Raw genomic sequence first — 461,373 nt, 5'->3', positions numbered from 1 at the left:
CAATGAATCGTTCAGGAACGAAAAAGGCTGCGGATCGTCATCGCCGGGCTGCTCTTCCAAATTAGCGTAATCGATCGTCCGTCGATTCAATCGCGCCGGTGTTCCGGTCTTGAAGCGATCGATCTCGAATCCCAATCGACGTAGTGCGCCACTGATCCCAGTCGTGGTGCCTTCACCGGCGCGACCGCCGGCCGTTTTGGCATCACCTGTGTGCATGATGGCTGACAAAAACGTTCCTGTGGTTAGCACGACGGCTGGGGCGCGGTAAATCGCGTCGCCACGTACTTGGACACCAACAAGACGTTCGCCATCACCACTGGTTTCGGTCAGTAGGTCTTCAACCGTTTCTTGTCGCAGATCAAGGTTTTCTTGAAGCTCAATCGCGTGCTTGATGTACTGCTGATAGGCCCGCTTGTCCGCTTGGGAACGTGGGCTGTGCATGGCTGGCCCCTTGCGTCGATTGAGAAGCCGAAACTGAATTCCGGTTGCGTCGATCGCATGCCCCATCAATCCACCAAGGGCATCGACTTCACGAACGATCTGCCCCTTGGCGACTCCGCCGATCGCCGGATTGCACGACATCTGCCCAACGGTATCCAGATTGGTGGTCAGCAGCGCCGTCTTCGCCCCCAATCGAGCCGCCGCAGCAGCGGCTTCCGTTCCGGCATGGCCGGCCCCGATCACGACGACATCGTATTCATATTCAATCATGACTGAACGTTTCCAGTTGTTGATCTCACTTCCGTTGGCCTTACTTCTAGGGGGGGCTAACCAAGGCCTGCCCGACCATCGCTTCCTGATTTCCACTGTTTCGCAATCAAGATCATCGGCCCTGGCTGCCGACCACAAAAGCAGTGTGTACCGATTTCACTCGACTTTGACGATTTTGATGACTGTCATTGGCCCAGATCCATCGACAAATCGCAAGCGGCATTCCCTAGCCGGTTTGTATTTCGCACCGGCTGATTCCGCTGAATTGGCCGATTCAAGCGCCACCGGAACTCGCCCGATCATGCAATCGCTTCAGCAGCTGCGTTTTAGATTCTGCAGCTTCATTGACCGAGCGATTCCCCAATCGAGTCACCGGATTTCGGTTCCGACGGTCAGGCGTTGTCTGGGGGCCTTGGCTGTTTTGGGCGGCATAGTCGCCTGCCAAACGGCGTCCAGCCTAGCGGCGGATCCAACCACCTCTGACGACGTTATTGTCATCGCCTCTCGCACATTTGACATCCCATTTCACGTCAATGGACAGACATCCGACAGCAGCGTGAAACTTTATGTTTCGACCGACAAGGGGCAAAGTTGGCAAATCGCGACAGAGGCCCCTCTGCCAGTAGAAAAACTGCACTTTGAAGCGACCGAGGATGGCGAGCACTGGTTCGCGCACGAAACTACCACTGCGGATGCTCCGACACCGGCTGCACTATCGGCCGAACGGAAAATCTTGATCGACACCACCGGACCGGCGATTCAGCTTAGTGGTGAAGCCGATTTGGAAGGCGGACTACGCGCTCAACTATCGCTCAACGAACCCGGTCAACTCGGAACCCTGCGTGTTCTCTACGCGACCGATGTCGACCGTCAGTGGGTCACCGTTGCCAACGACACGATCAACGAACAAGGCGAGTTTCGAATCGACCCGAACGACGACTGGAAACAGATCGTTCTCCACGTCACGGCCCTTGATTCATTGGGCAACGCGTCGGTGGAATCGAGAACATTCCGGCGTCCGAGACTTGCGAACCTGCCAACCAAAAGTCTCGCCGGTGTGGGGCGTCCACCAATCCACACGGCTGCCGGACCGAGCGACCCACCGCAATTGAGAATTGGCCCGCCCTCGGTTCAGACTCAGTCAGAGTCATTAAGCGAGCAATATTTCAACGGCCAAACTGCAAACCAACCCTATGCCAGCGGTTCGGGGCTAGCTCCAACATCTCCGTATGCTCCCGGGCAATCGCCCAGCCAGTCACCAAGCCAGTCACCAAGCCAACGATGGTCTACCGCAGAATCATTCAGCCTGAATCGATTGGGTTTGCGCGGCGCGGGTCCTGCGGGTTCACGGCAACTGGATACACCACAATCCAGAATGGCTCCGATCGCTGGTGCCACTCCACAGGTGCAATCGCAGGAAGCGAACCAAGTGGCACAGCTTCCTGCCAGTGGATTAGCAGCACGTGTCACGTCTGACGGGATCGAAATTTTGCCTCCACCGACACCCGATGAAACATCATCGACCGCGGACGGTGGCGAGTCAGGCCCGTCGATGAATCTAACCGCTCCTAATCCATCGCTGCATAGTGAAGGGCCCAGGCCTGCCGGGCAACCGTCCGAAGCGGCAGCCACCACGAAGGCTGCCCCGAGCGACGCGTCATCACAAACGCTGCACAAAGCTCTCAGCCCGATCGCTTCGCCGGAATCAGTCGCAACGCCTGCGGCCGAACTCGATCACTCGGCGGAAGCCATTCCCGCGCCATCACCGTCTGGTACGGTTGCCGAAGAACGCCAGCACCGTGTTGAGCGAGCGGAGATCAAAGGACGACAGCTTCAGCGTGAATTCGATCTGGCTCAGCTTTCTCACACCATTCCGTATCGGTTTTCCAACACCAACCGTTTCAGCTTGGAATATGAGCTCGAAGCGGTCGGATCAACCGGAGTCGAAGCTGTTGAACTGTACGGCAGCCTGGATGGCGGGACGACTTGGAAGCGATGGGGCGCAGACGAAGATCGCACCAGCCCGTTCGACATCGAGACATTAGGCGAAGGGATCTTTGCCTATCGAATCGTAGTGCTGGGCAACAATGGCTTGGCAAGTCCACGCCCGTTGCCAGGTGACAAACCGGATATTGCAGTCATCGTCGATCAATCGCCCCCAGAAGTTCGCATCACTTCGGCACGCTATGGCGAAGGCGATCGAATCGGTTCGCTTGTGATCGAATACCAGTGCGGTGATGACAACCTTACAACACGGCCGATCGCCCTGGCATTCTCGGATTCGCTGGCAGGTCCATGGACAACGATTGCCGCGGGACTGCAAAACCACGGGACCTACGTTTGGCCTGCAGACCCGCAGCTTCCTGGGCAGATCTATTTGCGAATTGATGCGACCGACAAAGCGGGCAACACAGGCAGCTATCTTTTAGAGCAGCCGATCTTGACCAGCGGATTGGCACCCCGGGCTCGCATCTTGGGTTTCCGTTCGCGATAGCGACAGCGGCAACACCGAAGGCCTTGCGGTCAGAATTCCCCAGATCTTCTGATCTCAGAATGGATCACCAACGCGCCCGGCTGACACAATTGTCACGTCAAGTGTCAGCCGGTTGCATTGGAGACGGATCTAATTCTTGATAACTAGCAACCTGTCACGCACCGGTTACTGTCGAACAAGATCCGCATTACAGAAACATTGATTGGAACATCACCCAGCGTGCGGTTAGCAGGGTCATCAGCAAGCAGCACCACCATGAGGCGACGTGGGCAATCGGTTTGCTTCGCAAGCTGTAAAGGATTCCGATTGAGATCCCGGTGACGGTCAGCTTGAACAGGGTCAACAATCGTGCGTCGTGAATGAACTGGCTTCCGAGTGGGTTCAGTTCTTTCATCGCCCCCGCATTGGATGCCGTCAACGTCCAAATCAAGTCGACCACGGAAAAGACCGCGATGATGATCAGCGACTGGACGATAATTTTGTGGCTTTTCTGGACGTCGTGGTTTTCTGAATCGGCGGTGGGACGGTTGGAAAGCAGATGTCCGAAGCCGAGGACCACACCGATCATCGCCAAAATGGAAAGCGGATATGCGAGACGATTGCTGAGAAAAACAGCTGCAGATGTTTCATCACCCGCACGACCGGCTTCGTCGACTCGCTTCAATTCATCAACTGCACGAGCCAGAAAATCACCGCTAGGCTGGAACTCTGATACCACACGTCGCCAAGCCAGTGCCTCTTGCTTATTGAGGTGCGCCGGTGGCTTGACAGCATTGTCCATTTGATCGGTCAAGACACGCAGCAAGTGATAGCCATCGCCTTGTGGGTAGAGCACGATCGGTCTGACTTCGGGATAAACGATGACAATCCCACCCATCGAAGCTTGTTCGATATCGTTTGCGATCGATCGCAATTCACTGCCTCCCCAGCCACGGAAACCATCACCACTTCCCCAGCCACGGAATCCTTCGCCACGGAACTCGGAAGGCCTATCGAAGCCACGTCGCCCAAAGCGATCTCCTCGCGAGCGATCGAATTCAGGTTCAAACCCGACCGGAGTCGCGCGGACTTCGGAACCTTGTTCAGGAGCGTCAAAATACTTCTCGTCGAATTCAACGCCGTTGATGGTCAACTTGTCGTTGGTGCATTCGATCTTATAGGGCGGCTGCAAATACTGTCCTTCGACGATCAAGTACCCAGTTCGAATTCGGATCACTTCCAACTCGCCGGCCGAAGCCTGCGGTGATGGGATCGCTAAAGCGACTACACCACATCCGACCCAAAGGCCGCACAAGATTGACTTGAAGAGTTGCATGCAAACCACGTCAGGGGTTCCTAAGAAAAGTAGTTGAGCCAACAAACGAGTGCTATGTTCCAGCTTGATTTTCAGATTTGTCGTTTGGGCGTTAGCCCGATTGCCTTTGCGAAAACCGCCGCTAACGCAGTGCGGCTCATAAGGCTCCAACCCAACTTTTCAGTTGGAACATAGCATTACAGTGACATTGCGTTTAACTCTTACAAATCCGACGGGTTTCGAAGCATCACCGAAGAAAATTCTTTCTCAGCGATTATCCCAACAGATTGTTTTCCAGCACTCCTAGACCTTTGACGCACCCGCGACTAAGCATCGGGGTAGAATACGCCCTTCCGGTGACCACCCGGCGGACAGCGTTCCCTACCCCGGGTTTGCCACTTGACCCACCGGCGTTTCGCTCATCAGCAGCAAACGAAATATCTTTCTCCGGAGTCTCGAACGATGCATTCGGTTGTCCTACCTGCCGTCCTGTCGCTGATCTGCTGCTTGACGATTTTGGTTGACCCACTTTTCGCCAATCGTCCTAACATTGTCTTGGTCATGGCGGACGACCAGGGATGGGGCGAAACGGGCTACAACGGGCACCCAATCTTGAAAACGCCGCACCTAGACGCGATGTCCGAAAACGGGCTGAGATTTGATCGCTTCTACGCCGGTGCTCCCGTCTGCTCGCCGACCCGTGCGGCGGTGCTTACGGGACGCTCCTGCTATCGCGTCGGCGTCCCAGAACACGGTTATGCGCTTCGTCATCAAGAAGTTGCGTTGCCACAGGTCCTGTCGGATGCTGGATACCAAACAGCCCATTTCGGCAAGTGGCATTTGAACGGGCTACGTGGACCAGGTGCCCCGATCTTTTCGCACGACCCATTCAACCCTGGAAGGTTTGGTTTTCAGTACTGGCTCTCGGTCACCAACTTCTACGATCGAGATCCGCTGCTGAGTCGCAACGGAAACATCGAAGACTACAAAGGCGATTCGTCCGACGTCATTGTCGAACAATCGATGCGACACATCACCGAATTGGCAAAAAGGGATTCGCCATTCTTTGTCGTCATCTGGTACGGGACCCCACACTCGCCATTCAAAGCGTCCGAACAGGACATGGCTCCGTTTAAACATTTGGACGAAGCGTCCATGCACCATTACGGTGAATTGGTTGCGCTCGATCGCAGTGTCGGAGCCATTCGCAAAGGTCTACGCGATCTGAACATCGAAAAGGAAACCGTCCTTTGGTACTGCAGTGACAATGGTGGATTACCGCGAATCGAACCGCCAACGACAGGAGGGCTTCGCGGCAACAAAGGTCAGATCGACGAAGGCGGTTTACGAGTTCCTGGCATCATCGAATGGCCCGAGACAATCAAGCCGCGCCGCACCAGTTTTCCTGCAAGCGTGATGGATATGATGCCAACCATTTTGGAGTTGGCAGAAACAAAACATCCCATCCCTGAGCGCCCCGCCGATGGAATCAGCCTGCGTCCATTGTTCGACGGAACGCAGCCTGATGGAGCTCGCCAGTCGCCGATTTTCTTCCGCTACAAGAAATCAGCAGCCATGGTCGACAACGCGTGGAAATTGACAACGCGACAGTTGGAACGCGGCCCGTATGAGCTTTACAACTTGGCATCCGACAAAATCGAAAAGCACGACGTTGGACAAGCAAATCCAGATCGTCTGAAATCGATGACGCAGCGGTTAAAAACTTGGCTCGAAGCTACCGACGCGAGTGAAGCCGGCAAGGACTACCCCGAAGGCGAGGTTGATACTTCACACCCCCAACCGATGTACTGGACCGAACGCGACGACTACCAAGCGTATCTCGATCAATGGAAAGACCGCTGGGAGTATGCGGGATGGCTAAAGCGACGTAGCAACAGAAAATAGCTGATTCGGGTTCTCGTAAATTCGCCGATAGCGCAAGGGCTGTCTGATCGCTGATCAAAAGCCTATGCTGTCTTGGGTTCGAAACCTCTGCACGATTTCGCCATATCCCCTGTGCCGCAGCGGCCAAACGTCACTTCGTTACTGCCCCCGGTTCCAATTCAACGCCCGCCTAGCGATGCCCAAAAGTCACGCCTTCGAATTCCTTACCAAAACAGCGAAGGGCGACCCGCCTGAATTTTCTGTTGCAGGACTTTTCGGCGCTGATCGAACGCTAATCGGCTGGGCGACTTCGCTGCTCGTCGGAGATTCGGACGTCACCGAATTTGACGGCACCACGGCACGCTGGTCAGACGTCAACGATGAACTATCGACGGGGTCCCTGTTTGACATGGGCGAAAAACGTGCGATCGTCATTCGCGATGCGGACGCGTTCTTGTCCGCCAACCGTTCTGAAGTCGAAGACTACTTGGCGAAACCAGGAACGGTCGCCCGATTGATTTTGCAGCTGCAGTCCTTGGCCAGCAACACCAAGGTCTACAAAGCACTGGACAAGTCTCACATCTTGATTTGTTGCAGTGGCGAAACCGGAAAGAAGACCGGAGCCACCGCTGTGTCACGGCGCAAGTTTTTGACCGAGTTTGTCGCCAGTCGTCACCAAACCAAAATCACTGGCGAAGCTGCCGACGCACTTGTCGAGATGCTTGGTGATGATGTCGGTTTTCTCGATACCGAAATCGCAAAGCTCGCCTGCTACTTGCAACCTGGCGAAACGATTGGCGAAGACTTGGTCCGTGATGTTGTCGCGGGCTGGCAAGGCAAAACGATTTGGCAAATCACCGATGCGATCTCTTCTGGCAATGCAGCCGAAGCGTTACTGCAATTGGACAAGTTAATCTCTGGCGGACAGCCACCGGTCGCGTTGCTGCCGCAGATTGCCTACTCGCTGCGTAAGCTTGGCTTGGCAACCGCCATTCACTTGGCTGCCGAACGTGCAGGCAAAAAACCACACCTCGAAGACTCGCTTGTCAAAGGCGGACTACGCCCCTTCGAAATTGGGCGTGCGACTTCGGATATGAAACGCATGAAGCGTGAACGGGCCGCCAAACTGCTTGAGTGGCTGCTCGACGCGGACCTTCGACTCAAAGGCACGCACAGTTCGGACGGCTTGGACCGTTTCATGCTGGAAAGCTTCGTATTGCGACTGGCCCAATAATCGGTGCCCCAAGCACGAAGCCATACAAACCGCATTAGCGGCGTTTGCCACGTTTCGCTTTCTTCCCCTTGCCACGCTTTCCGGGCTTAGGACGATTGGCCTTGGGCGATCCGCTCCGCCGATCGGTTGGCTTTCCCGAACCGACCGAATGGTTCTTCTCGGGATGCAGAAACAGCTGCCGGCCGATCAAGTCGACCTTAGCAATACGGACCGTCAATTGATCGCCGAGCCGATAACGGTGATGGGCTTTAAAGCCGATCAACATTTGTCCGCGTCGTTCGAACCGATATTGGTCCTGCGGCAATTGATCAACGCCAACGTAACCGTCGATCGGCAGCTTGGTGCATCGGGCCAGAAAACCGTCGGCAAACACTCGCGTGATCACCGCGGGCATCGATTGACCGATGTTGCGTTTCATGAAGTGCAACAATTTTAGTTCGGTCAATTCGCGTTCGGCCTGTGCGGCGTTGCGTTCTTGATCGCTGCAGTGGTGACCAAGACTGACCAGCGTTCCCATCGAATCATCTGGAGTCGACTCGCCACGTCGCAACCGATCGATCAACCGGTGTACCGTTAAGTCAGGGTAGCGCCGAATGGGACTTGTGAAGTGGCAGTAATGATCCATGTCCAACGCATAGTGTCCTTCAGTCTGAGGACCGTAGACTGCTTTGTTCATGCTGCGTAAGACCGAAAAGTTCACCGCGTCTTCTAGCGGTGTCTTCGCGACGCGATCGATCACATTCTGAATTTCGAACCGGCTTTCGACCGAGTCGACTCCAATGCCCAGTTCTTTGATGAACATCGAAAGCTGGCGCAGTTTTCGGCGATCCGGCGGCGGATGGATACGATGCAAGAACTTAAGCCCCAAATCGTCCAACCAAGTTGCGACGGCCTGGTTGGCGGCCAACATGAACTCTTCGATGACTTGATGGCTTTCAGTATTGACGGTCCGATAGGCGCCTTTGACTTTGCCGTTGCGATCGAATTCAAGTTTGACCTCAGGCATGTCCATCGTGATCGCGCCGCCTTTCAATCGACGCTGCCGAATGGTCATCGCCAAGGAATGCATCGCCGTCAGCATGTCACAGACGTCGCTTCCCCATGACTCGCGATATCGATCGGGGTCATCCAAAAACTGATCCACAAGTGCATAGTGCAAACGCTTGTCACTGCGGATGATGCTGTTGTGGACTTCGGAGTGAACGACGACGCCTTCGTCGGTCATCTCAATTTCGACCGTCTTAGCCAACCGCTTACGTTCGGGTTGCAAACTGGCAAGGTGATTGCTGATGATCTCCGGAATCATTGGAATCACACGATTAGGCAGATAGACGCTAGTTGCCCGTCGCCTTGCTTCTTCATCGATTTTGCCACCGGGATGAACGAAGTAGCCAACGTCCGCGATATGAACAAGCAGTCGCCAATGCCCCTTTTCGTTCTTCGATAATGAAATTGCGTCGTCAAAGTCCCTGGCGTCGTAAGGATCGATCGTGATTGTCAGCTGATCGCTGAAGTCCACTCGATCTTCTGGTAACGCATCTTCGTTGAATTCGTCCGAACGCTTCCGAGCCTCTTCGATCACCTCATCGGGAAACGAATCTGGCAACGCGTACTGACGCATGATGGTCAGCGTATCGATGTTCGGGTTTTTATTGCTTCCCAAACGTTCCAACAACACCGCTTCACCGCCCTGCCCTTTTTCACCGGGGAATCGGACGACTTCAACGTAGACCTTGTCGTTGACTTCCAACGGTAGACCTTCGACGTCGCCAAGATAGACAGGTTCGTCGTAGGGTGTACCGTCGAGATAGACTGCGGGAGCTTTGTTGACCGACACATAGGTGCCGGTGAATTGACGTCGCGAACGTTCGATGATGCGGTGAACCGAGCCTTCGTTTTCGCCCCTTCGGCCCGGCCTAACTTTAACTTCGACGATGTCGCCTTCTAAGGCTCCGCCGGTTTTGCCGGGTGGGATGAATAGGTCATCGGTCATCGCGCCGTCACCGGAGTCGCCGGGACGGACGAACCCGAACGCGCCGCCAGCGGCCATTCGGAACACACCGCGAATGCGATCTTGCGGACCACCGATGGCTCCCGTGCTAATCACCAAATGGTTCGAACCGTAGATCAATCGACCTTCGAGAACCAACTGCTTGATCGTTCGACGGAGTTCACGGTAGCCGTCCGGCGGCAATTCCAAAGCGGCCGCAATTTGTTTTGGCTTGCTTGGCCGATATTCCGGTGCAACCACCAGTCGCATCACGCGATCGGCAAGCTCTTGAGAGATTTCCATAACTGTATTTGTATTCGTATTAGATAGACGGAGATGGACCGTTCACTGTGATCCATTTCCATTTCGTGTAGTCTTCGATTCCGGTTTCCATTCCTTCTCGTCCGAAACCGGCGTCACCGTCCCCGCCAAAGGGGACGTCAGGTTCTTGTTGAATGGTCATGTCGTTGACATGCACCATGCCGCAACGCAGCGACCGAGCTAGCCAGAATGCTCGATCAATGTTTTGGGTAAAGATTGCCGCCGAGAGCATCGCCGATCCGGCGTGGGCTAGCTGCAACGCATGACCTTCATCATCAGCAGCTTCGATCGTGACGACCGGCCCAAAAGTTTCTTCGCGATAGAGTCGCATCGTTTCTTTGACACCCGACAGCACCGTTGGGTTCAGTCGATTTCCAGTCCACTGATTCCCGCAAAGGACGCTTGCTCCGTTCCGATACGCATCGGCGATATGATCATCGATCCTCTGCCGTGCGGCTTTGCTGATCACCGGACCAATGACGGTGGCGGGATCATGCAAATCTCCCTGCGGAAGTTTTTGCACCGCGGCAACAAACTTTTCGACAAATGCATCCATCAGTCCGCGTTCGATGATCACACGACTGGATGCCATGCAGATCTGGCCTTGGTAGATAAAGCCGCCACGCACCGCTGCCGGAATCGCCTTCTGCAGGTCCGCATCAGAGAGAATCAGGATGGGGTTCTTTCCGCCCAGCTCCAACGTCACACGCTTTCTAAATTGCCCGCAATCGGCTTGGACTTGTTGGCCAACCTTGGCTGACCCTGTGAAGCTAACTGCCTGGACTAGCGGATGGCGAACCAAAGCCGGACCGATCTGACCACCAATCCCAAAGACAACGTTCATCAGTCCCGGCGGTAGGCCCGCGTCGGCGTAGAGCTTCGCCACTCGGTCAGCCACCATCGGCGACTGTGGTGATGGCAGCAAAACAAAACCATTTCCAGTCGCTAGCGGCAAACTGCTGTGCTTGATTGCCTTGATCAGCGGAACGTTGAACGGAGTGATCCCAGCGACGACTCCCAAAGGCTCTCGTATCGCCAAACTCATCCGGCCGGCAATGTCGCTTTGGTAAGTCCGTCCGGTCATCCGTCGAGCCATCGATGCGTTCGCCCGCAGGACTCGCGCGGCAATCCCGATCTCCATTTTGGCTTTTGAAATCGGCGAACCGATCTCGCGGATAAGCAAATCGATGAATTGATCCTGGTCTCGAAGCAGCAAGTCAGCTGCGCGAAGCAAAATAGCCTCACGCTGGCTCGGTCCTAAACCAGACGATCGTTCCTGTGCGGTTGCCGCTGCTTGAACTGCGGCATCGACCTCGGCAACCGTTCCGCAGCAAACCTTACAGAGTTGCTGATCGGTTTCCGGATCGAAGCTGACGAAGTGTTCAGAAACGGAAGATGATTGATACTCTCCCCCGATCCAATGCTTGACCAACGGAACGCTTGCTTGACTTTCGCTCAAGAGTTTTGCATGTCGCAATGAGATTCGTGACTGGCTCCATGACCAACGCAAAGGTCACTGGCTGTCTTCAATTCTCCGCTCTGAACAGTTTTTTTGCTAGATGCGGTCTGAATTGGTGAGCCGTCCCCCTGCCCCGGACGCAGCTACCCAAATTCTATGGCCCCTTCAAGTCAACCTTAATTACCCCAACGGTTGGCAAACAAGGTTCACGCGTCGACGTGCGGACTATCAGTACCTTATTCGTTGGTACTCAGACCCCGAAGATGCCGGCAAGCTTTCCCCAGCTGGCCTGCCATTGCAGCTCTTTAAAATGCTTTGAAAAGGTCTGACGAATCTCAGCGGGCATGCCCAACCACTGTTCATAGGTCACGCGTTCTTGTTCGGTCATGATCGCCAACGCGTCGCCTTTTGCATACAGTTTTCGCATCACAGACAACTCGGTAACGAAATGCGCAAACGTCAGGAACGGCGTCCGCCAAGGTTCGATCACGAAGAACTTTCCTCCGGGACGAAGCACACGCCTGACTTCGGCAAGGCACTGATCGAGGTCCCCAGGCATGTTTGGCAAGTGATGCAGTCCGCCTTGAACGATCACGATGTCATAGCTCGCATCCTCGAAAGGCAATTCCAAACAGTTCGCTAGATGTAGCTGAGCGGCCCCGTTGTATTGCTTCAGCAAAGTGTCACTTAGATCGACTCCTTCGACCTGTGTGAAACCGAGTTGCTCCAGTGCGACCAAGCCATTTCCACGACCGCAAAAAATCTCGACGACTCGGCTGTTTCGATCGAAGTCCTGGAATCGGAATCGCGTGAGACGTTTGATGAATTTGGCGATTTCCTCCTGCGGAGTTTCGAAACGCGCGTAGGCCGCCTCCCAAATTGGATCACAACACATTTGCCCAGCAGGAACATGCTCAATGATATTGCTGCGGACTTCATTGCATAGTGGATCACTCATTTCCCAACCTCTGCGATCGGCTTCAGTCGTCTGGATCGCTGCATCATCAATACGCCTGCCATCAAGGACGCCATTGCGGTTTGAAATCCGATCGCAATCATGGTCACTCCGGGGACGACCCAACGCATCGTCTCGGGATAGTCCAACGGACCGAACCCTGATTTCCACCACTGAAAGACGATCGCTCCGACCATCGAGATGCCGACAACGCCGCTAACGATTCCAAACAGGAGGCCTCGTTCGACGGTTACATGTTCGAGCTTTTCATGCGGCGGCATCATCCCTTCGCGGCCGGTAAAGATTCTTGCGAGCGTCGCCAACAAAACACATTGCCAACCGAGCAGCAGAAACAAGCTTGCGACCAACAACGTATGAACGTCAAGCGCCGCGCCGAACAGCCTTACCTGAGGCAGTGCCATGGCGTAGCCGAACAGCCCGACTGCCAACAGCACCAGTCCAGGCCGGAAGAAAGTCCATGTTGGGCTAAATGCGAGGAACAATCGCAGCGTGCGCCAGCCATCACGAAATGTCCTTAAGTGCGGCCCATGCTGCTTTCGTCCATCGGGATGCAAGGTGATCGGCACTTGGCTCATCGAAGTGCCATGAGCATTTCGGTGTAGACCGCTTTTGATAATCATCTCGGTAGCGAACTCCATCCCCGGCGAACGCAAATCAAGTTGATCGTAGTGTTTTCGTGTGAAGCCTCGCATTCCGCAATAAACATCGTTGATCGGGATTCGAAACATCAGTCGCACAAGCATGCTAAGGACCGGATTGCCAAACCAGCGATGCAGAAACGGCATCGCCCCCGGAAGCACCCTCCCGCCACCACGCGGCAGTCGGCAGCCCTGAACTAGGTCATGCCCTTCACGAAGACTGTCAACAAATTTTGGGATCTCTAAAAAGTCGTAGCTGTCATCGGCGTCACCCATCAACACGTACTTACCATCGCTGGCTTCGATACCATGCATCAATGCGGCACCATACCCGCGTTCGGCAACGTCAACGATTCGGGCCCCCTGTTCGATGGCAAGCTCTTGGGAGCCGTCAGTGCTTCCGTTGTCGGCGACCACAACTTCACCATGGACGCCGGCTTCACGCATGGCGCGAACCGCTTTCTCCACACAGATTCCAACCGTATCGGCCTCGTTCAAACAAGGCATCACGACAGACAGTTCGGGTGAGTCTTTCATTTAGACAGAGAGTGACAAGTTTACGGCTGAGGAACCGGTTGGGACTGTTTCTGATGACGAGCCGGAAAGTATGAAGTTGCCGCAATGGCAATCACCGCCAACGCAACGGGCTCAACGATCATCCGATAGCGATAACCGGGGATTTCCAATACGGCGGTGACGAAGGTGAAGTACGCCAAAACCAGCAGTAGCCATAGGCCTGACGCACGCGTCGCCGGGGAATACAGCATCAGCATCGTTGCCAATCCGGTCAACAACATCAAGAACGTGTTGGCCAACAGTGAATTGCTAAGCCGATACCGTAGGGCTGTATCGATTAGTGCGACTCGCACACCCCAAATTGACTGTCCGGAATATTGCGTCTGCGAGATTTCCTCCGGAGACAACTTGGACGAGGCCGCGACCTCGACGAAGGATTCCGGCAACTCCGTCGCCCGCGTCCTCCAGAAATTGAAAATCCTCCGCACGGTCTTTTTTGCAAACGGAGACGGCGATTGCTTGATCGCGTCAAACGCGACATCTTTCATCAATCGGTCGCCTTGTGCATCATCGATTTCGGCTGCCGTCAAGGACTTCGATACCGTCCATGTCTCACGCCACCGTTGATCGGATTGCAGATCGTCCCAGCGTTCTTCCCCCAACGCATGTCGCAGCGCTGAACCTGCATCCGTGCTGGGGAACTCCAGTTCGGCACCGCTGCCATCCTGAAAAGTGACGATCCAAATGTTGCGACCGACGAACTCGGTCATCATCAGCTTCCCGAAAATGGCTTGATTGCGTAGCAGCCACGGCATGACGCAAACGACCGTAACGAGCGCAGCGATCGCACATCCGACAATCGCTTGCCTGCGATCCGGGCTGGGCCAAGACTTGCTATGGGTTACATCTTCACGATTGCCCGCATCGTGGCTGCTGGAATCTTGGCTGCCAGAACGATGCCTCCAAAAGAACCTTGCCAATAAAAAAATCACATCGGCAATCCACAACAACATCGCAACAGGCCGCGTCAACATTGCCATCGCGAGAGTGAATCCTACCAAACCACCAGTCGGTGGACTCGGTTGCCTGACAAACCTTGCGACGGTGTAGAGATGCAACATCACAAGAAACGTGAACAACGTCTCCGACAGCACGGTCGTGGTGTAAGTCACTGACGATACCATCCCTGTGGAAACCACCATTACAAGCAATGCGGTCCGGCGATCCCCAGAAATTAATCTCGCCAACTCGGCGGTGATGCCTACCGTTGCGACCCACAGAATTCCCTGAACGCAGGCGAGCATCCAAAGAGGTTCAGCCGAAATCGCATTGATCACCCCCAGCATCCACGGGTACCCGGGGGTTCGATAGGCCACCTCATGACCGGTCAAAAGCAGATCGCCGCCGGCGACAGACTGGCCCAACTCCCAGTAGTATTTTGCGTCCCAGATCAGTGGGCTTGGGCCACGCGCGACCACGGCTGCTACTTTCACAAGCAGCAGCAACAGCAGAATCGTCATTGCGGATTTGAAACGCAAACGTCAGCCCGGTGCCTAGTTCGTCCTGTTAAATTCGACCGAGACCTTGATAACCGATCGACGCGGTATCTTCTACGCCTGAGCACCTTGACGGTTCACCAGAATTAGCCCCTAAACAACCGAAGGATTGGAGCGACGAATCAGCCATCCGATCGATTCGTCCGCCGATTTTTATTGCCGAGGTGTAATTACTTAGGCGGCAAACCGACCTCGGTCGACATTGTTCTACAGTTTCAGGATTTCGCTTGCTCCTTCCGCATCAACAATCATTCCGTCGCACGATCACTTAAATGAAGTCGCTTTTACCCGTCATTGATGCGGGGAAACCAACCAATTTGGTCATCCCATTTGCCGAACGTTCACGGCGTGACGCCCTGCCGATGGTGCGTCAATCCCTGCGACAATTGCAGATCAACGTCGGAAAACTTTGCAACCAAACTTGCGTGCACTGCCACGTCGAAGCCGGACCGACAAAACGCCGTGAAAACATGGACACGAAAACGGCCGATCGAATCATCGACCTTAGCCGTAAAAGCAGCGGGCTTGAGCTGGTTGATATCACGGGTGGTGCCCCGGAGATGAACCCCAACTTTTGCCGCCTTGTTAGCGAGTTCCGGTCTCGCGGCATTCAGGTCATCGACCGCTGCAATCTGACCATTTTGCGTCAGCCCGGTTACGAATGGGTCGCCGAATTCCTGGCGGACAACCAAGTCAACGTGGTCGCGTCACTCCCGTGTTACCTGGAAGACAATGTTGACGGGCAACGCGGCGACGGCGTCTTCGCGGCGAGCTTAGAAGCACTGCGTCAACTGAACGAGCTGGGCTACGGACGAAACAAGGAATTGAAACTGGACCTCGTTTACAACCCGACAGGGACAGGCCTGCCACCTGACCAAGCAAAGCTTCAGGAAGATTATCATCGCGAGCTTCAGTCACGGTACTCAATCGTCTTCAACGACCTGCTGACGATTACCAACATTCCGATCAAACGATTCGCGATGTTTCTTTCTAAAAAGAATAAACTCGAAGAGTACTTTCAAACGCTGGAAGCCAAGTTCAATCCGGATGCGGCGAACTCTGTGATGTGCCGATCACTTTTGTCCGTTTCCTGGGATGGAAAACTTTACGATTGTGACTTCAACCAGATGATCGACTTACCCGCCCAAGGCAAACCTGAGCGACCAACGATCTGGAACATCGACACCTTCGACGAATTGATTGGGAAAGCGATCAACACCGCCGATCACTGTTACGGTTGCACCGCAGGGTCTGGCAGCAGCTGCGGCGGAGCGCTGCTGTAGCGCTGCAGCCGATATTAACATTTGCAATTCATTGACTTCGTTTGCGAAGCAACGCCCAACAAAAACAGAAACCTCCATGAATATGCTAAACACAGAATCTGCCGTTCGCGAACGGTACTCGTCGGCAGCAGCCGAGCGAGAACCGGCACTTTGCTGCCCCGTCGATTACGACCGCCGCTATCTGGAAATCATCCCTCAAGAAGTTATCGATCGCGATTACGGATGCGGTGACCCATCAAAGTACGTCCGTGAAGGCGAAACCGTCTTAGATCTTGGCAGCGGCGGCGGAAAGATCTGCTTCATTGCCGCACAAATCGTCGGTGCTGAGGGACGGGTCATCGGCGTCGACATGAACGACGAGATGCTTGAACTGGCTCGGCAAAGCCAACCCGCCGTCGCGGAGCAGATGGGCTACGACAACTTGGAATTTCGCAAAGGCAAAATCCAAGACTTGGCGATCGACCGCGATCGAGTCGATGAATACCTCAAGGCATCCCCAGTCACGGACGAAGCCAGCTTTCAACAGCTGGAAAAGTATCTTCACGAGATGCGCACCAACGCACCGCTGATCCCATCCGATTCGATCGATGTGATTGTCAGCAACTGTGTGCTCAATCTTGTCGATGCTAGCGAGAAGCCTACCCTGTTCGCAGAACTATTTCGCGTTCTGAAGCCTGGCGGTCGGGCCGTGATCAGTGATATCGTCAGCGACAAGCTGGTCCCCGATGAAATGCAGCAAGATGCAACGCTTTGGAGCGGCTGTATCAGCGGCGCACTGCAAGAGAAAGCCTTCATCGATGCATTCGCAAACGTTGGGTTTCAAGGTATCCAAATCGCGGTCTATCAGTCCGAACCCTGGCAAACGGTCCAAGGAATCGAGTTCCGTTCGGTAACCGTGATCGCCTACAAGTTGGCGTCCGATGAAAGCGACAGTCAGCGTGACGGTCAGCAAACAGAACTGGTTTACCGTGGCCCCTACGCCAGCATCGAAGACGATGCAGGGAACCGTTTCGTCCGAGGCGAACGGACTGAAGTCAGCCGCGAAACCCTCGAAGCCATGCAGGGTGAACCTTACGCGAATGACTTCATTACCAAGTCACCTGGGTTCACCAGTGACGTCGAATCGCAGCCGATGAAGACATTCACGATCGGCAGCAGCTCGAGCGATTCTTGCTGCGGCAACGGCGGTTGCTGTTAACCGCCCGCGTTCTTGAATGCCGCGTTCGCCATCGCAACGCGGCTAATTGCTTGAGACCAGACCTGAAGGCATCGCCCTCAGATGAATCGTTAGCGAAGTCGCTGATTTAGCTCACCGACCAAGTCATCGATCTTCACCCGAACCTGCTCCAATGAATCACGATCGCGTACCGTCACGGTATTGTCGCTAAGCGTATCCGTGTCGACGGTGATGCAGTAAGGAGTTCCAGCTTCGTCCTGACGTCGGTAACGTTTTCCGACCGCGCCTTTGTCGTCGTAGAAGACGTTCATGTGGCGTTTCAGTTCCGAATAGACATCCTTTGCAATTTCCGGCATGCCGTCCTTTTTCACCAGCGGGAAAATAGCCGCTTTGACAGGTGCCAAACGAGGATGCAAACGCATCACCGTGCGTTCTTGCAAGTTGCCTTTATCATCTGGCACTTTGTCTTCGGTATAGGCTTCGCAAAGAAACGCTAACGCGGCGCGATCGGCTCCTGCTGACGGTTCGATCACGTGTGGGACAAAGCGGTCGTTGGAGACCGGGTCGCGATAAGACAGATCTTTACCGCTTCCTTTGTGCTTCGGTTTGCCATCCGCGTTGAGTTCAACCTGCATCGGTTGGCCTTCAGGCGAATTCGGATCTAGCTTGCCTTCCATGTGGCTACGCAAGTCAAAATCGCCTCGGTGGGCGATCCCTTCAAGCTCGCCATACTCGCCTTCTGGCAAGAATGGAAACGCGTATTCAATGTCTGCCGTTCCGATGCTGTAGTGCGCCAACTCTTCTTGATGGTGCTCTCGCATGATCAGGGACTCGGTCGACAGCCCCAGAGCGGTATACCAGCTCATACGGCGATCGCGCCAGTACTGATACCACTGCTTGGATTGTTCGGGATGGCAGAAGAATTCAATTTCCATCTGCTCAAATTCGCGGGATCGGAAAGTGAAGTTCCGCGGGGTGATTTCATTACGGAAACTCTTGCCGACTTGGCCGATCCCGAAAGGAATCTTCACCCGTGATGTATCAACGACGTTCTTAAAGTTGACAAAGATGCCTTGAGCGGTCTCGGGACGTAGGAATGTAACGTCGTCTTCTCCTCCGAGTGCACCTAATGTTGTCTTGAACATCAGGTTGAACTCGCGAGGTTCCGTCAGCGTGTCCAGCGACTTAGCGTCAGGAGCGAGAACTTGGTCACGCTCTTGAATTTGATCCAGTGTCAGTGATTCGTCGCTAATCGAAAGTTCGTCTGCATTTTTGGGACGCAATTTGAAGAACTTCATCGCGCGTCGGCGGACTTCATCAAGCTCCTGCTCCGCTTCGGCCAACGTAGTCACGAAGACCTTTGTTTCGTTGTGGGTACACCAGCGTCCGCGCACCTGGTCAAACCGATAGCGTTTTTTTGACTCCCGGCAATCGACCATGTGATCGTGAAACAGATCATAGTGTCCGCTACACTTCCAAACCTGTGGATGCATGATGATGGTGCAATCGAGCCCCACCATTTCATACTCGGTCGGCGCCGATGGGGGAGCGATCAACTCGTTGTGCGAGCTGATCATGTCCTGCCACCAAGCGTCTTTCAGGTTTCGCTTAAGCTCGACGCCCAGTGGCCCGTAATCCCAGAAGCCTTGAACACCACCGTAAATTTCGCTGGATTGAAACAGGAAACCTCGCCGTTTGCACAGCGAGACGATTTTGTCCATCGATTTCATGGGTCGAAATACGGGTTAAGGGTTGGATTAGAAGTTGGAAACAAAGGAAGAATGTACGGATTGTCGTCAGTTTGCGGGAGGTCACGCAAAAGACAAACAGCAAGACGTGCAGTGTTGCCGGGTGGTTCGATTCCGGTTCAGATTGTCCGGACAGGCGACGAAGTTGAGGCGAAACGTATCCTCGAAGCGTTGCCTAGACGCCCAGATTTAGAATCCCAATCGAGGCTAGTCCCTTAACCACCTATTAAGAGCAAGCGGGACCCACCCGGGTAGACATCTTCGTCTAGATAACTGCAGACGGCGAAGTTACCACCACTTCCTAGTAGCGGTCAGTCGACGGATACGGCAAAGGTCGAGCGATCTGAGTCGCGGCCCCAGAACGGGCCGCATCTAGATTTGAATTAATCTGACGACTCAGCGCTGCGACTCGCTCGGCGATCATTGGCTGAGTGTTGTTGAGCGCGAGCGCTCGTTGGTAGTTCTGCAGGGCCTGCGGCAAATCGCCGCTGGATTCACGCAACCGAGCGAGTGCCAGCCATGCTCGTGAATTATTTGCGTCTTGCTGGACCGCGTCTTCGAGATACTTCAGCGCGGTCTCTGGTTGGTCGACTTCTTCGTACAACCGGGCCAGCTCGATTCGAGGCTCGGCGGCCATCGGGTTGGTGCTGGCCCAATTTTTCATCAGCGCGAACGCTCGGTCCGGCCGTCCGGTGTCCATCAGCAACACCGCTAAGCCGCGGTGACACTCGACATGATTGGGATCGTGGTCGAGGCACTGGTTGTAAAGAGCCTCGGCGTTATTGAACAAAGCCTCGTCTGATCGCTGTTTGGCCAGACGATGGGTGGTGGCTGCCAAATTGTAGTAACCGTCAGGATTGCTGGGATCGTCAGCAACCACCTGTTGGAACTGTTGCAAAGCGGCCGTGTACTGGCCTTGTTGGTGCAACTGGGCACCTAAGGCATTTTTTCCGCTAGCGCTAAAGCGACATCCAGCCGATGTAAGAAAGAGAAGGAAAACCGTCACGATGACGGGGACCGCCCGCCGAACCAGCACCAGTGAGCGGACCTGAAACCCACCAACTAAACTATCGATTCGCGGGATTGCGTTGGAAACTTCTGCGTTCATCGGTACTGTCATCCTGACATTTTGTCCACTCAACCCACTCTTGATAACTTGATCACCACTACCAAGAAGGGCGGATTTTGGGCTGCAAAATCAGCATCTTGCTCACAGGACGGTACCAACCCGAAGCGAAACCACGCAAGAGAGGAACTTTCGTGAGCCAAGAATCGTCGAACGTGTCGCCCCGTCGTGTGGATGCACGTCGGGATTGGACCTTGGGGTCGATTAGGAGGGCTGCCCAAGTGGTGGAATCGGCGGAAGATGCCTTTTTCATTGCGGTTCGACTCGGTCTAACTACACTTCGAGCCAGGCATTGCCGCTATCTAGCGCAGTCCCCCTAGCTTATCAACTTTGCAAACTTTGACCTGACTTGGGTCAAATCCGCTTGCCCGGCACCCCTGGCAGCGGAGTCACCCATTACGTGCTGCCCCAACAGAACGACTGCCCAGAACGTGGGCAAAATGACGAGGCCTCTGGATGACCTTCCGTAAACGATCTCACTCTCTTCGCTCGCAACTCAGCCGCGTTTCTTCATCGCAATCAAGCGAGTCGACGGCCGGGCGTCGCACCTCAAGCACGCGTGCTAAGTCACGTCGTCGCGATGAAAAGCGAAAATCGTTGTTGGAGAACCTGGAAACCCGCCAGTTGCTGGCCGGTCCAGATTTGATTGGCATTCAGCCCAATCAAGGCGATTTGCTGCACGAAAATGAGACTCTGACGTTTTCTCCCAACGAGTTGACGTTCCGATTCGATGACAATTCCGCCATCGACGAATCGACGTTGGATGCGATTCGCATCACCCGCGCTGGCGAAGACAATGTTTTCGAAGCCGCCTCGGTCACAAGTGATCTGGGTACAGGTGGATCGGCGATTTTTGAATTCCGAGCTCGCCAAACCGGAAATCTGGGCAACGGAATTACGATCGAATTCGCATCAAATGCGGCCGCGACCACGGCGGTTCCGCAGTTGTCGACCGATGCGGACACTCGCACGATCACGATCACGCTGAGCACGAATCCGTCTCGCCGTACGCTCGCGCGAGACCTCGAAACCGCAATCAACAACGCGTTGCGCACCAGCACCAATGATCCTCTTCGCGCAGGCGACTTGATCGAAGCGATCCAGGTCAGCGGCCCTAGCAGCCAAGCATTGGCAACGGCACGTAGCCTGGACGAAGAAACGCTGACGTTGGATGGTGCAAACGCCGCCCAAGCGGTGACCGACTTCGGAACCGGTGGTGATGTCCGAGTGCGTCTGATCTCGCAAATCCCTGGCGAAGACGGACGCGATGTCAACGTGATTGTTGAGCGTCGCAATTTTGGCGGCGTAACCAACCCAGTCGTTGTCGTCAGCGACCAAACCATCCGCGTGCAACTGAACAGCTACACCGTCGGAACGCAGGATTACTCATCGACCGCAGCCGACTTCGTCCGCGCGATCAACAACAATCCACAAGCCGCGCGCCTGCTGCGTGCGTCGATCCAAGAAGGCAACCCTGACACACGGATCGGCAGCCAGAGCATCAATTACTCGCCGATCCAGCTCAGTGGCGTCAGCGATGTTGCGGTGGAACCAGGTTACATCGGCCTCGGCGATTCGCCACGTGAAGTCGTGTTCCGATTTGCAGAGCCACTTCCTGACGACACTTACCAGATCGACATTCTAGGTGCCGGGACTTTGGCACTTCGCGGAGACGATGGCGAAGCTTTCCAAGATGGCACGAACTTCTCACGTCGCTTCAGCATCAACCTTGGCCCAAAAGTCGTTGCCGTTGTCCCTGAGCCTGTTCGCCGATTGGCAGACGGTTCAATCGGTGTCGAAACCGGGATCATCGAAGTTCACTTCAACGACGATGACTTGGACCAAACACTTGCCGAAGACCCAAGCTTCTATCAGCTGATCTTCACTCGCGAGACCGCAAACAACACCGACGATGTTACGATCGCGTTGGACGCTGATGCCGTTGATTACAACAGCGTCACGAACATCGCACGGCTGAACTACAAACGCTCGCTGGCACGGATCTCCGACCCAGCCAATCCTGGACAGTTGCTCGACGGCGCAGTCCGATTGCGAGTCGGCCAGTCGGCGGCTCTTCCGATGGCCCCGCAAGAACTGACCTTGCCTTCGCCAACAACCGCGATCCCTGACGGTGCCGGCGACAGTTTCGAAACCGCTTTTGATCTGAACTCCGGTTGGTCAATCTCATCGAACTCGACGAGTTCCGCATATCTGACATCGGAAATCGTCAACGAGTCTCGATACGGTTTGGATTTGCCCGGCCCTGACGTTCCCGGCACCCGAACCATTCGCCCTGAAGATCCTTCGCGACTGAACCGAGTCGTGCCACTGGATTACGTGCGCCAGTTCGCCGATTCGGTCGATGGCATTTCGGTAATCGAATATGACTTCGTCGCCAGCTGGTTGGGTGATGACCCGAACCGCCCCGGCATCACCGAAGACTACAACTATTTCAACATCATCAGCGAACAACAAAAGCAACGTGTTCGCGAAGTGATGACGCTTTACAGCGAATACCTGGGTGTCACCTTCGTTGAAGTTTCCGATCGTGACCCTGCCGACATCGGCGGATTCTCGATCGCCGTTGGCGACCTCTACGGTGGCGACGAACGTGGATCAAGTGCCCAAGGCGCTTTGGCTGTTGTCACGCGTGACCGTGACGGCGACGGCCTTGATGACTTGGTCGTCATGGACTTCCAAGACTTTGACGAATCAGTCGACGATCAATTCGGCGGCGAGTTCTTCCGCGGTGCGATGTTTGGCGTCGGGCAACTGCTCGGTTATGGCTATGCAGATGACTTGCCACAACCTGTGACGCAAAGCACCAGCTTCATCTTCTCACCAGGTACCGACAACGAGCCGGCTTTCCCAAGCTACGCCGATATCTTGCATGGTCAGTACTTGTACCGACCAGATAGCACCGACATCGACATGTATGAGTTCGTTGTCGATCAGCAAGGTTCGATCGCAATCGAAACGATCGCCGAGCGACTGACAACACCTAGCTTGCTCGATACACAGCTACGTCTGTATCGCGAGATTTCTCCAGGCGAATTTGTTGAAGTCGCACAGAACGATGACTACTTCAGCAACGACTCGTTAATCCGAATCGAATCGCTGGTCGCCGGTCGCTACATGATTGGCGTTTCTGCGAAGGGTAACGATTCGTATGATCCGGCTATCGATGGCACCGGCTATGGTGGACTCACCCAAGGCAGCTACGAACTGCGAGTCGATTTCACACCATCGGCACTGAGCAACCTGACTGACAAAACCGGCGTTGCTCTTGATGGCGATGCCGACGGAGTTCCCGGAGGCACATTCGATTACTGGTTCATCCCGTCAGACCCATCGGAAACGATTTACGTCGACAAGGGAAATACTGTCTTACGAAATGGTTCGGCACGCTTGCCGAGCACGCTGACCGATCGCCAATTCATCGAAGCGTTCCGCAATCGCACGACTTTCAACCTAGCAAATGCTTATGCTGAAATCGACGAAGCGGTTGCCGACGCGTCTCGCATGTCAACGATCCGTCAGAAGTTTCTAAATGGAACCCTTGAGCAGAGCTTGCTGAATGATCAGTCGATAGCTCGCTACTTGCGTGACCTCGATCTGACGATCCGCGTTGTTGGAAACGGCGGTCGTGACGGCTTGCTCTACACGCCTGGCGACAACTTCAGCTACAACATCGGGTTCAATAATAACGGCTCAGCACTGGCCGATGGCACGTCGCTTAACTTGCCCGCCGACGTACAAATGATCATCGACGCTGGTGCCATCCTGAAGTTCGGTAACGCGAGACTGAGCGTTGGTAGCTTTGCCCCGACGATCGACCTGAGCGGCTCGAACCTGCAAGTGCTCGGTACACCAAGCATCATCACAGCTGGTGGATTGCCCGCACGAGATTCTGGCGGTGCCATCATCCCAGGTGATGTGATCCTCACCAGCGTGAATGATGATTCGGTAGGTACCGGCAACCAAATCGGCTTGCTTCCAGATCCGGTAGCAGGAGACTGGGGCGGAATCGATTTCCGAAGCGACTTGGATATTGCGGATGAACTTCGCAACAACCCTGAAGACGCCGGAATCTTCGCTAATCACATCCAATTCGCGAACATTCGCTACGGCGGTGGTCCCGTCGCCATCGGCGGTGACACCGTGGTTGTCTCACCAATCGATATGGCGATGACACGTGCGACGGTTATCAACTCGACGATTTCCCGCAGTGCAGACGCGGCGATCTCGGCGACCCCTGACACATTCCGCGAAGATCGATTCACCGATCCGCGTTATCAAGATGCGGGCAGATTCACATCGGACTACACCCGAGTCGGACCGGAAATCCACGGCAATAGCCTTTCCGACAACAGCATCAACGGTCTCTACATCCGACTGCAACAACGCAGCGGTGAAGACTTGGAAGCGATCACTCGCACAACCCGCTTCGATGATACGGACATCCCACACGTTCTGACCGAGAACTTGGTCATCCAAGGAACACCGGGTGGAGCGATTGTCCAATCGGGCGCACCATCGTCGATTTTGATTCGACTGAGTGAAGTTGTTGGTGGTGGAGCCATCGACGCCGGACGATATGCATACCGTCTTACAAACGTCACCTCAGATGGCCTGGAATCGGCTGCAAGCGACCAAACCGTTTCTGTTAATGTTGCTAACGACAACAGTGGCATCCGTTTGGTTCAATTGCCAACTCCGTCAAGCAGCAGCGATGTGGTGTCGCGCCGTCTGTACCGCGCGACGATTGATCCTGTCACTGGCAATCCTGGACCATTCAAACTGGTCGCAAACCTGAACGCCAGCAACACGACTTACACTGACCGCATGGAAGAAGGCGGCGCCGAACTCGCGACATTTGCGAGTCCACTACGAAGTCGACTGGACGCTAGCTTGGTGATCGATCCTTCAACGGTTATCAAAATCGATGGTGCTCGGATCGAAGCGAAATTCGGTGCGAACTTCATCGCCGAAGGCACGTCCGGAAATCCGATCGTCATCACCAGCTTGGAAGATCAGCGTTACGGTGGTGGCGGAACGTTCGACACCAATTCACGTGACAACAGTGCCGAACTGAACCCTGGTGATTGGGGCGGTATCTACATCGGCCCTGGCTCTGTCGCAAGCTTCGACCATGCCGTAATCGCTGGTGCCGGTGGATCGACCCGTATCGAAGGCGGCTTCGCTTCGTTCAACGCGATCGAGGTTCATCAAGGAACATTGCGTCTGACGAATAGCCGCATCGAAAACAGCGCTGACGGACGCGAATCAGTCAATGACACTCGCGTCGGCCGTGGCGATAACGCTCCGGGCACGGTATTCGTCCGTGCATCAACGCCGATCATCGTCAACAACGATTTCATCGATAACGACGCCGCAGCGATCACAATCGACTTGAACTCGCTGAATGGAAACGAAGTATCCGATCACGGTCGTTCGACCGGCATGCTCAACAACTTTGACGTTGTCGGAAACTTGGGACCACTCGTCGAAGACAACTCGCTGACCCGCAACGGCATCAACGGCATGCTTGTCCGTGGCGGCGAGCTGGTCACCGAAGGCGTTTGGGACGACGTTGACATTGTTCACGTTGTCAATGAAACCATCGAAATCCCGAACAAGCACATCTACGGTGGCTTGCGTTTGATCAGTGACGCCCGTGGTTCACTGGTCGTCAAATTCGAGTCGCAAGAAGGTCAGGAAAACACCAATCCGGCTGGCATTGTTGTCGGCGGATCGTTGCTATCAGCTGGCGGTCAATTCCGTGACATCGCCGATCGCATCGGTGGATCGCTGCAATTGATTGGACACCCGGACTTCCCAGTCGTCATGACGGCGATTTCCGACGACTTTGTCGGCGCTGGCTTCACCATCGATGGCTACGCACAAGTTGACACCGACAACGATGGTGTCATCAGCGGCGTGATCACCAGCGGTGACGATGACAACACCAGCGGAACTCCACAACTGGTTGGCAATCTTCCAACCGGTCCTGAAGTGAACCTGGGAACCACGATCGACAACGACGTGGCTGCGACGATCACCGGATCGTTTACCGCGACGGTTGGCGATGCGAATGACATCATCAATTCGTTGGTGACCGTCGACAACATGCAAACCGGCCAACAGCTGGTTTCGCAGAACTACGTATTCCAGTATTCGACGTACCTGACCAGCGGCGGTACAACGACCCCGCTGAATCAAACTACAATTACCCAACCGGCACAGCTGATCGCTGACGATACAGTTGAAAGCCGCGGCACCTACGCCGGACCGAATGGTGTTGTGAACTGGGTTGCTACAACGACCTTCATCGACGGCTTGGCGACAATGTTCACAAGCCTGGACCTCAGCAGCACATCGCCGCTGGGTGACATCCGGGTTGTCAGCTACCTCGACGAAGACATCAATCTTCCGACCGACGACTTGATGTACACCGTCGGCACCCCGGGACAAGCCGACTTCCGTGTCTACACCGTTGACAGTGCTTTGCGTGTCGGATTCTCGCACGGTGGCTTCTACAGCAATGACGGCACCAACCAGATCAATGCGACTTACGAAGGTTGGGCCGCGGATGCGTTCCCAGATTTGGAAACTCAAATCCTTGCCGGAAACCAAGCTTACTCAGTTCCCGGTGTAATTGACCTGACCGACCTGCCGTCGATGGTTGACCCTGTTTTTGGAACCGTTAATGGTACCGAAGACGTCACCACCGCACTGTCCTGGATCGTTAACAGCAATGCGTTGAATTCGCGTGTGACCAGCTTCCTTGAGTTGCTTGCTGCTGACCCAACTGTCGTCCAGCCTCCAACGGCTTCACTGTCGACAGGCCAATGGGAAGGCGTCGTCATTCGTGAAGGTGCCGACGACCGCAACGTTGCGGCAGTTGCCGAACAAGAACCGGTCCGCATGACCGTGTTCGAGAACAACGCCATCCCGGGCCAAGCTCAGTTCTTGGGCGAATTGGCTCCCAACGAGCAGTCGGGTGACGAAAACCGTCGACTTGGCTTCATCGTTGACGGTGCGATCACGACTCGCGATGACATCGATGTTTACTCTTTCGTCGCCGAAAGCGGCACCGAAGTCTGGCTGGACATTGACCGCACCAGCACCAGCCTGGACACGGTTATTGAATTGATCGACATCAACGGCAACGTGCTTGCCGCATCGAACGATTCACTTCTTGCCGAACAAGACGCTGCGACCGGACTGTACGTTTCACCCCTGCTTGATAGCGATTCGGCTCAGGCTCTGACGGTCAACGAAGAACGCATTCCGGTTGCCCGCTTTACTTTCGACGGTGCGATCGCGAATGCGACATCTGGCACCTTCACGTTGGGCCTTGATACCAGCGTCAGCACACAAACGGTCAACGTTGACGTCACAACGTTCTTGGCCAATCCGGCTGCCGCGATTGCAAACGCACTTAACAGCACGTTCAGCAATGAAATCGGTTTCGTCACAGCAAATCGACTTTCGAATTCGGCCACTGGCCAATACGTTGTCGAAGTTCAGTTCGACCCTGACTTCTTCACCGCAACCGACGTCCCGGGATTCCGGTTGTCGACGGCAGGTGTATTCCCTGCGATTCCCGCATCCCCAGCACCGGTTGTTGAAAATGCGGATTCGGTGCTGCAAGACACCTACTCGTACAACTACAAAGACGCCGGCATGCGAATCCGCTTGCCTGGCGAGACTGGAACGCGAAACCAGTACCACGTGCGTGTACGCAGTAGCAACACGCGTGATGCGAGCGATTTCGCAACACTGATCGATCCCGCCAATGTCACTGGCGGTTTGACTCGCGGTCGCTACCAAATGCAAATTCGTTTGCAGGAAGCCGACGAGAGTGCCGGTACTCAGGTTCGCCTGACCGACATTCGCTATGCCACCAACGGCTTGCAAATCATCGGCCAGCCATTGCACTCGCAACTGACTGGCGAAGAAGCCGAAACGACCGCATCAAACGATACGGCATCGACGGCACAGCGACTGGGCTACTTCAGCGTTGGCGACGATACCACTGCGGCTGCCGGACCTCTGCAAAGTGACCGTCTGGCAAAATCGATCGCTGGTTCAATCGACTCGGCAACGGACGTCGACTGGTATCAATTCGACATTCAGTACGACGACTTGACCCGCGACAACTCGCCATTGTTCTTGTCGACCGTGATCGATTTGGACTACGCGTCCAACTTTGCTCGCAGCGACATGGCTCTGTACGTTTTCGACGCGGCTGGCAACCTGATCTACACAGGTACTGACAGCAACATCGCAGAAGACTTGCCGTCCTCGCGTTCAGATAATAGCACCGATGATCTCAGCCGAGGCGGTGCGGGAACACAAGACCCATTCATTGGTTCTGTCGAACTGGCCGAAGGCACCTACTACGTTGCGGTCAGCAATCAGACACAAGTTCCGATCGCAATGGATCAGTTCTTCAACCCAGCCAGTAACAACCCACTGGTTCGTGTTGAACCGATCGCGGCGATCGACCGAATCGCTGACGACAATATGCAAAACGGCATCTTGTTCAACAGCTCGTCAATTCTGCCGTACTCGCTTGACGACGTTTACTTGTACGTCAACACGACAAGTGGTTTGCACATCGTCAACCCATTCACCGGTGTTGACTATGGCGAAGTTGGCAACTTCGGTGGTGAAGTGATCCGTGATGCGGCATTCCGCTCCAACGGTGAACTGTATGCGTACACACAATTCTCTGGTCGACCACGAAGCGACTCGTCGTACTTCTATGTCCAGTTGGATACCGGAACCGGAACTCCAACAACCGTGAACACCGCTCCAGTTCTGGAAACGTTGGAGTCCATCGTTTCGGAAGCTCCCAACCCAGAAATTCTGGAAGCAACTTCGGACGAAGGTGTCACAATCGAAGCATTGACGATTCGAGAACTGCTAAACACCGAACGCGGCTTCTTCGTCGGTAGCCGTGCGGCTGGCGGCAACCCCGGAATCGATTACCGCACCAACGTTCTTTGGGAATTTGACCCGTCGACCGGCTTGACCAATGGCGACCCATTCACCAACCGATTCGTTTCAATCGCTGGTGCAGGTACTGACCGTCGTGAAGTCGGACAAATCGACACAACACCGATCGCACTTGGCCGTGCTACACAACTTGGCGTAACGGATGTAATCAGCGTCAACGCGGCAGGCAACTTTGTCCAGCAGTTGTTCGATGGTGACGGGTTCTCGATTACCAGCGGCACTGACACCGTTGCGTTCGAATTTGACTTAATCGGTGCTGCCGTACAGGTCACCGGTGCTCCAGTCCTTGATGGCGATACACTAACCGTCGGCGGCACCACGTTCGAATTTGACACGGGCCGTCGCCTGCGTCTGGCTAACGTCTTCGCCAACGGCGGATTGGACGTCGGACAACGCGTCACGGTCAGCACCGGAACCGGCTTCGAAACGTTCGAATTTGTTGCTCAAGGTACCCAGCCAACCAACGCGAACAACATTCCGATCGTCGTCCGTGGTGCTGGCGGCTTGGCTCGTCCCGTCACCGCGATCGCGACCGACCTAGCATCGGCAATCGTTCAGAACCTGCCCGATGCGAACATCACCTTGCTGGGTAACGAAATCGCATTCGGCCCGAACGCAACCTTCACCACATTTGGTGCCGGTTTGTCAAGCATCGGAGCTGCTGGAGTCGCGGGCAACAACATTCCAATCTTGATTGACGAATCATTCGATGCGACTCAGGTTTTGGATGCGATCCTCGACGCGTTCGCGAACAATTCGATCACTGCGAATGTCAACGGACTGAGCTTCACCGTTCCTGGTGCATCGACCATCATCGTCAGTTCGTCTGGCTTGGTCGGTGGCGGCACAATCGGTGTGACGCCAGGTTCGGAAGTCATCCAAATCGAACTAGACGACACCGCATCGGATGTCGCCCAGAAAGTCACTGACGTAATCAATTCACTCGGTGCGACATTCACCGCGACCGATCAAAACCACAGTGTCTTGATCAGCGGCGGTAACATCTCTGTCGCGACCGGAAACCTTGTTGCCGGTGGACTTCCACAAGGCGGCTTGATCACCGGTGTAGAAATTGTCGGAAACGACATCTATGCGATCAGCGACGCTGGCGGGCTTTACCGCGTCAGTTCGAACCAGCTGATCGCCGGAACTCAAATCATCAACGGCAACCGGCAAATCGGTGAGTTGGTCGCGACCGCGACTGACTTGCAACGAGTTGGCGAACGCTTTACCGGTTTGCGAGCAGGTCCGAACAGCGTCGATGGTGGCCTGTACTCCAACGTCTTGTTCGGCATCACCGAAAGCGGAAACATCTACGCCTTCAACCTGCAAGGTGAATTGGTGCCATACTTCGCCGGCGGACGATCGATGATCTCCACCGGGATCCAGGATGCACAAGGTCTGGACTTCAGCACCTTGGATTACAACCTGTGGCACTTCACCGATTCACGCTCCGGAGACGCCGGTCACAACAACAACGGTGGCACTCGATCGCTGGCATTCAACTATGAAGGCCAGTTCCAATCGAACTACTCCGATCCGTCAGAATATCCAACGGCAACGGGTCGTCGCGATGGGCAAGGTGTCAACCAGACCTTCAACTTCCCAGGTGGAGCGAAAGGCGAAGTTCTCAGTAACGAATTCTCATTGGCAAACTACTCGCAAAGCGACTTGCCGATGTTGTACTTCACCTACCTGATCGAAGCTGATGGTGGCGGATCGACGGACGCACTGCGTGTGTTTGTTGTCGAACCCGATGGAACCCAGCACGCGGTCGCGCTGAACACGACGGTGACTCGTCCCGGATCCAACGATCCTGCGTCGATCGGTGGCCCAGACGATGAATTCGATGATCCTCCACAGAACGCTCCATACAACGACACCATCGATGTCGATAAGCAGCAACTGTTTGATAACACCCCGACTTGGCGACAAGCTCGCGTTCCGTTGTCCGAGTTTGCTGGCCTGGAAGGTCTGCGTCTGTTGGTCGAGTTTTCGACCGCCGGCCGCGTTGACACTGGCTCGGCTTCGATCCAAGCCATTCCGGCTTCGGATCTGATCGAAGGGCAAAGCATTCGCGTTAGCGGCGAAACATTCGAGATCAACTTCCCACCGACGTTGATCGCCCCATCGGGTGCCCAGATTTCTTCGGCATACGCGGCGGATGCAGCGGCTCGTGTCGAATTCGTCCTGGATGGTCAAACCTATGTCTTGGACGACGGCACTCGTACGATCGATTCCAGCCCATCAGATCCGCTGGATCCGTTGTCGGCTCCAAATGAAATCGCGATCGACCTTGGACCTGCTGCTGACTTGGCATCTCTGTCTTCGGCTGAGATCGCTGACTTGATCAGCAGCATGGTTGCAGCAATGCCACCTGCGGCCGCAATGACCTACAACTTCGTCACCGATGGAAACTCGATCGAGTTCGGAAACGCAAGTGACCTGTCATCGCCTTCGACAACACTGCTAACCGTCCGCAACGTCTCATCGACGACACCGAACGCGATCAACGTTCGTGCATCGATGAGTGCTGCAGAAGTCGCCCAAGCGATTCGCACCGCCCTGTTGACTCGATTCATTCCAGCATCGATTTCGACGGTAACGCCAAACTACATTCCTGTAGATGGCGCCCAAGTCACGCTACCTGGATTCAACCTGTCGAACTCTGGACCGTTCATCAACGCCTCACAGCGTTATGTTGACCAGTACGGAGCGACTCCGGTTGCGGGATCACGCGACAACGATTTCAACGGTATCTACCTGGACGATTTCATCATCGGCTTGGCAGAACGCGGCGAACAAGTTGTTGACGATCGCCCTGCCGGTTCCGGTATCGACACATCCTTCGTCAGCGATACTCGCTTTGCTTTCCCAGAACCCGATGATCCACTCAGCGACCTAGTAACAGGTTCATACCAAGTGGAGATCCGTGATTCGAGCGAATACATCTCGAGCATCAGCGGACTGCAATTCCGTGAGTTCAACAGCAATGAGCGATTCAGCGATGCAATCACGATCGAAGCTCGTCCCGCCAGCGAACTTGTTGACGGACAAGTATTCTCGATCAGCGACGGACGCTCGACTGTCGAATTCGAATACGACTTCGATGGCTCGGTGACACCTGGCCGCGTCGGTGTTCCGGTCTCGCTTAATGTGACCGACGAAGACACCGGACTGCTGCGTGCTCAAACTGCGACCGAGGTTGCCAAGAGCATCATCGGCGCGATCAACCGAACCGACGTCCGCAGCGTCATGGATGTTGCTGCAGTTCCGAGCACCGGGTTTGACACCAGCGTCACACCTGCCGCAGGAGTCAAGCAACTCGTTCGCATCGATCCACGAATCAACTTGGTTGGCGATGTGATCGTCTCCGACTCCGAAGGCACCTTGGCCGCTGTCGATCACTCGCGTCTTCGCGGGGACAGCAACCGAGAACGTTCGGCTCAGGGCGTGATCATGGTTGAAAGCAGCCGATTCCTATACAACTCCGAATACGGCATCTCGATTCAACACGACGCGAGTGCAAACGTCGCAGGTAACGACACATCATCGATCGTTCGCTACCCACGAAACCTCGTCGAATTGAACTCAGAACACTACGTTCCGGGTGTTGTGGTTCAAAGTAACGTCGTCGCCTTCAACGGCACCGGTGGAATTCAAGTCGAAGGCTTGGACATCACACTAAACGAAACCGACTTGGATCCGGTCAACATCGACCGCATCGTGAACAACACGATCATCGGTGGTTCGATCACCGCAGGCACAAGCTCGCCTTCGGACACCTTCAAAGGCATCTTGTTCGACCAAGGGTTGATCTCGTTCGCCGATGTCGTGACTGATTACTCACCAAACGCCGGTGGATCGCCTCCGACCCTAACGCACCAAACGCCAGCGGCAGCTTTGGGAGCTCCAGACGGAACCGGTCGTGGAACCGAACCGACGGACGGTTTGACTGCGGTTTCGTTGGGACTGGGCGGCACACTAACGGTTCAGTTCACTGACAACTACTTGACCGGCGATGGCACTTCAGCGGGCGACTTGGTCGTCTTCGAAACCGGTGCTATCGAATCGGTTCAAGTGGAGATCAGCCGAGACGGATTAAGCTACACCAGTGTCGGAATCATTGGTGGCCTTACCAACCAAATCGACATCGATCAATTTGGCTTTGGCCCCAACGATCGCTTCTCATTCGTCCGCCTGACCGACCTGCGTCAAGGCGACGCGAGCGGCAGTGCATTGGGTGCCGACATTGACGCGATCGGAGCGATCAGCAGTGTTCCTGTTGATCAATACACCGCGGGCGGAGTCGGGATCAGCATCAACGGCGGATCGTCACCGACTTTGTTGAACAACGTGATTGCGAATACCGAAACTGGTATTTCACTTGCCGGTGACAACGGTGGATTCATCTCCGGTGGCAACTCTTATTACAAGAACACCAATAACACCGACGCAGGTGTCAGCCTTGGTCAACTGGCTCAAGTCCTGACGAATTCTGAAGCGGTTTTCGTCGATCCGGCTAACTTCGTCTTCGCACCGGCATCGGGCTCGCGAATCATCGACAGCTCGATCGATTCATTGCCAGATCGCCCAAGCCTGACAACGATCCGAAATGCGGTCGGCATCTCGCCGTCACCTGTCCTTGCTCCAGTCTTGGATGTCAATGGACAAACCCGAGTTGACGATCCCGATGTCGAACCACCAAGCGGACTTGGCGAACGTGTCTTCAAAGACCGTGGTGGATTTGACCGCGGCGATATGGAAGGCCCACGCGTCACACTGCTGCAACCATATGCCCCTGGTATTGGTCTGGATGCGGGTCGTGCGACCGTGCTGGGTAATCGCCCTGACGCTTTCGAAATCCAATTGATCGATGGCTTGGCACCTTCGGATACCGTTCCCGGCACCGGCATCAAAGACGATACCGTTTCGACCGGATCACTGATCTTGTTGAAAGACGGCGTGCCATTGGTTGAAGGCACGGACTACCGATTCGCCTACAACCCATCGACCAACGTTATTCGTCTCACACCGATTGCTGGTGCCTGGGAAGACAACTCGACCTACCTGATCCGCATGGTCGATGGCAGTGATGCGATCGTTCAAGCAGGCAGCGGCGTTGTCTATCCCGATGGAGCGAAGCTGACGGTTGTCGACAGCTTGAATCAGCCAACCGTATTCGAATACGAAACCGGACTGATCGTCGACTTCCTGGCTGGTCTGACCGCAACGACGGCCGATGGCATTTTGCTTCAGCTGTACGACGGCAATGTAACACGCACGTTTGAATTCGATTCGAACAATGCAGCCACCCCAACGGCAACCGCCGTAACGATTCCCGCTGCAGGAACGACCGCAGACTTCGTTGCTCTGCTTGCCGAAGCGATCAACAACGACACGACGTTGACCTTCACCGCGCGTTCATCAGGTGAAACGTTGCAACTTGTCGGCGGCACTCCACTTTCGACAGTCACCAGCACAAGTGGTGCACTGCAAGTCAGCGGCAACAGCGGCACCGAAACCGGATTTGGATTCCAGATCCCAGTGATCCCTGGAACCATGATCGCGGACGTTGCTGATGGCGATTCGATCCAGATCAGCCTCGGCTCGGTCAACGTTATCGACTTTGAATTCGATGTCGACGGATTGCTGGTCAACCAAAATGCCGTCCGTGTTTCGATCAACCAACAGGCAAGCCTGGATGCCGTCATCAATGCTCTGGTACGAGCAATCGGTGGCTCAACCCTAGGCTTGGCACCTGAGAACGCCGGATTCGGCCGAATCTTCCTTGGTGGCGATTCGACCTACTCGATCGACGTTTCGAACTCGAGCGCAACTCAGATCGCACTTCCCGGTGAAGGCCCGACGGTACCAATCAACATCGCGATCGATTTGACCGATGTTGAGATCGCCGAAGTGATTCGCCAAACGATCGAAGATCAAAACTTGACCGGTGTCAGTGCTTCAACTGTTGACGTTCGCGTCTTCCTTGAAGGTACCGGCGGAGTAAGCGGCTTCGGTGCAGTTGATCGCGTGGTGATCCAAGACCAAGTCGGAAACGAACTTCAGCCTAACCAAGCCGATGGACGCACCGAACTGACGATCTTTATCGGCACCGGATACGACTACGGAGACGCACCGGTACCTTATGTCAGCACGATGGCTGGCGGTGGCCCACGTCACCAAATCGATCCTTCGCTTAGCCTTGGGCCAAGCGTGAGTGCGGACGCGGATGCAGAACTGCCGAACGCCGATAACGACGACGGCATCACGTTGCCAGCTTCGTTCCAAGCCGGCTTCAGCTTCCCTGTTGGAATCTTCGTCCGTAACGATGACGCGGGAACTTCGACCGACCAACCGGTTTATGTAGACGCGTGGTTCGACTGGAACCAAAACGGTCAGTTCGAAGCGAGTGAACGTTATCGATTCGGCACTGCGGGCACCAACCGTGGTCCTGCGTTGGTCGATAATACGACCACAACCAAGCTGATCGATGTTCCAGCATCGGCATTGTCAGGTTCGACTTACGCTCGATTCCGTATCAGCGAAAATAGCAACCTCGGACCGAATGGTGACGCAGCGAGCGGTGAGGTCGAGGATTACGAGATCTTCATCTCGAACAATCCTTACACCAATCCCGTCAATCGCTACGACGCAAACAACAGTGGAGCAGTATCGCCGCTGGACGCACTGAACATCATCAACTCGATTGCTCGTAATGCGGCAACGACTGGTTCGGTGAATCTGCAAACGACTCCGATCACTTCGCCGATTTACCCCGATGTCAATGGCGACGGATTCATGTCTGCCAGCGACGCGTTGGCGGTGATCAACGAGTTGGCTCGGATCAGTAACGGAGCCAGCGGTGAAGGAGAACTGGTTTCGGGCAGCTTTGTCTCAGCCGGATCGGGAGTTTTGGCAAGTGCTACGACCGCGGCCGGTGACTTGCTGATCCGTCAATCGGACTTGCTACCTGCAACAAGCGATAGCGACTCGGATGACCAAGGCGATGACTCTGCGGAAATGGGACCAACCCTGCCATCAGAGGAAACCGCTGATCAATCCAGCATCTTTGACTTGCCCGAAGTGATCGAACTCGATTCGATCGTGGACGACTTGGCCATGGACAAAGCTGGCTCGGCAAGCTCTGAGAAGGAAAACGGACTCGATCAGTTCTTCGCGTCCCTGTAAGTTTCCACACAGTTGGGAAAGTCGATAGAAGCCGAAACCGGTGTACTACCATCGGTTGAAGTGCATAAGATTCAGTAATCTCCATCGCTGTGTCAGCGGGTGTTTAACTAGCATCCACAACGACACAGCGATGTAACGGGCGAATTAATTTGTGAGTCGTCGAAGCGATTCGACAGTTCACCGGTTCGCCTCACGATTTTCAGCGTTTGAGCTTGTCAGGAACCTCGCCGCGTCCCGACACGTCCAATAACGGTGAAACGTGTTTTGCTGAATAATTTTGCACCCCACAGATGATGCTCCCTGTGTATACAGGCCATCATGATTTTCGATGCCGCCACAGATAGCATCGGTGTTAGGACTATCAATGAAAAAGTCGCGACAAACCACTCGTCATCATTCGCGACGCCAGCTTCTGTTCCAACTTTGTGAACAGCGACAGCTGATGGCCGCCGATATGCCGTATGGCGCCACGCCAACCGATACCGGCGAATTCCTGCTTGGGACGGTAACTGTCACCCCCGTCTTTTTCGAAAGTGATGGCTCGATCGATCCTGATACGGAGAATTGGGACGAGCAGGAAATCGATGCCACGCTGGCCAAGATCCAGGACAGCGTCGACTGGTGGTCAGATCTGTTGGCAACGAAAACATCAGTCCATTCGTTGGATTTTGTGATCGACGACACCTACGCCAGGACGCCCGTTTCAACGGGGTATGAGCCGATCTCGCGAAGCAGTCAGACTTTCCAACGATACGTGGGGGACTGGCTGACCGACCTGGGGTATGGAGATGCACCCTCGATCGAGCGTGCCGTTCATCTATTTAACGACTCTCAGCGTCAAACCTATCAAACCGACTGGGCATTTACGATCTTTGTTGTGGACGCATCCGAAGATGACGACGGCTTCTTCGCACAAGGCGGCTTTATCGGTGCGTTTGCGTATGCCGGTGGCTTGTTCATGGTGATTCCCAATGGCCGTCCGACATCGACGTTCAGCCATGAAATGGGACATATATTTTGGGCACGCGACCAGTATCCCGGTGCAGGAAGTTGGACTGATCAGCGCGGCTATTACAACGCACAGAATTACAACGCCTCCGATAACCCCACACCCGGATTCATTCAACAGCCCAGCATCATGCGTGGTGGGTCCGCCTCCGTCGACGCTTTTAATCAACTCATCACCGAGCCCTCTGCCTTGGCGATGATCGGCTGGCAAGACACTGATGGTGATGGAATTTTCGATGTCGCTGATGTACCGCTCATCCTCAATGCGGTCGCCTATTACGACACGACAACATCGTCATACAGAGTTCAAGGTGAAGCTTCGGTTGACACGCTTGCCAATCAAAACAGCGAAGGGATGCAAAGTGACATTACCTTGGCTCGTGTTCGGGAATTGCAGTATCAAATTGACAATGGCGGATGGCAAAGCCTGCTGCAAACCGACGATACGAATGTGTCTTTTGACCTAGAAATTGCCGCAGACTCAGAGTCGTACATAGAATTTCGTGCAATTGATACAGCCACCGGTATCACAAGCGAAGTCTTAACCGCCAACCGGATGGCTGCAGCATTTACAGGACAGGGTGGCGTCTACGCATTCCTGGACTCCAACCTTAACGGAGTTCGCGATGAATCCGAACCGCTGTTTATCGATGCGAATTTAGAGCTAAAGCTTGCTGACGGCAGCGACCTCCACTACGACTCACTCGCCGCGGCAGCACTTGATACCGGCATCTTGGACCCGAATAGCGATTTAGATTTGACGGCGATTGGAGACAACGTCGATGGACGAGTCGCGGTCTTCGCGTCCACCTCCGACCCCGCGGCCGGCCAAGTCTTTCAAGCTTACGACAGTTCGAAAAACAAGTGGAAAGACAGCTTTGGCGATGATCGCCAATTGCAAGCGACGAGTGAAAACAGCACTGGGATTGTAACCATCGATTTCACGGCAACCGATCTGGGCACTTACGGCCTACAGTCGGGAAGCTATGCACGCGTCGAAGCATTTGACTCAGATGGCAACCGACTTGACCGTGTCACGAGCGCGCTCGTGCTTGCTGGCGAATCGGGACAAGTGGTGGTCGAAGATTCTCTTGGTCGGATCTCAAAAGTAGTCGTCTACGGTCATGCCGAGACGCAAATCCTGATCAACGGAATTCATTTTGGTAGCGAATCCGGCAGAACCTCTTCAGCAGACGGATTGTTTTCGCTGGATAAGATTGCTGCGGGGTCCTACCAAATCCAAACTGGCTCGCCCAACCTCACCTACCAATTTGCCGGCGATGAAATCTCTATCGAGATTGACGAATCGACGGGCTCGATCGCACTGCCAGTCGTGCGAGTTGACAGCCCACGCTTCAACACGGCAATGCCTGGTGACGTGAATGGAGACGGACTCGTTTCGGTTCGCGATGCGTTAGTTGTCATTAACGACCTTGGCCGTCTCGGTTTCCGAACTTTGACTAGCGACGAACTGACCGGTTTTGACGTTGATGTCAATAATGACGGCATTGTCTCCCCAAGCGATGCATTGCGTGTCATCAATATGTTGGCGATTCTGGAGGCCGAAGGCGAATCCGTCGTCAGCTCAACGACATCCTTATCGAGCGATTCAAGCTCGAAAACTTCGTCGGAAAATGGCGTCGACTCCCAAGCTGCAGATTTTCTTTTCTCGCTGCAGCCCCAATTCGATCGTGAAGATTCAAAAACAGACGACCAACGTGAGTTTTTTGGTCCTGTTTTTTAGTGAATTAGCGAATTGTTGAACTCTGCGGGCAAACCGACATCGGACGCAAGTGTCGGTGATCCCTCGTCCGATAGTCTGCTGCAGGCAGATGTCTCCAAAGACGCCGAATTGAGCCTTTTATAGGTTTTGAGGGCGTTTTCTGCGGGAATATGCAGGAGTTCCCAAGGGATTCTCCCTCAACGCTGTCCCCGGACGGACTGATTTAGTCGGAAATACTGGAACTCGTCGGTTGGCAAGTCGTCTAACCCTCACGGAACGGTCCGATTTCCCACCCAACCAGAACGTTGATAAAGCGGGCGAGGGAGATAATATAGGGCCAATATTCAGCTTGGCTAATTTTTACGGCCTGCATTTCCAGCGGAATGCGGGGATTTGGCCAGCAGAATACGACCTCCTCCGACCTGCCCTGCGACCGAATTCCGAGTCCCGGCTAACACGTTCTACTTCATCTCTCCGGATTTCCAGATGAAAAGCCTGCGTCAGTTGCTCCGCCGTCAGAAAGCCAAGAGTGCGGAACGATCCCAAAAGAGTCGCTCCAATCGCAATGGCAATACGCGACGGTTGAATTCACAAACTTTGGAGCAGCGCCAGTTGCTGGCCGCAGATTTCAATGCTGCACACAACTATTGGCACGCCCATGACGTCAACCAGGATCGCGTGATCTCTCCAAGTGACGCTTTGGCGATCATCAATTACATCGCCGTCAACAACGCCGGAGCACTGGGTGAAGGCGAAGACGTTGGCTCGGGTATTGACCCCTTCGCTGGACAAAAGGTCGATGCCAATAACGATGGTGCCGTCACCCCATCGGATGCCCTTTCGGTTATCAATGCGGTTGCCCGTGGCGAACAGATGACCGCCCTGGTTGAACTGTTCTTGACCGCTCGTGACGCCGACGACAACTTGCTTCCGGAAACCAACGGTGTCATCACGGTCGGTACCGGCGAAGAAAACTCATTCTTCCTGGAAGTTTCTTACAGCGACCTTCGAGGTTTCGGTGACGACCTCGGTGCCTTTACGATCTTCACCGACATCGGTGTTAGCCAAGGCGGAATTCTAAAACCGGTTCTTCGAGAAACCCAGCAGATCGTTATCGACGAAGCCATCCGTAGCAGCAGCTCTGGTTTCGTAACGGTCGGACGCGAGGGAACTTCAACAACGGTTGACATTTCATTGGCTGAAATCCAAGGCGGTTTCTCAGCAGCTTTAAGTAACGCGTTGGTCAACACCTTCGGGATGGACGCTGGCGACTTCAGCATCTCAGAGCCGACCGCTTTGAAGGGCGAGAATGGACAGAACCTAGGTTTCGAAATCTTCTACGGTGCTGACGACCTCGGAAACGTCGATATTCCAGATCTAACGTTTACGCCAAACTTCGACAATACCGTCGACTTCACGTTCCGCGAATTCGCACCGTTCGAAGCCGATGGCGTCACCCCCAATACCGCAGCCGTGCGATTCAACTTGGACACGCGCAGCCGCACGCTGAACGACAACGAAGAATTTTACGACCTCCTAAACCGAGGCAACTACAGCCTTGCCGAAGGCTTTGATGAAGTCGGCGGTGTTGGTGGAGCGAACCCACGTGGTGTTCGCGATGCAGACGATAACGGTCAGTTGATCGAACCATTTGATGCTTTTCGTATCGAAGTCTTCTTGGATCAGCCAGTCTCGGATTCGAATCCTCTGGTCGTTGACGTCAATCCGGGCGAAGGCCAGGACCCGTTGACCCTTTACGGTACGAACGACGCTGTCACCGAAGACATGATCATCATTGATGAAGATGCTCGTGTGACCTTCAGCACCGGTGCAGTTATCAACACTCCACCGACCGTTTCGCCCGTGCCTTTGACGGTGACGGCAACCGAAGATGACGGAACCAGCGTTATCGATTTGCTTTCCGGTGCGACAGATGCCGACGGCGACACCCTGTCGGTTTCTAACTTCTCATTCACAGCTGGCGACACCAGCGGTGCGACCTTAAGCGGCAACAACGTCAACCTGGACCCATCGGCGTACAACACATTGGCAGTCGGTGAAAGTGTTGTCATCACCGCAACCTATGACATCATTGATGGCAACGGCGGTTCGGTCGGACAAACACTGTCGTTGACTGTTACAGGTGTAAACGACCCGCCAGTGGTCTCAGGACCGATTAGCGAAACTCGCAGCGAAAACGCGACGTCCTTTACCATCGATCTACTTCAGAACGCATCTGATGTTGACAGCAGCGACACTTTGGACGCGATCAACATCGTCCAAAACGGCACCGACGACGCGTCCGGAATCACCGTTGACGACACGAACAACCAGATCACCGTCGATCCTTCGGCCTATGCCGCTCTAAACGACGGTGAAAGCGTCACGGTGGTTTACGACTATCAAGTCTCCGATGGAAATGGCGGGACGGTCAACACCACCGTCTCGATTACGATCAACGGCGACACTCCCAACCAAAACCCAACGGTCTCAGGCCCCGTTACAGCAACCTTCAGCGAAGATGCTGGTGACGATACCGTTGACTTGCTTTCGGGTGCGACCGACCCAGACACTGGGGACACACTAAACGTTAGCGGATTGACGCTCGTTAGCGGTGACGCTTCGGGTGTAACCGTCAACGGAAATAGCTTGAGCGTTTCCCCATCGGTCTATAACGATCTGCAGCAAGGCCAATCCGAAACCATCGTCTATAGCTACAACATCATCGATGGCGAAGGCGGCTCGGTTGCACAAACCGCTACGGTCACAATCACCGGCGTCAACGACGCACCAGTGGTTGGCAACGCATTGAGCTTGACCGTTACCGAAGACGATAACAGCACCAGCTTGGACCTACTCACTGGTGCATCAGATCCAGATGCCGGCGACACTGTTTCGGTTGACGGACTGACACTGACCTCTGGTGACGCGAGCGGAATCACGACTTCGACAAGCAGCTTGTCGATCGATCCGTCGGCTTATAACTCATTGGCCGCTGGTGAATCCGAAGTCATCATCTACACCTACAACGTTATCGACGGATTCGGTGGCTCGACGCCTCAATCCGCTACTATCACGATCACCGGTGTTAATGACGCTCCAACTGTCGGTGCTGCGATTACAGCCACCGTCACCGAAGATGATTCGACGACAACAGTCGATTTGATCGCCGGTGCTGCCGATGCGGATACAAGCGATTCGCTGACCGTCGCGAACTTCACAACGGTCTCAGGTGATTCAACACCTTTCTCGGTCGTCAACGATACCACGCTGTCCTTCGACCCGAACTACTACAATAGCCTAGCGGCAGGCGAATCTGAAATCGTCATCGTCAACTACAACGTTGTCGATGGAAACGGCGGCTCCGCAGCTCAGACCGCAACCATCACGATCACTGGTGTGAACGACGCACCGACGGTTGGAAATGCTCTGTCGTTTACGTTTAACGAAGACCAAGGAACGCAGTCGGCGTCACTGTTGCAAGGAGCGACGGACCCTGACACCAATGACACCCTGTCGATTTCGAACGTGTCAGTCACTGGCGACGACGCCGGCGTCACTCGTTCTGGTGCCAACCTTTCGATCGATACCAGTGCCTACGGCGATTTGAATGACGGCGAATCGGCAGTCATCACCTTTACCTACCAGGTCACAGATGGAACTGTCAGCGTTAACCAAACTGCGACAGTCACGATCGAAGGTCGGGACGAAGGTATCCCAACGGTCACAGGACCGATCACGGTTTCGTTCGACGAAGATGACAACAATGGTGTCGTAGATTTGCTAGCCGGAGCAGCTGACCCGGATAACGATCCACTTTCGGTCATCAACGCGGTGATCACCAGTGGCGACGCAAGCGGCGTCACGATCGATGCGGCCAACAACCGACTTTTGATCACACCTTCGGCTTACAACGATTTGAACACCGGCGAAACTGCAGTCGTCGTTGTCAGCTACGACATCAGCGATGGAAACGGAAACAGCGTTTCGCAAACCGCCACCGTGACAATCATCGGCGAAGACGAACCACTGTTCATTCCGTCAACCATCTCTGGTCAGCTATTCATTGACCATGTTGAAAACCAACAAGAGGTCGCCAACAACGGTGCGACACCGATTCGAAATGGTGTACGTGACGCTGACGAACGAGCATTGGGAAGCGTCACGATTCGCTTGATGCAAGTCACCAGTAGTGGCGAATCTGAAATCGCATCGGTAATGACCAACAATGACGGCGAATACTCGTTCGATGGCCTCGAACCTGGTACCTACGTTGTTGAATACGACCTGCCTTCATCGGTGGTCTATACCGGCAGCAAGCGAGCCACGATCGTGGTCAGCGAAGATGGTGGCGAAACCATCTCGGGCCCAATGCTGAACGCAATCGGATTGTCCGGCACTCAACAGCGGATCGACCTACTTGCGAAGACCTACCTCGATGCCAACATCGTTGACACTGGCAGTGATGACTCAGGTGCATCTGGTGGATCCGTGCACCTGAACAGCGATGGCACGCAGCAAATGTTCATCGCCAGCGGTGACTTTGATGCCGAGTACGCGGAAGTCGTCTTGAATGATGCACGCGATGCCGCGTTGCTGACCATTATCGATGGAGCTGGCGAAGTTAAATCGGCTCGCTTGGACATCAACCAATTTGTTGTCACCGGTGACGGTCAAGGCATCCGTTTCTTCGGGATGATGCAAGACTTCAACTTTGTCCAGTCCAGCGATGAACTCCTACGTGACGAATTCGAAGACTATCGCAACGCGATTGATCAAATCTTGCAAGACATGTAGGCCATCGCCAAACGGCTGATCTTGCCAACCGCACCTCATTACCAGACAATCTTCGCTTGGTATTGAGGTGGCGTCGAGCTCTTCAGTGAGCCGGATGAGAGCGTTTGCGATCGCGAGCGACTTCTCCCAAACCGACTACGCCATCTGCCTTACATTAGTGGCGTTGCCCCGCGGGCCGCCGATGAAATTTCATCGGCGGCTTTTGTTTTGTAGTCCCCAACGGTTCGTCCATGCACGTTATTCGATTGCGACGCCCCTGGTTGCGACAGACCAATGATGATGCTCAACCAGTCCGGTGCGACGTTCCCGACACGAGCGATTTTCATTCTCCGCAGACACAGACGGTACTATATGAACGTCGCTTCAATTGCCCGACAGGGCTGGGAGATCACTCAAGGGTTCAATTGACTGTCACCGCGATGGCCGGGACATCGGGACAAATCTCGCTGAACGACAACATCATCTGGACCTCACCAGAGGCAGGCCTCAACCAACTGTCTGACCCAATCCAGCTCCAAATCAAAAATCATCTGGCTCCCACGAATCGTTTGATGATTGAAATCACAAACAACGATTCGCGCCCTCACCCCGAAGTCGCCCCGATTCTGAACGGCGAGGTCTACCTGGAACTGGACGAATCCGCCTGACGCTTTGCCCGGCTGCTGACGAACCGCTAACATAGGTTAGCGGAAGAATCTCAAAACGGTTCGATTGCAGACCGCCAGCTCCCAAGCCAAAGGTTTGCAGGTCCCGAGCTATATGTTTGTGACTAATCGAACAAACGTAGAACGAGCGAAGACAATGGAGTCCTCTAGACGATCGGCGAAACCTCAAACGCGACGTCTTGATCCACCAAGCGGTCGTCAAACTTTTGTAGCCTGGCTGCTGGCAATGGCTTTTGCCCTGACGCCAGCCTCTGCAGATGAGCCGGTTAGTATTCGACTTCAACAAAAGCTTGTCGGTCGGCACGATAACCTTCGCGTTAACACGATAAACTCGCTTCCGGCAGATTACCAAAGCCGGCTTGATGCGTTGCCAACAGTGATCGCATCGCTGGAACTGCTACGAAATGACCGCCGCTTTCGTGGCCCGGCCGGTAAGAACGAACCAGAATTACCCGAGGGTGTTCTGCTGATGATTCAGTTCGTTGGTCAAATGGATCGGCCCGAATCAACTCAAGCACTTTGCGAATTGCTCGACATGCCGCGTCCGACCTGGATCATGGCCGCTGCACAATCGCTGGGCCACCATCAACACCACAATTCGATCGAACAACTTGAGAAGTTAATCGACTCAGATCACTTCCCTGACAGCTATGGATTCCGTTTTGTGCTGGCACGTGCCCTAACGGAAATGAACCATCCAGACGCTTGGGAAGCTCTTGCACGATTGTCTGCACACGTCGATGGACAGCTTGCCTATCTTCTTGAGAAAGAATTCAACGAAGTGACCGCCGCAGGCTTTTTGGGCGACAAGGAGAGGTTTGACAAATGGCGAGACTCTCTTGGACTGAATTCCGCATCGAGCCTCCCAGATGATGAGGAAATGAAGCTGGAAAGCGGGATCAACGTTCTGGCAGACGCAATCAAAAAGCTAAATGGCAATCCGAAAACATCGAATCAGGTAGCAAGTACGCTTGAATTGCCGCAAAAGATGAACCTTTCGCCTGGACAATCGGCGGTGTCCTATTTGCGTCAGAAACGTTTATCTCCTTCGCACTACTACGGCATCGAAATCTACGCCAAAAGGCTGCTCTTTGTGCTCGACCGAAGCGGCAGTATGAATTCGGTTGTCTATGGTCAATCACGGATGGACAAAGCCAAACGGGAATTGATCGCAGCGATCGAAGGATTGGATCCGGAATGCGAATTCGGAATCATCGTGTTCGATACGGCCATTCGTCCTTGGCGATCAATGCTGGTCGAAGCCAACGAGCAAAACAAACGTGAATCGATCAACTTTGTTTCCAAGCTTTCCGGTGGCAATCGGACCAATACCTATGCCGCTCTGCGGAATGCTCTTGAATTTGATTCTCAACTGGAAGCCGTGTTCATGCTGACCGACGGACAGCCTACAACTGGCGCATTGGTCAATCCTTCGGCCATCCTGTTGGACATTCTGCGACGCAACGCGGTTCACAACATCACGATCAACACAGTCGCGATTTCTGTTGAACCTCCGATGGAATCATTTCTTCGCCAACTGGCTGAACCGAGCCGAGGCGAGTGTCGCGTTGTCGATTGATGAATTTCGCGACCTTGCCAGATTCACTGTCGCTCTTGAATTGTTAGCGAACGCAGTGTCACTGCGGTTGTCCTTCGTCGTTTCTATCGGTTCTATTCCTGAGCAAGAAATCTTCTCTTGCCTCGCCAGAACAATGGTTCCAAACCTTCGATAGCGGATCGATGGACCTGTCTGCACCGAACTGTTGATTTACCGAACGTCACTTGTCTGCTTCATCAATCGAATCCAAACTTTCAATCTTGGCCGATGCCGCCAAATACGACGCGTCGTGTGCGAGCAGTGGTTCCAAACGAGACAGCCGCGGGGGCCTGGGCAGCACCGAAGGCATGGGGATCTGCCATAGCTACACACCTGATGGTCGATGCGTATCGCTGCTGAAAATCCTACTCACAAACGTCTGCATTTTCGACTGCCAGTATTGTGTTAACCGGGTTAGCAGTGATACGCCAAGGGCTCGCATGTCGGTCGAAGAAGTCGTGCGTCTGACGATGGATTTTTACCGCCGCAACTATATCGAAGGCCTGTTCCTGAGCAGCGGAATCATTCGATCGTCAGACTACACGATGGAGCAATTGGTGCTTGTCGCTCAGACACTTCGTGAACGGGAATCGTTTCGTGGCTACATTCACTTGAAAACCATTCCCGGATCGAGTGAAGATCTGATTGAAAAGGCCGGACTTTATGCTGACCGACTTAGCGTCAATATCGAACTCCCAACGGTTAAAGACCTTCATACGCTCGCGCCGGAAAAGAAACGTGACGAAATTGAAGGGACGATGGGAAAGATCCATGTCCGTCGTGATGAAATCGCAACCGACCAAAGAATAGGGATTCGAACGCCAAAATTCGCTCCGGCTGGCCAAAGCACGCAGATGATTGTTGGGGCTACGGACACCAGCGATCGCGAAATTCTGGACACAAGCAGTTCGCTCTACCAAACTCATCGTCTGCGTCGGGTTTACTACAGTGCGTTCAGCCCTATACCGCATGCCGATTCGCGGTTACCCGGATCAGCACCGCCATTGATACGCGAACACCGGCTATACCAAGCGGATTGGCTGATTCGTTTTTATGGCTTTGATGCTGCCGAATTAACCACGCCAGAACAAGCCAACTTACCTCTCGATCTCGACCCCAAACATGCGTGGGCATTGGCCCATCGCGACATGTTTCCGATCGATATAAACAAAGCGTCCCGCGAGCTACTGCTTCGGATTCCGGGAATTGGTGAACGCGGTGTGAAACGCATCCTTCGAACTCGGAGGCATCACGCCATTCGTGACGAAGACCTTTCACGTCTAGGGGTCGTTTATAGACGCGCCCGACCGTTTGTAATTACGGCTGACCGACACCCAGGGCCGCTGCAAATCGACAGTCTCGATTTAAAGAAAAAAACTCAGCCCAAACAGCGTCAACTCATGTTGTTCGATGCATTGGAAAGTGCCGGAAACGGCCAAGTTTGATCAACAATGCATAGTGTGACGGCAACGACGTTTGATGATTGGCGGCTATCAGCTCGTACATTCTTGCAAGCCGAAATCGAACCATCAGCGATTCGCTGGATCGATCATCGTTCTTTGGCGACTCAGGCACAGCAGGACTTATTCGGTACATCGGTACCGCTCTCCCCTGCCCTGCCCCTCCCTGCTGATTTGGCGAACTCCAATCGGACCATCAATGTTCCGGCGTCGTTCCTATCAATCGCAAAGACGGTCTCGTTCCATCGCTCACCATCTCGCTGGGAGAATCTCTATGGCATCTTGTGGCGTCTGTCTCATGGGGAAAAACACCTGCTAAGCATTGCCAGCGATCCTGATGTGATCGAATTGGCAGCGATGGAAAAAGCGGTGCGACGAGATGCGCACAAGACGAAAGCGTTTGTTCGTTTCCGTAGCTTTCGTGACAATGATGGTGAGCGATTCGTCGCATGGCATCGCCCGGATCACTATGTGTTGCGTTATGTCGCTGACTTTTTCTGCAGACGCTTTGACGTGATGCGATGGTCAATTCTGACGCCCGATGAGTCTTGTCATTGGGATGGGGCCAAGCTGACATTCTCTGAAGGCTTGCCCCGCAGCTCAGCTCCTGCAGACGATGAAATTGAAGAGCTTTGGAAAACCTACTACGCAAACATCTTCAACCCCGCTCGTATCAAGCTGAAGGCCATGCAAGCGGAAATGCCCAAAAAGCATTGGGCAACAATGCCAGAAACCGAACTGATCGAACCGATGTTGCGCGATGCCCCACGCCGCGTCGAGCAAATGATTCAGTACACCGACTCAATCGCAAGTGCACAGTCTTTCGTTCCACAGCAAAAAGATATCGCAATACTTCGTGAAGCTGCGGCGACCTGCCAAGGCTGCGCGCTCTGTCATGACGCGACTCAAACGGTATTCGGTTCAGGGCCAGAAAACTCGCGGGCTGTGCTTGTTGGCGAACAACCAGGCGATAACGAAGACCAAATGGGGCAACCTTTCGTCGGACCAGCAGGCAAGTTGCTTCGAGAAGTTCTTCACGCTTCCGGAATCGACGAGCAAACAATCTACATGACCAATGCGGTCAAGCATTTCAAATTCACTCGATCCGGAAAACGCCGACTACACAAAAAGCCATCAGCGCGTGAAGTTGCAGCTTGCCGACCTTGGTTACAAGCCGAACTTGAAACGATCCGCCCCAAGCTTATTCTGTGTCTTGGCGCGAGCGCATCGGGAGTCATCTTTGGTCCGAACTTCCGCATCACCGAACAACGCGGACAGTGGTATTCATCGCCATATGCAGACCGAACACTAGCGACCTACCATCCATCAGCACTGCTGCGTGCTCCGCAAGATAAAGCTGCCGAAATGCGTCGCGAATTCGAGTCTGACATCGGCGAATTTGCCAAAGCTTTTCATGCCCTCTAGTACCGCCGCTTCTTTCGCGAATGATCCTTTCATCGTGTTGGATAGTTCACTGGCGACAAATCGTCTTCGGTCGTTTGGCCGACAGAGGCTCCTCGACAAGGCTGTGATCCAAAGTTAATCGAAGCGACTCGGAATGGCTCAGCTCCGTTCCTGAATCGGCTTCTACTATTTGCGATCCAATCATCTATAGGTGCTCATTCATTTGGCTGTGTTTCTTGACGCTCATTTTCTGTCGATCTCATAACCGGCACAGCAATTGCAATCCGATGTGCTCCGGCGCTTGCCCCAAATATCGACTCCTTAGACGACAGCCAACTAATGAACTCCATCCGAAAGATTGCATTCTTCGCCTTCTCACTCGCTGTTTTAGCTAGTTCACAGCAAGCAAGTGCAGGATTGATGACACTCGCACTGTCCATAGAGGGGGCACAGGACAATCACGTCGAAGTTGGAAAAACGTTCAACGTCAACGTCAAGTTGAACGGTCTGCAACCAGGGATGGGAGCCCTCTGGGGCGTTGGAATTAATTTGCCTGAAAATATCGTACTGGCAAATCCGATCGGTGCTCAACAAGGTTCTGCCAACTCCGTCAACTCGTTTTTTGGACTTGGGAAAAGCGACCTTTCCAAGCTTATGATTTCAGTGCCTTTGGTGGAACAATCGAGTTTCTCGTTCTCCGCTCTCGCCACGGGTGCGGGTGAGACGACTATCGACGCCAGTGGCTTCGCTGTCGGATTCGGATCGATGGGCAGTGGGTCACAATTTTTATTCGCTCCGCTGACCCAACAACTCAGTGTCACCGCTATTCCCGCAGTTCCCGATGTCGATCTGTTTGCCGCGACAGTTCCTGAGCCATCTTCTTTCGCGCTCTGTGGATTGTTCTTAGGTGCAGCATCCATCCGCCGCCGACGACGACATAACTGAGGACTCCGACCAGCATCGCTGATCGGATAATCACGCTAGATGCTGACTTTACTGATATTGGCTCACACCTTGATTTACTTCACGTCAGCACTTTAAGCAGCGAGTTTCGATTGATGAACAGCATCGCAATCCCAACAAGCGAGCGCCGCGATGGATTCCGCGGTGCGGGTTTAATCGCAACACATGTCGTCGCCTTCGCGATGATGTACCTGATTGTTGTTCGGATGAACTGGGTATTTAGCGACTTTTTCGCGTCAGTTCAGGTAACGCCGACAGCGAATTTCAAATTGGCTGCGATCGTATCCAATTGGCTCGATAGCAACACGACTGCGGTTTTCGCAATCTTAACCCTTCACGTTGCCGCGTTACTGTATCTATTGCGAAACCGTTCTTGCTGGGTGTCGACCTATTCACATGGCGTGTTGCTTGGAATGATCCTGGTAACATTCCTGTGGACTGGATGGGCCGCTCACACGATGGCATTCGGCGTGACTCAATCGCGGCAAAAAACGCCAGCTATCAACGCAGACTCGGTTGTCGCTTCGTCTTCGAGTATCGCGACCAATCAGATGGAGTTTGCCTCGATTGCCCGCTAGCTTCCTGCCGATCCCACTCTCGCTACAGCGCGATAAGGTCCGCACCGCATAGGTCAACGGCCCACATCGCTTCCGATTCTGTATCAAGTTCCCAATAGCTGCAGCCCTAGGTCCTTGCGGTTCTCAATCGTGACTTCATCGGGTTTTTCAGCAATATCAACAGGCTCTGATGCCTCGTCAGGTTCTGCAAATCTGGAAGCGATTGCGGCGAACTGTTGAGCAATGCGTTCGAATGCTTCGACCAGTCGAGGATCAAAATGTGATCCTGAATCGCCACAAATAATTTGCATTGCTTTTTCGTGACTGAAGGCTTCTTTATAGACTCGCCGCGATCGCAGTGCGTCATAAACGTCGGCGATGGCGACAATCCTGGCGGCAAGTGGAATCTGGTCACCGACAAGTCCATCCGGATACCCGCTGCCATCAAATTTTTCGTGATGAGATCTCGCAATATCGTGTGCCATGTGCAGAAACTTTGCATTGGGCGACTTTGCGATCGCACCTTCCAAACACTCCGCACCAATAATTGTGTGCGACTGCATCACTTCGAATTGTTCCGGTGTCAGCTTTCCAGGATGTAGCAACACGCTATCTGGAATTCCGACTTTGCCAATATCGTGCAGCGGGCTGGTCTGATAAACCAGTTGGATAAATTCCTCGTCGATGATGTCAACGAACTCTGGATCGGCGATCAATTCCTGAGTCAAGAAGCGAGCGTATCGCTGCACCCTTTCTAGATGCAATCCGGTGTCAGTGTCTCGGCTCTCGGCCAATTTTGCCAAAGCAAAGATCAAAGCTTCGCGAGTTTCGAGACTGAGCACGCGTTCGCCCGCCGCGACACGTTCGAGCAATTCGTCTTTGTTGAAAGGCTTTCCGATAAAGTCATCTGCTCCAGACCGAAGCCCCGTCACACGATCTTCCATCGCGTTGTTGGACGTCAACAAAATCGTATAGATGTATCCTTCACTATCATGTTTGCGAATCTGCTCGCACAGAGCCAAGCCATCCATGCGTGGCATATTCCAATCGCTGATAACGATTTGGAATGATTGCTCGGACAACTTCTCCAGTGCGGCATGCCCATCACTGGCGTCATCGGTGCGATAACCATTGGCTTTCAGGGTATGTTTCAACATCGATCGCGTTACCGGATCGTCGTCAACCAGTAGGATCTTTAAATCGCTCATGCTTGCTCCTGCAACGTTTTCTCGATCCAGTCGACGCAGCGTTCGATCCGATCACGTAGCTGCTCTGTATCTGTTGACGACAGCGCCGTAAAAGAATCCTTGCTCGTCGCCAATTCGATACTGCCAGCCGTTTCGGCTATCTGACAGGCCGAAACGTTCGCTGCCATCCCTTTCAAGCAATGAGCCGCGTCACGTATCGATCCTGGATCGTTGGCTGTTTGGCCAGCAGCGGCAGTCAGTTGCGATCCGATTGTCATTGCCTGCTCGGAGAACAAACGCAGCACCTCAAAGGCGGCTTCCTCGCTTCCTCCACAACGGTCCACGACCGAATCCAAATCGATTGGCGGTCCTTCTGGTGCAACGGGTGGTGCGCCGAGGTGTTTCCACAATACCGATGCAAACTGTTCACGAACGATTGGCTTGGTTAGGTAGTCATCCATCCCTGCATCTAGGCATCGCGTCCGATCTTCGGCGATAGCTTGCGCAGTCAGCGCGATGATCACGAGCGGTTGATCCGCTGCGGCATCCAACAATCCTTCGCGGTGCATTTGAAGCAGCCGCCCTGTCGTTTGGAATCCATCCATCTCGGGCATCTCGCAGTCCATCAGGACAACGCTATACGATGCCGCTTGCAATGCCTTGATTGCCTGTCTGCCACTTTCGACAGCGGTGGGAATAAAACCTAGGGAGCGTAGCAGTTCAGATGCAACGATGCGATTGACTTCATTGTCATCAACGACGAGGACTTGACGCCCGCCTCCGAAGTTAGAGGGTCGGGACGAAGTCACTGCTTTTGTAGCGTCGTCGTTTTGTGATTCTAACGCCAGTGAAGAATGAATCGTGTCTAGCAACTGCGACGAACGAATCGGTCTCGCCAATGCAACCGAGAACGTGTTGTCCGATTCATTGCTACCGATCAGCAGACGGTGTGGAATTGCATCCCATTCTTTGGGATGGCTTACTCCACTGACGATCGAATCACACGCGACAAGCAGTTTAAATGGTTCTGTGGTATTCGGCAGCGAATTTAGGTCAGTGGTATTGCGCTGCCAACGGACGTTTGCCCCCCAACGATCTAGATCGTCATAGATCATCTTGTTTTCGAGACTGTCTTCACCGACAAACAGAACATGGAGCGATTGCAAAAGTGACCGTTTCTCATTCGAATCCGTCGATCGCTCGATTCTTGATCGCAGCCTTGATCCGTCGCGTTGTACCGGTAATTCAAACCAGAATGTTGAACCTAGACCTTCTTTGCTTTCGACACCGATCTGCCCACCCATCGAATCAACGAGTTGGCGGCAGATAGATAGCCCCAACCCGGTTCCGCCGTAGCAGCGTGTCGTGCTCGAATCAGCTTGTGCAAACGAATCAAAGATCAAATCAACCCGATCGGCAGGGATCCCGACACCTGTATCGACGACTTCGAAACGTAACGCTTCGGAACTGCCCCTTGTCTGGATAGGTTCGACACTTACTGTGACGTGACCACGGTCGGTAAACTTGACAGCGTTTGCGATAAGATTGACCAAAATCTGTCGCAAGCGGTTTGAATCCCCGACAAAGTCAGACGGAACATCGGGTGAGATCTCTCGCACCATTTGCAGACCCTTTTCATGCCCGCGGTGATACAGCATTTCGACAGCCTCATCGACGACTTCACCGACATCGCAGATCTGTCGTTCAAGTTCAAGCTTCCCTGCTTCGATCTTTGAGAGATCGAGAACGTCATTGATTAGCTGTAAAAGCGACTTCGAAGACTGCTTCGCGATTCGCAGGTAGCGTTCTCGTTGACCTTCGCTTTCTGATTCTTCGATCAAGTCGAGCATTGAAATGATGCCGTTCAAAGGCGTTCTCATTTCATGGCTCATACCTGCAAGGAATTGGCTCTTCGCCTGGTTGGCTGCTTCGGCCTGTTCTTTTTCATATTGCAAACGTTCAGCGGTCATCCGTTCGGTGATGTCAGCAACGGTTCCTTCGTAATAGAGTGGCACCCCCGCCTCGGTGCAGACGATCCTTGCGTTTTCGCTAACCCATAGTGTCTCCCCGCCGCGTTTTCGAATCTCGGATCTGAAATCACTAACTTTTCCTGCCGCAGACATTCGACGCATAAATTCATGACGTCGTTCCGGATCGACGTAGCACTGCGTCGCCAGGTCCGTTATCGAACTGACCAGTTCGTCTAAGTTGTCGTATCCCAACAATTCGATTAGAGCTGGATTAGCCTTGATGAAACGACCTTCCAAAGTCGTTTGATAGATCCCCTCTAATGCTCGCTGATAAATTTCGCGGTACTGGTTTTCGGCATTTTCGCGTGCGGTGATTTCCGAATGAACGCGATGAATCACCCGGTTGTAGACCGTCGCGATCTGCCCGACTTCGGTGAAAGGCTCACGTCGCACGCGACGACGAAAATTCCCGGATTGGTAGTGTTGTTTCATACTTCCGAGCAACTCGACCAATTCCGTGCTGGCTTCATGTTCGGTTGTGTTCAATCCGTAGTACTCTGATTTCCGATCAACTCGCATCGGCCAAAAACGGTTAACGACTGCAAAAGTGATCGAGCTAATTCCGAACGTCCAGACAAAGACGCTTCCGACGCCAGTTGCTTGGATGCCCAACTGATCCCAACGGCTAATGCCAGGACCGAACAGAGCCGGATCAGCAAAGATTGCATAGGCAAGCGTTCCCCATACACCGGCAGCACCGTGGGCTGGAATCGCGTTGATCGCATCATCAATTTTCAATCGGGTAAGCAACTGCGTTGACGCCATGCAGATCAATCCGCCAGCGGAGCCGATTGCGATCGAAGACAGAGGACTTACCGCATGGCAACAGGCAGTGATCGAGACCAAGCCTGCGATGACTCCGTTGATCGTATCGGACAGCTCGAAAGTCTTTCCGAATAGGCTGGAAACCAAAAGCGGAAGGCATCCACCACACGCGGCAGCCAAGCAAGTATTCAAAAGGATCTTCGGCACCTCGTCTGACAGTCCCAAGACACTGCCGCCGTTGAATCCCAACCAGCCAAACCATAATAAGACGGCGCCCAAGACCGCGCTGGGCAGACTGCTGCCGCGAATCGGTCCGCGTTTGTGACTAAAACGCCCCAGTCGAGGACCGATCACGAGAATTGCAGCGAGCGACGTCCAAGCACCGACAGAGTGCACCATTGTGCTTCCGGCGAAATCGACAAAGCCCAACTCAGCCAACCAGCCAATGGACTGCCCGCTAAAGATTCCTCCCCATGCCCAATGCCCACAGATCGGATAGATGATCGCGCTAACGAAGACAGAGACGAACAGGTAGGCACGAAAACGCATCCGTTCAGCAACGGCCCCCGAGATGATCGTGGTCGCCGTTCCACAGAATGCTGCTTGGAAAAGGAAGAACGCGGTTAGTCTCGCCCCGCCGGCTTCAAAACAAAACTCTGTCGTACCGAACCATCCTTGATTGGATTGACCAAACATCAGTCCGAAGCCGACGATCCAAAAGCAAAGCATCGCGACGCAAATATCGGCCAAGTTTTTGGCGGCGACATTGATACTGTTCTTGGCTCGCGAAAACCCGCTCTCGAGCAAACAGAATCCTGCCTGCATCATTAAGACTTGGCCGGTACAAATCAGCACCCAAACCAAATCGATTTGTGAATTCCCCATGACTACCGTGCCCCGTCGCCAGTGCCCTGATCATCGAAGCCGTCGCATGCAAACAACTTTCGAATGAAAAACGTTCGATGCAGCCTAGGTCATGGAAAAAGTGATTCGCGTCACCACAAACGCTACAACAGTTCGCGTCGGTGTTCGGCGTCTGCTAACAGACACGACGGTATGAGTACTAACAGACAGCACAGTTAAAGATGGGGCGATGTACCCCCTCATCAAGTGATTACGTCGACTGCATGGAGGCAAACCCTCTGGCGAATCACACGAACTTTATTGCCATCCGTGACGGCACAGCACGAAGCCTACTTCAGACCAACCGCTAGCTCCGTTGATCGATATCGCCCGCCACCCACCTTCCCTGCAGACATCGCCCCCTGCTGCAGAACTGGATTTGACAAAGGGAACATCCAAGACGTGTGAATATTGTCGTGAAGAACGTCGTCGACCACCAAAGTCTCTCGACGACGTCATAGCCGGTAGTTAACCTGCAATCCGCACAACCGGTACGACCTACATTGATGTTCGAAGGAAGAAGACATGCGTCTTTGGCTATTGCTGCTGATTGCGGGATGGGCAACCAGTTCTCAGGCGGGACTCACCTTCTACTCCAATCAGCTTGCGTTCAACAACGCAACTGCGGGTATGTTTTTCGAAACCGAGACTTTCGAAGGCTACGCCGCCGGATTGCTGGGCGACGATATCGAACACGCGTTCAATGGTTTCACTGCAAAGTCAGTCGAAACCGCTGGTGCGGGCGGCGGAGCGCTCGGATCAACGGCCTTCTACGTGTCACCTGGGTTTTCTGCGGCTGGCCTTTCCCCGTTCACAACATCAACCCACCTTGGTTGGACCGAAGAAATTGACACCCCTTTGGTCAAATTAACTGGCGATGCAGATTTTGGCCCGAGTGTCACACTTAAATTCAATCAGCCGGTCAACGCAGCATCTTTTCTGTTTCTCGACAACGACCAAAGCGACCAATACGAGCTGAGTATTGATGGCACCAATATCGGTAGCCAATTCCCGAATGGACTTGCTAAGAAAGTCCTCTTCTTCGGGATTGTGGACGACACCGGAACCTTCAGCGAACTGACCTTTACTCCCGAAACATCAGGTGCTGGCGGTTTCGTCGATACCTTTGGAATCGACAACGTCAGCTTCTCTAGCAACGTCACTGTACCAGAACCGACGACGGCATTGAGCTTCTTGGCCATCACCACATCGGTATGCCTTTACCGACGTCGCCGAGTGTAGTCTGGCAGATCAATCCTGCCGCCAGTTCAAGACTGGCATCCTAAAAGAGATTCAACGAGACAACCCTCCGCAGCCCGGAGGGTTGTTTTGTTGCTGAGTCGCTGGAATCGCTCGACGGATCAGCTTGCAATTGGCCAAGCGATGAAGCCGATCAGCTTAGTCATGCGATTGAGGCATGACTACGAAGGGTCGTATGCCAAGTTGGGTGACAACCAACGTTCGACTTCTTCCAAAGGCATACCTTTTCGCTTCGCATACGCTTCGATCTGATCTTTCGTCATACGGTCGACAGCAAAGTACCTTGCGTCTGGGTGCGCGAAGTACAAACCGCTGACCGCTGCACCTGGCGTCATCGCGAATGAGCTGGTTAGTTCCACCGTCGTGTTCTGCTCGGCATCTAGCAAATCAAACAGTGTTCGCTTCTCGGTATGGTCGGGACAGGCGGGATAACCAGCCGCGGGACGTATGCCACGATACTGTTCGTCGATCAGTTCATCGTTGGACAATGCTTCCTCGTTCCCATACGCCCAGTCTTGTCGAGCCTTTTGGTGCAACAGTTCTGCGAAAGCCTCGGCCAAACGATCGGCGACCGCTTGGACCATGATCGCGTTGTAGTCGTCACCAGCCTTCTTGTACTTCATCGACAATGCTTCGGCACCGATCCCAGCAGTAACAACAAAACCACCCAGGTAGTCTTCGCGTCCACTCTCGATTGGGGCGACGTAGTCAGCCAACGACCGAAAATCTTTCTGACCTTTGCGTTCCCATTGCTGGCGAAGGAAATGGAAACGTGTCAATTCGGTCTGGCGACTTTCATCGGTAAACAGAACGACATCATCGCCATCGCTGGCTGCTGGCCAAAAGCCATACGCGGCACGAGCTTTGATCGAACCGTCTGCGATGATTTGATCGAGCAACTGCTGCGCGTCATCAAACACCTTTTTTGCCTCTTCACCGACAACGGGGTCGCTGAAGATTTTGGGATACTTCCCCTTCAATTCCCAAGTCATGAAAAATGGCGACCAGTCGATGTAGTCGCGAATTTCGGCAAGAGGGTAATCCTCTAGAACTCGAGTGCCGGTAAACGACGGTTTGTCGATTCGCACGTTTGCCCAATCGGTTTTGAATCGCTGCTCAAGGGCATCCTTGTACGACACCAACTTTTGGTTTCTTTCACGAAAGCTAGCTGCGAGCTGTGATTGGATTTCATCATTCTTTTGAATGAATCCTTTCCGCAGGTCGTCACTGAGCAAGCTTTCGACAACGCCTACGCTGCGGCTCGCGTCGGTGACGTGAATGACCGGCCCTTCGTAGGCGGGTGCAATTTTCACCGCGGTGTGTTTCGCACTTGTCGTTGCGCCACCGATCAGCAGCGGCATTCTCATGCCGCGACGCTTCATCTCGCGTGCGACCGTCACCATTTCATCCAGGCTCGGTGTGATCAAACCGGACAAACCGATCATATCGACGCCGTTCTTGGTCGCTTCATCCAAGATGGTTTCGAAGCTGACCATCACGCCCAAATCGATGACTTCAAAGTTATTGCACTGCAACACGACACCGACGATGTTTTTGCCGATGTCATGAACGTCGCCTTTGACCGTCGCGATCAAAAACTTGCCGCGTGACGATGCCTGGTCCAACCCGGCCGCTAGCTTTTCTTCCTCCATGAACGGCTCCAGATAGGCCACAGCCTTTTTCATGACCCGCGCCGATTTAACAACCTGAGGAAGGAACATTTTGCCTTCGCCGAACAAGTCGCCAACGACTTGCATGCCGCCCATCAACGGACCTTCGATCACCTGCAAGCAACGGTCAAAGTTTTGACGTGCTTCCTCAGCATCTTCTTCGATGAATCGATCGATACCTTTGATCAATGCGTGTTTCATCCGCTCGGCAACAGGAGCATCACGCCAAGCTAAATCTTCACCGGATTTCTTTTTGCCGCTTCCTTTGACGGTTTCGGCAAATTCCAGCATACGATCGGTTGCATCGTCACGACGATTTAGCAGTACGTCCTCGACATGCTCCAGCAAGTCCTTGGGAATCTCTTCGTAAACATCAAGCTGCCCTGCGTTGACAATCCCCATGTCCAAGCCAGCTTCGATCGCGTGGTACAAGAACGCACTGTGCATGGCCTCACGCACACGATCGTTCCCCCGAAACGAGAAACTGATATTGCTGACACCGCCGCTGGTTTTCGCACCGGGACACTCTTTTTTGATCCGGCGAACCGCGTTGATAAAATCAACCGCGTAGTTGTTGTGCTCTTCGATCCCGGTCGCGACCGTCAGAATATTGGGATCAAAGATAATGTCTTCTGGTGGAAAGTCTGCTTGGCTGACCAGCAAGTCGTAGGCGCGTTTGCAGATTCGCACCTTGTCTTCCTCCGTCGCAGCTTGACCCTTTTCATCAAAGGCCATAACCACAGCCGCCGCACCATACTGACGCACCAACCTCGCACGCTGAAGAAACGTCTCTTCGCCGTCTTTCAAGGAAATCGAATTGACGATCGCTTTCCCTTGAACGTTTTGCAGTCCCGCTTCGATGACTTCCCACTTGCTGCTATCGATCATCACCGGTACCGACGCCGCAACCGAATCGCCTGCGATCAATCGCAAGAACCGCGTCATCGCTTCGGCACCGTCAAGCAATGCATCGTCAAAGTTGATGTCGATAATTGTCGCGCCGTTTTCGACCTGTTCACGTGCGATATCAACCGCCGTGTCATAGTCTTCTTCGCGAATTAAACGAGCAAACTTGCGACTGCCGGTGACATTGGTGCGTTCCCCGACCATCGTGAATGTCACCTCGGGTCGCATGACCATTGGCAACTGTCCCGAAAGTCGTGTGTAAACCGGTCCGGTACTTTCCTGTTTTGGCTTCAGTCCTTTGACTCGCTCAGCCATTGCACGAATGTGGTCCGGCGTTGTTCCACAGCAACCGCCAAGAATATTAATCCAACCATTGTCAGCGTATTCACCGACGATGTCGGCCATTGCTTTTGGGCCCAAATCGAATTGGCCCATATCGTTGGGAAGTCCGGCGTTGGGGTGGCAACTAACCGGAATGTCGGAAACGTTCGACAATTCTTCGAGGTGCGGACGCATAATGTCCGGCCCCAATGCACAGTTCATTCCGATCGACAGCATCGGGAAGTGGTCGAGCGCTGTGAAAAATGCTTCGACCGATTGCCCGCTGACAAAAGTCCGCCCGCCTTTGTCAAACGTACCGCTGACCATCACCGGCACTCGCCGACCACCGGCATTAAAGAAATCTTTGATCGCGAAGAGGCACGCTTTCAGATTTAGCGTGTCGATCGCGGTTTCCGGCAACAGGATATCCACACCCGCTTCGACAAGGGCTTCGACCTGGAAACGATAGCTGTCGCGCATCGCCTGAAAGGTCGTCTTGCGATGGGCCGCATCATCGACGTCGGTACTGATCGCCAATTGCATCGCCGTCGGACCGATGGAACCGGCAACAAATCGCGGCTTGTCCGGCGTCTTTTCGGTGAACTCCAGCGCAGCCTTCTTCGCACACGCCACTGCCGCATGATTGATTTCGGCGATCACGTCGTTGGAAATGTTGAACTCGATCGCTCCGACAGGCGAAGCACCGAAGGAATTCGTTTCGACGATGTCTGATCCGGCTTCGAAGTAGGCACGGTGGATGTCCGTGATTTTTTCCGGGTGGGTCAGACAAAGGATGTCACTAAAGTTCTTCAGGTCGATGCTAGCATCGTGATCTGCAAACCGGTCCGCACGGACTCCAGCTTCATCCAGCTTTAGCCGCTGGATCATGGTTCCCATCGCCCCATCGAGCAGCAGGATACGATCGCGGATCAATTCTTGGACGAGATTGGCGGAGGAATCTGTTTGGAGCATCTTCAATCGGCGTAAATATGAGTTGTTTTGTCGGGAGGTATTCTCTTATCCAGCTGCTAAATCGACAAGCCGGACGTCTTTGGGGTCTTCTCGGTGAAATGACCTCGGTGAAATGACACTGAACATCAGCCTTGCCCTAACCGGTCAAGTTCCGCTATTCCGCAATAGCCTGAAGACCGGTAGGGTTCTCCACCGATAATTCCCCAGGGAGTTTGGCGGTCCCTCAGGAAAATTGCACACAGAAAAGTTGCACACGATCGGGCAAAGCGATTCGGAAACCGTCAGGATGACCGCGTTCCGATTCGATCAATGACGGATAAAAGCAGAAATCTTGCTGCGGAAATTCACGGATGGACTACGACAGAGACACAACCGACAGTGGAAAGAGTTCACGCCGAAATCGGCGAGGGGCTGATTCTGCGTCATCGCACCCCGACCATCTGCACCCACATACAAAGCCCTTGGGACCGAATCCGAGCGGCCAAGGTGCTCCCACGGGGGAAATTCCCACACTTTTTGAACTTCCCGACTGCACATCCGAAGGCGAAAGTCGTCGCAGGGCTTCACGGACCATTCTTTATGACATCCACAGCCCCCACTCGGGGCCCCCTGCAGGTCATATCGACCCTCCGTCTGGCAATTTCAGCAAGCTAGCGTCGACTCCACCCTACACACCCGATGGGCATGCACCATCGGTTAACTTTGTTGATGGCGACAATCCGGTTCCAGAATATGGACCGTCGGGGACCGATCACGATCAGCCCGCTCCCGAAAGAATCGCTGCCTACCACGAGTCTGCTGAGCCGAAATGGGCCGACGACCAACGATCGGTTTGGCCAACTCGCATCGGCGTGACGATTCTTGTTTTTATCCTCGCGTCACTGTCGTTTTACTTCGGCCGCAAGTCGTCTCCAGAAACCAGTTCCGAAGATTCGATCGCCGAATTGGCAATCAACGAAGATGACTCGATCATCTTGATCACTGGCGAGTCGATCGATGCCGACTCGACTAACAGCGACAACCCCGTCGAAAAGGTTGCGTCAGAAGTAGCCGACACCGATGACAACCTGTCTGCGAACACGCCGCCACTGCCCGATACTGATCTTCCCGCTGCCGATCAGACAGACGCCACCGAAGATCTGCTGGCCAGAATTGCCCAAGCCGCGGATGAAGACTCGGTGATCGTTCAGCCAGACCCACAATTGGAAAACGCAACCTCGGACGGTTCAGTAACGCAATCTCCCGTCGTTGACTCGGCGGCTGCTTACACGACCCTTCCAGGCACCCCGTTGATGGATGTGGAACGTTCGATGCCTTCATCGATTGGGATGCCCACCGAATATCAATCGGGATCCGAAAGTGCCCCGGTTGGCCAACCGATCGTAGCGAATCAATTTTTCGAAAACGCAAATACCACCGAACAATCACAGCCTTTGTATGGAGGCGCAGTTGATCGCGTTGTTTCCTATCGCGGAGACCCTAGCAACGATTCGCTCGGCAACGATTTGCCACAAGGAATGGCAGATCGCCTGAAACTAGAAGAAGGCTTGCAATACACCGGTACGCCCTACCCCATCGGAAACTTCCTCGAAATCCTCGAAGCTTGGGAAGCGTCTGAACTGCGATAACCGCAGCGACGGAGATATTGAATTCTTATGAGCATCAAACAATCTTTCATCGGTGCCTACGCACGTCAGCGTCCCGGACAAGGTGGTCGTACTCACGATGACGCGGCGAACGTTCAGCCAAATACCGAGCCACACGGGCACAGCGAACCAAGCAGTGTCCCTTCGAACGAAACACCAGCTGCCACCAAAGAAACACAACAATGGCTGGAAGGCGAAAACGATCAAGTTCTAAGAATCGATCGGCCACTGCCTCACCCACCCCAACAGACACCTTCCCAAGCCGAAACGCAAACTCCGGAAACCGCGTATCACAGTGAAGCTCATTTGGTCACCGCACCAATGGCTCCACCGACATTTGATACCGGATTTCAAGCGACGACTCTGGATGTCGATCAATTGCTTCAGATGCCCAGCATCGAAGCCCCCAGTCCGGAAGCAATCTCCGACCTGCCAGCCACCGCACCCGCACAACCACCCGCAGCGAATCCGGCAATTCCCGATCCAACAGCCGAGATTTTGCCCGAACGTTTGGCTCCACACCACGAGCCCACCAAAGATCACGCGGCAACCGTGGAAGCGATCGCCCGCCAACAGGCTATCGAATCTCAAGCGGCTACCTACCAAGCGACAACGCCGCCGGTTTCGCCAGCACCTGAATCGACAAACGTCCGCTCCAATCGCTGGAACGGAGCAGCATGGGAGGTCGATGCTTTTTCGATCCCACGTCATGTCGCCGAAACCTTTTTCGATGAAAACTTCTTTCGGTCAATCGCCGATCACCTCGGTCAATCTGTTCGTGCAGGACTAAGAAGCGTGCTCGTGACCAGCCTTTGCAGTGGTGAAGGCCGTTCCACGACAACGCTTGGCACAGCCATCGCTGCAGCCGCGACAGGACTTTCCGTTGCGATTGTTGATGTTGACTTGGATGCTCCTGGACAGGCCGAACAAGTACGACTGGATGTTGAATCCGACTGGGTCACCGCAGTTCGCCAAGGCCAGCCTTTGGAATCAATCGCGATCGCTTCAATCGAAGACGGCGTCACACTGCTGCCGCTGCTGTATTCCGATGAAGGCTCGCTTCCGGCGACATCACTGGACCTGGACCGCTTGATCGATCAATTGCATCGATGCTTTGATCTCGTTTTGTTCGATGGCCCATGTGTGAACAACTGGGCAACAGCACGACTCGCCTCTGCTGTCGACTCATGCCTGATTGTTCGTGATGCACGTACAACGGACAAAAAACAGATTTCTTTTGCCGCCGCATCGCTTAAACGACAAGGCGTGCAAGGCATTGGCGTCGTTGACAACTTTGTCTAATCTCACTCGCTCAATCCAGTTGAAGACAGTGGATCGCCACGACGAGCTTTCCAGGTAAAGCACTAAAACGGATCATTCCAAAGCAGCGTCAGCCGAGCCACGGTTGATTACGGCGTTCTCAATATCAAACGTCCCGCGTTGCGAGACGTCTTTGATCGAACCCGAATCGCGTTTCGCAGTTGCGATGTTTCCGATTCGACATCGCCAGCGACTTCACAGAGCAACCGTGTGATCGCAACCCACTCGCTATCGTTGTCGTCGTCTGTGATTTCCATGCTCGCAGTCTAGCTGGACTTCGTCTGCCTTGAATGCCGGAACTTCCCTGGTTTCCAAGCAGCCGCTATTAAATCTTTGCACTTGAGAATACAGGTGCGGTCACCGAGTTGGACGCGCAAACGGATCGCGATTCACGTAAACTAAGATGCGTGCGTCGCAGGTGTAAACCTTGTGCCAGATCCATTCTCCTTCTCCTGCCCGGTTGGCATCGTGCCACAGACTTCGAATCGACATTGCGTCCCTTCAGAATCGCCTTGGATCCACCGGAATGATTTGGCAAGACGGCACAACATCACGTTCAGTTGGAAGCGTTTGACCGCAATCACGTTCTGCGTGATTGTGATCACCGGCTGCGGAAGTAGAACCTCCAATCCTGTGCAGCCCGATGTAAACGACTCTTCCGCGGCTAAAACCGGCGAAGGCCAATCCCGCCAAGAAGCAGAATCAAATCCTGTAGCCGGACCAACGATCAAGGTGACGCAGGCCTCTCTGCCATCGGGATATGTTGGAACAAACACCTGTGCGAAATGCCATCCGAACCAACTGCAAAGCTACTTAAAAACTCACCATAGCCGTTCTCTTCAGCTGGCAAACCAAGCGGACTGCCCCACAGGGCATGCTTTCGATCATGCGGCCAGCAAGCGTGATTACCAAGTCATCAAGCAGGGAGATCATTGGTTCCATCATGAAAACCGATATTTTGGTGAAACGCCCCAGACACCGAACCAAATCACAACTGGCCACTACCCTGTCGAATACGTCATGGGCAGCGGCGCGTTCGCCAAAGCTTACTTGGTTCGAGACGGCGACTACCTTCTACAGTCTCCCATCACTTGGTACGCGGCAGCCGATCGCTACGCCATCGCACCAGGATATGACACGGCCAATCAACAAGGCTTTCGACGTGTCGTGACAGACGGCTGCATGTATTGCCATGCAGGCCTTATCAGTTCCGACAAAAACAACACCAATCGCCTAAACATTCACGAACTGGCGATCGGCTGCGAAAGATGCCACGGCCCCGGCGAAAAACACAGCGAGCAACACAACGAGCGGGTCGAAAGTAAAACCGACGAAGCTGTTGCGGGCCAAAAGGTCGATACAAGCATTTTCAATCCGGCCCTCGCCGACCGTTCTCATTCCGAAGCCGTCTGTGCACAGTGCCACCTTGATGGTGATGTCACGGTGTTCGCCGAAGGCAAAGATCGCTGGGATTTTCGCCCAGGTGAAGCGTTAGCAAAACTGCGATCGGACTACAAAGGAGTCGGTGACCTTGCCAGCCAAAAAACATTTTCCAATCACTTCGATCAAATGTGGAAAAGTGAATGCTACACCCAAACCGAAACGCTGACTTGCATCACCTGCCATGATCCGCATTCAAGCATCGAACCTGTCAACAAAGTGGAGCATTTTCGCAAGCTCTGTTTGTCCTGTCATGGAAACGATGACTGCCACGAACCACTACAGTCCAGGAACGAAGCCAATCAAAACGCTTGTGTGAAATGTCATATGCCACAAAGCCCAAGTGATGTCCCACACACTTCGACGACCAATCACCGAATCGCGGTTTACTCAGACACCTCAGCTGATCCGGCCGAAAACGAATCTGAAAGCTCGATCAGGCTTCTGACTCGCGGCGAAAACAAATCTAAAACGCAGGCGCAACTGAGCGATGACGAAACGACTCGCCGCGAAAAACTTGCCGCTGCCAAATTAGCAATCTTGCAAGTGTTCGAAGGGAACGACAAACCAATCTTGGCGATCGACACAGGCGAATTGATTAAGTCACTGCCAGAGCTTACAGACCATCATGTGGTTATTGCCAAAGCAGCCTATCGTCGTGGACAAGCACTGTCGCGACAGGATGATCCATCCGCCGATCAAATCCAAACCGAGTACGCTCGGGCACATCACTACGCCGTCAAAGCACTGCGAGAAATCAAAACGGCAACTTCGGATCGGCAAGAACTGCTCGAATTACTCGCCGACAAGTTGATGATGGATCAGAAACTTAGCGAAGCACTTCCCCTCTACGAAGAACTGGTTCGTATCCGCCGAGATCCACGCGACTGGTTCAACCTTGCACTATGCTACGCTGATCAAAAACGCATTGCCGATGCGGAGAATGCACTGCAGCAATCGATTCAAATCGATCCCAGCTACGCCAAACCCTACTCGTCACTCGCTAAAATCTATGTCCATCTCGATCAAGCGATGGCTCGGCAATATGAATCTCTCTTTCGATTGCTGAGTGGTCAATAAGCAGCGAATCTCAGGGTGTGATTCGACTTTGCTTGCAGATTTCGCTGCTGATTAATGACAAAAGATCGTAGCGACGAGACGCATGATTGCATGGCACGGCAATTTCCGATGGAATGTAATTAGGCTGACTCTCTCGCCCCACTCCCTCCGAACGTGATCGATAACCCCCTCATGGTTAGACAACTTTTCTTCGGCATTTTTGCCATGGCGATGATTCTCGCCGGCGGTGCGACCAGTCGAGCGGCTGAACGCCCGAACGTCTTGATGATTTTGGTCGACGACCTGAAACCCGCGATGGGATGTTACGGCGATCCCGTTGCCAAGACTCCTAATCTTGATGCCTTAACCGCACGAGGCATGCGTTTCGATGCTGCTTACTGCAACCAAGCGGTTTGTGCGCCATCACGTTTTACGTTGATGCTTGGTTCGCATTCGACGTCGACCGGGCTATATGGATTGGGCAGCCAGCTGCGTCAGATCGTTCCCGACGCGGTCACCCTCCCACAGCACTTTGCAAAACACGGCTATCGAACCGAATCACTGGGAAAGATTTTTCATATCGGCCACGGCAATAACGGTGACCCAGAATCATTCTCCGTGCCGCACTTCAAAGAGAAGGTGATCGAATACAACGATCCCGAAAGCACCGATGGTGGCAAGCTAACTCGTGAGGAAGCGTATTTCACCAATCAAGAACTGCACCGGATCGGCAGCTTGCCACGTGGTGCCGCTTATGAAAATCCAGACGTCGAAGACCAAGCCTACGCCGACGGCCGAGTCGCTGCCGAAACGATTCGCCGACTGAAAGCTGCAAAGGAACGTCGCGAAAAAGATGGCACCCCGTTCTTTATCGCAGCCGGATTCGCACGCCCGCACATGCCATTCAGTGCGCCAAAGAAATACTGGGACTTGTTCGATCCGGCCAACCTGCCTATGCCAACTTTGGAAACATTGCCTGAAGGTTCGCCACGTGTTGCGGGAAAACGAGGCGGCGAGATTTCGAATTACAAACCGGTCCCTCAAGACCCCAATGCAGACTTTGGCGACGAACTGAAACGTAACCTGATCCACGGCTACTATGCCAGCACCGCCTATGTCGATGCACAAATCGGCAAAGTCATCGACGCATTGAACGAAGCCGAGATGGCCGACAACACCATCATCGTCCTTTGGGGCGACCACGGATTCCACCTTGGCGATCTTGGAATTTGGACCAAGCATACGAACTTTGAACAGGCCACTCGTATCCCAATCGTCATCGTTGCACCCGGAGTCACCGAAGCGGGATCTTCAACGAAACAACTGGCCGAAAGTGTTGACATCTACCCAACGCTGGCCGAATTGGCTGGACTCCCCGCACCGACCGGCCCACAGTCAATCGACGGCGTCTCACTGGTTCCAGTCTTAAAAGACCCAAGCCAACGTGTCCGCGATCACGCCTATCACGCCTATCCGAAATCGAAACTGGGTCGAGCCATTCGCACTGATCGATACCGATTGGTTCAGTGGAAACAGCCCGATGCTGCCCCATCGACTGCCGAATACGAACTTTACGACTACGCCAACGATGCGATCGAAAGCGTCAACCTCGCGGACTCGGAACCGAAGTTACTCGCCGAGCTGAAAGCGATACTCGATCAGTACCCTGAAGCAGTCACACGTGGACCACGACGCGCAAACAACAGCAAGCAACCCGAGACGTCTCCTGACATCGCCAATCGTCCGATTCAAATCGATGCGACCATCAAAGGCGCCAAGCTGTCAGGCGTCGTTTTGGCCCAAGGCGGAATCCAACAAGGCTATTCGTTGCACCTTGAAGACGGCCATCCCATCTTTGATGTGCGAATCAATGGTGAAGTCACCCGGCTGAAATCATCGATCCAAGTCAGTGGCCGCACCCGTTTGCACGCCACGCTGGATACTAAAACGATGACACTTGCGATCGGTGGTGGAACCCCGATCGAAGTTCGCTCACCAGGCCTAATCCCAGTGCAACCCATTGATGGGCTTTCGGTTGGCTTTGATGATCGCTCTTCCGCCGGCGACTATGAATCGCCCAACAGCTTCACCGGTACGGTCGTCAAGCAACTCGTTTCTGTCGGCGAACCACAAAACGATATCGCCTCGTTCAATAGCCGCGAAGGTCGCTGGACTGCGAAACGGGCCAATCGCTGGTACGACGAAATCGAATGGCCTATCGGTGCAAACTATGTCCCATCATCGGCGATCAACCAGTTGGAAATGTGGCAAGCGGATACCTTCGATCCGGAAACCATCGATCGTGAACTGGGCTGGGCAGCCGAGATCGGCATGAACACCATGCGTGTCTTCTTGCATGACATTCCTTGGAAAACCGATGCCGAGGGCTTTTACAAACGAATCGACCAATACCTCGATATCGCAAACAAACACGGCATTCGAACCATGTTTGTGTTTTTTGATGGCGTCTGGCACCCGTACCCCAAGGCGGGGCCTCAGCCTGAACCCACCCCAGGTGTTCACAACTCCGGTTGGGTGCAATCGCCCGGTCGCGAAATCCTGGAAAGCTCGCAAAAACAAGATGAACTGAAACCTTACGTTCAAGCCGTTCTGAATCGATACAAAGACGATCAACGGGTTTTGATTTGGGATCTATTCAACGAACCAGACAACCCAAATTTCAATGCGTACGGTGGTGGTGGAGCAAAGATCGAACTTGAGCAGCCGGAAAAAACAAAGCATGCTTTGGAGCTACTTGAGAAAACGTTCGCGTGGGCTCGCGAAGTCAACCCTTCACAACCCCTGACCGTCGGGGTTTGGCGTGGCAACTACCTTACCCAGCCAACCGACTATCAGCGAGCATGCATCGAAAATTCCGATGTGATCTCGTTCCACAGCTATGACGGCCCTGAAAAGACGACCGATTTGGTTGACGGCCTCAGTCGACTTGGACGTCCACTGGTGTGTACGGAGTACATGGCAAGGGGAAACAATTCGACGTTTGAAGGTATCTTGCCGATCCTCCATCGCAATCGCGTGGCCGCATACAACTGGGGCTTCGTCAACGGTCGTTCACAAACGATCTTCCCTTGGGACTCATGGAAAAAGGCTTACACCGAAGAGCCCGATCCTTGGTTCCACGATATCTTTCACACCGATGGAAAGCCCTATCGCTTGAAAGAAACACGGTTGATCCGTCAACATTCATCTCAGCCACCAACCAAACCCGCACTGCAAACTCCTGTCAGTCAAGCGGACGCCCCCGAGGCGATCAAAGCTGGACTGGAATCACACGATCGTGCCCTGTTTATCAAAGAGGGCTGGATTCGTGATCCATACATCGTTCGTGGCCCCAATCAGTGGTACTACCTGACAGGAACAACACCCAACGAAGGTGACGTTCGCGAGTCGTCGGATCCCTATAACACCGGACTTGGCCCGCTGAGCCTGGTTGGACGTTCGGCTCGCGTCTGGCGTTCCCGTGATTTGATCCAATGGGAATCACTCGGCTCCGTCTACAATCTCGAGGACGGGATCTGGGCCGAATCCGATCCAGACGCCTTCGCCTCAACACCCAAAGACGATTGGCGATTGTGGGCCCCTGAACTGCACTGGACTGGGGAACAATGGGCTCTCGTCCATACCAGTCCTTCACCTGTTAAAGGCGCCAACCTTTCCTTGACCAAAGGCGAAAACGTCTCTGCCCCTTGGACCAATCCGATGGGCCAAAAGATCGGTCGTCGTCACGACCCTTCTTTGTTTCAAGACGATGATGGTTCATGGTGGATCGTCTATGGCGCGACCGACCTGGCGCCACTAAAGAAAGACTTTTCAGGCTTGGCCGCAAAGCCCGTTGCCATCGGACCGTCTGGCGAAACTGCCAAAATGGGACACGAAGGCTGCTTGATCAAAAAGATTCATGGCAAGTACGTCCTATTCGGAACGGGCTGGTCAACATCCAAAGGCCGACGCGGAAGCTACAACTTGTACTACGCGACAGCTTACAAAATCACCGGTCCCTACAGCGAACGCAAATTTGTCGGTCGCTTTCTCGGACATGGCACACCGTTCCAAGACGACCAAGAAAGATGGTGGTGCACCGCATTCTATAACGCGAACGTTCCACCACTGAACGCCGACGGAATCGAAACGGTTGATCTCAGCCACACGGCGCAGACGATCAATCAACGCGGGACAACGATCGTTCCGCTCGATGTTCACTTGGATGACAAGGGTGAACTGTTCATTCGAGCCAAAGTCAGCGAATACGCGACACCCGGCCCGGACGAGCTGCAGAAATTCTGAGCCATCGCCGGTATCGGTAATTCGGCGCGGCTGCAGCGCGGACCTGCCCGACGCGCCGCGGAATTTCAGTGTATCTCTTTACCAACTCCCATTAGTGTTCTATTAGTGAAAATTAGTGTTCCCAAATTCCCAACCACTAATCTTCACTAATTGAACACTAATTGAGACATCTGAAAGTCCTTGTGCATCCGCGTTTGCTTACCGCATGCAGGATGACTCTTGCCGATTTACGGGTGAAAACCCGTATCGGGGCTCAAAATACAGCGTATTGGCTGCTTTTCACAACGTCACAGAGATTCAGAGGTAACGACGTTTCTACGCCGTCAGGTGGTAAACCGCGAGCTAGGCTTGCTGAGGCATTTGCTCCCAGTCCCGCCCCTTCCGACTCGTTGCCCCCCTGACGATCATGGAACAGTTTTCCGACGAACAGTGGATGATGCTTGGTACAACCGGCATCGTCGTTATCCTTGTTGTTTCGCTTCTTGCCTTTCTAGTGATGGCAGGCTCGCTGAAGCTTTGCTTCTCGATGATCGGCAATCGCTCGCCTTCATTTCTGGCATGCATCGGTTGGCTGATCGCGATCATATTTGTCAACATGACCATTTCGTCTGTTGCCGGCGCAACGCTCGGGCCATTTGGGTACCTCGCTTCGCTGCCGGTAACTTGGTTTGCAGCCTCTTACATGATTTCGATGGCTGGTGAATGTGGCCTGCTACGCGCGTTCGCCATTTGGATCGCTAACGGTTTCGTTTCAACGTTCGGAATTATTCTAGTGGTGCTTGGAACGCTCGTTCCTCTAGGGATGCTTGGTGGATTCAGCAGCGAAGGCTTGCAGGCCCAATTGAAAGCCATGGAAGAACAGATGCAAGCTGCCGAAAACGAATCTGGCTTTGGGCAAGCTATCGAATTAGACGATACCACTCCGGTTGTCTTCGAACAGGCTATCGAAGTCCCAGCGGTTAATACGCCAGCCCAGGATCGCGACAGCAACCACACCGAAGGTCCAGCCCCACAAGCGATTTCGGTTCCCGCTGCACAGCCTCAGATCAAGTCATCGCCAAAGCGGGCAAATGACGGCAGCACGCTGAATCCATTCTTCCAATAAGCTCAACATTGTTGGCTGCGGATTACTTGTAGGCCGAGGTTGAACTGATGTAGCGGGCCGGCAGAACGGTTGTGCTACTTGCGCAACCGATCACGAAACTGCATGAAGACATCAACCAGCGCCCAATCAAATGACATTTGATGGGCTTCGGTTAACTCCAACGCATCGGCCTGTGCCTGCTTTGCTGTTGCCGGTCGGTGAACCTTCACTCGCCGAGTCAGGTCGGCAATCAGCGGTGAAATCAACAAAACCGCCGCGGCGAGGGCCAGCGCGACATGGGTCGTTTTCTTTTGTGTGTTTTGACGAATAAGATGACTCGTCGCCCGTTCTAACACTTGGTCACGATGACGCTGCGAAGCCCCAATGGATTTTCCCAGGTCAACCAACTGAGCTTCGATCAATCGTTGATCCCGATCTGAAAGGCTCATCAAATAGCCTCCGCCGGCTCGACGTTTGGGGTCGGACCACCCAACGATCGGCTCAACTTCCCGGAGAGCTTTTCCAGCCCGTAGCGGTAGCGGCTTGCAGCTGTCGAAGGTGACAACTCAAGGATTTCACCAATTTCGGCAAAGGTGATCTGCTCCCAAATCTTCAGCACGATGACTTCGCGTTGGTCATCAGGAAGAGATTCCAAGGCTTGCCAAATCACGCGTTTCTCGTCGTCCTGTTCGACGACGTCAACGGTTCTGCCCATCAATCGATCTGCAAGCGATCCGATCGCGGCGAGCCGAGAACGAGAACGGACGATGACAAGCGATTCGTTTCGCACCATTCGCAATAAATAGTGCCATGGTCGTTCCGCCCGCATCAGCAGTTCGGGCCTCGAAGCGACTTTTAACATCACCGTCGCGACGGCATCCTCGGCGTCATGTTGACGACGCGTGACGGTGGCGGCAAATCGCACCAGGCGGTCCGCCGTCAGGTCGTAAAGCTTCGCCAGTGCGAACGTCCTAGAAGACGCCACCGTCGCTTTAGCGACCTCGCGAGCCGCTTGGTGAATCTGGCAATTGAAAAGATTTGGATGTGCCATAACGGGACTTATGATGCGCGATCCTAGCCCATTTGTCTAATTTTTTTACTTCAGCCAGAAATTATTTTGGATAGCAAATGGGCCTCCGCCTCGGCGGAAAAGCCCCGCAACAGCCGCAGGTCCGAATCTAGTCGAAACCTAGCAGGCCATTCGAGTTCGAACTAGCGAATTTCGAATGGGATATTTGCTTGGCCAACTTTTTTGCCCAAGGCATCTTCGAGCGTCAACTGCAAGCGATAGGTTCCCTTGCGAAGCTGATCGGGAAGATTCATTTGGTAGGCCACAAAGTAGTCACGCAAACGGTTGCGAGATCGCTGCTGGTCGGTGGGCAGCAGCTGACTGACAACTTTGTTTCCGGAAGCATCAAAGATTTCGTAGCTGCCTTCCAAACTGGTTTGGAACAAGCCTCCCTGATCGACCACGGAAAAGTTTTCAACTTCACAGTACAGAATGACCTGCTGACCGGGAGCGAAACGATTTCCTTCGAAGGGTTTTACCTGACCGTATGATTCGATCTCGGTACAGAATTCCAAGTGGCGCAGTTCCAACGATTCCGTTGCTTCGGATAGGTATGCTGCCGCGGCGCGGAATCTTGGCAGCGCCTCATTGACTCGCTGTCCCGATGACGGATGGCCATCCGGATCGATCATCGTCCACAATCCGACCAATTGATTCTTCAGGAACTCGCGTTCGCTTTCATTAAAACCGTCCATCGACTCGATCGCGGTTTCCGGATCACCTGCGAGCACCATCAGGTAGCGGGCGATCACTTGGCGACGTTCAAGATCAAGCGGTGTTTCCCCAACCTTCGGTTCGACAATCCGCTCCAAAAGCTTGGAATATAGTTCGTCTTCGGTCAGCTCCTTTGCCGGACCGACTGTCTCGGAAGGACTGCCAACCAAGGTCGCACTTGTTTGTTGGTTCGACGCGTGTGAGACAGTTTGAACGCTGTCGGGCGCCGGAGCCATTGGCTCGTCATCTCCAACATAAGCATACGCGGCTGTTTTGGTGTCAGCGGACGAAGTGATCGAAGGCTTCCCGACACCGATCCGTTTCGGTCCTGGCCCATCATATTCGCCAGCAGAGCTGGGTAGCTTCGGCAGTGAATCGAGCGAATCTTCCAAGGCTGCAGCAAGCGCAAGCGGTTGACCTGTCTGGCTGATCGGACGACGACGAACCTTGGGAGTCTCCGATGCCACAGCCACCTTGGCTGCATCTTCGGTTTTAACCGGTGGTGTTGGGTGGCTTGCGACGACGGGTGGTTCAGCGACTTCGACAGGCGCTTTCACCCCAGACTCTTCGACACTTAAATCGGTCAGCGAGGCAGAGACCAGCCCGCCGATTGTGACCTTAATCTCGTCGTCATTTGCAGAAACCGGGCGGACCGTGGTCGTTTCGGTTTCCTGAACAGGACTTCGGTTGGCCGCAACCGATGCGCGTGTTTGATTGCGAACCGCCGAATCACGTGCGAGCGACTGACGCGTTGTCGTAGCGGCGGTCTGTTGCATTGCCGTGTTTGACAACTGATCGGGCGTCTTACTTTCAGCGACGACGACATCTTGAGGTGGCGTTGCCCGCTTTCCTGTGATCATCTCTTTCGCTCGAGACAACATTGAACGGTTTTCGCTAGGCTGTGAGCCGTAAACCTTGGTCGTAGCGAGCCGCTGCTGGGGCGCATCGAGCGGCGCCGCCGAAGAGGCACCCTCTTCAGTCACCTGAACCATGGACCCAGACGGTCTGGTCGAACGACAACCTGTGGTGCCGATCGCTAGCAAGACAGTCAAGCTAACCGATCCAGCACGGGTCAAGATCTTGGTCGAGCAGCAGTTGAGTGACGAGCGCATCCTTGCCTCGTTATTTTTCAAAATGGAGCTAAAGTTTGGGAATCATTCTGATACAGCAATGGTGAAACCGCAGCAAGCGCAGTTCACAAAGTGCATCCCCCGAACGTAGGAAACTAGCGAATCGCGTGTTTGCTATCAAAATGCAATCGCGATTGGCGTTGATCGTCAAGGGACATGCAGACCACTGCGAGACCGCTACGAAATGATCTCTCTTCGATTCTGTACGTAGTCCCAGAGAACAAAACGATCCAAATTGTGACCGCTGGTAAAGAAGACACGGCCCTTGGTGGACTTGGCCAAGCGGCTTGCGAATCGGATGTCTTCTTCGCTCTGTGACCAGCTGGGCACCAGAAAGATATTGATGGTGATACCTTCCTTGCTGCACAACATCGCCTCGCGCATGGTCGCCTTTTCTGTTTGCGGATCAGGCGGATACAGCATGTATAACCATTCGCCCTCGTTGTGCGCGGTGGGCAACCCATCGGTGATCAGAACGATTTGCCGATTGGGAGTATCCGTCAGCGCCAAATTTTGGCGAGCGAGCTGTAATGAACGCTGGATATTTGTAAAGTGCTGGTGGACTTGGGTCTCGCTGATGTCTTCGTCACTCATGTCGACCTTCAATCGAACCCAAGGGTCATGAATGGTGACGGGCTTGGGCATCAAATTGATAACTTCACCGGGTGAACGCATTTTCGCAAACGTGTACATCTCGATGAATCGCAAGAAGTCGCCGGGATATTCCGATTGGATCAGCCCCTGCAGCGCGAGTGCCATCCGTTTGACGTTCATGTACTGACCGTCATAGCGCATCGATCCGCTCATATCCATCACAACACAAGTCGCGCACTTTGGATGGTTTCGCGTTTTATGAATCTCGATGTCGTCGCTATGCAATCGCAGCGGTCTCGTGTCACCCTGCCGCAGCAGCGTGTTGATGATGGTTTGGGGGATGTCCATATTGGCAATGGAGTCACCAAACTCGTACGGCTTTGTTTGCTGCAATTCGACAGCACCTTCACCAACAATGTCACCTTCATGACGTCCGGTGCGTGAAGGAGCCAATTCGCTAAAGATGCGTTTTAGAAGCCGCCCTTGAAATACCTTGTACGCTTGAGGCGTGAGCCGAAAGTTACCCGATGCGTCACGCTCAAGTCCTTGACGTTCGGCCTGTTCACGAATGATGTTTTCGACCTGGCGACGCATCTCTTCCAGTTGCTGCAGATCTTGTGTGGGAACGAATTGGTTAAGCATCTCCATATCGATCAAACCGATTTGTGCGGTCTTCGCCGCCTCCTCGAGTTGCTTCAACAGCTCATCGATTTGTTCGAGCTCTTCTTTGATCTCCAACGCCTTCGGAACGGACATCGATTCGTTTCCGGTGAACTCGTACTTACTATCGAGTTCTTCGATGTTGTGCTTATCCGCCATCCGGGAAGCAACTTTCAAAAGATCCGTCGACAAGCTACCGCCACGGCTTTCGGTCCGATACCACAAGGCTTCCAGCAAGTACGGCTGTTCGCGATTGATCGCCTCGCGAAATGTTTTCTGCAAATCCTTGGGCGGCTGCACCTGCTTAGCGGCATTGTGAAATGCTTTGCGAGCTTTTTTCTGGACCGAATGAGACTCATACGTTTCGAGAATCTTCCGTTTTCGTTCTTCCAACATCTGCTTTAAGAAATCGATGCTGGGGCCCAGCCCTTTAATTTGGCTGGGATCCAAGCGGACAGCGCGTGCGAGTTCTTCTTCGCTCAGTTCACGAAATTCCCCATACATCATTGCCTGCTCGAAAGCGGGCGAGATCAGGTCGGGTGCTTCCTGCGATGGAGGCGGAAAGCTTGCCGGATCATACTTTTGATAGGCATGAATAATGCCACCGACTTTTTTGCGCATCGCCTGCGTCCTCCGACAACCAATGATTCAAAACCCCGTTTCATGATTGATGCGATCTACCAAGTCGATGAAACGTCCACTGCTAACCGATCAGCACGACCCTAGTGCTTCATCCCAACTCGATTTTAGGATTAGCCGAACCCGTCTTTTCATTTAATTAGCCGCATGGCGTTAGCCACGGTTTCTGTGTAATAACCGGGGCTAACGCCCGTCGGCTGATGACCCGAACCCCTTTGACCGGCCGGTCAGATCTCGTACTCGATTTTTCCGTGGCGTTGTGCTCGGCTGATCCGATCGATGCTGTACAGTCCCGCCAAAACAAATTCGACACAACTCGCTCGAACTGCTTCGCTTTCACTGGCATTGACTTCGAAAGCCATATCCCATGCGGGCGGAACACTTTTGAGACGTTCGGCATATTCTCGACTTGGCAGTAAATCTCCGACTTCGACCCGAACGCCACTTCGAAAGATCTCCGCTATCTCGGCGAGCCCGTGCTGCTGAACGTATTCCGCAAACACCGTTTCGATGGCTTTGGCAACGACGGCATCCAGGACCTGACGTTCGCTCATTTGGTGAGTCCCCATCAGATCCAGCTCCAACTTGCCGAGCGAACTTGAATAAAGGTGCCCCAGGTCAGAGATCCGTGGTACAGCGGGCTGTTCGCCATGCAAAATGCCTCGCTGACGAGCGGACGCGACCATGGTCCTGAAATTCGCTAGCGAAAATCGTGCGGACACGCCGGAGGCCTGATCGATGAATTTGCTTCGCCGAGCCTGGTTGGTGATCTCCTCGATCACTTGGTACATGAAATACGGCACTTCGACCGGATAACCACCGCCCAAATCATCCCCTACTTCTTGGCGAAGGATATCGATCCCCTGATCGCGTTCACTCGGATAGTGCGTTTGGACAATCGTGCCAATACGGTCCTTCAACTGTGGAATGACTTTTCCGCTGCGGTTGTAAGTCGACGGGTTGGCGGAAAACAGAATGACGATGTCCAAATCGAATCGCACGGGATAGCCACGAATCTGAACATCTCGTTCTTCAAGGATGTTAAACAACCCCACCTGAACCAAGTCATCCAGTTCGGGCAATTCATTCATCGCAAAGATTCCGCGATGCAGCCTTGGAATCAATCCGAACGACAACGCTTCTTCGGCGCTCATGCTGACGCCACCGGTCAATTTGGCCGGATCGATTTCGCCAATGATGTCGGCGAACTTTGTCCCCGGTGACAACCGTTCCGCATAGCGATCATCCCGATGCCACCAAGCAACTTTGATCTCTTCTGGACCTAGATCCTCAACCAACCGTCGTCCTAACGAAGTCACTGGCGTGGTTGGGTCTTCATGAACGGTCAAGTCGGGATGGTCGATGTAGGGAACCCACTCGTCTAAAAACCGAGTCAGCATGCGCATGATACGACTTTTCGCCTGTCCCTTTTCTCCCAGGAACAGCATGTCGTGACCGGCCAAGATCGCCAAATTGATTTCGGGGATGACCGTGTCGTCGTACCCAACGATCCCCGGAAATAGCTCCTCACCCGCGGCTAACATACGGGTAAAGTTTTCTCGCATCTCGCGTTTGACTGATTTGGATTTCCAACCGCTGTCAATCAATTCTTTGAGTGTTGTTGCGCTCGGGGCCATGCTCGCCTTACTCATTCAAAACTTCCTAAGTCTCGTCTCTAATCGCCTGCTTTGATTTGCCTGCGTTGTGCCTTTACTTCTTCGCCACGTGAATCCGGTCACCTGATGAAAAGGAACCGAACGTTTCAACCGGCTAAAATCGCCACGAGCAACTCAGCAAAGAATCCGTTGCAACCAACGCACTACCAGATCGACATAGCTCGCTCGATCCGCTGTGCCTTCGAGGGCGCTTGTCCGCTGGTTGCCTTGTCCGCTGATTGCATTGTACCCAACGGCAAACCTGCATCGCCGGACTGAAACATGAAAGACCACGACCGGACAATTGATCGATCAACCTAGTAGCAACTCTGCCGCGGAATTACTCTGCTGAGGAATCACCCTGCTTAAGAATTACAGCGACCGCGCGAGCCGATCCGGAACGACCACTGCAGAACCGAAACCAAAATCAATCAAATGGTGTCTCACGCATGCCCCGCTGGCCGAGACTTTTCTTCAGTCGCCAGCTGAACGAATCTGGTCCGCAGCTCTGGCACGCGCGGTTTGCTGTGCCTTCCCCCAGATCAGCACGCCTCCGGTGGCCACCAACAAAGCTGCGATGATGACAGAGAGCGAAATGGGATGACGCAAGCACTTTCGCAATCCGGTTTCGAATCGAATGGCTTTGCTGGTGTTAATAACAGGCAAGCCGATCACTTCGGCTTCGCACGATGACTTTACCGCCGGCCCCAAAATGGGATGCTTAACATCAATACGCTTCGGCGTCGGTGATCCTTTCCGCCATCGATTGAGCAAGCCGTGATGATCGGCGAATTCGGTGTAGCTGACTTGGTACAACACGCCGGGACGGATTCGTCCGATATGCACCTGAGCGTGTCGATCACCGCGTTGGCGTGGATCGAGCAACCGATAGGTCGAAACGGCAACCTGCGAAAGCTCTTGCTCCGTCGATTCATTGGGGTCGGCCAACAGTTTTGATGCCAGCGTCTTCGCTGCCCGAGTTGCCGCGCCTCGAATCACCGCTAACCGAGTCTCACTTCGGCGCACTCCCAACCGCTGAAAATCGTCTGGACCAAGCGTGACATGAAAATTTGCTTCGGCTTCGTCAGACGACTCCAATTCGCTATTCGGCGGAGTCACGGGAAAAACAGACACTCAGTTAAACCAATCCTTTTTGTACCAGCACCTAACGACTCAGGTTAAGAAACCTCTCGTATCAAGGAGTGCTGGGATGAACAATCGCGAGCGTCTCCGACGCCGGGAACTTACTTTGAGGCGATCTGTATCAAGAGACCGCCAAACTTCAAACGGTTCGGTGGTGAGATCGAACTTCTCAAACACACTGAAAAAAATCGCCGGCGAAAACACACTCGCCAGAACGGGACCATTATTGTCCGGATCGTTGCCCCTGGCTGTACGTAAATTTCTGCAACTAACCACCCGAAGCCCCGGGTGAGCCACTAAACCCGAACAACGACAAAATAGTTGCCGCTAACGACTTTCGAGCGAGGTTCTCAAAAACTTAATGGACAAAATCGAAGCCCAAAACCTGCTCTAGTGCTTCGTTCCCTATGAAAATACGGGTTCGGGTCATCAGCCGACAGGCGTTAGCCCCGGCTATTGCACTCAAACCGTGGCTAACGCCATTCGGCTAATCCTAAAATCGATTTGGGATCCTAAGGTTAAATTCCGCACCAAAAAGAATTCGGCGAAATCCATGATCAAGGACTTCGCTAGCTCGCTATTCTTCGGGGACGCGAACAGTCGCCCAGAAGGGGCGTTTGCGGTCTGCACGTCTTCTGGTGTCTTCGAGAATCGTTTCCAACTCTCGATCGAACTCGTAGTACTGCGGGGTACTTCCGGCTCGAATGACAACCGTTTTACTCAGATCCAATCCAATGTCAGGCCGGAGCCACAACTGAAATGTTTCGCACGGCCCGTCCACACGAACTTGGTTGTCACCACCGATCGAACTATTAATCTTGCCCGCTTTGATCCGTGACGTTTGGTCCCAAAGGATCGGATTGATGTCGATCAGTGGCTTCAGAGCACCAAGCTCCAACCACCAGAAAAATTGATCTCCACGCCGCATCGTGACCGCGTCAATCTCTCGCGGAATCGGTTTGCGAACATGTGTAGGAACATTCAACCATTTGAAGATTTCCGGCATCTCTTCGTAAAAGTCTTCTTTGCCGCGTCCACGATACATCACCACCGTCACGTCATTTCGAACATGCATGTGGCGATCCAAAATTGCGCCCATCCGTACCAGTGGCGCCTTTGGACCGGAGGCTTCGCCCATCACCAAGTACATCGGGACCAGACGAGCGTTGTCGGAATAATGTGTGAGTGTTTTGCTGGGTTCCGGATTGATACAAACAACACCGGCCCACAAATCAGGATGGGAAACGGCGATGTCCCACGCGGCAGTCCCGCCTTCATCGTGTCCTGCCAGAAACACCCGATCAGGATCGATCGATGTGTGACGCATCGCGTGCCGCAACGCTTTTAAGACATGGTCATGCTCACGAGGTGTGTACTCATACGTACGCTGCGTCGGTCGCCCCCACATCGGCGCGACAACGATATAGCCGTTCCGCATCGCGTGCCCGGCTCGGCCACCTAAAGCGGCATCGAAATCACCCGCCCACCAATTCAGTTCCAATTCTGGATTTAGATTCGGCGGCGGCAAGACAACCAAGCATGGATACTGACGGCGCGGATCATATTCCGGCGGCAATTGCACCAAGTAATCCGGCTGATCGTTGATCGTCGTTTCCGCATTGTCGCCGGCCAACCTACCGATTCGGTAAAAGCCGCTGACTTCATCATCCGCCGCACCTTCAGGCCACTGCTGAACGGGACCGATGAATTCGATCAGTCGCGCTACATATTCGATCTGAGATCCTTCGATGGCTTTCAGCTCGGAAAGGATTTCTTGACGACGAACCAGATTTGCCGACCCGAGATACTCGCCGACCAGGTCACGGACTTTGACTAACGAAGTCACGACGATCAAGTTCGACTCGCCAGACCCTGGTCCCATCAACCAACCGGCAAGCGCCAATGCAACTTTGTTTTCAACGGGAGTGGTATTCGAATCTTTCAGCCGTGCGTAGTCACTCAGTCGAGGCAACGAAGCGGATGAAAGCTGTTCCCGGATCTCATTGAACAGCCTTTCGATGTTTGGATCAACGCCAGCGAGTTGATCCAAATGTCCTCGCAACGCCTGAACCAAGTTCTCGACTTGCTGGGCATCCGAATCCAGCTCCTCCATCGCAATCTTGACACGCTCGCGCATGGTACGCCCGACCGCATCCATTGGGAATTTGGAATACACGCTTCTTGCAAACTGCGGTTGTCCGGCTCGCGCACGAAGGTCAGCTTCATCCAACAACCGTTCACCCTGATATGCGACCAAGGTGCTCAGCTGAGCCTTCATGTCTTCAAGTTCAGGGAACGCTCGAATCGCGCGAGTCAATTCATCTTCTGCGGCACGATATCGTTCCGATTCCATAAAGAATCGAACGACCATCAATCGTGCATCCAAATCGTCCTGATCGATCCGCTGCCGAAAGATCTTCTGAAAAGTTTCTGGCCGAATCGATCGAGTCGCAACACGCATGTCCCATTTGTATGAAGGCCGACTCTTCAGTGCTTCTAATTTGGCATAGCGGGCATTCAATTCGGTGATGCCTTGGACAATTTCGATCGGCCCATCGTGCCCCAGGATCGTGATATTACGGCGCGCGTACTCGTTGAAATCGGACACAGAAATGATGTCGCCAACAATCTGGATTTCATCGTTTCCGACAGGGCTTAGCTGCTTGAATTCGATCGTTCGTTCAACGCCACGAACGTCCTGCGGCTCCCCGGCAACCATGCCACGACGATGGATATAAACACGACGCAACCCATCATCAACCAACAAGATGGGCCTGGCCTGTCCCTGGGCACCGCCGGCCTGAAAACCGCTTTGGTTCAAGGAAGCAACGTCAACCAAGAATCCCTGCAGCGTTAAACCACTTTTTAAAATCACACGTTGATCGGCGTGGCACTTGCTGACTGGAATTAAAGAGAACGCCAACAGCGACAAGGCTAGCTTGAATGCGAAATGACGATGACGAGTGCGGAAATACTGAAAGGGCATAGATACGTTTTCGTGAAAAGTTCGTCAGGCATACGGAACCTGCAACTCCCTGTCCCGCTTGCCGATTGTGACCCCGTTCGTTCTTCCTTCTTGCCGGCGATCCTCACCCCGTGAATTACAGCCTACTGAGAACCTGCAGCCGAAGCGAAATGAATTCGCGTTAGGCCAAAACCCCTAGCATTGGCATTTGATCCATCGACGTTTGCTCGCGAAACGAAACCGGTGTGCTCTCTGGCGTGCCTGATTCCACCGATGGGGTCGACTGTGACATCAAAATCGCAATCGCTCGCTTCATCGAACGACTCAGCGGCTCGACCCCGACTCGGACCGTTTCAAATGCCGGCCGCGTACTGGAAACAAAAACGTCTTCATCAACGAAATTCCACAACACATCGCCGCCGTCCCAACTGACCAACAACTCGATGTCTTCGGCAAAAGCTTCCCCTTCGGCAGGCGGCTGCGTCTCGGATACGACGTCGTGACCTGCATACGGAACGATTCGCGTCGGTGCGACCTGCGCAACGGTTGCAACCTGCCCCAGCTTGGAAGTCCCAAACTGGATACCGATGGCAATCAATAGCACTGCGGCTAAAGCATAGGACGCCAGCATGCTAACGCGTTTCAGATTAGCTGTTTCTTGTTGGCCCTTGGCGATGACCGGTGGCGAACATTCCGAAACCCCCGCGATTGCGGTCCAAAGCTGGAAAGTCTCCGCACATCGGTTGCAACGTTTGGCATGATCACGCAGCTCGGTGTCAGACTCCGGCGGCTCTCTTCGATCCAAAAGGTCGTTCAACCGTTCGTCAAATTCTTCACATCTCATCACGAAGCTCTCCGCCTGCTTGTGTGCAATACCTCGCGATCACGCAGCGACTCGATCATGCGTTTGCGAGCCCGGTGAACCAACGTCTTCGCTGTCCCGATCGGACATCCCATCTGCTTCCCGATCTGTTCGTAGGAAAGTTCAGACTGGTGGAACAGCTCAAACGCCATTCGTTGCCGACTGGGTAAATCATCCATCGCCAACCGAATCTCTTCGGCAATCGCTGACGCTGCCATGTCTTCGGTCATTGCCACCGTTTGTGGCTCAGCAGATTCGGTCAGTGGTGAATGAGAACGTCGTCGCGCCAAATGGCTGCGGGATCGGTTGCCGGCGACCGTTGCCAACCAGGGTTCGAACGGCCGACGCGGATCCCACTTATGTAGATACCTCAGCACGCGGCTGAAAGTTTCTTGAGTCGCATCTTCGGCATCCTGGCGATGCTTCAAAATTGCGTAGCAGATGCCAAAGACAAATGCATGGTAACGCTGCATGAGGACCGCAAAGGCACCGCTATCGTCATCGATAATCTGTTTTGCCAAAGCGGCGTTAGACAAGTTTGACGGATCGTCCACGACGAGAATCTCTAGGTGGAAAAGGAATCACGTTCACATGCGGCATCACGACCAGCCCAATGATTCGCATCCCACTTACGAGGAAACGGTTGGCTGCCTAACGCTCTGGCTGCGACTTCACGCCATTAGCAATCCAGAAGCTACAAGCCAGCCTTGTCAGAAACTCTGCCCCGTCGCTCATAGCTTTTGCTGGAGTGCAAAATCAATTTCGTTCTGATCGTCATCAAACATGCTGTATCCAAGATACGCGCAACGATTCGACGAAGAAACAGTAATGTTGGCGTCTAAGCGGGTGATCGACGCAAGTTGGCCGAAAAAAGAATGCCCCGAACCGCGCACGGAACCACCAGAGTGAGCGATTACTGAAAGCCCTGGCTGAATGACCAATGCAGCGAACCAATCGATTCGCTGCATCGCCGATTCACGCATCGAAGGGGCTAGCGACCGCTGAAAAAGCGTTTCAGAGCGTCGTCGGCTGCGGCCTTCGAGCTTTCTGTCATCGATTTTTTCAGTCCGTCAGGAAGCTTGCCCTTCTTCTGTTTCTTCTGCTGGCGCAGTCGCTCAACTAAAGAACTGTCGTTGACCGAAAGGTCGGTGCTATCGCTCGACGCCTCTTTATCGATCGAAGCCGAGTCAGCTTCTTCCGCCTTTTTGAGATCGTCCAAACGGAACTGGCGTGTGTCAGGATCGGAGAGTTTGCGAACGCGGTCAATTTGATCCGCTTCGTCCAACCAGCCATCGACATCGACCTCTTCGAATCGACTGTCAGACTCTTGGACGGTGCGTGCCGCTGCATCGCCAACGTCGACAACCTCTGGCTTTTTGGCGCCCTTCAATCCGTGCTCGACGACAAGCTGAAATTCCAGTTTGCCAAGTTTGATTTGATCGCCGGATTCGAGGATTTTCGCACGATCACTAGGAAGCCGTTTTTCGTTGACGTAAGTCCCGTTTCGACTCTTCAAATCTTGAATCAAAACACGCCCGTCACGAATGACGATGATGCAGTGCTTGCGGCTGATCGAATCACTCTTGGGCCGCAATTGGCAAGATTCACTACGACCAATCAAGAACTTCTCGTTATTAACGGGGATCTCGACTCCTTCGTGACTTCCCGTCATCACCTTCAGCTTCACTTGCATACGGCACCTTTATCCTCTGACTAAATCGGTCATCTCTGACCATTGATTTTCGCGGGTCGACAGCGCCGGGTGTGCCTTCATCGTGGGATAAGCATCGAAAAGGGGCTGCCGTATCACTAACATTGTAAACACTTACACTGGCTGGGAAAATGCCGTAATTGACCGATTTAGGTGTTCGCCACACCCAAACCACCCGCCTCGGGAGGTATTTTTCGCCAACAGGAGTCGCCTATTCCATAAATCGATCAGCTGAAGACACCGCCCCAAGCCTGAGGCCTGACCACGCGGCTGCCTACGGAACCAGACTTCCCGCCGTGAAATCTGAAGCCTTGCATTCATTGCCCCGTGTAGGTTATCCCACTTGGGGACGCGAGACCTTCAAACTAATGATTCATTCGAGGGAATTGAGGCACAACGATTCCCCCACCAGTGGAATCGTTTACCCAATCCGTCTACCGACGATCTAACCAGTCATCACTGGAGTATTTTTCTAATTCAACCCGCCGAGCGATACCAAGTTCCGCCTCAGTCAACTCAGATGGCTGAAACTTAACGTGGCACAGCGTTTCGATCCGCTGAGTCAAACCGTTGGCAAACTTTTCGCGATCGATCTCCTTTGACGACAAGTCTGCTATCCCTGGTAACTCTGTTGCCCACGGACTCGATCGCATCATCACGCTGCCGTGCTGAAGGATCGCGCGTTTCGCCCGTCGCTGAGCGCTGCCGACAACTTTGTACCCGCTGACAATGATGTCTTCGTCAGTGCGCCGTTGAAAACATAAAAACGCCTGCTCATCGAATATCCGACTGCGATCCGATCGGTAAGGTCTTGCGCTAATTCCCAGCTCACCAAGCTGCCCAATGATTTGCTCATGGACACCTTGGTATAGATCATGCCTAGCCCCCCGCTGCCCCGCCGGGGTGGCGATCGTCAAGCTGTATGTCAATTCCTTGTCATGAATGATCGCACCGCCACCGGTACTTCGCCGAACCCGTTTTAGTGTTTCGAACCGCGACGCCACGTCTCCGTTGGATTGGAAATATCCCAACGAAAGCGTCGGCGTTTCCCAACTGTAAAACCTTAAAACAGCCTGTGGTTGCTTCCCCGTTTCGGCATCAGCCGAAACGGACAGCATGATTGCTTCATCGACAGCCATGTTCCATGCAGGGCCACCCGACCAGTTCAATAGAAGCCTTCCAACCATCGGCTGATTATTCACCCTTGGTCCATTTCAGCACCGGCTTGCGAGCTGCCGCGACATCGTCGGGACGACTGATCTTTGTTGAGTGCGGCGCGTCTTCGATCAAGTCGCCACTCTCTTCGGTGATCCGGAACAAGGCCTGTGCAAACGCATCAAGGGTTTCTTTGCTTTCTGTCTCTGTCGGTTCCACCATGACTGCCTCTTCGACAACCAGTGGAAAGTAGACGGTCGGTGCATGGAAACCGTAGTCCAAGAGTCGCTTCGCGATATCCATCGCCGACAAGTGTTTTTCTTTCCGCAATCGTTTTGCCGAAGCGACAAATTCATGCATGCAGCGGTCGCCGTGCGGAACGTCCAAGATATGGCGTACTTTGCTGAGCAAGTAGTTCGCCCCCAGAACCGCGTCTTCACTGACCTTTCGCAGACCTTCCTTCCCATAGGTCCGGATGTAGATGTACGCACGAACGAGAACACCGACGTTCCCGAAAAAGCTACGTACACGCCCAATCGATTTGGCAGGGGCCTGACAGCGATACTCGTCACCTTCGCGGACGACCACGGGGCCAGGCAGGTACTCAGCCAAGAAATCTCGCACACAGATCGGCCCAGCACCTGGTCCGCCACCGCCGTGCGGACCCGAGAAAGTTTTGTGCGGATTGAAGTGCATCAAGTCAGCACCAAAGTCGCCTGGTCGAGCGATTCCCAAGATGGCATTCATGTTCGCGCCGTCGAGGTAAATCAACCCGCCCGCTTCGTGCACCAGGTCAGCGATTTCTTTGACTTGCGAATCGAACAATCCCAGCGTGTTGGGGTTGGTCAGCATGAACACGGCTGTCTTGTCAGACAGCTTGCTTTTCAAGTCCTCGACATCAACCAAACCGTCCGCATTGCTTTTGACGGTCTTCGTTGAAAAACCGGCCATCTGAGCGCTCGCCGGATTGGTACCGTGAGCGGAATCGGCGGTCAGAACCACTGTCCGGTCACTCTCACCACGCTCGGCAAAATAGGCGGCAGCAACGAGCAAGGCGGTTAATTCGCCATGCGCACCGGCAGCCGGCTGAAGCGATACGCCGGGTAAACCCGAAATCTCGCCCAGCATGTTTTGCAGTTCATACATCATCTGCAAAACGCCACCAACGGTTTGGTCGCGTTGCAGTGGGTGCACATCGGCAACACCCGGAAGTGATGCCATCCGTTCGTTTCGTTTCGGGTTGTACTTCATCGTACAGGACCCCAACGGATAAAAGTGCGTGTCGACGCTCATGTTCAACGTCGATAGGTTCACGAAGTGCCGAACCACATCACCTTCTGCAACTTCTGGCAATGGCGGTGGAGCATCTGCCAGCGCATCGGCGGGCAGCAATGCCGAAACGGCCTCTCCCGATTCGGGTAGCGAAGGCAACTGATGAGCCCGTCGCCCGGGACGGCTCATTTCAAAAATCAGGTTAGTCGCTTGTTGATTACGCATTGGATTGTTCCCCCATTCAAACCGTTTGAGCCAACTGTGCGGACTCAGCCTTGCCGGCCGAATCGAGAACTTCCATCAACCGATCCAGTTCAGCTTCGGATCGCTTTTCAGTCACCGCGACCAGGAAGCAGTCGTCGTATCGGCCACCGCAAGCGTTTTCGGAAACGTCAGCGATCGGAACCCCGGCAAGTACACCGTTCTCTGCGGCATACTTCATCAGCCCGAAGACGTCGCCTTCGCGATCGCGGACCAAGAACTCCTTGAAGATCGGACCGGAATGCACCAATTCAAATCTCTCACTGGCGGCAAAACGTTCGCGGGCCATGTTTGCCTTGACCACGCAGTGCTCGGCAGTTTCTTTCAAACCCTGTGGTCCCAGCAAACTGAGATAAACCGTCGCCCGCAACGCTAACAAAGTCTGGTTGCTGCAGATGTTGCTAGTCGCCTTTTCACGACGGATATGTTGCTCGCGTGTTTGCAATGTCAGGACCCAACAGCGGTTGCCACGACGGTCCGTTGTCTGGCCGGCAATACGGCCGGGCATACGACGCATCAGATCTTTGCGGCAAGCGATGATTCCCAGATAGGGTCCACCATACGCCAAAGGGTTACCGAGGCATTGGCCTTCGGCGACCGCGATATCAACGCCAAGTTCGCCAGGACTCTTTAGCAATCCGACACTGATCGGATCGAACGACTGGATGACCAAGGCACCTTTTTCGTGGGCCGCATCGGCGATCGCCTTGACCTGTTCCAAGCGACCGAAAAAGTTCGGGTGCTGAATCAACACGCAGGCGGTGGAATCGTCAATCGCGTCGATTAACGATTCGCTTGTTCCTTCGTCGTTGGATTCGACAACGACCAGTTCCGCATCGATGCCGACCAAGTACGATTTTAAAATATCCAAATACTGTGGATGTACCGCATCGGAGGTGATCACTTTATTGCGTTTGCGAACCGAAGCGAGCGCCATCAAGACGGCTTCGGTCGCCGCCGATCCGCCGTCATATAAACTGGCGTTGCTGACGTCCAAACCGGTGATCTGACTGACCATCGTTTCGTATTCAAACATCACCTGCAAATTGCCCTGGCTGACTTCGGCCTGATAGGGCGTATAAGAGGTGTAGTACTCGCCACGCGAAGCGATTTCGTCGACGACCGCGGGGACAAAGTGATCGTATGCACCGGCCCCCATAAAGCAGGCATGGCTCGCGACCGAGCAATTCTTTGCGGCCAAGGCTCGCAGCTCTGCCTCAAGCGACATTTCGTCCGCTGCGGGCGGCAAGTCCAAAGGACGCTGCATTTGCAACGCTTGAGGGACTTGGCCGTCAATGATTTCATCGATCGATTCAGCGCCGATCGATCGCAGCATTTCGCGGCGATCATCATCGGTGTGAAACAGGTAACCTTTCATCAATCAGATTTCCGTGGTCGTCAAACGGGAGAACTAAATAGGTTCACTTGCGATCAGAATTGACCGAGTGAACGACATCGGACCTGTTCGATCCGACCTTCGTTGCGATCCGTGCAAAAGATTTCCTAGTTCCAAGCGGCAAGTCGCCGAGGGCTGATGCCTCGCGTTATGCCGACTCTGAACACTGTTTTTGATAGGCCGCGTAGTCCATCAATGAACTCAGGCCGGTGTCATCGCTGACTTTGATTTTGACAATCCAACCGAAGTCGTACGGATCATCGTTCAGCCCATCGAGGTTATCGGGCAAGCCTTCGTGGACTTCGATGATCTCTCCAGCGACCGGGCAATACAGCGGGCTAACCGCTTTGACCGACTCGACTTCACCGAACTCTTCACCAAAGTCGAACGATTTGCCGACTTCCGGCAAATCCATGTAGACCAGGTCGTTTAGTTGTTCGATCGCAAAGTCGGAGATACCGATCGTTGCAATCTTTTGTCCGCCATCTTCGGACACATCCACCCACTCGTGAGTTTCGGCGTACAGCAACGTGCTCTTATCGCGTGACACGGATCAAAATTCCTTTTCGGCAGGCGTTGGAAGGATTAGGAAACAGTTTTTGGTCTACGGTAAAACGGCAACTTAGTCGCCGTCGCGGCGGAACGTTTTCCGCGAATATCGATTTCAAACTCGGTTTGGTCGGCGACATCGATGTCGACCATCGCCATCGCGATCGGCTTGCCGAGTGTCGGTGAAGGACCGCCACTGGTGATCACGCCGACTTCTTTTCCGTCCTTGCTGATTACGGCGCAACCTTCGCGAGCGGGTCGTCGGCCTTCGGGCAACAATCCGATTCGACGGCGTTTCAGCCCGTCGGCCTTGATCTTGGCGATCGCATCGCGTCCGATAAAGTCACGATCGTCGAGATTACATGCGAATGACAATCCCGCGCTGATCGGATCGGTAGATTCGTCTAACTCATGTCCGTAAAGCGGCATCGCGGCTTCCATCCGCAAGGTATCGCGTGCCCCAAGTCCGGCGGGTGCAAACCCTGCGTCACGCCCGGCAAGCATGACATTTTCCCAGACCCGTGCCGCTTCTTCAGCTCGCACAACCAATTCAAATCCGTCTTCGCCTGTGTAACCGGTACGGCTGACAATCACGGGCTTAGAAAACTGGTCGGTAATCGTGGCTTGGTAGTACTTCAATCTCGATGGATCAAAGCTGAAGAGCTTGCGACAGGTTTCCATCGCCAACGGACCCTGGACCGCGATCATCGCCGTCAACTCCGTTCGATCAGAAAAAGTCACGGTGGGAAAGTCGTCGAGATGTTGCTTGACCCATTCGACTATCTTGGCTCGATTGGACGCGTTGACGACCAGCAGGTGATAATACTTGTCGCTTGGCGTTTTTAAGTGCGAGACGAGGACGTCATCAAGGATGCCGCCCGCTTCATTGCAAACCATCCCATATCGCACTCCGCCGACAGGTAGATCGACAACTCGCCGAGTCAACAAACGGTCCAGTAGCTCTGCCGAACCGTCGCCGTCAAATCGCAACCGGCCCATATGCGAAACGTCAAACAGCGCGGCCTTGGTGCGACACGCTTGATGCTCGTTGACGATGGAATCGTACTGGATGGGCATTTCATAGCCCGCGAACGGCACCATTTTGGCTCCCGCATCGCGGTGCCACTGATCCAGAGGTGTCTGTGACAATAAAGAAGTGTCGGCTTGATCCATTCAGTCTCTCGCGGACCTTTCGGGGTGTGAACGGGGTTCGACGAGCCGATACCACTTCGGACCGGCAGCCTGCTACCGATCCCAGCATCGCACCCACCACACACACCTAGCCCGATCCGGGTGGTCGCAATCACAGCGATTCACCAAGAGAAGGAAATGCGTTTTACGCGGGCCAACATGTCAACGATCGGTGCCCAGACGGCGTTTGCCGCCTGAGAGATTCAGAGTGTAATGGATATCCAATGCGGTTCCAGTGTCACTATCGCCAAAGGAAAGGAATCTCCCCTCGACTTGCCGATGCGTACAGTTGCCCACGCTAAACGTCGATAATTTTTCAGTGCCCTCGCTGCCCTGTCCAACTGATCCTGAACGAATGTCGAACTGCAACCTCAGTGCTCATCACAGCACCAAACGGCACGACCGCCGCGCCTCCCCAGGTGGCACCGCGACTCCCCGGGCCGCCTCCGTGATTTGCGATCAGCCAGCGATCTTGCTCCGCTATCGGACACCCCGGCCAGTGAGCCACAGCAATCACTGATGGGCAATTACCTCAGTGACACCCTGATACGCAGGATCTAACCGGGAAAACACCCGTACGCGGCTTCGATTATGTCGCTCGTTTTCTTACCTTCCGCTCCGGTAACCGCAGGGTCAACGCCCTCTAAAATTGCTCGCGTAAAATCGCTGACCAAAGGGGCATGAAAGTTTTCGTGCGGCGGAAAATGCTCAGAGGCTTCCCCCACTTTCGTCACCACTTTTAATCGCCCCTCGTTCAGATCTTCGATCGTGACGCGACCTTCGGTTCCAATCACCTCCAAACGATCAGGCGTGTCAGTCGTTCCAAAATAGCACTGCAGCACACCATGGGTTCCTTTCTTGAATTCGACCAATAGCGTTGCCATCTCTTCGGCTTCGTAGTCTGGCGACCTTGCACATTTGGCTCGCACGTCCACGACCTCGCCAAACAAAGCGACGAACAGGTCCAAGCGATGACTTCCGATATCCATCAGCGGGCCACCACCACCGCGCGAACGCACCACACGCCAATCGTCTTGTGGAAAGCGATTCGGATTCCCCGTTGTCGCCAAGATCGAAAGCGGTCGTCCAAGTTCGCCCGACTCCAACAGTGCACGGACACGCGCGAGGGCCGGATAGAAACGGCGATAGTATGCGACGCCAAGTTTCACCCCCGCCTGCTCGCAAGCGTCCACCATCAACTGACACTGTTTTGAATCTAGCGCCATCGGTTTTTCGACAAGCACATGCTTGCCCGCCGTCGCGGCACTGACCGTCTGCGGCGCATGCAAGTCAACCGGTGTCGCGATGTAAACCGCATCGACATCATCGCGAGCGAGCAACTCATCGGCATCGGTCGTCCAATGCTCGATGCCATAGCGGTCCGCGAACTGAATCAACTTTTCTTCATTGCGTCGGCAAGCCACTTGCAGTGTCGAATTCGGGTCACACTTGATCGCATCTGCCACTCGTTTCTCGGCGATGTCACCACAGCCCACCAATCCCCATCGAATCGTCGTCATATAACTTGTTGCTTTCCGTAAGGTTAGTTGCTAATTCGCTCAGCCGCTTGCCCAGTGTTCACCACGTCACAAACGTGCGTTGACATCTTAAAGGATTGTCGAAGCAGTTCCGAGTCCAAGCAGCAGCCGCACAATGCCCAACGACGATACCAGCAGCCTATTAATTTTTTATCGTCGCGTACACTCCGTGTAGGGAACGCTCTCTCCCGCAGTTATCGCCCCACACCTCGTGCAGGTAGCGATCTTTCCCGCCATTGTCGCCCTACACTCCGTGTAGGTAGCGTCCTTTTCCGCTGTTGCCGCCCAAGGCAACTTGATGAGAGCTAAAAACTGAAAATCAATGGGTCGCTAGTAGAGCTGAAAACAGTACCTAATCGAAATCGATCAAACGATTCATCAGCCACTTCAATGCGCCGTACGCAGATACTCGATCAAGTCAGCCATCTGCTGGGTCGAAATGACTTTCTCGAGCCCCTCCGGCATGATAGAGACACCGGTGTCACGGATCCATTCGATCTGATCGCGAGAAACACTTTGCTCCAGCGATTCGGCTGCTCGCAGCGTGATGCTGTTTGAGTTCTCGCCAACGATCATGCCGCTGAATGTCTGACCTTCATCTGTTAAGACAACATAGTTGCGATACTGCGGATTCACTTCACGGTTTGGATCCAAAACATTAACCAAGATCGAATCCGCTCCCCTGGTGGCAGCCGCCATCAAGCTTGGCCCGACTTCGTGGCCGATATCACCGACGCGATGACAGCTCGCACATTGATCGCGAAACACAACAGCCCCACGCGAAGCATCGCCCACCAGCTTTAACGCGTCTTGATACTCATCCAGCACCGATTGACGCGACGGCGATTTGACGCTGGCGACGATTCCTTTCGCCCGGTCAGCAATCGAACCGTCGCTGTTTTCCGAAAGCAGCTTCCACTGCATCATTGGAAAATCTTCCGCCGCGATGTGGCCTTCATCAATTGCCTGAAAAACCAATTGGGCCTGCGCGGGACTGGAAAAAAGCAACTCACAAGCTGTATTCCTGATCTGAGGACTCCACTGTTTCATCCGATCCAAAACCACATTGACAACGGAGCGTGACGCACGACTATTCATCGCACGCAGCGTCGCACTGACAAGCGACATCGATTGATGATTTGCCAATACGTCCATGGCCGCCAGATCCAATCGCTGATCGACAATCGGTCCCAATTGCATCAACGCGTCGATGCGAGATTGATCGCTCGCATCGTTATCGGCATAACGGTCGATCGCTTGATCAACCAGCTGCTGCTGCCGAGCTTCGATCTTGGCCACCCAATCATCGCCAACGAGAACTCTCCACCGTCCGCGACAGAATTCGTGGAACATTGGCAACGCAATCCCATCGCTTCCTTTTTCCAGCAGCAACTCTGCCAGTCGCCTTGCGGCCTGACCATCCATCGACCCTTGAACCGATTCGACCAACGTCGCAATGAAGGCGACCGCGTCTCGGTTCAATTCATGGCTTTCAAACATCGCCAACGTTTCGAACAACAACCTTTCAGCTTGATCACCAATCGATGACATCACGGCCAATTGGATCCAGCGATTACTAATGTTGCGCGCCAAGATCGATGCAAGCCAACTGGCCGATTGATCCGTTGCAAACTTTGACATCGAAAAAGCAAGCTGGCACCGGACATCGATCGATGGATGGTTCACCAATGGCTTCAACGATTCGATGACGTCAACTCGAGCACCATACCTTGTCGCCAACCGAATCGCATGACACACGACTTGATCGTGCCTATCGGCAAGCCCTGTGATGACATCTTCATGACGCAACTTTCCGATCCCATCGAGTGCATACATCGCGTGCATCCTGCCTCGCGCGGCGCCATGCTTTAGTAATTCTCGCAGCCATCGTTCCGCTGCAGGATCTTGACGCTCATAGATCAAACGTGCTGCCGTTTCACGATGCCAAGCGTTGTCGTGATCGAGATAACTAACCAACGCATCAGTCGACGCGTTGGCCAAATTCGCTGTCGGTCGATGAACAAAACCCTGGGGAACGACGCGATAAAGCCGGCCTCGATCGCGTCCCGCGTTTAGATCGAGGTGACGTTTAATATCGGGAGGCAAGCTCTTGGGATGTTCGATGACTTCGCGGTAAACGTCGATCACGGTCAGGGCACCGTCAGGGCCACAGCTGAACTGTGCTGGCCTGAACCAATTGTCGATGGAAGCAACAAACTCGGCGTTTTCATCGATCCGACGTCCTAAGAACTCTAGACCTTGACGCACCAACCGCTTGCGATGAATCAGATTGCTGCCCACATCGCCAATGATCGCAATGGGCCCATCCGAATCCGGCCAGGCGTCACCTCGATAAATCGTGACTCCTGTGGCACCAGTGAAATACCCTGCCGCACGCCCACCGCCTTCGACCGGACCACCAACGATCCCGGCGACACGCAACTTTGTTCGGAGGACACGCCAGGGTTCAACCGGACTGATCCGAAACACTTCTGCCTGAGGACCGTCAGCCGCTATCGACAATCGCGCCGAAGGCACCGGATAGGTGATTTTGCGATCCAAATCGCGATCGTCATACATCACCTGCTGTAAATGATCGCTGTTTGAACAAACAAACTTTCGTCCCCAATCATCAAAGCACATACCGTGCTGGGCGCCACCGCTGGTTCGTTCGAATTGAAAAGTATCGGGGTCAAACGCCAAATCGAATCCCCGAACGGAAACGCTTTCGGAAACATCCTGATCGGGGCGACGCACATTCCCGCCTGCGGTTCCCACCGCCAAGTGAATACGGTTGTCGAGCCCCCACCTAAATGAATTTAAAAGTCCTTGGACATTGCTGGTCGAAAAGCCCGTCAGAACAACGCGTTTTTCGTCGGCGACCCCGTCGCCGTTGTTGTCTTTCATGTACCAAAGGTCTGGTGCGTCACCAACAAACAATCCGCCTCGGTACGGAAAGATCGCGGTCGGCCATAAAAGCCCATCTGCGAAAACTTTCGATGAGTCGTATACACCGTCGTTGTCTTCATCGACGAGACGCGAAACTCGCGATAGACCCGCATCTCGCTCTTCGCTGTAGCCTCGCATCTCGCAGACAAACAACTCGCCCGACGCCGACCACTCGGCTGCAACGGGACTATTCACCAGTGGCTCCGAAGCGATCAGCTGGATCGCAAAACCCTCGGCCACATTGAAGCCATCGAGTGTGTGCTTTGGTTCTGTCGGCTCGATTCGCGGAAGCACGCCAGCAAAGTCCTCCGCACTTGCGATTCCGCCACAGAGACTTAGGCACAAAACGGCAATCTCGCATATAACGACAATCTTCACCAACGAAGCCCCTACGTTCTGCCGCGTAGATGCAGGCATGCGGTGTCGAACGCCGGCACCGTCGGACCATTTCAGCGATTGCCAGATCATCGCGATTCCTTTGTCGAAGAAGGCCCGACGTCAAGCAGTTTTTCCATCGCGGCAATCAGCTGCTTTTCAACCGAAGGAGCAACCCTGGAAGCTCGCGTGCTCGTTTCGTAGCCACCCTGTCCATACGCAATCTCTGTCCCGATATACCCAGGACCATAATCACCGTAAGCGGCCATCGCGACGCTCAGGTCTTTGCGCATCGCCTTGGCTGCCAACTGATATTCGACGAATAATTCGCCAGGCATGTGCAGCACTCGAATATCACCGATCGACAGGCACCCCAAATCGACCCGATGCCCTGACTTGCATCGCAACAGCCACGCCAAATCGGCGGGAACGTTTTGAACAACTTCCGGACTCGGTGACTGAAGGGCCGCCCGCAACTCTGTTTCGTTCAGGTGCGGTGCTGCCGGCAAAGCGACCGATTGCGTTGCCCAGCGCACATCGTTTGCCTCCACTGGGAACCTCCGCACCGATTCGAAAGCACTCGCCATTGCTTCGGCAACTCGGGCAGCCAAAACCAGACGGTTCGCTTTGTCGCCGTCGTTGTACTTCCCTGCACCGATGTTGCCCCCTGCCCCATTGAAGTGAACATGCATCGCCTCAGGAGTATCTTGAGACCGAATGATCCGAGCGATCCCGGGAAAGTCAGGACTCGGCACACCGGTGCGATAATAGCTCTGCGGATGACACGCGTAGTACGTCAAGGAAACGATGGGCAAGTCACCTTCGTAGAAAACCAAGCAGCTAAGCTCCGGATCGATCGTTCCGATAGGCTCGGCTCGCATCTTTGGATCTCGGCAAGTGGTGTAGCGAGTCGCATAGACCTTGCCATCAGGTCCCATCAGTCGACGATTGCTGGCAACCTTGTCGACAATCGCAGTGCCGAAACCAACATGGGTCACTCGCCGTGCATTCTGGATTCGGTCGCGAACAACCTCTCCAAGCCGAACCAGGGTTTGGCGTTGGTGTGAACTTTCAAATGGCCCCAGATCCGTTGCCCCAACATGATGCAACAACTGCTCGGCCGTAAAGTCACAACGCGGGGCATCATGCTGGTGCAATGTGTGGACCGCAACATTTGCAACGTCTGTCTTTGCCGCACCAGCCAAGACTTTTCGAAACTCGTCGTGCGCCCCATTGGAAATCCCGATCCAGTCCACCGCACAGAGCACGATCGGCTGTCCCGAACCAAAGATCACGATCCCCTTGCAACGCAATCCGAGTTCGTCATTCCGACGAACCGGATCGTAAGCCATCATTGATCCGACCGGAGGCGTCACGTCCAGATCGAACGTCGCCAATCGCAATTCGCTTGTCGACAATTTACCTGTGGAACCGGCACTTGACGCGTCTTGCTGAGCTGACGAATTCGAGACATCCAGACAGAACAACAGCAAGAAGAGCACCAGCCCGACCGTGCAACCACGATACCTAGATTTTATGCCCACAGTGAATTGCCCGATCGTCTTGGCCGCCACGATCGATCTGCCACAAAGTTGCATGTTCATTTCAATTTGGTCCGCCGCAATCAGTTAGAATCGGCTCTATCATAGCGTGAACGTCCCCTCCCAAAGGCATTGCCATGAACTCCCATTCGCACGTTGACCGCTCCCATTCCGATCGCCAGAAGTCCGACCGCCTGAACAACAACCTCTCAGGCCAAAGCCCGCAGCCTCGCCGAGCTTTTCTTAAAAATGCTTCGGCGGCGGTCGCGACCGCGACACTTGGCGGTGCCGTATTAAACCAGTTGGCTTCTCCAACACTGGCTGCCGAACAAACATCAGCCGAGTCTCTCGTCGGACAGCTTTATTCGACGCTTTCCGACCGACAACGAAACGACATCTGCTTTGACTGGAATCACCAGGACCCGAAACGTGGTTTGCTGCGGACATTTGTTGCGAACAATTGGAACATCACCAAACACGAGATTGTTGATGATTTCTACAGCGACGAACAAAGAGATCTGATCACCAAAGTCTTTGAATCGATCATTCATCCAGAATGGCACGAACGCTACTACCAACAACTATCCGACGACGCAGGCGGATTCGGCGTTGAGCAGTCCATCGCAATTTTTGGAAAGCCCGGTGAAGGCAAGTTTGAAATGGTTCTTACCGGTCGGCACATGACGTTGCGCTGCGACGGCAACTCGGCAGACCACGTTGCCTTTGGCGGTCCCGTGTTCTATGGACACGCCCCCGCCGACAACGAAGACCCCAAACACACCGACAATGTTTTCTGGCATCAAGCGGTATCGGCCAACGATCTTTACAAAATGCTCGACGGACGCCAGCAAAAGGCAGCCTTGTTGCCAAGAACGCCTCGTGAGCAAGCGGTTGCCTTCCGCGGAAACGGAAACATTCCTGGGCTGCCAGTGACCGACATGTCATCTGACCAGAAGGAACATCTGCAAAAGACTCTCGGTCTGCTGGTCGAGATGTACCGCGACAGCGATCAACAAGAAGCATTGCAGTGCCTGAAAAAACAAGGCGGTCTGGATGCGTGCTCGCTAGCCTTCTACCAGGACTCTGACATTGGCAAGGATGGCGTCTGGGACAACTGGCGTCTGGAAGGCCCCTCTTTCGTCTGGCACTATCGCGGAAAGCCACACGTGCATGTCTGGGTCAATATCGCGGACGATTCCAGCGTCAAGTTGAATGCGTAAAGCGATCAACGTTCCCAACATTTTGCTTTCGATCACTCACTCTCCGACACCAATTATCCCCACCTCAATTCCCACCATGAAACTGATCCTCACCACACTGCTTCTCACTTTCACCTGCAGCCTGACCGCTAGCGCCGTTGACATCGGCGACAAAGCTCCAAAATTCAAAGCCAAAGCGGACTCAGGAGAGATGTGGAAGTCCGAAGATCACGTCGGCAAAAAAATCTTGGTCGTCTACTTTTACCCCGCGGACATGACTGGTGGTTGCACCAAGCAGGCATGCGGATATCGCGACAAGATGAAGGACTTCACTGACGCAGGCGTCGAAGTCATCGGCGTCAGCGGTGACACGGTTGAAAACCACAAAATTTTCAAAGACGTCCATGATCTGAATTTCACACTGCTTGCCGATACCGAAGGCAAAGTCGCGGAGGCTTTCGGAGTCCCCGTCACCCTTGGAGACAAGGCTGTCACGAAATTGATCGGCAACATTGAAAAAGAGCTGGTCCGCAAAGCCACGGCCAAACGATGGACCTTTGTCATCGATCTCGATGGCAACATCGCTTACAAGGATTCGGAAGTCAAAGCGGCCCAAGATCCAGAAAAGATCACCGCAGTGATTGCCAAACTTAAGTAGCGGACAGACCGAACTCAGAACGCAACGCACCTATTCGATAGGTGCGTCATTGGTTCAGTGTTGCCCGTGCCCCGAGTTCATCGACAAATGCGGGTCGGTCAATTGTGTAGTGACGCAGGATAGCTCCCGCCAGTCCGACGCCACTCATAAATGCAGACTCTAACTTTCGCCCATTGCACCAGTCGCCGCACGCACCCAAGCCCGCAAATCGATTGAACAGGTATTCGTCATCTAAATGATCGACCGCTTCACTATGTTGCCATTGGTGCACATCGACATAGTCACAGATCTTAAGCGATCGCCCAAGAACCTTTTCTAGCGCCGGCAACAGCATCTCGATCACATCGTCCTTCGACATGAGAAAGTGATCGCTCGACCAATCTGCATTCGTGTGCGCAACCCACTCGCCGTTTACTTGACGACCAGGTTTGCCACCGTTGGACGAGACCCACGAAAACGGGCCACTGTTGACAAAAGCTGCATCAAATTGAAGATCGACCAAAGAAGGATCGGCAACCATCAATGCCAAACACGGACGCATCTGGACCTTCCGAACCTTCTCGGCGAGATCGCTTTCCTCAGGAAACAGACCGGACATTTGCGATGGCGAGCCGTTGCTAATCACGACGTCATAGTCCACCGAATCCGCGGGATTTCCAAACAACAAACGGTACCGTTGTCCCCTCTGGCACTCCATACCCTTGACGTGCATTCCCAAACGCACATCCAAGTCACTTGCCAAATGACGGACGACTGCATCCATCCCGGGAACACCAACATAACGAGGCTTGCAGCACTGCTCCTTGACGATCTGCCCCTCTGAACAGACCGAAACGATCCTCCCCAGCCAAGGTTGCACCAAGCCTTCTTGGATCCAACTGTTGACATACCTGCGGAACGTCGGATCACAACCGGTAAAGTACTGCGCGCCATAGTCAAATTGATATTGATTGGCCCCATCGCCGGACTTTGCGGTCTTAGTCGCGATGCGTCCGCCAACCATGTCTGACTGTTCAAAAACGGTGACTTCGATCCCATGATCTTGCAGCACCCTTGCTGCCGCCAAGCCACCGATGCCTGCGCCAACGATTGCGACCTTCGGAAGCGACATCGCGATCGGTCGACTCACCTTGGTCTTAAAACGTGGAATACTCAATCGCTGTTCATGAATCTCCAACGGACGTGTCCGAACGGTTCCATAAACCGGCTGCTCGGGTTTAAACGGCCGATCGAATTGACCATAGCACCAAAGAATCCCGCCGTAGGACGACGGGCTTCGACCATCGAGGGCAAAGCGATGATTCAAATCAATGGTCAGCTGCAGCGCCCGTTCTGGACAGCCAGTCCACTGAAGCAACGCCTTACCCCATGTCATCCGAACGTTGTTATGCAATTCGCCATGTCGCAGCAAACTTTGCTGAGCCGCATCCCATAATCCGTGCCCCGTCCGGCCCCTGGAAAGCTGCTCCCAACTACATTCCATTTCACGCTGATCGTCTTGATGCTGGATCAGAGTCTTTCGCGCCCATGACGGAACAGCATCAAGCGAATCGATCGTGTCCGGATGATGAAAACAAAAGTGAAACGCAAGCTCTCGCCAGATGAGCAGCTCGTCGAGATATTTTGTTGCCTCTAGCCGAAACGCTTCCCGCGCGACACGAAACGGACTGACCATCCCATAGTGCAAATAGGCACTCATCCGACTGCACCCGCTTTGCGATAGCGGATCATTTCGTGTCGCTTCGTATTTTGCCAAGCCGGACGCCTTGAACGCATCCCATCTGGCGTAGCCCGCCCTTGACCCGCCAGGCGTATCCGCCACCGGGGCGACCGAGTGATCAATCCTGCATCGCCGAATTAGCTGCCCAAGATCTTCGTCTTGAAGACACAGCGGGTTCAACTGAAACTTGTCTTTCAAGAATTCCAAATCGCACATCGCGACATCGACCGGCTGCTCCTCGTAGTCCTGTCGCAGCGATTGCTGATGGAAACTCGCGACCGCATCGCGGAACTGAAATGCCCTGGTGAACGGTTTTGGATATTGCTTCGCGAACTCCGCCACCGGCGCCAAACAAGAACAGTCCACTGCAGCAACGGGAGTCTCGCATGTCGCACACAGACGTTCCATCCATCCGACGATCGGCTGAACGGGCATTTCTTCGCTAACAAGGACCGCAGCACTGCGAGCCAGATTTCTTAGATAGGGACCACGCTGCCCGTTTCGCTGCAAATGAAATGCGGCAACGATCCCGCGTTTATCCAGCTCATGCTGAACGTCGCGATGGCCTTGCAACATAAACGCGTGATGCCGGTCGGACGCAAACGGATATTGCTCACTAAGCCCATGGTAAACCAGCAGCGGTAAACCATTTTGACGGGCAAGGCAGATCGCAACGTCTAACGCAGGGTTTTCATGAGCACGCAGCGCGTTGTGCATCCAATACAGCACAAATTGGCCCGGACCGCCACAGCATGCGTCAGGCGACTTGATCCATCGAAGACGTTGTTGAAGATGTTCCGGAAGCGACGTATCCACACCAAGTAACTCGATCCGCGAAAAAACTGTCGTGCTGGGGATCGTAGCTGGCTGGCAATCCACCAACCGCGAAGTGGGCAAGAACCGCTTCAGGCGGGCACGCAAATCAACTCAGCAATCCTGCATCTAAACGTAGCAGCAACTCAAAACGGGAGACGCCGCCTTTGACATTGTTGCAAATCCGCACCTACCCCATCAGGTGTCTTCCAGTTGCTTGCGAAACCTGCCGGCTAAATTGATCAATCAGACGACAAGGTTCAACGAACAAGCAATTTCGCAAGCCACTCTGCGGGAGGACGCTGTGGGATTGGCTCCTGCCTTGACACCCCTAAGTGCGACAGCACCGCACGGGCTGCCATGCGCCCGCTGATCACCGCTCCCTCCATGGTGGCAGGCCAATGCGTCTGAACCCAGTCACCGGCCAAACAGAGCCACTCGACACTGGTAGCCGTTGATGGACGGAGAGAGTCGACCAGAGGAGAGATCGAAAACACACTGTTCGGATCGGTCACCACTCGGGACCGAAGCAGCTTCGCATCAATGGCTGCATGAAAAAACTGTCGTAGCTCTGCATGTACACGCTCCACCAATTCGGTAGTTCCCATCGACGTGGCGTCTGCTGAGGCACTGATGATGACTTGGTAGTAATACGAATGCCTCGGGGTAACCTCGCCATTTGGCTGGTCATCTAATTCGATCGGATCGCGAAAAATCCACTGCGACACGGTTCCCACCAAAACCGCATGTTCCAATTCCATGATCGGTCGATCGAACCAAAGATGAACTCCGCTAATCGGCGACGTGGCTATCGATTCAATCCCGGCGAGAGCCGTTTGCGGACTTGTTTGTCCCGGCTTTCCGGCGGGCCAACGATCAAACAACGTGCCCACCCTAAACCATGGAACGGCACAGATAACTGCGGAAGCTTTGATCGAATCGATCGACCGCGCCTCGCTATTAAATTCGACCGTTCGATCTTCCCGAATGCACTTGACGACCGCACCTGTTTGCACGCAAACGCCACGACGTTTCAGCTCCTCTGGCACGGCCCGACCAAACAGTTCCGCCAAAGGTCGCGTCGGTACAAGAACATCGCTTGCACCTCGAGCAATCGCGAATCCGTCAACCAGAACCTTTCGTGCCGCAGCCATCGAAACGCGATCAGATTGCTCGCCCAAAGCACTCACCAAAATCACGTCCCAAAAATGACGTATGGTCTGATCCGATTGCCCCGACTTTCGCAGCCAAGATGCGGCATCTATGTTTCGCAATGATTCAGCTGGACAGCGCAGCAGTTTCAACAATCCGCGTTTGACTTCACGTCGCTGCGGCGATGTTAAAAACGCTAGCTGGTTGAGCGACGGAAGAAGATGCAGCGGTGCTGGCAACCACCGGCTCGGCGCAAACCGACTGGGCGGATAGTCGGGATGCAAAAAGGTTAGCGAAGTTGACCGACGCAGATGCCGATCCAACCCACATCCCTTCATCAGATCCAGAAAATTCAAACAGCATCCCATTGCGACGTGTTGGCAATAGTCGACTTCGCCGTTTTGAGGATCATCAAAAGATCCCGTTCGTCCTCCCGTCCGACGCTTGGCTTCGAGAACGACAACAGGCCGATCCGGTGAAAGACGCGAGATCGATTCCGCTGCCGACAAACCTGCCAAGCCGCCGCCGACAATAACGACCGGTTCGCCGCCACTCACTTTGGCAACACTCACGAAGCGATCTCGCTGACTTCGGCAGGAGGTATTTCGAGACGGTGAAATAACGGCTGCACAAAATGGTTCGATGCCAACCCAAATCGTTCACCGGCAGAAAGCCTGACACGCCGCGTCGCGACCGCACGCGGATCTTCAGCGATTCGATCGAGTAATCGACGGTAGGTACGCCACATCATTGAAAACATCGGTCGACCGTCTGGGCTGAGCGCATCGAAAACCTTCCAGCCGCTGGCGTACAGTACCTTTGCCCGCCGGATCTCGTCTTCGACCAAACAGGCAAGACGATCATCAGCGCGTGGCTTCAGCAGATCATCTTCGGAAAGCCCGTGCTGGACGAAATGCTGCCTCGGCAAATAGATCCGACCTCGTCGAGCGTCTTCGGAAATGTCCCGTAGGATGTTCGTCAGCTGAAATGCTAAACCACAGTCGATCGCGGCTTGCGAAGGCAGCGGCTCGCGAAACTCCCAGATGTGCAAACAAGCCAAACCGACGGCGGAGGCGACCAAATAGCAATAGTGTTCGAGCTGTTCATAAGTATCGAATCGCGTCTTCAGCTGATCTGCCAAGACGCCGTCGATGATTTCCAATAGATACCGCGACGGAATGCGAAACCGATGCACCGTATCATGCAGCGCCGGAAAGATTTGGTTGGCTTTGGTAACCAAATCAATCGGCCAATCGGATGTATTGTCAGGCAGGCCGGCCGCTAACAACACTTCATCCTTGGGTTTGTCAGCGATCAAGTTCAGCGCCGTCGTTTGCCGCCACCAATCGAGCCAACGGGTCCTCAATGCAGCCGGCTCATTGCAATCTCCGATGTCATCCGTCACCCGCGCAAACGCGTACAGCGCACACATCGATCGTCGCTTCTGGTTCGGTAACAACCAAAACGATCGGTAAAAATTACTCCGACTCCGACGTGCAATGCGTCGAACGTCTCGGTAGCTGGCTGTGATCCTTCGCGTAGATTGCATCGATGCAGTTGTTTTCGCTATAGCCTACCCAAAACCGCCAATAAAACCAGCTTGCCTTGTGTCAGCTTCCCGACCTTGGGACGCTTTCGCAGCACATCAAAGTCAATCCGCCGAATCGCGTTTAGTGTTTCTAGCCCGCCGTGAATGAACAGTTTAATGTCCTTGGCAAGCCACTTCGGAACATCGTCGGCAAGCAGGCGTCCGCGACGGAAGTATCCTTCGGTTTCATCGCAAAGCTCAGCCAATAGACGACGCAGCGGCTTTGCAGTCGTTTGTTGGCTCAGCATCGATTCATCGACGTCGAAACGGTCGCACAATTGACTCGGCAAGTAAACTCGCCCGATTAACAGATCTCGGCGGACGTCCTGCCAGAAATTAACCAACTGGAGCCCCGTGCAGATTTGATCGGACAGCTCCAGACGCTGCGTGTCGTCAATGCCGGCAAGTTTCAAAATCATTCGCCCCACGGGATTTGCGGACCTGCTGCAGTAGTCCAAAAGCTGATCCATGGATTCGTACCGGTTGACTTCCTGGTCTTGGCGAAACGCCGAAAGGAGGTCAAAAAACGGCTGGCGTTCCATTGCGTAGGTTGTGATCGTGTGTGAAAGTGCGGGATAGAAACTGTGATCGGGGGGATTGCCGGAAAAAGTTGCTTGCAGTTCCTCTTGGATCCGATCCAGCCCCTCATGTGCGTGTTGTGGGCTATCAGATTCGTCGGCCACATCATCGGCGGTGCGACAAAACGCATAAATACTGTAAAACGGTGCCCGCAATCGCCGCGGAAGTAGAATCGATGCGACGAGAAAATTCTCGTAATGCCCACGCGCCAATTGTCGGCACGCCCGCTCGCTTTGCCGGACAATTAACGCAGAATGGGACGTCGACGACAATGATTCTGGCTCCATCGTTTGTTTTTTAATCAATTCGACTCACGAACACGAACACGCGCGACCCGGGGAACTTCCCCGCCAACGTATCGGATGCCATTTCGCGACCGGCGCCCCTGCTGATGAATCAACTGAACAGGCTTGAAATATGAAAATTGTACTGGCAGCCCCCCGAGGATTTTGTGCCGGAGTCAATATGGCGGTCGATTCCCTTGACCTCACCCTGAAACACTTCGGCGCGCCGGTTTACGTCTACCACGAAATCGTGCACAACCAGTATGTCGTCGAAATGTTTAAATCCAAAGGAGCTGTTTTCGTAGACTCGATCGACGAAGTCCCCGAAGGCAGCGTACTGATGTTTTCTGCGCACGGCGTATCGCCAGAAATCCGCAAGGCCGCGGAAGCTCGCAACTTGACCGCTTTGGACGCGACCTGTCCGCTGGTCACCAAAGTTCACCTGGAAGCGATCAAGTACGCGAAAGCCGGCTACACGATTTTTCTGATCGGACACGAAGGCCACGACGAAGTCATCGGAACCATGGGTGAAGCCCCCGAGGCGATCATCTTGGTCGAAACCGAAGACGACGTCGATTCACTTTCTGTCGTCGACGAATCCAAACTGGCATTGCTAACCCAGACCACACTAAGCGTCGACGATGCCAATCGCATCATCCAAAAACTTCGGTCGCGCTTCCCCAGCATCAAAAGCCCTCCGAAAGGAGACATTTGCTACGCCACCCAAAACCGTCAAGATGCCGTGAAAACGCTGGCCGATGATGCAAATAAAGTCGTCGTCTTAGGAAGCCAGAACAGCAGCAACAGTCGTCGCCTTAAAGAGCTTGCCGAAGAAAAGGGGCGACGATCATTCTTGGTCGACGGACCTCAAGACCTATCGACCGACGATTTCGAGGCGGACGATGTTGTCTTGATCACCGCCGGAGCGAGCGCGCCAGAATCCGTCGTCCAAGAAACGATCGATTGGCTCAAGCAACAATTCGACGCAACTGTTGAACTCGCAACCGTCAGAGAAGAATCGGTAGAGTTTCCATTGCCCAAACCACTGCGTTCGTTGGTTTGATAGGACGACATTATTGGTAGTGACGATGGATCGATAACCGTCGCTAGCGCGAACCGGCTCAGTTCCAACACCCTGAGCCGCAAAGGCGCTAACCGCGGTTGAATCAACCAACGATCCATCACCACACAAATAACCGTCGCTAGCGTGAACCGGCCCAGTCCAAACAACATGAGCCGCAAAGGCGCTAGCCGCGGTTGAATCAACCAACGACCCATCACCACACAAATAACCGTCGCTAGCGCGAACCGACTCAGTTCCAACACCATGAGCCGCAAAGGCGCTAGCCGCGGTTGAATCAACCAACGCCCCATCACCACACAAACAACCGTCGCTAGCGCGAACCGACTCAGTTCCAACACCATGAGCCGCAAAGGCGCTAGCCGCGGTTGAATCAACCAACGATCCATCACCACACAAACAACCGTCGCTAGCGCGACCCGGCTCAGTTAAATCAACCTAAACCGCTTTGCCGTCACACCACGTAAACCAACGCATCTGCTATTCGATCGTCGTGATTTTCATACCACGAAACAACACGTCGGTTTCTGGATCATGACCTTGGATCATGATCGTCCCCGCTTCATCGCGGCGACCGCGTCGTGGGTTGACGTCCTCGGCACGTGTATCTTCCCAATCACTAACCTGGACTCCGTTGACCCACGCGGCAAAGTGATTGCCATTAGCATGCAACAAAACCGTTGCCCAACTTCCGTTGTCACCGGCAACCACGCGTGCATCCTGCCGACGAAAGATTCCTCCGGTGCCACAATCGGCCGGTGACAATCGCGACTCGTCCTTAAAATCGTTGTTGACTTGGCATTCATATCCCATCATCTCTTCGCCCGGGATACATCGAAAGAAGATGCCCGAATTCATGTTGGGTTTGTCAATCTTGTACTCACTGACAAGTACGAAATCACCAAAGCGATCAAGCGTTTCTAGTTGAGTCTTTCCACCATCGACGTGCAACTCACCTTCACCATTGACGGTGAACTCGCCCTGCATCTCGGGGTACTTCTTCCACTTCGATAACGACTCGTCGATCATCGCATCCATACCGAGCGGGCGAATCTTTATGTCACGAAATGCAACTCGCCCCGAATTGTGTTGCAGGCCGATGCGACGAGCTTCCAGTTCCGTCGGATCGTCATACTCACAAACGACTTTTCCATCGAGCTCGACCGTAACGTGCTGACCATTGGCAACGATCTTCATGTCGCGCCACTGGTTCGCGGCCTGTGGGCCGGCGGCATCAGCATCGACCTTTTGCCGCATCACAACACTTCCGGTTGGGAACGGATTGTCGTCCGGTGCGATATTGATTTCGTAACAATCGGATGCCGGATCTTCGGGGACAAGCGGTGTGCGAACGAAGACACCACTGTTCGTTTTTACGTCCGAATTGAACTGCAACGTCAACTCAAAATCGCCCCAAGTCGTTGAAGTACAGAGCAAACCTTGCTGCCCCTCGTCGACAACGATCGTTCCATCTTTGATCCGAAAGTTCGCATCTGCACTAACTTGCCATCCAAACAGTGTGTGCCCATCGAATAATCGAATCCAACCGTCAGCGACTTCCTGGGGAGCAAGCCGAGCATCAAGCAACTCCTCCGCACTAACTTCGTACGCCTGCTTCGTCGTCGGACTTGGATTTTTTTCCTTAGCGGATTCTTTATCCGTTGGCTGCGATGAATCAGCTGGCTCAGAAGAATTGAGACGGCTCTCGTCCGCCCCGCCTTTTTGACTCGACCCACATCCGAACGTCGAAAGGATTAAGACACAGCAGCAGCCATAGAAAAAACGAGCGGGGAGATGAACCATTTTCGGAACGGCAGGTTGTTGGTGGGTGACGACTGAAACTTTTCCCAGTCACCGGAGACTTGTTCATGCGTAGCGATTCGCAGCGAACAATTGTACCGCAGCCTCCTCGGCAAACCTACACGACAGACGAATACGATGATGTAGTCCCACATCGCTGCCCACATCCCTTCGTTCTTGCTCGATTAAACACCCGGTGGCCAATCGGCCAGACTGCTTGAATTCATACCAATCGATCCGATCGCTGTATCGAACGACACCGGTTGCGTGATTCACGCCTTCGACAGCTCCGATTCACTTTTGAGAACGCGATCGCCATCTTCCTGTTCAATCAGGTAGGCAGGTTCATCCTCACTGGCATTCCTCGTCACCTCATTTCCCTTGATTGTTCGCGTTACCTTTTCTTTGAACGCTTCGGTGATCTGGCCCTTCGCGGTATTTCCTGCATGATCCCACTGCACGTGTTGCTTGACTTGAAATTTCTGTCCCATCGTTTTCCCAAGGTGAGGCGAGGCAATATGGATATTTCCCGGACGGAGACAGCAAACACCGCGCCACTGGCGATTGCATTGGCACAAGACTTGAACCGCAACGAGAAATTAACCACACACCAACCGTCCCACTTAACAACCCGCCGGAATGGCGGTGGGAGCCCTGAACGATGTTACAGTCATCAGCCGACACGACCATCGACTTGGACGTTGCCAAGTCACTAGAACTGCTAGTGGCTGGTCGCTCCGACGTGGGAAAAAAACGACGCGAAAACCAAGACCATTACCTGATCGCCGATTTGCGCCGGCAGCTGACAATCCGAGCCACGGACGTTAATCACAGCGAGTGCGGAAACGAGCTTTTCGGTTGCCAAGAAGGTCACCTTCTCGTTGTAGCCGACGGGATGGGCGGTCATGCGGACGGTGAAAAGGCAAGCCGCATTGCTGTCGAGGCCGCTGCTCGATACGTGCTCGACATGATGCAGTGGTTTCTAAAGCTCACCGCTTCGGATGAAGACGACTTCGTCGAAGAACTGTCTCACTGCCTAGTCTCCATTCAGCAAAAGTTGTGGTCTCAAAGCAACGACGGAAGTCGCTCGATGGGGACCACCGTCACCATGGCTTATGTCATCCCACCAAAAATGTACGTCGTCCACGCCGGCGATAGTCGCTGCTACCTGATTCGTGACAACGAGATCCGCCAACTAACAACGGACCACACAATCGCTCAGCAGATGATTTCCGATGGTGGATTCGAGAAAGACGACCCATCGTTAAATCACTGGCGTCATGTGCTGTGGAACTGTGTCGGAGCGGGCGGCAATATTGTCCGTCCAGAAGCTGTTCGGACGCAGCTCTCTGAAGGTGACCGCATCTTGCTATGTAGCGATGGGCTTAGTGGAGTTCTTGACGACGAGACGTTGCTAGATGTCGTCGCGAACTCACCAGATTGCGACCAAGCAACCGAAAAATTAATTCAAATGGCAAACGAGGCGGGCGGCCCAGACAACATTACCGCAGTGGTAAGCCAAGTCACGGCCAAGTAGTTATCAGAAAACAGACGCTCAACTCGGCGCTTAAACGAGATCGAATTGATCAGCTGCCACGACATACATATTGATTGCAATCGCGTCTCTTGCTTTAGCGGTCGATGCAAAGACGCGACATTCGAATTGGCATCGGAAGTGCGACTAACTTTATTCGATTTGAAAACCCTTTTGGACCGACTGTGAAGGACCAAAACGACACGTCAACAGTAACTCGACAACCGATAAAAGGAGTCAAAATGAGCACTTCAGTAGACCTTAAATCAGAATGCATCGAAAACTGCCATCGCTGTTTGACAACGATGGGTGACATGTTCACTTCCACTTGCCTAAGCGAAGGCGGGGATCACGTTAGTAAAGAGCACGTGAAGCTAATGCTCGACTGCATCGCTGCCTGTGAAGCATGCGTCAGCTTCATGAGCCGCAATAGTGAATTCCATTCGCACTATTGCGCAGCTTGTGCGGAGATTTGCGCCGCATGTGCAGACAGCTGTGAAAAGATCGGTGGGATGGACGAGTGTGTGAAATGCTGCCGTGACTGCCACGAAACCTGCTCGGCAATGGCACATTAGGCTAGCCACCCAAGCAAGTTGCTGACGAACTTGCGTTAGCGATTCAAGGCTTCAACCTCGAAGACACCAAAGCATCGAAAACCAAGCACTTGATCGTAATTTCCAGCGGTAATTCATTAGGCTTGCAGCGTCGAAGATCAATCGCAATCGCACGCTATCGCGACGCCCTGGTAACAACCTAGAGATCGAGTTCGCGATCTGCCCGATACTTCGACATGACTACAAGACTCGCGGTAAGATAGTTGCCGCGAGTTTTTTTTATTTTTGAAGGATCGATCGATGTTTTCACGTCTACAGTCGCCTGACTACAACCGAACGAAACGGCTCTGTCTTGTACTGCAACTGTTCGCAACGGTCGCCATTTACACAGCAGTTCAGCATCCGCCGCTGGTGCATGCGGATGAACCTGCTGAGGCACTACCGAGCGAAATAGAAACGGGCCTTCTGAGTACCAAACCGATCGAGATCCGGCGCGCGATCGACTATCTACTGCGACACCCACGCCAGGCATTCGAAGCCAGTCCTATCGTCGTCAAACGCCGCAACCATCCTGAGTTCGGAATCAGGATGCCACAGCTATTTCCGATGTTGAGTCGAGACGAAATTGCAAAGCTATCGCCTGACGATCAACAGCGGATTCGAAAGTCAGCATCACTCGAACCGAAACCATCGTTTGGACTTCCGACCCGACCATCGAGCTCGCTGCCAAATAGCCCAGCGACTACGAATCGTACTTCAATGCCGCCTGCCGCTGCATTCTCTTCGCCGGCGAGTGTGGCGTCACTTGGCGGTCAACACAACCAACAGCATCTCGATGCCATACTAAAAATGACTCCGGCAAGCGGTGTGCCTGCCGCCGAGATTCAATTGTTGCCGTTGTATCTAAGCACTGCTTACAACGCACCGCTGGATCTTCAAACGAGAGTTGCCGAAAATATCTTGCAACTCAATCCATCAGATCCCTCTGTCATCGAGGCATTTTTGAAGTTCGGGCAACGAAGTCCTCACTATCGAATCCAAGGCAAGGTCACGAAGCATGCAATGAAGCTCAAAACAGACGCCGGACTGATCCAGGCAAATCGCTTTGTCGATCACGGCTTCTACGTAGAAGATCGAGAGACAGGACTACTTTGGCAAACCGACGGGAGTCAATCAGGCAAACACAACTTTTTTGAAGCTCAACGCTACGCTGATCAACTTGTGCTCCAACGGCTTCAGGACTGGCGTGTACCAACAGCAGGTGAACTGGCAACGATCTTCCCCGCGACCGAACTTCCGTTCAGACATTCCGGTTACACGCCGACGATATCACAACCCTCGCATGATTATTGGACATCGCATCAAATCGGTGCCGACTACGCGGTGCTCTACCAATGGTACGACGAAGGCGGGGCCAACAACTGCATCGCTAGCTCGAATCGAGCCTTTGTTCGTTGTGTTCACGACCCGATGAACCGGTCCGGTCAACGAGGCCGGTCAATAAACGCGGCTGATTAGATCACTCGTAGCCGTATGCTTCAAAGTAATCTTTCCATCGATCACGAATCAACTCTTCCTCTTGAGAGCTCAATCGATGGCGATTGACCTTGTAGGCACGGTGCTCGCTAGCAGCCCATTGCTGGATCGTTGGTCGAACGGAGTCAAAGTCGCTAAGCCGCAATCGTTGATAGATCGAACTCAATGATTCGACCGGATCGGCGATCAAATCTTCGTATCGCAGTTCCACAATTCGGCTTGGATCGATCGATTCCCGATCACGTAGATAGGCCCCATACATCCGGCTGAAGCACTCGATCACATATTCCTTTTCAGGAGTAATAGCCCCGCCGTCTTCATCAGGTTTATAGGGGCGTGGCACTTGCAAACCTTGGATGTCAGCCAAGCTATGCCACAAGCGGCACGTCGAAGGAAACAACGAACGAGGGTCGCGCGTGACATGAATGAATCTGGCATCAGGAAACGCTTTTGCCAATTCAGCAATGCGGCCGGTATGTGTCGGACTTTTGATCACCAAGGGTCGCCCGGTCACGCTACTGACCGTTAACAAAAATTGTCGCAAGCCATTCAACCATCGATCGATTTCAGGTCGCGGAACATCCTTGAAATCAAGGTAATCCAGGTCGCGAGCTTCTTGGCGAGGAAATGCGATGTGCCGGTAGGGAGACGGCAAGCCGAGGTTCATCAACGCGAATTCGTCTTCCTGAGGACGATCCCAACCGGTCGCCATGTTGTCCATCGGACGTTTGCCCGGCAGCAACCAACGGAAGAATTTCTGAAACGCCCACTCGGAAATCAGGAAATGGTGGGGGGCAAAGCACTGGAATGTGGACGGGCTGCTATAGCGTTCGTCGAGCACCATTAGCTCATGCAGCAACGTCGTCCCGCTCCGCCAATGGCCGATGATGAAGACCGGTGGACCGTGAAGCTCCGCAGCGGCGAGCCGCCGTCCACAAAAGACCTGCTGGATCCGCGCCATCACGGTATTAAATGGGACCGCCGAAGAAACGCCAATCACATGGCCCCAGCGACTCGGATGGACCTGGAAACCACCCTCACGCAACAGGCCCAGCCATGTCAACGGTCGCATCCCATGCCAAAAACGAGGCGCGTAGAACGGATACCGATGGAAATCCGCTGGACGAATCTTGTCGCTAGACGACTTCGGCTGAGGCGCTGTTTCGGTCAACGAATGACGTGGGATAGGAAGAGCGAATCGACTGGTCAACGCACAGAGACGATGCCAAAAATGAATTCTTCAACATTTCCAGACGGATCGGCGTTCTCGAAGTGAACCAAATCTGATCGCGCGCTGTACGAATGCCTATTTGAAATCTCCCGACCAATCTAACAGGCAATACGTCTATTGCGATAGCGTTTCCACCTGAATCCGCCTCCGTCGGCCCAATGCGCTCCAAATTTGCAGCAAACGGGATTCATCGAAGCCCAATCGCGAATCCAGACGTCGGCCCCTACAATCAGCCCAATCCGTCCCCCGCGGGATCCGACTTGCCGCTGGATTGTTTTGATTCGAAGAAATCCTCTCTCCGTCAATAAATTCACTCGCGGCAGGCCTCCCGTTTTTTGGATTGCGATCTAAAACATTGCGACCGATTTCGCCTGCTGAAAAACCATGAATAAACCCAACGAGTTATCGATCGCCGACTTGCAGCGACACATCCACCAGATGTACTACGAGAAAGACGTCGCCCGTGGGGTAGAAGGCACGTTCATGTGGTTGATGGAAGAGGTCGGTGAACTGTCATCGGCCCTGCGAGGAACCGACCGCCAAAATTTGGCCGAGGAATTTGCTGACGTCATCGCTTGGCTTGCCACAATCGCTAACGTTGCAAACATCGATTTGAACGAAGCCTTGGTCGCTAAATACGGCAGCGGCTGTCCGGGTTGCTCCAAATTGGTTTGTGAGTGTCCTGATTCGGAGAAACCATGACGCTTCGACCGCTCGCCTACCAACTGCTCGCTTCAGCACTTTTGCTCGTTGTCGGATTCATTGCCTCGCCTGCCTTTGGCCAATCGGGCAGCGCGACTCCGCTTCTCGGTGATGGGCTCCAATTCGGAATCAACGGTCACTACCGACTCGGTCATATGACGACCGTTCGCTTGACCGATCCCGATGTCAAAGCGGCAGAGAACATTGTTCTAGAAACACTTGATGGCGACGGCGTCCGAGTTCGCTATCACGCCTCCGACATCAAACCTGGTGATCAACAAAATCACGAATTGGGCTCGATCGAATTGGGTCTGATCGTTGCCGGTTCGGAAGCCGCCCCCGTTGAAGTCCGCTCGTCTGTCGATGGGCAACTACAGACGGTTGCGAAATCACGCCTCCCTGAAGCCGGAAACCCCGCGCTCGGCCCGTCCTTGATTCCGCCTAACATGCCTTGGGTTGTCGCCATCGGTGACCCTCTAGGTATCGACTCACTCGGCACGTCGAACGTTCTGACTGACAAGTTAGCCAGAATCGCCGTTTCGAAAGTTGCTTCCGCTGCGGTCCTGCCTCGACAACAACTCGGCTATGACGGCGTTGACTTGGTGATGATCAACGGCGCTGGTATCGATGTCATCGGCCAAATGGATCAACTTCAGGCGACCGCGCTAACCCGATGGATCCGAAGCGGCGGTCGCATTCTACTGACACTTGGCGATTCCACCGAACAAGTCGCCGAACTGGCACCGTGGTTAATCGACCTGCTTCCACTAGAAGACGCCGAACTGTATCGCTATGACCCGGCAGCGTTCGAGACTTACACACGTAGCCAAACCCCGCTAGACGTTTTCCGTGGGATTAAATTGCCACGCCGGACCGGCAAAACTATTTTGCTTGGCCGCACCACTCGCCGTGTTTCCGCCGTTCTGATCGCTGAATACATCGTCGGACTTGGCAAAGCATCTGTCATTGCAGCCGACTTGGAAGAACCGCTGTTTGCCGAGTGGCCAGAACGCACCGAACTTGTGATTCAAGCAGTTGGCGAATTGCTGGAAGAAGAAAATGACCGTAACGCAGCTGCCGACGGATCAACAACATTCAACGATTTGTCCGGTCAGATGCGAGGCGTCCTGGACCAATTTGCAATTAAAAAGCAATTCGGTTTTTCGCTAGTTTCGCTGATCGTTTTGATCCTGATCGCCGCGATCGGGCCTCTGGACTACCTGTTGATCAACCGTGTTCTGGGCAAGCCCTTGCTAGGCTGGATCACCTTTCCACTATTCGCGGTCGTCTTGTCGATTGTTCTTGTCTTGCAAGCGCGTCCGCAATTGGATCCGGACATCCAAGCCCCCGAATCGTCGATGGACTTAGTCCGCACCAACCAGATTCAGATCACCGACTTGGACTTGGTTGATGGTGTCGGGCGATCGTTTTTGTGGTCCTCGCTGTATGCCCATGACCCGATCAAAGCAGACTTGGTTATCGAAGCGTCCGAAGACCTCGCGAAGATGGTCACCAAAGACACCGACAACAATCAGTCGATCAGTTTTCCTTTCGGCTATCCCGGCAAGGTGTTTGGTGGAATTCAACTGGCTGGTGAAAATGACAATTTGCTGCCCTACGAAATCACCGCGGATCAGACCGATGGAAACCAAGGCGACGAATTTGCAGGATCGAAATCACAGATCCTGAACCTGACAATCGCTCCCCGAAGTAGCAAATCAATTGCGACGAAGAAATACTTCGATGCCGATTCCGAGAAAGCGACAACGGTGATTCGTCGTCCCGGCAGCGACTTGCTGCGGGGCGATTTCACCAACCCGCTACCGGTTGACGTTCTCGATGGCATGTTGATCTATCGGAACACAGCTTACCTGTTACCGACGCGAGTTCCTGCCGGAGCGACGATTCCTTCCATCGAAAATCTGCGTCAACGAAACTTTCGCTGGCGACTGACTCGCAAGGTTTCCTCCGATGACAGCTCTGCCGAATCGGCACCTTGGTCCCCAGGAGACTTTGGTGACCTCGGCCGAGTCACGGACATGTTGATGTTCCACGAAGCTGCCGGCGGAAAGCTTTACACGGGACTGCGACATGACATTTTAGGCGAACTGGATCTAACAGACGTCCTGTCAGAAGATCGTTGCATGCTGATCGGTCGTTCCGAGCAGCCCCTGGTCCAACTGGGCGTCATCGACCGAACCTCGGATCAAGATTCTGAGCTGCGTAAGGTCACTTCCGAAAACGTTTTATCAATGGTGCGCGTCGTTTTACCTGTTCGGTCGACGTTGCTGAGCCCCTGAGTTTGAAATCGTGATCAAGACTGTCGATTTAACGAAGAAGTACGGCGACGCGTTCGCAATCAAAAGCATCGACTTGGATTTACAAGCCGGTGATCTGTTCGGTTTCATCGGCCCCAACGGTGCCGGTAAAACGACCACGATGCGAATCATCGCGACACTTCTTGAACCGACCCACGGCGAAGCCTACGTGTGCGACTATTCGGTCCACACCGCGCCCAAAGAAATCCGTCGGCTGGTCGGCTACATGCCCGACTTCTTTGGCGTCTACGACGACATGACCGTTGTCGAATACCTTGAATTCTTTGCCGCCGCCTATCGCATCAACGGACAACAACGCAAAGAACGCGTCGACGAGATGCTTGAAATCGTCGACCTCGATTTCAAGCGAGACGCCTTTGCCAACACACTTTCACGCGGACAAACACAACGTTTGGGTCTGGCCAGAACACTGCTTCACGATCCTCAGGTTTTGTTACTCGATGAACCTTTGAGCGGTCTTGACCCGCGAGCCCGGATCGAGATGCGAAACCTGCTGCGAAAACTTGGCGAAATGGGCAAGACCATTATCGTCAGCAGTCACATCCTTCCCGAACTTGCCGACGTATGTAACAAGGTAGGCATCATCGACCGTGGTGAGCTGAAGCAAAACGCTGAGGTTACCGAGGTGATTCGCATGGTTCGTGAACACACAGTATTGGTCGTCACCCCTCATCGCCCAGACCAGATGCAAAACATCATCGACTGTCTACAAGGGCATGAAAAAGTGCAGGACTGTGAACCGGGTGATGCGAGCGTCCGAGTGGTTCTTCGGCCAGATATCGATGACTACAGTGACCTTCCCAAGCTGCTGATCGAAAATGACATCCCGCTTCGAGGGTTCACAGAAGAGGAATTGGACCTCGAATCAGCCTTCATGGCCTTGACCAAAGGCACTAGCACACGAATGTAGGGTCCTGATGCCTATAGCAGTCGCGACGGCTAGGCGGCGGGTTGACTTTGATTTTGCCAACAATTCTGCCCAGCGACCCGCGGCTGTCTTAAATCGACTGTCAAATGACCAATGATTGGAGATTTGATAGCCTATCTAGACTGCGGCAACTCTGAACCGTCCTGTCACACTCGCCACCGTTCTATCCTGACATCAGCCAGGTGTGCGTCTGCGGGTAAACGAAGCGGGGTTTAGCGGTAAGCAATCGACATCGCCAATTCTCCATTCTTTCTGAATGGCCATTGTCCGTTTAATTTTGTCGATTCTCGCACGACTTTGGTCGCCGTATTTCGCGTTAACTTGCGGGACGTCTCTATAGAGGCAACACGATCATTTTTTCCGGACGGATGATGTCAACACAGTGGTACATCAAGACCAAGAATGGACAGCGTGGTCCGTACTCCATCGAACACCTTCAGCGTTATGTTGACGCCGGTGCGATTCGCCCGAACGCGGGTATCGGTATCGGCGATGACCAATGGGTCGCCGCGATAACGATTGCTGGCCTGGACTTCCCTGCGGAAAAAGTTCCAGAGGTGAAGTCCACCAAGCCGCTCTCTTCTGCGGAGCAAAAAACCGCATCAACAGTCAGCACGTCGGAACTTGAAAAGCAAGTCGCCAACCTTAACGCTCGACTGGGTGAGAAAGATCAGAATCTCGCTGAAGTAACAGCCAAGCTCCAAAAAGCCGAACAGCAACTCGCCGAAAAGAACACCGAAAACGAAACGCTTCGCAATCAACTGGACGAAGCCGTTCAGGAACAGGCGGCGAGCAGAGAACAATTCGAAGCTGATCTAGCCGAAATGGACGCACTGCGTGCAAAGTTCGATCAACAGTCCCAAGAGCTTGCCGAGAAAGAACGCGAACTTGACGATCGCGAACAACAGATTCTGAAACACCAATCCGAGCTAGCAGAACAGACTGCCGCTCTCGAAGAACAATCACAAGCGAATCAAACTTTTGAGCAAGAACTGGTTCAACGCGAAGAAGAATTGAATCTCCGCGAACAGTCGGTAACGACCGAACGGGAAAACTCTGACGAAGCCCGTGCGACTGCTGACGAAGCCATTGCAGCTGCAGACAAGGCCAGTGCGACTGCAGACGAAGCACGCGAGGCTGCAGAGAAGGCCATCGCCGAAGCAAGCGAAGCTCAAAACCAATTGCTCGAACGAGACCAACTTGTCGCCGAACTGCAGCTCGCACTTGAATCATCAAACGCGGAACTACAGCGGCTTCAGAGCGAAGCGATCAAATCACAACAAGCTCTAGAAACGCAAACGATTGAAGAAGGCGATCGACAACCCTCCGGCGAAGACTTGCTGCAGGAAAAGAAGAAGCTACTTGCAGATTTTGCTGCTCGCCAAGATTCACTTTCCAAACGCGAAGCCGAACTGATCCGGCGCGAAAACGAACTGCTACAACGTGAATTGAATCTCACAGAACAGGACAGCGGCGAAACCATCAACAACTTGCCGACGCTGGAATCACCTGAGTATCCCCTGGCTCGGATCCCATCGGCTCCGATACCCTCTGCTCGTCGATCATCGAAGGTGGCAACAGCCGCAAAACCTTTCGTTCCGAAATCGGTAAGTGTCTCCACCAGCCCCACCGAAATCACTCCGTCGCAAACCGTGCCGACCTCGACTGAAGCAACTAGCTGGGATGATGTTTTCTCGGAATCCGAAATCGAACAGGACGACGACTCAGATTTCATTCACTATGACGATGAATCATCTTTGGATCTGTCGCATGGTGGGTCGGACGCTGAAGAAATTCAAACACCCCCGTACCTTGACGACATCCTCGGTTCGTCGCTGGAAACGGACCTTCGTGATGAAGCGTTTGAGTTGGGCGATAGTGGAACGTTCGCAGACTCAGAACTTGACCGCACAAATCAATCATCGGAGCCGGCAACATCAACATCACATGAAAGTGTGATCTCGTTTCGCAAAGACGCATTGCAACAACGCTTCGGTCCCTGCATTCGGTACGATGTTGATCCTGATACCGAAATGCGAGTGGATGTTTCGGTACATGGCCCGCATGAATCGCGTGACTACAACACGCTCGTCACCAGTGGCATGAGCGACTACCCGATCACGATGCCTAACCGCCAAAGCACCGTTCGTGCCGAGCTTGTGTTCTACGCAACTCATATCGATGAAACCGCGATTACCATTCTCCGTGCCGCAGCAAAGCTCCCCTACCAACAGGGACAAGGTTTAGCGATTGGCAACACCGCACGGCTGGATCACTTGCGAGACGTGATGTCGGGTAGCGACCAGCGAGACGCTGTATATCTGCTGCCAACGGTCGATTCTGATTCCAAACCGATTCCTGCAAAAGAGATCCTTGGAAACCCGATCCAGTTGTTCTGGTTGGTCACGATCACTGAAGCGGAACGCAAACTGATCGACACCGAGGGGATTCACAAGTTCCTTCCGCTTTTGGAAAAGAACAACCACGCGGTTTATTTCGATTTGATGCGTGATTGCTACGTCAAACGCAAAAGTTGGTTCCGACGCAAATCCTAGTGCCGATCCGAACGGCGGACATTACTTGTCGACCTTTTTCCCATCGACAACATCGCCAGCCCCGTGACCGCCTCCGGCGATCAACTTCTCTCGTTGATGTGATTGGTAAAGCTTGGCGAAGATAAACAGCGCCGCGAACGAAAAGACGAAAGCGATCGACGCGTAAAACAAGGGCTGCAGATAGTTAGCCGAAACATGACCTAACGCTTTGCCACCCGATTCGACGGTTCGTCCGATCAAACCTGCCTTTGAAACGACAATTGGGTTTCCATCGGCGTCAAACACAATTTCATCGCCACCAAGAATCCGATCCGATTCGGCTAGAACGATCGTGGTTGTCGCCGCTGTAAACAGCGTCTTGCCAGGGTTGTTTGCAGCAAAGCGACCAAAGAACTTGACCATCCGCTCGGCATCGTTGTGCAACAAACGCATCACACCGGCACGCTGTGCTGCTGGCAACGAAGCGATGGCATCGGCATGCCGGGCGACCGCGATCGCCTGATCGGTACTAAGGTCGGTCGCGAGTTTCGCACCGTCGTCTCCCAATGTTCGAGTCAGCATTCCACCGACACCGGGATGTCTGATTTCACTTTTCAGAGCACGTGCTCCACCTTTAACAACGGTTTCGGCCAGTTCTTTCCCTGCTGCACCAGCCGACAACCGAGTCAGCGCAGCCTTCACTTGTGACTCCGGCAATTCGCGGAGCGCTGAAAGCAATGGAGTCAGCTGAGGTGAGTTATCGAGAGCTTTCAAGGCATCCGGGCCATGCTTGGCAACCAATTGTGCGACCTGCTCAGTAGCCTCTTCGCCACCTTCGCGAAGCGCGGTTGAACCGACACGCTCGGCGAGTTCCCGGCCACCACTACGGGCCAAAAACTCGGTCGCCTCCTCGGCTCCTTCCTTGCCGAAATATTTCATCACGGCACGTGCAACGGCGGCTCCGCTAAGCAATCCCGGCGTCACACCCCAAGTGCTTCCGAACGTAGACGCGTTGGCAGTCGATGGTATCGAAACCAGCGAACACGAAATCGCGATGCCCATTGCTAAACCAATCCGTTTAACGCAAAAGATTTTTGCGTGGCTTTGCATTCCCAAACGCATGCGATCAATCTCCCTGAATTGGGTTGGTCAAAACAATGGCTTCAAAAAAGCGGTCGCGATAGGCAGTATTCAATTGAGCACAGACCTTTGGCAGCGCACTCGCAAGCCCTTGACTCGATTGGCTGTTCCTGGCTGGACTGTCTTGGGCTGGACTGCCAGCCACCAAAGTTGCTTCCAGTTCATCGAGATAGGAATGCATCTGTGTTGCCAACTTGGCTTCGAATTTTTCGGTCATCCACCAGTCGATAATCAAACCGACAGCCAGCCCAACACCGAAACCAACCGCGGTGCCTACGGGACCGCCTAAAGATCCGCCCCCGGCTCCGCTCGCACTGGCACCAACGGTCGCGCTAGCCCCTGCGGCCGACCCGATCGCGATTGACGGTGCAAACCGAGCCAACAATCCACCAACAACCGACTGCGCCGCAAAGGCGCCAACTTCGCCGACCACGAATGCACCAATCATCAACTCAACGCTGGCACTGCCCTGGCTCGTTGCATACTGGCTTAATGGTCCCGACAAGTCGGTAAAGACTGCGTCGTCGAGTCCGAAGTCGGTTTCTGGTAAGTCCGATGTACTAAGTGATGCCTGGACTTTGGTCAGCAATGCGTTTTGATTGGCAACAATGTCGCTTCGAAATTGAACCAAGCTGCCGGAGACATCCTCGACCAGCTTCTCAGCTGAAAACAGATGCTGTTCGAATTTCTGCTGAACGTACAACTCGACACGACCATCGTCCTTCCACCATCCCGCAGGCATCCGCTTGATGATGCCAAAACGCGTCCGGATACTGGTCATGTCTTTAACAAAACCATCGACGCCATCGTGGTATCGATCCAAAGTTGACTTCACGCGCTCGAGACATCGCTCGGCCGCTGCACGGTTCTCGTCTTCGATACCAGAAAGCAGCGGGATGACTTGCAGGTCATAGAACTTTGCTCGTGCCAACCGCCGCGATGATTCGGCGATCCGGGCTTCGTCGACCGAAGAAACCTCGCCGCTAGGAGCCTCTAGCCGAATCTGATTCCGTTGAGCATCCCAAGCGGTCAACCCGAAGGTCAATGCGGCAATCAAAACGGCCCCGGCAATAGGCGTTCGAATGGTCATTCGCTTGCTCGGTTGGGACACCAGATTGGCTCAACATCGCGGACAGGAAACAGATGAATTTCGGCGCCGACATGGTCGCATTATTTTACCGAAAAACCCGTGCGGCAAACTTTGCCGACTCCGCCGTTTAGTCCGAAGAACCCTATTCCGCCGACAGGTTCTCACACATCGCGTCCGCGAGTCGCCGACAGATCAGGAGGCCCAGAACTTCCATTTAAACCGTTTTTTGGGCGTCGGTGGCTTAGCAGTCGCGCCCAAAATCCCCCACTGCTTGCTTCCGCCATCGGTTATTTCGGCCACTCGAACCAGCGATGCCTCGCGTAATTTCTGGATTAGACGTGTGTTGCAATCCGTCTGGACGACTTGGACACGTTCTTGAAATTGTGCCATCGCGGACATGATTGCAGAAAGCGCTTGTCGGGCGGTCGTTTCACCACCAAAGTCTTCGATCAGAAAAACGAATTCATTCTTAGGGCGACCTTTCACATCCGCAAAACGCCAGTGGTCACCTTCTTCGTCCCAGCCGTGATATTCACCGCTCATCACACCGCCCTCAACGTCGCCCAAACTGCAGCCCCAGTTGTAACCTGCCAGTCTGCAACCTGAATGCAAACGAATCACAGCTTACACCAGTAAGCCGTAAAATATCAAAGTGATTTCATCAACTCCGCACAGCTTTGATCGATTCGAAGCCAGGACCGAGTCGTTTTGGCGTGAAAAAGTCACAGCGAAGGGAAATAGTTACAGCGAAGGCGCTTTTCAGATGAATGTAGGCTCGATCGCTTACCTACGAGGCAGTCATTGATGGAGCGGTATCCAGTGAAGCGGCTGTTGATTGCGCACCGCGATCGATCCACTGGAACACCACCTCGTCCATCCAACACTTTCCATCGCGATCGATGAAGCCAGCGTGCCCCCCCGTTGGCGTCAAGATAAATTGTGTCCGTTGGTGCCAGTTCACCGCATCAAAGCAAGTTGCCGGAACGATCGGATCATCTTCGGCAGCAAGCACCAGCGTTGGCCAGCGATTGGAATCAACGACGCGAATCGCTCCGCACTGCTGGTAGTAATCAGCCGCCCCGGAATACCCGCTCAGCGGTGCCGTCAAACGGTCGTCCAGCTCAAAAAGTGTCCGCGGGATCCCCTGACCGATCGCCTTTTGGAACTGCTCTCGTTCGCGGACACGTCGCGGCAAACCTTTCAGCAATGCTCGAATGAAGTAGCGGTTGTAAAACCGGCGAGACCGACGCTGCATATTCTCACAGCAGCGAGCCAAATCGATCGGTGGGCAAATCGCCGCGATACGGCCGACCCGATCGGACCAGTCTGCCGCTCCCTCGATGCCTTCACCGAGCCGTCCCATCATTCGCAATAGCTGATTGCCTCCCAACGAAACGCCGGCGGCGCTGATCCTCGCATGGCGATGTTGACGGCCAACGAAATCGAATGCAGCCCACACGTCTTCGCTACGTCCGGCATGACTGATCCCCACCGCCATTTCTCTCGCAGCACCGCACCCGCGGGCATCGACCCGATACACCGTCCAACCGGCTTGGTAAAATCGACTTGCGAGGCGGACCATATAGGGCGACTGATGGCAACCGCTCAAACCATGAAAAAGCAGTATCACCCTCCCATCGCACTGTCCCGACTGATGCAGCACAATGCTGTCCCCGTCAGGAAGTTGCACAATATGTTGTTGCGACTCAGGAGCACGGACGACGGGCCGACGTAGCGAAGCCAGCGTCTGCAGCATCCCGCCACGGTAAAGCCGACTGGGCTGATATGGCGGAGGAATAAAAGTCGCCATGAAATCACTCCGCACTACAAAACAAATCGCTTTGGTGATTCCAAAGACGACAAGCCAAGAACTTCAATAACATTATGCAAACGATCCGCAGTTTTATTTCCATCCCCATCACCCCGGGAATCACATCCGCGGCAGGAAAGATCATTCGGAAACTCAAACCCATCGATAGTGGAATCAAGTGGGTTCCGATCGACAACCTGCATTTGACACTGAAGTTCCTCGGCGAAGTTGACAATGTCGAAATCCACGATGTCTGCAAAGCGATTCGCAGTGTGACTTGCGAGATCGAACCCTTCGAACTCCATTTTTCTGGCGCCGGTGGGTTTCCCAACATTGAAAAACCTCGCGTGCTGTACGCAGGTATTCAAGACCCCTCGGGGCTGCTGGTCGAGATGGTATCCCAGCTCGAATTGAAATTGGCAGACCTCCGATTCAAACCAGAACCGAGGGATTATCGCCCCCATCTGACGCTGGGACGATCCCGCAGCAAAGGCGGGCGAGCGAGCGAAGAATTGACCGAAGCGATGAGAGAACTCAGCGACACCAATCTTGGCGAAATGGTGGTCGATGAAGTCAACCTGATGGCCAGTTTTCTGGACAAACAGGGGCCAACCTACCAGGTGATGGACACGATTGATCTGAAGTAGTCGCGGCGACTTCAGCCATCTCGGTCCAGTCTTCAATCCCCGCGAGCGAGGTTTCTGACCGACCGAACTCCTTGCTACGCAGGGGTCCATGCCGCCCCGGATTCTTGACCGATCCGGGTTCTTGACGTCCCTGGGCGAGACCTGAAGCGTTTCGCCCTCCAGATGTCTTCTGTTCTGGAAATTGTCTCTTCTCTAAATAAATGCGTGGTCGCTGCGCATCTCTTCCACATCGCTTGCTGCAAACCAGACGCGGTAGCCCTCTCTCAATTGCCTTCGGGTGTTCCCCCGACTTCGGAACGACGGGGTGCCAGCAAGTGACTTTCAGGTACCGATCCCCGGACGTGCTCCCCGAAAAAGAGCCCTGACCCCTTTTTTGCTATGCCCGATTATCCTGCAGACCGATTGATTTCGCTCAATCAGCATGCGATCGAAGTGCTGAAACTTGGGATCCCGCTGGACTTTGGGTTCGGTGATTCGAGCATTGACCAACTGATTCAGATTAACACCCAGTTGATCCCATTGGCCGGTCGAGACTTGGAACTGGGGGCGTTCCTTTCAGAGTCAAACCTGCCGTCGCGATATCGTTCGATCGCAGAAGCGTTGTTGGTCACGCGAAACCCTGCAAGCGTGTTCGAGTCTTTGGCAATCGAACCGCGTGCGGCAAAGGAATCAGCGTTGCCACTTCGCGTAGCGATGGTGGAACCGATCGTCGTCATGTCACTAAGCTTCTTCGTCCTGATCATTCTCAGTTCGATAACGACGCCCACGATCGTCGCCCAACATCGACAACTGGGATCGCAACCCGGCTCGGTTACCGAATTGCTAATCCTGATCATGGAAACGCGAGCGGTATGGGTACTGGGATTTCCAGCACTCCTGATCATCGGCTGGATCGCATGGCGAAAGTCGACAAAGGCGATTGCGAACCGGCTTCCTGGGGCAACTGACCATCGAAAGTTGCTGCAAAAACAATCAAACGCTCAGCGCATACTGGCTCTCGTCGATTCGGGAATCGATCAAGAACTCGCCCAGCGCTTGGTCGATTCTCAAGCCGCTGGTGACCCGATGATCAAACAGTTGTTCGATCGCGAGAATTCAAATTCGGTCGCCTACCGTCGCAACAGCTTGACCCGCACCGTGCGAATGTACGGGTTTCTTGCCCAGTACACTCGCAACTTCAAAATGATGCGTTTGCCCCAGATCGTCGGGTTGTCACTGGCAAGCCTCATCGTCTTGGGAATCTCCCTGTTGCTGTTCGTTCCCTGGATCGACACCTTCTATTCGATCTCTGCCTACCCAGTGGAATCATTCCAAACGCCCCTATCCGCGACGACCAACCATTCGCCTAGTCCGACTGCGATCGAGGCCACGCCATGAGCGAAGCCGTATTGGATACCGCACGGCGTTATGCCGCACTTCATGACCGGATCACCAAAATCCGATCCGAAGACCAACATTGGGAATCGCGTTTAAACTCGATCGCCGACTCGGTTCCCGATGCAACGCTGCGTCATCGACTTCAACAAATGGCAACCGCCGTTGCCAACGACACCGATGCCCCTAGTCTTGTCCGGGAGTACCCGAACCTACACTGGCTGCTCACCTTGCGCTCGGATACCGGATCAGCCGATGTGACTTCGATCCTTGCCGAACAGGCCGCCTATCAAAGCGCTGTCAGCCAACAGCGATTGCGTTTCCTCGCGTACCCGATCGCGATCTCCACCGTTGCCGCTTTGCTCGGCATATTGATCTGTTTCTTCGTGGTACCGCCATTTGCCGACATGTTCCGTGAATTTGGCATCTTGGTCCCGGCGCCAACTCGATTGCTGATCTCGATTTCCGAGGTGGTCACATCGCATGTTATTGTCCCGATAACGCTTGGTGCGATTGCCATCGCCGGTTTCATTTCGGTTATCGCAATGATCAAACGCGGCGTTCTATTTCATGATTGGTCCAATCGCCACTCTTGGATTTCTTCACCTCCGAAACAGCATCTTGCCAAGCTTTCGATCCAGCTTGCTGAAATGATCGAGGAAGGGCTGCCAACTTCACATGCGTTGTTCATCGCGGGAGTTTGCGTCAACCATACGCAACTGTTTTTCGGGATCACCGAATTGGCACAGCGGTACTCCGAACACGAACGCACCGGTCGATCAGTGCGATCGACCGAAATCATTTCGATCCCAGCTAACCTCGCACTTGCGATCGAACTCGCGTCAACTCAATCGCCACCTGATGGCATACCTGATTCCCGACAAGACACAACGATGCTGCGAGCCTTAGCCCAAAACTACCAAGAACTCGCATTCAATCAATCAAGTCTTCTTTCGATGTTCATCGGAATGTTGACCATCGTCGGTGTTGCGATGCTCGTCGGATTTGTCGTGGTCGCGTTGCTTTCACCGTTACTGTCTTTGGTCACGTCACTGTCGTCTTGATCCGATCTCGCATGAAGAACATACGAAACTTCCTACCGGACAGATTCAACGGCGATTCTCTGGATACGCGCCGGCACGCGTTGACCAGGCTTCTGTGGGTCGCCTATGCGAAAGCGATTCCAGCATCGACTGTCACTCTGAATTTTGCCTCTGAGTATCGTGGTCGCTACAGCCGGAGGCTAGAACAACTTGCGTTCTGGCTTAAAGCGGAAAGCCCATTGGGTACCGCCCTAAACCATTGCAACGGAATCCTACCAGAAGACGACACGCTTCTTGTCCGCTGTGGAAGCGACATCGCATCTACCGAACAAGTCTTGCGGTTCATGTTGGACCATGAAGAACTTCTCAATCGCTCCAGCCGCGACGGACGAATCAACAGCGCGGTCGGCTACGCGATCTTCATGATGCTGACTTCGGCACTGGTCATCGTTTTCATCTATCTCTTTATCCTTCCTTCGATCCTCAGCCTTTTTGATGATTTTGATTTGCAGCTACCTCCCGCAATGGCACTGCTTTCCCAACTCGTTCGCAACACAGCTTGGGCCTTGCCTGTCGCCCTGACTTTGGGAGTTGGCTTTGCGTTCCTACTGCTGTTCGATGACTTTCGCCGCTACATCACTTCGCGACGCCCCTTGCGTTGGTTACGTCGATCGTCATGTCAAGAAAAGGCCTCGCTTCTTCGACTATTCGCCTTTGCCGCAGAGCAACAGGTTCCGCTGGCACCAATCTTGACCGCGGCGGCACAATATCATTCTCACCGCCCAACCGGCAAAAAACTGTTGTATGTTCGCAACCAATCGCGATCCGATGCCGAAGCTTGGCAGGCCATGGCTAGCCTTGGACTGGTTGACCATGGCCAAACACAACACTTGGCAAAACTGTCCGATGATCGAATCCGCAGTTGGGCGTTGCTTCAGCTAACGTCTCAGATGCGATCACAAGCGGAAGCTCGCAGAATGCAGTGGGTTCGGGTGCTTCAGTTTCTGCCGGTGCTCTTGGTTGCGATCCCCGTCAGCTGGTGTGTGCTAGCCGTCTTTCAGTCACTCACATCACTGGTGCTTGCACTATGAAATCGCTTTCATCAAAACCGACCAAGACCAGCGAACGAATGGCCTACCGCATTCGACGACGTCCCGGATTTGCGTTGTTGGAAGTTGTTACGGCGATTGGCTTGATTGTCTCGCTGATGGCAATCGCAACGCCCATGGCAATTCGCTCGATCCGAGTCTGGAAAGACGCCCAGCGTTACCAACTCGCTACAGACGAACTGTCGGCGCAGCTCGACCGATTGATCGCACTCGACAAAGAGGATCGTCAAGTTGCGATGGAAAAGCTTGTCGTTGATCAGTCCGTTTCAAGACAGCTTCCCGACGCATCGATTTCCGGAGAACTCCGTACGGTCAATGGTGAACAGAGGATCGAGCTATCGCTGGACTGGACACGCCTCGGCGATCCTCCTCCGATCAAGCTGGTCGGTTGGGTCGTGGTGATCACCAACACGCCATCGACGGCTTCCTCCGAGGAGGATCCATCATGAAACCAGCGAGACAATTTACAAGGAACAGACGCTCCAAAGGATTCACGCTCCGCGAGGTCGTGATCTCGATATCGATTAGCAGTATCGTCCTGATGGTTTCCACCAACTTGATTCAACAATCGTTTCAATGGGCGACCAATAGTCGGCACCGAATCACTGACGATCAGCGTTTCTTCATGCTTTCGGGTCAGCTTCGCAGTCAGATTCACCTTGCGTCCGAAGTCACCCTCGAACAGCTCGCCGACACGCCCCATCAAAAACTGGTCATCCGGCTTCAAGATGGAAGCACTGTTACTTATGAATCGAAATCACAAAGGATCGCAGTGGAACACCGCAGCGAAACCGGTGTGCTCGCTCGCGAACTATACCAATGGCAACTGCCCAGGTCTGCGCACTTCGAAGTTGATGAAGCAACCGAAAGCGTCAAGCTGGACGTTTTCACCTTGAACTCGCACACCCATCTGAAAGCTCCTCTGTGGCGAACGGTTCAAGCCATCGCAGGACTTCGGCTGCGATACCAAAACGCAGAGGTCGATTCATGATCCACCATCACCGGTCGAAGCGTCCAACGAATCGCCGTGGCACGATCACCGTCTGCGTTCTCGCATGCATGGTCGTGGTCATCTCCCTCTGCTTGTCATTGATGTATTCAGCAAACCGCGTTCGTCGCGAAACCAAATTGCGTCACCAAGTGTTGCAGACCGAACGGTTTCTTGATGCGGCAATCCTTCGTTCGGTCAAACAGTATCGCGCCGACAACCAATTCACACGCGAATCCTGGGAAACGGAGATCGACTTCCAAGGACAAACCATTCCTGCAATCGCGGAAATCCAGGTTGACGAAAACCTGGTGGTGTCGATCAAAGCCCATCTGGGAACTTCGCCACAATTAACACAACAGTCCTATCAATTTCAATTGAGTGCCAAAGATGAAACGTAGTGCTTTTACCCTGGTCGAATTGCTGGTTGTCATTGCGATCATTGGAATTCTGATCGGTCTATTGCTCCCCGCTGTGCAAGCCGCTCGTGAAGCGGCACGCCGCATGTCGTGCTCAAACAACATGGCGCAAATCGCTTTGTCGTGCCATCACTTTGAATTTTCGATGGACCACCTTCCTCCTGGCGTTACTGACGACGAAGGTCCAATTCGCAGCGAAGTGGGTGGCGGAAAACATATCGGCTGGATGACTCAAATCCTGCCCTACATTGAACAGCATGTCGCCTTCAAAAAGCTGGACTTTGACAAGAGCGTTTACGATCCGGCCAATGCGGAGGTCCGTGAGCATCGGATACAGTACTTTCTCTGCCCATCAAACCCACACGAGTACGGATTGAACTTAACGCCCCGTGTTGGCACAAGCCACTATGCCGGTTGTCACAACGACAGGGAAACCCAGATCGACACGGACAACCACGGGATCTTCTATCTCAATAGCGACACGCGGTTTTCAGACATTACCGATGGTTCCACCAACACGATCATGCTTGGCGAAACGTTGGGAGACAAAGATGCCTTGGGATGGGTCAGCGGAACGCGTGCGACGCTTCGCAACACTGACAAGTTCAATCTGATCGAATCAGATCCCTTTGATGAACGGAGCCAGCCGGTCACTGAAGTCGGCGGATTTGCAAGTCATCACGCCGGTGGTGCTCAATTCGCGCTTGCCGATGGGGCCGTGGTCTTTTTGTCCAACCGAATTGACCCACAAGTCTATCGCTACATGGGCCATCGCGCCGACGATCAGCTGATTGACCAAGACAGATAAGCGTGACATCCCGATCGCAAGGTGCGCGTGACTTGCGATCGGTGTCCTGCAGAGTTAATTACTCAACCGTATGAACGACAACGGAATTGTGTGCCTTTTCGACAACACCGCTTCCGGTAACGAACACCACACGATCGCCTTTTTTCAATTGGTTGTTTTCCTTTCCCCATTCGCAGATCTTCATTCGAATTTCTGCGGGGCTGGCCATCTTCTCGATCCCTACCGGGCGAATTCCCCAGAACAACTGGATTCGTCGCAAGGTGGCAGGGCAGTCGCTGACGCCAAGTGTTGGGATTGAACTACGCGATTTACTTTTAACCCAAGCGGTGCCACCGGATCGGGTCGCGATGATGATCATCGCCGCATCGATCGCTTCGGCAATACTGATCGCCGCGTTGGTCACGGCGGTCGTTGTTGGATGCACGCAGTGGCTGACCGAGTGGTTGATCTCGTGAACCAAGTTGCGTTCGGTCACTCGCATGATCCGGCTCATGACCTCGACCGCTTTGACCGGATGATCCCCGACCGCGGTTTCACCACTGAGCATGCATGCGTCTGCCCCGTCCAAAATCGCGTTGGCAACATCGCTTGCCTCGGCCCGCGTCGGCGTGGAATTATGGTGCATTGATTCCAACATCTGTGTCGCCACGATCACCGGTTTGACTTTCTCTTTGCAAACCTGAATGATCCGCTTCTGAGCCATCGGTGTTTCGGCAACATCAATTTCGACCCCCAAGTCACCGCGAGCAACCATGATGCCATCGGCGGCATCGACGATCTCTTCGAGCTGCTCAAGCGCTTCGGGCTTCTCAATTTTCGCGATCACGAATGCATCACATTCATGCGCCTTCAGAAGGTTCTTTAGTGAATAGACATCTTCGGCGCTCCGCACGAACGACAGGCTGATAAAGTCGATACCATTTTCGGCTGCCCACATCGCGTTGGCGATGTCACTTCGCTGCATCGAAGAAACAGACAAGCGGACACCTGGAAGGTTGATTCCTTGTCGGCTACGCACCTCACCAGACGCGGTGACTCGGCAAACGGCGCGATCTTCGGTGACTGATTCGACAACCAGTGCGACCATCCCGTCGGCCAACATCACAACATTTCCGGCTTCCAACTCAGCGATCAACTTGGGGTAATTCGCAGTGACCTCATGGTCGTGCGCCGGTTCGCCGTCACGGATAAACGTCAGCTCCGCACCGATGTCCAACTGCAATGGGTCGGTTAGCAATTCACCTAAACGGATTTTCGGTCCCGCAAGGTCTAACAAGACTCCCGCAGGGCTGCCGACCATGTCAGACGCGGCACGAATCGCGTTCAGTTTTTGCTCGTGATCGGGGATCTTTCCGTGCGCTGTATTGATCCGAAATACATCCACCCCTGCCTTGATCAACTCCGCCAATTGTTCGGGGGAGTCACACGCAGGACCGACGGTAGCAACGATCTTCGTGCAGGACTGGTGAATCGCGGGACGCGGCATCATTCATTCTTCCAAAGCGAATAGACAAGTGTTCGCCGCAAGTTTTACCCTGGTCATGACTTTTCGCAATCGTCGACCCGCCTGACCTCCCATTGCAGTGGCCGATTGCAAACTTAAACGCCCCTGCGGCATTCGTGACTTGCAGCGTCACCCTCGGAAATGAAGTTTTGGTTCAAAATCCCAAACCGTCTTCGATGGGTCTTTCGGGCAGCCTTTCTTGGGGCCCTTCCACACGGGCTTGGGAAAGCGACTCGGTGTCTTTGAGTATTTTTCTCGAACACTTACAATGTTTCACTGACATGCGGCTGGCCCTTTCGATGCTAAACCCTTCACCGGCAACTGCCTCTATAGCCAATCGGCTCGTTGGCCCGCATGGGTGTGGGCTGGTGCATAGCTTGATGGGTAACCAAGATTTCTAACATCTCGACCGAATACGGATAAACTGGCTTTAGGGCCGATCCGTTAATCGGACTCCACTGCTCTGCCCTTCTCTGCCCTTCTCTGCCAAACTCGCTTGATGCCTCAGGAACTCCACCAACCTCAACCGCCCGTCGTTCTTGTGACTGGTGCATCAGCTGGCTTGGGCTTGGTCATCGCGAAGACGTTTGCTTCGCATGGATATCGCGTTGCCGTTGCTGGACGAACCGCTGACCGCCTTCAGGAAGCAGCGAAGCTTATCGCCCCAAACGATCTCGATCAGGTACTGATCTGCGTGGGTGATGTGACGCGATCAAACGACTGCGCTCAGTTTGCTGACGACATCAAGGAACGTTGGGGGCATCTCGATGTGCTGGTCAACTGCGTCGGTGCAAGCGACCGCGGATTGACAATGGAATTGACCGCGGAACGAATCCATGAACTGATCGATGCGAATGTCGTCGGAACGCTGATCTGCAGTCAAGCGATGCTTCCACTGCTTCGAGACTCACACGGAAGCGTGATCAACATCGGTTCGCTGGCAGGAAAAGTTGGGGCTCGTTATTTGGGTGGATACAACACGACAAAGCACGCCTTGTCAGGATTGACCCAGCAAATGCGGCTGGAATTGCGCGAGCAAGGCGTTCATGTTGGCTTGGTCAGCCCGGGTCCGATTCGCCGCCCAGATGCCGGCCAACGCTACGCCGATCGGACCGGCGGCTCTCTGCCTGAAAGTGCTGCTGCACCCGGCGGCGGCACGAATTTCAAAGGACTTGATCCGCAACGCGTTGCCGACGCGGTCTATCAATCTGTTATTAAACGTCGCCCGGATGTCGTACTTCCTGGCTATATGCGTTTGCTGATCACGCTGGGAAACGGGCTGCCACGGCTTGGCGATTGGCTGCTATTGAAATTTACCAGCAGCAAGTCTCGATAGCAAAAACTCGCGGCAGCTGGTAAACGGAGATCCTCTTGGAGGAAGTGGCCATCTGACCTTTTAGAAGCCACATCGCTCTATTTGGAACTTGGATTACATCGCTGTGACCAAAGAGGCTTTTCGCGACAACGTTTGGTGAACAAGAAAGCCCGATCTGTGAAATTCGCCATCGTCAGCGATCTCGCTCGCCAGAATCTAGACAAGCGAGTATACTGCTGACATCCCGCCTGCGGCCCCAACTTGGCCGCCCCCCACCCCACCTGCCAACCGTTTGGCATACGATCGACTCGGCCACCAAGGGTGAGCGTTTGATTCGATCATCACTGTAGATTTGTCTGGTGTGCCTGGTTTTGTTGGTCATACTCGCCAGCGACTTCCCAGACTTTATTCCCTACCACGACTTGCAAACAATGCATCGCACCAGCATTTGGCCTGCTCTTGTCATTTTGCCTGCTCTTGCCGTCGCCCTTTGGACCATCGGTTCGGTTCAGGCTTACGGCCAAGATCCCAATGTGGAGCCTTCGGAGCAAGCGGCACAGCAATCGATTCAGTCGCCGGTTCCTGCTGCAAACCAGCCAACCGACCGCCAGACGACTGCACCATCAACGAACGTACGTTTCTCGTTTAATGGTGTCGCTTGGCGTGAAGTCATCAACTGGATCGCCGACGAAGCTGGGCTGGCACTTCATGTCGACTCGGTCCCCGCGGGAAGCTTCACCTACAGCGACCCTAAATCATTCACGCATCAAGAAGCGATCGATCGAATCAATTTGTTCTTGCTGCCTCAAGGTCACACGTTGGTGCGAAGCGGAAACCTGCTTTCGGTAATCAACTTGAGTGATCCGCGAAGCCTTCAGCAACTTGACTCGCTCGCAGAACTGGTCCGTCCCGCCGACCTGAAGACGCGTCCCAAGCACGATGTAGTCAAATGCTTGTTTCCTCTCGGACCGCTCGACGCCGAAGATGCGGTCGAAGAGCTTTCGGCCATCAAACTGATGATGCAACCGGCGGTATTTAGCAAGACCAATCAATTGCTGGTAACCGATACCGTTGCCAAGCTAACCAGCGTCCAAATGATTTTAGAATCGTTCCAGCCATCAACGATGGATAACGGAACGGTTGTCAAAAGCTTTAGCCTCAAACACGTCAATGCAGAAGACGTTCTGACGGTCGCTCGCCCGCACCTCGGCTTGGCGACTGGCGAAATGATCGGTATCGATGTTAGCCTGTCATCGGATGTTCTTGGAAAAAGCATCTTCGTCACCGGTGTCGAAGACAAAGTAAAACTGATCGAGCGTCTGGTCGAATCGATCGATGTCGTCGATGAATCGATGGTCGAAGAAAACGCAGACGCAACCCTACAAGCACACGAAGTCATCGGCGGCAATGTTGATCTCGCCTACGACGTTCTACAAACGTTGCTTTCGGGGCAAAACATCCGCCTATCGAAAGATGAGACTGCGGGCACGATCGTTGCTCTTGCACCACCCAAAGTTCAAAAAGACATCGCCGATGCGGTAGCCCAACTCGCTGCCGATACGGCAACCTTCGAAGTCATCTCGTTAACCAGTGTCGATCCCTATGTGGCGATCGGACTGATCGAAGAGATGCTGGACCTGTCGTCGATCTACGACGACGATGAAGACAGCGATGTTGAACCACCCAAGATCGACGCCGATCCCGAAAACCGTCGATTGTTTGTTCGTGGAAAACCATCGCAGATTGAAGAAATCAAAAGCATTGTCGAAGGGCTCGACAATCAGACCACGAAACAGGACGACGATGCGAACGTCCGCATGCTTTCGCTTACCGGTGATCACGCGCGGCAAACGCTAGCCGTTGCCGCTCGCTTCTGGCGATTACCCAACCCGATCCTTCTGTTCGAATCCGAACAGGCTTCCAAACCCTCGGAACGAGTCGTCTTTAACTCAACCGGAGATGGTCAACGAAGCGAGTTGCTGGATATTCTCGAAAGCAAAACACCAGACCACTACGTATCTGCCGGGGGCCGTGGCAAAGTCCTGCAAAGCCCCAAAACCGACGTCACTCTTACCGCAATTGAATGCCAACTGACCAGTCGAGGCCTGTTGATTCAGTGCGATGACGTAACCGTTTTGGACCAATTCCAAAACCACTTGGAAACCCTGTCCGGCCCGAAAACATCCTCAACCGATGACCCGATCGTTTACTACCTCAAGTACACGCGACCGGTTGATGCCATTCGCATGCTCGCCGAATTGCTCGACGGAAGCGAAGCGGTCACCGCCGACTCATTGGTTAATGCCACCGTGTCATCGCCAAGTTCGCTGCTTGGTAGCTTGATCACGAACCGAGACGGCACCGTTACTTTGATCGCAGGAACCGCGACCGTTGTTGCCGATTCCCGATTGAACCGACTGATCGTTCAAGGCACGGGCGAAGACGTCAGCAGGATCGAAAAATACCTGCGGATCATCGAAAAGGAATCCAGCATTACCGAGATCGAAACCTTCGGACGTTCACATGTGATCGAACTGGTCAACACGCGGGCCGTCGCCGTCGAAGCCGCAATCCGGCAAGCGTTCGCCGGGCGAGTTGTCGAAGCGGCACGTCCCCCAGCGGCAGCAGGCGGGGGCAACGGCGATCGCCCCCAGCAACCTCGCCCCAACGACAATGACAGCCAGGATCGCGATAAGAAATCAGACAATAAAAAGCAGCCCAAATCCGCCGCGGGCCAAGCGATCGACCTGGAACCTAAGATGACGCTCGCCGTTCACGAGCCGAGCAATTCGCTGATCGTGACCGCGCCGGATCACTTATTCCAAGAGGTCGAACAACTCGCAAAAGTGATCGATCGCCGAGGCGAACAGACCGTCCAAGTTTTCTCGCCTAGCAACGACGAAGTAATGGGAGCCATTCTCGAAGAACTGTTTGAAGGCCAATCATCGTCGCGTTCAACATCCTCCTCACGCAGCAACAGTTCTTCTCGAAACTCTGCTTCCTCATCGCGTTCACGTGACCGCTAAAGCCAACGAGATTGGGATGTTTGATCAACGAATTCGACAGATCGCTATCACCTGCTTTGCCACGCTGGTTTTCAGTTGCATCACCGGCCGCCCTGTGCAGGGACAAGCCGGCCTGCGTGAATCGCTGGAACAACTTGACCGTGACAATGACGGGATGATCGAACCGCACGAGATCACGCCGCTAGCTCGCCCCTACCTAGAACGCGTCGCCGAGTCGCGTCGCATGTCGCTTCAGCGCCCCAACCGTATCGATCAGTGGCAGGAAGCGGCTCGCATCTATTACGCGATGAAAAATGGGTCGGACCGTGACAGCATCCGTCCGAGTCGCGAAAAGACGCTTAAAGACTTTCGTCCCGGTGATGACGACATCATGGTTCCCGAATTCGGTATCCCAATCGTCAAATACCCGTACACAGCTGACGACTTGGATGAAGCCGAAGATCAGATCCGACGCTATGACCGAAACCGCGACGGCTATCTTGACCGGCGCGAGGCTTCCCGTGGACGCTGGACGAATCTCGATCCGTTCACGATGGACTTTGACAAGGACGACCGTCTTAGCCGACTCGAATTGGCCCAGCGATACGCCCGCCGACGCAGCGTCCGCGATGACTCCGACCAACTGATCCAGCGTGCCCGCCGTGTCGGCAACGGGATCGAATCATCAGGCAATGGCGATGATCAACGATCTGCCGAACGGGATCGTCGTGACTGGTACCGCCGTGGCGGCAGCCGTTACTGGTTGACCGCTTCGGTAATCGAACGCTTCGATGCCAATCGCAATGGACGTCTGGAACAAAGCGAAACCATCCAGCTTGGTATCCCCTTCGGTGCGCTTGACGCAAATTCAGATGGTGAACTGTCCCGTGAAGAGTTGTTCGCTTACTTGAGCGAACTCCAAGATCAAACCGGAGGTCTCGTCGAAGGCCTACCCGGATGGTTTTACGAATTGGATACCAATCGCGACGGGCAAGTCGACCTCCCTGAGTTTGCAACCGAACTCACCGACGAGCGAGTTGCTGAATTCGTGGGGCTGGATGCTAACGGTGACGGTTTGTTGTCGACAAACGAAATCCTCTCCTCCAAGGACATGACCGGTGGCGTGTTCGAGAACACCGAAGCCGAGATGTTGCCACCTCGCAAAACGATTGTTTCTGAGATCGAAATCGACGAAACCTTTGTCATCGCGGATCTAAACCTGCAACTCGCAATTACACACACGCAAGACGACAGCCTTGACGCCTACCTGACCGGCCCCGACGGGACACGGATTGAATTGTTCACCGGCGTTGGTGGTCGCGACGATCACTTCGAAGACACGATATTTGACGATCAAGCTTCGACGCCAATCAACAAAGCACGGGCACCGTTCCAAGGCAGCTTCATCCCCGAGGGCCTAATCAAACGAGGGCCGGGCTTGGGTGTTTTTAACGGCAAGCCTATCACGGGCATTTGGCAATTAACCATCCGCTGTTCGCGAAGTGAACGATTCGGCATGCTTCACCGCTGGGCGTTGATGGCGCGTCCCGACGAAGAAAAACTGATCGGACAAACTCCTTCTCAAGAACCAGAGATCGAAGCCGAGTCGACTTCCGATCCCAGCTTATCCAATTCGCCTGTCGATCAACCGAGTGCCGTCGGACTGGATTCATGGACTGCGGAGCAGAAAGCTCAAATCACAGCGAGCCTTCGTAAACCAGCGTCCGAAGAATGGTCGCAGATGAGCGAGGAAGAAAAACGGCAATACAACGAACGCCGAAAACTGGCGATCAAAGAGTACAAACAGGCGTTGGGCAAGACTCCTCGCTAGAAAAGGCGAGCACGAGGAAGGGCTGGTACATCTATCTACGGTACAATTGGGGCTCCTGCCCCCTGCCCCTCCTCGAAGAATGAACCATCATGCGCGCACTTCTGACTTGTCTGGCAGTGTTGTCCTTGCTTTGTTGCAGCGTCAATGCCGCCGATCGGCCCAACTATGTCGTTATCTTTTGTGATGACCTCGGCTGGGGTGACCTCTCTTGCTACGGGCACCCAACGATCGCCACACCCAACCTGGATCAGATGTCCGCCGAAGGGACGCGGATGACTCAGTTCTATGTTGCGGCGAATGTTTGCACGCCCAGCCGCGCCGGCCTGCTGACCGGACGCTATCCGGTTCGCAACGGAATGTATGGCAATCGACGCGTGCTATTCCCCAATTCAGTCGGTGGCATCCAGGACAGCGAACTGACGATCGCAGAGGCTTTGAAAGACACCGGCTATCGAACCGGGATGGTTGGCAAATGGCACTTGGGGCATCTTCCCCAATACCTTCCTACCGAACATGGCTTCGAATCCTACTATGGGATTCCCTACAGCAATGACATGGACAAGGTTCCGGGAAAGAAGGGGCGAGACGCCTTTGCCGATCCCGACTATCACGATTTCAATGTTCCGCTGCTCGCCGGCACCCAGGGAGAGGTTCAACAGATCGAACGGCCCGCCAATCAAAACACCATCACACGACGCTACACCGAGAAAGCTGTCCAATACATTCGTGAGCATGAATCCGAACCATTCTTTCTGTATCTAGCCCATTCGCTTCCGCACGTGCCGCTATTCCGCGGTGAAGAGTTCGAGGACCACTCGCTTGCCGGACTCTACGGCGACGTAATCGAAGAAATCGACTGGAGTGTCGGCCAAGTGCTAAAACAAATCCGTGAGTCCGGCATCGACTCCAAGACACTAGTCGTCTTCACAAGCGACAACGGGCCATGGCTGACGTTTGGTGACCATGGCGGGTCAGCAGGACCACTTCGCAACGGCAAAGGCACAACCTTCGAAGGGGGCCAACGCGTTCCGGGTATCTTTTGGATGCCAGGCACGATCCCAGCCGGCCGCGTTCATCACGGTCTCGCAAGCACACTCGATCTGTTGCCAACCTTTGCCGCGATGTCAGACGTATCGCTTCCTGAAGACCTCGTACTGGACGGCTACGACCTTAGCGAGACACTCACGGGCGATGCCGCCTCTCCACGTGAAAGCTTCTTTTACTACCGCGACAGCCGCCTGATGGCTGCAAGACTCGGTCGCTACAAAGCCCACTTCAAAACACAGGACAGTTACACCAAAGACAGTCGCGTGGTTAACGAACACGATCCACCGCTGTTGTACGACCTGCTGATCGACATCGGCGAGAAGCGAGACATCGCTAGTAAGCACCCGGATGTGGTCGACGAAATTGCAGAAGTCGTCAAAGCGCACCGCGAAGGCATGGTTATCGCGCCTAGCCAATGTGACCGAAAGTAGACACCGACCGCCCGCCAAACTGTGATATTTCACAAATGGCGAGTGAAATAATTACGGTGCGGCAAGATGAGCAGATTTCCCGGCAATTTACGCACTTATAACGCCTTTTGCCTCCTTGATTTTGCCGCCCGTCCGGTCAAAACTTCGCTCTGTAGATCGACACTCCCCTTCACTATTTCCCCGCTTCCCTGCCATGACTGCTTTCCCAGACATTCCCAAGATCGAGTACGAAGGCCCTAGCAGCGACAACCCGCTCGCGTTCCGATGGTACAACCCGGAAGAGGTTGTCGAAGGCAAAACGATGAAAGACCACTTCCGGTTTTCAATCGTTTACTGGCACACATTCCGCGGAACCGGCAGTGACCCGTTTGGCCCCGGAACCGCTGTTCGCCCTTGGGACGACGGCAGTGAATCTGTCGAGAATGCTCAAAACCGCGCTCGCGTCGCATTCGAACTGTTCGAAAAACTGCAAGCGCCGTACTACGCGTTCCACGACCGTGACGTCGCCCCCGAAGGCGATTCGCTTCGCCAAAGCAACGAAAACCTGGATGCGGTCGCCGACGTACTGCTGGAAGAACAACAACGCAGCGGCGTAAAACTGCTTTGGGGTACCGCAAACATGTTCTCCAATCCGCGTTTCATGCACGGTGCGGCGACGACATGCAACGCAGACGTTTACGCGTATGCTGCCGCACAAGTCAAAAAGGCGATGGAAGTCACCAAACGACTCGGCGGTGAAAACTACGTGTTCTGGGGTGGTCGCGAAGGCTATCAGAACCTCTACAACACCGACATGAAACGGGAACTGGACCACTTGGCCAAGTTCTTTCACATGGCAGTCGACTACGCGAAAGAGATCGGCTTCGACGGACAATTCCTGATCGAGCCTAAGCCGAAAGAGCCAACCAAGCACCAGTACGATAGCGACGCCGCCGCATGCTTGAACTTCTTGCGTGCCTATGACCTGAAGGATCACTTCAAGCTGAACTTGGAAACCAACCATGCGACGCTTGCCGGCCACACCATGATGCACGAGATCGATTACTCGGGATCACAAGGTGCCTTGGGCAGCATCGACGCCAACACCGGCGACATGTTGCTCGGCTGGGATACCGACCAATTCGCGACCGACTATTACCTGACCACGCAGATGATGTACTACATCCTCAAGCACGGTGGTTTGGGAAGCGGCGGCGTGAATTTCGATGCCAAGGTTCGACGTGAATCGTTTGAGCCAATCGACTTGTTCCACGCCCACATTGGATCGATGGACGCCTACGCAAAAGGCCTGAAAATCGCTGCAGCGATTCGCGCCGACAACGGACTCGATGGATTCATCAAAGAACGCTACAGCAGCTTCGACAGCGGTATCGGTGCGAAGATCGAATCCGGCGAAGTTGGCTTTGCCGAACTGGAAGCCTACATGCTCGAGAAAGGCGAAGTCGACGCAAACGTCAGCGGACGCCAAGAGCTATTGGAAAACGTCGTCAATCGATACATCGACCGCGTCTAAAAGCGACCGACGATTTCAGATGCGGCACGCATGCTGAACCGAAATATCACCAACAAAGTCAACAGCCTTGAAACTGTTGACTTTGTTTTTTTACCGAAGCGATTCGAAACACAGCCTTCGATGAAGGCGGCAATGGAAAACCGACAGACTGCTACGGCTCAAGCTCGTGTCGCGCCCAAGCAGCCGCGCCTTTGACGCCTGCGTCATCTCCCAGCTTTGCCGGGACAACTTTAAAGCGATCTCGGTACGGACTCATGACGTGCTTGCGAGCAGTCTTGGCGACAGTGCCGACCATCAGGTCTTCCATCGCTTCAACCAATCCGCCGCCGAGCACGATGGTATCGGGACAGAGCAAGTGGATGGTGTTGACCACAGCGATCCCGATCGATTCGCACGCCTCTTCAACCAATCGCCGGATCACTTTGTCACCGTTGCTAATCGCATCGGCAAGTGCACCACTGCGAATGTCTGCCAGGTCGGTGCCGACTGCATCGGCAAGTGACGGCGCGTCGCCTCGATAGGCCGCTTTGGACGCTTCGGCGGCGATAGAAAGCCGACTCGCCTCGGCCTCCAATGTTCCTGGCAATTCATAACCACTGCTACGGGTGCTGCTACTGATCCGCGTGTGGCCGATCTCCATGCAGCTGATGCCATCGCCTTGCAAGATGCGTCCTTCGTAAACGCAGGCACCGCCGATTCCCGTGCCAGGAAAGATCCCGACCGCACAGCGAGACCCCTTGGCCGCGCCGAACTGGTATTCTCCATACAAACCGGCATCGACGTCATTGAGGACAACGACGGGACAATTGAATTTTTTACTGAGATAGTTCCCGACATCAACGTCATCCCAGCCCAAGTTCGGCGTTGTCAGGATGCGTCCTTTCTTCAGATCGATCGGCCCGGGACAGCCAATCCCGATCCCACAAATCTTTTTATCCTGGAGATCATTTTCCTCGATCAACCGTTCAACCGTTGACCCGATACGAGCGATTCCGCTATCGCTGCCTTCGCGACCTTTCGTTTTTCGGCGGCGGCGGCCGAGGACGTTCCAATCGCTGTCGTAGGCGATTGCCAACATTTTGGTGCCCCCGAGGTCAAACCCCACCCAGATTTCGTCCACTTGGTCAGCCATCGTTTCTCCGGCATGTCGTACTACGTTCTATCCTGCTGCACATCATCGTTTCCAACGCTAGATCATGGCAGTGGTGGGGGCAGATTTTATTTTTCCCGGCTGCAATTCTCGCTTGGTGGCAATCCATGGGAAAGATTGTCCAAAATCACGAAAAATGAAAATAACGGCCGCTCCCAGCGCATTGAACTATTCGGCGTTGGCAAACAATGAGCAAAAACAAGCCCGGACGCGGCAGGCAGCCCCCCCACGAGGCAACTACAGAGGGCAGCCAACCGTCGGAGTCGGATTCCCAGGCGTGGAAGGATGCATTTTCGCAGGCTGAAAACGGTCTGCGGAGATTCCTGTCGTCAAAGTTGCCCCAACCGGCAGATGTTGACGATTGCCTTCAAGCGATTTCGATCGCCATGCTGAATAACGGCACTCCGATTCCGGATGCGGCCCGCAAGGCTTGGTTGTTTCGAGTTGCAGCCAACGAAGCCGCCTTATGGTGGCGAAAGAAAGCTCGGACCGACCGGATGATCGATTCTGCCGCTGTTGCCGAATCCAGCCCCGGTTACGCAACCGAATCACCACCCTCACAACAAATTGAAGACAACGAGGCCAGAGAGAAAATCCATCAAGCGATTGAGCGACTTCCAAGCAATCAGCGAGACGTCGTCAGATTAAGAATTCGAGACGGGAAATCGTTTCGCGAAATCGCCGACCACTTGGAAATACCGCTCGGGACAGCGCTGACAAGAATGCGACTGGCGATGGATCAGCTCCGAATTGACCTCCACGATTTTCATTCAGATACCTAACCGTTTCGTTCACCGTTGACTGCAGCGACTTTGAGGCAGCGTTTTAGATTAATTATGAATCGATCACCCCACGATATCTCAAACGATCAGCGGCAACGTTGCTTGGCATATCTATTGGGCGAAATGGACGCCAACGAACAATTGGCATTCGAAGCCGACCTCGACGACGAAAGTCTGCAGAATGCATTGATCCGTGAAAGCGAATTGCTTTGCCAAATCGCATCAAGCACTGCGTTGGATACGGCAGCTACATCTACCAACTCGCATTTGCAAGACACGGCACACTTGCAACCTGCCACACAGCCCGCCTTCACGGTGCCTGCCAGTGATGCTCCAACCGCTGCGATCGCCAACCAACGTCTCGTGTTAATGCTTGCGGCGCTCGCCGCAGGACTGCTGTTGGTGATTTCGATCTTCAATACCGATCGCTCGCGGCAAGATGACTTCGAATTGCAACTTGCAACGGAGTGGGCTAATCGAATCGGTGCTGAGCGAATGGACGGCTGGCCAGCAGCTGCAGCCATCGACTCGGACTCAAACTCCGATGTTGCGTTGATTGCACTGCCTGATTTAGCGGCCGTTGCTCCTTCTGTGACTGACGGCAATCACCCCGAAGACCTTTTCGCCGACAACGGATCGGGCGAGAGTGATGAATCCATCGATTGGATGGTGCTTGCGATGGAAGACAACTTGCTGGAGGACGATCGCAATGACGGCTAAGTCACGCCTCCGGATGAGCCTCGCATCACTGAGCGCCGTATCACTTAAAGCAGTGTCACTTAAAGCAGTGTCACTTAAAGCAGTGATTGTGTGTGCAAGCACGATCATAGCCACACCCGCTTTTGCGATCGAATCCAAACTCATCGGGCAAGCTTCGTCGATAACAAAGGCGACAGAGTCTGAACAACCCACGGCTCGAAAAACACCCAAACTGGATCCAGAGCTGGAACGCAATGTCGTTGAGATGGTCGAAAACCATCTGCCGGAAGTAAAAAAGCTACTCGACCAGCTTCGAAAGAAAGCCCCCAAACAATACGAAACGGCAATCCGCAGCCTTGCGAGATCTGCACGACGACTTCAGACCGCCAAGAAACGTGGCGAAGAAGTCTTCGAGTTGGAACTGCAGATCGTTCAGGCGCAATCGTCGCTCAATCTGTTGATCGCCAAGCTAAAGATTCGCGACAGCAAGTCCGATCGCCAAGCCCTTGCAAAAGCGACCGAACAGCTTGCCAAAGCCGAACTTGCGAAACTGCAGTTCGAACTCACCACACTGAAATCGCGGATGACCCGATTGAATCAACAAATCGCGGATACCGAAGCAAAAATCGATGAGCGAAAAACCGATTTTGCTTCCGCGATTGAAGCGAATGTTGAAGCAAACCTGCGCAAAGCCGGACGCCAAACGACGAAGCCTTAGCCGATCGTTTGTGCCCAGAATTCCTTTCCCCCCTTCCCTCCGTTTGACGAAGCTCTTTGTGATGAAGTCTTTTTGGCATACCCCACATCGGCGCCGTCTGCTCGGCGTACTAGCCCTCGCCGGCATGGTTGTGACCACCAACGCCGAACCGATTCGGTCGGATCAGAAAGTGGAACTTCCGCCTGTTCCCGCACCGAATATCCAAACGCGGTTTTCGAAGGAAAGCGTCAGCGAGGTTCCGGACTTTCAAAAACACGTCATCCCCTTGTTGGGAAAATTGGGCTGCAATGGCCGATCGTGCCACGGTTCATTTCAGGGACGTGGTGACTTTCAGTTGTCCCTATTTGGCTACGATTTCAAGGCCGACCACGACGAATTGATGGCTGAAGACACAGGGCGAATCGATGTCGATGACATCGATGAAAGCTTGATTTTGGCCAAGCCTTCCGATGCCGATCTTCACGAAGGCGGCAAGAGATTCGACAAAGACGGATGGCAGTACAAGGTGATTCGCCAATGGATCGCCGAAGGCGCGACGTTTGACCCTTCGTCTGTGCAAGAGCTGAAGAAGTTAGAAATCGTCCCCTCGGAAATCCAGTTCCAAAATGCTGACCAAGACACTCGTTTGCGAGCCATCGCACACTGGGCCGATGGCACCGCAGAAGACGTCACCCCGCTGTGTCGATTTAGCAGCAACGACGATGCGATCGCGTCGGTCGACGAACATGGCTTGGTTCAAAGCGGTGAATCAGGCGATACGCATGTGGTCATTTCGTATGACAATGCGGTCGTCCCCGTCCCCGTCGTCCGCCCCATCGATTCCCGTCAGAAACTGACAGGGAGCATCGCCCAATCGGATTTCAGTCAAACGATCGACCAACTGGTCCAACAAAAACTAGACAAACTCGGGATCGTTGCCTCTGCACTTTGCACCGACGAAGAATTTGTCCGTCGAGCATCATTGGACATCACTGGAGTCCTTCCAGCAGCTGATCGCGTTGAAGCTTTTCTGAAAGACTCGTCCGAAAGCAAACGATCCGATTACATCGATGAACTGCTCCAGTCACCAGCCTACGGCGCCTGGTGGGCAACTCGGATGAGTGACTGGACTGGCAATAGCGATGAACAGCTAAATAACGTTTTGCCGGTTCGCAACGTCAGCAGTAAACTGTGGTTTAAATGGCTTCAAAAACGATTCGATGACAACATGCCCTACGACGAAATCGTCGAAGGCATCGTCACCGCGAGCACTCGAGAAAAAGGCGAAAGCTATCTCGACTACTGCCGCGAGATGACCGAAATCTGTGGTGGAAACCTCGACAAATATGCCGAACGTGAATCCATGCCACTGTATTGGGCAAGGAGGAACTTTCAAAAATCTGAAGACCGTGCGATCGGTTTTGCGTACGCTTTCCTTGGCGTCCGAATCGAATGTGCCCAGTGTCACAAGCACCCCTTCGATCAATGGTCCAAACAGGACTTTGACGACTTTGCTCAGCTATTCACAACCATTCGCGCGGGCAATGCCAATGTCGTTTCCCCCGCTTCAAAAAGTGAGCGTGACGAACTGACAAGCAAGATTGTTGACGGCCGAGACCTCAAAGGTGGTGAACTGCGACGGGCCATCCAGCGAGCTTCACAAAAAGGTGAGGTGGTTCCCTTTGGCGAACTGTTCGTCACCGCTCGCGGCTTGACGCCACAGCAAAAGAAACAGCGTGAACTGGCTAAGAAAAAGGGCCGCAAGGTTCCTCCGGCACGCATCCCGACGGGAAAGATCCTTGGCGAAGCATCGGAAGTCGAACTTTCCGAAGACCCGCGTCCGGCATTGATGGCTTGGCTCCGTGATGAATCCAATCCTTACTTTGCCAAAGCGATCGTCAATCGCGTTTGGAGCAACTACTTTGGCATCGGAATTGTTGATCCTTCCGATGATATGAACCTTGCCAATCCGCCTAGCAACGCCGGGTTGCTGGACCATCTGGCGTCCGAGTTCGTCGCTCACGATTTCGATTTAAAATGGCTTCATCGCGAGATTGCCAACAGCGAAACCTATCAGCGAAGTGCGGAAACGAATACGACGAATATCGCCGACCGCACCAACTTTTCTCACCACATTCCACGTCGCCTACCTGCCGAAGTGGTTTATGACATGGTGATGTTGGCAACCGGTTCGACGAAGCAAGCCAACCAACTTCGCGACGAACTGGACCAAATGGCTATCGCCGACGGGAAGGCTCGAACGCGAAACAATTCGGACTTCGCGTTGCAAGTCTTCGGTCAATCGATACGCGAAACCAACTGCGACTGCGATCGCAGTGACTCGCCAAGCTTGCTGCAAGCGATCTATCTGCGTAACGACGCTGACATGCATAAACGGCTTGCCGACAAAGACGGTTGGGTGAGCGAAGTCTGCCAGGATCTTGGCATCAAATCGAACGCCTCCAGTGCGGACGAAAAGATGTCCAACAAAGAACGGCAAGACGACAACATGCGACGAGCGATCGTTGATCGAGTTAAACAGTTCAAGAAGCTTCCCAAAGCTCGCCAAGAAAAGATGCGTCCCACTGCGGAAAAGCAGTATGAACGGATGGCGAACCGATTGGGACCGAATTACGAAGTCCCAAGCTTGGACGAACTCATCGCCAACCCAACAGCTTGGAAAGAATTGCAACGCCGACAGGACAACGAAGACGTCGCATCAAACCGTTCCAAGCTGTCGATGGACCAAGTTATCCAGAAGGCTTATCTGCGAACGCTAAGCCGTTACCCCGATACAGATGAAACGGCCATCGCTACGGACTACATCAATCAAAGCGATAACCCCGCAACAGGTTTGGAAGGATTGTTGTGGGCATTGGTGAACACGAAAGAGTTCATCATCAGTCACTGATTAATACGTTTGGCAATCCGGCGACAGCCGACCCTTGGCTGTCGGATCGGAATCCTGAACGATGCATCACGCGTCAAATAGATGTGTGAATCATAGATTTCCGCCTGACCAAAACATTCCCCAACCCATAAGTCGGCTTCATGAAATTTCATCAGACTTGCGATGGTGTCTCGCGACGTGACGCATTGAAAATTGGTTCGTTGTCCGTCGGTGGGCTCACACTCGCTGGCTACAACCGACTGGCTGCCGCCGGCCAAGTGAATACCGGATTCGCTGACCGTGCGATTTTCATCGAACTGCCTGGCGGGCCATCGCATATGGACACATTCGACCTAAAGCCGAATGCTCCAGATACCCATCGTGGTACCTTCAAACCGATCTCTACCAATGTCCCCGGGATCCAAATTTCCGAGCACCTGCCGAAACTGGCAAGCTGTATGGACAAGTTTGTCATCCTTCGCGGAGTCAGTCACACGTTGGCTGCTCACCGCTTGGGACAAGAATACGTCAATACCGGCAGTAAACCGATCCCGGCCCTGGAGTACCCCAGCTATAGCTCCGTCCTCTCGCGAGAACAGCCATCCGATCGCGATATTCCAAGTTCAGTCGCGATTCCAAAGGCAGGCCATGGTGCTGGTTTTCTGGGCATTCGATATTCGCCACTTGAAACCAAAGCACAACCCGCCTTCGGCCGCCCTTTCGGCGTCCGTGGAATATCGCTGCCCGGCGACCTGGGCGTTGACGAAGTCAAACGCCGACAGTCGCTTTTACACAAGCTGGATCGCCGATTCCGCGAATTGGAAAAGAACGATCAACTGCTCGAAGGCTTGGACCAATTTGGCGAACAAGCCTATTCGATGATCACCTCCGAGCGTGCCCGTACCGCATTCGATATCAGCAAAGAACCCGAAAGCTTTGCCAAACAGTTCGGCGAAGACGCTTTCGGTCAAAGCTGCTTGCTGGCTTTGCGTTTGGTCGAATCGGGTGTCCGATTCGCCACCGTCCAACTTGGTGGTTGGGACACACACACCGATAACTTCACCAAACTGAAAGACAACCAGCTTCCGAAACTGGATGCCGGCCTAAGCGGCCTATTGACGGGTCTGCAACAACGGGGATTGCTAGAACGAACGGCTGTCTTCGTGACCGGTGAATTTGGACGAACCCCAAAGATCAATAGCCGCTCTGCTGAAGGCGGTCGCGATCACTATCCACGCTGCATGTTCATGCTGATGGCTGGTGGCGGCGTTCGCGGTGGCCAAGTGATTGGCGAAAGCGACGACACGGCATCGGGACCACGTCACGAAGGCATCACCCCCGATGACGTCGCGGCAAGCTTCTATCACAACCTGGGGATCGATCCGACGATTGAATTCAATAGCTCTACCGGTCGTCCGATCACACTTGTCCGAGACGGCTCGGTGGTCAACCAGCTATTCACCTAGTGATCAGCTGAAACATTCATCCGAAAGCTCTTGTCGGCCCCCGTTGCTACATCTTTGAATGTGGTAGCGGGGACTCGCCTTATCGGTACACAGCATTTGCATGCGACGATACCGAAGGGCTACCAATAGAATCCACGAAGCTCCGTGCAGATCACGTCCGCATCTATACGGGAGAAAGCGATCGGCAGTGCGCTAGTAAAGAATGCGGCAACTGAATCGCTGAAAGTTGGTGGGGGTTGAACGCAGCAACTGCTTCTCGATGAGGGCATGGCCTCAATAGGAGAAGGGCCATGGTGAAGCCCTCCCTGCCTCACCATGGCCCATCAGTGCTGGAACGATGGCACCGATCGTTCCACCCTCCCAATCCATGGTACAGGTGGTATCGGCAACTCGAACGCGACTCCTGTAGTGGTTCCGCGGGATCGTTCGTTTTTTTTCGAAGCGACGATTGTCCGTTTTGCTAGCATCAAAATGCAGTCGATTTCGCCCGAAAGCCTGTCGCATGGGAGTCACGATACGCAAAACGCCCGGCGTGTACCGGGCGTTGGCGAAATCGATTTCCTTCAGCTTTGACCAACCGTTACGCGTCGGTCAAAGCCAGCAGGCCGATCATTCGAAGGCTTTCGCGATCTCAGTCGCAAGACTGTTGCAAATCACACCAGTTCGCGGGCATCGCGCCGCTGCAAGTATCGCAGCCGTGGGCCTTATCGCGATGAATCGACATGTCGATTTTTCCGTTGCAACGATTGCGGTAACCGTCCCAAACGTTGGTATTGCAAGCGTTTGAACGCCAGTACTGGTAGAAAGTCGACGTCGGCATCTGAGGCGGCATGTATGGCATGCACGATCCTTCTTGGAACCGATTGCTCAACTTGTTTCCCAGTTTGCAACCACCGTTGCATCCGTTGTTGCAGCCACACGCGCTGGCGTAGTTGTCGCCGCATGATTGACATGGCTCTGCTGCAACAGAGTCAACTATTGGGGCCGGAGCAGGAATGGGAGCCGGAACGTTGGTAAGGGCCGACGCTTCGACGGGCGCTGCGGTTTCGGCGACTGGCGCTGTTGCGGGAATCTCTGGCAGTGGTTCTGCCGGAAGTTCCAAACCGAGAGCCGACTGGGCGCCCGCTTCAACGGCGGGAGCTTGCTGAGGCACTGCAGGGACAGCAGGTGCGCCGCTGGGATCTCCAAATTCGACTTCGGCCAAGAGTGCGTCAAAGTCGGTTTGACGTGCGGAAGCCTGAGTTCCTGCCAGGACAGAGCTGGCGACGAGAGCCGCGACGGCGGTGTTCTTAAAAAGTCTGAACTGACGCATGAGTTACATCCATGAGAAATGCTTGAGGTGACGAACGACATGTCGCACTACGCCCAAGCGGCGCGGCTTCCATGCCAGTGCAGTTCTTACATCGAAGTTTTCCCGCGCAAGGCTAGGGGGGCAAGTTTTACTTCGAAAACTTTTCGGTTCCTTGTATCGATAAGGACAACTTACCGGCTCGACAGAGACAAGCGATTCGATAGCGAAACTGACCGCAAGCGACAAAGATTTCCAAGACGGACGAACCGTTCGCAGCACAACGTCACACGAGTTCACCATCGACGAAGAACGCGGCGCACCGAGCAGAATTTCAGACGAGTTTCACGAAGGCGTTCGACTTCGGCTGGATCAGAAGATCATCGTGCGAACCAACCGATTTGAATACTGGTGGCTGACTTCAACCTCGACCGAATGGCCAATCCGAAAAGGTTTGGCCCCGATTCGAACTACGCATCCGAACGATCTGCGATCCCAAGCAAAATGCCGCGAACCTCTTCCCGCCGTTCATCATTTTCAATTTTACCGCCGTCTAGCTCTGTTACGTAAAAGACGTCAGCGACTTGGTCGAGGTGCGTATCGATCTTTGCAAAGTGAATCACAAGCCCAAGCTCCGCTAGCGCCGATGCGATTCTGTATAGCAAACCGGTTTGGTCGTACGCAAAGAACGACAAAATGGTGAAACGATCCAACGTTTCGTTATCGAAGTCAACTTTGCTTGGCAGAACGTTGACGGCCTCGGGCTCCTTGGACTTCGCCATGGTCCATTTTTCACGACGTGGCGGCACGGGGACGTCGGGCGAATCGAGCAGATCAGTCACTCGCTTAGAAACTTCTTCAATCCGTGACTCGGGCGGGTGCTCAGGATGATCGGGATCGTTGACCCAAAATTCATCCCAAACCAAATCATCCAGTGAAACGATTTCGGCGCGCAAGATACTAATGCCACAGGACATAAATGCACCGGCAACACGCGCAAAGATCCCCAGACGTTTCTTGCCTTGACGATGGATGACGACATACCGGCTTGCCGAAGGGATCGGATCGTAGTGGTGAAAACAATACGACGTCCTGCCTTCATCGAGCGACTCGGCGACTAGATCGATCTGCTTCGCCAGCACCTCCGGCTTTTCGCGACGCAACATCGAAAGCGGCAATTGGGAAAGCAGCTGATGGCTTGTCGACCCCGGATCGGTGGAAGCCAAATTCGATTCGACCTGTTGATGAATCTCTTCGGCTAAAGCGTCATGATCCAAGTCGACATCGCCGGTTTCGAAATAACGCCGAGTCCGAAGATACAAATCTTCGATCAGCTTCATTTTCCAATCGGTCAAAACACCGGGCCCGACTGCCGCCAGATCGGCGACGGCGTGAACGATTAGCAGTTCCAACCGACGGATAGAGCCAACTTCCTTCGCAAACGACAAGACGATTTCGGTGTCATTGAGATCATGCCGAAAGGCAACGTTGTTGACGGCCAAATGCTTCAGAACCAGCCATTCCAGGATTTCGGTACTGTTATCGTCGAGATCAAAACGCTCCCCGACTTTCCTTGCGATTCGAGCACCGACGATGGAGTGATCCTCGGCATGGCCCTTGCCGATGTCGTGAATGAGCAGCGCCAGGTGCAACAACGTCTTGTCTTTCAAGCGTCGATAGCGACGCCCCATTGCAGACTGGTCATCGGCTAAATCTGTCGCCGCCTCGACCGCACGTATCGAGTGCGCGTCGACGGTGTATTTGTGATAAGCGTTGAACTGCAGAAGTCCGCGTGTCCGTTTGAACTCAGGAATCAGTTGCTCGATGATTCGCAGTTCGTGCAATCGGCGCAACAACGGTGCTAACCGGCTACCACGGCTTAGCAAAGACAAAAACGCACCGACCGATTCGGAATCCGGCGGCACCGGTGTCCGCTCCTGCATCGCGATACGAATCGCCTGCCATGTGTAGTGACCGATTCGGCGATTGTTATGGTTGGCCACGCTCATCAACCGAAGGACGCGTGGCAAGCTTTGTGCGAATTCGCCCAACGCCTGTTGATCAACCCAAATATGCGTGGGCCCCATATGGATCGACTGGTCGATCCGACGGGACGCGAACCATTCGTAAACCTGCTCCGTCAGCGAACGGCTTCGATTATCATCGGCAAAGAAACCGGCGATGTAACGCACCGCCCGTGTCACCTCGAAGTACTGCTGCATGAAGACTTCGACAGGAAGCACACCTTCGGCTGCCTTGTAGTCCCAAGCTTCAGCAATCTTCAGCTGTGTACCGCGGCTGAGAGTGTCTTGTGCACGGTTTTCACGGAAGTGCAATTCGTTCCGAAGCCGGATAAGAAAGTCATACGCCTTGCGGACCATCCGATAGTCTTCGCGTGAGAGCGTATTAAGCCTCAGCAGTTTTTCCAAATCGACTTCGCCATAGCGTGCAAAGCCGATCCAGCGAATCATCTGAATGTCGCGAAGACCACCGCGAGATTTCTTGATGTTGGGTGTGAGCAGGTAACTTGTCACGCCCCACTTGGTTCGTTCTTCCCGTCGTGCCTGGATCAGATCTCGGATCAGCTTTCCACGACGCAGGTAAGCCCCATGGCGCAGCGCCTGGAAGAACCTTGTGAAAACCTTCAGGCTTCCGGCCAAAAAGCGAGACTCAGTAAGCGATGTGAAGATAACCGGGTCATCCCACGACAACGCGCATGCTTCGCGAGTGGTGCGAAGGGCGAAGCCAACATCTAAGCCGATGTCGACCAGATCTCGCGTCAATGTTTGGGCGATGCGTTCGGCAGCCGCCGTATTGCGACTGCGTGTGATCAGCATCAGGTCAGCGTCTGAATAGGGAGCCAAATCTCGGCGACCGAAACCGCCGTGGGCCACCAGCGCTAGACCGGCCGGAATTTCGCCGCCGAAATGATCACGGCATGCCTGATTGAAAACTTCAAGCACGATATCGTCGTACAGATCCCCCACCAAAGTGGAAACCTGAATGCCATGACCACCTTGATCATGAACGCGTCGACATCGTTCGCGTCCCTCGCGTAAATGCTCGCGTCCTTTTAAGACGACGTCGGAAAGCGACGGACCAGCCATCAATCGTTAATACTCGCAGCGACGAACTTGGGAAGTCCCCCGAACGCATCTGCCGACACTGTCTGCTGACACTGAGGGCATCTGCCAACAGGGTGTATTCCTACAGGGCTTCTTCGCCACGTTCCCCGGTTCGGATCCGAATCGAATCTTCGAGGTTGGTTACAAAAATCTTGCCGTCACCGATTTGCCCCGTCTGAGCGGTTTGCAAAATCGAATCGACAACGGTTTGCAGGTTGGCGTCAGTGCAAATGACTTCGATCTTTACCTTTGGCACAAAGTCAATCGCATATTCGGTCCCACGGTAAATCTCCGTATGACCCTTTTGACGGCCAAATCCGCGGACTTCACTGACGGTCATCCCGTGGATGCCCTGATCCGTCAATGCGTTCTTAACATCTTCCAATTTGAAGTGGCGAACGATGGCCTCAACTTTTTTCACGTCTGTGCCTCGGAGAAAGCGACCTGATGACAATTCATCCTTTACCTTAAGACTCTATTGTATACTCCGCTGGCAAAGTCCATCCAGCGGGCAGACCCCAGCCGGAATAGAGAGCATTTTTTTCACTTAAGCGGGTGATTCGGGCCGTGTCCAGTGGACATCGCCGATCCCGGCCTGTGAATTAGCCTCGCGACTGAGAACAAATAAATAGTCGCTCAAACGATTCAGATAGACAATCACAGCGTCCGAAATTGTCACCCCTTCGCTCGCCGCCAACGTCACAACCCGGCGTTCGGCACGCCGGCAAATTGCCCGCGCGAGGTGCAGGATCGATGCCGCATGACTTCCACCGGGCAAGATAAACTGCTTCAAAGGCGTCAATCCTGACTCGTGCTGATCAATCCACGATTCGATTCGTTCGACATGCTGGTTGTTGATCACCCGCAGATCATGCTGATCGGGATTCGGCGTGGCGAGCTCTGCACCGATCGAAAAAAGTTCTCGCTGAATATGCTCCAGCTGCTCGTCCAGTGATTGGTCAAACCGCCCGCTAACCGCCCCCGCTGAGCGAACGCAGCCTAGCGCCGCATTGAGTTCGTCGATTGTGCCGTAAGCCTCGATCCGAATGTCGTCTTTCCCAACCCTCGGACCTCCAAACAACCCGGTACTTCCAGCATCCCCCGTTTTGGTATAGATCTTCATCTGTTTCTGTTGTGCTCGATTTGCTGCTGGCAGTCTGCCTAGGAAAACGCATGACCGGGTAGGCCCAGAAAGCCTACCAGCCGAAGTTGGCATTTGATAACGTCAGCATACCTGTCGATCAAGCAAGCTCGTCATTGCTGCCAGTTCTCCCTTCCCCTGGATCGTGATCCGACCGATGAACGCTGACAAAAATCCCCATGTCGATGACGACGATTTCGAAATCGCCACACCGGGACGTAAAGTCAAATACGCGGCGGGGATATTGATCGTAACACGATCCACCCCGCAACAGTTTCTGCTACTCCGCCACAAAGACCGCTGGGATCTGCCCAAGGGACATCGCGACGGCAACGAATCGGACATGGAAACGGCGCTTCGCGAAACTGAAGAAGAAACCGGAATCGCACAGCACAAGGTTTCGCTTGATCCAGATTTCCGATTCCGTTTGGTGTATCCGGTTAAGTACAAACGCGACGGCAAAGCTGTCGAAAAACGCGTGACGTATTTCATCGGCGAAGTTGACGAGCCTTTCAAGCCGCGTCTGACCGAGCATCCTGACTTTCGCTGGTTCGATTGGGCTCCACCGCACGAGATTCAATCACAAACAATCGACCCGCTGCTGGCCGCGGTTGCTGAATTCCTACAGTCGCGGAAAGGCTGATTGTGGCCAGTAGATCTGAGGCGGAATCAACGTCCGCCGCGGATTTGCACCTCAAGTTCGGCAATGTCACTAAAGACGTCGCGCAGTTGGTACGGCAATTCGGTATCAGCTGACGAAATTCGAATGGCCAGATGATCCGCAGGGTTAATCCGCAGTGAAACCGGATTGACCGAATACCACTGATCGTCAACATAGGCGACGACCCAAGCGGTCAATTTCAACAGCGTGTAATCCTTTGCCGCGGTTTGATTATCAGCCGGAGCATATCCGAAGACGACGCGTGCAGGAATTTGATTGACACGAAGCAGCGCGGCGGCGAAGACGGCTTGGTCGATTTCGCCGCCGCTACCGGATTTCAGTACCGTTGCGGCCGAACGCATCGGACCTTGTGGAACCAATGACAAGCCGCTGGTCGAATTTCGCACCAGTTCGATAAGCGATCCCGACAGCGTATTACTAGCTTCTTCCCAATCAGATTGGACGAGCTTTACCAGCGACGGATGCTCGATTTCGAGAAGCTTGGTTTGGGCCAAATCATCTGCTGTAGGTTGCGGCTGATCGAACTCAAAATCAGTAAGTTCCTTGGGCTCAACAGCGACGACAACCTGTTGTCCGTACAAGACGTTCTTCGTTGCTTGGTTTGCAAAGGCAGGCACCAGCGATTCGTCATCTCGATCGCGACCGGCGACCTTGGACACCACATAGCCGACCTGTCCAAGGTCCTTCGTTCGGATCCCGACATCCATTTTCCCCTCATCCGCATCCGTCACAGGAAAATAGGTGCCCTTGGCGCTGACGAGAACTGGCGCGATCGGCTGACGAAACTCCTTTAAGGCCTCGACCGCTTCGACACGGAACGATTCCAGAGGGATCGAAGGATGCAAAACCTTTTCGATCACGCCGTCATCCTTTACCCACAGCACCTGCTCATCGGCTGTCTTTCCATCGACGAAGGTTGTCGCTTCGATTTCGGTTAACGTTTGATAGGTTCCGTCAAACATCGCCACCGATGCCAGACCGGTGCAGCGAAGTTCGAACATGGCGACAGCGCCGAGCGATGAATTAAGCCCCTCAAGCCGTCGAGTTTCTCCGGCCTGCATCATTTGGCGACGTAAAGATTGCTCGACACCGAAGGGACCACGCATCCCGTCGGCCCAAGCCACATCTTGGGTCGTCGGTTCAGCACCGCTGACTTGAAAACGAAAAGCCAACCGGTTGCCGTGCCGCGATGCGGAAGCCGCGTAACGGGTGAAGCCACTCATCAATGTCGACTGCAACGATTTGACGTTCGCATCGCGTGATTCAGTGCTCGTCGTTACCGTTTCCTGCAAATACTGCATCGAATGATCACGCACGATCAGTTGGTCTTCGCGTTCATAGCGAACCAGCGAATCTCCCGACGCGATTGTATTGGCATCAATCACTTCTTCAGCCGAAAGCTTGCTCATCCCGACTACCTGACGCCCCATGCGATGCAGGTACCACAACTGCCATCGACCTTCAAAGCTCGCAGACGCTTCTTTCGCCGATGCGGAAGCTTCGTTTAGCGATGCCGCTTCGGAACTGTCACTTCCCGTCGATGCATTCGTTTCCGCTTGATTGGATGTTCCGATCTGCGGCCGCGGCGGTATCAGCCAATCGCATCCGGCCAGGCCTGTCAAAAGCAGGGGGGACGACAGCAGTATCAGTAAAAGTTTGATTCGGCGCACCAATTTCACCCAAGAACACTTTGAAAGCTCGCTTCCCATGGAGACCGCATTATATCGACGGACGACCGCAGTTCGACATTGAAGGGCGAAACGCTGCAAAATGTCACCCGGGATGTTGCTTTGAAACAACATAAAACACTCACCAGATGGAGCCCGATTGCAACAGCCAGAACGATTCTGCCGGTTAGTGCGTTCAGGACTGATGGATTTCCTTTTGGGACCAAGACGGCATTTCGATTGCGGTCGACGACGCTTCGAAGTGACCTAGCGTTGGCTGTAGATCGGGCGAAGGAAGCTCTCATTCCATTCACCCGATGACATCCCCCCGTGAACCCCACGACATGATCGGACCGCCTGATATGGGCTTTTTGAAACGCATCCTCCGAAACAACACGGCCGAAGAAACTGGATCGGTCTTCACACCGGGAAGCTTCGAAGCTTTGTCGGAAGAAGAACTGCAAACGCATATGGGCATCAAGTCCTATGGCCCGTTTGACCTGACCGATGCCATTCGCCCCAGCTACGACCTACAAGTTGTCCCGAAGCAAGGCTTTCGATTCGACGAATATGTCGATGACAGTAGCCAAGTTCGCACCCCCGTGATCATGGCGTCGGTTACCCGCCGTTCGATCATGGACTTGTTCCTCGAACTGATCGACCATCTAGGTCCAGTCGTCGACGTCGTACTGGAAACAAGCCATCACCACAATTCACACAATCAAGATCTTTATCGTGAGCACATCGATATGCCGGTGCTCAAAAGTGTGTTGCTCGACCACGAAGACTTGTTGCTCAACGATGGCTGTACCGGCGTCGCGGTGATTAACCCTTCGCTACGACAAGAAGTCCAGCTTGACGAACACAAGCTGATCATCGTCTACGGCAAGCCACTGAACCACTTTGAAAAGACCTTCATTGATGGTGATGTCTACCCAGACGAAAAACTGAAATTCATTACCGAAGCCGAGCATGTTCACAGCAGCAGCGAAGCGTTCTTCGATCAATTTAATACGCTGAAACACCGCTTGGGCATGGACACCGATGACTATTCGGGCTGCTGCTAAGCAAGCTTGCCCGATCTGTTAAAGCCCTCGCCCAAATAGGCTTCTTTTAAGAGCGGACCAACTTCGTATTGGTGCCGCTCTTTTTTTGCGCCCACAGCCAACCGGGCTGTGAAAGGCCGGTTCAAATTCCTAACCGACCATTTACCCCCACCGCACGTTGCTCTAGGATCCCGGTAACACCGTAGGATCGCAGTAGCATTCATAGCCTTCGGTTCGCCCGGTCGCACTTTTACCCAGAAGCGATCCTTGCCTCCAAAGCAGAAGAAACCTTCGGTCCGTGTCGCATTCTGCCAATGTCCCTCGTTTCAATTGGTCACCATGATTCTGGTAATCAGCGCCAGCTTGAACCCCGGAAGCCGCAGCCGATTGCTGGCGACGGCTGCAAAAACCCTGCTCACAGACGCCCACCAAGAAGTCGCCTGGTACGACCTCGCTGAATCGCCGCTTCCTTTCTGTGACGGCGCATCTGCGTACGGCGATGCCAACGTCATCGAATTGGGCAAGCTGATCGAATCTGCCGATGCCGTCATGATCGCTTCACCGATTTACAACTACGACGTCAACGCCGCGATCAAAAACGCGGTCGAACTCACTGGCAAGAAGTGGACCGGAAAAGTCGTCGCGATGATGCTGGCTGCCGGTGGCGCGGGCAGCTACATGAGCGCGATGGGACTTGCCAATAGCTTGATGCTCGATTTCCGCTGCCTGATCGTGCCAAGGTTCGTCTATGCGACTGGCGATGCCTTCGAAGGCAACGAAATTAGCAACGAAGCTATCCAAACCCGCCTCGAACAGATGGTCAACGAAACCATTCGCTTGGCAAAAGCACTCGCCCAATAAGATTTCGTCATCGTATTGATCGATGATCGGCGATTGCTATGGCGAGGAATCCAAATATAAGCGGCTTGCCTTGATAAAGGCCTGCACCGCATGCGGGACCCGATAGCGAACCGTGCGTCCCGAGCGAACGCGGTCCCGAATTTCTCGGCTTGATATTTCGATGATGGGCATCTCGATGACGTTCGCCCGAAACAGTTCGATCCTTGATGGCTGGATGATTCTGTCAAGCACCGAAAAATCGATCGGGGGCTCGCCACCTCGCTGCACCACTGCAAGCTGAACGAGCGAAAGCAGCTTTTCGGGTTGATGCCATTTTTGCATCGACGCTAGCGAATCACTACCGATGACCAAAAACAGCTCCGCAGATGGAAACTCCTGCGCTATCTCATCGATCGTATCAACCGAGTAGCTAACACCTTGTCGACGTATCTCTCGATCGTCCATCACAAAGCCATCTCGCCCGCTGACGGCCAATCGAACCATTTCGGCTCGCTGATCCGCGGTCGCGACCGCCCCCCCGGGCTTGAGTGGCTGCTCAGCTGTCGGGATCCAGTGCAGTCGATCCAGGTTCAACGACTCCATCGCTGCTTCACCGATCCAAAGGTGTCCAAGATGAACGGGGTCGAATGAGCCGCCAAAAATTCCCAAACGCATTCGTCGCTTTCCTAACTCGTGACCAAACGGACGGATCCAATCAGCAGTCTCAACGATTCCATCACACCAAGACCAACCGTGTCACCGGCCATCAAACAATTCGCCGTGACTGCGTTTCGACGATTCAAATGGTGACGGAATCCCTTATGCTGACCGATGTCCACGCTACAACGCCTTGCACCAATGGCCAACCCGATGGCCGTTCCAACATGTCACCTCCGTTCCCATCCGATCATCACGCCCCCCGATCCGACGATGGGGATCAGCCAAAACAGGGTAAAAGAGCTCCAAGCGTCGAACACCATGCCGATCCCAAACATCGTATCTCGCTGCCCGCAAAGACACACCGTCGGGCACCGGCGACGGACGCAGAATCCCAAACTGGCCCCAGACGAACGGTCGATGGAGGACTCACCGCCCCAGGTTTTGACGAATTAGATTCGGTCCCATACGCGGAACTCGAAAAACGCGACTCCCTCGACCTGGATTCCAAACCGGATGACGGCACCACACAAGGCGAATTGTTTGATACTGATCCGCCGCCATGGGAACTGGAAACCGAAGATGACACCGCGATCGCCTGTGTCGTGTTCCGTGAAGCGCCGTTCGGCCCCTACGACTATCGTATCCCGGACCGCTTTCGCGATACCCTTCAGCCGGGCATGCGAGTTCATGTGCCTTTGGGACGGCGAAAGCAACCGACCACCGGGTGGTGTATCGAAACGAAAGTCGGCGCAAGTGGCGGACGTTCACTCAGCGATGTCAGCGAAGTCCTCGACGGCGAACCGCTGTGCGACCGGGCATTGGTTCGACTGGTCACATGGATGAGCCACTATTACCAGTCGCCAGCAGGACAAGTCTTCGACGCCCTAATTCCCAGCAGTGTCCGCTCGCAAGCCGGTACGCGAGAACGTCTCTATCTGACGCCGGCGCCTATCACGAAAGACGAATCAACCGTCGAAGCCTTACCACCAAAACAACAGCGTGCCTTGCGATTGCTGATCGCTGCTGGCCGGCCGATGACCGAGTCGCAATTGATGGTGCATGCCGATTGTACCGCTGCCCCTGTGCGGGCTCTGCGTAAAAAAGGCATGGTCACGGAATCTAAACAGCGTGAAATGTCTTCCGGAATGACCACCCGCTGGCAAGCGAGTGATGGCGAATCCGTCGAAAAACACGAACTGACTGACGAGCAGTCCGCGGCCTTAGACAAGATTACCGAAGCAGTCGATTCCGCCGAACCGCGAACGCTTCTGTTGCATGGCGTGACCGGCAGCGGCAAAACGGAGGTCTACATCAAAGCCATCGAACATGTAGTCAAATACGGCCGCGCCGCGATCGTCCTGGTCCCCGAGATCAGCTTGACGCCACAAACACGCGGCCGATTTGAACGACGCTTTCAGTCGGTTGCCGTCCTGCACAGTCAGATGACTCCGGCAGAACGGCACTACCAATGGCAACGCATTCGCCGCGGGGAAGTCCAGGTTGTCGTCGGCCCACGCAGCGCCGTATTCGCACCGCTGCCACGTCTTGGACTGATCATCCTTGATGAAGAACACGACGGTTCGTTTAAACAAGACAGCCAGCCTCGCTACCACGCGCGTAAAGTCGCCTATGCCAGAGCGCGGTCACTGAAGATTCCGCTGCTACTGGGAAGCGCCACGCCGTCATTGGAATCATGGCACGCCACCGCAACCGGACACGCCGAACTGATTTCGATGCCGCACCGCGTCGGACATCGTCCGATGCCTGACGTGCAACTGGTCGACTTGCGTGTCCGCGACGAACGATCGATGGGTGGCTCCATCAGCCGCCAACTTCACTTGGCCGTCAACGAAACCTTACGGGAGAAAGGTCAGATCATTCTGTTGCTCAATCGCCGCGGCTTTGCGACAACGATTCAGTGCCCTGCGTGCGGTCACGTCGTCGCCTGTCCGGAATGCGAGATGCCTTTGACCCACCATCGCGATGGCAGCAAGGCCGTTTGCCACTACTGCGATTACACCATTGCCACACCGCCGTGGTGCCCCGAATGCAAGTTCGATGGCATTCGCTACAGCGGACTTGGCACCCAGAAATTAGAAGTCGAAGTCAAAGCACGATTTCCCAACGCGCGTGTCGCTCGCATGGACAGCGATACGATGCGACGTCCCGGAAGCCACCAAAAAGTCCTTGCGGCATTCCGCAGCGGTGAAATCGATTTGTTGCTCGGCACGCAGATGATTGCCAAGGGACTGGACTTCCCCAACGTCCTGCTGGTGGGAGTGATCAACGCCGATGCCGCACTGCACTTCCCAGACTTTCGCGCGGGCGAAAGGACGTTTCAACTCGTGACACAAGTTGCCGGGCGAACGGGACGTGGCTCACGGGGCGGGCGTGTAATTGTGCAGACATTTTCGCCGGAACATATGGCGATCCAAGCCGCCTCGCGACATGACTATGTCCAATTCGCCAACGCGGAAATCGCCAACCGTCGTAAGTTCAACTACCCACCGCTGGGATCGGTCGCCAGGATCATCATCCGTGGCACGGTCGAAGACGTTACCGAAGCGACGGCTTATCTGCTGCTGCAACGATTGGAATCGGCCCGAGAAAGGCTGGGTGCCGAAGTCCGTATTCTTGGGCCTGCCCCGCCACCGATCGTGAAATTGCGTGGGAAATATCGCTTTCACCTGCTGCTACAGTCGATCGATCCGTTGCAACTTGGGGCGACAATCCGAATGGCGACGAAGTCTTTCAAAATCCCAGAGAAAGACGACGTCCAATACGTCGTCGACATCGACCCGCTCGACATGCTCTAGGTCGTGATCTCATTCAGCGAATGATAAAACGTGAAAGCAAACCATCGCTGATTCGTCCTCGTACCGACTACCTGAGTAGCCATGTCGGAAGCCAGCTTATTTCGCTTTGCGTTTTTCGCGGCTCGCGATTCGCTTCATTTTCTTTAGATCGCTCTCGGCCACCACCCAGCCTCGACAATTCCGCGCGCCACAACAGCACTTCGGAATCCACCATTGGGCTTCCCACTGGTAGTCGAACGTCAACTCAGTTCCCGGTTCGATATTGCAGCGGGCAACCAAACCGTTGGAGGTATCGGTGACCTGCACCATGTCGCAATTGGGATTGCAGGAATGGTTGATGTAGGCCCCCGGAATTGTCGGCTCGAGGTACCAATTGTCATCCAAGTTCATCGCGTAAGTCGAACCGTCGTAGACATCGGCGGCGATCAGTTGGCCGGTGATCTCGATTACCAGCTCGCCCGGCAAGAATTGTCGCGAGGCAATAATGCCGCGTCCTTTTCCTTTCAGCTCCGCAACGTAAACATCGCGGTCTTCGTAGGCTCGGTAGCCGTAATCCTTGTCGACTTGGGCCTGAAGCTTGCGGCGCCGTTTCTTTGATAGTTCCATTCTCGAAGACTTTCTATGATCCAAATGTATCCTGAAGCGAACATCGGTTTGACCACGCCCTAGCGCAATGCGACCATCCCAGATGATGTACTCTTCCTAGCACATTTAAAAGGGTTCACACACGAAATTCACAACACTGATCCGGTGAACCGGAGGTAGTCGACTCCTCCACCTTTAGAAACAGCTTACGCCGATTGAAAACGCGGTAGTGAAAGGCACGCATTCGATTCGGAGAATCGAACAACAGTGTCTCTCAACTTTCCAAGTAGAGCCGCAACCCGGCGAGAACCTCGCCAGCTTGAATATCGCTCAAATGCCCGGGTCCCAGCAATGTATGCTTTCGATTCGGAGAATCGAACGACATTGTCCCTCAACTTTCCAAGTTGAGTCCCAACCCAAACCTCACCGGCTCAAAAACGTTATCCTTATTCGAAATTTCAGTGTAGCTGCACGCTCTCGATTCGGAGAATCGAGCGACACTCAGCACACCCAGATGGTTTCTTGCTGGGCCATTATGTCTCAATTCACCGGTGAGCTATTCGACCACAACGCGGAATTTGAGCAATGGGATCGAACCCGACCTCATCGTCATCAGCCAGCTGTCATTTGCTTTTTGACCATTCGACTGAATGACTCGATTCCCAAACCGGTCATTCTCGGTTGGCATCGCGAGCGAAGGGAGTATCTCCAGCGATTGGGCATCTCGGTCGGTAGCTACTGGAAATCGGGTTACGCACAACTCGCGACGGAACAACAAGCCGATTTCAACAAGCACTTTTCAAGACAACGCGAAATGACACTCGACGCATGCCATGGCGAGTGTCACCTACAGCAGCAGCATCTCCGAGACGAAGTGGCTCGTTCGCTAGAGTCCTTTCATGGTCAACGATATTGGATGGGCGACTATGTCATCATGCCCAATCATTTGCATTGCCTGGTCGCGTTCCGAGACAACGACATTGCCAAGACCCAACCCGGCAGCTGGATGCGTTTTTCGGCACGAAAGATCAATCCATTGCTCAAGCGAACCGGAGCATTCTGGTTTCCCGAACCGTTTGACCATTTGGTGCGAAGCGAGCGGCAGTTGCAGTACTTGAGAGGCTACATTGCAGACAATCCTAAAAAAGCAAATTTGAAACCAGGAACCTTCACGTACCGAAGGTCGCAAGGTGCTTTCTAATGTCCCTCAACTTTCCAAGTTGAGACCAGACAAGCCACTGACCCATTTAGATACGTTCCGAAGCTTGGAATCAGACCCGCAATCGATTCGGAGAATCGATCGACATTGTCCCTCAACTTTCCAAGTTGAGATGCTTCGACAGGGGTTGCATCAAGCATGGAAACTGGCGTGATCTCGATTCGGAGAATCGAGGGACATTGTCGCTCAACTTTCCAAGTTAGTTTCTCACTTAAGTGACTTGCGCTGCCGTACCAGAGGCCTAACCTCACTCGATCGTCAAAGCTACAATCATGCTGCTCTAGCCAGACTGAGGCAAGAAGCCTCCACTAGCAACCAACGTCTGTCACCCACCAACAACGATGGGCGAGGCCCCAACAATGACCGAATCCGAGTTCGAATTTACTCAGTCAGAAACGTTCGGCCAAACCGATATTGGCCAACGTCGCGCGATCAACCAAGACCAATTCTTGATCGCTGAACTCAGTAAATCGATGCTGGTTTCGGCATCTAGCCTGGAAGAAATCCCGGCTGGCCGCTTTCACGGTCGAATGCAGGGCCAAGTGCTGCTGGTTGCCGACGGCATGGGCGGCCACGCGGCAGGCGAAAAAGCCAGCAGCGTCGCAGCGCAGCATCTGATCTCGCGACTGTTAAACAGTGTCCATTGGTTCTTCCATTCGGACGAAGACAGCGAAGAAGTCTTTGTCGATGCCCTTCGGCGATTGCTGCGGGATGCTCATTCCAGGGTTCTGGCCGAAGCCCAAGGTGATTCCAATAACGCTGGCATGGGAACCACATTGACGATGGCCTACATCAATTGGCCAACCATGTATGTCGTCCACGCCGGTGACAGCCGTTGCTACCTGATCCGAAATGGTGCCCCCAAGCAAGTCACTAAAGACCACACACTCGCCAGGCAAATGGTCGAAGCCGGAGGGATGAAGCCGGAAGACGAAGCGACCAGCCGCTGGAGCAATGTGCTTTGGAATGTCCTCGGTGGGCACGGAGAACGGGAGATCCTGGCGGAGGTGCACCGCATCGATTTACAACACGGTGACTCGGTCCTGCTTTGTAGCGACGGGCTTTATCGCTACCTGGACGACAAACAACTTGCCTCATTCGTTCAACAGCAACAGGACGCATCACTGCTGTGTCGCCAACTGATTGATTTTGCGAACGAATCCGGCGGCGAAGACAACATCACCGTTGTCGTTACTCATCCCAAACCGACCGATCGCCCGAATCTCAGTGACAGCAGTCTGACGATCGATAATTCCATCGCCGAAACGGTTTCCGAGCGTCCCACCGATGATGTCACTCAGCTGCCCTAGAAGATTGATCGATGAATCGGCCCGCCGGGGAAATACCGTCGCGTGGGGCTCGTCCCTGACGCTTTAGCGATGTCGAAACACTCAGCTCTTATCGGTCCCATCTGTGGACTCGCGTCGGCGATTCTTTACACGTTGACCAACATCGCCTTGCGACACTGTGTCGAGGTCGATCCCTATCTCGTTTCGGCTGTAAAGGCGGCTCCAACGGTTGTGATACTAGGGCCATACCTTCTGCTGCAATTGAAGCTAGCCGATCACGACAACACCGCTCATTCAAACCTAAACAGCGATGCCGATTCAAGTAGAACGAATCATTCGACACGCAATCGCTTACCACCCCGCCACCACTTACGTCGCTTTATCGGTGCATCGTTCTTAGCCCAGTTTTTTGGGAATGCAGCCTTCCAAAAGGCCCTCGGATACATCGGGCTTGCCGCATCAGTTCCGATCACGCTCGGCGTCTTGATTGTCGGCGGCGCGATCTTGGGTGTCATCATCCTGAGCGAGCCGGTTAGCCGCCGGAAAGTCGTTGCGATGGCGACCTTGATTTTCGCGGTTGTTATCCTTTCCTTGCCTGACTCTTTCGCACCAAGCAACAGTCAATCTGTTTCAGCAGCCGATATCCTGACCGGCTCCCTGTGGGCGGCGATCAGTGGACTCGCCTACTCGTTTTTCGGCGTCACCATGCGCATGACCCTTCAACAGGGATTCCCATCAAGCTTGCTGATGTTCCTTAGCGGAGTCACCGGAACGGTCACGCTATGGGGCTACTGCTTTATTGCGGTTGGCTTTTCCGTTGTCTCACAGACAACACCGACTCAGTGGCTGGCCATGACAGCTGCAGGCATTTTCAATTTCACCGCTTTTGTTGCGATAACGGCATCCCTACGATTACTGCCGGTTGTCGCTGTCAATCTGATCAACGCTTCGCAGGTTGCGATGGCGGCGATCGCAGGCGTGATTCTCTTTGGCGAACCGATGTCGATTCGCTTACTGACCGGGATCGCCCTAACATTCATCGGGCTGGTAATTTTAGCTCGCCGGACGCGTGCCACGGTAGTGGTGACTGACTGAAGACCGCCAGATGAAACGTCCATGCGAAGCGGTCATTCGGTTACCACAAAAATTAGTCTTCGGGCCGCTTCCGTTGCCGATCTCCAGGTAAAATAGCGTTCCCGGCGTGACCCTCCAATCACTGGACTGGCGGCCCCGAACGCCGACTCCCCTCCCTGCCCTTCCCTGTAGGTGCATTGATGAAAAACAAGATTCTTGGTGTTGCAATTGCTTTGGTCCTGGCGGCTCCGTTGACTGCAGCGGATGAAAAGCCCAACAAGAAAAAGGGCCAGCGGAACCAGGTGTCTGCCCAAGTGATCAAGCAGCTCGAAAAGGCTGAATTGACTGACGAACAGCAAGCCAAATTGAAAGAACTGGCGAAGAAGGCCGGCGCTGAAATGCAAGCGATCCGCAAAGAAGCCGGGATCACTCCTGAGTTGATGAAGAAACGCACCGAAGCTCAAAAACAACTCAAGGACAGCGACAAGAAGCCCGTTGAGCGTCTTGCAGAAGTTAACAAAATCGCAGGCTTGAACGAGAAGCAAGCTGCGGCAATCGCCAAGACCAACGAAATGCGCGCTGATCTGTTGAAAAAAGCGGTTGCGATGCTAAGCGAAGAACAGAAGTCCAAACTTCCCAAACAACTGCTACGCCGCACCACAGATGCCAAAGGCGGCAAGAAAGGAAAGGCAAAGAAAGACGCCGCATAGGCTGAGCCACCTTTCAGAAAACCTCTTCTGATCCTTGATTGCAACAATGGGCCGGTGCCAACGCATTGAATTTGTGCGATGGCGCCGGCTTTTTTCGTCGCGTGCGATCACTTCCGGCCCCAGACCAAAGTGACTTGCGTTCGGCCGGGCCAGCCCCTAGCCCGCTAACTTGACATCACGGCTTGCAACCAAAACAATAGACAAAACATCTACATTAAGTTCTCCGAGCGCAAAATCCCCAACCGAGGCCAGCAATGTTTCGATCCCAAACAAGGCGTCTCCTAGACGGGCTTCTCCAGAATGGACGACGCTTACCCGGATGCCCGCGCGGCCGAGTATTCCTGATTAATCGTCTAATCATTTTTGCATGCCTGAGTCTCATCGGGATATCTGTGACCGCGCAGGATCCGAAGAGTGATTCAGGCGACGGAAAAGATGTCACGTTGAAGGATCGTTTTGAGCAGCTCGCCGAACGCATTTCCATTTCGACTGCAGGTCCACCAGCGGAAAGAATCGAAAAGATCGACCAACCAGTCCTTAGCTGGAGCAATCCAGAACGGAACACCACCGCAGGTGCACTACACCTGTGGACGCGAGAAGGTCGGCCCCAAGCGGCGATGTGCTTGTATCCATCGCTGGAAATTGTCCACCTTGAATTCCAATCGCTATCGGATCATCCGTTACTAGCACAAGATGGATACAAACTGATCTGGCAGCCGAACGAGGCGGGAATCACATGGAAAGATCTTCCCAATGCGGAACCGCCTATGAAAACACCGTTTCAGCGTCTTCGCCAAATGCGTTCGCTAGTCAGACGATTCGAAGCCAAGTTGGTCCCGCCTCGAAAAACTGCAGTTCCACTGCGAATGCTCGAACGGCCGATCTATCGGTATCCCAAGTCGTCTTCAGAATTGATTGACGGTGCGGTCTTTTCGTTCGTGCAAGGCACAGACCCCGAAGTCTTACTGCTGCTTGAAGCCTATCAATCCGAAGACGGAGAGAAGTATCGATACGCACTCGCTCGCATGTCCATCGTCCCCACACAAGTTACCTTTGACGAAACCCGCATCTGGGAAACAGACTGGGCAGTCCAAAGGTCTTACACACCATACTGGGTCTACGAAACGAAATAGCTTCATCGTATTTGTTGCGATGTAGCAGTTGGTACCATCACACACGCGACAGAAGCTTCAATTTCGAATTGAAGCTTGTCCTACGGAGGAGACTGCGTCGATATCCCATCAATCCTTTTTGGCATTCGACGCGGCTTGTTTAGCTTGCTCGAGTAGCTCGTTCATTTGTGCGTCGTCTGGCTTGACCTTCAGGTAGCGTTCTGCCCATTTGGTTGCGTCGGAGTACTTTTGCTTTTCCAGGTAAGTCCTGACCAGTCCAAACCATGCGGCGGTCACTTGCCGGCTAATTGCCCGTTCTTCTCCGTATTGTTCGATCAGCGTCTCGGTCGCTTTCAAAAACTGTTTTTCAGCTTCGTCGAATTTGCGTTGTGCAAATAACGCTTGCCCGATGCCGTTTAGAGCCCCCGCATGCGTCGGCTGATCTTTCAGAAGTGACTCGAATTGCTCAATCGCTTTGTCGTATTGTTGGACCTGGATTCGAGCCCAGCCCAACCCGTTACGGGCTTGCTCCAAAGACGAGTTTGCATCGATCGCCTTTTCAAACTTGACGATCGCCAATCGCGGATCTTGGTTGTTCCAAGCCTTCCATCCTTCCGCAGCAAGAACTGCCGCATCCTCTTGCTCATCCGCATCGACCTTCACTGACTGGCGGAACTCGACAACACCATCGGACGACTCTTTCAGAAGCTGCTCGATTCTAGATTGAATGATACTGCTTGCATTTGCTTTTCGCCTCGCAAGCTGTGCCTTGACACGCTGCAGGTTCAACTCCGCTTGGCGAACTCGTTTCGCTTGAAGCTGAAGCTCTAAATCAAAAGCTTGGCGAACAAGTTTTTCGACGAGCATCGGGGTTGGTACTCCCGTTGGCCCGTCGAGGTCAATAACCTCGAACGCGACATCAACCTCCGGGTCAATGACTTCGCCGGCCTTGATTTCTTTCCCTCCCTGTTCAATCGCTTCTTGGCGATGCATTAGCTTCAGTTGCTGCGACTTGATCGTCGCTTCATTTTCACGAAGCTTCGCTTGGGCGAGTGCTAACTCGACTTTCATCTTGCTCATCAACTCGTTCACCTGAGCCGACTGAATCTTAGCAACCTTGTAGATAACATCGTCTCGCTTGATCAAATTTAGCGTTGCAATCTGTTCATTGATTTTCTTGCTATCTCCTCGCACACCATCGACAACAAACTTAGTTCCCAAGTACTCGCCTTGAAACGTTGCGATGGGCAAGCCGGTCAACTCACGAAGCCGCTCACGCATCGTTTGCCCCTCGATGGAATTCCACGAAAACGCCCAAAAATGAGGCTTATCCTCGCCCTGCGCAACCGGGAAATGGGTATAGGTTTCAACGGGCACTCCAACTGGCACCCCTTCAACAAAGTGCTCATAGTAGCCAGCAATGATCACTTTTTTCAGCTTCGCACCATCGGCAACCTGCAGGTTCCATCGCGTGCCGAAGTACCCGGTCATTACCAGCACTATTGGATCTTGTGTCTTTTCGACCTGAACCAACACTCGGTCATCGACACCCCGATTCTTTGGCATGTAGATTCCGACAACATGTAGCTTGCAACCCTCCAATTCTGACGTCGGATTCAGCTCTGCTTGAGCTATCTGAAAACTCGCCAAGATCGCCAGTGAAGCGGCGATCAACCTGATACAAAGTTGATTCGTAACAGTACGCATTCGACATCTCCAAACGCTTGTGTTAATTCAAAGAGAAACAGTGTGTGTCATCGGCTGGTGTTGCTCACGACGCAAAGCGGCGTTATTCCGCTGTCTCGTTGAGCAATTCGTCAAGCTCTCGCTCCAAATCAGAGAGCAGCCGATCATCGAATCGCCAATCGAGTCCATCCTCTGCTCGAGACTCAACCTGACGTGGCAACCGATTGTCAGCCTCTCCAGTTTCCGCCACGTTCTTTTCATCAGTAAGCGACGAAGGTCGATTCTGCGGCGCTGACAGAAACGCTGCGAAACAGCAAGCTCCTGAAATAGCAAGCACGATGCCGATGATGACTTTCCGACGACTCCAAAACACCGACTGCCGAACCGATCGTACGAATGGCTTTTGGATGGTCGTCGGCTGGCGCAGATGGGAAAGGCCTTCTTCTAAAAGCTCAGCGACTTCAGCTGCCGAATCAAATCGATCGACTGGACGTTTCGATAACAACCGATCAACGATCGCTATATACCAAGACGGCAAATCCGACCGATGCTGCAGCAGCGATCGATGTGGCTGGTCAATGATCTTCTTTAACACGCCATAGGGAGATTCGCTTCGAAAAGGCGGATGCCCGCATGCCATCGCGTACATCACGCTTCCCAAACTGAACAGGTCCGTCCGAGGATCGACAGCTTCGCTTGACGCTTGTTCGGGAGACATATATTGAGGCGTCCCGGCGAGTATCCCACTTCGCGTCAAACTGACATCGTCAACTGTTCTTGCCAGCCCAAAATCGGTGATCAAAACCCGTGACACACCGTTGAGCAACAAAATATTCGAAGGCTTGATATCACGATGAATCACCCCCTGCCCGTGTGCCGCAGTTAATCCTCTGGCAACTTGCACGGAGATTTCCAACATGTCTTCGACCGGCAAAGGTGCTTGCCGATCAATCCGCTGCTGAAGCGATTCACCTTTGATATACGGCATCACCAGATACGGCACGCCATTGAATTCATCCACACCGAAGATGCCGATCACGTTTTCATGGACAACAGCAGCGGCCGATTTGGCTTCTCGTGCGAACCGTTGTCGTGATGCGGACAATCCGGAGTAGCTCGGATCCAAAACCTTGATTGCGACCAAACGATCAAGTGACATGTCACGAGCTTTCATAACGATGCCCATTCCGCCGCGACCGATAACTCCGCTGACTTCATATCCGGCAAACCGGCCTAACATGTCGGGATGGTCGGTCGGATCGAGCAGCGATGTGACTTCCCTGCCCTGCCCTGCGAAGCTCTCCGTTTCATTGCGATTGCTATCGATTGCCAATGTTTCGTCAACGCTCCCCAAGAAACGTTTGGTATCTGCCCAAAACCCTTGGATCGCAGAACGATCATCGAGCTTCGATCGGCACTGAAAGCACTGCTCCAAATGCCTTTCCCAGGTTTCGATTTCAGAATCGGACAACTGACCAGCTAAGAAAGAATCCACCCGGTCATCGTCGCATATCAATTGGCTGTTCATTGAGATTCACCTTCGTCGACGAGATCAAGCTCTTGCACTTTTGTTTTCAACCTGCGAATGACGCGGCTTCGCGATGTGTAGACACTCCCTTCGCTACAGCCGAGACGCTCGGAGATTTCACGTGCAGACCGTTGCTCGATCGCACTAAGATAAAAGGCCTCCCACATTTCCGGTCTCACCTCTTGCCGGACTTCATCCGCCGCAACTCGGAAGATTTGTCTCCGATATTGAAGATCCAAGACCCGTGTTTGCTCATTTGGATCGGGCAAAACTTGAAGCCACTGCATCACCTCGCTGCCACCGGCTGCAACATCCTTCTTTTGCCGCGTCATCGCATTGATGATCGCGCGACGAGCGATCGTCTTCAGCCAAGTACGAAACTTTGCCCGACCGGGTGAATAATCGAACTGTCCGATCGCGTTTGAAATCGCAATCAAAACTTGCTGTGCTAGATCTTCAGCGTCCGCCGATTGCATCCCGTGCTGCACCGCTAAGCGACATACGACCGGTCGATAGAGTCGAGAAAACTCGGCCCATGCATCGAAATCGCTTCGATCATGAAGTCGCAGAAGCAGGCTGGCACGAGTTTCCGGAACAGTCATCGGATCCTATGTCACGAATGTCAGTTTGCTGCAATGTTGTGCCTTCTAGATCCAGCATCCTCTGGGTCAGACACAAACATCAGATTGAGGACACAACTTTAACTCGAACGCGGCTTGAATATCCCAGCCGCAACTCCTCGATCCGAAGTCCTACACACACCCACGATGAGAACCTGACAGCGAATTAGGAAAAATACTTAGAAAACTGACCGTATCGAATCATCGGAACTGCTAGGCTACCGAGGCAAAACGCAACCGGCCACATGAGTGGCACCACAGAAACGAGTCAGTTTCCTAGATTCGTGGTCCCTGTAAATCACGCGGCGGCTTCCAGCGTGCGAGCCATACCGAACGGAAACGGTGCCCTAAAGCTAGTCGCAACTTGACTGTCAATAGCTTCGCATGGCCGCGTGATCCGCTGCTTTGTTTCATCAAGACACTCGGCAATGCCGGTTTCGAACGACCTTGATTTCAAACACTAGGTAGACAACTGAGATTGTTGCAACTCACACTTGTGGAGTTTTCCGATGCATCGATTGGTCAGTCTCTTTATCTTCGCACTGGTTGTTCTGGCAACCAATAGCTATCGCTCGCTTGTGAAGGGAGCGGAAACGACTCTCTTTCTTGCGGACGGACAAACGGACAGTTTGTGGACCGTTGATCTGCAAACTGGATTTGCCACAGAGGTCGGCAGTTTAGGTCTCGATGCAAACTACGTCGGATTGACCTACAACGGAAACGACGGGCAGCTATACCTTTCTAGCAATAGTGGTGCTGATACAGCCAATAACTTATATGTTGTTGATCAGATGACCGGTGCGGCGTCGCTGGTCGGAAACACCGGCGTCGCCAACCTTACGGGGCTTGCTTTTGATCCCGTCAATAAAGTCATGTACGGTGGAACCGGCACCGGAAATTCGCTTTATACAATCAATACGACCAACGCTTCGACAACGTTGGTCGGTTCTTACGGTGTCTCCGTTAGTGGTCAGGGGCTGGCGTTCGATCCAATCACTCAATCACTTTGGCTCGCTGACGCATTGACGGATAACCTTTTCGAAGTCAACACGATGACCGGTCAAGCATCTCAAGTCGGCTTCACGTCGTTGACCGCGCCCGTTGGGCTTGCTGTCGATCCATTGACCGGATCGATTTATAGCGTTGACCATTTAAGCGATGCCCTTTACACGCTGGACCGAACGACTGGCACGGCTACCTTCATCGGCCAACTCGGTTTCGACGCTTTTAACGTTGGCCTTGCTGCTCGAGTTTCCGCGATCCCGGAGCCTTCAATCATCAACACCTGCGTGGCATTAACGGCCGCTTTTGCCGTCCGTCGCAGGCGGCGCCGATCAATGCGAGCCGTTAGCTGTTGACCTTTTACCGATCAGCCTCTTTCCGATCAGCCCTGCACCGTTTCCAGAATCCGATTAGCCCTGGACGGTTTCCAAAAACGGAATGATGTGCGATTTATAGGTAAAGCCGGCGGTCTCACCCACGTCGACGAATTGCTTGATTAGCTTGCCTTCGGCATCGAAAATCAGGACCGCTGGGATCGATGGCAATTCCATCGATTCAAAGACTTCGTCGCTGGGCGTTTGGCAAAGAAAATTTTGGAATTTTGCTCCAAATGATGCCAAGACTTCAGTCACTGAATCCGAATACGACTCGGGCGGTTTTGTTTTGCGTCCGTCATAGTCGAGAGAAACGGCAACACAAGCGATCTTGCCGTCCATTTCATTGTTCAGTTTGACGAGTTCAGGAAACTCTTTCAAACAAGGGATACAACTGGTCGACCACAGATCCACCACCGTCACTTTACCGGTGGACTTCACGTGTTTTTCAACGGCTTCCCAGGTTGCCAATTGAAGATTGATTGGTGATGACGAAACACTCGACGATTCGTCTAAATCTGGCAACGTCATTCCGCCTGAATTTGCCTTCTCGGTTCCTGACGCGGCGTCCGAAGCGGTAGGGATCGGTTCATCAGGAAGCTGCATTCCACCTTCCATCGACGGACCACTGGAAACATTCTCATCACCATGCGGAACCGAAACGGTGTCCATTTCGGCACTGACCGACGGCGAATCACTATCGGCGTTCGTGGGAGGATTGTCATCTTTTGCCGCTTTCCCACATCCAACTACCAAAAATAGTAGCGAAGCGGTCACCCAAATCAGGGGACGCCCGCGGAATCGACAACGTTCAAAAACAACTGCGGTCATCGGAAAACAAAGCCCCATCGGAGTAAGAGAAAGGCAAGTTGTCGTTGGAGGTCGCAAAAATCAACGCGAGGATCGCGTGAACGTTCTGCTAGTTGCCAACTTTATGAGATACACTGGACGCTCCCAACCAGAACCTAGATTGTCCAAGAACCGATCGATGACCGCAACAGATGGAGACATGTCGACGACCCAATTAGTGGTCGCCTCAAAACAGGGTGATAATAGCGCCTTTGGCAAGCTGCTGGAACAATACCGAGGGTACCTGATCATGCTTGCCCACCGACATCTATCGGATCAATTGCGACGTCGCGTTGATCCGGTCGACATTGTGCAAGTGACCTTCTTGGAAGCAAAACGAGATCTCGATAGCTTTCGCGGCGACAGCCCTGCTGAATTTGCAGCTTGGTTACGTGGAATGCTAAAAAACAACGTTGCCACCGCGGTCACTCGGCACGTGATGACTCAAAAACGATCTGTTCGTCGGGAAGTCGCCGCAGACGGTCAAGCCGGCAACGACTCCGCGGGCGCACCCTGGATCACACAGTTACCCGGCAGCACAACCAGTCCATCTGGTATTGCCATCAAGGCCGAGGCGGCAATCGCTTTGGTCGAAGCTTTACACCAGCTGCCCGAAACTCAGGCCGAAGCGATTCGTTTGCGTTATATGGAAGGCTTGCCGCTGGCACAAATCGTCGAGCGAATGGGTAAATCCGATACCGCGGTCGCCGGATTGCTCAAACGCGGACTTCAGAAGCTACGTTTGATCATCGATCCGAAGAACAATCCCTACATGTAGCCTGCCCCAACACGCTTGCCACTTGCCAGGCTTTCGGTCACGCGCCCGAATCCCAAAACATTCGTGCCGAATAACTGGAACCAGTCATCGAATCCATCTGCCAACTGTTTTCCTATGCCATCTCCCCCGGATGCTGACGATCCAATCGACGAAGCTTTTGCGGCTTATTTAAGATCCGTCGATGAAGGCTCCGTCGGATCGCGCGAAGAGTTCCTGGCTCAGTTCCCGGAGATGGCCGATGAGCTGAAGCACTTGATGGAAGCGGCCGACGCGATCGATCAATTCACCATTTCGGGAAACAACTCGCTTTCCGGTTCTCCCAAAATTATCCCCGGCTCCGAAACCGTCGCATCGAATGCAGTCGATCCAAATCAATCCGGCGGCGATCCTGCCGAAACGCTCCCCGAAGCGGTACGGGACAAAAACGATCCGGGGCCGACACTGCCCTACGACTTAGGTGACTACGAGCTACAAAAAGTCGTCGGTCGAGGCGGAATGGGTGTCGTTTATAAAGCCGAACAAAAAGTCCTCAATCGCACCGTCGCTGTAAAGATGATTCGCGGCGGCATGCTGGCATGCGAAAGCGACGTTCGACGCTTTTATACCGAAGCACAGGCGGCGGCAGGACTTCATCACCCCGGTATCGTTCCCGTTTATCAATTCGGTCATCGTTCCGGGCATCACTTTTTCTCGATGGCATTGATCGAAGGCACCGACCTTCAAAAGAAAATCAATGAACAGGATGAACTTTGCATCGAAACGGCCGCCCGCTACGTACGTGACGTCGCCCGGGCAATTGAACACGCACACCAAAACGATGTTCTGCATCGTGATTTGAAACCGGCGAATATCCTCGTCGATCAGAAAGACCGGATTCATATCACCGACTTTGGACTAGCAAAAAATCTCGGCTCTGATAGCTCCGTCACCGGCAGTGGGGCAGCTGTAGGAACGCCCAATTACATGGCGCCCGAACAAGCCGGTGGCCATAGCGACCGGGCCACCAAACAAAGCGATATCTATTCGCTCGGTGCGATCTTGTTTGCCTGCATCACGGGACGACCGCCTTTGGTTGGCGATTCAGTTGTTGACACCTTGATGCAAGTGGTCCACGAACCGCCACCACCGATGCGAAACTTTCGATCCGGTGTCCCCGCGGATTTGGAAACGATTGTCGCGAAGTGCTTGGAAAAGCATCCCAAAAAGCGTTACAACTCGGCAGGTGCTTTGGCAGAAGACTTAGACGCCTTTATCGAAGGCCGCCCCATTCTGGCGAGACCTCGTGGACGTGTCTTACAACTTTGGCACTGGTTCAGTGGAGTGCCATTAGTTGGCGCTTTGATTGGTCGAAAAGTCGTACGATCCTCGCCAAGTCATCGCCGATTTCAGTCAGCCATGTTGCTGATGTTTGCCTGCACCCCGTTCTTCTTCGTCGCACTGGCGCTGCTTTACAGCCACCACATCCAGTCGATGCCAGATCATGTCACCGTTGCCGGTGGACTTGAACAAGGCGTTTACAATCAAATTTCAACCCAAATCGCATCTCGCCTCCGAGAAACCGAAGGGATTCAGGTCGAAGTCGTTGGCACCGGCGGTTCGGTTGACAATCGACAAAGGCTTTTGGACAAACGGGTGCTCCTCGCTCCCATGCAAGCCTCGGCGATCAACGATGATCGACTTTGTGTCATCGCACCATTGTTCTATGAAGTCGCCCACTTGTTAGTACGAGGCGAAGACTTCGATCCGCAATCGACCGAAATCGAACCCGAACAATTGGTCGGCCGTGCGATCGCGGTCGGACCGGCAGAAAGCGGTTCGCGAGGCACGGCGAAAATGATTTTGGATTCGTTAGAAATCGCGACGGATGTTTCACCGCGAATCGCAATCGAGTGGTCCAAACTGAAATCATCAGAAGCGCCAAACATCGCGTTGATCTGCGTCGGCAGTGGAAGCGAACTGATTCATGATTTGCTTAGTATCGGATGGCAATTGAAGTCAATTCCTCAAAGCATCATGATTTCGATTCATCACCCGACGTTACGTCCGATGACCATCGACCTTCATGATTACCCGGAGATCTCCATTCCAAAATCCGGGGTTCCGACCGTCGGCACCACTGCGTTCCTTGCTTCCCGCCGTGATGCTCCAGCTGAACTGGTGCAAGCGACTCTAGAACTGCTCTACAGACCACCGACGATCTTCGAAGACTTGATCCCGCGCGTTCGCGCCGCCGAATGGCAAGGATTGGACTTTCACCCCGCCGCACGCCAGTACTTCTCCACGACCAATGGTGGCATAAAGTAGCTGTTCTTGGCGCAACAATCGTCATGTTCACTACAACCGGACTGACTGAAAAGTCGTGCAGTTTTCTCCTTCAGCTTGGGCAGTGCACCGGCACCTAGAAAACCTAGTGTTGCCTATCAAGACCGCACAACTCCTTCGTTGAAGCCAACGGGATGGCTTCAGGGAATTCGCCACTTGGCAGTCATGCCAGGGCAAGCTCAGCAGAGAGTTGCGGTCACCAGACGTCCAATGACGGTCCGCGCGAAAACCTTGCCCCAATGCTTCGGCCGCCTAACCACCTCATGCAATCGTCCGCCGGCCGCAACTCGGAAGCGACCGTGCAGGATTCCGCGCAATCAGAACGCTTGCACTCTCAATCACTGCGCAGCAAGATCGTTCTCGCCTTGGCATTGATGCTCGGAATCGTCGTCGGTATTGAGGAGTTTGTTCGGCAATACGTAATCGCCACCGAATTCATCGCTCTAGAACGCGTCACGGCACTAAAGGAAACCAATCGTGTTCTGTCGGCAATCAACACCGAAATTGATTATCTGACCGAACTGGCCCATCGCGAAACCGGCCTGGCGGTTCACAATCCCGAACAAACGATCAAACCCTCGAGTGCATCGAATCGGATCCAGTGGAGAGCTCTCGTTGATCAACAAGGAAGCTGGAACTGGATCACCCGACCGGAAAACGTCCCCGACTTGTATCCTCGGATCACGCGACGACTGGATCAGAAAGATTGGACTGATTCAAACTCGGTTTCAGGAATTTCTGTTGATCATCAAAACCGCTTGATCCTTTTCGCCGCAGTCCAGTTGCGGCCCTCCCAGGATCCCGAACTGTCGACAGGAAAATTCTATGTCGTAGGCAGACCGTTCGATGGCGACCTGATCGGTGATTTGCAGCGTCGAACAAGCGTCCCATTTTCCATCAGTCGATTGCCTTCCCCTGCGATTCGAGACGGCAAGCTTCACATACAGCCTGTTAACGAATCACTGTTGTCGGTGCATTCGCCGCTGCTGAATCCTCAGGGCGATGTGCTGGCAGAATTACTCGTTAGCTTGCCTCGTGACCTCATGATTCGCAGCAAACGAACCACAGCAATCGCCCGCTATCTGTCGCTTTGTGGGGTCTGCGGTTCGCTACTGATGCTCTTCTTACTACTACAGCGTCTTGTAATTGGCCGCCTAGAAACCATTCGTCAACACACAGAACGGATTGCCCAATCGGGTCTTATCGTACAAGACACCGATGACGAAACGTTTGCAATTGTCGGCAACGACGAAATCGGTCAACTTGCCGAATCCTTCGTGAGGATGCGTGATCGCTTGGGTGATGCGCAACGACAACTCTCTGACGCGTCTCATGCCGCGGGGATGAGCCTAGTTGCCGACACTGTGATCCATAACGTTGGCAACGTCCTCACCAATGTCAACAGTTTGATGGAAACGGTGACCAACCGTGTAAACAACCTGCGTGTCGAACCGCTCGAAAAACTAGCCGAACGTCTCGATCGCGACGACACCGATGAGGCATTTCGACAAGCGACGCCAAAGTACCTTCATCGGCTTAGCGAAACACTTGAAGGCGATAAACACGACTTGTCGGAACTGCTAGATACGCTTCATGACAACATTCAACATATCCACCAAGTCATCAGCGACCAACGCAAACACACCCATCAATCGCTTCAACTTTCTCCGCTCTCGTTGACCAAGTTGATCCGTGAAGGCATCAAATGTGTCGATGCGAAACTGCGTGAAGACAGCATTCGTGTCGAAGCGGACATCCACACCGATGTGACGATTTGGTCTGACAGGTCACTGCTGCTGCAGATCCTGATCAACATCATCACCAATGCGGGAAATGCGGCCAGTGGCAATCCATCTCCCGGCCATCAGCCTTTGCTGCAAATTGACGTGATCAAAACACGAACTGCTGTCCGAATTCGCTTTCGTGACAATGGGTGTGGAATGGATCAATCGACACTATCACGGGTATTCGACGCGCACTTTACAACTCGCGAATCCGGCAGCGGACTAGGCCTACATTTTTGTGCCAATGCCCTAAAACGGCTCGGTGGCGCGATCACCGCAATGAGCGATGGTCTTGATCAGGGTGCGACATTTATCATTGAACTGCCACTTCGTCGCCCCGACAGCAACACGCCTTCTTCAGAAACCGACACGGATGATTCGACTTCATTAACCCCGGACGATACAGTCAAACTCAGTCACGCATCAGAAATGGCCTCGGACGGAGTTGATCTTCACGGGGGTCATATCGGATGAACGACTTCTTGCTAGAACGACACATCCTGGTCATTGACGATCAGTCTGAAATCCATGCGACATTCAAAAGGATTTTTGAGACAGACCGCAAACAAGACGACGATTTGGACGACTTTGAAGCGAAGTTTTTGCAAAATGAAACGGCTTCAAATTCGAATGCCAAAGATACCGAGGCGCCAACATTCTCGCTGACACATGCCTACAGCGGTGAAGAGGGTGTCCATTGCATTCAGCAATCAATCGAATCGGGACAACGGTTCTCTGTCGCGTTTGTCGACATGAGAATGCCCCAAGGGATGGATGGGCTGGAAACGATCAAGCGTTTATGGCGAATCGATTCCGATATTCAAGTGGTTATCTGCACAGCCTACAGCGACCACACCTGGGAAGACATCGTTCAAAGCCTCGGTTACAGCGATCGTCTGTTACTACTTCGCAAGCCGTTCGCCCACGACGAAGCCAGACAACTGGCACTGGCGTTGAGTGAGAAATACCGGTTAGCGATTCGGCAAAAACAAAAGATGTCGACTCTCCGCGATGAGGTCGACCGCCGCCGAAAAGCCGAATCGGAATTGCGTGATATAGCTCATCGTGATTCGTTAACGGACCTACCCAACCGTCCGTTTCTGATCGAAAAGCTTGAATCCGTTTTGGCAAACCAGGGCCCCAAACGCAAAACATTTGATGCGTTGCTGTTTTTGGATCTTGACAATTTCAAAATCATCAATGACTCATTGGGCCATGATGCGGGTGACGAACTGCTAAATCAGGTCGCAATGCGACTGCAAGAATGTGTACGCGAACGCGACACGTCAACACGCTGCCCGGAAACCTGTGAGCCGCTTCACACTGACGATGCGGACAAGACAGTTCGACTTGGAGGCGACGAATTCGTCGTCTTGCTGGAACAAATGATGCATCGTGACGATGCCCTGCGTGTTGCCCGTCGTATCGTCAAACGCATCTCCGAACCGTTCCAAATCGGTGCACGCTTGGTAACCGTTGGGACGAGTGTTGGTGTCGCGTTCCTAGAAGATTCGCTTGATGATGCCCACGACGCGTTGCGCAATGCCGATACCGCGATGTACCAAGCGAAGAATTCTGGCAAAGGCCAGATTGCGGTCTTTGACCAGACCATGCATGACGCGATCGTCGCGCGGCATGAACTAGAAGCTCAATTGCGTGAAGCTCTACGAAACGAACAATTTGAACTTCGCTTCCAACCAATCGTCGGTCTGCTCGATGGCACGATTCAAGGTGTCGAAGTCCTCTCACGCTGGCGAAACTCCGAAGGCAACTACATCCCGCCAAGTAAGTTCATCCCCATTGCTGAAGAAATCGGGCTCGTCAGCCAGTTCGGTGAATGGGTGCTCGAACAATCAATGCGTGAATTCAGTCGCTTGATGATGTCTTTCGCCGACTCCGATCGACCTGATGTCTACTTAGGTGTCAACGTTTCTCGGCGTCAACTTGCAGACCCGTTCTTCACAGATCGCCTTATTGCGATCCGCGAACGAACAAAATTCAAATGGTCGCTTAAACTGGAAATGTCCGAAGCCAGTGACGCTCGCCACAGCGAGCGGTCTCGGCAAACAATGCAAGAACTGTCTGACCTGGGAATCGGCATCCATATCGACGACTTTGGCAAAGGCAGTTCATCGCTGACCTGCTTTCATGAATACCCGGTTGAAACTGTCAAGATTGACAGAACGTTCACCGCATCCATCGTTGTCGACCATGGCCATGCGATCATCGCACAAGCGATTATGAAACTCGCACATCACTTGCTCGCCAAGATCGTATGCCAAGGGGTGGAATCTCCCTTGCAACTCAATCTGCTGCAACAATGGGGATGCGATAGCGCTCAGGGATATCTCTTCGCACCACCAATGACGATCGAAGGACTACGCAGCCTGCTACTTGAACCGACCAGCAGTCGGGGAATTCAAATCATTCGCTCCGGATTGCCAATCGCGTTGCCAATGCCGGCACCGCCACCATCATCTTTTATCCAGAACCGCCTGACGCCTTAGTGGTCATGTCCAGAATGGTCGTGACCTTCATGATCATGGTCATGTGACAGGCTACCGGTAAACGACTTTCCTTCGATATTCAGTACGATGACGCCTTCGGCTGCCGCTTTCATCGACTGAACCAAGTCTGCTTCGGTCGATAGGAAATGGGAAGCTTTCCCGTCAGCGTTCTTTTCAACGGATGCCAGTTCAAAGGATTTAACTTTGCCATCCAGCTTTAGACTGACCGTTAAGGTCTCTGCCGCGATAGCCACTTCACTCTCCGCCGCACCATCCAAAATAAACATTTCCACATCCTCATCATCGTGAATGAATTCGATGTGGTAAGCCTCCTGCCCGAGTTCGACTAGTTCACCGCCGTGTGGCCCGTGCTCGGGATGCTCGTGCGCACCATGATCGTGACTATCCAGACCTGGTGGCAATTCATCCATCACAATTGGACTGTCGTCGACTTCGGTCTTGGCTGAGCCACCGTTGCACCCAACCAGAGCGACGATGCTTAGCAGAGCGATCGAATGTTTCAAATACATCATTGGATCCTCGATTGTGAGTATCTTGGTACGCGGACGAGATTAAATGTGCTGTTTGATCAATGGGTGTGTTTGGTTTCAAAGCCAAGTTTTTTCAACCAGCCTTCCCACTGATGAGCTTCTTTGTGACTTTTCAGCGAAAGCTTTTGCCACTGCGGGCATCTGTATTTGACATCTTGATGTCCGCCATGCGCGCTGACTTCAACTTCGCAACGTAGTTTCTTCAACGTCCCGACGAGCTGCTCACCTTTCTTTCCCTCTTCGGCATGCGTCACCTTCCATTTTTCCAATCGGTATTCGACGATTTCTCGCGACTGAGCTGTAACACCAGCAGGGACGCCATCTGCTCGAACATTGTTATTTGACGCGACAAACAACCCAGCAACAAACACAACTGGAATCAACAGTCCTTTCAACATCATCACTCTCCATAATTATCCGGCGTATGGCCATTACCTAGCGTACCGCCGGAAACGGGTATTGGGACGCCACTACAAACGTGGCGACCTAGAATTCGAATCTGCCCAACGAAGTTCAATGGCTAGGCTTTACCTTGGGCTTGGGGTCAGCAAATAGATCTTGGTCGGTTGTCGAAACGATTTGCTTTCCAGCCTCTACTCCAACCATCCAGAACAGTGCAGGACGCACAAAGAACTCCGCAAGTGTGCTGGTGATCAGACCACCGACGATGACGGTGGCAATCGAATACAGAATTTCTTTTCCAGGCTCACCTGCGGCCAGTGCCAACGGTAACAGTCCGATTCCACTTGTCAGCGCCGTCATCAAGACTGGCGCCATCCGTTCCTGTCCTGCACGTCGCACCATAGCTCTGGTCCAACCTTCCCCTTCAAACTTGACCAAGTGCACGTAGTGGTTGAGCAACAGAATTCCGTTTCGGCTGGCGATACCGCAAAGTGAAATGAATCCTACCATCGCAGCAACCGTCAAGTTTTGACCGGTTAGCTGCAGCGCCGCGACGGCTCCGACAAACGCTGTCGGCAACGCGACGAGTACCTGCATCGCGAAGTTTACATTTCCAAAGAGCGTGTAAAGCACCAAGAACATCCCTAGAAACGCAACACCCGATAGCAGTGCCAACCGCCGAGAAGCCGATCGCTGACTTTCGAACTGCCCTCCATATTCCAGAAAGTAACCTGGTGGCAAATCGACGTTGGCAAGACGTGTTTTGATGTCCGAAACGACATCCACCACACCACGATTTGCAACATTCGCCTGCAATACAATTCGACGGCGAACCTGTTCGCGTTTGATCGTATTGGGGCCACCGCTTTCATAGATTCTGGCAACGGTTTCCAAAGGCAAACGCCCATCATCGGGTAACGGAACGGTCAAACGTCGAAGCTTCGAAAGGTCTTCGCGATACGGTTCGTCCATACGAACGACAAGATTGAAACTGCGTTGCCCCAACAAAATTTGGCTGACCACTGTCCCGTTCATCGCGGTTTCGACCATCTCCATCACCTGAGCTGGTCGCAGACCTGCTTGCTTCAACGCTTGTCGGTCAAGTTCGATTCGCAGTTGTGGAATATTGGTCTGCTGTTCGATCATCACGTCCGCCAACCCTGGAACGCTTGCGATCTCCGCTTTCATCTCCTCCGCCTTTTTCCGCAGCAGATCCAAGTCGTCACCGTACAGCTTGATACCGATCTGAGCTTTGACTCCGGAAATCATGTGGCTGATTAGGTGAGCCAACGGCTGCTCCGTACTTGAAACTACACCGGGAATTTCATCCATGGTGAGACGGATCGATTCAATTGTTTTTTCTCGGTCAGCTCCTTCCTCTATCTCCAAATACATTTCGGTGACATTGACACCTTCGGCGTGCTCGTCCAATTCTGCTCGCCCTGTTTTCCTTGCGATCGAACGCACCGTAGGAATCTTGATCAGCTCTTCTTGAATCGCCAGGCCGATCTTGTTGCTTGTTGCAAGTGACGACCCTGGTGGCAACAAAGCATTTACCTGCACACAGCCCTCATTAAAAGGAGGCAGAAAGTCACTTTCCAGACGCATCAGTGTCAGTGCAGCAAATGCAACGGTGACTAAAGTCAAACCTAGAACGAGACCTGAAAATTTCGTGCTGAAATCGATCGCGATCTTGGCAATCCCGTGCAAACCTTCGAGCAATCGCCCCTCTTCAGCGTCCTCGCCTCCCAACAGTCGTTCTGCGACCTGCATCATGATCCAGATCGGTAGCGTGAGGACAATCGACCACCAAAGGTTGCCTCCAGGCAAGTGCACATCCCAACCAACAAAATCAAAGACTCGTGGAACGCACCAATACACCATCAGCATTGCGACCACGAATGCAAACAGGGGCAAAACGAATCGCCATGCTCGACTCCCGACAAGCAGCAATGACGACAGGGCGGGAGTGACGGTCAATGACACAACCAGGGAAGCCAAAAGCGAAACAACGTATCCCATGGCCAAAGGAACGAATAACTTTCCTTCCATGCCCTCCAGTGCAAACAGAGGCAAGAAAACCATGACAACAATCGCCGTTCCGTAGACGACGCTACTTCGCACCTCGATGCTTGCTTCATAGACGACTTTAATTGCATCTCGTAATTTCTGGGCTGACGAAAGGCTGGCGTTGCTCTTTTTCAATCGCCACTCTTTCAGACGGCGAAAGATGTTCTCGACATCAACAATGGCGTCATCAACCAGTTCGCCGATCGCCACCGCTAGCCCACCCAGAGTCATCGTATTGATCGACAGACCGAAGGCAGCGAACACAATCGCGGTGGTGATGATCGATAATGGAATCGCTGTGAGCGTGATAAACGTTGTGCGAAAATTCAGCAAAAACAAAAACAGAATCACCAGGACCAACACGCCCCCATCTGCCAGGGCTTCGATCACGTTGTCAATTGCTCGATCGATAAACGACCGTTGCGAGTAAACGTTTTCGATGCGAATGTCATCGGGCATCGCCACCTTTAGATCTTCCAATGCCAACCGGATGGCATCGTCAACCGCGCGAGTGTCTGCACCAGGTTGCTTGTTGACGGTCAGGACAACGGCGGGTCCGCCTTCGATCGTTCCGTCACCCTGACGAATCAACGCAGACGAATCGCCGCGTTTGACTTGGGCGCCCTCCACAACGTCTGCAACATCGGCAAGCGTCACCGGGCGATTCTCTCGCATCACCACGACGATTTGCCGAAGGTCATCCAAGCTTGTCAGACGCCCCAACCCACGCACCAACAGTTCGTTGCTGCCCTGTTCATCCAGGTATCCGCCGGTCGCGTTTAAGTTAGATTCTTGCACGGCCTGATGGACTTCGTGAATCGTCAAATCGAACTCGCGAAGCTTGTCCGGATCCAATAGCACTTGGTATTGCATCCGCCCTCCGCCCATCGTGAAGACTTGCGAAACTCCAGGGATCGTTAACAGCCGCTGCCTGACGATCCAGTCGGCCATGGTACGGACTTCCATCGGCTCTGTTTCACCACCTTCACTCCACATCGCGTACATCAAGATCTGCCCCATAATGGACGAGATCGGTGCCAGTGTTGGTTTGATACCTGCAGGCAAGTTTTCTTGGGCGAGCTGTAGCCGCTCGTTGACGATCTGACGGTCGTTATAGATATCCGTTCCCCAGCCGAATTCCACATAGATCACCGACAACCCGATGCCGCTGCTGCTGCGAACGGCTTCGACACCACTGGCCCCATTGAAAGCCGTTTCCAAAGGGAACGTGATCAACGCTTCAACTTCTTCGGGTGCCATTCCCGCCGCCTCGGTCATGATGACGACGCGAGGACGATTTAGGTTGGGAAAAACGTCGATCGGCAAACGGATCGCCTGCCAAGCTCCCATCCCCATCAGGATGACAGCGACCGCAAGCACAATCAGGCGATTGCGGAGTGAGAAACGAATAATGGAATCAAGCATGACGACACGAAACCCGAGTCAGAATCGATAGTGAAATGAATGCGACACTTTCCGCAGAAGCGTTTACGAGACGCTTGCGATGAAAACCAATTCAGGGTTTAGTGGTTATGTCCGGCATGTGGATCGATCGCTCCACCGCTCTTGTTTTTGATCGCCATCTGTAATTGGTGAGACCCGCTTACCGCGACCGTTTGCCCAGGCCAAAGCTGCCCATCGTTCGCGATCGCGACATTGACCGAATCCTGTGCGAGAACATGGACAGAGACTCTATCGAAATGATGATCATTTTCGACAAAGACGTATCGCTCGGGACCTTCCTCGGCAACGGCTTCTTTTGGAACAACGATGGCTTCATCAAGCATTTGAAGCGGAACTCGAATTGTTAAACGCTGCCCCGGCTTGTATCGCCAACTGACAAATCGCTCGTCACCAACCTGAACGCTGCGTTCGACTTCGTTCCCAAGCATGACGTAGAACGGCAGTGCCCTTGATTCACGGTCGACTTCGTTGCCTAGGTAAACGATCTTCAATCCATCGACGATTTTTCGATCTTGGAAACCGAGTTCGACCACGGCTTGCAAATCAGCCTCTCGATCGGCGGCACGACGTAGGGTTTCGCTGTCACGCTGGAAGGCTGAGCCTTCGATCAAAAGTTGGCTATAGTCCGAAAGCTGGCAAAGCGTTTCTCCCGCCTGAACCGACTGCCCTCGGCTCACCAACAAATCGGTGATCAAGAAATCCGCATCAACATGTTCGGGATGTGCCGGAGGAGGCTGAACCAAGGACGTCAACTGTTGACCGTGATTCTCATTGGCATGCCTTGAATCGTGCGTCACAAATTGGCTTCCCGCACCTTGATGGCCAGCCGATGGTGGCAGAGGTGGGTCTATCGAATCATGGTGGATGGAACGATCGGTATGCAGGATCGGAGCATACACGGTGACTTCGCGGACCAACTCTCGAGTGCGTTCGATTTGATTGATCTGATCGACATTTAGACCATGCAACAGCATCGATTGCCGTGCCGCCTGGATACTCGCTAACAATCGATCTCGTTCATATTCACGTTCGATACGTTTGTTTGCTGCGATCGCCCCTGATGAAGCAATCGAAGATAAACGCCGAATCTCTCGCTCCTCTACATCCAATTGCCCCAACGACGTCAAAAACTTTTCCTGCGTTTGCACGAGGTCTTGGTGCGTCAGTCGCAGCGTAAATAGCGGCGTGCCGCTGGCTACCAATTCACCGCGAGATACACGAATCGAATTGATGACGCCTGTTAACGGCGAGGTGATCGTGATGTGAGTCCTTCCAGGCCATGGCGTCACGACACCGGGGATTTCCACGTATTCGCTAAATGGTTGCACGCTGGCAACGGTCGTTGTCAAACGCAAATTTGCCCGAGCTTGATCACTTAACTCGATCGAGTCGGCTTCGGAGTGCCCCTCATGATCGTGGCCTGAATGATCATGCCCCTCATGCGATTCGTCGTGCCCGCTGTCTTCGGAATGATCCGAATCCGCTGACAACGACGCCAACGGCCATCCGTTGCTTGCGGGAATACTAGTAAAGAGATACAGACCTGCGATCGCCACCACAACTATGACGCATAGCGTGACGAGAGGCCCACGAAAGTCGGGAATCCGCTTTGTTTTCTGATTCATTGGACTGATGAATTTGAAACCGAATGATTTGAAATCGTCTGGTTGAGTCAGCGCGCTGGTGACCGGAACTATCGCCAATCGCGACAGCATCACTTCCTGTATGGACCGATATCGACTCTTCACATTGCCTGCGCACAAGCCGTCTTCATCGTCGACGATCAGTCCCCTAGATGAATTGCTAAACCGAACGGCTCGACCAAGTCGAGCATCGCTTGATACCGATCAAGAATCGGCACCACTAGGATCTAGCAACGAAGCAGCAGATCGATGCTGCAAAAAACCAGATGGTTAGATCAACCAGGTGCAGAAGGCCGCACAGCGGCATTGGGGACTTTCATACTGAACCATTCCCATTCGCTGATGTCGCACAGCGGGCCTGGCGACACAGGCGTCGTCTGGCAAAACGAAGTCGAAATCGGAAACGATCGGAAGAAATTGGCTGACCGAAAACGAATTCTCAGAAGTCAGAAAGCTGCAGCGGACGCTGCCATCGCCACACGGGGCATCGTTGCGACTGGGGCTCGACGCACAACAAAGACAATCCATCGAGCGCAGCTGAGCTAGCCCGGACGTGGAAACGCTGGACTCTTTCGGTGCAATTTCAATCGAAGGCTCACGATGACATTGATCATCAATCTGCTCTGAAACAGATTTCACGTGGTGGTGCGAACAACCATGATGCGGCTGTTCGTCCAGAACGCTGGTGTTGGCGTCTTCCGATTCTTGATGTGAAACATGCGAGTGACCTTCGCAAACGCACGCCGCGTGCACAGAACATCCGAAAACCGAATGCACTAGCAGGGCGATGGCGGTAATCACACGAAAGGGCTGCACGTTGCTGCACCAAAAGTAGAAGTAATCAGCTCGCTTACATTATCGGACCGTCTCAAGGAAACGTCCAGTTTGAAATCGAGAAACCTGCGACAGCCAATCAGCGCTGACGCCCCCTCGTTGACTGAAATGGTATCAATGTCCGGGTAACGGTGCTCTCCGCCAATTCCTCGACTGAAAACCCGCGACTTCTGATCGTGGTGTTCCAAACCCCGCCGACAATCTGTTTCAGTATGATGGTGGTCTCCCGCCTCCCGCTCCAACCCCACCGATCACCGTGCCAGCTCTTCATCGTCGACTACTGCTGCAAAGTGCCGCGATGCTTCCATTCGCATCGTTGGCCAACGCAAACCATACTTCTACGGGCCGATGCACGATCGGATTCGGAACCTACGGGCATCCCAACTATTCACTGACTGAGTCGATCCGGCTGGTGGCATCAACAGGATTCGACTCGATCGAAATCGCGGCGATGCCGACCTACCACGGGGCACCTGATCAGCTGACACCAGCGGATCGTCAAGAAGTTCGGCAACTGGTTTCAGACAGCGGTCTGCAGATCGGCGCTTTGATGGGGCTTCCTAATCCGGATCCAAAGAAGTCGGCCGAGCAAAATGCCTGGGTTGAACAGATGCTTCAGCTTGCACATGACCTGTCACCGCAGAAACCTCCGATCATCCAGTCAGTCCTCGGTGGAGGTGAATGGATGGAAAAGCGATCGATCTTTCGTGACGTCTTGGGATCCTGGACGGAGCTGGCTCGAAAGGCAGGCATCCGACTTGCCATCAAGCCCCACCGTGGCCAGGCGATGTCGCTACCCGAGCATGCCATTTGGCTGTTTGAACAGCTGAAGCAACAAGAATCTCTGTGCATGGTCTATGACCCAAGTCACTTCGTTTTCCGCGGCTTAGACCTGCAGAAGACTGTTCAACAGTCGTTGCGTTACACCGGATACATCGTGCTCAAAGATGCGGTTGAGCAAGACGGCAAGGTGAACTTTGCGTTGCCAGGAGAGTCCAGAACGATGCCGCACGTGGAACTTCTTCGGCAGTTTATCGAAGGCGGCTATCGAGGTGAAGTTTGCAGCGAGGTCAGTTCGATGATCTGGCGTCAAGCAGGCTACGACTGCAAACAGGCGACCGAAGTCTGCTTTCAAAACTTGTCATCCATCGTCGATAAAGCTTCTGTGGGTGCTTCACCGACCTAGCGTTCATCGGCGGCCATCAAGGGGCATGAAAGGCCGCAATCCGGGATTCCCGCCACGCATTCCAGTACCGAGTGAACCCGGATTTGACCTCGGATGCAGCTTCCGAAACCCGTTGTTGCACTTCCTGATCCCCGATTGATGTATGCCTTTCGTTCCACAAACTTGCCGCTTGCACGGATACCGATTCATCGAAGTCCTTTAGCCGAGACAACAGAGTTCCTAAATCTCCGCCAGCTTCTTTCACCAGCACCTCTGCATAGTCGTAAGCGGACTGAAATTTTTCGTCGCCATCAAAGTCGACTCGTATCGCGCCGGTGAAACTGAAATTGATCGGATCCCATGCCGGCCCGTCAGCTTGATACGGCTGAGCCATTGGCCAAGCGGGATGACGAGTACCAGGCCCGATCGCGAGTACGGTATAGAAAGCGTCTTTCCCCGGATTGTCGATTTCGAAAAAGCCATTCATCGATTCCCGGTCTGCAACATCAGCCTCGGCAATTTTCAATCCGTTCTGATAAAGCAAAACTTGCTTCGCTTCGATCCAGTTCGGACATCGAACCGAATACTGAATCTTCACACGAGCTTCGTTGATCGTCCCCAAATCACCGGGCCCAAATTCATCGCTGATCGATGCGTCGACAAATAAACCTGCGCTGACAATCACATGGCCATCACGGATCTGTTCGCTCGCAGAACGCACATCGATCGACCCTGGTATTGCATCCGCTACCCGAACATAGGTCCGACCTTGCCCGACGATGTATCGATTCACATCGTGTGAATCGCTGCTGCCGATAGGGGTGATCCTATGACCGCGATTGGTCAGTGCCATCCAGTCGCGGAACAATTGCAATTGATCCGTTTGTTGTGCTCCAGAATTGATCGTCTCCATCGCATTGAACAGAAACTTTCGCCCCTTCAAGCTCTCTCCGGCCGCCGAGTTGAAATGCTGAGGACCGAACGGCCGATAGCCAGCATGCAAGTCCCGACCGTGGTTCAAGATCACGACCGCAACCTCAGGCGACTGAAATATCGCCGGTATCAGAACATCCCAGTTTTCTTCGCGATAGTTGGGAGGCTGAACACCGGCGTTGAAGGGAAAAGCATTGAAGTGACCAAATCGAGTTGTCACTTCATTTCCAATCACCGGTGTGAAATAGCGATCAACACCCTGCTCTTTCGCCGTCTCGCGATATTCGATTTGCTTGTTGTGTTCGGTCGCGATGGCTAGTTCGATGCCCTCGCCTGCGATCGTGACGACTCTTTCCTGAATGCTCGAATCTCCATGCCCTGAATGTGTCAGCGTATGGATATGCGTGTCGCAAGCGACCCAACCTTCCGTATCAACCTGACGGTCGATAGCCATCTCTACGTCACTCTCATTGCCCTTCTGGATTTCGATGTCGACAGCATCACGTTCATACTCGAACCCGCGACTTGCGAACAGCCGATATCGGCCCGCTGGTAAATCGACTTTCGCCTGGCCGCTTCCGGTATAGACCACTCCTGTCCGCACCGCGATTCCGTGTCCATTGTCAACGTGCACGGGAACAAGGCAATTGTCTTGATCAACAATCGTCAATCGGCATGGGACAGCCTCTTTTTGAGCTGCATCTCGCACCACGACATTAACGGAGGCTTCTGTTTGATAAATCTCCGGCGAACTTTTAGACAGCCGAACTGGTCCGATCAAAACGTCATCGGTTTGCTCGCCTTGCCCCTCGATGGACAATAGATTTTTGCCATCGACTAGCCGCCCTTTGTCGACTTTGAAAATCGAACAAAGGTCATTCTCGTCTTGCTGCAACCTCCCGATCTCCGTTCCGTTCAAGAGCACTTTCCACACTTGCCGAACGTCGGACTGGCGGATCAACAAGGTTTGAACAGTTTCATTGGCTTCACCGTCGAACTCGACAGCCAACCGATCCCCCTCACAATCCACCGGAAAACGCAGCCACTCCTGTTGTGATCCTGTGCGACGGTGATGACGATCTGAATCAATAACTTGTAGAGAGGACGTCTCTTGGGCAAGGCTTTCGGTGCCCAACATGCCAACCAGCACAATGATCTTGCAGACCCAATGTCGACTCATCACCATCTCCTGAACGCCTATTGGAGTGAATCTCGGCTCGATCCTTTCGCCCTAACCGAGAATGATCCAAATAGTTTAGCGTGATGAGATAGGCGACGTTATGGAGATGGGCTCTCCGAGTTGCCCGATCCTGATTGGCGATCCGCCATCTCCAGTTCCGCTTCTTCGAACAACTCTCTCGGAACACCGACGATGTCGAAGGTTCGATACCTTTTATTGTCACCGTAATACGCCGGAACGATTGCCACCCCTTCGACCAAATATCGATAGTAGTCTTTGATATCGAATGATCGATCATACAAGCGAATCGTTTCTTTGTTTTGCCAGCAGGATACAGACAAAGGCCAATCATGTTCTACAGCGATCTTCAAAGCGGACAACAGCCTTTGTGAATCGATGCTTCGCATATCTCGATTGGTCAACTCACCGTGGTACGGTATCGTATCGCCGATCAACTGGGCATAAACGATATCGGAATAGCTTCCCTCATACAGATTGGCGTATGCGCGAATGAAGCTCATCAATTCGCCTTCTTCGCCAAACCACTGTGGCAATAGCTTAAACGCGATCGCTCCAGCAGCCCCCGTATGGTCCGGATAAAGCTCGACGGCCCGTCTCGCCATTTCATTGACTTCCGCAAGAGGGTTATCGCTATAGCCGCCGTGGTCCAAGCGATTTTGAATGAGCGTCGATAAGGCCAAAGCAGGTGGCTTTTCGAAATTCTCCACGACGGATGTCAATTGCTCATCGGCTTGTTGGCCGTGCTTTTCAAAGATCTCCCAACCGTCGGCGGATACCGTGTCGGCATAGCCTGACCCTCTGGCATTCCAAGCGATTTTATGGTGTCGATACCCACTGACGGTCCGCGCAATCGCTCCGCCCTGTTGCAACCAGTTTGTCAGCTTTTCAAGGACTGCCTTGTCCTCATCGGTTGCATTTTCGCCCAGCTTTTCCAAATCGGTCCAACGGTATGAGGCCAAGATCAGTAGCCGCGACTGAATTTGGCTAGGCGAGCCAGCTCCGCTAATCCGCTTTTGCCGACCAAAGAACTCATACAGCCTTTCGAATTCCTCCATTGGACATTGATTGATCACCGCATAACTCAATTCCGAAATACGGAAACGGTCCGCAGTTTGCCATACGTTGCGACGAAATGTTCGGACTCCACGTTCGGTTAGGAAAACGACAACCGTTCCATCAAGGCTGCACAAGAATCTTGTGGGCTTCTCTTCGATTTCGATCGGATAGGTGAACGATAGACTGGTCGGGCCGACATCGTACAGCACCCACTGAAGTTCACCATCGACGAGACGCTGACCGACGACCGCAAACGAATTGAAGTCTCCTCCCAACGAAAAAGCAGCTGCTAAATGAGGTCGCCAGTTGTACCAGATTTTCCGTGAAAACTGCTCGTTCTCGCCATTTTCGTTTTTGCGACTGCTGATCAATAAAACTTGATGCCCGTCCAACCAGGCGTGCGAGTTGATTCCCGCGACGATCGACTGGTGCTGCCCTTCATAATTAATTCCTAGCGGTTCATGGACCAAGTTCATTTCTGCATCGATCCGGTATAGATGCGGACGTCCGATATCGACAAATAGAAACTCTCCTTTATCGGACAACCCAAGGTCACGCGCATTTTCGACTTCGGCCCCGACCTGTTTGATTTGATCAAGCTGTGGATCACCGAGCATCATCCTGCCCGATTCGGTCAACATCGCCATGATCTTGTCGGCCGAATTGACATCCCATTTGACGATTCGCTCACGAAATCCGTCCGCCTGCGCGACAACCTTCCCCGTTCGACTGGCGATGCGACAAATCGTTGTTTCTGATGCGACGAGAAAGTCTTTCGACTTGCCGCAGAACCGAATCGCATGAGGAGCACCACCGGGCCATTCCCCCGGAAGCGTAAAGCTGCCGATCCGTTTCGATTTTTCTAGGTTGTAAAGCACCACCTCCGTTCCATGCAGAACCACCAAGCGAGTCCCATCAACCGAAAGGTCAAACGCTTCGGGCCCGTTGAATTCCGAGTTGTCGATATCAACGAGTGATCTCATCGTATCTTGGATCGGCCCGTAGGCTTCGCGAATGAGAGCCTTTGATTCGGGAGCCAACTTGATGTCAGGGCATTTCACCAGCGGCGAGTCAAACTGGCTATCCAAATTGAATCGCTTCGAAAAGGAATTGAGGTATCCCATCGGCGCAGGTTTAACGACGATGTACTCACCACGGTTGACGGGCCAATCGTAGCGAGACGACTGATTATCAAAGTCACTTTGTTGATCCTCATCGATTGCTGCTGCAGCCCAAGTAATCTGTACGGCTTCTAATTCGTCCAGCTGACCATCATGGATCAACCTATCGCAGCCCAGACTTGTCAAAGCCAGCAACATCGCGAGGAAGGCATACTTATGTCGTGAAGTCACTTCAGTTGAACAGTTCATTCCGCTTCTCCTTCTGCACGATCAACAACCTCGGCTGAAACCGCATCAACGTCGCCCGTATCGTATTCAGGTGCCGTAGCGTCTTCTCCGACATCAATCACTGCCGGCTGCGTCCCAAAGAAACTGCCTAAAAACCGGCCCATTATCGACCCATTTGTTTGGGTAGAAATCTCGCTCCCATCATTCAGATTATCAGGTTGGTTGTATTCGCCGTCTGGGGAAAACGCGTCGGTATCGATCAACGCGTATTCTTCCCCCACGCCTTGCTCGTATTCTGGAGGCATCGTGAACACGACGGGATTATTTGACATGGCTTGTTGCCACTGACGCATCGCTTTGAATTGTGCAAATTCATGTTCGTCAATGACACGTTGCTGTGACATCAATCGGGTATGAACATTGGGATCAAGATTGCTTCCCGTTGGATCGATCATCACCCTCGAATTTCGCTGCGTTAGCTCCAATAGCTTCCTAGAATCGAGCTCACAATCTCGTAGAACCAACAGTTCAAGATTGGCGGACGTGAGTGAATCAAGCATCGCATTGCTGATCTTCGTGCCAGATAAACTCAGCCGGGAAATCGTCTGAAAAGCAACGACCTTTGAAAGCGTCGTTTCATCGAGACCGATGCCTGAAATAGATAGGTGTCGCAACGTTGGCATTTTCGCTACAGCGACTAAGTCCTGTGGAACGAGATTGCATCCATCCAGTCGTAGACTTTGAATCGAAGTTGACTTCAAAAGAGATGCCAAAGCGTTCGCCGTGATATCAGTACCACTTAAGTCCAAGGACTGCAGGTTCGGCAACTCGCCCCATGCTTTGACAACTTCATCGTTGATATTGCATCCTGGCAAGCTGAGGTTAACGATATTCCCCAGCTTCAATTTGGCGAGCTGTTCGGCTGACGCACTCGCGTAAGCAAGCGTCAACGTTGTCAATTCTGAACACTCTAAAATCGTTTCCAAAACGGAATCATCAACTCGATCTCCCCCTGCGGCAAAAACCTGCAGCGTCTTTACCCCTGAGAGTTCGAAGGTGTCAGGCAGTGGGCTTTTGAAAACCAACCGTTCGAGCGCTGGTGAACCTTCGAGATGGAACGCTCCAACCCATCCGAAATCGAAACCGCTTTTCAATTGTGGCATATCAGCGATGAAGACCGAATCGCAATACCCGCCCTGCAAACTGTCGGACTTTAGTTCACGCAGGTTCTCGTGCCCCACCAATCGCAGATCGCCTATCGACTCATACCCCATTGTTTGATAATTGCCTTGAGCACATTCGAGTACTTCAAGATCGGGAAACAGATTCAGCAATCCCGGTAGTGTGTTCGCTTGTGAAAACTTGGAATCGATTCGCAGGTGCCGTAGCTGCGGGTTGGGGCCAAGTTGACGTATTTGTTTGAGATCGATCCCGGTCGAAACGGCTCGGATCTCTTTAAGACGCTCGTTTTGCTTGATAGCACTGATGTCGACACCGGAAAGATCAACCTCATCCAAATCAACGATTTCCGGTCCATCACTTTCGCTCAACCCTTGCACGATTGCATTCTTTGCATCCTGTGACAACGAAACCAATTCGTGCTCATCGGTCGTCCTCCAGCGACCGAGGTCAACATTCAGTTGCTTGAATGCAGGAGTCCTTACCAACTTCAACGATTGCAAGTCACCGGCATGAAAATCGACATGAGCCAACTCGGGTGCTTCATCAACCAACAGACGGGCCAACCATAGTGATCGTGGAAATGAATCCCCACGTGCAAGTCGCTGCGAAGCGTGCATACTGATCGGTTCAATCGTCTGCAGTTCTGGCAGATTCGATAGAGTTAATCCGAAGCACTGAAATAGATCGAGACGGATGGTTTCAAGCTGCGGTAGATTACTGAGCACAACTTCGACAGGATTGGAATTGGGTTGAACGTCCCAATCATTGATCTCCAGCAACTTTAGCTGCGGCCATCCCGTCAACGTCAATTCATCGGCTGAACTAGAAGGATGAGGCAGAGTCAACTCGACGATGGAATTTGACCATTTCGGATCCGTTAATTTTGCAAGCTTGACATCGGTATGCATCAAATTTAGACGCTGCAAAACTGGCAAATCGAAGGAACCGATAATCTCGGATGTAACATTGGTTCGAATCAGGTTTAATGTTCGAAGCTTGCTACGCGAAGCGATCGCTTGAGCCACCCGTTGATCTAGCTCCATCCCTGCCAGACGTAAATCGTCCAGGTGATAGAGTGTTGCCAATGGGTCAAACTCTCGCAAATCGAAGTTAGCTCCGCCAAGTCGAAACTTTGTGAGCGTCTTTATCGCCAATGCGTTGTGAAGATCTTCAAGCTCGGGCGATTCCATCCGTACGCCACGCACCTTGATAAACAGCTTCGACAACGTTTCTGGGCAATATCCCGCGATCAGCTCTGGAAGCCATGCCGAATAGCTTGCTCCGTGTCCCTTGCCCGCCATATCGTTGACATACTTAACGACCGATTTGCGTTGTGCCTCTAAATATTGGTACCAGCCGAAAAATGACGCGACCAACATTGTGGCAATCATCAGATCCGCAATCGTCAAGTTGCCCCGCCCCTTCGTTCTTTGACGGATCTTCTTTCGGTAAGTGTAAACCCCAGTTAGCAAGATCACGGCCATGCAAACCGACAGATTCAGCAGTAACGCTGACCATGAAAACTTGGTACCCCGTGGATCGTTTTCATAGCGAATTAGGTATCGAAAAGGTGCTCCAGCCATCGTTGGCAATTCCGATTCCATGACCGGATAGTCGAACGCCAAGGTGATATTGCCGACTTGATTTAGCGATGCATATTTGTATGGCAGGTTCAATGTGACGAAAATCCCGATTAACAATGACGTCGCGATCAAAACTGCACGTATTGCCCGACCGTGCTTCACCTGGACCAGTTGCTCTGTCTCCTTTCCGTCTGCTGGCCCCTTTCCGTCTGGGATCCGCTCATTATCCGTTGCCTCAGATATGTCAGCAGCCATTGATGTCCCGAATGATTCGTATTAATTCTCACGACAAACATTTCAAAAACGCTACATCGTTCCGAAAACACTTGTCTAAATTTGGCAAGTTCGAAAGGACAGTCGACTGAAGCATCAACGAGCATTTAACTCGCCAAGGATTACGCAATGAATGCGACCGAAACTTCAGCCCAGTAGAGACAACATCCTTTACTCACTTCCCATCACGGACGTTTGCTACCTGAACACGGCTAGAGAAAGCCGCAGTCGAACGAACCGAAACGATTTAAAACCCAACGAGGGCTATGTTTTTCGATCCGCCTCTGGCTGCAGAAATTTCAGAACTCCGTAAGCTCAGGAACTACTAGCCAGTGCATTCTGACCAACCCGACAGAGGTAGGCAAGTTTGTTGCACGATCAGCTGCGGTAAAATCGCAAAGTTCAAGCAAGCGATCCCCAATAGTCCAAAATGATTGGATCGATGGACCCACAAAAACAAATGCCATCACGGTAAATTGAAAGAGTCGCCACATCGTCGGTCGCCTCAAAGCGGACGCCGCACAATCTTCCAATTGGCTGCTTTTTAAATGGATTTATCATTTTGGATTTTTGATACCGACGGATTTCCTGCGCGTTGGCACTGTGGTTCTGCTTGGGCGGACGAACCCTATGTCGGCTGGATGCATATCGTGGCGGACGTCGTGACATGGGGAGCATATTTGGCCATCCCGATATTGCTGATGTACTTTGTCAAAAAACGCGAAGACATCGTCTTTCCAAACGTCTTTTGGCTTTTCTGTGCTTTCATCATTTCCTGCGGCTTTGTTCACTTGATCGAAGCGGTGATATTTTGGTGGCCGCTCTATCGACTCTCCGCAGTGGCAAAAGTGATCACCGCAGCCGTTTCGTTTTCAACGGTGATTGCGTTGTACCGGGTTATCCCGAACGCTTTGGCGCTGCCGGGTTTGGCTACAGTGAATCAAAAACTAAAGTCCGAAATCGAAACTCGCAAACAAACAGAACAACAACTCGAACGAATAAACCAGGACCTGGAGAGCTTCGTCTCGATCGCCTCACATGACCTGCAAGAACCGCTTCGAAACCTGATCTCCTATGCAAACCTACTGAAGGATGACATTGGCGATGATCTTTCCGAAGATGCCAACCAGGATTTGGACTTCATCACTTCGGCCGCCAGCCGAATGCAACGGTTGATCAATGACCTGCTTGCATTTTCCCGGACCAGTCGACACGGAACTCGATTGAAACGCGTTCCTGTGGATCAGTGTGTTGACGAATCTCTTGCTGTGCTAAGAACTCGCATCACAGAATCGAATTGTGTCGTTACACGTGACGAACTTCCAAACCTTGAAATTGATGCAACTCTGGTTACCCAGCTGTATCAAAACCTGATCGGCAACGCCATCAAATTCTGCAAATCAGAATCACCCAAGATTCACCTGACCGCACAAATGATCGACGGGAACTGGGTGCTAGGTGTCCGAGACAATGGGATCGGAATCAAAGAAGAGTACACCGAACAGATTTTCGCACCCTTCAAACGCTTGCACGGCATGTCCGAATACGAAGGGACAGGGATTGGCTTGGCGATTTGCCACAAAGTTGTTGAACATCACGGTGGCAAAATTTGGGTAACCTCAACGCCCGGTGAAGGCTCGCATTTCCAATTCACCTTGAAAGAAAACTCCGCTGCACAAGACCGACAAAGCTCCGACGTTCCAGCCCCAGCAGTAAAATGATTTTTGAATCATCTCGCCCCGAAGCCACAATCCTGCTAGCCGAAGACAATCCTGCCGAACGTGCATTGGCAAAACGAGCTTGCGAACGTAGCCGCATCAATTGCGACCTTCGTTTTGTAAACGATGGCGAACAGGCACTTGATTACCTCTACCGAAAAAGTGACTTCGCTGACCCCGCTGTTGCACCGGTACCAGATCTAGTTCTGCTGGACTTGAACATGCCAAAGGTCAACGGTCACCAAGTGCTAAGCCAAATGAAATTGCACCACTCACTAAAAAAGATCCCCGTGGTCGTACTAACGACATCACGCGCCGAACGGGACATCGCCCAAAGCTATGAAATCGGATGCAATTCGTTTCTAAATAAACCTAAGGACGTTGATTCTTTCGTCGATCTATTTCAATCGCTTAGCCATTACTGGTTCAACTTAGTCGTGTTGCCACCCAAGGATGTGGAGTAAACCGGTGCCACAAAAGATCCTCATGATCGATGACAATCCCGCGGACGCGAACATTGTCAAACGTCTGCTATCATCAATCGAAGGCAGCCCTTACGAATTCATCCATGTCGAAAACGGAGAGATCGGACTTGCGAAACTAGAGGAATCTGAAGTCGATTGCGTTGTGCTCGACTATCAACTGGGATCGGCTAGTGGAATCGAAATCCTGACTCAGATTCGTCGTCGGGGTATCGATACTCCCGTTATCGCGATGACCGGTGAAGGTTCCGAAAGTGTCGCGGTGGCAACCTTGAAATCGGGCGCACAAGACTACCTTGTCAAAGGGCAAGTCTCGGCCGACACACTGCACCGCTCCATTGTCAGCGCGACACGAACCGTTTCTTTCGAACGCAAATTGGTTGAACAACGCGAAGAACTGCTCGCTTTCACAGGCACCGTTTCACACGACCTCCGAACACCGCTTCGGCACATCTGCCAATACATGGAACTGCTTTGTGCTGAACTGCCTGAATCAAACGAAAATTGCCAGTTCTATAGCAATGCGATCAAGAACGCGGGTCAAAGGATGATGACTCTGATCGACAATCTGTTGGAATACACCAAAGTTGGCCGATCTGAAAAGCCTCTCGAAAAGGTCGACTTAAATGCCGTGCTATCCGATGTGGTGGATGACCTTTTGACCGATGTCGACCGAACGCACACAAGCGTTGAGCTTGAAACTCTTCCAGCAATCAACGGCGATTCGACAGCTCTGCGGCAGCTATTTCAAAACTTGATTGGCAATGCGATCAAGTACAACCAGTCACCGCAAAAGCGAGTTCGAGTTTATGCCGACGAATGCGACGGCCAAACGACGATCTCCGTTAGCGACAATGGCATCGGTATCGCTGCCGAATTTCATTCCGAAATTTTCAGCCCTCTACGTCGACTACATACCGTCGACGAATACGAAGGCTCAGGACTCGGGCTCGCGACCGCCGAAAGAATTGCGAAGCAGCATCGTGCACAAATCACACTGGAATCGACCCCAGGCGTTGGCACCACATTCCACCTCGCATTTCCTAGCATCGACTAACACGCGTGCGTTTAAGACGACGCAGCATCAATCATCTGGCCGACTTTGCAGTTGTTGACCTACCTTTGGTCGCCAACTTCGCATTGCGACGCTTGACCATGACCAAGCCTGTCACAAAAAGAATGCTCGGAATGAATCCGCTGGCAAATACGATCCATCGCCCCAACATTCCGAATGCTTCGCCGTTGTGCAGCGGGAATTGCCAAGCGAGAAAAGCGTCGCTGGCTGTGAAGTCATCCGGGCTGAGAACCTTCAATACTTCGCCACTGTATTGGTCCAAAAAGACTTGCGAACGTCCGTAGGAACGCTGTACCTCATTGGACTGACGAAACGCGACTTCGTAGACTCCGTCGTTTCCTACTGGCGGATGCACGTGATCAAACTTTGCATCTGGAAAAACGAGGGTCGCGATGCGAATCGCGTCATCTGCGCTCAACGGCTTCGCGTCGAGTCCTTCAGGGCTGGCGGATCGCAAGTCCTCTGGATGCTGCGAAATGGGAGAAACCAATCCGAGCAATCCTTGGAAAACCGTCGGGAACTCCATATAAACTCCCGTAAAAGTGATCACCGAAAGCAATAGCGAACTGGCAATCCCGAAAGTCTTGTGGATGTCATAGTTTCGTTTGCCGCGACGAACACTAAACGCAGCTCGAAGACTGTTCTTCCAAAGCGGCCACCAAAGGTAGATCCCTGAAATTAACGAGGCCAACACGAGCAGCCCAACCACCCCGACGAACATTCCCCCGATCGCTCCACCGAGCAGTCGAAAATGAAGCCGATAGACCCAAGTCATAAAGTAGTCGCCCCAAATGCGACTTCCGTTGACGTTGGCGGTGTAGGGATCAACCAACACTTGCTGAAATTTAGGATCGGCTTCGCTTCCGGTTTGAAACCAGACTTCGTAGACCCCATCGGCGGTTCGAGGTTTTGAAAGTGATAGCGCCGTTTGCCCGGTCGCCTGTTCGGCAGCAGCGATAATCGTCTGAATACTTTGCCGCTGCACACCGCCCTGTTCTGCCAGAAGCAGTTTAGGATTCAACCACTCATCAATCGCATGGTCAAATACTAAGACACTGCCGGTTAAACCGATCAGTGAGAACACAAACCCGGCGGTCAAACCGAGCCAACGATGAGTCGCTAGCCAGGCTTGACGATACTTTGCCTTGGCCATCCTAACGCCCCGATCGAGACTGCTGCGCCGAAACCATCGGTGGTCCTGGAGGCGACTTGGTTGCGCGCTTACCTGATGACTTCACGCCTAGTTTGACTCCCTCGATCACGATCGGATCAATTGAGTTTTCGCCTTCTTTGATCTCGACAGACCACTGCGTTGCGCGCGCGGTGGTGTATTTGCCGCCGAGCTGGTCTTCGAACGAAGGTTGGGTAACGTCGGGAGGCCAACGAAGCGTAATCGCGTAGTTTCCGACCGGTGCACCGTCTTCTGACTCATAAGTCGACAAAGTGTACGAACCGTCTTCTTTGACGATCGCCCAGGGTCGTGAATTGCGCTCGTCCGGAGGTTGTCCCAAACTAACCAATTCGACTACCGCACCTACGGCTGGTTTACCATTGACGGTGAACGATCCGCCTGCGGGATAGGTCGCTGACTTCCATGCTTCCTTGCCACATCCGATACTCATGCAAAGCATCAACGACAACGCGAACATGCGAACCGGTCGTGTGCCGGTCACTCGCTGTTTTTCACAGACCAGATTCATTCGACATCTCCCAACACTTCATGTCCATCGATCGAAGTGAGTGCATAGATGACGTCAACATTGACGTGCTCAGTTAAAAACTGAACCGAACCATCAGCCCGACTGATATGGATTCCGCCTGGGTGAAAGGAGTATGGCGCATTCCAATTGTGAGTATTGATGATTTGTGAACCCACAAACCAATTCACCAACGGTTCGCCACCGGCAGGATCAAGCGTGAACTCGGCGGTATAGAACCAGTTCGCGTTGAAGTTCCCTGTCCAAGCACGATAACTTCCGTCCCACCAGGCAGGTGCAGTCGTTGTTCTGCCCCGCACCCAGGATTCTGTACGTCCGGCAGACTCATACTGCATCATCGTGTTGGACAGTCCATCCAACACATCGCGGAACTTTCGAAACGCATTCATTTCGAACATCGAATGTTCGGAACCTTGGTGCGATAACCAGTCCGATGCACTACGAACATAGGTGTAGTCGCTGGTCTTAAAACCCTCCGGCCCCTGTCCGCCCGCACCCGGTGTTGATGGACACTGATACGTCGATGGCATCAGATTCGCCATGTCCAAGTTGTTGGCATGATTCCAACGCACGTCATAGTCGTACTGGTCTTCCGCACTGGTTCCTTCCAGATACGGTAGCACGGCAACGTTTACATGAGCTGACTGCGTCGTTTCGGGAGCCGAGTACAAGCCATCCCAGTCTGCCCACCCAGGTGCAAGGCTGCGGTAGATGTCGTGATAGTTATGGAGTGCCAATCCGATCTGCTTGAAGTTGTTGGAACACTGCATCCGACGCGCCGCCTCGCGGGCAGCTTGAACCGCGGGAAGCAATAAACCGACAAGTATTCCGATGATCGCGATCACGACCAACAGTTCGACAAGCGTGAATCCTTCAGTCTTTGCGCGGTGTTTCGATGACAAAATCATTGAGCCAATCTTGGGGAAAGTTGGGGTTTAAAAACGGAGCGCAACGAAGAACTGCCAGCGACCCGCCCCCGCATATTTGCAGGCGTGTAGTGGCAAAAATTGCGCAAAACCCTTCTGTCTCCTGGCTGGCTAGTCGAAGTCGACGGTGACTTGCTCGGAACAGACGAAGCTTATTGAAAATCGTTCTCAACAGTGAAATAGACTCTGAATCGATCGTCAAGGGCGATTGGATCGGGACGGCCCACCGTGGCGTGACCACCCGCAAAAAGCACTCAACGTCAATTTAATCACCGCAGCAAACCGGCCGGCTCCTTTGCAGGGACGCTACCCACCCGACCAACTTGCCGTGGCACGATCGGTTTTGGCAAATGAATCTTCATCATTCCGCCGTGACATTCCGCTTTCTGAATCTCCCCTAATGGTGATGCCCAACTGGACAGTCGCATGATCAAGCATCGCGAGACCTGCACGGTTCAGCCAGTTGGTCTCTCGTCTTTTTAGCCGCTGCATCACTATCGCCGCGACATCCACGCATCACCAAACGATTGCAGTTCGTGGCGAAAACTTTGGGGGCATGATGGACCGATCTGAAAGCCAATCCGTTGTCTTCTGGAACACTGTCGGTTGCAGCTTTGTCTTCATATCGACAAACAACACTTTGCAAGGTCGAAGGTGATGTCACATTCTTCGATCATCCCCCCGCCCGCTCCACCGGTTGAGCGTCCACCGGATCCACCACCGGTCCCGTTTGGGGCACAGAGACGTACGCAGGGCCAACGGACACAACAACCGCCTATTCGCTTCGAAGAAAAACCGCCGGCCACACAGAAGTTTCCGCCAGCGGTTTCGCAACGATGGAAAGGCGTCCGTGAAAACAATCAGACTTCAGCAGCAGCGCAGGCAAACGTCGCGACGCTGCCAAAAGAGCTTCGTATCGATACCGAGACGCCGTCGAAGTCACGGAAAGAGAATCAGTTGTCCGCATGGATCAACCATGGCATCAAGCATGTAAAAGTCCAACTTGGCAACGCATGCTCGAGTGCCCATGAATGGATCATCACGAACTTTCGTCAGTTCTTCAACAATGCTGATTCGCACGACAAACCGCCTTGGCTGGTTAGCTTGACGATCCATTTAGTCGTTTTGATCATCTTGGCTTTGATCAGTTTTCGAACAGATGCGCCGGGCGATTTTGTATTGACGATGAAGATCGGGGAACAGGAATCCAAATCGGATTTTACCGACCTATCGATCGACACAATCGATTTCGAATCGCTGGACTCATTTCAAACCACTGAAATCGAGCAGCCTATGGAGGTCGATCCGTTTCAACCTGAACTTGACCTTTCAACTGTCGTGCCGGAACTCGAGATTGCCGAAAGTGCCGAACTTATCGAAATGCCTTCAGCGAACTCTTCGCCGCGGGATGGATCGTCGATGCGAGAACTCGACCTGCCATCGTTGTTTGCTGGCCGTTCGGGTGCGGCTAAACAGCGGCTATTAGAAATTGGAGGCGGCAACCAGGAGACCGAAGACGCTGTCGAGTTAGGCTTGGCTTGGCTAAAACGACAACAGCGCAGTGATGGCAGTTGGAGCTTGATCGGCCCCTATTCAACCGGTGCGAGATTTGAAAATTCCACCTCAGCAACTGCCATGGCCTTGCTTGCGTTCATGGGCGCGGGGAACACGCATCAAGCTGGACCGTACAAAACTGAAGTGATTCGCGGCATCCGTTGGTTGGTCAATCGCCAGGATCCAAGCGGCTGGATGGCGCATGATTCGATGGCCCAGCAAGGGATGTACGCACAAGCCCAAGCGACGATTGCGGTGTGCGAACTTTATGCGATGACGAATGATTACTGGCTTCGAAAGTATGCACAGCGAGCATGCAACTTCGCCGCCAAAGCACAATCGCCGCAAGGAGGCTGGCGCTATCAACCGCGATTTGACTCTGACACCTCGGTGACAGGCTGGTTTTTAGTCGGATTGAAAAGTGGCGAAGCGGCCGGATTGGAAATTGATGAAAAGATTTTCGAGGACGTTTCCAGATACATCGATTCGGTCGCTGATGAACGATACAGCGGAGGCTACTCGTACCAAGTCGGCGAACCGGCATCTCCCTCGATGACCGCGGAAGCACTGCTGTGTCGTCAGTACCTTGGCTGGCATCGGAACATGCCGGGAATGCGAAACGGGTTGGCGACCTTGGTGAACAATCACCCGATCGAGGTAACCGAACCGGACGTCTATTACTGGTACTATGCGGCCCAATCGATTCACCACTTTGGAGGCCCTTTGTGGGAACAATGGAACGAGCGGATGAAAACAGAACTGCCAGCTTCCCAAGTGAAACAGGGACGCGAACGCGGCAGCTGGAATTCGACGCGCGACGCCTGGGGACAACACGCAGGCCGGCTTTACACGACATGCATGTCGTTGTTCTGCCTGGAAGTCTACTATCGCCACATGCCAATCTACGACGTCTGGAAAAAGTAAAAACGGCCATTTTCAATCATCGCGTGACATCGGCCCGAAAGATCCTCCCCAGTTAATTGGAAGGTCAAAAACACTTTCGACTTTTCTACTTTTCGCACTCGGAGGACTTCAAATGATTCGCTGGAAAAAAGCAACCATCGGCTTGTGCGGCCTGCTCGCCATCGCCCTGACACAACCGACTTGGGGGTGTGGAGGCAAAGAAGGACGCGGTGGCGGTCAGCCACCTTCCACCGGCTCCCAGTCAACATTGAGCCAGATCTCGTACTCGCCTCAATCCCTTGCGATGCAGCAGCAACTCGCTTACCAACGCCAGCAGCTGCTGTACATGCAACAGATGCTCTACCAACAGCAACAGCAGCTCTTGATGTTGCGTTCACAACAGATGCAACAAGTCGCGTTGGCTCAACAGGAACAGCAACGACAAATCCAAGCTGACCGGCTTGCCAAAGCTGAAGCACGTCGAGCTGAACGGGCAAGTCGCAATCGTGCTCGTGTCCAGCAAAATGATGAGGTCATGCTCGCTGGCGAAACGGATCCTATCGCTCCGAATCCTTTTCAATAGCATCCCATCGGGTTGCAAGATACAGGTCACTCCGAGCGGCTTCGTGAAGAGCCGCTCGCGCAACGGCCTTCACTCAACCCCCAAGCCAGTGTGCGATCCGTCCTCCGTCGCACTTTCATATTCGCATTAAAAGCCTATCGGAAAAGCGTTCAGCACATTCGAAGGCAATCCAGTTCTCTCACATTTCATTGCTCAGCCGGAAAGGGATCACTCGCCTTTTCGGATTTCAGCTCAATTCAGCACTCATTGCCTATTGATTTTCTATTGTCGCCCTTCTCTCCATGAAAATAGCGTTCTGTACCGCAGGTAAGGCGGATTCGAAGGCGACTTCTTGAGAGATCAAACCTGAAAATCAATAGGTCGCTAACTCCCCCCAAGCTTATCCATCAATCATCGGCCATGGCATTTCATCAACGAAAACCCCGACGTCTTAAACTTGAAAATCTAGAGCGACGCCGAGTCCTCGCGGCCAGTTTAGGCTGGGATGGCCCCGGCTTGGGTAGCGCCGAACTTAGCTACTACATTGCGAACTCTCCCGATTCACTGACGCAAGAAGAGACCGACGCCGCGATCAAAACAGCGCTCGATGCCTGGGCCGATGTTGCCGAGATCACTTTTACTCAGGTCGACACACCGGGCCTACTGGATTCAATCGACATCTCCTTTGTGAGCATCGACGGAACGGCTGGCACTCTGGCACAAGCTTACTTTCCCGACGATGTTAATCCTGCGCGTATCGCCGGCGACATCCAATTCGATATTGCCGACGCATGGGAAATTGGAAACGAGCTTGGTAACCAAGCATTTGATCTGGTCTACGTCGCGGTTCATGAAATCGGCCATTCGCTTGGCCTAGATCACTCGGATGATTCCGCTTCCGTGCTTGCACCCTATGTGACCGCTGCACAGACTTTTGTCGGCCTGTCAAGCGACGATATCGAAGGCATCCAGTCGCTATATGCCGCACGAGATAGCGATACTTCATCTGGCGATGACACATCGGATAGCAGCGATGACACGACCGAGACGGTGCCGACAGACGACACCACGAATGACACAACAGACCCAACGGATGAAACTCCCGACACCGATAACCAACCCTTTCCAAGAAACCGTTGGCGTCGCGGCGGTCATTGGCAGCGTTGGGGAGGCCGGCTCGATGTCGAACTGGCCGAGCATAACTACGTCAACCCTACCGATGTTAACGGCGATCAATCATCGGATCTGCTTGACGCTCTGGCGATCATCAACCAACTCAGTCGCTCGTCCGAATCCAGCGATACGAATTCCGACATTGAAGGCCTATGTGATACCAACGGCGATGGCCAAATCAGTGCGGCAGATGCCCTTGTCGTGATCAATTCCTTGATGCAATCCGAAGGCATCGAAACAACGCTAGAGTCCGACGAAACCGATAGCTCGGATACAGAGGGTTCGGACACCGAAGTCGACGAAACCGAAACCACAGGCGAAACCGACGATGAAGGAAACATCGACGACGGTGGTCTGACCGACGAGACTGACGAGACCAATGAAGACGATGACGCCGATACAAGCGACACCGATACAAGCGACACCGAAGACGATGACGCAGGGGGTGACACCGAAGACGATAACACCGACGAAAGCGATGTCGATGAAGAGACTTCGGATGAAGACGATCTGGACGAAGACGAGGTCGATGATGATGCAGATGACGATGCAGACGATACAGAGGAAGACTCAGAAGACTGCCACCGACCAAGACTTCATTCCCCATTGCTACGGGCCAACGGCGAGTTGCTGATTTCGCGATTCGACACCAACGAAGATGCACTGCTGTCCGAGGACGAACTGCCAGCGAAAGTCTGGGAACTGCTAGTCAGTCAAGATGTTGATGGGGACAGCGATGGCGTGTTCTCGTCCGAAGAAATCGACTTGGCAATCGACTCCCTTCGGCAGCAGCACTTCGATTCACTCGACCAAGATGCCGATGGTGTGCTCACTGAAACCGACGTTGCAGAACGGCTCTGGGATAAACTTTCGTCCGCAGATGTGGATGCGGATGGATCTCTAACGTTTGAAGAATTTGATACCTGGTTGGACAGTGACGAATCATTTCTTCCGACCGACCGTATGCATCACCACCAACACCCACACCAACGGAGGGGACGGCGGTTTGATCCTCCGACAGATACAGTTCCAACCGAGAACAGCACCGACCAGATTTTTGCGGGACTGGGAAGACGGAGGCGATAATCGCCCCAACCGCGATTAGACTGATCGATATGGCTAGACACGAGCGGCACCATGCCGCTCGTGTCTGCCAACAGCCTTTTCTTCAATGACCGGTTGACGGGTTCAGCACCGTGTCATGACTATTCAAATGGCCCACGCCGGTATGGCAGAAAACATTGGTTTTCTTTCATGTCGATGGCGGAAAACAAATTTCCTTGCAACCTAACAGGAAGTGAGGAACGAATATCCATGATGACGACCAATTCCAGTGACCCGAGCCAAGCTCGGGCGATCGATTTCGTAGGTCTATTGCAATCGGCTCGCGATGGAAATCGCGAATCGCTTGGTCAACTTTTGCATTGGTACACCGACTACCTTCGCAGTCTAGCCGCGACACAGCTGGATCGCCGATTGCGTCGACGCCTAAACCCATCCGACATCGTCCAGGAAGCGATGTTGGCCGCCCATCGTGACTTCAACCAATTTCGTGGAGACACTCAAATTGAACTGCGATGCTGGCTGCGAGCCATCTTGATTCACGTGCTTCATCGAAGTTTTGACAAGCATGTGAAAGTCGAAAAACGTGATGTCCGTCGCGAAATTTCTATCGACGATTCCCCAATGGGCGTGGATCGTTCGGCCGCCGATCTGGCGTCACTATTGGCCTCGCCGATCGACTCCCCCAGCACCCCAATGCGTCGTCTCGAAAGTCGGCATGAATTGGAAAGCCAACTGACTGGCCTGCGTGAGGATTATCGACAAGTCATCTTACTTCGTGTCATCGAAGGGATGCCATTCGAACAGATTGCTCAACGGATGAACCGATCCAGCGGTGCCGTTCGGATGCTGTGGCTACGCGCGTTGGAAGCATTTAAATCCGAAGCGGAGGGCGACGCCGATGGTGGCGGTCAATCGGATTCATAACATCTTGGATCAGTCGCGTTCACCTGCATCTCCGACAAAGGTAGATGACCTAACGGACGAACAGCAGGAGCAACTGACCAGCCTGTTAGATCGCTATTTGTTGGCACTCGAATCAGGACAGCCTCCACAAATAGAATCTCTCCTCGAAGGCCACGAAGAACTCGAACAGGTCTTTCGAATCTATCTTGCCAAGCTTGATGTGCTCTACGGCATCGCAGTCGATGGAACGGCAGATCCGACAAGCGATCCAGATGCGAGCTGGAAACTTCTCGCGACGAACCGAAATCAAGTCGGTGACTACAAGATCATTCGCACCATCGGCCGCGGGGGCATGGGAATGGTTTGCGAAGCGATCCAAGTTTCGATGCAGCGCCGCGTCGCAATCAAGCTACTGCCGTTTGTTCAATCATTGGATCAAAACCAGGTTGCAAGATTTGAAAATGAAGCTCGCAGTGTCGGCTTGCTCGATCACCCAAATATCGTCGGCATCATTGATGTGGGGATCGATGAGGGTTTGCATTTCTTCGCGATGCAATTCATCGATGGCCAATCGTTGCACCAGTGTTTGCAAAACGGCCAACTGCCAAGCGACTGGAAAGTGATCACGCGATGGATGATCGATGCCGCTAACGCTTTGCATCATGCCCACGAAAATCGAGTGATTCATCGTGACATCAAACCACACAACTTACTGGTTGACCGATCAGACAAGATCTGGGTTGCCGATTTCGGGCTAGCGCAATCAGCTTGCGAACAGTCGTTAACTTCGACAGGCGACATGCTGGGCACCGTTCGCTACATGAGTCCCGAACAGGCGGCGGGCAACTCGGCTATCGTCGACGGTCGCTGTGACATCTATTCTCTCGCAGCAACTTTTTACGAGTTGCTGACCCATCGCCCGGTCTTTGACGGTGAATCGACGACAGAAATATTGCGACAAATCGATGCCCATCAAATTACTCCGCTTCATCGGCTGCTAACGGATCTGCCACGTGACCTTTCGAGTGTGATCGAGAAGGCTTTGTCAAAGTCTCGTGACGACCGCTACGAGACGGCAGCTGAATTCGCAGCGGACTTGGGTCGAATCCTACGCAATGAACCCACGATCGCTCGCCCACCTTCTCCCTTGGATCGAGCCGGTCGATTCCTATTACGAAATCGGCGAACAGCAGCGATGTTGTTGGCTTGTTGCTTCATCGCCGTATTCGCACTTTGCATTTCCACCGTCACATTCGCTTCATTGAAACAGCGTGCGGAAATCCAGGCGGCAAAAGCGACGCATAAAGAGCACTTGGCAAGGAATGCTGTCGATCGCCTCGGATTCGCAACCGCCGAAATGCTGGCCAACATACCGGCGGCCCAATCTGTTCGTCGACAACTACTCAACGAAACCCTTGCGTATTACCAAGAGCTAGCGTCCGACGCTCGGCAAGATGGAAGCTTGCATCAAGAATTGGCAATGACGCTAACCAAAATCGGAATTTTGCACCGGGACTTGGGGTACCTCAATGACTCATTGGAGGCCCTGCATCAAAGCGATCTCAAATACCAAGAACTGCTCGCAAAGGATTCGGACGACGTCCACCAACAAACGCTTCTGCTAAACGCATCGATTTGCCGCTCCGAACTTGGCGAAACCTACGACGTTGCGCAGCGTCCCGAGGAAAGCTCGCGGTGGTTGACCCGCGCGATCGTTAGTCAGAAACAGTTGCTGTTAACATACCCATCGTCAGAGATACGCAATGCTCTCGCCTCTTCATACAGCCGTCTCGGGTCATTGCTTGCCGAACACTCCGCAATCGGGCAAGCACAGCAACACTTCGAGAATGCCCTGCATACACTGCAAGACACCGATGAAGCGAATCCGTTGAGGTCGTCGGTTGAACAAAAACTTTGTTCGCTATTGGCAAAAACTGATCCCCGACTTGCCATTCGCTACGGTCAGTCCGCGTTCAAACATCAGTCCGATCAACTGGAAAGCAACCCAGACGACACAATAGTCGCAACGGAAATTGCAATCACGCTAGACAAACTTGGACTTGCTTACCTGAACGCAAACGATGAACGATCCGCACGACAATCGTTTAAACGTGGAATCGATACGACAGAACAAATCCTCGCGTTGATCCCAAACGATCCAAGATCAACCCAAGCTTTACTGTCATTGTGGAACCATCAAGCGTTGCTGTCACTTCGCTTGAAGATGAATTCGGAAGCGATTGCACAGCTCCAAAAAAGTTATCGCTATGCATCTCAGCTGAAAAAGCAATTCCCCGATGATGCCGAAACGACTAGCACGCTCGCCAGCATTCAAAGCAATCTTGGCCAAGCCTTTGCAGTCACAGGGGAAATACGGGACGCTCGCGACTCATTCAACCGAGCAATCAAACAACAACTGCGGGCGATTCGGTTAGCGCCTTCAACTGTCGTCTACCAAAATCGATTGAAGCAACACCAAACGAACCTGGACCGACTTGACCACGGCACCATCTCCATCACAGAACAAGGCAACTGGCTATGAAACTTTCCAAAACTTGCCCGCGTTGGTTGGTCGCTGAACGTCTGGAATCGCGCTGCCTGCTATCCGGCATGTCGATTCAGTTCGATCATGATTTTGAAATTGATGACGATCACTCGCGACATTCCAGATATGAATCAGGTTCCGAATCCTGGTCTTCGGAATCCCGGACTTCGGAAGACTGGTCCAGGCATCAAAAATCGAACGAACCAATCACCTGGCGCGAGGACCGCAGTCTCTTCAATCAAAGGCCCTTTGAATCATACCAAAGCTCAGCCCCTTCACGTGCCGTTTATCAATCTCGAGTTGTCGACTTTGTGATTCAAATCACATTCGCTCCGCCAACGATCAACAGCGATCCGATCGAAACGATAGCCAACAGCGAACCGAGAGCGACCTCGCTTACAGAATTAGGCGACCGCCCAGAGCCGGCAAATCCCCCTGTGTCAAACACGACGCTAGTGCCAACGCTTGGGCCGGACGATCAAGAATCACTTCCACATTCCCAAATCGGCGTCCGTGAGAATCCTCTGGCCGGTCTCATTGACGAGCCGATCGAATCATCGGATGCATCCGCTGAGTCGAATCTAGCTGATCAGCAGCAAACAACGTTTCGGGCTGATAGCGATTCGACGCCGAACGATCAACGGTGGAACATCATCGCTACTGAGATCGATGAACCCCAGGACCTTTCAACTAACGACGCAGACCAAACCGAAACAGAAGATTCCGATAGCCGAATCGATCCATTGTTCGAAGACCATAACGCAGCTTCGCAGCGAAGCTTTGGCACCGACCGGTCTGAACTGAAATTCGACTCTTGGAATCAAACTGGTCGCGAGTCATTTCGAGACACAATCCGCCTGACCGGCTTCATTGACGTGGACTCATCTGGAAAGCTGCCGATGCTTACCCGTTGGAACGCTCTTGAAATCGAAAGCGATTTCATAAAGTCGAACGAAATGGCGGATCTGGAACGAAGTCTCCGTCTGATCAGTGGCGTGAGCAACCGATCGCAAGACCTTGCGATTCGTGACGGCATCCTCGCTGCCATGGAAGACGAATTCACTCGCCCGGTAGATCAGCTGCAAAACGACGCCCCCCACTCCCCAGGTGAACTGGCCTACCCTCTGGCGATCATTGGCGCAGGGGCCTACCTGGGCGTTCGCTGGAGAAAAAAACATTCAAAGCCACAGGCCTAGTGCGGGTGCGGTTTTCATGCCGGGCATCGATTTAGAAGCATGTTGATGTATGCTATAGCACCTATTCAACTCTTCTCAATTCAACGCTTCGGTCCTATTCATGACGGTCACGAATCAACCGGTTCGGCTGGCGTCGATGCTAGCCACCCTTCTGAGTTTGGTGCTCTGGACGACACCGACGAATACATTTGGTCAGCAAGCTTCGGTCAAATTGACTCAGCAGGGCGAACGGTTTGAATTGCTACGCCAAGGCGAACGCTACGTCGTCTGCGGTGTGGGTGGGCGTGATCACCTACCACTCCTTGCCAAGGTTGGTGGCAATTCGATTCGGACATGGAGCTCCGAAGGACTCGATCAACTTCTCGACGAAGCGCTGCAAAACGACTTGACCGTTTGTGTCGGGATGTGGCTTGGTCATCCACGACATGGCTTTGACTATCAAGACGATCGTGCCGTCTTAGACCAACTCGATCAGTGTCTTCAAACGGTACGAAAGTACAAAGACCATCCAGCGGTTCTGATGTGGGGAATCGGAAATGAGATGGAAGCTGACGGGGACAATCCAGCGATTTGGTATGCGGTCAACCATATCGCCAGTGAAATCAAAAGGATTGATCCGAACCATCCGACGATGACTGTGATCGCGGAATTGGGCGTTGATGAAGTCAAGCTTCGCAATCTGGAGCGGTTTTGTCCGGATATCGATATTGTCGGTGTCAACTCATACGGAGGAATGTCGACACTTGCAAAGCGTTATCGCGACACCGGGATTCGAAAACCTTATATCGTGACCGAACACGGTCCCATTGGGCCCTGGGAAGTTGGCAAGACTCGCTGGGGTTCCCCTATCGAAGCAACGAGCACCGAAAAGGCCATTCGATATTCACAGGGTTTCCAAACCACCGCACGTGAGTCGGAGGATCTTTGTTTAGGCACCTACGCATTCTTGTGGGGTCACAAGCAGGAAACCACAGCGACTTGGTTTGGGATGCTGCTCCCGGACGGGTCGCGCACCGGTGCGGTCGACGCGATGAGCGAACAGTGGAAAGGTGGCAAAGTCACTGATCGCTGCCCGGTGATCACCAACATTAAATTGGATCGAGTGGATCACTTGAAGCCTGGCGAACAAATCAGCGCGACGCTTCAGGCAAGCGATCCGGAAGGTTCATCGATCCAAATCGATTGGGTTCTACGGCATGACAGTGGAACGATCGGCGTCGGTGGTGACTTCCAAGCTGCTGAAAAAACCTACGCCAACTCAATTAAAGCCAACGGTCCCGCGGCAACAATCACGATTCCTGATGGCGGTGGGGGATATCGCCTGTTTGCCTATGTCCGAGACGGCAATGGGGGCGCAGCGGTTGCCAACGTTCCATTTTTTGTCGAGGGGCCAATGAAAGTTATCGAATCGCCGAAAGCCAAGTTGCCGCTGGTCGTCTACGACGAACAACCCCAACCGCCTTTCGAACCGTCTGGCTATATGGGCAATACACAAGCAATCACGATGAAGTTTGATTCGACAGACCAGCCCTTCGCAGGCAGCAATTGCTTAGAAGTCACCTATGACGCGGCAGACAATTGGGGTGGTGTCTTATGGCAATCACCAGCCAATGACTGGGATGGCGAATTGCCCGGCGGACTGAACCTGAATGATGCCGAAGCGATTGAGTTTTATGCGCGTGGAAAAGCTGGTGGTGAAGTCGTCTCATTCATGATCGGTGTCATACAAAATGATTCACCTTATCGAGATTCCGCCAAAGCTGAACTGAAAGAGGTGAAGCTGACGACGCAGTGGCAAAAGTACCGGCTCCCGCTTAACGGTCTCGATCTGAAGCGAATCAAAACTGGCTTCGGTTGGTCAGCAGCCGGTCAGGGAAAGCCAATGACGTTCTTCCTTGATCAGATTCGTTACGTTTCTGGTTAACGTCATTCGAAATACGAGTCGGAGCGACGGTTCATTTCGATCGCCTTCACCAATGCTGATCTAAAACAGCCAATGCAACTCTGCGGGCTTTCGACGCGAGCGATGAAAGCTCGCGTTTTGGTTGATTCTCTAGTGCCCGGACGACGATGATGACGCCATCAACGATTGTCCCCTGGATGTCCGTTGAACCTCACCAATGATGGGCAGTCTTGACGGTTCACTAGTGCTCTTTCAATCACGTGAAATCGACGCTTCACCGCAAGACTATCGTCTGCTGAACCTGCAACAACCAGCGTTCATTGACCTCACGAGTTGGGGCTAGGAAGTCGATTCTCCTTAGGGCTTTCCGACACAGGTCACGCGTTATGACCTCGGCGGGATGAATATTTCTAAGGGGCAAGTTTATCGATGAGCGTTGATCGTAACGAATCAAATCTGCAGACAGTGGAGCTGATCGACAACGAAAGCTGCCGAGTCACCTGGCCGCAGTACCAACCCAAGGCAAGCCCGACAGCGATCAACGCATCACTGCATCGCGGCATTCCTGAATTTGGCGACCTGCTTTTTGCTTGCCGATTTCACGCGCTGCTAACCTTTGTTGTCGGCACCGCAATTGCGTCGATCCTGGCGTTGGTGGTTTGGACGTTGATCAACCCGCGATACCAGGCAGAAGCATTGGTTCGCGTTCGTGAAAACGAAAACGTGATTTATAAGCCACAGGCTTCGCGTGCCGAAAACCTCGCGTTCTTTCGCTCGCAAGCGGCATTGGTTCGCTCACACCAAGTCCTTGCCGCTGCCCTCGAAGATGACGAACTGCTGGAGTTTTTGCATCAAATCCCCGAGGGGGATCGCATCCAGTGGCTCGACGATCTAGTCAAAGTCGAGATTCAATCGGGAGCGGAGATCATCAGCGTTTTCGTTCGCCATGACGATCCGTTTCTCGCCCAAGCGTTGTGCAATGCCGTCACACGTGCGTATTTGGAAGAAATCACGCACCGACTTTCGACCGACCGTGACGTTCGGGAAAAGCAGTTGGAACAGGCCGCCGTTGCCGCGGACTTACAGCTCGACAAGCTCTGGGAAGATCTCAACAGTGTTGCCCAGTCGGTGGGAGCTGACAGCGCTGAATCGATGACGATTCGCGATGAAATGCAGTACCAATCTTATCGGGAATTCGCCCATCGACTGCAGGAAGCACAGTTACGAGGCAATCAGCTGCGAATCCAGCTCGACGAATTGCAGGCCAAGTCACAACTGACACAGCCTGATTCAAATCAAATCACCGCAACAATGCTTGCACAAACCCCGGCGATTGCTACAGCACGTGATCGGTTGTCCAAAGTCGATTTGCAACTTCAGCAGATGTTGAAAATCGCTGCCAACCCGAACTCTCCACAGATCAAGGACTTAGCCGATCGCAAAGCAGCGTTGACGACGGAATTAGCCGAGCTGACAGAACAAACTCGCGATCAACTTTCAGAAAACCTCAATCGCAAATCGCAAGTCGCGATCGAAGAATCGATTAATAAAGTCAAACGCGAGTTGGAACTCAACCGTAGCGAGAATGAGTTCCTCCGCGAACGAATGACAGAGCTTAATTCCGTTGTATCCCGATCTACGGAGAAGACCGTTGTCCCTCTGGATATGACTCGGCACGCGATCGATCGCCAAAGTCGCTTGGCAGACAGCCTCTGGACCGCGCTGCAAGAACTGCGGATCGAAGGCCACTCGCAGCCACGTATCACGCTGCTTTCCTGGTCAGGGCTACCGACCGAGGCCGATCACTCGCGTCAGTACAAGGCCGCCGCGGTCAGTGGTGGCTTGGGTTGGTTGCTGGTGGTGTTTCTGATCGGCTATGTCGAATGGCGAGACTGCCGCGTTCGATCACCAGGTGACCTTGTTTCACGGTCGCGTTTCCCGGTCTATGGAACAAATTCGTATGCCGCGTCGCAGTCCAAACTGAATGTCGGAATGCGTCAACGAGAGATCGGTGGCGGCGCACGCGAAGCCGCTGCCAAACTGTTCTTGCGCAACAACGTATTTGCCGGTGCTTCGACCCTGATGGTGACCAGCTGCGTTGCGAACGAAGCAAGACACTTGGTTTCACTGGACTTGGTCGTCCTGCTAGGTGGCTTCGGCAAAAAGGTCTTGCTGATCGATTGCGATGTCGATCGAGCCCATCTGAGCCACGCATTGGGTGCGGCGACCCGTCCAGGCATGAGACAAATCTCCGCCGTCAAAGGACGACCGAAATTGGAATCGATCGTCTCAAAGATCATCCCGACCAACATGGGACAAATCGATTTTCTTCCGATCGGGTCAACCGATCAAAACGCAGTTTGGATCGCTCCAAAGTCACTTCGATATGTGATCGAGGAACTTCAGGAAGATTACGACGCGATCATCGTCAACGGCCCCTCGATGCTCGGAACCGCAGAAGGGGCTCTGTTTGCCGAAGAAGTTGACTCCAGCGTATTCGCCGTATTCGTCAACTATAGCCGCTGGAACCAATTGATCCTCTGCGAGGCGACAGCCTGCCAATCGGGAACACCTCTGAGCGGTTCGATTCTTCATTGCGGAAAAGGCAATAGCAATTTAACGCTTGATTTGCACCGGTCGCGTTCCGTTGTTGCGGGCGAAACGAAGAACTCTGCAACAGCCAGCGAAGAAAGCATCCAACATGAGCTGGAAGCGATGCAGGCGGAACTTCACCAGCTTCGCAAACAGCAATCAGATTCGCCCATCCCGAATCAGCCCAAATCGATCAAACACGAATTGGCCGCATCGAATGCTCCCATCGATGCCACCTCGAACCAGTCGAACGAACGAGACTCCCATGTTTAACACCCCTTCTGCAAAACCAATCGTGCGTCAATGCATGCGTTTCAGTTTCTTATCGATTGCCCGCATTGATACTCGTGATAGTGCACCTACCGGCAATGTTCGAAGCGAAGCGATCGCGTTTTGGGGAGGACGTTGCTCGGCATAGCACCCTCCCTCGGCACTTGGCTCCCTCTCCTCCTCCATTTATCCGACGACTCCTGTGACGAACATCGTATCCAGCGCTAGCAGCCCCAATCTGCAGTTCCATGTATCGCATCAAGCGCAGACGCCCAAGGTCTGTTCCAAGAAAGGTACGTGTACGACGACTGAATCGGTCATCACTGTAGAACCCAGCCGCTATTTCGAACGCAAACGCATCTTCGATGTCGTTTTCAGTGGAGCAATCATGCTATTGGCCGCACCGTTGATGGCACTCGTCGCTGTCATGGTGCTGGTCCTCGATGGCCGCCCGATCTTTTACCGACAAGTGCGTGTTGGCAAACGAGGCAAGCTATTCCGTATCCTGAAATTCCGCACCATGCGACCACATGCAGAACAGGAAACAGGTGCCGTTTGGAGTTGCCCTGGCGACCCTCGTGTTTCCCGACTGGGAAGTTGGCTTCGAAGTTCTCATCTGGATGAGCTTCCGCAACTAATCAATGTCTTGGCGGGCGACATGAGCCTCGTCGGACCACGCCCCGAAAGACCGGAATTCATGGGGGCGCTAGCAGCCGAAGAGCCTCGATACACGCAGCGGTTGCTGGTCAAACCGGGGATCACCGGTATGGCTCAGCTACAGTTGGGATACGACGAAACCATCGTCAAGATCGGCATGAAAGTCGACCATGACTTGCAATACGTCGAATCCGCGACGCTAGCGATGGACATGAAACTTGTACTGTCGACCGTCCCGCACGTCGCATTGGAGCTGCTTTCAAGGATCACCGAAAAACAGCCACAGCCAGCTTCCAGTCAACGTATTGCCGAAGCCAGTCCGGAGACCGCTTCTAACCAAGAGCCGATGGTAATACACCCGAAAACGATCGTCGAATCGATTGAATACGCCGCTCGCTAAAGCACCTCAAAGTCAGGCGAGTCGAATCCTGATTCGGCTTGCTTGACCAAGTCCGCCATTTCGCGACAAGTCACGTAGTAGTAGTTGAATCCCAACTCGTCCGCGGCCTCTCGCAAATCCTGGTGAAATTCGTTGGTTTGCCCACCGAGCCAATAGTCGATGTTGGCTTCGTTACACCCATGCGTATGAAGCTTGATGAATTGCCAGTCTGGCTGTCCCTGCACAGCGACACGTGATTTCAGCCAATTGGTCAGCCGGTTGATGGATAATGGCTGCGTCAGACAGACATTTCCATTCTCGACACGCGGCTTTCTAAACCAGCCGTTTTGATAGACCACCAGTGGACCTTGAATCATCAGCAAAGACGCATCTGGTGAGGAGCTGCTGGTCGTAGCATCAGGTCCTTGATCATGCGCACGAGGGTCGTTCGATAGCGTCGATGCGTAATAGATCTTGTTGATCGTCTTTGTCTGAGCCGGATGAGGAGCCGCCGGCATTGTGAAATCCGCATAGCAACCGGTTTCTCGCAGGACAGCCAGTTCGTTCTCAACACCACAGTGGTGGCCGGTGGGATGTGAATTGTTGATAGCCCAATTTCCATGGACAAACCCATAACGAATCAGCCCCTCTGAATCTCGATGTAGCAATCCATGCCGACCATGCATGCGTGAAACCGATTCGATCAATAGGTCACGCATTGATCCAGCATTGTCGCCGTCGTGATGTAGATGAACTTCGACGTCGCCGAATCCGCTGTGAACAAGTCCCGAAAGCTGCTCAAGATGTTTATCTACATAGCATTCGATCGGATAAAAGAACGTGTGTTGCGGGGGTCGTCCTCGCGAATCGTTGCAGCGGCTTGCCAGTGCTGGGTAATGTTCCACCCACCGCTGAACCCGCTCTTGCTGCAATCGAGGCGATGCACCGCCGTGATCCGGCTCGAAGTGATCGGCCACACTGATGAAAACGTGTTTGGGACGAGGTAATTTTGACCTCCCAAGCAAGCAGGCTTCCGCGAATACGTGGGGACTCATCCCGCGAATTTTGAACATTTTTCGTCGATATCAACCCGTATGACAAACCATCGCCAGTACTAGTGCTTCGTTCCCTATGAAAATATGGGTTCGGGTCATCAGCCGACGGGCGTTAGTCCCGGTTATTGCACTGAAACCGTGGCTAACGCCATACGGCTAATCCTAAAATCGAATTGGAACGAAGCACTAGAGTTGCAGGTGCCATCATTGCAAAAGATCGAAAGCCACGCTCGGCTAGCGATCGGTTAATTCCCAAGTTTGGCGTCTCGCAACGTCGCCTTTGAATTCCGATAGTCCGCCGGGGAAGAACGCCAGTACCACGGTGCGAAAGGTGGCTAGGCGGCACGCTTCTCTGTAGCCGGGATTAACTGCGATGCGGCTGGAATCTGGCTCCACGTCGTTCGTTCGGTCGGGTTCCAGATCACGATATCAGCTCCGACCATCCAGCGACAGATTCCATATCCGATCGCTGCATTCATGACGACGAACGATGCCCCCGCACGGGCAAGCCCAGCTAAACGCCCACGACGTTTTGTTTTCAGTCCCCAGCAGGCAGCAAGATAACAAGCGACCTGGACGCCCCCTAGAAGCTGGAATGCGAAAACCGATGTCAAAAGCAAGTTTGATATCGCCGCGGCGACCAACAAGAACGGACCGATCCAACGCATTAATTTGTGAGAAGCGAATGCAGCGGTATACCATCGATTGCTCCACGAAAGCAGCGATCGAAGTGTCGTCAGACACTGAAATGCACCAAGGCCGATCCGTTGCCGCCGCAGAAATTCTGTTCGCATTCCGCCGGTGCACGAGATAAATGCGTTGGCATTGGGCTCAAAGACGACCCGGCATCGATGTGTCAGCCGAGCCAACATCGGGATCACCAAATCATCGTTGATCGTTGGACGCGAAGGGGCGACAAACAATGATCTGCGTATCGCATAAATCGCCCCGCTGGCCCCCATCGAAAGCCCAAGACTGGCTTCGCTTCGTCGGATCAGGTTCTCGACCTTCCAATAAAGCGACTCACTTGCGCGCCCATGTTCATCCACCATTGTGACTTTGCCCGCGACAACGCCGACTGATGGGTCAGCGAAATGCTTCGCCGCTTCACGCAATGCGTGTTGACTGAAACGTGTTGTCGCATCGGTAAAAACGATCACCGATGTCGAGACTGAATTCACCGCATCGATCAGCGTAGCGGCCTTTCCACGGCGTTGCGAATAGGCAATCGTTCGAACATCGCCAAGCAAGCACGAGGCTGCAACCTGAGCTGTCTTGTCAGTGCTGCCATCGGAGGCGACAACGACTCGGATCAAGTCCGCCGGATAGTCTGACGCAAAGATATTCTCCAGTCGCTCAGCCAGGTAAGACTCTGCATTGTGCGCCGCAATCAAAACGGTAATCGCTGGTAGAACCTCGTCCTCATCTGACAACGAAACAGGGGGCTCTACACCCCATCGTTTTGCCAGGAAGGAGATTATAACTGGATAGCCGACGTACGCATAAATGAGTCCAACGACCGAGCCCAGGTAAACTGCAATCAAAAGTGTCTGCACGATGAGAATCCAAATGAGCTCGCGACAGTCAACGTTCAAACTCGTGTAAATTCGTCATCGGTCAGGCGAAGGCAGTCCCCAATTCCATGCCCGGACATGAGGGAAAACCCACGCAGTGTGCAGTGACTTTGAGACGGTTTCGGAAACCGCTAACGATTTGCCGCTTGAGCGAAACCGGCAGGCAACGCTGCATTCAAGAGGATGTCGAACTGGATCACCGTCGACGACTTCGTGGGCAAAGACCACACCACTATTTTCGCAGGCGATCGCTACAACACTTCACGGCCGATTGAAAGATCACTAGCGATATGGGATAGCGTTTTCGCTTGTGATCGCCGAGAAAATTGCTCAATCGGTTCGCTAGAAATGGCATTGCCAGGTTCAAGGTTTTCCAAACGTGAACGCAGCCAAGCAGCGATCATTTCGGATTGCCTCGGATCGAACCGAGAGACGTGGCTGTAGCATTGAACGATCGATGCAACTTCGCCTGAACCGCAAATCGACAAGACCGGTTTCTGCAAAGCGAGATATTCAAACAGTTTTGCCGGGACGACCCTTTCCGCCCCCGGTTGGTCTGCAAGCAGCAACAACAACACGTCTGCTGACTGCGCCAGATGTAAACTTTCACGGTGTGGAAGATAGCCATGGCATTGCAGCCCAACCGAAGTTGTTTTCAATCGGTCGACAACCGACTGCTGGGCATCAGTGATTCTGCCCGCTATGACAAAATCAATCTTTGAAGCCGCTTTGGGGTCCGTTTGGTTCAGTGTGATCAACGCCTCAACCATCGGAGTGACGTCAGTCAACTTCCAAAGTGTTCCGGTGTAGACGATACGGATGCGGTTCGGGTCGGCTGAAACCGATTCGCTCGATGGCATGTCGCGTGAATCATATCCGTTGTAGATACAGTGAACCTTTGCGTGACCGCCAGCATCACTGACTTTCGCTGTTAGCTCATCTCGACTTGCCATCGTCGTTGTCAACACCGCATCAGCAGCTCGCAGCACTCGCCGCAACATACGACGCTGCCTCCAATCGGAAATACCGGTGTGCTGATAGTTGTCGAGATAGCGACTGGCGATCAACCACTCGTCACGGAAATCCAAAATCAACGGAATTCCCGTTCGACGCTTTAGTTGAGCTGCAAGCAGGAACGAAGAAAATGGCGGACCGGTCGCATAGATTGCTTGATACGAACTTTTCTCCAATGCTTTTTGGGCCGCACGTTTTGCACTCGTATTCCACAAAACCTGTGGATCAGGCTGCAACAGCGACATACCGATACGACGAACCTGAGCTTTAATCAGCTTTCCGAGCTTGCCCCCAGATCGACTTCCGGTGCCGACCAAAGATTGCTTCGCGTGATACGAAGGCTCGAACGTGCGTGATCTGATCACCTCGGTTCCTGGATCGAGTTCGTCCAGCAGATCAGGATCTTGAACCGGGACAGATGGGTTCGTCGCGGTCAGCACCGTCGGTGCCCATCCGAAATCAGGTAGGTAGCGGACAAACTTCACACTACGTTGCACCCCGCCTCCACCTGACGGTGGGTAAACGTAGCTAATAAATAGCATCCGCTTTGTCGTTGAATTCGTCATCGGTATCCGCCGCAAACAATACCTACGAAGACAACAACTGTTTTAGCACTTCGTTCACCCGATCGGCCATATCGGACAATCCACCTGGGTAGAAGTGGCGTTCGCCGACTGGATCGGATTCAAGAATTTCGATCACTGCTTCCGCCAAGGCTTCATGATCGTCGTCCTTGACCAGACGATCGATTCCGCCGGACGCAATCTCCGGAATTCCACCGACATCGGTTGCAACAAACCGCAATCCACAGGCGATGGACTCGAGCAAGACGTTTGGAACGCCTTCACTATGGCTGGTCAATACAGTCAGGTTTGCAGCGTTGAAACGCGTTGCGAGTGCCGTTTGCGTTAGCATGCCTTCAAATTGAACACTGGTCTTTAAACCGAGCCGAGCGACCTCTCGCATCAATTCGTTGCGGAGCGACCCTTCACCTGCGATCAGCAGCTTGAAGCGTTTCCCCCAGTGGTCATGCCAACGTGTTGCCGCTTGCAACAGCATCGTCGGATTTTTTACCGGCTCCAATCGTCCCGACCAAACCACGACGATGTGTTGATCATCGAGACCAACGGATTGCCGTGCCTCTCGTCGATCGATTGGCTTGAAAACCGCCTTATCAACACCGCGATAGACAACGTGAACCTTCACCGGATCGATACCAAGTGCAATCGCTTGTCGACGAAGATGATCACTGACAACGATCAACCGGTCGACAGATTCCAAGACTGACTGAATTGCTTTTCGACGAGCAGGATTTTTTGGAAGCTCGTTTAAATCACTGCCTCCGGCGATCAGCACACAAGGTACCTGCAAGCGTTTTGCCGCTTGGATCGCAGCGGCACCATCGGGATGCAGCCAATAACCGAGGACCAGTTGGGGTCGCTCACGCTGGCTCGCTTTCGCAATACAGTTTTGGATCGAATGCCAATAGAATCGATCATAGTACCGACGCATCAACTTTGGTGGATACAAATAGATCGGATGTGAGTCGCCTGCTGATGTCCCTGCGAACTTCGGCAACGTTTTATTTGCAGTCCACGTATTTCGCGACTTGACCATCTGCACCCAGGGCACCGGCGCGATGACATCGACATGATGTGAATCACGCAGCGACTTGACCAAGTGTTGATTGAACGCCCCTTGCCTTGGATTGACCGGATTTGGATACGTTGTCGAAATGAACAGCAAATTCACAGTGCAAGATCTCTGGCAAGTTGCACGATCACTGGACGATGGTCGCCCCCTAAGTCTGGACCGATCTCACAATCCAAGATGGTCCATCGTTGATCCGCCAAAACATGATCGATGCGAATCCCGTGAAATCGTGTGTACTTGGTGTATCCGAATCCTGTCCCCGCAAGGTTGAATGAATTTTGGAATCCGTCCCAATAGTCCGTAAAGAAAACACTTTCGCAAGGGACGTTGAAATCACCCCCGATCAAGATGGGAACGTTGATCTCGTTGATCTGATTGGCAAGTTCTTCTACGACCGATCGGTAGATATCTCCCTGTTCGGAAATCGAATCGGGTCCCAATTCGGTATCAAAGTTCTGCAACCTTTCTAAAGCCGGACGGAACGTGGGCAAATGAATGGAAGCTAGGTAGCAGCTTTCCTTTTCTGGCCATGAGAGCTGACACCCGATTGCCGCAGCCACTTTGTGATCATCAGCTGGTTGCCAAGCGAGTACATCTAATTCGCCAAGTTCCAGCGGGCTCGCAATAACAATGTGTGGTGCTTGCTGTCGATTCCAATTCAACTTTTCGAACAAAGGCTCTGCTTTGGAATGATTGCACTCCTGCAGCAGCAACACGTCGATTTGACGTTCTTCGATTAACTGAACGATCCCATCCATATCAAGTTCACCACCGCCGACGTTACAACTGAGCACGTTCAACGTCCATTCCGCGGCAACCGACTTTGGCTTGTTTAGTGGTAACTGATAGTCCAACAAGAAAAACACAATGATTGCGGCATGGACCAAATATCCCAAAGCCAAACGCTTGTGGTACAGCCATGTCCAAGGAAACAAAATCACCAGTGGCAAAAACGCGACCCATCGTGGCGCAAAGAGCACGAAGGTCAAAAACCAATGATCATTGAGACTCGAACGCATCAACCCGGCTACCAGAACCAACAGCACCAGATAGATGATCGCCAAAGTCTTCAATGCGCGTATCATGACGCGATTCTCGTTGGCGGATGGGACTTCGGATCAGGATACCCAATCACGACGCGCATCTTGCCCGCAGGCGTCAAAGGAATCGATTCGACAAATCGAAGCCGCATCTGGACCGTCGGACCAAGATGATCCGCGACCCGTCGGTGCAATTCTGCTTGCTCCGTTTGATTCCAGTCATTTGTGACTACCAAACTCAACTCCACGCGATCACGCTCCGTTTGAACAACTTGAAACTGGCGTACGGAAGGAAAGTCTTTGATCAGGTGTGGAAAGAATATACCAGGAATCTTCCGACCATCGGGAAGAACTAACAGATCGACCTGTCGCCCTGTCACTTTGGCCAGCATCGGTAGGCCTCGTCCGCAACCGCAAGGCTCGGGGCTTTCGATGGCCCGATCACCGATCGCATAGCGGATGAAGGGCATCGCTCGATTGTGCAGATCGGTCACCAAGACTTGACCTTCAGTCCCCGGAGGACAAGGCTTTCCCGATTCGTCGACAATCTCGACAATCAGGTTTTCTGAGCTGACATGAAGACCTTGGTGCCTGTCGCATTCCGCCGCAATGAGAGTGAATTCGCGTGAACCGTACGTCTCATAGACAGGCGCACCAAACGCCCGCTCGATCAATTCTCTTTGATGGTCATATAGTTTTTCAGAACCGACGATGATTGACTGTGGTCGGTGAACCGAAATCGACTGTTCTTCCATCGCCCTCGCTAATACGAAAAGTGGGTTGGCGTACGCGACCAGGACCTTGGGGCGATATCGATTAATCCGCTGGACATACGACGAAACATTGCTGTCCGTGATTCCAAAACTATTCAACAAGTCACGCCGGTACAGCATACGATCATAGATCTTTTCCTTGATCCGCTGACCTTGACTGAGTTTCTGTAGGCGGACGCCCCACAGATGGGACTGCTTCGTTCCCGGTTCGGCACCAGCCCACCCGTAGCCGCGAAACGCTGCCGCCACACGGCGATCGTTGGCATCATTTTCGATGACAAACTGCAATGGAACACCACTCGAACCGCCCGTCGACTTCGAGACATAACGAAGGCTTGCTTCTGTACTTCGTATCGCACAAGCGTGTTCCTGAACCATCTGGCGAGTCGTAATTGGCAACCGAGCGAGATCACTCAATGACTGTACGTCGCCAAGTTTGACACCATGTTCACGCCAGCGATTCCGATACCAAACCGAATGGGAATCACAGTAGTTCAGCAATTCGCGAAGCCGCTGCATTTGCAGCGATTTGATTCGGTCTTCGGTCCACCATTGATGTTCTTCTAATTCCCGCCAATAGCGAAACGTTTTGCGGCGTTTTATTCCGGACTCAAACCCAGGAACGACGACTTTTCGATAGGCCCAATTAATCATTATGCAGCCCCCTTGGCATAAAGATTTTCATAGGCATGCATCATTTGGCGCACACAGAACTTTTGCATCACCCTCTGTCGACCGGCAATCCCATATCGATTCGCTACCTCCGGTTGACCGTGATAGTGCAAAATCGCATCGGCGATGGCCTGTGGTCTTCCCGCAGGTACCAAAATGCCAGACTGTAAATTCACGACGACTTCAGGATTTCCGCCGACATCGCAGGCGATCACGGGAAGCCCCGTCGCCATCGCCTCGATCAACGTTAACGAAATTCCTTCGGTGATCGACGGCAAAACAAACATGGATGCGGAAGCAAGTAAATCAGGAATGTCGTCTCGCAAACCGAGAAACCGAACGGTCCTGTCCAACCCCAAGTCACCAACAAGCGTCTGCAAATTTGATCGTTCGACCCCATCACCAATGATGTCCAAGTTCAACGTTGGATCTTGTTGGTTGACAAGCCCCATCGCTTGAACAAGCGATGCGATATCCTTTTCCGGACTTAGCCGCGCGACAACAACAACCTTCCCGTGTGGACGATGCTCTGGCATACGAAATTGTTGCAGGTCGACTCCGTTGCAAATGGTCAGCGTCTTTGCCGCACTGACGCCGTCGTGTTGGACCGTTAATTTTGCGCCGTCTTGTGACACCGAAACGATGTGCTCGACCCAGCGAGATAACTGACGAAACAGCATCGTTTGTCGACTGGAATGATCATAGCGCTGACCATGTCGAGTGTGAATGATTCGCGAAATGCCGGCGATCTTTGCCGCCGCGACTCCGTAGACGTATGCCGCGGTGTTGTGGGTATGCACCACATCAGGACGGATGCGGCGAAGCTTCCTCGCCAGCTTGGTCACCAATAGCGGTTTCAACCCATCGCTCTTATTCATCGAATGAACGGGCCAATGATACGTTTCGATTTGCTCAGCTAAGCGTCCCGTTTTTTGGAGCGAAATGAATGACAACTCAAACCGCGTTCGATCGATGTGTTTAGCAAACTCGACCAGCAATTTTTCCATGCCGCCGACGTCGGTCCCGAGTGATATGTGGGCGATTCGCTTGGTCATCATGCGGCTTCCCTCTTGATCACCAAACTCTCAGACGAATCGACCGAGCGAACGATCCGAGCCGGATTCCCGGCAACAATCGCGTCAGCCGGGACATCTTTTGTTACGACTGACCTCGCCCCAATAATCGCTCGATCTCCAATCGTGACTCCTTTCAGGATGATCGCCCCATGTCCGACCCAGACGTCATCTCCCAAAACGACCTCATGCACCGACTCCGCCGGCGCGGGCAATCCTTTTCGGCGATCAACGGGATCGATCGGATGTCCGTCGAAGTCGCAGATGCGAACGTTGCTCGCGATCAGACAACCTTTTCCAATACAGATTTTCCGTCCGACAATCAGTGCCGTGTTGTGTCCAAGAAAGCTTCCATCACCGATCGTCAACTCAGGAACATCACAATAGCGGGAACTAAAAACCATCGAAGGCTTGCCAGACAAACTCACTTGACTGCCGATCTGAATGCTTCCCCGCCCAACGATAAATGGCAACTGTTCCATCTGGAAACAATCACCCACATGGGCGCATTGACTACGAAATAGTGGCTCATTCCATAAAAATCTCGTGGACCATCCGACCAAGAAACGCAGTCCTGTATGAATCCGATAACACGCCCCAAATACGGGATGGCCAAACTTGCCAACGGGAATGTGCAATCGCAATAGTTTCCGAACGTAGGGTTTTAAGAATTGCTTCACGACGACACCCTCGATTGAACCAAGACGGATTGCAATAACTGTCGCATCAGAACGACGAAACGCTTGATCCTGCCCAAGCGTTTCATCGCTGGCATCGCCGTCAACGGAAATGGCCAACCGATGAACGAGCGAAGCAGCATCGGTAATGCCGCCGCAGGCGATGACTCCATCGATGCCCAACGATAGTAAACGTAGGCCTTCCAATAAAAACGGGCGGCTGGACTAAGAATCGCTCGATGCCGTTGGACGACTTCCAACATCCGTCCGCAATCCACAGCAATGCTGCTGCGTGACAAGCTGTTAGGTATTTCGACAGCGGTCGCCAGTGGATCCGACATCAGATAAACGTCATTGTCAGCGGCGAGCCGAATCCAGAAGTCCCGATCTTCGGCCGGCTCCAACCCAGAGACAAATCGCTGTTCTCCAATCGCGGAACGTCGAACCAGCACCATCCCGGTCCAAATCAGCGTTCCGACCATGAAAGCTTCCGAACCTCGGGGAGTCATCGGTCGATCATATCGCCGCGAAGATCGCAGTGGCAGAAGGCATCTCTCTTCACCAGGGAATTCACTGTAGAACCGCCCCGAAACGACACTAACGCTTGGGTGTTCATCAATCACATCAAGCTGCCGCTGAAGCTTTTCCGGTTCCCAATAATCATCGGCATCTAAGAACGCTACGAACTCGCCCTGGGCAGACTCCAAACCTCGATTCCGTGCTGCCGCTGTTCTTGCATTTTGCTGATGAATCAACTTGACGTCAGATCCATAGCTTTTAAGTACCGCTGCCAAATCATCCGTGCTTCCATCATCAATGACGATCACTTCGAACGGACGAACCGTTTGCGACAAACAGCTATCGACGGCGCGAGCGATTGTTGCTGATGCGTTGTATGCCGGAATGACGACGCTGACCGAAGGCCGATTCATGCTGCCACCTTCTGGTCTTTCGCGACAAAACGATAGTACTCCAGCAACTGATCGACGACCGCGTCGGTCCCAAACTGGGAACAGCAATGGCTCCGTGCGACAGCCCCAAGCTCAGCCAATTGCTCTGGTTGATGAAGCAGTTGATGCAGCGATTCGGTAACCACACCCTGCCGAGTCATGTCAAGCGAAAGCCCTCCGCCAGCAACCATCCAGCTCATCACAGGATGTTGATGAACGACGCAAGGCAAGCCGCTAGCCGTCGCTTCCAGTAGCGCGATCGGCATCATTTCTTTTAAGCTACCGAGCACAAAAACATCTGCCATCCGATACAGCTCTGGCATTCTTTCGCGGGGAAAACCGACCAGGAATCTCACACGGTCCCCCAGTAGCTCCGTTCCCATCGCAATCAATGCCGCGGTGTCTGACTCTTGGCCACCGGCGATGACGAAAGTGATTGGAGCATCAGGCATTGAGCTTGCCAGGGCCTTAAACTCGCCAAGTAGATAATCGATTCTCTTGTGGCGTCGTTTGATCGCCGCGACGACTAGAACGACGAACTGGCCAGGGGGAATCTCCAGCTCGCGGCGGAGTTGGTCCGACCGCCCAGGATAAAAGTGATCAACATCGATAAAGTTGGGGATCGTGACCCAAGTCGCCCGATCGACCCCTGCCTTCTGCGCTTGTTCATGATGCCACGGGGCAAGATGCTGCAGATAGGTCACGCGACTTTGGAACCCGATGGGCTCTTCGGTTCCATGGGCCAAAATCACCTTCGTTGAAACTTGTCCACGCAGATTGGCCTTTTGCACAGCCGTCGCGACAAATGGATCTTGAACATGAAGAACGTCAATGCGTTCCTGACGTAGCACCCTGATCAAACGCCGTGAAAACGTCTGTTGCTCTACGCCGTATCCGCTCCCCAATCCGAAACGCCAGCCGATTCCGTGAGGGATTGCCTGAACCAGTCTTTGTGTCTTTTTGGCATCGCGAGGCCAACAAGGGACCACGCGTTCGAACTCTGCGTGCCGCTCTCCGGAACCCTTACACAACAAGACGCTGTGCCCTCGTTTATGCAAGGCGTAGCCCAAATCGTTTGCCCATGCTTCGATACCTCGCGCAACGCGGCCGAGACCACATGACGCAACACATAGACGTGGATAGCCTATTTGCCCTTTCATGATGCCACCTTCTTAAGTTGACAACGGACGTCGTCGCCTGCCCAGCTATTTTTGGGGCGATTGCCCAAGGCGTCGATCAAGATTCGGCGCATCCGTCGACACCTGATGAAAGGCCGACGAAGCATCGACGGATCTGTCCAAGGCCACTGCCAGATCGAACGTAGCGTCGCTTTCGCGGCATCAGAATATCGCTGACGCTCATCACATAGCTCGATGGCGTATTCAAGCTCCCGAGCGGCAATGCCTCGCTGTACAAGACGCCGAATCTTCGGATGGTCTTGATGTATCCTGGGGATCGATCGAACGAAATCCAAATCCAACCGCATTGTTCGATCACGATTTCCCGCACTCAGCCCTTCAGGCCGCTGGCGATATCGTGCGAAAGGTCGACCGATACAAGCAATCTTTCCGGTGCGTGACAATCGAAGCCACAGATCATAGTCTTCGGAAATGTTCATCGATTCATCGAACCATCCGACCTCCGCCAACGACTCCTTTCTGCACAACACCGTCGGCGTGCAGATACGATTTTTAACGACTAGCTGATCGAAACCAACCAATTCCAGATCTGCAGTCGGACCTAGCGTCTCACTTCGATTGTTCGTGCCTGGCACAGCGCAGGTAGAATCCTTCCTGCTCTGCTTCTCTTCGGACTGCTTGGTCGTATCATCCCACGCCACCATCTCGGTACTGACCGCGATCACAGCGGGCATTCTTTGAAGCACCGCAACCTGGTGATCAAGTTTTCCTGGCAACCACTCGTCGTCCGCATCCAAGAACGCGATGTACTCCCCACGAGCCAACCTGATTCCCGTATTGCGTGCACTCGCGGGCCCTCGACGACTCGCTTGACAGATGAAACGGACATCAACCGGGGCACCCGCAACCACATCCGCAGTGTTGTCAGTTGAACCGTCATCAACGACGATCACTTCGATATGACTGTATTGCTGAATCGCGACCGATCGCAATGCACCTTCAATGTAAGACGCACAGTTGTAGGTCGGAATAATGACGGAAACTCGTGGCGACACGTGGCTGCTAGACATCGTCACCCTCCGCTTCGACTCGGAAGAAACTCAGGAAGTTTCCTCGAACCGGAGGAGTTTTCAAAAGCGAGTTGTAGTCATCATCTCGCGATTCATCGGTAGCAATACGCATTAATCGTTGCCGCTCGTCCACATCCAAAAAGAACAACGTGTCGATTTGTTCGATGTAGGTCCCCGCCCGATAGTCAAACAGCACCAATCGATCTGTCGCGTTAATTGTCAGCAGGTCATTCACATCATCGAGAACCGTCACTTTTGTCAGACCGCCGCCTTCTGACATCTGTTTTGACAGATATGACTTTCCAGCACACGAGCGTCCCACGACGGCATGCTTAAACAGACGACCTGAATTTTGATCCGATTGAATCCGACTTTCGATAAAGCCGGCAGTTCGTTTCACCCGGTCACATCGAAAGAACGGCCGTCCGACGGAGTCTTCGCGAAGCTCGTCATTGGTAAAACCGAGAAACTCGATCGCTTGAAATCCGCCGTATTTCAATAGCCCCCACGCACATTGCCGTGGATCGTCACCATGATGACCTTCGAAATACATCACATCGCCGGCAGTTGCGAGCCGGCTTAGAATCGAATTGCGGTCTTCGAGTTCTTTTGTGCCATAGACCGATAGAAACAACACCGTGTCAAACCGATCCAACATTGCCAACGGGTTATCCAAATCATCGCATCGATAGCTTGCTTTCGTTCCTTGATAAAGTTCTCGCGCTCGCCCGATGGCCGCACTGTCGAAATCGATCCCGATGACGTCGCGAGCGCCAAGCGTTAAGCAATGGTTGACGATGCACCCCATGTTGCATCCCGCGTCGAGAACTCGCTTGCCTTCGATATCCTCCGGACGGAAAAGCCGTAGTCGCTCGTCCGTTTTGTCACGCAAGCCTTTCACCTGCCGCGATGAATCGGACTGATAGTCAACAAACCATTGATCACGTTTTTCTGCAACGGACGGTTGCTTTGCCAAGACACGCGCAACGATCTTTCGAGGCATACGTGAAATCCCTTGGCAGGTCGAAGTAAAACTTTTCATAACCGTTGATCGATGGTGAAGATTGGATGGAATGTATGGTGCGGGAAAGAAATCTAGGACTGTTTAGCTGTGGTTGGTTCTGGGAACCTTGCGAGTCGTCGCAGCGTGGGGAAAAGATATTTCTGGCGATCTGATTCACTCAGCCCCACCACACTGATCAATACGCATGCGATCGCTCCGGCAAGGAATCCCTCCCCTGTGAGTTGCAACCAAGATTGCTGTGGAGTCAGGCGATGCAAAACGGCTGCCATTGGAAACACCAAGACCGCGACGAACACAACAGGCTGAACGACCTCTTTGAAATACTCTCGCAACCGTATCCCCAATCCCGAACAGACAAGCCAGGGATGCACCACCCCACGGCATAGCACTGCCGGAACCGTCGTTCCGATGGCAGCTCCCAATAAGCCGTAAAATGGAATCAGCCCAAAACTGATCGTAAGATTCAAAATGCCTTCCAGCGCAAACAAACCTGTCAAAGTCCGAACGCGACGCCGTCCTAACAACACTTTTGAACCGATCCCTGCTGCGGCACCAAAAATGGCCCCAGCAAGCAACACGCGAAACAACAATGGGACGGCATGAAACTTGTCCGGATTAACGTATTTGTCGCCAACCCATAGGCGAAAAAAGTCATCCGCCCAAAGCCCAGCGATTGCGGCACCGCTAATACCAAACAACCATACGAGGCGTGTCCCAGTTAGGTAAAGCTTTCTCAGACCATACAAGTTGTCGTTCGCATCGAGATCCGTCGCCGCCGGATAAAACACTTGGCTGATCGTGACAAAAATGCTGCCGAAGTACTTCGTCAAATTGTTTGCCAATGCGAAAAAGGCGATCGCCGAAAGCGGCATCAAGAATCCAATCACAAGCGCGTCGGAAAAGTTCAACACTAAGTGCATGACCGCCAATACCGAACTCCAAATGCCAAAACCGAGGCATTCACGAAAGCCTTCTCGCGTTGCTCGCGTCAAAGAGATCCGCTGGTCCGGCATGACACGGAATGCGATCCAAACTCGGATGCTGTACTCAATCGCCGCGCTGGCCGCGTTGGCAATGCAAAGCCCAATTAATCCCCATCCCAACCGCAACATCACGTACGTCACAATGGCTGACAGCACACGGCAAGTAACGCTCACCGCAGTGGTCAGATCGAATCTCTGCTGAGCCGTTAGCACAACCGAGAACGGGAACAACACCAGTTGAACCGCTGTGGATGTGCCCAAAATCAAGATACACCAGCGGGCATCCGACTTTACATCCGGCGTAAAAATCCCCAATGCTGGTGCGACCGATGCGCTGACGAACGTGACCAAAAGAATCACAACTGCGCATCCGAGGTGAAGCACCAAACCACTGCTGGCGGCCTGGTTCATCCGCCCAATATCGCCTTTGCAATAGTGTCGCGTTACATACTGGGTAATCCCTGCACGCAGCCCCAGATCAAGCAAACCGTAGTAACCAGTCAGACTCAAGATGATTGCCCACGCACCGTATCGCTCATCACCAATTTGATGGAGCACATAGGGCGTCAGGAAAAACGTGATCAAGACTCCGATGGCAAATGCCATCGAATGACTCGCGACGTTTCGTGAAAGGACCCGAAAGTTACTCATGCCGATGTCTCGATTGCCTACCACCGTACAAACAAACGAACAACGACATAAAACGTCAACAACGCACCGATGCTGGTGATCGTTGACAACACCACAAAACGGTTATTGAGTTTTAGATGGCGTGCGCGATCCAACAAAGCGGATTCCAGCGGCAACGTATTTGCGGCTGATGCCAACCCCAAGATCAAATAGGTGGGCGCTACAAACTGCCGAGAAATCGTGAGCATTGATGCGGTACATCCCATCAACGCCGCGAATACAAATCCACAAATTCGGCGATGCTCTTTTACTTCCCGCGATGCTTCGGCGGAAACCTTGTTGCTTTGCGATTCGATTCGCCTTCCTGACCAAAGGTTTAGCCCGACGACCAAGAAGCACGCCAAGAAAGCAGTCCCGCCAAAGAATCCCAGTTCCGCATAGCAATGCAAGAACGAGTTATGCGTCACGATGCCAATTTCATCGACGATCAGACCTTCCCCTAATCCGAACAACGGGTACTGCCGCCAGACGTTCAAACTGTCTGACCAAATCTGAATCCGTTCCTGACCGGTTCCATGGTTGATCGCGTTGTAGTCAGCCATGCGGTGTGAAAACACCAACGCCATGATGGGAACGATTGGAGCGATCAAGAAAATAGCTTTCTTGCCATGGAAATAGCACAACGCCATCGATATCGCACACAGCAATGACAACAACGCACCGCGTGAGTGCGTCAGCGCAAGTGCCGAGATAAGAACTCCGATAGGTACTAGCCACAGATATCGTAGAATTCCTAAGCCTGGCTTGGTCAAGAACGACGAACAGAGCGCCAGTCCGGTGACTAGGATCAGCCCAAAGTCATTGGGGTCTTGAAAGATCCCAGTCCCACGAATTCGCTCGACGGGTCCGGTTGCCCCATCGTTAATGATCCCTCGGTCTTCGATCGCTTCGAACGCCGCAATCGATAGGATGGAAAAGTTATCGAGCAGCGCGAGTGTCGCCATGAAGGAGATCGCGATTGCCAACCACTTGATAAAGAAAGCTAAACGTCGAGGTGTGTTGACCAGAGCGGAAATCAGCACGTAGAGAACGATCAGTTTTCCGGCTTCAAACATTGAAGCCCTCGCAGCCCAAATGAAACCGTGGGCCAAATGAGAAACTCCGACAGCAACCAACAGAACAAGTAGCGATACCGTATCAGGACGATTGACCAGACTGACGTTGCTAAGTTGCCGACTACAGGCTCTGACTGACAGTGCAGCACACCCCAAGATCAAGACTTGGTAAATCGGCCAATCTTTGAATGCCGGAACAAGGTCCGCCGGTCTGACGAACAAAGTAGCCGTTGTCGCTAGCAGCAGCGCAAACCCCAACCCATGTCGGTCCACGATATCAAGATCGTGCCTCCGAACAACAGGTTTATTGGCGTGGGGGTAGATTGCTGTTGCCATGTGATCCGTCACTTCGTTGGCATGAATCCGTTATCTGATTGAAAAAATTGTGTTTACAACGAGACAACTCGAAGCTGCCCCGAATCCGCTAACGACCTGATAACACTCAGGTTTGCACTCTTCCAAAGTCGCCTTCTACTCCGCAAAGCCAGCGGCAAAGAACGCTACTTTCACTCAATGAAAGACGACAATGGAACATCAACAGGTTGCTAGTCGATCTTGACCGGTTGCAAAACTTTTCCCCGAAATAGCAGTCCTTCGTTTTCTTCGTATTGCAGCTCTGGTTTAGGACGCATATACCGCCGACGGCTTGACTTCGCTTTGCTCGGATGACTTTCGATCGCCCCACTCGGTTGAACATCGCCAACGGTGGATGTGTCCCAAACCATGAACTCGTGATACTCGCTGACCTCATCGGACATCAGGTACGAGGTTTGCTGAACGATCGGAACCGTTTCCTGTTCGACCGGTTCGTAGATGATCTCGTCTGACACCCCGTACTCGATCGACATCATCGGTTCGTCGCACGGATCAAGGACCGTCCAGTTCGTCTGTTGGAAACCGGCATTGATCGCGACGGCATCACAAGAGACACCGTCTGAACACGATGCCCTGCCCAGACCCGATATCCCAGGCAGTTGACACCCACCGCACAAGAACAAACAGCATGCCGCCAAGATGCTGCAAGAGAGCGAATCAAGTTGTTTTTTTCGATGATGCATATCAGTGAGTGCCCTAACGGCTAAACCCCGCGCCGTTCGTTTTTTCAAGCACTTTCCCAGACAACCGAGACGCCGTCCCGGTGCCTAGCAATGTAAAGCCGAGCACCCGTTCCAACGGGGACGTTAGCTTTGCAATGGCGGAATCAAACGCGACCAGTTTGCTGTGAGCAACAAAAACTCTGTCACCTGGCAAAAGTTGATAATTCGTGCTGACGTCTGCTCGTTGTGTAATACCTTCCCAGTCGACCGGAAGCAGTAGGTCGCTTCCTGGATCCCGATTCGGTCGCGCCACCCACATCCGACTGGAGGATACGTAGCTCAGACCATTGATCTGGCTTAGCGCGTCGATCACCGTCTCATTCCCGGTGAATGGAAGTCGTACCAGGTTGTCACCCAGCCCACCGCCTTGGGTAATGATGTAGATCGCTTTACTGTTGTACGCATAAACGGATACGGACACTTTCGGATCGACAAATTCCTCAGACAGTTTTTCGGCGATCGCAATCCTGGCTTCCTCAAGCGTCATACCGGCCAAGCGAACGGATCCGTACTGGCCTAATGTCACCGAACCGTCTGGTCCGACGAGGTGATCGCCGGTGATCCGCTGTGTCCCGGAAACTCCAAGCAGCGTCAACGAAACGATCGGTTCGCGAAGCTGTTGCTTTAGATGCATCTCGATCAAAGCGATCGCTTGATCAACACTTTGCCCAACAACTTCAACCGATCCGTAGCTGAACCCCAACGAGATTGCGCCGCCAAGTTCGACCTGGTATTCGCCACGAATCGGTTCCTCGGGAAAGGTCCCCGAAACGTTCAGTGAAACAACGTCCCCGGGTTGCAGCGAATGCCGCTCAGGTGCAACGTGCTGCTGCACATCAATCGATAGAATGTCCGGTGGCTCGATGCGATACATCGGTGTAACCACCTTATCCAATTCGCGGGGCAATACTTGTTCGGCAAACAGGATGTCACAGTTGGCATCTTTATTCGGAGCAAACAACGTCAAGGATGGTTTCTGGTCATGCCGGACCAGTTGGCACCCGACGCTACCCAATGCGCATGCCATCAGCAGCAACATCCGTAAGTAGCGAAGGGGTGGAGCTAAACGATTCACTTAAATCTGTGGTGTAACAAGTCGTTTCAAGTTGTCTAAATAGGCGTGCTTCGTCGGCATAGCGAGTTAACGCGAACTGTTGGTTGGAAACCTGTAATAGTGCATATGATTGTTGAACGTCGCCCCGTGCCCCGTGGGTAGACGCCCTTGTCCAGATGGATTCGACCAACCGGTAGGTGCCGCTTGGCCTAGCCGATGAATCTGCGCCGCTTGAAAAAGCAAACTTTGACGCATCTGTTGGCGCGGTTGAACAAACGAGTGATAGGGACTTAGCGCACTATCGTCGGCACGTAGTAGATCCAAGTACGGGGAGATGCGTTGCTGATAAGGCGAGCTGCGAAATTGATTCGACTGACCGACTGAGCGACGTGGCATTTGTGCTGAAGCCAATTCAAAGTGCACGAGCGTTGCTAGCCCCATGATGATGACGCATATCGCTCTTTGGCGTGTTGTGAATTGATGTTTCATAGTGATCTGTTTCACAGTCGGTCTGGTCAAAGCTCTAGTTGAGGACACAACCCGTATATCGATTCTGAGACGAGGGTGAAAAGCGACATTTGAAGAAAGCGAGTGAAGCTATACGAGCAACGTTGCGGCGAAACATTGCCGTCGGAGGTCCCTAAACCACCGTGTTTTTGCACATCGATCGTGTTTCACGGTCCGTAAGACGATCCGTTTTGATAACAACGGATGAGGGAACTCCCTCACCCTTTGAAGCATTTAGGCGATGCGATCTTCGTTTTCCAAACCCACCACAAACGACAGCTCTAGCGAATCGTCGCGATCTAAGGTGCGAAGTCGATATGATGGCAACTGTTACTTCCGGTCGCCGATGAGGGAATGGACCTTGCAAATGCTCCATTCGCGTCTTTCAAAGCTTTCACGTGCGAACTGCCGAAGTATCCGTTCCGACGCGTTCTGAAAACCGTCAATTACATCCCGAACGCGAAACAGTATCGCCGAACGGTTGGTGGCTGATTGCCAGTTGCGCAGTACTGACTTGCCTCGCCTATCGTCACGCGATCGTGGACCTGGTAAGCCGTTGGCAGCTTGACGACACCTATTCACATGGCCCCATTGTGGTCCCCATAGCGTTGTGGATTCTTTGGAAACGACGTGCAGTGATGCCACCGGTCGAATCGCCTTCAATTCTCGCCGGCATCGTTCTGACTCTCACACATGTGCTGCTCTGGGTCGGAGACTATGTCTACCTTCCGGCGCTGCAACACTGGACCATTCCCCTATGCGTTGTGGCGATGATCGGCTTTTTCGCCGGGCGAGGTATCTTGATTTGGAGTTTGCCGGGGATCGGCTTCTTGGTCTTCATGATCCCACTTCCGTTTCAAATCGAAACGGTCCTCAATACTTGGCTGCAGTTTGCCTCTTCTTGGTGCAGCTGCTACATCCTCGGCATGTTGTCGATTTTCGCTTCGACCAACGGATACACGCTGACGTTGACCAGTGGCGATGTTGCGATCACAAAAGCGTGTAGTGGACTGAGAATGACGATCGCCATAGCCGCGGTCGCCTACCTGATGGCGATCCACAGCGGATGGAGCTCGGATGACCATCATGGAATGAAATCAAAGTTTAAGCGGTCACTAGGAACCGTCCTCAAGGGCCTGTCCACGCTGCTGCTTCCCGCAGTCACGGCCGCGATCCTTGCCAACGCATGTCGAATCGCACTTCTGGCATGGGTAATGGATCAATTCCAATCAACGTATTGGACCGCGATCGCTCATGATGCTGGCGATTGGCTGACACTACCACTTTCGGCCATATTGTTTCTGGTGTTTCGGTCTTGGATCGCCACTGTCGCATCAGCGTTTAAGCACCCGGCCAACTATTTCAACGCTCGCCAAACGGAGAGTTCGCTAATACAACGTCTGAACTGGAGTGAAAACTGGCGTCCGGCATTCCGCTTGATCGGTTTACCGATCGCATCGCTGTTGGTCATTGCTTTCGCAAACGCTAACTACCGAAGGCTGAACAATCGATTCTTACAGCGATCGATCACGACTGCGATTCATCAGGAGTCGAAACAGGAATGGACGAAAGCCATTGGAACCTATCGAACTCTATTGCGTCTTCAGCCTGACAATCATGAAGCGCAGTTTCGCATGTCGCTCGCGATGCTAAGTTCCGCTCAAACGTCGGACGAACGGATGCAGGTGCTTTCGCAACTTGAAACGGTTCTGAAAACGACACCCTTCCACCTCGAAGCACTACGAGCCCACCTGAACTTGGCGCTGGACCTGGGCGTAAAAAAATCGGCGATGCGTTCGGCTCAAAGACTTTATCGAATCGACAACCGCAATCCGCCATCACTTCGCCTCTGTTTGGAATCGTTTCTAAAAACACGAAATCAATCGCTCTACCACCCAGCGATCGCACCTGACAAGTTCGCCCAGACGCTGGCCGGATTGGGCGACGGTTCCGATTGGCGTGATCAGCTAGTCCTTGAAATCGCATCCTACTATTGCGACCACCCCGAAGCGGTTGATCAAACCTTACTCGCTAATTTGCAACCGCTCGTACCGATAGCGGCAAATCGTCTTCATTCAACTCGTTCGTCTTTCGTCAGTTGGCAATTCGCTAAAAAAACGAACATCCCTTCGTCAGCGATGGACCTAACTTCACTGACGATCGATAGCGAATGCCCAAGTGAAATCGCATTTCAAGTCCTTTTGGCTTCGGCGGAAGAACTCATCCAACAACAGCGTCTTGAACAAGCCGAGACAACACTGCGCAAGGCAACCGAAGTCCTTCCCAACCGATTCGAGTCGTTCGAGATGCTTGGTGAAATCCTTGGTGATCGGGGCGACTGGAAGAAAAGCTCCGCGGCCTACCTTAGGGCTTGGCGTCTCGCCGACGATCACAATCCTTATCTCGCAATCAAACTTCTTGAATCGCTCGTCAAGTCATCTCGATTTGAAGAATGTGACCATCTGCTTCGGCAAATCAACGAAAGCGAAACGAACGCTTTTGACTCGATCGACCGACACATGCGGATTCGATTAATGTTGGCTGCTTCACAGGTTGCGATTCACCACCAAGATTTCCAGCAAGCTCTGCAAACCTCGCGGCAGTGCCAGTCGCTCATCAAAATCTATGATCGCACAAATAGTAGCTCTGCCGAACATCGTGCGATCGCGGAAACCATCGAAGCACAAAGCCTCGTCCGCTTGGGCCGATTTCGCGAAGCGGCAGAACTGTTTGAACGTCGTGCGACAGAGCTTCAACCTTCGGGTGATCAGTGGACCGCAGCAGCAAGAGCTTGGCGTTCGGATGGGAATTACTCCTCTGCCGAAAGTTGCTACCGAAGTGCGTTCGCAGAACTTGGATACGACAACCACGTTTGGTTGGAATACATCGGCCTTCTAAAGTCGAAGGCTGGTCTTCGGCGCGCGATCGATGAAGTCAACCGCCGGTCTCAGACGAATCCTTCCGGAAACGCAATCTCCGACCGCATCATGGCTCAAGCGTGTGAACTGGTCGGTCTAAACGATGCCGCGATTAAGCACTACCAAGCTTTTGCCACCGGCCCAACAGCCGACAACGCGGCACTCGCGATCGCACTTGCCCGGAACGGACGACTTGCCGAAGCCATTGATCTCGTCATTGACCCTGATTGGTCAACCACAGCGGTTCGGCGTGCTCATACCGCGGCGATGGTAGGCACAACTATTGTTGAGGTAGAACCGGATACATTCACCAAACTTGACAACATCATTCGCAGCGGGCTTTCGGAAGGCCAAACCGATGAACGACTGATGTTGGCAGCGGCGGACTGGTATTCGCACTGCCACGACCAACCGTCAGCCCTTTCGGTTCTCGACAAAGCATCAACGGCGTTCCCGGAGAATGTGATCATCGGCAACAACCTTGCCATGATGCTGGCTGACCAGCACAAGAGCTTCGACCGGGCCTTGCAGATTATTGATCGTGCGATTCAGACCGCCGGTCCGGTTGCAGAATTCTTCGATACGAAGGGCTGGATTCTGATCCAGGCGGATCGATCACAGGATGCGATCGATTGGCTCGAACGAGCAATCCTGGGACTGAAACCCAACGCCGGCGTAGCACACTTTCACCTTGCGACCGCCCATTTCAATCTTGGGAATCGCCCCGAAGCGGCAAAGCATTTTGAAATCGCGCGTCGTGATCTCGTAAATCCGCAAGATCTAAACCGCAGTGAGCAAGTCGCTTGGAAACGGTTAGAAGCGAACTTTGCATCGACGCAGCAATTGACCGTGAACCAACTGGACAACGGAGATGCCGGATGAAAACCCCTATCACGAACCTGCATGCGGTCATCGTTGGCTGCATGATCGCATTGATCAGCTGTGGGATGTCCATCCGGTCGATATCGCGAGGCTTTTCGGACGACCAGACATTTGCACTACCGGTCCAGCTAGGTGCCTGGACGATGGTTGGCAATGAAGAATTGCCTGAGAGTGAATTGGAAGTGCTTCACGCTACTAACTATTGGCGGCAATCCTTCAAAAACAAAACAAATGATCAGACGGTGGTCGTGACGTTCATCGCAGGCCCTGCCGGTCCGCTTGCCAGCCACCTTCCGGAAACTTGCTACGCGAGACATGAATTTGCATCGATCGGCAAAGCAGCTAGCTGGATCGTCCCCAACTCTGAACACGAATTCCGATTTCAAACACTGGTTTCACGCGATATCGAACAACCATCAGTCACTCTTGCCTACAGCTGGCATGACGGCAGCCATTGGTGTTCGCCACGCTACCCGCGAATCCAACTTGCAGGCCATGCGAATCTAAGACGCTTAATGGTCAGTGTTCGTCATCCGCGTGGCCACTCCGGCAACGCTCGACAAATCATCGAAAGTTTTATTGGCGAAGTCACTAACTCAACTTTGCCAACAACAAGAATCGCTGCACTTCAGCCGGCGAATCCTTAGCACAAAACCCTGACCAACCACCCCGAGTCTAGATCGATTCAGGATCCCCAATGCGAACCTACGGAAATCCAATCGCAAACCACGAAATGAATTTGCTTCAACACGGTCGCAAGTGGGCGTTGACCGCGAGCGGTATTCTTCTCATTTCGACTTGTACGCAGCAGCAACGCGTTTTTGCCGGAACGATTCGCCATGACCGTGCCGACGCCAGCTACACCAGCTTGGCGACAAGCTATCCCGCTGTCGGTTCGCTAACCTGGGGAACGCATATTTGCTCGGCAACCTTGATCAAGGAAAACTGGATCTTGACGGCAGGTCACTGCCTGGATGCCGTCGGGTTTAACCCAAGTGATTGGACGTTCGATTTGACCGACAGTGGCGGTGGCGTCCACGTCGGTGCTGAAATCATCTTGCATCCCGGTTGGTCCGGTGACCTGACAACGGGTACCGACATCGCATTGCTACGACTTGCGACCAATGAAACAACCATCACTCCGGCGACCCTGAATACCAACACCAGCGAAGTCGGACAAACAGTGACACACGTCGGCTATGGGGTGACCGGAAACGGCGTCACCGGGATCACCGCACCCGCAGGCACCAAACGCGCGGGAAACAACGTGATCGACCTGGACGGCAGTTTGGTCTCCGGATACAGCAGCGACATCATCTTCGAAGACTTTGACAGCGGCAGCGGCGGAGACAACTGGTCCGGAACGTCGACACAGTTGGACTTGGAGTATCTGATTGCCGGCGGGGACAGTGGTGGCGCGGTCTTTGCCAACTTTGGCAGCGGCGAAGTACTCACCGGAGTCCACTCGTTCATCGCAGCGGTCGATGGAAACTTGGACGCTGATTATGGCGATATCGCCGGCTCGATCAAAGTGTCTTCTTATGCAAGCTGGATCACTTCCAATATCGCTGGCCCCGACCCAGTGGCACCTGAACTGACCTCATGGATGATCTGGTCATTCTTCGCCATGGGACTGGCCGTGATCAGACGGCCCAATCTGAGACGACTTACAAACATCTCCTCAGGCAATCTGGAATTGCCCGCTTAAGTTGATAGTCGAACGATTTCAGCGATGAAGCTAACGTCAGGCCCTGACGATCGAAACGAATCCGCATTTGATGACTTGACGATCGTTTTTTCAAATTCGATTTACCTCTGGTATGCGAGCGAGAGCCATACATCGAACGGGGCCAGTTATTTAGGGCATTGCTCGATCTCTGCGTACTCGGCGTCTCTGCATTTTACAATCTACCTGAGCCCAGACTTCGACTCCCCAAACCGCTTCGACAGAATGTCTCTTGTTCACATGACAAGACGATCCATTAGATCGGATACTCGAAGCGACCGGACAAGTGAACCACAGAGAAACAGAGTACACAGAGTTTTGGTTGGGAGTGATTGAGACGTCATCTGAACGGTCATTTGCAACTGGCTCCGTGTTCTCGGTGACTCTGTGTTTCAAAACCCCGCCAGTCTTCGCTCTCTCTTTAATAGCAGAAAAGGCTCTTGACCATTCTTCGAGGCAATCCTTATCCGACGTCAATGTTCAGAACTGCGACCGCCCGTCGATCTTAGAATCGCTTAGCTACTTCCTGTTCGAGCACCGGACTTCGTTCACCCAATTCGAGTCTCTACTTCCTCCGTAGTGGATTTTGTTAAAAATCCCTCCGCTTCGAATTCTGGATCTTTAACAAGATCCACTACGGCGAGGCTCATGAATTGGCTGAACCGTCCTGGCTGCGTGTGAGCCGTCGACCACCATCCCGATAAGTCACAACATCAGGGTGTGGTGTATTCGACTTCCCAGGAAACATTCCAATCCACAGCAGCCGCATGTGGTACCAAAACCCAAACTCACGTGCTTTACGTGCCGAACTATGGATCCGATTTCGCAGCAATTGCGAACGACCATACAAGACAGTCAATCGCTTGCTGAGCGCCATATCTTCGCCTTCGCAAAGGCCCTCGGGAAAGCCGCCGGCACCTTCGAATGCGTCGCGTCTGACGAAAAAGTAGCACCCGTAAGCGCACCTACACCACCGTGCGTAATAGAAGTTGTAAAAGATGCCAAGGAAAGACGCCCATCGAGGGCACTCGTCAGAGGGCGCGACCAGTGCCGATCCCCATTTGGCGCCTTGGTCCCAAGCGGTCAGTGTTTCCTTCAGTAGCTGCGGATCGACCACAGTGTCGGCATCAACAAAGATCAATCGTTGACCGTTCGAAACCGAGAAACCTCGATTGCGTGCAGCACCAATGTCACCGCCGCCAGATTTTACCGTCACAGCACCGTGTGCCTCTGCGATGGACAAGGTGGCGTCTCTTGAATTGTCGTCGACAACGATGACCTCGTAGTCGTCAACACCAAGCAACCCAGCTGCCGATTGACGGATCGCCAAAATCGTCGATGCGATCATTGCCGCTTCGTTGCAAGCGGGAACGATGAAAGACAGTCTGGTTGCCAAAGACGTTTCCTTGTCGCTACGAGCGGAAGAACACAAGACGCCGGGCCGAAACGCAGCCCCTCGGAGAGTCATTCAGTCTGGCAAGCTGATCCACCGAAATCAAGTCACAGGCAGCCAGCCTTAGCCCAACGATCCAGAGCCAGCGGAGCCACCACGCAAATTTAAACTTCAAGCGTGATCTCTGCGTCCTCGGCGTCTCTGCATTTTAAAATCCTGTTACCCTTGGCTCCGCCTTGAATAGCAGCAAAGGCTCTTGCGTCCTTGCCTAGTCAGGTGACCGGGCAAATAAAACACAGAGGAACGGAGTACACAGAGATTTCGGTTAGCAGCGGTTGGGACTTCATCTGACTGGTGGTTGGCGACCGACTCCGTGTTCTCGGTGACTCTATGTTTAAAATCCCGCCACGCTTTGCCCACTCTTCAATAGCCAAAAAGGGCCCGCAATCTAAATCCCGTCGGATGTGTTTGAGCCTTGCCCGCCTGAAGGAATTGCCTGCGCCGATCCAGTCAACGTCGACGACGATACACTGGGAGCCAACATCGCACGCTCGGCTCCAAGTCGAGTCAGTTCGATGAGTGAATTGATGTCACCACGGTTTGCTAAGACAACCAGGGTATGACTGAGGACGTCCAAATTTTGTCGAGATCGGATGCTGGCACGCGTTCCCGATTTCAAACGTTCTAGATCCCAATTGAAGCCCAACGATGCGGGTCCATTCGGACCGCCCATTGAACTCAACTCCTGTGCAACGGTTGCATAAACCGCGTCCCCCTCCTCGCCTCCAATCGTCTGAGCGACCTTTTCCATATAGCTTTCGAGCATTCCCGGTGCGCCATTCCAACGGGGCATCAAATAAACGGCAACCAAGTGGTGCAACGATGCGTCGGCCCGGTAAGGACTTTGACGTATTCGACTCGCCAATTGAACGATTTCTTCAAGGGGCTTTCCGTTTGTCCGAGCCAATTCCAACGCCATCCGAAACACTTGTGAATTCGGCTGAGGTCTATTCAGCAACGGCGCGCAAATCCCCTCCGCCTTAGCGACATATTTGCGAAAAACAGTCCACTGATGCTCTGACACGCTGCCGGCAAAACCAGTCCCACGTGCATCCCACGCGTAGGAATCGTACACGTTCGCTAGAATGCACTTTGCAATATCGGAGGATGGAAACCGATCTGCAAAACGCGCGGCAACTCGGAGTGATCGCTGAACATGGTCACCGCCAAGATGTGGCCGAAAGTCCAACACGTTGGCTGTCACCTTATCAAAGAATTGGTTCACCAAGTCTCCCGAATATTCGCCTTGGGCACGGCAATCGGGATGGTCCAAGAACGACACTGTGGCAGCGATTTGCCCGATATCCATTTGGTCGACGAGTTCTCTTGCCAGCGAACTTAAATACAGATCCACCGATATGGCAGCACCCTCGTTGCGTCTCGATCGAACATAACCATGATCTGTTTGCTCGATCACAATCGAACTTTTGCCTGCTACCCAAACAGCCTGTGCCCCCTGGCGTTCAATGGGTGTGCCTTCGATTACTTGTGGTCGATATAGAAACGTCCTTTTATGCGGCTGGATCCATGCGACAAACCGATACCCAGCGTTGCGGTAGACAGGCTCGGATGAATTGCCAATCACTTGTAAGACTTCACCAAATCCCAGATCGACGATATCAATTCGATCCGGCATCACGGGAAGGGATACAGTCAATGGTGCGGCCCCACGCTCATGCCAGATTAAACTCGCTCGATTCGAATCTGACGTGTAGAGCACCGAAAACCTCTTCCCAGCCTTGATCTGCGATGATTCGCTCGGTTCCATCAGTAGAAAGTTTGCCTGACTGGGGACTTGTTCCTTTTGATCGAACCGCTGCCCTTGAAACACATTGCCGTAAAAAAGAGCGATCCCATCTCCGTTCTGCGACGCGGCCAGCTTGATCTTTTCATCGGTTTTAAACTCCCGCGTTCCCGACCGCCAAGTTGTTTGCTGACCAGACTTCAGATTCAGGCGAACACAGATCGTGTCTTGATGAAACAAGAAGATCGTCTGGTGATCGCCTGAAATCGCCGCGGCGATGATGGGTGCCTGGGATTGGTTGACCTGATATTCTCGATCACCTTCCTTGTTACTGATAAACAGTCGCCCATCTTTGACATACCACAACTGAGCACGATTCCCATCCACCCAGGGGCCATGTGAAATCCCATCGAGATCAACCGCAGGTGCGGGGATCGTTTTCCCGCTGGAAAACTGACACCACTGGAATTCGCTTGATACGTTCTTGATCAAACCAAACGTGGCGTCGTGGTTGCAGGCCAATAGTATTGCGTCTTCAGGAACCTGCAACTTCGATTGCTGCCAACGAACGGTGTCAAGTGACCGCATCTTGCCGCGCCCATCCGGCCACAAGAACGATTCAATTTTCTGACGAATATCGACATCCAATTCAGGTAGCTTGCTGATGACATCAGCCCGGTCGATCGGGCTTGCGAGTTCTTCGTCGATGGAACGGTCGTCTTCTAGTGACAATTCTCTGCGGATCGATTCAGCGATTATCAATTTGCTTTGTCGCATCGTCAAACTTGACAACGGCAGCTCGCTCATCCCGTTTCGATTACTTTTCGTTCGACCTTCAGCATTGGCTGTGTAAACCGAAAACACATGTTTGAATTTCAGATACCCATCGGTTCGATGACCAACTCGCTCGATGAAACCGGGCCCATACAGTCGCTCTCTTCCGATTAACAATCTTGGCAACTTGGCAGCTTCTGAAACCGCCACCATTGAATCGGCCTGGGATACCGATCGCTGTCCTGGATCGTTTAGGCAGACCGTTGAGACTAGGAAGCGACGATCTTGATCATCCGCAAAGATCGCATCATCACCGCTTTGCCCGACAAGTCTCGCGCGCACGTTTTGATCGCTATTCCGAAATGACCAAAGGGGAAGTTTTGACAGTCGTTGCTCAAGACGCACTCTCCCCTGATCCATCGCCAATTGATAGCGGCGTTGAACTTCCTCTCCGATGCCTTTCTCACGACCAACATCGTAATCAGTGAACGAAGCCCCTTGCACATTTAGAAACTCGGCTCTACGAGAAGAGACCTCGACGACGACACCGGGTATCGGAGACAACAGACCTTTGTTTCGAGGATCAAGCCACAACCGGTAATACTGACCGTTATCCGCGGTTGGCAAGACTTCGGCCCAGTTCTTCTGTTCAAATCGACCGATCGCTGCGTTTGCGATTGCCTCATCTTCAACACTCAGTTCTTCCATCCCGACTAAGAAATTTACGGGTTGATCGTCCACTTGACTCTCGAATACCCAATCATCTCCATATCGCCCGACGAGTTTGGCGATCAAACCAGTGCGGTCGCTACCGAACCGCCACCTTCGTTCGACAGGCTTGACTGGCAATGTTTTAAGCTCGGGAAGATCAGCAACCAGTTCCTGAGCCGGTTTCAGATTTTCGCGATACCAAGCGATCTTAGCCTCTGCAGACCGACGGTCCTGATCTGCAAGCCCCTCGAGTCGCGATCGAAGAGAATCATTATCTCCTGTCACTAAAAAGTGTTCCCAATGGATCCCGTTGATCAGCTCCTGCTTGCCAGCACTAAATGCATTGCTATGAGAGTCGATCACTCCATGGACTTCAAAAGACGGCCCCAACTCCACGACCGTTCCAATGCTGGAGTATTTCGCCAAAACTCGTTTCGTCCTCAGACTCTCAAGCTTTTCTAGGTCCAACCAGTCGAGCGTCTTCGAACTTGTCGCGATTCGTGCAACCCGACGGTCAATTGGGTTTAGCTGTGATGCCTCGATGAAGACGTACTCTCCGGAAAAGTCAAAAGCGAAACCATTCGTGATGGCACCGACCAACCGCGCTGAAATGGTCGCACGACCACCGATCAACGTCCAATGCCTTCGCTCGAAAGCCGTATCAGCCAAGACCATGTATGCCGCGTCGTTTCGATCCAGAGGCCCCAAGCTCGTTTCTCGATCGATTGCGGCCAACTCGAATTCCAAATGGTCGGCGCAGGATAATTGATGGATTGGGATCGATGCTTTTAGGTCTGATGAATGCGTTTGAATGTTTGACTGGCGCGACGCAGTCGGTGACTGACACAATCCCCATTGAGCTGTAATACTCTTCATCACGCGACAAAGCACAGGAAGTTGGCCTAGCTCCGCATCAGGAATTTTCACGGACTCTTCAAGTCGGGCATAGCGTCCTAAACAGGCACGCATCTCCCGTTCTAAAATTTGGCCCATGGTTCGTTTTGGTAGACGAAATCGAGTTCCAATGGGGAAGTCGAATAGATTGTTCATTCCCTTATCAGGAGTCGATTCGAATACAAAGCTGTCTGGCGTCTCGGCAAGGACTTTGCCGGCAATGGCCCGAGGTAGCCAATCACTAATATTCAACCAATGACCGCTGCCGAAATCGTTGAAAGCAATTTTCAATTCCTTTAAGTATTCGGCTGGGATCGCAGATTCGTCCACACGATACAGCTTGTCCCTCGCCCAACAAAATACCTTCCCATTTTCAATCGCGACCGCACCGTCGAGCCGATCGTAGGGCTTGGGATACTTCACACCTTTTAACGATGGGTGAAACAGCAAGGGCGGCAAATATTGGTAACGGACATAGTTCCGTTTCTGAAAGTGCTTCGTTTGAATCAGATTTTGGTCACTTTCGTTGAACGCCTGCAGAGGAACGAACATATCCGTGACGTCACCACTGCTTTTTCGGTTCCATACCAGAAACCGGCCTTCGATTAACGACTCCCGGATTTGCCCTGACAATACGTGTCCATCGCGAAGCTTGCACTCCCCGTCTTTTGCGAGCAGAACGGAACGACGCCGTTGGGCGATCTCTTGAAACTGAGGTTCTTGCCCGAAACCGGTACAATCAAAGAGACTTACCGAGGTAATTAGAAAGCCGATCAGCCCAAATAAGGTTTGCTGCCGCCACATTCAAAACACCGCCTAACTTCTTTGACATGAACTAAATCGAGCACTTGCCTTCACACTTAATAGCTTACGCGCAATACGATTCGCATGAGGCAAGTTTATAAATGATCACTCAATTCCTGAGGGTCGATTCGACATCGCGTTTACGTGCCGTCGTTTCGACCTCGGCGTCTCAGCGATTCACAGTCTCTCGAAGTCCAGACTTTGCTCATTCATACCGATTCGCTGTTCAAATAGGCGAAGTCCACTGGATCAGATGCCAGCAGTGACCGGGCAGATGAAACGCCGAGGAACGGAGAACGCAGAGTTTCTGGTTGGGAGCGATTGGGACGCCATTTGCGGTTGATGGCCAAAACCGTGACGTCATCTGACTGCTCACCGGAGACCAGCTCTGCGTCCTCGGTGACTCTGTGTTTTAAAATCTCCTGAGTCCAGACTTTGCTCATTCAAAGCAGGTGAAACACGGAGGAACAGGGGACACAGAGTTTTTCGTTGGGAGAAGTTGGCACGTCGTCTGTGGTTACAGTCCGAAACCGCGACGTCACCTGACTGATCATCGGAGACCAGTTCCGTGACTCTGTGTTTTAGAATCCCGCGACTCATTGCTCCGTCTTGATTTTCAGACAGGCTGCTCACAAATCAATTATTTTGCATGCGGTCGACGGGAACGTCGCAAAGACAGAAGACTTGACAATGCGATAAGACAATTGATGGCGTTTGGCTCTGGAATGGCCGTGGTTCCGACGGTAATTCGAAGGTTGTCAATTGCGACCCCATCTGAATCTCCGATGCCGCCAAATTTGCCAATCGAGAAACCTAGTTCAATACTTTCGCCATTGGCGAGTGGCGTCAGCGGAGTCGAAAAATCAGTTGTCGAGGTGATCGGCAACAGCAACGAATAGCTGATTGGGGTCATGGTCCATGAAACGAGCCCGTCGGCAGTAGCCGGGGTTTCAAAGAAGAGCGGGTCAACGAACAACGAGTCTTTGGAAAACTCGAGATCCACAAAAGACTGGACGTCGGTTTGATTAAAAACCCAAACGTCATAACTGACGTCGATCCAATCGATGACTGATCCCGTGTTGTTTGTAATTTCCAACGCCGGAAAGGCGCCGGCAAGCTCGGTGGAATCGAGGGCAATGCCCAGCGCGGTGTTTCCGTTGCCGGTTTGGTAGGCATAAACACCTTGTTCAGTTCCCGCGACGGAACTCAAACCGCGACCAAACAGTCCACTCCCATGGGAGCTTCCAATTCCCGAGCTTTGAGATCCCATCGAATCAAAGAACGAGATTTCCCAAACATTGGAATCCAGTGTTCCGCCGCCACCACCTGGTTGCATGCCGGAAGCGGTGTAGGATTCAAAATTGTCGAAGTAGCTTTCGCCAAGACTGTTGAAAACAATTTCCGCAGCCGCATCGGCTGGGGCAAAAAGTCCGGCTCCTAGACCTAAACACAGCAGGTTGAACAAGAAGCAGAGCGGCAAGTCTCGACGCATCGCAATTACCCAGGGCTGGGGTGGTTAAGCAGCCCCTTTAGGCTACACCCCAGCATGGGCGAGTTCAATTGACGCGATGCAAAATTATGTCCGCCGGACACGATTAATTGAGCTGCGCAACGCTAGCACCAGCAATTTTTCGTCGTGTGGTATTGTGCGTCATGGTCGTCCAATACATCGATGAACTCTTCGCAACTAAAGATCACCATGTGCCAGTGGTAGGGAAACATGCGGAAATAGGAAGAAGAAGGTTTGATTCCTGGTCAACGAGAGAACTGGAATGGAAACGGATCGTTCTGCAGGAAGTGCTCACAGTTAGCCACTCATATTCACTAACTAAACACTAATCCAGAGGATCTGCACCAGTGTTTTCATTGGTGTTCGATTAGTGCAGATTAATGTTCTCAAATATCATCTACGAGCCAACTCAACGATCAACAACACGATCTGCGAACAGCAATCCCAAATGCGGACCATTGTGTGGATTGGATCGGTCACTTGTTCGAAAAAGACACGTTTCGTAAATCGTGTTTGTGCCTCCAAGCTGAGACGTGTGATGAAGTGTCTTGCAGCCAAGCTCTCATCCAGCCGCCCGAAACGAACTTCAACGCCAGCTAGTGCTTATCTTCAGGAACACAAAAAAAGCCCAGCGGTGAATTCCGCTGGGCTTTTTCATTTGAAGTCGGGATGACAAGATTCGAACTTGCGACCTCAGCACCCCCAGTGCTGCGCTCTAACCAGGCTGAGCCACATCCCGATGGCTTACGTTGATCACATTGGGGGGATATCAACGCTCGCTAATTTGTGAGGGGCAAGCATAGCCGCAGATCCCATGCTCGGCAACGCCAAATCAGTGCTTTGCACAACCCATTTCTCGTCACCAACCGGCGTTTTTTCAGCGGTCTTTTCGCGGATGGCTGCCCGCGACGCTGTTTTGCCGCTCTCCAGCGGGGACGACAGTAGCGATTCCAAGTTTTCCGGCGAATACAGCTCTGCCGGAGATGTGTCTGGCGGTTCCGACAATGGCCCGTCAAGCATCGCCGGCTCCTTTTCCATCGGTTCCAGCTTTGATGCCTCCAACGCATCTCGGATCTGTTTGGCCGTTAGTGCCAAACGGATTTCGACCGCTTCGCAGCCACAGCTCATCGCCATACCGCTGGCCTGTTCGACGAGTTCCCAAGCTCGCTTGTATTCGCTGCGAGCGTACCAAATCCGTGCGGCACGGATGACGCGATCGACCGCTAGATCCATTCGCCCCGCAAACGAATACGATTCCGATGCCGCTACCAAGACGTTTGGGATCGCCCGATAGTGGCCAATACATCGCAACAACCTGGCTTCGCGATCACGGTGGGCTCCGGCCTGCAGGTACTCTTCTTTCGCATCGTGAATCGCAGCGGCGACGTCATGCCGATCCGCATGCAGTGAAAAGTCACATGACTCGGCCGTCAAATTACAAGCACACGCCAAGTGACGCTCCGCATCAGCGATACGAAATTCTTGGGTCGCGATCCTTGCCCGCGCCAGCTCGATCCGCGCCCGATATCCATTCTGACATTCCACCTTTGCACGATTGGCTTCAATGTTTTTCCCAATACACGGAATCGGAGCGGCACAGCAATCACGCTGCGACTCGCCACAGCAGCTTTCCGACGGTCCGCAAAGGCAACACGTATCAACGATCTCGCACGGCGGGCAGGTTTTTGATGCATAAGCAACAAACAACTGCGCGTCGGCAAGCCTGGATTGGCTCATCGCAATCTCGGCAGACAACAACCATGTATTTCCCGTCGAAGCCCCTGCGCGACAAAGCTCAACGCGTGAATCGACCAACCAATCGGACGCCTTGGTAAGCTCATCCTGACTGACCAAACAAGCCGCCAAGTTATAGGCAGCCGTGCCAGATTCATAAGGATCATCTGTTGCCCAAGATCTTATCAGTGCTTTTCGATAGTACGATTCGGCTTCATCGATCCGGCCTTCATGAAAAGCCTCATGCGCATTGGTGACATAGCGATCGACTTTCTTGTCTTGAACGACGATGTCTTTTGAAGTCGATGCGCAGCCTAAAACGAAGATCGCACAGCAATACACCGCAATGCTTTTGACATGCCCGGAATTCAATCGATTCCAAACCATCAACGAACACCTCCGCCACGGACGGAAGAAGGTGAAACCTGCTGATTTTGTGAGCGGTTGTTTTGATATCGACGCAGTAGCCAATGGTTGTTGATATCGCCGACCAAGTCTTGCGCATCATCAACGGTTTCGTTGATGCGTTCGGTTGTCCCCGGCAAATCATTTGCCTCGCTTCGGACGATACGCACAACTTCACGGGTCTCTTCGGTCAACTGTTGAATGCGCACTGCGGTTTCACGTAGCGTCTCCAAAGTCTCGGCGATGTCGGCGGTTGTCTGCGAGGCGTTCTGATCGATCCCTTGCGCAGCATCTCGTACGCTTTCGGCGGCTTTGGTTGCCGCGATTGCTGACGCATTAATGTCTTTGATTGTCTCTCGAATCTCGTTGTCCAGCATCTGATCAACACGCTGCGTCAACTTTGTAAGTTCGCTCTCCAGATTGATCGTTGTCTGACGTAGCTGAGCGAGCGTTTGTGCCGCCTCAGGGCGAATGGCTTCGCTGGTCGCACGTACCGAATCAAAGGTCCGTTCGCCCGCTTCGAATGCGGGATTGATCGATTCCTGCAGTGAATCGCTAATCCGGTCTGCGGCACCGGCAACTGCTTGGCTTGCCTCTTGGACATTGATCGCCGTATTTTCGACTTGGTCGTCGTCCTGCTTGAAATACGGAATCGATTCGCCAGGTGCGATCGGCTCGGCCGTACCTTCAGGATCTAGCAAACTGCTCCCTGGTGCTCGTGCAATACGGATGACAGGCGGTCCGATTCCATACTTTCGATCGAGCTCGACCTGCGACTGTGTTGTGATCAAATCGCTGCGTCGTGAATCGATGGCCAAAGTGATTCGAACCAAATTGGTCCCGTCGACATAGTTCAATTCGTCAACTTCGCCGACCGTCTGCCCAAGGATCAAAACTTCGGTGCCGGTACGGAGCTGACTGGCAATATCCTCAGTGACTTCGATGTAGAAGTGATCTTTTCGAATCGCGATCCGAGTGATAAGTCGAACGGAGACGACAACACAAAGGACCATCACAATCATCAGAAATAAGCCAACGATCTTGTTGGCATAACGCAGCCGAATGGGTTCGTTCATTAGGAAGATTCTCCCCCGGCAACGAGTGTGGTCCCAAGAACCGTCCACCGAATAACGGAACGGACGAAGCTGTAATCTTCCTGGCGATCCGGTTCGGAAAAAACCATGATCGAAGATCCTGCGGCTCGAAATTCATCAATGATCGAAACGATTTCCTCGTGTAGCCCCTCGATGACGTAGTGCAAGGGTCGCTCGAGTATCAGTAACTTTGGATGGTTGCAAACCGCTCGAATCCATTGGCAGACTTGCAAAATCGAAGGCTCAACGAAGCCCGGTCGATTCTGCATCGCTCGACGCACCAAACCGGCTCTCGGTCCGGCCAACCGATCGCTCCAAAGTCTGACTTGCTGACGGGCGAATGATTCGGGAACGCCGTGGTGACGCATTGCCAATAAAACGTTGTCCCAAATCGTCAGACTTTTAATCCAAGCGGAACCTGCAAAGACGCGGCCAATCTGGCTCCGCATCGAGAACTGCCGCTGATAATCGCAGCTTGTCCATTCACACCCGTTGAACCGAATCCTGCCAAAACTGATGGGATAGAGCCCCAACATTGCGGACACCAAATCGCGTGGATCATGGTGTTGTCGGAGAGGAATTTGAATAAAGTCACCCGGCGAGACGGTACCCGTAAATCGGTTCATCCCGATCGAAGTCTCACCTGCCCCACTGAAAATGACGTTGTCAAATTCCAAGGTTGGTGTGGTGTTTGATTTTTGCTTTGCCGCGTCGACCATTTAACTTACCCGAATTTGAAAACGAGTAGCTTTTCATAGAAGACCACCGACAAGATGGCCGAGATCGCAAAGATCGCCGTTAGGGCCCGTATGCCGGCACGGCTGGCGACCCGAGGCACATCGGTCAAACGCCCGCTGGATCGAACGCCTTCTAAACAACAGATCACTCCGGCAAAACCGCCGGCAACCAGAGTCTTTGACGTGAAAAACACGAGGTCACCGCGTTCAAAGTTGCGTGAGATCTCGCCATAAAACTCATTCCATGTCACACGGATCGCACCAACCGAAGACCCGATCAGGTAGCCTGTGACCATGATTGTGACCGCGATGATGATTGCCAAACAGAACACACTGATCATCACCGAAATCACGCGTGGCATCACCAAGTAGGTCATCGGATCGACCCCTTGCGAGTCTAACACCTCGACTTCGCCATCGGCATGCATTGTTGCCAGCTCTGCACTGATGGCAATTCCGCTTCGGCCGATGACGACCAGACATGCCAACAGTGGAGCGATCTCCCGAACGACGGATCGCCACAGGATTGGTGCGACTTCCGAAGGAGAGAGCCCTGCGGCATCGATCCACATTTCGGCTTGAACGATGCCCATCACGCCGACAACTCCGGCAAAACGCATTGCCGCAGGAATCGAATCCACCGAAGTGAATAACATCTGACGTGCAAAGACGTTTCGAACCGGCGGTGTCCAGCTCTTCGGTCGCAGCGCCAAAAAAATGGTTCCCGAGAGCACTCCGGCGATGTCTGCGAATTGGTGGCAGACCCCAATTAGAAACGCCCCCAACTGCTCACACGTGGCCAAGAACGCGTTCATCATCGCGTCGATGGTCCGGCGAAATCGGTTAGCGGTTGGGATTGTTGACTGACTCACGGCCGCGACAAAATTGATGGCATACGTGCAATATCAAGAATTGGTATCACTGTTGTATTCGGCCCGGCGGCTCGCCAGACTTCCCGACGACCGCGCTAGCCGTTCCAATCGGACGTCTAGCGAACCTTGCGACCGGCGCAATCGTCACGATCGGACCACGACCGCCATCGTGAAACTCAGGCCCCTAAGGCGAAGCAGCGTCGCAACCTCGATAGCAACACCCTGCCGGACTCGATTGCACGCACAGTCTGGGGGGCCCGTTTTCGGATCGACCGCTTGATGGCACAATTGGCGTCAAGTTTCCCGATGACATTCCTCGTTCGCGTTGATTTGACGATATGACCTTCGCCACACGTCTCGCCCAAGCCGTTCAGAAAACGAAGTCAGTGACCTGCGTTGGGCTGGACCCGCGAAAAGCCTCCCTGCCTGCTCCCCTACGTGATGGCGTTGCCAACGATCGCCCCGAAGAATGGGCAGCGGCGTACACGCAGTTCTGTATGGAAATTATCGATGTCGTTGCCGACATCGTCCCCTGCGTCAAGCCTCAAGCGGCGTTCTTTGAACAGCTAGGCCCCGCCGGAATGATCTCGTTGGGTGAAGTCGTCGCCTATGCGAAGAAGAAAAACCTTCTCGTCATCCTGGACGGAAAACGTAACGACATCGGCAGCACCGCCACAGCGTATGCGGATGCCTACCTAGGCTCGGACAGCCCTTGGGGAAGTGATTCCCTGACGGTCAGTCCTTATCTAGGTCGTGACAGCATCGAACCCTTTGTTGAGGTCTGCGACGCTCGCGAAGCCGGCATCTTTGTCTTGGTCAAGACATCCAATCCCGGTGGCGGCTTGTTGCAAAACCGCGAAACGGAAGGACAAACGGTCTATGCGCGAGTTGCCGAGCTTGTGACGGAAATCAATGCCGAGCGACTTGATGCGATGGGCTACGGCCCACTGGGTGCCGTCGTCGGAGCGACCTATCCCGAAGAGCTCGCTTCGTTGCGTCAAGCGATGCCACACAGCTGGATCTTGATCCCCGGCTTTGGTGCCCAAGGCGGTAGCGCCGATGACGTCAAAGCAGGCTTTTTGGATGGCGGCCTAGGGGCTGTTGTCAACAGCTCGCGACACATCATCTTTGCCCATCAACGACCTGAGTTCGCGGACAAGTTTGGCGATGCGAAGTGGCAAGATGCAGTCCGCGCGGCGACCGAAGAAATGAACTCGGTTCTGAACGTGGTTCAGTGAACTGACCGCACAGTCTAATGTTCAGGTTGAACGATCAAGCAGCGTCGGCGCGGATTTGATCGAGCCCTTGTTCGGCTCTCGTCAATCCACGTCGCCTGACAAGCTTGCGAATGTTGTGGTTGCGTTGCCAGTCTTCTTTGGTCACGTAACCACGGTCGTGATCGAGGTGAAAACAGATGGCCCGATGACGAATCTGTGAACCTAACACTCCGGCATTTTCAAGACGTTCGCCAAGCTCGCGATCCAAGCCGCCATAGCGCATTTCCATATTGAAACCGTTGGCGTAGACCACGTCGTCTTTCCATGCCGAGGAATTGTGACCGTTGAACGTCGGTCGTGTTGTCGTCGCCATGTCTAGGACATGTGCGATCACAGGCCGATTGCGACTCCACAACCATTTCTTGGAAACACGATGGCCATGGTCTTTCAACCATCGCATATCGGTGAACTGCTCCAGCTCAAGCTGCTGATCCAAAATCTGATCGGTTACCGCTCGATCCAATCGAAAGCATCCGCCCGAAAGGAATCGCCCCGGCGTTGCTAGATTCAAATGTGTTTCAACAAAATCTGACCTTGGGACACAGTCACCATCGGTAAAGATCAAGTACTCACCGCGGGCACAATCGATCGCACGATTGAGGATTCGCGTCTTTCCAAATCCCTGGTGCTCTTGGGTGACATATTGGATCGAGATGTTTGACTTGGCAGCAAACACATCGATCACTTCGCGAGTCTCATCGGTTTGCCCGTCTTCGCCTACGACGATTTCGAAATCGCGACAGGACTGATTGGCGAACCCCCACAACACTTGAAACAGATATTTGGGGGACCGAAACGTTGTCATGATGACGGACGCTTCGGGGGATCTCGATTGGGTAAGCGATTCCATTCGACTCACTCGTGCACACAATTTGGGTGATTTTGATCGGGAGTAAACCAAAAATGCCGGCCGGGAGTAAAGATCGATTTCGAGTAGAAAAGCTGGTGAATAAGGGTAAGTAGACAAACACCAACGAATTCTTGTCTTACCGGCAACCGCCGAACACGACATGGCGATGAAGCGATCGATTAGGATTGACGCCTTCGAACGTCCCGCCGCTTCCCCGATTGCCTTTTCGCCCACCAACCCGCCAGCATCACATGAAGTTATCCCACCTGATTGCGATGGTAATCGTTGCCTGTTCAAGTCCGCTCGCAACAGCCCAGTCGGCTTCGGATGAATCCACCGCTTCGGACGAAAAAGTCACACGAGCCTTCATCGATGACGAAGCCCCCGGTTGGGTATCGCTGACCGAGGCTGACTTTGCACCGGTCAACAGCGCCGAAGACACGTGGAGCTGGAATGACGGAGTTTTACACTGCACCGGAATGCCGATCAGCGTTCTGGCAACCAAAGACCGCTTTGAAAATTTCGAAGCTGTGATCGAATGGATGCATGAAAAACCAGCGGGCAACTCGGGAATGTTTGCTTGGGTCTCGCCCGAATCGCTCGCCGAACTTCGTGCCGAAGGCAAACCTGGTCTGCCCGACGGAGTTGAAATTCAGATGCTCGACCACGGCTACACCGACAAAATTAAAGCCCTTGGCAAAAGCACCGAATGGTTTGGCACCAACGGCGACGTCTTCGGTGTTCGCAAGCCCTTCAATCCATTTCCCCCGACCTCGCCAAACGGCAGCCGTAGCTTCCCACGCAAGCACCTTTGCAATGGACACGGTCAATGGAACCATTACTACGTTCGCGCGATCAATGGCGAAGTCCGGTTGTGGGTCAACGGTGAAGAAGTCTCCGGTGGCAACGGAGTGACTCCGGCGAACGGCCATCTGTGCTTGGAAAGCGAAGGATCACCGATTCAATTTCGCAAACTCCGTGTCCGACGACTCCCCTAAAAACCAATCTGAAGTAGTCGGCTTGTTCTACCCGTTTTTATCTCGAATGCGGCCCCGTTCCTTTACCACATTGCTCTCTGTTGAATTCGATGACGAATCGTTCACTTTGGAAAACCTGTGCCGTTAGCCTTTTCGCGTTTGTCGTCGTCGGAATCCCAGCATTGGCAGATGACGCAGCCAACGTCTCCTCGGGTTCCAATTCGGCCAAGCACGGGCGTCCCAATGTGCTGATCATTTATGGCGACGATCAAGGATCGATCGACATGGGATGCTTCGGTGTCGGCGATCTGAAGACGCCCAACATGGACCGCTTGGCTAGCCAAGGCTTACGTCTGACCCAAATGTATTCTGCCGCACCGGTTTGCTCGGCGAGCCGCGTCGGTTTGTTAACCGGACGTTTTCCGGCACGGGCTGGGCAACCAGGAAACGGCGACCTGAAGGCAGACGAAATCACAATTGCAGAAACGTTTCAAAACGCCGGCTATACGACCGGCCATGTTGGGAAATGGCATTTGGGTCGCGAAGCTTCGACCAACCCAGGCGGTCAAGGTTTCCAAAGTTGGTTTGGGCACCTGGAAGGATGTATCGACAACTATTCACATTTCTTCTTTTGGGCCGGTCCGAATCGCCATGACCTTTGGGACAACGGTAAAGAGATTCAGCGTGGCGGTGAGTACTTTCCCCGTATGATGGTTGACCGATGCAAATCGTTCATTGGCCAAAACGAAGACAAGCCTTGGATGCTGTACTGGGCATTCAACGCACCGCACTATCCCTACCAAGGAACGGCAAAGTGGCTTGAGCACTATCAAGATCTGCCTTCGCCTCGGCGTGAGTATTGTGCATTCACCTCGACAATGGACGAATACATCGGGGAAGTACTGGATTACCTTGATGAACAAGGACTCGCAGACAACACGATCGTGATCTATCAACCCGACCACGGACACAGCACCGAAACGCGAGCTTTCGGGGGCGGAGGAAACTCGGGGCCTTATCGCGGCGCGAAGTTCTCGCTGTTTGAAGGCGGCATTCGAGTCCCTTCGGTTGTCCGATATCCTGGAAAGCTACCTACCGGTGAAACTCGAAACCAATTTGTCACCGCCTGCGACTGGTATCCCACCCTATGCCAGTGGTGTGAAGTCGAACTCCCCAGCGTACATCTGGATGGAAAATCGATCGTCGATGTGTTGCAGTCCAACGCTGCTGCCCCGCGAGAAACGTTCTATTGGCAGATGGGCGGAGGCTCCGGAGCACAATGGGCAGTTCGGGATCAGCAGTGGAAGCTGATCGGAAACCCACGCGACACGACACTTCCACAAACGAAACAAATCGCTGGTGGAAAGCTAAAGGAACCGCTGTTTTTGATTGACCTGAAAAACGATCCAAGCGAACAAACCAACCTCGCCGATAAGAATCCCGAAATCCTGCGTCGCTTGATTTCCTTGAAAGACGAAATCCAAGCTGACTTTTAACAAAGCTTTACTAGTGGCAAGTCGCACAAGACAACGCCATCCGTCGCTCATCGCTTCAATATTTAGTCACCAACGAATCGACTGGCCCAACGATGCCCCTTTGTAGAATTCCGCACCCAGAAAACTCCGCCGAGTACGCTTACTATCACGAAGGAAAAGTTTGTCCGATTGAGCACTTGAACGACCAAAACTTCTTTCAGTCAGCAAGCAAAGTTCTATCCGAACTTGGCAATCTTGATCCTGCAGAATTCAGCGACGCTCCCGACGTCTTGTTGCCTCCAACACCGACGCCAGAAAAGATTTTTTGTATCGGCTTAAACTATCGTGACCATGCGATCGAAACCGGCGCTGACATCCCGACCGAACCGGTTGTCTTTAGCAAATTCAATACGACGTTGATTGGACACGGTCAGTCAATTCAGTTGCCAGCCATTTCGTCAAAGGTGGACTACGAAGCGGAATTGGTCGTCGTGATCGGCAAACAAGCAAAAAACGTCTCCGCAGATCAGGCAATGGACCATGTGTTTGGCTACACATGCGGACATGACGTTTCGGCACGCGACTGGCAGAAAGGACGCCCGGGAGGTCAGTGGCTTCTCGGAAAGACGTTCGACACATTTGCCCCGGTCGGTCCATGCGTGGTCACGAGCAATGAACTATCCGATCCGACTGACATTCGCGTTCGAATGGAACTCAACGGCGAGATCGTCCAAGAGAGCACAACAGCACAGCTGATTTTTGACATTCCGACGGTGGTTGCTCATCTATCCAAGTTTGTCACACTCAAACCCGGTGACCTAATCTTTACGGGCACTCCGCCAGGTGTTGGCGATGCCAAAACGCCACCGGTCTATCTGAAAGCAGGCGACACCTGCAGTGTGATTGTCGACGGCGTCGGCACATTAACCAATGGTGTCGTCAACGCGTAGAACGTTACGCCAACGGTCACGGTTGCATCCCCTGCCCTGCCGGCACGAACAACTGGTTCGTCGATGCTTGGACTGCGAATAAGTTTTCGATTGGATGGGTCGCTCTCATCAGCCGCTTAGCGCCAGCCTGCGGTTACTGTCCGGTCGGCATCAGCACCGCAAACCGCACGCTCGCGCGATGCGGCTGATTAACAACTGACGGTCGCTCTCATCAGCCGCTTGGCGTTAGCCTGCGGTTCCTGTCAGGTCGGCATCAGCACTGTGAACCGCACGCTCGCGCGTTGCGGCTGATGTTGGTGCTGGGAACCGAACGCTCGTGTGCCAGTGGCTGATTTCAACTGACGGTCGTCGCCCCAAGACCTTATCGCCCCCTCTCTCATCAGCCGCTTGGCGCCAGCCTGCGGTTACTGTCCGGTCGCCATCAGCACTGTGAACCGCACGCTCGCGCGCCAGTGGCTGATTGACAACTGACGGTCGTTGTCCAGACCATGCAGCTGCCTCTCTCATCTGCCGCTTGGCGCCAGCCTGCGGTTTCTGTCCGGCTGACATCAGCACCGTGAACCGCACGCTCGCGCGATGCGGCTGATGCTGGTGCTGCAGCGGTACCAAAGAAAAATGGAAGGCCTGGCCAAACACGACGAGGCTAATGATTCGCCGCAGCAGAACTCGCTTGCTGTTCTTTGTCCTGCCGAACTCGATCGGGCACCGCGACTCGACGGATTTGGAATTCCCGGAACAGTAAAACCAAGTTGGCGACCAAAATGATCACACCAACAATGAAGATCATGATGATGGCCTCGGGCGGCTGAAGCCCGCGATTCCGAAACGTTTCCCCCCAAGTCCAAATCCAGTTGAATGCGTGGACTGCGGAATAGTTGTTCGATACCCGCCCTTGGAACACAACGTCCACCACGCAAGGGGCCAAGACGCCCATAAACACCATGACGATCGCCACGATTAATGGTGGCATAAACATCGGTCCCCAGCGTTTTAGCATTGGCATCGATATCAGACGTACCAGCCCTAGGTACGCGAACAGGTACCCAGAATACAGCATCGCTAAAAACAAGGGAGGCGTTCCTCGGGAACGGACTCCAGAGTCGCCAATCCAGGCGAACGTGCCCATCGTCGCCAATGCGATCATTCCGGCCAACGCTGTCGAGATACAAAACATGAAACCGGTTCCCGGTCCCGGCATCCACCAACTGAGCAACATTTTTGTGGCATAGGTCGAAGGCCACTCTCGCAACACACGTGGACTTAATTCGCGTGTCTCGCCACAGATCAGCGTTCCGCAGACAAACCAATAAACGGCCATCATCATCATGCCGACGTTGATGAATTCGATCTGCTCGGTTTCCCACGTCGCATAGACCATGATGACGATCCAGAGAACCTGCTGGCCTAACATGATTGCGCGCAAACGAGTCGATCGATTTTCTGTAACCGGTGCAATGCGGGCTGCCGCGGCCGAGAGGAACAACACAACAAAGGACAGCGCCATGATGAAGACTAGGCTGAACCCTATCAGCGTGCCTCCGAATCGTTCACCAAACACCTCTTCCATCATGAAGATGCTTAACCCAAATTCGGCGAACACGACCGTGGCAACCAAACCGACCAACAAAAATGTTTGCAGCGTACGGCCAGTTGCGATCGTCGAGAGCACCAGTCCGAACGAGGTTAAGACCAACGTCGTGACCAATAGCATCACGATCGTGAAGATGATGGTCGGCAAACCGATCCCTCGCAACAAATAGCAAAAGGCGAGGCATGGGACGATCGCGGAAAAGTAAATGAGCATCTGCAAGCATGCGCTATTCATTTTCCCACTGACGATTCTCCAGGCGGAAAGCCGAGTGATCGCCAGCATTTCATAAGTCCCCTCATCCAGCTCCGCAGCCAAGGACCGGAAGGCCGTCAACGGAACAAAGATGAACATGGCAACCGACAGAATCAGGTAGTAGCCGCTCAACAAGTCGGCACCGCTAGGCATGTAGTAGATATCCGGTGCGTAGCTGACGACTCCCATCACGGTCCATGCGCACGAAGCTGCCAACAGACAAAAAAACGTGATCAAGAATTGTCGACTCTTCAGCGATTGACGCGCTTCTTTGATAAGAATCGGATTCAGCTTCGAAACAACTCGATCGCTTAAACGTTCGAGGGCTCCCCAAATACCTTCGCCGCTCGGATCCAACGCCAAACTGGGATAGGGAGGTTGGTTCACTTCGCTGGCGGCCGCTTGTTTTCCACCAAGCGTCATCGAAGCATCGGTGGTCGCGGCAGGTTGATCGTTTTGATTCATTGAACTTGCCCCGTGGTGACCTTCAAAAACAAGTCTTCGAGAGACTCATCCACGGGCCGATATTCTAAAACTCGGACTCGAGCATCACTGAGCTGATGCAGTATGGCGACTCGATTATCAACACCGATCTCGGCCTGAAAATGGATTGCTTGGCCACGTCGTTCGACGTTCGTGACCTTGGGGATCTGCTGAAGAATCTGTGTCGCTGTGGCGAGATCACCATCAACAACGATGATCAAATCTTGATGCGGCTTCGATTTCCCCTTTAGTCCAGAAACGGTATCGTTTGCGAGCAGAGTCCCGCGTTCAATGATCCCAACGCGATCACACATCTCGGCGAGTTCGCTGAGGATGTGGCTGCTAATCAAGATTGTTTTTCCGTCGGCAGCCAAGGTCCGTATGATTTGCCGCAATTCGATGCGAGCACGTGGGTCCAAGCCCGCTGCCGGTTCGTCCAAGATCAACGTCGACGGATCATGAATCAGGGCGCGGCCTAAACACAGACGCTGCCTCATCCCCTTGCTCAGGCCGGTGATCGGCTTTTCGGCCATCGAACGCATCCCGGTAAAATCCATCACCCAGCGAATCCGTTTCGTACGTTCTCGTCCGACCAACCCGTTCGATCGGGCAAAGAAATCTAGGTACTCGGCACAGTTGGTATCGCCATACGTCCCGAACGCATCGGGCATGAATCCCAGCCGACGACGAACACGGTCAGGATCATTGACTGAAGAGAGGCCTTCGATGAAGGCATCGCCACTGGTTGGCAATTCCAACGTCGAAAGGATTCGCATGCTAGTCGTCTTCCCGGCACCGTTGGGACCGATGTAACCGAACACGCTTCCTCGAGGGACCATGAACGAAACATTATCGACCGCTCGTGTGGTCCCGAAGATTTTCGTCACTTCCTGCAACTCAATCATCGGACCTTGCCAGGGTGTCATTGGGACAGCATTCATGGCAATACCCCCGCAATGATTCGCGAACAACCTTCTCGATCGCAGTCCGGCAACGCAAAACTCTCTTCCGGCACTTTGGTGATCGCGATGAAGGCTCTCGATCGTGAATGGCGATTTAACGATGCCACGATTGACTCGAGTTCCGATCGGTCGTCTGCAGAAAACAAATTGCTATACGGCGAGGGGACTTCGGATGCTTGGGGTTCGATTCGATTTTGCAGCAGTGTGTTAAAGATGTTGTTTGCCGCTCGCTCTGTCGTAACCGTTGCCCCCGGGGCAACGTCATAAGCCACCCAATAGCCGCCTTTGTCATCATGATATGCCACTGAGGCAAGTGCCGATTCAGATCGATTGGAAACCTTGGGCTGTTCGCCATCGTCTTCGATCAAAATTGGTAGCGGCTGGAATGACGAACGAGTCTCTAAAAACTGAGTTTGCGTCCGAGTTCCCAAGAACGAACCGTAGTAGCGACGTGAGTCCGGCAACTGCTCGATCAAATGGTCACCGGAGAACTCATGGTTCGCCGAAACATAGCGATACCCGCGAATCAGCTCGAAGTTACTGACCGGCAACACCATTGAATCGAGTGGAAAGTGCAAGCCTGATTTGGCGTCGAGAACCGTGTAATAAGTGTGCCGAAGCTGATCAACGGTCGGGTAGGTTGATGGTGATTGATTCTCTGAATCTGCTTGAGCACCGGCAGTAGGCTGTGAAGCCGGATGCCGAGCATCAACCCAAGTGATCTGACGAACCTTGGCTCGATTAGAAAGTCCATCCGAAAGAAACGCGTACAAAAACAGCCCGCTAGTGACCAACAAAGCCAAGGTCGGTGCCAAAAAATACAACAAGTACAGTTTTCCGCGACGGCGCAAAACGAAGTACAAAATAGGCCCCATGACCAGCACAAAGACTGCGTTCAGAAACACAAACGCGGAGACCGGTGGACGACCGACAGTACCGATCAACCACCGCCAATAACTTTGGCTCCCGTCAGAAATGTTGACACCTTGCCGATCGTGCCAAGTGCGTCCAATCTGGCGAAGTGAAAGCCAAAGTTGAAACGAACCGGGAAATGGATCGGGATCATCGATCAACGCGACCCGGCCAAGCCCGTACGGAAAGACCGAGAGCAAATCTCGCATCCGCCCCGAATCCAGCTTTTCAACCATCGGGCTCTGTGCTTTTTCAAGGTCTTTAAAGTAGTCCGCACGCTTGCGGTTGGGGTCATCAACATAGTCGTTCGAGTAAAACTGAGATCCGTAACTCTGATAGACCGGCACGGAACGCATATTGGCCTCGTCGAGGCCCATATTCTTCGTTGCGTCCTCGACATAAGTGATGGCATTCCTTACCGGCTTTGCCGCAAGCCAACTCTGGGAAGCAACACCATCGGTTGGTAAGTCATACGTCCAAAGTTGCCCACCGGTCGCCACCCATTCTTGGATCGCGGCACTGACCGCAGGACGTTCGCTTTCTAATCGTTGCAGCACTGGATAGGGTGCGATCATGATGTCGAGCTGGCTGTAGCTCAGCCAAGTTGGGCGAAGCTCATCTTCTTCCTGAACACGACACCGCACCCAGCCTGAGTCATGCTGTTTGATAAAGTTGGCCGCTTGCTTGCCATTTAAACGTGCGGCGTCACCATCGGATGGCAACGCATCTTCACCAAGCACCGTCGTGATGGCTCGCATGTCAGGTAGCTTTTGCCAGTCACCGGAACTCTTTAGAGCATCCTTGGGAACGATGATCCCGATGGATATTTTCTGGCCAAAGCCTTGGGCACCGGGTGGAATGGATGTGTGAGTGGCATTGCGACCGATTCGGCGACCGTTTTCTTCGACAACGACCGCCATCGACTCCCAGTGGTAGTAGCTCGGCAATTCAACCGGTACACGATGCGAACGCACTCCCTCGGGAACGGTCACATCAACCGCATACTGATAATCCATCCGCGTTTGAAAGCTCGTACGCGGGCGCAGCAAAACACGAAAGTTCCTTTGACGTGTAAACGTGGTCCCCATCGAAGTGAAGTTGAGGGCGACCGGCTGGAACCCATCCTGGCGAAGCTCTTCGCTATAGACGATCAGCTGAAACCCCTCAGCCTTTGGATCATCCGGAGCGAGCCCGATGATTTGGTCTGCGGCTTTGGCGACACCCGCCACTGATAACAGGACAGCGACCAGAAAGATTGCTTGAAGCTTCACGACGCGGAAACTCATCATGCCTCCGTCTCCGCAAATGCGTCTGGCATGGTTTCCGTCGCCGTATGAATTCGACGTTCTTCGGACTGTCTCGCAGCCAAAGCACCCACAGACGAAAACAGATTTGCCAAGCTAAAACTGGCGATGTACAAGACAAAAGGCAGCAGCAAGCTGATCACCGCCGCTGAAGCGAGAACTGCCCACTTGGCATTCGTCATCAAAGCCTGCTGAATGACCGCCATCGAAACGGCGGAAATGGTAACAACGCCGATCAGCAGTCGTAATGAGATTCGAGGCAGCCAAGGTTCGGCGTTCTTATTGTCCATTCGTCTTCATCATAAAAAAGTGACACCACCCAATTTAGCAATTTGACAGCAACACGGGGATCACATCACCTGAGCAGAGGCGGAATTGCTGGGAATTGCAGGCGCGAGATTTACACGCCAGCGCGGTACACCAATGCCGTTCGCTCGCGTGTCGCGCACGCCGGAATCAAGTCCGCTGAAACATGTCCCGCCCTATAAGAACAGCGTTTTGCACCATCTTCTGTTTGCAATCAAATGCGGCGCACACGGAAATTCAAATTGCATGCAATTCAATCAAAAGCTCTCTTCACACAAAATCACAAGTTCTGCTAAAGATTGGACTGGCGCACGATATCTGATGCTTGTCCACGATCGACCGCAATCGCTGCATTGCCACCACCAATTTGTAGAGAGACCCATCGAATGAGAATTCTGTACGAAGGAGCGATATTTCAGATCCTTCGCTGTGGCGGCGTTGCCCGCTACTTTTCTGAACTCATTCGCCACTTACCTGAAACGTTCGAACCCATTGTTGTCGGACCGCCGAACGAGCAGTCGCGTCTGGACAACCCATCGTTGCGGTACGTTTCGGTCCAAACCGAACCGCCGGTTTCTTGGCTTCGCAAGTGGACTCGTGACCGGCTGCAACGTCAGATCATCCAACGATTTGACTCAATCGAAACCGACATTGAACACTGGACGTATTATGGTGGGCTGTGCCGGCGGCCGATCGTTCATGGAAAACGCCCACTGGTCGTCACTGTGCTGGACTTCATTCACGAAGCTTACCCATCGCTTGACCCGAGCGGTAAGCATGTCGCGATGAAGAATGAAGCCATTCGGTTGGCAGATCACTTGGCATGTATCTCGCATTCGACCTTCAACGAACTGTGTGAACGTTTTCCTGAAGCCCGACACAAGGCATCGGTCGTTCCCTTGGGAACATCCCTGGAAAACGTAAATCCCGCGCCAATCCCAAGCACTCTGGCGAAATCTCCTTACGTGCTGTTCGTCGGCCGACGCAACAACTACAAGAATTTCCAAGTCGTCTGGGAAGCTTGGAAAAAGCTGAATGGACGTCGCCCGAAAGATGCCAAGCTGGCGATCGTTGGCCCGCCGATGAAGCGACGCGAAGCAACCGCATTGGGATTTGCCGACGATTCATCAACCGTGCTGTTGCCCAACGCGAGCGACGAGGTTTTGCGTGGGCTATACGAGCACGCAAAGTCATTCATTTTTCCCTCAAAAGCAGAAGGCTTTGGCCTACCTTCGCTCGAAGCGATGTGTGCCGGCACGCCGGTTTTGGTCAGCGACTTGCCGGTCATGCATGAAGTCGTCGGTGACGACGGTTACTACTTCGACCCTGACGATGTTGATACGGTGGCGGAAATGATGCTGGCATCACTGGAAGACGGCCTGCCAAACCGTGATAGCGTCGTCCAATCGGCCAAAGACCGTGCGTCAACGTTCCGTTGGCAAGCGACCGCAGAACGGATGGCTGAGGTCTATGTCGAAGTCTCGCTCGAAAAACAATCCCGACGCCCCTTTGCCTCCGCCTGTTCGATCTCGTGACCGATTGTTGGATCTGCAACGCTACAAGCGACCCGTTTGCCCATGCGACGATCATGTCAAAGTACACGATCGAGTATTTCCGATGCGGTGAATGTGGCTTTGTCCAAACGGAAACCCCGTATTGGCTAGACGAGGCGTATAGCGACGCGATCGTTTCGACCGACATCGGACTGATCTCACGCAATGAACGTTTTTCGACAGCCACCGATCGACTATTGCGACACGTGCTTCCCGATGTCAAAACCTGTGTCGATTACGGTGGTGGCTATGGCATGCTGACACGCATGATGCGTGACCGAGGCCACGATTTTCGACATCACGATCCCTTTTGCCAAAACCTGTTCGCGCAAGGGTTCCAAGTTGAAGAACCATCCACGAAATTCGATTTCTTGACCGCCTTTGAAGTCTTCGAACACTTTTCCGATCCCCATCGCGAACTTGCGATCTTGGATCGCTTGGCAAGCGATTGGCTGATTTCAACCGAACCGCTGCCGGAACCGACACCTCAACCCAATCAGTGGTGGTACTACGTTCTCGACGGCGGCCAGCATATCAGTCTCTGGTCAAAGCGTGCCTTGAAAGTCATTGCCGAACGCTACGACCGAAAATTGGTTTCTTACAAAGGCCTGCACCTGCTGACACAATCAGAAGTCCGTCCGGCTTGGGCCAAATTTGTGATGCGAAACTATCGCTCCAAGATGCTGAATCTATTTCGACGACGTGAGTCGTTCCTGGACCAAGACTTTCATCGCGCTGTCGCTGCTACAAAAGCCGCTTAGCTGTCCAGCAGCAACGTCCAGGCATTCGAGCGACCTGTTGATTGCAAATTTGATCTCTCACAAAGTGCCTAGGACGACCAGATGCAAGCGGGAGAGAACGCTACCATCACGGAGCAATGGGCGACAATTGAAAATCAACTGCCTGTTCGCTCGCTGCATCGCAGCCTTAAGAACGACACAGTTCGACAAGTGATTTCGCTGCGGCTTCAATCGTATGCTTCGCGCGAAGACCTTGATTACCTTCGGTCGCCAACTGTGTCCGCCGTTCAGGTTGATTGACAAGTTCAACAATCGCGTCTGCTAACGCGTCGATGCTGTCTGGTGGAACCAAAACACCACCGCCAGTTGATCGAACCAGTTCGCCGAACGCGCCATGCTCAGGCATCACCACGGGGGTACCGGCGGCAAGTGCCTCTAAAACAAATAGGCCTTTGGGATCTTCGTATTCCGTGGGGACGCATAGCAGATCGGCTTGCCGAAGGAACGAAACCTTCTCGCTAAGGTCAGGACTTCCGTGGTAGGTAAACCGATCACTGAGTCCAGCCTTTTCGATCCGATCGCGAATCGTTTGCAGGTACGGCTTATTGGCTTCACCGAGCCAACCTGCCGCATGCAAAGTAACGTTCTGACATTGCGGTGCAATCTTCTCAAAGGCCTCAACAAGACGATGCAAGCCTTTCTCGGGGGCGATCCTTGCCAAGTACGCCAAACGAAACTCGTCCTTCGATGGCGGTGCTTCACTTGACTGATCCGACGGCGATTGCTGATAGGGTCTCAGGTCGATCGAAAGAGGTTGTATCCGCAGCTTGGAATCCGGGATCTCCAACAGCGCCGACATTTTGTCGCCATAAAAGCGACTGTTAACGCAAAAGTAATCGACGTGTGAAACCAGTTCGCTGCAGAGCCGAATCGCTTCGTTACGATGAGCTTCGGGGAGATGGTCAAGAAAAATGTCATCGCCTTGCAGCATCACAATCAAACGTGTGTTCGGCATCCGTTTGCGAAACATCGGCAACCCGCCACCGATCAGCAAATTTGTCAGCACAATTGCATCTGGCTTGATTTCATTCGCCAACCAATCACAAAGTCGCTCAAACTCTTCGGCCTGATACCCGTCTTCGCCTTTGAGGATCGAGATAGCAAGTTCTCCCAGCGACGCAGGGTCCGTCGAACTGGCTCTTCGAGTTGCCCAATTAATCAGCTTTGGTGAATCGAGCAGACTTCGCAGCGGCCTGGGCAACCATCGTAACCAGGGCATCTTCTGCAGTAGGTAGACATGAATCCCACCGAGAAAGACCTTCGGACCGGCAATGCTGACTTCATCGGTCCGAATGGGGGTGTAGACCGGTTGCAAAAGGCATTCGATGCCGTCGCGATGCAATGCCCTTGCGAGAGCATTGTCGTGCATACAGCTGCCACAAAACATCCCTGCGGCACCGGCGGTGAGGTACACGACCTTCATATTTTGGTTGGGTTTGTTGATAGTGTGAAATGAAATGCCAGTGGATTCGCCCTAGGTGAACAGCTCAATGGTTAGAGAAAAAAGCTCGTTGTGAGCTCCAGAACACGCTTCTATACTCCGCGCTGGTTGTGGGAACCCTCTCCTCAGCACCAACACCATGACTCCCGTTCGAGGCATCCCGCCTTGCCGGAGACACCGCCCTGCCGACACCCCGAGCTGATTTTTCGCAGTCATTCGATCTGCAGCATGAAACACGCTCGAAACCCGGCAGAATTGCTAACACCGAAGTTGCCGCCCCGACCACATCGCGTCATTGACGCGTCTTTGTTGTCAGGCCCTAACCACCACCTAGTCAGTTCCATGTCTGTTTCTGAAACATCGCATCCAAGTAAGTTCGCTGAAATCATCCCGGTGACGCAAGCGACAGGCCCTTATTATTGGGGAATCGACATTGGCGGAACGGGCATCAAACTGGGTCTTGTCGATTCGGCAGGATACACGGTCGCATTTAAATCGATTCCGACACTTGAAAGCGAAGGGCCCGAAGCGGCTGTCAAACGCGTCGGCGAAGTCGTCAGCCAGATCGAGACCGACCTGGGTATTACCGGACAGGTTCCTCATATCGGCCTGGGTGCTCCCGGCCCGATGGACCTCCCCAAAGGACTGCTGGTTGCCCCACCACAACTGCCTTCCTGGTGGGGATTTAACATCGTCAAAGCGATCAGCGACCTAACCGGACGGCCAGTTTCGTTTCTTAATGACGCCAATGCGGCTGCATACGGGGAATTTTGGATCGGAACGGGCCAGGGTAGCGATTCGATGATCCTGCTGACCCTGGGAACCGGAGTCGGCGGTGGCATTATTGTCGATGGGGAACTGGTCAACGGCGTCAACAGCTTTGGGAGCGAATGTGGACACATTTTGATCGACCCTTCTGACAAAGCACGCCTTTGCGTTTGGGGCGGCGGTAGAGGACAATTGGAAGCCTATGCCAGTGCCAGTGCAGTCGTGGACCGCACCCGCGAACGCCTACAGGAGGGAGCGACAAGCTCATTAAGCGGGGTGCTCGGTGGTGCCAACAACGAATTAACCGCTAAGAAGGTTTACGAGGCTGCCAAAAACGAAGGCGACGCCCTAGCATTGGAAATAGTTGACGAAACCGCAAAATGGCTGGGAATCGGCGTCACTTCGCTCGTTCATGCCCTCGATCCGGGGGTCGTCACGCTCGGCGGGGCGATGAATTTCGGCGGCGAGGAATGCCCCATCGGCAGACGGTTCCTTTCTGGGATAATAGCCGAATTCCAACAGCGCACATTTCCGAATGTATTTGAAGGCACATCGATCGCGTTCGCGACGCTCGGTGCGGCCGCGGGTTACCTGGGATTGGCCGGGTATGCCCGAAAACAACACGCGAAACCGACATGACCAAAAAACAAATTCGAAACTTTTGCATCATTGCACACATCGACCACGGCAAAAGCACGCTTGCCGATCGATTGCTGGAAGAAACCGGAACGGTCAGCTCTCGCGAAATGAAAGAGCAGCTGCTCGACGACCTGGAACTGGAACGTCAGCGTGGTATCACCATCAAAGCCCGCGCGGTGGTGATGAAATTCAAACGCGGAAAAGAAGAGTTCGAACTGAACCTGATCGACACGCCTGGGCACGTTGACTTCCAATACGAAGTCTCGCGGTCACTGGCATGTTGCGAAGGTGCCCTGCTTTTGGTCGATGCATTCCAAGGCGTCGAGGCACAAACGGTTGCCAATGCCTATGCGGCGATGGAACACGATCTAAAGATCATCCCCGTGATCAACAAGATCGACCTCACCCACGCACGCCCCGATGAAGTCGCCGAGGAGATGATGAACTCCCTCGGAACCGACCCCGACGAATGCGTCCGCGTTAGCGCGAAAACAGGTCAGGGCGTCGGCGGCCTGGTCAACGCCATCATCGAACACGTGCCGCCACCGACCGGTGATCCCGATGCGGTGCTGCAAGCGATGGTGTTCGATTCCAACTACGACGACTATCGCGGAGCGATCACTTACGTCCGAGTCATGCAAGGCACGGTTCGCAAAGGCCAAAAGATCCGCTTCCTTCGCGCCGGTACCGTCCATGACGTCGTTGACGTCGGACAATTTACCCCGCAGCGCACCTCGACACCTGAACTGTCGGCCGGGCAAGTGGGCTACATGATTTGCAACATCAAAAGCCTGGGCGATGTTCACATCGGTGATACGGTCAGCATCCCTGGCGACAAGCCGGCACCGGCCCTCGCTGGCTACGCTCGCCCCAAACGCATGGTTTACTGCGGCCTGTTCCCGAGCGACGGACAAAACTTTTCTGATCTGCGAGACGCGCTCGAACGCCTTGCCGTTAACGACCCCAGCTTTGAGTTCGAACCCGAAACCAGCGACGCGCTGGGATTCGGCTTCCGCTGCGGCTTCCTGGGTCTGCTGCACATGGAAATCGTCCAGCAGCGCTTGGAAAACGAGTCCGATGTCGACTTGGTACAAACGGCACCGAACGTGACCTACGAAATCGTCAACAAGCGTGGCGAGACGATGACGATTCACAAGCCGCAGGACGTCCCCGACCCAGGCGATATCGAAGAGTTTCGCCAGCCGATCGTTCGCTGCAACATTATCGTGCCAAGCGAGTTCATCGGCCCGGTCATGAAGCTGGTTCACGAACGACGCGGCATCCAAAAGTCACAGGAACACCTCGGTGCACAACGCGCGATGCTGACCTACGACATCCCACTCGCGGAAGTCGTCTATGACTTGCACGATAAAATCAAAAGCTGCACCAAAGGCTACGGCACTCTGGATTACGAGATGGTCGGTTACGAACAAGCCGACTTGGTGCGACTAGACTTTCTGGTTAACGGAAACCGCGTCGACGCTCTTAGCATCGTCTGCAACCGAGGCGATGCCGATCGCCGAGGACGCGCGGTTGCGAAAAAGCTGAAAAGCGAAATCGACCGCCACATGTTCGAAGTCGCCGTGCAAGCTTCGATCGGAAGCCGTGTGATCGCCCGTGAAACCGTCCCCGCTATGCGAAAGAACGTTACCGCCAAATGCTACGGTGGTGACATCACGCGAAAGCGAAAGCTGCTGCAAAAGCAGAAAGAAGGCAAGAAACGGATGAAGGCGGTTGGCAATGTCGAGATCAGCCAAAAAGCCTTCATGGCCGTTCTTAGCGAAGCCGAAGGCGGCTGATAACGAGTGACGCTTCACCGCCCTTGAGTTGGCTTATCGCGAACGCCGGCTTTTCGCACGCATCAAGGGCGGATTTGGGTAGCCGTGCTCGCGACACCTACCCGACATCCAATTGCATGGTTTGGATCGGGTCGGACTCTTTTCGACTCGCCCAAACCTCCAGCTCGCTGAACTGTTCCGCCAATCGCTCGGCCAGCTGCTCCATCGCGAATCGCTCGCTGTAGTAGTGCCCCAGCAGCGCTAGCGTCATCCCCAGTGACTCGGCTTCTAAACACTGGTGAAAGGTTGCCTCTCCGGTGATCAACAGCTGACACCCGCGTCGATGAGCCTTCGCGACAAACGAACCGCCACTGCCACAAGCAAACCCCACGCGCTCGATCAATCCATCAAGCGGACCGACAACTCGTGGATTTGATACACCGACATGACGGGCACAGTCCGTAATCACATCGGCTGGCGTTCTCGGCGAGGGCAACTTTCCCAAACGACCTGCCCCCAGCTCTGCGCTGCCTTCTGGATCAACGATCGGACTGACCGACGTGAACTGCAATAGCTCCGACCAGGTTTGATTGATTCCCGTGGCCGCAGAATCGAACGCGGTATGAGCGCTGTAAACAGCCACCGAAGACTGAATCAGCCGCAAGAGCATGCTTCCGGTGATCGAATCGGCCGTGATCTTCGCGAGCGGTCGGAAGGGCAACGGGTGATGCGCGACAACCAGATCGACATTTGACTCAAGGGCTTCGTCGACAACCGCGGGCGTCACCGTCAGGCAAGTCATCACGCGACTGACTTCTGTTGCGCGATCACCGAGCAACAGACCGACATTGTCCCAGGATTCCGCCAAAGAGAGCGGAGCGATTTGGGCGAGCGTGCCACAAAGTGTGTTGAGATTAATCGCCATGAGAAGACTGTTCACGAGTCGAGGCTGAATTGCTGAGCCCAGACATCGCGACGAGCCCCTCTGCGGCGCATGTCGAGCACATGGCACGCGTCATATCCGAACCGACAGCGGTCGCTGACCAGACGATGCCGAAAAGAGTCGCTGGCCAACTGCGTCAAAAGAACATTGATGATCGCTTAGAAGCGAAGCGCTTCACCACCGAACCCAAAAGTGCCTCAGATTGACGAGGCACGCTGTTTAGGCGGCAGCCGATGAAGACTAACGCGGAGCGATCATACAGATCATGCGTTTGCCGTGTTGCTGCGGTGCGGTTTCGACTTTACCGACCTCTTCGAGCAACTCGATCACTTGTTCCATGACCTTTCGGCCTTCTTCGATGTGAGCCATCTCACGACCGCGGAACAAGACACTGACCTGCACTTTGTCTTTGTGCTGGAGAAACTTCTCGGCGCGACGGATCTTGGTCCGAATATCTTCATCGCCGGTTTTAGGACGCAACCGAATTTCTTTCGTCTTGGTATGACTTTGGTTGCGGTTCGTCTTTTTATTCTTGTCGTACTTGTATTTGCCGTAATCCATGATTCGGCAAACCGGGGGACGTTCGTTTGGTGCGACTTCGACAAGGTCCAGACCTACGTCGCGCGCTCGGTCGAGCGCCTCGTCGGTCGAAATGACTCCAAGTTGCTCCCCTGTTTCACTTACAACCCGGACGGGACTGATTCGTATATTTGAATTGATGCGTACCGTGTCGCGGTTGTCTGGCTGGTTGTTTCTTCGTGCCAATGCCACTTAAGACGTTCTTCTCCTGCCGGCTGGCAATCCGGACATTTTTGAAATCGTTAATCCAGTGCGTTGTGGCTTCAACGACCGGTCGAGAGCGTCGGTTGGTCCGACAGTAGACCTCTCGAAGGGACAAGTATCCGATGGTTGATCGGCGAGCGTCAACAGTGAAATCGCTTGAATCCCCTAGAATTCGCCTAACTATCAAAAAACGTGGCATCCAAAATCAGGCTTTCACCCATCGCTTGGACGGTGTCACCAAGGAAAATCTGCTTTCGACGTCGGGTTTCGACGATTCCATTGACCGTAACCTCTCCGTCCTGAATCCAGATCTTCGCCTGTCCACCTGTTCCGACCCACCCGGCGCGTTTGAGCACATCGTCAAGTCGCATCATCAGCGGGGGATTTGACGCATTTCCGTCTTCGCTGGAAAGAGAATTCTGTTCGTGGTGTTCAGGCATCTTGGCTCGGGCTGTTCTCGCTGCGACACACTTGCCGCTAAAAAGTCGCTTCAAACCAGCGACTGTCCGCCAATTATCAGTGGGAAACGGTTTTGGAGCAATCGGCAAACGCAGCGATTCTGCCGACTCCGGACCCTCTGTGCCGCGCCTAAGACCGGCCCAAATTGTGCATTGATAAGCAGGGATAGGAGCGATGGACTCCACCGTGAGTCCTTATAAAAACGTTTCGCCCTGCCCCAGTTGCAGGAGCAGAGAGCGCAGGAGCTTTAAAATGACTATTACAGACGAACTCGACCGACTTCAACAGCTCCGTGACCAGGGTAGCCTGACGGAAGCGGAATTTGATGAAGCGAAACGAAAAGTACTCGGCGGCCAGACACATAACCCCTATGGTTCGGGATCGCTGCATCAGGGCGACGGCTTGGTCTTGGGGATCGACGAGAAGACGTTCTGTACGCTGATGCATCTTTCACAGTTGCTAGTCCTTTCGATGTTGGGCGTCGTGGTTCCGATCGGCATGTGGATTCTGGGTAAAGAGGAATCTGACTTAGTTCGACGCCACGGCAATCGGATGATGAACTGGCTGATCAGCGAGCTGATCTACGGTTTGGTGATTGGCATCCTTTGCATGTTCCTGGTGGGGTTCCTGTTGATCCCAGTCATTGCGGTGCTCGGAATTCTGTTCCCGATCATCGCCGCAATCAAATGCAACAACGACACGCTTTGGTCGTATCCGTTGGCGATACGCTTCTTCGATGAAGATTAATCTCGGCTAACAAACCGAAACACTCGGCCGAAGTCGTGGCAAAACCGACGGCGACAAAACCATAGCCTTCTTGTCTAAATTTTGTTTGCGTCTGATGTCCCCTCCCCGCCATACTGGGGAAACCGACCAACCGTCTACATATCTTCAGGAAACTGATATGCACGCAAGAAGGTTTCTTCTTCTTGGGCCGAGATCTCGCTCGGCGTCGATCGCGATTCTTTCAGCGACCCTTTTGGGTAGCCCTGCTTCTTTATTGAAGCCAATGACCGCGTCGGGACAAACGCCTGCGTCATCTTCCGATGACGAGCGGCAAGCTGAATTGGTCGCTCGCTTCATGTCAGTTTTAGAACGTCGTCCTCGACCCGGGACGGCGCTCGATCGCGTTTACGGGCATCATGTTCAAAACGGTACACTCGATGAGCTACTTGCATCGCTGAATGTCGACGAGAACACACCCGACTCCGGTGCGAAATTGATGATCCTGGGACTGCTGCAACAGCAACGTGGTCAAGCGGGCCTGGCGGTACAAGCATTCGAAAAAGCTGAAGCGCTGCTGAGCGATGATGCCATCGTCAGTTATCAGCTGGGTAAAAGCTTGCTAGCGGTTGGACGAATCGAAGACGCCGCTGCCGCTTTCGAACGCGCCATCGAGCGCCAGCCTGCACGCAACGAAGCGTTGCCGATCTTTACCGATTTGGGACGACTGTATGGACGCGCCGGCCAAAGCGAAAAAGCTTTACTGGTGTGGGAGAAACTCGAAAAACTGTTCCCCGGCGATTTAAAAGTCGGTGGGCAAATCGCCCGCACGCTTTCCGAAGAAGGCGACTACCAGTCGGCACTCGATCGATACCAAACGCTAGCCAAGACAGCTCGACAAGCCAAACAACAAGTCGCGTTTGCCATTCAAGCTGCAGAGATGAAACGGCAACTCGGCAACCCCGAGGAAAGCACGGCCGACCTAGAGGCGATTCAGAAACGCCTGCGTCCAGGCAGCTGGCTTTACAACAATGTTCGCCAACGCATCGAAGAAGGCTTTTTAAAGTCTGGTGACTACGACGCTCTAGCAACGTATTACGAGAACAAACTTGCGGAGACTCCTGACAATCTAGAACTGCAAATCCGGCTAGGCAGAATCTACATCACCTCAAGACGGCTCGATGATGCGGAAGAAACGCTGCGATCGGCCCTTGCGAAAGCCCCCGACAACACCGACGTGCGTCTAACGCTGATCGACGTTCTGCGAAACCAAGGTGAGATGGCTGCGGCGGCCCAGCAATACGCCAAGCTGAACGAACTCGATCCGGGAAACCCCGACTACCTGCTGCGTTGGGGAAAAGTGCTGCTTGAGGATAGCGAACGACCTGTCATCGAGCGGAACCAGGCGGCAGCGGAAATCTGGATGCGATTGGCCGATGAACGATCCAAAGACGCCGTGACGCTGTCACAAATCGCCGATGCCATGCGTTCGATCGACCAAACCGATCGAGCGATCGAACTTTACCAAAAAGCAATCACTGCTGATGAATCATCGCCGCAGTACCGTGAATACCTTGGCGAGTATTTCTTTCAGCTCGATCGCAAGTCCGACGCATTTCAGATGTGGGAATCCATCGCCAGTGACGACCGTCGCGATGCAGGTTCGCTGGTGCGATTGGCAGAAATCTATCAAACCTTCAAAGAAACCGATCGGGCACTGCAAGCCTGGAGCGATGCATCCGAATATGACTTGACGTTCGATCAAGAGTTGCGGTTCACGAAACTGCTTCGTGAATCCGAAAAGTTCGATGAAGCTTTCGCCCGCTTGCAACATGCGGCCGAACTTGCCGAAACGCCCGATGAAAAAGAGCAACTGCTTCGAGATCAGATCAGCACCTACGCGGCCGCGGGCACTCTGACCGACGAAATCAACAAACGCAAAGCGAACGATCCGAGCGCAGAAAACCAACGTATCCTGGCGATGCTGCATGCTGCTGCGGGCGACTTGACCGAAGCCTACGCGGCGATCGACAAAGCTTTACAACAATCGCCCGATTCGATCGACATCTTACTGATCGCTGCGGAAATCGCCGAACGTCAAAACCGAATCGGCGATGCAGCCGAAAAGTTCAAACACCTCGCAAAAGTCGACACCCGATTTCGGTCCAATCACCTTCAGCGTGTTGCCGAACTGCAAATGCGTTTGGGACAGGTCGATCAAGCGATCGAAACGTGCAACGAATTGATCAAGACCAATCCGGCGAGTGCTGAGTCGTATCAATTCCTCGCCCGTCATGCATTCCGGATGGGACGTGACGACACCGCCATTACGGCGCTGCGTAAAGCGATGACAATTGCGCCACGGGACAACCTAAGCCGGCGAATGTTGGCATCGGCGTTTGCCGATCGCTACCGAACCGACGAAGCAATCGAAGTTTATTGGCAAGCGATCCGCTATACCAGCAAACTGGACGAACAACTGCCGATCATCCAGGCACTCGCGCCGCTTTACGATCGCAAAACCGAAGTCGATGAATTGATTCGTCGTATCGAAGAGATGCGAAATGATGACGTCGATGAGCGTTCGATCACCCTACTAACCGCCGCGGCTTACGAATCGATCGAAGACTACGGCTCGGCCATCAAAGTTCTCGACCCGGCTGTAGCGAACGCACCACGCGATGTTCCGCTGTTGGAAAATATGGTTCGGGTATGCGACCTTGCTTCAGAAGTCACCGACGCGGCGGAATACCAACAGCGGATTACTGGGCTTGAAGACACTCCCGAAAACCGCTTTAAGCTTGTGCAATTACAACTCGACGCCGGTCTAATCGATATCGAGACCGCACTGACCGATCGCATCTCACTGGCGACCGATCCGGGACGTTTGGGCAACATGATTCGCGGTTCCGTTCGCCGATCCGATACCGAGACTGCGATCGCGATTTGCAAGGCTGCGATCAAACAAGACCCAACGCTTTGGGATGTCAAACTGGCTCTCGCACAACTGTTGATCGATTCGCCGCTGCCGGCAAACGAAGACGGTGAAATCTCCGAAGAAGAGGCGATGTCCCAAACCTTCGATCGCGTCATCGAGTTAATTAATGAAGTTCGGCAGATGCAGATTCCGGTGGACACCAAAGCGCCCACGATGGCACGACAAACCACCGGTTCAAGATCGAATGCTTCTGCCGCCGCAATCCCTCCGACGCGCTGGTACAGCCACAACTACACCTTTGCACGTAAATATCGGCTAGGCAGTTATCGGAACTCTTCCTATTCGACGTATGCAGAACGGATTAGCGAAGCGCTGAATTTTGGACACGCCAAGGTGATCGCTGCGACGCTCGAGTTCGTCGCGATCTACAAACAGAAACCCGAACCAGATGCCAATAAACAGATCCTTGAACTGCTAGAGTCCAAGTACGCGATCCCCCAGCCATCGGATATCGATGACGCGAGTACGATCTGGGAACATCGTGCGATCATGACCTGCCTCGAAAATTTCACGAAGCAACGATTCCAGCAATTTGTTAGCCAGGAATACAAAGATCAACAGCGAGAATACACCTGGCGATTGGCGGAACTGGACCCAACCGGTGCGGACCATCTTCTTCGAAGCATGTTGTTTTCCGAATACCGTCGATCACCAAAAAAGCAAGTCTTCACAGACAAGCAGTTGAACTTGGTCAAGCAGCAGTACCAGCAGGCGATCTCTGCAGACGAAGCCGACAAAAGCACTCGTACGAATACAACATGGCAAACGGTTGCCGAATACAAATTGGTTCTTGCCAACCAATTCGAATTACGCAACGAACCCAATAAAGCTGCTGAGTATGCACTAACTGATCCATCGGCTGATGCCTCGATGGTTGAAATCTTGAACGCGGTCAAGTTTTACGCATCACTCAGTCGGCAAGAAGAGTCCGAAGCACTCATCCCGCGACTTCTTCCAGCGGCTCGCAACGACGAACTGGTCGGTAAGTATAGCGGATCAAGCCTTCAAGGCCTGACTGGCACGCTGCGGCATGGAAACAATGTTGAATCGGAGATCTACGAAAAACACAAGCGTGAGCTGTTTGACGCATGTATTTCCGAAGCCTGCAATTCGCCATCCTCATCGACGTCGGGGCGCAGCAAGCTAACCGACGGTACCGCGACGACTTATGTTCGAAGCTCAAACGGGGGCTATTACAACGTCACCATCAAATGCCCGCTTTCGTCTGACTTGATTCCACAGCAGGCCATCACGGAACTGAGCACATTCCTACCCGGCAAGACAGGCAATAACTCCGGCAACGCGACCTTCAACATGACTGATGAGATCGTCGCTTGGCTGGACGAACCTGTTGACGGCGCAACCGATCGCGAGCAGAAAACTCGCCGCGTCCTGGCCGCCTATGCACACTGGTGGAACGAGGACGCACTGGGTTGCTACCAGCGGATCAACCAGCTCTGCAATGATTTCCCAGAAGACATCGATTTAAAAATCGAACAGGCCAGGCTGGCCAGCGAAGTCGCACGCCCCAAAATCGCGTTGGAAAAACTCGACTCTTTTGAACCGCTCGACAGTGCCATGCTGGTTCGAAAGGAAATGGCCGCGATGAACCTAGCGTCTCGTATCGGAGACGCCGATCGGGCCCGTACAGCGGCGGAACGACTCTTTGGCTTGCGAATCGACACAATGACTCAATTGGCACTCGCCGAACAAATGCGACAGTTGGGGATGCAGGAACAATCCAAAGCCATGATGCAACGTCTGCGTGGTGGTAAAAGGAAAGATGAACGAACCGAAATCCAAATCGCCAATGCCTTTTTAAGCAGCGGTGACAAAGAAGCAGCTGCCGAAGTCGCCTACTCGGTGCTGCAGCGTCTCAATAGCGGGCGATCAGGCACAAGCAACGCCGACTACTATCGCCGACAAGTCGTCTCGATCCTGCGTTCGGCCGAGAAACTTGACCAATTGATCGAACGCGCCGAACGCCGCGTCAAGCTGGCTCCCAACTCCGTCGCCGCCAATACCGAGTTGATGGAACTCTACACAGCCGCGGGACAGAAAGCGAAAGCTGATGAGCTAGCGAAAAACATCACGAAGAGCGACGACCGAGCGCTGCCAACACAGTTGCTCGCTCGTGCTGCTGCATTCAAACAAGCTGGCAACGAGAAGGAAGCAGTACGCAACTATTTGTTGGCCTACGAAAAAGATCCAAGCCAATTCAGTAGCCGTTTTTATGACATGTACACACCGGCGCGGCAGCTGACCGACACAGATTTTGCATACGAGATCCTCAACAAAATGGATCCCCGTTCGATTCCCTCGTATCGTATCGACGAATTGATACGAATGGGACGCAATAAGACCAATATTTATAGCGACCAAAAACGCAAGTTCATCCGTCGCATGATTACACGCTCAGATATCGACAACTACTTATTCTCGATCTGCCAACAGATCCCGGCAAGTGAAAGGGAGAAACTTCCTGAGGTCGATAAGGCGATCATGGATTCCGCAAGCGGTGAGCAAGCCTTTTCCAAAGATGCTCAATTTTGGCAAATCCGAAGTTACATGTCTGACGGTAAGGCAAAAGGTGGCTTAGACCAGCTGTTACCAATTTTGGAGCGAAATAAAAACTATCGGCAGTTGATGATCGAAAGTGCTCAAGCGGCAATCAGCTCGAATCCGGAAACTCAGGGGCAAACGGGGAAACTCGTCCTGGCATTGATCAACCTTTCGGATGAACAATCGCGAGAAGATTCATACAAAACGATTACAACGCTGTTCAACGAAGAGTTTGACCAAACGGTCAAAAAGGTATCCGTGTCATTAATCTGGCAAGTGGGCCTGATGCTAGAAGATGACGAGTATGCGATCGACGATAAAACCGAACTGTTGCTATCCATCTATAGAGCCGCGTCGTCCGATCCGGGTTCCTTGCGTACCGCGATCCGGTACTCTCCCGAAGCGAGACTGATTTATCATCTCAATGAAGAAGGACTGCGTTCAGAAGCACGAGACACCATGTTGCGGGCTTTTGCAAGAATTGACCACTCCGAAGACAATGTCCACAACCCCGGCTATGGAGACTACCAAGAGCTCAACGAGATCAAGCAAGTGGCTGACATGCTTGCCAAGTACGATTTCCCAATCGATGCGTATGTGGTTTATCAAGGCGTCATCTCGGCACCTGACAAGTTCGAACGAGCCAGACGATGGGGCGGTTCAAGCAACACACTTGAGCAATTCACCAAAGCCAGCGACAAAGCGAAAGAAGCGATCAACAGCGAAGCGGCCGTTGATTACCTGAAAGTCATCAACCAACGTTTGCTTGAAAGTGACAAGATCGCTGACTTCCGTTTAATGGACATCAAGCCTGCCGGTGCTCGGCAAAACGATGATCTCCCAAGCTTGATTTTGGCACTGCAACAGGCTCGTTCTTCGGACGAAGGAAGAGCGACCATTGAACTCATCATGAAGTCACTACAAACGGCTCTCGCCGACTCGCCAGATGTAATCTCACTCGCTGCACTTCAGCTGGTGCTTGCTTTGGAACCCTCGATCGAAGTCACCATCTCCGAACCGCTAGACAAACTCGTCAACGCGATCCCTGACGAAAAATCATTGTCTGCAGCAGTCGAAAAAGGCGAGTTCAAATCAATCGACAGTTTCAACGACTTGCTGGTCCCCATGCTGGCTGCAAAAGTCTCTGACCACCCAGACGCAGCTTCCGTTACGGAGCGTTTGTCCGAACGCCTCGGGATGATTGCCAGCCTTACCGGAGACCGTTCTTTGGAACTGGCCGTGATGGCACTCGGCGTCGGCACTGATGAAAAGATGCTGGAAGCCCTGGAGTTGCTCGAGAAAAATTCCAGCGCACAATCGAAGCTAAACAGTGAAGAAGTTCAATTCTGCTTGGGATTGGCAAATTCGTTTGCCAAACGTGGTAAGTACGCATCTTCGGCAAAAGCGCTTCGCATTGGCCTCCAACATGGATTGCCCATCACGTTAATGACGAGCGATCGGGACCCGTTTGCGATCTCACAAAACCGATCACAATCCTACAACAACACAAATGCCGATTCGGAACGCGATCAGTTCGCGGTCAAGGTTCACGAAATCATCAAAAATTGGTCCTCGGCATTTGACACCGAAGACCTCACCTTGTTCACAAAAGTGGAACCTGCAGGTTCCGAAGAACACGAAGTCGATGCGGAACTAGCGGCAGAACTCGCCGAAACATTGTTGGCGATCACGGTTCCCGAAAACTCTTTGCTTGAGACCAATGCATTTCCGAAACGGATCGCATCGAACCGAAATTATGACAACTACAACAACCGCACCAACTGGACCATTCAATCCGCTTCAATTGCGATGGCAAGACTGTCCGATATGGCAGGCACAACCGCACAAATGATCGAAGAAGTTCAGTCAAGAAGAACGTCTGCACTCCCGGAACCAACCTTAGCTTCGATTGTTATGGATCTGGCATTTGTCTCCAAAGACGAAAAGCTCCAGCATCAAGCGATCGATGAATTCGCCAAAGCGGTTGACGCACAACTTCCTTCCGTTGATTCCGAAGTCGTGGCGACCCAGACAGGGTCAGTTAGCATCACCCAGCAAATGCAAATGGAGTCGTACCAAAAAAGTGATCGGGTGGACCTCTGCATGCGTACGCTATGGCCGATCGTCAACCAAGCCGATCGCTACGCGAAAGAAGACGTCCAAGCCGCATCGCAGTTGCTAACTCGAACGCAAAAACTGATCGCGTCTGATCAGTACACTCTCGGCCGACATCGCGAAATCGCGCGACGCATCGAACAGCGTCTATTCACGACCGCAGTCGAAGTCAAAGACGAAAAAACGTTTTCGCAACAACTCGAATCCCAGGTTGAGTCGTTTTTCAAGAGCTTTGGCTTCTGACGATCGTCGCGGAGTCGCATCTGATCGAACCTGCGTCAGCAATTGCCCCGAATGGAATTCACGCGAAATGGAGATTTAAGGGCATTTCAAGTTCATTCTTTCCCAGCTTGAATTGACGCCAGACGGAGGTTTCCCTAATCACCTGGATTGCATCGCGAACCGTCCTTTGACGGGATAAGCCGTTCAGCGTTCGGATACGCCAAACACGCGATGCGGTGCTTCTCGTTAATCAGTGATCAGAACCTAGCGTCTCTCCAGCCCCCGAAGATCGACGTCGTGCATGGATTTGCTAGCAGAATAAACCAAACGAAGTTTTCGCCTTTTACAACAGGCGTAGGACATGTTTGCTGCTTGCTGCTGGTACTTCCCCTGCTGATCGTGATACCAGCTAGCAATTCAGGTGTCGTGTCTGCGCAGTCGCTGGCCGATGAAATCGATGGCGATGCGATCGTCGAATTGAATCTGTCTGGCACGGTCAAGGTCACGACCTTGCTGGACTTGATGAGCCAAGAACTCGATGTTCGATTTCTGCACGGAACCGACATCGCCCGTCGTGACGTTACCGTTTACACACCGGCGAAGCTTCCCAAAAAAGTTCTTCCAACATTGCTAGGCAGCCTGCTTCGCGAAGCCAACTTGGCAATCGTTGATAGCGATGTGCCGGGCTGGAAACGTGTTGTCGACATAGCCGACATCGTCAGTCAAGCTCCAGCCGGAAACGCCGCCGAAGTCTCACGCCGCAATGGTCCTGCGGCCGCCGTGACTCAGGTTCTACCGGTTCGGTTTATCGATATTACGGTCGCATCGACGTCCCTGAAAGCGTTCCTGACACGCACAGGGTCCAACATTTTAGCGTTGCCCGAACAGAGATTGATGATCGTCACCGGGTATGCGGCAGACGTGAAAATGATTGCCGAATTGCTTGAGATGATTGACCGCGCGGATGAACAAGGGGTGATCGAGTTTTACCAAACTCGCCGTCGCCCACCAGCGATGCTGATCGAACAATTCGAATCGATCCGCTCGGTCGATGCTGGCCGCAACCAAACGGCGTCGGGCAAACCCAAGTTGCTGATTGACAAAACGGGACAACGAATCGTTGTTGCCGGTCCAAAGGAACTCGTGTCGTCTGCAATCAAGCTTTTAGAACGTCTCGATTCTGGGACCGAGTTCTTGACTCGCGTTTATCGTCTCGAAAACATCAGTGCAGCCAGACTGGACCGCTTGGTCCAGGGGTTTGTAGACCGCGAAACCACGACGGCCAAAAGAGACAGTTCCTCGATCGAAACGACCGTCGACGAAGAAGGTAATTTGCTTGTCGTCCAAGCCGGTGCGGTGGTCCATCAGCAAATCGAAACGCTGCTGAAAGAATTGGATAAACCGATCGATGCCCAAGAGAGTCCGATTCGGTTTTACAAACTGAAAAATGCGACGGCGATCGAAGTTTTGTATTCGCTGCTGGCGTTGCAACAGGCAGCCGGTATCGGCCAATCGCCTGGGGTCCAAAATGCCGGAGGCTTCGGCGGAGCGTTTGGCGCTTTTGGCACGATGAACCAAGCCGTTATGCCAACGGCCGGCGTCGCTGGCATGTCGGGGAACCCGGCAGCAAATACGAATCTATACCCGGGTTCGGGATCGGCAAATCAGCAAGTCAATGGCGCTCTAGGCGGGGGCCAATTTGGCGTTGTTGGCCAGAACCTTTCTGGCAACCTTGCCCCCAACCGTGGAATCAACCAAAACGCCGCCCTGGCAACGATGGGCGGAATGGCGTCCGGATTTGGGGGATCGACTGCCGGATCGGTTGCGATGCTTCCTGGTGGTGCCCGCGTTTCGGCGGATGTGGCGACCAACAGTTTGATCGTTTTTGCCCCCGCGAATGTGCAAGCCTTATACGAAAAACTGATTCGTTCTTTGGATCAACGGCGACCCCAGGTTTTGATCGAAGCGGACATTATCGCGATCGACACCAGTGATAACTTTTCCTTGGGTGTCGAAATCAGTTCCGGTGATCGCAGCGGTGCGAAACGGTTGTTCGAGTTCACGTCCTTTGGATTAAGCGAAGTTGATCCGACAACAGGACAATTGACCGTCAATCCGTCACTTGGCTTTAACGGAGTCTTAGTCGACCCCGATGTTGCTGACGTCATCGTCCAAGCGGTCAGTCGCCACACGCGTGGTAAAGTTCTCTCCTCACCTCGCGTTTTGGTGAATGATAACCAAACCGGAGTGATCAATAGTATTTCCAGCATCCCTTTCCAAGCATTCAGCCAGGGCGAAACGACAACACTGACCGGACTCGGTGGAAACCAAGAAGCGGGCACGACAATTCAGGTCACGCCGCACATCAATGAAGATGACCACCTTCAATTGGAATTCGACGTTGAATTCAGCACGTTCATCGGATCTGGATCCAACAACCTTCCCCCGCCACGACAAATCGATCGTGTTGGCAGCGTGGTCACGATCCCCAACAGTAAAACCGTGATCGTCGGCGGACTAAAACGCACCAGCCAAGCAGACACCCAGACCGGCGTACCATGGCTGGAAAAGGTGCCAATCGTGCGCGAACTCACCAGCCTGCGAACCGAAGAACAATCGACCACGTCGTTTTTTCTATTCATTCGGCCACGCATCCTTCGCGACAGCCAATTTCGCGACTTGAAATTCATCTCCGATCTGCAGACTCAAGACGCACAACTTCCAGCGGATTTCCCATCCAGTGCACCGATGCTAGTCACTGGCGAAACCTCCACGCAAGCTTGCCAACTCCCCAATGGGGCTGCTTCGGGACTGCGTCCGACGTATCGCCGCGAGTCGGTGTATGATGAAAGCGTCGTCATTGATGCCCCGCTGCAATCGGCCCCACAATTGATTTACCCGGATTCAGACCCGCTGCCAATTCTGCAATAGAAGCGGCGGGATCCATCGCCATTTAAATCAATCCTAATCGGTCGATTGCCTTTTCTTTTCTGCGTTGTCTGCCCGTCTGGGCGGTTTGATTTATGAGCCCGTCGATTCGCGAAATCGCCGATCATCTGCGGATGCCTGTCGCAGAAGATCTGTCAGGCTTAACGGCAAGTGACGACTTTGTTCGACGCATCAACATCGGCCATGCCCGCCAGCATGTCGTCATGGGATTCCGAGCCAAGCAAGCTGACGAAATCTGGCTGGCTATTGATTCCGTGTCTGGGCTCGATCAAGTCGACATCGTTTCCCGTGCGTTGTCGCAACAGTCGACTGGTGAACTACGACGGATGCAAGTTCGTCCGATACCCGCGTCAACGGCAGCGATTCAAGCGGCAATCAACGCAGCCTACACAGCACAATCGAGTCAAACCCAGCAAGTCATCGACTCAATCGATCGCGACTCGCTGCTAACTGAAATCGCGCAGCTCGGACCACGTGAAGACCTTTTGGATACCGAAGGCCGCGCTCCGGTGATTCGATTGGTCAATCACATTTTGTTCGATGCCGTAAAAGCAGGTGCGTCGGATATCCACATCCAGCCGTACGAAGATCGCTTAATGGTTCGGCAGCGGATTGACGGGGTCTTGTTTGACACCTTCGAAATCCCCAAAGGCATCCAGGAAGAGGTGCTTTCGCGGGTCAAGGTGCTTGGCAAAATGAATATTGCCGAAAAACGATTGCCTCAAGACGGCCGAGCGACGGTTCAATTGGGCGATCGAGTTGTCGACTTGCGAATCGCTTCGTTGCCGACCAGTCACAACGAAAGGATCGTGATTCGATTACTTGACAAAAGCGCGCGACTTTACACGCTCGCCGAACTCGGAATGCCAGCGGACGAGCTGACCGCATTTCGATCGTTGATCAATCGTGACCATGGCTTGATCCTCGTAACAGGACCGACTGGCAGCGGGAAAAGCACCACACTTTATGGAGCTCTTTCGGAACTGGACAGCGAGGAACTTAACATCCTGACGCTTGAAGACCCCATCGAATATCAGCTTGATGGGATCAGCCAAACACAGATCAACGAAAAGAAGGGCATGACATTCGCCTCCGGGATGCGCAGCGTTTTGCGTCAGGACCCCGACATCATCATGGTCGGCGAAATTCGCGATTCGGAAACCGCGATGATGGCGATTCAAGCCTCTCTGACCGGTCACTTGGTATTCAGCACGCTGCACACCAACGACGCCGCCAGCGCCGTGACGCGACTTTTGGATCTAGGTATCGAACCTTACTTGGTCAGCAGTTCGCTGGTCGCGTCGCTTGCCCAGCGTTTGGTGCGTCGCCTCTGCCCAGAATGTAAACGGCCCACACCATCCGATTCAGGCTGTGACACGGTCGAGTTTCAACCTGGCGGTTGCGAAACTTGCCGACAGACGGGTTTCTCAGGACGAGTCGGCTTATTTGAATTGCTGACGATTGACGATCCATGCCGGGAACTGATTGGACAACGCGCCAGTGCCGCGATGATCCGTGAATCGGGGCTAAAGTCCGGAATGAAATTACTTGCGACCGACGGCAGGCAAAAAGTCATCCAAGGCATCACCACCATGGACGAAGTCCAACGAGTCACGACTTTGTGATGGCTGTCTTTTCATACATCGGAACCGACCAAACCCAAGCAACCGTGCGGGGCACCGTGCGAGCGGACACCGCTCGGCAAGCTCGTGACGTGCTGCGTGAACAGGGAATTCGCGTCCGCAAAATCGCGGAGAGTCTGGACCAACGGGCACAGATTCAAAAACAGGCAACGTTCTCCCTGCCATCGCTGGGAATGGCCAAGCAATCGACCAGTGTGATTGCCGAACTGTCGATGCTGTTGCACGCGGGTGTTCCGCTTCTTGATGCGTTTGATACGATCACTGACCAGTACAGCGGACGGTTTCGTTCAGCCTTACTGTCGGTCCGAGAACGAGTTGCCGCTGGCGAATCACTCGCATCCGCCATGCAGTCTCGACCCGACTTATTTGACGAAACCACCATCCAAATGGTCGAAGTCGGCGAAAACGCGGGAACGCTGGAAACGGTGCTATCGCAAGTCGCCGATTTCAAGCAACGACAATCGCGATTCACCGATGCTGTCACAACGGCATTGGTTTACCCCGCGTTCCTTGTCTGCTTCGGAACCGCGGCAGGCATATTCTTGATGACGGGCGTCCTACCACCGCTGTTGGAAAACCTGGAAGAGACACTACCGGCATTGCCTTGGCCAACCCGCGTTGCCAAACGACTCAGCGAGACCCTGATCGATTATCGTTGGTGGTGGATCATCGGCACATCCATCCTCGCTTTCCTACTGGCCGGCGCTGTCAAAACGCCTCGATGGCGAAGCCACCTTGATCAAATCGTCGTTCGGGTTCCGCTGCTGGGACCGATGATCATCAAACAAAACGTATCACGTATCGCGATGGTCATCGCCACACTTTCCCGCAGTGGCGTGGAACTTACAAAAGCATTCGACTTGGCCGCGCGTTCGGTCAGAAATACAAGATTCCGCGACGCGTTGAAACAGACCGGCGAACGTATCGCGGCCGGTCAAGAAATTGCGGAAGCCTTGTCGGTCGACAACGTTTTCCCGCCCTTAGCTATTCGCGTGTTTTCGGTCGGTCAAGAATCCGGCAAACTCGACGAGATGCTTTTCCGTTTGGCTGACGACTATGATGAACAAGTCAAAACAACATCGGCGAGACTGACAGCACTTGTCGAACCGGTTTTGATCCTAGTCCTGGCTGTCATGGTCGGCTTCTTATTATTGGCCACGATCCTACCTATCCTGGAAGCAGGAAATGTTCTGTAACTCGCCTCAAATAATTCAACCAATTCATCGTCATCGCAAGCGAAGTCGGCACGCGTTCTCACTTGTCGAATTGATCGTGGTGATGGTCATCTTGGGAATGCTGGCAGGTCTGGTGGCGATTCGGACACGCGGCTACCTCGTCAATTCGCGTAAGAATGCTGTGAAAGCCGAGATCGCAACGATTGTCAAAGCACTTGATACATTCCGGCTCGATCAAGGCCGATTTCCTACCGAAGACGAAGGGCTACAGATCCTGACCGAACCGACCACAACTTGGGAAGAAGGATTCCTTAGCAAAGTCCCTGTCGACCCTTGGAAAACGCCTTACCAATACTTCGTCACGGGCGATGGATTCGAAGTGATCAGCCTGGGCGCGGACGGGCGTGAAGGCGGTGAAGGCGAAGATGCCGACTTTTCAAGTGAGATGTTGGATGAATCGCTGTGATCAGGTCAACTTCGCGTCGCAACCGGCCTAACGGCTTCAGTCTGATTGAGCTCGTCATCGTGCTCGTGTTGATGGCGATGTGTGCCGCGTTTGCTGTTCACAAAAGTCAGTCCGCATTGACGAGGCTAAGCCTCGCCCGTGCGTGCGAAACGATCGAGCGCTTTGACTCACATCTACGTCGAAATTCACTTTCGATGCGTTCTACTATCGAAGCCGAAATTGACGCGTCCACCAGCAGGCTAATAGTCGTCTCTCCGCATCGTGAAGAATTCCGCTTGGGGGACGGTGTCACGATTGATCAGATCCGTGTGCCGTCACAGACACCATCGTCATCATTGCGGCGACTGAAACTTCGCTGCAGCGACCAAGGGGTGACGCCGACTTATGCGATCCAACTTTCCTGCGGAAAGCTGTCTCGCTGGATCGGTTTCGTCGGGGTTTCTGGCCAAGTTATCGATCAGCTCGATGACAACGAAATTGTCGCTGTGATGAGCGTTGAATAATGCCACCGCAAAGCTGCCCACATCGGCGTTCAGGCTTGACCCTCATTGAAGTCGTCGTCGCATTGACGTTGATGGCGACGATTCTTGCCGGTTCGCTAATGGCTTTTTCGAGTCATCGTCGGCAGCTCGCATCAGCAGAGAAACGTTTTCAACTGACCATCATTGCCGATGACCTATTGGAAACACTGACATCACGGCCCGATGGGCTTCCCCGCAACAGCACCGGTTTTGTCCCTGGCCAACCATCATTGCGTTGGCAAACTTCAGTCGTAAGCCAAACCGAACTGGCAACCCTACCGGTCCACATCATCCGATTCGCGATCTTCGATTCGGCAGACCTTGCGAAGCCGGCGCTGCAGGTTGACCTCGTCCAAGAGGCCAACAGCTTATGACCTTCTTCTTTCCGGCTGATCGGCGTTGCCATTGCCGACAATCCGCATTGACGTTGATCGAACTTGTCGTCGCGTTGACCTTAGCCTCGATCATGATGGTCACGCTTCTTCGGATGACCGGAATCATCACAAGAGAGACAACTCAGATCCAACGACAACACATCGATCGATCCGCAGCCCTACGTCTATCCGACAGAATCCGAGTTGACTTCGAAAATGCTCGAGCGTTTCGCGTGGACACCGGTCTTATCGAACTCGGTGGCTACATCGCCCCGGGGCACCTTCCCGGTCGAGTTCGATATCAGGTCATCGGGATGTTGAACACAAACGCTTTGGTCCGGCAGTTCAACGGTCGCCAGGAAATCTGCTGGCTGGGTGTCGGCGGAATCAATGTCGACCTGCTAAGCGAAGTCGAGCAGCATTCAGGAACAGATTCATCGTATCCGGATCTTGTACCGATCCCCGATCGTATCCGAATCACACTAACGGACGATCGCAACCGGCTGCTCATACGTGAGGTGATCCATCATCATGCTCAGTAGCGGTCCGTTGCGACACCACCGATCAAATGCATCTCAAACCCGGCACCAAGGCTTCGCCCTGTTAGCGGTCATCGCGACAGCGGTGTTGATGGTCACGGTCTTAGCGACACTATCCAAACACAGCTTGAAACGTGCGTTGGCAGCCAGTGATGCGGCGGTGCGTTTCCAACAACGCTGGGGCATGTCATCGATCGAATCGACACTGCTGCCCCACGCACGCAAGATTTTCGAACAGTCTGAAAAAGTCACGACCGAAAATCCAGACGCGTTTGCCCCCCGACAAATCCGTTCCATCATCACACTCGGTGGAGTTACCTTTGACGTCGCGTTGGCGGATGAGGACGCGAAAGCAAACATCAACACCATCTACCAAGCTGCCGGTCCTCAACGGGCCAATATGATCGTCACCGAACTTCTGGGGCCACCATCAAACCTTGCCATGCGGCTGGCTCCGAACCCAGCCGCAGCCACCTTTCCAATCGAACCGACCGACGTTGAAAACGAAGACGACTCAGCGATTGAAATCGAACGGGCATTTCGCAGCTGGGGCGAAGTCTTTGACGAATCGGCTCTGACCGTGGTGACGGGCCAACAAGCGGCCCTGCCTCAAATCACACAAGAAATCACCATCTTTGGTGGCGGGGCAATTAATCTGAAACGTGCGTCGGATCGCGCGATTACGGCGATTGCCAGTTGTGTTCTCTCGCGAGCTGGAGCGAACCGGTTGGTCAGCCGATATAGACAGAATCCGACAATGTCGGCCGAACAATTGATTCAGCAAGAAGCAAAATCGACGACAGAGAAGACTCGTCTACGTAAAATGATTGCTGAATCGAGCCAACACTTTTCGCTGTGGATCGACGCCTCCGCCCCCCCACGCGGACGCATGCGTTCGCTCGCCATCACGCGGCAAGCCGACGACGGTATCACGGTGAACGAACGATTTGCCTACTGAGTTTCCCACTGGTTTTCCTGTTGTGAACGTCAAACTTCAACATCGCCTGCTGCAAAGTTTTTCGGCCGGACTGATCGCCGGAACGCTTTGGGCAGCCGTTTGGGCGTTCCTTCCCTTGAATGAACCGGAACAAGCAATCCCGCTGGACACAACACCGACCGGCGCCGCGGCGGTTGCACAAACGAACGACCAGGCGCAAAGCCCGGTTGATCTAGCGTTGGCGATCCAAAAGCCCCTTTACGATCCACCGAAAGTTGTGGCCAAGCCGAGCGCTCCGGCGCGGGTTGTTCAGAAACCTGTTGTGCGTCCACCAGCGAAACCCAAGCTAGACTGGACGCTTATCGGAACGATCATCGAACCCAATAAGCGCGTGGCTATCATCAGCGACGCCAGCGGAAAAACTGTGATTCGTTCTGAAGGTGAAGCCGTTGCGCTAAGTCCGACAGGTGCCCGAGTCGCCTCGATCGCTTCCAACAAAGTGACTCTGGAAATCGATGGGCAACAGGCGTCGCTGAAGCTAAGAAAAGCATCGCCGACTTCGGACTCCGATAGCGATGAGCGCCCCAATCGTCGACGAAATCGATGACCGATTCGGCTAACAAGACAACCACCGCGACGGCACTGCGCCACGGTTGTATTGTTCGCCAAGAGCTTTCGAATTGGTATCTCAGTTGCCAATCCGACGAAGCTGTACTGCCGAACGATGCGAGCGCCGAGCGAATCGCCGCCACGCTTCGTGAGTTGATCGAGGGGGCTGAAACCAAGCCATCCCGCTGCGTCGTGGCTCTTCATAGCTGCGAAGCATTCGCCGCCAAACTTAACTTGGCTGACGGGTTCGACAGCACCGACTATCAAAGCGTTCGATACGAGCTTGAACGCGTGCTCCCGCTCGACGCCGAGCAAACAACGTGCGACTACAACGTTGATGACACTCGCCAAAATGCATTCTGCATCGCAATCGAAACGCATCGCCTTCGCCCTTTGGTCGATGCATTGCAATTGCATGGCATCGATGTCGTCGCGATTGTGCCCACCAGCCTCCTGATTGCCAAAAGCATCTGCGAACAGCCTACAGCATCATTTCCTATCCGACTGATCATCCGGCAGGAAGACGGAGTGCTGGAGGACTTATTGATCGATGCGAAGAAACGATGCCGAGATTGGAAACGCTACGCATCCGTCGATCTCTGGGAACGGCTATCAACGCTAGCGACTGATCCGGCTCTGCCCGTCATGCTCGTCGGAAAGCGACATCGATCCGGCTTGTTGTCCAGCGCGACACCTATCGCTCAACCCGTATCACAGCTGATCGACGAAGCGGCCCAATCAGTGATGCAAGGTCGACTTGCACCATGTCTGAATTTGCGCCGCGAAGACTTAGGCCCTGCGGATCCATTGCACGCCATCCGCCGATCTTTACGACTCGTTGCCATGACAGCCGTGGTGTTCTTGATCGTGATCATCGCGGCCTCCTGGTATCGGGGGCAACGCATCGAAGTTCAACTCCGTGACATCCAACAAATACAAAACAAAGCCTTTGCGGAAACATTCCCTGATCGACGTGTCCCAACACTAATCATGCGAACCGTCCGCCGTGAGCATCAACACTCGCTGGGCTCCCGAGGATCAGGGCAATCTGTCGATCTACCCACCCCCGCCGCAAAGGTCCTTCGTGATCTCTACCGTGGCTTCAAAGTTGCAGAAGAAAAGCGTGCGAGATTTCGGATCCTGGATCTCAACATCGAAAATGGTGATTGCAGCTTCACCGTTCGGGCGGCATCGGCAATTCAAATTGGAATCATCGCGAACAGTTTGGAGCAATCCGGTTTTGAGGTTTCACCGCCGGCTTCCGAACAGATTCCGCCAAGCAAGCTTGAGCCGATCGAAACCTACCAGTCGTTGATGACTGCCCGTTGGATCCCGCCGATGAACCGGCAAGCTGATGCCGAATCGGGAGGTGAGCAATGACAACGAATTCGAAGCGAATCGCAATCGCCGCCTTCGTCGGCTTGCTCAGCTTGTACGCCGTCTCAGCTGTCTCGGAGGTGCGGCAGAAGTCGCAGCGTCTGCAGAACGGCCAGGCCGATCTGATCGAGCTTCGCCAAAAACTATCGCAGATCCAGGCACTATCGGATAAGCCTTCGATTGCGGCCTTGCAAATCCAGGCGGCGGATGAATTGCTCAATCGCATTTACACCGCCATCGCCGATGCAGGCCTTCCTGAGCGAATGCTATCAACTCAGTCGCCATCGGCGCCACAGCGGATCGACCGCTCGGATTACATGCTTCAGTCGGTATCGATCAAGCTAAACCGAGCCACCGTGCCGCAGATCACCGCGTTCTGCGACGAGCTCGAGGATGCGTCCACCGGCAGTTTGGTGCGTGATATGAAGCTGACTTCGCCAACGCGCCAAGGCAATCGAGAGCTATGGGATTGCCAGCTGATCTTGACCCAGATCACGTTTTCACCGAAAAGCGAGTCCTAGCGAAAGAAGTCGTGCAGAGTTTCACGACATGATTGCTGCAGCAACTGAGGGAATATGCTGCAAAGGGCGAAACGCAACGGACGCAAACTGATTTCCGCGATGATGGTCGCGGCATTGCTTGCTGCGCCGGCGGGTTGTTCGCTGTCACGATCTGCCAATCGATCAGTCGTCAAAGCCGCATCGAAGCGAGACACGGCCAAAGCCAAGCGACTGACCAACTCAGGCATTCGCTCGCTTAATCACGAACATCGCGATTTGGCTGCCAAGCATTTCCGCGATGCGATCGAAGCTGACTACGCATACGGGCCGGCACACAACAATCTTGGCTTGATGCACTACCAACAGGGCAACCTCTATCAAGCCGTCATGGCATTCGAAGAAGCTCGGCAGTTTCTTCCGCAAGATGCGACGGTGGTTTACAACCTGGCGTTGGCATTGGAATCCGGTGGACGGGTCGACGAGGCGCTGGACCTTTACTACACCGCCAACCACATGGCCCCAGCCAATCCTCACTATCTAGGAAACCTGGTACGCCTACGAATTCGACGTGGTGAACGAGACGAAGTTCTAATGCAGCAACTGCAGGACCTCGCTTTAATCGAAACCCGTCCCGAGTGGCGTCGCTGGGCCGATGAGCAACTGGCGCTGACCCTAAACGATGCACTTGATCGCGGACCTTCGAGGGATGATATCGCGTCCTCGCTGGACCGTGATGACCGGCCGCCTGAAGAGTTCGACTTGGAACGCAAGATCATCGACCTTACCCCCGTCATGCCAGTGGCTCACCAGGAACCTGCTGAGTCGATCATTGGGCCGGCAGCTGAAACGCTGGAACTGAATTCTCCGCAGGAACCGCCTTCAGAAATTGAATCGTCGTCTTCGCCGATGCTGAAAGACGAAGTCATCGACGACCTTTCCGAAGAAGCCTACTTCGAACAATAACAATGACCGGTGATTAATTCAGCTCGCGCCGACAATCCCGACCTTGCCCCACAGTGTTCCTACCGCAGTGCTCGCACCACAGGGCTCGCACCGCAGTGCTCGCACCTTAGCTTGGCACGAGCACCGAATGACAGCCAAAGCGATCGAACGCCTTAGACAGGCATGGGGCCAGCATCACGAACTTTATCGCTAACGCCATCGGCGTAGGATTTAAAGTTCTTGTGGAAGAGCCCAGCGAGCTTTTTCGCGGTGGCGTCATAGGCACTTGGATCACTCCAAGTATTTCGCGGCACCAGGATTTCATCAGGAACGCCCGGACACTTTGTTACGACGTCCAATCCGAAACAGGGTTCCTTTTCGACAGGAGCGTCTTTGAGAACCCCGCTATGAATCGCATCGACGATCGCGCGAGTGTATGCCAGCTTCATCCGGCTTCCCACACCGTAAGCCCCGCCGCTCCAACCGGTGTTGATCAGCCAAACATTCGTGCCGTAGCGGCGAATACGCTCGGACAACAGCTCGGCGTACTTGCCGGGATGCCAGACCAAAAATGGGCCACCAAAGCAAGGTGAGAATGTCGCTTCGGGTTCAGTCACGCCGACTTCGGTACCGGCGACTTTGGCGGTATAGCCGCTGATAAAGTGGTACTCTGCCTGCTCTGGAGTCAACCGACTGACTGGTGGTAGCACGCCGAATGCGTCGCAGGTCAAGAAGATCACATCGGTCGGTTGACCGGCCGTGCATGGGATCTTTGCATTGGGGATATATTCAATCGGGTAAGCACCGCGAGTGTTCTCGGTGATCGAACTGTCATCAAATTCGACATGGTGATCGGCTTGATCGTAGACCACATTCTCTAACACCGCACCATAGCGAAGCGCGTCAAAGATTTGTGGTTCGGCATCACGTGTCAGATAGATCGCTTTTGCGTAGCACCCGCCTTCGATATTGAAGACACCATGATCGGTCCAGCAGTGTTCGTCGTCACCGATAAGCGAACGCTTAGGGTCAGCAGAAAGAGTCGTCTTGCCGGTTCCCGATAGACCAAAGAGAACGGATGAGCGATCCGTTTCTGGATCGCTAGTCGCGGAGCAGTGCATCGGCAGCACACCTGACTTCGGCATCAGGTAGTTCATCAATGTGAACACGGCCTTCTTCATCTCACCGGCGTACTGCGTTCCCAAGATGACCACTTCTCGTCGTTCCAAGCTTAGATCGACGCTGGTCTTGCTAGTCATCCCGGTCGTGTAGCGGTTCGCCGGAAAAGCACCGGCGTTGATGATCACACAATCCGGTTCGCCAAACGTTTCCAGCTCTTCACGAGTCGGACGGATCAACATGTTGTGCATGAACAACGCGTGATACGGACGTGCACAGATGACGCGAACCTTGATGCGATACTTGGGATCCCATCCGGCGAATGCATCCAGAACGTACAGCCGACTGCGGGTGTTGAGATAATCAATCGCCCGTTCACGGTTGACGCAAAAGACCTGCTCGTCGAGTCCAATGTTGACGGTTCCCCACCAAACATCGTTCTCCGATTCGGGATGTTTAACGATGCGTTTATCCTTCGGCGACCGCCCAGTCTTGTCACCTGAATAGGCAATCAGGGCACCGGTATCGGCCAAGGTCGCATTTTTTTCGTAGCGAAGAGCTTCTTCGTAGAGTGCCGCCGGCGAGGCGTTGCGAAAGATTTTTTTGACGTCGATTTCGTACTGAGTCAGATCAAACATTGTGCTCTCCCAGCTCTGATGTTCGTCAGATCCAATTGTCTGCCTTGTGGGCGGATAGTATTGCATATCCCCCAAACAACAACAGGCCCCGGCAAATCACAGAGTTTCTGAAGCAATGAGATCAGGTGTGCCCAGACGCACTCGTTGTCCCAGATCGCAGTGTTTCAGATCGCAGTGCTTCAGAGTGCAGTGTTTCGCAGTGCAGCTCGACAGAGTGCAGTGTTTCAGAGTGCAGTGCAGCACCCCAGAGTCGATTGACCCTGGTCTCGTTAGAATCGAGTCCGCTGGGTTCGCAGGTTCCAGCAGACGCGGCGCCGCTGGCGAGTCAGACTTCGGTTTCAGCCATATCGCGGGCGTGATAGCTACTGCGGACGAAGGGGCCGCTGGCCACTTTCTTAAAGCCCATGCCCTTGGCGATTTCGGCTAGCTCTTCGAACTCTTCCGGCGGAACGTAGCGCACAACCGGCAGATACTTTTCACCTGGTTGCAAGTACTGCCCCAGCGTCAAAAAGTCGACGTCGTACTCACGCATATCCGCTAATGCGTCAAGCAACTCGCCACGTTCTTCGCCTAGACCAAGCATCAATCCGCTTTTGGTTTTAACCGCCGGATCGTATTCCTTGACCTTTTTCATCATCCCGAGCGTCCAAGCGTATTCGCTTTTGGGACCACGGACGCGTCGGTAAAGTCGCGGGACGGTTTCCATGTTGTGGTTGAAGACGGTTGGCTTCGCTTCGATCACACGCTCGAGTGCGTCACGGCACTGGACAAAGTCAGGCGTCAGCACCTCGGTTGTCGCTCCGGTTCGTTCACGCACAGCCACAATGCAGCGGTAGTAATGGTCCGCGCCGCCGTCGGGAAGATCATCGCGCGTCACACTGGTGATCACGACATGCTTCAATCCCAGTCGAGCAGCCGCCTCCGCAACTCGCTCGGGTTCATCAGCCTCGGGCATCGCGGGAGGACGACCACGGTGAACGGCACAAAAACCGCATGGCCGCGTGCAAACATTTCCCAAGATCATGAATGTCGCGGTTTGCTGGCTGTAGCACTCCATCCGGTTGGGGCACTTCGCGTTATCGCAAACCGTTTCCAGTTTCAATTCATCCAACAGCCCCGCCGTCATGTGGTTGGCGTTGCTTTTGGGGATCGGTCGCTTCAGCCAGCGTGGTAGCCGACCGCTTCCGCTCAAATCGGTTCCTTCGGGAATTTCCGGGTCAGCTACGACAGGTAAACGAAATGCCATGAACGTTAAAAAATCAGTGTTTTGCGTGAACCAGATGCGAACTCTTTCGTCTGCGGTATTGTAGTGAAAGGTCAGCTGGAGCAATGGGTAATCGGTAAAGGCGATTCGATGCCGGTCACTAAGGACGCCTAAACGGTCACTAAGAACGTGTTTAATCGATGTAATCACACAACGAATCGTGTGCTTTCGACGGCCTCGCTACAACTCCCCCGCTAATTGAACCCGCCAATAGCCCCCGAACCATCGGAAGCCTTTGGCAATTCGGCACGCCTTCGTCTTGCTTTCTATACGTAGTGCAACCGCACCACCACACGGAGACGCAACCGAAAGCTCCCCACTGAAACCGACTCAGCCCAACCGTGGTGGGAGATACCCAAGGCAGCATCTGCGGATACAATCCCCCCATCATGGCGAAGAACAAAAAATCAAAACCGAAGAAAGGCACCGCTTCGAAAAAGGCTGGGCCGCAGATCACCGTTGTCTCTGAAAACCGCAAGGCACGTCATCGCTACGAGATTCTCGACACGATCGAATGTGGTTTGATGCTGATGGGCAGCGAAGTGAAATCGATGCGTGAAGGAAAACTTTCACTCGACGAGGCTCACATCAGAGAAAAGGATCGCGAGCTGTGGTTGATCGGTGCGGACATCGCTCACTACAACAACGCCGGGATGTGGAATCACGATCCGCGACGTCCAAGGAAGCTGTTACTTCATGCGGTCGAGATCAATAAGTTTTCAGGCCGTGCGCATGAACGTGGCCTGACCCTGATCCCCCTGAAGGTCTACTTCAACGAACGCGGGATCGCCAAATGCTTGATGGGCTTGGTCAAAGGCAAGAAGATTCACGACAAACGCGAAACGATTAAAAAACGCGAGTCCGATCGTGGGCTACAACGTGCGATGCGAGGCCGCGGCTAGATCGATCGCCGACCACCAACCGCAGACAAAGCGAAACCGCCATGGAACCCAACCAAACCGCCAGCCCGGATGCGAACGTCGGCGCTAACCACGTCCTTTCAATCCGCAATCTGATCAAGACGTTCGACCAGCCCGGCGGAGGCCAGTTGACGGTCCTCGACATCGAATCGTTGACGATCGATCAAGGCGAACAGCTCGCGTTGATCGGTGAAAGCGGCGGTGGCAAAACGACTTTGCTACACATCATCGCCGGCCTGCTCACACCGACATCGGGAAGCATTCGAATCGGTAACGTCGAAACGACAAAGCTTTCCGAACAGGGACGCGATCGTCTACGCGCCGGCTCGATCGGCTACGTTTTTCAAACATTCAACTTGCTGCCAGCCTTTTCCGCGATCGAGAACGTGCAGCTGGGGATGGCATTTGGCAACCGTCCCGTCGATATCGGTCGTGCACGTGACTTGTTAGGCAAAGTCGGCTTGGCGGATCGAGCCAACTATCGCCCCAAACAACTCTCCGTTGGGCAACAACAACGAGTCGCGATCGCCAGAGCTTTAGCGGGTCGCCCGAAACTGCTGCTGGCCGATGAACCGACCGCCAACGTCGATCCGGCAAGTGCCGACAACGTGCTGGACTTGATCATCAATTCCTGTCGCGAAGAAAACATTGCGTTGATGATGGTGACGCACTCGATGCCGGTCACCGAACGATTCGCTCGCGTTGATCGGTTGGAAGACATCAACCGTGCCCTTCACGCGACCGCTTAATCAACAACTAACTTCAGCCAACTAACATCAATCATGTGGCTCCTTCGTATCGCTTGGCGAAACTTTTGTTACCGAGCATTATCGAGTCTTTTGACAACCGTTTCGCTCGCATTAGGCGTGGCACTTGTTGTCATGGTGCTTGCCATCTTCGGCATCGTCACCGAAGCGTTCTCGCGCAACGCGCAAGTGGGCTACAACCTTGTCGTCGGTCCCAAAGGTAGCGCCCTGCAGCTGACGCTAAACAGTGTTTACTACCTCAGTCGCCCGATCGAAAACCTACCGTTCACGGAATACATGGAATTCTTTCCGGCCGATCAACGTGCCGAAATGGTTCGACAATACGGGGGCGACCCCGCATTAGGAGAACGCGATGGGGTCTACGCCAGCTATGTGGCCGGAGGCGGTTTCGCGATCCCACTGGCACTGGGCGACTACTTGAGCGAGTTCCGTGTGGTCGGCACAACACCGGACTTTTTCGAACTGCTCCGTCACGGCCCGACGCTAGAAGAGAAGTTCACATTCAGCGCCGGTCGCGCGCTGAAAACTCACTCGGAAGAATACGGTTACTTTGAAGCAGTGCTCGGGTCACGCGTCGCCCGCCAAATGAACTTGTCGGTTGGCGACACGTTTCAGAACAACCACGGTGATCCCGAAGGCAAAGGCCACGGGCAAGGCTTTACCGTGGTCGGCATCATGGACCCGACCGGAACCCCAAATGACCGCGCCGCTTTTGTGAACCTGGAAGGCTTTTATTTGCTTGATGGTCACGCCAAACCGGTTACCGAAGATGCGATCATCGAGCCTCCCACCGAAGCGATTGCCGATGATGCCGGGCACCAACCGCTAACGATTCCCGAACGCGAAGTCACATCGATCCTTGTCCGTACCGGAATGCCCATGCTGGGTGTTGTACTGGAAACGCAAGTCAACGAAAGCGTTCGCGCACAGGCAGCAGCCCCAGTTGGTGAAATCGCACGGTTGATGGAAGCGATCGTCGGCCCCATGCTGACCGCCCTGCTGGTCATCACACTGATCACCTGCGTCGTCGCGGCCGTTGGCGTTCTGGTGGCGATCTACAACTCAATGAACGATCGTCGCCGCGACATCGCCGTCATGCGGGCGTTGGGTGCTCGTCGGGAGACCGTCACAGGCGTGATCCTCATGGAAAGCTTGCTCATCGCTTCGATCGGTGCGATCAGCGGATGGATGCTGGCACACCTGGCCATCTGGTTCTTTAGCGGCGAAATCGAAGACCGGACCGGCGTTCAGGTCGGGATCTTGACCACCAGCTCTTACGAGGGTTGGGTCTTCCCACTCGTAGCGATCCTAGCACTGCTCGCGGGACTGTTGCCCGCACTAAGTGCCTACCGCACCGATGTGGGAACCAATTTGTCCGCCTAAAGTGGATTGGGATTCACACGATTCATCGAATTCCCCCACGGACCTTCCCCGCTGCAGAACGGACATGTTTTGGATCCGTCTGCAGCCGCGGGTGCCCGGCGATTGCGACAAACTCGAGCACCGCACTACCGTGCTCCCTCCCGTAATCCCCTCCCGTAATCGTTGTTCAGTAAATATATTCACACGCCCACCAACGACACATTCTCGACGTTCAAGATGAACGCTCGCCCGCCCAACATCGCTGCCAACTCCGCAAAAATCGGCCATGAACCATCCAGAGTCGCAAGAATCGATCGCTTCCAACCGGAGCGACTCTGAACAGAGCGATTCTGAAGCTTCGCCCTACGCTCCGCCGGTCGCTATCGAAGCGGCTGAGGAAATCAGCGAAGCTCCCCAATCCCCCAAGCGACAAGCCGGGATCCTGTTCATCTGGATTACCCTGTTCATCGATATCTTGGGAATCGGGATTGTGATCCCAGTCCTGCCCGGTTTGGTCGAAGAGCTTTCCGGTTTATCCAAAAGCGGCGCCGCTTGGTATTACGGCGTGATCGTCGCCTCCTATGCGACGATGCAGTTTCTATGTGCACCGATTCTCGGAGGGCTGTCGGATCGATTCGGACGCCGCCCGATTCTGCTCGTTGCGCTTTTCGGATTGGGCGTCGACTTTATTATCCAAGGGATGGCCAACAGCCTTTGGTTGCTTTTTGTCGCACGAATTATCTCAGGGATCTTCGGCGCGAGCTTCACCACGGGCAACGCATACATCGCTGACATCTCGACCGATGATACCCGTGCGCGTAACTTCGGATTGGTGGGTGCGGCATTTGGCCTGGGATTTATCATCGGCCCGGCATTAGGCGGCTTACTCAGTGCCCAACTATCACTGCGAGCGCCTTTCTTTGCCGCGGCAGGACTGGCACTGCTGAACTGGATGTATGGCTTCTTCATTTTGCCGGAGTCACTGCCACCTGAAAAACGTCGGCAGTTCTCGCTTAAGACGGCTAACGCGTTTGGCATCATCAAGACCTTGCGGCGATATCCATTGGTCGCGGGACTGGCAATGGTATTCCTGCTCAAAGCGCTTTCGCAACGTGGTCTCGAGAACGTGTTCGTTTTGTTCTCGGAGTACCGTTTCGAATGGAGCCATCAAACGGTTGGCTTCTTTCTTTGCTGGGTCGGTGTGACAGCGGTCATCGTCCAAGGCGGACTGGTAAGGCCCGCCGTCAAACGCTTCGGTGAATACAAAATCTTGTTGTTCGCCACGATGATTTCGGCTATTTCCTTCTTGGGATACGCCTTTGCGACCGAAGCCTGGATGTTGCCTGCAATCGCGGTGGTGGGTGCACTGGGTGGATTGGCAGGACCTGCCGTTCAAAGCCTGGTCACCAAAACAGTTCATGAATCAGAGCAAGGCGAAGTCCAGGGCGCACTGACTTCGCTGCAAGGTCTGACCAGCATCTTTGCTCCAATCATTTTCACCAGCGGACTGTTCAGCTATTTCACGGGCAGTTCTGCACCGTTCAAGTTCGCCGGCGCGCCGTTTCTGCTGGGGGCAATCCTAATCTTCATCTCATTCTTTGTACTGCTTGGCGTTCTTGCCAAGCATCCCCAAGACTAGCCAGCAAGTCTTTCTTACCGACGTTTGGTTTCAGGTTAGCGATTAAGATCGCGCCACGCTGTGCTCAGACGTGGTGCGATATAATGAGTTTCTATTTTCATCGCGTCGCCAATGCCCCGCCACCACCGAAACCATGCTTCAAAAACACCGGCTCGTTTTCATCGCATACTTGGTCTTTGTGACCTGCAATTTCGCTTCGTCAAATGTTTGCGAAGCCGTTGAACCGCTACGCCAGGCACACGCACACAACGACTACTGGCATGACCGACCACTTCATGATGCGTTGGACAACGGCTTCTGCAGTGTCGAATCAGACATCTTCCTGTGGAACGGAGCCCTGCTGGTTGGGCATGACCCGATTGAGCTGAAACCCGATCGAACACTTCAACATCTCTATCTGGATCCCCTAAAAGAGCGCATCGAGAAAAATGGCGGAAAGGTTTTCAAGGATGGCCCACAGTTCACCTTGATGGTCGACGTCAAAACCGAAGCGGAAAGCACCTACGAAAAGCTAGAAGAAGTCTTAAAAGATTATCGCGAGCTGCTGTGCAGAATCGAATCCGGCAAGTATGTCGAAGGTCCGATCCAAGTCATCGTTTCGGGGAACCGTACCATCGAAACGATGCGGAAAGCAAACGACCGTCTAAGCTTCGTTGACGGACGCCTGGAGCATTTCGAAGAGACCACTTTTGCAAGTACGTTGATGCCATTGATTAGCGAACGATGGTCGAAGTGCTTTCGTTGGAATGGCGAAGGGGAGTTTCCGACGCAGGAAAAAATGCGGCTACAAGCACTTGTCAATGCGGCTCACGCGAACGGACAACGCGTTCGTTTCTGGGCCACATCGGAAAACGAAGCCGTTTGGAAAGCACTTTTGGAGGCCGGGGTTGACCACATCAACACCGACGAACTGAAACGCCTGGCCGAGTTCCTGAAGACTTCCTCGTAACGATTCAATCGCCGCCGAAAGTTGATTGGCACTCCGTGTGCATATCGACAAACCTTCGCATGCAAACCTGCTGTCGAAATGACAGTCACCAAACAGATTGAATCAAACGAAAGATCTCGAGGAATAAACGATGCGAATGGTATTTCCCAAACAAGCCTCGTCACAGTTTCTGGATGACTTGGCAACCGATATGAACACCTTGGTCGAAACCTTTTTTGGCGAGACACCAAGTGGTGATAAAAGACAAAAATCAATGCGGGTTCCGTTGGACATCGACGAAACCGAAAAAGCGTTTTACATAACTCTGGATGTCCCAGGAGTCGCGCAAGACGCAGTCGAAATCGACGTCAGCGAAGACGTCTTAACAGTAAAAGGATCTCGCGGCGGCGTGCAGGCTGATACGCCCGAAGCGGTGCCGGAATCTGCCACCGATGCCGTAGGCCGCCAATCACGCAAGCGAGAACGCCCCAACGGAGAATTTCATCGCGTTGTACGCTTCTCGATCCCAATTGATGCCGATCACGTGTCGGCCAACCTTGCCGATGGCGTCCTAGAAATCTCGGTACCGAAAGCCGATCCAAACAAGGGAAAACGCCGTATACCGGTAGCAAAAGGGTGACGAATGTAGCCCGGATCGTCGATCCGAATTATAGTGGAGCTAATCAACCATGGCTCGGGCGTTTACAATTTCGCTCGGGCCATTTTTATCGGCTACACACAAACCCATATTTTTAGACGCAACATCTAGAAGGCGGCGGCTTGGCTCCAGAGCAAGATCGAGACTACGATGAGCCAAGGCTAATCGATCGCGCCCTTGCCGGTGACCGATCTGCCTTTGCCGATTTGGTTCGCAAGAACCAGGATCGGCTATTTGCTTCAATGTTGCAGGTGACCGGTTCGCCAGAAGAAGCCGAAGAAGTCACTCAAGATGCGTTTATCCGAGCCTTTACCAAGCTGGATACGTTTCAACGCAATAGTCAGTTTTTCACTTGGCTTTACCGTATCGCGTTCAATAGTGCGTTAACACGTCGTCGCAAAAAACGAGCACGTGTTTCTTTGGACCAAATCCGAGAAGACAACGGCTTGGAGATTGCAGACGAGAAGGACGCCGTTGACGAAGGTATGCTGCGGGATGAGCGAATTAACTTGGTCCGTGTTGCCATCGAAACATTGACTGATGAACATCGCCGCATTCTGACGCTCCGCGAAATGGAAGACTTCGCCTACGAAGAGATTGCGGAGATTCTGCAAATCTCGATCGGCACCGTGCGTAGCCGACTTAGCCGTGCGCGTGGACAACTAAAAAAGGCGATCGAATCACTCGAACGTCAATCGACCGCCGAAGGTGAAAGCTAGTGCTTCGATCCATATGAAAATACGGGTTCGGGTCATCAGCCGACGGGCGTTAGCCCCGGTTATTGCACTGAAACCGTGGCTAACGCCATACGGCTAATCCAAAATCGAGTTGGAACGAAGCACTAGTCCCGCCCGACGCAGCGATCACTTTTCCAACCGGTTCTCTTCTAGCTTTGGCAGTGTCTGTAAGTTTTGACGTTTGAATTCGTCGAAGCGACGAAACATCTGGTCAAACTCCTCAAAGTTTTGAATGCCCGGCCCCGGAAATGGAACGATCCTACCGTTCTCCAATCGCAAAACTCTTTGCGGAAAATCGGATGGGTGAATGCTCCTTGATGCCGACCACTGCCGTGGGTGCTCCAACAGTTCTACCGAAAGTGTTTTCTCAGTTACGTCACGTAAAACGGTGATCGCAATCTGCTCTCCCGCTCGAGCATTTTCAACCGCAGCAATGACATCGCTCGATTGCTGGATTTCAATTTTGCCAACCTGCTGAACAAGGTCACCCGCCAAAATCCCCGCCTTTTCGGCAGCAGAGTCCGGGCTGACCTCCAAGACCAACGCACCGCCACCTTCGAACTGGATCCCAACCAAACCACGCTTCAAAAGTTGCCCAGCGGGCCCATCAGCCGAACTAGATAGACGCATCAACGCTGACGGATCCACACAGCACAGCGTCCCGCTCTGGCTGGGCACCATCATTCCGACCACGATCCCGGTCGCGTCTAGAACGACAGTCCCGGGCGTATCAGGACGCACCGAAAAGTGGACTTCGGGCACCGGACCAACACCTGATTCGGCGGGCATAGCCGCAGTCGCTATCGTCCCGACATTTGCATGAATGGTGCGTTGCCCTTGGTGAACAGCAACCACAGGCATTCCCGCTTCGACAGGTGCGACACTGATCACCAGTGGAACGAAATTGCCATCGCTGACTCGGATTGCGGCGAGACCAGTGACGTAATCAAAAGCGACAACTTCGCCATCGAACTCTTCACCGCGCCGACCAAGAACCTTGACGCTTGTGACGGGATATTCAATCGACGCGATGATCAGGTTGTCGGCGGCTGCAAACCCAGAGCTTTTCAGCTCTTCAATTCGCTTAACGGGCGCAATGAAGTTTCGTTTCTCGGGAATCGCATCAAGTTCATGCAACTGTAGCTTGGGCTGATTGGCTTCGTTTCCTGCCTCCGCTTTCGGCTGGTCTTTGATCGTTGCCGTGTCGGGTTCGACAATCACGCGGACCAAAGCACTTTCGGCCTGACGAACCGTTTCACGAAAGTCAACAACGGTCTGTGCCTTAGCCAAACCGGGGAAGCCAATCACGGTCGACAAAATGATCAATCCACAACGAACATTACCGTTCACGAACGCTTTCATCACAATCTCCCTTTGATCCAGCGTATTGCTCTGAAAAGTCACCACATGTTTCGCCCGGCCGATTAACAGTTTTCGGCTGGGGAAAGTCCGACCTTGGGCAGGAAGATTCAGAGCGTTCCGAGAAACTTATTCGGTGAATTGACATCCTGCCAAGCGATGACGCATCGAATTTTGACGATGCCCCAAGTGACTTGACAGGCTTCATTCAACCGCAAATCAATTCTACAGCTCTTGGATCGACAAGGCTCGAAACTCGACCGCGTCACCATGGCCGGCAAAACCGAAATGCCCCGAGACGTTATCCTTCCCGGGATGCGCACTGTCTGCCATGTACTCGGTCACTTCCGAAAGATCCGTATCGAGAATCACAGTCCCGTTTAGCTCGACCTTAATCTTGCTGCCATTGACGGTGACTTCTTGGAAATTCCATTCACCCACAGGTCGTAGGTAACCGCGAGCAGCCGCGGCCATTCCGTAGGCTGATCCATGGTACTGACGCTGATCCAGATTGGCATATTTTGGATGCGTCGAATCCAGAACCTGCAATTCACACATCGCTTCGTAAGCTGGATTGCCTTTTAGTGGCGATCGAATGGCAAGCCCGTTGTTGCCACCCGGTGGCAAACGAAACTCCAAACGTGCAACGAAGTTTGCGTATTCCTTTTCGGTCAGCAAGTTTCCGCCCGACCCTTTTTTGCAGCGGATCGATCCGTCAACGACTTCATACCCATCGGTCGCACCGACCCACCCGGACAGATCGGTTCCGTTGAAGATTGACGAAAACTTATCGGCGTCATCTTTGGCCAGGATCGCGTTCGCATCCGCGCTCGACAATTCGCGGATCTTCATGTTGCGCCAACGGATTTCACCACCATGCGTCTGCAGTTCGATCGGGCCGCTGACAAACAATGGCGATTTGCGATCCCAATAGTTTTCCATGTTCGCATGATCGACAACGAGTTGATCATTCAACCAAACCGATGTGCGTGCCCCGACCTGAACAATTCGGACATCGTTCCATTGGCCAAATGGCTTATCGGCTTTGACCAGAGGATCTTTACCTTCGGCACCCGCGCTGTTGTTCCACAACCCGCCACTGCCTTTTTCACATCCGTGTTTAAATTGTTTTTCGTTGGTCGGATCCCAAATCTGAACCTGAGGATTCCCTTTCAAATAGATGCCACTATCCGCTTTGGGAACCGTCTTGTACTGAAGATGTAATTCGTAGTCACGATAGTCCTTGTCGGTCACCAAATAGGCGCCGTGTCCGTCGTTGACCAGTTCACCATTTTCGACAGACCAATGCTGCTTAGCGTCTTCCATCCACTCCGATTTCTTTGCTTCACGATCCGCGTCGGACAGATCGGCAAACTGAATCGGGCTAAAGTGGGGGCGACCATGCCAGCCGTCCAAGTTTTTTCCGTTGAACAAGTCAACAAAGCCGTCGGGGGATTCAGCCATCAGCGGTGCACAACTGGCGGCCAACAAACCGACGGACATCAGAAATCGTTTTTTCATCTTGGGCAGGATCTAAAGGTAGGAATATTGGCGAGATTCCAACATCATACTCGCTTCATTCGGTCCAGTGCATCATCCACGTCGTCGATTGACCAGAGAGTGAGATGCAACCAAAACCGATACGTGTGCGTGATATAGAAACACTTTGCCATCGAACGAAGTGCCCCACGGATCTCAACAGCCTATGGGGAACCGCCTGGGCGGGCACGCTAACGGGCATCGGCCCACAGGGTCAACCGTGATCCAGCATCCAATCGGCGACCGCTCTACAGCACCAGATGGCCCCCCTGCTAAACATTCGACACGCCTATGTTCGCGTCGATCAATCAACTAGAAATCGCGCCGCTTGAAATACATGCACGAAATGACCAGCATCGCGGTGGTAAAGAAAGCACAACTCAAAATGGGACGAAAAATCTTCAGGCGAACCACTTCGGTATCATCTTCATTGTTCCCACCCATCGCATAGGATTGCTTGCCGCTGACGAGCGCGGCCACGGTCTCACTGAGTTCTCCGGTCTGCGGTGTCACCGTCCGAAGAGGCGTCACCAACCATCGATCGATCCCACGCCATCCCGCAAGCGTCGGCCGTATCTGTCTTGTGACCGTTCGGCTGAAATCACTTGTGTTGCCAAACGACATGAAGTCGATCGAATCGATTTGATGTGACACTGCAAGTTCATCTGATTGATCTAGATATCGAATCGAAGTGACGTCTTGAAGGTCCAACGCTTTCGTCTGGATACCATCATCAGTTCGTCGAACCAACCAAACCTTCCCTGCGGTGGAAAGCATCGCGAACCTTTCGGACTGACCGATAGGTTCGATCGCGACCAGTCGATCACCTCCAGGGACTTCGAACTCCATCTCGGTATCTAGCGTTTCCGCGTTGACCCACCGAACGGGTTCTTCATTGCGAGCGACAACGACCGCACGGCCGCTTGCCGATACCACCGTTGCCGCAGCATCGGTGTCCTGCATTGACTGTTCCATTGCGATGGAAAGACGCAATGCGTTTTCTGACTCCTGTTGATCGTCAGCCTGCAAACGCACCAACCGGCCGCGCGAGTAGACGATCACCGAATCAAGTTGCGGCGCAAAAACCATTCGAACCGGATCGGTCAGCACCAATCCTGATGGCAGGATATCTTCAAAACCCTCTGTCGCGCCGCCTTGCATACGCAGCAGATCGGCGATCCAAACCGAAGCCCCGATCATCTCCGCGGTTTTGCTTTCTTCTGATGCTGCAGATTCATCATCCTGTTCTTGATCAACTTCGTCATCGGTCGATTCATCGGTGTCGGCGGACTCAATCACCCGTTGCAAAGGTGCAGCCATCACACCCGTATTGTTCAACGCCAAAAGAGAATCTTTCCAGACATACATTCGCCGCGTCCCATTGGGCAAACGCAGTCCAGGCAATGGCTCGAACTGCTCGTCTCGCTTCAAGATCTGTGCATCAAGTGAACCGCTGCCATAAAGGTTTGTTCTCCCGTTGCGAATTTGGGCCGTCACGATCATTGAATCGGAAAGCCGCACCGGAGGGACGATCAAATCACGTCTGCGAAAATCCGTTTCGATCAAATCATCCCACTGATTCGATTCGGTATTGAAATGCTTCAATCCGCCGCCGCGACACGCAATCACAACGTCGTCACCGGCAACGGCAAGATGACGAATCTGATCGGGTCGCTGAACAAGCCCGTCAAAGTATCCGCCGATGAAGCCGATCACCAACACGCAAGCTCCAAACATACATGTCACGCCGATCGACAGCGTTGGCGATCGCCATCGCAATCCCGCCAAAAGCGACACGCTAAAAAAGACAGAAAACAGAAAGACCGCAACGGGGATACACCACAGGATTCGGATATTCCAAATGTCCAATCGAAACCCGGCGATGAGATACAAACCGACGACCAGTTGAACAACGCACAGCAAGACAAAGGCACAGCCACCGACAAACTTTGACAGCAGCAGCACCGTCCGAGATATCGGCTTGCTGAGCAAAAGGTGCAACGAACCGGGTTGCAGCATATCCGGGATGATCGATGCGGTGACAAGGATGCCGATAAAGATCAACGCGAATCCCAGCAACCAATCCATAATCACCGGAATGACAAACTGATTGATCAACCCAATGAACTGAGTTTTTCCGATAGCGAAAAACGCGGGGAATTCAAATCCGGCATACGACAGCATCACCGACCGTGCAGACTGGACCGAGAACACACCTGGTAAGGCAGCTTCGATTCGCAACCGGGCTCGGCGACGACGCTCCGATTCACTTAGCTCAGCGTCTGGCTTTTCGTCTAACTCACGAAGCTCACGAAGCCGAATCGTTGTCTTCCATGCTTCCGCGTCGTACCAATCCTCGTTGTCTAACGCATCATTCAATGCGTCCGACAAAGCGGACTTGTCAATCCTGACATCTTCCCCCTTGGCCACTTGCCTTAATTGGCGTTCGACATTGGCAGGAAAGATTCGCGAGATTCGCCCCAACGCGGTCTCGGACTCTTTGGGATCGATCAAACCGCGAGCCAGCATCGCTTTCATCTGGGTCCCGTTGTCCAAATCGAACCAACGGAACGTCGTGGTGTAATCTTCGTGGTACCCAATCGGTGCGAGTGCGAGTAGGAAAATCCAGATTGCTGCGAAAGCGATCCACAAAATTCGCGACGACAAGGCCGCATGAAATGAATCGACAATGATGGCCCAATACGGTTTCACGAAACGCCACCCTCATCCGTCCCCACCAGTCGCATAAACGTTTCCTCAAGCGATTCTTTTTTAACCACCAAACGGGCAATCGAACGTCCCTGCTGACGCAATTGATCGACAACAAAATCGATCTGCTGTTGGCTTTCAACTTCAACGCTTAAGCGATGCAGCCCACGATAGTTGCTAAGCCCACAAACGGTATCACACCCCAACCGGAGCTTTGTTGCCAACTCCTTCTGCGATTCATCGATCACTTGCAAGTCATCTTGAGCTGGCATATCGATGATCAGTTGCTGATGGTCACTTGCCGACAGTTCGTCCAATGCCCCGACCGCTTTGATTTCACCACGTGCCAGAATCGCCACTCGCGTGCACACCAATTCGACTTCTTGCAGGATATGACTGTTTAAGAAAATCGTCTTCCCGCTTTCTCGCAAACGATCGATCACCTTGCGAACTTCGTTGCGCCCGACCGGATCCAATCCGTCAGTCGGCTCATCTAAAACCAACAGGTCCGGATCGTGCAAAAGAGCTTGTGCGAGCCCAAGGCGTTGGTACATGCCTTTGCTGAAACGTTTCACGGATTCGCGGTCGCGACCTTCAAGCCCAACGAGCTTTAACAGTTCGTCGCTGCGTGATCGAATCGTTGACGCGTCCATTCGACTCATGCGACCGTAATACTGCAGTGCCGATCGTGCCGTGTGATGTCGATCAACTCGCAGCGATTCAGGCAGGTAGCCCACGCGTCGACGAGCTGCAGAACTGCCGATCGCTTGGCCAAACAATGTGGCCGTTCCGGCACTCGGTTGCACCACGCCAAGTAACATCTTAATCAGCGTTGTCTTGCCAGCACCGTTGGGCCCCAAAAGACCGAACACCTCACCGGCATACGCCTGCAGCGACACGCCACGCACCGCATTGACGCGGCAACGGCCACGCAACGACCAGCTGTGATAGGTTTTTTTGAGCTGTTGGATATCAACAATAGGTGCAGACACTTCGGACAGATCGCTCAAATGAGTTGGACAAGGGAGGAGCGATTACCAGCTTAGCGGTGCAACGAAATTTCGCCACCTCACGCCGTCGAGTCCTCGCGAACGCAATATTAGCTTCACTTGCGAGAACGTCTGCAGCTAAAGACAAGCAACGTCGGAAGGGAACTTGCGACCAGAGAGAAGCGGTCGGATTGCAGCAGACCGTTTTGATAAGAAACGGATTTGCTAGCGATGGGGCGGATCGCTAGCAAACGGTCAGCAAATTACTGCATCAGAGATTTGGCGATTTGGAACGAGAGCCAAATGACCGACATCGCGATCACGCCACTGGCAAGCATCCGATGAGCGGGGTGCCGCCAATCGGGACGTTGTGCCTCGCGGTCGTAGACGCTGCGATAGCGATCACGTTGGTTTTCGTTGGTGAATACTCCATCTTCAACCAGCTCATTCAAGCCGTATTGGGTGGAATACTCGACAACTCCGAACACCGCGTGACGCCGGTCGAGTTCATCGACACCGACGCCTTCGAAGTACCAGAGTTGGTTACCAAATTCAGTTTCCGTTTCAATCCGATTGTCCACGCAACGCAACTGAAGGATTTCACTGCGCTCGGGGCAAAACCGGGCCCGAATCATTGCGCGACTGCAATCTAGACGAACCTGGCGGATGGTCGCTTCAGTGAAGCGAAGTACTTGCAAGTGACTACTCATCATTTTGATCTCCCTACCCGCCTAGTGGATAAAAATCTCACGTTAACCAATTATTGCCGGTATCCTGTTCCCCGTCATCGTCAGAAAGACAACAAATCAACACAAAAGGTGAAAATTTCATGAAAGCGGGCATTGAAGATTGAAAACCGGCGTCTGTCCGACCCCAAATCCGCTAGCAAAGTGCACATGCGAGCAGTCTTTCACCGTTCGCCACCCCCATTCAGCGGTTCCGTGTAAACCGTAGCATTGGTTACGATCACCATCGGTCTGTTTCATCGTTTTCAATCAATCATTCCATGCTTGAACGCCGGTCACTTCGCGCCCCAATTGTTCTGGGCATCGTGCTTATCATCCTGGTGGTGGTCCTGGGTGCGATTTGGGCGACAGCCAACTTCGTCAGCACACCGCGGGGAGGCCTGTTCTGGACGCTCTTTATCATTGGCACCGTGCTGCTGATCAGCATCCTTGCCGGGGTGATCGTCTACTTCACCCTCACGGTGAAGGCATTCCGTCTTAATCAACGCCAGTCAAACTTCATCGACTCGGTCACGCACGAATTGAAAAGCCCGATCGCATCGCTGAAGCTCTACCTGCAGACGATGTCGCGACACACCGTGGATGAAAACCAACAGCGGGACTTCCACCGAATCATGCTCGATGATGTCGAGCGACTTGACGCATTGATCAACCACCTCTTGGATGCGGCGAGAATTGATCGTGGCAACCAATCCAAGGCCGCCGAAGTCTTCCGCCTGGACGAATTGCTGGCCCAATGCGCCGAAGCGTCTCGCATGCGTTACCGATTGCCCGAAGATGTGGTCCGACTGGAATGTGAACCGACAAGCATCCGCAGCCAATCCGTCCAAGTCGAAATCCTTTTTCGCAACTTGATCGACAACGCCATCAAGTACGGGGGCTCTCCTCCTGAAGTGATCGCGTCGATCCGAAAAAGTTCCGAAAAGTCAAAGTCCAAGTCCGATCAGGTCATCGTCACGATCACCGACAACGGCGCTGGCATCCCCTATGACATGCGCCGAAAGATCTTTGGACGCTTTGTCCGCTTGGGAAGCGAGCTTGAGCGTAAAACCCCCGGCACTGGACTGGGGCTGTATCTAGTTCGTACGATCAGCAAATCGCTGGGCGCAACGATTCGCATTCGAGGCCGCAAAGAGATCGACGGCACCCCCGGAACGGTTTTTGAAGTCACCATGAAAGACACCGTACCAATGCCCCCCCCAAGCGACGCCAACTAACGCCTGGCCGACCAACAGACGAAATCACAAGTACCACATCATGCGTCAGCACATCCTAGTCGTCGAAGATGAAAAACACCTTGGCGTTGGCATCAAGTACAACCTCGAAGCGGAAAACTACCGAGTGACCTTGGTAGAAGACGGCCCGACAGCACTCCGTTTGATCGATGGGGCCAGCGAGCCAATCGACTTAATCGTGTTGGACCTCATGTTACCGGGAATGAGTGGCTACGCGGTCTGCGAAGCGATCCGTGACTCCGGTGTCACGACGCCGGTTCTGATGCTTTCCGCACGCACCCTTCCCGAAGACCGCGCGCGGGGATTCGATGTCGGCGCCAACCAGTACATGAACAAGCCATTCGAACTGGACGAACTGCTTAGCCGAGTAAAAAACCTGCTGCAATTGGCAGCCCCAAAATCAACACCGCAGACTTCACGCCGTGTCCGATCCACGGTCGAACAGATCGATTTTGGACAGGTCAACGCGAACTTCCTGACCCACGAAGTCGCAGTCAATGGCAGCCTTGTCCAGATGACCCCAAAGCAACTGAAGCTACTGAGATACTTTGTCGAAAACCCTGATCGCGTGATCAGTCGTTCCGAACTGCTAAGCGAAGTCTGGGAGATCAGCGGCAACCTACAAACCAGAGCGGTTGACCAAACCGTTGCACAGCTTCGAAAGGTGATCGAACCGGAAGGTGCAAACCCAATCCACCTGCTAACCATTCGTGACGCAGGCTACCGATTCATCATCCACCCGGCTCAAGACGCCGAGGGGCAAGACAGCTAGCCTACGGTCATTTTAAAACAAGGCCTTCTAAAACATGGCCTGTTTGAATGTGGGCCCGCTGACAGTCTCGCCAACAAATGCTGCAGCCGAAAAGAATGCTGCAGCCAAAGGTTACCTGCAACGTTGATTGCAGAGTCAACTGATGCGTTTATGTTGGGCCGGTCGCTGTGACGCAACCGGCCGTTCATGCAAGTCTAAAACCGCTGAACGATTACTCAGCAGCTTCTTCGGCAGGCTTCTCTGCTTCGGAATCAGTCGACTCTTCTGATGAATCGTCAGCAGCAGGTGCTTCCTCTGCAGGTGCTTCCTCTGGCTGTGGACGATACGCACTGGAATCCTGGGGTCCGCCGCCACCAGCAGCCGCTGGAGGCCCACCCGAACCGCCACCCGCTGGTGGTCCAGCAGGAGCTGCACCGCCACCGCTTTCGGCATCGTATTGTGCGTCTTCATCGTCGCCATCTTCGTTGACGATAACCACCGCTTCGGTCGGACCGACAGCACTCGATTCGTCGTACGCGAACTTAGAATGCCGCGAGAACATTAGCTCGTCACCGCTTTTGCGGTAAACAACATACAAACGGTGCGGCTTAACGATCAGTCCGCCCATGTACTTGAAAACTTCGACGGTCTCGGGGCCATCTTCGAACGTTTCGTTGGGCTCTTTGCCCAACAGCTCGCGGACTTCCATGTTGGTCAAAAAGTCATTGGCAACCCGGTTTGCCGCGGTGCTCGCCTCGGTCACCTTGTCGTAGTCGGCGCTAACGGCAGGTCGGGCGACTTTGTAGTCGTAAATGAGCGCAACGACCATGAGCGCCAGCACCACATAGAGGATGGCACTTCTGGCAGGATTGCTTTGTTTTGCTGATTCAGTGTTACTTTGTTCGCTCATTTAATCGTCTCTGCTGGGGAATAGGAACCTCGGCGATGTTGACCGAGTTTCAATAATGGGCCGAATCATCCGGGTGTACAGTTTTAATCGAGGATCGCATCTTCGGGGCGATCTCGCCAACACCCTAAGTCCGATTTTTTGCATTTCTAGACGCGACGAATCCGAAATCCGATCCAGCTTTACGCCTCGATCGGCTTGTCCCAGCTAGCCATGGACTGGCCGGACCGCCGAAAAACGAATTCGTTGCAGCCCCAACCGCTGCCAACCGTGCGTAGATTGATCAGCTGAAACCCTTTGCGTTCCAGTGGCACCACGATCCGCTCCACCGTCGCTACCTCAAAAGGCATGCCACCGATCCAGTCAACCCAGTCGTACCAGGCTGACATCCCACGGTCGTACTTCTTCTTCTTCCAATCTGAAAATGGCAGCGGGTTGCGACCACGTACCAATCTCGCCAACGCAAATTTCAGCTCGTAAACCGATGCGATTCCCACCACCCAAGCCGGACGCATCCACGCGGGCAACTTGTGATAGGTCTGCTTAATCGCTAGCCAACGCCGACTCGCACCGCCTTGGTCGTTGTAAATGGCGATCGCCAAAATTCCGCCGGGGCGAACTTGATTTGACGCGCAACGAATTGCGTCATCCATTGCACCGGTATGATGCAGCACTCCCCAGCTATAAACCAAGTCATGCTGACCGAGCGATTCAAGCCACTCGCGATCCAAGACAGAACCTTGCATGATCCGCCAAGTTTGTCGCCGATCACTGTCTCTCTCTGGCCTGCCCTGCCCTTCACTGCCCTGCTCTGCCCCGCTCTGCCCTGCCCTGATTTGTTCCGCCCCGATTTGTTCAGCCCCGGCCGGCTGGGAAGCGTCCTCGGCTTGTTGGCCTGGATCAACCGTTGGACCGATTTCACGTTCCCGCAGTTGTTCGGTACATGCGACCGATTGCCGGTCATAGTCGATCGACGTGACGCTAGCGCCTAATCGCCATGCGGCCAGCGAAAACAGACCGCTTCCGCTACCGATGTCCAAGAAAGATTGACCCGCCAGCGGCAAGTCCGTAGGCAAGTCCTGGGGCGAGTCCGCAAGTCCAAGTAACTTGATCAGCGACTGACAGGCTTCGTCGATTCGTGACTGGTCAACAAAACGCAGGTAGGCTTGCCAGTTATCTCCAAAAGCAAACCGTGATTGACTCATTGTGTTTCCAAATCCAACAAGTATCGCTTCGCATCCAGGCCTCCCGGTGCGCTAAACCCGCGCAGCCCGCCCTGTTGACTTACAACACGATGGCAGGGAATTACCAAGACGACACGATTGCGTGCCATCGCTGCACCGACGGCGCGACTGGCGGCTTCATTTCCCGAACGTTTCGCCAGTTCCTTGTAGGTCAACGTTTGCCCACAATCGATCTGTTGGCAGCCCTCGTAAACACGCTTGGAAAACGCGGTTCGATCTCGGTGATCGATGGCAATGGAACCGAAATCAGACTGACCGGTCGCAAAGTACCGACTCAGTCGCTGATCCAAGTCGGTCGCCATCTCGTCTTCGTCGGCAGGAAGCACCTCTGCTGTGAAATCGGCTTCCGATTCCCATAGCAGCGAGTACAAACCGGCTTGAGTCCAAACCGATCTCATTTGACCTAAAGGCGAATCATGCCGATACGTTCGATAGGCGACATCACGCAGGACTTTTGGATGGTCAAGGCTGATCATCGTCTTCCTCCTCTGCCAACTCTCGTTTTGCGATAACGAATTGCACCGCATCAAAGGTTGCATGAGCCACAATTGGGATCAGCAAACTTCCGGTCGTGATCAATAACAACGCGAAGTAAATTCCCATCAGTGATGCGATCACCACATAAAGTTTGGTGATCGGATGCAGCATTCCGAAGGCAACCGAGGAAAAAACAACCGCCGCGACCAACAATGACATCGGTGCCAAAGTGAATTGTTCGCCGACATCATATGGATTGATGATCGATGAACTGGGATCTTCGATGGCAGCGAACCAAGGCAGCAAACAGCCGCGAAATGCCAGTTCCTCGCCGATACCGGCACATAAACTGAGAACGATCAGCTCCGCATAGCTGAGCGACAAAATCGCCTTCATTGTCGGGGCGTCACTCAATCGCTTGATCGCGTTGATTGACTTGTGCGGGATCTTCATCAACAACTGAACGACGATCAGCATTGGAAACGCGGCTGCGGCCCCAATGCCAATTTGCTTCGCCAAAGTCTCGGGATGGATGTCTTCGAACCGAGGCAGATATGCACGTGCGTCGAAACCAATGACCGCGGCGATAACCAAACCGACGATCCCGATAGCCAATTCAAAACCACAGGCCCAGGCAAACATCAGTTCGTCGGGCGATTCATTGATCGGAATCTGTTCTTCGTCCACGGATGTCAATCTAGTTCGATAAACTCGAGCGGTTGTTCCTGACGGACATCGGCGACACGAATGGCGGCTTCACCTTGAAGCAACTTTCGAAACGTCTTTCCGACGATCTCTCCACGCCAGCCCTGCAACAACGCTGGCACCTCGTCACCTTCCTTACGATCCAACTCGTACCCCAACACCTCTTTCACGTCGTCGGTGTTTCCGACGATTGACGGTGCGAGCTTGTTTTGCCGACTGATACATGCCATCGAAGTCGTCAAAAATTGGCTCAGCATGGGGGAAATGACAGATCGGTTCCGACGTGACTTTTTGGGAAGCTGGTCGTCGGGCGTGTCTAAAGCGATCTGAATCGCCGCAGCAATTTCCTCGTAGTGTGCACTATAGCCTCGCCAGTCCATGCCCCGGATGCTTCGAATCCGCTTGATGTCGGCTGATCCGCGTTTCGCCAACTCGACAATCAAGTCGTCTCGCATCACCCGGCGCGCGGGGCGGTCCAAGGTGGAAGCGCGTTTATCACGCCAACGCCAAAGCTGTCGCACGATTTCCAGCTGACGAGGCTTCAAGCCGGCACAGCCACTGACTCGGTGCCAGCTTTCCTGGTCTTCGTAGTCGACAACGTTCTGCTGCCGAATCTCGGTTTCTTCTTCCAGCCAATCGCTGCGTCCAAGTTCTTCGATCGCCTGCTTTTGCTGGACATAGATCTCTTCCAGATCCGTCACGTCCTGCAGCGCGTAATGAATCTGTTCTTGCGAAAGCGGGCGACGGCGCCAGTTGGTTCGCGACTCACCTTTGGCAAGCACTCGACCGGTCATTCGATTGACAAGGTTACCCAGCGAAATCGGATACTCCATCCCAGAGAACCCGGCCGCCAATTGGGTGTCAAACAGTCCGGCTATGGGCTTTCCGGCGAACCGATAACAGAACCGGGTTTCTTCACGAGCCGCGTGGGCCAGAACGGTCCTTCCCGGCTGAACGAGCAGGTCCCAAAATGGCCCTGTCGTGTGCATCTTTAGCGGATCAATGATCGCCAAACGCCCCGCCGCCGCGACTTGGATTAAACACAGCTGAGGCCGATATCGATCCTCCGATACAAATTCGGTATCAAAGGCAATTACGGGTGCATCAGACAACTCGTCACAAAATTGACGAAGTTCGTCGATCGCGGTGATCGATTCGTAGTCCAAGGGTGCGTCCAAATTCCAACATCAACATTGACTCGACGAGCCCCCCACTGGATCTCGGTCGACGAGAACACCAGAGTATTGGTCCTGATACAACAGAACCAAACGGCGAGGCCGACAACTGGCTGGGTAGGCATTTTGGCTGCAACGGATTCCAACGACAAATCTGTCACAGTCATGCCCCTACACTCTAACTAGCCGTGCGCGTGCTAACCAGCCCGACCATCCCCGCAGAGAGGCGGCATTGAGCAAACTAATTGCCCCAAAAGACCAGTCCGCTGATCGGCACGAAGACCAGCCAAACGAACAGCGTTACAAACGCCCCCATTTCATCCCTCGGTTATTGGTCAGCGTTCGTGACATCGACGAAATGCGGATAGCCTTGGCCGAAGGCATCGACCTGATTGACCTGAAAGAGCCAAATGACGGACCACTTTCAGCAACAGCCACTGACATCTGGACGCAAGCTTCGAACCTAACCGAACAGCTGCCCCCCCGGCAGATCGGTTTGTCGCTCGCGCTGGGCGAAGCCGATACCGCCATCCCGCTTTCAGCCCATGTTCCCCAGTCTGTCAGCTTTGCGAAAGCCGGCCCCAGCGGAATTGGGTCCAAGGACGAACTGACAAAGCTCTGGAACAGGCTTCGCTCACAACTCCCATCCCAAACAACGCTGGTCGCTGTTGCCTACGCCGACGCAGAACAAGCGAAGACCATTTCACCTGAACAAGTGATCGATGCGGCTGCCGATGCCGGACTAACCCACTTTTTGATCGATACCTTCAACAAACAGCACGGCTCTTCGCTCGAACTGCTGGGCACGGAACGACTCGCGCGGATCGCGCGGCAGGCACAAGACGTTGGTCTATGGTGGGCACTTGCCGGCTCATTGACGCTAAGCGACGCCCAAGAGTTGCTCGACCTGAAGATCCGGCCGAACTGTTTCGCCGTTCGGGGAGACGTGTGCCGGACCGATCGCCGAGGACAAATCGATGCGTTACTGATCCGCCATTGGAAGGCGATGCTTTCGGGTTGAGAAAGGCCTTCAGGCAAAACTGGCAAGCTCAACTCGCCGAGCGATCTCACTAGGCGATCTCACTTCACCAAGTCTGCTGACAGTGTCGTTAGTAGACACGATGCCGTTGCTAGACCCAGTCCAATCTAGACCCAGTCCAATCTAGACCCAGTCCAATCTAGACCCAGTCCAATCTAGACCCAGTCCAATCTAGACCCAGTCCAATCTAGACCCAGTCCAATCTAGACCCAGTCCAATCCGGTCAGCTTGTGCAAGCGTTCTTCAAAGTTTCCGATCAAGCCGCCCACCAAAGTCCACTCTGACTTTGCACGCAGTTCAATCTCGCCAAACTTATTAATCCGCACAATCGAATCACCTTTGACGCCGGCATCGTGCAGTTGCTTGAAATCGATTTCGCCCTCGTTGACGATGTCCAAGAGGGTCTTCCCCGTTAGTTCAATGAATTCCATGGCACCAACTCGTTGGATAAGCTCCCAGAATGTAATTTCCGACTGGCGGCGTTGACGAAATCCGTCGGTCAACCGGACCGATTTTCCTCGCCAAAGAAGCGCCCCGGTCCGGACTCGGCAACACGGGACCAGGGAAAATGCCACTGAAACGGTCGCGGTTTTAAACCGTCTCGCAACGCCACTGGACTTCGATCGACTAGAAAAGGGCTTGATTTCGACTCAAACCTGTCGCCGTCTACAGGATAATCCCGATCAAAAGATTCGTGCCGACCCATCCCCCAAGATTCACAAAAACCGCACGAATGACGCCTTAAGTTGCCGCGATCCTTTCAGAGCGCTATGCTTAACTAAACGCAACGCAAACTTCCTTTGGCAATCAAACTGACCATGCGATTTTCCCTTCCCCCCACCGCCCTGGCCGTCATCCTTGCCGCCTTTGCAGCAACTTCGCTGATCAAGCCATCGTCCGCAAAAGGCCAAACCAAAACGGAAGCTGCGAAAGAGACCGAGGCGGAATCAGATCAGCCGAACGAATCCGCTGCGAGCGAAGGGGAAAAATACCTCCGGATCCTCAAAGACGAACACGGTCGGAAACTTGCTCTTCAAACGGCGATCGTGCGTTATGAAGGGAAACCTGGCACCCGATATGACGGTGCGATCGTGGATTTGGTCGGTGTGGTCCACATCGGCGAACGAGACTACTACCGAGACTTAAACGACCGACTCGGTAAATACGAATCGGTGCTCTACGAACTCGTTGCTCCAGACGGAACACGCATCAAACCGGAAGACCTCAAGAACCGTCGTTCGATCGTTGCGTCCATGCAGTCAGGCATGAAAGACATGCTGAACTTGGAGTATCAATTGGAACGGATCGATTACATGGCCGAGAACTTTCGCCATGCCGACATGAGCCCGGAAGAATTCTCCGAAGACCTGGAACGCCGTGGCGACAGCGTTGTCAAAATGCTCGCCCGCATGATGGGAGCAGGCTTGGCAACTCAAGCTAAATCGGGCGGGGATGTCGGTGTCTTGATGGCGCTATTTAGCAACGATCGACCCACAGCAATGAAAAACGCGATGGCCAAACAGTTGATCGACATGGAAGCGGTGACAGCTGGAATCAACGATGCCAATGGCGAAAACACTTTGATCAAAGGACGCAATGCCAAGGCGTTTGAGATCCTTCGCGAAGAACTCGCCGACGGCAAAAAGTCGATCGCGGTTTTCTATGGCGCTGGGCACCTCAGCGACATGGCCGATCGCCTTGAAAAGGATTTTGGGATGAAAACCACCAAGACGACTTGGCTTGATGCCTGGAAATTGAACGCGTCGGAGTAATCGCCCAGGCGAAAAGCAATCGCTAAGCGGCAACTCGTTCAAGCGAATCCGACGCTTGAGACTTGGTCTGCTTCGAACGCTTCTTAACCAAACAAGAGTGCCGCGCCTCTTCTGGATCGGTTTCGCCTTCCAGCTTTAATAGTGCCAACCGAATGCGATCGGCATGCTCACTGACCGGTTCATCCGGCTGCGGATAAATCGGCTCGCCAAAACAGCAGTCGATCCGTGAAAACGGAAGCGGGATTTGCATTCGATCCCAAGAACGCTTGATGACCACACGCGATGTCGGAATGAAGGACAACGGGAGTACTGGCACGCCCGTTTTTTGCGAAAGCATTGCGACACCAGGGTGAACTTTTCCGCGTGGTCCTTTGGGCCCGTCGACTGCCAAGTATGCCGGCGAGTCACTCTGCACATGATTGACGAGTGCCAGCAGAGCTGCCGCTCCACCTTTGCGCCGGGCGCCACCGCTGCCACGGATCGGGATCACGCCGCACTTTTCGAGAACCTTGGCGATCAGTTCACCGTCTTCGCTGCGCGAAACCAATGCGCCCGTTCCAGGTTCAGCCGGAACGACCGTGGCAAGCTGCTGCGCGTGTAATGCAGCGTAGATGTAGGTCTGACCTTGGTTGCGAATCTCAGCACGCGGATCATTGATCGGTCGGATTCGACAAGTCAGCTGAAGGAGCCTGACATAACCAATGAGCACATATGAAAATAAACGCTTAATCACCGGACCACATTCCGACTTTTCTTGCTAGCAAATCAAATCTTCATACGAAGATGCAGGGGCGAAGATCCATAAATAGAACGGTTCGCCCAGCCAGACAAGACAGATTTCAACCGAGGTTCAGATCAAGTTACGACGGCTGAGCCGTGATCGCGTTAGCGACGGTTTCGGGATTAAATGCTGATCCATCCTGCACACATAATCGCACGCTAGCGCGTGGCGGCTGATAGATCTATCAAACTGAGCCGTGATCGCGCTAGCGACGGTTGCTGGATTAAATGCTGACCCATCCTGCGCCCGTAACCGCACGCTAGCGCGTGGCGGCTGATAGATCTATCAAACTGAGCCGTGATCGCGCTAGCGACGGTTGCTGGGTTTAATGCTGCCCCATCCTGCGCACATATGATGGATGTTGAAGCAGTAGGTTGTCCTAAACCACACTGGCTCCCCTCTCCTTCAAAGCCTTCGCGATAACAACGCTGACATCCCAATGGAACTTCCCGCGAAGGTTTTGAGGGAGAGGGGCCGGGGGTGAGGGTGCCAGCGGTCGGATATGCCATCGCGAAGACGACGGTACGGTAGACCCCGGGGATAACCGCACGCTAGCGCGTGGCGGCTGATAGATCTATCAAACTGAGCCGGAATCGCGCTAGCGACGGTTGCTGGATTAAATGCTGATCCATCCTGCGCACATAACCGCACGCTAGCGCGTGGCGGCTGATGGATCTAACAAACTGAGCCGTGATCGCGCTAGCGACGGTTGCTTGATTTAGATCGCTTACTGGCCGCCAGACGGATTGTCGATCCACACTTGAAAGCATGGAGAACACAGTAGCATCCTGCGACGGCAGAACACTTGATTCTCAGCATCCACTCGTGGGGTCGATTCCATCTGCTGAATCACCTTGCCCCATTCCAACTCGATTTCTTCAAGCGAAAGCTGATTGGGAGAATCCAAGATCGGTGGCGACGAATCGACTCGGGCATTGATGTCGACTTCGTAGTATTCGCCTCGCCCTTGATAAAGTTCTTTCAGACATCGATCACATAAACCGACGGATTCGTCTGGCACTTCATGCATGGCATGTCCCCCGACAAGAGAAGCAGAAAAGATCAGGGCTGACGGAGACAGGTAGCAAGTACACGCAGCAATGTCGAATAGAAAGTTCGGCAATCGATCAAACTGCAGCAGGAAGCTTGCTTTGAAGCGCCCTCTCGGTCAACGAAATCAGTCTAACAGATTGTCGAGTACCTCCATCCAAAAAAATGGGACGGACGCAGACGACATGTGCGGTACCCACGGGGCTGCATTTTACAAATCAAGCAGGGCAAATATGAAGCACGCCCTGACATGGCGTACCACTGCCAATTGATCATTCGTTGTCACCAAGCCTTTGTAAACCAACCGATGCAGCTTCGCTTGTCATAAGATGCTTTGGTGCTTCGTCGCATCCGTCACGCCAACCCGTTGGAGTCTGCCGTGGTCGAAACAACCCATTTCACACCCAGCAACGGGTATCGGAAGCAGTCCAGATCAAAGATTGCCGGCGTGCCGCTCTACGACATCGCGTTCGGACCTGACGCAAACGAAGGTAAGAACTTTGGACATGCGCGAGGCATCATCGCGATCGGAGACGTTGCCACGGGAGTGATCGCGTTGGGGGGGATAGCGAGGGGCGTGATCGCAATCGGAGGTTTGGCAATCGGGTTGATTTCTCTCGGCGGCTGCGCGATCGGGCTGACCGCAGCAGTTGGCGGACTGGCGATCGGTACCCTGGCGATCGGCGGCTTGGCACTCGGATTGATCGCAATCGGTGGTGCGGCACTGGGTATCATTGCGATCGGTGGTGGATCGATCGGTTACTATGCCTGTGGCGGCGCCGCGATCGGAAAATACACGCTAAGCGGGTTCACCCAAGACCCGGAAGCGATCACGTTTTTTCAACAGTGGCTGCCCAATACGTTTCAAGACACCATGACGCACAACAACCAACTCGATCAAAGCTTTCTTGATCGCTGATCGGTTTGGTTTAGGCATCTGACAGGCCACTTGAATGACCGGGCCACTTTAAAATGGCGACTTATTGATTCTCAGATTCGGTCTCTCCAAACGTCGCCTTCGACTCCGCGAACCAGCCAGAAAGAACACGCCTTCCACAGAGTGAAAGGCGACAATCAAAGTCACAATGCATCGACATTATTTTCTAAATGCGACCTGTCATTGCCTGATCTGGTGCGTTGTCACCACATCTGTTCTAGCGACGACATCTCTATCGGCCCAATCTCTATCGGCCCAGGACACCGCTGATGCGACGCGATTGAACGTCGTCTGGAATCTTGGCCAATGGCAAACGTCACCGCCGATGAAATGGCTTGATGACCAAAGCCCGATTCGCTCGCTGACTTATCAAAACGAGTCCTATCAGGATGAGCCGACCGACGTGTTTGCTTTCTACGCCACCCCCGGCTCGATCCATGGCGATGAAGACCTAGACCATGACTTACCTGCGGTCGTCTTGATCCACGGTGGTGGCGGGACCGCATTTGCAGAATGGGTTCACCTATGGGCAGAGCGAGGATATGCCGCGATCGCGATGGACCTTTCTGGCCGGCGCCCCGAAGCTCCACAGTTTGATGAAGAGAGTGGACGTTTCATCCCGAACATCCGAGTCGAGCGAACTCGACTCGAACGTGGAGGCCCCGAAGCGGATCACCACCACAAATTTGAAACGTGTGGCGAAGACCTTAGCGATGACTGGCAAGTTCATGCGGTTGCAGCCGTGATGAGAGCCCATTCGCTTATCCGAAGTTTTCCCGAAGTTGACGAGCAACGCACCGCGGTCACAGGAATCAGCTGGGGCGGCTACATGACCTGTCTCGCGGCGTCACTCGATTCAAGGTTTAAAGCGGCGGTCCCGGTCTACGGATGTGGCTTTCTGTATGAAGGAGAATCAGTACAAAAGCCCATGATCGATGGCTTGCCGAAGACAAAGCAAAAGTTTTGGATTCAGAACTACGATCCGTCGGCATGGCTTTCACGCTGCCGCGTCCCCATCTTGTTTGTCAACGGAACCAACGACAAACATTATCCGCTTGATAGTTACATGAAGAGCTTCGCCGCGGTTCCGGGGACCAAGCAACTACGGATCGAAGTGGCGATGCGACACGGGCATCGGCCAGGCTGGGAACCGATCGAGATTGCTGCCTTTATTGACCACTACCTTCGCGACGAGCCTGCTTTGCCTCTCATAAACGATGCCCATATAAGCGGACAAAGGGTCACGGCAAAGGTCATGTCGACAACATCGATCCGATCGGCATCGCTAAATTTCACAGCGGACGACGGACCTTTAGTCGATCGAACTTGGCAGACTCGAACGGCGGAGCTTTCTGGAAACCGTGTCACGGCGGAAATCCCCGAAAACGCCAACGTGTGGTACCTCTCGGTGACGGACGATCGCGGCATGATGACCAGCAGTGCTGTCTCATTCCCAGCACGCCCCGGGCCGGCATCCGATGACGTGGGACAAAGTCAGGATCATTAACGAATTTCCTGCCCGCAATCGCTACAATGGTTTGTCTCCCAAAACAGCTTGCCTTATCACTCCATCTTGGAATTCAAACCATGCGGTTACGCAGCAGAATACTTGCAACGATTTGTCTGGTCGCGATGGCCGGACAAAGCTCTTCGGCAGACGACGCGAAGCCGCTGCCCCGTGCAACGCCAGAATCCCAAGGCGTCTCCTCAGTCGCCATCAATGACTTTGTCAAAGCCGCCGACGAAAGCGTCGACAGCATGCACAGCTTTATGCTGATCCGCCACGGAAAGGTAGTCGCCGAAGGTTGGTGGAATCCGGAATCGGCCGATAAACCACACGTGCTGTGGTCACTCAGCAAAAGCTTTACCTCCACCGCTGTCGGGCTCGCCGTCGAAGAAGGGCACTTGGACATCGATGCCTCCGTTCTGGACTTTTTCCCAGACCAAGCACCAGCCGAACCGTCCGATCACTTAAAAGCGATGCGGGTTCGTGACTTGCTGACAATGACAACAGGGCAAGAACCGCTACCGAGGTTAACCGAAGACGATCACTGGGTTCAAAAGTTCCTGGCGGCTCCGGTCCCGCATCAGCCTGGAACCAAGTTTCTGTACAACACGCCGGCAACTTACATGCAGTCGGCGATTGTTCAAAAGGTGACTGGCGAAACCGTGTTGGATTATCTGACACCGCGGTTGTTTGAAGCGCTCGGCATTGAAAAGCCAGTCTGGGATCAAAGCCCACAAGGCGTTTCACTTGGCGGCTACGGTCTGTATTTGAAAACAGAAGACATCGCGAAGTTCGGTCAACTGTATCTGCAAAAGGGAAAGTGGGACGGCAAGCAACTGATTCCCGCTGACTGGATTCGCTTGGCGACCACCAAACAAACCGAAAACGCTGACGCCCCCAGTGGCGGCAACCCGGACTGGCGTCAAGGTTACGGGTTCCAGTTTTGGCGATGCCGCCATGGCAACTATCGTGGCGACGGCAAAGACGGCCAATTCTGTGTGGTCATGCCCAAGGCTGACGCGGTTGTTGTCATGACCGCAAATACCAAGAACCTTCAGAATCAACTGGCTCTTGTCTGGGAACACCTGCTTCCCGCGATGGACTCAAGCCCGCTGCCCGAGAACGCCGCCGCACTCAGTGACCTACAAACCACTCTTGGTCACCTAAAGGCGACTCGCTAAAGCGGCCAAGTCCCTTCGGCAAACCTTATTCAGGTAAGCCTTCGACTTCCATCACCGGGCGAATCTCTGCGATTCCCCGGCGAGCACCCGGGATTCGTTTCGCGACTTCGATCGCCTGATCCATGTCATCGACGTCGATCAAGAAATAGCCGCCGAGCACTTCTTTTGTTTCCGCAAATGGCCCATCCTGCACGGACGCCTTTCCGTCGCGGACACGGACGCACTTCGCCCTCGATGCTTTCTCAAGTGGGGCGGCAGCCAGGAACTGTCCTTTTTCATTGAGGTCATGGCAAACTTGGACCGACTCGGCGATTGCTTCACGATGCTCTTCGCCTGGCCAAGCATCTTCGCGTCCATACATCAAAACTAAAAACTTCATTCTGTAGTTAACCTTGTTGGCCCCATGGGAGAATTGGATTCACTTCGTTGCATCGCGGATTCGTGTTGCAAAGATGTTCCTAATGTGATGCTCAGACTAGGCATCCTCCGAAACAGTCGCCGCCGTCGATAGGGGCTGCGTTGATAGGGGCTGCGTTGATAGGGGCTGCGATCCGAAAGCTAACTGAAAGACACGTCGATCCCGAAGCCCCAACGCGACCCAGACGATCACGCCAAGGATGATCGGAAAAATGAATGGATCTGAAATGCGAACGTGTGTCGCGACTGCTCCCCCAAGATAAGCACTGATCAGGATTGCTCCGATGAATGCCGTGCGAGGAATCAAGAACAGGATCGCAATCGCCACTTCGACGATCCCGATGTAGACCATCACGTCTTCAGCCCATCCCAGTTTGGCAAACATCTCTTCTTTGTTTTCAAAATCGAAAAACTTACCTTGGGCACTTAACACGGCCATCATCAAAAACACCAGCACGCTAAGGACCCATCCAACGATCTTCGACTTTTTCATTTCTATCTCCGGACATCCAAGTGACCACTGACATTGCGGTCAGTTGCAGAATTCAATCAGGTTTTACTGGCCGCGATGCAGATTCTTTCAGCGATTGATCGCAGATTATGGCCTGTAAAAATAGGCAAGAAACGACCGGGGCTCTCCTGATAGTCGTCGGCTCGGATGTCGAATCGACAAATTAAGATCACTTTGCCGAAAATTGCGGCTTCATTGATGCAAAGTCCGTCTCAAATCGCCTCTGACGCGCAGCAGGGGAATTGCAATTGCACTACATTACCCGCTCCCAGACATCGCGATTCCCGAGGCGGCGCGTTAGCGCGATGACTTGACCCAATGACCATCCCAAGAGCTTCGTCGAGTAGACGTCGAATGGATTCAGATGATGGGTTTATGCGCGCCCTTTCAGCGCATGATGCAGCCGTATCACAGCTCGGATTACCAATCTGGATCGGAGCTGAACCGACTTTTACCGACCGATTCTCCGAAGCCCCTGAATGGCTATTCTGCGCGCTCGGCGAACAGAAACGGGCGCGTGCCGAAGCAGTCTTTGCCAGACTTGCCGCTCAGTATTCAAATGCGGCGGTACTTTGCTGTGTCGGACGACAATACGAAGACGAAGAGACTCCCCGCTGGAACTATGGGTTGTATGCCCGTCGCGATGGTGGCACCGTCTGGAAAGGTCCGCCCGATCCGTTGCTCGTCGAAACAGACCCGCCAGCCGGCGCCGAACCTGAAAGAACGGCTGCGTATGGCGAAGCTTTCGCGAAAAAGCTCAATGAAAAGCTGAACGAAAAAGGGTTCACCGCAGCGACGCTTCAACCGCCGCATCAGGATCGTGTTGTCTTTCGTCTCGACGACGTCCAACCGAACGTCGATACCAACGCGCGTCCCGCCTTGCTTCGCATGCCATTGGGATCGGAACGAATCGAAGGCGTCGAAGTCTGTGATGAGCTATCACCCGAAGGCGACTTTCTTGTCGTTTGCGTCGATGAAGATTCGTCGATGAAAATCGAGTTGCCGTCGATTTGCGATGTCGAACTCTTTTGTCAATTGCTGGATTTAATTTCGCAAACAGCCAACGAACTTGCGATTCCCTCGATCAGGTTAGGTGGATTTCCACCGCCTATCGACGACACGATCTCATGGATGACGATCACAGCTGACCCCGCGGTCATCGAAGTCAACATGGCCCCAGCAAATCAGGTTGTGGGACTGTGGCAAAGCTTGAAAGAATTGCAAACAGCGGCAAACGCCGAAGGGCTTGAATCGTATCGACTGCAGTACAACGGCGAAGAGAGTGACTCCGGGGGCGGTGGGCAAATCACACTCGGCGGCCCCAGTGCGATGGCAAGTCCATTCCTTCGGATCCCAGGAATGCTGCCCAGCTTGATTCGATATTTCAATCAGCATCCATCATTGTCGTACCTACATGCTTTTGCATCGATCGGTCCGGCAAGCCAAGCACCCCGTGTCGATGAAGGCGTACGTGGGACGACAAATGAGCTGAAATTGACGCTCGACTTACTTAGTCGTCTCGGCAATCCATCGCCAGAAGTCATCTGGGGAGCGCTTGCGTCATTTTTGGCAGATCCGGGCGGCAATACGCACCGGGCCGAGATCAACATCGAGAAGCTTTGGAACCCTTATCTCGGAAACCGCGGCAAGCTTGGATTGGTCGAATTTCGTTCTTTCCGAATGGGCCCTGTTCCTGAAACCACCGCATCACTTGCGGCATTACTTCGATCGATCGTCGCGATGCTTGCGGCGCATCGATTTGATGAACCGTTGATCGAATGGGGTAATGAACTTCACGAACGATTTTCACTGCCCTTCTATCTTCACCGAGACTTGCGTCTAGTCCTGGACGATCTTCGCCGGAATGGATTTGAACTTGGCGAGCCGATTGTGAAGTACTTGATGCGTGATAAGGACTTGGTGATCTCGCGATTCGAACTCGGGAACACACGCGTAGAGATGCGCCGCGCGATGGAGTTTTGGCCGCTCGTAGGCGATGTCTCGATGCAACGGGGAGGCTCGAGAACCATCGATGCCAGCACGCACCGGATCGAAATTAGGCTGGTGAATGAACAGAACCCTGAAAGTCTTGATGGATGGACATTGGGATATGGCAACTGGGCCATTCCCTTGCAGGGCGTAGACGATGACGGAACCATCCGCCTGATCGGATTGCGTTATCGCAGCTTTGTTCCACAACAAGGACTGCACCCGACGTTACCTGCGCAAGATCCACTGACGCTGACGCTATCGCATCCCGATGATCGGCATTGGCAAATCAACCTTCACCAGTGGGAACCAAATGGCCAAGCCTATCCAGGCCTACCAGTGGACCTCACTGACGCAAGGTCGCGTCGGCAAGCACGATGTGTCGTCAAACAACTTCATCGCGCCCCCGACGCCGGGCAACCGCCACGCCAAGAGGCAATCGGCGACCATATCGTCGACCTGCGCTGGCACTAAGAGGTCTCGGAATCTCTATTTGATAGATAGGGTGATCCTCGTGACGCATGGTGCTTCGGTTAGGACACCATGCCCATCGCCAAGAAGTTGATCTTCCGCTCAGCAAGGCGACTGAGCGTTTGATTGGCATGCCCTTCTTCGTTCAGCGTTTCTTGCAGAATGTCTGCGGCGTTTTGGTGACCGAGCTTTTCAGCGAACGTGCGTGCTGTGCCATACCCAGCCATTTCGTAGTGCTCGACGCGCTGTGCCGCTGCAATCAGCGCCGCATCCAAAACAGATGGCTCGATGTCGCTCTTAAGAATGCTCTCACATTCCTTGATCAGACCTTCCATCGCAGCACATTTATGTCCACCGGGTTCAAACTCTAAGTCCGTGAAGATGTTCTCCAGGCGTGAAACGTGAGTCTTCGTCTCTTGCAGATGGTTCTCGAACGCAGCTTTCAGTTCGTCGTTTGATGCCGCTTCCTGCATCTTCGGCAGTGCATCCAAAAGCTGAGTCTCGGCACTGTATAGGTCTTTCAGTTCATGAACAAACAGTTTGTAAAGTGAATCGAGTTTCATCGCTATTCCTTTCAAGTCGGTGCTTAATGTGTGGTGGCAAAGGGTCTGAAGTACACTCGCTGGCATCTGATTCAATCGATGCGAAACAAGTACTTAAACAGGCAGATACTGATTGCCCGTGCATCCGTGTTTGCCACTGTGAGTGCGGAAGTGCGAAGACGCAGATTGCGTACCAGTGCCCAAATCCAGGCTCAAAAGGCTATTGCTAAGCCTTACGTGCAGTCTGATTGCGTCTTTCGCTGCTTTGCTGGTCGTAAATCGCGCACCGACTTATCAAGCATGATCGCTACTTGAAATCGATCAGCGGGCAATTCCAGTCAACCGTTTCGCCGACTGAAATGTTGATCCCTTCAATCGTGCCAGAAACCGATGACGGCACCAGACTTCGACTTTCCCCGTTGTCAACTTCGGCAACGATCTGCCCCTTTTTGATGAAGTCACCAACGTTCACCATGACCTTCATCACCACCGCCGGTTTTTCATCATCGGGCCACAGCACATCATCCTGCGGTTCCTCAAGCTGTCTCGTTGGCTTGGCCGGACGCAGCCCTTCCGGTAACCGGTCATCGTCCTGCAGTGCAACGAAGCCCCATAACACTGCAGGCACCAACACACCGCCCAGTCTAGATTCAATCAGGTACAACGTTGCCATCGATGCCCACAGCACCACAATGAACTCGTTGGTATCCCAAAATTGATACCAATCTCGTTGAATTAGGATGAGCAAAACAACGGGGATCACCATCAGTGAACTCCAACTCGTCGGTTCCCAATTTCGAATGGTCAAGTAATTGCGACAGCCATCGCAGTAACCGAACGGCCAATAGAATCGCTTGAAGTCGACTTTTGTTCTGCAGATTGGACAGAGCGAACGATCCTCGCTTTCATCCGAGATGATTGGTGCAAAGGGATTTAAATCTTCATCCATCTCGGTCAATGCAGGATCGAATGTGAACAGCACAACGGTGTGCGATAGCAGTTTACCAGAGGTTCATCTCGCGCTCTTCGTCAGTCGAATGCCGGCATACTCACCCGCAAGCGTTTCATGACACCTTGCCACGAACGGATGCGTAGCAACCATTAACACGCTCACACCAGCGTAGAACCATCCACTAAGGCGAAGAATCGCCACTGAGATGCACATTTGGCTAGCAAACTTTACCAATAGCCAGAAACTACCATCTGGGGGAAAAGAAATAGCTTGATCCGGGCTCCACACACCGCTAACAAAGGGGTGTCTATACATTCATCTCTAATTTGCTGTACCGGAAGCAAGTCATGAAGCCATTTTGGTCTAATCGTTCGAATCGATCACGCCCTGCTCAACATCTAGCTGCACCCAAGCGTCGTCAAAGTCGTTTTGAGACATTCGAGAAGCGGAACCTTCTCGCCGCCGAAGTCTTTAGTGCCCCGTTCGCCTCGATCGATGAAGCGGAATCGATCGGTGGTGCCTCCAACGATACCGTTGCCCAAGCTCAAAACGTTGACGCCTCTTTTGTAACAATCGAAGGAGATCGGGTCGCAATCGAAGGCTCCCTTTCGGGCGACGCCCCGGGTACCGTCGAGCAAACGATTGATCGATTTGGTCCCGGCCTGGCCTACCCAAGCGTTCTGAACTTTGAATTCGATGTGACATCTCCGACGGGTGGAGCCACCCTTGATGTGTTCGCAATTCTGGATCTTGGTGAGTCCTACGAAAACCTTCAAGTCGCTGTGGAAGGTCAAGCTCCGGTGATCCTGTTTGATAACGATCCCATATTCTCACCCAAACCGCCGGGCTTCGGGCCAGTGCAGGGTTCCGTTTCCATCTCTGAATCGGCAATGACAGCAGCCGCAACCGATGGAAAACTCGTTGTAACGATAACGCCCAGTCGAACCGTTGACGACGTCAGCCCTTCGGAGCAACAACTTTCCTTAACGCTGACTTACGATCAGGCCCCGAGTAGTAGTGATGTCGATCATTACTCTTTTGACCTAGTCGCAGGGCAACCCGTCTCGGCAACACTTCAAGGCGTTGCAAACCAAATCGAAATTATCGACCCAATGGGTGCGTTGGTCGCAACAGGCCAGTCGAATGCTTTAGATGTCAATTCATTCCTCCTTGACTACACCCCGAGTACGTCAGGTACTTACACCGTTCGTGTCTCCGAAGGTCGAACCGGTGACTATTTGTTGCAGGTCACCAGAGATGCCAGCCTGAAAGTTGACCAGTACATTGATGGACCAACAACAGAGCTAATCGTCAACGGTGACTTCGAGACAGCAAACTTTGATGGCTGGGACATCGGTCAAGTATCGCCTGATTCCAGATTCGTGTTAAACGATGGAACTGAATTCGCACCTGGCCTCGGAAGCACACTTGCACCGATCAGCGGCACATTCGACGCGATCTCGTTGGGCACAGGGCCCGGTACGCGAACACTCTATCAAATCGTCACCGTGCCGGAAGCGTTTTCTCACGCGACACTAAGTTGGTCCGACCGCATCTACAACTTCGCGAGCCAGGGCTTTGTCGATCCAGAGCAAGAATTCAGAGTGACTCTTGAAACGGCAACTGGGCAACTGATTTCAGAAGTGTTTTCGACCAACCCAGGCGACGCCGTCGAACAGCCTGGCCCTAACGAAAGGTCATTTGACGTTAGCTCGATCCTGGCCGGCTATGCAGGACAAGAAATCCGTGTTCGGTTCGCGGAACGAGACACATTCAATTATCAACATATCGCGATTGACGATGTATCTCTAGAAGTGTTCCAAAGTGAACCAATCAAACAAAGCATTGACTCAACCCATACGGTCTGGGGATCGATGTCACCTGTTCGTCAAGTGGATGAGATAGGAGTTGCGGTCGACAACGTGGCCAAAAATGCGACGGTTTTCGATACGGCGTCGAACGAAGTCATTGGAATCGTTCCCATCCCAAGTCAAACCTTGCTGGGTGATGTTCAGATCGTCGCAGATGCAGGTCTGGCTTTCGTTACCGATTTTGGCGGACGGGTATGGGTCATCGAACTGGGTGAAACGCCTTCGCTGGGGAACAACGGCAGTGCAATCGAAGTCTCAACTGAAGCTGAAGATCTCGACCTGTCCCCCGATGGCAAATTTCTGTTGGTCAGCGATGGCAGTTTCATCTCACCTCTCTGCGTCATTGACATTGCTTCTTTGACAGAAGTGAACACCTTTGATGCGGAATCCGACCACACATCGGTTTCCGTCGGCCCCGATGGGTCTGTGATCGTCACGTCTGCGAGGAATCAAAACGTTAGAAGATTTATGCTTGATGGTAGTGGCAACCTGACGGATACAGGCGAAGTGCTTCCGTTGATCACAGTAGGACTAAACAACGCCATTGCACCTGATGGAAATTACGGAGTCGCCTTGCGATTCAATTCAATATTAAGCTACGCTATCGATGGGCTCACTCCAACGGGAATAGCGACCGTCAATAGTGGAGTCAACTTGCAGACTGCAGTGTTTAGTCCCGATGGCACACGTCTTTACCTGCGATCAGATGGCTACGAGGGTTCCGGATTCATCGATGTCTTCGAATTCAACCCCGAAAACGGAACGATTAGCCCGGTCCCGATCATGACCATTTCAGGTCTTGATAACGACTATTCCGGCGACCCACCGACACGGCAATTTGTTTACTTCGGGATGGAGCAAATGGCCATTTCCGAGGACGGCTCAAGACTTTACGTCAGCCAGATGGGTTCGGTCGATGTATACGATACGTCGAGTGGCCAGATCATCGATTCGGTCTCTCACCAATCCATGATCGCTGGGACCGGTGTTGATCTACATGCAGACATCACTTACCAAGTTGTCGATACCGATTCTTATGAATTCACCATCGACAGCATCGGCTCGGAATTCGAAATCACGACTCAATTGCCCGGTGGAGTCGATAACGAGTTTGATCCCAAAATCACCTTATTCGATCCGGCAGGCAATGTCGTCGCTAGCGACGATAACGGACTTGACGGCATCAACTCGCTGATCTCGTTCATCGCTGATGTTTCAGGCAATTATACCGTCCAAATCGAATCGGCAAACAATCTTGGCGGTGAGTACGTTCTACATGTCAATCACGCTCCCGTCCTCGATGCGATCGTGGGCTCGCAGGGTCTAGATTCGCCCGCACAAACGGGGCTGCTGACTTCTGTCACGGCCTCCTTCGCCGATCAAAACCTAGATGACACCCATACCGCAACAGTCGACTGGGGTGATGGCACAGGCGCCCAAGCTGCAACGGTCGACGGAATACGCGGCGGCGGGCAAGTGACCGGACAGCATGCTTATGCCGATGCCGGAATCTACACAGTGACGATGACCGTTACCGACGACAACGGATTGTCGGCAAGTACCACAACGACTGTCGTTGTCTCGGGCCTGACATTTGCAGACGATCAACTGGTGATCATCGGAACCCCTGGTGATGACGACATCCAACTGAAGCTGGTCGGTGGCAATAAGAACCCTACCCTTCGAGTAAAGACTGCATTCGCCGATGGGGCGGCAGGATCAGGCGTTGTTGATCTCGATCCTTCGAACTTCTCGGAGATACTGATCATCCTCGGCGCTGGAAATGACTCCGCATCGATCGCAGGAAGAGTGACCATTGACACAACGATTCTCGGCGGCAGCGGCAATGACCAGATCTCCGGCGGCGGAGGTAATGATGTCCTGCTCGGCGGCGACGGCGATGATCAGCTCCTTGGCGGCAAAGGTCTGGATGTAATCTTCGGCGGATTCGGAGTTGATCAAGTCAACGGACAGAACGACGAAGACCTTGTCAGCGGAGAAGAAATCGATGCCAATCCGATTGATGATTCAGATGCAGTGTCAGATCTGTTGACAGACCTTGCGCTTCTTCATGACATTCGAAACGCATGGACCAGTGGCGACGCCGCTGGTGCGACCGCGCTAACATTGTCAGGCCTGATCGACGACGGCGAGATCGATGATGTAAGAAGCAGGCCGCAAGACCTGTTGTTTTAAAAGCGGTCTCACCGCTTGGTAATCGAATCTGAAAAGTAAAAAGAACCGCCAAAGCAGCAATGCCTTGGCGGTTCTTCGATTATCTACCTGATCAGTCAGTTCAACTGCTGATTATCTGCGACGCCGACGAAGCAGAACGACGGATCCCAGAGTCCCGATCAGGGCGAAGCTCGACGGTTCTGGAATTGCGGTGATCGAGGCCAACGTCAGCGTATTGCCAAAATTGATGACGTCATCGAGTGCCACATTATTTGCAAGAACAAAGTTATCAACACTGGGACTGAAGTCGGCCAGTGAGAACTGAATTTGATTGCCCAAGGTTGGGCCAATCAGATCAACGGTCCCGAGCGACAGCTCGACCGTGTTGGCTGCAACTTCGACACCAGCCGTTCCGCCCGCGAAATTGAACGCGCTGAAAGTGTCGCCGTCGTTGCCCGTCGCTGGAAACTGAAAGCTGCTGTTGTAAGCCCCATTCTCGAATGATCCTGGGGTACTGGACTGCAACTCGATCGCATAGCCACGCAAACCACCGGTTCCAAGCGGACTCGTCTCGGAATTCGTTGCGGTTTCACGCAAGATGACCTCGACGCCACGAATCGTTTCATCTGGAGCGACGTTCAGCACGGCGCTACCGATGCCGTCAACACCGGCGGCACGATAGAAGACGTCATAAACAAGTTCGGCTTGAACCGAAGGGACTGCTGCGAAAAGCAGTGCGATGCAAAACAGAATTCTCATGATGTAAACCAAATCGGTTAGGGTTGTTATTGAAGTTGGGTTTTATGAACGTGACTTGAAGAAGTTCGGTGCGAAACCGTTGTCCAAGTCGTCGAAGTCGATGACGCCGTTGCCTTCACTATCAAGGCTGGCATCGAAACTTGGGCTGCCCTCGGTTGCGAAGAAGCTTGGTGCGAAGTGGTTGTCCAAGTCACTGAAGTCAACGACTCCGTCACCACTTGCGTCGCCATAGAGACGGAAGAAGTCGTCGTTGATCGAATCGGCAGCCGTCTGACCGCCGAACAAGTAGTCCGTCGCCATCGCGCTGCCACCGGAAACGACATTTGCCGCGGCGATATCAAGCTGGTAGTTGCCGTCGATCAGCGAGTTCCCGAGAACTCCCGTTCCGACGCGATTGACAACCAAGGCGTCAGCCGAATCGAAGGTCAGCACAACAATCGTCTTGCCACCGCTATGGGTCGCGTCCACGATCAGCCCGGAAACCTCTTGTGTGGAGTCAACGTTCGTCAAAGTGAAAGCGTTCTCGACTGCCGCCAAGTCGACTTCGGTATTGAACGTCACCGTGACGGATGTGATCTGGGATCGCGAAGCACCACCGTCATTGATGACAATGCCTTCGACTTCGGGGATCACCGATGCTCCGATCGAATAAACACGAAGCGAGTTACTGACTTCATTGCTGACAACCAACATTGGCGAACCGTTGGGACTGTCCGCAGCGGAGATAAACGTCAGTCCTTCGGGGCTAACGTCGTTGGTGTCGTGCAAGATTTGAGTCAGCACAACGTTGCTTGGATCGGTGATGTCAAACACGGCGGTCGCGTTGGCGCGTTCCATGCCGATGAACGCGTAGGTGCTTTCATCGATCTGTCCGATCGTGACGCCTTCCGGTTCGGTGCCCTTGTTGTCACTACGACCGTCGTCGTACAGCCCAAGAGCGTCAGTGGCTCGTGCCAGCAGGTCACCACTATCGAAGACCAAATCGCCCGTTTCATTCCAAATCGAGAATGACCGTGCGCCGTAGGAGTACAGCACGTCGAAGTCGCCATCACCGTCGGCATCGCCAAACAGATTGGTGATTTCCAATTCGCCCGCCGAGTTTGCGTCCTGCAGTGCAGCCGCAGCGGGGAACATCGTCGGATCAAGTGTGACGCTTTGGATGTCGGTTTCTTCAGCATCGCGGGCATCACCTTCGTTCGCTGTGACAAAGTAAACCGATCCGCCAGCGATATAGTTCGCGATCGCGTCGGGCTGGAACAAGCCTCGCACCGGGAAACTGCCCAACGTCAACGCGTCTGGCGAGTTATTCGTCGGGTCGATCTGAGCGTTGATTGCGGCGTGATCCTTATAGCCCAGCGGCAGGATGTCCGTCACCGTTGCTGTCGACAGATCGATGATCGCCACCGCGTTGTTCTCTTGAAGAGTCACCACGGCAACGCTTCCGTCAGGAACAACGGTGATATATTCAGGCTCGACGTCTTGCGAGACCGTGTTGCCCGAAGTCAGCTTCACCCCGGCGGCTCGCAATGCATCTTCGCTGCCATCAAAACTGGTGAAGTCCGCGGTCTGAACCGTTGCGGTCGCGACACCAGTCGAAAGGTCAACGATGCTGACCGATCCGGCCGGATCGACGATTGGATCGCCACCGGGCTCGCCTTCATTGGCGACCAACAACGTCATGCCATCTGGCGTGAAGGTCACCATGTCGGGCAACGCACCAACCTGGACGCTTCCCAGGAACAAACCGTCGACAGCACTGTAAAAGAACACATGGCCGTCGGCCTGTTCGTCAGCCCCCGGAACAGCAGCCGCGACGATCCCGGCAACACTGACGGCGACGCTAGTGATCGCGTCGTCGCTGGCACCATCGGCAGTCGGTGCTAGCGTGCTTAGCAACACTGGGCTAGCAGGGTTTGACAAGTCGACAATTTGCAAACCAGAACCCGACGTCACAAACAGACGCTGACTGGCTGGATCAAAGGCAGAGATTTCCGCTCCGCTAAGTCCAGAATCGATGCCGCCAACCGGTGCAAACGAAGTCGCTCCATTAGGCGTTGCCGACAGAGCTTGGAAGCCCGTGCCGTTTCCGCGAATGGCGAATGTGAACACGCCATCGATCACACCGTCGGTGCTAAGCTCGATCGTCGCGTCGTGGATCCCTTGCTTCGTCGCATCGAATGTCACGTCGAAGGAGACACTGCCTCCAGGAATGATCGTGAACACAGGCGTGACACCGAAGCCGAATGCGGACGCTTCGTCACCGGTGATCGATGCCCCGGTGATGTTCAACGGAACCGTTCCGGGGTTGTCCACGGTGAAGGTCTTTGTTGCCGTACCGCCTGAAACTTCGACGCTTCCGAAGTCAGTACCCGCCAGCGGCGAAACGAAGATTTCACCATCGTCGATCGCTTCGGAATTCGATCCGGTCACGGTAATTTGTGGTGATTCAACAACCGTGTAGACCACTTCCAACTGTGGGCGGTACAGGATTTCACTGGATTCGGAAGTTTCGAATCCCCATCCATCTGTTCCGTTTTCCCAAGGCTCAAACAACCAACCGTTGTTGTCTCGCTGACCGCTAACCCAAAGTTGCAAATCGTTGGTCACGTCCCAATCTTGGAAACCGGCTTGAGCGTTGGGATCCCGGTTCGCATTCCCGGCGAACGCGGTGTACTCATCGGCGGCTTCGACACCGTCGATGCTGACACCATTGCCAAGGCTGTTGTAGGTATCGGTGTCCTGCCACCCGGTCAGCATTGGGTAGAAACGAGCACCGTCTCCTTGCGAATTATTCGCGATGCTGGCGGTACGCAGTCGAGCCGAGATGACTTTGGCACCGGCAGGGATCTGCCCGGCAGCTTCACCTATGATGTCATCAAAACGGATGAGGCCACGGCCTTGTGATCCGTCGTAGTCGATGAACAAGCCACCGTCCTGTGAATAGTCTTGGTCCGGATTGACGCTGCTGATCAACGTATCCGAGGTTCCCATGTAGTCATTCACACCGTCGCGGAAGGTAGCGACTTGCGTGCCCGCTGGGACCCATTCGATCTCCAAACGAGGTCCGGTTGTGGGGTCGCCATTCTCGCTGCTGCGGATCGCCCAACCGTCGGTGCGGTTGGTCCAACCGTCCATGACCCAACCGTTGTTCGCTTCACCCGCAGCCCAAGCTCGAACGTCGGGCAGAACGCTAACGAAATGTTCGCCGGTGCCTGTCGCACCGCCACCTTCGGAGGTTCCGATTTGTGACTGCGCCGCGCCGACCACTTCGCCGCTGTCGGTTTGGATGCCGCCACCAAACGCATCCCAAGTTGCGGTTGCCGCATCAAACGGAAATGCCAAGCGGAAGAACTGGCCACCGTCGCCGGTGTTGTCGGTATAGACGACAAGGTTTGCAGACGTGATGATCGCGTCACTGGGGATTTGACCAGGACCGTCACCGAACATGTCGGCAAACTGCAACAGGACCTGTGCGGCGTTTCCGCCGGAGTCAAAGTCGACCAGCATGTCGCCTTCGGGAGCCGACACAAGAGTCGGGTTGTTTTCTCGGATTTGAGCATCCGAAACTCCCGTGTAGATGCCATATCCCGCATCAACGCTTTGCTGCAGCGATCGTCGATAAACCAAGCCAAGCTCGACTTCTTTGATCTGCGTTTCGCTTGCCATGCCGTTGCCATCGACAAAGCTGATTTGCACGTTTCGCAATCCGCCGGTCAGCCCTGGTTCGGTCGCTTCGAACGTTACCGCACGCAAAACAGCTTCAACGGATGCTTCGTCGGCGTCGGAATTGAAGGTGATCGTCAAAGCCGAGCTGCCCGATCCGGCAACAAAGCTTGCGACAACCGTTCCGCCAAAGGTCACGTCGGTCCCACTGACGCCGACTTGGCCGGCATCGGTCCCTTCGTTACGAATGGCCAGTTGGTCCGAAGGCAGTTGCCCGGCAACCAATTCGAATGTCGCGACAGCACCGTCGGCAAACAGATCGCCGATCGGGGTGACGCTAAGCATCCCATCGATGCCAACCGGCAGGTCACCGATACCGTAGTAAGAAGCACCCGCAGAACTTGCGACTGCAGGAGCCTCACCGTAGCCAGCGATGTTGATCGTCACCGTTGCGGTTGACGAACCACCAAAACCATCGGTCATGGTGTAGCTAAACGTATCGACGGCGGTGTCGCCGGTGTAAAGCTCGGCAACAGCAGTCGATGGCGTGTAGGTGATTGTGCCATCAGCGTTGATCGCAACGGTCGATCCCAATGCGGTCGTTGCGTCGACTGATTCGACTGACAACAAACCGGGAACCGGGCGTGCGGCTGGCTGCTGCAGACCATCAAAGGGAATGAAGGCGAAACTAAAGGGCTGATTCTGACGGCCCAAGTTTGGCATGTCATGAGATCGGATGATGAAGTTGCCTTCGCCATCGTCACCATAGCTCAAGAAGTTATCTTCGATTTCGCCATCATCTTGGTTGGTCAAAACCAACATTCCGGTTTCAGGCGTTTGGCCTGGGATCGACAATTTCCATTCGAAGCCACCACCATCGACATCTTGGCGTTCAACGGTGTATTCACCAACGGTTCGCGTAACGGTGTTTGGCCCCTCGACGAACGGATCGATCGTTCCGGCGACCAGGTTCTGTGCATTGCGCGGAACGAAGACGAAGGAGAACCCGCCGTCTTCACCATCGCCAAAGTCTTGAGTGTTGTCGCGAACCGCGATTGCGTATCGGCTGGTCCCTGGAATCGCTTGAACGGATGCGACGTTGTCAGCATTCTCGTTGCCGATCACGAACAAGAAGCCGTCCATCGCTGCATCGGTGACGCCGGGGATAGATACTTCGTAGCGCCCAGCATCGGACTTGGAGATGTCGATCGACGAAACACCGTTGCCGCTCGTCAGCATTCCGCTGGCATCGACATGTCCGCCAACCCAGTTGTCAGCGAACGAGAAGTAGGCCACCGAAACGTTGGCGTTCGCGGCACCGTCAGCGCCGAATTGTTGTAGGGCTAGTGATGTCCCGCCAAATCCATTTGCGAAAGCTTGAACCAACCGATAGCTGGTGTTCGGGCTATCGAAGTTCTCACGAATCGTGGCGAGGACGACACCCTGGGTCGGGTCAATCGATGCATCGTTGCTGTGCAGAACTTCAACAATGCTGTTGCCAAAGTCACCGATAACGATCGAATTGTCGCCGGTCCCCGTCTGGGCGACCGTCCAGATGCCTGATTCGTCAACAGCTAAATTTGCCGAAGGGATTCCCGAGGGCGTCCCCAACAAGGCCTCAACATCAGGATCAACATCGTTACCCAAGACTGACAAACGAATGCCGTCGATGTCTTGCTCGTTGACATTGATCACATCCTCGTAAGCCGTCGGCGTTTGGTTTTCACCTTGCACGGTGATTGTCACCGTGGCAACCGAAGTCGATCCGCGTCCATCTTCGATGGTGTAGGTGAAGGTATCTTCGACAGATTCACCATTTCCGAGCCCTGTGATCGCCGCACTTGCATTGGTCGGGTCGTAGCTAAACGAACCACCGTCTAGCGAAATAGTCGCGCCAAGTGCACTGGTCGTTTGGTACGAAGTGACCGCAAAATCCAGTCCATTGAATCGCTCAAGCGGCGAATCATAGGGCAGGAAGATAAACTGGAAGTCGCCAGCATCACCGGGCAAGTTGTAGGTCCCCGATTGACGCAAGTCGACGCGGAAACCGTTGCCGCTTGGTGTGGCAAATACAGCTTGGCTTGATGGGACGTTCGTCAAACCTCCGTTGATATCGGCATATTCCGTAGCGCTCGAAACCGCAATCAGAACACCGTCTTCGGGTGTGTAGCCGTTGACTTGAACCAGCGGTGCGCCGCTCAGATCGGTTCCGACTGAAACGTCACCGAATGATTGGGTCATGAAGTATGACCCTTCCTGGAACTGTGCATTCCCTCCGATCAACCCGTTGGTTCCAGCGGGAATATAGACAAAGCTGATCGGAGCATTCTTAAAGCCGGTCGCGTCGTCATCGCTGTCCAACTGACGGACCAACCATCGATTGTCAAAACCAGGAAGCACCGAAACGATGTTGTCATCGTTGCTGCCTCCCATGGCGAATAACATGCCATCGTAGGGGCTATTCGCTTCCGGAATGGTGACTTCGAACAAGCCAGGTTGAACCAGACGGATGTTGTCTTGTGAAACACCAACGCCACCGATCAAGCTGCCGTCCGCAGCGATATGACCCGATGTCCAACCTTCTGCAAACGGGAAAAATGCCGCGTTCACAGGCGTAGTTCGCTCACCACCACCGATGCCCACACCCGTTGCGAAGCCATAGCTTCCAAACGCGGCATAGGTTTCGACCGTTGAATATGGCGTGGTGTTGTCAGCAACCGTTCCCAGCAAAACACCGTCACTTAGGAACAGGTCTTCGCCCCCACGCCCGATCGCAACATCGCCAAGGTTTGCGGCACTTTGAATCGTCAGATCGTTCGGTGAAGCCGTCGTCCCGGCAACTCCCCAGACGGTGTTGGAATCACCGGTTGCTTCAACATTGCCTGAGATTGCAGCGGCCGATACCGAGTAGATCGTTGTATCGGGGTGATAATCGTTGCCCAACACGTCGATCGAAACCGCAGTCATCTTGTCAGTGACCGCACCGGTGTCATCAACCGCGACAACACCGTCGTTTTGTGGCACGACCGAGACACCGAAGCTGACCGAAACCGATTCGCCGGCAAGGTCAGTTGCTGTCACTGTAACCACGCTATAACCGAACTGGTTAGCCGATGGCGTGATCATCGCGTCAGTGCCGGAGATCTGCCCGGACAGCAATCCGCTCAGTCCGGTATCGATCGAATAGGTCAGCGTATCGCCGCTATCAACATCCGCGAACAGTGCGGTCAGGTCGACTGCCGTCGCAGCAGCGTCTTCATTGATGACCAGATCGGCGGGTGTTGCCAAAACTTCGGGTGCGTCGTTAACGCCAACCCAGTTCACGGTGACGGTCCCGAGTGCAGAATCGACTCCATCGGTTGCTTCATAGACGAAGGTATCCGAATCGGTCTGACCAGCTCCGAGAGCTCGAATGGACGCACCGGTTTGATAATCGATCGTCCCGTCGGCGTTGATTGCCAGAGGCAGGCCCTTGGACGAAAGGTTGTTACTGAGACTGCCCGCATCGGTACCGACAGATGTGACTGTCAGCGTGTTTGTTGGGCTAAGCGTGTTTTCAAACGGGATAAAGAAGAATACGAAATCCGTATTCAGTGGCGTTTCCGCGTTGCTGTTCCACGCAAACTGGCGAATCAGGATGTCACCCGATCCGTCGCCCGCGTCGTCGTAGCTGAAATATGCATTGACTGGAACTTCATTGGTCAGATCGTAGGCTTCGGCAATGATGACGCCTGATGTCACATCATGACCGGGAACGCTGACGCGCCAAAAGCCATCGGTTTCGCGTTGGATCGAAAAGTCGCCAAACGATTGACGCATGGGGCTGACACCGTCAAAGCCTCCGTTGACCACACCACCGATCAGACCTTGGGCACTGCGTGGGATATACAACAGGTTGATGTCGTCTTCTTCGCCACCATTGATTTCGGCCGCATTGTCGCGATGTGCGATCGACCATTTCCCACCATCAATTGGACGTGTGCGGGTGTAGTTGTCTTCGTTGTCCGCACCGACAGAGAACAAGAACCCTTCGTTGTAGCTATCGGTAACACCGGGAACGGTTGCTTCAAAACGTCCGTTTCCTGCGACGCTGACGACGGTCGGGGCAGTGGCCGTCGCGCTCGGTTGCGCGACAAGACCGCCGCCGCTGTCATAAGTTCCGCCAACCCAACCGGCATCGTAAGGGAAATAGGCGTTGGAAACGGGAACAGAGATCTCACCGTTGTTTTCCGGTGCCGCTCCCATCGCGATCCATGAATCCCCACCACCTTCACTGGCGTATTGGACGACACCAAGGTTCGCTCCCGTCGCATCGACGGCCGTGTTGTCTCGCAGCATGGGCAAAGCCATACCGAACGAGGAATCGAGACGCGTGTCGAGGTCGTTTGCGTTGGCTTGGTCGTCCGCATCGACATACAAATCCAAGTCACCGCGGTTTCCCGCACCACCGAAAACGGCGCCAGCGATCAAAGAACGCTGCGGAACCCCAGGCTGGCCCGGACGATCCGGAATGAACCAATCCGTTGCGTTAACACCCGGATCATAAGCAACACGATCAAAGTCCGCTTGGAATGCAGAAACAGTTTGGACTTCGCTTCCAGAAGTGTCGTTCGTCAAAACGTTGATCGAGCTATCCGCGGACAAGGTCAACGCGTCATCGAGTACGTTTGCGGCTAGCAGTTGACGAGCTTCGAGCGATTGAATGTTAAGTTTTTTCGTTTGGCTTCGGCGCTTTCTTTTGCCGATACGTTGAACGTTCTTTAGAAGAGCTGATCTTCTTGAATTGGTTTTCTTCACCGGTGTCGTTCCGTTTTGTTCTGTTTGCGTTCGAACCAACATGTTGAACAGACACAGCCGGGTAACATCAGTGGCGTCGTCTGTAACAATCGCGCGGAAGTCTAACGGCGACATATTCGCTCTCAACACCAGAACATGCATCTTCATCAAAGGCACACAGGCGCTTACATCAATCTTGCCCGAACCTTAAAGAACACGGCCGTTGATGACATCGTGCCACAGCCACATTGGCAACGAACACATAGCCAATCGTTTGGGCGTGTACGCACTACATAAGAAACGCTTTCAATACTGATGCGTGTGTATTCATAAACATTTGCTCGCGCTGTGAAACCACGACCATGGAACAGCACTTTCCATGTGTACGCACGATATCCTGCACACACAGTCGCAAATGCGAAAGCATTGTCATATAAACGCAAAGGGCAAAGCATTGCGATCCGTTGACCACTGTCAACTGCAGCCAGTTACACTGGCTTGTCACCAAGACGGTTTCTTCACAAACCAATGTGGCTTGGCATTGCAAAGCACGACCACTTTGGAACACACCCTTCCCCCTCCTTCACCGTGCGCACACATACGATTCTTATTCGCTTCGCGCGTTAACAGCGCTATGGTGCTGATCGCTTTCTTACGGTGTGTTTAAGCGAGCACTTCATCGGGATAGTGAATATCAAGTTAATTCGTTGCGAACTCGGTTTCATTCTTCTTGAGCAACGATAACGTGTCGGCCAACTTTGAAAGGCATGGCGAATCTGAATTGGATGTCAATGAAACACCAACTGACGCCATTCGTTTCGCACATGATCAACTTCGTTAACGATTCCACGGGATACCCCAACCAGCGACACCAGCGCAGGGCGTTATCCCACAAACGTGAATCTGTAGCGATAAAGCGATCCCTGTTTGACGCTTCGAATGATCGACTAGCGTGACATCGCTTGTTCAATCTTCATCAAAGCTAAAGCGAATCACCCACACAAACTGTGAACCTTCGGAGCATCAAAACGTTGCCGCGGTAAAGGCAACACCGATGCTTTGAAATCCTGAACTTTGAATTCCTGAACATTGGTAACTTGAGGAACCACAAATGACGTCTTCGTCATTCCAGTCACCCCGCCAACACTCTCCCTCCCGCGCACTTCGGACTGGTTTCACCCTTGTTGAACTGTTGGTCGTGATCGCGATCATCGGCATCTTGGTTGGCCTATTGCTTCCAGCGGTTCAAGCCGCTCGCGAATCGGCTCGCCGCATGCAATGCACCAACAACCTGAAACAAATCGGCTTGGCAACGCTGAACTACGAAAGCATTTACAAGCAACTTCCGCCAGGCCCATGGGATGGCGACCCCGGTTCGACGTCCGCCGCCGGACGCGACGCAAACGCCTGCTGCCGGGCAGCAAACGCGGCCGGTTGGTCAGCACAGTTCCGTATCTTGCCATTCATCGAGCAAGACATGGTCTACGACATGGCAACTGAAGATCCAGCCTACTGGCCCAACCGCCCCAACAACGCTCGTGAAGACGACGTGGCGCAAGTGTTGCTTCCAGTTTTCTATTGCCCGACCCGTCGACCTCCGACCGGATACGGAACCGCCAAATTCGGTCGCGTTGACTACGCCGGAAATGGCGGATTCTTTCACGGACGACCGGACTCGGCTGTCAACTTCATTCCCGAAGCTCCTCTTGGAGCCCCCGCTGTCTCGACACGTAGCCGCAGCAACGGCGGTCTTTTGAAAACGAAAGGCGGAGCGATCATCTGGGCGAAGGAAGGAGACAAGCGAACGCTAGCCGGCATCCGCGACGGACTGACACACAGCATCGTGTTTGCCGAAAAGTCATTGCCCTACAGCGAACATGGCCTCGACGGCGGCGACAACGAACGTTGGAACAATCCCGGATGGGATACCGACACCATTCGCTGGCACTTCCCGCCAAAGAGCGATTCGCAAACTTATACGCCTGATCGCGATGCCAACGAAGGCACCAACTGGAATCGCTATTTCGGTTCGTCTCACACCGGTGTCCACGCTGTCATGTGCGACGGATCGGTTCAGTACTTTGACTTCGCGATCGACGCGAAGATCTGGATGCAGCTGTGCGTTGTTGACGACGGCGAAGTTGCTCCAAACATCGTTGAATAATTTACACCCCATCACTTAATCGAGATTCATCATGCGTCTTACCAAACTTGCATTGCTGCTGTCTGTCGTCGCTATTTCCATGACCGGCTGTGGCGGAACGCCAGAACCGCCAGAGATCACGACGGACATGGCAGCTGAAATCGCTGCCGAAGATACGGTTGTCGAAGACGGCGAAAGCGAACTGTAGGCGTGAAATTGCTTAACTTAAGATTTTCACTATCGACGACAAACAGGCAGCGATCGGCGACCAAGCTGGCCGCCGTCCTGAGCTTGACATCGCTGATTGCGACATCAGGGTGCTACCAAAAACCTGGTCCTCCCAATGCGTCTCAACGGGCTGCCGAGGCGGCCCAAGTCGTCGATGGTCCGGACGTAAAAGCGAACGCCGTCTGGCGAAGCTATTACGGCCTCGGTGAGAAAGCAATCGAACCAGATAAAGTCGTCTCAAGTGGTTTCGCCTGCAGTTTCCCTTCGGGTGAAAAGAACACCACCTATTTCGTGACTGTATTGCACGTCGCTGAAGATCGCGAGCAGCCGATTACCGAACCCGGTGATGCGAAGCGAATACGCCAATCGGTACGAACGATCGGTGTGACCGAAGCGTACGGCGCCGGCGACGGAATGAAAACGATCGGGATGATGGCTGAATCGCCCGGCGAAAGTTTTTCAAGCGAATCAAGCGTTCTGTTTGACGTCGCCCTTGTCGAACCGGGCACGGTTCGCATGAAACCCTTCAAACTGGCCTCGTCGTTTCCCGATGCGGGAAGCAAGATTTATCTTGCCACGGCAGCCTACGGAGGTGCCCCGCCGAGCCAGGAAACGCATGAAGCTAAAATCCTTTCGGTTGATGCTGACGGAGCTGTGCTTTATCAGTTCAGCAACGAACGGCTTTCGCTCCAGGCAACTCCAGGAGCACCGCTCTTAAATGCAGAGGGCGAGGTCATCGGGATGCATATCCAAGCCTCCGATGCTGTTGAAAGCGTTGGCGGTCAAGGTGTATCGATCATCGAGTACTGGAAACGATATTCATCTGCAGCCGAAGCTTCCCTGCAATAGACAATCGTAAATAACGAAGCAAGCTGCATCACATGCCGTCGTTTGGACATCGTCGGCGGCTGTGGTGCAGCTTGTTTTTTTCGCCTTATTCTTCCAAAGAACTGTGATACGCTACTTCACAGAGAGCAACTCAGAAATCTTGGCGGCAATCTGTTTTGTATTTTGCTCGGATGCTTGCGGAGAGAGGTGATTGAGCGTCGCGAATTGCCGATCGGAATAAAACCGAGGTTGCCCAAACAAAACTTCGGAGCTTGGGAAAGTGTCAACGCACTGTAAGATTTGCTGATCGACGACCTGAAGATGTGAACGAGTCACTTCCGTTTTTGCGTTCTCAGGTAAAGGATTCAATACCACAGCAGTGTCGATTGACAACTCGGAACATCGATCCAACAACGAAGCAAGCCCCTGCAACTGAAATTCCGAAATGACCAACTTCAGCTCTTGCGGTTGATCCCAACGTGTTTCACTGATTTCTTCGAGATAGCCTTTTTGACGATTGAGGCTGGCGATGACTTCTAAATGCGATCCCCATTGCTGACGTGGGCGCCGATAAAACTGATCAGCGCTGTCTTCCAAAGTCAGGTAATTCCTCGCAGTCAAACGCAGACGCTGACTTGGAATAAGCGACTGTCCAGCTGCAGTGATGGAACTGTCCTGATCAATCTGCGTTTCAGCGTTCAACCCCAAACATTCATTCAAATGTGAAAGGAACCCCATCCCCGCAATATCTTGTTCACTGTACCTCAGATCGTAGTAGGCCAAATGAACCACGACCAATCTAGGGTGGCCGTGTTTTTTTACGTACCGCTCGAATAGTTTTTGATGGCCTTCAATCCCTGTCAGACTGATCGTACAGAGGTTGTACGCCGTAAGCCCGGTGACATCTTCCAACTGCTCTGTCTTTACTCCCATCAACCCAGAACTATCGCCAATCACGAGAATATCTGCCGGAGCGGAAGAACTGTTTGCAACCTGTAATTTGTGTTCGACGATTGTCTCAACAAGTGTCGGCACTCGATCGGGAGGTACAAACGAAGAACTCGAGACAACCGCACTGGAAACTTTCGATACTGCAAATTCAACAGCAGTAATCACCAGCAAGCTCCCCAGAAACGCAACAGGCATGGCAGCGCGTCGCGGATGACGTGAAACAACATGGTGTGATGAATTAGAACTGGAAGTAGATAAACTCATTCCTCTCTGGCGCTCCAAGTAAGACAATTCCATAGAACAACGCAACGTAGAAGCACATTCGAGTAATCGGGCTCCAACTCACCCATGGCTCCAAGTCTTTCCGCAACGCCTGATAAACTTGAAACAAGAGCAAAGGCAACGCGAGTAACGACAGTCGATAGGCGAGGTCGACTTCCAGAGCAGAAACCTTCCAGCTACCAAACTCACACAGGCTCGTGAAGTACTGAAATAGCTGCGACACTGACTCAGCGCGAAAAACGAGCCAACCGATGCAAGTCAATTGGAAGAAAAAACAGACTGCAAGAAAGTGGCCAGCGAGATTGCGAACAGTGCTCTTCTTGCCAACTTGATCGCGTTCCCCTTGGCCCTTCGATCGCCACCCGAAAACAACTCGGTATCCAATCAACAAGCCGGCGTGATAAAGTCCCCAAATGACGAAGTGCCAACTCGCACCATGCCAAAGCCCCGCGAGCAGCATTGTGATCGCAAGATTACGAACCTGCCAAACGGTACCGCTCCTATTTCCACCAAGCGGAATGTATAGATAGTCGCGTATCCACGTAGAGAGGCTTATGTGCCAACGTCGCCAAAAATCAGTCGGGTTTGAGGCGAAATAAGGAAGATTGAAGTTCAAACACAATTCAAAACCCAACGACCTTGCAACACCTCTCGCAATGTCAGTGTATCCGGAAAAATCACAATAGATCTGAAACGCAAACGCATAGGTCGCCAAACAGATCTCCAACCCGTTGGTCGAATCAGAATTGAATGTTCGATCGACAACGATCGCCAAGTTGTCTGCGATCACCATCTTCTTAAAAAAACCAACCAACATCAGTTGCAAACCGGCAACGATCCGTTGCCAATTAAATCCGCGTGGAGAACTAATCTGTGGTAGTAGCCGATCGGCACGTTCAATTGGACCGGCAACGAGCTGAGGAAAGAAACTGACGTACAAAAGAAAATCAGCAAAGTTCGATGTAGCAGCGATTTTTCGCCGATAGACATCAATCGAATAACTGAGCGTCTGGAAGGTATAAAACGAAATCCCAACTGGCAAAACGAGTTTTAGAATTGGCGCCCGTGGATCACAGTTAAACCAGACAAGAATCTCGTTGAATGATTCAGAGAAGAAGTCGAAATACTTGAATAGCCCTAAGGTTCCCAAATTGGCGACCGCGCTGACCAGTAGAACGTTCTTCCGTCGATGTTCAGCAACTTTACCATCGAGCAATCTTCCACATTGGAAGTCAATGACCGATGAGGTCAGCAATAGCAGTAAAAAGCGCCAGTCCCACCATCCATAGAAGATGTAGCTCGCAGCAAGTAAAACCAAATTCGCGATTCGGTGAGGTAGGCTCCAGACAGCAACAAAAACAAATGCCAACAGAACCAGGAACTCGTAACTGATAAAACTCATCGCCGCCTAAAACGAGAGTGGGCCTTCATCGCGCATCGTCGAATCCGAAGAAAGCATTTTGATGCAATGAGCTGAATTCCAAATACCGAAATGCCCCACGGGCCACCAACAATACACCCCACAGGGCGGGGATCAAGCCAGCATAGCAGAGGTTCGGTAATTCGCCCCACCAACGAAGCGACTTTTTAGAAATTGGAAGAAAATCAGCTCATATTTAGCCCCGGCAAGACACTAGTTCGGCCTATCCCAGTGAATTTAGTTTTCCAATTAACTGATCGCTGGTCTAACAAAACGATTGCGGACACCTTTCACCAACTCTCACTCATCATGCGCACCGGGATGTGGTTCTTCACCGCTTTCATTAGCTTGTTTTACATCGCTGGATTTTCAATTCTTGGATACAGCTTCTTTTCCTTGAGACGTTCTCTGGCCGCTGCCACTTGGCCGACAGCACAGGGAAAGATTGTTCGAGCGGATCTGAAATCGAGCTCTGGTAGTGATAGCACCACCTATCAAGTCGAGGTCGAGTACGAATACCGTGTCGGATCTCGCGACTACACCAACGACGTGCTCGCCGCTGGCTATGCCGGCAGTGGCGGCCGCGATTCACACGAGCAGATCCTCGATAAGCTGCAATCATCAAACGCTGTTGATGTGCGTTACAATCCCAGCCAACCGGAGGACGCAGTGCTGTCGTTCGGTTTCCACCGTTCGCTGCAGTTTATGTTCGCGTTCTCAATCACCTGGCTGCTATTCACCATCGGCTTCACCATCATCTGGTGGGTCGCGTCACGTGAAAGCACCGTTCTGCTGGACAATTTGACCGTTCACTAAAGCAACGACTGTCGAAGCCAGCTGGCGAGTCTGGAGCGTCCGATGCTCCGATGACAAGAGTTGGCCGAAGGTGAACGGGCATCACTGGCCGATATCAAAAACGACCTTGAACGATGTCGGATTCGTGGCTTTCTCGAACGCTTCGTTGGCTTGGTCAAGTTCGAAACGATCGGTAATCAATCCACTGACATCGACTTGTAGGCTTGCTAGTGCGTTGATCGCCTTCGCAAAAGGACCGCACCTCGAACCAACCAAGTTGATTTCATCAATCACAATTTGCGCCAAGGATTGATGATGTGGATCGGCGACCGTCGTCTTCATCACGATGGTGCCGCGTGGACGCACCAAGTGTAATGCCATCGGCAATCCACTGGTTGAACCGGTGCAGTCGACGACAACATCAAATTCGCGACTTGGTAAATCGGCAAGGTCATCGGGAACGACTTGGATCGTTGTGAACCCGCGATGGCCAAAACGCAGCAACTTTGTCCCATGCTTTCCAAAGACTGATAGACGGTCCGTGTGCAACGAGATCGCTTGGGCGCAAAAGAATCCCAGACGTCCGTCACCTAAGATCGCGACGCGATCCGTTGACGCAAGATCGACCTGATCGAGGATTTCGAAGGCCGCCGCAAGCGGCTCCACTAGCACAGCCGCATCATTGTCAACTGATTCTGGAATGACATGCAGATTGCGTTGTGGAACGGCAACGTATTCTGCCATTGCACCATCGTGACGATCGATCCCAATGACCGTTCGATTGGGACAATGGGTTGCATTCCCCGCCTGGCAAGTTTGGCATTGGTGACAACTGCAATTGATTTCACCAACGACGCGTTGTCCGGCGTATGGGCCACCTTGCGCGACGCCAACGAACTCGTGTCCCAACACTCCGGCGAATCCCATGTACCCTTTGATAAGCTGCAAGTCAGTGTCACAGATACCTGCCTTAAGAACTCGAACCAGAGTTTCGTCGTCCTTTGGTTTCGGTGATGGATAGACATCATCGAAACCGAATCCCTGCGAATGAAGGGTGATGGCTTTCATGTGAAAGCGTTCCGAATTGCGAGTTAAACGTCGGATGCGAAACTATCTCAAGTCTGTCATCGAGCTTCTTGGGCGGCACGACTAGAAGTTGAAGATTTTCTCTAGGCTCGAATTGAGCTGATCGACTTGGTCGCCAAGCTGTTTCTGAATCAAACCGTCCAGACGATTCTGAATCACTTCCGCACCAGCTCGCGGGACCAACTCCGCCATGACGCGGCGCACTGCCGTTTCATCGAGCCTTGGACGCGAGATCGTGCCGTTGATAGGAAATGCTAGGTTTTGTCCGGCAAGGCCCTGCAAATCGCTGCCCAGCCAACGAGCATTCAATGGCACTTGGGCGACCAACGCGACCTGTGAATCCAATCCGACTTGTCCGCTGGTCATGACTTCCGCGTTGTCGACCTTGAAGTACATCCGTTGGTGAGCGACGACTCCATTGGCCAATGCGAATGGCACAGTTTGAGGCGGCATTTCGATAAGCGTCTTTGGTGCAACGGGTTCAACTTGCCCACCGGTTAATCGAGTCATCGATTTGATTTGGCGAACGCCTTGGATCAGCTGATTCGCGAGCGGACCACTGGAAAGCGTAACATGCCCAATTTCCAGATTTCCACGAATGGTGCTTTGGGTCGGATCATCGGGATAGATGATCGCCTCGTCGAATTCCGCCGAAACGACACCATCAATTTGAGTCGCACCGGCCGCCAGTGGAGTCAAGTATTTCAACCATGAAGCTGCCGCTTGAGGTGAAATCCGAAGTGACTTGATGGATGTTCCGGGATCAAACTGAATCGCTGTTTGTGGCTTCGTAAGATCGACCGTCAGCGCCAACGTGGCCGTCGCGTTTGAGTCCGCTTGCGAAACCGTCGCCGCGGCACCAGCGATGGCGGGTGCGATATCAATCACCGGAACGGTCGCCTTGTTGATGCGAACCCGCTCTTGTGTGACGTGAAGCGGCAGCTTTGATGCACCAAGCCTGACACCTGCAATATCACACTCCTGCCAACCGACATCTGTCTGCAAGGCATAGGTTGTTTCGCCTTGTGCAGGAACATTGACTGTCAGAGCAAGTTCACTTTCGTGGACGCCGTTGGCATTGATGGAGGCCTCAAAATATTCAGATAGCCTTGCTGCCAAGGCGTCCAGCTTAGTGCGTGATGGTCCCGACAATTCGATCGCGACATCATCACCAGAGAAATCCACCATCCCTGCAAGCGAACCGGCAAACCAATCACAAGCAACTTGCTGTGTTCCCAATTCGATCTGTCCCAAATCAGCTTTATACGTCAAAGGACCACTGATCTTCATGCGTGGTTCAGACCAAACGACCGAGGTATCAGCAGCTCGACTCCCATTCGGTTGAAGACCATTGTTCGCATAGCGACCGTCCAAGGACGGGGTCACAGGAAATGCTCCGGCGGAGGTTCCTGGCGGGTTAATTCCGCTAAGACGTTGCCTTAGGATTTTAAGGTTCTCGCCGGACAGCTCACTGTTGATATGCCACTGATCAGGACCGCCGGTGATTGTGAACTTCCCATTGCAAATCCCCGCGTATCGATAGCTGTCTTCTTCAACGGGTCGATAGCCGATCGGCCGAACAGTAGGTATCGCGGCCGCACGTGCGATTGTCGCGCCGATGCTGTCTTGGATCCCTTCAAGATCGGCTTTCCACGCGATCTCGAGGTTGGTCTTTTCCGGCAATGCTTCACCGCGAATCGCCAACGATATCGATTCGCCAACGATCGTTGTCGAGGGTGTCGACAGAGTTCCCGCAGTCAGATCTAGCGAACCGCCAAAGTGCAACGTCAGCTTCGGCTGCGAATACCAGCGATCCTGATAATTGATGCGAGGTTGCAACATTTCCAAATCCGCTTTCGAAACGATGCCTCCATAGCGGTTCAGTTGCGCGATCGCGGTACCGCTGATGCGACCTTCGGCACTGGCAAGCTGCTCAGGCAACCATGGCCCCAAAGACTCACTCAAGTTTTCCATCCGGCCGTCTATTTCCATTCGAACCGGGTACGAAGACTCCTGTGTCGGCTGTGTGACTGGTTCGGTCAATTGAGCTTTAAACAAAACGCCACCGCTTCCCAATGCAAACTCGGCTTGGGAAAGACGCTGAAGCTGATTGCCAGCCCAGTTCCCCTTCGCGGTCAAGCTGGATTGAACGATGGAACGTTTAAATCGATGCCCGCCCGGAAGCGTTACCAGCAGCTGCTTCGCTTCGCCAGATCCGGACAGCTCCCACTGGTCGCTGCCATCGGCGGAGGACACTGACCAGCGAATGTTCCCGTCAGCATTCCCGCCCAACGAGAATTCCGAAAGATCGATAACGGGACGAAGCATGGTATACAGCCGACCGAAATCGACGCTGAACTGAGCTTGTCCACCGCGAAGCATCCCGCTGCCAGACGCTTCGGCAAATGAGCTGCTTAATGAAAACTGTTCGGCCAGTAGCGAGCCATCTTGATCCGAAACGGTCGCGTCAAGAGAGAGCGGCTCGATAACGACGATTCGTCCTCCCGATCGGGCGCGAATCGAACGTGTCTTCAGTGAAAGCTCTGTTCGTGGCATCACGTCGTCGGTCGCACGCTGATTTCGCAGGATCGCCGTTGCGGTCCCTGAGACTAGCGTCGCATCGTCGCGAATTGGCAACAGTCCAGGCAAAGCTTCCGAAAGTGCTGCCAAGTCGACGTTTAGCTTCGCCATCCCTTGCAGAGACTGCATCCATAGCAAGGGGTTGTCGTGGGTACCGACAAATGAGATCGACGTCGGAAACGAACCGTCCAATTCCGCCGAAGCAAAATCGGTTGTTACGGAAAGATCGTTTCCAAACAAACGCCCTTCGCTCCAATCGACTTGACCATTCAAAGTGGCAAGGTTGTTTTGCCAACGCTGTGGCTTCGAAAGCGGCAGCGTCGATTGAAAGTTACGAAGCTGCAGATCACCGATTTCCAGCCGCACACCGTTTTGGTTCTTACCGAGAACTCGAACACGACCGGTCGCTTCACCAGAACTTCCCAGCGGTGTCGAATCGCTGTCCGTAAAAATTCGGCGTGCGATCAAATCGGCCGTGGAAACTGGAAACGAATTCGCCTCCAGAGATAGCTCCCAGTCGCTTAGTTGATCGGCGGACTCAGTTGCACCATCATGCCAAACAAACTGAGACTGGATCGAACCTTCGCTGCCTGATGGTTCGCCGACCACACCGGCGAATTCACCGGTTACCCGATCACCATCAACGTTGACTTTTGCATTGGCCTGTTTGATCGTCCAAGTTTTCTGCGTCGCGGAGTCTCGTGCAACGACGCTGCATTCTTGCAAAAGCACCGAGGTGCGAACGGTGGCTGATTCAGAATCCGATGGCTCCAACAACTTCGCCAAGTCGGCTTCGATCGATGACTGACCTTGATCAACAGCGCAGTCAAGCTTCACACCACGCAAAGACAACTCGCCCAGATCGGCGGGGTTAAACCGGATCAAATTAACCGCGGTTAGTGAACTGTCCGCTCGGGCGACTTCAAGCTTTGTATTTCCTGATGGGCCGACGAAGGCAGCGTTCTTGATCGATAGGGGTGTAATCCATCCGACTGAAATTGATTCGACGGACGCCTGCCAACCGTATGATGCCGCTTGCGAGACCAGAATGGAGCGTGCAATTCCCGTATGACTGACAATGCTTGGCGCAGCAAGAAACGCGAAGCCAAGAAATCCCAAGACGAAGAGCGACATTCGAAATTTTCGGCTCGAACGCCGAGCACGTCGTCGACGCGTCACGTCAAATTGAGCCCTTTCGATTTCATCAAGTTGGTGGTCGTCGGTCACCGCGGTCACATCCTTGTGCCAGACGCACGAAAATCCCTAGACAGCAATCCATCTTCAGCCTGAGACGCTGTGGCTGAGAATACGTTAATTTGGGCAATCCACCCAAGACCAAAATTGACTAATCAGCCTCGCTGAAGGAAGAATCAATCCTTTATACGGAACTCGAGCCTTTTGTGGGACTCAGACCGTCATCTCGATCGCGTCATTGGCCAATCGTCAACGACCGCGATGACACGACAACGTCGCCGATTTGACAGCTCGTGGGTTGGTGGCTTGCGGTTTTCGCAAAATGGCGGGTGCAACAATGCTTGCAAAAGAGGTCATTTCTTTCGGCAGAAGGTCAATGCACCAACAGCCAGTGTTGATCATGGTCCTTAGCGTTTACTGCGTGACGGCTCGATTGATACGATCCATGATCGCGCGGCCAACGCCGTCTAAGGGACACACATCGATCACGATCAGTTCACAGTCAGACTGGTCGGCGTCGCGAATCGCAGCGAATAGATTCTTTGCCACCTCATCTAAATCACCCGAGTCGCTAAGCACACGACTCCAGGCGAACGGAGCCGAACCGTCAGCGCTGGCGGCAGAGTCGCTTGCCGCGGAAAAGAAGATGCGTGCGATCCGCGTCTGTTGATTGACCGATGGATCGAACGAGTCGACTTTGACGAGTTTCGTATGAGGTGAGTAGTGCTTGCGCATCAAGCCAGGTGATGGCAGCGGTGACGCCGCATCGGACTTGATCCCCAAGATTCTGATTTCGCCAAAAGCCTCTTGAAGCTGTTCGATCGAGATGCCTCCGGGACGCAGCAGTTGTGGAACCGTAGGAGTCAAACGGACAATCGTGGACTCGACGCCGCAACGACACTCGCCACCATCGATCACCATTGATAAATCATCACCGAAGGCGGCAGCAACGTGATCGGCGCAAGTCGGGCTGACATAGTTGGAACGGTTGGCACTCGGCGCTGCGACAGGCTTGCCAAACTCTCGCAGCAAAGATTGCATCACCGAATGATCAGGTACCCTGACGGCCAAGGTTGTCGCGCCGGCGTTGACAGCCGGAGCGACCGAACCGGTCAGCGGAGCGACAACGGTCAGTGGCCCAGGCCAAAACTGTGTGGCGATATTCCATTGTCGACGAACGTTGAAATCGGATTCGACATCGATCCACGCTTCGGCGTCTTGAGCACTGGCAAAGTGTGCGATCAACGGGTTATTGGACGGTCGCCCCTTTGCCGCAAAGATCTTCAGGACCGCGTCTTGGTTGGTCGCATCGGCGGCTAAGCCATAGACGGTTTCGGTCGGAACCCCAACGAGTTCACCGGACGACAATGCAGCAGCCGCATCGCGGATAGATTCGTCGGTAGGTAAAACGATTTTCGAATCAGCCATGCTCTAGTCACCATCACACCCAAAGTACCCATCACGCTCCGCCGTGATGTTCAAGCGTCTTAGTACCCATCACGCTCCGCCGTGATGACTTCCCGCAAAACCCATCCCAGCAGAACCAATGCTCGGACGTCACAGGGACTGTGACGGGTACCATCTCCAAAGTACCAATCACGCTCCGCCGTGATTATCCACAATCCTCACGGTACCCATCACGCTCCGCCGTGATGACGTCCACAAAACCCATCCCAGCAGAACCAACGCCCGGACGTCACAGGGACTGTGACGGGTACCATCCCAAAGTACCCATCACGCTCCGCCGTGATTATCCACAATCCTCACGGTACCCATCACGCTCCGCCGTGATGTCCCAACTCAAACTCCCCCCAGAGCTTCAATCTGAGAAGCGGTCAACTCCGCAATCCCTGACTTCGCGACCTTAATCATCGCGGCAAGCTCATCATCACTAAAAGTCGCTTCTTCACCGGTTCCCTGGATTTCGACAAATCGACCACTACCGGTCATCACGACGTTCATATCCACGTCCGCGGCGTAGTCCAGTTCATAGTCCAGATCCAAACGCACTTGTCCGTCGACCACACCGACGCTGATCGCCGCGATCGAATCTCGAAGCGGACCGTTTCCGATTTCCGATTCGGGCAACTCGTTTTTGATCGCTTTGGCCAATGCGATAAAGCCACCAGTGATCGATGCCGTTCGCGTTCCGCCGTCAGCCTGCAATACATCGCAATCGACAACGATGGACCGTTCGCCCAGGGCTTCCAGATCCACGATGGCTCGGAGCGAGCGGCCGATCAATCGCTGGATCTCGGTCGTACGACCGTCAACTTTACTGCGTTCACGACGTTTTCGTGGCACCGTGCTCCCGGGCAGCATGTTGTATTCAGCCGTGACCCAGCCCTTGCCCTTGCCTTCCATCCATGGGGGAACGCTTGATTCCAGCGACGCGGTACAGAGCACGACGGTTTTGCCGGACTTGTACAAAACGCTGGCCGGGTGGTGTTCAAGGTAGCCGACTTGAATCTCGACGGGACGTAGTTGATCGGGCTGACGCATGGGGATTCCTACCGGCTTCCAAAGATTTTTGTGATTAGTTAAAGCGGAATATCCTACGGTGAACCATGGTTTTGGGTAGATGCCCATGTATTCGTGTGGTCAGTGTTATCGCTCGCTTTCTGACCAACTAGAATTTGAGCACCGTTCCCGTCATTCGACGCCAGAACCCCAAAGAACCGAAAAGGCGCTCAGCTGTGAGATTTGACCCCGCCCGATTGATCATCGCCGTCACCCTTGCGATTTTTTCGCTGACGGCTACGACCGATGCGCAATCGCCCGAAGCGGCGAACCCCAAACATATTGATCCCTACGATCCGTTTGCCCAGCTGGATCCGTGGTGGCCCACCCCCACGGACACGCGGATTGCATCCGGCGCCCCCGGCCCCGCTTATTGGCAACAGCGTGCCGATTATGAAATTGACGTGACCATCGATGACGAAAACCAGCGGATCATCGGAAAAGAAAAGGTTCACTATCACAACAAATCTCCCCACACCCTGTCTTACATTTGGGTGCAGCTGGATCAGAACCGATTCCGCCAAGGTTCCGACGCACTGACAACGGCAACGGCCCCGTCTCTTTCGCCACGAATTTCGTTCCAAGCGATGAAGACAATCATGGCCAGCCAAATTTTCGACGGCGGCTACAAGATTGCCGCGGTGACCGATGAATCCGGTAAGGAGTTGTCTTACCGTGACGTCGGAACCATGATGCGAATCGATCTGCCGGAACCGCTTAAACCTGGCAAGTCAACCACGTTCGGCATCGAGTACTCGTACAACATTGTTGACGCCAAAACGATCCGATCGCGCGGCGGCAAAGAGTACTTTGAAGACGACGACAACTACATCTACGAAATCGCACAGTGGTTTCCTCGCGTCGCTTCATACACCGACTTCGGCGCATGGCAACACAAGGCATTCCTTGGCCGTGGCGAGTTCACACTGGAACTTGGTGATTACATCGTCCGCATCACTGTGCCCGAAGAAATGGTGGTCGCTTCGACCGGCGTTCTGATCAACGGTGACGATGTGCTCAAGCCAGAATGGAGCGAACGTCTTGAGACTGCGAAAGAAGCGACCCGTCCGATGTTCATCGTCACGCCCGAAGAAGCCAAAGAGAACGAAAGCGTTCGCAGCAAGAAAACCAAAACCTGGGAATTCAAAGCCGACAACGTTCGTGACTTTGCATTCGCAGCCAGCCGAAAATTCATCTGGGATGCGATGGGTGTCGAAGTCGGATCACAAACCGTGATGTCGATGTCCTATTACCCCAACGAAGCCGAACCGTTGTGGAGCCAGTACAGCACCGAATCGGTCGCGCACACGCTGGAAGTTTACGGACGTTATTCATTCGAATATCCCTATCCGGTCGCGATCAGCGTCAATGGACCGGTCTACGGAATGGAATACCCAATGATCTGCTTCAACGGGCCGCGTCCCGAAGAAGACGGCACGTACAGCAAAGCGACCAAGTATGGTTTGATCTCGGTTGTCATCCACGAAGTCGGACACAACTTCTTTCCGATGATCGTCAACAGTGACGAACGTCAATGGACCTGGATGGACGAAGGCCTCAATACCTTCCTGCAGTACCTGACCGAACAGGAATGGGAGGAAAACTATCCTTCACGTCGCGGCGAACCCGCCAACATTGTCGGTTACATGCGAGGCGGTAATCAGCGACCGATCATGACCGGCAGCGAAGAGATCTTGCAGTTCGGTGACAACGCATATGGGAAACCCGCGACGGCGCTGAACATCCTTCGCGAGACCATCTTGGGACGTGAGCTGTTTGACCATGCGTTTCGCGAGTACGCGCGTCGCTGGAAATTCAAACGCCCGACACCAAGTGACTTCTTCCGCACGATGGAAGACGCCTCCGGAACGGACTTGGACTGGTTCTGGCGTGGATGGTTTTACTCGACCAAGCATGTCGACCTTGGAATCACCAATGTGCAGCTTTACCAAATTGATGCCGGTGATCCAGACGAAGCGGCCGAACGCAAGCGCCAAGAGAAAGACAAAGAAGAGCCTTCGATTTCAGAACTTCGTAACAAAGACTTGCCTCGCCGAATCGAATGGCAACCGGGTCTGAAAGATTTCTACAACAACCCGGACTACGACGAAGACAAAGTCGAAGAGGACGATCGCAAGTCGTTCCAAAAATTCCTCGACGGTCTCGACAGTGACGAACGCGCGATGCTTCGCCGCACGACGAATTTCTATGTCGTCGAATTTGAAAATCACGGCGGTTTGGTCATGCCGATCATCCTTCGTGTTTACTACGGCGATAGCACCACCGAAACGATGACGATGCCAGCACAGATCTGGCGTCAGAACAGCAAGCGTGTCAAAAAGCTGATCACGTCGGACAAGGAAATCGTTCGCATGGAGCTGGACCCGCACCAGCAGACCGCAGACGTCAACATGGGCAATAACCATTGGCCCGAGAAACTGGTTCCGAGCCGCTTCAAATTGTTCAAGAGTAGCGGAAAGTCCAAGAACCCAATGCAGCGTGAAAACGATCGCAAAGGCGACCAGGACAAGAAAGAATCGGAATCTGACGACAAGAAAGCCGATGAGAAAAAGGACGAAAGCAAGGACGCTGCGAAGCCAGAGGCTGAGAAAAAGCCAGAAGAGAAAAAGGCAGACCCCAAAGCCGAAGCGTCCGAAGAGAAAGAAGACAAAGCTGACGAAGAGAAGAAACCTGAGAAGTCAGAGGATTCTGAATGATCGCGTTTCTGCTCTGCAAAGTCGCATTTTGCTCTGTGCTGCTGCTGCACCCGGTTCACGAAACCTATAGCGAGATTGAGTGGAATCAAGACTCTCGATGCTGCGAAGTCGCCATGCGAATCCATGTCCTGGATGAGCAATGGATGCGTCGCAGTATCGAAGCTGACATAGACAGTGGCTGGGAACTGGACTACCTGCGAAAGCATGTCGTCTATGATCGCAGCGAAGCCAAGACGGCTGAATTGACTTCGAGCGACGGGAAACCTCGGTACACAGGAAAGCCGATCCGCTGGGTCGGGCGAAAGGTTGAAGGTGCATACGCGTGGTGGTTTTACGAAGTCGATTGCAAGGATGGTCGGCCTCCGAAAACCGTGTTCAGCAATTTGTTGTTTGACCGTGAATCGAATTACCATCACCAGTTCGTTCTTCTGGGACAGAAAAGCGACACTGGCAAAGACCCATCAACCGTGCTTTCGCAGCAGCATCCCGAAAAGCCCTTGAAGCTTGCCGTTGGCAAGGAAGAGTAAGCTGTACCAAACTGAACCGTGATCGTGCTGGCGACGGTTAAGTGACACACTTCTCGTGGCAAGGCTCCCGCCTTGCCACGCAATGGTTGCAGCCTCCTGGCTGCCCAGCGCACCCAACCGCGGCTAACGCCAAAGCGGCTCATTGCACCGACTGCTATCGCGACAGTCAGCATCGCCAAACTGAGCCGTGATCGCGCTAGCGACGGTTAAGTGACGCACCTCTCGTGGCAAGGCTCCCGCCTTGCCACGCACTGAACGCAGCCTCCTGGCTGCCCAGCGCACACAACCGCGGCTAACGCCGATGCGGCTCAGTTGCACCAAACGCAATCGCGACGGTCAGCATCACCAAACTGAGCCGTGATCGCGCTAGCGACGGTTACGTGACACACCTCTCGTGGCAAGGCTCCCGCCTTGCCACGCACTGAACGCAGCCTCCTGGCTGCCAACACACACAACCGCGGCTAACGCCGATGCGGCTCATTGCACCGACCGCAATCGCGACAGTCAGCATCACCAAACTGAGCCGTGATCGCGCTAGCGACGGTTTTGTGACACACTTCTCGTGGCAAGACTCCCGCCTTGCCATGCACTGAACGCAGCCTCCTGGCTGCCCAGCGCACACAACCGCGGCTAACGCCGATGCGGCTCATTGCACCAAACGCAATCGCGACGGTCAGCATCACCAATCTGAGCCGTGATCGCGCTAGCGACGGTTGAGTGACGCACTTCTGCAATCGGCAGGCGGAGCCTGCAAGACATCCCATGCGAGGCGGAGCCTCGCACGAGCAACACTTCTCGTGGCAAGGCTCCCGCCTTGCCACGCACTGGATGCAGCCTCCTGGCTGCCCAACGCACACAACCGCGGCTAACGCCGATGCGGCTCAGTTGCATCGCTCTAAAAGCAACCCGCCCTGCCCCGACCGGATCGAGTAAACTCTTCGGGTCCCACCTCCGAATTGCCACTCCTCCTTCGAGGCAAAAATGAGAAGCCTACTTTCTTTGGCGGCCGCCTGTTTGCTGCTCGCCACTCCCCTTCCCGCGTCTGACGAGACCGACCGTCAGTCCCAACCCGATGTCCCGACGGGTACCGTCACTTCGGCCGAATTTGCCAGCAGCAAAATCTTTCCGGGTACAACACGCAACTTCAGCGTCTACGTCCCGTCACAATACGATCCCAACCAGCCGGCCAACTTGATGGTCTTTATGGACGGTCGTAATTACGCGAAAACCAATGGTGCGTTTCGCGTTCCGGTGGTCTTTGACAACCTGATTGACCAGCAAGCGATGCCGACGACGATTGCGGTGTTCGTCGACCCTGGCACAATCAAAGCCACCAAAGCGGGCGCCGCTGACCGCAGTAATCGATCATTTGAATACGATTCCATGGATGATCGCTATTCAAAGTTCTTGATCGATGAATTCCTGCCTCACGCGTTAAAGGACTTAAACGTTTCATCGGATCCCGCCGATCGCGCCGTCTGTGGAATCTCATCAGGAGGCATCTGCGCTTTCACGGTCGCTTGGCACCGCCCCGACCAATTCGGCAAAGTGCTTAGCCATATCGGTAGCTACACCAACATCCGTGGCGGCTGGGCTTATCCCGGCCTCGTACGAAAAACCAAGCGAGATCCCAAACCGATCAAAGTCTATTTGCAAGAAGGTGTCGATGACTTGAGCAACCTGCACGGCAATTGGCCCTTGGCGAATCAAGACTTGGCCGCGGCACTGCAGTTTGCCGGCTACACCTACAAACTGGAAATGACCGATGGTGGTCATAGCGGACGCTGGGCCGGTGAAGTTTTCCCAAGTGCGCTCCGTTGGCTTTGGGACGACCAAGCAAAATCCACTGCGATTGCGTCGACTGAAACCAAGCCACCGTGGCAACCGCACCCTGATGCGGTCGCAAACGAAGACGTCCCTCAAGGCACCGTTCATGTGATGGAACCTTGGGAATCGAAGGTCTTCCCAGGAATGATTCGCGATTGGGCCGTTTACGTTCCGGCGCAGTATGACAAGAGCACTCCCGCCGCATTGATGGTCTTTCAGGATGGCGAACGAATGAGAGACACCAAAGGTCGATGGCGCATCCCCATGGTGTTTAACAACTTGATCGCTCGCGGTGAGATGCCGCCAACCGTTGCAGTATTTCTGAACCCTGGGCACGATCAATCCAAGCCGCGTCGTGGCAACAAAAGCAGCAACCGAGGCTACGAATACGATAGCTTGGGTGACCGATACGCTCAGTTTTTGCTTGATGAAATCTTGCCGACCGTGGAAGCGAAGTACAACATTTCCAGCGATCCTGAAATGCGTGCGATCGGCGGTTCCAGCTCCGGCGCTATCTGCGCCTTCACCGTCGCTTGGAATCGTCCTGATCAGTTTGGAAAGGTGTATTCCAGCGTGGGAAGCTTTACCAACCTGCGCGGCGGAAATGTCTATCCCGCATTGGTCCGAAAAACAGAGCCCAAACCGATTCGCGTTTACATGGCGGACACGAGCGGCGACGTCGACAACGCGTTTGGAAGCTGGCCATGGGCGAACCGACGAATGGCGTCAGCGCTGCAGTACATGGGCTACGACGTCCGCTTCGACTGGGCCGAAGGCTATGCACACAACGCCGACTATGGCAGCAGCCGTTTTCCCGAGGCGATGCAGTGGTTGTGGAGAAAAGAACCACATACCCCAAAAATCGATACCAGTGATGACCTACGTGGTGATTTGACATTGCTGCGTTTGCTGATTCCCGGTGAAGACTGGCAAGTGGTCGCCAAAGACCTTGGGTTTGCCGATGCACCTTGCGCCGATCAAAAAGGAAACTTTTATTATTCGGACATGCGTGCTCCAGCCGTCTACCGAGTCGACGCCGAAACGGGCGAACAATCGGTCGTCGCGAAAGAATCGATCAGTGGTCTCATGTTTGGCCCAGATGGCCTACTCTATGGCTGCCAAGGTTCGCAGCGGCGCGTGATCTCCATCGATCCAAACAACGGTACTGTGAAGGTACTTGCCGAAGATGTTCGCCCTAATGACTTGGCAATCACGGCGGATGGGACGATCTTCTTTACCCAGACGGCGGCAAAGCAGGTGATCCGCATTAATCCCGAGAATGGAGAAACGTCCGTTGCCGACGAAGGGATCAACAAGCCAAATGGGATCGCTTTATCAAACGACGGCGGAACGCTGGCAGTTTCCGATTACGGTGGCACGCACACATGGACTTTTCGAGTGAACCCAGATCAGTCCCTAGACGCCAAGATGCCGACCATGCCAATGAGATTGCCGATCGATCCGAAAGGCGAATTCAAGTTCAACGAACCGCCGCCCTATCAGGACTCGTCCAAAGGTGATGGGATGGCCGTTGATAAAGCCGGACGCTACTACGTTACAAGCCAGTTGGGCGTTCAAGTGTTTGATCCGACCGGTCGACCTTGCGGCGTTCTGCCAAAGCCAGACGACACTCAACCCCTCACAAGTTGTGTCTTGGCTGGTCAAGATCATAGCTATCTATATGTGACCAACGGTAAAACAATTTTCCGCCGCAAGCTGAGCGTCAACACGGATGAAACGCCTTAAATCTTAGGCAACATTCATCGCTATTTTATCAATCAATCCGACGCCCATCATTGATGTGCGTCGGATTGTCCGCATTGGCCCAAATGGGGTTTCCGATTTTTTTGTTCGATGCCACCATGGGATATCTCTTCGAAACAATTCACAATAGTGAGATATGCTCATGTCTGAATCTCATCGCAAAATCCATTTTGACCGTCTTGACGACGCAGTCGCTGAAGTAGAACGCTTGGCAATTATCCCGGTTAAAACGAGCGGTAACTTCACGTTCCCTCAGATTGTCGAGCACTTGGCAACCGCGTTTGATATCTCCTCGGGACACCAAACGCCTCCTCCGATCCCGTTCATCCTTCGATTGATCGGTCCATTGCTAGGTCGAATCGTTGCCCACCGTCCGATGAAACCCGGTCTAAAGCTACCGCAAAACGCTCAGGATTTCTTTTGGCGTGACGAGCAACAGTTGGATGAAGCGATGACAACGTTTCGTGAAGCCTTCAAACGCTATCGAGCCGTGGATAAGTTGCCTCGCCATCCAATCTTTGGAAACCTATCGCGTGACAACAACGAGCAACTTCAATGCCGTCACATGGAACTTCACCTGGGATTTGTCCATCCGGCATAGCAACCTGTCTAGTTGTCAGGTTTGGTCTTTCACAAAGTGAAAAGGCTGGAAGACATCAACCAGATCAAGACGCTACTGCGCGTTCTTGATTTTCGCTTTTAACAATTCCGACGCGTCTTGCTCTGCCTGTCGCAGGACGGTTTCAATCTTGACCGGCATGCCTCCCTGCTGCGAACTGGCTTCGGCGGCAGCCATGAACGCATAAAGCTCAATTGTTTCCGCAGGATCAATTGGCGGTTCACCGGTTCGGAAAAATTTGGCGATCTGAACGACCAAGGGTCGATATCCACCATAGTCACCGATCGGAACAATCGCCTTGTCACCAAACGCGGTCCCGCCGTAACTTTTCTTGCCGTTTCTCATTCCATGGAACGTGCCGATTCGACCGTCGCTCCAAACGCCAACAGCCAACTCGCGATCGTCTGTGGATGTCAACTGAACCTGCTGGCATCCTGGCCCCATACAGGTGTAAAGAGATTCACAGCCGTGGATCCCGTACCAAAACAATCGTGAATGCGTTGGCTCGGTTGATGCGGGGCTGAACGCATTGCACCCTAACACCGTCCCGGCAGCACCATTGCGAATCGCTTGTGCCCCTTCGCTGTATCGCAGCGATGAACTTGAAAACATCGGCACATCGAACTGCTCAGCAGCCCTATAAATCGCGACAACCTCAGCCAAATTCGAAGCCACAGGCTTATCGATAAACACAGGCTTTCCAGCTTGGAAAACCTGTAGTGCCTGATCCAGGTGAGGCTTCCCATCGTTGGTTTCTAAAAGTACACAATCAACTTTGCTCAGCAATTCGTCAATCGAATCAACAACCTCGACACCTAAGGCTTCAACTTGCTTTTGATAGTCAGGGATTCTGCTAAAGCTACTTTCGATCGTTCGGCTACCGAATGGGTACGCCGCGACGACGCGACAATTCATCATTTCGGGATCGGCGGGTTCCGCATTGAACGCCTTCGTAAATGCCGGTACGTGCGAGGTATCCAAACCGATGACTCCGATCCGCATGGTTTTATCCCCCTGGACATTCACCTCTTTAGATTTCTCGTCCTGAGCTTGGACGGTGGCACCTAAAACGACTGCGATAACCAAGGCCGCGGCAACACGCAGATAAAGTCGACGTATTCTGATATTCATACTGTTGGCTCCCACCCTTTTGCATATTCACGTGTCCACAGCGAGTTGGCTCCATCGCTATTGATTGGACGACCATCTTTGGGGTCCGTTTTCAATGACGTTCCAGTCCGATAAGCGATGTTGCCCAGATGGCAAAGCAGAGTGCTTTTGTGTGCAATTTCGATATCTGCGTTTGGCCGTTCGCCGTTTCGAACCGAATCGATAAAGTTCATAAAGTGCCCCTGGTCACCGGCTTCACCTTCGCCCTGGTCCACCTGGTTATCGCGATTATCAAATTGAACAAAGCCTTTGTCACGCAAGACAATCGATCCATCGGTTCCATGAAAACTGATTCCGAAACGTGAATCGTGCGGACCTAACGGAGACCAACTCAAACCTTCCCACGTGATCGTTTTGCCGCCTTCAAAATCGAAGGTGGCCATCATCGTGTCGGGTGTCTCTTGATCATCATCGTGACGGTACTTTCCCCCGCCAACCGAAACAGCGATGGGATAGTCCACCTGCATCCCCCATCTCGCAACATCCAGTGCGTGCACACCATTGTTGCCGATTTCACCGTTCCCCCAGTGCCAGTGCCAATGCCAGTTGTAGTGAACGACATTGTCTTTGAAGGGGCGATCTGGAGCCGGGCCTTGCCAAAGCTTCCAATCGAGCCATTCGGGCACCGCCGTTTGCTTGCCATGACCAATCGAACCACGTCGATTGTTGTACCAAGACCGCGAGTAAAGCACCTTTCCGATAGCGCCACTGTGAACCTTTTCGATGGCGGCCACGATCCCTGGCCAAGTCCGACGTTGGGTTCCCATTTGAACGATACGATCGTGTTTTCGAGCCGCAGCGACCGCCATTTCACCTTCAGCAGGTGTGTAGCTGCAAGGCTTTTCGACATACACGTGCTTTCCAGCTTTGCACCCCAAAATCGTAGCCGGCGCGTGCCAATGATTTGGCGCCGCACAAACCAAAACGTCGACGGAGTTGTCGTCTAACAAGTTTCGAAAATCGGTGATGGTCTTGGGAACCGTCGATTGCTTTTCGCCAACCAATTTCGCGACCCGATCGGCCGCTCGCCGATCGACATCACAGATGTACGAGATATCGACTTGGCCAGTCGCAAGCATACCTTTGGCAATTGCGGCCCCTCGTCCGTTGACTCCCATGATGCCAATCGACAAACGGTCGTTCGGCGAGACGGGATTCGTTTCGGCAGCCGCTTCGTCTTGCCCGCTAGCCCGATTGCTGCCGATTGACACTGCCGTCGTCGCCATCGCGGCTAAGAACAACCGCCGGTCCCGATTGGTGTTTTCGAATAGATTCATGGGATGCTCTCTTGGGGAAATCGAGTTGTCGCGATCGCGACATGCACATCAAAGGCATCGATACGCTCCCCAAGAGTATAGTGACCCACAGCAGACGAAGTGTGGATCTAAGCAAAGTGTGAATGCCCAACGGGCGTCCGAGCTTTGAGGCTATTCGACTTGGCGATGCTGTCTGGAGATCCAAACGCTGCAAACGGCATGTCGAAGCACATACTTGGTTGTACTTCCCAAAAGTAAGTCATCCAACAAACTGTGCCCGGCATCACCAACAACGACAAGGTCTGCCTTTTCTTGCTCTGCATGTTCGACAATTGCCGGACCGACACGTTGGTCGTTCAAAACTGTTGTCGAAACATTCGGCAACGAATCGGAAACCTTCTCAACCATTTCATCACAGCGGCTCTGCATCTCTTTGAAAATCAGTTCTTCGTTCTCGATCGCAGCCGTTGTTAAGCCAGTCCCCAACAAGTAGTCGTAGATCGGGGCGATACTCGTCAATTCGAACTTGGTTGACTCTGCCCATCGCAAATCGACCATCTCGGCAATCGCTTCTCGCGAAGGTGCCGACCCGTCGTATCCGACGACCACGTGCTGAATTGGCCCAACAACCGAATCGGACTCATCTGGCGCACGGACGACCAGCACCGAACACTTGGCATGTGTCGCAACACTATCAGAAACGCTTCCGATCAATAGTCGGCCGAGAAACGAATGCCCTTGAGCGCCGACGACAATCAGTTCGGCTTCGCTTTCCTCAGCAGCAGTCAATATCACACTTACCGGGTGCCCGGGTCGGGTAAGTGTCGTGACGCTTTGGCAACGATCTTTGAACATCGCCACCAACGATTGCTGGTGCTGTTCACTTCGCGCACGCTCCTGCTGCAGTAGCTCCGGATACCATTGTTGAGGCGATTCGGGAGTTGACGCGTAGGGTTCGGCTAGCGCCGTGATGATGGTCAGATCGATCGGCTGCTCGATCGGTAGTGACAACAGTGTTTCGGCGGCTTGGGTTGCCTGTTTAGAGCAATCGGTTGCTAAGAGGATTTTCATCGAACATTCCTTCAAATTCGTAACACGCCGTATTCAACTGTGTCTGCAACATCAGATGAAACGGAACACGACCAAGATTGCGAACCTATCTGAAAAGGGCCGCCCCTTTCTGGATGGGGATTAAAACTGTTGTGACGCCATATTTCGTGACACCCAGACACTGCACGGCGCGTGCCGCAGCACATACCGTGACGTGCTTCCTAACAAAAATCGATTCACCGCGCTGCGTGGGGTTTCTCCCAAGACCAACAAATCGATTTCGTTGTCTTCAACGAATGAGACAATCCCTTCGCCGATATGATCAGTCCTCAGCAGATGAGTTTGTGCATTCGGAGCGACATCTTTCAATCGATTTTTGGCTTCATTCAAACCATCCTTCGCATGCTCACTGAGCTCCAATCCTTCATCAGCGATACGTTCACCGATAAAGTCGGACAGGAATGTCTGTACGGTCAAAATATGAAATTCGGTGCCGGTGTTCCATGGAACCTGCGACGTTTCTTCCAATGCTGCAATTCCGGACTGGCACATTTCGAATGCCAAGCAAACACGAATCGGACGCGAGCTGCCTAGCAGCCCGGTGGGACGAACGATCAGGGTACTGCAAGGGGCATGTGTGGCGACGTGATCGCTGACACTTCCCAGCAGCAGCCTCGATATTCCTGAATGCCCCTTGGCACCAACGACTACCAAATCCGCCTGCCGCTGCTTGGCGATGTCCACGATGGTTTCGCCGATGGGCCCTTCCTTTGCAACGTGATCGAGTTGGACGTTTGCCCCATCAAAGATCGCTTCGACATCGCGATACTTCTCATCGGCGAATTCTTTATCACGCTCAAAGGCCTTTTCCAGGAGCTCACCAACAGCATAGCTGCTATGGATGTATGGCCGTTGAACGACCGTCGCGACGGATACAAAGAGACTTTCACGGTGTGGAAGATGGGCGAAGAACTTGACCGCGTCTAACGAAGGTGCCGAACCGTCAACTGCTAAGACAATGTTATTCATGGCGTTGGCCTCCCGCTGTGGAATCAAAGCCTCGGATGCCGATGCACCGAGTTAGTCACTACCGGCAAAGTTACTGTCAGCAATGTCGTTACTGGCCATGTGATTGTCGCCTATTGAATGCCATCATGAGGTACACCGTTTCTGCCCAGCATTGCTGGAATCGAGTACGGTGAAGAGCAACAATCCGCTGGCTGTTGGATAATGACTGGCAGCCAGTGTGCCAATTTATCAATTTCAGGTCGCGAGGGAGTAGTCAGACGTCACACCTGTGCGTGACCGGTTGGCAATTTGCCGTGTCGAAGCTTACTGAGTCGCTTCTGAATTTATCAAAAGCTCAGTCGCGTCCTGAACTTTTTTCCATGAATCGAACTGCGGCTGTGCCAGCTCGTCACAAAAGGCATCCAGCCGGTGTGCCATTTTGGGATCACGCAATCGCTCGGCAAATGCATAGCGTTGGCAGATTTCTGACAATCCGATTAGGATCGGGTTGTCAGCCGACAGTTCTAAAAGCGTCTGTCGTTCTTGACTGAGAAGTTCGCCTTCGGATGCAGCCGATTCTAATTCGGAAATGATTTGCAACGGGACCAATGACATCGCTTGGCGATAATCATTGACGGCCGAGGATTCCTCGCCAATCACCATTTGGATATCCCCCAGACGCATCGCGAACAATGCCCCCCAAAGCGAATAGCCGTAGGCAAGATCTGTCCGCTGCAACAATCGGCTTTGCCTTCGAAACGTCCTTCGTAGCAACCCACGTATTTCACGAAGTCGCTCTACCGCCGGGACGTTTTCTTCGGCAAACATGCGTGTCATCAACGTAGCGCATTTGTACGTCGTATGAATCGCCAACACTTCATAAGCAGACACGTTGGGATGGTCTTCGACTAGCTTGTCGGCCTGCTCCATCGCCACTTCACAATCCTGCAAACCTTGGCGAAGCAGATCCCTGGGCATTGGGCGAAAGACAGTGAAATCCGACAGCAACAGAACTTGTTCATAGGCCAGAATCGCGTGCTGACCATGCAGTTCGCCGCTATCCATTTTTGCTTGCAAGCGTTGTCGCACCCATTCGGCTGTTTCGACCAACCACAGATCATTCGGATCTTCGGATTGACGAGCCCGCAACACATCACGCATTGAATTGCGCAGCGTACAAGAGAGCAGCACCATCGTCGGAACGTGTTCCTGGTTTTGCTGAAGCAGCGCCCCCAAACGCTCCGTACTTAATGTTAACAGCGTTTCGTCGCGTTCATCACGCTGAAGCAATCCCACGCCATTGACAGAGGAACGTCCGCTGAGGTTTCCGCCTTGTAAACGATCCCCGCCAATTTCTGGCATGCCGATACCCGGCCCCATGGCACGGCTACGTTTCCATGGGTTGTCACGAAAGGCCTCGACCGGCGGCATCGAATTCGGTCCCATCCCGGGACGTAGACGCCGAGCCATCAACAGTTCACAGCGAGCCAATTCGAATTGTCGAAGGTTCTGTTGATGAAGCTCCTTCGGTGCATCCATTTCTTTCAGCAACACGTATGCCTTTTCGAATGTCTGCTTTGCTTGGCGACTGCTACCCAACATCGCCTGCGCGATACCGATCTGATTGTAAACGCGTGCACGCATCAATCGATCAAGCGGATCAATTTCCCAGAGTGCATCTTCGAGTGCAACGATGGCATCTTGATGATTGTCGAGGTGACGATGAATCGTTGCCAAATGCATCCTTACCTGAGCGGGCGACAACTTCAAAGTGATTTGATCAAGCGACTCTGCCGACAAGCTGTCGTAATAGTCAATCAGCTTGCGAAGCAGTTCTGGCGTTTTCAGATCGACCGCCGGAGCTGAAAAATCCCGTGCATCGTAGTCAATCGTTGTCGCATCGGCCGTTACCGAGAATCGTTGAAAGACACTATCGATCGCTTCATCGGCACGCATGGCGATTCGGCTGGTTGCTTGCCGAGCTTTTTCGACTCGATCATAAGACATCCGAATCGCCCTTTGATCCAAAATCGAAACGAGTGCAGTAAACCCCAACGCGAAAAATAGCAGCGTCGCCAAGACCGAAACGGTTTGGTTACGACGAACCCACCGGGCACTGCGTTCAAATAAACTCAGTCGCCTCGCCCGGATCGGAAACCCGTTAAGGAACCGCTCTAAATCGTCAGCCAAACTTTTCGCGTCTTCATACCGGTATCGGATCTCCGGTTGCATAGCCTTTTCGATGATCGTTCGCAGATCCAAAGGCAACGATGGCTTGCATTGAGCCAGCGGGACCGGGCCAGAAGCTTTCTTTTGCAACAAGATAGCTTGACGCACAGACAAGTCGTTCAGCGCAGGTTTTCCCGTGGCGATTTCATAAAGCGTGACGCCCAACGAATAGACATCACTTTGCGCGACTGCCTTGCCCGCAATTTGCTCGGGTGACATGTACCGCAATGTTCCGATCACATCGCTGGTCCGAGTCAATGCTTCTGCGTCTTCGATACGTGCGACACCGAAATCAGCAATCTGTAGTGTGCCGTCTTCATCGATCAGCAGATTTGCCGGTTTGACATCGCGGTGCAGCACGCCTTGGCCATGTGCATAGGCGAGACCCAATGCTGCCTGAAATCCGAAGCGAGCGACGGTGTTTGCCAAACGATCATCATCGATACGTTCGGCAGCGCCTTCGCAAACGTGGTCTCGGATCCAACGGTCCAGGTTTTGGCCATAGATCCGCTGCATCACGAAAAAGAAATAGCCATCCGCTTCACCGAAGCCAAATACCGGGACGATGTTGGCATGATGAAGTCTTGCCGCAGCTCGTGCCTCGGTATGAAAGCGTTGAACAAGGTTACGGTCAGTCGGTGAAGCAACCGCGTCTTCGCTATCGGTTGCGGGTAACTGAGACTTTGGAAGAATCTTCAGCGCGACGATACGATCGAGTGATCTTTGGCGAGCTTCATAGACGACTCCCATCCCGCCTCGACCGATCGGCGAGAGCAGGTCGAAATCCCCAAGTGACTCCGGGGGCTTGATCTTTTCCGAGGGCGAATGGCTCCCTTTGACAACCACATCCCGAGCTTGATCGAGAAGCTGCATCAAAGGCGCCAGACTCTTTAGTTTTTCAGCTCGCGGCTGATCGGCTGCGGTCTCTTTGTTCTTCTTTTCGCCGGAGGTGCTATCGCTCATTGCAACCCAAGCCCGGTTCCTTCGAGCACTTCGCGGAGTCGTTCAAGGGCTCGTACATAACGGTTGCTTGCCGCCGTGACTGACAGCCCAAGGACTTCGGAAACCTGTTTGTTTGACAAACTTTCAAAATGGCGCATCGCGATGATCTCTTGGTCCTGTTCGGTCAATGTCGCGATCGCCTTTTCCAATACCTGCAACTCTTCACCACGGACCGCAACACCGCTGGGTGTCGTTTGCTGAGCGGCGATTCTGTCTGCGATTGATACCGCTGTCGTCTGCGGATAATGAGCGTTTGGGCTACTGAGTTTAATCTCACGTTGAGCGGATCGTTTGCCAGCACCCAAATGTCGGCGATGAACATCAACCATGGTTTGGATAACAATCATTCGCAACCATGCGAACACCGTATGCTTTTCGTTTGCCAAGTAGTGTTTCAGACGGGCCTTCGCGGCCAAGAAGGCTTCTTGCAGGATGTCATCCGGATCGACACGCCCCGCCAATCTGCGGTCCATTCGAAACGTCAACAAATTGTTAAACGAAGCACGATGGACGCAAAACAGCTCAGCTAATGTCGAGTCTGGGTCTTCGGACAACTGCATTTGCAATCGGCTTTCATCAGCGATTTCATTTTCCATCGTTTGTTCCTCTACAAACCTGTCGGGGATTGGCCACAACGGCGAACACCGTCAGCTTTGTGCTTCTACCTTTTTCTCACATTTGATGTGGATCCACCAGCTTCTCAGCGTTGGACCTTGTATCGGCGACTCTTTTCACCCCCGGTTGCCGCCCTCCTCAGCACCTCTTCTTTAGCAGGTTTAGTCCGATGAAACGATCCAGATTCACATCATCAAGGAAGAAACGTCAGCGAAAGCCGTCCTCTAACAATAGACCAAACACACGTCGAAATCTGCGTCTGGAATCCGTGGAAGCACGGCAACTTCTCGCCGCCGACCTCGGCCTTGACTCCGACTTTTCATCGTTACCTGAAACCGAGATTTCGGCAATCGAATCGACTCTTCAACAGGGCAGTTTTGAAAGCGAAGATGTGAACCGCGACGGACAGGTTTCCCCGCTCGATTCGCTGATGGTCATCAATCGGCTGGGAAGGAATGGACCGAGCGAATCGGGTGACTCATCCCTGGATACCAATCGTGATGGACAAATCACGCCAATGGATGCGCTTCGCATCATCAACCGGATGAGCCGACAACAGAACGAACGCGGACCCAGCCCCCCGCCTCCGGCACCACCAGAATCACCGGCAACGCCTGAGATCCAATCATTTGATGGCACCGGCAATAACTTGGAGAATCCCGAATGGGGATCGACCGGCATTGAATTCACCCGAGATGTCGCGTCCGACTATGCCGATGGCGTCTCAACACCGTCGGGCGAAGACCGAGCATCGGCGCGAGAGATAAGCAACCTCGTATCTGCCCAAGATGAGTCCATCGAAAGCGAACGTGGCCTATCGAGCTACATCTGGCAGTTCGGACAGTTCATCGACCACGACATCGATTTAACCCTCAGCCCCGACCACGGCAGTGGGGAATCGTTCAACATCGACGTCCCCACCGGAGACATCTACTTCGATCCGCAAGGCACTGGCGACGCCGAAATCAGCCTCACACGGTCGCTCGGTGCAGATGGCAGTGGCGATTCGGTCGACAATCCACTGGAACAAGTCAACGGCATCACCGCCTTTATCGACGGCTCGATGATCTACGGCAGCGATGCCGAGCGCGCTGACGCGTTGCGATCTTTCGAAGGCGGAAGGCTGCTCACCAGCGAAGGTGATTTGCTTCCCTACAATACCGAAGGCATTCCCAATGGGGGCGGCACCGGTGACAACCTTTTCATTGCCGGAGACCTTCGCGCCAACGAACAAGTCGGCTTGCTAGCGATGCACACGCTGTGGGTCCGCGAACACAACCGAATCGCAGATCAAATCTCGGCGGATAATCCTGACCTTTCAGATGAACAAATCTACCAGCGTGCTCGGCGAATGGTGATCGCAGAACTTCAAGCGATCACATTCAACGAATACCTGCCCGCACTGTTGGGACGTGATGCGATCACACCCTACGAAGGATATGACTCCACGGTCGATCCATCGATTTCGAACCTTTTCGCGACCGCGGGTTTTCGGTACGGACACAGCACACTGCCGACCGAGATCCTGCGGCTCGACGACAATGGTGAAGTAATCGAAGCGGGCAATCTGGCACTTCGTGATGCGTTTTTTAACCCAAGCGTGATTGCCGAAGGCGGCATCGAATCGATCCTCAATGGGATGGCCGCCCAGCGATCTCAAGAAGTCGACACCAAAGTCGTTGATGACTTGCGGAACTTCTTGTTCGGTCCTCCAGGATCCGGCGGTTTTGACCTCGTCTCGCTGAACATTCAGCGTGGACGTGATCATGGATTACCCGATTACAACTCGGTCCGTGAACAGCTGGGACTCGATCCCGCCGAAACGTTCGCCGACATCACTTCCGATGTCGAACTACAAGTCGCCTTGGAACAAGCCTACGGTGACACGTCAGATATCGATGTCTGGGTCGGCGCATTGGCGGAAGACCATGCTCCCGGCGCCAGCGTCGGTGAGACCCTGCAAACGATCATTGCCGATCAGTTCATGGCCATCCGCGATGGCGACCGTTTCTGGTACCAAAACACGCTTGAGGGCGAACAGCTTCGTCAAGCCAGCCAGACTCGCTTAAGCGACGTGATCGAGCGCAACACCACGTTGACTTCGCTTCAAGACCACGTGTTCTTTGTTGACGGAGTTGGCCCAAACTCCCAGACGCCACCACCTGGAAGCCCAACGCCTGATAACCCACTGCCACCTGACTCGGGCGATGTGGATCCGGGCAAGGATGGTCCAGACAATTCTGGACCAGATCAACCGCACGATCGACTTCCCGGTCCGGGCGAGGGTCAACTAGATCCAGCCCCCGAGCAAGGTACCGAGCAAGATCCCAATCGCCCACCGCCACCACCTCCGCAGACGAATTTGGACAACTCCAATCCCCTGCCTCGCGGCGAACGCCCTGGTATGCAAATCGTAAGTTCTCAAAGCGATGATTCTGATCTACCGGTTGACCGACCGCTTCAATCCAATCCGCTCTCTCCCGAAGCGGTCGACCAGTTCTTTAGAATGTAGTGCTGTTGATCTTCAGGTTTAAGCTCACATTAATTTACTTTCGACTCCGCGAAGCCAGCTGGTAAGCACGCTAGCTTCGCGGAGTGAAGGGCGACAACAGAAAATCCATAGTCTGCCAATGCAGTTCACAACGCGGACGCAGTTGCGACTGTCAATCAAAATTGCCGATAATCGATCGTGACGGACATCGCGTCCGTCTTCACCAGTCTCTTCCGAACGGATTTATTCATGTCGATACAGCGAACCTCTTTCGCCATGGCTGTTCTGTTTGTCACGGCGTCAAACGCCATGGCACATGAAGGCCATCACCATCATGACGAGAACACATTGATCACCGCAATCGCGGGGAACCCGGCAGGGACGTTTCAATCCAAAGTCACGATTACCGAAAGCAACGGCGTTCGCATTATCAAATCTAACGGCCTGCCCTCTCACGCGACCGGCCAATTTCCGGGCCCGCGAAATCCCAATCAAATTCGCGAACAACAATACGAATTCCGCGTGCCGCTAACGCCACAACCGGCCTCGCGTCCCAAAGAACTAAAGCTCGGCAAATTTGGCGTCGCATTGAACGGCGTCCCCATCGATCCTGGTGCGGCCGAATTTTGGAACCGCGATTTCCAAAGCCCTTGGCAATATGCAGTGATCAATGGAAAGATCGACCTCGGACTGGACATGAACAGCGCCCACGTCCAACCCGGCGGCGAATACCACTACCACGGTCGACCAGCGGATCTTATCGATCAGCTCCATCAACAAGCTCGCAAGGAAAATAAGTCCATGACGCTCGTTGGCTATGCTGCCGATGGCTATCCGATTTACGATTGCGAAATCATTGGAAGCGATGGCAAAGCGAAAACACTCACCGCCAGCTATCGTCTAAAGACAGGTCGACGGCCTAGCGGTAGCAGTGGGCCAGGCGGACGCTATGACGGTACCTTCATCGCCGACTGGGAATACGCCCATGGCAAAGGCGACCTTGATGATTTCAACGGGATGTGGAGTAAAACGCCTGAGTATCCTGAGGGCACTTATATCTACGTCCTGACCAAAGAGTTTCCATACGTACCACGTAAATTCCGCGGAACGCCAGACGACAGCTTCACACTGCGTGGTCCCGGTGGACCTCCCGGTCGCCCTGGTTCGGGCCGCCCAGGTTTCGGTAGGCCATTCGCACCTCCACCTTTCGGCCCGCCACCGCGACGCGATCGCTAATCGCGGCCAAACCTGACTTAGCGCTGCCTGCCTTCAGCAACAGGCGTAGTCAATCACGTGGGATCATGTTATCAAAGACGACGTTGCATCCGTAAGAATCCACCAACGTCGACTTCGTCTTGATCGTCACCATTGATGGCCCGGCCGGCGCCGGCAAAAGCAGTATCGCCCATCAAGTCGCCACACGACTTGGTTTTGAATTCTTGGATACCGGTGCCCTCTATCGCGCCGCGACCCTGGCCGCCATGCGATCGGAAATCGAATTGGGCGATTCTCAACGCCTTGCCGAATTCGTTGGCCAGATCGACATCCGCTGGCAAAACAAAGCCGTTTGGCTTGCCGATGAGGACGTTTCGGAACATATCCGCACCCCCGAAGTGACTCGGTCGATTCGCTTCCTTGCCGATGTCCCCGACGTCCGTGTCGAACTGTCTGGGCTACAACGGCAAATCGCTTCCGGCCGCGACATCGTCACCGAAGGCCGCGATCAAGGCGCCGAAGTCTTTCCCGATGCCGAATGTAAGATCTTCTTAACCGCGTCACCGATGGAACGTGCCAAACGACGTATGCGTCAACTTGCCGAATCGGGACGCTACCTTTCCATCGAAGACGTCTTGGCTGCGCAGAACCAACGCGACCTGGAAGACCGTATGCGTGATATCGGACGCCTACGTGCGGCTGACGACGCCATCATCGTCAACACCGATAATATGCAGCCCGAACAGGTGCTCGACAGGATTGTCGAACTGGCTCAGGAACGGATGCCGGGCTGAACGCTCACCAACGTCGACAAAGCCGACGGCCAAAACAGGCCACTGCGAACGTCGCTTCGTGAAGCGATCCTCACTTCATACCGGATGCTTCAAAATCGGTATATTGAACAATTGACGAACGCCATGTTCCCCCAATTGTTCAACCGAGAACCGCTGATGAGACAACTTCATTTGTTCGCGCTGCTGCTTTTCTGCGTCAGCTGTTTGACAACAGCCCATGCGCAAGAAGCAAAGAAACCCAACGTGCTATTCATCGCGGTTGATGACCTGAATCATTGGGTTGGCTATATGGACCGCAACCCGCAAGCTCGCACGCCGAACTTCGATCGATTGGCCAAGATGGGCTTGGCATTCACAAACGCCTATTGTGCTGTTCCTGCCTGTGAACCTTCCCGCTGTGCGTTAATGAGTGGCAGACGCCCATGGGTATCTGGCTGCTATCGCAATGGCGACAAATGGAAACAGTACCAGAAGTCCGGCGAAGGTCTTTCGGCTCAATTCTTGAAAGCCGGATACCATGTTGCCGGAGCTGGCAAGATCTATCACTCGATGGCCTACTACGAATCGGAATGGTCCGAGTACATGTCACGCGATGGGTTGTCGCAGAATGGTCCGGGCGTTCAAAAAATGGATGGCTATCACGATGATAAGCAACACCCAGACCTCAAAGACGAAGACATCATCGATTGGCACACCACCAACTTCTGTATCGACCAACTCAATCGCGAGCACGACAAACCGTTCTTCATCGCATGCGGGCTTTACAAACCGCACCTACCTTTCGTCGCACCACGCAAGTACTACGAAGACTTTCCGCTGGACTCCATCCAGCTGCCACCCCATCTTGATGATGATCTGTCCGACATTCCGCCCGCAGGTGTTCGCATGGCCGGACCTCAAGGCGACCACGCCAAGTTTCTAAAAAGTGGTCGCTGGAAGGCCGCGATCCAGTCCTACCTAGCGACGTGCGCCTACACCGACATGAATCTCGGAAGGTTGCTCGATGCCTATGAGAAAAGCCCCGAACGTGACCATACGATTTTGGTGCTTTGGACCGACCACGGTTGGTCGCTTGGCGAAAAAGAACATTGGCGCAAGTTCGCGCTTTGGGAAGAACCAACCCGCACACCCATGATTTGGGTTGTTCCCGGAGTCACGAAGGCAAATACCCGGTGCGATGCGACGGTCGATCATATGAATATCTATCCGACGCTTTGCAATCTTGCCGGCATCCAAAAGCCTGAACATGTTACGGGCTACGACATGAGCGAACTTTTACGTGCCCCGGAATCGCAATGGGATTACCCCGCGATCACTACACACGGCTACAACAACCACGCGGTCCGCACCAGCGACTTTCGATACATCCGATACGACAATGGTGACGAAGAGTTATACGATTCGAAATCCGACCCGTACGAATGGGCCAACCTAGCTGGCAAATCCGAATACGCCGAAACCAAAAAGCAGCTCGCGGCGTGGCTTCCAACGAAGCAAAAGCCAGCACCCCGCAAAAAGCCTAAATAACGTGCGGATACGCGTTCCCAATGGTACCAAACGGGAACCAAATGTGATCCGTTTCAAATGGCTTGGCGAAACGCCGCCCGGCGCCAGCCTGCGGTTAGCCAGATTTAGCACTGACACCATCAGCCGCCTGGCGCCAGCCTGCGTTTAGTCAGAATCAGCACTGACTCCATCAACCGCCTGGCGCCAGCCTGCGGTTCGTCAGAATCAGCACTGACTCCATCAGCCGCCTGGCGCCAGCCTGCGGTTCCAGATTCGAATGGTCTTCGCGTTTGAGCAGGAAACCGTCCGAGCCCCACTCGCAGAGCGTTTTGTTGGAATCGTACAGATCGGCCGCATTCAGTTCATCGAGCTGCGGTAGGACCGAATCAATTTCGTTCGCCGTGATGTTGTCGGCTGCGTAGCGCTTCGGTGTATTTGTCTATTACTGCGATATGCCTAGCTATACATGATCCAATGTCGCTCGATTCTCCGACTCGAGCGAGTTTTCGACTCGGAGAGTCGAACGACACTAGTTCGCCTCGCCAAGGGTGATAGGTTTTGGCGATGTCGTCTGCGGTCAGCTCCTTGTGCGTGCGATCGACCATCGTGCCGAGGTTGCGGGCGTCGATGAACAACGTTTCGCCGTGGCGGGAACCGGACGCTGGCGCGTTGCGGCTGATATCGAAACCAACCCGCATTGACGCTCGCAAGCCATTTCGAAACGTCTGTCAATGAACCAGCCGGTTCGTGCTACTGCCACTGAACAAGCATGGGAATCGTAACCCAACGATCAAGGTTCTGCGAAACCTTGAGGTAATAGGTTTGCTCGGCCTCCACATCGAACTGTAGCTGATACTCCTCGCCCCAAGGTACGGAGACTGTCTCGGTCGAAATTGCTGAGACGACTTCACCAGACGAAGAGACCAGAACAAGATTCATCACTTCACTGACCGTTGTGGCATTATCCAGCATCAAACGCCAGTCTGGACCGTATCCGATCAACCGCACACCAAGTGTTGAATTGGTCGGCTTCACGGCGAAAACGTCGACATCCGACGTTCCGTTCAGTTCTAGCTTTTCGGAATACACAAGCGACTCTCCATCGCCGGAGTACGGCGTCAGGTGAGAAGCATCTTCGATGGAATTCCCTACATCCTGTGCATTGCTGACCCTCACGCCTCTGAATTTCAGATCGATACGGTAGGCAGCATTGCTGTGTGGCGAACCACTGGGCAGTTCAACGCCCAACACATAGCTCCCCACTCCTGCCAAAGCCGAATCGGGCAAGAACGTGGCCAGACCATAATTCGGTCTGGCGACTTCCATCAAAGTGCCATCATGCTCGCGATAGAGCGAGAACTTTACATCGTCATTAGGATTCGCATCGATCACGCCTTCAATGAAATCTGTCTCGACGAGGTAGGCCGTTGTCGTCAATCGATAAAGATGCAGGTCACCAGGCTCCTGAAGTTCACCGGAAATCGATTCGGTGACGCTTTCACCTTCAGGGATCAAAATCTCCTGTGCCGATGACGTATCAATGCTGTCCAGCACGTTCCCCAATGGAGACAAAGTTGCTTGGTATGATCCGATCAGATCCTCCTGCTGATTGTAGAAAACAACCACGTAGTCAGATCCAATCGCGAGTGGATAGGTCTTTGCGATACGATCGAGGATCCCGGATGTCGGTTGCTCTTCGACAACGCTCGCAACAACCTCATTGCCGTCTTCATCGTACAAGGCAAAAGTGCCTTGGCCCGACATTGCCAGTCGATCCGCCAAACGACGCATCTCGATCAGGATTTGGTCTGACGTTGCCGTGAATCGAAACGCATCACGATCAGTCGGTTCATCGAACTGCCCAGTCACATTTCGGTTGGTGATTAACGGTTCAACCACAGTCGCTTGTTCAAAGCTTGACGCATGGTCATCAACACCGATGATCGAATAGGAACTGCCTTTCAAACTCACAACCGCATATTGCCCGGTCGATCCGTTGTCGGACGAAACGCTGACATAGACACGTGTATGCGGGTTTCCAGATGCATCGGTATATTCGGGAATCTCATAGTCGACCAATGCCATACCGACAACATGATCGTCCTGGTAAAAGCGATCGGGCGTGATTTCGTTGCCAAGAAAATCAGTTAACCGCAGATTGATCCCTAGGTCAGTCTGACTATACACCGACAGCGAGAAACTGACCTTGCCCGCATAACCTGAAATGGAAAAGGTGTCGATGTCTTCGGACGTGTCCAAATGCGAGATGACCGAAATTGGGTTTGCACCAGTCAATTCGGTAGCAGAATCCGGATCTGGACCATGCTGGTCGAACCCAAATGCAGAATCTGGATTGTTTCCAGCCGCGAACGGATCCACAGGATCGAATCCCGCAGGCACCTCTGGAATCTGTCCAGAAAATGCAAACGATAATTGATACCTTCCGATCGCGTTCTCTGATGACAAAACACGGACATAGACGGCTTTCGCGTCATCATCGGTCTGATCAACGATCGGTGCGTCGTAGTATCCAACGTCATAGGACAACTGGCGTCCGATCAGCATCTCAGAACGCGGAATCACCTCGCCCTTGTGATTTAGAAGATCAACTTCAATCCCTGTCACTCCCGTCGCAATCAAGCTTCCCGGCAGTGCATTTGGAATGCGAAAGATATCAACATCCCCTGGCTCTTCGAGTCGATGATCGATCTGCAGTGTTGGAGCCGTCATGGCAATGTCGGAAGCCGTTTCCAAAGTATCGCCAACGATATCCTCTAATCCAGTTTCGATCGACGGACCGTTTGCAATCTCATTGCTTCCCACGTCTCGGATCGTGGCGTGATACTCTCCAATCGAATTCGCATCACTTTGAATACGAACAAGCAATTCGCTTTGTCGAGGAGTCGGATAGACACCATAGAACGTTGATGTCACATGCTCGACCGGACGGATCGCTTCGATGGGATTCAAATCGGTATCGAACACATCGACCGACATCGGCTGGCCGTCTTGCCCGCTTACCCAAAACGACATCGAGTCTCGAACCGTTTGAATTCGCAGCCAATCCGCATCACCAGCTTGGTCAATATTCGACTGAAACGCGATCTGTCGCTCAAAGGGCCTCATCACCGTCCCTTCAGACGGATGATCGGAATGGCGATCATTCCCCAAGTCTGAATCCAATCCCCTCGCATTAGTCCACTCTAAGGCTGGATCATCCGAGATCACCACTCCGGGCCACTGCCCAAGATCGAACTGCATCACGTCCAATGTGAACGAGAAGCTGTCTGCCCGCTCGGGGTTCAATGATGTGACGACATAGTACGTTCGCCCCGGAACCGATGGAAACTTGATCCCTTCGTACCGACTACGCCCGGGAGTGGTCGCGGTAGAGATGACCTCGTCCCCAAACTCATCAAGCACTCGAAGTTCCGCGAGTGACTCATCTTGAAGACTCAACAGATCGACAGCCACATTGTCGCGTGTGGCGGTTAGCCGGAACTGCTGCCGTGGATGCTGAGCGCTTAGCTGAGACGCTGTACGTGAAAAATCTTCCGTAAAGACTAAATCGACTTGCTCCTCAAACGAGGTCTGCAAGGTGCTTGGCGACTCCCCGTCCGCGACGTCGCTCGCAATCGCATTGATCACATTCAAAGCGTCGATGGGAGTGATTTGGCGATCGCTGTTTACATCACCAAACGTCATCGCCCCGTCAAGGATCGGTGGCCTTACCTTCGCTTCGATCGCATCATCCGATGATGTCTTCGCGATACGGTTGATCACCGCCAATGCATCACGAGGAGTGACCTCCTGGTCGCCGTTAACATCGTTTGGATTTAGCGGATTGGACCATGGACTCTGCCAGGCTGAATCAGCAGCCAACAGTCTGCGTGATTCAAGAGTCTGGAACGTTTTTTGCCTTTGGCGTCTGATTTTCTGGTGGCGTTTCGAAAACAGTTTCATCGCGTCGTATCTTGTCAGGAGCTTCGGTCTATAGATCTAAAGACCGGCCCAACACGACGATGTCACGACTATAATCAATCTTTTTCGCCGCTACTCAATTGCAGCATCCCCAGCACTTTCATTTGCTCCGTCTGGCGAAGCATCACGCTTACTCGCTGACGGTTTGGCCATTTCAACCATGGAGTTTGCACTGCGATCGCCCTCAGCAAAAACGCTTCCCCGCAGCAACTGTAATCGATCGAATCGATGTAGCCTCACATTCGGGGTCCAGGTGGATTGCTTCGCGTCTGGAATCGAAGTCGACTTGTCTGGGGCATTAACCCCAACGGCTTCGTTCAGTTCGAATGACTGGTATTTTGGATTACCCAGCCAAAGCGAGATATCCACATAACTACTGTCGATCACCGAGAGACGATCCCGATCCATCATGGATTGCTCTGAAGCAGCTTCTTCAAAGATCAACCGGAAAGAACGTAGATGCAATTTCAACAGCGAAAACGTCGCTTGCGGATCGATCAAGTCGAAGTTGATCTCGTCAAGCAATAACCGCCAATCAATCGCCTCGTCATCTTCGCCATCAGTCGATGGCAACTTTAATTCCGCTGACTCATCCGACTTGGCATTCGGTGCTGCGGAATCGAACTCCCCTTCATCGAGCTGCTCAGGTTCCTCGTCTTCGGAATCCTCAGCACGCTTCACTTTGCGTTCAACCAAACGGCGTGATTCCGGATTGACGTTATCAAACGACGATATCCCGCGAGCCGATGAAGGGATCACGGAAACGAACGCAAGAGCATCCAGGTCGAAATCGCTCGGGTCAGAAATGACGACATCATCCGGAACCGGAACAGGATCCAAAAAGTCTTCACCTATCGGCGGTGGTGAATCAAACAACGGTGAGAACTGAATTCGGTTCGAAAGCACCGGTTGATTTGACCCGAAGATAAGCACAGGATCTACCGCAGTAGCTCGCTGTGCAACGATTTGGGGTTCCCCAGTACCAATGACTCGGAAACGCAAGCTGAACATTGTGTTGTCACCGGCGTTGCTGGCTAGATCGAGAACATTGTCCCTGTTTAGCTCTCTGCTCAGCACACCAATTGACCGGATCTGTCCCGCATCCTGTCGCGGTAACTCTGGAGCGCGCCTGTATCCATCGGCCGGAACGAACGAATCCAGTAGCGGAACGACAGAATCACGATCGTACGCCAGATCAACCATCATCCGAAACAGTCGAACGGGAACATCTTGCGGAGAATTCTGAACGTCAGTCTGTACATTGACCTCAAACTCATCGCCAATCTTATATTCACCGACCGCTGGGGTATCGAGCTTAATATTGAACTCGACCGCATCGAGTGGGTTCGATGAACGACTGAGTTTTTCTTGGAACTCGTCCTCGAGCAAATCTTGCTGTGTTCCGCCAACTCCTGAGCTGATGAGTTGTTCCAATTGCCGCATCAGGCTCTGCAGTGTCACCTCATCTTCTTGGCCAGCACCTGATATCGAGCCATCAACCGATTGACCCGAAGCCGACTGAAAAGGCACGTCGCCAATGGCTGCGGCAAATGGCAGCCGCCTTTCCAAGGATTCAAACGCTAACGAACGGCCCGGGCCATTCGAGGTGCGGAAATTCGATCTGTGTTTGCCCCGATTCTTCATTCTGCTCTCTTGATGATTTGCTGCCGAACGTTTTTCAGCTCAAGTTCGGTCTGTTGGATTAGTTCGTCTCGTGAATGCACCAGGATCGGGTCTGCGTTCCGATCGATTTGACGAGTCGACTGTTGAAGCGTCAACGATTCTTCTAAAGATTGCGCAGCCGCATTGAGGCTCCCTAGGCTAATGTTTGCTTGGCCTAGATTGAAAAGGACACCTGCCAATGATGTCCGATAGTGAATTGCAGATGGAACGGCATCACACAACTTGGCAAGCATTGTTTTGGATCGTTCAAACGCAGCAAGGCCTTGTTCGATGTCACCTTTAACCACCTGCGCCCTGCCAAGATTGTTGACGATCGTCGCCCACTGAGCCAGAAAACTTGGATTGAGGTCCATCAACGTGGCGATCGATGCCAGCTGCTGTTCAGAAGCATTCAAATACGCGACGACTTGCTCGGGATGCCCCGAATGCAACGAGGCATGATTGGACAACGCGGTTGCCAACAGTCGGCAGACTTCGATATGCCGCAAAGCTTGATCCTGCTTTGACGTTCGCTGTAGTAGCTCCTGAAGTGATGCGATGATCTTGCTGCTGGTATCGATGGCGTCGGCAGAGGAACCTCCATCGGCCAAATACACCATTTGACTGAGCAACATAGATCGAATTTTCGTAGCATCATCGTCGCTCCATTCGCTGTCCTCCAGGACCGCTAAACCCGCTTGCAAATGCTGCTTGGCAGTCGCTTGCTGCCCAGAATCGATCATCAGCACCGCCGCATTGCCATACGTACTTGCCAGATCAAGCGAACCTTCGAAGGGTTGGTCACTTTGCATCAGCGACGCCTGCGACTGCACGCTTTCTTGATACAACCAACCGGCTTTTTCAAACTGGCCGGATTCGGCTTCGATCACCGCTAAGTTATTAAGACTGATTCCGATGGCGCGTTGAACGGAGACCGGAGGACTCGGAACCGATTCGAAATATTTGATCGCGCTTCGATAGCCGCCAGAGGCCTGCTGATCCGCTCCGATTTCATCCAAAATCTGCGCGGCTTTGAAATGGGCCATACCCTTGCGTTGAACCAACTCGGGATGCTCATCGATCCGTTCGCCAATCCGATCGGTCAATTGCTCGTAGTAGGTCAACGCCGAACGCAGCAATTCCAAACGCACCGCTTGTGCCCCCTCAATATTCCGGAGGTCATCAGCAGCGAGGATTCCAAATCGATCGAGAATTTCTTCTGAGCGCTGCAAGTCTTGCTGGGAAAGATCCAAGGCTTGTTGCACGTCACGGTTGGCAACTGCAAGCTTCGCCGCCAAAGCCCACGAAACAAGCGTCACCAACAGAACACCCATCGCAGCGAAAGACGCGATACGGCGATGGCGAATCAACCAACACCTGGCTCGACTGAGGACCGAAGGCGAGGCGGCCAAGACCGTTTCGCCCCGCTGGAATCTTCTGAGATCCTCGGCAAAATCGCTGGCACTCTGGTAGCGATCACCAAGCTCCGCCATCGTCGCCTTTGAAACGATTCGATCCAAACCCTTCGGTACCCTCGGATCAATCGAACGCGCAGAAAAGCAGAACGCCTTCTGACGCGATCGCATCAATTCGTGATAAGTCTCACCCTCCAAGGCGCGGCGACCGACCAATAATTCGAACAGCGTCAATCCCAACGAATAGACATCGGTGCGTTCATCCAGCGGCTCACCGGCTGCCTGCTGAGGACTCATGTACGCAAGGGTGCCAACGCAATCACCGGGCTCTGTCAACGCGTTCGATTCTACGGCACCGTTTCTAGTCGACTGCAATCGCGCCAATCCGAAATCGGTGACCTTGATCTGATGCTGGAGATCGAGCATCAAATTTCCCGGCTTGATATCCCGGTGGATTACACCGCATTCGTGGGCATGGCTGATCGCATCCGCTACATCGATCATCCATCCGACGGCTTGGTCACAGGACGGCCGTTGGTGCTTCAGATAGTGACTTAGCGATCCACCTTCAACCAACTGCATTGCCAAAAACCGACTGGCTCCCAGCTGATCCCCTTCACCGATTCGATAGATGGGAACGATATGGGGATGATTCAACCTCGCTGCTGCCTGAGCTTCGATCATAAAGCGAGCATGTGACTTAGTCGTTTGATCCCACACGCCAGCGATTAGCTTCAATGCGACACGACGCTGCAACTCATCCTCAATTGCCTCATACACCACCCCGGTTCCGCCCGTCCCCAATTGACGGATCAGCGTGAACCCGGCAATCGAAGGCATCGAACTTTGCAGTCCCAACGGACGCCCCGACAACTGAATCAACGCGTCGACTTGCTTTGCCGCCTCAACCAAATCGTCTTCAATCGCTGGATTTTCCAGACAGGCTTGCTGTAGCCATTGCTCTCGATCAAAGCTTGGCTGCTGCTCAATACCGATGGTGTACCGTTCAAGCAACGCCTGCAGCTGAACTTCGTGCTGATCGCCAGTTGCCGAAACCGAGGATTCGATTTCAGCCAAGGTTGCCAAACGCGTCGAATCAATCTTCACACGAACCGTCCCCTAGGTGCTGTTTCAGCCTTTGAATCGCCCGCAGCCAAATCATTCGTACTGCACCACTGGACTTTTCGACCGTGACTGCGATTTGTTCGAATGACATTCCTTCGAAATGTCGCGCGATAATGACCTGTTGATAAATCTGCGGAAGTGAACCGATCGAATCGGCAACCTTCAAAGCCTGCTCCTGCACCACCATCGCTGTCCCGGGACTTCGTTCTAAGTAGCTTCGGGCAATCGCCTCTAAACCGAGATTCGAATGGCTTAGGTTTTGCGAGATCGTTTCGATCGAAACCTCACGTCGAACATCGCGCCGTGCCGCCCGCAGGTGTTTTTCATGGGCGTCCGCAATCCGGCTGGCGAGTATCGTGCGAATCCACGCGACGAACTCCTCGCGAGTGTCGCCATGAAACTGCTTCAGCGCCCCAAACGCGTGCAGCATCGTTTCTTGGATAACATCGGAAACAGTTACTCGAGCCTGCAACCTGGGCGAAAGACCGCTGTATGCAAGAACCCGCAAATAGTTTTGATAAGAGCCAAGCAACTCATTGATCGCGCCTTCATTGCCTTGTCGGGCACGCCTGAGAAGTCTTTCGTGATACGGATCTGGAACTGCGTTCATCAACGTATTCTAGAAGCAGAACAAGCACGATGACATAACAGGTTAGACAAATTGCCTGACCGACCGATTTAAAATCTGAATGTCACGCTCGAAATATTTTTTTTCTGCGATAAGACTAGTGAATCATCCCAGCCAATCATCTCAATCATCTGGCTCAGAAAACCTGCTAATGATCTGACGTCGAAAGAGTTGTTCAACAAGATGCCAACACGTGAAATGATTGCGACCTCGCAATGGCGACTGACACACGGTGTCACCGAACTCAGTCGAATCTTGAAAAGTCTCGTAGCAATCCACGCTCTCCAAAACGAACCAGATGAACCCCAGGGACCAGGCCCTTGGATTCATCCAGGAGCCGACGGTCATCCGAGCACCTATAACATCCCTGCAGACTTAGCAGGCGAATTTAATCAGCGGTTCATACGCGAAGTGATCGTTTCCACAGTAGGCAGAAAACAGAAGCAATGACGCCATATGGAACTGAACAGGTACGAGAGTTGATCGGTGAAGCCCTCGCCATTGACGACTTGCAGCGAGCACGTCAGATCCTCTGTCAATTTGAAACGACTCTCGACAAACCCTATCGAGATGAAGAGCTTCGGTTTCTGCAATACTACCGAAAGCTGGCTGGTCCGCTGAAGACGGCCTTGGGACTTGCAGAAGAACGGCTTCGTAGGGTTTCACCGAACGATTTTGAGGCGATGTCATTGCATCTGGACATTGCTGACTTGCGCCGTAGGTTATCACAACCGGAAGAAAGTCTAAGCTCGCTTGAAACCGTATTCAATTGGCCCGAATTGGGTAGCTACTTTGAGGTTGGACTCGTCCGTCAGTTGATTCTGCAATTGTTCGAATTGGCAAGTGAGTTTTGGGAGCATCAAAGGGGTCAGGCCTCTTTTGGGTAGAGTGGCTGTTGTAAGATACGTCTTTGATGCCGACGCGATTTTGCAGGGCCTGAAACAATGCCTCGAGCTCCCCGTGCCGATGAAGCTGGTGGTCTTTACCATGTTCTCAACCGTGGCAATCTACGAGCCGAGATCTTCCACAAGGATGAAGACTACGCCGCGTTTGAGCGAATCCTCGGCGAGGCCCTGGAGATCCATCAAGTTGAATTGTTTGCCTATCAACTGATGCCCAATCACTATCACTTGGTGATCCGACCGTTGGTCGACGGTGAGATGAGCCGCTTCATGAGCTGGGTCGGCGGTACGCATACGATGCGGTACCACTCACACTATCACACCGGAGGAACGGGCCACGTTTACCAACAACGCTACAAGAGTTTTCCGATTCAGGATGATGTTCACTTTCACGTGGTGTGCCGCTACGTCGAACGCAATGCGCTACGTGCAGGACTTGTCGACAGTGCCGAGCTATGGCGCCGGGGATCGCTTTGGAGATGGCATAACAAACAGGACTCGGAGCCCAAACTGCTGTCACCATGGCCACTTGCACGCCCGCCAAAATGGGTTACCCGAGTGAATCAGGCCTTGTCGGAAAAGGAATTGGAAGCGGTGCGCCGTTGTGCTCAGCGAGGTGCCCCGCTGGGTGACGAAGGCTGGGTTGAATCGATCGCACGACGGCTGAATCTAGAGTCGACGATGCGTCCCAGGGGCCGTCCTAGAATCCGCAAACCACCCCAGGACGCAAACAAAGAGGCCTGACCCCTTTTCTTCTTGGTGTGCCGCTACGTCGAACGCAATGGGCTACGTGCTGGACTGGTCGACAGTGCCGAGTTATGGCGTTGGGGATCGCTTTGGAGATGGCACAACAAAAAGGACTCGGAGCCCAAACTGCTGTCACCATGGCCGCTTGCACGCCCGCCGAAATGGGTTGCGCGAGTGAATCAGGCCTTGTCGGAAAAAGAGTTAGAAGCGGTGCGCCGGTGTCCTCAGCGAGGTGCCCCGCTGGGTGACGAAGGCTGGGTTGAATCGATCGCACGAAGGCTGAATCTAAAGTCGACGATGCGCCCCAGGGGCCGGCCTAGAACCCGCAAATCACCCCAGGACGCAAACAAAGAGGCCTGACCCTTTTTCTCCCCCTCGAGAACAATCGGTTGACTAAACTAATCGTCAACGTATTAATTCAACTTTTCTTAAACGCAACTGGGGAGTGCTTCAATCAAATGAAGAGTCATCTATGTGGTGCGGCAATTTTGACTTTGTTTATGATAAACTCCGGTTGGGCAGCAATCGTTTACGACACTCCTGACGGCTTCGTGTCTCAAACAAGTTCGGAGGCTGAGATCGGCAACGTAATTGAGCTTGGTCCAGGGCCACGTTCTCTTACCAAGGCCGAAGTACTGCTCAGCAAAGGGTCGCTATCAAATACGGGCACGATCGATATCCGATTTTCACTTTTTTCGGTGGATGAGAATGATATTCCGGACTCACTGTTGTTCAGTAGGTTTGATGACGATTTCTCTGTAGCAACCGTCGATTCAACCTACTGGTACTCGATGGATATTCCCAACGTTGAGGTGTCTAATCGAATTGCGTTGGCCATTCACATCACGGACCAACAAACAACTTTTTTGAGCAACTCGATCATTAGTCCTGGTGACCCCACGATAGGAAGCTATGTTCAGTTTGTTCAGCGTAATAATCCCAGCACTAACTTCTGGTTCTCGTTGCCTGTTGGGAACAACTTTGGATTGAGGGTGACTGCAGTTCCCGAACCGAATCAGTTCGCGTTTTGCTTACTGGGAGTGGCTGGATGCTGCTGCCGAAGGAAACGCACACTTTCACCCGGTTAGATTGTCCTGGGGTTGAAACCTCGAACGGGTCGTACAAGAAAAGGGGCTGGGGGGAATGGCACTTAATCCCCGCAAGTCCTATGCCTCTCCAGGTTTGTAGCTGGCACGCGGCTTCTGCATCAGCTTGTATTTCTTGAGTCTTCGCTTGAGCACCCTGGGTTCGTAGCGACCCGGTCGATTGCGTACAACGTGCTGTAAGCAGCAGCGATACAGAACATCGCATAGTTCGTCGGCGTTGCTGATCAATCCTAGAATTAGAAGCATGTCGGACACGGTGCTCAGAGCCAGACAAAAGGGGTCAGGCCTTTTTTCTGGTCTATGCGGCTGTGGTAAGCCGCGTTTTTGATGCCGACACGATTTTACAGGCCCCCGAAACAATGCCTCGAGCTCCCCGTGCCGATGAAGCTGGTGGTCTTTACCATGTTCTCAACCGTGGCAATCTACGAGCCGAGATCTTCCACAAGGATGAAGACTACGCAGCATTTGAGCGAATCCTCGGCGAGGCCCTGGAGATCCATCAAGTTGAATTATTTGCCTATCAACTGATGCCCAATCACTATCACTTGATGATCCGACCGTTGGTCGACGGTGAGATGAGCCGCTTCATGAGCTGGGTCGGCGGTACGCATACGATGCGGTACCACTCACACTACCACACCGGTGGAACGGGCCACGTTTACCAACAACGCTACAAGAGTTTTCCGATTCAGGATGATGTTCACTTTCACGTGGTGTGCCGCTACGTCGAACGCAATGCGCTACGTGCAAGACTGGTCGACAGTGCCGAGCTATGGTGTTGGGGATCGCTTTGGAGATGGCACAACAAAAAGGACTCGGAGCCCAAACTGCTGTCGCCATGGCCGCTTGCACGCCCACCGAAATGGGTTACCCGAGTGAATCTGGCCTTGTCGGAAAAAGAGTTAGAAGCGGTGCGCCGGTGTCCTCAGCGAGGTGCCCCGCTGGGTGACGAAGGCTGGGCTGAATCGATCGCACGACGGCTGAATCTAGAGTCGCCAATGCGTCCCAGGAGCCGACCTAGAATCCGCAAACCACCCCAGGACGCAAACAAAGAGGCCTGACCCTTTTTCCTCGTCCTGCCCTCTCCCCCAAAAATTTCGCGTTTGAACTGATTCGTGTGGTTACGTCTATCACGCGAAGCTTTTGGTGGAGAGGGGAGCCTGTGCGATAGTCCCGACCACGAGCTTGCCCTCCTATTCTGGCTCCCCTCTCACCCCAAACTTGTTTGGGGGAGAGGGGCCGGGGGTGAGGGGGTGGAGACAAAACGGTACCTGACAACCTTTGCCCCGGTTTGGCGACTGGCACTGAGCATCACCGAACTCAATCGAATTTTGAAAAGTCTCGCAGCAACCCGCGCTCTTCGAATCGAACCAGCAAGCGAACGATTTCGACGGGACGATCGAGCCCCAGCTCGTCGAGTGCTTTTTGACGATGCTTCTCGACAGTCTTAGTGGATACGCCCAATGACTTCGCGATCGCTCGCGTTGTCTCTCCTAACGCACATAGTGAACAAATGCGTTTCTGTGTCGACTCAAGTCGCTTGTAGATCGAGAACTGCTTGGCGATATCGTATTTGGATTCAAATTCTTCCGGCGCCAAGCTTACCGGTGCGGCAATAAGCAAGATCGAATAGGGCTCGTAAGCAAACTCCAACAAGCTTGTTTTGTTCGCGCGTACGAGATAACGGCCGCCGTTTCGAGCGACAGTAAAATATTCCAGCTGAATTTTTATAAAATTATTCAGTAATAACGCGTCAGTATCACGCGAAAGATCAACGGTCGATTCGTGGACAATCTCATCACTTGCCTTCCCGACCGGGAACTCATCGCAAAGGGAAAAGAAATCGCGATAAGCTTTGTTTACGCACGTGATGGTGCGATTCTTACTTTTGAGAACGATAGGTACTGAAAATTGGTCCAGGTTTGGAGGGGCAGAACGGTCGCCATCAAACCACTGAACAATATAGTGTTCAATTGCTTCAACCGTTGCAGAAAACGGATGGTAGCCTTCGCGTATCTTATCCCGCCACACTGTGAATCTCTTTATTTGGCATTGAACACATGCCATCAGTGCCGTACTTTCTCGCTCCTTCAACTCGGATTGTTTCAGGGGACTCCAGACTCCGCCCTGACACAACATGTTATAGCGAAGCGAGTGGGTTGGGGGCGTTATCTCGCGCGCCGATATGGGGCAACAGACGTGCGTGAGTGCTCTATCGCCCCCAACCCCGTTCGCACGTAAGAGTGAGATGACTCTCACGTGAGAGCACGAAATTATCCGGAATGCGAATGCATTGGAACAGTGATTTCAAAAGAATCTTGTAAATATTTACCTGTCTCCATAAAGATTTCACATTAGCGACGCGGATATCTCCACAAGCGTTAGTTTTAAAAATACTTATCTTATCGCTTCGCAAGCAACGCTCCGTCCTCGAACTAGCCTGCAGTAGACAGTGTGAGCATACGGCGAGACAGTTCTCATACTGTATCGCATCAGTAAAGCCCCACCGATGCTGGCAGCCATCGCAAATGCGGCAACTCTTGGCGCAATTGCAGTCAGCTGAATCGCAATGCCATCGTTCCGCCTTGGCTTGCCGAATCACCGCCTCTAGCGAGCCAAAGACGCCAGCTATCGCCGCTTCTCCTTTGCCATCTCGCAGCGGCTACAATGGATCTCCTTCTCGGCCCAGCCCCGCCTCCCTTCCCTTGCAATTGCCCACCCATGAAACACTTCATCACAGTGTTGATTACCACAGTGTTGCTTGTCGTTCTTGCCGGAATCAGAACGACCCAAGCTGATGATCGTCCCAACATCGTCTTCTTTTTCGCGGACGATCAAACGACTAGCACGCTCGGATGCTACGGCAACGAAGTCGTTCAAACTCCAAACATCGACCGCTTAGCCGCACAAGGCACTCGGTTTGACAATATGTTTGTCAGCCATTCGATCTGCTGGGTCAGCCGAACGACAATTCTGTCGGGAATGTACGGACGAAGCTTTGGCACAGCGAGCGCACCTGACGTCGCACGGCCCGACGCGGTTGCCGAGCTGTATTCCGACGTTCTACGCAGCGCGAACTACCGCACCGGCTACTTTGGAAAATGGCACGCGAAGATGCCAAAGGGCTATCGTCCCCAAGATCATTTCGATGAGTACGAAGCGATTGGGCGCAACCCGTTTTACAAGAAACAGCCCGATGGCAGCTTGCGACACGAAACCGACCTGATCGTCGACCGAGGCATCGACTTTATCGAGAAGCAGCCGACCGATCAGCCGTTCGTCCTGAACCTTTGGTTTAACGCGTGCCATGCCGAGGACAGTGACCGTCGTCCCGGGATTGGGCAGTTCCCGTGGCCGGAATCGACCGATGGCATGTACGAAGACATCGACATCGCGCCACCCCGCCTGTCAGATCCGGCGATCTTCAACGCTTTGCCAGACTTTATCGCGACGGCGATCAACCGTGAACGTTTTTTCTGGCGATGGAATACCGATCAAAAGTACCAAACAAACATACGCGCTTACTACCGAATGGTCACCGGTATCGACAATGCCATCGGTCGCCTATTGAAGGTGCTCGAGGAACGAGGCCTAGCGGACAACACCATCATCGTTTACTCCGCTGACAACGGTTTCCACATGGGCAATCGTGGGCTGGCCGGAAAGTGGAGCCACTTCGAAGAATCGCTGCGGGTCCCCCTAATCGTCTTTGACCCTCGTGTTCCCGCACAACAACGTGGAAAAGCAACCGACGCGATCGCGTTGAACGTTGACCTGCCCGCAACGTTCCTGGACTGGGCCGGCGCATCGAAACCCGATCGGTTTCAAGGCGAAAGCCTCCGACCGATCGTATCGGGCGATGTCCCAAGCGAATGGCGTCAAGAATCGTTTCACGAACACTTTGCCGTACGCAATCGGATCGCTGCATTCGAAGGACTACGCAACGACGAATTCAAGTACGTTCGCTACATCGATGAAGACAACCACGAATTCCTGCACGATCTGCAAAGTGATCCCGACGAGTTAGTCAACTTGGCAACGGACCCTAAGTACGCTGCGACACTGCAAGCGATGCGAAGCCGTACGGATGAAAAAGTTGCCGAACTTGGCGGCCCACTAGATCCTTTAAAACAACCCTTTCAAAAGTCAACCGAACGTCACCCTGAAGCATCGGCAGCAAACGCAGGTCCACTTTTCGACGGCAAGTCGCTGCGTGGCTGGGATGGTGATCGCCGTTATTGGTCGGTCGAAGACGGCGCACTGACAGGTAAGACCGATGGCTCGCTCAAGATGAATCGGTTCATCACCTGGAAAGGATCAACAGTTCGCAATTTTGACTTGAGCGTGAAGGTGAAAGTCACTCGCGGCGGCAACAGCGGAATCCAATACCGTGGGCTATCGCGTCCCGACATCGACTTGGACATCGTGACCGGATACCAATGCGATGTGGTCGCGAACAACCCAAACTACAACGGCATGTTGTATGAAGAACGAGGCCGTCGGATCCTTTCACACACGGGTGAACAAGTCATCATTGACCCACAGGGACGCAGCTGGGTTGTGGGCAACATCCCGGTCAAGGAATTCGAGCCCGATCAGTGGCATGAATTTCGTGTCTTGGTCCGTGGGAACCACCATCAACATTGGATCGACGGCCACAAAACGGCAGACCTGATCGACTTCGACGAACAAGGTCGAGCCCTGGAAGGGGTCTTCGCGGTCCAAGTCCATGTCGGCCCGGCGATGAAAATCCAGTACAAGGATTTTCAGATTCAACACCTTGCTGACGACCTGCCACTGAAATCGTTCGACGACTACACGATCCCGGACGATGCCTACGGCGTGCGTCCGCAGGGAAAGCTTCCTAAAAACTGGAAAGCCCCCGTGTACGCCGACGTCAAACGCGGCGAATAAATTCTTCAGCATAAGACCGTACTTCACGTCCGTTTAAGACGTGAACCATGCGCAACTGCTGAACTTGTTCGTCACTGAAAGAATTCAAAGGGACGTGAACGAGCGTCTTTTTGTGCCGGCGAGCCAATCGCTGCCAACCGCCACCGGGAGGCAGCGCGCTGAGCATCGCGATTTGACGACCGCGGCTATGGAAACATGCTGCGGCAATCAAACGCTCTTCCAACGTCTCGGTAAAGTCCAGCCTCGGATCGGTCCAAATCTCGGGAATCCAAATCGGCGGATACAGAAACAAGGCACCGCCATAGCGAGCCAATCCGATTCCCGGCCCGACCATTTCGTCGCCAAAGTTTGTAGCGTAAAACGCCAGAGTCGACTCATCCTTGTGCTCGGCAAACCAAGTCGTGCGCCAGGGATAATCCCGCGGATCCGAAGGTGAATCGAACAACATCACACATGCGTCCAAGATCCCGCGACTTGGCGGGACGACTTTGACGTAGATCTCTTTGTCGTACCAGTGTCGCAAGGTATCCCGAATGTCGATCCCGTCTTTGACGCTGGTTGTGAACTTTTCGGTTCTCGCCAAGTCATTGCCAATGATCGCTTTGGCTCGATCGAATACCCGCGTTCGAAAGTTTTCGATGCGTTCATCCTCGGGCGGATAGCTGCATTGCGAGTGTGGATTCCATTGGTATTTCCAACGGTGCTTTTCGGGTAGCGACGGTTTGCGTTTAAGCTCAAGCGTCCGCCAGATCAGCGGCGGCCCTGGCAAACGATTCACCGTCGAATAGACTTCGCCGTCGGGCAAGCGAGCTTGATCGATCCCTAGTTTCACCTCTGGATACTGTTCAACGATTTCGGCACCTTCATCGGCGTATGCATATTCGTTGGCCAGCTGTGCCACATGAAGCGCATATTGATCTCCCATGATTTGCTTTGCCGCCGTCACGATGGTGATCAAATCAGGCGTCATCCGCCGTGACATCAGTGATAGGTTTCTGATGTACTGCAAGCACTTGGACAAATGCAGCGGGGTGATGCGTCGGGCGAACTGCTTCAATTCGGCTCGATAACTTTGTCGCGCCGCGATCAACAGCTCTTTAACACCATCGATCTGGACGTCGTCGTCGTTGTCCAATTCGCGACGTGCACGCTCATAGAGCCCCGTGATGTAGGGCAACTCGCCAAACAAAAACATCAGCGTCCGCGAATCGATGGAAAACCGTTCGGGAGACTGTACTGAATCATGAATCGGCTTTTCGAACGAGTCAGCAAGCTCGCTACGAGATGCCGCGTCGCGAGAGAACCATTCGGTATAGGCTTCGCGGACCCAAGGCCAGTGCATCAAGTTGGCAACATAAAGAATTCGCTCATAGCGTTCTTCAAGATCGGCTAACCGCGACGCCATGTAGGCAATCCGTGCGCGTGCCTGTCGGTCTGCCGGTCGCGGCAAACTGGGCAACACTGCGGCGGCGAAACGCTCTGCAGAAACCTGGCGGACGGCGAACGGATCAGGCATCACAGACGCGAAAGGATGAAACGGGTCGGTTTCAAGATCGATGTACGCGCGAGCGATATGCTCCCCCATCGCCGCGCGGATCGCCATGATCACCGGCTGGCAGGGATCGACCGGGACGTAACTGGCAGGCCCTTCGTCAGCGTCCATATCCATCTCGGCATCGTCGTCATCAGAGCCACTCGCGCCAGGACTGTACGAATCCTCAAAAGAGCTGAACTTGGGCGAGGGCTTTTGAATGACGATGGAGGGCCGAGGCAAATCCAGAATCGCGGACTCAACCGGATCACGAAATGACTCAGGCAAAGGCACCGCGACGCAATCAAAATCCTGCTCCAACATCCAGCGCCGGACGGTCTGTGAAAACTGCCCGCTTCCATGAATGACGGGCAGGACCGCGATTCGATCCCCCAGGCGAAGGAGATCGGGGGGGCAAAAACTGGCTTTACCGTTCATTGGTCTTTTATTTGGCCTTGCGGACGCCTTTGGGGCGTTATAGGATCACTGCACCTGAGAGATATTATCTTCCTGTCGCCTACTCAAGCACGGATTCGTGTCGCGACCTACCTCGAGGGTTCATCAGACTTGCGATTGCTTGTCAGTCTACCAGTTATTTTTGAAACGCAGGTGTTTATTCCCACCTGCGTTTCTTTTTTGCGCCGTCCGATTTTTATCACCGAATCAATCGGTTTACCGAGCGTGGCAAATGCGATTTGGGACAAGCTCACGTTAAAACCATCGGTAACTTCGGCAGCAGATCTGCCAGATTCTACGCCATCGGTCGGACGCATTGTTGATGCCGCTGCGACTGGCCAAACAAGCTTCGGTTTCCCCAGTGGCCACTTAACGCAGAATCCGACGTCATAGCGAATCAGATCGATTCAGCGTATCTTATGCGGCATAGCGGCTCCCCACCGCTAGATAACTCCCTAGTGCCGCCCGTTTGCGTTACCTGCCTTGAACCGATTCGAAACTCGAGGCCGATCCAATGTTCAGAGGATCTGTTTGCTTTCGAGAGGCCATCGGATCGCACCAGGGCTTGTCGCGATCGCTTTCTGCGGCGCCATCGAAGCACTTAATAAACTTTTCCCCGAAGAGGTGACTGTTGTGAAGCACTGGAAATGCCAGCGCATAGTGACATGCCAGCCCACGGTTCTGTGGATGGCAACGTTGCTGTTGACGTTGTTTACGCTTGCTCCCATGCCCCCCGTCGCGGCACAAGAAGCAGCCGACGAAGCGACGACAACAGCTGTCGAGGCGGCCTCTACAGACGAAGCGACTTCCGAAGTGGTCGACGCGGACGCACCTGTCGCAAGTGAACCGGCTGGTCTAACCGACGACGAAATCGCCGACTCGTCGCTGGGAGCACACAATTCCTGGATGCTGCTTTGCTGTGCGTTGGTCTTGTTCATGACCGCGCCCGGTCTGGCAATGTTCTACGGCGGATTGGTTCGCCGCAAAAATGTGCTCAGCGTGATGATGCAGTGCGTGTTTCTGATGGGCCTGATGACCGTAATCTGGGCCCTCTACGGTTACTCGCTCGCCTTCGGGCCGACCGAAACGGGTAGCTGGATCGGAAACGCAGACTATGTGTTCATGAACGGAGTTTCGCGTGAGTGGGACGAAACGCTGAACCAGCCAGTGACTCCCATGGCAGGCAAGATGCCACGTCTGACGCATATGCTTTTCCAAGGCATGTTCTTCATCATCACACCGGCGCTGATTTGTGGCGCGTTTGCCGAACGGATGAAGTTTAGCGCGATGGTGATTTACTCCATCCTTTGGGGAACGTTTATCTATTGCCCGCTTTGCCACTGGGTTTGGGCAGAAGGACCACTGTCGTACTTCGCGGGCGAGAAAGCTCTCTTTGGCGGAATGGCCGGGGCGCTTGACTTTGCCGGTGGAACAGTCGTCCACATTTCCAGCGGAGTATCCGCACTCGTTGCAGCGATCTTGGTCGGGCCTCGGATGGGATATCCCAACGAACCGATGCAGCCACACAACTTGACGTACACCGCACTCGGTGCCGCGATGCTGTGGGTTGGCTGGTTTGGCTTTAACGCAGGCAGCGAACTGGCGATCGACGGATTGACTTCTAGTGCGTTCGCGACGACTCACTTTTCGGCAGCTGCTGGAGCGGTCGCGTGGGCGATGACCGAATGGATCGTGCTTGGCAAACCGACCGTTCTTGGTGCCAGTTCGGGTGCCGTTGCAGGATTGGTCTGCATCACTCCCGCAGCCGGATTCGTTCAACCGATGCCCGCATTGATCATGGGTGCTATCGCGGGTGTTGTTTGCTATTGGGCATGCAGCAAACTGAAGCACACGCTGAAGTATGACGATGCCTTGGATGCCTTTGGTGTGCACGGCGTTGGTGGAACCGTTGGCGCGGTGTTGACCGGCGTTTTTGCAACCCGCGTTGCTTGGAACGTGGCCGACGGACAAACTCTCGGCCTGATCGAATCGGGAAGCCCCACGCTGGTGATCAAACAGATCGTCGCGGTGGTCGTCACCTTTATCTTCGCCGGACTCGGCAGCTTTATCTTGCTGAAGATCATCGACATCGTGATCGGACTGCGAGTTCCTGCCGAAAACGAACAGCGTGGGTTGGATATCACCGACCACGGTGAAGAAGGCTACATGCTGGCTTAGTGCCGAGTCTTCTCGGATATCCGAAAAATCATTCCGATCGCGGCGGTACACAACAATGTGGCCGCCGCGATTTTTTGTGCGCCACCCACACCGATCAACTCGATCTCGGCAATGATTCCCCATAGCAACGACCCTGAAGACATCGACAGTGCGAGCGAAGTCAGATAGAAGCTCATCCCTCGTGCCCGCATCCGACTTGGCAGGATCGTTTGGGCGGCGGTGTTTAGCGTCGTCAACGTCATCATCCAACCGAAGCCCATGATCAGCGTCGCGGCAAGAGCAACGCTACGCACTTGGCTGGTCCCCATCACTGCCAAACCAACAGCCATCAAAACCATCGCGAACGTCACCGTCCAATTGTGCCCGAAACGATGATGTAGTCGATGAAGAAACTTTGCCGCGATGACGGCGCCGGCACCAAAACAGGTCACCAGCAGCCCAAAGCCATCGGCATCCCAGTTTAATCGCTGCTTTGCGACCAGCGGCAATAGCCCCCATAACGCACTCGCAGGCAGAATGAACAGCATCACACGAATCATCACATGCCGCAGTTCTGCCGTTCGATAAACGTAGCGGAACCCTTGGTAAAGTGATTTTCGAAACGACAAGCCTCGTGAAGATTCGCTGCGGTCACGTTTCCACAAAAGTAGAACGATGATCACGCCGGCAAACGAAAACGCGTTGACCGAAAATGCGATCCACGCACCTGTGATTGCCACCAACGCACCAGCAAGCGCGGGCCCCACCGAGCGCGCCAAATTGAAATTCAGACTGCCCAGTGCGATCGCCCGCGAGAGTTGCTTTCGTTCAACCAGTTCGGGGATCGATGCTTGCCAAGTCGGGACGTGCAAGGTTAGCCCGAGCCCGATCAGAAACGTCAGCCCGAGCAACACCCATGCGGTGACGACTCCCGTTGCCGCCAAAATTGCAAGTGTTCCTGTTGAGCAAAACAAAATGAATTGTGTTGCCAACAACAGTTTTCGGCGATCAATTCGGTCCGCTAACACACCCGCCGGAATGGCCAGCAATACGATCGGCGTCGCCATCGCAGTGCGTACCGCGGCGACCATCTGTGGCGAAGCATCCAGTTCCGTCATCAACCAACCGGCACCGATCTCGTGCATCCAGGTGCCAAGATTGGAAACCAGCGAAGCGATCCAAAAAGAACGGTAAACCGGTTGCTTCAGTGGTGCCCAAGGGGACGGATCGTCTACCGTCGCGGCCGCCTGTGGCTGCCTCGGCAATGGCTGTGGCGACGTCACAGGCTGTAGTGTCGTGGCAGATATCCCCAGCGATGTACGGTGCTGGGGAACGGTGCCTTCAGCTCCCCTATCGTTAGCACAGCCTCTATCGCCAGAAGGGCCCCCGTTGTCAGATCGTTCGTCTTGGTTGTCGCGACTTTCCATTTCCTACACCATCGTCCAAGGACAACCAAGTGACCAGGGGGGACAAGCGACTGGCTGAAGGCCTCGCCTGTTTTCGCCCCGCCGATTCAGCGATCCGTCTAAGCGAATAAAAAACAACGCGGTAAGCTGCCTCGATCAAAAAGCCAAAGCGTCTTCGTTTCCCTTTGATGAAGACCGCCATCGGTCCATTGAACCCAGCACCACCACAAGACAGACTACCCGCACCGATTCATCATCCAACAGCGAAGAACAAACATGCTTGAGTTCGACTGGATAGTTTTTGATTCCACCGGAACATTGATGCGTCCCGAACCGGACGCGGCGTCGGTGTACCACCAGTTTGGGTCACAATTCGGTCTAAATGTTGGCGTTGATGTGGTCAGCCAAAGACTGAAATCAGCCATGGTGAAACATTTCCTGGGCGAAAACGCCAACGCACCGACTGATGACGAAGTCGAATACCGGCGTTGGCGACAGATCGTTGCGGACACGCTGCCAGAAATTCCAGCTGATTCATTCGAATCGACCTTTCGAGCGCTATGGCAAACGTTTGCCGAGCCAGAATCTTGGACACTCTTTGACGATGTGGTCCCAACCCTCTCACGCCTGAAGCAACGTGGCTACAGCGTCGCCGTCGCATCGAATTTCGATGAACGGTTGCCCCCAATCGTCCGCGCACTCGGTTTGGAAACCTACGTTGATCAAATCTTGATCAGTAGCGAACTTGGGTTCAGCAAACCCAACTTGCAGTTCTACCAAACGGCAATGAATAAGCTGGGTGCCGTTCATCCCGATCGTGTGCTGATGATCGGTGACACTTTCGTTGGCGATGTCCAAGCCCCACAGCAATTCGGCTGGCACGCTCGCCATCTCGTCCGTGATTGCCCCGATGCGATGTCTCAATTGACCGAAGACTTGTAGCCTACTGAAGGGATCGACAACGGTGGCTAACTAGCAATGTGTGGAATCAACTAGCAACGTTCCGAGCGTTCCTTTCGCAGCTTTGCGTCCTCGAGCCAGCCAAAAATCTGCTTGGGATCTTCACTGGCCAAGTGTGAACGCAGCTTTTGTAGCTCGACAACAAAACGGTCCAATTGCGAAACGATCGCTTCACGATTGTGATTGCAGATCGCGGTCCACATCGTCGGATCACCAGCCGCGACCCGAGTCATGTCTTTCCAACCGCTGCCGACCAGCGGCAATGATTCTTCATCGGGAAACGAAGCCAACAAAGAGGACACCAAGTGTGGCAAATGGCTGATCGCGGCAAGCCGTTGATCATGATCGGCCGGTGACATCAGTACGATATCGCCACCGGTTTGCGACCAAAATGCCCTTGCCCGGTCCAACAACGCGGGCTCAGTCGTTTCGGTTGGGGTGATGATGATCGATTTGCCGTCGAACAGATCAGCGCTGCTATTTTCAACGCCCGTCTTTTCTGAACCGGCGATCGGATGGGCGGCGACGAATCGAGAACGCACCGACAATGGATAGCGATTCACCTCGTCGACAATCAACGCTTTCGTACTGCCAACATCGGTGATCAGCGCACCGTCTGGCACGACCTCAGATGCCTGTTCAGCCAGCGGAGCGATCTTGTCCACCGGAGAGCAGATGACGACGACATCGCTGTCTGTACATGCATCTGCCATATCGGTCGTCCCCACGTCGACTGCACCAGCCTGCATCGCTGCCTGACAAGCTTCCTCACGCCGACTGTATCCGGTGACATGAACTCCACTGCGACGCAGTGATTTACCAACGCTGCCACCGAGCAAGCCGACTCCGACAACGGTGACACGATTCAGCCAATCAGGTTTGGGGGGCAATACATCCATTGCCAGAGTTTACCAGCTGGGGCTAGCGATCGCCCAGCCGACTATTCTGGCGATGAGTCAGTCCCCTTCTGACCGCCCGGATTTAGTCGCTCTGGATCTATTTGCGCTCTGGATCTATCTACTCTGCACGCAACTGATATCAAACCGATGCCCACAATCATTTGAAAGCGTTCAAAATTCGGCCGGAAAGAATTGCAGCCACTTTCAGCCCCCCTTACGCTGGGTGGTGACAGATCTCGTCTACATTTCTCCGGCCGATATTTGCGATGCCCAGTCCTTTCAAAACATTCGTTTGGCCTCTTAAAACATTCGTTTGGTTGTGCCTTTGCTGCACCGCGATGGCAACCATCTCAAACGCGCAGGAAGATGCGAGGAAAGACGCGGCAAAACCCCAAGTACAGCCCGCACAACAACGCGAAGACAAACAGCGAAACGAAGACGCGAAGCCCAAAGAAGACTCCGCGAAGCCCGATTGGGAAAAAGCGTTCTTGGACGAGGTCCAAGAAATCAAGAATGAGATCGCCGAACTCGAACACAAATTCGTTTACGGCGAACAGGGTGCGAAAGAGTACGCGGTCGAACTGGAACAGGAATACAAAACTCTTGCAGAGCAGCTTCCCGACAACGCGATCGAAGACTACTCCCGACTGATACCGACCGAGCGACAAACGGTCGACCGACTCCACGCGGTCTCGTCAACGCTTTGGTTTGTTCGGTTCGTCGTACAGCAAACGAGGAACGATCGCGACGAAGCCCGAGCGATCCAAGGTCGAATTCGAGACCTATTGCATTCGAATTCAGAAATACACCGCAACCCTCAACACATGAGGACCTATCACGATCTGTCGCGAAAAGCTTCTGATTTATCAAACTCGATCATGATGAGTCGCCATCGCTCGTGTTTCCATTTTGCCAAACCGACTGAAACCGAAACCGGCCCGGCAAACGCGTTCGCTGACGATGCGAAGCTGCAATATTTCCGAACCCCAATCAGCCGATTGCTGCGACTGCAGTGGGAAGGTGGCCTGCTAAAGCTGGATGCCGACCACTGGAATCAACCGTTCGCCGCGAAATCTCTTTCACAAATCGATGCTCAGGTTACTGCGGAGCTGACGTCGCGAAAAGTTGAATTACCAGACGAGGATCGTACATTCGACTATCAGAAAAAACGATACCTCGAAGCCGAACCAGTATTTCTGCTGTTTCAAAATTTGCAGCAAGTTGCAAGCGACAATCCGATGCGGACGATCGCGTCTGCTTTCATGATTCCGAACGCCAAGAAGTTAAAATTCACTTCAGGAAACTTCGATGCTGCTTTGGAAAAGACCGAGCAGCAATTCAGTTTCTACATGCGAGAACTGACAACAACCGAACAACAGATCATGCTGTTGCGATACAACACGGACAATGAACTGCTGATCCGTATCATCGGAGATCGATTTGTTCAGCTCGAGCAACATCCCGATGGAAAGGTTCGCTGGGTTGATATCGCTGAAGAGGCCAAGATTCTGGAAGCGGATTCATTTGCCGAACTTTACTCGCAACATCCCGATGTCATCGAGCAAGATTTCGTGCCTCACCTGAGGTCCTATGGCATCCTGCCGCCCATCACACGATTCAATTTGCACATTGGCAATCGCATCATCGAAATGCTCAAACATGACAGCGCCAATGCTCGCGACGAATTCGAGCAGCTTTTGAAAAAGATGGAAAGTGGAAGCTTTGGGCAGCGTCAAAATGCGTTTCGCCAACTTTCCGAAAACGTCGATCGTTTCTCAATCATGCTCGATGAAATCGAACTGGGCGACATCGACTCCGCAGAAGTCGTCGCCAGAATCCAAGAGATCCAAAAGAAGACGAATATCGGCGACAAAGAGATCGACAAGATGATCCTTAGGACCGGATTGCTCGACGACCAATCCTACTTGCGTGAACTTCTCAGCCGAGTCAGCGAAATCAATAAATCTGTCATTGAAAAGCGTCTCGACGAACTAACCCAAGCTGACTCGCCACGGCAATAACACGTCAGCAAAGAACCGAGGTCGTTTCGATACACCACATCTCAACTGGCAAATTCACGCCAAATTCTGTGCGATCGAAGTGGCCTTGTGCCATCATGTTGGCCACCAGCCGAAGCAGATATTTTGCCTTTTGACGAACTCGAATCGGCTAGAACATCACCGAAGATTCCCACGAACGCTCGACCATTCGATCAAGACGACTCACCAGGCGGCCCCTTCAAACATGTCTTTCAACATTGGAACTGTTTTCAATCGGCTTGCGCTGCTGCTATTGCTGTGCACTATCGCCATGCCGGCATCGGCCCAGCGGATAACAACCACCGCAAGCGATGGCGACAACGGAGCCGCCGGAACCGATGCAGACCCTGGTACCGACGGTGGTGACGGAACGCTTGGCACCGCGATCACTGATTTCATCAATGGGATCGGTGAACTCTATCGCGGACTGGCAGCTGGCAACGGCGGATCAGGAGGTAACGGAGGCAATGCGATCTCCGATGGCTTTGACGGTGGCGACGGCGGAAATGGTGCGATGGGCGGGACGGCAAGCGGTAGCATCCGGTCTGAAGGAAGTGGACGAAGCGTTGCCGACCTAAACATCATCGCTGGCAATGGCGGTGATGGAGGCGCCGGTGGACAAGCGATGGGCACAGGGATTGACGGCAGTGGTGGAAACGGAGGTGATGGTGGGATTGCGATAGCCGACGCTCAAGGCGCCATTGCGATCTCAACGGATGGTGAAGCACGTGCGGCCTTAACCGTGATCGCTGGTAACGGTGGAAACGCGCTGAGTGGAAACGGGCTGGGTGGTGCAGGACAAGACGCGTCGCTGATCGACATCACTGCGTCCGCCTTTGGTGTCACCGAAGCAAACTCCTTAGCCGAAGCTCAAAGCGGCAGCGGTGGTGACGGCGTCGGAACCGGCAACGGTGGCCATGGAGGTAATGCGGTTTTAAGAAACGCGGTTGACGCGACTGTTGATCCAGGTGGTGAGATAAGTCTTTCGCAAACGATCTTTGCAGGCTCGGGAGGTCACGCCCAAGCCGGTTTGGCTGGCGATGGTGGCAGTTCGACGAATGAACTGACCAGAAGCGTGGACGCTACGGCTGCCAATTTCAACTTTTACTCCAACGCCGGTGGCGGCGGTTCGCGGAATCATTCATCTGGACTTTCAGGCAACGGAGGAAACGCCGCGATCGAAGCTAACATTTCGCAAAGCGGTGATCTTTATCACTACAGTGAAACCAGAGCCGGAGCGGCAGGTAACGCTGCGGGTGGAGCGAGCGGTGGACTAGGTGGAAACGTGACCGCGACCACCGTCCTCGAAACCATCAGTGGCATGATCGATTCGTACGATGTTGCTTGGGCGGGCGACGGCGGCTGGATTGATTCTGGCCTTGGTGTCGGCGGGACTGGCGGTGTCGCTCAACTGCAACTTTCTGCGACCACCTCAAGCGGTTCCGATGTATCGATGGAAGGCTATGCGTTTGGTGGCGAAGGCGGATTGGCGTTTGGTGACATCAACGGCAGTGGTGGAAATGGCGGCACCGCAGGCGGAACGGTTTCGGCAACGACAACAACTGGATCAGCATCCGCCTATGGCTACTATCAAGGTGGCGGCGGTGGTGATGTCATTGGTGGGACCGGCAACTCTGGCAATGGTGCTTCGGTCGAAGTGCTCAACCAAGTCACCGCGCATTCAACCGATGTCAACGGCGACACTTTTGTCGAACAATCTGTCTACGGCGGTGACGCAGGTAACGTCGGATATCAAAGCAATCTAGGAAGCGGAGCGATCGGCTCTGCCGGATCCGCTAAAGGGACGCTTTCAGCGAACAACGACAACATCGATTCGACCCTTTGGTCTTATGCCTACGGCGGAAGCGGTGGCGATCGCAATCACACCAGCGGAGTCGCTGGTGACGGAGCATCAGGTGAAAGCAGTGTTGTGTTATCAAACACCGGGGCGGCTACGGCACTCGCGTCGGCTGGCGGTGGTTATGGCGGCACAGGAACGGCAGGTGCAACAGGCGGACAAGGGGCAAGTGGTGCAGCGGATGCGACAGCAACGTCAACCAACGCGGAAAGCTATGCCTATGCTTATGGCTTTGGTGGAGACGGCGGCCAAACGGTTGACGGCAGTGAAATGGGAGGCAACGCTTATGATGCTTCCGCGTCTGCCAGTTCGCTGGCAACATCACAGGCATTAGGCCAATACGCCGAAGCCTACTCGGAAGCCATCGGGGGTTTTGGATATGGATTTGATAGTCGGTATCTCTCTTCACGAAGTGGAATCGCTGTCGCCGAAGCTACCGCAATCACCAACCAAGGCGATGCCTACAGCGTCAGTTCAGCAGAAGGGCGAATCGCCCAGGCGAAAGCGACGGGAGATGGGCTAACAGGCACCGTCGATGCGACAGCCAAAACGGTCCGCGGCGAACTCGGAGTTTCCAATGATGATGTGATCCAAATTCGAAGTCAGATTACCGCTGACGTCCACGGTTTGACTTCGGTGGAAACGATTGTTGCCAATGACGGGACAACAAATTTCACTTCGAACGCAAATGTGTTTTCCATCATCGAAGTGACTTCCACGGCGGTTTCAAGCCCCATGGCTTCGCTCGTATCACTTTCGTCGGGAGAATTGGCACCGGCATCAGAGGCGATGCCATTGTCGGCACAAGACTCGCTTGTGATCTCTGGCCAAATCGGCGCCAGCCATCCGACAAATGTTTTGACTTCGGTCAACGCGATGATTTCGACGACTCTCGATTTCAAAGATGTCGTTGACGCGTCTCGGGCGAGCATTCAGTGGAGCAGTTTCAACACGACCGGCAATGGCTTTGACACGATGGAAGTCGTCATCGGCACACAGTTAAGTGATCACCAATGGAATTTTGCAAATGCATCGGAGGCCGAAACGTTCTTTGCAAACGAACTGGTTCTTGACGAACTTTCCGATGCTGACCGATCCTTGACGATGCAGATCAATTGGTCCAGCAGCGACATCAACAACAGTTTTGGCCTTGGGTTTAGCACAACGGTCACGGCAATCCCAGAACCTTCTGCAGCCTTATTGCTATGCGTCGCAACCATATCGGGTGGGCTCTGTCGGCGACGCAGTCGTTAATTTTGATTTCGAATATTTGATCAAGATGTGTTCTCTGGATACGTTTATCGCGGTGGTACCGCCCCACTGATCCGTCAACGGAATGCAGCCTTTCGTTACGCAATCGACCCGTAAAACGCCCACCTACCGCCGGCAGGACAATCGACCGTAAATCTGATTGGCCATGGTCGAAGCTGTCAAATCAGCTTGGTAACATCTGTTGATCAAATTCTCTGCGCGATGAACAGTTGGCAGCTTTGTTGCATAGCTTGTTCACGCGGCGAAGCCACCGAATCAAAACGCACACGAGTGTCAGCGATGCGATTTTCTGTAGCGATCCGATTTTCTGTAGCGATCTTTGTCGGGCTTTCTTCCATCGGGATCATCTCTTGCCTGATCGGCCCATCGGTTGGTCACTGTCAGTCGGCACCAAACGCCCCAACAGATACAAAAAACGGCCAGCCACATGATCCGGTCTTACGTGACCTGATGGACAAGGTTTGGGATTTTGAACTGACCGAGTACCCGATGATGGCAACCGATGTTGGTGATCCACGGGGCCAAGACCGGTTGGCCAACAATACGTTGGCTGACTTCAAACGTCGCGACGAAATGCGTGCTGAGTATCTAAACGCCCTCGCAAAAATCGACTTCGACAATCTGTCGCCAGCGGACCGTATCGACGCGGAACTGCTGCAGCGAAAACTCTCGATCGATCGATCGGACTATCAACTCGGGCTCCACTTGATGCCAATTAACAACCGAGAAGGTTTCCACATTGGCTTACCCGAACTGCCGCTAACGATGAACCCCAAGTCGGTTGCGGATTTTGACAACTATATTGCCAGGCTCAATGACTTTCACCGTTTTGTCGACGAGCAAATCCAGCTAATGAAAGCCGGCATGGCAGCTGGGCTTGTTCAGCCGGCGATCATCATGCGAGACAGCGCCGAGCAAGCCGCCGCGCATGTCGTTGATGATCCAGAACGATCCCTGTTCTTGACCAACATCGCCGATGAATCGATCAAGAAACTCAATCCGGAAGATTGGACAAGACTACGTGCTGAGATATTAAACGCGATCAAGACAAGCGTGATCCCGTCGTATGCCAAGTTTGAAAAGTTCCTCCGAGAGGAATATGTCCCCGGATGTAGCGGCACGATCGCGGCGCGCGCTCTGCCACGCGGGCAAGAACTTTACCAGTCTCAGGTAACCAAGTTTACGACGCTGCCGATGACACCCGCTCAGTTGCATCAAATCGGCTTGACGGAAAACGCTCGTATCCGCAAGGAGATGGAAGCCATCCGTCAGCAAGTCGAATTTGATGGCGACCTTGATGAATTTGTCGAATTCCTTCGTACCGACGAACAGTTCTATGCCAAGACACCGGAAGAACTTTTGAAGGAAGCCGCATTGATCTTGAAACGGGCCGACGGCCAACTGCCCACCATTTTCGGCAAATTGCCGCGGACGCCATACGGGCTGCGCGAGGTCCCCGACTATGTCGCACCTCAAACAACATCCGCTTATTACTGGCCACCTGCGGCAGACGGTTCACGCGGCGGTTTTTACTACATCAACACCTACAACCTATCAGCTCGTCCGCTTTATCAACTCGAAGCTCTTTCGCTTCACGAAGCCGTCCCAGGTCATCACTTGCAATTGGCTTTGCAAGCCGAACTCGACGGACTGCATCCGATTCGCAAACAAAGTTACTTCCCAGCGTTTATCGAAGGCTGGGCCCTGTATTGCGAACGGCTCGGTGGCGAAATCGGATTCTACAAAGATCCTTATCAAGATTTTGGACGACTAAGCATGGAAGCCTGGCGTGCGAGCCGACTGGTCGTCGACACGGGGATTCACGCGATGGGGTGGTCACGTGAGAAGGCCATCAACTACATGCTTGAGAATACCGCTTTGTCCAAGCACAACGTCGTCGCGGAAGTGGATCGCTATATCGGCTGGCCGGGCCAAGCTCTCGCCTACAAAGTCGGTGAACTATTTATCAGCGATCTGCGCAAACGGGCGGAGAAGGAACTCGGCGATAAGTTCGATGTGCGTTCCTTCCATGACTGTGTCTTAGAAGAAGGCTCTTTGCCGCTGCCGGTTCTCGAACGTCAAGTCGAAAACTGGATTCGCGAAACGGCCGCGCATGAATAGGACATAGCGGCGTATCGCAAGTCAGTTGATATTCCGTGGTCGCCTTTGACTGCATAGCAGCAGCATTTCAGCCGCTGCTAGTGCGGACCCGAAGATCAACCCATCGTTAGCCAAGATCGGGCAACTTGTGGCCCATCTTCTGTCGCTTGGTTTCCAAGTAGTGCTTATTGTGCTCGTTGACCGGCGGAACGATCGGCACCTGATCGACGAGCTTTAGATCGAAACCACGAAGGTTGAATGCTTGCTGCTTCTTAGGATTATTGGTCAGCAAACGAACTTCGCTGATACCAAGGTCTTTTAGGATCTGTAGCCCAACGCCGTAATCGCGCATGTCGGCTTTGAAGCCCAACGCATGGTTCGCTTCCACCGTATCCATGCCTTGATCTTGCAACGCGTAGGCCTTGATCTTTTCGGCCAAACCGATGCCACGGCCTTCCTGCGGCAGATAGACCAACGCGCCTCGACCTTCGGCCGCGATCATCTCCAAAGCCATGTGAAGCTGATCGCCACAATCACAACGCAATGAAGAAATCAAATCACCGGTGAAGCAGCTGCTGTGCATTCGGACCAGTGGCGGCTGCTGCCCCTCTTCGTCGTGCGTCAGGTCACCAAGAACAAGTGCGATTGGTTCCTGTGCTTCGAAATCGACTGAGTAAACGATGATATCGAACTTGCCATACCTCGTTGGCAACTGTGAATGCGCCGCTCGGCTAACGAGCTTTTCGCTGACGCGACGATGCGCGATCAACTGTTCGATACTGACAATCTTGAGCGAGTGCTTTTGGGCGATCTCAATCAATTCATCTCGACTGGCGCGATCGCCTTCTTCATTCAGGATTTCGCAAAGCACACCGGCAGGCTGTAGCCCAGCCATGCGAGCCAAATCGACCGAAGCTTCGGTGTGACCGGCACGCCGCAGAACACCACCCTTTTTTGCAATCAATGGATAGACGTGCCCAGGCCGTACAAAGTCGTCGACCTGGCAATCTGGATCCGCGATTCGGATGATCGTTTCGCTACGCTCGGCCGCGGTGATACCTGTTCTTGCAGTCGCGATATCGATCGGGGTAACAAACGCTGTCCGCAGGGGGGCATTGTTGTCCGACACGACGGGCGTGAGTTCAAGCTTTTTGCCGACTTCAGGCAAAATCGGCACGCACAGCTGGCCGCGACCGCTGAGCATGAAATTGACAACTTCGGGAGTCGCCTTTTCAGCCGCGCAGACAAAGTCACCTTCGTTTTCGCGATCTTCGGCATCCACGACGATGACGACTTCGCCACGCCGAATTGCCTCGACGGCTTCGGGAATCGAATTTAGGCACAGGTCATCACCGCCATCTTCGGTCAGCGGATCAATCGACAGCGATTCGTTTTCTGGCATCATTTAACACGGGACTGGGCGAATTTGAGCGCACCACTATTATACGGTTGTGGCCATAAGGCTAGGTGGCAACTGGTATTAATGCGGGGACAGCCCCAACAATCCGAATGCCGACCGCTACAGTCAAACGCTGAGCCACGCTAGCACAATCGGGTGGTATCAAACTAGGCTCCATGCGGAATCACTTTCGCCGCACGAAAAGCCTGATCCGTTGTGGCATCCCGCGATCCTGCCTCTCCCCCGAATCGTCCGATTTCGGTATTCAAAACCATTTCGTCAGATCAGTGAACGAATGATAAATCTAAAGATACGACGGGTAATCTGGTTACATCTTGCGGTCGGCCTAGTCGCCGTTGCGGCATCCAGCATGACGAAAGTTTCCGCCGAACAGTTCACGGTGAAACGGGAATCTGACGTGGAATTCGAAAAGGTCGCGCCGGAGTTCCAAGGTCACGCAGGTCTATGCGACGTCTATCTACCAAGGCAGACAAACGCCGAGGCCGCCCAATCGGAAAATCACAATGCGAAGTCCCACCCCGTCGTGCTGGTCGTCCATGGGGGCGGTTGGATGACGGGCGATAAATGGACGATGTACCGCCACGCGAACGAGTTGGCCAAATGCGGGATCGCGGCGGTATCAATCAACTATCGGCTGGCCCCAAAATCCAAATTTCCAGATCAGGTCGATGATGTCCGCACGGCGTTGGTTTGGATCGCCGAACATGCAAAAGAACATCACTTCGATTTGAATCGCGTCGGTCTCTATGGTTATTCCGCCGGCGGTCACTTGGTTTCGCTTGTCGCAACCCTGGCCGACGAATCCTGGGAACGTGTTCGTCACACAACAAACTGGGAAGAGAAGGATCCTCGTTGGCAAAAGCTGCCCAAAATTCAGGCCGTGTGCGCGGGTGGTCCGCCGACCGATTTCCGAAACATGCCACCAGACAGCCAAGCACTGTCCTATTTCCTGGGTGGATCGCGCAATGAGAAACCTGAAACCTACATTGCTGCCTCGCCCATTTGCTTTGCATCCTCAGCCGACCCGTGTTTCAAGATCATTCACGGCGAAGAAGATGTCTTGGTGGCTCTATCAAATGCCACCGACTTTCATCAAGCATTGATCGACGCCAAAGTGGACTGCTCATTGCAAACGATGCCCGGCAAAGGTCACTTGATGGCATTTTTCAGTCCAACTTTGACCGACGGTCTCGTTCGATTCTTCACCCATCAATTCGAAATCGAAAACGAATCGGGTACCTCAGTCGCGCCGGCAAAGATTGACGGCTAGTTCAGACGTGGGCCGAAAACTCCCTCAAAAGATCAGTTCCAACACCATAGCGGGAGGCGATTAACGACGTAGACGCACGAAACTGCCGTCAAAGTCAACCTAACCGATATGACAACGACAATTCATTAGCCCGTCAAATCGCGAATGACCGGATGTCGATGAAGATGCAGAAGGTAGGTTCCATCTCCATCGACTCGTGGTATTCGTGAAAACTTTCTTTCCCAGTCGCCAACAAGCAAAAGCGTGTTTCACGATCGCAGCTATCGGGCTGCTGATTGTTTCGGGGTGCTCGCGCGCGTTTTATCGCCGCCAAGCCGACACCGATGTTTACCAGATCTACGCAGAAAAACGCTGCGAAGAAGCGTATACGATTCCGCCGCTGCCGGGCATCGAAGTTGACCCTCGATCACGCTTCTTCGATCCGTCGCCCGATGACTGCCCTGCCCTACCGATTCCGGAACCAAGTCTGTACGGCTACGAACTCCCGTTCTTGGCGACCGGAAATCCATACGTCCAGCCATCGGCAATGAGCGCCGACCAAGGCATGATCAATTCGGATGCCCCGAATGATATCCCCGATGGCAGCAATCTTGAAGAATTGATCCCACCGGACGGTGAATCGATGGAGGAGCTGCATCCACCGGTTGAGACTCCCGACGAGCTGAACGGTCCCGAAACCGATCTTGCGTCTTACTTGATCCCGGAGCTTCCTTCTGACCCCGAAATCGAAGCCAAGGTTGATCAAATCAGAAAGATCACCGAAGCAGCGACCCAAGTGCGGCTAGCTGAATTGGTTCAAGAGTTCGCTGCGAACGAAGGCAGCAGCGATGCGCAAGACAGTGCTTCCCCAAGCAGTGAAAACAGCAATCTAGGTCTTCAAGACCGCATCCCCAGCGACGAAGACGACGGTAACTTACGAATCGTTCCGATCCCGGGCGAATTCTGGAACAAGCTGCCCGATTCATGCCTGCGACGAATGATGGAATTTGATTCGGTCCGTCAAGAATTTCAGCGAACTTACAAATCTGAATCCGACGAACGAATCGATGCGTTTCGTAGCGATGCTCCGCGATTGACATTGCCCATGATCACGGAACTGTCAACGTTCAATACACGAGCGTTGCAAACGCAAAAAGAAACGCTCTACCGTTTTGCGCTCGCCCTGAGCGCAGAACGCTATGAATACCTTCTGCGTCCGACGCGCCGTGGAAACGGAACGGGTTCAAATTTCCAATACCAGCGGATCAGCAGCACCAGCCAATCGGGACTGACCGTTCCGACACAAGCTGCCGTTTCAAGAACGACCGCCACGGCAGGACAGTTTCTGTCATCCTTTGCCAATGACGTCGTACTAACCTTCAACGGGCCACAGGGTTTTTCTGCGAATATCGCATCCGAGCTGTTGATCAATTTTCAGCAAACGATCTTCCAGCGTGACATCGTTTTCGAAGACTTAACGCGAGCTGAACGAAATGTGATCTACGCGGCGCGTGACTACATCCGATTCCAACGGTCGTTGTTTGTTGACTTAGCCGAACGCTACTACCAACTGCTACTAACGTATCGCCAAATCGAAATTAGCTCGCTGGACTACTTCAGTAACTTGCGAGCGTTTCTGCAAGGACGAGCCGAATACCTTCAGGCTGGGCGAATCCCCCGTGTTCAAGTCGACCAGTTCGAACAGAACGCCCTGAGCAGCAGCAGCTCTCTGGTACGTTCATGCAACAACTTGGAAACGTCGCTAGACCGATTGAAGCTGGATATCGGACTGCCTCCGGAAATGGCTCTTAACTTGAACCTTGAAGAGCTTGAGAACCTAACCGCCAGCGATTCGCTAACCGTTACACGTGAGCTGGTTTCACGAACACGTCGCTCGTTACTGGACGCCGAAGGTGCGCAGATCTCTGACCGCAATGCGGCTGTCAATGCCGCGATCGTGCTGATCAGCCGCCTTGAGGAAACGCTTCAGGCTCGCCGCGAAATCGAAGGTTCCGACGAGACAACACCAGCGGAAAACAAGACGCCGCTTCTAACGGCCAAACTGCGATTGCTGGAAGCGCGGCTTCAATCCGACGCACTCGAACAAGACCGCGAACAGTTGCTGCGGACGGATACCGCACCAGCAACCGCGTTCTATCGCACTGTTGATTTGGTTGATTCACTGCTCTTGCAGGTCCAACGTGCTATGGACTTCGACTATCTGGTGACTGGGGCAAACCCACGCTACCAAATCGCTGACGAAAAGATCCAAACAAACTACGACAAGCTTGACGACTTGGTGCTTCAGTGGAAGACAGCCGAGAAGGATCAAAACTTTGACGAATTCGACAACCTTGTTGATTCCGTCAATACGCTGCTGAGAGAAACGCAGACACTTGCCAGCGAATTCGTTGATCCGCTTGTCCCACGCGATGCAGACGCTTTCGACACTTTGATCGAAGACACCATTAGTGAATCAATCTCACTTGTCGATCAAGTTGAAACCAGTGATCTTGGAGGCCTCGATCCCGTTGATATCGAAACGGATGACGCGATGCTATTGGCGTTGTACCAACGACTGGATCTCGCGAATCAACGTGGCGATTTGGCTGATGCTAGGCGTCAGATCAAATTGGCTGCCGACAACCTGCGCTCGATCCTTGACCTGAACGTCTCGCATCGACTATTCACCAACCGAAACATCGTGAACAGTTTCGAATCGAGTGCAGACGGTTCCAACACCCGTCTGAGTTTTTCGCTGGATACTCCACTGAATCGCCGGTTGGAACGAAACGCGTACCGACTTGCCTTGATCGACTACAACCGAACACGTCGGGCGTTAATCGAACAAGAAGACAATATTAAATTCAGCATCCGTGAAGACCTTCGACAGCTACGACTGCGTCGCAATCAATACGAAATTTCGGTCGCACGAGCAGCATTGGCGTACGAACGAGTTGTCAGCACGCGGCTACAACTGCAACTTTCGGTAGGCAATGTGGTCGCACGTGACTTCCTCGAAGCACAACAGGCCTTCACGTCGGCGTTGAACTCTGTCGCATCCGATCATATCTCGTTCATCTTGGACCGAATTACCCTGTTCCTGGACAGTGAATCGATTCGCCTGAACGAATACGGATACTGGGATGAAACAACCGACGATCGGGTCATCCTGCCGGCGATCCCTGATTTCTACGACGCGAACCCAAATCCCTACGGTCGCCTTCCGGCCTGCCTGAAGTACAGCGATGAAATCCGGCAGAATCACTAATTTTCCGTCCTGTGCTTTGACAGGTGAAGGAATCACAGTTGCCAACGTATTCTCTTCACGACTGCGATACATCGCCAGCGCAATGGCATTGCTACTTGGCGTCGTCGCTATGAACGTGACTGAATGCCAGGGAGTTGAAACGACTTGGCAACAGACGCCGCTACCCGGCAGCCCGACTTTCGATATCAGTTCACCTGATTCGAATGACGAAGACGAACGACTCGATAACGAAGCACGCCTTAGTTTGATCGAAAGTCGACTTGCGGAATTGTCGCGACAATTGGATTCGGAGACTCCCGTATTCGACAACGGCTTGTCATCACAACTTGTCTCATCAAAGTTGGTCTGTGATGCAGCTTGCGAAGGCAACACAGATACTGCGTTGACCGGCACGACACACCATGTGGTGTACGACAAAGGCTTCATCCTTCGTCCGTTATGTCCTCAACAAAACCCCTTCGAATTAAAATTCGAATTCCACAATCAATTCCGTTACACCGGATTTGAATCGCGCTACGATTCGGTCACTTTGGATTCAGGTCAACAGCTACAGACGCCAGATCGCAACGATTTCAACATCAACCGCGGACGACTCGTCTTTTCCGGGTATGCGTTCGATCCACAGCTACAGTACTACGTCAACATCGATTACAGCACGGTTGCGGCAGACAACATCGAACCACTGCTGGCATGGATTTCATTCGACCACGGTCAAGCGATGAAGCTTTACCTAGGGCTCGGCAAAGTCCCTGGTAGCTGGGAGTGGCAACAGACCTCGCGATACACCCTTGGTATCGATCGATCTCTGGCGACGACATTTTTTCGTCCATCGATCAGTGCCGGAATCTGGGCCAGCGGAGAGCCGGCCGATGGGATTCACTACACCGCGTTTGTTGGCGATGGTTTTAATACGTTGACGCTGCGTCCAAATCAGCTTGACACCCAACTGGTCTACTCGGCGATTACTTGGTGGGAACCCTTGGGTGACTTTGGCGTCGGATTCTCCGATCTCCAATCGCATGATTCACCAGTCGTCCGCCTCGGCCACGCATTGACAACAACGACGAACGAGAGCAGCCCGGATTCGACCCCCGGCGTGGAAGGCACCGTGATTCGCCTGAGCAATGGCCAACGACTGACAGACCTAAACGCCCTTGCCCCGGCGACCCGTGTCAGCGAATTTGATCTTTGGCTTTATAGCGCCCACATGGGAATCAAACATCGCGGGATGAGCCTAAGTGGCGAATACTTTGTCCGGCATCTACGAAACATTCAGGCGGATACCGGCGCAAATTTCGGATCGATTGTCGACGTCGGATTCTTTGCCCAAGCGAGTGCATTCTTGGTACCCAAAAAGCTTGAAGCCTTTACGCGTGGTTCCCTGGTCGACGGAGATTTCGGTTCGGGTGATGAAATCTCGTTCGGCTGCAATTGGTATCTCTTTGGAAGCCGGTCAGCTCGCGCGACTGCCGAAGTAACGTCACTGAACGACTCACCAGCACAGCAGTCGCGGACAGGATATATCGCAGGCGGCAGTGGCACGTTGCTTCGCATGCAATTGTGGACGATGTTTTAGAACGCCGCTGGTTTTTAGAAGGCCACTTACCACCCTGCATCAAACGAAAAGCGGGCTGGCATTGCTTTGCAATGCCAACCCGCTTGCTGAGTTTAAAAAAACCGATGTGTCTTAGGCGAAGAACTTTTTGAGCGTATCGTCGCTCGGTTTGGGTGTGACGAGCGAAACGCCGACCATCACGATCAACGAGCTAGCCAACATGGCGACGACCGGCATCAGTTCGTACTCCTCGCCACCGAGCGGCAACTTCAGCACATAAGTCCGCAAAGCGTCTTGTTGCAGTGCCTGATAGAACATGTATCCCCAGCTGGCGATCGCAGCAAAAATACCGCTGATGGCACCAGCGGCGGAAAGCCCACGCCAATACAGGGCTGCAAAGACAATCGGAAACAGCGCGCTGAATCCGCTGAAACACCAGACACCCATCGCAAACACGCTTTTCGGATCCAACAGGCCCAACACATAAGTCACGGCCACGATTCCGATAATGAACAAACGTGTGTAAAGCACTTGCTGCGAGTCCGACACGTTCTCCTTGCCCTTGTAGTGCGTGAGCACATCATTGGTAAAGATTGTCCCCAGGCAGAGAAACTGGCTATCAAGGCTACTCATAATCGCGGCCAAAATCCCTGCGGCGAGCAGTCCGCCGAGCACCTTGCCCGTTTGAGTTTTGACAAGGAACGGCAATACCGTATTAGGGTTACTCGGCAACGGAGGCTTCGGTGGGATCAATTCACCCGTTGCCCAAATACCAACCAAAACGCACGGCACCCACACGATCATGATGAACAATGGGTGGCAAATCACGGGCAGTTTAAATGTGTTCGCACTCTTGGCCGTCATCCAGTGCTGGAATAGGTGTGGAAACATCCCGACCGATAGCGGAATCAGCAGGTAAGTTAAGAACTTCGTCTTGCTCATTTCGATCCGGGTTAGCTTTTCCGTTGGGACCGATTCGGCAAGCACCTTCAAGTTCGCCATCAAGCTGTCTTGCTTGCCGAGCTGATTGGCGATGACATAGAACGTGACCACACCAAGGATCATAAAAACGATCGTTTGCAAGGTATTCGCCCACGTGGTTCCACGCATCCCGCCAAAGAAGACGTAGACCAAAACCACAACACAAATCACCAATGAACCGATCCAAGGGGGCACGCCGCCGTGCAGCGCCATGATCGGTTCACCGGCAGGATTCAGAGCCGGAAAAAGACTCGGTGCCAAGCCGGCCGTCAATGATTGCACAACCGAGCCGCTGCTGATGACGCCAATCAGCAAATACGGGATCACCAGTCCGACCAAGATCGGGAACAGCAACAGCCCGATAAAGTCGTTGTCCAAGCGGTCTCGAAAGAATTCGATCTGCGTGGTGTATTTATGGCGGCGAGCATATTTCCAGACACGCACCCCAATGGTGAAGAAGCACAGCGAGTGAATGATACCGCTGCTACTGGCCAACATGCCGTAGACACCGATGCCTTCTTTGAACGCCTCACCACTACTTCCGACTAGCGCGAAAGCGGTCATCGTCGTTCCGAACAGGCTCATTAAAAGCAAGAACGGCCCGATCGAGTGACTGGCAACCTGGTAATCTTCCTTGGTGCCCTTAAAAAGCCGTCCGGACGACAGCCCCAGCATCAACAACAGGGCAAGATAGATGACTATAATGATGAGCTGTGGAAGCCCCGGGTGATCGAGTGCTTGAAACATTACGCTTCCTCCTCGGTCGTTGCCGGTGTCGCTTCTGCAGCTGGAACCGAAGAATCCTCATCGAGAGGCCATGCGATCACGGTGGCCAAAGCCCAAGTCAAACTGGCCGCGATTGATAGGCAAGCGTGCCAGAACAATCCGATCGGCATAAACCCGAACACCAATGTTTCGCTTTCCCAAAACCAATTGTCTTGATGCAGGATTAGCAACAGCACCACCAGTGCTGCGATAATCCAGGGGCCGCGTGAAGAATGACTTGACATACCGTGGGTCCGGTCGAAGTTGATTGGCAGGATGAATTTGGAAGGGTCCGACAGTGTACTCGGATCGGCAATGATGATGGTAGACGGGGGATCGCAACACGCCCGATTTGCTCGGGCGAACGCCTTGCATCCAAGCCGCAATCCGCCCGTGACAGTCAAGCTTTACCAAGGTTCAAGCTCGATCCAACAGCTCTGTGGGGAAAAAAGGCCCAACGTTTTGCTCTTTACGCCGATGGACTGATCCAGGGAGCCGGTCGCCGCGATCCCCCAAAAGATAAATGAAGAATTCTTGGTCTGGCGGATCAACGCATCGGAGCAGTCGAGCGGGCGTTCAACTTGATGACAACAGCTCTTCGCCAGGTGACGCCAGGACTCACCGCGACAATACTTTCGGTTCGATAGCGAAAGTCACTCTACAACGTCGGCATTCACGGATACCCTTGAAGCCACGAACATCGTCTCAACATCCCCGCACAAACCTTTCGTAGCTTCAAAATATCGACCGGCAGATCCCACGTTTGCGTCTTCCCGAGTCGCGTCTTAGCCTGCACGGTCGCCTGCTCGCCTAACCTTAAAGTCCCATCCTGCGGTCAAACGCAAAACGGGGCCAAAAACAGAATGGGGACGCAGATTGGACTCTCTGATACCAGATGGCTCAGATACTAGGAGGCTCAGAACGGTACAGCGAATGAATACCGAACTAGAACTTATCACCACTTGCGCATTCGGACTCGAAGCGATCGTCCGTCGCGAACTGCAGTCGCTCGGCATCGAAAGCGAAATCGTCGGTGCGGGCCGTCTAAAGTTTGACGGCGATTTGAAAACGGCAGCACTCGCGAATTTGCATCTTCGCTGCGCCGACCGAGTCTCGATCAAGGTCGCTGAATTTCCGGCTGCCGATTTCGACGCACTGTTCGAAACGACTCGAGCGATCGACTGGGCGAAATGGCTTCCCCATGACGCAACATTCCCGGTCACCGGACGATCGATCAAGTCAACTCTCACTAGCGTTCCTGCGATTCAGCGAAGTGTTAAACGCGCCATCGTCGATTCAATGATGGATGGACACGGGGTTACATCGCTTGCCGAAACAGGGCCAACCTACCGGATCGATGCGGCGATTTTTGATGACCAGGCGTCACTAACCATTGATACCTCGGGTTCATCATTGCACCGTCGAGGCTACCGCAGCGAAACCGCAAAGTCACCGCTACGCGAAAACCTGGCTGCCGCGATGGTGATGCTCAGCTTTTGGAAACCGGGAAAGCCACTTCTGGATCCGTTTTGCGGCAGCGGAACGATTCCTATCGAAGCGGCAATGATCGGTCGCAACATCGCCCCTGGCATCAACCGAACGTTTGCGATGACCGACTGGAACGACATGCCCGCTGATCTATTGAACGATCTCCGCAGCGAAGCAATCGCGGCTCAGAAACCGGCGTTGGAAGAACGCTTGATCGGCAGCGATATCGATGGGCGAATCTTGCAGGTTGCTCGTGACAATGCCAAACGCGCAGGGGTTGCCGACGACATTCACTTTGAACGCAAAGACGTCCGTGATGTTTCCTCCAAACGCCGTTTTGGCTGCTTGATCTGCCATGCCCCGTTCGAACGCGGAAAACCGGAATCGGATCAAGACCGTCCGTCACGACACCAACAACGGGACTGGGAACTGGAAGCCGTCTACAACACGCTGCCCAACGTCTTCCGCCGACTGCCCACATGGTCTCATTACGTCTTCACAAGCTATCGCGGATTCGAACATTTGATCGGCAAAGCCGCCGACCGAAGACGCAAGCTCTACAACGGAAAGATCGAAAGCACGCTCTATCAATTCTATGGGCCGAAGCCGATCGTCGAAGAACGTCAATCGGATAACGAAGTCACCGTCCTAGTCCACGCCGACGGGCCTGCCGCCTTCGGACAACTTGGCGCAAAAGCGGACGAGCAAGCCAGTCTCTTCGCTTCGCGTCTACGTAAACGTGCCCGGCACCTTCGCCGCTGGCCGATACGGCGAGGCATTACCTGCTTTCGGCTTTACGAGCGTGACATCCCGGAGATCCCTTTGGTCGTCGATCGTTATGAAGACCACCTGCATATCACCGAATACGAACGACCGCACGAGCGCGACCCAGCGCAGCATGCCAACTGGCTTGACCTGATGTCAAAAACGGCAGCTGAAACACTCGAAATCCCTGTCCAACAGGTTCACTTCAAGCGGCGTGATCGAGAGAAAAACTTTACTCAATACGAAAAGGTCGACCAAACCGGTCGACGCATCGAAGTCAACGAAGGTGGGCTGAAGTTCTGGGTAAACTTGGATGACTACATCGATACGGGATTGTTTTTAGATCACCGCCAGACCCGATCAATGGTGCGTGACCTAGCGAAAGACAAATGGTTTTTGAACCTCTTTGCCTACACCGGTTCATTCACCGTGTATGCCGCCGACGGAGGCGCCAAAAGGACAACCACCGTTGACCTTTCTGGTCCCTACACGCAGTGGACGCGAGACAACCTTGAACTCAATGGGATGATCGACCCTACTGAAACTAACAAACATCAACTCTTGGCGATGGATGTCGGAAAGTTTCTCGATGAACATCCCGCCGGTGAAAAGTACGATTTGGTCGTCTTTGATCCTCCGACTTATTCCCGTAGCAAGAAAACGGAAAAGGACTGGAACGTTCAACAAGATGCGATCCCACTGCTGCAAAAGTTACTGCCGCTGGTGCGTCGTGGTGGTGTGATCTTTTTCTCCAACAACTTCCGCCGATTCAAGTTCGATCACAGCGAATTAGATGTCAGTGAGTGCCACGAGATCTCATCGCAAACCGTTCCTGAAGACTTTCGCAATCGCCGAATCCATCGCTGCTGGCGGATTGTACGATGAAGCCAAACTAGGCGTTGGATTCGTCGACGAGTAAGTTGATGTACTCTTCGATTTTGTCCAGACGTTTGCAGACGCCGTCGAGGTCGGATTCGTGAGCCGCTTCTTCGCAGGACTTTGCCAACTCCGTTAACTTCGGAAGGCCCACAGTACCGCCAGACCCTTTGATCCAATGGATCTTTGTTGCCACCGCTTCCATGTCATCACCATGGAAGGACTTCCAGATGGCAGGCAGTTGTCCGTGGACTTTTGTGACCAAATCGATTGCGAATTGCCGCATCCAATCGTCAGGCAGATGATGCTCAGTGACCTCTTCGGCAGGTGCAGGTTCGGCATCAGTCATCGCAACGGGATCAGCCATTGCTGGGGGCTCTGACACTGCGACTGGATCAATCGCCGAATCTGTTTCGTCACATGTCTCGGACGGCGATTCGTCGTCCCGCTCGGCGATTCGAATTTGGCTCGAAGTCAACAATTGTGACGAAGTCGAATCGGCAATGTTTGACATTCCCGACGGGTGTTGCTGCCGCGACAGGTGCGCCCACTGTTTGACTTTTTCGAGAACCAAATCCAAGTCCAAGGGTTTGGATAGGTAGTCGCAACATCCTGCCTCGCGACATTTATTGTCGTCGCCAACCATGGTATTGGCCGTCATGGCGACAATCGGAATTGCCAGCCCGGCTTTACGAAGTTCCGATGTCGCGGTGTACCCGTCCATCAATGGCATTTGCATGTCCATCAGGACCAAGTCGATCTCACGCGGGATGATCTGCTTACGATCGTCAACGAAGTAGTCGTAGGCTTCTTTTCCGTTTTCAAGTTTCATGACCTTCGCACCGGCGTTGGTCAACAAGCGGTCGATCAAATCACGGTTCGTCGGTGCGTCGTCGACGACCAGCACCCGTGCACCATCGACCTCGATCGCATCCCAGCGAGATTCGGCATGCCCCAAAGCAAGTTTGATCGCTTCCATGCGGCTAACGCTGCGACTGCCTTTCACCACTGGCGCGGCGACTTGCAGCGTGAACGTGCTTCCTTCTCCAGGTGCACTGGCAACCGTCAGCCCTCCACCCAAAGCTTCGGCAAGGTGCTTGCTGATTGAAAGCCCCAGTCCGGTTCCACCGTATTTCCGTGTCGTTGAGGTATCAGCCTGCGAGAACGGGTCGAAGACTTTTTTCATCTGCTCTTCGTCCATACCGATCCCTGTATCTTGGATCGCGATGGATAGGAGCGGAGCACCGTCTCCGCCGGTCGGTTGATCGAACTTAATTTTGACGTCGATCCCACCATGGTCAGTAAATTTGATCGCGTTGCCCATCAAGTTGGTCAAGATTTGACGCAAGCGAGTCGGATCGGATTTCAACTGTTCGGGAATATCGGTTTCCGCCAACAGAGAGATCTCGATGCCTTTCTGCTGAACCTTTCCAGAAAGTGACTTGATCACATCGCCAACAATCTTCAGCGGAACACATTCGATCTGTTCGACTTCGATTCGTTCGGCTTCGATCTTTGACAGATCCAGGATATCGTTCAGCAGGTGCAGCAAGTGGCTACCGTTGCTATGAATCGTTTCGAGCTTCACGCGTTGTTCGTCAGGGTCACTCACAACACCCCGCAACATCAATTCGGTGTAACCCAAGACCGCGGTGATTGGCGTCCGAATTTCGTGGCTCATCCGGGCCAAGAAGTCGCTCTTGGCTTGATTGGCATGCTCGGCGGCGTCTTTGGCTTCTTGAAGGTGAACCTGAGTTGCTCGCAAGCGATCCGCTGTCCGCTCGATCTCGACATTACGCTGCTGTAGCGTTTCCGTCCGTTCGGCAACTTTGCGTTCAAGTGTTTGGTTCAGGTCTTGAAGCTGTCGGAATCCGTCGGCTTTTTCAAACGCAGCACCCGCCGCGGAAGAAAGATAGTTGGCGATCCTCAGTTCATCCTCGCCAAACATCCCCATCATGAACGAGTTGGCGACGTAAATGTGTGCTTCGATTCGACCGCGTGCCATGATCGGGCAACACAGGAACGTGCCGTAGTTTTGCGTCTTCGCACCTCGGTTGTCACCGGTCGATGTATCAACCAACCTTTCGAAGTCACAAACGATTGCGGATTTTCGTTCGCCGCATTGTTGAACGATATCAGCATCAAAGGGCAAATTTTCGGGATGGCTGATCAATGCACCATCTTCGTTTTTGCGAATCAACAAGACTCGGTCACCGCGAAGCAGACGCGATGTCGCTTCGATGATCTCGTGTTCGATTTCGTTTAAATCGGTGCACACGGCAATACGGCGACCGGCTTCCAACAATGCATCGAATCGATCCACCAAAGAAACAGACGAATCTTGATCCGTCGTGCCGACCGAATTTTTGTATTGCAACATCGCTTCGCGTGCGGCGTGGACGCGTTGTTGTTCAACCGGCCACCCCGCTTCGATCGCGAGATCTGAATACATCAGCATCGTTTGAACTTCTTCCAATCGCGCACCTTGCTTTCGGGCAACGTCGAGAGAGCGCTGAAAGTACTTTTGTGCCTGGAACATTGACCCGGTCAAAGCACTGACAGCGCCCATCTCGCGGAGCGCGTGGGGAAGCTCGTTCGTAAATTTCTTTGCGATCCGCAAGCCTTTGCGTGCGGCGGACTTTAATTCTTTGATATCCCGTTGTCGCTTCGAAGCGATTCGTGCCGGACGCGTTTCGATGATGCGACGCAGCGCCGAGACTCGCCAAACAAAACAAGGGCTGGTGTAGGCGTTGAAAACCGATGCGGATTCGGCCCTGCTGACCGCTTCGGAAAGCGCCTTTGCCGATTCGACATAGTTATCGCGATAGAAATGAAACACCGCGTGAGCCAATTTGACATGGCAATCTCGCTGAGCATCATCAACATCTCGGCCTACCTCGATTTCCAAAACGTCCTGTGGAATATTGCCCAAGGACGCTCGCGACCAGATGTCAACAATATTGCCAGTCCCTTGAAAATCACTGCGTCTTACAGCGGAACGATAGTTGGTCCTTGCCTGTTCAAGTGCTTCGACCAAGTTCCCTTGGCGATAAAGCGAACCTGCGTACTGGTATCGCGCGGTATGGACTTCCCAGTAGTCGCCGGTACGTTCCAGAATCGAAACCGCTTGGCTCGCTTCTTGGCTGCAAGCTTCGAACTGGCTTGATGAATACAGCAAGATACTGAGAAAGTGCCGCGATTGCCCCTGCCCCCAAACGTCGTGAAGGTCTTTGCGAATTTCGAGCGACTGTGTTGCATACCTTTGGCCACGCCCATACCAACCCAACAAGCTCATCGCCGGCGCGTGCTCGCTATACGCTTGCGCAAGTGTCGTCGTCGGTCGATATCGCTCCCCGCGATTCATGCCTCGCAGGTGCGACCATAGGGTGTAGTATTTGTCGCGGGTGTACCAATAGCCGTGTGCGATGTGACTGTAAAGCTTCTGACGCAACAGTTCGGTTTCGTCTGGCAAGCGATCACCACCATGGACCATTTTCGGAAAATACGTGTGCAAGGTTTGCACTGCGATTTCCCGCATCAATCGCCCCCCCAACTGCAAACGATTGTTGCAAATCGGTTCCCCAAGACGACGAAGAGCATCCTCGTAGTACTCGACGGCCTGTTGTTTGTTGCCACGCTTGAACGCTAACTCGCCAAGACGCGTCGCGACGACAGCCTCATCGTGATCCGTAATCGCGCTGACGGCGCATTTAGATAGCCACTCTTCGGCACTATCGTATTCACCTTGAAGCATCACCACTTCGCTCATCATCGATTCGACACGATGGCGAGTTTGTGGGTCCGCATATTGCTTGGCTCGGGAAGCGATCTCGAGCTGTCGCTTCGCACTGCTCAGTGAAAACTCCGCCCTCGCCGCGTCTGCCGCAGCCAACGCGTGAGAAAGGGCTTCGCGATGCATGCCAGCTTCGTCGAAGTGATACGCCAAATCATAGTGGGCAGAGCTTCGCGTTTCGGCGAGGTACGCTCCGAACCGACCGTGCATCTCACGCTTCTGTTCGGGCGCAAGATACTTTAAGACGGTTTCACGAATCTTGTCATGAGCAAAGGCGTATTCGCCGTCCGGCTTGCTCCAAATCAAACGCTGACGCCGGATATCCGCGAGCAGCGAGAAGCTGTCTTCGAGCTCAATTCCGGACAGCGTCGCGACGGCATCCAACGTAAACGAGCCACCGATAACGGCCGCAGACTCCAGAAACCGAATGGCCAATGGAGGCAAGTTCTTGATCCGTTCGGCTAGAACTTCGCCTGCACTTGCCGCGGTTTGGAACCCTGCCAAACGGTCATGGTTCAAAACCCAGCGATCTTGCTCCGAAAGCAATACCGAAGACTCGACCATCCCCCGCAACACGGCCGATGCCATGAACGGACTTCCTTCGGCATAGTCGGCGATGACTCCGATCGCATCCTGCGGAAGCGTTCCCGCCATCGATTCGCAAAGCCGACCGATGCTTTTACGGTCCAGCGGTCCTAACGAAAGTGATTGGTCAGGACGAGCAATTTCACTGATGCGCTTGCACTGTCCTTCATCCGGCCGAGAAAGCAATAACAGCATCGCGTGTGACGCTTCGCTGCGCGAGACCCGCTGCAATACACGAATGGATTGATCGTCCATCCACTGGCAATTGTCCAGCGTGATCAAGACAGGCTGCCCTGATGATCCCAAACCGGTAATCAGGATGGCGAAGGCAGCCAAGACTCGGCTTTGACCTCGGTCTTCAGGACCGGAAAGCCTTTTTCCGGACCACCCGAATACGTGTGCCAACGGCGGCATCGCGGTAAGAACTTCTTCGCGATAATCCGACATTAATTCTGCGAGTCGACATCGCAGTGCTTCATCGGTGTGACAGACGGCGGCCAGCCTTGTGATAACCTGCATCCAGGCCGCATTGGGTTCACCAGTGGCCTGATCGGTTGAATCGCCATGCAAGACGATACAACCTCGCCGAGTTGCCAACCGGCTGATCTCTTGCGTGAGGCGGCTTTTGCCCATCCCTGATGGCGACGCGATCATGACCTGTCGCCATGCGCCTTCGACGACCAACTCCAGGTTTTCGCTCAAGGCACGAATCTGGGCTTCGCGACCGACAAACGCCGGATCAACCAAACCGGCCCGTGCGTCGCTTCGCCCGATGACAACCGTGGAATCCGGATCATCGTTTTCGATCATCCGCAAGATGGCTTTAGCGTCATCGCATGCCGCTGCCGTCGACTGGTAGCGTTCGCGTGGTTCTTTCTGCGTCAGACGCTCGATCATCTCTACCAAAGGCGCCGGAGTCGAGCTTGGTAGATGATCGGTATCGAGGTCTTTGGTCGAATGCTGCAGCAGGATCTCGCTTACAGTCGTCGCATCGCACATTGGCTTGCCGGCCAGTGCGTAATACAGAATCAACCCTAGCGAATACAGATCCGAGGACGGGCCAATGTCGTGACGAATGATCCCCGCCAGTTCCGGCGAAGCATAGCGCAACATTTCGACGCTGGACGGGTTATCCGGATCGGTTAGGCCGACTCGCCATAGCGGTCCATACCCACCCAAAATCGCATGTCCGTCTTCTCGCAAGATGATATGCGAAGGTCGAAAATCACGGTGAATACAACCCTGACCATGAACTAGAACGAGTGCTTCTAGGAGATCAACAGCAATCGTCGTGACAAGGTGTGCCCCCAAAGGCCCTTCGCCCAACAAGTCACCAAGCGAACATCCCGTTTGAAATGGATACGCAACCTGCAGATGATCGTCGGCCCATCGATGCCAGGCCATCGCATTGTAGGAATCGCATTCAAACTTGCTTAACAGTCGAACTTCGTTGTCAAAACGGGACTGAAGGTCATCCGGCAAGATGGATCGATTAAGACGACGCAAGATAAACTGATCACCGGTTTGGTCGTCTTCGACCAATAAACACCTCACATCTTCGATATCCGACAGTCGGCGGACCAAGTGGAGGTGTTGTTCGGTTGGGTCGTTAAGGTTCATTTCGACGGAATCGAGTGTGGCCCAATTGTCGCACTGTGCGATACAAAATCGACACAGTTGTCGCTTCACTTCGTTGCGTACAAACAGCCGATCTGTTTGCTTCGCGTACGAATTCTGTTTGTCGAGGGTGGGGCCTCCTCGAGTCCAACGCATCACGTACCCGATGCGATACCGACACGTGCATCAGCTTTTATTACTGACAACGTGCCCGAAACCTGTTCTGTTCCAATGCGGCTGAAAGCTTGCTTTGATCGGACATCAACAACGTCCGAAGCAAACCCACAACTCGCTTGACTGTCATTCATGGACTTGGACCAATCCGACAGGCTGCGATGGCGTGGATTAACGGTCACGCACACCATGTATCTAGGAAACAGTAGGTCTCCGCTTATTTACCGAGGTGATATCTTCGGTAAGGGTTCACCCTCAGGGGTGGCTCACATGCGCCTCTGAATACTGGCGTACACGGCGTGATTCCCTAACGTAATAGCCGACATTGTGTCTGTTACTACTCGTTCGCAACAAACAGGGGGCAAATGATGTCTGCGATCGAAATAGAAACTCCCGTCACGTGGGAGTCCGATTACGCTCAACGCGTAAACCCGGAACTGATGAACCGTCTGCTACACCGAGCGGTGCCGGTTCTTGAATGGACGGGATGGAAAATTACCAAGGTTGAACGCGGTTACTGTGAATCGGTGTTACCACTTAGCGTTCCGACGACAAACCAACACGGGACACATCAAGCCGCGTTGATTTCATTGTCGGCGGACTATACCGGCGGCATGGCTTTAACCACGCTATTGACCGGTGTACCGCTAACCGGGATCCATCGAGGGCATCCCAATCGATCAGCCTCACTATGGCTGGCTTCGATGGATGTAAAGTACGAAAACCCAAGCACCAGCCATCTGCGTGGTGTTTGCCGTATCGATGCCAAAACAGCCGAACGAATCAAGTCTCGATACTTCGGCGGGCGAATCGTACTGGTCACGCTCACGGTGGAGTTTTTCTCCGAAGACAACGAGCGTGTTGCGGTTGCCGAAATGAAGTACTTCGCACAAGCGACCTCACAACTGTTGCGAGATCGTGAAGACGGGCAACGGTCATCACTATCGAAGCTGAACTTGAAAAAGTCAGCGCGCATCATTGCGGGACTGCGTGCTCAACGTAGTAGACAAGAAGGACAATGGATCTGTCGCGAAGACGGCATCAAAATCCGTATCGATGGCGGGCATGATATGTTCGCGGCGGGAACGCATGGGTTGCTTCAGGCGGAACGCCTTCAAAAAGTTCTACCGCAGTTGCAGTCGATGGTCGCAGCACGCACGATCAATGCGGACGATGTCCTTCGTTCGATGCCGGAAGTCGAGCAGTTGGTCATGCTGGGAGCCGGCCTGGATATGCGACCGCTAAGGCTGAGCAACCATTTGAAGGGCGCCACGGTTTTCGAAATCGATTTGCCTGAAATGTTGACCGAACGGCAGCACGTCATCCAGCGAATGGATAAGCAAATCGGTGGAACGCATCAGACGCCTGAACGGTATCAGATCGCGGCCGACTTTTTGCGATGCGATGTCGGTAGCAAACTGCGAGATCACTTTGCGTTCTCACAGACTGCCGCAACGCTGGTGATCTACGAAGGCTGTTCCATGTACTTTGAACATGAACAGAACGTGCGATTGCTTTCCTCTGTCATGCGATCACTGAAGAACCCTGCAAGCCGCCTGTGGCTCGACTGTGTCACACCCGCTGTGATTCATGCCAACACCGGTGATCCCAATATCCACGCATTCGTCGATCAGATGGAGATGATTGGTGAAAAATTCATCTACGGGCCGACGGACATCGCAGGATTCCTAGTTGAATGTGGAGTCAAACTCGACAAGTTTGTGACGGCCGGAAACGTCCTGGACGATGACGATCCGACGCTTGCAGAGTATCGCTTTGTGACTGCATGTCGCGACAGCGTCGACTTGGAAAGTGACCCTGCCTAGATAGATCGCTTCGATAGCGATTGAACACCTTGATCAGCCAAACAGCGTTGGGGCGCGATTCAACAATCGAACCGCGAACTGACGCCGGCTGACCGGTGAATTCTCATTAACGGTACTCCAAAAACATCATCGAAAGATTCTGCGGCAGTGGCGACCGGCCAGTTGGAAATCCGATCTGAAAAGGCATCCATGAAATTAGGTTAAACGCACCACAACGCGGCTGCCCTGCTTTGCGATCACCTTCACACTCTGCCCGCCGTCAACGAAGTCGCCTTCGGTGACCACGTCGACGGTGTAGTCATCGACCGCCATCTTGCCGCCCGGCCTCAACGCACCAACGGCGACGCCGGTATCCCCGATCTGAACGCGTTGCCACCCCGGCATCAACACACTTGGTGCGGCACCACCGGCCGCCGGATCTTCGCCGACGCCTGGAAGCGCCACTTGCGGTTTCAATGTCAAACGCCCGAGTCCCGGGATATCGCCGATATACTTCGAAAGTATCAGCATCGCGATAAAGAAACCAATGAAGGCCCCAAGGACGGTCACGACATCCCAACCTACATCGATCAGGTTTTGTCCATTCTGCAGATCGATAAATCGGTGTGAAGCCATCACCAGTGATGTTAGCAACAGCGCAAACCCGCCTAGACCGGCGACACCAAATCCTGGAATGACAAAGATCTCCATACCGATGAATGCGATCCCGAGAACGAATAGCGTGACCTCCAGCCAACCTGCGGTGCCTCCTAGAAAGCGACTCCAGAAGAACAATCCGAAACACAGCATCGAGGTCAAACCGCCAATCCCGATCCCCGGTGCGCTCAGTTCAATTCCAAGCGCTACCAACCCGACAACTAATAGCAGGAACGTCACGAACCAATGATTGAGAATCATGATGGCAATGTCCGTTCCGGTGCGATCGAGCACGGGAATGGGTGTTTCGACATCAAGCTGCTCCGCAAGTTCATCAACGCTCTCGACGGTCTGCTCTGCCATTCCTAGCTCGACAAGACGTTTCCCATTCGCGATGAAAAACATGTCTTTGTTCGCTTCACGGATTGGTTTTCCAACTTCCCATTGATCGGCATCGGGCATTGATTCCAGTTCTTTGTCACTGAGATACCGCACCTCGCCGGACTCTTTGTTGACAGACCGAAAAACGACCATGTCCTTGTCCGTCATTTTCTCCGCCAATGTCATCGGCCGCCCCGTCTGCTCGGCGGCGTCCCTTGCCCGCTGAGCGACGGCACTTCGTCGTTTCTCCTCGACGTATCGAAAAGCGCCATCTTCGCCCATCATGATGACACCTGCATCACCAAGACGCCCATTGGGGCTCATGTAAATCTTGTCGCATGAAATCGCGATCAGCGCCGCGCCACTGATCGCATCTTTTTGAACGTATGCGACGGTCTCTACATTTTTCGTCTCCAAGATCATGTCCATGATTTCAAAGGTGTAGAACACTTCACCGCCGGGTGAATTGATGTCCAAAATGATGACATCAACACCGGAGTCGACTGCCTCGTGAAATTTGCGCATCAACAGTTCGGCACTGAGTGCGTGAATCGCATCATGAAACGGAATTAACACGGCCTTCCGCACCTTCGCTGCTTTGACTTCTGTATCCTGTTGACGCTCATTGCCGCCACCGGATGCCTCTTCGTCTTGGAGACCCCGTGGTTGTTCAACAACTCCCTCGGCTTCGCTCGATAGGGCTTCCGCTGATTTTTCCTGTGCTGATAGTTCCTGTGCGGTTGCGACCGGCGTTAGCAACATCACCCCAAGGACCATCCCCCAAAAAACCCCAAGGAGCGTCCGCAAATAAGCACCAAGGAGCATCCGCAAGTAAGCACTGCACGCAAACAACCAGAGCATCGCCGCGGGACAGATACGCTGTAAAAGAAGTGGCGTGCGAAACATTTCGTTTTGATATTGCTGAGCAGAGAATAGATAGCTTGCCAAGAGAGGCCCATTTTAGATCAATCTGGGTCGCGCTGTTCGTCGTCAGGGACTGACGATATCGCTCGGTCTTTGGACACAATCCCATTGCCAGCGTATTGATAGCCGGGCTGCTGCTAATCGCCAACCGCGTCAAGTCCGTGCGGGACTAGCCGCATTATTTCCCAGCAGATGGAGATTCCCAGAACGGATCCAGCACAGTGAAATCTTGACGTCTGCAAAGCGTCTGAACCGGTCTGTGTAAATGTGGCTTGCGAGCTAGAAACGAGAAACTTCCCAAGGCCGACAACAAATTCACCAGTCTCAATCGCAAAAGAAATTTTTTTAAACGCAATCCTGCCTTCTTTCCTCGGCCACCCAGAACGGATAAACGTCAAAGCCTGATATCGATCACCGATGCAGATGACGAGAGCAGATCAAAGTCCCTGGAGCTATCCGAAAGATGGTGAGCCAACTTGCTGGATCGACGGACGGAAAGTCAACAACATTCCTCATCGCGCACTGATCCGCCATTGACCATCCTTTTTGGCGTGATCAGCACCTTCCAGGCAATGCGAAGCTTAAGAGCTTGGTTGATTCGGCCAGGGGCCCCGACTCCCCCAGCTTCTTGAAGCCCAGCTGACCAGCACAAATTCGATGCGACACGGCGTCCTTATGCGTTCGCTTTGGCAGACCTAGTGGTGCATTTCTGCCCCCAGAAACGGGCGGCGAGGGGTGACGAAACGAAGCTTTCGTGGTAGAAGTGTGGGCTGCATGAGAGCTGTTTTTCTGGTGCGAACGCAACTAGAATGTTGCGGCAACGCGCGACATGTTTACAACAGGTTAAACAGCGTGACGGCAAATAAGGCCCTTCACGGGCCACACACGAAGACACCGCAGGAGCCCGTCTTCGTGAACCTTGGCGCGGCGAGTTTTCGTGATGCGACAGCGCAATGCGAAGCACAGCCAACGAACAAGGTCGGTAGTTGCTCAGAGGCGGTTGGTTCCACTTGCTCACTGGGCTGGCCGAACGGCAAAGCGTTGGCTGAGTCGTCTCGGACGCGTTAGGTAGACATTGGTAGAAGCGAAGGTGCAGTCCGGCGTTTTGCCCCGCGACACCTTCAACTGGTCCACTCGTTTGATTCACCTAGGGAGAATCTTTTTCATGACCAAATGCAAGTTGGAATACGTCTGGTTGGATGGTTATCAACCGACTCAAAGTCTGCGTAGCAAGACGAAGGTCGTCAGTGATTTCAGCGGAAATGTTGAAGACGCGCCGGTCTGGTCGTTCGATGGCTCCTCGACTGAGCAGGCTCCAGGCGGTTCGTCCGACTGCTTGCTCAAGCCAGTCCGCGTTGTCCCCGATCCAGGCCGCCTTGGCACTGGCTTCCTCGTGATGTGCGAAGTTCTGAACGCCGACGGCACCCCACACCGCACCAACGGACGCGCCACCATCGATGATGATGACGGCGATTTTTGGTTCGGTTTCGAGCAAGAATACACCCTGTGGAATCCTGACACCAACAAGCCACTCGGCTTCCCAATGGAAGGCTACCCAGGTCCTCAAGGCCCTTACTACTGCAGCGTCGGAACCGGCAAAGCAGTTGGACGTGAAATCGTCGAAGAGCACTTGGAACTGTGCCTGCAAGCTGGCCTGAACGTCGAAGGCATCAACGCCGAAGTGATGATGGGCCAATGGGAATTCCAGATCTTCTCCAAAGGCGCTAAAGAAGCTGGCGACCAAATCTGGTTGTCTCGCTACTTGCTTGAGCGCGTTGCCGAAGCTCACGGCCTGTCGATCAACTGGCACTGCAAGCCAGTCAAGGGCGACTGGAACGGAAGCGGCATGCACGCAAACTTCTCGAACGAAACATTGCGTAACTGCGGCAGCCAAGAAACTTACGAAGCAATCTGCCAAGCGTTCGAACCACGCATCAAAGAACACATCGACGTGTACGGTGCTGACAACGATCAACGTTTGACCGGCCTTCACGAAACACAGTCGATCGACAAGTTCAGCTACGGTGTTTCTGACCGTGGTGCTTCGATCCGTATCCCAATCGGCACGGTCGAAAACGGCTGGAAAGGTTGGTTGGAAGATCGTCGCCCAGCGTCGAACGCCGACCCATACATGGTTGCCAGCGCAATCATCGCGACTGTCAAAAGCGCAGCCGTTCCTGCGTAACTTCGCTAGGCATCAGCCGGGCAGCAATCCCGATCACGGCATTCGAACAATGCCGACACGTCGGCTGCTAAGCCCGGTTTGACCCCAGTACTTCGATAACCGACCGTGAACCTCACGGTCGGTTATTTTTTTGAACGTACAGTACCTTGCTGCTCTAAGGCTTTCCGCCTTAAGAAACCTTGCTGCTTTAAGAAGTCGATAGCGCTGCCAGTCGAGCATCTAGCTTCGTGTCAAAATCGCTAAACAGATCCAGCACCTTAGGCTGATTCAAACTGTGCTCGACCTGCTCTGCTCCTTTGCGAACAGGACTTTCCTCTCGTTGTGATAGCGGATCGTCCGACTTTTGAGCCGCGATCGCTTTAGCCATTTTGATCGCCGCTTCAGACCACCGATCCATTCCAGAAAGTGCATCACCAACGACAGCACGGACGACGCGAAAATCCATCCCGGAAAAGGCCTTGTCGAATGCTTCTCGCAATTGTTTGTCATCTGGACGCGAAGCCATCGTTGCATATCGCTTGACGGTTCGCCCCAGCAAGATGCAACGAATTAACTCCAAGGGAACTCCCCGTACGGAGGTCATGATCGCGACCGCTTTTCGAACCGGAAACAGCAACAGCTTGATTGGAATCCTTGCAACCATCGCCGCCGCCCCTGACAAAATCCCGCCAGGATCGTTGTACATTGCATCAAAATCGTTCAGCAACTCGGATCGGCTCTGACGGGCGAGTGTTGACGAGACAATGTGCTTGCGGCATTTGGCTTTTACAAAGTCATCCACGAATGGCACCGGAATGAATCTTGCCGCAGCAGACACCATCCCCGCGACGATCCACGAATGCATCTCTGGGACTAGCGTGCTCTGGCGTTCAACTTTCAATCGAGCCAATTCGTTCGCATCGATCACATTCGATTGGGACATTGATTCAACCATCTTGGCTTGCGTAATCAGTTGTTGCCTGTTCATCTTGCTTGAAACCACTCCCCTGTGATGCATCTACCATGCCAAAACGGACTGACAAAACCCGGTAGAGCGTCGTCGCATCCCCTCAAGGCCGCAAACTGCCGACCGGAAGGCGCCCGATTGATCACGCATTCTGACGTTGCCAAACACGGATAGACTGCCCCTAAGCCAAGACGCCTCTCGTTAGCCAAACCATCAACAGGGGCTATAATCCGCGCAGCTTGCCACCAGGCAATCGCCGCCAATTAAAGGTGTAATCCAGGAGCCCTCCTAATGACCCCAATATTGAATTCGATCCAATCAAAATCGGTTGTCTGCCTTGCGTTGTGCCTTTCGCTAAGCTCCTTCGCAGCGATGGCAGGCGATTGGCCGCAGTGGCGTGGCACCAATCGTGATGCCACCATCAATGATTCCTCTCTTCCGATCGAGCTGCCTGCCGGGCAACTGCCCCGGCAATGGTCAGCGGCTGTGGGGCCTGGCTATAGCGGTCCGACGATCGCCAATGGCCGTGTCTATTTGACAGATCGCCAAGGCGAATCTCCCAACGCTGTCGAACGCGTCCTCTGCTTTGATGCCGAAAGCGGCAAGCCCCTTTGGCAACACCAGGATCCTGTTCAATACGCGATTGGCTATGAAGCATCTGGACCACGTGCTGCCGTAACGATTGACAACGGTCAAGCCTTTGCGGTCGGTGCAATGGGTCGTATGAATTGCTTCGACGCGGCGACGGGATCATTGCAGTGGACTCGAGACTTGCAAGAAGATTTCAAAATCGACATGCCGATCTGGGGAATCACCGCCGCTCCGTTGATTTATGACAACTTGGTCATTCAGATGACATCCGGAAAGGCAGGTGCATGCGTGGTGGCACTTGATCGATCTAGTGGTGTTGAACGATGGCGTTCCCTTGATGAACGCGGCGGCTACAGTGCTCCGATCCTCGTTCGTCAGGGCGATCAAGACGTCGTGGTTTGCTGGACCGGTGATAGCGTCAGTGGACTCGATCCAAAAAACGGAGCGGTTTTCTGGTCGATTGAAATGAAGCCTCGCAATATGCCGATCGGCGTGCCGACTCCCGTGATCCAAGACGACCTTTTGTTTGTGTCTTCGTTCTATGACGGTTCACTTCTAATCCGGCTCGACCAACAGAAACCCGCTGCAGCTACAGTCTGGCGCCGCATCGGTGTCGACGAACGCAATACCGATGCACTGCATGCGATGATCTCCAACCCGATCATCAAAGGGGACTGCATCTACGGCGCTGATAGCTATGGCGAATTCCGCTGCCTAGATCTAATGACAGGCGACCGGATCTGGGAAAACTTGGATGTCGTCCCCAAAGCCCGCTGGGCGACGGTGCACATCATCCGTAACGGTAACAACGAGATCATCCAGAACGATCGCGGCGAATTACTGATGACAACATTAAAACGAAGCGGAATCGATATCCACTCTCGATCGCAATTGATCTCGCCGACAACCCAACAGCTGAAACGACGTGATGGTGTGGTCTGGTCACATCCCGCCATTGCCAACGGGAAGATCTATGCACGAAACGATGATGAACTGATCTGCGTTCCGCTCCGCTAGATCGGCATGTGGTTGCCGATCAATAGGTCACTTCGGTCCCAACATAAGCCGTGATTCCCGGTCGATAAACACCACGACCGGCACGATAGTCGATGTGTTCTTGGTAGAACTTATCGGTGAAGTTTTCTACGCCGGCTGTAAACAGCCATTGGTTGATTGCCTTGTAACCACGGACGTCATAGGTTGTGAACCCTGCCGTAGGCTGTTCTTCCAAAGACCTTGCGGCGCGGGGTTGATTGTCAACGATCCGGGCCATCAGCTCGATTCCCCAGCTCGGTCTCGGGGTGGGCTCTTCCAACACAATTCCGATCCGAGCCTCAAGAGGATTGATGCCGGGTAAAGGTTCTTCATCGCCACGGGGATCCGCACTACGGTCCAAAAACGGCGACTGTCGCGCCGGCTCTCGACGCGTCAGGTCTGTTCCTTGGGTGTACGTTGTGGTGCCGAACAGCGTAATGTAATCGCTACACTGTCGCTGTCCGTACAGTTCCACACCGCTTAGCACGGCAAGGTCTGTATTGGTGAACGCGGCGCCTTTTTGAAAACCGTCGGAGGTTCCCGGTGGGTCCAAAAGATCATAGGTGATGAAGTCCTCGATCCACGCGTAGTGTGTTTGAGCTCCAAATCGGTTCTTTCCTTCGGAATACCGTAGCGCCGCATCGAGCTGATAGAGTTTTTCCTGTTTGAGCTTGGGGTCGCCCAACAAGAACGTCACGCCACGTTGAAGGCTGCCAATAAAGGATGCTTCGGCATACATTTCCGTCAGTGTCGGTGCTCGCGATGCGAACCCCATCCCGAGATTGATATCCCATTGCGGGGTCAAACGATAATCCGCAGTGAGGTACGCCGCCCCCAGAAAGAACGCCTGCTCCAGCTTCGCTTCCTTTATATCTGACAGCGGGATCGGCACCCCTTTGACTTGATCTTCGGAATCGGTGAAGACACCATCGACACGTCCACCAGCGGTCATCGACAAGCGATCGGTAATCCGCTCGACGTCTTCAAAATACAACCCGACGTCAATCGAATGGCTTCTGGGAATCGGATAGTTATTATCGTGCGGCGGTGCAAACGTCTCGATATCGTTAAGTTCCTGATTGAGGACAATCATGTCGGTCCCGAACGCATACTGCCCGCTGCGTGTTTCCAAAATACTTTCCAACCGATAACCGGCACTTAACGCATCAACATCGGTGGTGGCCGCCCCGTCAGCGCCACTGGGTGACTCAAGTTCGGTTAGCAGCGAGGGGATCTGCTGCTTCTTACCTGGACGACTGGTGTCACCCTCGAACCGTGTTCGGTTGTACCAAAACTCGGCGGAGAATTGATCGGAGAAAAACGCTGGCGCGAGGTTGGTATAAGTGACTTCATACCCGTCTGTCACCAGATAGTTGATGTCGTACACAAGACCGGGAATCTCGACATCGGTTTGATCAAGTCGTAGATAATTGAACTCGATCGTTTCATGATCCGACAGATCACACCCTAACGCCAAGAACACATCACGCGATTTGAAACTCGATGGCATAAAGAAACCGTCCTCGCCGGTTTCGTAGTCATTTGCCGTTTGGTGTCCATAGCTCAGATAGAAGCCATAGTCTTCACCCCCACCCCAACCCGATTGGCGGCCGTACCAGTGATCGCCGTTGCTGCTATATGTTGCGCTGGTGCTGCCGTGTATTTCCGGCGACTTGTACCGAGGCGAATGAACAAACTCCAAGTCGACCACACGAAAGCTTGGCCCATAGCGTGCAGCATAGGGGCCTTTGATCAAAATCAAATCTTCGACCAATCTTGAGTCGATCTTGCTCATCATCGTGTCAAGGTCCATCCGAGCTGGCGCCCAGTACGACCCCGAAGCCAGAATTTGACCGACACGCTGTCCACGAACACGTGTATCGCTGGTGATCGGTGTCCGGTGCTGGATTGTTACGCCTTGTGCACCTTTGGCCTGCTTGAGCAGACTTCCGACATCGGACGTTCGACGGCCAACCGCTTCAGCGGAGAACACCGCATTGGCGGCAGGTGACTGTGCGTGCGGACGTCGCACCTCGGAGAGCTGATCCAGCTGATCGACTTCACCGAACAACTTTGACAAGCGATCATCAGCGGCAAGCGGCGGCTTTGCATTCTTTTGCTCACGACGGTTCGCCGCTTCCGAAGACGCGTTCTCATTTGCGCCGACTGGACCATTCGGGCGGACCGGGCTGTGCAATTGATCTGCTGAGATGCCGTCGCCTAGCAGGGGCGTCTCGGCTTGCGAAGATGGCTGATCGCTGGCAAGTTCAGCCTGCTTGGAAAGGTTGGCTTCCGACTGTGCTGCTGCTTCCTGTGCATATGTCAGATTGACTGATGCTCCGATCGAGACAACGACGGAAACGATCAAAAGCTGATGCGTTCGATGTTGGAGCCTGTGCAGCGGTTTACATAGCAACATGGGAAATCCATTTCCGCATTATCGACGATCAATTATTCAATCGCCTCGATCTAATTCGAATCCTTCAAAGTAGCCATCCGACGACACCACTTCTCATTTGTCTATCGTCAATCGCGGGGGCAACTGCTCACAAGCAAACTAGAAAAGACTAGCTGCAGACACGATTGCGTCCGTTTGTCTTGGCTTCATAGAGCTTCTGATCGGCAAGTTGCAAAAAATCCAAACAACCGATCGGACGCACCGGATCCAGGCATGCAACGCCAAAGCTTGCCGAAACGTTTAGATTTCCCACTTCGGTCATGAACGGAGCATCAGCGACGGCATGCCGACATCGCTCGGCAATTTCGCAAGCTTCGGCAAGATCTGTTCCGGCCATCAGCAAACAAAACTCTTCGCCGCCGTATCGCGCCAACAGGTCGTCGCACCGCGAAACGTTAGCGACGCGACTTCCGAATTGCTTTAGGACTTCGTCCCCAACCAAGTGACCGTAGGTATCGTTAATGCTTTTAAAGTGATCGATATCCAGCATGATCACCGAAAGTAGTGACTGCTGACGGATGGCGCGAGCGATCTCACGCTCCATCACTTCAAGCAGATAACGTTTATTCATCGTTCCGGTCAGCACGTCGCGAACCAGCGCGTTGTAAACCGTTTCGTGATACTGCGTTTCGATGCTGTTGGCCGATAAGAATCGGAAAATGAAACTGCCGATGCGAACGGTGTCACCAGAATGAAGGATCCGCTCCTGAACCCCAATTTCGTTTACCAGCGTCCCATTCGTGCTACCTAGATCACGAACCACGTAACCTTCTTCGGTCCACTCCAGTTCCGCGTGCCTGCGGGACACACTTTGGTCGGCCAGAATCAAGTCCGCCCCCGTATCACGCCCGATGACGATCCTGGGTTGCTCCAGTAGCAACATACCGTCGACGACATCAGGCGGATAAATTTGAACCAGGCAAGACTTGTCGCTTCCAGAGATCGAAAGCGAACGCCCATGGCTGTGTGCAAGGGTATGCTCTGCTTCTGGGACTGCCGCTGCGGGTTGGCAATTTGTGTCAGCAAGCATGGGTGGTCACTTGGGTCAGTGTCTTCGTGTAGTGATGCAACGTTGAGATAATTTCGATCCCGGACTGTGCTCCGATCGTGCTCAAACAAAGCCCGAAGCTATCTGTCTCGCGCCGGTTTCATGACCTGATCCTCAAGTTTTAACGGGCCGAAGTCATTTTTCAGCCAATCTTGAACTTTACCCGGAGGTTAAGCATTAGTCCGACTTTAGCGACTGCGACTGCAACGCCTTCAATTCGGATTGCAAGCCCTTTGGAATTTCCTGACTGCCAAGCCTATCGACCAATTCTTTGGCCTGATCAAGTAAGTTTTGACGATTGTGCTCGACATGTCCGTCACCGGACAGTTTCAGACGCCGAACAATGATCCCCAGCCACTGAAGACTACTTTGTCGGTCTAACCCGGCATGGTCATCAAGAAGTTCGAAGCCCAACAATGCGTTGTCGAGATTGCTTGCTTCGTCTTCGTCACCCTGCGTCAGTTCCGCTAGTGAGACATTCGCATCGGTTAGCCGTTGCAAAACTTCGACGGTCGGTCGTTGCTGCAAAAGTTCTTGGTATGTCTTCGTCGATCGAAGCAGCAGTTGCCGAGCGGCGGCCACTTGTTGAGGATCACCCGCATAAACCTTTGCGAGATTGAACTCAGCAGTCGCCAAATTGGTGCGATAAAAGTCATCCGAATCCGACTGCTGCCAAGCTTGGTTTAATTGCATAATGGCTGATCGATAATCGGATGCTGCGGCTTCGCGATCTCCCAATGCGAAAGCCAGCTTGGCCCGCCGAATCTTGGCATGTGCCACCGACTGTAGCAAGCTAACACTCGGCAAGCTTTCTTCAGTCAGGCGTTGTTCAATCAGTTCTGCCAAGTCGGTCCAAGTTCGCATCGCCTCATTCGGTGCCTGCACCTGTTCATAGAGTCTCGCCAGTTGTTCGGTCGCGTTGATCTCATGAGTCAGGTCCTGAGAAGTTCCGCGACGTTTGGATAGCCAAGTGGCCCAATCCACAGCGGACTTCGCATGCTGCAAACGGTTCGCGTCAGTCGATGTTTGACGACCGGCCAATGAGAGATCCAAACGCAACTTGGCAGAGGCCGCTTTGAACTGGAAAGGCAACAGATTTGAACTCGATGAAATCTTCGGCAGCAGCGGTTCGAGTGCCTGATCGATCTCTCGAATGTTCACCGCATCGATCTCTTGATCTGACAGAATCTTCCCAATCCGGCAGTTGGCCAATTCGATTTTCAAATCGTTGGCCAAATGGTTTTCCGCTTCACTTGTGCCACCCGACGCAGACACCAAATTCACATCGAGCCCCGCGTGCGAGCTTGCCTCTTTGGGAATATCAGAAGCCACCGACTGAAACAACGCTTGGGCCGATCCATAGTTTTCTAGTGCCAAATCGCCACGCCCTGCCAGACGATGTAGATCTCCTAGACGTAAATAGCACTTCCCCTGTTCCATCTTTTCCAGGGGTTCGGTCGACCGCATCGTCTGTTCGAATGATTGTTGTGCCGCCAGTTCGGAATATTGCCCAACGGCTTTTTCGATCAGGCGGTTGCGCTCAGATTCCAGCCCCGGATAAAACTGCAACGTCCCACTAAGCTCTAGTAACCATGTGTCAGCCGCATCTCGTGCTTCGATCAAACGCTTCAGGGCAGAGCGATTTGCCAGCTCCGCCAATTTGCGGGCTTGGTGTTCGGCACGATGGGCGGAGTGGATAATGACTGAAAAGACAGAAGCCGACACCAGGAGAATCGCAGCAGATGAAAGGATTCCGGTCGCAAGCGTTCGGTGTCGACGAACCCACCTTCCTCCACGCTCGAACAGAGACCCGGGATGAACGCTAACAGGCTCGCCATGCAGCCAGTGCCGGACGTCCTCGGATAGGTCTAACGCACTTCCATAGCGATCTCTCGGCAGCAAAGACATCGCTTTTTCGACAATCGCAATTAGCGACGGCGAAAGCTCGGGCCGACATTGTTTTAACGATTCGTACTCAGCGGCGCATGCTCGCTGCAACACCTCGTCAGTTTTCAATCCGGCATGAGGATGCTGTCCGGATAGGATTTCGTAAAGTATCACACCGAGTGAAAAGATGTCGGACCTGTGATCGAGCTGCCCAGTTCGCCCTTGCGCTTGCTCGGGTGACATATACGCCGGAGTGCCGATCACGACGCCGTTGCGTTCGCTGCGCCGTTTCGAAACGTTATCGTTAGACTCGGTCGGCATGCCAAAGCCGTGACGCAATGTTTCGCCGCAATCTTCGGGCTCTTCGTCAATCGTTTTCGCGAGTCCCCAATCGAGCACGATCGTCTCGCCAAATTCGCCAATCATCACATTGGCGGGCTTGAGATCGCGGTGCAAAATCCCTTGCTGATGGGCGTAGGCGACGGTATTGCAAATATCGACAAACCGCTCCAACAGTGGCGTGATCACCGCATCGATTGGCAAACGGTTCTGCTTCGCCTGCGCATTCCACTGTTGGTGCGCATGACGAATCTGGGCTCGCAAAGTTTCGCCTTCGAGTAACTTCATGACGTAGAAGAACTCGCCGCTGTTTTCCTGTCCTAACTCGTGAACAGGAACAACACCGGGGTGCTGTAGCCGACCGGTAATTCTTGCCTCATGAAGGAACTGTTCGCGAAGGTCTTCATTTGTGGATTCACCGATGATGCGTTTGATCGCGACCTCTCGCTCAAGAACTTGGTCGCGAGCCCGCTGCACAATCCCCCATCCGCCTCGCCCCAATTCGTCGGTCGTTTCGAATCGCGTCAAATCGGCTCGAAACTGCCCCTCCAACATCGTCGATTCGTCACGACGCGTAACTGACTGGGCCTTCGTGGACGGCATCGCCCCAGTTCCAGATACCGAACCGGATCGCGAATTCGACCCCGGTCCGATTGTCGCTTCGCCAAAGACATCATCATCCTGATCACGCCGGAAGCTACGAATGGGACTATGCCCGTGTTCTGTTCCGCGACTGGAAGGCTGGTCGGAATGTGTCATCGTCAAAGAGAGCGTCTATGCCAAGGTTACCAATTGTGACGATTACACGAATGGTCGTGATCTAAATCGCCAACGTCCTTTAGACAATAGCTCACCGCTGACATTTAAATTCAGCAAAGGGGACGGTTCGACACAACGCTATCGACAGCCGTTGCACCGTCCGCGAAGCAAGATCTCAGTCACTTCACCGACGGCTTCGCTTGCGCGCAGACTTCCCGCGGTCAACTTGACGCTGTCCAAGCATGAGACCGCCCCACACTCCACACATAAGAAATGCGGATGTGATTCCACGCCATCTTCGCCCGGACGCACTTCTTCAAAGCGATAAACGTGATCGCCGAGTTCCGTCCGGCGAAGAAGCCCCGCGTCGGTCATGTCGTTTAGATTTCGAAACGCCGTCGCCTTGTCGATCCCGCTATCGGCAAGCCGTTGCGCCACCTCGGCGTGAGTCATCGGCGAGGAAGCTTCGCGAAGCATTTGCAAAGTCGACAGCCGTGCGGGAGTCGCGCGGAGCCCTGCAGCTCGAATCGCTTCTTTGACTGAATCAGTTGACTTTGATGTTTGTTTCATCGAAACGTTCGATAATCGGCGTTTACTTCGAATGGACTTGTCGCGAAACCTGCAGCAGCCCCCCTCCACAGCCCAACATGCCGCAAGAGTAGAACACCGCAATCACCGGGTCAAGCGAAGGGCCCCGAACGCTCCTCTGGCCCCCCACCAAAACTCTTTGACAATCCCGAACAACACTGCACTTGCATACGTATTGCATTTGCATCATCATTCCATTTACGTGATATCGAGATCACGGCTTCGATAAATGGAGCATCCGGGCAACCTGGTCACTTGCCATAGGAAACTCGCAACGCCACTTGGCAAACGCTAGCAAACAAATCATTTGGAACAACAACAGCTATCCATGACTTCACCAATTCCATCGACTCGCCTCCCTGTCACTGTCCTTTCGGGTTTTCTTGGAGCGGGAAAAACAACACTTCTAAATCACATTCTTGCCAACCGTGGCGGTTTACGTGTCGCGGTTATCGTCAACGACATGAGCGAAGTTAACATCGACGCGGCTTTGGTGCGGGAGGGATTGGAGAACAATGGGAACGCGGAACTGCTCAGAACAGATGAACAACTGGTTGAACTTAGCAATGGATGCATCTGTTGCACGCTTCGTGAGGACCTACTAATCGAGGTATCCAGATTGGCCAAGGAAGGCCGCTTTGATTACCTACTGATCGAATCGACTGGGATTAGCGAGCCTCTACCTGTCGCAGAAACGTTCACGTTTGAAGGTGACGATGGCACCAGTCTTTCCCAAATAGCAGAGCTAGACACGATGGTCACAGTCGTTGATGCAGGAAGCTTCATGCAGGATTTTGGATCGTGGGATGACTTGGCCGATCGCCGAATGGGACTCGGGGTCGAAGATGACCGCAATATCGTTGACTTGCTGGTCGACCAAATCGAATTCGCCAATGTCATCATCATCAACAAAACAGATTTGGTCTCGGCATATGACTTAGAACAACTCGAACAGATCATCCGACGGTTCAATCCCGAAGCGAAGCTGCTGCGAAGTTGTGAAAGCCGAGTTCCATTGAACGCAATCATGGGAACGGGACTGTTTCAGCTCAGCGAAGCAGCGCTATCTCCGGACTGGCTGGCGGTTCCGCGTGGCCAGGAACAAACCGAAACGGAGGAGTACGGAATCAGTCATTTCGTCTACCGCCGCGACCGACCCTTTCATCCGAAACGCTTGATCCAAGCATTAGATGACAACTTTGACGAGGGACTTTTCGTCGGCGTCCTTCGCAGCAAGGGCCTGATGTGGATCGCGTCTCGCAACGACTGGGCGTACGATTGGTCCCAAGCCGGATGCTCCATTCGAATGGCACCTGCGGGACTTTGGTGGGCCGCAACGTCACGTGAGCACTGGCCAGCTGATCAATCCGCTATTGATGAAATTGAAACCAAACGCTCGGGGCGGCATGGCGACCGACGCCAGGAAGTTGTCTTCATTGGCCAGCAAATGGACGAGCAGCGTGTCACTGAAATCCTTGACCGTTGCTTGCTAACAGATCTCGAATTCGTTCAAGAGCCTCATGCGTGGAAGAATTTTGATGACCCACTACCGCCTATCGAAGTCTATACCGATTCGGATGAGCAAGTGACTTGAGCATTCCCTGGCTGACTTTGCGCCAGATCGATTTGCTTGAAAGATTGACGAACTGCGCACCAAGGCAGTCTGCTAACTAAAGTCAACTCCGCCGAGTGTCTCCATCTGGAACTGCCCCGATGATCGACGGAGTCGACCTCGCCTTCGGTGGGGACCTTCGTATTTCGCAACAGAATGCAGCCGGTGATGTTTTGCAAAGACAGCAACTAGTGACACACCGTTGACAATCAGAACGGTGGATTGCAACCAGTTCAAATTTTTGAGTCCATATGTGTTTGTGGTGGCGAAATTTGGCTCTTTTTGCAGGGGCTCTTCTGGCAAGGGAACGTACACCGGTGTTCCAGCGACAAAACATTTGACGGTCATTGCGCCACCAAGACCGGTCACCATCTGCCCGTAGAACGCGTACTGCAAACTGGTCTGGTAGTCCTGCCCGGTTGCCATCCCGTAAGCAAACCCCGCAGCCGCGCCGCCTGAATCGATCGCAACCGCTTTGGTCGCATAACGGAGAGCAGCTCCCTTCGATACGGTTGCAACGCGACGGGCGTAGGCCGCAGCACCAGCCCCATAGAACCCTCCCATCATGCTGCCCAGCGTGTATCCGTTGGCAAGATCCCAACCGTTTTCATTGGCAACGACCAAACCGATCGCACCCCCACCGAGACTGGCGAAAGCGCCCGCAGGTGCGGCGGCCCCCAATCCGGCTCCCAACATCAGCTGCCAGAAACCGGAAGATTGGCCAGACAACTCACCTTGAATGTAAACGTCAATTGCCCCGGCCCACATTCCCAACACCGCTGGTGCCGCCGTCCCACCGCTTAGCACCAAGGCAGTCGTTGTCGCAACGACGAGTGCGGTTGTAGCCGCAACGGTCGTCGCTCGCACTCCAAAGACAGTGTTGTGTTCAAGGCCATCGGTGCCCTGACCGATCAGCCATTGGCCGACCCCTTCAGCTCCCCAGGCTCCGGCAACAAATCCGGCACCAACGATGACTCGGTTCGCAAAGTCGGAACCGATGCCAATCACAATATCCGTTCCGCGGCCGACTGCGGTGGCAAACCCGGATATGTCTTCACCGATCGCAGAAACGACCGCCGAAATTTCGTCTTCATAGGGACGGAGCTGTGCTGCAATCCATTGCCCAGCGGCCGCGGATACATCCACCAAGGGCTGCGCGGCGGTGACAAGTGCGTCGACCATCGCCCCGGTCATATCTACAACATCCGCCAAACCGCTACTCTGATACGCTTCCTTGATAACCGGCACCAGAGCGCTGCCGTACGTGAACGTTCCGAACGATTCGTTGTGCACAAGCACAAACTCATCTGTGCCGGGAATACGAACGTGATAGTTGTGCTGACCGGTCACGCAAAAGTTGAACACCGGAACCGTTTCACCTGTGCGAACAGAAACGGCGGTGACGGTCACCGTCTGACCGTCAGCCGAAATCAGCCGATCACCCGAACGCAGTTCCTTCGCAATCTTCCACGTTCCGCCATTGGTTGAATTCGCGACATCTTCGTAATCGACGACAAAAAATGCGTGCCCCTCGGTCGTAAGTAACTGCGTCTTTCCGACGAACAACGCAATCAAGCATTGAGTTTCGTTCTGATAAACTTCACTCACCGCCCCTTCGGAAATCTCCGATGCAACAGCATGGGACGATTGGTCGGGCTGATCACACTGGCCCCCGCTTGAGTGAACCCAGCGTGAAAGAACGCGATCGCCTGGCTGGATTGTTTCAATCGATTTGGAACGACCATCCGACATCAGCACTTCTGTGCCTGCAGGAAAACAATATTGCCTTGCTGCTGTGGCTCCTGCGTTGGCAAAGTTGTCAACCATCGCGCTGCCGGACCAAGCACGACCATCCACGACGGTTCCGATAGCACTGGCCTGGACACCACGGAAGCTTGCGTTGGCCAATGAGCTCACTGGCTGGCTGGACGCCGTTTGAATCACCGAAGCGCTAATTGATGTGACCGACTCCGGTCCGCCGCCGGTAGGAACTTGTGGTGCATCGCCCCAACCCAATGGAGCACCTGTTGGCGAGTGATCTAAATCTCCTGGTATTTCGCTGGCCGCATTGGACGTATCAACAAAACCGTGCAGCTGGTCGTAGCGACTTACCCCGGTGATTGACAGCTCGATATCGCCATCGATGTAGTTGCCTTCATGAGCGACAACTTGATCGATGGCTTCGTTAATGTTGTCAGTGACTCCGCTGACCGTTTGGAACCCCTGAACTGAACCACGAAGCGATGTTTCACGCTGGAAGTTCCCGGACTCGGTCTGAACCGTTTCGATTTGCGTGAATCGATCGACGCCGGTCAGTTGTGTTTCGTAAATACCGCCAACTTCACTTATTGCCTCTGTTAATGTGTAGGTATCAGTTCCGGTGGTGGTTTGAGTGATTTGACCAGTAAGAGAATTAACTTGATTGGAAGATTCAAATGACTTCGCACCTTCCCCGCTGAAGTCGACTTGGCCATCAATGCCACGGTCGATGATTTGATGATAGGAATAGACTTCGCTTCCTTGTTCATCGACTTGAAAGCCCCCAGTCACTGAATTCCCGTTGGACTCAGCCACTAGCTCCGATACCGACAGTGCCTCGTAGTCGACGAGGAACGCATTCACCGTTCCATCCTGAGTTAGTGCGACGACGGTTTCCGCTTGCGATTCCGATGAAAACTGTCCGGTGATCTCATTTCCGATGCTTGTCTGTGTGCGTTCGGTCTGAACCGAATTGACCGTTGTCTGATCATGACGTCCGTCAGTTGAGCGAATCAATTGGGATGTAATCACCTCAGATTCCAGCAATTCGCTGGTGCTGTATTCGCCGGTGTATCGATTCCCGGATGCCTGCAGACTTGATTGCCCCGAAGACGTTTCGTCGATCGAAAGCAAGTTCCCACCGCCATCGACCTGACGGCGATTTATCAATGATGTTGAATCATTGGACTCATCGGATTGGAAACTCCCCTGTATTTGGTTGCCGTCTTCACTAGAGTCAAAAACCGCTTCGCGATGCGTACTGGCAGTGTAGGTCTGAGAACGTGTGCCGGTTTCTGAAACATCCTCCACCATTGATCCAGATGTGGCAGTTGCATAAATGCCTGTGATCGCGTTTGTTGATGACTCGGTACGATTTTCACTAGATGTATTGCCGAACTTGGCATCACTCCCGTCTCGATAGGTCACTTGCTTACTAAATTCAGAGCTTCCGACCGAGGAACTTTCTGAGGTTGAATGCGTTGAAACACTGTTTCCTTGGACGGTGGTCTCTATCGTCAATTGACTCGTTTCTTCGGATACGAAGGTACGGTCATCAATCGCTCCGGACTGTTCTAAAGAACGATTCTCTGTGGCGATAATCGAATCGGCATACTCGCCTGTTACGGAATTGCCTTGGCGAGTCTGTTGGACTTCACTGCTGGTGACCGTATCACCTACCACGTTTCGCCCCGTGTTTAGATCATTCGATTGGCGTCTCTCGGTCGAATCGAGCGCGGAAGTCGATGTATAGAGCCCCGTCAAATCATTCCCCAACTCACGAAAGACTTCATCAACGTCTTCTGTCGTACTGCTTATCAACAAATCTGTCTGATTAACGGCCTCGCCTTCTGTCGTCATCGAAACCGATCGGACAACATCTTGCTCGTATCCTCCATCGACGGCATTCCCGGACCTCGTCGACGTGGTGTGCGTCGTCATATCGACAGTGCTTGACGTTGTCGACGTCTGGTTCTCGATGACCTGAACCGATGAAATACTTTGGTCGGCGATTGTTTCCATCTGATAGGTATGAAACCGTGTATTCCCGGTTTCATCCGATGCAGTTGTCGTCCTTTCGCTTTGTGAGGTGGTTTCGAGGAATCGAGTCTGATTTGTCGATTCACCTGTTGTCTGAGTCGTCGTTTCAGTCTGAGCTTGCCGGTGATAATCACCAACGATTTGATTGCCTTGCACAACCATCGTGCTTAACGCAACTACGTCTTGGTGTAGCGAATCAATAGAGGTCTGATTGCGTGTAACCTCATCCAATTGCATCGCTGATTCACCGGTGGTGGTTGAACTGTACACCCCTGTGATTTTGTTTGCGTCGCTCTCTGAAACGGAACGGGAAGACGACTGAGACTGCAAAACAATTGTCAGAGACTGATTCGAATCCGTTTGCATCAGCGACGACTCCGTTGCGAGGTCTGATCGTGATGTCGCCTGGCCACTGATGTCATTCCCAGCAACTTCAGTCCTCGCCTCGCTATTCTCGGTCCCTTCGCTAGTGGAAACTGACATTTGGTTGGTTGACGTTGTTTCGAACGAGACCGTGGAAACAAGATCGGATTCGTCGCTGTAGACACCGGTCACTTGGTTTCCTATTCGATCGGTCACAATGGTGGATTCGCTCGACTGAACAGATGCAACATGTAGTGTCTGGTTATGACTTTGCTCGTTAGACGATTGCTGCGAAACGGTTGTCGATCGTGATGTATAATCTCCCGTGATGACGTTCGAGGACGAGGTCATGTCAGTGGTATCCGACGAAGTGAAAGCGGACTCGACCGTCACCACCGAACGGTTATTTTCACTTGACGTCCCCGCTGCAACAGATTCTGAGTGACTTTCAACGGTACGAACCCCGGTGAAATCGTTCGCCACGGTCATGACATCCGTTATCGATGTCGCACTGGATGTATTTGATGCGACCAGATCCAGATAAACGTAGGTTTCACTGAACGTCGTAGCGGATTCAATCGAAGTTGTAGATTCAGAGTCGCCCGTGATTCGATCGCCACTGGTTGTGGTGACAGTCGTTGTTGCCTCGGTCAACTCATTCGTACTGTCGGGTCCAGTCAGGTTCTGTTCCCGCGACTGCGAAGAAGTGGTCTGAATGATCGACGTATTGTAGTCGCCAGTGACTCGGTTCCCCTCCTCAATCGATTGTTGATCGGATTGGCTTTCGAATTCCGAATCGACGATTAAGGTTTGATTGACATCATGTTGTGCCCCCACGATGACTTCGATAACAGTGGACTCAGCTTGATAGCCGCCGGTAATCTCGTTCCCTGAATCAATCGAACTTGACGATGTCTGTGTCGTAAAAGTACTCGTCACCTCCAGAGACTGATTTTGCTTCCCAGTTGTCGTTGTCGCTTGTGACTCGGCCAACCGACTTGAATCGAACGCACCTGAAATCGCATTTCGTGTCTGCTCGTTTGACCAAGTTGTCACCGTAGCCAAAGTCTCGCTGACAGACTCAGTTCCGATCTGACTGCTCGAAGTCACTGTCTCGGTCGAGTTTCCAGATTCGGCTGTAGTGGAATCCCCGATGATTGCGTTTCCAGAATTGGTCGATGTCGTCTCTGACAAAGACGAAGTCTCAGTCGACGCTTGATAACCTTGATTCGTTGTCGATTCGGTCCGCGTCTCGCTGACGGCGTCGCTTGATACCGACGAAAACGTCCCGGTGTAACTGTTTTGATTCGTTGTCAATTCAATGTTTGATTCACGATCCACAACGATGCTTACCAGCAAGCCTTGGTTGCTATTCGCCTGAGTCAACTTCTGTGAAGTGTCGACGCTCAATTCAGAAACGCTGGCACCGGAAACCGTATTCCCCGTGATGGATTCAGTTCGTTGTTCTGCTGATAGCTCAGTAGAATCAACGACCAATGGCCCGTTCGTCGATTGCGAAACATGTTCGAGACTGGTATCCGCTTGCGACTCACTGGCGAAAGCCCCGGTCACGTTGTTTCCTTCGACTGCGTTTTCGTAGGCTGTCGATTCGGAAATGGAATACTTGACGAAAAGAGATTTGTTTTCGTCTTCACCGCGAATCAACGCATCTTGAGTCCCGGACACAGTTTCGACGTAAACACCCGTCAAAGCGTTCTCAGTCCGCTCCGCTATCGAATCAAACCGAGTCTCTTCATCAATTTCGGAAACGAGCGAAAGATTGCCGACGGTCTCTGTTCTGGTGCGGCTACCAGTGTTGACGGTAGTTGATGTCGATGTCCCATCAATCGCATTGCCGCTAAACGCCGCGTTAATCTCAACAGATTCATCAATCACGGTCGCGACATTGATCGATTGATTCTGGAAGGTGGTATGTAGGTTTGTTGAGGTGACCGAATAGGACTCTCCCGAACGATCGCCGGTTACCACATTCCCTTCAAGCGTCTCGGATGCCGATCCTGATTCGGTACCGATCACGGTCGAGACCGATGTTCCATTCACGGACTCTTCTTCGGTCGATGTGACCTGCGTAGATTCCGTTGAGCGGGTGAATTCCCCGGTGATCTGGTTACCCGTTTCCTGACTGGACTGCGATACATTCACCAGCGATTCATTCGCCGTCTGCAATGCCTGGTTGTTCGACGAGGTACTCCGACTTGTCGCAACCTGACTTGAAGCTTGAACTTCATAAGTCCCTGTTATGGAGTTGATCGTGCTCGTCGAAGTCCCTGACGTTTCATCCGTGACTTCGATTACATTGGTCTCTAGACCGACCTGGCTAAAATCGCGTTGGCTTAGCGTTTCGGTGAACGTTGTGTAGTTTTGCGATGTCCCCTCGCTCGAATTCCCGTTTGTCTGTGACGTGGTTTCGGTATCAATTTGAAGCTCCGCTGAAACGCTCAGTGCCCCATTCGTCGTTTCATCGGATCGGCTAGACTGGCTGCGAATCAATTCGTCGCGTTGATAATTACCTCGGTGTTGATTCCCCGTGGTACTGCCTATCGATTCGGAAACGGTTTCGGACAACAATTCGGTCGACCGCGTTTGATTTTGGACCGTCTGTGACTCGTCTGTTTGATGAGTCGTGACCCAAGTTTCGACGTAGTCGCCGAGGATTGAATTCCCCGACTTCGTCGTTTCTGACACAATCTGCACATCCGATTGATTCTCAATCGACAGCGTTTGTGCGGCCTCGGAATAGTCAGTCACGGAAGACTGCTGCAGCGATTCACGAGCGCTGTAGTGACCCAAAATCGAGTTCCCTTCCGTACTGCTGGAGATTACAGACTGTGTCGTCTCAACCGCATTTGTACGACGACTCCTGTTGTTGGTTTCGACGGAACGCGTTTGATTCGTGTTTGCGGACCGGACTTCGGCATAGTCTCCGGTATGGCTATTGCCGTCGCTTGTAACGACAACAAAGGTTTCTGATTCAGTGTTCTGCTGAGTCTGCCGAGATTGATTCGTTGTCTGCGTCGAGGACTCGGTTCGCGTTGTAACCGATTGATTCGAATGAGTCTCTCCGGTGATACGATTGGACTCGATATCGGCGTTCGCTTGCGAAGTCGTCGACGTCGCTGAGGTTTGTCTGATTGTTTGATTTTCGAGAATCGATGTCGAATCAACTAGGTTTGTCGTCTGGGAACTCTGCTCTGATTGTCCGCTAACTTCGTTCAGTTGGCTGGTCGTCTGAACTGTCGATTCAGAGTGACTTTGCTGTGTACGAACTTGTCCTTGATTGCGATTGACTGACTCTCGATCCGAATCGGAGGTCAACGTTGACATCGAACTCGACCTACCACTGATCGAATTCCCGCTTGAATCGCTTTGGTTTTCTGAACGTGATGTCTCCGACGTTTCAGTGCTTGAACTGCCACGTTCGTGGATCACGATCGATCGCTGCGTGGTCTCTGACGAAGAAGAAGATTCAAAGTCGCCTTCGATACGATTGCTAGTCGAAGACGATGTGACTGAATTTATAGAATGTGAAACCGATTGCGACTGATCATCAAGATAAACATTCGCACCTGCGTCAATGACCAACGACAGCCCACCAGACAGCGACTCAAACCCCGTCCCAACACCGATCGGGAATACCATGTCATCCGCCAGTGTTAATGGGCTGCCCCCAGCAAGTGACACCGAAATCCCAAGTGTTTCAGATGTCATTTCGGAGTCCGTCTGCAGATCTCCGCGAATTTGATTTCCGATTGATTGCGTTTCAGTAGCCGACTCGCCACGTGAAACCGCATAGGAACCGGTGGCTTGATTAATCGTATCGGAGCGTTGCTGGAATTCGGTGGAAACACGGCTGACGGACTGCGTTGCGCCGGTAAACTCATTGACCGACTGCTCGGATGTCGAACTTGTTGTCGACATGCCGATCTTTTTCGTTACTTGCGGCCCAATGTTGATTTCCGTTTCAGATTCGGATTGGGACGTCTCACGTCTTTGAGACTGGCTTTTACCTGAGAAGCGATTTCCTTGAATCACGGATCGTGATGAAGAATCGCTGCGAGTCGTGCTAAGTAGGCTTTGCTGCAGATTTGACTCGGTTGAATCGATCGTTGCCCGTACCCGCTCATTAACCTCCGATTCAAAAGCTCCCAAAATCGTGTTGGAAACAGATCGGACGCTTGATTCCGACAGCGACTCGGTCTCCCGATGAACCGTCCGACTTTGATTCATGTTGTCAGAAAGTGTTTCAACCCGAGTGGTGTTCTCTTCATTCTTCTCAACACGACCTGAAATTGAATCTCCATGCCCAGAAAAGATGGATTCAGACGTGCGACTCTGCTGACTCGATGAACCGTCAACAATTCCGCTGACATCTGTATTGGCAGACAACTGCTGCGACGTATTGGTTCCGAAGCTGTAGCCTTGGAATTGATAAGTACCTCCCTTTAGGTTGCCGAGCTTGCTTGATTCGCTTGACGTTTCCGATTGTGTTTCAGTTTCGGTGCGGAGTTGCTGGTTGGTTGTGACCGAATGAGACTGCGTGATCGATTCGGAGCTTTGCCTAAGTTCGAAATCTCCAGACTTCTTGTCGCCGACAGTTCGTTTCTGTCCCGTTGTTGTCCCACTTCCTTCAGAAACGGATACCAGAGGACCATTTGTGGTTGTCGAGGTTGATGAAAACTGATTTGCAAATGTCTCATCGTAGACGTAGGTTCCGGAATAAAGATTGCCGGACTGCCTAACCAACGAATTTGATTCGGACGAAGTTGAAGCGACGGTTAGGAAATCGATATCAGCTTGGTTCGTCGTTGAAGTTCCGTTTGTGGTTTCCGCGAATGTGGAGATTTCAAAATCGAACAATCCAGTTTCGTCATTGCCAACTCCGGTCAAGCTTGCTTCGGCGTGGTGACTCGTTGTCGATTCATAGCGATGCCCTTGGTTTTCCTCGAGCACCTCTTGATCTGAAACGGTGACAGATTGGCGACTTAGGTTGAAATGTCCTGTCTTGATATTCCCAGACTTTTCGGATGTCGACGTCGATGTTGATGTTCCGGTCGTCGCTGACACCTGAGGACCATTTGTCTCGCGGCGATCAACAATCTGACTAGTCACACTTGTCGTCATCGCAATGGCGTAGTCACCCGACCCGGAAACTGTTCCGACGGAATGGAACATGGACGCCGACGTCGCCAGGTCGGTAAACGCGAAGTCCTGTCTTCCCCCGGAATGATCGATTGCCGAAGTGCTAACGGTTAACAAATCGCGAGTTGCGCTTCCCCTGGTCCCGAATTCGTGAAGCGTTTCCTCTGTTGTCTGCTTTCCAGACATCACGAAGTTGCCAACGAATGATGCCCCGCCACCTCCGATAATTGCATCGAGTTGTCCAAGGAGATCGCCATCGACTAAACGTTCACCGACTGTTGTATAGTCCGTTTCTTTTTGAGACTGCAGAGTCCAGTCAAAGGTGCCGTTCGCCCAAGTTTTTTCATCGACAAACTGGCTAACAATCGACGAAGTTGTCGTTGCAATTTGAGCGTAGGAATTCGACTGGGTTGTAGAAGTCAACTCGGCTTGACCATCAAACGCCGTTTCGTACTGGGAAACGGAGAATGCGATGGGCGAGAAAGTCACGCCATCGATCGTCCCGCGTGCTAAAACCTTTCGCACGTGAATGCCAGCCCCATCACCTTGTTGGCTGGCGTTGGGTTCGCCTTGCCCATCGCTTCCGGCAGTTTCGTATCCGAATCCATAGGAAAACGCGGCGGTCCCCAACGAGACCACTTCAAAAGTTCCCGCGGAACGATCGATGGACACTACCGTTCGCAGCCCGAGCGAATCTGCCGTCGGCATATTGGAGGAACTGCTGTTGCTTTGCCCGGCTCCTGATTGACCGCGAGATTGCTGATCAAATTCAGTTAATGGGGAGGCGAAGCTTTGGATATGTGGCTTAATGGACTTTCCATCGCTATCGACCAGGACGAGTTTTTCGATTGCCTCTTCGGACTTTACATTGACAACATTGGCTAGCGTTGTCGCAAGTCCACCGGTTTGATTCTTTTGATCGGTAATCTGAACGGTAACCGCATAGGGGCCTTCACGATTAAAGATATGATCCGCAATGACTTCGAACCGTGCTCCACCGGTTGAACGGACCAAGCCATCGACCAACGTCCCGTCGCCGAAATCCACGGTCGCGACAAACTGGCTTGCGGTTGCATTTGGATCGCCGGCGATAAAAGATGCGATCGCCGCGCCGTCTTGTCGTTCGTACGTCGCGTTCTCGCTCAAAGGCCGGCCTTCGAGTGCGTAAATGACTTCGCCTGTGGCAAACACCGGCGGTGTGGCCATGACGACTTTTTCACCCGTGGAAAACGCGATCTGCCCCGAATTATTGACGATGTCAAAGCCATTGATCTCGCCAACGTTTCCGATTCCCGGCAAGACATCACCGATTTGGACAACCGTTGCGTGACCATAGAAAAATGGTGCCGGTACCACGTCGCCAGATTGGTCACTTGGAAAGACAAATCTTGCGGAATGCAGGCCCCGATTTCCATCGCCATCGGTCGCCATAAAAGACACGCTAAAGTAGGGAGCGCCCGCGGGCGGATCTTGGGCAGGGTTTAACGATTGCGATAGTCCACCTGACTGACTTGGTTGGTTTTGACCGGCACCGCTGCCAGCTCCGCCACCACTGACTCGCACAGAACCGTTGATCCCGATGGGTCCCGCAAGGACGCTGGCAATGCCTCCAACATCGACCCCACCGATGTCAACTTCGTTGGAATCCAAAACACCATCGCCCGACTGCCCCACGACTTTTACCCAGTTGCCGCTTTCGGCATCAACTGCATAGATTCCGATTCCCAGTGGTCCTTCAGCTGCAGCCGCGATGACACCGGTATCGCTGATAGAAACTTCATCTCCTATCGCGCTCAAACCGAACGTCTTGACCGCTCCATTGATCGAGACGGCTTTCACTTGGCCACCTTCGACATAGGCTGCCCAACCATTGTCAGAAAGCTGAATGTTCTTGATCGGTTCAGCAACCGGGACACTGACGTACGGCTGCGCTCGATCGCGACTGTAGGTCACAATATTTAACCCCGGTTCAACTTCGGAATCATTGGTTTCGGCGATGAAGACCGTTTCGCCACGATTGTTCACGGAACTTGTTTCGGGCCGAATCGAAACAAATGGAGTCACGTAAAGCTGGTCGGTATAAACTGGCATCAATGAAGTGGTCAGTGCTACCGATTTCAAGACCGTCGCGTCGACCGCGTCCGGGTTTTGAAAGGCATTCCAAACCGGATTCACTGGTGTGAAGTAACCGCTTGCCCAACTGGGATTGATCGTCCAAACGCGCGGAACCATTGTTGTCTGAAGCGTCAATGCGGTTCCGACAATAGGCGGCAGAACTGCAAGCGTGGTCAGGAATTCGAGATCCATCATCGTCGGATCTCCCCAACGCAAACCGCTGTTGGCAAGCCCCATGTCTCCCACACCGATTTGCCGTGGCGGAGCGTACGAAGGCTGGCTCGTGACCGGATTGTTTGTCACTCCCGTTAGGCCGCCCGATGGTGGTGGAACTGACGACTGTGTCAAAAGACGCTCAGCATTCCACAGTTCAC

General features: G+C 53.5%; 298 protein-coding genes, 1 tRNA gene and 1 pseudogene (2 of these 300 only partly in view). 149 read left to right on the top strand and 151 right to left on the bottom strand.

The genetic code is table 11. The annotated features are described in order from the left end of the window. Nucleotides 1-711: the 5' end (the start) of a tRNA uridine-5-carboxymethylaminomethyl(34) synthesis enzyme MnmG gene (mnmG, locus tag LOC67_RS03755; protein WP_230261175.1), read on the bottom strand. Its footprint begins 1,143 nt before the window's first position; only the first 711 of its 1,854 coding nucleotides appear in the window; its start codon is at nt 709-711; its stop codon lies off the left edge, out of view. On the opposite strand from mnmG, the gene LOC67_RS03750 reads away from it, so the two are divergent. Continuing rightward, entirely contained in the window at nt 710-3,205 is a 2,496-nt protein-coding gene (locus LOC67_RS03750) for a hypothetical protein (RefSeq protein ID WP_230261174.1), read from the top strand. The genes mnmG and LOC67_RS03750 overlap by 2 nt on opposite strands. 187 nt (nt 3,206-3,392) lie before the next feature. On the opposite strand, the gene LOC67_RS03745 is transcribed toward LOC67_RS03750, so the two are convergent. Then, nucleotides 3,393-4,520: a DUF5658 family protein gene (locus LOC67_RS03745; RefSeq protein WP_230261173.1), complete on the bottom strand. Its 1,128-nt coding sequence runs from the start codon at nt 4,518-4,520 to the stop codon at nt 3,393-3,395. A gap of 441 nt (nt 4,521-4,961) precedes the next feature. Here LOC67_RS03745 and LOC67_RS03740 point away from each other — a divergent pair, with 441 nt between their 5' ends. Together LOC67_RS03740 and holA are read left to right on the top strand one after the other, a co-directional pair. After that, nucleotides 4,962-6,404, top strand: a complete 1,443-nt coding sequence (locus LOC67_RS03740; protein ID WP_230261172.1) for a sulfatase-like hydrolase/transferase — start codon at nt 4,962-4,964, stop codon at nt 6,402-6,404. Nucleotides 6,405-6,579: 175 nt separating this feature from the next. Continuing rightward, nucleotides 6,580-7,617: a DNA polymerase III subunit delta gene (gene holA, locus LOC67_RS03735; protein WP_230261171.1), complete on the top strand. Its 1,038-nt coding sequence runs from the start codon at nt 6,580-6,582 to the stop codon at nt 7,615-7,617. A gap of 34 nt (nt 7,618-7,651) precedes the next feature. Here holA and LOC67_RS03730 read toward each other — a convergent pair whose 3' ends face one another. The 5 genes from LOC67_RS03730 to LOC67_RS03710 all read right to left on the bottom strand — a co-directional run bounded on the left by LOC67_RS03730 (nt 7,652) and on the right by LOC67_RS03710 (nt 15,037). After that, the gene (locus tag LOC67_RS03730; RefSeq protein WP_230261170.1) at nt 7,652-9,910 is read right to left on the bottom strand and encodes a ribonuclease R family protein; all 2,259 of its coding nucleotides are present in this window, start codon (nt 9,908-9,910) and stop codon (nt 7,652-7,654) included. Between the two features lie 19 nt (nt 9,911-9,929). Further along, the gene (locus LOC67_RS03725) at nt 9,930-11,387 is read right to left on the bottom strand and encodes an aldehyde dehydrogenase family protein (RefSeq protein ID WP_230261169.1); all 1,458 of its coding nucleotides are present in this window, start codon (nt 11,385-11,387) and stop codon (nt 9,930-9,932) included. Nucleotides 11,388-11,637: 250 nt separating this feature from the next. Beyond that, nucleotides 11,638-12,345 carry a class I SAM-dependent methyltransferase gene (locus LOC67_RS03720; protein ID WP_230261168.1) on the bottom strand — a complete coding sequence of 236 codons (708 nt, stop codon included), beginning with the start codon at nt 12,343-12,345 and terminating at the stop codon, nt 11,638-11,640. Next, nucleotides 12,342-13,538: a glycosyltransferase family 2 protein gene (locus tag LOC67_RS03715; RefSeq protein ID WP_230261167.1), complete on the bottom strand. Its 1,197-nt coding sequence runs from the start codon at nt 13,536-13,538 to the stop codon at nt 12,342-12,344. Before LOC67_RS03715 ends, LOC67_RS03720 begins: the two co-directional genes overlap by 4 nt. Nucleotides 13,539-13,558: 20 nt before the next feature. Beyond that, entirely contained in the window at nt 13,559-15,037 is a 1,479-nt protein-coding gene (locus tag LOC67_RS03710; RefSeq protein WP_230261166.1) for an ArnT family glycosyltransferase, read from the bottom strand. A gap of 308 nt (nt 15,038-15,345) precedes the next feature. Here LOC67_RS03710 and arsS point away from each other — a divergent pair, with 308 nt between their 5' ends. Then, nucleotides 15,346-16,356 (top strand): arsenosugar biosynthesis radical SAM (seleno)protein ArsS, encoded by a 1,011-nt coding sequence (arsS, locus tag LOC67_RS03705; protein ID WP_230261165.1) that lies wholly within the window; start codon nt 15,346-15,348, stop codon nt 16,354-16,356. Nucleotides 16,357-16,432: 76 nt separating this feature from the next. Continuing rightward, nucleotides 16,433-17,554: a methyltransferase domain-containing protein gene (locus tag LOC67_RS03700; RefSeq protein ID WP_230261164.1), complete on the top strand. Its 1,122-nt coding sequence runs from the start codon at nt 16,433-16,435 to the stop codon at nt 17,552-17,554. Between the two features lie 89 nt (nt 17,555-17,643). Here LOC67_RS03700 and LOC67_RS03695 read toward each other — a convergent pair whose 3' ends face one another. Both LOC67_RS03695 and LOC67_RS03690 read right to left on the bottom strand, forming a co-directional pair. Then, nucleotides 17,644-19,254, bottom strand: coding sequence for a glycine--tRNA ligase (locus LOC67_RS03695; protein ID WP_230261163.1), 1,611 nt, complete (start codon nt 19,252-19,254; stop codon nt 17,644-17,646). A gap of 328 nt (nt 19,255-19,582) precedes the next feature. Continuing rightward, nucleotides 19,583-20,389, bottom strand: a complete 807-nt coding sequence (locus LOC67_RS03690) for a tetratricopeptide repeat protein (protein WP_230261162.1) — start codon at nt 20,387-20,389, stop codon at nt 19,583-19,585. 474 nt (nt 20,390-20,863) lie between these two features. On the opposite strand from LOC67_RS03690, the gene LOC67_RS03685 reads away from it, so the two are divergent. The 9 genes from LOC67_RS03685 (at nt 20,864) to LOC67_RS03645 (ending at nt 50,823) form a co-directional block, all read left to right on the top strand. After that, a complete protein-coding gene (locus LOC67_RS03685) occupies nt 20,864-36,628 on the top strand; it encodes a GEVED domain-containing protein (RefSeq protein ID WP_230261161.1) in 15,765 nt (5,254 codons plus the stop codon). Nucleotides 36,629-36,992: 364 nt separating this feature from the next. Next, nucleotides 36,993-39,380, top strand: a complete 2,388-nt coding sequence (locus LOC67_RS03680) for a dockerin type I domain-containing protein (protein WP_230261160.1) — start codon at nt 36,993-36,995, stop codon at nt 39,378-39,380. Between the two features lie 465 nt (nt 39,381-39,845). Then, nucleotides 39,846-44,156, top strand: a complete 4,311-nt coding sequence (locus LOC67_RS03675; RefSeq protein ID WP_230261159.1) for a cadherin-like domain-containing protein — start codon at nt 39,846-39,848, stop codon at nt 44,154-44,156. Nucleotides 44,157-44,386: 230 nt separating this feature from the next. Next, nucleotides 44,387-44,803: a hypothetical protein gene (locus LOC67_RS03670; protein WP_230261158.1), complete on the top strand. Its 417-nt coding sequence runs from the start codon at nt 44,387-44,389 to the stop codon at nt 44,801-44,803. Nucleotides 44,804-44,957: 154 nt separating this feature from the next. Next, entirely contained in the window at nt 44,958-46,400 is a 1,443-nt protein-coding gene (locus LOC67_RS03665) for a VWA domain-containing protein (RefSeq protein ID WP_230261157.1), read from the top strand. A 203-nt stretch (nt 46,401-46,603) separates the two neighbouring features. Continuing rightward, a complete protein-coding gene (locus LOC67_RS03660) occupies nt 46,604-47,863 on the top strand; it encodes a putative DNA modification/repair radical SAM protein (RefSeq protein WP_230261156.1) in 1,260 nt (419 codons plus the stop codon). Between the two features lie 6 nt (nt 47,864-47,869). Beyond that, the gene (locus tag LOC67_RS03655) at nt 47,870-49,303 is read left to right on the top strand and encodes a UdgX family uracil-DNA binding protein (RefSeq protein WP_230261155.1); all 1,434 of its coding nucleotides are present in this window, start codon (nt 47,870-47,872) and stop codon (nt 49,301-49,303) included. A 318-nt stretch (nt 49,304-49,621) separates the two neighbouring features. Continuing rightward, nucleotides 49,622-50,227: a PEP-CTERM sorting domain-containing protein gene (locus tag LOC67_RS03650; RefSeq protein WP_230261154.1), complete on the top strand. Its 606-nt coding sequence runs from the start codon at nt 49,622-49,624 to the stop codon at nt 50,225-50,227. A 113-nt stretch (nt 50,228-50,340) separates the two neighbouring features. Then, entirely contained in the window at nt 50,341-50,823 is a 483-nt protein-coding gene (locus tag LOC67_RS03645) for a hypothetical protein (RefSeq protein ID WP_230261153.1), read from the top strand. An 83-nt stretch (nt 50,824-50,906) separates the two neighbouring features. On the opposite strand, the gene LOC67_RS03640 is transcribed toward LOC67_RS03645, so the two are convergent. After that, on the bottom strand, nt 50,907-52,010 hold the full coding sequence (locus LOC67_RS03640; protein ID WP_230261152.1) for a response regulator: 1,104 nt from the start codon (nt 52,008-52,010) through the stop codon (nt 50,907-50,909). Then, nucleotides 52,007-55,669, bottom strand: coding sequence for an ammonium transporter (amt, locus tag LOC67_RS03635; protein ID WP_230261151.1), 3,663 nt, complete (start codon nt 55,667-55,669; stop codon nt 52,007-52,009). Before amt ends, LOC67_RS03640 begins: the two co-directional genes overlap by 4 nt. Nucleotides 55,670-56,212: 543 nt before the next feature. Between amt and LOC67_RS03630 the strand changes: the two genes are divergently transcribed. Further along, a complete protein-coding gene (locus LOC67_RS03630) occupies nt 56,213-56,929 on the top strand; it encodes a PEP-CTERM sorting domain-containing protein (protein ID WP_230261150.1) in 717 nt (238 codons plus the stop codon). Between the two features lie 179 nt (nt 56,930-57,108). Here the strand turns inward: LOC67_RS03630 and metH are convergent, their stop codons facing one another. Further along, nucleotides 57,109-60,816, bottom strand: a complete 3,708-nt coding sequence (gene metH / locus LOC67_RS03625; protein WP_230261149.1) for a methionine synthase — start codon at nt 60,814-60,816, stop codon at nt 57,109-57,111. Between the two features lie 350 nt (nt 60,817-61,166). Between metH and LOC67_RS03620 the strand changes: the two genes are divergently transcribed. Beyond that, nucleotides 61,167-62,444, top strand: a complete 1,278-nt coding sequence (locus LOC67_RS03620) for a hypothetical protein (RefSeq protein ID WP_230261148.1) — start codon at nt 61,167-61,169, stop codon at nt 62,442-62,444. Nucleotides 62,445-62,471: 27 nt separating this feature from the next. Next, nucleotides 62,472-63,764, top strand: coding sequence for a division plane positioning ATPase MipZ (locus LOC67_RS03615; protein WP_230261147.1), 1,293 nt, complete (start codon nt 62,472-62,474; stop codon nt 63,762-63,764). A gap of 107 nt (nt 63,765-63,871) precedes the next feature. Here LOC67_RS03615 and LOC67_RS03610 read toward each other — a convergent pair whose 3' ends face one another. Then, nucleotides 63,872-64,039 (bottom strand): hypothetical protein, encoded by a 168-nt coding sequence (locus tag LOC67_RS03610; RefSeq protein WP_230261146.1) that lies wholly within the window; start codon nt 64,037-64,039, stop codon nt 63,872-63,874. Between the two features lie 211 nt (nt 64,040-64,250). Here LOC67_RS03610 and LOC67_RS27500 point away from each other — a divergent pair, with 211 nt between their 5' ends. From LOC67_RS27500 to LOC67_RS03595, 3 genes are all read left to right on the top strand, one after another. Further along, complete coding sequence (locus LOC67_RS27500) at nt 64,251-66,302, top strand: tetratricopeptide repeat protein (protein WP_230261145.1); 2,052 nt, start codon at nt 64,251-64,253, stop codon at nt 66,300-66,302. Between the two features lie 171 nt (nt 66,303-66,473). Beyond that, nucleotides 66,474-70,586 (top strand): sulfatase-like hydrolase/transferase, encoded by a 4,113-nt coding sequence (locus tag LOC67_RS03600; RefSeq protein WP_410001110.1) that lies wholly within the window; start codon nt 66,474-66,476, stop codon nt 70,584-70,586. Between the two features lie 406 nt (nt 70,587-70,992). Further along, nucleotides 70,993-71,691 (top strand): hypothetical protein, encoded by a 699-nt coding sequence (locus LOC67_RS03595; protein WP_230261144.1) that lies wholly within the window; start codon nt 70,993-70,995, stop codon nt 71,689-71,691. Nucleotides 71,692-71,765: 74 nt separating this feature from the next. On the opposite strand, the gene LOC67_RS03590 is transcribed toward LOC67_RS03595, so the two are convergent. The 18 genes from LOC67_RS03590 to LOC67_RS03505 all read right to left on the bottom strand — a co-directional run bounded on the left by LOC67_RS03590 (nt 71,766) and on the right by LOC67_RS03505 (nt 97,000). Beyond that, complete coding sequence (locus tag LOC67_RS03590; RefSeq protein ID WP_230261143.1) at nt 71,766-72,119, bottom strand: hypothetical protein; 354 nt, start codon at nt 72,117-72,119, stop codon at nt 71,766-71,768. Next, nucleotides 72,119-72,721: an RNA polymerase sigma factor gene (locus LOC67_RS03585; RefSeq protein ID WP_230261142.1), complete on the bottom strand. Its 603-nt coding sequence runs from the start codon at nt 72,719-72,721 to the stop codon at nt 72,119-72,121. The genes LOC67_RS03590 and LOC67_RS03585 overlap by 1 nt, the downstream gene beginning before the upstream one ends. Before the next feature lie 161 nt (nt 72,722-72,882). Beyond that, nucleotides 72,883-74,334, bottom strand: a complete 1,452-nt coding sequence (locus LOC67_RS03580) for a hypothetical protein (protein ID WP_230261141.1) — start codon at nt 74,332-74,334, stop codon at nt 72,883-72,885. Nucleotides 74,335-74,760: 426 nt separating this feature from the next. Next, nucleotides 74,761-76,458 (bottom strand): VWA domain-containing protein, encoded by a 1,698-nt coding sequence (locus LOC67_RS03575; protein WP_230261140.1) that lies wholly within the window; start codon nt 76,456-76,458, stop codon nt 74,761-74,763. A gap of 245 nt (nt 76,459-76,703) precedes the next feature. Then, entirely contained in the window at nt 76,704-78,128 is a 1,425-nt protein-coding gene (locus tag LOC67_RS03570; RefSeq protein WP_230261139.1) for a magnesium chelatase, read from the bottom strand. Between the two features lie 477 nt (nt 78,129-78,605). Further along, nucleotides 78,606-79,265, bottom strand: coding sequence for a hypothetical protein (locus tag LOC67_RS03565; protein WP_230261138.1), 660 nt, complete (start codon nt 79,263-79,265; stop codon nt 78,606-78,608). 586 nt (nt 79,266-79,851) lie between these two features. Beyond that, entirely contained in the window at nt 79,852-82,260 is a 2,409-nt protein-coding gene (locus LOC67_RS03560) for an alpha/beta hydrolase (RefSeq protein WP_230261137.1), read from the bottom strand. A 160-nt stretch (nt 82,261-82,420) separates the two neighbouring features. Then, complete coding sequence (locus LOC67_RS03555) at nt 82,421-83,083, bottom strand: zf-HC2 domain-containing protein (RefSeq protein WP_230261136.1); 663 nt, start codon at nt 83,081-83,083, stop codon at nt 82,421-82,423. Continuing rightward, entirely contained in the window at nt 83,083-83,637 is a 555-nt protein-coding gene (locus LOC67_RS03550; RefSeq protein ID WP_230261135.1) for an RNA polymerase sigma factor, read from the bottom strand. Before LOC67_RS03550 ends, LOC67_RS03555 begins: the two co-directional genes overlap by 1 nt. A gap of 455 nt (nt 83,638-84,092) precedes the next feature. Then, nucleotides 84,093-84,794 (bottom strand): FHA domain-containing protein, encoded by a 702-nt coding sequence (locus LOC67_RS03545; protein WP_230261134.1) that lies wholly within the window; start codon nt 84,792-84,794, stop codon nt 84,093-84,095. A 452-nt stretch (nt 84,795-85,246) separates the two neighbouring features. Next, nucleotides 85,247-85,999 (bottom strand): biotin/lipoate A/B protein ligase family protein, encoded by a 753-nt coding sequence (locus LOC67_RS03540; RefSeq protein ID WP_230261133.1) that lies wholly within the window; start codon nt 85,997-85,999, stop codon nt 85,247-85,249. 7 nt (nt 86,000-86,006) lie between these two features. Continuing rightward, the gene (gene gcvPB / locus LOC67_RS03535; RefSeq protein ID WP_230261132.1) at nt 86,007-87,464 is read right to left on the bottom strand and encodes an aminomethyl-transferring glycine dehydrogenase subunit GcvPB; all 1,458 of its coding nucleotides are present in this window, start codon (nt 87,462-87,464) and stop codon (nt 86,007-86,009) included. A 16-nt stretch (nt 87,465-87,480) separates the two neighbouring features. Further along, nucleotides 87,481-88,878, bottom strand: coding sequence for an aminomethyl-transferring glycine dehydrogenase subunit GcvPA (gcvPA, locus tag LOC67_RS03530; protein ID WP_230261131.1), 1,398 nt, complete (start codon nt 88,876-88,878; stop codon nt 87,481-87,483). 166 nt (nt 88,879-89,044) lie between these two features. Then, nucleotides 89,045-89,446: a glycine cleavage system protein GcvH gene (gene gcvH / locus LOC67_RS03525; protein WP_230261130.1), complete on the bottom strand. Its 402-nt coding sequence runs from the start codon at nt 89,444-89,446 to the stop codon at nt 89,045-89,047. Nucleotides 89,447-89,481: 35 nt separating this feature from the next. Continuing rightward, the gene (gcvT, locus tag LOC67_RS03520; RefSeq protein WP_230261129.1) at nt 89,482-90,618 is read right to left on the bottom strand and encodes a glycine cleavage system aminomethyltransferase GcvT; all 1,137 of its coding nucleotides are present in this window, start codon (nt 90,616-90,618) and stop codon (nt 89,482-89,484) included. Nucleotides 90,619-91,193: 575 nt separating this feature from the next. Beyond that, on the bottom strand, nt 91,194-92,156 hold the full coding sequence (locus LOC67_RS03515) for a Gfo/Idh/MocA family protein (RefSeq protein ID WP_230261128.1): 963 nt from the start codon (nt 92,154-92,156) through the stop codon (nt 91,194-91,196). Between the two features lie 405 nt (nt 92,157-92,561). Continuing rightward, complete coding sequence (locus LOC67_RS03510; protein WP_230261127.1) at nt 92,562-95,591, bottom strand: PVC-type heme-binding CxxCH protein; 3,030 nt, start codon at nt 95,589-95,591, stop codon at nt 92,562-92,564. Continuing rightward, complete coding sequence (locus LOC67_RS03505; RefSeq protein ID WP_230261126.1) at nt 95,588-97,000, bottom strand: hypothetical protein; 1,413 nt, start codon at nt 96,998-97,000, stop codon at nt 95,588-95,590. Before LOC67_RS03505 ends, LOC67_RS03510 begins: the two co-directional genes overlap by 4 nt. Before the next feature lie 176 nt (nt 97,001-97,176). On the opposite strand from LOC67_RS03505, the gene LOC67_RS03500 reads away from it, so the two are divergent. Both LOC67_RS03500 and LOC67_RS03495 read left to right on the top strand, forming a co-directional pair. Continuing rightward, nucleotides 97,177-98,259, top strand: coding sequence for a DUF3500 domain-containing protein (locus LOC67_RS03500; protein WP_230261125.1), 1,083 nt, complete (start codon nt 97,177-97,179; stop codon nt 98,257-98,259). Nucleotides 98,260-98,335: 76 nt separating this feature from the next. Beyond that, nucleotides 98,336-98,896 (top strand): peroxiredoxin, encoded by a 561-nt coding sequence (locus tag LOC67_RS03495; protein ID WP_230261124.1) that lies wholly within the window; start codon nt 98,336-98,338, stop codon nt 98,894-98,896. Between the two features lie 46 nt (nt 98,897-98,942). Here the strand turns inward: LOC67_RS03495 and LOC67_RS03490 are convergent, their stop codons facing one another. The 4 genes from LOC67_RS03490 to hpnC form a co-directional block, all read right to left on the bottom strand. Continuing rightward, nucleotides 98,943-101,432, bottom strand: a complete 2,490-nt coding sequence (locus LOC67_RS03490; protein ID WP_230261123.1) for an FAD-dependent oxidoreductase — start codon at nt 101,430-101,432, stop codon at nt 98,943-98,945. 257 nt (nt 101,433-101,689) lie between these two features. Continuing rightward, entirely contained in the window at nt 101,690-103,153 is a 1,464-nt protein-coding gene (gene hpnE / locus LOC67_RS03485; protein ID WP_230261122.1) for a hydroxysqualene dehydroxylase HpnE, read from the bottom strand. Next, entirely contained in the window at nt 103,150-104,130 is a 981-nt protein-coding gene (locus LOC67_RS03480; protein ID WP_230261121.1) for a phytoene/squalene synthase family protein, read from the bottom strand. The genes hpnE and LOC67_RS03480 overlap by 4 nt, the downstream gene beginning before the upstream one ends. 17 nt (nt 104,131-104,147) lie before the next feature. Continuing rightward, nucleotides 104,148-105,035 (bottom strand): squalene synthase HpnC, encoded by an 888-nt coding sequence (gene hpnC / locus LOC67_RS03475; RefSeq protein WP_230261120.1) that lies wholly within the window; start codon nt 105,033-105,035, stop codon nt 104,148-104,150. A gap of 130 nt (nt 105,036-105,165) precedes the next feature. Between hpnC and ispH the strand changes: the two genes are divergently transcribed. Then, nucleotides 105,166-106,095 (top strand): 4-hydroxy-3-methylbut-2-enyl diphosphate reductase, encoded by a 930-nt coding sequence (gene ispH / locus LOC67_RS03470; protein WP_230261119.1) that lies wholly within the window; start codon nt 105,166-105,168, stop codon nt 106,093-106,095. A 498-nt stretch (nt 106,096-106,593) separates the two neighbouring features. On the opposite strand, the gene LOC67_RS03465 is transcribed toward ispH, so the two are convergent. The 3 genes from LOC67_RS03465 to LOC67_RS03455 all read right to left on the bottom strand — a co-directional run bounded on the left by LOC67_RS03465 (nt 106,594) and on the right by LOC67_RS03455 (nt 108,404). Then, nucleotides 106,594-107,916, bottom strand: coding sequence for a DUF1080 domain-containing protein (locus tag LOC67_RS03465; RefSeq protein ID WP_230261118.1), 1,323 nt, complete (start codon nt 107,914-107,916; stop codon nt 106,594-106,596). 63 nt (nt 107,917-107,979) lie between these two features. Beyond that, complete coding sequence (locus LOC67_RS03460; protein WP_230261117.1) at nt 107,980-108,189, bottom strand: hypothetical protein; 210 nt, start codon at nt 108,187-108,189, stop codon at nt 107,980-107,982. After that, nucleotides 108,186-108,404: a DUF2945 domain-containing protein gene (locus LOC67_RS03455; protein WP_230261116.1), complete on the bottom strand. Its 219-nt coding sequence runs from the start codon at nt 108,402-108,404 to the stop codon at nt 108,186-108,188. The genes LOC67_RS03460 and LOC67_RS03455 overlap by 4 nt, the downstream gene beginning before the upstream one ends. Before the next feature lie 170 nt (nt 108,405-108,574). On the opposite strand from LOC67_RS03455, the gene LOC67_RS03450 reads away from it, so the two are divergent. From LOC67_RS03450 to LOC67_RS03440, 3 genes are all read left to right on the top strand, one after another. Then, entirely contained in the window at nt 108,575-109,450 is an 876-nt protein-coding gene (locus LOC67_RS03450; protein ID WP_230261115.1) for a PP2C family protein-serine/threonine phosphatase, read from the top strand. A gap of 239 nt (nt 109,451-109,689) precedes the next feature. Then, the gene (locus LOC67_RS03445) at nt 109,690-110,022 is read left to right on the top strand and encodes a four-helix bundle copper-binding protein (protein ID WP_230261114.1); all 333 of its coding nucleotides are present in this window, start codon (nt 109,690-109,692) and stop codon (nt 110,020-110,022) included. A gap of 279 nt (nt 110,023-110,301) precedes the next feature. Beyond that, nucleotides 110,302-111,519, top strand: coding sequence for a DUF1566 domain-containing protein (locus tag LOC67_RS03440; RefSeq protein WP_230261113.1), 1,218 nt, complete (start codon nt 110,302-110,304; stop codon nt 111,517-111,519). Between the two features lies 1 nt (nt 111,520). Here the strand turns inward: LOC67_RS03440 and LOC67_RS03435 are convergent, their stop codons facing one another. After that, nucleotides 111,521-112,708 carry a sulfotransferase family protein gene (locus LOC67_RS03435; RefSeq protein ID WP_230261112.1) on the bottom strand — a complete coding sequence of 396 codons (1,188 nt, stop codon included), beginning with the start codon at nt 112,706-112,708 and terminating at the stop codon, nt 111,521-111,523. Between the two features lie 444 nt (nt 112,709-113,152). Here LOC67_RS03435 and LOC67_RS03430 point away from each other — a divergent pair, with 444 nt between their 5' ends. The 4 genes from LOC67_RS03430 to LOC67_RS03415 all read left to right on the top strand — a co-directional run bounded on the left by LOC67_RS03430 (nt 113,153) and on the right by LOC67_RS03415 (nt 119,292). Beyond that, nucleotides 113,153-113,470 (top strand): MazG nucleotide pyrophosphohydrolase domain-containing protein, encoded by a 318-nt coding sequence (locus LOC67_RS03430; protein WP_230261111.1) that lies wholly within the window; start codon nt 113,153-113,155, stop codon nt 113,468-113,470. Further along, nucleotides 113,467-115,770: a hypothetical protein gene (locus tag LOC67_RS03425; RefSeq protein ID WP_230261110.1), complete on the top strand. Its 2,304-nt coding sequence runs from the start codon at nt 113,467-113,469 to the stop codon at nt 115,768-115,770. Before LOC67_RS03430 ends, LOC67_RS03425 begins: the two co-directional genes overlap by 4 nt. Nucleotides 115,771-115,780: 10 nt before the next feature. Next, nucleotides 115,781-116,719 carry an ABC transporter ATP-binding protein gene (locus tag LOC67_RS03420; RefSeq protein ID WP_230261109.1) on the top strand — a complete coding sequence of 313 codons (939 nt, stop codon included), beginning with the start codon at nt 115,781-115,783 and terminating at the stop codon, nt 116,717-116,719. A 386-nt stretch (nt 116,720-117,105) separates the two neighbouring features. Beyond that, the gene (locus tag LOC67_RS03415; protein ID WP_230261108.1) at nt 117,106-119,292 is read left to right on the top strand and encodes a suppressor of fused domain protein; all 2,187 of its coding nucleotides are present in this window, start codon (nt 117,106-117,108) and stop codon (nt 119,290-119,292) included. Between the two features lie 21 nt (nt 119,293-119,313). On the opposite strand, the gene LOC67_RS03410 is transcribed toward LOC67_RS03415, so the two are convergent. From LOC67_RS03410 to LOC67_RS03395, 4 genes are all read right to left on the bottom strand, one after another. Further along, nucleotides 119,314-120,333, bottom strand: a complete 1,020-nt coding sequence (locus LOC67_RS03410) for a hypothetical protein (protein WP_230261107.1) — start codon at nt 120,331-120,333, stop codon at nt 119,314-119,316. A gap of 64 nt (nt 120,334-120,397) precedes the next feature. Further along, complete coding sequence (locus LOC67_RS03405) at nt 120,398-121,501, bottom strand: hypothetical protein (protein ID WP_230261106.1); 1,104 nt, start codon at nt 121,499-121,501, stop codon at nt 120,398-120,400. A gap of 192 nt (nt 121,502-121,693) precedes the next feature. After that, entirely contained in the window at nt 121,694-122,122 is a 429-nt protein-coding gene (locus tag LOC67_RS03400; protein WP_230261105.1) for a hypothetical protein, read from the bottom strand. A gap of 166 nt (nt 122,123-122,288) precedes the next feature. Continuing rightward, nucleotides 122,289-123,311: a YheT family hydrolase gene (locus LOC67_RS03395; RefSeq protein ID WP_230261104.1), complete on the bottom strand. Its 1,023-nt coding sequence runs from the start codon at nt 123,309-123,311 to the stop codon at nt 122,289-122,291. A 74-nt stretch (nt 123,312-123,385) separates the two neighbouring features. On the opposite strand from LOC67_RS03395, the gene thpR reads away from it, so the two are divergent. From thpR to LOC67_RS03355, 8 genes are all read left to right on the top strand, one after another. Then, the gene (gene thpR, locus LOC67_RS03390; RefSeq protein WP_230261103.1) at nt 123,386-123,958 is read left to right on the top strand and encodes an RNA 2',3'-cyclic phosphodiesterase; all 573 of its coding nucleotides are present in this window, start codon (nt 123,386-123,388) and stop codon (nt 123,956-123,958) included. 378 nt (nt 123,959-124,336) lie between these two features. Next, nucleotides 124,337-125,335, top strand: a complete 999-nt coding sequence (locus tag LOC67_RS03385; RefSeq protein ID WP_230261102.1) for a hypothetical protein — start codon at nt 124,337-124,339, stop codon at nt 125,333-125,335. Beyond that, entirely contained in the window at nt 125,332-126,396 is a 1,065-nt protein-coding gene (locus LOC67_RS03380) for a hypothetical protein (RefSeq protein WP_230261101.1), read from the top strand. Before LOC67_RS03385 ends, LOC67_RS03380 begins: the two co-directional genes overlap by 4 nt. An 11-nt stretch (nt 126,397-126,407) precedes the next feature. After that, the gene (locus LOC67_RS03375; RefSeq protein ID WP_230261100.1) at nt 126,408-127,466 is read left to right on the top strand and encodes a hypothetical protein; all 1,059 of its coding nucleotides are present in this window, start codon (nt 126,408-126,410) and stop codon (nt 127,464-127,466) included. Next, the gene (locus tag LOC67_RS03370; RefSeq protein ID WP_230261099.1) at nt 127,463-127,933 is read left to right on the top strand and encodes a Tfp pilus assembly protein FimT/FimU; all 471 of its coding nucleotides are present in this window, start codon (nt 127,463-127,465) and stop codon (nt 127,931-127,933) included. The genes LOC67_RS03375 and LOC67_RS03370 overlap by 4 nt, the downstream gene beginning before the upstream one ends. Next, nucleotides 127,930-128,475: a prepilin-type N-terminal cleavage/methylation domain-containing protein gene (locus LOC67_RS03365; RefSeq protein WP_230261098.1), complete on the top strand. Its 546-nt coding sequence runs from the start codon at nt 127,930-127,932 to the stop codon at nt 128,473-128,475. The genes LOC67_RS03370 and LOC67_RS03365 overlap by 4 nt, the downstream gene beginning before the upstream one ends. Further along, the gene (locus tag LOC67_RS03360; protein WP_230261097.1) at nt 128,472-128,873 is read left to right on the top strand and encodes a hypothetical protein; all 402 of its coding nucleotides are present in this window, start codon (nt 128,472-128,474) and stop codon (nt 128,871-128,873) included. Before LOC67_RS03365 ends, LOC67_RS03360 begins: the two co-directional genes overlap by 4 nt. Beyond that, a complete protein-coding gene (locus LOC67_RS03355) occupies nt 128,863-129,699 on the top strand; it encodes a DUF1559 domain-containing protein (RefSeq protein ID WP_230261096.1) in 837 nt (278 codons plus the stop codon). Before LOC67_RS03360 ends, LOC67_RS03355 begins: the two co-directional genes overlap by 11 nt. 58 nt (nt 129,700-129,757) lie before the next feature. Here the strand turns inward: LOC67_RS03355 and pyk are convergent, their stop codons facing one another. After that, nucleotides 129,758-131,188, bottom strand: coding sequence for a pyruvate kinase (gene pyk, locus LOC67_RS03350; protein WP_230261095.1), 1,431 nt, complete (start codon nt 131,186-131,188; stop codon nt 129,758-129,760). Nucleotides 131,189-131,702: 514 nt separating this feature from the next. Here pyk and LOC67_RS03345 point away from each other — a divergent pair. The 5 genes from LOC67_RS03345 (at nt 131,703) to xylA (ending at nt 140,345) form a co-directional block, all read left to right on the top strand. Next, on the top strand, nt 131,703-132,539 hold the full coding sequence (locus LOC67_RS03345; protein WP_230261094.1) for an SDR family NAD(P)-dependent oxidoreductase: 837 nt from the start codon (nt 131,703-131,705) through the stop codon (nt 132,537-132,539). A gap of 338 nt (nt 132,540-132,877) precedes the next feature. Beyond that, entirely contained in the window at nt 132,878-135,544 is a 2,667-nt protein-coding gene (locus LOC67_RS03340) for a secretin N-terminal domain-containing protein (protein WP_230261093.1), read from the top strand. Between the two features lie 16 nt (nt 135,545-135,560). Then, nucleotides 135,561-137,354 carry a proprotein convertase P-domain-containing protein gene (locus tag LOC67_RS03335; RefSeq protein WP_230261092.1) on the top strand — a complete coding sequence of 598 codons (1,794 nt, stop codon included), beginning with the start codon at nt 135,561-135,563 and terminating at the stop codon, nt 137,352-137,354. Between the two features lie 89 nt (nt 137,355-137,443). After that, on the top strand, nt 137,444-138,832 hold the full coding sequence (locus tag LOC67_RS03330; RefSeq protein ID WP_230261091.1) for a sulfatase: 1,389 nt from the start codon (nt 137,444-137,446) through the stop codon (nt 138,830-138,832). Nucleotides 138,833-139,025: 193 nt separating this feature from the next. Continuing rightward, nucleotides 139,026-140,345, top strand: a complete 1,320-nt coding sequence (xylA, locus tag LOC67_RS03325) for a xylose isomerase (protein ID WP_230261090.1) — start codon at nt 139,026-139,028, stop codon at nt 140,343-140,345. A 151-nt stretch (nt 140,346-140,496) separates the two neighbouring features. On the opposite strand, the gene LOC67_RS03320 is transcribed toward xylA, so the two are convergent. Further along, nucleotides 140,497-141,465 (bottom strand): ROK family protein, encoded by a 969-nt coding sequence (locus LOC67_RS03320; protein ID WP_230261585.1) that lies wholly within the window; start codon nt 141,463-141,465, stop codon nt 140,497-140,499. Between the two features lie 218 nt (nt 141,466-141,683). On the opposite strand from LOC67_RS03320, the gene LOC67_RS03315 reads away from it, so the two are divergent. The 5 genes from LOC67_RS03315 to LOC67_RS03295 all read left to right on the top strand — a co-directional run bounded on the left by LOC67_RS03315 (nt 141,684) and on the right by LOC67_RS03295 (nt 148,029). Further along, on the top strand, nt 141,684-142,277 hold the full coding sequence (locus tag LOC67_RS03315) for an RNA polymerase sigma factor (protein ID WP_230261089.1): 594 nt from the start codon (nt 141,684-141,686) through the stop codon (nt 142,275-142,277). A 54-nt stretch (nt 142,278-142,331) separates the two neighbouring features. Next, nucleotides 142,332-142,997 carry a hypothetical protein gene (locus LOC67_RS03310; protein WP_230261088.1) on the top strand — a complete coding sequence of 222 codons (666 nt, stop codon included), beginning with the start codon at nt 142,332-142,334 and terminating at the stop codon, nt 142,995-142,997. After that, on the top strand, nt 142,987-143,694 hold the full coding sequence (locus LOC67_RS03305) for a hypothetical protein (protein WP_230261087.1): 708 nt from the start codon (nt 142,987-142,989) through the stop codon (nt 143,692-143,694). Before LOC67_RS03310 ends, LOC67_RS03305 begins: the two co-directional genes overlap by 11 nt. A gap of 61 nt (nt 143,695-143,755) precedes the next feature. Continuing rightward, on the top strand, nt 143,756-146,584 hold the full coding sequence (locus LOC67_RS03300; RefSeq protein WP_230261086.1) for a DUF1549 and DUF1553 domain-containing protein: 2,829 nt from the start codon (nt 143,756-143,758) through the stop codon (nt 146,582-146,584). Between the two features lie 140 nt (nt 146,585-146,724). Continuing rightward, the gene (locus tag LOC67_RS03295) at nt 146,725-148,029 is read left to right on the top strand and encodes a DUF1501 domain-containing protein (protein ID WP_230261085.1); all 1,305 of its coding nucleotides are present in this window, start codon (nt 146,725-146,727) and stop codon (nt 148,027-148,029) included. 631 nt (nt 148,030-148,660) lie between these two features. Here the strand turns inward: LOC67_RS03295 and LOC67_RS03290 are convergent. The 4 genes from LOC67_RS03290 to LOC67_RS03275 all read right to left on the bottom strand — a co-directional run bounded on the left by LOC67_RS03290 (nt 148,661) and on the right by LOC67_RS03275 (nt 153,565). Beyond that, the gene (locus tag LOC67_RS03290) at nt 148,661-149,341 is read right to left on the bottom strand and encodes a hypothetical protein (protein ID WP_230261084.1); all 681 of its coding nucleotides are present in this window, start codon (nt 149,339-149,341) and stop codon (nt 148,661-148,663) included. 446 nt (nt 149,342-149,787) lie between these two features. Beyond that, a complete protein-coding gene (glnD, locus tag LOC67_RS03285) occupies nt 149,788-152,424 on the bottom strand; it encodes a [protein-PII] uridylyltransferase (protein WP_230261083.1) in 2,637 nt (878 codons plus the stop codon). 100 nt (nt 152,425-152,524) lie between these two features. Continuing rightward, nucleotides 152,525-152,863, bottom strand: a complete 339-nt coding sequence (locus tag LOC67_RS03280) for a P-II family nitrogen regulator (RefSeq protein WP_094417819.1) — start codon at nt 152,861-152,863, stop codon at nt 152,525-152,527. Between the two features lie 126 nt (nt 152,864-152,989). Then, the gene (locus LOC67_RS03275) at nt 152,990-153,565 is read right to left on the bottom strand and encodes a cob(I)yrinic acid a,c-diamide adenosyltransferase (RefSeq protein ID WP_230261082.1); all 576 of its coding nucleotides are present in this window, start codon (nt 153,563-153,565) and stop codon (nt 152,990-152,992) included. 175 nt (nt 153,566-153,740) lie between these two features. Between LOC67_RS03275 and LOC67_RS03270 the strand changes: the two genes are divergently transcribed. Further along, nucleotides 153,741-154,226 carry a bis(5'-nucleosyl)-tetraphosphatase gene (locus tag LOC67_RS03270; RefSeq protein WP_230261081.1) on the top strand — a complete coding sequence of 162 codons (486 nt, stop codon included), beginning with the start codon at nt 153,741-153,743 and terminating at the stop codon, nt 154,224-154,226. 26 nt (nt 154,227-154,252) lie between these two features. Here the strand turns inward: LOC67_RS03270 and LOC67_RS27495 are convergent, their stop codons facing one another. Beyond that, nucleotides 154,253-155,935 carry a transglutaminase-like domain-containing protein gene (locus tag LOC67_RS27495; protein ID WP_230261080.1) on the bottom strand — a complete coding sequence of 561 codons (1,683 nt, stop codon included), beginning with the start codon at nt 155,933-155,935 and terminating at the stop codon, nt 154,253-154,255. Between the two features lie 314 nt (nt 155,936-156,249). Between LOC67_RS27495 and LOC67_RS03260 the strand changes: the two genes are divergently transcribed. Both LOC67_RS03260 and LOC67_RS03255 read left to right on the top strand, forming a co-directional pair. After that, the gene (locus tag LOC67_RS03260) at nt 156,250-156,999 is read left to right on the top strand and encodes a hypothetical protein (protein WP_230261079.1); all 750 of its coding nucleotides are present in this window, start codon (nt 156,250-156,252) and stop codon (nt 156,997-156,999) included. A gap of 318 nt (nt 157,000-157,317) precedes the next feature. After that, nucleotides 157,318-157,839 carry an NADPH-dependent FMN reductase gene (locus tag LOC67_RS03255; protein ID WP_230261078.1) on the top strand — a complete coding sequence of 174 codons (522 nt, stop codon included), beginning with the start codon at nt 157,318-157,320 and terminating at the stop codon, nt 157,837-157,839. 36 nt (nt 157,840-157,875) lie between these two features. On the opposite strand, the gene nadD is transcribed toward LOC67_RS03255, so the two are convergent. Further along, complete coding sequence (gene nadD, locus LOC67_RS03250; RefSeq protein ID WP_230261077.1) at nt 157,876-158,493, bottom strand: nicotinate (nicotinamide) nucleotide adenylyltransferase; 618 nt, start codon at nt 158,491-158,493, stop codon at nt 157,876-157,878. Here nadD and priA point away from each other — a divergent pair. Then, nucleotides 158,466-161,294 (top strand): primosomal protein N', encoded by a 2,829-nt coding sequence (gene priA, locus LOC67_RS03245; protein ID WP_230261076.1) that lies wholly within the window; start codon nt 158,466-158,468, stop codon nt 161,292-161,294. The two genes, nadD and priA, sit on opposite strands and share 28 nt — an antisense overlap. Before the next feature lie 96 nt (nt 161,295-161,390). Here the strand turns inward: priA and LOC67_RS03240 are convergent, their stop codons facing one another. Beyond that, a complete protein-coding gene (locus LOC67_RS03240; protein WP_230261075.1) occupies nt 161,391-161,900 on the bottom strand; it encodes an SET domain-containing protein in 510 nt (169 codons plus the stop codon). Nucleotides 161,901-162,414: 514 nt separating this feature from the next. Here LOC67_RS03240 and LOC67_RS03235 point away from each other — a divergent pair. From LOC67_RS03235 to LOC67_RS03215, 5 genes are all read left to right on the top strand, one after another. Then, nucleotides 162,415-163,080 (top strand): hypothetical protein, encoded by a 666-nt coding sequence (locus tag LOC67_RS03235; RefSeq protein WP_230261074.1) that lies wholly within the window; start codon nt 162,415-162,417, stop codon nt 163,078-163,080. A 377-nt stretch (nt 163,081-163,457) separates the two neighbouring features. Further along, nucleotides 163,458-164,408, top strand: coding sequence for a PP2C family protein-serine/threonine phosphatase (locus tag LOC67_RS03230; RefSeq protein WP_230261073.1), 951 nt, complete (start codon nt 163,458-163,460; stop codon nt 164,406-164,408). Nucleotides 164,409-164,477: 69 nt separating this feature from the next. Further along, nucleotides 164,478-165,482 (top strand): DMT family transporter, encoded by a 1,005-nt coding sequence (locus LOC67_RS03225; RefSeq protein WP_230261072.1) that lies wholly within the window; start codon nt 164,478-164,480, stop codon nt 165,480-165,482. Between the two features lie 179 nt (nt 165,483-165,661). Further along, complete coding sequence (locus LOC67_RS03220; RefSeq protein WP_230261071.1) at nt 165,662-166,171, top strand: hypothetical protein; 510 nt, start codon at nt 165,662-165,664, stop codon at nt 166,169-166,171. Between the two features lie 392 nt (nt 166,172-166,563). Beyond that, on the top strand, nt 166,564-167,304 hold the full coding sequence (locus LOC67_RS03215; RefSeq protein ID WP_230261070.1) for a hypothetical protein: 741 nt from the start codon (nt 166,564-166,566) through the stop codon (nt 167,302-167,304). Nucleotides 167,305-167,412: 108 nt separating this feature from the next. On the opposite strand, the gene LOC67_RS03210 is transcribed toward LOC67_RS03215, so the two are convergent. From LOC67_RS03210 to LOC67_RS03200, 3 genes are all read right to left on the bottom strand, one after another. Further along, nucleotides 167,413-168,990 (bottom strand): tetratricopeptide repeat protein, encoded by a 1,578-nt coding sequence (locus tag LOC67_RS03210; protein ID WP_230261069.1) that lies wholly within the window; start codon nt 168,988-168,990, stop codon nt 167,413-167,415. Between the two features lie 82 nt (nt 168,991-169,072). Then, nucleotides 169,073-170,464, bottom strand: coding sequence for a serine/threonine-protein kinase (locus LOC67_RS03205; RefSeq protein WP_230261068.1), 1,392 nt, complete (start codon nt 170,462-170,464; stop codon nt 169,073-169,075). A gap of 29 nt (nt 170,465-170,493) precedes the next feature. Then, entirely contained in the window at nt 170,494-171,099 is a 606-nt protein-coding gene (locus LOC67_RS03200; RefSeq protein WP_230261067.1) for an RNA polymerase sigma factor, read from the bottom strand. Nucleotides 171,100-171,626: 527 nt separating this feature from the next. On the opposite strand from LOC67_RS03200, the gene LOC67_RS03195 reads away from it, so the two are divergent. After that, the gene (locus LOC67_RS03195) at nt 171,627-172,475 is read left to right on the top strand and encodes a hypothetical protein (protein WP_230261066.1); all 849 of its coding nucleotides are present in this window, start codon (nt 171,627-171,629) and stop codon (nt 172,473-172,475) included. A gap of 54 nt (nt 172,476-172,529) precedes the next feature. Here LOC67_RS03195 and LOC67_RS03190 read toward each other — a convergent pair whose 3' ends face one another. Next, entirely contained in the window at nt 172,530-173,324 is a 795-nt protein-coding gene (locus LOC67_RS03190) for a TlpA disulfide reductase family protein (protein WP_230261065.1), read from the bottom strand. A gap of 178 nt (nt 173,325-173,502) precedes the next feature. Here LOC67_RS03190 and LOC67_RS03185 point away from each other — a divergent pair, with 178 nt between their 5' ends. The 4 genes from LOC67_RS03185 to LOC67_RS03170 all read left to right on the top strand — a co-directional run bounded on the left by LOC67_RS03185 (nt 173,503) and on the right by LOC67_RS03170 (nt 180,733). Then, on the top strand, nt 173,503-174,120 hold the full coding sequence (locus tag LOC67_RS03185; protein WP_230261064.1) for a sigma-70 family RNA polymerase sigma factor: 618 nt from the start codon (nt 173,503-173,505) through the stop codon (nt 174,118-174,120). Between the two features lie 114 nt (nt 174,121-174,234). Then, entirely contained in the window at nt 174,235-176,424 is a 2,190-nt protein-coding gene (locus LOC67_RS03180) for a serine/threonine-protein kinase (RefSeq protein ID WP_230261063.1), read from the top strand. A 281-nt stretch (nt 176,425-176,705) separates the two neighbouring features. Further along, entirely contained in the window at nt 176,706-178,700 is a 1,995-nt protein-coding gene (locus LOC67_RS03175; protein WP_230261062.1) for a sensor histidine kinase, read from the top strand. Further along, nucleotides 178,697-180,733, top strand: coding sequence for an EAL domain-containing protein (locus LOC67_RS03170; protein ID WP_230261061.1), 2,037 nt, complete (start codon nt 178,697-178,699; stop codon nt 180,731-180,733). The genes LOC67_RS03175 and LOC67_RS03170 overlap by 4 nt, the downstream gene beginning before the upstream one ends. Here LOC67_RS03170 and LOC67_RS03165 read toward each other — a convergent pair. The 4 genes from LOC67_RS03165 to LOC67_RS03150 form a co-directional block, all read right to left on the bottom strand. After that, nucleotides 180,730-181,266, bottom strand: coding sequence for a hypothetical protein (locus LOC67_RS03165; RefSeq protein WP_230261060.1), 537 nt, complete (start codon nt 181,264-181,266; stop codon nt 180,730-180,732). The genes LOC67_RS03170 and LOC67_RS03165 overlap by 4 nt on opposite strands. 56 nt (nt 181,267-181,322) lie before the next feature. Then, entirely contained in the window at nt 181,323-181,685 is a 363-nt protein-coding gene (locus LOC67_RS03160) for a hypothetical protein (RefSeq protein ID WP_230261059.1), read from the bottom strand. A 112-nt stretch (nt 181,686-181,797) separates the two neighbouring features. Beyond that, the gene (locus LOC67_RS03155) at nt 181,798-185,181 is read right to left on the bottom strand and encodes an efflux RND transporter permease subunit (protein WP_230261058.1); all 3,384 of its coding nucleotides are present in this window, start codon (nt 185,179-185,181) and stop codon (nt 181,798-181,800) included. Nucleotides 185,182-185,279: 98 nt separating this feature from the next. After that, nucleotides 185,280-186,845, bottom strand: coding sequence for an efflux RND transporter periplasmic adaptor subunit (locus LOC67_RS03150; protein WP_230261057.1), 1,566 nt, complete (start codon nt 186,843-186,845; stop codon nt 185,280-185,282). Between the two features lie 593 nt (nt 186,846-187,438). Here LOC67_RS03150 and LOC67_RS03145 point away from each other — a divergent pair. Beyond that, nucleotides 187,439-187,660 (top strand): hypothetical protein, encoded by a 222-nt coding sequence (locus LOC67_RS03145; protein WP_230261056.1) that lies wholly within the window; start codon nt 187,439-187,441, stop codon nt 187,658-187,660. Between the two features lie 293 nt (nt 187,661-187,953). Next, complete coding sequence (locus LOC67_RS03140; protein WP_230261055.1) at nt 187,954-188,883, top strand: sugar phosphate isomerase/epimerase family protein; 930 nt, start codon at nt 187,954-187,956, stop codon at nt 188,881-188,883. Between the two features lie 16 nt (nt 188,884-188,899). Here LOC67_RS03140 and LOC67_RS03135 read toward each other — a convergent pair whose 3' ends face one another. The 3 genes from LOC67_RS03135 to LOC67_RS03125 all read right to left on the bottom strand — a co-directional run bounded on the left by LOC67_RS03135 (nt 188,900) and on the right by LOC67_RS03125 (nt 196,421). Then, complete coding sequence (locus LOC67_RS03135; protein WP_230261054.1) at nt 188,900-190,975, bottom strand: CehA/McbA family metallohydrolase; 2,076 nt, start codon at nt 190,973-190,975, stop codon at nt 188,900-188,902. Nucleotides 190,976-191,073: 98 nt separating this feature from the next. Then, entirely contained in the window at nt 191,074-193,422 is a 2,349-nt protein-coding gene (locus LOC67_RS03130) for a hypothetical protein (RefSeq protein WP_230261053.1), read from the bottom strand. Further along, on the bottom strand, nt 193,419-196,421 hold the full coding sequence (locus tag LOC67_RS03125; RefSeq protein ID WP_230261052.1) for a hypothetical protein: 3,003 nt from the start codon (nt 196,419-196,421) through the stop codon (nt 193,419-193,421). The genes LOC67_RS03130 and LOC67_RS03125 overlap by 4 nt, the downstream gene beginning before the upstream one ends. Nucleotides 196,422-196,987: 566 nt before the next feature. On the opposite strand from LOC67_RS03125, the gene LOC67_RS03120 reads away from it, so the two are divergent. The 3 genes from LOC67_RS03120 to LOC67_RS03110 are packed head-to-tail and all read left to right on the top strand — an operon-like array spanning nt 196,988 to nt 199,696. Next, nucleotides 196,988-198,160 carry a sensor histidine kinase gene (locus LOC67_RS03120; RefSeq protein WP_230261051.1) on the top strand — a complete coding sequence of 391 codons (1,173 nt, stop codon included), beginning with the start codon at nt 196,988-196,990 and terminating at the stop codon, nt 198,158-198,160. Beyond that, entirely contained in the window at nt 198,157-198,621 is a 465-nt protein-coding gene (locus LOC67_RS03115; protein WP_230261050.1) for a response regulator, read from the top strand. Before LOC67_RS03120 ends, LOC67_RS03115 begins: the two co-directional genes overlap by 4 nt. Nucleotides 198,622-198,625: 4 nt before the next feature. Then, nucleotides 198,626-199,696 carry a hybrid sensor histidine kinase/response regulator gene (locus LOC67_RS03110; protein WP_230261049.1) on the top strand — a complete coding sequence of 357 codons (1,071 nt, stop codon included), beginning with the start codon at nt 198,626-198,628 and terminating at the stop codon, nt 199,694-199,696. Between the two features lie 31 nt (nt 199,697-199,727). On the opposite strand, the gene LOC67_RS03105 is transcribed toward LOC67_RS03110, so the two are convergent. The 3 genes from LOC67_RS03105 to LOC67_RS03095 are packed head-to-tail and all read right to left on the bottom strand — an operon-like array spanning nt 199,728 to nt 202,340. Then, a complete protein-coding gene (locus LOC67_RS03105) occupies nt 199,728-200,867 on the bottom strand; it encodes a PepSY-associated TM helix domain-containing protein (RefSeq protein ID WP_230261048.1) in 1,140 nt (379 codons plus the stop codon). A 1-nt stretch (nt 200,868) separates the two neighbouring features. After that, nucleotides 200,869-201,414, bottom strand: coding sequence for a hypothetical protein (locus tag LOC67_RS03100; RefSeq protein ID WP_230261047.1), 546 nt, complete (start codon nt 201,412-201,414; stop codon nt 200,869-200,871). After that, complete coding sequence (locus tag LOC67_RS03095; RefSeq protein WP_230261046.1) at nt 201,411-202,340, bottom strand: DUF1559 domain-containing protein; 930 nt, start codon at nt 202,338-202,340, stop codon at nt 201,411-201,413. Before LOC67_RS03095 ends, LOC67_RS03100 begins: the two co-directional genes overlap by 4 nt. Before the next feature lie 675 nt (nt 202,341-203,015). On the opposite strand from LOC67_RS03095, the gene LOC67_RS03090 reads away from it, so the two are divergent. From LOC67_RS03090 to LOC67_RS03050, 9 genes are all read left to right on the top strand, one after another. Then, complete coding sequence (locus LOC67_RS03090; RefSeq protein WP_230261045.1) at nt 203,016-204,836, top strand: prenyltransferase/squalene oxidase repeat-containing protein; 1,821 nt, start codon at nt 203,016-203,018, stop codon at nt 204,834-204,836. Nucleotides 204,837-204,948: 112 nt separating this feature from the next. Continuing rightward, nucleotides 204,949-205,398: a hypothetical protein gene (locus tag LOC67_RS03085; RefSeq protein WP_230261044.1), complete on the top strand. Its 450-nt coding sequence runs from the start codon at nt 204,949-204,951 to the stop codon at nt 205,396-205,398. 399 nt (nt 205,399-205,797) lie between these two features. Next, entirely contained in the window at nt 205,798-207,636 is a 1,839-nt protein-coding gene (locus tag LOC67_RS03080; protein WP_230261043.1) for a matrixin family metalloprotease, read from the top strand. A 228-nt stretch (nt 207,637-207,864) separates the two neighbouring features. Next, on the top strand, nt 207,865-208,539 hold the full coding sequence (locus LOC67_RS03075) for a sigma-70 family RNA polymerase sigma factor (RefSeq protein ID WP_230261042.1): 675 nt from the start codon (nt 207,865-207,867) through the stop codon (nt 208,537-208,539). A gap of 4 nt (nt 208,540-208,543) precedes the next feature. Next, a complete protein-coding gene (locus tag LOC67_RS03070; protein WP_230261041.1) occupies nt 208,544-211,060 on the top strand; it encodes a serine/threonine-protein kinase in 2,517 nt (838 codons plus the stop codon). Then, a complete protein-coding gene (locus tag LOC67_RS03065; protein WP_230261040.1) occupies nt 211,057-212,259 on the top strand; it encodes a hypothetical protein in 1,203 nt (400 codons plus the stop codon). The genes LOC67_RS03070 and LOC67_RS03065 overlap by 4 nt, the downstream gene beginning before the upstream one ends. Nucleotides 212,260-212,359: 100 nt before the next feature. Beyond that, nucleotides 212,360-214,183, top strand: coding sequence for a glycoside hydrolase family 2 TIM barrel-domain containing protein (locus LOC67_RS03060; protein ID WP_230261039.1), 1,824 nt, complete (start codon nt 212,360-212,362; stop codon nt 214,181-214,183). A 408-nt stretch (nt 214,184-214,591) separates the two neighbouring features. Next, nucleotides 214,592-217,027, top strand: a complete 2,436-nt coding sequence (locus LOC67_RS03055) for a GumC family protein (RefSeq protein WP_230261038.1) — start codon at nt 214,592-214,594, stop codon at nt 217,025-217,027. 199 nt (nt 217,028-217,226) lie between these two features. Then, complete coding sequence (locus tag LOC67_RS03050; RefSeq protein ID WP_230261037.1) at nt 217,227-218,081, top strand: sugar transferase; 855 nt, start codon at nt 217,227-217,229, stop codon at nt 218,079-218,081. On the opposite strand, the gene LOC67_RS03045 is transcribed toward LOC67_RS03050, so the two are convergent. From LOC67_RS03045 to LOC67_RS02970, 16 genes are all read right to left on the bottom strand, one after another. Further along, nucleotides 218,078-219,133: a hypothetical protein gene (locus tag LOC67_RS03045; RefSeq protein WP_230261036.1), complete on the bottom strand. Its 1,056-nt coding sequence runs from the start codon at nt 219,131-219,133 to the stop codon at nt 218,078-218,080. The two genes, LOC67_RS03050 and LOC67_RS03045, sit on opposite strands and share 4 nt — an antisense overlap. A 317-nt stretch (nt 219,134-219,450) precedes the next feature. Beyond that, the gene (locus LOC67_RS03040; protein WP_230261035.1) at nt 219,451-220,671 is read right to left on the bottom strand and encodes a glycosyltransferase family 2 protein; all 1,221 of its coding nucleotides are present in this window, start codon (nt 220,669-220,671) and stop codon (nt 219,451-219,453) included. Nucleotides 220,672-220,940: 269 nt separating this feature from the next. Beyond that, entirely contained in the window at nt 220,941-222,269 is a 1,329-nt protein-coding gene (locus LOC67_RS03035) for a glycosyltransferase (protein WP_230261034.1), read from the bottom strand. A 22-nt stretch (nt 222,270-222,291) separates the two neighbouring features. Then, the gene (locus LOC67_RS03030) at nt 222,292-223,455 is read right to left on the bottom strand and encodes a glycosyltransferase (RefSeq protein ID WP_230261033.1); all 1,164 of its coding nucleotides are present in this window, start codon (nt 223,453-223,455) and stop codon (nt 222,292-222,294) included. After that, nucleotides 223,452-224,441, bottom strand: coding sequence for an endonuclease/exonuclease/phosphatase family protein (locus tag LOC67_RS03025; protein ID WP_230261032.1), 990 nt, complete (start codon nt 224,439-224,441; stop codon nt 223,452-223,454). Before LOC67_RS03025 ends, LOC67_RS03030 begins: the two co-directional genes overlap by 4 nt. Further along, complete coding sequence (locus tag LOC67_RS03020) at nt 224,438-225,823, bottom strand: phenylacetate--CoA ligase family protein (RefSeq protein ID WP_230261031.1); 1,386 nt, start codon at nt 225,821-225,823, stop codon at nt 224,438-224,440. Before LOC67_RS03020 ends, LOC67_RS03025 begins: the two co-directional genes overlap by 4 nt. Beyond that, nucleotides 225,823-226,899: a glycosyltransferase gene (locus LOC67_RS03015; RefSeq protein ID WP_230261030.1), complete on the bottom strand. Its 1,077-nt coding sequence runs from the start codon at nt 226,897-226,899 to the stop codon at nt 225,823-225,825. Before LOC67_RS03015 ends, LOC67_RS03020 begins: the two co-directional genes overlap by 1 nt. Beyond that, nucleotides 226,896-227,594, bottom strand: a complete 699-nt coding sequence (locus tag LOC67_RS03010) for an acyltransferase (RefSeq protein ID WP_230261029.1) — start codon at nt 227,592-227,594, stop codon at nt 226,896-226,898. The genes LOC67_RS03015 and LOC67_RS03010 overlap by 4 nt, the downstream gene beginning before the upstream one ends. Then, complete coding sequence (locus LOC67_RS03005) at nt 227,591-228,523, bottom strand: glycosyltransferase family 2 protein (RefSeq protein ID WP_230261028.1); 933 nt, start codon at nt 228,521-228,523, stop codon at nt 227,591-227,593. Before LOC67_RS03005 ends, LOC67_RS03010 begins: the two co-directional genes overlap by 4 nt. Next, on the bottom strand, nt 228,520-229,701 hold the full coding sequence (locus tag LOC67_RS03000) for a glycosyltransferase family 4 protein (protein ID WP_230261027.1): 1,182 nt from the start codon (nt 229,699-229,701) through the stop codon (nt 228,520-228,522). The genes LOC67_RS03005 and LOC67_RS03000 overlap by 4 nt, the downstream gene beginning before the upstream one ends. Further along, the gene (locus LOC67_RS02995; RefSeq protein WP_230261026.1) at nt 229,698-230,750 is read right to left on the bottom strand and encodes a glycosyltransferase family 2 protein; all 1,053 of its coding nucleotides are present in this window, start codon (nt 230,748-230,750) and stop codon (nt 229,698-229,700) included. Before LOC67_RS02995 ends, LOC67_RS03000 begins: the two co-directional genes overlap by 4 nt. Continuing rightward, nucleotides 230,743-231,792, bottom strand: a complete 1,050-nt coding sequence (locus LOC67_RS02990; protein WP_230261025.1) for a class I SAM-dependent methyltransferase — start codon at nt 231,790-231,792, stop codon at nt 230,743-230,745. The genes LOC67_RS02995 and LOC67_RS02990 overlap by 8 nt, the downstream gene beginning before the upstream one ends. A 53-nt stretch (nt 231,793-231,845) precedes the next feature. Next, nucleotides 231,846-233,408 carry an oligosaccharide flippase family protein gene (locus LOC67_RS02985; protein WP_230261024.1) on the bottom strand — a complete coding sequence of 521 codons (1,563 nt, stop codon included), beginning with the start codon at nt 233,406-233,408 and terminating at the stop codon, nt 231,846-231,848. 17 nt (nt 233,409-233,425) lie between these two features. Then, nucleotides 233,426-234,838, bottom strand: a complete 1,413-nt coding sequence (locus LOC67_RS02980) for an O-antigen ligase family protein (RefSeq protein ID WP_230261023.1) — start codon at nt 234,836-234,838, stop codon at nt 233,426-233,428. Between the two features lie 209 nt (nt 234,839-235,047). Further along, nucleotides 235,048-235,560, bottom strand: a complete 513-nt coding sequence (locus LOC67_RS02975; protein ID WP_230261022.1) for a hypothetical protein — start codon at nt 235,558-235,560, stop codon at nt 235,048-235,050. 13 nt (nt 235,561-235,573) lie between these two features. Then, on the bottom strand, nt 235,574-236,626 hold the full coding sequence (locus LOC67_RS02970; protein ID WP_230261021.1) for a polysaccharide biosynthesis/export family protein: 1,053 nt from the start codon (nt 236,624-236,626) through the stop codon (nt 235,574-235,576). 932 nt (nt 236,627-237,558) lie between these two features. Here LOC67_RS02970 and LOC67_RS02965 point away from each other — a divergent pair. From LOC67_RS02965 to LOC67_RS02955, 3 genes are all read left to right on the top strand, one after another. Then, on the top strand, nt 237,559-240,960 hold the full coding sequence (locus LOC67_RS02965; protein ID WP_230261020.1) for an archaeosortase/exosortase family protein: 3,402 nt from the start codon (nt 237,559-237,561) through the stop codon (nt 240,958-240,960). Continuing rightward, nucleotides 240,957-241,607, top strand: coding sequence for an exosortase-associated EpsI family protein (locus LOC67_RS02960; protein ID WP_230261019.1), 651 nt, complete (start codon nt 240,957-240,959; stop codon nt 241,605-241,607). Before LOC67_RS02965 ends, LOC67_RS02960 begins: the two co-directional genes overlap by 4 nt. An 86-nt stretch (nt 241,608-241,693) precedes the next feature. Beyond that, a complete protein-coding gene (locus LOC67_RS02955) occupies nt 241,694-242,668 on the top strand; it encodes a S1 family peptidase (RefSeq protein WP_230261018.1) in 975 nt (324 codons plus the stop codon). Nucleotides 242,669-243,332: 664 nt separating this feature from the next. Here the strand turns inward: LOC67_RS02955 and LOC67_RS02950 are convergent. Continuing rightward, nucleotides 243,333-244,034: a glycosyltransferase gene (locus tag LOC67_RS02950; RefSeq protein WP_230261017.1), complete on the bottom strand. Its 702-nt coding sequence runs from the start codon at nt 244,032-244,034 to the stop codon at nt 243,333-243,335. A 25-nt stretch (nt 244,035-244,059) separates the two neighbouring features. Between LOC67_RS02950 and LOC67_RS02945 the strand changes: the two genes are divergently transcribed. After that, a complete protein-coding gene (locus tag LOC67_RS02945; protein WP_230261016.1) occupies nt 244,060-244,206 on the top strand; it encodes a hypothetical protein in 147 nt (48 codons plus the stop codon). A gap of 321 nt (nt 244,207-244,527) precedes the next feature. On the opposite strand, the gene LOC67_RS02940 is transcribed toward LOC67_RS02945, so the two are convergent. The 7 genes from LOC67_RS02940 to LOC67_RS02910 form a co-directional block, all read right to left on the bottom strand. Then, nucleotides 244,528-249,066: a hypothetical protein gene (locus LOC67_RS02940; protein WP_230261015.1), complete on the bottom strand. Its 4,539-nt coding sequence runs from the start codon at nt 249,064-249,066 to the stop codon at nt 244,528-244,530. Between the two features lie 640 nt (nt 249,067-249,706). Then, nucleotides 249,707-250,558 carry a hypothetical protein gene (locus tag LOC67_RS02935; RefSeq protein ID WP_230261014.1) on the bottom strand — a complete coding sequence of 284 codons (852 nt, stop codon included), beginning with the start codon at nt 250,556-250,558 and terminating at the stop codon, nt 249,707-249,709. A gap of 682 nt (nt 250,559-251,240) precedes the next feature. Beyond that, nucleotides 251,241-251,315, bottom strand: a tRNA-Pro gene (locus LOC67_RS02930). A 14-nt stretch (nt 251,316-251,329) separates the two neighbouring features. Further along, the gene (locus LOC67_RS02925; RefSeq protein WP_230261013.1) at nt 251,330-252,697 is read right to left on the bottom strand and encodes a hypothetical protein; all 1,368 of its coding nucleotides are present in this window, start codon (nt 252,695-252,697) and stop codon (nt 251,330-251,332) included. Continuing rightward, complete coding sequence (locus LOC67_RS02920) at nt 252,697-253,791, bottom strand: MlaD family protein (protein ID WP_230261012.1); 1,095 nt, start codon at nt 253,789-253,791, stop codon at nt 252,697-252,699. Before LOC67_RS02920 ends, LOC67_RS02925 begins: the two co-directional genes overlap by 1 nt. Then, complete coding sequence (locus LOC67_RS02915) at nt 253,791-254,528, bottom strand: hypothetical protein (protein WP_230261011.1); 738 nt, start codon at nt 254,526-254,528, stop codon at nt 253,791-253,793. The genes LOC67_RS02920 and LOC67_RS02915 overlap by 1 nt, the downstream gene beginning before the upstream one ends. A 5-nt stretch (nt 254,529-254,533) precedes the next feature. After that, nucleotides 254,534-255,418 carry an ABC transporter permease gene (locus tag LOC67_RS02910; RefSeq protein WP_230261010.1) on the bottom strand — a complete coding sequence of 295 codons (885 nt, stop codon included), beginning with the start codon at nt 255,416-255,418 and terminating at the stop codon, nt 254,534-254,536. A gap of 338 nt (nt 255,419-255,756) precedes the next feature. On the opposite strand from LOC67_RS02910, the gene pyrF reads away from it, so the two are divergent. Next, complete coding sequence (gene pyrF / locus LOC67_RS02905; RefSeq protein WP_230261009.1) at nt 255,757-256,656, top strand: orotidine-5'-phosphate decarboxylase; 900 nt, start codon at nt 255,757-255,759, stop codon at nt 256,654-256,656. Nucleotides 256,657-256,690: 34 nt separating this feature from the next. On the opposite strand, the gene LOC67_RS02900 is transcribed toward pyrF, so the two are convergent. Next, nucleotides 256,691-257,545: a glycosyltransferase gene (locus LOC67_RS02900; RefSeq protein WP_230261008.1), complete on the bottom strand. Its 855-nt coding sequence runs from the start codon at nt 257,543-257,545 to the stop codon at nt 256,691-256,693. Nucleotides 257,546-257,796: 251 nt separating this feature from the next. Here LOC67_RS02900 and LOC67_RS02895 point away from each other — a divergent pair, with 251 nt between their 5' ends. The 3 genes from LOC67_RS02895 (at nt 257,797) to LOC67_RS02885 (ending at nt 260,947) form a co-directional block, all read left to right on the top strand. Further along, complete coding sequence (locus LOC67_RS02895; RefSeq protein ID WP_230261007.1) at nt 257,797-258,543, top strand: DUF1080 domain-containing protein; 747 nt, start codon at nt 257,797-257,799, stop codon at nt 258,541-258,543. An 89-nt stretch (nt 258,544-258,632) separates the two neighbouring features. Continuing rightward, nucleotides 258,633-260,018, top strand: a complete 1,386-nt coding sequence (locus tag LOC67_RS02890; protein WP_230261006.1) for a sulfatase — start codon at nt 258,633-258,635, stop codon at nt 260,016-260,018. A gap of 92 nt (nt 260,019-260,110) precedes the next feature. Then, on the top strand, nt 260,111-260,947 hold the full coding sequence (locus LOC67_RS02885; protein WP_230261005.1) for a fumarylacetoacetate hydrolase family protein: 837 nt from the start codon (nt 260,111-260,113) through the stop codon (nt 260,945-260,947). Between the two features lie 643 nt (nt 260,948-261,590). On the opposite strand, the gene LOC67_RS02880 is transcribed toward LOC67_RS02885, so the two are convergent. The 4 genes from LOC67_RS02880 to LOC67_RS02865 are packed head-to-tail and all read right to left on the bottom strand — an operon-like array spanning nt 261,591 to nt 266,741. After that, a complete protein-coding gene (locus LOC67_RS02880; RefSeq protein ID WP_230261004.1) occupies nt 261,591-263,255 on the bottom strand; it encodes an ABC transporter permease in 1,665 nt (554 codons plus the stop codon). Further along, complete coding sequence (locus LOC67_RS02875) at nt 263,252-264,199, bottom strand: ATP-binding cassette domain-containing protein (RefSeq protein ID WP_410001117.1); 948 nt, start codon at nt 264,197-264,199, stop codon at nt 263,252-263,254. Before LOC67_RS02875 ends, LOC67_RS02880 begins: the two co-directional genes overlap by 4 nt. Nucleotides 264,200-264,210: 11 nt before the next feature. After that, a complete protein-coding gene (locus LOC67_RS02870; protein ID WP_230261002.1) occupies nt 264,211-266,436 on the bottom strand; it encodes a hypothetical protein in 2,226 nt (741 codons plus the stop codon). Beyond that, on the bottom strand, nt 266,433-266,741 hold the full coding sequence (locus LOC67_RS02865) for a hypothetical protein (RefSeq protein ID WP_230261001.1): 309 nt from the start codon (nt 266,739-266,741) through the stop codon (nt 266,433-266,435). The genes LOC67_RS02870 and LOC67_RS02865 overlap by 4 nt, the downstream gene beginning before the upstream one ends. 402 nt (nt 266,742-267,143) lie before the next feature. On the opposite strand from LOC67_RS02865, the gene LOC67_RS02860 reads away from it, so the two are divergent. Both LOC67_RS02860 and LOC67_RS02855 read left to right on the top strand, forming a co-directional pair. Further along, entirely contained in the window at nt 267,144-268,292 is a 1,149-nt protein-coding gene (locus LOC67_RS02860; protein WP_230261000.1) for a glycosyltransferase family 4 protein, read from the top strand. Between the two features lie 53 nt (nt 268,293-268,345). After that, entirely contained in the window at nt 268,346-269,071 is a 726-nt protein-coding gene (locus LOC67_RS02855; protein WP_230260999.1) for a class I SAM-dependent methyltransferase, read from the top strand. 166 nt (nt 269,072-269,237) lie between these two features. On the opposite strand, the gene LOC67_RS02850 is transcribed toward LOC67_RS02855, so the two are convergent. Beyond that, a complete protein-coding gene (locus tag LOC67_RS02850; protein WP_230260998.1) occupies nt 269,238-270,533 on the bottom strand; it encodes a glycosyltransferase family 4 protein in 1,296 nt (431 codons plus the stop codon). A gap of 246 nt (nt 270,534-270,779) precedes the next feature. On the opposite strand from LOC67_RS02850, the gene LOC67_RS02845 reads away from it, so the two are divergent. Beyond that, nucleotides 270,780-271,958 (top strand): ROK family protein, encoded by a 1,179-nt coding sequence (locus LOC67_RS02845; RefSeq protein ID WP_230260997.1) that lies wholly within the window; start codon nt 270,780-270,782, stop codon nt 271,956-271,958. Continuing rightward, nucleotides 271,955-273,757: a translation elongation factor 4 gene (lepA, locus tag LOC67_RS02840; protein WP_230260996.1), complete on the top strand. Its 1,803-nt coding sequence runs from the start codon at nt 271,955-271,957 to the stop codon at nt 273,755-273,757. The genes LOC67_RS02845 and lepA overlap by 4 nt, the downstream gene beginning before the upstream one ends. 97 nt (nt 273,758-273,854) lie before the next feature. On the opposite strand, the gene LOC67_RS02835 is transcribed toward lepA, so the two are convergent. The 3 genes from LOC67_RS02835 to LOC67_RS02825 all read right to left on the bottom strand — a co-directional run bounded on the left by LOC67_RS02835 (nt 273,855) and on the right by LOC67_RS02825 (nt 275,902). Continuing rightward, nucleotides 273,855-274,661 carry a Nif3-like dinuclear metal center hexameric protein gene (locus LOC67_RS02835; RefSeq protein WP_230260995.1) on the bottom strand — a complete coding sequence of 269 codons (807 nt, stop codon included), beginning with the start codon at nt 274,659-274,661 and terminating at the stop codon, nt 273,855-273,857. Between the two features lie 258 nt (nt 274,662-274,919). Next, complete coding sequence (gene infC, locus LOC67_RS02830; RefSeq protein WP_230260994.1) at nt 274,920-275,450, bottom strand: translation initiation factor IF-3; 531 nt, start codon at nt 275,448-275,450, stop codon at nt 274,920-274,922. A gap of 188 nt (nt 275,451-275,638) precedes the next feature. After that, nucleotides 275,639-275,902 carry an RNA-binding S4 domain-containing protein gene (locus LOC67_RS02825; protein ID WP_410001109.1) on the bottom strand — a complete coding sequence of 88 codons (264 nt, stop codon included), beginning with the start codon at nt 275,900-275,902 and terminating at the stop codon, nt 275,639-275,641. 271 nt (nt 275,903-276,173) lie between these two features. On the opposite strand from LOC67_RS02825, the gene LOC67_RS02820 reads away from it, so the two are divergent. From LOC67_RS02820 to LOC67_RS02755, 15 genes and pseudogenes are all read left to right on the top strand, one after another. After that, nucleotides 276,174-276,668: a DUF4870 domain-containing protein gene (locus LOC67_RS02820; protein WP_230260993.1), complete on the top strand. Its 495-nt coding sequence runs from the start codon at nt 276,174-276,176 to the stop codon at nt 276,666-276,668. 262 nt (nt 276,669-276,930) lie between these two features. Then, nucleotides 276,931-284,562, top strand: coding sequence for a tetratricopeptide repeat protein (locus LOC67_RS02815; protein WP_230260992.1), 7,632 nt, complete (start codon nt 276,931-276,933; stop codon nt 284,560-284,562). 405 nt (nt 284,563-284,967) lie between these two features. Beyond that, complete coding sequence (locus LOC67_RS02810; RefSeq protein ID WP_230260991.1) at nt 284,968-287,472, top strand: secretin N-terminal domain-containing protein; 2,505 nt, start codon at nt 284,968-284,970, stop codon at nt 287,470-287,472. Nucleotides 287,473-287,564: 92 nt separating this feature from the next. Continuing rightward, complete coding sequence (locus tag LOC67_RS02805; RefSeq protein ID WP_230260990.1) at nt 287,565-289,115, top strand: GspE/PulE family protein; 1,551 nt, start codon at nt 287,565-287,567, stop codon at nt 289,113-289,115. Continuing rightward, nucleotides 289,115-290,329, top strand: coding sequence for a type II secretion system F family protein (locus LOC67_RS02800; protein WP_230260989.1), 1,215 nt, complete (start codon nt 289,115-289,117; stop codon nt 290,327-290,329). The genes LOC67_RS02805 and LOC67_RS02800 overlap by 1 nt, the downstream gene beginning before the upstream one ends. Next, complete coding sequence (gspG, locus tag LOC67_RS02795; protein WP_230260988.1) at nt 290,319-290,774, top strand: type II secretion system major pseudopilin GspG; 456 nt, start codon at nt 290,319-290,321, stop codon at nt 290,772-290,774. Before LOC67_RS02800 ends, gspG begins: the two co-directional genes overlap by 11 nt. Then, nucleotides 290,771-290,866 (top strand): annotated as a pseudogene (locus LOC67_RS27685) (type II secretion system protein); the annotation flags it as partial. The gene gspG and the pseudogene LOC67_RS27685, both read left to right, overlap by 4 nt. A gap of 102 nt (nt 290,867-290,968) precedes the next feature. Then, nucleotides 290,969-291,277, top strand: a complete 309-nt coding sequence (locus LOC67_RS02790; RefSeq protein ID WP_230260987.1) for a hypothetical protein — start codon at nt 290,969-290,971, stop codon at nt 291,275-291,277. Next, nucleotides 291,277-291,669 (top strand): prepilin-type N-terminal cleavage/methylation domain-containing protein, encoded by a 393-nt coding sequence (locus LOC67_RS02785; RefSeq protein ID WP_261366194.1) that lies wholly within the window; start codon nt 291,277-291,279, stop codon nt 291,667-291,669. The genes LOC67_RS02790 and LOC67_RS02785 overlap by 1 nt, the downstream gene beginning before the upstream one ends. Then, nucleotides 291,666-292,211, top strand: a complete 546-nt coding sequence (locus LOC67_RS02780) for a type II secretion system protein J (protein ID WP_230260985.1) — start codon at nt 291,666-291,668, stop codon at nt 292,209-292,211. The genes LOC67_RS02785 and LOC67_RS02780 overlap by 4 nt, the downstream gene beginning before the upstream one ends. Further along, the gene (locus tag LOC67_RS02775; RefSeq protein WP_230260984.1) at nt 292,201-293,166 is read left to right on the top strand and encodes a hypothetical protein; all 966 of its coding nucleotides are present in this window, start codon (nt 292,201-292,203) and stop codon (nt 293,164-293,166) included. The genes LOC67_RS02780 and LOC67_RS02775 overlap by 11 nt, the downstream gene beginning before the upstream one ends. A 22-nt stretch (nt 293,167-293,188) precedes the next feature. Beyond that, the gene (locus tag LOC67_RS02770) at nt 293,189-293,752 is read left to right on the top strand and encodes a hypothetical protein (protein ID WP_230260983.1); all 564 of its coding nucleotides are present in this window, start codon (nt 293,189-293,191) and stop codon (nt 293,750-293,752) included. Next, the gene (locus LOC67_RS02765) at nt 293,749-295,134 is read left to right on the top strand and encodes a hypothetical protein (protein WP_230260982.1); all 1,386 of its coding nucleotides are present in this window, start codon (nt 293,749-293,751) and stop codon (nt 295,132-295,134) included. The genes LOC67_RS02770 and LOC67_RS02765 overlap by 4 nt, the downstream gene beginning before the upstream one ends. Beyond that, entirely contained in the window at nt 295,131-295,652 is a 522-nt protein-coding gene (locus LOC67_RS02760; RefSeq protein ID WP_230260981.1) for a hypothetical protein, read from the top strand. Before LOC67_RS02765 ends, LOC67_RS02760 begins: the two co-directional genes overlap by 4 nt. 54 nt (nt 295,653-295,706) lie before the next feature. Next, nucleotides 295,707-296,594: a tetratricopeptide repeat protein gene (locus LOC67_RS02755; RefSeq protein WP_230260980.1), complete on the top strand. Its 888-nt coding sequence runs from the start codon at nt 295,707-295,709 to the stop codon at nt 296,592-296,594. Between the two features lie 152 nt (nt 296,595-296,746). On the opposite strand, the gene pckA is transcribed toward LOC67_RS02755, so the two are convergent. After that, nucleotides 296,747-298,330, bottom strand: a complete 1,584-nt coding sequence (gene pckA / locus LOC67_RS02750; protein WP_230260979.1) for a phosphoenolpyruvate carboxykinase (ATP) — start codon at nt 298,328-298,330, stop codon at nt 296,747-296,749. A 325-nt stretch (nt 298,331-298,655) separates the two neighbouring features. Continuing rightward, nucleotides 298,656-299,576, bottom strand: a complete 921-nt coding sequence (gene lipA / locus LOC67_RS02745; RefSeq protein WP_230261583.1) for a lipoyl synthase — start codon at nt 299,574-299,576, stop codon at nt 298,656-298,658. A 407-nt stretch (nt 299,577-299,983) separates the two neighbouring features. Here lipA and smpB point away from each other — a divergent pair, with 407 nt between their 5' ends. The 7 genes from smpB (at nt 299,984) to LOC67_RS02710 (ending at nt 306,587) form a co-directional block, all read left to right on the top strand. Continuing rightward, nucleotides 299,984-300,496, top strand: a complete 513-nt coding sequence (gene smpB, locus LOC67_RS02740; RefSeq protein WP_230260978.1) for an SsrA-binding protein SmpB — start codon at nt 299,984-299,986, stop codon at nt 300,494-300,496. A 41-nt stretch (nt 300,497-300,537) separates the two neighbouring features. Then, nucleotides 300,538-301,263: an ABC transporter ATP-binding protein gene (locus LOC67_RS02735; protein ID WP_230260977.1), complete on the top strand. Its 726-nt coding sequence runs from the start codon at nt 300,538-300,540 to the stop codon at nt 301,261-301,263. A 33-nt stretch (nt 301,264-301,296) separates the two neighbouring features. After that, nucleotides 301,297-302,664 (top strand): ABC transporter permease, encoded by a 1,368-nt coding sequence (locus LOC67_RS02730; RefSeq protein ID WP_230260976.1) that lies wholly within the window; start codon nt 301,297-301,299, stop codon nt 302,662-302,664. A 265-nt stretch (nt 302,665-302,929) separates the two neighbouring features. Beyond that, complete coding sequence (locus tag LOC67_RS02725) at nt 302,930-304,282, top strand: TCR/Tet family MFS transporter (RefSeq protein WP_230260975.1); 1,353 nt, start codon at nt 302,930-302,932, stop codon at nt 304,280-304,282. Between the two features lie 133 nt (nt 304,283-304,415). Then, nucleotides 304,416-305,231, top strand: a complete 816-nt coding sequence (locus LOC67_RS02720; protein WP_230260974.1) for a phosphatidylinositol-specific phospholipase C/glycerophosphodiester phosphodiesterase family protein — start codon at nt 304,416-304,418, stop codon at nt 305,229-305,231. A gap of 130 nt (nt 305,232-305,361) precedes the next feature. Further along, nucleotides 305,362-305,850, top strand: coding sequence for an Hsp20/alpha crystallin family protein (locus tag LOC67_RS02715; protein WP_230260973.1), 489 nt, complete (start codon nt 305,362-305,364; stop codon nt 305,848-305,850). Nucleotides 305,851-305,990: 140 nt separating this feature from the next. Then, on the top strand, nt 305,991-306,587 hold the full coding sequence (locus tag LOC67_RS02710) for an RNA polymerase sigma factor (RefSeq protein WP_230260972.1): 597 nt from the start codon (nt 305,991-305,993) through the stop codon (nt 306,585-306,587). 144 nt (nt 306,588-306,731) lie between these two features. Here the strand turns inward: LOC67_RS02710 and LOC67_RS02705 are convergent, their stop codons facing one another. The 5 genes from LOC67_RS02705 to LOC67_RS02685 form a co-directional block, all read right to left on the bottom strand. Continuing rightward, nucleotides 306,732-307,967 carry a S1C family serine protease gene (locus LOC67_RS02705; protein WP_230260971.1) on the bottom strand — a complete coding sequence of 412 codons (1,236 nt, stop codon included), beginning with the start codon at nt 307,965-307,967 and terminating at the stop codon, nt 306,732-306,734. Nucleotides 307,968-308,189: 222 nt separating this feature from the next. Then, nucleotides 308,190-309,485: a DUF1080 domain-containing protein gene (locus tag LOC67_RS02700; RefSeq protein WP_230260970.1), complete on the bottom strand. Its 1,296-nt coding sequence runs from the start codon at nt 309,483-309,485 to the stop codon at nt 308,190-308,192. A gap of 330 nt (nt 309,486-309,815) precedes the next feature. After that, nucleotides 309,816-312,215 (bottom strand): ABC transporter permease, encoded by a 2,400-nt coding sequence (locus LOC67_RS02695; RefSeq protein ID WP_230260969.1) that lies wholly within the window; start codon nt 312,213-312,215, stop codon nt 309,816-309,818. Further along, nucleotides 312,212-313,204, bottom strand: coding sequence for an ABC transporter ATP-binding protein (locus LOC67_RS02690; RefSeq protein WP_230260968.1), 993 nt, complete (start codon nt 313,202-313,204; stop codon nt 312,212-312,214). Before LOC67_RS02690 ends, LOC67_RS02695 begins: the two co-directional genes overlap by 4 nt. 260 nt (nt 313,205-313,464) lie before the next feature. Further along, a complete protein-coding gene (locus LOC67_RS02685) occupies nt 313,465-313,782 on the bottom strand; it encodes a hypothetical protein (protein ID WP_230260967.1) in 318 nt (105 codons plus the stop codon). 425 nt (nt 313,783-314,207) lie between these two features. Between LOC67_RS02685 and LOC67_RS02680 the strand changes: the two genes are divergently transcribed. Together LOC67_RS02680 and LOC67_RS02675 are read left to right on the top strand one after the other, a co-directional pair. Next, on the top strand, nt 314,208-315,164 hold the full coding sequence (locus LOC67_RS02680; RefSeq protein ID WP_230260966.1) for a sensor histidine kinase: 957 nt from the start codon (nt 314,208-314,210) through the stop codon (nt 315,162-315,164). A gap of 40 nt (nt 315,165-315,204) precedes the next feature. Further along, complete coding sequence (locus tag LOC67_RS02675) at nt 315,205-315,954, top strand: response regulator transcription factor (RefSeq protein WP_230260965.1); 750 nt, start codon at nt 315,205-315,207, stop codon at nt 315,952-315,954. 211 nt (nt 315,955-316,165) lie between these two features. Here LOC67_RS02675 and LOC67_RS02670 read toward each other — a convergent pair whose 3' ends face one another. From LOC67_RS02670 to LOC67_RS02650, 5 genes are all read right to left on the bottom strand, one after another. Beyond that, complete coding sequence (locus LOC67_RS02670) at nt 316,166-316,843, bottom strand: hypothetical protein (protein WP_230260964.1); 678 nt, start codon at nt 316,841-316,843, stop codon at nt 316,166-316,168. Nucleotides 316,844-317,022: 179 nt separating this feature from the next. Continuing rightward, the gene (locus LOC67_RS02665; RefSeq protein ID WP_230260963.1) at nt 317,023-318,045 is read right to left on the bottom strand and encodes a class I SAM-dependent methyltransferase; all 1,023 of its coding nucleotides are present in this window, start codon (nt 318,043-318,045) and stop codon (nt 317,023-317,025) included. Then, on the bottom strand, nt 318,042-318,560 hold the full coding sequence (locus LOC67_RS02660) for a methylated-DNA--[protein]-cysteine S-methyltransferase (protein WP_230260962.1): 519 nt from the start codon (nt 318,558-318,560) through the stop codon (nt 318,042-318,044). The genes LOC67_RS02665 and LOC67_RS02660 overlap by 4 nt, the downstream gene beginning before the upstream one ends. Next, entirely contained in the window at nt 318,547-319,248 is a 702-nt protein-coding gene (locus tag LOC67_RS02655; protein WP_230261582.1) for a CPBP family intramembrane glutamic endopeptidase, read from the bottom strand. Before LOC67_RS02655 ends, LOC67_RS02660 begins: the two co-directional genes overlap by 14 nt. 5 nt (nt 319,249-319,253) lie before the next feature. Then, on the bottom strand, nt 319,254-320,444 hold the full coding sequence (locus LOC67_RS02650; protein ID WP_230260961.1) for a ribonuclease D: 1,191 nt from the start codon (nt 320,442-320,444) through the stop codon (nt 319,254-319,256). A gap of 229 nt (nt 320,445-320,673) precedes the next feature. Between LOC67_RS02650 and LOC67_RS02645 the strand changes: the two genes are divergently transcribed. Further along, the gene (locus tag LOC67_RS02645) at nt 320,674-321,462 is read left to right on the top strand and encodes a (5-formylfuran-3-yl)methyl phosphate synthase (RefSeq protein ID WP_230260960.1); all 789 of its coding nucleotides are present in this window, start codon (nt 320,674-320,676) and stop codon (nt 321,460-321,462) included. Nucleotides 321,463-321,683: 221 nt separating this feature from the next. On the opposite strand, the gene LOC67_RS02640 is transcribed toward LOC67_RS02645, so the two are convergent. Then, entirely contained in the window at nt 321,684-321,911 is a 228-nt protein-coding gene (locus LOC67_RS02640) for a hypothetical protein (RefSeq protein WP_149497527.1), read from the bottom strand. A gap of 387 nt (nt 321,912-322,298) precedes the next feature. Between LOC67_RS02640 and LOC67_RS02635 the strand changes: the two genes are divergently transcribed. Beyond that, the gene (locus LOC67_RS02635) at nt 322,299-323,252 is read left to right on the top strand and encodes a TraB/GumN family protein (RefSeq protein WP_230260959.1); all 954 of its coding nucleotides are present in this window, start codon (nt 322,299-322,301) and stop codon (nt 323,250-323,252) included. A gap of 22 nt (nt 323,253-323,274) precedes the next feature. Here the strand turns inward: LOC67_RS02635 and LOC67_RS02630 are convergent, their stop codons facing one another. Further along, nucleotides 323,275-323,985: a lysophospholipid acyltransferase family protein gene (locus LOC67_RS02630; RefSeq protein ID WP_230260958.1), complete on the bottom strand. Its 711-nt coding sequence runs from the start codon at nt 323,983-323,985 to the stop codon at nt 323,275-323,277. Between the two features lie 775 nt (nt 323,986-324,760). Continuing rightward, nucleotides 324,761-325,063 (bottom strand): hypothetical protein, encoded by a 303-nt coding sequence (locus LOC67_RS02625; protein ID WP_230260957.1) that lies wholly within the window; start codon nt 325,061-325,063, stop codon nt 324,761-324,763. A gap of 357 nt (nt 325,064-325,420) precedes the next feature. Between LOC67_RS02625 and LOC67_RS02620 the strand changes: the two genes are divergently transcribed. The 3 genes from LOC67_RS02620 to LOC67_RS02610 all read left to right on the top strand — a co-directional run bounded on the left by LOC67_RS02620 (nt 325,421) and on the right by LOC67_RS02610 (nt 328,708). Continuing rightward, nucleotides 325,421-326,002: a hypothetical protein gene (locus tag LOC67_RS02620; RefSeq protein WP_230260956.1), complete on the top strand. Its 582-nt coding sequence runs from the start codon at nt 325,421-325,423 to the stop codon at nt 326,000-326,002. A gap of 166 nt (nt 326,003-326,168) precedes the next feature. Beyond that, nucleotides 326,169-327,527, top strand: a complete 1,359-nt coding sequence (locus tag LOC67_RS02615) for an alpha/beta hydrolase family protein (RefSeq protein WP_230260955.1) — start codon at nt 326,169-326,171, stop codon at nt 327,525-327,527. An 80-nt stretch (nt 327,528-327,607) separates the two neighbouring features. After that, complete coding sequence (locus LOC67_RS02610; protein WP_230260954.1) at nt 327,608-328,708, top strand: serine hydrolase domain-containing protein; 1,101 nt, start codon at nt 327,608-327,610, stop codon at nt 328,706-328,708. Between the two features lie 25 nt (nt 328,709-328,733). On the opposite strand, the gene LOC67_RS02605 is transcribed toward LOC67_RS02610, so the two are convergent. Next, entirely contained in the window at nt 328,734-329,087 is a 354-nt protein-coding gene (locus LOC67_RS02605; protein ID WP_230260953.1) for a YciI family protein, read from the bottom strand. 96 nt (nt 329,088-329,183) lie between these two features. Continuing rightward, nucleotides 329,184-329,618: a DoxX family protein gene (locus LOC67_RS02600; RefSeq protein ID WP_230260952.1), complete on the bottom strand. Its 435-nt coding sequence runs from the start codon at nt 329,616-329,618 to the stop codon at nt 329,184-329,186. A 393-nt stretch (nt 329,619-330,011) separates the two neighbouring features. Here LOC67_RS02600 and LOC67_RS02595 point away from each other — a divergent pair, with 393 nt between their 5' ends. Then, complete coding sequence (locus tag LOC67_RS02595; protein WP_230260951.1) at nt 330,012-332,099, top strand: transglutaminase family protein; 2,088 nt, start codon at nt 330,012-330,014, stop codon at nt 332,097-332,099. 59 nt (nt 332,100-332,158) lie between these two features. On the opposite strand, the gene LOC67_RS02590 is transcribed toward LOC67_RS02595, so the two are convergent. Together LOC67_RS02590 and LOC67_RS02585 are read right to left on the bottom strand one after the other, a co-directional pair. Next, complete coding sequence (locus LOC67_RS02590) at nt 332,159-332,659, bottom strand: ferritin-like domain-containing protein (RefSeq protein WP_230260950.1); 501 nt, start codon at nt 332,657-332,659, stop codon at nt 332,159-332,161. A 286-nt stretch (nt 332,660-332,945) separates the two neighbouring features. Further along, entirely contained in the window at nt 332,946-333,620 is a 675-nt protein-coding gene (locus tag LOC67_RS02585; protein WP_230260949.1) for an acetyl-CoA carboxylase biotin carboxyl carrier protein subunit, read from the bottom strand. 317 nt (nt 333,621-333,937) lie between these two features. Here LOC67_RS02585 and LOC67_RS02580 point away from each other — a divergent pair, with 317 nt between their 5' ends. Next, entirely contained in the window at nt 333,938-337,657 is a 3,720-nt protein-coding gene (locus tag LOC67_RS02580) for a PKD domain-containing protein (protein ID WP_230260948.1), read from the top strand. A 111-nt stretch (nt 337,658-337,768) separates the two neighbouring features. Here LOC67_RS02580 and LOC67_RS02575 read toward each other — a convergent pair whose 3' ends face one another. Together LOC67_RS02575 and LOC67_RS02570 are read right to left on the bottom strand one after the other, a co-directional pair. Then, nucleotides 337,769-338,395: a PEP-CTERM sorting domain-containing protein gene (locus LOC67_RS02575; RefSeq protein WP_230260947.1), complete on the bottom strand. Its 627-nt coding sequence runs from the start codon at nt 338,393-338,395 to the stop codon at nt 337,769-337,771. Nucleotides 338,396-338,437: 42 nt separating this feature from the next. Continuing rightward, entirely contained in the window at nt 338,438-346,969 is an 8,532-nt protein-coding gene (locus LOC67_RS02570) for a choice-of-anchor I family protein (protein ID WP_230260946.1), read from the bottom strand. 976 nt (nt 346,970-347,945) lie between these two features. On the opposite strand from LOC67_RS02570, the gene LOC67_RS02565 reads away from it, so the two are divergent. From LOC67_RS02565 to LOC67_RS02555, 3 genes are read left to right on the top strand one after another with little or no spacing between them, the layout of a single operon-like run. Continuing rightward, nucleotides 347,946-348,998, top strand: coding sequence for a DUF1559 domain-containing protein (locus LOC67_RS02565; RefSeq protein ID WP_230260945.1), 1,053 nt, complete (start codon nt 347,946-347,948; stop codon nt 348,996-348,998). Between the two features lie 31 nt (nt 348,999-349,029). Continuing rightward, entirely contained in the window at nt 349,030-349,185 is a 156-nt protein-coding gene (locus tag LOC67_RS02560) for a hypothetical protein (RefSeq protein ID WP_230260944.1), read from the top strand. A gap of 2 nt (nt 349,186-349,187) precedes the next feature. Next, complete coding sequence (locus LOC67_RS02555; protein WP_230260943.1) at nt 349,188-350,054, top strand: serine protease; 867 nt, start codon at nt 349,188-349,190, stop codon at nt 350,052-350,054. Between the two features lie 111 nt (nt 350,055-350,165). On the opposite strand, the gene LOC67_RS02550 is transcribed toward LOC67_RS02555, so the two are convergent. After that, nucleotides 350,166-351,179: a hypothetical protein gene (locus tag LOC67_RS02550; protein WP_230260942.1), complete on the bottom strand. Its 1,014-nt coding sequence runs from the start codon at nt 351,177-351,179 to the stop codon at nt 350,166-350,168. Nucleotides 351,180-351,222: 43 nt separating this feature from the next. Beyond that, nucleotides 351,223-352,668, bottom strand: coding sequence for an MBOAT family O-acyltransferase (locus LOC67_RS02545; RefSeq protein ID WP_230260941.1), 1,446 nt, complete (start codon nt 352,666-352,668; stop codon nt 351,223-351,225). Nucleotides 352,669-352,995: 327 nt separating this feature from the next. Here LOC67_RS02545 and LOC67_RS02540 point away from each other — a divergent pair, with 327 nt between their 5' ends. Continuing rightward, complete coding sequence (locus LOC67_RS02540; protein ID WP_315861034.1) at nt 352,996-353,502, top strand: DUF3592 domain-containing protein; 507 nt, start codon at nt 352,996-352,998, stop codon at nt 353,500-353,502. 81 nt (nt 353,503-353,583) lie between these two features. On the opposite strand, the gene LOC67_RS02535 is transcribed toward LOC67_RS02540, so the two are convergent. From LOC67_RS02535 to rph, 4 genes are all read right to left on the bottom strand, one after another. Continuing rightward, a complete protein-coding gene (locus LOC67_RS02535; RefSeq protein ID WP_230260939.1) occupies nt 353,584-354,549 on the bottom strand; it encodes an MDR/zinc-dependent alcohol dehydrogenase-like family protein in 966 nt (321 codons plus the stop codon). An 81-nt stretch (nt 354,550-354,630) separates the two neighbouring features. Then, the gene (locus LOC67_RS02530) at nt 354,631-358,281 is read right to left on the bottom strand and encodes a hypothetical protein (RefSeq protein ID WP_230260938.1); all 3,651 of its coding nucleotides are present in this window, start codon (nt 358,279-358,281) and stop codon (nt 354,631-354,633) included. A 474-nt stretch (nt 358,282-358,755) separates the two neighbouring features. After that, nucleotides 358,756-359,769 carry an L-threonylcarbamoyladenylate synthase gene (locus LOC67_RS02525; protein ID WP_230260937.1) on the bottom strand — a complete coding sequence of 338 codons (1,014 nt, stop codon included), beginning with the start codon at nt 359,767-359,769 and terminating at the stop codon, nt 358,756-358,758. Between the two features lie 372 nt (nt 359,770-360,141). Continuing rightward, a complete protein-coding gene (gene rph / locus LOC67_RS02520) occupies nt 360,142-360,843 on the bottom strand; it encodes a ribonuclease PH (RefSeq protein WP_230260936.1) in 702 nt (233 codons plus the stop codon). Between the two features lie 194 nt (nt 360,844-361,037). On the opposite strand from rph, the gene LOC67_RS02515 reads away from it, so the two are divergent. From LOC67_RS02515 to LOC67_RS02500, 4 genes are all read left to right on the top strand, one after another. Beyond that, nucleotides 361,038-363,578: a M1 family metallopeptidase gene (locus tag LOC67_RS02515; protein WP_230260935.1), complete on the top strand. Its 2,541-nt coding sequence runs from the start codon at nt 361,038-361,040 to the stop codon at nt 363,576-363,578. Then, nucleotides 363,575-364,105, top strand: a complete 531-nt coding sequence (locus LOC67_RS02510) for a DUF6702 family protein (RefSeq protein WP_230260934.1) — start codon at nt 363,575-363,577, stop codon at nt 364,103-364,105. Before LOC67_RS02515 ends, LOC67_RS02510 begins: the two co-directional genes overlap by 4 nt. A 981-nt stretch (nt 364,106-365,086) precedes the next feature. Next, nucleotides 365,087-367,678, top strand: coding sequence for an alpha/beta hydrolase-fold protein (locus LOC67_RS02505; RefSeq protein WP_230260933.1), 2,592 nt, complete (start codon nt 365,087-365,089; stop codon nt 367,676-367,678). Between the two features lie 160 nt (nt 367,679-367,838). Then, nucleotides 367,839-368,297 carry a DUF1569 domain-containing protein gene (locus LOC67_RS02500; protein WP_230260932.1) on the top strand — a complete coding sequence of 153 codons (459 nt, stop codon included), beginning with the start codon at nt 367,839-367,841 and terminating at the stop codon, nt 368,295-368,297. 72 nt (nt 368,298-368,369) lie between these two features. On the opposite strand, the gene LOC67_RS02495 is transcribed toward LOC67_RS02500, so the two are convergent. From LOC67_RS02495 to LOC67_RS02470, 6 genes are all read right to left on the bottom strand, one after another. Further along, nucleotides 368,370-369,446 carry a Gfo/Idh/MocA family protein gene (locus LOC67_RS02495; protein ID WP_315861022.1) on the bottom strand — a complete coding sequence of 359 codons (1,077 nt, stop codon included), beginning with the start codon at nt 369,444-369,446 and terminating at the stop codon, nt 368,370-368,372. After that, nucleotides 369,443-370,762, bottom strand: coding sequence for a Gfo/Idh/MocA family protein (locus LOC67_RS02490; protein WP_230260931.1), 1,320 nt, complete (start codon nt 370,760-370,762; stop codon nt 369,443-369,445). The genes LOC67_RS02495 and LOC67_RS02490 overlap by 4 nt, the downstream gene beginning before the upstream one ends. A 150-nt stretch (nt 370,763-370,912) precedes the next feature. Next, nucleotides 370,913-371,812 (bottom strand): universal stress protein, encoded by a 900-nt coding sequence (locus LOC67_RS02485; protein WP_230260930.1) that lies wholly within the window; start codon nt 371,810-371,812, stop codon nt 370,913-370,915. Between the two features lie 120 nt (nt 371,813-371,932). Next, nucleotides 371,933-372,820 carry a universal stress protein gene (locus LOC67_RS02480; protein WP_230260929.1) on the bottom strand — a complete coding sequence of 296 codons (888 nt, stop codon included), beginning with the start codon at nt 372,818-372,820 and terminating at the stop codon, nt 371,933-371,935. Between the two features lie 303 nt (nt 372,821-373,123). Next, entirely contained in the window at nt 373,124-375,991 is a 2,868-nt protein-coding gene (locus LOC67_RS02475; RefSeq protein WP_230260928.1) for a serine/threonine protein kinase, read from the bottom strand. Next, on the bottom strand, nt 375,988-376,626 hold the full coding sequence (locus LOC67_RS02470) for a sigma-70 family RNA polymerase sigma factor (RefSeq protein ID WP_230260927.1): 639 nt from the start codon (nt 376,624-376,626) through the stop codon (nt 375,988-375,990). The genes LOC67_RS02475 and LOC67_RS02470 overlap by 4 nt, the downstream gene beginning before the upstream one ends. 287 nt (nt 376,627-376,913) lie before the next feature. Here LOC67_RS02470 and LOC67_RS02465 point away from each other — a divergent pair, with 287 nt between their 5' ends. The 4 genes from LOC67_RS02465 (at nt 376,914) to LOC67_RS02450 (ending at nt 382,672) form a co-directional block, all read left to right on the top strand. Further along, a complete protein-coding gene (locus LOC67_RS02465; RefSeq protein ID WP_230260926.1) occupies nt 376,914-379,157 on the top strand; it encodes a peroxidase family protein in 2,244 nt (747 codons plus the stop codon). A 255-nt stretch (nt 379,158-379,412) separates the two neighbouring features. Continuing rightward, nucleotides 379,413-380,372 carry a YHYH protein gene (locus LOC67_RS02460; RefSeq protein WP_230260925.1) on the top strand — a complete coding sequence of 320 codons (960 nt, stop codon included), beginning with the start codon at nt 379,413-379,415 and terminating at the stop codon, nt 380,370-380,372. 119 nt (nt 380,373-380,491) lie between these two features. Beyond that, nucleotides 380,492-381,145, top strand: coding sequence for a (d)CMP kinase (cmk, locus tag LOC67_RS02455; protein WP_230260924.1), 654 nt, complete (start codon nt 380,492-380,494; stop codon nt 381,143-381,145). A gap of 156 nt (nt 381,146-381,301) precedes the next feature. Then, complete coding sequence (locus tag LOC67_RS02450) at nt 381,302-382,672, top strand: sulfatase (protein WP_230260923.1); 1,371 nt, start codon at nt 381,302-381,304, stop codon at nt 382,670-382,672. A gap of 729 nt (nt 382,673-383,401) precedes the next feature. Here LOC67_RS02450 and LOC67_RS02445 read toward each other — a convergent pair. The 4 genes from LOC67_RS02445 to LOC67_RS02430 form a co-directional block, all read right to left on the bottom strand. After that, complete coding sequence (locus LOC67_RS02445) at nt 383,402-386,614, bottom strand: dockerin type I domain-containing protein (protein ID WP_230260922.1); 3,213 nt, start codon at nt 386,612-386,614, stop codon at nt 383,402-383,404. Nucleotides 386,615-386,704: 90 nt separating this feature from the next. Beyond that, on the bottom strand, nt 386,705-388,162 hold the full coding sequence (locus LOC67_RS02440; RefSeq protein ID WP_230260921.1) for a hypothetical protein: 1,458 nt from the start codon (nt 388,160-388,162) through the stop codon (nt 386,705-386,707). Between the two features lie 110 nt (nt 388,163-388,272). Continuing rightward, complete coding sequence (locus LOC67_RS02435; protein WP_230260920.1) at nt 388,273-390,816, bottom strand: serine/threonine protein kinase; 2,544 nt, start codon at nt 390,814-390,816, stop codon at nt 388,273-388,275. Next, nucleotides 390,806-391,444, bottom strand: coding sequence for a sigma-70 family RNA polymerase sigma factor (locus tag LOC67_RS02430; RefSeq protein ID WP_230260919.1), 639 nt, complete (start codon nt 391,442-391,444; stop codon nt 390,806-390,808). The genes LOC67_RS02435 and LOC67_RS02430 overlap by 11 nt, the downstream gene beginning before the upstream one ends. 464 nt (nt 391,445-391,908) lie before the next feature. Between LOC67_RS02430 and LOC67_RS02425 the strand changes: the two genes are divergently transcribed. The 4 genes from LOC67_RS02425 (at nt 391,909) to LOC67_RS02410 (ending at nt 395,278) form a co-directional block, all read left to right on the top strand. Then, on the top strand, nt 391,909-392,349 hold the full coding sequence (locus LOC67_RS02425) for a hypothetical protein (protein WP_230260918.1): 441 nt from the start codon (nt 391,909-391,911) through the stop codon (nt 392,347-392,349). Between the two features lie 57 nt (nt 392,350-392,406). Continuing rightward, nucleotides 392,407-393,108, top strand: coding sequence for a transposase (locus tag LOC67_RS02420; RefSeq protein ID WP_230260917.1), 702 nt, complete (start codon nt 392,407-392,409; stop codon nt 393,106-393,108). 392 nt (nt 393,109-393,500) lie between these two features. After that, nucleotides 393,501-394,199, top strand: coding sequence for a hypothetical protein (locus LOC67_RS02415; protein ID WP_230260916.1), 699 nt, complete (start codon nt 393,501-393,503; stop codon nt 394,197-394,199). Between the two features lie 377 nt (nt 394,200-394,576). Further along, on the top strand, nt 394,577-395,278 hold the full coding sequence (locus tag LOC67_RS02410; protein ID WP_230260915.1) for a transposase: 702 nt from the start codon (nt 394,577-394,579) through the stop codon (nt 395,276-395,278). A gap of 259 nt (nt 395,279-395,537) precedes the next feature. Here LOC67_RS02410 and LOC67_RS02405 read toward each other — a convergent pair whose 3' ends face one another. Beyond that, nucleotides 395,538-395,873, bottom strand: coding sequence for a LuxR C-terminal-related transcriptional regulator (locus LOC67_RS02405; protein WP_230260914.1), 336 nt, complete (start codon nt 395,871-395,873; stop codon nt 395,538-395,540). A gap of 1,065 nt (nt 395,874-396,938) precedes the next feature. On the opposite strand from LOC67_RS02405, the gene LOC67_RS02400 reads away from it, so the two are divergent. After that, the gene (locus LOC67_RS02400; RefSeq protein ID WP_230260913.1) at nt 396,939-399,131 is read left to right on the top strand and encodes a sulfatase-like hydrolase/transferase; all 2,193 of its coding nucleotides are present in this window, start codon (nt 396,939-396,941) and stop codon (nt 399,129-399,131) included. Here the strand turns inward: LOC67_RS02400 and LOC67_RS02395 are convergent. Further along, entirely contained in the window at nt 399,115-401,100 is a 1,986-nt protein-coding gene (locus LOC67_RS02395; RefSeq protein WP_230260912.1) for a hypothetical protein, read from the bottom strand. The two genes, LOC67_RS02400 and LOC67_RS02395, sit on opposite strands and share 17 nt — an antisense overlap. Before the next feature lie 705 nt (nt 401,101-401,805). On the opposite strand from LOC67_RS02395, the gene LOC67_RS02390 reads away from it, so the two are divergent. Beyond that, nucleotides 401,806-403,296 (top strand): ammonium transporter, encoded by a 1,491-nt coding sequence (locus tag LOC67_RS02390; RefSeq protein ID WP_230260911.1) that lies wholly within the window; start codon nt 401,806-401,808, stop codon nt 403,294-403,296. Here LOC67_RS02390 and LOC67_RS02385 read toward each other — a convergent pair. After that, entirely contained in the window at nt 403,293-404,702 is a 1,410-nt protein-coding gene (locus tag LOC67_RS02385; RefSeq protein ID WP_230260910.1) for an MFS transporter, read from the bottom strand. The two genes, LOC67_RS02390 and LOC67_RS02385, sit on opposite strands and share 4 nt — an antisense overlap. 255 nt (nt 404,703-404,957) lie before the next feature. Here LOC67_RS02385 and LOC67_RS02380 point away from each other — a divergent pair, with 255 nt between their 5' ends. Continuing rightward, nucleotides 404,958-405,623: an HAD-IA family hydrolase gene (locus LOC67_RS02380; RefSeq protein ID WP_230260909.1), complete on the top strand. Its 666-nt coding sequence runs from the start codon at nt 404,958-404,960 to the stop codon at nt 405,621-405,623. A gap of 50 nt (nt 405,624-405,673) precedes the next feature. Here LOC67_RS02380 and LOC67_RS02375 read toward each other — a convergent pair whose 3' ends face one another. Beyond that, nucleotides 405,674-406,540: a prephenate dehydrogenase gene (locus LOC67_RS02375; RefSeq protein ID WP_230260908.1), complete on the bottom strand. Its 867-nt coding sequence runs from the start codon at nt 406,538-406,540 to the stop codon at nt 405,674-405,676. Nucleotides 406,541-406,806: 266 nt separating this feature from the next. Here LOC67_RS02375 and LOC67_RS02370 point away from each other — a divergent pair, with 266 nt between their 5' ends. The 3 genes from LOC67_RS02370 (at nt 406,807) to LOC67_RS02360 (ending at nt 413,830) form a co-directional block, all read left to right on the top strand. Beyond that, nucleotides 406,807-408,561 carry a hypothetical protein gene (locus LOC67_RS02370; RefSeq protein WP_230260907.1) on the top strand — a complete coding sequence of 585 codons (1,755 nt, stop codon included), beginning with the start codon at nt 406,807-406,809 and terminating at the stop codon, nt 408,559-408,561. Nucleotides 408,562-408,784: 223 nt separating this feature from the next. After that, complete coding sequence (locus tag LOC67_RS02365) at nt 408,785-411,691, top strand: beta strand repeat-containing protein (RefSeq protein ID WP_230260906.1); 2,907 nt, start codon at nt 408,785-408,787, stop codon at nt 411,689-411,691. A gap of 297 nt (nt 411,692-411,988) precedes the next feature. Beyond that, nucleotides 411,989-413,830: a DUF885 domain-containing protein gene (locus LOC67_RS02360; RefSeq protein WP_230260905.1), complete on the top strand. Its 1,842-nt coding sequence runs from the start codon at nt 411,989-411,991 to the stop codon at nt 413,828-413,830. A 106-nt stretch (nt 413,831-413,936) separates the two neighbouring features. Here LOC67_RS02360 and ribA read toward each other — a convergent pair whose 3' ends face one another. After that, on the bottom strand, nt 413,937-415,214 hold the full coding sequence (gene ribA, locus LOC67_RS02355; RefSeq protein WP_230260904.1) for a GTP cyclohydrolase II: 1,278 nt from the start codon (nt 415,212-415,214) through the stop codon (nt 413,937-413,939). 364 nt (nt 415,215-415,578) lie between these two features. On the opposite strand from ribA, the gene LOC67_RS02350 reads away from it, so the two are divergent. The 3 genes from LOC67_RS02350 (at nt 415,579) to LOC67_RS02340 (ending at nt 421,325) form a co-directional block, all read left to right on the top strand. Next, nucleotides 415,579-416,499 carry an alpha/beta hydrolase gene (locus LOC67_RS02350; protein ID WP_230260903.1) on the top strand — a complete coding sequence of 307 codons (921 nt, stop codon included), beginning with the start codon at nt 415,579-415,581 and terminating at the stop codon, nt 416,497-416,499. Nucleotides 416,500-416,704: 205 nt separating this feature from the next. Next, nucleotides 416,705-419,749, top strand: coding sequence for a TolC family protein (locus LOC67_RS27490; RefSeq protein ID WP_230260902.1), 3,045 nt, complete (start codon nt 416,705-416,707; stop codon nt 419,747-419,749). Further along, nucleotides 419,727-421,325, top strand: coding sequence for a porin (locus LOC67_RS02340; protein ID WP_230260901.1), 1,599 nt, complete (start codon nt 419,727-419,729; stop codon nt 421,323-421,325). The genes LOC67_RS27490 and LOC67_RS02340 overlap by 23 nt, the downstream gene beginning before the upstream one ends. Nucleotides 421,326-421,436: 111 nt before the next feature. Here the strand turns inward: LOC67_RS02340 and LOC67_RS02335 are convergent, their stop codons facing one another. Beyond that, entirely contained in the window at nt 421,437-423,032 is a 1,596-nt protein-coding gene (locus LOC67_RS02335; protein WP_230260900.1) for a sodium:solute symporter family protein, read from the bottom strand. Continuing rightward, entirely contained in the window at nt 423,032-423,295 is a 264-nt protein-coding gene (locus LOC67_RS02330) for a DUF3311 domain-containing protein (RefSeq protein WP_230260899.1), read from the bottom strand. Before LOC67_RS02330 ends, LOC67_RS02335 begins: the two co-directional genes overlap by 1 nt. A 688-nt stretch (nt 423,296-423,983) precedes the next feature. Here LOC67_RS02330 and rlmKL point away from each other — a divergent pair. Further along, nucleotides 423,984-426,188 carry a bifunctional 23S rRNA (guanine(2069)-N(7))-methyltransferase RlmK/23S rRNA (guanine(2445)-N(2))-methyltransferase RlmL gene (gene rlmKL / locus LOC67_RS02325; RefSeq protein ID WP_230260898.1) on the top strand — a complete coding sequence of 735 codons (2,205 nt, stop codon included), beginning with the start codon at nt 423,984-423,986 and terminating at the stop codon, nt 426,186-426,188. Nucleotides 426,189-426,195: 7 nt separating this feature from the next. Here rlmKL and LOC67_RS02320 read toward each other — a convergent pair whose 3' ends face one another. Beyond that, nucleotides 426,196-432,330, bottom strand: a complete 6,135-nt coding sequence (locus LOC67_RS02320) for an ATP-binding protein (protein WP_230260897.1) — start codon at nt 432,328-432,330, stop codon at nt 426,196-426,198. A 458-nt stretch (nt 432,331-432,788) separates the two neighbouring features. Between LOC67_RS02320 and LOC67_RS02315 the strand changes: the two genes are divergently transcribed. Beyond that, the gene (locus LOC67_RS02315; protein ID WP_230260896.1) at nt 432,789-434,174 is read left to right on the top strand and encodes a class I SAM-dependent methyltransferase; all 1,386 of its coding nucleotides are present in this window, start codon (nt 432,789-432,791) and stop codon (nt 434,172-434,174) included. Between the two features lie 195 nt (nt 434,175-434,369). On the opposite strand, the gene LOC67_RS02310 is transcribed toward LOC67_RS02315, so the two are convergent. Further along, the gene (locus LOC67_RS02310) at nt 434,370-436,097 is read right to left on the bottom strand and encodes an NfeD family protein (RefSeq protein ID WP_230260895.1); all 1,728 of its coding nucleotides are present in this window, start codon (nt 436,095-436,097) and stop codon (nt 434,370-434,372) included. Between the two features lie 1,183 nt (nt 436,098-437,280). Between LOC67_RS02310 and LOC67_RS02305 the strand changes: the two genes are divergently transcribed. Beyond that, entirely contained in the window at nt 437,281-438,300 is a 1,020-nt protein-coding gene (locus tag LOC67_RS02305; protein ID WP_230260894.1) for a glutamine synthetase beta-grasp domain-containing protein, read from the top strand. 187 nt (nt 438,301-438,487) lie between these two features. Here the strand turns inward: LOC67_RS02305 and LOC67_RS02300 are convergent, their stop codons facing one another. Continuing rightward, entirely contained in the window at nt 438,488-439,267 is a 780-nt protein-coding gene (locus tag LOC67_RS02300; RefSeq protein WP_230260893.1) for a hypothetical protein, read from the bottom strand. Nucleotides 439,268-439,537: 270 nt separating this feature from the next. Here LOC67_RS02300 and LOC67_RS02295 point away from each other — a divergent pair, with 270 nt between their 5' ends. Continuing rightward, the gene (locus LOC67_RS02295) at nt 439,538-440,854 is read left to right on the top strand and encodes a PQQ-binding-like beta-propeller repeat protein (RefSeq protein WP_230260892.1); all 1,317 of its coding nucleotides are present in this window, start codon (nt 439,538-439,540) and stop codon (nt 440,852-440,854) included. A gap of 19 nt (nt 440,855-440,873) precedes the next feature. Here the strand turns inward: LOC67_RS02295 and LOC67_RS02290 are convergent, their stop codons facing one another. From LOC67_RS02290 to LOC67_RS02275, 4 genes are all read right to left on the bottom strand, one after another. Continuing rightward, nucleotides 440,874-443,240, bottom strand: coding sequence for a TonB-dependent receptor (locus LOC67_RS02290; RefSeq protein ID WP_230260891.1), 2,367 nt, complete (start codon nt 443,238-443,240; stop codon nt 440,874-440,876). Nucleotides 443,241-443,439: 199 nt separating this feature from the next. Next, complete coding sequence (locus LOC67_RS02285; RefSeq protein ID WP_230260890.1) at nt 443,440-444,360, bottom strand: GGDEF domain-containing protein; 921 nt, start codon at nt 444,358-444,360, stop codon at nt 443,440-443,442. 195 nt (nt 444,361-444,555) lie between these two features. Then, nucleotides 444,556-447,363, bottom strand: a complete 2,808-nt coding sequence (locus LOC67_RS02280) for a serine/threonine protein kinase (protein WP_230260889.1) — start codon at nt 447,361-447,363, stop codon at nt 444,556-444,558. Nucleotides 447,364-447,501: 138 nt separating this feature from the next. Further along, entirely contained in the window at nt 447,502-447,933 is a 432-nt protein-coding gene (locus LOC67_RS02275) for a Fur family transcriptional regulator (protein ID WP_230260888.1), read from the bottom strand. Between the two features lie 346 nt (nt 447,934-448,279). Between LOC67_RS02275 and LOC67_RS02270 the strand changes: the two genes are divergently transcribed. Further along, entirely contained in the window at nt 448,280-449,545 is a 1,266-nt protein-coding gene (locus LOC67_RS02270; protein WP_230260887.1) for a GTP-binding protein, read from the top strand. Nucleotides 449,546-449,617: 72 nt separating this feature from the next. Here LOC67_RS02270 and LOC67_RS02265 read toward each other — a convergent pair whose 3' ends face one another. Further along, nucleotides 449,618-461,373 carry the 3' end of a CARDB domain-containing protein gene (locus LOC67_RS02265; protein ID WP_230260886.1) on the bottom strand. It continues 27,556 nt past the right edge of the window, so only the last 11,756 of its 39,312 coding nucleotides appear in the window; its start codon lies beyond the right edge, outside the window; its stop codon occupies nt 449,618-449,620.

It is taken from the genome of Stieleria sp. JC731 (genome assembly GCF_020966635.1).
Taxonomy (GTDB): domain Bacteria; phylum Planctomycetota; class Planctomycetia; order Pirellulales; family Pirellulaceae; genus Stieleria.
This window is presented reverse-complemented; position numbering and strand designations above follow the sequence as displayed.

What these genes read in the sequence shown, in the direction of transcription:
- LOC67_RS03750 (WP_230261174.1), top strand. Translation starts at nt 710, where the DNA reads ATGACTGAACGTTTCCAGTTGTTGATCTCACTTCCGTTGGCCTTACTT.
- LOC67_RS03745 (WP_230261173.1), bottom strand. Translation starts at nt 4,520, where the DNA reads ATGCAACTCTTCAAGTCAATCTTGTGCGGCCTTTGGGTCGGATGTGGT.
- LOC67_RS03740 (WP_230261172.1), top strand. Translation starts at nt 4,962, where the DNA reads ATGCATTCGGTTGTCCTACCTGCCGTCCTGTCGCTGATCTGCTGCTTG.
- holA (WP_230261171.1), top strand. Translation starts at nt 6,580, where the DNA reads ATGCCCAAAAGTCACGCCTTCGAATTCCTTACCAAAACAGCGAAGGGC.
- LOC67_RS03730 (WP_230261170.1), bottom strand. Translation starts at nt 9,910, where the DNA reads ATGGAAATCTCTCAAGAGCTTGCCGATCGCGTGATGCGACTGGTGGTT.
- LOC67_RS03720 (WP_230261168.1), bottom strand. Translation starts at nt 12,345, where the DNA reads ATGAGTGATCCACTATGCAATGAAGTCCGCAGCAATATCATTGAGCAT.
- LOC67_RS03715 (WP_230261167.1), bottom strand. Translation starts at nt 13,538, where the DNA reads ATGAAAGACTCACCCGAACTGTCTGTCGTGATGCCTTGTTTGAACGAG.
- LOC67_RS03710 (WP_230261166.1), bottom strand. Translation starts at nt 15,037, where the DNA reads ATGACGATTCTGCTGTTGCTGCTGCTTGTGAAAGTAGCAGCCGTGGTC.
- arsS (WP_230261165.1), top strand. Translation starts at nt 15,346, where the DNA reads ATGAAGTCGCTTTTACCCGTCATTGATGCGGGGAAACCAACCAATTTG.
- LOC67_RS03700 (WP_230261164.1), top strand. Translation starts at nt 16,433, where the DNA reads ATGAATATGCTAAACACAGAATCTGCCGTTCGCGAACGGTACTCGTCG.
- LOC67_RS03695 (WP_230261163.1), bottom strand. Translation starts at nt 19,254, where the DNA reads ATGGACAAAATCGTCTCGCTGTGCAAACGGCGAGGTTTCCTGTTTCAA.
- LOC67_RS03690 (WP_230261162.1), bottom strand. Translation starts at nt 20,389, where the DNA reads ATGAACGCAGAAGTTTCCAACGCAATCCCGCGAATCGATAGTTTAGTT.
- LOC67_RS03685 (WP_230261161.1), top strand. Translation starts at nt 20,864, where the DNA reads ATGACCTTCCGTAAACGATCTCACTCTCTTCGCTCGCAACTCAGCCGC.
- LOC67_RS03680 (WP_230261160.1), top strand. Translation starts at nt 36,993, where the DNA reads ATGAAAAAGTCGCGACAAACCACTCGTCATCATTCGCGACGCCAGCTT.
- LOC67_RS03675 (WP_230261159.1), top strand. Translation starts at nt 39,846, where the DNA reads ATGAAAAGCCTGCGTCAGTTGCTCCGCCGTCAGAAAGCCAAGAGTGCG.
- LOC67_RS03670 (WP_230261158.1), top strand. Translation starts at nt 44,387, where the DNA reads ATGCACGTTATTCGATTGCGACGCCCCTGGTTGCGACAGACCAATGAT.
- LOC67_RS03665 (WP_230261157.1), top strand. Translation starts at nt 44,958, where the DNA reads ATGGAGTCCTCTAGACGATCGGCGAAACCTCAAACGCGACGTCTTGAT.
- LOC67_RS03655 (WP_230261155.1), top strand. Translation starts at nt 47,870, where the DNA reads ATGCATAGTGTGACGGCAACGACGTTTGATGATTGGCGGCTATCAGCT.
- LOC67_RS03650 (WP_230261154.1), top strand. Translation starts at nt 49,622, where the DNA reads ATGAACTCCATCCGAAAGATTGCATTCTTCGCCTTCTCACTCGCTGTT.
- LOC67_RS03645 (WP_230261153.1), top strand. Translation starts at nt 50,341, where the DNA reads ATGAACAGCATCGCAATCCCAACAAGCGAGCGCCGCGATGGATTCCGC.
- LOC67_RS03640 (WP_230261152.1), bottom strand. Translation starts at nt 52,010, where the DNA reads ATGAGCGATTTAAAGATCCTACTGGTTGACGACGATCCGGTAACGCGA.
- amt (WP_230261151.1), bottom strand. Translation starts at nt 55,669, where the DNA reads ATGGGGAATTCACAAATCGATTTGGTTTGGGTGCTGATTTGTACCGGC.
- LOC67_RS03630 (WP_230261150.1), top strand. Translation starts at nt 56,213, where the DNA reads ATGCGTCTTTGGCTATTGCTGCTGATTGCGGGATGGGCAACCAGTTCT.
- metH (WP_230261149.1), bottom strand. Translation starts at nt 60,816, where the DNA reads ATGCTCCAAACAGATTCCTCCGCCAATCTCGTCCAAGAATTGATCCGC.
- LOC67_RS03620 (WP_230261148.1), top strand. Translation starts at nt 61,167, where the DNA reads ATGGACTACGACAGAGACACAACCGACAGTGGAAAGAGTTCACGCCGA.
- LOC67_RS03615 (WP_230261147.1), top strand. Translation starts at nt 62,472, where the DNA reads ATGAGCATCAAACAATCTTTCATCGGTGCCTACGCACGTCAGCGTCCC.
- LOC67_RS03610 (WP_230261146.1), bottom strand. Translation starts at nt 64,039, where the DNA reads ATGGAAATCACAGACGACGACAACGATAGCGAGTGGGTTGCGATCACA.
- LOC67_RS03600 (WP_410001110.1), top strand. Translation starts at nt 66,474, where the DNA reads ATGGTTAGACAACTTTTCTTCGGCATTTTTGCCATGGCGATGATTCTC.
- LOC67_RS03595 (WP_230261144.1), top strand. Translation starts at nt 70,993, where the DNA reads ATGGAACAGTTTTCCGACGAACAGTGGATGATGCTTGGTACAACCGGC.
- LOC67_RS03590 (WP_230261143.1), bottom strand. Translation starts at nt 72,119, where the DNA reads ATGAGCCTTTCAGATCGGGATCAACGATTGATCGAAGCTCAGTTGGTT.
- LOC67_RS03585 (WP_230261142.1), bottom strand. Translation starts at nt 72,721, where the DNA reads ATGGCACATCCAAATCTTTTCAATTGCCAGATTCACCAAGCGGCTCGC.
- LOC67_RS03580 (WP_230261141.1), bottom strand. Translation starts at nt 74,334, where the DNA reads ATGTTGTCTCGAGCGAAAGAGATGATCACAGGAAAGCGGGCAACGCCA.
- LOC67_RS03575 (WP_230261140.1), bottom strand. Translation starts at nt 76,458, where the DNA reads ATGCGCAAAAAAGTCGGTGGCATTATTCATGCCTATCAAAAGTATGAT.
- LOC67_RS03570 (WP_230261139.1), bottom strand. Translation starts at nt 78,128, where the DNA reads ATGAGTAAGGCGAGCATGGCCCCGAGCGCAACAACACTCAAAGAATTG.
- LOC67_RS03560 (WP_230261137.1), bottom strand. Translation starts at nt 82,260, where the DNA reads ATGCCCTTTCAGTATTTCCGCACTCGTCATCGTCATTTCGCATTCAAG.
- LOC67_RS03555 (WP_230261136.1), bottom strand. Translation starts at nt 83,083, where the DNA reads ATGAGATGTGAAGAATTTGACGAACGGTTGAACGACCTTTTGGATCGA.
- LOC67_RS03545 (WP_230261134.1), bottom strand. Translation starts at nt 84,794, where the DNA reads ATGCAAGTGAAGCTGAAGGTGATGACGGGAAGTCACGAAGGAGTCGAG.
- LOC67_RS03540 (WP_230261133.1), bottom strand. Translation starts at nt 85,999, where the DNA reads ATGGTTGGAAGGCTTCTATTGAACTGGTCGGGTGGCCCTGCATGGAAC.
- gcvPB (WP_230261132.1), bottom strand. Translation starts at nt 87,464, where the DNA reads ATGCGTAATCAACAAGCGACTAACCTGATTTTTGAAATGAGCCGTCCC.
- gcvPA (WP_230261131.1), bottom strand. Translation starts at nt 88,878, where the DNA reads ATGAAAGGTTACCTGTTTCACACCGATGATGATCGCCGCGAAATGCTG.
- gcvT (WP_230261129.1), bottom strand. Translation starts at nt 90,618, where the DNA reads ATGGATCAAGCCGACACTTCTTTATTGTCACAGACACCTCTGGATCAG.
- LOC67_RS03515 (WP_230261128.1), bottom strand. Translation starts at nt 92,156, where the DNA reads ATGACGACGATTCGATGGGGATTGGTGGGCTGTGGTGACATCGCCGAG.
- LOC67_RS03510 (WP_230261127.1), bottom strand. Translation starts at nt 95,591, where the DNA reads ATGATCTGGCAATCGCTGAAATGGTCCGACGGTGCCGGCGTTCGACAC.
- LOC67_RS03500 (WP_230261125.1), top strand. Translation starts at nt 97,177, where the DNA reads ATGAACTCCCATTCGCACGTTGACCGCTCCCATTCCGATCGCCAGAAG.
- LOC67_RS03495 (WP_230261124.1), top strand. Translation starts at nt 98,336, where the DNA reads ATGAAACTGATCCTCACCACACTGCTTCTCACTTTCACCTGCAGCCTG.
- LOC67_RS03480 (WP_230261121.1), bottom strand. Translation starts at nt 104,130, where the DNA reads ATGCAATCTACGCGAAGGATCACAGCCAGCTACCGAGACGTTCGACGC.
- hpnC (WP_230261120.1), bottom strand. Translation starts at nt 105,035, where the DNA reads ATGGAGCCAGAATCATTGTCGTCGACGTCCCATTCTGCGTTAATTGTC.
- ispH (WP_230261119.1), top strand. Translation starts at nt 105,166, where the DNA reads ATGAAAATTGTACTGGCAGCCCCCCGAGGATTTTGTGCCGGAGTCAAT.
- LOC67_RS03465 (WP_230261118.1), bottom strand. Translation starts at nt 107,916, where the DNA reads ATGGTTCATCTCCCCGCTCGTTTTTTCTATGGCTGCTGCTGTGTCTTA.
- LOC67_RS03455 (WP_230261116.1), bottom strand. Translation starts at nt 108,404, where the DNA reads ATGGGACAGAAATTTCAAGTCAAGCAACACGTGCAGTGGGATCATGCA.
- LOC67_RS03450 (WP_230261115.1), top strand. Translation starts at nt 108,575, where the DNA reads ATGTTACAGTCATCAGCCGACACGACCATCGACTTGGACGTTGCCAAG.
- LOC67_RS03445 (WP_230261114.1), top strand. Translation starts at nt 109,690, where the DNA reads ATGAGCACTTCAGTAGACCTTAAATCAGAATGCATCGAAAACTGCCAT.
- LOC67_RS03440 (WP_230261113.1), top strand. Translation starts at nt 110,302, where the DNA reads ATGTTTTCACGTCTACAGTCGCCTGACTACAACCGAACGAAACGGCTC.
- LOC67_RS03430 (WP_230261111.1), top strand. Translation starts at nt 113,153, where the DNA reads ATGAATAAACCCAACGAGTTATCGATCGCCGACTTGCAGCGACACATC.
- LOC67_RS03425 (WP_230261110.1), top strand. Translation starts at nt 113,467, where the DNA reads ATGACGCTTCGACCGCTCGCCTACCAACTGCTCGCTTCAGCACTTTTG.
- LOC67_RS03415 (WP_230261108.1), top strand. Translation starts at nt 117,106, where the DNA reads ATGATGTCAACACAGTGGTACATCAAGACCAAGAATGGACAGCGTGGT.
- LOC67_RS03410 (WP_230261107.1), bottom strand. Translation starts at nt 120,333, where the DNA reads ATGGGCATCGCGATTTCGTGTTCGCTGGTTTCGATACCATCGACTGCC.
- LOC67_RS03405 (WP_230261106.1), bottom strand. Translation starts at nt 121,501, where the DNA reads ATGACCATTCGAACGCCTATTGCCGGGGCCGTTTTGATTGCCGCATTG.
- LOC67_RS03395 (WP_230261104.1), bottom strand. Translation starts at nt 123,311, where the DNA reads ATGGCGACTTTTATTCCTCCGCCATATCAGCCCAGTCGGCTTTACCGT.
- thpR (WP_230261103.1), top strand. Translation starts at nt 123,386, where the DNA reads ATGCAAACGATCCGCAGTTTTATTTCCATCCCCATCACCCCGGGAATC.
- LOC67_RS03385 (WP_230261102.1), top strand. Translation starts at nt 124,337, where the DNA reads ATGCCCGATTATCCTGCAGACCGATTGATTTCGCTCAATCAGCATGCG.
- LOC67_RS03380 (WP_230261101.1), top strand. Translation starts at nt 125,332, where the DNA reads ATGAGCGAAGCCGTATTGGATACCGCACGGCGTTATGCCGCACTTCAT.
- LOC67_RS03375 (WP_230261100.1), top strand. Translation starts at nt 126,408, where the DNA reads ATGAAGAACATACGAAACTTCCTACCGGACAGATTCAACGGCGATTCT.
- LOC67_RS03370 (WP_230261099.1), top strand. Translation starts at nt 127,463, where the DNA reads ATGAAATCGCTTTCATCAAAACCGACCAAGACCAGCGAACGAATGGCC.
- LOC67_RS03365 (WP_230261098.1), top strand. Translation starts at nt 127,930, where the DNA reads ATGAAACCAGCGAGACAATTTACAAGGAACAGACGCTCCAAAGGATTC.
- LOC67_RS03360 (WP_230261097.1), top strand. Translation starts at nt 128,472, where the DNA reads ATGATCCACCATCACCGGTCGAAGCGTCCAACGAATCGCCGTGGCACG.
- LOC67_RS03355 (WP_230261096.1), top strand. Translation starts at nt 128,863, where the DNA reads ATGAAACGTAGTGCTTTTACCCTGGTCGAATTGCTGGTTGTCATTGCG.
- pyk (WP_230261095.1), bottom strand. Translation starts at nt 131,188, where the DNA reads ATGATGCCGCGTCCCGCGATTCACCAGTCCTGCACGAAGATCGTTGCT.
- LOC67_RS03345 (WP_230261094.1), top strand. Translation starts at nt 131,703, where the DNA reads ATGCCTCAGGAACTCCACCAACCTCAACCGCCCGTCGTTCTTGTGACT.
- LOC67_RS03335 (WP_230261092.1), top strand. Translation starts at nt 135,561, where the DNA reads ATGTTTGATCAACGAATTCGACAGATCGCTATCACCTGCTTTGCCACG.
- LOC67_RS03330 (WP_230261091.1), top strand. Translation starts at nt 137,444, where the DNA reads ATGCGCGCACTTCTGACTTGTCTGGCAGTGTTGTCCTTGCTTTGTTGC.
- xylA (WP_230261090.1), top strand. Translation starts at nt 139,026, where the DNA reads ATGACTGCTTTCCCAGACATTCCCAAGATCGAGTACGAAGGCCCTAGC.
- LOC67_RS03315 (WP_230261089.1), top strand. Translation starts at nt 141,684, where the DNA reads ATGAGCAAAAACAAGCCCGGACGCGGCAGGCAGCCCCCCCACGAGGCA.
- LOC67_RS03310 (WP_230261088.1), top strand. Translation starts at nt 142,332, where the DNA reads ATGAATCGATCACCCCACGATATCTCAAACGATCAGCGGCAACGTTGC.
- LOC67_RS03305 (WP_230261087.1), top strand. Translation starts at nt 142,987, where the DNA reads ATGACGGCTAAGTCACGCCTCCGGATGAGCCTCGCATCACTGAGCGCC.
- LOC67_RS03300 (WP_230261086.1), top strand. Translation starts at nt 143,756, where the DNA reads ATGAAGTCTTTTTGGCATACCCCACATCGGCGCCGTCTGCTCGGCGTA.
- LOC67_RS03295 (WP_230261085.1), top strand. Translation starts at nt 146,725, where the DNA reads ATGAAATTTCATCAGACTTGCGATGGTGTCTCGCGACGTGACGCATTG.
- LOC67_RS03290 (WP_230261084.1), bottom strand. Translation starts at nt 149,341, where the DNA reads ATGCGTCAGTTCAGACTTTTTAAGAACACCGCCGTCGCGGCTCTCGTC.
- glnD (WP_230261083.1), bottom strand. Translation starts at nt 152,424, where the DNA reads ATGGCTGGTCCGTCGCTTTCCGACGTCGTCTTAAAAGGACGCGAGCAT.
- LOC67_RS03275 (WP_230261082.1), bottom strand. Translation starts at nt 153,565, where the DNA reads ATGAAGATCTATACCAAAACGGGGGATGCTGGAAGTACCGGGTTGTTT.
- LOC67_RS03270 (WP_230261081.1), top strand. Translation starts at nt 153,741, where the DNA reads ATGAACGCTGACAAAAATCCCCATGTCGATGACGACGATTTCGAAATC.
- LOC67_RS03260 (WP_230261079.1), top strand. Translation starts at nt 156,250, where the DNA reads ATGACATCCCCCCGTGAACCCCACGACATGATCGGACCGCCTGATATG.
- LOC67_RS03255 (WP_230261078.1), top strand. Translation starts at nt 157,318, where the DNA reads ATGATTCTGGTAATCAGCGCCAGCTTGAACCCCGGAAGCCGCAGCCGA.
- priA (WP_230261076.1), top strand. Translation starts at nt 158,466, where the DNA reads ATGAGCCGCCAAAAATTCCCAAACGCATTCGTCGCTTTCCTAACTCGT.
- nadD (WP_230261077.1), bottom strand. Translation starts at nt 158,493, where the DNA reads ATGCGTTTGGGAATTTTTGGCGGCTCATTCGACCCCGTTCATCTTGGA.
- LOC67_RS03240 (WP_230261075.1), bottom strand. Translation starts at nt 161,900, where the DNA reads ATGGAACTATCAAAGAAACGGCGCCGCAAGCTTCAGGCCCAAGTCGAC.
- LOC67_RS03235 (WP_230261074.1), top strand. Translation starts at nt 162,415, where the DNA reads ATGTCTCAATTCACCGGTGAGCTATTCGACCACAACGCGGAATTTGAG.
- LOC67_RS03230 (WP_230261073.1), top strand. Translation starts at nt 163,458, where the DNA reads ATGACCGAATCCGAGTTCGAATTTACTCAGTCAGAAACGTTCGGCCAA.
- LOC67_RS03225 (WP_230261072.1), top strand. Translation starts at nt 164,478, where the DNA reads ATGTCGAAACACTCAGCTCTTATCGGTCCCATCTGTGGACTCGCGTCG.
- LOC67_RS03220 (WP_230261071.1), top strand. Translation starts at nt 165,662, where the DNA reads ATGAAAAACAAGATTCTTGGTGTTGCAATTGCTTTGGTCCTGGCGGCT.
- LOC67_RS03210 (WP_230261069.1), bottom strand. Translation starts at nt 168,990, where the DNA reads ATGCGTACTGTTACGAATCAACTTTGTATCAGGTTGATCGCCGCTTCA.
- LOC67_RS03200 (WP_230261067.1), bottom strand. Translation starts at nt 171,099, where the DNA reads ATGACTGTTCCGGAAACTCGTGCCAGCCTGCTTCTGCGACTTCATGAT.
- LOC67_RS03195 (WP_230261066.1), top strand. Translation starts at nt 171,627, where the DNA reads ATGCATCGATTGGTCAGTCTCTTTATCTTCGCACTGGTTGTTCTGGCA.
- LOC67_RS03190 (WP_230261065.1), bottom strand. Translation starts at nt 173,324, where the DNA reads ATGACCGCAGTTGTTTTTGAACGTTGTCGATTCCGCGGGCGTCCCCTG.
- LOC67_RS03185 (WP_230261064.1), top strand. Translation starts at nt 173,503, where the DNA reads ATGTCGACGACCCAATTAGTGGTCGCCTCAAAACAGGGTGATAATAGC.
- LOC67_RS03180 (WP_230261063.1), top strand. Translation starts at nt 174,235, where the DNA reads ATGCCATCTCCCCCGGATGCTGACGATCCAATCGACGAAGCTTTTGCG.
- LOC67_RS03175 (WP_230261062.1), top strand. Translation starts at nt 176,706, where the DNA reads ATGCAATCGTCCGCCGGCCGCAACTCGGAAGCGACCGTGCAGGATTCC.
- LOC67_RS03170 (WP_230261061.1), top strand. Translation starts at nt 178,697, where the DNA reads ATGAACGACTTCTTGCTAGAACGACACATCCTGGTCATTGACGATCAG.
- LOC67_RS03165 (WP_230261060.1), bottom strand. Translation starts at nt 181,266, where the DNA reads ATGATGTATTTGAAACATTCGATCGCTCTGCTAAGCATCGTCGCTCTG.
- LOC67_RS03160 (WP_230261059.1), bottom strand. Translation starts at nt 181,685, where the DNA reads ATGATGTTGAAAGGACTGTTGATTCCAGTTGTGTTTGTTGCTGGGTTG.
- LOC67_RS03155 (WP_230261058.1), bottom strand. Translation starts at nt 185,181, where the DNA reads ATGCTTGATTCCATTATTCGTTTCTCACTCCGCAATCGCCTGATTGTG.
- LOC67_RS03150 (WP_230261057.1), bottom strand. Translation starts at nt 186,845, where the DNA reads ATGAATCAGAAAACAAAGCGGATTCCCGACTTTCGTGGGCCTCTCGTC.
- LOC67_RS03135 (WP_230261054.1), bottom strand. Translation starts at nt 190,975, where the DNA reads ATGAGTCGACATTGGGTCTGCAAGATCATTGTGCTGGTTGGCATGTTG.
- LOC67_RS03130 (WP_230261053.1), bottom strand. Translation starts at nt 193,422, where the DNA reads ATGAACTGTTCAACTGAAGTGACTTCACGACATAAGTATGCCTTCCTC.
- LOC67_RS03125 (WP_230261052.1), bottom strand. Translation starts at nt 196,421, where the DNA reads ATGGCTGCTGACATATCTGAGGCAACGGATAATGAGCGGATCCCAGAC.
- LOC67_RS03120 (WP_230261051.1), top strand. Translation starts at nt 196,988, where the DNA reads ATGGATTTATCATTTTGGATTTTTGATACCGACGGATTTCCTGCGCGT.
- LOC67_RS03115 (WP_230261050.1), top strand. Translation starts at nt 198,157, where the DNA reads ATGATTTTTGAATCATCTCGCCCCGAAGCCACAATCCTGCTAGCCGAA.
- LOC67_RS03105 (WP_230261048.1), bottom strand. Translation starts at nt 200,867, where the DNA reads ATGGCCAAGGCAAAGTATCGTCAAGCCTGGCTAGCGACTCATCGTTGG.
- LOC67_RS03100 (WP_230261047.1), bottom strand. Translation starts at nt 201,414, where the DNA reads ATGAATCTGGTCTGTGAAAAACAGCGAGTGACCGGCACACGACCGGTT.
- LOC67_RS03095 (WP_230261046.1), bottom strand. Translation starts at nt 202,340, where the DNA reads ATGATTTTGTCATCGAAACACCGCGCAAAGACTGAAGGATTCACGCTT.
- LOC67_RS03090 (WP_230261045.1), top strand. Translation starts at nt 203,016, where the DNA reads ATGTCACATTCTTCGATCATCCCCCCGCCCGCTCCACCGGTTGAGCGT.
- LOC67_RS03085 (WP_230261044.1), top strand. Translation starts at nt 204,949, where the DNA reads ATGATTCGCTGGAAAAAAGCAACCATCGGCTTGTGCGGCCTGCTCGCC.
- LOC67_RS03080 (WP_230261043.1), top strand. Translation starts at nt 205,798, where the DNA reads ATGGCATTTCATCAACGAAAACCCCGACGTCTTAAACTTGAAAATCTA.
- LOC67_RS03075 (WP_230261042.1), top strand. Translation starts at nt 207,865, where the DNA reads ATGATGACGACCAATTCCAGTGACCCGAGCCAAGCTCGGGCGATCGAT.
- LOC67_RS03065 (WP_230261040.1), top strand. Translation starts at nt 211,057, where the DNA reads ATGAAACTTTCCAAAACTTGCCCGCGTTGGTTGGTCGCTGAACGTCTG.
- LOC67_RS03060 (WP_230261039.1), top strand. Translation starts at nt 212,360, where the DNA reads ATGACGGTCACGAATCAACCGGTTCGGCTGGCGTCGATGCTAGCCACC.
- LOC67_RS03055 (WP_230261038.1), top strand. Translation starts at nt 214,592, where the DNA reads ATGAGCGTTGATCGTAACGAATCAAATCTGCAGACAGTGGAGCTGATC.
- LOC67_RS03045 (WP_230261036.1), bottom strand. Translation starts at nt 219,133, where the DNA reads ATGTTCAAAATTCGCGGGATGAGTCCCCACGTATTCGCGGAAGCCTGC.
- LOC67_RS03035 (WP_230261034.1), bottom strand. Translation starts at nt 222,269, where the DNA reads ATGACGAATTCAACGACAAAGCGGATGCTATTTATTAGCTACGTTTAC.
- LOC67_RS03025 (WP_230261032.1), bottom strand. Translation starts at nt 224,441, where the DNA reads ATGATACGCGCATTGAAGACTTTGGCGATCATCTATCTGGTGCTGTTG.
- LOC67_RS03020 (WP_230261031.1), bottom strand. Translation starts at nt 225,823, where the DNA reads ATGATTAATTGGGCCTATCGAAAAGTCGTCGTTCCTGGGTTTGAGTCC.
- LOC67_RS03015 (WP_230261030.1), bottom strand. Translation starts at nt 226,899, where the DNA reads ATGATGACCAAGCGAATCGCCCACATATCACTCGGGACCGACGTCGGC.
- LOC67_RS03005 (WP_230261028.1), bottom strand. Translation starts at nt 228,523, where the DNA reads ATGAATCGGCCTTCGGTCAGCGTCGTCATTCCGGCATACAACGCATCA.
- LOC67_RS03000 (WP_230261027.1), bottom strand. Translation starts at nt 229,701, where the DNA reads ATGAAAGGGCAAATAGGCTATCCACGTCTATGTGTTGCGTCATGTGGT.
- LOC67_RS02995 (WP_230261026.1), bottom strand. Translation starts at nt 230,750, where the DNA reads ATGTCTAGCAGCCACGTGTCGCCACGAGTTTCCGTCATTATTCCGACC.
- LOC67_RS02990 (WP_230261025.1), bottom strand. Translation starts at nt 231,792, where the DNA reads ATGAAAAGTTTTACTTCGACCTGCCAAGGGATTTCACGTATGCCTCGA.
- LOC67_RS02985 (WP_230261024.1), bottom strand. Translation starts at nt 233,408, where the DNA reads ATGAGTAACTTTCGGGTCCTTTCACGAAACGTCGCGAGTCATTCGATG.
- LOC67_RS02980 (WP_230261023.1), bottom strand. Translation starts at nt 234,838, where the DNA reads ATGGCAACAGCAATCTACCCCCACGCCAATAAACCTGTTGTTCGGAGG.
- LOC67_RS02975 (WP_230261022.1), bottom strand. Translation starts at nt 235,560, where the DNA reads ATGCATCATCGAAAAAAACAACTTGATTCGCTCTCTTGCAGCATCTTG.
- LOC67_RS02970 (WP_230261021.1), bottom strand. Translation starts at nt 236,626, where the DNA reads ATGGCATGCGCATTGGGTAGCGTCGGGTGCCAACTGGTCCGGCATGAC.
- LOC67_RS02960 (WP_230261019.1), top strand. Translation starts at nt 240,957, where the DNA reads ATGAAAACCCCTATCACGAACCTGCATGCGGTCATCGTTGGCTGCATG.
- LOC67_RS02955 (WP_230261018.1), top strand. Translation starts at nt 241,694, where the DNA reads ATGAATTTGCTTCAACACGGTCGCAAGTGGGCGTTGACCGCGAGCGGT.
- LOC67_RS02950 (WP_230261017.1), bottom strand. Translation starts at nt 244,034, where the DNA reads ATGATCGCATCGACGATTTTGGCGATCCGTCAATCGGCAGCTGGGTTG.
- LOC67_RS02945 (WP_230261016.1), top strand. Translation starts at nt 244,060, where the DNA reads ATGAAAGACAGTCTGGTTGCCAAAGACGTTTCCTTGTCGCTACGAGCG.
- LOC67_RS02940 (WP_230261015.1), bottom strand. Translation starts at nt 249,066, where the DNA reads ATGTGGCGGCAGCAAACCTTATTTGGGCTGATCGGCTTTCTAATTACC.
- LOC67_RS02935 (WP_230261014.1), bottom strand. Translation starts at nt 250,558, where the DNA reads ATGCGTCGAGACTTGCCGCTCTGCTTCTTGTTCAACCTGCTGTGTTTA.
- LOC67_RS02925 (WP_230261013.1), bottom strand. Translation starts at nt 252,697, where the DNA reads ATGGTTTGGAATCGATTGAATTCCGGGCATGTCAAAAGCATTGCGGTG.
- LOC67_RS02920 (WP_230261012.1), bottom strand. Translation starts at nt 253,791, where the DNA reads ATGAACGAACCCATTCGGCTGCGTTATGCCAACAAGATCGTTGGCTTA.
- LOC67_RS02915 (WP_230261011.1), bottom strand. Translation starts at nt 254,528, where the DNA reads ATGGTCGACGCGGCAAAGCAAAAATCAAACACCACACCAACCTTGGAA.
- pyrF (WP_230261009.1), top strand. Translation starts at nt 255,757, where the DNA reads ATGACCTTCGCCACACGTCTCGCCCAAGCCGTTCAGAAAACGAAGTCA.
- LOC67_RS02900 (WP_230261008.1), bottom strand. Translation starts at nt 257,545, where the DNA reads ATGGAATCGCTTACCCAATCGAGATCCCCCGAAGCGTCCGTCATCATG.
- LOC67_RS02895 (WP_230261007.1), top strand. Translation starts at nt 257,797, where the DNA reads ATGAAGTTATCCCACCTGATTGCGATGGTAATCGTTGCCTGTTCAAGT.
- LOC67_RS02890 (WP_230261006.1), top strand. Translation starts at nt 258,633, where the DNA reads ATGACGAATCGTTCACTTTGGAAAACCTGTGCCGTTAGCCTTTTCGCG.
- LOC67_RS02885 (WP_230261005.1), top strand. Translation starts at nt 260,111, where the DNA reads ATGCCCCTTTGTAGAATTCCGCACCCAGAAAACTCCGCCGAGTACGCT.
- LOC67_RS02880 (WP_230261004.1), bottom strand. Translation starts at nt 263,255, where the DNA reads ATGAATCAAAACGATCAACCTGCCGCGACCACCGATGCTTCGATGACG.
- LOC67_RS02875 (WP_410001117.1), bottom strand. Translation starts at nt 264,199, where the DNA reads ATGACACCCTGGCAAGGTCCGATGATTGAGTTGCAGGAAGTGACGAAA.
- LOC67_RS02870 (WP_230261002.1), bottom strand. Translation starts at nt 266,436, where the DNA reads ATGATGAGTTTCCGCGTCGTGAAGCTTCAAGCAATCTTTCTGGTCGCT.
- LOC67_RS02865 (WP_230261001.1), bottom strand. Translation starts at nt 266,741, where the DNA reads ATGGACAATAAGAACGCCGAACCTTGGCTGCCTCGAATCTCATTACGA.
- LOC67_RS02860 (WP_230261000.1), top strand. Translation starts at nt 267,144, where the DNA reads ATGAGAATTCTGTACGAAGGAGCGATATTTCAGATCCTTCGCTGTGGC.
- LOC67_RS02855 (WP_230260999.1), top strand. Translation starts at nt 268,346, where the DNA reads ATGTCAAAGTACACGATCGAGTATTTCCGATGCGGTGAATGTGGCTTT.
- LOC67_RS02850 (WP_230260998.1), bottom strand. Translation starts at nt 270,533, where the DNA reads ATGAAGGTCGTGTACCTCACCGCCGGTGCCGCAGGGATGTTTTGTGGC.
- LOC67_RS02845 (WP_230260997.1), top strand. Translation starts at nt 270,780, where the DNA reads ATGAAACACGCTCGAAACCCGGCAGAATTGCTAACACCGAAGTTGCCG.
- lepA (WP_230260996.1), top strand. Translation starts at nt 271,955, where the DNA reads ATGACCAAAAAACAAATTCGAAACTTTTGCATCATTGCACACATCGAC.
- LOC67_RS02835 (WP_230260995.1), bottom strand. Translation starts at nt 274,661, where the DNA reads ATGGCGATTAATCTCAACACACTTTGTGGCACGCTCGCCCAAATCGCT.
- LOC67_RS02825 (WP_410001109.1), bottom strand. Translation starts at nt 275,902, where the DNA reads ATGCCTGAACACCACGAACAGAATTCTCTTTCCAGCGAAGACGGAAAT.
- LOC67_RS02820 (WP_230260993.1), top strand. Translation starts at nt 276,174, where the DNA reads ATGACTATTACAGACGAACTCGACCGACTTCAACAGCTCCGTGACCAG.
- LOC67_RS02815 (WP_230260992.1), top strand. Translation starts at nt 276,931, where the DNA reads ATGACCGCGTCGGGACAAACGCCTGCGTCATCTTCCGATGACGAGCGG.
- LOC67_RS02805 (WP_230260990.1), top strand. Translation starts at nt 287,565, where the DNA reads ATGAGCCCGTCGATTCGCGAAATCGCCGATCATCTGCGGATGCCTGTC.
- LOC67_RS02800 (WP_230260989.1), top strand. Translation starts at nt 289,115, where the DNA reads ATGGCTGTCTTTTCATACATCGGAACCGACCAAACCCAAGCAACCGTG.
- gspG (WP_230260988.1), top strand. Translation starts at nt 290,319, where the DNA reads ATGTTCTGTAACTCGCCTCAAATAATTCAACCAATTCATCGTCATCGC.
- LOC67_RS02790 (WP_230260987.1), top strand. Translation starts at nt 290,969, where the DNA reads ATGCGTTCTACTATCGAAGCCGAAATTGACGCGTCCACCAGCAGGCTA.
- LOC67_RS02785 (WP_261366194.1), top strand. Translation starts at nt 291,277, where the DNA reads ATGCCACCGCAAAGCTGCCCACATCGGCGTTCAGGCTTGACCCTCATT.
- LOC67_RS02780 (WP_230260985.1), top strand. Translation starts at nt 291,666, where the DNA reads ATGACCTTCTTCTTTCCGGCTGATCGGCGTTGCCATTGCCGACAATCC.
- LOC67_RS02775 (WP_230260984.1), top strand. Translation starts at nt 292,201, where the DNA reads ATGCTCAGTAGCGGTCCGTTGCGACACCACCGATCAAATGCATCTCAA.
- LOC67_RS02765 (WP_230260982.1), top strand. Translation starts at nt 293,749, where the DNA reads ATGACCGATTCGGCTAACAAGACAACCACCGCGACGGCACTGCGCCAC.
- LOC67_RS02760 (WP_230260981.1), top strand. Translation starts at nt 295,131, where the DNA reads ATGACAACGAATTCGAAGCGAATCGCAATCGCCGCCTTCGTCGGCTTG.
- LOC67_RS02755 (WP_230260980.1), top strand. Translation starts at nt 295,707, where the DNA reads ATGCTGCAAAGGGCGAAACGCAACGGACGCAAACTGATTTCCGCGATG.
- pckA (WP_230260979.1), bottom strand. Translation starts at nt 298,330, where the DNA reads ATGTTTGATCTGACTCAGTACGAAATCGACGTCAAAAAAATCTTTCGC.
- lipA (WP_230261583.1), bottom strand. Translation starts at nt 299,576, where the DNA reads ATGGCATTTCGTTTACCTGTCGTAGCTGACCCGGAAATTCCCGAAGGA.
- smpB (WP_230260978.1), top strand. Translation starts at nt 299,984, where the DNA reads ATGGCGAAGAACAAAAAATCAAAACCGAAGAAAGGCACCGCTTCGAAA.
- LOC67_RS02735 (WP_230260977.1), top strand. Translation starts at nt 300,538, where the DNA reads ATGGAACCCAACCAAACCGCCAGCCCGGATGCGAACGTCGGCGCTAAC.
- LOC67_RS02730 (WP_230260976.1), top strand. Translation starts at nt 301,297, where the DNA reads ATGTGGCTCCTTCGTATCGCTTGGCGAAACTTTTGTTACCGAGCATTA.
- LOC67_RS02725 (WP_230260975.1), top strand. Translation starts at nt 302,930, where the DNA reads ATGAACCATCCAGAGTCGCAAGAATCGATCGCTTCCAACCGGAGCGAC.
- LOC67_RS02720 (WP_230260974.1), top strand. Translation starts at nt 304,416, where the DNA reads ATGCTTCAAAAACACCGGCTCGTTTTCATCGCATACTTGGTCTTTGTG.
- LOC67_RS02715 (WP_230260973.1), top strand. Translation starts at nt 305,362, where the DNA reads ATGCGAATGGTATTTCCCAAACAAGCCTCGTCACAGTTTCTGGATGAC.
- LOC67_RS02705 (WP_230260971.1), bottom strand. Translation starts at nt 307,967, where the DNA reads ATGAAAGCGTTCGTGAACGGTAATGTTCGTTGTGGATTGATCATTTTG.
- LOC67_RS02700 (WP_230260970.1), bottom strand. Translation starts at nt 309,485, where the DNA reads ATGAAAAAACGATTTCTGATGTCCGTCGGTTTGTTGGCCGCCAGTTGT.
- LOC67_RS02680 (WP_230260966.1), top strand. Translation starts at nt 314,208, where the DNA reads ATGCTTGAACGCCGGTCACTTCGCGCCCCAATTGTTCTGGGCATCGTG.
- LOC67_RS02675 (WP_230260965.1), top strand. Translation starts at nt 315,205, where the DNA reads ATGCGTCAGCACATCCTAGTCGTCGAAGATGAAAAACACCTTGGCGTT.
- LOC67_RS02670 (WP_230260964.1), bottom strand. Translation starts at nt 316,843, where the DNA reads ATGAGCGAACAAAGTAACACTGAATCAGCAAAACAAAGCAATCCTGCC.
- LOC67_RS02665 (WP_230260963.1), bottom strand. Translation starts at nt 318,045, where the DNA reads ATGAGTCAATCACGGTTTGCTTTTGGAGATAACTGGCAAGCCTACCTG.
- LOC67_RS02660 (WP_230260962.1), bottom strand. Translation starts at nt 318,560, where the DNA reads ATGATCAGCCTTGACCATCCAAAAGTCCTGCGTGATGTCGCCTATCGA.
- LOC67_RS02640 (WP_149497527.1), bottom strand. Translation starts at nt 321,911, where the DNA reads ATGGAATTCATTGAACTAACGGGGAAGACCCTCTTGGACATCGTCAAC.
- LOC67_RS02635 (WP_230260959.1), top strand. Translation starts at nt 322,299, where the DNA reads ATGCGATTTTCCCTTCCCCCCACCGCCCTGGCCGTCATCCTTGCCGCC.
- LOC67_RS02625 (WP_230260957.1), bottom strand. Translation starts at nt 325,063, where the DNA reads ATGCATGAAGTGCCAGACGAATCCGTCGGTTTATGTGATCGATGTCTG.
- LOC67_RS02615 (WP_230260955.1), top strand. Translation starts at nt 326,169, where the DNA reads ATGCATCGACATTATTTTCTAAATGCGACCTGTCATTGCCTGATCTGG.
- LOC67_RS02610 (WP_230260954.1), top strand. Translation starts at nt 327,608, where the DNA reads ATGCGGTTACGCAGCAGAATACTTGCAACGATTTGTCTGGTCGCGATG.
- LOC67_RS02605 (WP_230260953.1), bottom strand. Translation starts at nt 329,087, where the DNA reads ATGAAGTTTTTAGTTTTGATGTATGGACGCGAAGATGCTTGGCCAGGC.
- LOC67_RS02600 (WP_230260952.1), bottom strand. Translation starts at nt 329,618, where the DNA reads ATGAAAAAGTCGAAGATCGTTGGATGGGTCCTTAGCGTGCTGGTGTTT.
- LOC67_RS02595 (WP_230260951.1), top strand. Translation starts at nt 330,012, where the DNA reads ATGCGCGCCCTTTCAGCGCATGATGCAGCCGTATCACAGCTCGGATTA.
- LOC67_RS02590 (WP_230260950.1), bottom strand. Translation starts at nt 332,659, where the DNA reads ATGAAACTCGATTCACTTTACAAACTGTTTGTTCATGAACTGAAAGAC.
- LOC67_RS02580 (WP_230260948.1), top strand. Translation starts at nt 333,938, where the DNA reads ATGAAGCCATTTTGGTCTAATCGTTCGAATCGATCACGCCCTGCTCAA.
- LOC67_RS02575 (WP_230260947.1), bottom strand. Translation starts at nt 338,395, where the DNA reads ATGAGAATTCTGTTTTGCATCGCACTGCTTTTCGCAGCAGTCCCTTCG.
- LOC67_RS02570 (WP_230260946.1), bottom strand. Translation starts at nt 346,969, where the DNA reads ATGTCGCCGTTAGACTTCCGCGCGATTGTTACAGACGACGCCACTGAT.
- LOC67_RS02565 (WP_230260945.1), top strand. Translation starts at nt 347,946, where the DNA reads ATGACGTCTTCGTCATTCCAGTCACCCCGCCAACACTCTCCCTCCCGC.
- LOC67_RS02560 (WP_230260944.1), top strand. Translation starts at nt 349,030, where the DNA reads ATGCGTCTTACCAAACTTGCATTGCTGCTGTCTGTCGTCGCTATTTCC.
- LOC67_RS02550 (WP_230260942.1), bottom strand. Translation starts at nt 351,179, where the DNA reads ATGCCTGTTGCGTTTCTGGGGAGCTTGCTGGTGATTACTGCTGTTGAA.
- LOC67_RS02545 (WP_230260941.1), bottom strand. Translation starts at nt 352,668, where the DNA reads ATGAGTTTTATCAGTTACGAGTTCCTGGTTCTGTTGGCATTTGTTTTT.
- LOC67_RS02540 (WP_315861034.1), top strand. Translation starts at nt 352,996, where the DNA reads ATGCGCACCGGGATGTGGTTCTTCACCGCTTTCATTAGCTTGTTTTAC.
- LOC67_RS02535 (WP_230260939.1), bottom strand. Translation starts at nt 354,549, where the DNA reads ATGAAAGCCATCACCCTTCATTCGCAGGGATTCGGTTTCGATGATGTC.
- LOC67_RS02530 (WP_230260938.1), bottom strand. Translation starts at nt 358,281, where the DNA reads ATGTCGCTCTTCGTCTTGGGATTTCTTGGCTTCGCGTTTCTTGCTGCG.
- LOC67_RS02525 (WP_230260937.1), bottom strand. Translation starts at nt 359,769, where the DNA reads ATGGCTGATTCGAAAATCGTTTTACCTACCGACGAATCTATCCGCGAT.
- rph (WP_230260936.1), bottom strand. Translation starts at nt 360,843, where the DNA reads ATGCGTCAGCCCGATCAACTACGTCCCGTCGAGATTCAAGTCGGCTAC.
- LOC67_RS02510 (WP_230260934.1), top strand. Translation starts at nt 363,575, where the DNA reads ATGATCGCGTTTCTGCTCTGCAAAGTCGCATTTTGCTCTGTGCTGCTG.
- LOC67_RS02505 (WP_230260933.1), top strand. Translation starts at nt 365,087, where the DNA reads ATGAGAAGCCTACTTTCTTTGGCGGCCGCCTGTTTGCTGCTCGCCACT.
- LOC67_RS02500 (WP_230260932.1), top strand. Translation starts at nt 367,839, where the DNA reads ATGTCTGAATCTCATCGCAAAATCCATTTTGACCGTCTTGACGACGCA.
- LOC67_RS02495 (WP_315861022.1), bottom strand. Translation starts at nt 369,446, where the DNA reads ATGAATATCAGAATACGTCGACTTTATCTGCGTGTTGCCGCGGCCTTG.
- LOC67_RS02490 (WP_230260931.1), bottom strand. Translation starts at nt 370,762, where the DNA reads ATGAATCTATTCGAAAACACCAATCGGGACCGGCGGTTGTTCTTAGCC.
- LOC67_RS02485 (WP_230260930.1), bottom strand. Translation starts at nt 371,812, where the DNA reads ATGAAAATCCTCTTAGCAACCGATTGCTCTAAACAGGCAACCCAAGCC.
- LOC67_RS02480 (WP_230260929.1), bottom strand. Translation starts at nt 372,820, where the DNA reads ATGAATAACATTGTCTTAGCAGTTGACGGTTCGGCACCTTCGTTAGAC.
- LOC67_RS02475 (WP_230260928.1), bottom strand. Translation starts at nt 375,991, where the DNA reads ATGAGCGATAGCACCTCCGGCGAAAAGAAGAACAAAGAGACCGCAGCC.
- LOC67_RS02470 (WP_230260927.1), bottom strand. Translation starts at nt 376,626, where the DNA reads ATGGAAAATGAAATCGCTGATGAAAGCCGATTGCAAATGCAGTTGTCC.
- LOC67_RS02460 (WP_230260925.1), top strand. Translation starts at nt 379,413, where the DNA reads ATGGCTGTTCTGTTTGTCACGGCGTCAAACGCCATGGCACATGAAGGC.
- LOC67_RS02450 (WP_230260923.1), top strand. Translation starts at nt 381,302, where the DNA reads ATGAGACAACTTCATTTGTTCGCGCTGCTGCTTTTCTGCGTCAGCTGT.
- LOC67_RS02445 (WP_230260922.1), bottom strand. Translation starts at nt 386,614, where the DNA reads ATGAAACTGTTTTCGAAACGCCACCAGAAAATCAGACGCCAAAGGCAA.
- LOC67_RS02430 (WP_230260919.1), bottom strand. Translation starts at nt 391,444, where the DNA reads ATGAACGCAGTTCCAGATCCGTATCACGAAAGACTTCTCAGGCGTGCC.
- LOC67_RS02425 (WP_230260918.1), top strand. Translation starts at nt 391,909, where the DNA reads ATGACGCCATATGGAACTGAACAGGTACGAGAGTTGATCGGTGAAGCC.
- LOC67_RS02420 (WP_230260917.1), top strand. Translation starts at nt 392,407, where the DNA reads ATGCCTCGAGCTCCCCGTGCCGATGAAGCTGGTGGTCTTTACCATGTT.
- LOC67_RS02410 (WP_230260915.1), top strand. Translation starts at nt 394,577, where the DNA reads ATGCCTCGAGCTCCCCGTGCCGATGAAGCTGGTGGTCTTTACCATGTT.
- LOC67_RS02400 (WP_230260913.1), top strand. Translation starts at nt 396,939, where the DNA reads ATGAAACACTTCATCACAGTGTTGATTACCACAGTGTTGCTTGTCGTT.
- LOC67_RS02395 (WP_230260912.1), bottom strand. Translation starts at nt 401,100, where the DNA reads ATGAACGGTAAAGCCAGTTTTTGCCCCCCCGATCTCCTTCGCCTGGGG.
- LOC67_RS02390 (WP_230260911.1), top strand. Translation starts at nt 401,806, where the DNA reads ATGGCAACGTTGCTGTTGACGTTGTTTACGCTTGCTCCCATGCCCCCC.
- LOC67_RS02385 (WP_230260910.1), bottom strand. Translation starts at nt 404,702, where the DNA reads ATGGAAAGTCGCGACAACCAAGACGAACGATCTGACAACGGGGGCCCT.
- LOC67_RS02380 (WP_230260909.1), top strand. Translation starts at nt 404,958, where the DNA reads ATGCTTGAGTTCGACTGGATAGTTTTTGATTCCACCGGAACATTGATG.
- LOC67_RS02375 (WP_230260908.1), bottom strand. Translation starts at nt 406,540, where the DNA reads ATGGATGTATTGCCCCCCAAACCTGATTGGCTGAATCGTGTCACCGTT.
- LOC67_RS02370 (WP_230260907.1), top strand. Translation starts at nt 406,807, where the DNA reads ATGCCCAGTCCTTTCAAAACATTCGTTTGGCCTCTTAAAACATTCGTT.
- LOC67_RS02365 (WP_230260906.1), top strand. Translation starts at nt 408,785, where the DNA reads ATGTCTTTCAACATTGGAACTGTTTTCAATCGGCTTGCGCTGCTGCTA.
- LOC67_RS02360 (WP_230260905.1), top strand. Translation starts at nt 411,989, where the DNA reads ATGCGATTTTCTGTAGCGATCCGATTTTCTGTAGCGATCTTTGTCGGG.
- ribA (WP_230260904.1), bottom strand. Translation starts at nt 415,214, where the DNA reads ATGATGCCAGAAAACGAATCGCTGTCGATTGATCCGCTGACCGAAGAT.
- LOC67_RS02350 (WP_230260903.1), top strand. Translation starts at nt 415,579, where the DNA reads ATGACGAAAGTTTCCGCCGAACAGTTCACGGTGAAACGGGAATCTGAC.
- LOC67_RS02340 (WP_230260901.1), top strand. Translation starts at nt 419,727, where the DNA reads ATGAAATCCGGCAGAATCACTAATTTTCCGTCCTGTGCTTTGACAGGT.
- LOC67_RS02335 (WP_230260900.1), bottom strand. Translation starts at nt 423,032, where the DNA reads ATGTTTCAAGCACTCGATCACCCGGGGCTTCCACAGCTCATCATTATA.
- LOC67_RS02330 (WP_230260899.1), bottom strand. Translation starts at nt 423,295, where the DNA reads ATGTCAAGTCATTCTTCACGCGGCCCCTGGATTATCGCAGCACTGGTG.
- rlmKL (WP_230260898.1), top strand. Translation starts at nt 423,984, where the DNA reads ATGAATACCGAACTAGAACTTATCACCACTTGCGCATTCGGACTCGAA.
- LOC67_RS02320 (WP_230260897.1), bottom strand. Translation starts at nt 432,330, where the DNA reads ATGCGTTGGACTCGAGGAGGCCCCACCCTCGACAAACAGAATTCGTAC.
- LOC67_RS02315 (WP_230260896.1), top strand. Translation starts at nt 432,789, where the DNA reads ATGAACCGTCTGCTACACCGAGCGGTGCCGGTTCTTGAATGGACGGGA.
- LOC67_RS02310 (WP_230260895.1), bottom strand. Translation starts at nt 436,097, where the DNA reads ATGTTTCGCACGCCACTTCTTTTACAGCGTATCTGTCCCGCGGCGATG.
- LOC67_RS02305 (WP_230260894.1), top strand. Translation starts at nt 437,281, where the DNA reads ATGACCAAATGCAAGTTGGAATACGTCTGGTTGGATGGTTATCAACCG.
- LOC67_RS02300 (WP_230260893.1), bottom strand. Translation starts at nt 439,267, where the DNA reads ATGAACAGGCAACAACTGATTACGCAAGCCAAGATGGTTGAATCAATG.
- LOC67_RS02295 (WP_230260892.1), top strand. Translation starts at nt 439,538, where the DNA reads ATGACCCCAATATTGAATTCGATCCAATCAAAATCGGTTGTCTGCCTT.
- LOC67_RS02285 (WP_230260890.1), bottom strand. Translation starts at nt 444,360, where the DNA reads ATGCTTGCTGACACAAATTGCCAACCCGCAGCGGCAGTCCCAGAAGCA.
- LOC67_RS02280 (WP_230260889.1), bottom strand. Translation starts at nt 447,363, where the DNA reads ATGACACATTCCGACCAGCCTTCCAGTCGCGGAACAGAACACGGGCAT.
- LOC67_RS02275 (WP_230260888.1), bottom strand. Translation starts at nt 447,933, where the DNA reads ATGAAACAAACATCAAAGTCAACTGATTCAGTCAAAGAAGCGATTCGA.
- LOC67_RS02270 (WP_230260887.1), top strand. Translation starts at nt 448,280, where the DNA reads ATGACTTCACCAATTCCATCGACTCGCCTCCCTGTCACTGTCCTTTCG.